349 protein-coding genes, 3 tRNA genes and 1 pseudogene (1 of these 353 only partly in view) are annotated in these 452,794 nt (G+C 32.3%); 123 read left to right on the forward strand and 230 right to left on the reverse strand.

What is annotated here, in order from left to right:
• From HNV10_RS07225 to HNV10_RS07235, 3 genes are all read right to left on the reverse strand, one after another.
• Positions 1 to 1,050, reverse strand: the 5' portion of a protein-coding gene (locus tag HNV10_RS07225; RefSeq protein ID WP_173300668.1) for an FGGY-family carbohydrate kinase. It extends 327 nt beyond the left edge of the window; only the first 1,050 of its 1,377 coding nucleotides appear in the window; its start codon is at positions 1,048 to 1,050; the stop codon falls past the left edge of the window.
• A gap of 10 nt (positions 1,051 to 1,060) precedes the next feature.
• Positions 1,061 to 2,341 (reverse strand): sugar isomerase, encoded by a 1,281-nt coding sequence (locus HNV10_RS07230; protein WP_173300669.1) that lies wholly within the window; start codon positions 2,339 to 2,341, stop codon positions 1,061 to 1,063.
• 94 nt (positions 2,342 to 2,435) lie between these two features.
• Positions 2,436 to 4,541 (reverse strand): bifunctional aldolase/short-chain dehydrogenase, encoded by a 2,106-nt coding sequence (locus tag HNV10_RS07235; RefSeq protein WP_173300670.1) that lies wholly within the window; start codon positions 4,539 to 4,541, stop codon positions 2,436 to 2,438.
• A 404-nt stretch (positions 4,542 to 4,945) separates the two neighbouring features.
• Between HNV10_RS07235 and HNV10_RS07240 the strand changes: the two genes are divergently transcribed.
• Positions 4,946 to 5,986: a GntR family transcriptional regulator gene (locus tag HNV10_RS07240; protein ID WP_173300671.1), complete on the forward strand. Its 1,041-nt coding sequence runs from the start codon at positions 4,946 to 4,948 to the stop codon at positions 5,984 to 5,986.
• A gap of 23 nt (positions 5,987 to 6,009) precedes the next feature.
• Here HNV10_RS07240 and HNV10_RS07245 read toward each other — a convergent pair whose 3' ends face one another.
• From HNV10_RS07245 to HNV10_RS07415, 34 genes are all read right to left on the reverse strand, one after another.
• Complete coding sequence (locus HNV10_RS07245; protein WP_173300672.1) at positions 6,010 to 7,164, reverse strand: lactonase family protein; 1,155 nt, start codon at positions 7,162 to 7,164, stop codon at positions 6,010 to 6,012.
• A gap of 9 nt (positions 7,165 to 7,173) precedes the next feature.
• Complete coding sequence (locus tag HNV10_RS07250; protein WP_173300673.1) at positions 7,174 to 9,681, reverse strand: heparinase II/III domain-containing protein; 2,508 nt, start codon at positions 9,679 to 9,681, stop codon at positions 7,174 to 7,176.
• Positions 9,682 to 9,701: 20 nt separating this feature from the next.
• Positions 9,702 to 11,108: a sulfatase gene (locus HNV10_RS07255; protein ID WP_173300674.1), complete on the reverse strand. Its 1,407-nt coding sequence runs from the start codon at positions 11,106 to 11,108 to the stop codon at positions 9,702 to 9,704.
• Positions 11,109 to 11,123: 15 nt separating this feature from the next.
• Complete coding sequence (locus tag HNV10_RS07260; protein WP_173300675.1) at positions 11,124 to 12,584, reverse strand: sulfatase family protein; 1,461 nt, start codon at positions 12,582 to 12,584, stop codon at positions 11,124 to 11,126.
• A gap of 31 nt (positions 12,585 to 12,615) precedes the next feature.
• Complete coding sequence (locus tag HNV10_RS07265; protein ID WP_173300676.1) at positions 12,616 to 15,174, reverse strand: InlB B-repeat-containing protein; 2,559 nt, start codon at positions 15,172 to 15,174, stop codon at positions 12,616 to 12,618.
• 124 nt (positions 15,175 to 15,298) lie between these two features.
• On the reverse strand, positions 15,299 to 16,828 hold the full coding sequence (locus tag HNV10_RS07270; RefSeq protein WP_173300677.1) for a sulfatase: 1,530 nt from the start codon (positions 16,826 to 16,828) through the stop codon (positions 15,299 to 15,301).
• Positions 16,829 to 16,837: 9 nt separating this feature from the next.
• On the reverse strand, positions 16,838 to 18,181 hold the full coding sequence (locus HNV10_RS07275; protein ID WP_173300678.1) for a sulfatase-like hydrolase/transferase: 1,344 nt from the start codon (positions 18,179 to 18,181) through the stop codon (positions 16,838 to 16,840).
• Between the two features lie 32 nt (positions 18,182 to 18,213).
• Positions 18,214 to 19,641, reverse strand: coding sequence for a BNR-4 repeat-containing protein (locus HNV10_RS07280; RefSeq protein WP_173300679.1), 1,428 nt, complete (start codon positions 19,639 to 19,641; stop codon positions 18,214 to 18,216).
• A gap of 1 nt (position 19,642) precedes the next feature.
• On the reverse strand, positions 19,643 to 23,131 hold the full coding sequence (locus HNV10_RS07285) for a glycosyl hydrolase (RefSeq protein ID WP_206675991.1): 3,489 nt from the start codon (positions 23,129 to 23,131) through the stop codon (positions 19,643 to 19,645).
• 6 nt (positions 23,132 to 23,137) lie between these two features.
• Complete coding sequence (locus HNV10_RS07290) at positions 23,138 to 25,255, reverse strand: polysaccharide lyase family 8 super-sandwich domain-containing protein (protein ID WP_173300680.1); 2,118 nt, start codon at positions 25,253 to 25,255, stop codon at positions 23,138 to 23,140.
• 38 nt (positions 25,256 to 25,293) lie between these two features.
• Complete coding sequence (locus HNV10_RS07295) at positions 25,294 to 26,481, reverse strand: alginate lyase family protein (RefSeq protein WP_173300681.1); 1,188 nt, start codon at positions 26,479 to 26,481, stop codon at positions 25,294 to 25,296.
• Entirely contained in the window at positions 26,474 to 28,789 is a 2,316-nt protein-coding gene (locus HNV10_RS07300) for a glycoside hydrolase family 78 protein (RefSeq protein WP_173300682.1), read from the reverse strand. Before HNV10_RS07300 ends, HNV10_RS07295 begins: the two co-directional genes overlap by 8 nt.
• Before the next feature lie 208 nt (positions 28,790 to 28,997).
• A complete protein-coding gene (locus HNV10_RS07305) occupies positions 28,998 to 32,036 on the reverse strand; it encodes a glycoside hydrolase family 2 TIM barrel-domain containing protein (RefSeq protein ID WP_173300683.1) in 3,039 nt (1,012 codons plus the stop codon).
• A gap of 180 nt (positions 32,037 to 32,216) precedes the next feature.
• Complete coding sequence (locus HNV10_RS07310; protein WP_173300684.1) at positions 32,217 to 33,674, reverse strand: sulfatase; 1,458 nt, start codon at positions 33,672 to 33,674, stop codon at positions 32,217 to 32,219.
• Between the two features lie 36 nt (positions 33,675 to 33,710).
• Positions 33,711 to 35,714, reverse strand: a complete 2,004-nt coding sequence (locus HNV10_RS17180; RefSeq protein ID WP_206675993.1) for a hypothetical protein — start codon at positions 35,712 to 35,714, stop codon at positions 33,711 to 33,713.
• Between the two features lie 9 nt (positions 35,715 to 35,723).
• On the reverse strand, positions 35,724 to 38,495 hold the full coding sequence (locus tag HNV10_RS07325) for a family 78 glycoside hydrolase catalytic domain (protein WP_173300685.1): 2,772 nt from the start codon (positions 38,493 to 38,495) through the stop codon (positions 35,724 to 35,726).
• A 3-nt stretch (positions 38,496 to 38,498) separates the two neighbouring features.
• Positions 38,499 to 41,300 carry a family 78 glycoside hydrolase catalytic domain gene (locus tag HNV10_RS07330; RefSeq protein ID WP_241695472.1) on the reverse strand — a complete coding sequence of 934 codons (2,802 nt, stop codon included), beginning with the start codon at positions 41,298 to 41,300 and terminating at the stop codon, positions 38,499 to 38,501.
• 187 nt (positions 41,301 to 41,487) lie between these two features.
• Complete coding sequence (locus HNV10_RS07335; protein ID WP_173300686.1) at positions 41,488 to 43,941, reverse strand: T9SS type A sorting domain-containing protein; 2,454 nt, start codon at positions 43,939 to 43,941, stop codon at positions 41,488 to 41,490.
• A gap of 105 nt (positions 43,942 to 44,046) precedes the next feature.
• Positions 44,047 to 44,361, reverse strand: coding sequence for an L-rhamnose mutarotase (gene rhaM, locus HNV10_RS07340; RefSeq protein WP_173300687.1), 315 nt, complete (start codon positions 44,359 to 44,361; stop codon positions 44,047 to 44,049).
• 98 nt (positions 44,362 to 44,459) lie between these two features.
• Entirely contained in the window at positions 44,460 to 45,338 is an 879-nt protein-coding gene (locus HNV10_RS07345) for a T9SS type A sorting domain-containing protein (RefSeq protein WP_173300688.1), read from the reverse strand.
• Positions 45,339 to 45,601: 263 nt separating this feature from the next.
• The gene (locus HNV10_RS07350; RefSeq protein ID WP_317166889.1) at positions 45,602 to 47,215 is read right to left on the reverse strand and encodes a sulfatase; all 1,614 of its coding nucleotides are present in this window, start codon (positions 47,213 to 47,215) and stop codon (positions 45,602 to 45,604) included.
• 1 nt (position 47,216) lies between these two features.
• Positions 47,217 to 49,388: a beta-xylosidase gene (locus tag HNV10_RS07355; protein ID WP_173300689.1), complete on the reverse strand. Its 2,172-nt coding sequence runs from the start codon at positions 49,386 to 49,388 to the stop codon at positions 47,217 to 47,219.
• Between the two features lie 22 nt (positions 49,389 to 49,410).
• The gene (locus HNV10_RS07360) at positions 49,411 to 50,814 is read right to left on the reverse strand and encodes a cellulase family glycosylhydrolase (RefSeq protein ID WP_173300690.1); all 1,404 of its coding nucleotides are present in this window, start codon (positions 50,812 to 50,814) and stop codon (positions 49,411 to 49,413) included.
• 12 nt (positions 50,815 to 50,826) lie between these two features.
• A complete protein-coding gene (locus HNV10_RS07365) occupies positions 50,827 to 51,795 on the reverse strand; it encodes a T9SS type A sorting domain-containing protein (protein WP_173300691.1) in 969 nt (322 codons plus the stop codon).
• Positions 51,796 to 52,147: 352 nt separating this feature from the next.
• Positions 52,148 to 52,393 (reverse strand): LamG domain-containing protein, encoded by a 246-nt coding sequence (locus HNV10_RS07370; RefSeq protein ID WP_173300692.1) that lies wholly within the window; start codon positions 52,391 to 52,393, stop codon positions 52,148 to 52,150.
• 124 nt (positions 52,394 to 52,517) lie between these two features.
• Positions 52,518 to 55,370 (reverse strand): alpha-L-rhamnosidase, encoded by a 2,853-nt coding sequence (locus tag HNV10_RS07375; RefSeq protein ID WP_173300693.1) that lies wholly within the window; start codon positions 55,368 to 55,370, stop codon positions 52,518 to 52,520.
• 123 nt (positions 55,371 to 55,493) lie between these two features.
• The gene (gene rhaT / locus HNV10_RS07380; protein WP_173300694.1) at positions 55,494 to 56,546 is read right to left on the reverse strand and encodes an L-rhamnose/proton symporter RhaT; all 1,053 of its coding nucleotides are present in this window, start codon (positions 56,544 to 56,546) and stop codon (positions 55,494 to 55,496) included.
• A 166-nt stretch (positions 56,547 to 56,712) separates the two neighbouring features.
• Positions 56,713 to 58,119 carry a sulfatase gene (locus tag HNV10_RS07385; RefSeq protein ID WP_173300695.1) on the reverse strand — a complete coding sequence of 469 codons (1,407 nt, stop codon included), beginning with the start codon at positions 58,117 to 58,119 and terminating at the stop codon, positions 56,713 to 56,715.
• Positions 58,120 to 58,199: 80 nt separating this feature from the next.
• The gene (locus tag HNV10_RS07390; protein WP_173300696.1) at positions 58,200 to 61,718 is read right to left on the reverse strand and encodes a glycosyl hydrolase; all 3,519 of its coding nucleotides are present in this window, start codon (positions 61,716 to 61,718) and stop codon (positions 58,200 to 58,202) included.
• Positions 61,719 to 61,767: 49 nt separating this feature from the next.
• Entirely contained in the window at positions 61,768 to 63,180 is a 1,413-nt protein-coding gene (locus HNV10_RS07395) for an L-fucose/L-arabinose isomerase family protein (protein WP_173300697.1), read from the reverse strand.
• Between the two features lie 4 nt (positions 63,181 to 63,184).
• Entirely contained in the window at positions 63,185 to 66,388 is a 3,204-nt protein-coding gene (locus HNV10_RS07400; protein ID WP_173300698.1) for a family 78 glycoside hydrolase catalytic domain, read from the reverse strand.
• A gap of 96 nt (positions 66,389 to 66,484) precedes the next feature.
• Complete coding sequence (locus HNV10_RS07405) at positions 66,485 to 68,404, reverse strand: hypothetical protein (RefSeq protein WP_173300699.1); 1,920 nt, start codon at positions 68,402 to 68,404, stop codon at positions 66,485 to 66,487.
• A 137-nt stretch (positions 68,405 to 68,541) separates the two neighbouring features.
• Positions 68,542 to 70,539, reverse strand: a complete 1,998-nt coding sequence (locus HNV10_RS07410) for a T9SS type A sorting domain-containing protein (protein ID WP_173300700.1) — start codon at positions 70,537 to 70,539, stop codon at positions 68,542 to 68,544.
• A 162-nt stretch (positions 70,540 to 70,701) separates the two neighbouring features.
• A complete protein-coding gene (locus HNV10_RS07415; RefSeq protein ID WP_173300701.1) occupies positions 70,702 to 74,160 on the reverse strand; it encodes a glycosyl hydrolase in 3,459 nt (1,152 codons plus the stop codon).
• A gap of 235 nt (positions 74,161 to 74,395) precedes the next feature.
• On the opposite strand from HNV10_RS07415, the gene HNV10_RS07420 reads away from it, so the two are divergent.
• Both HNV10_RS07420 and HNV10_RS07425 read left to right on the forward strand, forming a co-directional pair.
• Positions 74,396 to 75,331, forward strand: coding sequence for a hypothetical protein (locus HNV10_RS07420; protein WP_173300702.1), 936 nt, complete (start codon positions 74,396 to 74,398; stop codon positions 75,329 to 75,331).
• A 587-nt stretch (positions 75,332 to 75,918) separates the two neighbouring features.
• Positions 75,919 to 76,071, forward strand: a complete 153-nt coding sequence (locus tag HNV10_RS07425; protein ID WP_173300703.1) for a hypothetical protein — start codon at positions 75,919 to 75,921, stop codon at positions 76,069 to 76,071.
• 80 nt (positions 76,072 to 76,151) lie between these two features.
• Here HNV10_RS07425 and HNV10_RS07430 read toward each other — a convergent pair whose 3' ends face one another.
• The 17 genes from HNV10_RS07430 to HNV10_RS07510 all read right to left on the reverse strand — a co-directional run bounded on the left by HNV10_RS07430 (position 76,152) and on the right by HNV10_RS07510 (position 113,601).
• Entirely contained in the window at positions 76,152 to 78,749 is a 2,598-nt protein-coding gene (locus HNV10_RS07430; RefSeq protein ID WP_173300704.1) for a glycoside hydrolase family 2 TIM barrel-domain containing protein, read from the reverse strand.
• Positions 78,750 to 78,767: 18 nt separating this feature from the next.
• The gene (locus HNV10_RS07435; protein ID WP_173300705.1) at positions 78,768 to 80,522 is read right to left on the reverse strand and encodes a sulfatase family protein; all 1,755 of its coding nucleotides are present in this window, start codon (positions 80,520 to 80,522) and stop codon (positions 78,768 to 78,770) included.
• Between the two features lie 26 nt (positions 80,523 to 80,548).
• Positions 80,549 to 83,518 carry a carbohydrate-binding protein gene (locus HNV10_RS07440; RefSeq protein ID WP_173300706.1) on the reverse strand — a complete coding sequence of 990 codons (2,970 nt, stop codon included), beginning with the start codon at positions 83,516 to 83,518 and terminating at the stop codon, positions 80,549 to 80,551.
• A gap of 172 nt (positions 83,519 to 83,690) precedes the next feature.
• Entirely contained in the window at positions 83,691 to 84,824 is a 1,134-nt protein-coding gene (locus tag HNV10_RS07445; RefSeq protein WP_173300707.1) for a glycoside hydrolase family 88/105 protein, read from the reverse strand.
• A 3-nt stretch (positions 84,825 to 84,827) separates the two neighbouring features.
• The gene (locus tag HNV10_RS07450) at positions 84,828 to 87,095 is read right to left on the reverse strand and encodes a glycoside hydrolase family 3 N-terminal domain-containing protein (protein WP_173300708.1); all 2,268 of its coding nucleotides are present in this window, start codon (positions 87,093 to 87,095) and stop codon (positions 84,828 to 84,830) included.
• Positions 87,096 to 87,123: 28 nt separating this feature from the next.
• Positions 87,124 to 88,467 (reverse strand): family 43 glycosylhydrolase, encoded by a 1,344-nt coding sequence (locus HNV10_RS07455; protein ID WP_173300709.1) that lies wholly within the window; start codon positions 88,465 to 88,467, stop codon positions 87,124 to 87,126.
• Between the two features lie 162 nt (positions 88,468 to 88,629).
• Complete coding sequence (locus HNV10_RS07460) at positions 88,630 to 90,735, reverse strand: BNR-4 repeat-containing protein (RefSeq protein WP_173300710.1); 2,106 nt, start codon at positions 90,733 to 90,735, stop codon at positions 88,630 to 88,632.
• Positions 90,736 to 90,783: 48 nt separating this feature from the next.
• Entirely contained in the window at positions 90,784 to 94,311 is a 3,528-nt protein-coding gene (locus HNV10_RS07465; RefSeq protein ID WP_173300711.1) for a sulfatase-like hydrolase/transferase, read from the reverse strand.
• A 509-nt stretch (positions 94,312 to 94,820) separates the two neighbouring features.
• Complete coding sequence (locus HNV10_RS07470) at positions 94,821 to 95,960, reverse strand: DUF5627 domain-containing protein (RefSeq protein WP_173300712.1); 1,140 nt, start codon at positions 95,958 to 95,960, stop codon at positions 94,821 to 94,823.
• A 47-nt stretch (positions 95,961 to 96,007) separates the two neighbouring features.
• Positions 96,008 to 97,735 carry a RagB/SusD family nutrient uptake outer membrane protein gene (locus HNV10_RS07475; RefSeq protein WP_173300713.1) on the reverse strand — a complete coding sequence of 576 codons (1,728 nt, stop codon included), beginning with the start codon at positions 97,733 to 97,735 and terminating at the stop codon, positions 96,008 to 96,010.
• 27 nt (positions 97,736 to 97,762) lie between these two features.
• Positions 97,763 to 100,756: a SusC/RagA family TonB-linked outer membrane protein gene (locus tag HNV10_RS07480; protein ID WP_173300714.1), complete on the reverse strand. Its 2,994-nt coding sequence runs from the start codon at positions 100,754 to 100,756 to the stop codon at positions 97,763 to 97,765.
• A gap of 114 nt (positions 100,757 to 100,870) precedes the next feature.
• Complete coding sequence (locus HNV10_RS07485; protein ID WP_173300715.1) at positions 100,871 to 102,781, reverse strand: RagB/SusD family nutrient uptake outer membrane protein; 1,911 nt, start codon at positions 102,779 to 102,781, stop codon at positions 100,871 to 100,873.
• Positions 102,782 to 102,793: 12 nt separating this feature from the next.
• The gene (locus tag HNV10_RS07490) at positions 102,794 to 105,910 is read right to left on the reverse strand and encodes a SusC/RagA family TonB-linked outer membrane protein (protein ID WP_173300716.1); all 3,117 of its coding nucleotides are present in this window, start codon (positions 105,908 to 105,910) and stop codon (positions 102,794 to 102,796) included.
• Between the two features lie 362 nt (positions 105,911 to 106,272).
• Positions 106,273 to 107,691: a D-xylose transporter XylE gene (gene xylE / locus HNV10_RS07495; RefSeq protein ID WP_173300717.1), complete on the reverse strand. Its 1,419-nt coding sequence runs from the start codon at positions 107,689 to 107,691 to the stop codon at positions 106,273 to 106,275.
• Positions 107,692 to 107,762: 71 nt separating this feature from the next.
• Positions 107,763 to 109,088 carry a xylose isomerase gene (xylA, locus tag HNV10_RS07500; RefSeq protein ID WP_173300718.1) on the reverse strand — a complete coding sequence of 442 codons (1,326 nt, stop codon included), beginning with the start codon at positions 109,086 to 109,088 and terminating at the stop codon, positions 107,763 to 107,765.
• Positions 109,089 to 109,104: 16 nt separating this feature from the next.
• Positions 109,105 to 110,592 (reverse strand): xylulokinase, encoded by a 1,488-nt coding sequence (locus HNV10_RS07505; protein ID WP_173300719.1) that lies wholly within the window; start codon positions 110,590 to 110,592, stop codon positions 109,105 to 109,107.
• Positions 110,593 to 113,601 (reverse strand): sugar-binding domain-containing protein, encoded by a 3,009-nt coding sequence (locus tag HNV10_RS07510; RefSeq protein WP_173300720.1) that lies wholly within the window; start codon positions 113,599 to 113,601, stop codon positions 110,593 to 110,595. It lies immediately after the preceding gene.
• 293 nt (positions 113,602 to 113,894) lie between these two features.
• Here HNV10_RS07510 and uxaC point away from each other — a divergent pair, with 293 nt between their 5' ends.
• Positions 113,895 to 115,301 (forward strand): glucuronate isomerase, encoded by a 1,407-nt coding sequence (uxaC, locus tag HNV10_RS07515; protein WP_173300721.1) that lies wholly within the window; start codon positions 113,895 to 113,897, stop codon positions 115,299 to 115,301.
• A 92-nt stretch (positions 115,302 to 115,393) separates the two neighbouring features.
• Here the strand turns inward: uxaC and HNV10_RS07520 are convergent, their stop codons facing one another.
• From HNV10_RS07520 to HNV10_RS07560, 9 genes are all read right to left on the reverse strand, one after another.
• Positions 115,394 to 116,698, reverse strand: a complete 1,305-nt coding sequence (locus HNV10_RS07520) for a TRAP transporter large permease (RefSeq protein WP_194241027.1) — start codon at positions 116,696 to 116,698, stop codon at positions 115,394 to 115,396.
• A 2-nt stretch (positions 116,699 to 116,700) separates the two neighbouring features.
• Positions 116,701 to 117,192, reverse strand: coding sequence for a TRAP transporter small permease (locus tag HNV10_RS07525; protein WP_173300722.1), 492 nt, complete (start codon positions 117,190 to 117,192; stop codon positions 116,701 to 116,703).
• Entirely contained in the window at positions 117,192 to 118,181 is a 990-nt protein-coding gene (locus HNV10_RS07530; protein ID WP_173300723.1) for a TRAP transporter substrate-binding protein, read from the reverse strand. Before HNV10_RS07530 ends, HNV10_RS07525 begins: the two co-directional genes overlap by 1 nt.
• Position 118,182: 1 nt before the next feature.
• Entirely contained in the window at positions 118,183 to 119,364 is a 1,182-nt protein-coding gene (locus HNV10_RS07535) for a DUF4861 family protein (protein ID WP_173300724.1), read from the reverse strand.
• 43 nt (positions 119,365 to 119,407) lie between these two features.
• Positions 119,408 to 120,106 carry a FadR/GntR family transcriptional regulator gene (locus HNV10_RS07540; protein ID WP_173300725.1) on the reverse strand — a complete coding sequence of 233 codons (699 nt, stop codon included), beginning with the start codon at positions 120,104 to 120,106 and terminating at the stop codon, positions 119,408 to 119,410.
• 76 nt (positions 120,107 to 120,182) lie between these two features.
• Complete coding sequence (locus HNV10_RS07545) at positions 120,183 to 120,977, reverse strand: gluconate 5-dehydrogenase (protein WP_173300726.1); 795 nt, start codon at positions 120,975 to 120,977, stop codon at positions 120,183 to 120,185.
• A gap of 1 nt (position 120,978) precedes the next feature.
• On the reverse strand, positions 120,979 to 121,818 hold the full coding sequence (gene kduI / locus HNV10_RS07550; protein WP_173300727.1) for a 5-dehydro-4-deoxy-D-glucuronate isomerase: 840 nt from the start codon (positions 121,816 to 121,818) through the stop codon (positions 120,979 to 120,981).
• Positions 121,819 to 121,846: 28 nt separating this feature from the next.
• Positions 121,847 to 123,034, reverse strand: coding sequence for a mannonate dehydratase (uxuA, locus tag HNV10_RS07555; protein ID WP_173300728.1), 1,188 nt, complete (start codon positions 123,032 to 123,034; stop codon positions 121,847 to 121,849).
• Positions 123,035 to 123,043: 9 nt separating this feature from the next.
• Positions 123,044 to 123,871: an SDR family oxidoreductase gene (locus HNV10_RS07560; protein ID WP_173300729.1), complete on the reverse strand. Its 828-nt coding sequence runs from the start codon at positions 123,869 to 123,871 to the stop codon at positions 123,044 to 123,046.
• Between the two features lie 594 nt (positions 123,872 to 124,465).
• On the opposite strand from HNV10_RS07560, the gene HNV10_RS07565 reads away from it, so the two are divergent.
• Positions 124,466 to 126,769 carry a tetratricopeptide repeat protein gene (locus tag HNV10_RS07565; protein ID WP_241695473.1) on the forward strand — a complete coding sequence of 768 codons (2,304 nt, stop codon included), beginning with the start codon at positions 124,466 to 124,468 and terminating at the stop codon, positions 126,767 to 126,769.
• A gap of 195 nt (positions 126,770 to 126,964) precedes the next feature.
• Here the strand turns inward: HNV10_RS07565 and HNV10_RS07570 are convergent.
• From HNV10_RS07570 to HNV10_RS07600, 7 genes are all read right to left on the reverse strand, one after another.
• Positions 126,965 to 127,037, reverse strand: a tRNA-Met gene (locus tag HNV10_RS07570).
• 169 nt (positions 127,038 to 127,206) lie between these two features.
• On the reverse strand, positions 127,207 to 128,046 hold the full coding sequence (locus HNV10_RS07575) for a leucine-rich repeat domain-containing protein (RefSeq protein WP_173300730.1): 840 nt from the start codon (positions 128,044 to 128,046) through the stop codon (positions 127,207 to 127,209).
• Between the two features lie 130 nt (positions 128,047 to 128,176).
• Positions 128,177 to 128,359 carry a CPXCG motif-containing cysteine-rich protein gene (locus tag HNV10_RS07580; protein ID WP_173300731.1) on the reverse strand — a complete coding sequence of 61 codons (183 nt, stop codon included), beginning with the start codon at positions 128,357 to 128,359 and terminating at the stop codon, positions 128,177 to 128,179.
• A gap of 12 nt (positions 128,360 to 128,371) precedes the next feature.
• On the reverse strand, positions 128,372 to 129,691 hold the full coding sequence (locus tag HNV10_RS07585) for a TolC family protein (protein WP_173300732.1): 1,320 nt from the start codon (positions 129,689 to 129,691) through the stop codon (positions 128,372 to 128,374).
• A gap of 5 nt (positions 129,692 to 129,696) precedes the next feature.
• Positions 129,697 to 132,984 carry an efflux RND transporter permease subunit gene (locus tag HNV10_RS07590; RefSeq protein ID WP_173300733.1) on the reverse strand — a complete coding sequence of 1,096 codons (3,288 nt, stop codon included), beginning with the start codon at positions 132,982 to 132,984 and terminating at the stop codon, positions 129,697 to 129,699.
• Positions 132,984 to 134,123: an efflux RND transporter periplasmic adaptor subunit gene (locus HNV10_RS07595; protein ID WP_173300734.1), complete on the reverse strand. Its 1,140-nt coding sequence runs from the start codon at positions 134,121 to 134,123 to the stop codon at positions 132,984 to 132,986. Before HNV10_RS07595 ends, HNV10_RS07590 begins: the two co-directional genes overlap by 1 nt.
• Before the next feature lie 67 nt (positions 134,124 to 134,190).
• Positions 134,191 to 136,101, reverse strand: a complete 1,911-nt coding sequence (locus tag HNV10_RS07600) for an ABC-F family ATP-binding cassette domain-containing protein (RefSeq protein WP_173300735.1) — start codon at positions 136,099 to 136,101, stop codon at positions 134,191 to 134,193.
• 111 nt (positions 136,102 to 136,212) lie between these two features.
• On the opposite strand from HNV10_RS07600, the gene HNV10_RS07605 reads away from it, so the two are divergent.
• Positions 136,213 to 136,596: a DUF983 domain-containing protein gene (locus tag HNV10_RS07605; protein ID WP_173300736.1), complete on the forward strand. Its 384-nt coding sequence runs from the start codon at positions 136,213 to 136,215 to the stop codon at positions 136,594 to 136,596.
• Between the two features lie 45 nt (positions 136,597 to 136,641).
• On the opposite strand, the gene HNV10_RS07610 is transcribed toward HNV10_RS07605, so the two are convergent.
• The 8 genes from HNV10_RS07610 to HNV10_RS07645 all read right to left on the reverse strand — a co-directional run bounded on the left by HNV10_RS07610 (position 136,642) and on the right by HNV10_RS07645 (position 146,925).
• A complete protein-coding gene (locus tag HNV10_RS07610) occupies positions 136,642 to 137,685 on the reverse strand; it encodes an NAD(P)/FAD-dependent oxidoreductase (protein WP_173300737.1) in 1,044 nt (347 codons plus the stop codon).
• A 132-nt stretch (positions 137,686 to 137,817) separates the two neighbouring features.
• Positions 137,818 to 138,729 (reverse strand): type IX secretion system ring subunit PorN/GldN, encoded by a 912-nt coding sequence (gene porN / locus HNV10_RS07615; protein WP_173300738.1) that lies wholly within the window; start codon positions 138,727 to 138,729, stop codon positions 137,818 to 137,820.
• Between the two features lie 52 nt (positions 138,730 to 138,781).
• Positions 138,782 to 140,356, reverse strand: coding sequence for a type IX secretion system motor protein PorM/GldM (gene porM, locus HNV10_RS07620; protein WP_173300739.1), 1,575 nt, complete (start codon positions 140,354 to 140,356; stop codon positions 138,782 to 138,784).
• A gap of 50 nt (positions 140,357 to 140,406) precedes the next feature.
• Entirely contained in the window at positions 140,407 to 141,042 is a 636-nt protein-coding gene (porL, locus tag HNV10_RS07625) for a type IX secretion system motor protein PorL/GldL (RefSeq protein WP_173300740.1), read from the reverse strand.
• 85 nt (positions 141,043 to 141,127) lie between these two features.
• Entirely contained in the window at positions 141,128 to 142,474 is a 1,347-nt protein-coding gene (gene porK / locus HNV10_RS07630; protein WP_449489497.1) for a type IX secretion system lipoprotein PorK/GldK, read from the reverse strand.
• Positions 142,475 to 142,639: 165 nt separating this feature from the next.
• Positions 142,640 to 143,806 (reverse strand): formimidoylglutamase, encoded by a 1,167-nt coding sequence (locus HNV10_RS07635; protein ID WP_173300742.1) that lies wholly within the window; start codon positions 143,804 to 143,806, stop codon positions 142,640 to 142,642.
• A gap of 6 nt (positions 143,807 to 143,812) precedes the next feature.
• Entirely contained in the window at positions 143,813 to 146,341 is a 2,529-nt protein-coding gene (gene topA, locus HNV10_RS07640) for a type I DNA topoisomerase (protein WP_173300743.1), read from the reverse strand.
• Positions 146,342 to 146,493: 152 nt separating this feature from the next.
• Entirely contained in the window at positions 146,494 to 146,925 is a 432-nt protein-coding gene (locus HNV10_RS07645) for a hypothetical protein (protein ID WP_173300744.1), read from the reverse strand.
• Positions 146,926 to 147,262: 337 nt separating this feature from the next.
• On the opposite strand from HNV10_RS07645, the gene miaB reads away from it, so the two are divergent.
• The 9 genes from miaB (at position 147,263) to HNV10_RS07690 (ending at position 155,028) form a co-directional block, all read left to right on the forward strand.
• Positions 147,263 to 148,708: a tRNA (N6-isopentenyl adenosine(37)-C2)-methylthiotransferase MiaB gene (gene miaB / locus HNV10_RS07650; protein ID WP_173301007.1), complete on the forward strand. Its 1,446-nt coding sequence runs from the start codon at positions 147,263 to 147,265 to the stop codon at positions 148,706 to 148,708.
• 5 nt (positions 148,709 to 148,713) lie between these two features.
• Entirely contained in the window at positions 148,714 to 149,979 is a 1,266-nt protein-coding gene (locus HNV10_RS07655; RefSeq protein WP_173300745.1) for a sigma-54 interaction domain-containing protein, read from the forward strand.
• 98 nt (positions 149,980 to 150,077) lie between these two features.
• Positions 150,078 to 150,275, forward strand: coding sequence for a hypothetical protein (locus HNV10_RS07660; RefSeq protein WP_173300746.1), 198 nt, complete (start codon positions 150,078 to 150,080; stop codon positions 150,273 to 150,275).
• Positions 150,276 to 150,779 (forward strand): LptE family protein, encoded by a 504-nt coding sequence (locus HNV10_RS07665; RefSeq protein WP_173300747.1) that lies wholly within the window; start codon positions 150,276 to 150,278, stop codon positions 150,777 to 150,779. It abuts the gene before it with no gap.
• A gap of 3 nt (positions 150,780 to 150,782) precedes the next feature.
• Positions 150,783 to 151,724: a hypothetical protein gene (locus HNV10_RS07670; RefSeq protein WP_173300748.1), complete on the forward strand. Its 942-nt coding sequence runs from the start codon at positions 150,783 to 150,785 to the stop codon at positions 151,722 to 151,724.
• 1 nt (position 151,725) lies between these two features.
• Complete coding sequence (gene secG, locus HNV10_RS07675; RefSeq protein WP_173300749.1) at positions 151,726 to 152,070, forward strand: preprotein translocase subunit SecG; 345 nt, start codon at positions 151,726 to 151,728, stop codon at positions 152,068 to 152,070.
• 169 nt (positions 152,071 to 152,239) lie between these two features.
• Positions 152,240 to 152,515, forward strand: coding sequence for a co-chaperone GroES (locus HNV10_RS07680; RefSeq protein ID WP_173300750.1), 276 nt, complete (start codon positions 152,240 to 152,242; stop codon positions 152,513 to 152,515).
• A gap of 106 nt (positions 152,516 to 152,621) precedes the next feature.
• Complete coding sequence (gene groL, locus HNV10_RS07685) at positions 152,622 to 154,250, forward strand: chaperonin GroEL (RefSeq protein WP_173300751.1); 1,629 nt, start codon at positions 152,622 to 152,624, stop codon at positions 154,248 to 154,250.
• A 172-nt stretch (positions 154,251 to 154,422) separates the two neighbouring features.
• Positions 154,423 to 155,028, forward strand: coding sequence for a hypothetical protein (locus HNV10_RS07690; RefSeq protein ID WP_173300752.1), 606 nt, complete (start codon positions 154,423 to 154,425; stop codon positions 155,026 to 155,028).
• A gap of 57 nt (positions 155,029 to 155,085) precedes the next feature.
• Here HNV10_RS07690 and HNV10_RS07695 read toward each other — a convergent pair whose 3' ends face one another.
• Together HNV10_RS07695 and HNV10_RS07700 are read right to left on the reverse strand one after the other, a co-directional pair.
• On the reverse strand, positions 155,086 to 156,807 hold the full coding sequence (locus HNV10_RS07695; RefSeq protein WP_173300753.1) for an ABC1 kinase family protein: 1,722 nt from the start codon (positions 156,805 to 156,807) through the stop codon (positions 155,086 to 155,088).
• 1 nt (position 156,808) lies between these two features.
• Entirely contained in the window at positions 156,809 to 157,183 is a 375-nt protein-coding gene (locus tag HNV10_RS07700; RefSeq protein WP_173300754.1) for a hypothetical protein, read from the reverse strand.
• A 142-nt stretch (positions 157,184 to 157,325) separates the two neighbouring features.
• Here HNV10_RS07700 and HNV10_RS07705 point away from each other — a divergent pair, with 142 nt between their 5' ends.
• Positions 157,326 to 157,724: a CBS domain-containing protein gene (locus HNV10_RS07705; protein WP_173300755.1), complete on the forward strand. Its 399-nt coding sequence runs from the start codon at positions 157,326 to 157,328 to the stop codon at positions 157,722 to 157,724.
• Positions 157,725 to 157,931: 207 nt separating this feature from the next.
• Complete coding sequence (locus tag HNV10_RS07710; RefSeq protein ID WP_173300756.1) at positions 157,932 to 158,585, forward strand: DUF6090 family protein; 654 nt, start codon at positions 157,932 to 157,934, stop codon at positions 158,583 to 158,585.
• 86 nt (positions 158,586 to 158,671) lie between these two features.
• On the opposite strand, the gene HNV10_RS07715 is transcribed toward HNV10_RS07710, so the two are convergent.
• The 5 genes from HNV10_RS07715 to xrtF form a co-directional block, all read right to left on the reverse strand.
• Positions 158,672 to 159,043: a heavy-metal-associated domain-containing protein gene (locus tag HNV10_RS07715; RefSeq protein WP_173300757.1), complete on the reverse strand. Its 372-nt coding sequence runs from the start codon at positions 159,041 to 159,043 to the stop codon at positions 158,672 to 158,674.
• 47 nt (positions 159,044 to 159,090) lie between these two features.
• Positions 159,091 to 161,328: a TonB-dependent receptor gene (locus HNV10_RS07720; protein WP_173300758.1), complete on the reverse strand. Its 2,238-nt coding sequence runs from the start codon at positions 161,326 to 161,328 to the stop codon at positions 159,091 to 159,093.
• 75 nt (positions 161,329 to 161,403) lie between these two features.
• Positions 161,404 to 161,814, reverse strand: a complete 411-nt coding sequence (locus tag HNV10_RS07725; protein ID WP_173301008.1) for an HYC_CC_PP family protein — start codon at positions 161,812 to 161,814, stop codon at positions 161,404 to 161,406.
• A gap of 47 nt (positions 161,815 to 161,861) precedes the next feature.
• A complete protein-coding gene (locus tag HNV10_RS07730; RefSeq protein WP_173300759.1) occupies positions 161,862 to 162,290 on the reverse strand; it encodes an exosortase F system-associated membrane protein in 429 nt (142 codons plus the stop codon).
• Positions 162,283 to 162,834 (reverse strand): exosortase family protein XrtF, encoded by a 552-nt coding sequence (gene xrtF / locus HNV10_RS07735; RefSeq protein WP_173300760.1) that lies wholly within the window; start codon positions 162,832 to 162,834, stop codon positions 162,283 to 162,285. The genes HNV10_RS07730 and xrtF overlap by 8 nt, the downstream gene beginning before the upstream one ends.
• Before the next feature lie 93 nt (positions 162,835 to 162,927).
• Here xrtF and HNV10_RS07740 point away from each other — a divergent pair, with 93 nt between their 5' ends.
• On the forward strand, positions 162,928 to 163,386 hold the full coding sequence (locus HNV10_RS07740; RefSeq protein ID WP_173300761.1) for a GAF domain-containing protein: 459 nt from the start codon (positions 162,928 to 162,930) through the stop codon (positions 163,384 to 163,386).
• Between the two features lie 87 nt (positions 163,387 to 163,473).
• Here HNV10_RS07740 and HNV10_RS07745 read toward each other — a convergent pair whose 3' ends face one another.
• Positions 163,474 to 164,727: an ABC transporter permease gene (locus tag HNV10_RS07745; protein WP_173300762.1), complete on the reverse strand. Its 1,254-nt coding sequence runs from the start codon at positions 164,725 to 164,727 to the stop codon at positions 163,474 to 163,476.
• 144 nt (positions 164,728 to 164,871) lie between these two features.
• Here HNV10_RS07745 and purH point away from each other — a divergent pair, with 144 nt between their 5' ends.
• The 6 genes from purH (at position 164,872) to rodA (ending at position 172,200) form a co-directional block, all read left to right on the forward strand.
• Entirely contained in the window at positions 164,872 to 166,401 is a 1,530-nt protein-coding gene (purH, locus tag HNV10_RS07750) for a bifunctional phosphoribosylaminoimidazolecarboxamide formyltransferase/IMP cyclohydrolase (protein WP_173300763.1), read from the forward strand.
• Positions 166,402 to 166,626: 225 nt separating this feature from the next.
• Positions 166,627 to 167,655 (forward strand): rod shape-determining protein, encoded by a 1,029-nt coding sequence (locus tag HNV10_RS07755; protein WP_173300764.1) that lies wholly within the window; start codon positions 166,627 to 166,629, stop codon positions 167,653 to 167,655.
• A 10-nt stretch (positions 167,656 to 167,665) separates the two neighbouring features.
• The gene (gene mreC, locus HNV10_RS07760; RefSeq protein WP_173300765.1) at positions 167,666 to 168,487 is read left to right on the forward strand and encodes a rod shape-determining protein MreC; all 822 of its coding nucleotides are present in this window, start codon (positions 167,666 to 167,668) and stop codon (positions 168,485 to 168,487) included.
• Positions 168,480 to 168,986: a rod shape-determining protein MreD gene (locus tag HNV10_RS07765; protein ID WP_173300766.1), complete on the forward strand. Its 507-nt coding sequence runs from the start codon at positions 168,480 to 168,482 to the stop codon at positions 168,984 to 168,986. Before mreC ends, HNV10_RS07765 begins: the two co-directional genes overlap by 8 nt.
• Positions 168,983 to 170,920 (forward strand): penicillin-binding protein 2, encoded by a 1,938-nt coding sequence (gene mrdA, locus HNV10_RS07770; RefSeq protein WP_173300767.1) that lies wholly within the window; start codon positions 168,983 to 168,985, stop codon positions 170,918 to 170,920. The genes HNV10_RS07765 and mrdA overlap by 4 nt, the downstream gene beginning before the upstream one ends.
• Complete coding sequence (rodA, locus tag HNV10_RS07775) at positions 170,920 to 172,200, forward strand: rod shape-determining protein RodA (RefSeq protein ID WP_173300768.1); 1,281 nt, start codon at positions 170,920 to 170,922, stop codon at positions 172,198 to 172,200. Before mrdA ends, rodA begins: the two co-directional genes overlap by 1 nt.
• Before the next feature lie 57 nt (positions 172,201 to 172,257).
• On the opposite strand, the gene HNV10_RS07780 is transcribed toward rodA, so the two are convergent.
• A complete protein-coding gene (locus HNV10_RS07780) occupies positions 172,258 to 174,888 on the reverse strand; it encodes a valine--tRNA ligase (protein WP_173300769.1) in 2,631 nt (876 codons plus the stop codon).
• Between the two features lie 197 nt (positions 174,889 to 175,085).
• On the opposite strand from HNV10_RS07780, the gene HNV10_RS07785 reads away from it, so the two are divergent.
• The 5 genes from HNV10_RS07785 to HNV10_RS07805 all read left to right on the forward strand — a co-directional run bounded on the left by HNV10_RS07785 (position 175,086) and on the right by HNV10_RS07805 (position 179,371).
• A complete protein-coding gene (locus tag HNV10_RS07785) occupies positions 175,086 to 175,511 on the forward strand; it encodes a DUF1573 domain-containing protein (RefSeq protein ID WP_173300770.1) in 426 nt (141 codons plus the stop codon).
• A gap of 116 nt (positions 175,512 to 175,627) precedes the next feature.
• Positions 175,628 to 176,818 carry a pyridoxal phosphate-dependent aminotransferase gene (locus tag HNV10_RS07790; protein WP_173300771.1) on the forward strand — a complete coding sequence of 397 codons (1,191 nt, stop codon included), beginning with the start codon at positions 175,628 to 175,630 and terminating at the stop codon, positions 176,816 to 176,818.
• Complete coding sequence (gene murB, locus HNV10_RS07795; protein WP_173300772.1) at positions 176,818 to 177,831, forward strand: UDP-N-acetylmuramate dehydrogenase; 1,014 nt, start codon at positions 176,818 to 176,820, stop codon at positions 177,829 to 177,831. The genes HNV10_RS07790 and murB overlap by 1 nt, the downstream gene beginning before the upstream one ends.
• A 200-nt stretch (positions 177,832 to 178,031) precedes the next feature.
• Positions 178,032 to 178,574, forward strand: a complete 543-nt coding sequence (locus tag HNV10_RS07800) for an RNA polymerase sigma factor (protein WP_173300773.1) — start codon at positions 178,032 to 178,034, stop codon at positions 178,572 to 178,574.
• 2 nt (positions 178,575 to 178,576) lie between these two features.
• Positions 178,577 to 179,371, forward strand: a complete 795-nt coding sequence (locus HNV10_RS07805) for an anti-sigma factor (RefSeq protein WP_173300774.1) — start codon at positions 178,577 to 178,579, stop codon at positions 179,369 to 179,371.
• 79 nt (positions 179,372 to 179,450) lie between these two features.
• On the opposite strand, the gene aqpZ is transcribed toward HNV10_RS07805, so the two are convergent.
• Positions 179,451 to 180,137 (reverse strand): aquaporin Z, encoded by a 687-nt coding sequence (aqpZ, locus tag HNV10_RS07810; RefSeq protein WP_173300775.1) that lies wholly within the window; start codon positions 180,135 to 180,137, stop codon positions 179,451 to 179,453.
• A 131-nt stretch (positions 180,138 to 180,268) separates the two neighbouring features.
• Between aqpZ and HNV10_RS07815 the strand changes: the two genes are divergently transcribed.
• The 6 genes from HNV10_RS07815 (at position 180,269) to HNV10_RS07840 (ending at position 186,402) form a co-directional block, all read left to right on the forward strand.
• Positions 180,269 to 180,472: a membrane or secreted protein gene (locus HNV10_RS07815; protein WP_173300776.1), complete on the forward strand. Its 204-nt coding sequence runs from the start codon at positions 180,269 to 180,271 to the stop codon at positions 180,470 to 180,472.
• A 6-nt stretch (positions 180,473 to 180,478) separates the two neighbouring features.
• A complete protein-coding gene (locus HNV10_RS07820) occupies positions 180,479 to 181,591 on the forward strand; it encodes a glycosyltransferase (protein WP_173300777.1) in 1,113 nt (370 codons plus the stop codon).
• A complete protein-coding gene (locus HNV10_RS07825; protein WP_173300778.1) occupies positions 181,582 to 182,127 on the forward strand; it encodes an RNA polymerase sigma factor in 546 nt (181 codons plus the stop codon). The genes HNV10_RS07820 and HNV10_RS07825 overlap by 10 nt, the downstream gene beginning before the upstream one ends.
• A gap of 117 nt (positions 182,128 to 182,244) precedes the next feature.
• On the forward strand, positions 182,245 to 183,117 hold the full coding sequence (gene lipA, locus HNV10_RS07830) for a lipoyl synthase (RefSeq protein ID WP_173300779.1): 873 nt from the start codon (positions 182,245 to 182,247) through the stop codon (positions 183,115 to 183,117).
• A complete protein-coding gene (gene gap / locus HNV10_RS07835; protein ID WP_173300780.1) occupies positions 183,117 to 184,112 on the forward strand; it encodes a type I glyceraldehyde-3-phosphate dehydrogenase in 996 nt (331 codons plus the stop codon). The genes lipA and gap overlap by 1 nt, the downstream gene beginning before the upstream one ends.
• 49 nt (positions 184,113 to 184,161) lie before the next feature.
• Entirely contained in the window at positions 184,162 to 186,402 is a 2,241-nt protein-coding gene (locus HNV10_RS07840; protein WP_173300781.1) for an ATP-binding protein, read from the forward strand.
• On the opposite strand, the gene lpxK is transcribed toward HNV10_RS07840, so the two are convergent.
• Positions 186,395 to 187,393: a tetraacyldisaccharide 4'-kinase gene (gene lpxK, locus HNV10_RS07845; RefSeq protein WP_173300782.1), complete on the reverse strand. Its 999-nt coding sequence runs from the start codon at positions 187,391 to 187,393 to the stop codon at positions 186,395 to 186,397. The genes HNV10_RS07840 and lpxK overlap by 8 nt on opposite strands.
• Positions 187,394 to 187,441: 48 nt before the next feature.
• Between lpxK and HNV10_RS07850 the strand changes: the two genes are divergently transcribed.
• The 3 genes from HNV10_RS07850 (at position 187,442) to msrA (ending at position 190,117) form a co-directional block, all read left to right on the forward strand.
• Positions 187,442 to 188,536, forward strand: coding sequence for a Nif3-like dinuclear metal center hexameric protein (locus tag HNV10_RS07850; protein WP_173301009.1), 1,095 nt, complete (start codon positions 187,442 to 187,444; stop codon positions 188,534 to 188,536).
• Between the two features lie 2 nt (positions 188,537 to 188,538).
• The gene (locus tag HNV10_RS07855) at positions 188,539 to 189,324 is read left to right on the forward strand and encodes a zinc ribbon domain-containing protein (RefSeq protein WP_173300783.1); all 786 of its coding nucleotides are present in this window, start codon (positions 188,539 to 188,541) and stop codon (positions 189,322 to 189,324) included.
• 130 nt (positions 189,325 to 189,454) lie between these two features.
• The gene (msrA, locus tag HNV10_RS07860; protein WP_173300784.1) at positions 189,455 to 190,117 is read left to right on the forward strand and encodes a peptide-methionine (S)-S-oxide reductase MsrA; all 663 of its coding nucleotides are present in this window, start codon (positions 189,455 to 189,457) and stop codon (positions 190,115 to 190,117) included.
• Between the two features lie 34 nt (positions 190,118 to 190,151).
• On the opposite strand, the gene HNV10_RS07865 is transcribed toward msrA, so the two are convergent.
• The gene (locus tag HNV10_RS07865) at positions 190,152 to 190,952 is read right to left on the reverse strand and encodes a class I SAM-dependent methyltransferase (protein ID WP_173300785.1); all 801 of its coding nucleotides are present in this window, start codon (positions 190,950 to 190,952) and stop codon (positions 190,152 to 190,154) included.
• Positions 190,953 to 190,993: 41 nt separating this feature from the next.
• Here HNV10_RS07865 and HNV10_RS07870 point away from each other — a divergent pair, with 41 nt between their 5' ends.
• The 11 genes from HNV10_RS07870 (at position 190,994) to HNV10_RS07920 (ending at position 201,119) form a co-directional block, all read left to right on the forward strand.
• On the forward strand, positions 190,994 to 191,674 hold the full coding sequence (locus HNV10_RS07870; protein WP_173300786.1) for a hypothetical protein: 681 nt from the start codon (positions 190,994 to 190,996) through the stop codon (positions 191,672 to 191,674).
• 184 nt (positions 191,675 to 191,858) lie between these two features.
• Positions 191,859 to 193,136, forward strand: coding sequence for a kynureninase (kynU, locus tag HNV10_RS07875; RefSeq protein WP_173300787.1), 1,278 nt, complete (start codon positions 191,859 to 191,861; stop codon positions 193,134 to 193,136).
• Positions 193,137 to 193,405: 269 nt separating this feature from the next.
• Positions 193,406 to 194,803: an FAD-dependent oxidoreductase gene (locus tag HNV10_RS07880; protein ID WP_173300788.1), complete on the forward strand. Its 1,398-nt coding sequence runs from the start codon at positions 193,406 to 193,408 to the stop codon at positions 194,801 to 194,803.
• Positions 194,804 to 194,932: 129 nt separating this feature from the next.
• Entirely contained in the window at positions 194,933 to 195,331 is a 399-nt protein-coding gene (locus tag HNV10_RS07885) for a RidA family protein (protein ID WP_173300789.1), read from the forward strand.
• Positions 195,332 to 195,334: 3 nt separating this feature from the next.
• Entirely contained in the window at positions 195,335 to 195,970 is a 636-nt protein-coding gene (locus HNV10_RS07890; protein WP_173300790.1) for a hypothetical protein, read from the forward strand.
• A 20-nt stretch (positions 195,971 to 195,990) separates the two neighbouring features.
• Positions 195,991 to 197,430, forward strand: a complete 1,440-nt coding sequence (locus HNV10_RS07895; protein ID WP_173300791.1) for an aldehyde dehydrogenase — start codon at positions 195,991 to 195,993, stop codon at positions 197,428 to 197,430.
• A 126-nt stretch (positions 197,431 to 197,556) separates the two neighbouring features.
• On the forward strand, positions 197,557 to 198,339 hold the full coding sequence (locus HNV10_RS07900; protein ID WP_173300792.1) for an SDR family oxidoreductase: 783 nt from the start codon (positions 197,557 to 197,559) through the stop codon (positions 198,337 to 198,339).
• A 141-nt stretch (positions 198,340 to 198,480) separates the two neighbouring features.
• Positions 198,481 to 199,017, forward strand: coding sequence for a 3-hydroxyanthranilate 3,4-dioxygenase (locus tag HNV10_RS07905; protein ID WP_173300793.1), 537 nt, complete (start codon positions 198,481 to 198,483; stop codon positions 199,015 to 199,017).
• Between the two features lie 61 nt (positions 199,018 to 199,078).
• Entirely contained in the window at positions 199,079 to 200,164 is a 1,086-nt protein-coding gene (locus tag HNV10_RS07910; protein ID WP_173300794.1) for an amidohydrolase family protein, read from the forward strand.
• Between the two features lie 54 nt (positions 200,165 to 200,218).
• Entirely contained in the window at positions 200,219 to 200,446 is a 228-nt protein-coding gene (locus tag HNV10_RS07915) for a hypothetical protein (RefSeq protein ID WP_173300795.1), read from the forward strand.
• A gap of 31 nt (positions 200,447 to 200,477) precedes the next feature.
• Complete coding sequence (locus HNV10_RS07920; RefSeq protein ID WP_173300796.1) at positions 200,478 to 201,119, forward strand: O-methyltransferase; 642 nt, start codon at positions 200,478 to 200,480, stop codon at positions 201,117 to 201,119.
• 51 nt (positions 201,120 to 201,170) lie between these two features.
• Here HNV10_RS07920 and HNV10_RS07925 read toward each other — a convergent pair whose 3' ends face one another.
• The 6 genes from HNV10_RS07925 to HNV10_RS07950 all read right to left on the reverse strand — a co-directional run bounded on the left by HNV10_RS07925 (position 201,171) and on the right by HNV10_RS07950 (position 207,714).
• Positions 201,171 to 202,667 carry a S8 family peptidase gene (locus HNV10_RS07925; protein WP_173300797.1) on the reverse strand — a complete coding sequence of 499 codons (1,497 nt, stop codon included), beginning with the start codon at positions 202,665 to 202,667 and terminating at the stop codon, positions 201,171 to 201,173.
• 116 nt (positions 202,668 to 202,783) lie between these two features.
• On the reverse strand, positions 202,784 to 203,074 hold the full coding sequence (locus HNV10_RS07930; protein WP_173300798.1) for a Sec-independent protein translocase subunit TatA/TatB: 291 nt from the start codon (positions 203,072 to 203,074) through the stop codon (positions 202,784 to 202,786).
• Between the two features lie 102 nt (positions 203,075 to 203,176).
• Positions 203,177 to 205,474, reverse strand: coding sequence for a M1 family metallopeptidase (locus tag HNV10_RS07935; RefSeq protein ID WP_173300799.1), 2,298 nt, complete (start codon positions 205,472 to 205,474; stop codon positions 203,177 to 203,179).
• Between the two features lie 64 nt (positions 205,475 to 205,538).
• The gene (locus tag HNV10_RS07940) at positions 205,539 to 206,045 is read right to left on the reverse strand and encodes a DUF6702 family protein (protein ID WP_173300800.1); all 507 of its coding nucleotides are present in this window, start codon (positions 206,043 to 206,045) and stop codon (positions 205,539 to 205,541) included.
• 48 nt (positions 206,046 to 206,093) lie between these two features.
• Positions 206,094 to 206,891: a peptidase associated/transthyretin-like domain-containing protein gene (locus HNV10_RS07945; protein WP_173300801.1), complete on the reverse strand. Its 798-nt coding sequence runs from the start codon at positions 206,889 to 206,891 to the stop codon at positions 206,094 to 206,096.
• Entirely contained in the window at positions 206,878 to 207,714 is an 837-nt protein-coding gene (locus tag HNV10_RS07950) for a carboxypeptidase-like regulatory domain-containing protein (RefSeq protein WP_173300802.1), read from the reverse strand. The genes HNV10_RS07945 and HNV10_RS07950 overlap by 14 nt, the downstream gene beginning before the upstream one ends.
• Positions 207,715 to 207,869: 155 nt before the next feature.
• On the opposite strand from HNV10_RS07950, the gene pepE reads away from it, so the two are divergent.
• On the forward strand, positions 207,870 to 208,577 hold the full coding sequence (gene pepE, locus HNV10_RS07955; protein WP_173300803.1) for a dipeptidase PepE: 708 nt from the start codon (positions 207,870 to 207,872) through the stop codon (positions 208,575 to 208,577).
• A 2-nt stretch (positions 208,578 to 208,579) separates the two neighbouring features.
• Here the strand turns inward: pepE and HNV10_RS07960 are convergent, their stop codons facing one another.
• The gene (locus tag HNV10_RS07960) at positions 208,580 to 209,005 is read right to left on the reverse strand and encodes a GNAT family N-acetyltransferase (RefSeq protein ID WP_173300804.1); all 426 of its coding nucleotides are present in this window, start codon (positions 209,003 to 209,005) and stop codon (positions 208,580 to 208,582) included.
• Between the two features lie 159 nt (positions 209,006 to 209,164).
• On the opposite strand from HNV10_RS07960, the gene HNV10_RS07965 reads away from it, so the two are divergent.
• The gene (locus tag HNV10_RS07965) at positions 209,165 to 209,932 is read left to right on the forward strand and encodes a M48 family metalloprotease (protein ID WP_173300805.1); all 768 of its coding nucleotides are present in this window, start codon (positions 209,165 to 209,167) and stop codon (positions 209,930 to 209,932) included.
• Positions 209,933 to 209,975: 43 nt separating this feature from the next.
• Here HNV10_RS07965 and HNV10_RS07970 read toward each other — a convergent pair whose 3' ends face one another.
• Positions 209,976 to 210,371, reverse strand: coding sequence for an ankyrin repeat domain-containing protein (locus tag HNV10_RS07970; RefSeq protein WP_173300806.1), 396 nt, complete (start codon positions 210,369 to 210,371; stop codon positions 209,976 to 209,978).
• A gap of 264 nt (positions 210,372 to 210,635) precedes the next feature.
• Here HNV10_RS07970 and gpmI point away from each other — a divergent pair, with 264 nt between their 5' ends.
• The gene (gpmI, locus tag HNV10_RS07975) at positions 210,636 to 212,153 is read left to right on the forward strand and encodes a 2,3-bisphosphoglycerate-independent phosphoglycerate mutase (RefSeq protein ID WP_173300807.1); all 1,518 of its coding nucleotides are present in this window, start codon (positions 210,636 to 210,638) and stop codon (positions 212,151 to 212,153) included.
• A 47-nt stretch (positions 212,154 to 212,200) separates the two neighbouring features.
• Positions 212,201 to 212,599 (forward strand): BT0820 family HAD-type phosphatase, encoded by a 399-nt coding sequence (locus tag HNV10_RS07980; protein ID WP_173300808.1) that lies wholly within the window; start codon positions 212,201 to 212,203, stop codon positions 212,597 to 212,599.
• Positions 212,600 to 212,606: 7 nt separating this feature from the next.
• Here the strand turns inward: HNV10_RS07980 and HNV10_RS07985 are convergent, their stop codons facing one another.
• Entirely contained in the window at positions 212,607 to 213,878 is a 1,272-nt protein-coding gene (locus HNV10_RS07985; RefSeq protein WP_173300809.1) for an acetyl-CoA hydrolase/transferase family protein, read from the reverse strand.
• 127 nt (positions 213,879 to 214,005) lie between these two features.
• Between HNV10_RS07985 and map the strand changes: the two genes are divergently transcribed.
• Genes map through HNV10_RS08000 form a run of 3 tightly spaced genes read left to right on the forward strand, consistent with a single transcriptional unit; the run spans position 214,006 to position 215,975 of the window.
• On the forward strand, positions 214,006 to 214,824 hold the full coding sequence (gene map / locus HNV10_RS07990) for a type I methionyl aminopeptidase (protein ID WP_173300810.1): 819 nt from the start codon (positions 214,006 to 214,008) through the stop codon (positions 214,822 to 214,824).
• A gap of 2 nt (positions 214,825 to 214,826) precedes the next feature.
• On the forward strand, positions 214,827 to 215,591 hold the full coding sequence (locus tag HNV10_RS07995) for a class I SAM-dependent methyltransferase (protein ID WP_173300811.1): 765 nt from the start codon (positions 214,827 to 214,829) through the stop codon (positions 215,589 to 215,591).
• 15 nt (positions 215,592 to 215,606) lie between these two features.
• Positions 215,607 to 215,975 (forward strand): DUF423 domain-containing protein, encoded by a 369-nt coding sequence (locus HNV10_RS08000; protein ID WP_173300812.1) that lies wholly within the window; start codon positions 215,607 to 215,609, stop codon positions 215,973 to 215,975.
• Positions 215,976 to 216,147: 172 nt separating this feature from the next.
• Here the strand turns inward: HNV10_RS08000 and HNV10_RS08005 are convergent, their stop codons facing one another.
• The 4 genes from HNV10_RS08005 to HNV10_RS08020 form a co-directional block, all read right to left on the reverse strand.
• Positions 216,148 to 217,431 carry a hypothetical protein gene (locus HNV10_RS08005; protein WP_173300813.1) on the reverse strand — a complete coding sequence of 428 codons (1,284 nt, stop codon included), beginning with the start codon at positions 217,429 to 217,431 and terminating at the stop codon, positions 216,148 to 216,150.
• Positions 217,432 to 217,566: 135 nt separating this feature from the next.
• Positions 217,567 to 218,544 carry an FAD:protein FMN transferase gene (locus HNV10_RS08010; RefSeq protein ID WP_173300814.1) on the reverse strand — a complete coding sequence of 326 codons (978 nt, stop codon included), beginning with the start codon at positions 218,542 to 218,544 and terminating at the stop codon, positions 217,567 to 217,569.
• A gap of 1 nt (position 218,545) precedes the next feature.
• Positions 218,546 to 218,923, reverse strand: coding sequence for a Na(+)-translocating NADH-quinone reductase subunit F (locus tag HNV10_RS08015; protein WP_173300815.1), 378 nt, complete (start codon positions 218,921 to 218,923; stop codon positions 218,546 to 218,548).
• A gap of 20 nt (positions 218,924 to 218,943) precedes the next feature.
• Positions 218,944 to 219,810 (reverse strand): DUF4846 domain-containing protein, encoded by an 867-nt coding sequence (locus tag HNV10_RS08020; RefSeq protein ID WP_173300816.1) that lies wholly within the window; start codon positions 219,808 to 219,810, stop codon positions 218,944 to 218,946.
• A 107-nt stretch (positions 219,811 to 219,917) separates the two neighbouring features.
• On the opposite strand from HNV10_RS08020, the gene HNV10_RS08025 reads away from it, so the two are divergent.
• Together HNV10_RS08025 and HNV10_RS08030 are read left to right on the forward strand one after the other, a co-directional pair.
• Entirely contained in the window at positions 219,918 to 220,298 is a 381-nt protein-coding gene (locus tag HNV10_RS08025; protein WP_173300817.1) for a cupin domain-containing protein, read from the forward strand.
• Between the two features lie 23 nt (positions 220,299 to 220,321).
• Positions 220,322 to 220,780 carry a Na(+)-translocating NADH-quinone reductase subunit F gene (locus tag HNV10_RS08030; RefSeq protein WP_241695474.1) on the forward strand — a complete coding sequence of 153 codons (459 nt, stop codon included), beginning with the start codon at positions 220,322 to 220,324 and terminating at the stop codon, positions 220,778 to 220,780.
• A gap of 69 nt (positions 220,781 to 220,849) precedes the next feature.
• Here HNV10_RS08030 and nqrF read toward each other — a convergent pair whose 3' ends face one another.
• Genes nqrF through HNV10_RS08060 form a run of 6 tightly spaced genes read right to left on the reverse strand, consistent with a single transcriptional unit; the run spans position 220,850 to position 226,956 of the window.
• Positions 220,850 to 222,163 carry an NADH:ubiquinone reductase (Na(+)-transporting) subunit F gene (gene nqrF / locus HNV10_RS08035; protein WP_173300818.1) on the reverse strand — a complete coding sequence of 438 codons (1,314 nt, stop codon included), beginning with the start codon at positions 222,161 to 222,163 and terminating at the stop codon, positions 220,850 to 220,852.
• 1 nt (position 222,164) lies between these two features.
• Positions 222,165 to 222,887 carry an NADH:ubiquinone reductase (Na(+)-transporting) subunit E gene (nqrE, locus tag HNV10_RS08040; RefSeq protein WP_173300819.1) on the reverse strand — a complete coding sequence of 241 codons (723 nt, stop codon included), beginning with the start codon at positions 222,885 to 222,887 and terminating at the stop codon, positions 222,165 to 222,167.
• A 50-nt stretch (positions 222,888 to 222,937) separates the two neighbouring features.
• A complete protein-coding gene (locus HNV10_RS08045) occupies positions 222,938 to 223,582 on the reverse strand; it encodes an NADH:ubiquinone reductase (Na(+)-transporting) subunit D (protein WP_173300820.1) in 645 nt (214 codons plus the stop codon).
• 1 nt (position 223,583) lies between these two features.
• Complete coding sequence (locus tag HNV10_RS08050) at positions 223,584 to 224,393, reverse strand: Na(+)-translocating NADH-quinone reductase subunit C (protein ID WP_173300821.1); 810 nt, start codon at positions 224,391 to 224,393, stop codon at positions 223,584 to 223,586.
• A 2-nt stretch (positions 224,394 to 224,395) separates the two neighbouring features.
• A complete protein-coding gene (locus HNV10_RS08055) occupies positions 224,396 to 225,604 on the reverse strand; it encodes an NADH:ubiquinone reductase (Na(+)-transporting) subunit B (RefSeq protein WP_173300822.1) in 1,209 nt (402 codons plus the stop codon).
• Entirely contained in the window at positions 225,604 to 226,956 is a 1,353-nt protein-coding gene (locus HNV10_RS08060) for a Na(+)-translocating NADH-quinone reductase subunit A (protein WP_173300823.1), read from the reverse strand. Before HNV10_RS08060 ends, HNV10_RS08055 begins: the two co-directional genes overlap by 1 nt.
• Before the next feature lie 161 nt (positions 226,957 to 227,117).
• On the opposite strand from HNV10_RS08060, the gene HNV10_RS08065 reads away from it, so the two are divergent.
• The 3 genes from HNV10_RS08065 (at position 227,118) to pruA (ending at position 230,768) form a co-directional block, all read left to right on the forward strand.
• On the forward strand, positions 227,118 to 228,371 hold the full coding sequence (locus tag HNV10_RS08065) for a type IX secretion system plug protein (RefSeq protein ID WP_173300824.1): 1,254 nt from the start codon (positions 227,118 to 227,120) through the stop codon (positions 228,369 to 228,371).
• 161 nt (positions 228,372 to 228,532) lie between these two features.
• Complete coding sequence (apaG, locus tag HNV10_RS08070) at positions 228,533 to 228,919, forward strand: Co2+/Mg2+ efflux protein ApaG (RefSeq protein ID WP_173300825.1); 387 nt, start codon at positions 228,533 to 228,535, stop codon at positions 228,917 to 228,919.
• 223 nt (positions 228,920 to 229,142) lie between these two features.
• Complete coding sequence (gene pruA / locus HNV10_RS08075; protein WP_173300826.1) at positions 229,143 to 230,768, forward strand: L-glutamate gamma-semialdehyde dehydrogenase; 1,626 nt, start codon at positions 229,143 to 229,145, stop codon at positions 230,766 to 230,768.
• Between the two features lie 146 nt (positions 230,769 to 230,914).
• On the opposite strand, the gene HNV10_RS08080 is transcribed toward pruA, so the two are convergent.
• Positions 230,915 to 231,970, reverse strand: coding sequence for an Omp28-related outer membrane protein (locus HNV10_RS08080; protein WP_173300827.1), 1,056 nt, complete (start codon positions 231,968 to 231,970; stop codon positions 230,915 to 230,917).
• A 102-nt stretch (positions 231,971 to 232,072) separates the two neighbouring features.
• Here HNV10_RS08080 and HNV10_RS08085 point away from each other — a divergent pair, with 102 nt between their 5' ends.
• The 4 genes from HNV10_RS08085 (at position 232,073) to HNV10_RS08100 (ending at position 237,152) form a co-directional block, all read left to right on the forward strand.
• Complete coding sequence (locus tag HNV10_RS08085; RefSeq protein ID WP_173300828.1) at positions 232,073 to 232,561, forward strand: TlpA family protein disulfide reductase; 489 nt, start codon at positions 232,073 to 232,075, stop codon at positions 232,559 to 232,561.
• A 33-nt stretch (positions 232,562 to 232,594) separates the two neighbouring features.
• Positions 232,595 to 234,244 (forward strand): DUF6029 family protein, encoded by a 1,650-nt coding sequence (locus HNV10_RS08090; RefSeq protein ID WP_173300829.1) that lies wholly within the window; start codon positions 232,595 to 232,597, stop codon positions 234,242 to 234,244.
• A 138-nt stretch (positions 234,245 to 234,382) separates the two neighbouring features.
• On the forward strand, positions 234,383 to 236,299 hold the full coding sequence (locus HNV10_RS08095; protein WP_173300830.1) for a T9SS-dependent choice-of-anchor J family protein: 1,917 nt from the start codon (positions 234,383 to 234,385) through the stop codon (positions 236,297 to 236,299).
• 121 nt (positions 236,300 to 236,420) lie between these two features.
• Positions 236,421 to 237,152: a T9SS type A sorting domain-containing protein gene (locus tag HNV10_RS08100; RefSeq protein ID WP_173300831.1), complete on the forward strand. Its 732-nt coding sequence runs from the start codon at positions 236,421 to 236,423 to the stop codon at positions 237,150 to 237,152.
• 117 nt (positions 237,153 to 237,269) lie between these two features.
• Here HNV10_RS08100 and rsmG read toward each other — a convergent pair whose 3' ends face one another.
• Positions 237,270 to 237,899 (reverse strand): 16S rRNA (guanine(527)-N(7))-methyltransferase RsmG, encoded by a 630-nt coding sequence (gene rsmG, locus HNV10_RS08105; protein WP_173300832.1) that lies wholly within the window; start codon positions 237,897 to 237,899, stop codon positions 237,270 to 237,272.
• A 147-nt stretch (positions 237,900 to 238,046) separates the two neighbouring features.
• Here rsmG and HNV10_RS08110 point away from each other — a divergent pair, with 147 nt between their 5' ends.
• Both HNV10_RS08110 and HNV10_RS08115 read left to right on the forward strand, forming a co-directional pair.
• Positions 238,047 to 239,144 carry a fatty acid desaturase family protein gene (locus HNV10_RS08110; RefSeq protein WP_173300833.1) on the forward strand — a complete coding sequence of 366 codons (1,098 nt, stop codon included), beginning with the start codon at positions 238,047 to 238,049 and terminating at the stop codon, positions 239,142 to 239,144.
• Between the two features lie 30 nt (positions 239,145 to 239,174).
• Positions 239,175 to 240,359, forward strand: a complete 1,185-nt coding sequence (locus tag HNV10_RS08115) for a pyridoxal phosphate-dependent aminotransferase (protein ID WP_173300834.1) — start codon at positions 239,175 to 239,177, stop codon at positions 240,357 to 240,359.
• 219 nt (positions 240,360 to 240,578) lie between these two features.
• On the opposite strand, the gene HNV10_RS08120 is transcribed toward HNV10_RS08115, so the two are convergent.
• From HNV10_RS08120 to trkA, 3 genes are all read right to left on the reverse strand, one after another.
• A complete protein-coding gene (locus HNV10_RS08120; protein WP_173300835.1) occupies positions 240,579 to 240,827 on the reverse strand; it encodes a hypothetical protein in 249 nt (82 codons plus the stop codon).
• Positions 240,828 to 240,991: 164 nt separating this feature from the next.
• Positions 240,992 to 242,494, reverse strand: a complete 1,503-nt coding sequence (locus tag HNV10_RS08125; protein ID WP_173300836.1) for a TrkH family potassium uptake protein — start codon at positions 242,492 to 242,494, stop codon at positions 240,992 to 240,994.
• Positions 242,495 to 242,505: 11 nt separating this feature from the next.
• On the reverse strand, positions 242,506 to 243,855 hold the full coding sequence (gene trkA, locus HNV10_RS08130) for a Trk system potassium transporter TrkA (RefSeq protein ID WP_173300837.1): 1,350 nt from the start codon (positions 243,853 to 243,855) through the stop codon (positions 242,506 to 242,508).
• 167 nt (positions 243,856 to 244,022) lie between these two features.
• Between trkA and ubiE the strand changes: the two genes are divergently transcribed.
• Both ubiE and porT read left to right on the forward strand, forming a co-directional pair.
• The gene (gene ubiE, locus HNV10_RS08135) at positions 244,023 to 244,754 is read left to right on the forward strand and encodes a bifunctional demethylmenaquinone methyltransferase/2-methoxy-6-polyprenyl-1,4-benzoquinol methylase UbiE (RefSeq protein ID WP_173300838.1); all 732 of its coding nucleotides are present in this window, start codon (positions 244,023 to 244,025) and stop codon (positions 244,752 to 244,754) included.
• Between the two features lies 1 nt (position 244,755).
• Positions 244,756 to 245,475: a type IX secretion/gliding motility protein PorT/SprT gene (gene porT / locus HNV10_RS08140; protein ID WP_173300839.1), complete on the forward strand. Its 720-nt coding sequence runs from the start codon at positions 244,756 to 244,758 to the stop codon at positions 245,473 to 245,475.
• On the opposite strand, the gene HNV10_RS08145 is transcribed toward porT, so the two are convergent.
• On the reverse strand, positions 245,462 to 246,199 hold the full coding sequence (locus tag HNV10_RS08145) for a TrmH family RNA methyltransferase (RefSeq protein WP_173300840.1): 738 nt from the start codon (positions 246,197 to 246,199) through the stop codon (positions 245,462 to 245,464). The genes porT and HNV10_RS08145 overlap by 14 nt on opposite strands.
• A gap of 220 nt (positions 246,200 to 246,419) precedes the next feature.
• On the opposite strand from HNV10_RS08145, the gene tamL reads away from it, so the two are divergent.
• From tamL to HNV10_RS08165, 4 genes are all read left to right on the forward strand, one after another.
• The gene (gene tamL, locus HNV10_RS08150) at positions 246,420 to 248,948 is read left to right on the forward strand and encodes a translocation and assembly module lipoprotein TamL (protein WP_173300841.1); all 2,529 of its coding nucleotides are present in this window, start codon (positions 246,420 to 246,422) and stop codon (positions 248,946 to 248,948) included.
• A 135-nt stretch (positions 248,949 to 249,083) separates the two neighbouring features.
• Complete coding sequence (gene fbaA / locus HNV10_RS08155; RefSeq protein WP_173300842.1) at positions 249,084 to 250,151, forward strand: class II fructose-bisphosphate aldolase; 1,068 nt, start codon at positions 249,084 to 249,086, stop codon at positions 250,149 to 250,151.
• A gap of 249 nt (positions 250,152 to 250,400) precedes the next feature.
• Positions 250,401 to 251,258 (forward strand): acetyl-CoA carboxylase, carboxyltransferase subunit beta, encoded by an 858-nt coding sequence (gene accD, locus HNV10_RS08160; RefSeq protein ID WP_173300843.1) that lies wholly within the window; start codon positions 250,401 to 250,403, stop codon positions 251,256 to 251,258.
• Between the two features lie 153 nt (positions 251,259 to 251,411).
• Positions 251,412 to 251,948 (forward strand): hypothetical protein, encoded by a 537-nt coding sequence (locus HNV10_RS08165; RefSeq protein ID WP_173300844.1) that lies wholly within the window; start codon positions 251,412 to 251,414, stop codon positions 251,946 to 251,948.
• 64 nt (positions 251,949 to 252,012) lie between these two features.
• Here HNV10_RS08165 and HNV10_RS08170 read toward each other — a convergent pair whose 3' ends face one another.
• Positions 252,013 to 253,122 (reverse strand): sensor histidine kinase, encoded by a 1,110-nt coding sequence (locus HNV10_RS08170; protein WP_173300845.1) that lies wholly within the window; start codon positions 253,120 to 253,122, stop codon positions 252,013 to 252,015.
• Positions 253,123 to 253,313: 191 nt separating this feature from the next.
• Between HNV10_RS08170 and rpsO the strand changes: the two genes are divergently transcribed.
• Both rpsO and HNV10_RS08180 read left to right on the forward strand, forming a co-directional pair.
• A complete protein-coding gene (gene rpsO, locus HNV10_RS08175; RefSeq protein ID WP_173300846.1) occupies positions 253,314 to 253,583 on the forward strand; it encodes a 30S ribosomal protein S15 in 270 nt (89 codons plus the stop codon).
• A 204-nt stretch (positions 253,584 to 253,787) separates the two neighbouring features.
• Complete coding sequence (locus HNV10_RS08180) at positions 253,788 to 256,037, forward strand: polyribonucleotide nucleotidyltransferase (RefSeq protein ID WP_173300847.1); 2,250 nt, start codon at positions 253,788 to 253,790, stop codon at positions 256,035 to 256,037.
• Between the two features lie 60 nt (positions 256,038 to 256,097).
• Here the strand turns inward: HNV10_RS08180 and HNV10_RS08185 are convergent, their stop codons facing one another.
• Together HNV10_RS08185 and HNV10_RS08190 are read right to left on the reverse strand one after the other, a co-directional pair.
• Entirely contained in the window at positions 256,098 to 256,637 is a 540-nt protein-coding gene (locus HNV10_RS08185) for a hypothetical protein (protein ID WP_173300848.1), read from the reverse strand.
• An 11-nt stretch (positions 256,638 to 256,648) separates the two neighbouring features.
• Positions 256,649 to 257,344 carry a hypothetical protein gene (locus HNV10_RS08190; protein WP_173300849.1) on the reverse strand — a complete coding sequence of 232 codons (696 nt, stop codon included), beginning with the start codon at positions 257,342 to 257,344 and terminating at the stop codon, positions 256,649 to 256,651.
• 193 nt (positions 257,345 to 257,537) lie between these two features.
• Between HNV10_RS08190 and HNV10_RS08195 the strand changes: the two genes are divergently transcribed.
• The 4 genes from HNV10_RS08195 to rpe all read left to right on the forward strand — a co-directional run bounded on the left by HNV10_RS08195 (position 257,538) and on the right by rpe (position 261,967).
• Positions 257,538 to 258,536, forward strand: coding sequence for a hypothetical protein (locus tag HNV10_RS08195; protein WP_173300850.1), 999 nt, complete (start codon positions 257,538 to 257,540; stop codon positions 258,534 to 258,536).
• A 94-nt stretch (positions 258,537 to 258,630) separates the two neighbouring features.
• Positions 258,631 to 260,067 carry a glycosyltransferase gene (locus HNV10_RS08200; protein WP_173300851.1) on the forward strand — a complete coding sequence of 479 codons (1,437 nt, stop codon included), beginning with the start codon at positions 258,631 to 258,633 and terminating at the stop codon, positions 260,065 to 260,067.
• Positions 260,068 to 260,216: 149 nt separating this feature from the next.
• The gene (locus HNV10_RS08205; protein WP_173300852.1) at positions 260,217 to 261,080 is read left to right on the forward strand and encodes a sigma-70 family RNA polymerase sigma factor; all 864 of its coding nucleotides are present in this window, start codon (positions 260,217 to 260,219) and stop codon (positions 261,078 to 261,080) included.
• Between the two features lie 224 nt (positions 261,081 to 261,304).
• Positions 261,305 to 261,967 (forward strand): ribulose-phosphate 3-epimerase, encoded by a 663-nt coding sequence (gene rpe / locus HNV10_RS08210; RefSeq protein WP_173300853.1) that lies wholly within the window; start codon positions 261,305 to 261,307, stop codon positions 261,965 to 261,967.
• 21 nt (positions 261,968 to 261,988) lie between these two features.
• On the opposite strand, the gene HNV10_RS08215 is transcribed toward rpe, so the two are convergent.
• The 28 genes and pseudogenes from HNV10_RS08215 to HNV10_RS17330 form a co-directional block, all read right to left on the reverse strand.
• Positions 261,989 to 262,408, reverse strand: a complete 420-nt coding sequence (locus HNV10_RS08215) for a CBS domain-containing protein (protein ID WP_173300854.1) — start codon at positions 262,406 to 262,408, stop codon at positions 261,989 to 261,991.
• A gap of 84 nt (positions 262,409 to 262,492) precedes the next feature.
• Positions 262,493 to 264,829, reverse strand: coding sequence for a GumC family protein (locus tag HNV10_RS08220; protein WP_173300855.1), 2,337 nt, complete (start codon positions 264,827 to 264,829; stop codon positions 262,493 to 262,495).
• 1 nt (position 264,830) lies between these two features.
• A complete protein-coding gene (locus HNV10_RS08225; RefSeq protein WP_173300856.1) occupies positions 264,831 to 265,586 on the reverse strand; it encodes a polysaccharide biosynthesis/export family protein in 756 nt (251 codons plus the stop codon).
• A 91-nt stretch (positions 265,587 to 265,677) separates the two neighbouring features.
• Positions 265,678 to 266,766: a glycosyltransferase family 4 protein gene (locus HNV10_RS08230; RefSeq protein ID WP_173300857.1), complete on the reverse strand. Its 1,089-nt coding sequence runs from the start codon at positions 266,764 to 266,766 to the stop codon at positions 265,678 to 265,680.
• A gap of 96 nt (positions 266,767 to 266,862) precedes the next feature.
• Positions 266,863 to 267,612, reverse strand: a complete 750-nt coding sequence (locus HNV10_RS08235) for a glycosyltransferase family 2 protein (protein WP_173300858.1) — start codon at positions 267,610 to 267,612, stop codon at positions 266,863 to 266,865.
• Positions 267,613 to 268,164 carry a WcaF family extracellular polysaccharide biosynthesis acetyltransferase gene (locus HNV10_RS08240; protein ID WP_173300859.1) on the reverse strand — a complete coding sequence of 184 codons (552 nt, stop codon included), beginning with the start codon at positions 268,162 to 268,164 and terminating at the stop codon, positions 267,613 to 267,615.
• A gap of 15 nt (positions 268,165 to 268,179) precedes the next feature.
• The gene (locus HNV10_RS08245) at positions 268,180 to 269,130 is read right to left on the reverse strand and encodes a UDP-glucuronic acid decarboxylase family protein (protein ID WP_173300860.1); all 951 of its coding nucleotides are present in this window, start codon (positions 269,128 to 269,130) and stop codon (positions 268,180 to 268,182) included.
• Positions 269,131 to 269,135: 5 nt separating this feature from the next.
• Positions 269,136 to 270,287 carry a glycosyltransferase gene (locus HNV10_RS08250; protein WP_173300861.1) on the reverse strand — a complete coding sequence of 384 codons (1,152 nt, stop codon included), beginning with the start codon at positions 270,285 to 270,287 and terminating at the stop codon, positions 269,136 to 269,138.
• A 13-nt stretch (positions 270,288 to 270,300) separates the two neighbouring features.
• A complete protein-coding gene (locus HNV10_RS08255; protein ID WP_173300862.1) occupies positions 270,301 to 271,308 on the reverse strand; it encodes an acyltransferase family protein in 1,008 nt (335 codons plus the stop codon).
• Between the two features lie 15 nt (positions 271,309 to 271,323).
• The gene (locus tag HNV10_RS08260) at positions 271,324 to 272,358 is read right to left on the reverse strand and encodes a glycosyltransferase (protein ID WP_173300863.1); all 1,035 of its coding nucleotides are present in this window, start codon (positions 272,356 to 272,358) and stop codon (positions 271,324 to 271,326) included.
• A complete protein-coding gene (locus HNV10_RS08265; RefSeq protein WP_173300864.1) occupies positions 272,355 to 273,662 on the reverse strand; it encodes an O-antigen ligase family protein in 1,308 nt (435 codons plus the stop codon). Before HNV10_RS08265 ends, HNV10_RS08260 begins: the two co-directional genes overlap by 4 nt.
• Before the next feature lie 40 nt (positions 273,663 to 273,702).
• Positions 273,703 to 274,632, reverse strand: coding sequence for a glycosyltransferase family 2 protein (locus HNV10_RS08270; protein ID WP_173300865.1), 930 nt, complete (start codon positions 274,630 to 274,632; stop codon positions 273,703 to 273,705).
• Between the two features lie 26 nt (positions 274,633 to 274,658).
• Positions 274,659 to 275,789, reverse strand: coding sequence for a glycosyltransferase (locus HNV10_RS08275; protein WP_173300866.1), 1,131 nt, complete (start codon positions 275,787 to 275,789; stop codon positions 274,659 to 274,661).
• Positions 275,786 to 276,634, reverse strand: coding sequence for a glycosyltransferase family 2 protein (locus HNV10_RS08280; RefSeq protein WP_173300867.1), 849 nt, complete (start codon positions 276,632 to 276,634; stop codon positions 275,786 to 275,788). The genes HNV10_RS08275 and HNV10_RS08280 overlap by 4 nt, the downstream gene beginning before the upstream one ends.
• Before the next feature lie 74 nt (positions 276,635 to 276,708).
• Entirely contained in the window at positions 276,709 to 277,746 is a 1,038-nt protein-coding gene (locus HNV10_RS08285) for an acyltransferase family protein (protein ID WP_173300868.1), read from the reverse strand.
• Positions 277,747 to 277,768: 22 nt separating this feature from the next.
• On the reverse strand, positions 277,769 to 279,016 hold the full coding sequence (locus HNV10_RS08290; protein ID WP_173300869.1) for a PIG-L deacetylase family protein: 1,248 nt from the start codon (positions 279,014 to 279,016) through the stop codon (positions 277,769 to 277,771).
• 11 nt (positions 279,017 to 279,027) lie between these two features.
• Positions 279,028 to 280,215, reverse strand: coding sequence for a glycosyltransferase (locus HNV10_RS08295; RefSeq protein WP_173300870.1), 1,188 nt, complete (start codon positions 280,213 to 280,215; stop codon positions 279,028 to 279,030).
• Positions 280,212 to 281,963 (reverse strand): arsenate reductase/protein-tyrosine-phosphatase family protein, encoded by a 1,752-nt coding sequence (locus HNV10_RS08300; protein WP_173300871.1) that lies wholly within the window; start codon positions 281,961 to 281,963, stop codon positions 280,212 to 280,214. The genes HNV10_RS08295 and HNV10_RS08300 overlap by 4 nt, the downstream gene beginning before the upstream one ends.
• A 20-nt stretch (positions 281,964 to 281,983) precedes the next feature.
• Positions 281,984 to 283,477 (reverse strand): lipopolysaccharide biosynthesis protein, encoded by a 1,494-nt coding sequence (locus HNV10_RS08305; RefSeq protein ID WP_173300872.1) that lies wholly within the window; start codon positions 283,475 to 283,477, stop codon positions 281,984 to 281,986.
• Positions 283,478 to 283,510: 33 nt separating this feature from the next.
• A complete protein-coding gene (locus HNV10_RS08310; RefSeq protein ID WP_173300873.1) occupies positions 283,511 to 285,490 on the reverse strand; it encodes an acyltransferase family protein in 1,980 nt (659 codons plus the stop codon).
• Between the two features lie 59 nt (positions 285,491 to 285,549).
• Positions 285,550 to 286,500 (reverse strand): GDP-L-fucose synthase family protein, encoded by a 951-nt coding sequence (locus HNV10_RS08315; protein WP_173301011.1) that lies wholly within the window; start codon positions 286,498 to 286,500, stop codon positions 285,550 to 285,552.
• Position 286,501: 1 nt separating this feature from the next.
• Positions 286,502 to 287,617, reverse strand: coding sequence for a GDP-mannose 4,6-dehydratase (gene gmd, locus HNV10_RS08320; RefSeq protein ID WP_173300874.1), 1,116 nt, complete (start codon positions 287,615 to 287,617; stop codon positions 286,502 to 286,504).
• A 137-nt stretch (positions 287,618 to 287,754) separates the two neighbouring features.
• Positions 287,755 to 288,543 (reverse strand): 3'(2'),5'-bisphosphate nucleotidase CysQ, encoded by a 789-nt coding sequence (gene cysQ / locus HNV10_RS08325; protein WP_173300875.1) that lies wholly within the window; start codon positions 288,541 to 288,543, stop codon positions 287,755 to 287,757.
• A gap of 18 nt (positions 288,544 to 288,561) precedes the next feature.
• Positions 288,562 to 289,818, reverse strand: a complete 1,257-nt coding sequence (locus HNV10_RS08330) for a sulfate adenylyltransferase subunit 1 (RefSeq protein WP_173300876.1) — start codon at positions 289,816 to 289,818, stop codon at positions 288,562 to 288,564.
• Between the two features lie 85 nt (positions 289,819 to 289,903).
• Positions 289,904 to 290,809: a sulfate adenylyltransferase subunit CysD gene (gene cysD, locus HNV10_RS08335; RefSeq protein ID WP_173300877.1), complete on the reverse strand. Its 906-nt coding sequence runs from the start codon at positions 290,807 to 290,809 to the stop codon at positions 289,904 to 289,906.
• On the reverse strand, positions 290,806 to 291,405 hold the full coding sequence (gene cysC / locus HNV10_RS08340) for an adenylyl-sulfate kinase (protein ID WP_173300878.1): 600 nt from the start codon (positions 291,403 to 291,405) through the stop codon (positions 290,806 to 290,808). The genes cysD and cysC overlap by 4 nt, the downstream gene beginning before the upstream one ends.
• Positions 291,402 to 291,632 carry a DUF2061 domain-containing protein gene (locus HNV10_RS17325; RefSeq protein WP_317166894.1) on the reverse strand — a complete coding sequence of 77 codons (231 nt, stop codon included), beginning with the start codon at positions 291,630 to 291,632 and terminating at the stop codon, positions 291,402 to 291,404. The genes cysC and HNV10_RS17325 overlap by 4 nt, the downstream gene beginning before the upstream one ends.
• Before the next feature lie 48 nt (positions 291,633 to 291,680).
• A pseudogene (locus HNV10_RS17330) lies at positions 291,681 to 291,842 on the reverse strand (DUF2061 domain-containing protein); the annotation flags it as partial.
• A 451-nt stretch (positions 291,843 to 292,293) separates the two neighbouring features.
• On the opposite strand from HNV10_RS17330, the gene HNV10_RS08350 reads away from it, so the two are divergent.
• The 6 genes from HNV10_RS08350 (at position 292,294) to HNV10_RS08375 (ending at position 304,863) form a co-directional block, all read left to right on the forward strand.
• A complete protein-coding gene (locus HNV10_RS08350; protein ID WP_173300879.1) occupies positions 292,294 to 295,857 on the forward strand; it encodes a T9SS type A sorting domain-containing protein in 3,564 nt (1,187 codons plus the stop codon).
• A gap of 425 nt (positions 295,858 to 296,282) precedes the next feature.
• Positions 296,283 to 301,373: a T9SS type A sorting domain-containing protein gene (locus HNV10_RS08355; RefSeq protein ID WP_173300880.1), complete on the forward strand. Its 5,091-nt coding sequence runs from the start codon at positions 296,283 to 296,285 to the stop codon at positions 301,371 to 301,373.
• Positions 301,374 to 301,656: 283 nt separating this feature from the next.
• Positions 301,657 to 301,824, forward strand: a complete 168-nt coding sequence (locus HNV10_RS08360; RefSeq protein ID WP_173300881.1) for a hypothetical protein — start codon at positions 301,657 to 301,659, stop codon at positions 301,822 to 301,824.
• 15 nt (positions 301,825 to 301,839) lie between these two features.
• The gene (locus HNV10_RS08365; protein ID WP_173300882.1) at positions 301,840 to 302,970 is read left to right on the forward strand and encodes a hypothetical protein; all 1,131 of its coding nucleotides are present in this window, start codon (positions 301,840 to 301,842) and stop codon (positions 302,968 to 302,970) included.
• A 38-nt stretch (positions 302,971 to 303,008) separates the two neighbouring features.
• Positions 303,009 to 304,040, forward strand: a complete 1,032-nt coding sequence (locus tag HNV10_RS08370) for a nucleotidyltransferase family protein (RefSeq protein ID WP_173300883.1) — start codon at positions 303,009 to 303,011, stop codon at positions 304,038 to 304,040.
• 247 nt (positions 304,041 to 304,287) lie between these two features.
• Positions 304,288 to 304,863 carry an outer membrane beta-barrel protein gene (locus HNV10_RS08375; protein WP_173300884.1) on the forward strand — a complete coding sequence of 192 codons (576 nt, stop codon included), beginning with the start codon at positions 304,288 to 304,290 and terminating at the stop codon, positions 304,861 to 304,863.
• Positions 304,864 to 304,946: 83 nt separating this feature from the next.
• Here the strand turns inward: HNV10_RS08375 and rlmN are convergent, their stop codons facing one another.
• The 21 genes from rlmN to HNV10_RS08480 form a co-directional block, all read right to left on the reverse strand.
• The gene (rlmN, locus tag HNV10_RS08380) at positions 304,947 to 305,987 is read right to left on the reverse strand and encodes a 23S rRNA (adenine(2503)-C(2))-methyltransferase RlmN (protein ID WP_173300885.1); all 1,041 of its coding nucleotides are present in this window, start codon (positions 305,985 to 305,987) and stop codon (positions 304,947 to 304,949) included.
• A gap of 92 nt (positions 305,988 to 306,079) precedes the next feature.
• On the reverse strand, positions 306,080 to 307,129 hold the full coding sequence (gene queA / locus HNV10_RS08385) for a tRNA preQ1(34) S-adenosylmethionine ribosyltransferase-isomerase QueA (RefSeq protein ID WP_173300886.1): 1,050 nt from the start codon (positions 307,127 to 307,129) through the stop codon (positions 306,080 to 306,082).
• A 67-nt stretch (positions 307,130 to 307,196) separates the two neighbouring features.
• The gene (locus HNV10_RS08390) at positions 307,197 to 308,426 is read right to left on the reverse strand and encodes a 3-phosphoshikimate 1-carboxyvinyltransferase (protein ID WP_173300887.1); all 1,230 of its coding nucleotides are present in this window, start codon (positions 308,424 to 308,426) and stop codon (positions 307,197 to 307,199) included.
• A gap of 36 nt (positions 308,427 to 308,462) precedes the next feature.
• Positions 308,463 to 308,789: a nucleotide pyrophosphohydrolase gene (locus HNV10_RS08395; protein ID WP_173300888.1), complete on the reverse strand. Its 327-nt coding sequence runs from the start codon at positions 308,787 to 308,789 to the stop codon at positions 308,463 to 308,465.
• Between the two features lie 2 nt (positions 308,790 to 308,791).
• Positions 308,792 to 310,744, reverse strand: a complete 1,953-nt coding sequence (locus HNV10_RS08400) for a transglutaminase domain-containing protein (protein WP_173300889.1) — start codon at positions 310,742 to 310,744, stop codon at positions 308,792 to 308,794.
• Positions 310,745 to 310,913: 169 nt separating this feature from the next.
• A complete protein-coding gene (locus HNV10_RS08405; RefSeq protein ID WP_173300890.1) occupies positions 310,914 to 312,953 on the reverse strand; it encodes a transglutaminase domain-containing protein in 2,040 nt (679 codons plus the stop codon).
• A gap of 45 nt (positions 312,954 to 312,998) precedes the next feature.
• A complete protein-coding gene (locus tag HNV10_RS08410) occupies positions 312,999 to 314,906 on the reverse strand; it encodes a DUF3857 domain-containing protein (protein WP_173300891.1) in 1,908 nt (635 codons plus the stop codon).
• 132 nt (positions 314,907 to 315,038) lie between these two features.
• Positions 315,039 to 315,557 carry a metal-dependent hydrolase gene (locus HNV10_RS08415; protein ID WP_173300892.1) on the reverse strand — a complete coding sequence of 173 codons (519 nt, stop codon included), beginning with the start codon at positions 315,555 to 315,557 and terminating at the stop codon, positions 315,039 to 315,041.
• Positions 315,557 to 316,009, reverse strand: coding sequence for a D-aminoacyl-tRNA deacylase (gene dtd / locus HNV10_RS08420; protein WP_173300893.1), 453 nt, complete (start codon positions 316,007 to 316,009; stop codon positions 315,557 to 315,559). Before dtd ends, HNV10_RS08415 begins: the two co-directional genes overlap by 1 nt.
• Positions 316,006 to 316,956, reverse strand: coding sequence for a ribosome small subunit-dependent GTPase A (gene rsgA / locus HNV10_RS08425; protein WP_173300894.1), 951 nt, complete (start codon positions 316,954 to 316,956; stop codon positions 316,006 to 316,008). The genes dtd and rsgA overlap by 4 nt, the downstream gene beginning before the upstream one ends.
• Positions 316,957 to 317,037: 81 nt before the next feature.
• The gene (locus HNV10_RS08430; RefSeq protein WP_173300895.1) at positions 317,038 to 318,567 is read right to left on the reverse strand and encodes a DUF6770 family protein; all 1,530 of its coding nucleotides are present in this window, start codon (positions 318,565 to 318,567) and stop codon (positions 317,038 to 317,040) included.
• A gap of 10 nt (positions 318,568 to 318,577) precedes the next feature.
• Positions 318,578 to 319,933: a M48 family metalloprotease gene (locus tag HNV10_RS08435; RefSeq protein WP_173300896.1), complete on the reverse strand. Its 1,356-nt coding sequence runs from the start codon at positions 319,931 to 319,933 to the stop codon at positions 318,578 to 318,580.
• A 125-nt stretch (positions 319,934 to 320,058) separates the two neighbouring features.
• Positions 320,059 to 320,694, reverse strand: a complete 636-nt coding sequence (locus HNV10_RS08440; RefSeq protein WP_173300897.1) for a carboxypeptidase-like regulatory domain-containing protein — start codon at positions 320,692 to 320,694, stop codon at positions 320,059 to 320,061.
• Between the two features lie 114 nt (positions 320,695 to 320,808).
• Positions 320,809 to 323,949 carry a cytochrome c biogenesis protein CcsA gene (gene ccsA / locus HNV10_RS08445; RefSeq protein WP_241695475.1) on the reverse strand — a complete coding sequence of 1,047 codons (3,141 nt, stop codon included), beginning with the start codon at positions 323,947 to 323,949 and terminating at the stop codon, positions 320,809 to 320,811.
• 98 nt (positions 323,950 to 324,047) lie between these two features.
• Complete coding sequence (gene nrfA, locus HNV10_RS08450) at positions 324,048 to 325,550, reverse strand: ammonia-forming cytochrome c nitrite reductase (protein ID WP_173300898.1); 1,503 nt, start codon at positions 325,548 to 325,550, stop codon at positions 324,048 to 324,050.
• Between the two features lie 14 nt (positions 325,551 to 325,564).
• Entirely contained in the window at positions 325,565 to 326,158 is a 594-nt protein-coding gene (gene nrfH / locus HNV10_RS08455) for a cytochrome c nitrite reductase small subunit (RefSeq protein ID WP_173300899.1), read from the reverse strand.
• 73 nt (positions 326,159 to 326,231) lie between these two features.
• Positions 326,232 to 327,497: an alginate export family protein gene (locus tag HNV10_RS08460; protein ID WP_173300900.1), complete on the reverse strand. Its 1,266-nt coding sequence runs from the start codon at positions 327,495 to 327,497 to the stop codon at positions 326,232 to 326,234.
• Between the two features lie 109 nt (positions 327,498 to 327,606).
• On the reverse strand, positions 327,607 to 328,689 hold the full coding sequence (locus HNV10_RS08465; RefSeq protein WP_173300901.1) for a bifunctional 3-deoxy-7-phosphoheptulonate synthase/chorismate mutase type II: 1,083 nt from the start codon (positions 328,687 to 328,689) through the stop codon (positions 327,607 to 327,609).
• 62 nt (positions 328,690 to 328,751) lie between these two features.
• Positions 328,752 to 329,603 (reverse strand): prephenate dehydrogenase, encoded by an 852-nt coding sequence (locus HNV10_RS08470; RefSeq protein ID WP_173300902.1) that lies wholly within the window; start codon positions 329,601 to 329,603, stop codon positions 328,752 to 328,754.
• Positions 329,604 to 329,608: 5 nt separating this feature from the next.
• Positions 329,609 to 330,751: a pyridoxal phosphate-dependent aminotransferase gene (locus tag HNV10_RS08475; RefSeq protein ID WP_173300903.1), complete on the reverse strand. Its 1,143-nt coding sequence runs from the start codon at positions 330,749 to 330,751 to the stop codon at positions 329,609 to 329,611.
• On the reverse strand, positions 330,748 to 331,575 hold the full coding sequence (locus HNV10_RS08480; RefSeq protein ID WP_173300904.1) for a prephenate dehydratase: 828 nt from the start codon (positions 331,573 to 331,575) through the stop codon (positions 330,748 to 330,750). The genes HNV10_RS08475 and HNV10_RS08480 overlap by 4 nt, the downstream gene beginning before the upstream one ends.
• Positions 331,576 to 331,869: 294 nt before the next feature.
• On the opposite strand from HNV10_RS08480, the gene gldA reads away from it, so the two are divergent.
• Both gldA and HNV10_RS08490 read left to right on the forward strand, forming a co-directional pair.
• On the forward strand, positions 331,870 to 332,763 hold the full coding sequence (gldA, locus tag HNV10_RS08485; protein ID WP_173300905.1) for a gliding motility-associated ABC transporter ATP-binding subunit GldA: 894 nt from the start codon (positions 331,870 to 331,872) through the stop codon (positions 332,761 to 332,763).
• A gap of 4 nt (positions 332,764 to 332,767) precedes the next feature.
• Complete coding sequence (locus HNV10_RS08490) at positions 332,768 to 332,962, forward strand: hypothetical protein (protein WP_173300906.1); 195 nt, start codon at positions 332,768 to 332,770, stop codon at positions 332,960 to 332,962.
• Here the strand turns inward: HNV10_RS08490 and HNV10_RS08495 are convergent.
• The 12 genes from HNV10_RS08495 to HNV10_RS08550 form a co-directional block, all read right to left on the reverse strand.
• A complete protein-coding gene (locus tag HNV10_RS08495) occupies positions 332,959 to 333,702 on the reverse strand; it encodes a head GIN domain-containing protein (protein ID WP_173300907.1) in 744 nt (247 codons plus the stop codon). The genes HNV10_RS08490 and HNV10_RS08495 overlap by 4 nt on opposite strands.
• Before the next feature lie 2 nt (positions 333,703 to 333,704).
• Positions 333,705 to 334,796, reverse strand: coding sequence for an acyloxyacyl hydrolase (locus HNV10_RS08500; protein ID WP_173300908.1), 1,092 nt, complete (start codon positions 334,794 to 334,796; stop codon positions 333,705 to 333,707).
• Between the two features lie 243 nt (positions 334,797 to 335,039).
• Positions 335,040 to 335,927 carry a cysteine synthase CysM gene (gene cysM, locus HNV10_RS08505; RefSeq protein WP_173300909.1) on the reverse strand — a complete coding sequence of 296 codons (888 nt, stop codon included), beginning with the start codon at positions 335,925 to 335,927 and terminating at the stop codon, positions 335,040 to 335,042.
• A complete protein-coding gene (epsC, locus tag HNV10_RS08510) occupies positions 335,924 to 336,670 on the reverse strand; it encodes a serine O-acetyltransferase EpsC (protein ID WP_173300910.1) in 747 nt (248 codons plus the stop codon). The genes cysM and epsC overlap by 4 nt, the downstream gene beginning before the upstream one ends.
• A gap of 188 nt (positions 336,671 to 336,858) precedes the next feature.
• Positions 336,859 to 337,188: a 2Fe-2S iron-sulfur cluster-binding protein gene (locus tag HNV10_RS08515; RefSeq protein WP_173300911.1), complete on the reverse strand. Its 330-nt coding sequence runs from the start codon at positions 337,186 to 337,188 to the stop codon at positions 336,859 to 336,861.
• Positions 337,188 to 338,237 carry an NAD(P)/FAD-dependent oxidoreductase gene (locus tag HNV10_RS08520; RefSeq protein WP_173300912.1) on the reverse strand — a complete coding sequence of 350 codons (1,050 nt, stop codon included), beginning with the start codon at positions 338,235 to 338,237 and terminating at the stop codon, positions 337,188 to 337,190. The genes HNV10_RS08515 and HNV10_RS08520 overlap by 1 nt, the downstream gene beginning before the upstream one ends.
• 4 nt (positions 338,238 to 338,241) lie before the next feature.
• Positions 338,242 to 338,820: a precorrin-2 dehydrogenase/sirohydrochlorin ferrochelatase family protein gene (locus HNV10_RS08525; RefSeq protein ID WP_173300913.1), complete on the reverse strand. Its 579-nt coding sequence runs from the start codon at positions 338,818 to 338,820 to the stop codon at positions 338,242 to 338,244.
• 2 nt (positions 338,821 to 338,822) lie between these two features.
• A complete protein-coding gene (cobA, locus tag HNV10_RS08530; RefSeq protein ID WP_173300914.1) occupies positions 338,823 to 339,602 on the reverse strand; it encodes a uroporphyrinogen-III C-methyltransferase in 780 nt (259 codons plus the stop codon).
• Positions 339,603 to 339,608: 6 nt separating this feature from the next.
• Positions 339,609 to 341,702 (reverse strand): HEPN domain-containing protein, encoded by a 2,094-nt coding sequence (locus HNV10_RS08535; protein WP_173300915.1) that lies wholly within the window; start codon positions 341,700 to 341,702, stop codon positions 339,609 to 339,611.
• A gap of 9 nt (positions 341,703 to 341,711) precedes the next feature.
• Positions 341,712 to 342,332, reverse strand: a complete 621-nt coding sequence (locus HNV10_RS08540) for a phosphoadenosine phosphosulfate reductase domain-containing protein (protein ID WP_173300916.1) — start codon at positions 342,330 to 342,332, stop codon at positions 341,712 to 341,714.
• The gene (locus tag HNV10_RS08545) at positions 342,329 to 342,577 is read right to left on the reverse strand and encodes a DUF2061 domain-containing protein (RefSeq protein WP_173301014.1); all 249 of its coding nucleotides are present in this window, start codon (positions 342,575 to 342,577) and stop codon (positions 342,329 to 342,331) included. The genes HNV10_RS08540 and HNV10_RS08545 overlap by 4 nt, the downstream gene beginning before the upstream one ends.
• A 135-nt stretch (positions 342,578 to 342,712) precedes the next feature.
• Complete coding sequence (locus HNV10_RS08550; RefSeq protein WP_173300917.1) at positions 342,713 to 343,123, reverse strand: RrF2 family transcriptional regulator; 411 nt, start codon at positions 343,121 to 343,123, stop codon at positions 342,713 to 342,715.
• 331 nt (positions 343,124 to 343,454) lie between these two features.
• On the opposite strand from HNV10_RS08550, the gene metK reads away from it, so the two are divergent.
• Positions 343,455 to 344,708 carry a methionine adenosyltransferase gene (gene metK, locus HNV10_RS08555; protein ID WP_173300918.1) on the forward strand — a complete coding sequence of 418 codons (1,254 nt, stop codon included), beginning with the start codon at positions 343,455 to 343,457 and terminating at the stop codon, positions 344,706 to 344,708.
• A 91-nt stretch (positions 344,709 to 344,799) separates the two neighbouring features.
• On the opposite strand, the gene HNV10_RS08560 is transcribed toward metK, so the two are convergent.
• From HNV10_RS08560 to HNV10_RS08570, 3 genes are all read right to left on the reverse strand, one after another.
• Positions 344,800 to 348,381, reverse strand: coding sequence for a M1 family aminopeptidase (locus HNV10_RS08560; protein ID WP_173300919.1), 3,582 nt, complete (start codon positions 348,379 to 348,381; stop codon positions 344,800 to 344,802).
• 21 nt (positions 348,382 to 348,402) lie between these two features.
• Positions 348,403 to 349,287: an ABC transporter ATP-binding protein gene (locus HNV10_RS08565; protein ID WP_173300920.1), complete on the reverse strand. Its 885-nt coding sequence runs from the start codon at positions 349,285 to 349,287 to the stop codon at positions 348,403 to 348,405.
• A gap of 183 nt (positions 349,288 to 349,470) precedes the next feature.
• Positions 349,471 to 350,403 carry a dihydrofolate reductase gene (locus HNV10_RS08570; protein ID WP_173300921.1) on the reverse strand — a complete coding sequence of 311 codons (933 nt, stop codon included), beginning with the start codon at positions 350,401 to 350,403 and terminating at the stop codon, positions 349,471 to 349,473.
• 287 nt (positions 350,404 to 350,690) lie between these two features.
• Between HNV10_RS08570 and HNV10_RS08575 the strand changes: the two genes are divergently transcribed.
• Positions 350,691 to 350,993: an isoamylase early set domain-containing protein gene (locus HNV10_RS08575; protein WP_173300922.1), complete on the forward strand. Its 303-nt coding sequence runs from the start codon at positions 350,691 to 350,693 to the stop codon at positions 350,991 to 350,993.
• Between the two features lie 61 nt (positions 350,994 to 351,054).
• Here the strand turns inward: HNV10_RS08575 and HNV10_RS08580 are convergent, their stop codons facing one another.
• The 6 genes from HNV10_RS08580 to HNV10_RS08605 form a co-directional block, all read right to left on the reverse strand.
• Positions 351,055 to 351,894: an energy transducer TonB gene (locus HNV10_RS08580; RefSeq protein WP_173300923.1), complete on the reverse strand. Its 840-nt coding sequence runs from the start codon at positions 351,892 to 351,894 to the stop codon at positions 351,055 to 351,057.
• 15 nt (positions 351,895 to 351,909) lie between these two features.
• Positions 351,910 to 352,734, reverse strand: coding sequence for a thymidylate synthase (locus tag HNV10_RS08585; protein ID WP_173300924.1), 825 nt, complete (start codon positions 352,732 to 352,734; stop codon positions 351,910 to 351,912).
• Positions 352,735 to 352,905: 171 nt separating this feature from the next.
• A complete protein-coding gene (locus tag HNV10_RS08590; protein WP_173300925.1) occupies positions 352,906 to 354,618 on the reverse strand; it encodes a NupC/NupG family nucleoside CNT transporter in 1,713 nt (570 codons plus the stop codon).
• Between the two features lie 13 nt (positions 354,619 to 354,631).
• A complete protein-coding gene (locus tag HNV10_RS08595; protein ID WP_173300926.1) occupies positions 354,632 to 355,249 on the reverse strand; it encodes a bifunctional nuclease family protein in 618 nt (205 codons plus the stop codon).
• A gap of 187 nt (positions 355,250 to 355,436) precedes the next feature.
• On the reverse strand, positions 355,437 to 356,399 hold the full coding sequence (locus HNV10_RS08600; RefSeq protein ID WP_173300927.1) for an electron transfer flavoprotein subunit alpha/FixB family protein: 963 nt from the start codon (positions 356,397 to 356,399) through the stop codon (positions 355,437 to 355,439).
• An 84-nt stretch (positions 356,400 to 356,483) separates the two neighbouring features.
• Entirely contained in the window at positions 356,484 to 357,230 is a 747-nt protein-coding gene (locus HNV10_RS08605; protein ID WP_173300928.1) for an electron transfer flavoprotein subunit beta/FixA family protein, read from the reverse strand.
• Between the two features lie 331 nt (positions 357,231 to 357,561).
• Between HNV10_RS08605 and HNV10_RS08610 the strand changes: the two genes are divergently transcribed.
• The 6 genes from HNV10_RS08610 (at position 357,562) to HNV10_RS08635 (ending at position 368,537) form a co-directional block, all read left to right on the forward strand.
• Positions 357,562 to 358,539: a pyruvate dehydrogenase complex E1 component subunit beta gene (locus tag HNV10_RS08610; RefSeq protein ID WP_173300929.1), complete on the forward strand. Its 978-nt coding sequence runs from the start codon at positions 357,562 to 357,564 to the stop codon at positions 358,537 to 358,539.
• An 85-nt stretch (positions 358,540 to 358,624) separates the two neighbouring features.
• Positions 358,625 to 361,135: a DUF5686 and carboxypeptidase-like regulatory domain-containing protein gene (locus HNV10_RS08615; RefSeq protein WP_173300930.1), complete on the forward strand. Its 2,511-nt coding sequence runs from the start codon at positions 358,625 to 358,627 to the stop codon at positions 361,133 to 361,135.
• A 210-nt stretch (positions 361,136 to 361,345) separates the two neighbouring features.
• Positions 361,346 to 361,876, forward strand: a complete 531-nt coding sequence (locus HNV10_RS08620; RefSeq protein ID WP_173300931.1) for an inorganic diphosphatase — start codon at positions 361,346 to 361,348, stop codon at positions 361,874 to 361,876.
• Positions 361,877 to 362,209: 333 nt separating this feature from the next.
• Positions 362,210 to 364,594 carry a sodium-translocating pyrophosphatase gene (locus tag HNV10_RS08625; RefSeq protein ID WP_173300932.1) on the forward strand — a complete coding sequence of 795 codons (2,385 nt, stop codon included), beginning with the start codon at positions 362,210 to 362,212 and terminating at the stop codon, positions 364,592 to 364,594.
• Between the two features lie 142 nt (positions 364,595 to 364,736).
• A complete protein-coding gene (locus HNV10_RS08630; protein ID WP_173300933.1) occupies positions 364,737 to 366,569 on the forward strand; it encodes a peptidase associated/transthyretin-like domain-containing protein in 1,833 nt (610 codons plus the stop codon).
• Between the two features lie 153 nt (positions 366,570 to 366,722).
• On the forward strand, positions 366,723 to 368,537 hold the full coding sequence (locus HNV10_RS08635; protein WP_173300934.1) for a carboxypeptidase-like regulatory domain-containing protein: 1,815 nt from the start codon (positions 366,723 to 366,725) through the stop codon (positions 368,535 to 368,537).
• Positions 368,538 to 368,592: 55 nt separating this feature from the next.
• Here HNV10_RS08635 and HNV10_RS08640 read toward each other — a convergent pair whose 3' ends face one another.
• The 3 genes from HNV10_RS08640 to HNV10_RS08650 form a co-directional block, all read right to left on the reverse strand.
• A complete protein-coding gene (locus tag HNV10_RS08640) occupies positions 368,593 to 371,319 on the reverse strand; it encodes a TonB-dependent receptor (RefSeq protein ID WP_173300935.1) in 2,727 nt (908 codons plus the stop codon).
• Positions 371,320 to 371,419: 100 nt separating this feature from the next.
• Positions 371,420 to 372,328 (reverse strand): GLPGLI family protein, encoded by a 909-nt coding sequence (locus tag HNV10_RS08645; RefSeq protein ID WP_173300936.1) that lies wholly within the window; start codon positions 372,326 to 372,328, stop codon positions 371,420 to 371,422.
• A gap of 114 nt (positions 372,329 to 372,442) precedes the next feature.
• The gene (locus HNV10_RS08650) at positions 372,443 to 373,297 is read right to left on the reverse strand and encodes a GLPGLI family protein (RefSeq protein ID WP_173300937.1); all 855 of its coding nucleotides are present in this window, start codon (positions 373,295 to 373,297) and stop codon (positions 372,443 to 372,445) included.
• Between the two features lie 125 nt (positions 373,298 to 373,422).
• Here HNV10_RS08650 and HNV10_RS08655 point away from each other — a divergent pair, with 125 nt between their 5' ends.
• The 5 genes from HNV10_RS08655 (at position 373,423) to HNV10_RS08675 (ending at position 377,977) form a co-directional block, all read left to right on the forward strand.
• A complete protein-coding gene (locus tag HNV10_RS08655; RefSeq protein ID WP_173300938.1) occupies positions 373,423 to 374,934 on the forward strand; it encodes a sensor histidine kinase in 1,512 nt (503 codons plus the stop codon).
• A complete protein-coding gene (locus HNV10_RS08660; RefSeq protein ID WP_173300939.1) occupies positions 374,927 to 375,610 on the forward strand; it encodes a response regulator transcription factor in 684 nt (227 codons plus the stop codon). Before HNV10_RS08655 ends, HNV10_RS08660 begins: the two co-directional genes overlap by 8 nt.
• 96 nt (positions 375,611 to 375,706) lie before the next feature.
• Positions 375,707 to 376,501 (forward strand): hypothetical protein, encoded by a 795-nt coding sequence (locus HNV10_RS08665; RefSeq protein ID WP_173300940.1) that lies wholly within the window; start codon positions 375,707 to 375,709, stop codon positions 376,499 to 376,501.
• A gap of 3 nt (positions 376,502 to 376,504) precedes the next feature.
• Positions 376,505 to 377,119, forward strand: coding sequence for a deoxynucleoside kinase (locus tag HNV10_RS08670; protein ID WP_173300941.1), 615 nt, complete (start codon positions 376,505 to 376,507; stop codon positions 377,117 to 377,119).
• Positions 377,120 to 377,977, forward strand: coding sequence for a phosphatase PAP2 family protein (locus HNV10_RS08675; protein ID WP_173300942.1), 858 nt, complete (start codon positions 377,120 to 377,122; stop codon positions 377,975 to 377,977).
• Between the two features lie 17 nt (positions 377,978 to 377,994).
• Here HNV10_RS08675 and HNV10_RS08680 read toward each other — a convergent pair whose 3' ends face one another.
• Complete coding sequence (locus HNV10_RS08680; RefSeq protein WP_173300943.1) at positions 377,995 to 378,999, reverse strand: App1 family protein; 1,005 nt, start codon at positions 378,997 to 378,999, stop codon at positions 377,995 to 377,997.
• Positions 379,000 to 379,124: 125 nt separating this feature from the next.
• Between HNV10_RS08680 and HNV10_RS08685 the strand changes: the two genes are divergently transcribed.
• From HNV10_RS08685 to lspA, 3 genes are all read left to right on the forward strand, one after another.
• Entirely contained in the window at positions 379,125 to 380,678 is a 1,554-nt protein-coding gene (locus tag HNV10_RS08685; protein WP_173300944.1) for an NAD(P)/FAD-dependent oxidoreductase, read from the forward strand.
• A gap of 88 nt (positions 380,679 to 380,766) precedes the next feature.
• On the forward strand, positions 380,767 to 381,660 hold the full coding sequence (fabD, locus tag HNV10_RS08690) for an ACP S-malonyltransferase (protein WP_173300945.1): 894 nt from the start codon (positions 380,767 to 380,769) through the stop codon (positions 381,658 to 381,660).
• Between the two features lie 11 nt (positions 381,661 to 381,671).
• Complete coding sequence (gene lspA / locus HNV10_RS08695) at positions 381,672 to 382,175, forward strand: signal peptidase II (protein WP_173300946.1); 504 nt, start codon at positions 381,672 to 381,674, stop codon at positions 382,173 to 382,175.
• Here lspA and HNV10_RS08700 read toward each other — a convergent pair.
• The 4 genes from HNV10_RS08700 to HNV10_RS08715 form a co-directional block, all read right to left on the reverse strand.
• The gene (locus HNV10_RS08700) at positions 382,172 to 382,363 is read right to left on the reverse strand and encodes a hypothetical protein (protein WP_173300947.1); all 192 of its coding nucleotides are present in this window, start codon (positions 382,361 to 382,363) and stop codon (positions 382,172 to 382,174) included. The genes lspA and HNV10_RS08700 overlap by 4 nt on opposite strands.
• Before the next feature lie 177 nt (positions 382,364 to 382,540).
• Positions 382,541 to 383,818 (reverse strand): metal-dependent hydrolase family protein, encoded by a 1,278-nt coding sequence (locus HNV10_RS08705; protein ID WP_173300948.1) that lies wholly within the window; start codon positions 383,816 to 383,818, stop codon positions 382,541 to 382,543.
• Between the two features lie 9 nt (positions 383,819 to 383,827).
• Positions 383,828 to 384,847 carry a UDP-glucose 4-epimerase GalE gene (gene galE / locus HNV10_RS08710; RefSeq protein ID WP_173300949.1) on the reverse strand — a complete coding sequence of 340 codons (1,020 nt, stop codon included), beginning with the start codon at positions 384,845 to 384,847 and terminating at the stop codon, positions 383,828 to 383,830.
• Positions 384,848 to 384,850: 3 nt separating this feature from the next.
• On the reverse strand, positions 384,851 to 386,014 hold the full coding sequence (locus tag HNV10_RS08715; RefSeq protein WP_173300950.1) for a DegT/DnrJ/EryC1/StrS family aminotransferase: 1,164 nt from the start codon (positions 386,012 to 386,014) through the stop codon (positions 384,851 to 384,853).
• Positions 386,015 to 386,139: 125 nt separating this feature from the next.
• Here HNV10_RS08715 and HNV10_RS08720 point away from each other — a divergent pair, with 125 nt between their 5' ends.
• Positions 386,140 to 387,378 carry a 3-deoxy-D-manno-octulosonic acid transferase gene (locus tag HNV10_RS08720; RefSeq protein ID WP_173300951.1) on the forward strand — a complete coding sequence of 413 codons (1,239 nt, stop codon included), beginning with the start codon at positions 386,140 to 386,142 and terminating at the stop codon, positions 387,376 to 387,378.
• A gap of 2 nt (positions 387,379 to 387,380) precedes the next feature.
• Here the strand turns inward: HNV10_RS08720 and HNV10_RS08725 are convergent, their stop codons facing one another.
• Both HNV10_RS08725 and HNV10_RS08730 read right to left on the reverse strand, forming a co-directional pair.
• On the reverse strand, positions 387,381 to 387,983 hold the full coding sequence (locus HNV10_RS08725; protein WP_173300952.1) for an alpha-ketoglutarate-dependent dioxygenase AlkB family protein: 603 nt from the start codon (positions 387,981 to 387,983) through the stop codon (positions 387,381 to 387,383).
• Positions 387,984 to 387,991: 8 nt separating this feature from the next.
• Entirely contained in the window at positions 387,992 to 389,314 is a 1,323-nt protein-coding gene (locus HNV10_RS08730; RefSeq protein WP_173300953.1) for a M20/M25/M40 family metallo-hydrolase, read from the reverse strand.
• Positions 389,315 to 389,536: 222 nt separating this feature from the next.
• On the opposite strand from HNV10_RS08730, the gene HNV10_RS08735 reads away from it, so the two are divergent.
• Positions 389,537 to 389,962, forward strand: coding sequence for a hypothetical protein (locus HNV10_RS08735; protein ID WP_173300954.1), 426 nt, complete (start codon positions 389,537 to 389,539; stop codon positions 389,960 to 389,962).
• A 71-nt stretch (positions 389,963 to 390,033) separates the two neighbouring features.
• On the opposite strand, the gene HNV10_RS08740 is transcribed toward HNV10_RS08735, so the two are convergent.
• From HNV10_RS08740 to mutS, 16 genes are all read right to left on the reverse strand, one after another.
• Positions 390,034 to 391,038, reverse strand: a complete 1,005-nt coding sequence (locus HNV10_RS08740; protein ID WP_173300955.1) for a LacI family DNA-binding transcriptional regulator — start codon at positions 391,036 to 391,038, stop codon at positions 390,034 to 390,036.
• A gap of 77 nt (positions 391,039 to 391,115) precedes the next feature.
• Positions 391,116 to 393,353: a T9SS type A sorting domain-containing protein gene (locus tag HNV10_RS08745; RefSeq protein WP_173300956.1), complete on the reverse strand. Its 2,238-nt coding sequence runs from the start codon at positions 393,351 to 393,353 to the stop codon at positions 391,116 to 391,118.
• Positions 393,354 to 393,735: 382 nt separating this feature from the next.
• Positions 393,736 to 394,620 (reverse strand): glycoside hydrolase family 17 protein, encoded by an 885-nt coding sequence (locus HNV10_RS17225; RefSeq protein WP_241695477.1) that lies wholly within the window; start codon positions 394,618 to 394,620, stop codon positions 393,736 to 393,738.
• Positions 394,621 to 394,644: 24 nt separating this feature from the next.
• On the reverse strand, positions 394,645 to 396,060 hold the full coding sequence (locus HNV10_RS17230) for an MFS transporter (protein ID WP_241695478.1): 1,416 nt from the start codon (positions 396,058 to 396,060) through the stop codon (positions 394,645 to 394,647).
• 1 nt (position 396,061) lies between these two features.
• Positions 396,062 to 397,570 carry a glycoside hydrolase family 30 protein gene (locus tag HNV10_RS08755; RefSeq protein WP_173300957.1) on the reverse strand — a complete coding sequence of 503 codons (1,509 nt, stop codon included), beginning with the start codon at positions 397,568 to 397,570 and terminating at the stop codon, positions 396,062 to 396,064.
• 7 nt (positions 397,571 to 397,577) lie between these two features.
• Complete coding sequence (locus HNV10_RS08760) at positions 397,578 to 398,633, reverse strand: glycoside hydrolase family 2 TIM barrel-domain containing protein (protein ID WP_173300958.1); 1,056 nt, start codon at positions 398,631 to 398,633, stop codon at positions 397,578 to 397,580.
• A 2-nt stretch (positions 398,634 to 398,635) separates the two neighbouring features.
• The gene (locus HNV10_RS08765; RefSeq protein WP_173300959.1) at positions 398,636 to 399,925 is read right to left on the reverse strand and encodes a glycosyl hydrolase family 17 protein; all 1,290 of its coding nucleotides are present in this window, start codon (positions 399,923 to 399,925) and stop codon (positions 398,636 to 398,638) included.
• 15 nt (positions 399,926 to 399,940) lie between these two features.
• Positions 399,941 to 403,402, reverse strand: coding sequence for a hypothetical protein (locus HNV10_RS08770; protein ID WP_173300960.1), 3,462 nt, complete (start codon positions 403,400 to 403,402; stop codon positions 399,941 to 399,943).
• A gap of 160 nt (positions 403,403 to 403,562) precedes the next feature.
• Positions 403,563 to 405,227: a family 16 glycosylhydrolase gene (locus tag HNV10_RS08775; protein WP_194241028.1), complete on the reverse strand. Its 1,665-nt coding sequence runs from the start codon at positions 405,225 to 405,227 to the stop codon at positions 403,563 to 403,565.
• A gap of 20 nt (positions 405,228 to 405,247) precedes the next feature.
• Positions 405,248 to 407,353 (reverse strand): PKD domain-containing protein, encoded by a 2,106-nt coding sequence (locus tag HNV10_RS08780; RefSeq protein WP_173300961.1) that lies wholly within the window; start codon positions 407,351 to 407,353, stop codon positions 405,248 to 405,250.
• 12 nt (positions 407,354 to 407,365) lie between these two features.
• Positions 407,366 to 408,865 (reverse strand): RagB/SusD family nutrient uptake outer membrane protein, encoded by a 1,500-nt coding sequence (locus HNV10_RS08785; protein WP_173300962.1) that lies wholly within the window; start codon positions 408,863 to 408,865, stop codon positions 407,366 to 407,368.
• Positions 408,866 to 408,883: 18 nt separating this feature from the next.
• The gene (locus tag HNV10_RS08790; protein ID WP_173300963.1) at positions 408,884 to 412,033 is read right to left on the reverse strand and encodes a SusC/RagA family TonB-linked outer membrane protein; all 3,150 of its coding nucleotides are present in this window, start codon (positions 412,031 to 412,033) and stop codon (positions 408,884 to 408,886) included.
• A 248-nt stretch (positions 412,034 to 412,281) separates the two neighbouring features.
• Complete coding sequence (locus tag HNV10_RS08795) at positions 412,282 to 415,086, reverse strand: triple tyrosine motif-containing protein (protein WP_194241029.1); 2,805 nt, start codon at positions 415,084 to 415,086, stop codon at positions 412,282 to 412,284.
• Positions 415,087 to 415,488: 402 nt separating this feature from the next.
• Positions 415,489 to 415,572 (reverse strand) — tRNA-Leu (locus HNV10_RS08800).
• A 46-nt stretch (positions 415,573 to 415,618) separates the two neighbouring features.
• Positions 415,619 to 415,690, reverse strand: a tRNA-Gly gene (locus tag HNV10_RS08805).
• A gap of 95 nt (positions 415,691 to 415,785) precedes the next feature.
• A complete protein-coding gene (mutS, locus tag HNV10_RS08810; RefSeq protein WP_173300964.1) occupies positions 415,786 to 418,398 on the reverse strand; it encodes a DNA mismatch repair protein MutS in 2,613 nt (870 codons plus the stop codon).
• A gap of 133 nt (positions 418,399 to 418,531) precedes the next feature.
• Here mutS and HNV10_RS08815 point away from each other — a divergent pair, with 133 nt between their 5' ends.
• Positions 418,532 to 419,068 carry an RNA methyltransferase gene (locus HNV10_RS08815; protein ID WP_173300965.1) on the forward strand — a complete coding sequence of 179 codons (537 nt, stop codon included), beginning with the start codon at positions 418,532 to 418,534 and terminating at the stop codon, positions 419,066 to 419,068.
• Between the two features lie 106 nt (positions 419,069 to 419,174).
• The gene (locus tag HNV10_RS08820; RefSeq protein WP_173300966.1) at positions 419,175 to 419,831 is read left to right on the forward strand and encodes a class I SAM-dependent methyltransferase; all 657 of its coding nucleotides are present in this window, start codon (positions 419,175 to 419,177) and stop codon (positions 419,829 to 419,831) included.
• A 20-nt stretch (positions 419,832 to 419,851) separates the two neighbouring features.
• Here HNV10_RS08820 and folK read toward each other — a convergent pair whose 3' ends face one another.
• The gene (folK, locus tag HNV10_RS08825) at positions 419,852 to 421,000 is read right to left on the reverse strand and encodes a 2-amino-4-hydroxy-6-hydroxymethyldihydropteridine diphosphokinase (protein ID WP_173300967.1); all 1,149 of its coding nucleotides are present in this window, start codon (positions 420,998 to 421,000) and stop codon (positions 419,852 to 419,854) included.
• A gap of 71 nt (positions 421,001 to 421,071) precedes the next feature.
• Here folK and HNV10_RS08830 point away from each other — a divergent pair, with 71 nt between their 5' ends.
• The 5 genes from HNV10_RS08830 (at position 421,072) to HNV10_RS08850 (ending at position 426,466) form a co-directional block, all read left to right on the forward strand.
• Complete coding sequence (locus tag HNV10_RS08830) at positions 421,072 to 421,776, forward strand: queuosine precursor transporter (protein WP_173300968.1); 705 nt, start codon at positions 421,072 to 421,074, stop codon at positions 421,774 to 421,776.
• A 109-nt stretch (positions 421,777 to 421,885) separates the two neighbouring features.
• Positions 421,886 to 424,546: an AsmA-like C-terminal region-containing protein gene (locus HNV10_RS08835; RefSeq protein WP_173300969.1), complete on the forward strand. Its 2,661-nt coding sequence runs from the start codon at positions 421,886 to 421,888 to the stop codon at positions 424,544 to 424,546.
• Positions 424,547 to 424,663: 117 nt separating this feature from the next.
• The gene (locus HNV10_RS08840; RefSeq protein ID WP_173300970.1) at positions 424,664 to 425,527 is read left to right on the forward strand and encodes a sigma-70 family RNA polymerase sigma factor; all 864 of its coding nucleotides are present in this window, start codon (positions 424,664 to 424,666) and stop codon (positions 425,525 to 425,527) included.
• Positions 425,528 to 425,628: 101 nt separating this feature from the next.
• Positions 425,629 to 425,823, forward strand: a complete 195-nt coding sequence (gene rpsU, locus HNV10_RS08845; protein ID WP_008269492.1) for a 30S ribosomal protein S21 — start codon at positions 425,629 to 425,631, stop codon at positions 425,821 to 425,823.
• Between the two features lie 127 nt (positions 425,824 to 425,950).
• Positions 425,951 to 426,466 (forward strand): gamma carbonic anhydrase family protein, encoded by a 516-nt coding sequence (locus HNV10_RS08850; protein WP_173300971.1) that lies wholly within the window; start codon positions 425,951 to 425,953, stop codon positions 426,464 to 426,466.
• A gap of 3 nt (positions 426,467 to 426,469) precedes the next feature.
• Here the strand turns inward: HNV10_RS08850 and HNV10_RS08855 are convergent, their stop codons facing one another.
• From HNV10_RS08855 to HNV10_RS08895, 9 genes are all read right to left on the reverse strand, one after another.
• Complete coding sequence (locus tag HNV10_RS08855; RefSeq protein WP_173300972.1) at positions 426,470 to 426,817, reverse strand: GTPase; 348 nt, start codon at positions 426,815 to 426,817, stop codon at positions 426,470 to 426,472.
• 33 nt (positions 426,818 to 426,850) lie between these two features.
• Positions 426,851 to 427,630 carry a glutamate racemase gene (gene murI / locus HNV10_RS08860; RefSeq protein ID WP_173300973.1) on the reverse strand — a complete coding sequence of 260 codons (780 nt, stop codon included), beginning with the start codon at positions 427,628 to 427,630 and terminating at the stop codon, positions 426,851 to 426,853.
• 64 nt (positions 427,631 to 427,694) lie between these two features.
• Entirely contained in the window at positions 427,695 to 428,195 is a 501-nt protein-coding gene (locus HNV10_RS08865; protein WP_173300974.1) for an OmpH family outer membrane protein, read from the reverse strand.
• A gap of 50 nt (positions 428,196 to 428,245) precedes the next feature.
• On the reverse strand, positions 428,246 to 429,361 hold the full coding sequence (locus tag HNV10_RS08870) for an OmpH family outer membrane protein (protein WP_241695479.1): 1,116 nt from the start codon (positions 429,359 to 429,361) through the stop codon (positions 428,246 to 428,248).
• Between the two features lie 141 nt (positions 429,362 to 429,502).
• Positions 429,503 to 432,082 carry an outer membrane protein assembly factor BamA gene (gene bamA, locus HNV10_RS08875; protein WP_173300975.1) on the reverse strand — a complete coding sequence of 860 codons (2,580 nt, stop codon included), beginning with the start codon at positions 432,080 to 432,082 and terminating at the stop codon, positions 429,503 to 429,505.
• The gene (locus HNV10_RS08880; RefSeq protein ID WP_173300976.1) at positions 432,054 to 432,794 is read right to left on the reverse strand and encodes an isoprenyl transferase; all 741 of its coding nucleotides are present in this window, start codon (positions 432,792 to 432,794) and stop codon (positions 432,054 to 432,056) included. The genes bamA and HNV10_RS08880 overlap by 29 nt, the downstream gene beginning before the upstream one ends.
• 1 nt (position 432,795) lies before the next feature.
• On the reverse strand, positions 432,796 to 433,485 hold the full coding sequence (gene porG / locus HNV10_RS08885) for a type IX secretion system protein PorG (protein WP_173300977.1): 690 nt from the start codon (positions 433,483 to 433,485) through the stop codon (positions 432,796 to 432,798).
• 108 nt (positions 433,486 to 433,593) lie between these two features.
• Positions 433,594 to 434,475 (reverse strand): NAD kinase, encoded by an 882-nt coding sequence (locus tag HNV10_RS08890; protein ID WP_173300978.1) that lies wholly within the window; start codon positions 434,473 to 434,475, stop codon positions 433,594 to 433,596.
• Between the two features lie 2 nt (positions 434,476 to 434,477).
• Positions 434,478 to 435,134 (reverse strand): CBS domain-containing protein, encoded by a 657-nt coding sequence (locus tag HNV10_RS08895; RefSeq protein ID WP_173300979.1) that lies wholly within the window; start codon positions 435,132 to 435,134, stop codon positions 434,478 to 434,480.
• Positions 435,135 to 435,224: 90 nt separating this feature from the next.
• Between HNV10_RS08895 and HNV10_RS08900 the strand changes: the two genes are divergently transcribed.
• The 7 genes from HNV10_RS08900 (at position 435,225) to clpX (ending at position 441,799) form a co-directional block, all read left to right on the forward strand.
• Complete coding sequence (locus tag HNV10_RS08900; protein WP_173300980.1) at positions 435,225 to 435,938, forward strand: pyridoxine 5'-phosphate synthase; 714 nt, start codon at positions 435,225 to 435,227, stop codon at positions 435,936 to 435,938.
• Positions 435,939 to 435,981: 43 nt separating this feature from the next.
• Positions 435,982 to 436,743 carry an alpha/beta fold hydrolase gene (locus HNV10_RS08905; RefSeq protein ID WP_173300981.1) on the forward strand — a complete coding sequence of 254 codons (762 nt, stop codon included), beginning with the start codon at positions 435,982 to 435,984 and terminating at the stop codon, positions 436,741 to 436,743.
• A gap of 21 nt (positions 436,744 to 436,764) precedes the next feature.
• Positions 436,765 to 437,856: a hypothetical protein gene (locus HNV10_RS08910; RefSeq protein WP_173300982.1), complete on the forward strand. Its 1,092-nt coding sequence runs from the start codon at positions 436,765 to 436,767 to the stop codon at positions 437,854 to 437,856.
• Positions 437,857 to 437,904: 48 nt separating this feature from the next.
• Positions 437,905 to 438,252, forward strand: coding sequence for a phage holin family protein (locus HNV10_RS08915; protein ID WP_173300983.1), 348 nt, complete (start codon positions 437,905 to 437,907; stop codon positions 438,250 to 438,252).
• 80 nt (positions 438,253 to 438,332) lie between these two features.
• Entirely contained in the window at positions 438,333 to 439,655 is a 1,323-nt protein-coding gene (gene tig, locus HNV10_RS08920; RefSeq protein WP_173300984.1) for a trigger factor, read from the forward strand.
• A 156-nt stretch (positions 439,656 to 439,811) separates the two neighbouring features.
• A complete protein-coding gene (locus tag HNV10_RS08925; RefSeq protein ID WP_173300985.1) occupies positions 439,812 to 440,486 on the forward strand; it encodes a ClpP family protease in 675 nt (224 codons plus the stop codon).
• A gap of 83 nt (positions 440,487 to 440,569) precedes the next feature.
• Positions 440,570 to 441,799: an ATP-dependent Clp protease ATP-binding subunit ClpX gene (gene clpX, locus HNV10_RS08930; protein WP_173300986.1), complete on the forward strand. Its 1,230-nt coding sequence runs from the start codon at positions 440,570 to 440,572 to the stop codon at positions 441,797 to 441,799.
• Positions 441,800 to 442,048: 249 nt separating this feature from the next.
• Here clpX and HNV10_RS08935 read toward each other — a convergent pair whose 3' ends face one another.
• Entirely contained in the window at positions 442,049 to 443,281 is a 1,233-nt protein-coding gene (locus HNV10_RS08935) for a carboxypeptidase-like regulatory domain-containing protein (protein ID WP_173300987.1), read from the reverse strand.
• Positions 443,282 to 443,426: 145 nt separating this feature from the next.
• The gene (locus HNV10_RS08940) at positions 443,427 to 444,944 is read right to left on the reverse strand and encodes a GH3 auxin-responsive promoter family protein (RefSeq protein WP_173300988.1); all 1,518 of its coding nucleotides are present in this window, start codon (positions 444,942 to 444,944) and stop codon (positions 443,427 to 443,429) included.
• A 142-nt stretch (positions 444,945 to 445,086) separates the two neighbouring features.
• Between HNV10_RS08940 and HNV10_RS08945 the strand changes: the two genes are divergently transcribed.
• Together HNV10_RS08945 and HNV10_RS08950 are read left to right on the forward strand one after the other, a co-directional pair.
• Positions 445,087 to 445,878, forward strand: a complete 792-nt coding sequence (locus HNV10_RS08945; RefSeq protein WP_173301018.1) for a DUF2797 domain-containing protein — start codon at positions 445,087 to 445,089, stop codon at positions 445,876 to 445,878.
• Positions 445,879 to 445,953: 75 nt separating this feature from the next.
• Positions 445,954 to 446,190, forward strand: a complete 237-nt coding sequence (locus HNV10_RS08950) for a hypothetical protein (protein ID WP_173300989.1) — start codon at positions 445,954 to 445,956, stop codon at positions 446,188 to 446,190.
• An 11-nt stretch (positions 446,191 to 446,201) separates the two neighbouring features.
• Here HNV10_RS08950 and HNV10_RS08955 read toward each other — a convergent pair whose 3' ends face one another.
• On the reverse strand, positions 446,202 to 446,936 hold the full coding sequence (locus tag HNV10_RS08955; protein ID WP_173300990.1) for a LytR/AlgR family response regulator transcription factor: 735 nt from the start codon (positions 446,934 to 446,936) through the stop codon (positions 446,202 to 446,204).
• Between the two features lie 2 nt (positions 446,937 to 446,938).
• Positions 446,939 to 449,107, reverse strand: a complete 2,169-nt coding sequence (locus tag HNV10_RS08960; RefSeq protein WP_173300991.1) for a tetratricopeptide repeat-containing sensor histidine kinase — start codon at positions 449,105 to 449,107, stop codon at positions 446,939 to 446,941.
• Between the two features lie 215 nt (positions 449,108 to 449,322).
• Between HNV10_RS08960 and HNV10_RS08965 the strand changes: the two genes are divergently transcribed.
• Positions 449,323 to 450,354 (forward strand): SIMPL domain-containing protein, encoded by a 1,032-nt coding sequence (locus HNV10_RS08965; RefSeq protein WP_173300992.1) that lies wholly within the window; start codon positions 449,323 to 449,325, stop codon positions 450,352 to 450,354.
• Between the two features lie 4 nt (positions 450,355 to 450,358).
• A complete protein-coding gene (locus HNV10_RS08970) occupies positions 450,359 to 451,525 on the forward strand; it encodes a vWA domain-containing protein (protein ID WP_173300993.1) in 1,167 nt (388 codons plus the stop codon).
• Between the two features lie 67 nt (positions 451,526 to 451,592).
• Here the strand turns inward: HNV10_RS08970 and HNV10_RS08975 are convergent, their stop codons facing one another.
• Positions 451,593 to 452,606, reverse strand: coding sequence for a PorP/SprF family type IX secretion system membrane protein (locus tag HNV10_RS08975; protein WP_173300994.1), 1,014 nt, complete (start codon positions 452,604 to 452,606; stop codon positions 451,593 to 451,595).
• Positions 452,607 to 452,612: 6 nt separating this feature from the next.
• Positions 452,613 to 452,794 (reverse strand): T9SS type B sorting domain-containing protein (locus HNV10_RS08980; RefSeq protein WP_173300995.1); only part of this gene is annotated, 182 nt, incomplete at its 5' end.

Consider the following 452,794-nt stretch of genomic DNA (forward strand, 5'->3'; position numbering starts at 1 on the left):
ATTTGGCATATTTTCATCCTCTAATCCTATCCACTTATGACAATACTTGAAGTCTTTAAGTATATCGGTATATGTATCGTAATTAAACTTCACATTTCTATGATAATCATCATTAACTCCAAAATAATCGTTTAATTTTTGTACTTGGATTTTATATTCATTTCCTAAAAACAAACGTGATGCCTTAACAGGTTTACCATTAATACGCATATAATTAATTACATCATTATTATTGGTATTATCTGATATAGGATTTTCTGTAAACGGATTAAAAGCAATACTCCATGTGCCTGTAGAGATTAACACAAATTTTTTCCTTAAGCTCCTTACATAGGGAAGTAATGCTGCCGAACTATCGTGAATACCTACACCTATCTTAATACGATTACCGTTATAATTCATATTAATACTTGTTTCGGTAGATACAATTGGTGGTAAGATTTTATCAATCCCTTCTTTATAGACCCATTGATGGTAGTCTCTTTTTCCATAATCCCAAAGTGCAGTATGGCAACCAATACTGGTATACTCACTTATAGGAATTCCTGTAAAGACATAACTAAGATATTGAGGTAAATGTAAAGAGTATTTAATTTTTTTATAAATCTCTGGTTTGGTTTTTTTTATCCAATATAATTGCAGTCCTGAGTTTAACATACTTAAATCTGCACAACCCGTATTTATAAGAAAGTCTTCTTTAGGACCATAATCATTAAAAAAAGACGAAATTATTTCTTCTGGTAACGGCTTGGTATAATTATACAAGGGTGTTAATGGATTACCATCTTTATCAATATGGACCAAACTTGCACCATATGTTGAGAAATTGATTGCTTTTACTTTAAACTCTTTTTCTTTTAAAATCCTATTAAAAACCTTTTGCAACCATTTTTTTAAGGCAGGAAGGTTCTCTGTTGGATGCCCATCTTCATCTAAAATTTCGTCAAAAGAAATATATTCTTTATGGATCTCTTTAAAGTTTTTGTCAAATAAGAAAAACTTCTTATTAGTTTTTCCTATATCAAAAACAGCCGTTACTTTTTGTTTCATACGACATGGATTATAGCCCTGTAGCTACTGTGTTTTTACCTCTTTCCTGTATTAACTCTCCCCTTACATTTAAAGCTCTATACGCATCAATTGGACTAATTACTCCACCTCTATTTAAACGTGCTTTTTCTAACAATGGTCTTACATCTGTTCTATATGCACCTTGTAAAATTTCTTGACATTTTACAACATCATTATTGGCTTGAGCCGCTTTTAATTCTTCTTGATTAATTAGAAGCGCTTTCGCATAAGCTTCTTGTATAGCTTCAAGAGATTGTATTAAATCTTCTAAGGGATCTTTAACGTTGTGACTGGCATCAATCATCCATGCTAAGTCCGGGTTTTGAGGGTTATTTGCCATACCATAAACCAATTCATTAAAAATTAAGAATAAAGCATATGGTTTTATACTTCCTACAGTTAAATCGTCATCGCCATACTTACTATCATTAAAATGGAAACCGCCTAACTTGCCTTTTAATTGTAAAATAGAAACAATCTGTTCTATATTACTATTTGGTAAATGATGACCTAAATCTACTAATGTATAAGCTTTATCTCCACATCCATTTGCGAGCATTAAAGATGCTCCCCAATCTTGTATTACGGTACTGTAGAAATTTGGTTCATAAGGCTTATATTCAACAAGCATTTTCCAATCATGTGGTAAACCTTTATAAATATCTATTAAACTATCTTGAGTATTTTGAAACGCTGTTTGAAAATTGTTTTGTCCAGGAAAACAAGACCCATCCGCTAACCAAACAGTTAATGCTTTGGACCCTAATTTATCCCCAATTTTAATGACATCTAAATTATGTTGAATTGCCTGTTCTCTAACCGCTTGACTAATGTTACTTAAAGAACCATACTTGTAGGTTTCTGTAGCGTTCTTTTGATCTTGAAATGTATTAGAGTTTACAGCATCAAACTTAATATGTAAAGCATCTGCTTTCTCTTTTATAGCTTTATAATCTGAAGGAATATCCCAAGGAATATGCAATGAAACTGCTCCTGCTGTTTGTGTTAGGCTATGTAGAACGCCTACATCTTCAATTTTCTGTTCAAGACTTGATGGTTCTCCGTAGAATCCAAAACGCCCAAAACGTGTTCCTCCAGCTCCTAATGCCCAACTAGGAATAGCAACTTGAAATTCTGATAATTTTGAAACAATGTCCGTAACATTATGACCATTTTTAGCCAAATTCTGAGCTAAAAAATCAAAATTCTCATTGTGGTTCTGTAAACCGTTTTTATTAAAATCGGTAATCTGTTCTTTTTGTATTTTCATAATAATTGACTCTTCATAAAAAAGAAACTTCCATTACTTCTAATTGAATTTCTGGAAGTTTTCTTTTACTAAACAAATTTGTGTTTTTTTTGTATTATCTAACAAATGCGTTTGCCATTCCTCCATCTACATTTAGTATATTTCCTGTAGATTTATCAAGTATTCCCACAAAGGAGAAAACTCCATTGGCAATATCACTTGGTGTAATGATTTTATTTAATAAATTTCTTTTTGCGTAAAACTCAGGTAATTCCTCTACTTTAATTCCGTTAGCTTTAGCTCGACCTTCGGCCCAAGCACCTTCCCATATTTTACTACCTACAATAACTCCATCAGGATTTACAGTATTTACTCTAACTTTATCTTTTGCTAACTCAGCAGCTAATAAACGTACCATGTGTTGTTGTGCTGCTTTCGCAGTACCATAGGCTACATTATTAGGGCCTGCAACTAATCCGTTTTTACTAGCGATAGCAATATAGTCTCCACCAAGGCCTTGTTTACGTGTAATTGCAGAGAATTGCTTAGCAAGATCAAACTGTCCTTTCACTAATATACTCTGCAAAATATTCCAATCTTTGTCTGTTGTATCTAATAAAGGTTTAGAAATTGCAAGTCCGGCACTATGAACAACAATATCAACTCCTCCAAATTCGATACATGCTTTTTTAAAGGCTTTTGTAATTGAATCTGGGTTAGTTACATCACAAACAGCATAGGTTGAAACATCTCTTTTATATGTAGCATTTGCTGTAACAAGGCTTTCTTCATTAATATCTGTTAAAACTACATTGGCACCTTCTGCTGCTAATTTATCTGCAATTGCTTTACCAATTCCGCCTCCTGCACCAGTAATTAAAGCTACTTTACGAGAAAGAGGTTGCTCTTTTGGCATTCGTTGTAACTTTGCTTCTTCTAACAGCCAATACTCAATATCAAAAGCTTCTTGTCTAGGTAAAGATGTATATTCTGTAATTGCCTCTGCTCCTCGCATTACATTAATAGCATTAATATAAAACTCATTTGCAACACGCGTAGTTTGTTTATTTTTTGCAAAACTAAACATCCCAACACCTGGGTAAATTATAATTACAGGGTTTGCATCACGCATTGCAGGACTGTTATCCTTTTTACACGTGTTATAATAATTTGCATATTCTTGTCTATAAGCTTCAAAGGCTGGTTCTAATTTCTTTAAAATTGCATCAGTATCTGATAAATCTGCATTTTTATCAATTTTTAATACTAACGGCTGAATTTTAGTTCTCAAAAAATGGTCTGGACAAGATGTACCCATAGGTGCTAATCTTGACAAATCATTGCTATTAATATATTCCATAACTACATCTGTATCCGAAAAATGACCAATCATTCTATTTTCGGATGAACATAGTCCTCTTAATAAAGGCATCATTTGAGCTGCTTTTTCTAAACGCTCTTCTTTTGGTAAACTTTCTATTTTTTGTCCACCAAATACATTACCTTTTTCTTTTATCTTTTTCTCAATAAATTCAGACGCCATTTCAATGACCTCCAAACTATTCATATAACACTCATAAGATGAATCTCCCCAAGTAAATAAGCCATGAGAACCTAAAACGATACCTCTAATACCAGGATTATCTGCCAAACATTTTTCAATTTGTAGACCTAAATCAAAACCAGGACGTTGCCATGGGACCCAACCCATTGTGTCTCCCCAAATTTCTTTGGTTACTTTTTCGCTGTCTTTAGCTGCTGCTACTGCAATTAAAGCATCCGGATGTAAGTGATCAATATGTGCAAATGGTAGCAAACCATGCAAAGGGGTATCTATTGAAGGCGCCTTACTATTTAAGTCATAAATACAGTGATTAAATAAGCCAACCATGCGATCTTCGTCCTGTAAACCTCCGTAAACATTCTTTAAATCTCGTAGTCGTTTTGTGTAAATACCTGCTATTCCACTTCTATTTAAAGTACCTATATCGCCTCCAGAACCTTTAATCCACATCACTTCCACATCTTCATTAGTTAATGGGTCTTTTTCAATGGTTCTACAACTTGTATTTCCACCACCGTAATTAGTAATTCTTAAATCAGCTCCTAATAGATTTGAACGATACAAAAATAAATCAACTTGGTTATCACCAAACGACGAAGCCTTATCATTGTCCCACAAATAATCTACATATTTAAAATTCTTTGTATTATTCTCCATAAATAGTATTAAAATATATTATTAAACCAAATATATATTTCAAAAAAAACTTTTGTATCCTGTACTGTACCGTATAGACAAGCTTAGGTTTTAACTAAAAATTTAAAAAACCACATAAATATCATTCAATATACCATACTATAAAATTAGCATTAGTATAAAATGTAAAATAGTTTTAACGTAATAAAGAATATCTAATTCTAAAGTTTTAAGTTATAATCACTGCATCATTATTAGATTTGTCACTGATAACACCTATGTATTTAAAAAGAAAATAAATTACAACAATGCCCTTAAAACTTGAAATGTTTGAAGCATTTTTTAACATCAAAGAAATAATAACTTCATATATTTGTGTCAAACTTAATTAAGCTTTAATCTTTAAAACTCCGATTATTTTGGAAATGATGAAATTTATAAAAATTGATGAAGAATCAAGGGTACCAAAATACCAACAGATTATAGACTCTATTATTCATAATATTTCGGAAGGGAATTTAACAATGGGTCAAAAAATCGCTTCAATAAACATGTTTAGTGAAGAGTTTTATTTGTCTCGTGATACTGTTGAAAAAGCTTATAGTATATTAAAGGAACGTAATATTATAAATGCCATACGTGGTAAGGGTTATTATGTAAACCGAACAAAACTAATTTCAAAAATTAATATTTTATTTTTAGTAAACAAATTAAGCTCCTATAAGCTCAGGACTTACAACTCATTTATAAATAGTTTGGGAGCAAACTCTCATACCGACCTTATTATTTATCACTGTGATGAATCTCTATTTTTAAATTTATTAGAAAAGAATAAAGCGGCTTACGACTATTATGTTATAATGCCCCATTTTAAAACGGATGACTTAAAACATATTAGTTTTACTGATAATGTTATTAAATCTATTGAAAAACTACCACAAGAGAAGTTAGTTATTTTAGATAATATTAAGCCTGAAATTAAGAGCAACCATGCTGAAATATATCAAGATTTTGAAAATGATATTTACAACGCCTTAAAAGAAGGTGTTTCTAAAATTAAGAAGTATAAAAAAATAATATTAGTATATCCTGAAAAGGCCGTCTATCCGTATCCACGACGAATTTTACACGGATTCAGAAAATTCTGTGTAGAGTTTAATCTTGATTTTGAAATCTTAGATGGAGTGATACACGACATGATAATAAAAAAAGGCGATTTATTTATTACAATTGAAGAATCTGATTTAGTTAATTTAGTAAAACAAGCAAAAGAAGATGAATTTATATTGGGTGAAGATATTGGCATTATATCTTATAACGACACACCTTTAAAAGATTTATTAGGAATTACCGTAATATCTACCGATTTTAAAATAATGGGTGAAACTGCGGCAGACATGGTTTTACATAATAAAAAAGGAAGCGTAAAAGTACCTTTTAACTTAATTGAAAGAGATTCTCTGTAATTTATTTTATAGTTTGTTTTGAATTACAAATTAATGCTATACTTTCTCATTTGAAGGCTAGAAGGTTTATCAACAATTATTTCCTGTGATAGCTTAGTTAGTTTTCCTGTTTTAATATTCCGACGAAAGATAACAATGTTATCAGTAAATTGATTGGCAACCAACAAAAATTTACCTGAAGGATCAATAGCAAAGTTTCTTGGGTGATTACCATAAGTTGGCTCGTGACCAATTAAATTAAGCCTACCATCATCTAGATTGATAGAAAATATTGAAATACTGTCTTCCTCTGGCCCTCGGTTTGAAGCATATAAAAAATGACCCTCTGGTGAAATGTGAATATCTGCCGCTCTGTAAATATCCTGTTGTTTTTGATAAGATTGATAATCTTCAACAAATTCTAATTGACCATCTATATAATTAAAAGCCGTAATTTTACCACTTAATTCCGCAATGCTGTATCCAAATTTACCGTTTGGGTGAAATGTAAAATGTCTTGGACCGCTTCCTGGTTTCATTATAATTTGGTTTTCGTTTTGAAGTATTGAATCCTGAGCAGTAATATCAAAATTAAACCCTCTTATTTTATCAGCTCCAAGATCATGAGCAAATAAAAAGTTATTTTCAGGTGAAAAATTTGAAGAATGCATATGTGATGCTTCTTGTCGATTTTTAATGATACTACTATCTTTAAACTTTATAACTTGGGAATGTGGATTAAGACTTCCATTTTCATTAATTCTAAACATACTTAAACTTCCATCAGAATAGTTAGAGTTTGCTAAAAACCTTCCTGTTTTATCTATTTCTAAATGTGCTGGATTTAAGCCTCCACAATCTTGGATATTTATCAAGTCTATTTTTCCATTTATGGAATCTACAGCAAACGATCCAATTTTTCCATGATATGGCATTTGACTTTCCATAACCGAATACAAGTACTTTCCATTCTTAGATAATTTTAAAAAAGATGTATTGGTAACACTATCTAGTGTAAATTTAAAAGAGGCTTCACCTGTTTCAGTATTAAACTCATAGACATGGATGCCTTCTCCTGGTTTTTTATCCGTAAAACTACCAACAAAAAGTAAGGTTGTTTCTTTTTTTGACTTGCAACCAACAAGTATTAACAAGACTAAAATTAGCGATAAGCATTTCGATATTTTATTCAGTTGCATAAACTTAAGTTAATAGACCTTGTAATAGGTTTTACTGGCATCCGTTTGTATGGTCTCGTTTTTATAAACCAATTTATCACCTTCACCAATGTATATACTTTTCAAATCTTTATTTTCATTCAAGGAAATTACGGCAAAAGTACCTTGAAAGTAAATACCTAAGGCTTTATCTTGAAATATACCATTCTTCGATTGGGTTATCACATATTGTGTCAACTTTTCGGTTGGTGTATTACTAATAATTTTCAAACCTTTATAAACACCATTCTCTTCTAATTTTTCAACCGATTGTATTGTTGCCGTTTCGGATTCATTATAAGGTTCAAAAACCACAACAAATGGATTTTTCCAAGCTTCGCCTTTATTACGAATCACCAATGTTGGTGTTGGCATATTGTCGTACGGCTTTGACGATTCAAAAGTAGTTGGTGCCTTTACTTTGGTATATTCCCTGTTTTCAAAACCTAGAATATGCAGTTGCATAAATACGTTTCCCGTACTTAATTTTTTTGTATTAAATGTCGCCTTAACATCTTTATTGTAAGCATTTGAAGTTTTTACATTTTTAAAAAAATGCCATCCTGGATTTCTATAGACTTTGTTATGCCTCCATTCTCCATTGGCATTTGCCATATAGCGCTTTGGTGTTTTTTTAAAACCCATATCATCATTTTCAAAAACGATTTTATCACCTATATTGTGATACAGATAATCATGATATTCATTTGGCAGCTTAGATTTTGAACGGAATACATCCACATAATAACCTGTAGTAGGTGATGTTCGAATTAAGGCCAAAGTGCGTTCTTGAGACGCCTCTGCTTTGTCTCCTTTATCGTCTTCAAAACTGGTTTGACTGAATGAATGGTAAGGCGAGACTGCTTCTTCGCCTACTATTGGCTCCATAGAAATAAGTTGAACCATATTGATGCCTAAATTTACCCATCCGCCTTCTCCTTGAGAACTTCCATTAACGACTACCGTATTGTGTGCAGCAAATAATCTTGAGTAATTTTCATGCAAGTCTTTTCCATAGCTTTTCCGTCCATGATCAACGCCTAATACTTGACCTTCTCCATACAATTCCATATTCATACCTTCGGCATGACCATGAACCATATGAGCACCACCTACAAAACACATTAAACCATCTTTTGTCTTATTTGTACTACTCAAGTTTCGTTGCAATACAATACCTGCATGATATACTCTATCTGTTCTTGGTAAATCTATCTTAGCGACTTCTTTGCTAATATCATTGTTGTACCAAAACAAAGCTTCGATGTTTTTTCTGCGGTATTTACCTTTAGTCAAAGCTCTTTTAATGAGTGGTCCAAATTTATCTTGCAAATCTTGTAAACCATCCATTTTAGCTACAGTATAAGCATTTTCATAGGCCTCGTATGGTGCATGAGCACTTCTATGTCCATCTCCCCATCTTATAATCTCATTGTTCGGATACACAAAATAATCTAATCTTGGTAGTGCATATAAAATATTGGAATATGTTTCTCCAAGCCTTAAAGACGGATTGTATTTGTTTACAACCAGTAGTAATTTAGCTAAAATGGCTGTGGAATGATTTAAATACTGTGAGGTCTCTGGCCATATATCACCTTTCTTTTTATACTTTTTATACATGACGTTAATTGCGTCTTGATTGTCTGTGTTTTCATTTAGGAAATAGGATAATAATGTTTCACGCTCTTTTTCGTCATCCATAGCCAAGGCGTTATATACTAAACTTGGTGACTCTAAAATTGAATGGTTAGAACCTGTATGACCGTAATTAATCGTAATATCTGCATAGGTTCTACAAACGTCTTGAAGCTCTTTTACTGGGAAATCTACTTTTCTATTTTTGATGATATCAAATGCTTGCCCTCCATTTTTAAGATAAGAAGCTGTAAAATCGTAAATCAAAGGCACTTTATAACCTAAAACACGTACTTCTCTAAAACCATCATAAGGAAACAACCAACCTCCTCTTCCATGCCAATCTGAAAGCTTCGATTTTTGAACCGATTTTGTAAAAGAATATAATATACTACTTGCCACATAAGCGTAACTTTCTTCTTGGGTTAAATAATACATCATGCCACAATCCATAGCGATTTGAAGATATTTGTCCAATAATTCCATATGTTTCTTCTCTGCATCTGTGGCATTATCAAGATTTTTTTGAATACCATTTTCTACATGGTAGGTTTTATAAAATGGTGGAAAGCTGTTTTTTTTACCTTCGGTCCAATTGAATGGTAACTTTTCTAAATAGGTTTTCGGATTCTTATTAAAGGATTTAACTTGAAAATCTGCTTTTCCTTTTAATTTATTAAAGATGTCTTTTGCCCAATCTTGAGTCTCTATTTTTTCAAGAATTTGACTTCGTTCTTCCATAGTCACTAAAATAAAAGGACGCTCTTTTGATTGTGAAAAAAGTATAGTTTGAAACAACAATACAAAAATTAAAAGAATACTTCTTAAAATATAAGACATGCTAATTTTTGTTTTTTTCATACCAGTTTAAAAAGCTCTTTTTATTTATAACTATTTGCTTTTTCTTGCTTAATTTTCAGCGTATTTCGCATGTCTTCGAGCACCTTCTTGTATTTAACATCAGTTACTACATTTTTGTTCTCATCTGGGTCTAGTTTACGATTGTATAACATCTCCTCACCATTTTCATATAAGGAATAATTAAAATCTTCTGTTACAATAGCATCAGCCTTTTTAAAACGTGCATAAGCGTTTTCTCTAAACGACTGCTCTGGATTATCAAGTACGGATTTAAAACTCTCTCCCATGATGTAATCAGGTGCAGGTATATTGGCTAAATCACAAAGCGTTGGATAAATATCAACACTCTCAACCAAAGCTTCAGTATGTTGTCCTTTGGCCTTTCCTGGCACTTTTACAATCAGAGGAACCTGCAAAGCATTATGCAACGTATTATGCTTTCCCCAAAACTCATGCTCTCCTAAATGCCAACCATGATCACCCCAAATCACAACGATTGTATTCTCTGCCAAACCAAGGTTCTCAAGTTCACCAAGCACTTCTCCAACCAACTGATCCACATAGCTAACACAAGCATAATACCCATGACGCATCATTTTATGAAACTCGTCAGTATTAGGTGTATATTCTCCAAAACTATAGCTTTTAAACTCGCCACTGCCACGTAATAAAGTTGGAGCATTTTCAGGAACATAACGGTTATTGGCTATCTCAATAGCATCTCTATCATATAAATCCCAATATTTCTTAGGCGCATAAAACGGCATGTGTGGCCTGAAAAATCCACAAGCCATAAAGAAAGATTCTCCTGTTTCTTTGAAACGACGTAAATCACTAATAGTTTTTTGAGCAATTTTATAATCAGGATACGCACTCTCATCTACTTCTGGTGCTTCGTATACTCGACCATTCCCTGATTTCATAATCACTTTTGTAGTCCCAGGGTCGTAACTAACTCTGTGTCCTCCTTCTGGCATCCATGGGTTTTGACTCCAACTAGCCTCTTGAACATCTTTATTGTAATGAAAGATCTTTCCGTTAGAAATACTGGTATAGCCAGCATCTCTAAAGAGGCCTGGTAATGTTTTAGCATTTGGAACCTCTTCTTCTGCCTTTGCTCTGTAATCTATAAAACGTGTTTTTGTAGGTAGAATACTTGTGAGTAAACTAGCTCTTGAAGCTCCACAAACAGGGACATTACAATAGGCACGGTTAAAAACAAGAGCTTCTTGTGCCAATTGATCTATGTTGGGTGACTTTACTTGTGGTGCATCATAACAACCTAATTCGGTTCTTAAATCGTCAATAGCAATAAACAAAACGTTCATTGGTTTTTGCTCTTGTGTGCCTGCGGTTTTATCTTTTTCATTTTTACATGACATAAAAAGTAATGCTAAACCAAATGCATATGTGAAGAATTTATTCATTTTAATAAGTTTTTTTTACCAATGTTCAATTACAATATAGTCGTCTTTAGCAAGGGTGTTTTTTATGGAATCTGGGATTTTTCTTCTTGGCGTATCTTGGTCTAGCTTAAATCCTTTTTTTCCTTTTGGTGTGATAATTGGCATATTACCAAATTCTTCATTTAAAATATCTCCTTGAGACTGCATCCAACTGAATAAATCTTGTTTCAATTTTTCTTTCAAAGATTGTAATTCTGAATTTTGAGCTAAATTGTTTTGCTCAAATGGATCATTTTGTAAATCGTATAATTCCTCAAAAGGCTCATTTTTATGTGCATTTGCACCTCTTTTAATAAAGTAATCTACATTTGATTTTCCTGTTAAATTTTGTTCAACAACTTCTATTGAATTAAAATTTCGAATGTATTTGTAACGCTTATCACGAATCATTCTTGATGGAAAAACTTCTGAGTTTAAAATGTTTTGATTGGTTCTTACACCAAAAACGTACTTGTTTACTTGAATATCATCGCCTTGTAATAACGATAAAAAACTATTCCCATCCATATCCTTACGTTCCTTACTTCCTGCAACTTCCATAAAAGTTGGCAACACATCTGTGTAATGAATTAACTGATCTGATGTTGTACCTGCCTTAATTACCTTTGGCCAACGTGCTACAAATGGTACCTTTAAACCAATATCTTTCACTGTAAATTTTCCTGAAACACCATGATCGGCACTGTATATAAATAAGGTATTGTCACCTAAATAAGTATCAACCAATTCCAATACCTTTTCAATTTGTGTATTGTCTTCTTCAATACTTCGGTAATAGCCTGCTCTGCTTTTAACGTATGCTTTATCGCTTTTTTTATGCGCATTAAATGGATAAAACTTAAGGTCTTCTGCATTTGGGTTTTCTACATCAAAATATTTTCCATGTGGATATTTTGATGTTATAAACATGCAAAAAGGCTTTTTAGAAGTTTTAAAATAATTTTCAATACTATCTAAAGGAATGTAATCTCTTGGCACATCCTTTTTGGGTACTGGTTCCCATTCTTTATCCCAATTATAGACATTGTATGGTTTTACATGACTTTTTCCTGCTAAAACAACTTCATACCCTAAGCTTTTCATTTGTGATGTTACACTCTTTATCTTAGGTTTAGTTGCTGTATGATTTGCAAAACATCCGTTTTTAAGAGGGTAGTTTCCTGTAAACAATTGTGATCTACTTGGTGCACAAATAGCTTGCGCTGTAAAGGCATTTTTAAATAGCATACCTTCTTTAGCTAGTCGGTCTACTCCTGTGGTAATCACCTTTTCATTGCCATAACATCCATAATCATAGACATCTTGATCATCTGCCAAATAAAATATGATATTTGGTCTTTTTTCGGAATTCTGAGTATTATCTGAAGATGGTGTTTTACAACCAAATGAAAGAGTTACAAAAAAAACGAATATTGAAATCTTTGAAAATATCTTCATATTAACGAATCTTTATAATTGCCAAAAGCTCTTAGTTAAACAATAGTTTTTTGTAAGCTTTATTGATTTTTATAATATAAATTCCATTTGAAAATTTAGAGATATCTATTGTCTTTCCTTTTCCAGAAAGCACCTTAACTCCTGTTAGGCTGTACACTTCCCAAAGCTCTGTTGTATTACTTTTTAATGTAAATACACCATTAGAACTTGGATTTGGAAAAACAGTAAAAGCATTGTCTAAATTATTTTCATCTACAGACAATCCGTCTTGAGTGAATGTTGCTGTTATATTTAAGTCAGAATTTACGGTTATTGTTAACGGGTTTTCTGTGCTTACTATATCACCAGACCAACCTTGAAATACCCAACCTTGATCTGCAATTGCGTTTAAATCAAATTGCTGCCCTCCAAAAGAAGTTCCGCTTTCATAATTTAATATGCCATTACCTAATTTATTTATTGTTACATCAAAAATCTCATTATCTGCAATAGGTATAAACTCTATTCTATCAAAAACAATACTACCTGTATTTACACTTTCATATACCTTAAATTCGTTAATAATACCTTCCCAATGCGACCAGTCTGTTAAATCGACATCTATCGTATGCCACTCATTATCATTAGGGATGGTAATTTTTTTTCTTCCTGAAGCAAATTCTGTACCTGGAATATTTGCCGCCATTTGAAGAAACGTATCTTCTGTACTATTTTTAACAACCAATTGTAAGGTGTCATACAAATCAGAATTAATATTTAACCCTGTAATTGCTGCCATTGGGAATGCAAATCCGCTTGAATAATTCAAGGTTAATAAATCATTATCTGTGTTTACATTCATTCCGGCACTCACTGCTGTCCAAGGCGCAAAATCTTCTGAAGTTGTCCAAACAACAGTTGCAGGTGTAATAGGTGTTGTAAAATATTCTTCGGTTCTAAATTCAAACTTTTCGAACGCAAATGAAGGAACCTCTGTTTGTACACTTATTACAGAACCAGATTCACCATCATCTCGTACAGTAGTTACTATACTTTCCCAATTACTGTATTGATGTGGGTTTGGATTTTCATAAGCTTCATATGCAGCTAAACCAGCTTCAGTTAAAATTCTTTCTGGATCTCCTTTATCATCAAATCCACTCATTACATAAGCTTGTCCCGAATTTTCTTCTAAGAAATTCTGTAGTTTATTATTGGTTTTGTCATACGAAATACTTCTATAATATAAGGTTGTACCTACTGGTAATTCCGATGTTATAGACACATTTACCTCTTCATTATATATATAGTTTAAAGAATTGTTATTATAATTATATACTAAAACATCATATTCTGTAGCGCCATCCTTTTTTGCGAAAATAGCGTCAACATCATTTGTTGAAGTTTCTGGTGTACCAGAAATATCTGTTGTATAATGCACTTTACCATTCATAGAATTTAAAATACTAATTCCTGGAGGATCTTGTGAACCAGTTCTATTACCCCATCTATAAATTAAATCTAAACCCTCCTCTTTATTTTTATAAAAAATATTAGAAAAATATAATTCTACAATTTCTGCATGAGATGTTTCTGCATTAATAAACCCATTGCCATCAGCACCATTCATTGTGGTTACTGTTGCATACTCCATTAAATCAATAGTTGCACTAGCGTCCCATTCTGGATGATTTACCAAATCAGCGAATAAATGATTATACTTAATGCTCATATTACGTAAATTGCCATTACCTAAAACTACGTAATCTGATATTCCCCAAAAATCATATTGTACATTATTATCAAAACAATATTCTATTAAACCCTCAGCAAAAGAAGCAAAAGGCTCACCTTTGTAATTTAACACTGAGCCATTTTGATAGAGAAAATCTGGAGCCCTTGTATGTAAACCAATAGTTGCATTCGGCAAAACTGCTCTTATTGCGCTTTCTGTATTTTCGAAATGTTCTATAAAATCTTGTTTGGTACCATACCAATGGTCTGGTGTTTCAATTTCAGAACCGACTCTAAAACGCCAAGATAAAACCAAATCTTCTCCATAATTATCAACTAACTCGGTCATTAAAGCTACTATATAATCATGGTATGCAACTTGGTCTGCAGGAGGCAAAGAATTACCATAAATAGATATTTGTTCGTTCTCTCTGAAATTAACATAATCTATAGTCCCTTCTGGAATAAACGTATAGCCATGTTGAAAAGCCCAAGGCGGTTGATCTAATACAATTTGATGGATTTCTGTTTGAGAATTAATAATATTATCTAACCTTTCTATTAGTCGCTCAAATTTATATACATATTGATTATTAATAGAATCATACAAACAGGTATCAAAATCTAAATCTTTTACATTTTCACCATTTACAGTTTTTTTGATTCCACCAATCATTCTAACAGTATTCATTTTAAGTCCTGGACGTACATTTGAACCAGATTGAGGACTAATTCTATTGGCTATAGACCAAATATTATGTAAAGCTGTACTCTCATTATCTTCATCTGTAAAATCTGATGATAAAGTTACTTGTGCATTTAAGTGGAAAAAACTAAAAATGCTTAATACTAAAACAAGTTTATTTTTAGAAAACATCGATTACATTATATATTAAAAAAATTACTAAAAAATCTAACGAAAGATAAATATATTAATAACGCTAACTATCCTGCTCTGTCTTGAAAAACGATTCATTATCATTTTTGAAGATATATAGGAGTTACCTATCAGCTCCAATGACATCCACGGGTTTATTTTCTTTTCCATTTACACGCATCTTTTGCTCCACAAAATAAGGTTGAAAGGTATAATTAGATTCCGAATCCCATTTTGAATTCACATTTGGCAACAGCGCTTTTAACGCTTCTATCTCACTCTTGTATTTAGGATTATTAGCTTCATTATACCACTCATTGGAGTCTAAGCTATGATTATAAAACTCTTCAGTTCCGTCTTCATATTGAATATAACGATAACCATTTGTCTTAATAGCATGATTATTCATACCATAAGTTGTGATAGCTCTTGCTTCATTTAGTCCTTCATTATTTTCCATCATGGCCACTAAGCTATTCCCTTCATTTCTTTTGTAAGCTGGCAAGCCACTCAATTCTAACAAAGTTGGATAAATAGACAACATCTCTACAGGTGCCGTGATTTTCTTTCCTTTAGGCAAATTTGGAGCAGCAAATAGCAATGGCGCTTTTGTTGCAGTTTCCCAAAGTGCGTGTTTTGCAAATGTTCCTTTTTCCCCTAAACGATATCCATGATCCGACCACAAAACAATAATGGTATTATCAGCATACTTACTGCTTTCTAAAGCATCCAAAACACGACCTAATTCATAATCTACATAACTCATACAAGCTAAATAGGCTTGCACTATCTTTTTCCATTCGCCACTGTCCTTTGCCCATTCTGTAGATGGCATCATTGGTAAATCATTTATTTGCATACCTACAGGAGGAATATCATTTAAATCATCTGACTTGTAAGGTGGAGTTTGAATATCTTCCAACGGATACAAATCGAACCATTTTTGAGGAACATAAAGTGGTACATGAACTCTTAAAAACCCAAGTCCCATAAAAAATGGCTCATCATAATTTCTTTGCAGTCTTTCAGCAACCCAATTTACAGACTGATGGTCTGGCATTAAAGAATCTTGTTCAGGGAAAGCTCCCCAATCTGTACTTGTTCTTCCATACTTTTCTTTTTTAGATTTTGATGTTCCAAAACCATCCCAAACAAATCGTTTTTTAGGATAAGGACCAAAACCTTTTACACGTCCACCAGATTCATTAAATACACTATCTGGCGCATGGATATGAAATAGTTTTCCAATGCCCATTGTGTAGTAGCCATTGTCCTCAAAGTATTCTGGTAAAAACCTGATGTCTTTTGTAGCAGGATTCCCTTCTCTCCGAATTTTATTATCAGGTGTCATTCCGTAAATTCCGGTTGTAGAAGGACGTAAACCTGTCATTATAGAAGCTCTTGAAGGCCCACATAAAGGCGCCTGAACGTGAGCGTTTGTAAATGTAACTCCCATTTTTGAGAGTCTATCAAAATTTGGTGTCTTTACGTTTGAAAAATTTTGAATTGGACTAATCCAATTGTTTAAATCATCAACAGCAATAAACAAGACGTTTGGTTTTGTTGTGATGTCTTTTACCACTTGCTGTTCTTGATTCTTACATGAAAGAATAAACAGTAATGGCACTAAAAGTATTAAGAGCGTTATTCTCATAATGATTTATTATTCTGACCTAAAATTTTTAATTTTCTTTATTAATTCTTCAACAACTTCTGGATGATTCTCAGCAATATTATGTTTCTCAAAAGGATCTTCATCAATATTAAATAGCTGCACAACTTCGCCTTTTTTTCTTACAGGGTCTGGAACAATAATTTTATAAGGAGGAAAAATAGCCATATTATAAAACATACTATTTTCTATCGTATCAAAATCATGCGAATAAACTTCTCCAAAAAACCCTTTACGTTCGTTTAAAGATTTTGCATCTAAAACACTAATTCCAGGAAGATTATCTGGTTTTTCAATATCTAAAATATCTAATACTGTAGGCACCATATCTATACTGCTTGTAATAGTTTTACTATCCATTTTAGGTGTAATTTTACCTGCCCATTTATACATAATTGGTGTACGAATTCCCATATCGTAAGGAGCACGTTTAGAATCTACCATATATCCACTTTTTTCTGGGTCTTGTTTCCATCCATTGTCACACACATATACAAATAATGTGTTTTCCGTTAAACCTTTTTCTTCTATTATATCGAATAATTCGCCACAGGTTTCATCAAACCATTCACACATAGCCCAATATTTAGCAAGATGTTCAGAGTCGGTTTTCTTTAAATATTTATCTAATAAACGCTGTGGTGGATTATGTGGTCTGTGAGGCATAAATGGTGCATACCATAAAAAGAAAGGTTTCTTTTCTTTAATCGCTAAATCAACATAACTTGTTAAGGTATCCATCCCTTTTCGTCCAATTTCTAAACCATAATCACCATGTCTTCCTCCTCTTTTAGGATTGCCATGGGTCATTCCATAATCAAATCCTCCTATTTTATAATTACCATGCCACCATTTTCCTGTTTGAAAGGATAGATAGCCTTTTTCTTTCAGCATGTCTGGCAATGTGGTTTGCTTTTCAAAAGATGTAATTATTGGTTTATAGGCTTCATTTCTGTTTGTTCTACTTTCTTTATTGTCGCCTTTTACACGTTCATATACATAATCATTTCCCAAAATACCATGGTTTTTTGGATACAAACCAGTTATAATGGTTGCTAATGATGGTGAACACAAAGGTGTAGGCACATAACCTCTAGTAAAAGTGAGACTTTCGGAAGCAAACTTATCTAACCTTGGTGTTTCTATGTTCTCATCACCCATAAAACCATAATCGGTCCAAGATTGGTCGTCTGATAAGATGAACACAATATTTGGTTCTTGTTCTACGGCCTTATCATCTTCTATTTTAGACTCGGTCGTTTTTGATTTATTACCACAAGAAAAACAAATGCTCACAAGCAATATTAAATAACTTATTTTGTTTAATTTTTTCATTGTACTTGATTTAATTAATTTATAGTATATTATTATTCTTTATGTTTTAGTACCTGTGCTTCATTTTTATTACGCACCACTGCACCATTTTCTCCTAAGAGATACATCTTTTTGAAATCTGACCCTTTTACTTTTTCGCCTACAATAATTCTAGCATCTGGGTGTGGATTATCAATAAGAGAAGATATTACGAATGAAGCCTTTTTTCTGCTTAAAAAAACAGTTCCCTTTTTAAAGGATGCTCCGCCATTAAAGCTATCCCATCTACTAATTTCTCCAACACCTTCATTGGTTACACTTTCTAGATATATACTGACTTCTTTCGATGATTTTACTTCTAAATCACCATTACCTCTAGGAAGGTCTTTATTTTCGCTTTTTAACCACATTTTCCCATCCCATCTAAAATGTTGTATACGTTTTGGTCCACTTCTATTTTCTCCTATATCTGGACCTACCAATACGCAAACTTGTGGGTTTCCGTTTGGATCTACATCTGTTATTCCTTGAAATGTCCAATCTTCAGCTATTTCACTAACCAAGGTTTGCTCGTCTGCCAATTCTTTGCTCAAAGGCATTTCTAACCGTTCGTTTTTAACATTTTTCCACACTCCTGTTTTAGTATTAAACACCATATAATACAAGTTATGTCGCTCTGGTATGTGACCTCTAGCGTCCTGAGTGTTTTTACTATCTCTACAGATATGATAATCGAAGGCTACAATGATATCATCTCCATTACCCTTACTCACCCAAGGATACCAAGAGTCTTCGGCTTCAATCTGTTGTATACGTTTATGTTTTAAAAATGAAACCGGTTCCCCAAAAGTGCGTCCATTATCTGTAGATTTTTGATATACCCAATTACTTCTATGGGCACCGTGGCGATAAAATAGGTACATATCACCATTATCCATTTTTACAAACTGACTGTAGGTACCAAATACCGAAATATTATCTAGTGTTTGCCATGAAGAAATATCTAGAGGGTTTTTAGATACCGCATGTAAGTTTTTACCATAATGATGATTTCCTAGCGGATTTTTACCATCTGCTGGAGCTCCTCCATGCCCACCATAAGCAATGTGAATATACCCTGCATCATCAATTAGAATTGCAGGTTTACCATGATTATCAATTTTCTTCTTCCGGTTTGGGTCTTTACCCATTTCACTAATTCCTGCTTTAAATGGCCCTTGCCATTCTTTGGTTTTATGATTATATGAAGCAACATAAGGGTCTTCTAGCGGCCCTTGATACGCAACATAAGTAATACCTTTGTGATACACACCAGATGGATGTTGTACAATGGCTACCGCATTTCCAAAACCGTTGTCGGCAAAATAGTCTACCGTTTGATTTTCTTCTGTAGTTGCTTTAGATTCTTTAGTTTTTGATGCACATCCTAAAAAGCAAAAAGAAATGAATAGTATTTTGAAACAAAGTTTGTTTAGTATCATCTTAGAGTTTTACTTTTTTATAAAATTGAATGTTTACAGGCCCTAAAAGTCCAGACATTTTTAATTCATCATCTTTACTCCAATGTTTCCAAGAGGAGAATGTTTGTCTTTTGGAATCTCGAGATTTTGGATTTGATAGCCAATTAGGAAGCGCTTTGGTTTTATTACCTCTACGCTCATAATCTAAAGGCTCTTTTTCATCGCCAATTAAACGATTCACCCATAAATTCGCTATTTTTAGTGTTATTGTATTTCGACCTTTTTTCACATAATCACCAATAGCAACTCTAAAAGGCGCTTTCCATAAGGTGCTTACTTTTTTATCGTTTATAAAAACTTCGGCTACAATGGCTACACTTCCCAAATCGAGTTCAAAAGCATATTCTTTAGACAACTGTTTTTTAGATAGAGTAAATTCTTTTTCATAAATGGCAGTTCCTGAAAAATGTTGAATGTCTTCTTCTTTTGCTTCTGACCACGATGTTAAGGCCTTGTATTTCTTTTTGATTGAAGAACCATTTTTTAAAGGAAATGTTACTTCCCAATTTTCAGATAATTCTATTGACTGTGGAACCTTTACTTTTACTTGTTTTGATTTTCCTGATGCCTTTGTATAAGATAAACTTCCAGAAAAAGGGGTTTTCCAAATGTTATGGCCATTAGCTTTGTAAATTTCTGATGAAGATATAGACCTATTTAAGTTTAAAAATTCGCCCTCTGGAATTATAGTGGTTCTTGAATTGCCATCGGTTTCAAATGTAATTTTTAAGAAATTAACAGTATTTTTTAAAGCTTTACCATTTACCAATTCATCCGTAATTTTAATATTTAAATGTCCTGAAACTACCTGATTTACGATGTTTTCGGCAACATCAAAAGCTTCAAAGTTTTTAGGCACACCTTTAGTTTCTGCTTTAAATTTACCAAACACCGCAGAAATTATTTTAAGAGGTTGATTACCTGCATCAATAGTAACAAACTCTCTTTCTTCGGCATGAATATGTTCAATTTCATCACCAATTTGATATTCCATTCGAAACTCTTTTACATATCCCATTGCAGGATCGCAATCGCAAAAAGCTCTAGACATCTGAAAATTTAGCTTTCCATCATGTACTTCGGCTGCTACCTTATCAGTAATATCTACCAAGCCTTCTTGTAGAAAATTACCGTATTCTGCTTTTATTATTTTTAGGTTAGATAATGATGTTGGTGTTGGTTTTTCTAATTTTATATCCGCTTCAACAATATGATTTTCATCTACTGAATTTTCTTTAAACACTACAAAAACAGCTTGTTCACTATCTAAAGCAATAGGAATACTTATTGTTCCATCATCATTATTTTTCCAGACTGCTAGTTTTTTAATGTCTCCTGTTTCAGCATTCCAAATTTCAGGTAATTTGTTAGCCACTTTAAAACGCCCTGTAAATGCTACTTTTTCCTTTTTTGCATTGGCAACAAAATAGATATCGGCTTCTTTTGTTCTTCTGTGTATAAAACCAACGCCTTCCTTATTAGCTTCAATAATAGAAAAATCTGGGGTTATATGCGCGTTACTTAAGAACTCATCAATGGAAATATCTTTTATTAAAACTTTATCCCAAAGTGCGTTGGCCGTAGCTTTTACATAAACATCACTTTCTGGGTAATTGCTTAAACTTGGCGAACGCTTTGGTTTATTACCAATAATTTTAGCACCATTTTTAACTAGTGCATCTATTATTTTTAGTGTTTTAGGCGTTATCCAATCGCTTTCTGGTAAGGTTAGTACTTCGTAGGCTACTCCAAATTTTGTAACAATTTTACCGTTTTCTACGGATAATTCTCCGAGTTTATTAGCACCAATTAAATCATAATCGTAACCAGATTTCTTTAATTCTGGTAATAAAAAAGCCGTGTTTGGAGATGAATCGCCAGTAAATACCAATACATCTGCAACATTAGTACCTTGTTGTAATAAATATTGGGATTTGGCGATATAATCTAAATACGATTTGCTTTGTGTCCACCAGGTATTCAAACGGTTAAAATCGAAACCGTGATAACTTAACGCCATTCCAGGCCCAACATCCCAAGGTTGATGCACATAAGTATGAAATATAAAACGAGTAATACCTTCTGCCCAAGCTTTATCGCCAATAGATTTTATGGTTGCAGGGTGTTTATCCCAACCGCCAATGCCAGTAAAGGATTCTGCGCCAACAATGCTACTTCCATTTAAATGAGCAATTGAAGATACAAATTTTGAAGAATCAAAAAACGGATAACCGCCACTCCAAAATTCGCACATTACAATATCGCCTTTGGCACCTACTTGCATATTATCAAAAGGTCCCCAATAGGGTTCTACAGAAAATTTAAGTTTGTTTTTATGGCACAATTCTGCAAAATGCCCATAGTAGTTCTCGGCGATTAAATCGCCAATTGTTCTTCTAAAATCCCATTGAAAACGTTCGGTAATTTCGCCACTTTCTACATAATAGCCTGCTAAAGTTGGTAAGTACGGTGTTAAATCGTATCCTCTTAATTTTTTAAATTGATGCTCAAAACCTGTAGTCCAATTTTGCGAACCTACCTCGTAACTATCAATTAAACAATTATTTACAGTTTCCCCAACTAAATCTCCTAGCTTATTCAAAATGGGTTGTACGCCTTTATTCCAATAATCATCTAAAGCAGCTGTAGACATTTTATCTACTTCTAAACCGTGACCACCATCAACAGCTGGTCTGTTTTTTGAACCATTCGGTGTATGCCCAATTCGAAAAATAACCCATTCACCTTTTGGAATGTCCCAATCTAAAACACCATTTTCAGAAAACTTAGACGTAATATCTATAATACTTTCTTTCTTTACTATGGCTGCTTTTGGAATTTCTTTGGTATCTGGCAATAAATGATTTCTGATTCTATCTGATAATATTTTATAATCTAATCCATCAATTTTTATAGCTTTTTCAGGTTTTGGAAATGCTAAAACAGCAATGTCGTTATAGTACCTGAATTTAGTTTCTGGCTTTGAAAGTTCGCCTTTAAATTTTTGCTCTCCATTAACAATAATCTCGCTAAAAACTACGGTTTGCATTGCGTTTTCTTCTGTAATCCACGGTCCTCCACTAGACGACCAACCTGCACTATTATGAAATGCTAATTCTAAATCCAACCGTTTTGCTTCAGAAGCTGCAAAATGAAATAAATCTAACCATTCTTCACTTAAATAGGTTATTCCGCCTTTTGGAAAACCCAAGTGCACATTAAACAACTGCGCTTCTTGAATGCCCACTTGTTTCATGGCTTCCAAATCTTTTGTAATTCCAAATTTGGAAACGTTTCCACTAATCCAATGCCACCAAGTTCTGGCTTTGGCTTGGTTTGGTGGATTTTGAAATCCAGATTCTAATTCATCAATTACAATTGAGTTTTGACCTTGCAATGCCATGCTAAACATTGCTAGGAAGAAAACATAAAATAGATTTCTTTTTTTCATTACTTTTTATTCCTGTTTTTGTAATTCCAGTTGGACTGTTTTTCCTGCTTCATCACCTTTCGGTAATTGTAATGTTATCTGAGTTTTTCCGTGGACATATTGACTGCCATTTGCTTTATAATTACCAGAAATAGTTATGGTTATTTTAGTCAATTTGTGCGTTGGGTCACTTACTGATATTATGAGTTGATTTGCTTTTTCTTCTAACATCATCATGCAAGGTTGATTCACCGAAATACCTCCTTTTATTCTTGATGTTCCTTTTGAATAAAACACCATACCTGCCAATGTTCCATCCGTTGTTTCAACAGATTGTAGCGCTTCATTATTCTCGATTTTAAAAGGCTTATTTTTATTAAAATCCTTCAGTTTTGCTTCTGTTGCATTAGGCACCAAAATATAATTGTATTTTCTATTTTTAGGTTGTTTACCATGAGTAAACCATAGTTTAAAAATATGTTCCGTTAGTATCACCGGACGATAACGTTTTGCAACTTTATTCCAACTGCCTTCTAAAATATTTGTTGATAGATTTATGGTTCCTCCATTTGGAAATAAATAACCTATGTTATCGTGTAGCAACCAATCGGGATTTATCTCTTTGCGTTTTCTTACATTAGTTTCTACTTCATCATCTTTTCCTATGACAATTCCTCCTTTTGCAAAGGCTTGATTTATGGCTGTTGTAACTGGATATTCTGTATTTGCTAAAATTCCACTTCCTAAACACACAATTTTATTATCAAACATAAACCATGATTTTTTAGCCTTTAAACCATCACGATTATAGTTCAAAACTGCAATTCCATTTTCTCCATTACTAACACCTCCAACAAAAACACTATTGGTTTTAAAGTCACTAAATTTTATAATTGGTAAAGGTTTGTTATCTTGAATAATTGTAGTTCCTGGTAATTTTTTCCAATCCCAAAACGGAAAGATATTTTCATATTCCTTTCCACTAGTGGATAGTAGCGACACACCATCGCCCAAGTAATAGCCTTGAATATTTTCTTGATTTACAGACTCAGTTCCAACAACTCTCTTTGAACTCATTTTAACAGAAAAGTAAAAATCTTTTGTTCTGTGCACTTGAAAATCAGATTTCCAAAAATGTTTGTTTCCAGATAGAATTTTTGAATCTAAAGCATCATCATATGCTTTTGAATGTGCTTTATCCAAGACCTTCATTTTATGAATACATGCTTTTAAACGTGTTGCTTTTTTAGCTTGTTCGTTCTCAAAAAGCTGTCTGCCAGATGCGCTTATATCATAGGTATCTTTCCATAATATCCATTGCTGACCTTTAAGGATAATGTTTCTTAAAAATTCTATTTTGTTGGCTTCAAAATGATATGGTGTGTTGTGAACAAATGAGTAACACTTTATCATATCTTCTAAATACGAAAGACCGTAATTACCAAACTGCAATTGCGCGCCATGTTCGTGATACGACCAATCTGGTTTTACGCCAACACCTTTTGCTATTTGTAATTCATTTTGAATGGCTTTGCTTGCAATAGCCACAGAATCTGGTTTTCTTAACAACAATGAACGCAACATGACGTTGGTCGATAACCATACTTTATTCTGACCAGACATTTTTATTTTTGCACGATCAAGTAATACTTTAGCTTTTTCTAATTGCTCTTCACTTAACTCTGCTTCCATTAAAAAAAGTGTTGGCAATAATAGTTCTGGCACTCCAATATGTTGATCGTGCCAATTGGTGCTTAAAAAATCATTATCTAACCAATAGTTTAAACTTTTATAGATTTTTTTTGAGAGATTTTTATTCAGATAATATTTAGAATCTTTGTTCTTGTAATTGATAGCTAAGGATTGAACATGCTTTAAATGATTTTTCACAGGCCATCCTCCTCTAATTTTATTAGAATAATCTATGGTTGTCCATGAGCCATCTTCCTGAAAATTTTGCAATAATTCTTCTATAATTTCATCATCATTTTCTAAATTCAAGTAATATTCTATAACGTTTTTATGAAGTTGTTTTAATTCCTTTGGATACAGAATTTCTGAACCAATTCTTGTACCTGAATTATCACAACTACACATTGTAATTGAAATAAGAGCAATACAAAAGTGGATAAGATTTGACTTCATATTATAATGTTCTCTAAAACAATTTTAAATTCAAAAATTTAGTTTTTAACTTCATTTTTTTGGTTTAATAAATGAAGTGCTTTATCAAAAGATGTATCTTTTAATGTTTTACTTACATAATTTAAATCTGCTATTAATTTAGCTTCGGAACTCTTAATACTTGTAATTTGCTTGTGCTCCCATTCTTTTTCTTTAATGAGATAAGGCACCATATATTGATAGCCCTTCTTTATACTTCTGCCATCTTCTGACTCAATATTCCATAAAGCAATTCCTACTTTTTGTCCTATACGCACCAATTCCATAAACCCATGTAAATTCATGGTTGAATATGAAAAGGATTTGGTTCTTTTGAGTTCTCTTGGTTGACTTCCATCTGGTTCAATTTGACTAAAGATTCTTGCTTTTGTTATGGTAGACAGATGGTTTTTGACCTCATCTGCTCTATTGAGATATAATAGTATATTAAGCAATTGAATATCATAATGCGTTCCGTGATTATTTTCTCTTGTGGCTTCTTCCTTACCTAATTCACTGTTTTGCAACCAATCGGCATATTCTGACAACCATGACTCCATACCTTTCTTCGTTTCATCGTCAAGTTGATTTCTATCTTCTAATACCTCTAAGCATTTAAGGATTTCAACTAAACCGCCAAACTCAATAATGCCAAAACATCGTCCATCATTTTTCCCAGGTATAGATTGTCCATAATTAAGATTGGGATTCATTTTGGTATCCGCATCTAAAAACCAAGTATTTATTAACTTTAAAGCTCTATTTGCATAGCTTATATTATCGCTTAAATAATAAGCATTACTTAAGTCTCTAATTGCTCGTAGAAAGTTTTCGTTCTCAACAAAATCAGTATAATTGTTTCTTGTTTCCGGATTTATTTCACCGTCTTTTCTTATATATGGTAATCCGTCTGCTGTCTCAGGATTAGGCCACCAATAAGGCCCAATACTCATATAATCGTGTTTGCTTTTACTTGGCGGAACACCTACTTTATTCACCACTGAAAAAACAGATCTATTTAATAATTTATCTACTTGTTTAATTAGTTTGTTATAGTTTTCAACAGCTTTTTTATCACCCTTCTTAATCAGGCTTTTTTGATGTTCTAATTCCTGATATTCTATAACTCTTAATTTTTCTGAGGCTTCTTGCGCAGAATTACAGCCACAAATGCTTATTAGTAATAAGACTATTATTTTTTTAATCATTATCTGTTACTTTTAAATTATCAAAAAGATTTCCATGATAGGAACTTGCAAAAGAAATGTAACCATTACTGACGTCGTGAGATGCTTTTGTTATGGATTCATTATCAACAAAAACTTCAACGTCTTTATCTTGAAACTTTAGTTTCAATTGGTGCCAAATATTAGAATCAAAATCGATAATATTTCCTTTGGTCAACGTTTTCTTATTATACATTAGCTTCCAGTTTCCGTTTTTTTCAATCAAAAATCGATAACCGTTCAAAAAGCTGCCTTTTACACGTCCTCCTAATTCCACATTCCCATCTTTAATATAAACATCTACGCTACAGGTGAAATTCTTCCAATTTACGTCTCCAATTAAAGTGTGCGGTTTTATGTTTGTTCTTCTGTAAATACGCATCCAATCATAACCAGGTTCTGGTGCAATTTGTTTTAAGCAATTGGTGCCATCTGCTTTTAGAGCGATTTCAAAACTACCTTTTTGGTCTGAATGATATTTTGGTAAGTCACCAACTTTTCTATCCTCGTAATCTTCTTTATATGGAAATGGAAATACTTTAGATTCAGGAATCTCATACCATCCTTTTTGTTGGCCAGTTGTTGTGGTTAACGAATAGATACTATTGGCATCAAGTTGTATAGTAAACGACCTCTTTTTTGGAACGATACTTACTAACTCTACAAATTGATTTTCTGCATCGGATTTCCAAACATAAATCTTGTCGTCTGCTAAGCCCTTTTTAATTTTCACCTCTAAAGTTTCTGTATTTGCAGTACAAATAATCATACTCCAATTGGCACTGTTTTTATCTTTTAGAGTCACAACACTTCCTTTATAAGTTGATGCATCAAACAATCCACATGCTCCGTCTAAATATTCCCAATTGTGTGGTGTGGAAAATTGCGTAGTATGCGCTGTTGCCCAAATAGTTGGCCAAACTTCATAATAACCGCTCCAAGGTTCATTAGCTTTCATAGCGCCTGCCTTATCCCAAGTCACCGATTTATATATCGACCCAATAGGTGCCCAAATAAGTGTTTTTGTAATTTTATCTCTAATGTAAAATTTGTTGTACAATCGTGCTAAGTTCAGTGCTCCAGCACCATCCCAGTCTTTGCCTGTCCAGCTCCAATCTTCACTTGCCCAAAGCGGTTTTCCTGATTGTTTTGCTTTCTCTGTGGTTGGACGACCACGACCATCTACCATATTATCGGTAAACTCCCTTCCTGAAACATAATGGTAACCTACTGCTTCAATGACTTCATTGAACGCGCTATCTTTTTCTAAATCATTAAATATTTTCCAGTCACCACTGTTATCATCTGGGCCTTGAATTTTTACGTTTTGATAACCACTGGCATCTAAAGTGGGTCTCATATAGTTTACCAACCAATTACGATTAGTATCGTTTTCATTTTCGGCTGCAGCTACCCAATCTATGTCTAAATCCCATTGCTTTTTTGCCACATCTAAAAATGCTACAAAATACTCAGCGGATTCTTGTGAGTAAATGTTTGGTTTTAGCCATCCAGGAAAACTCCAAGGTAGGTACTCTAGAATCATTTCTGAGTTTCTGTTTTTGGCTTCTTTCATCAACCAAAACTCATAGCCACGAGATACCGGATTTTTCAATTCTTCTCTCGTAAAAGCATGTGATGGTTCTGATCCACAAGTAGAATTTTCTCCTCCACCCATTTCAACTTTTAAATGTTGAAAACCAGCACCAAATTTAGGTTTGAATAAAAGGTCTAAAATTTGACTTCTTATAGGGTCTTTATAATCATATAATAAATCTGTTGAAGCACCTGCACTAACCGCTCCAATACCTTCAAAAGTTCTACCTGTATCTTTACTGTTTATATTGATTTTGATGATACCTTTTTTGGATTTAGAAAACACATGAGGTTGAAATGCTTTTGCAGGGTTTTCTATTTCTCCCATTTCAAACCAAGAAACTTCACTGTGAACTGCACCTCGATTATTTCCCCAAATGGTGACTTTCCAGAACACACGTTGTCCGTTTTTTAAAGGTGCTCCTGAATACTGTATACTACTAGATTGTGATGAACTGGTTGGCCCTGAATCCCACAAATCTGGATATTTTAATTTTTCTGGCGAGGTTGCCATTACAATTCTATAACCTCCTTGTTTTGGACTTTTAGCATCACCTATAAACGTCCAACTAAAATGCGGTTTATTAATGGTTATGCCTGTTGGGTTAGTTTTCGATTCGCACTTCAAATCCTTCACCTCCGAAGCATAGGAAAACGAACACATAAAAACTATAAGACATACTATTTTGTTCATTACACCAATACTTTTTTATAATTGAAAACGACGCATTACTTACTAATTTTTAGAGTATGAAAATTTGAAACAATCGTTAATTGTTTCTTCCTATTTTAAATTCAATCTTTATTACAACTAAACATTAATAGTAGAAAATTAAACACTAATAAAACTCCCATCGCAATTAATATATTTATCATATCAACTATTTTTAAAACTTTTTTAATTAATCCACAAACAACTCATCTATAAAAGGACCGCTTTTACCTGTAGTTTCTAACTTAATACTGTTTGCACCCGATTTAAAAAACACTTTTGCATTTACAAATTTCCAATTCTGCACCCAACCTCCTGTTGGTAAAAATTCAAACGTTTTTATATATTCATCATTTACAAATAGTTTCATTGGATAGGTTTTATAAGCATCATTATGCATATATCTAAATCTAATCGCATACGTTTTTCCTTCACCATCGTTTTCTTTGTAAAACATAATAGCTCCTTCGTTGCCATTAAATCTTACAAAACCTGTACCTTTAAAATGATGAGCTTTATCACTAACTTCTGCTTCTCCCGTAAGTATGGCTTCTTCGGCAGCTATATTGACACCTCTACCTTTCCACATATCTTTAGAATGTTCGTCGCCCCAAAATAAACCTTCATTTTTACCAAAGTTTTCTTCCATTGTTATAATAGTCTTGCCGTTTTGTTTAACTGCGACTTTTACTGTGCTACCGTCTAAAACTTCAAAAGCGCCTTTATAAATTGTACCTTTTGTTTCAGGATTATCGCCATTGACTGTATATAGAATTTCTAAATCATCAACATTTGAATTTCCTAAAACCTGAATCTGTTTGGCGTCAATGGTGATTGTATTTGAAGTATATAATGCTTTATCTCCTAAAATTGAAGCTGTGATAATTGATGCCGATTTTGCATTGGGTAATTCTCTTAGGAATAGTCTTGTTTTCCCAAAAAACATGGCTCTAAAATCAGACTTTGTTCTGCTGATAGGATCAATAGGATTTCCATTTTCCATGGAAATTTTCTTTACATCACCTTGAATATTATAGTAAACTCTGTTTTCTCCGTAAGGGTATAAATTATTGTTTTCGTCTAAACTTTCTGAAGTGATGATATAGCTTGTGGTAAACGAATCTTCAGCATCTAACTTTTGAATACTTGTTTTTAATTTTGAGGGTTGTTTACTCGTTGAAAAAGCTGTCCTCTTTACTTCTTTTCCATCTATATAAGCTACCGCTTCTAGTATTCCTTCTTCATAAGGCACTAGCCATTCGCATTGCATTTCGTTCCAAACCATTCCTGGTTTATCTTTACCTAAAGATTTACCGTTTAAAAACAATTCGACTTCATCTGCATTAGAATAGACCCAAACCGGAATAACCGTTCCCTTTTTCATTCTTGGATGCGTCCAATGTGGTAACATATGAATCATAGGTTCTTTTGTCCATTGACTTTGATAGAAATAGAATAAATCTTTTTTGAATCCAGCCACATCTAAAACGCCTCCCATAAACAAATTGAACGGTAATCCACCGTGTGCTAAACCTGCTTCTCCGTAATAATCGAAACCTGTCCAACGGAAATGACCACTATGCCATGGGTTATCTCTCATGACTTCCCAATATTTTCTTGCTGAAACTCTTACTGTAGCATTATCGTACGACGAATTGAAACTTTGTTTTCTGTTCCTCCAATTTTTAGGATTGATTCCTTCGTAAAAAAAGATTTCTTTTTCAGTTAAGTTTGGTAATTCGTAAGTACCGGGCAACTCATTATCGCGCCACCATGTTTGTGTTCTGTAATACCCACGTGTTTGCCAAGTATGTGGTGCTTCTGTGGAAATAAATGGTTTATCTAATTTTTTCCCATTCATCCCATCTATAAACGAATTGGTTTCAGAACCTCCATTGACACCAGTAATATCCATATCATCTGGATTTCCTGCACCAGATGTAAATAATCGTGTTGGGTCTAATCGTTTACCAAATTTCACCAATTCCGACGCCACATCGCTATGTGTTTCATTGCCTAAACTCCAGACAAAAATACTTGGGTGATTTCTATCTCTGGTTATCCATTCTTTTACATCGCGTTGCCACCATTCATCAAAAGCTTGTTTACCATAATCTTGAGGTGCTTTTTTGTGCCAACCATCAAAAATTTCGTCCATTACCAGCAACCCAATTTCATCACAGATATCGTAAAACATTGGTGGTGTTGGGTTGTGTGATGGACGGATAGCATTAATACCCATGTCTTTTAAGGATTGAAGTTTCCAACGTAATAGTGGTTTTGTCCAGGCACCTCCAACTGGACCTCCTTCCCAATGTTCACAAACGCCTTTTAATTTTATGTTTTCTCCGTTTAACCAAAAACCTGTTTCAGTATTCCATTCTACGGTTTTAAAACCAAAATTGGTTTCAACTTCATCAATGACTTTTTTACCATCTAAAATTTGAGTTACGGCTCTGTATACATTTGGTGTTTCTGGACTCCATAATTTTGGTGTTTTCACTTCAAATTGATAGGTTGGATTGGATATTTTTAGTTTCTCACATTTTTTGATTAATTCCTTTCCATCAGGAGAAAACAATTTTACTTCATATTTTAAACCTTTCAATTTTCCATTAATTTCTGCATCTATATTTACAGTTGCGTTTTGATCAGAAATGGAAGGTGTTTTAATAAAAATACTGTTTGGTTTAAAATGCGTTGGGTTAACTTCTATTAGTTTTACTTGTGCATATATTCCGCATGGATGATACCAACGTGCTGAAGGCTCTAAACTATTATCTACTCTAACAGCAAATGTATTTTCTCCAGCTTTTAAATACTTAGAAATATCGTATCTAAAACTGATATAGCCATAAGGTCTTTTGTCTAAATAATTACCATTTATCCAAACCTCACTATTCATGTAAACCCCATCAAAATTGATGTAAGTGATGTTAGAAAGATTGGCTTTATTGACATTGAAAGATTTACGATACCAACCAATACCACCATCGTGATAACCACCACCTTGACCTTGGTCTCCACCTTTCCGTACGCCTTTTTCGAAAGACCAATCGTGTGGCACGTTTAAGGTTGTCCATGAGGTATCATCGAAATTTTCTTTTGAAAAATTGGGATTATCCTCTAATATAAAATTCCAATTATTATTGAAATTAGTAATTTTTCGTTGCGCATATCCATTAGAAATCGTTAATGAGAAGAATAAGAAAACGAGAATGTTTTTCATTGTTTGCGCTGTAATGGACATGACTAAAACAAACTTAACAAATAACAAGTTTGATATAATCCTGTTCTATCCTGTTGTATCAAGATTAATTATAGAAAACCATACAACGCAATTAATAAAGAATTCGAGATTTTAATTTAAGTAAGAATATTTTATAATCTTTATAGGCATACAACTCTATCACTGTCCCTTTTCTCTAGGTATATCGTTCTGTAAAAAAGGAGCTGAGTTTCTAGGAAATTGAGTTTCTATAAATGTTTTCATTCTTTTTTCTACAGAAGCATATTCTGGAACTCCAGATAAGTTTTTAAAAGACAACAAACTATTTTTATGCTCATATAATTCAGAAGTAAAAACCTCGTGAGTTTTTGAATTTCTCCATTCGGTATATCGCCAATTACCATCTGTGACTGTACATCCCATAATTTTGGTTCCTCTAGGGTAAACACTTGTAGCGAATTGATCCCATTCCAAACTAGGGAAATCAATAATAGGTAATAAACTTTTTCCATCAGATACTGGACCTTTTAGATTACATAATTCGACTAAAGTTGAAAAAATATCAACATTTTCTACTAAAGCATTTGAGGTTACTCCAAACTTTCTATTTTTATAACCTGTCTCTCTACTAATAATTAATGGCACTCTAACATCTATTTCTAAATTTGAATGCTTACACCAAGCTCCATATTCGCCAATTTTATACCCATGGTCGCTCATAAAAATAACAACAGTATTTTTGCGTAAATCTAAATCTTCTAAAGTTTGCATCACTTTTCCTACTTGAGCATCAATAAAACTAACTGAAGCATGATATCCATGAATTAAAGTTCTAGTTAAGTCATCATCTAATTCGCCATTTTTTGGAATACCATAATAGCTTTTTAATTCTCCCCAATTACTTAAAGCCAAACGATACATACCTGCTGGTTTTTCTTTAGAAGGTATTTCAAAATCACTCTTATCATACAAATCCCAATATTGTTTGGGTGCATTAAAGGGCAAATGTGGCTTACTTAAACCTACAAACATTAAAAATTTTTCGTCTTTTATTTTGTTTAGAGTTTCAATAGCATTCTTAGCTACTCTCCCATCTTTATAGGCTTCATCCTCTACATCTGCATCTTCAAAAGCTGGGCCTTTTAATGGTTTTACACCTTCGGCTTTTAATCGCTCCATTAATGCTATATTTTCTGGTTTTACATAAGAATTTTTTTCTTTAGGAAAATGAGTTGTCCAACTAGTTTTATCATCCATCGTATGATGATAAACTTTACCTATACTTATAGTTTGGTATCCATTTTCTTTGAATAATTGTGGCATGGTTACCACATCTTTATGTACTTTACGAAGTGGTGTAAAAATACTATAAATACCTAAGGTTTCTGGTCGTAATCCAGTTAAAGTACTCATTCTTGACGGTGCACAAATGGCTTGCTGCGTGTAAGCTTTATTGAACAAAACACCTTCAGATGCCAATTTATCTATGTTTGGTGTTATTGCAGTTGTACTTCCGTAGCAACCTAATTCTGCTCTTAAATCATCTACATAAAAAATTAATACATTCGGTTTTTCTTTTTGAGCAGAAACTGATGTGTAAGCACATAGTATGAGAAGTAAACCTATAATTTTTTTCATTTTTATAACCATTGTCTTATTCGATATTGATTCGTATTACTTTTCTATATAATTTATTAAGATGCTTTTAACATCATCTACTGTACCTTGCTTTAAACCGTTGTTGACATTAGCTCCAGTAATCCAATATAATATCATACCGGCATCTGAACAATCCCATTTTCCTTTTTGAAACTTAACCACATCATCAACCTCAGCCATTTTTCCATACAACCATACTTGTTGTAGTCTTGGGTCTTTATGATCTCTAGCCCAATCCCATTTGGCAATATCGACTTTCAAATTAATATTCTGGTCAGGAATTCTAACTTCTTCAACGCCAAAATCTAGTATTTTCTGCCATGTATAAAAATCCCCTGCATCATCGTTAGCAGGATGATGCGTTATCACTTTCACATATTTATGTTTGTCTTTAGAACTCGCATTAAGGGCAAAGCCTATAATATCTGGCTCGCCAGCTTCAATAATCCAAAGTGGATTTTCCGCTGTTGATACGTTGATGGCTTTTGCCAAATCTTTAATGGTTTCATCCATATTCCACTTAGCATCCAAAAATTTCAGCCCCTCAAATCCGCCCCAACGTCTTGCTGTAACATCGCAAACACTTTGCATAAGGGCATGTCTTTCAATTTCAGCTTTTTCAGAAATTCTATTGACACGAACAATATCACAACTATGTGAATAATGTACTAATTGACTTTCTAAACCTGAAGCTCGTAATAATGCCAAAGAAATGGCAGTGCCACCAAGGTCGTCAGGATCTGGCGAGTTACCGTCGGCAACAACAGCAATACGACCTTTAGGCGCTTTAATTTCAGGTGCATTATTTCGCACAACCTTTAATGTCCCATCAAATGGTGTTGTTATAACGTCTTTTCCTTTACCAACTGGCGCAAAAATAATACCCGACCAACGTGCTCTTGCCCATTCTTTTCCGTCAGCACTTCCAATTTTAGCAACTACTGTAATTTTATCGCCTTTTTTAAGCTTTACATTTCCCCAAAGGCCATTGTTGTTTTCGCCTTCTTCAAATACGTCTTTAGTTAATGGTGGCTTAAACGTTCCTAATTTTTTATCGTTTATTAATATTTTAAACTCCGATTGTCCATCATTTTCTCCCACACCAACAAATACCAAATCATAATTTCCATTTTTAAATGTAAAAGGCGTTGTTGTTTCTGCTTGTTTTTGTTTATTAGGATTAATACCAAGCCATTTGCCACCAGCATGCTTGTAAAATCCCATGCCTTTTATTGGAAAATCATCGATAGGTAAGGTCTTATTTTCAATGTTAGATGCTGCAATTTGTTTATAATAGGATTGCATAGGCCAAAGCGTAGTGACTTTTAACCCTTCATCTTTTGGTATGTATGTGCTGTCCTTGGTTAGAATAAATTTATCGAACTCAAAACCATCCTCGCGCATACTAAATTGTATGTCATGAATTCCCGCTTTTTCAATATCTAAATAGATTTCTTTTGATACACCACAATGTTTCTCTTTTGTGCGTTGTTTGCTTTCCCATGTCCATTTATGTTTTCCTTCGCACCATTGCATACGTTGCCCATGTTCTGGCCACTCACCATTTAACCCAACGTGTACTCCATTATCTTCACTTCCTGCACTGAAAGCGCGTACCCAAACGTAATAGCGTCCTGGATTATTTATTCTGACTTTATAATGCAAAACGCCTAATTCACCTGCTTTATTAGAGAAATTTTCTCCTTGAGTGAGCTTATCGGAATGTGTGACTCTCGTATCTGGTAATATTTCAATATAAGCGGCATTACTTGCACCTGAATGATGTTGCGTATCGTCATCTCGACCAACATGAGACACAGCGTCTTTGGACGTGATATACCATTGTCTAATTTCTGATTTACTTTGCTTATTAAAGTATTCAGCTTCAACGGCTACCATGCCATTATTTTCCATAAAAATAACATCGTTATCAACAATTGGTCTAGTGAAATTTGTCGATTGGGCATTTAAAAATAAATTTGATACTAGAAGTAAACAGGTTACAAATTTTAGGTTCATTTTTTCAACTTATTTAAGTTTTGATTTAAATGTATATGTTCCAGGTTGCACTTCCAATTCGAACACATCTTTTCCTGTGTTAATCAACTTCATATTTGAATTGTCTTCAAACGTTTTTCCGTCCATTTCAAGTACTTCACTTCTATCGGCTGGTATGATAACTTTAGCTGTAGTATTAGGCGGAATTACTACTTCCAAGAAAAACTTACCATCCTTAATTTTCCATGAAGAAGATACTTTTCCATAAGGTGTGCTTAAACTTGCCGAAGCCGATGTTAAGGGTTCGTTAGGTTGAGGCGCTATTTTAATGATTTTATATCCTGCTTCTAGTGGTGCAATACCTGCTATGCGCTCATACATCCATTGTCCGATGGCTCCGTAAGCATAATGATTTAAACTATTCATGTTCATTGGGTTGAAACCTTCTTCTTTACTATAGCTATTCCAACGTTCCCAAATAGTTGTAGCACCTTGGTTAATGGAATAAAACCATGATGGATAGGTTTCATTAAATAATAGCTTATACATCAAATCAATTTCACCTGTTTCATCTAAAACTTCAGATAATAATGGCGTTCCCAAAAAGCCTGTACGCAAATGATTATCGGCTTCTGCTATCTTTTTTAATAAGAATTTTTTAGCGTTTGCTTTTTTATCATCTGAAAGTAAATCAAAGGCTAAAGCCAATAAATAAGACGTTTGTGTTTCAGCAACCTCTTTAACTTTCCCTGTTTCATCGAAGAATTTATTTTCAAAAGCTTTTGCAACAGTTTTATATAATTCTTCGTATTTAGCCTGTTCTTCTGTCTTACCTAAAGTTTTAGCAACTTTCGCTGTTAATTTAGCTGAATGTGCATAAAAAGCAGTACCAATTAATTTACTAGATGTATCACCTCTGGTATCTCCATTTTCAGGAAAAGGTTGCAACCAATCTGAAAACGACATCATATTAGAAATATGTTTATTTGATTTTTTTTGATGATACCCAACCCAATTTTTCATCATCTCAAAATTATCTTCTAAAAAACCCACATCGCCAGTGCGCATGTAAATTTTCCAAGGAATAATTGTGCCTACATCACCCCAACCCGAACTTCCAATTTTATTACCGCGAGAATCTGGAACCGTCCACGGAATGGCACCATCATCTAGTTGCGCCTCGCGCACACTTTGCAACCAACTTGCCCAGAATTTATAAACATCGGCATTAAACATGGATGTTGGGCCGAATACTTGTGCATCACCTGTCCAGCCCAAACGTTCATTACGTTGCGGACAGTCGGTTGGGATATCTAAAAAATTTCCTCTCAAACCCCAAACAATGTTGCTTTGTAGCTGGTTCAATTTATCATGCGAAGAGGTAAACGTACCGTTATCTTCAAAATCGGAATACTGCACAATACCCGTTACCCAATCTTTCGTTGGTGTTTCTGAGGTATCAAATCCACTTAATTCAACAAATCGAAAACCATGAAATGTAAATTTTGGTTGATATTCAATATCTCCATCTTTCGCGGCAATATAATAATCTGTAGAATGTGCGCTTCTATAATTTTTAGTATAAAACGTGCCATCTGGTGATAGCATTTCTGCGAATCTAATTTTTAGTGTGTCACCTTTTTTCATTGGAACATTTACAAGAGGGACACCAACCATATTTTGTTTTAAATCAAATACAGCCACTCCGTCATTACTCGTAATATCTTGTGGTACTAACTTTATTTTATCTTTTACGGTAGTATGACGTTTTGGTTCTAACTTCACATTAGCATCAATAGCTCCAACTTCAACAGTTGTCCAATTTTTATCATCAAAATTGTTAGTCGTCCAATTAGGCATTTCTAAATTCGCATTATAAATTTCGCCATCGTAGATTTCAGCAAACTGAAGTGGTCCGTTGGTCATTCCTTTCCAACTAACATCAGAAACTATGATTTCTTTAGAACCATCACTCATAGTCATTTCTAACTGTGCTAAAACTTTTGGCGAAATTGTATTATCCCAAGGTGTTGTTCCCCAAAGTAAACGACCAGAATGCCAACCCGAAGCCAGTTCAACACCAATAGTATTTTGTCCTGATTCTATTAAATTAGTAACATCATACGTTAGGGTCTCAATACGTTTGTCATAAGTTGTAAAACCAGGCGACATTGCGTCATCTGAAACATTTTCACCGTTAATAGACACATCAAACACGCCTTTAGATGTAATGTATAAACGTGCTGAAGTGACATCGCTAGATAACTCAAACCCTTTTCTTAAATATTGTGGTTTGTGTATTATTACGTTTTCTCTACCTCTAATGCTATCTTTTGCAGTATCTAACCCAATCCATTTAGCTTTCCAATCACTATTGTTTAATAAACCCAATTCAAAATGATTGGTTTCACTCCACTTTGAAGAGTCTCCATTTTGATTCCAATATTTCACTTGCCAATATACTTTTTGGCGAGATTCGAGTGGTTTTCCTCCGTAGGTAATCCAAGTTGATTGCTCCGAAGTTTGCTTTTCTGAATCCCATAAATCAGCATTATCAGGTAACAAATCTGGCTTGCTTGCCGCTACAATGTGATAAGCCGACTGACTTTTATTGCTTTCTGATACAGGTAATTTCCAAGAAAATGTTGGGTTAGCATCATAAAAACCTATTGGATTTTTAAATCCTTCGGAAATAGTCAAATCTGTTGCGCTTTCTAATGAGCCTTTAGAGTCACAAGAGATTATTAAACTCAAAAAGACCAAAGCGTATGCTAAATATTTGAAATTTGATTTTTTAAACATGTTTTAAAGTTTAGTTTGAAAGTTATATGTTCCTGGTTCTGCTAAAATCTTTATTGAATCATTATCAGAACTGATTAATTTTAAATTTGAAGTTTCTTTGAAAGTACTTGCGTTTACGATTAAATTATCTTGTGTTCCATAAGGAATTTGAATCTCAGCAGTTGTATTTGGTGGAATAACAACATCAAGGTTAAAAGTACTATTTTCTATTTTCCAAGATGATCCTGCTTTTCCATAAGGCGTTTTTACACTTGCAGAAGCTGATGTTAAAAACTCAGTATTTGGTAAAGGTGCAATTCTTATTTTCTTGTATCCAGGTTCTAATGATGCAATTCCTGCAATGCGTTCATACATCCACTGTCCTATGGCACCATAAGCATAATGGTTAAGGCTGTTCATACTTTGTGGATTATAGCCATCTTGTTTGCTAAAGCTATTCCAACGTTCCCACATGGTGGTGGCTCCTTGATTTATAGAGTAAAACCAAGATGGATAGGTTTCCTTAAATAGGATTTTATACATTAATTCTATTTCTCCCATATCATCCAAAACCTTTGGTAAAAGTGGTGTTCCCAAAAATCCTGTTCCTAAATGATAATCGGCATTCTTAATTTCTTCAAGCAAGTGGTTTTGTGCTTTTAGTTTGGTTTCTGGTTTAAATAAATCAAAATATATTCCTAGTAAATAACTTGTTTGCGTTTGCCTGTCTTGTTTGAACTTTCCGTTTTCGTCAAAAAATTCATTTTCAAAAGCATTAGCAACAGCTTTATATAAATCCATGAATTTTTTTTCATCATCTGTTTTGCCTAAAACACCAGCAATTTTAGATATTAAATGCGCAGAATGCGCAAAATAAGCCGTATTAATTAACTCTTTTGGTGTATCGCCTCTATTTGCTTTTTTTAAGCTTTTAGAAGGATAAGGTTGTAACCAATCTCCAAACGAATGCATTATCGGTATGTAAGGTTTGTTTCTAACCTTAGATTGATAGTAACCTACCCATTTTTTAGCAGATTCATAACTTTCTTCAAGTATTGTAACGTCTCCCGTTATGTTATAAATATCCCAAGGCACCATAACACAAGCATCTCCCCAACCAGAACCTCCATTTTTGTTTTGAAGCACATCTGGCACTATAAAAGGTACTAAACCGTTGTTGTGTTCAGACTGATTTTCACGAAGACTTTGCAACCAAGCTGTCCAAAATGCATGCGTGTCATAGTTAAATAATGCTGTTGGAGCAATAACCTGAGCATCTCCTGTCCACCCTAAACGTTCATCGCGTTGTGGGCAATCTGTAGGAATATCAAAAAAATTATCTCGTAATCCCCAAGTAATATTACTTTGCAATTGATTTAATTTTTCATGTGAAGAAGTAAACGTTCCATTTTTTTCAAAATTAGAATGTTGCGCTATTCCTTGCACCCAAGAAACATCTGGTTTTGCATTTTTATCATAACCACATAATTCTAAAAATTGAAATCCGTGAAATGTGAATTTTGGAACATATTCTACAACACCATTTTTAGCAGCAATGTAATAATCAGTTGACTTTGCAGAACGATAATTCTTGGTGTAAAAAGTTCCATCTGACAACAGCATTTCAGAAAAGCGAATTTTTAAGGTATCACCCTTTTTCATTGGCACTTTCACTTTTGGAACACCAACAATGTTCTGTTTCAAATTAAAAATAGCTGAATTCTTATTTACTGAAACTAGTTCTACATCATCAATAGTGATTTTATTCTTCACACTATGATGTCTTTTTGGAGCTAATCTGACATCCTTAGAAATCGCTTCACTTTCAACCAATTCCCAGCTGGAATCATCAAAAGTAGCAATATTCCAATTTGATATTTCAAAGTTTGCATCATATACTTCCCCATCGTAAATACTCGCTAAACGTATTGGCCCATTTGTAGTTCCTTTCCATGTTTCATCAGATAAAATGTATTGTTTAGAACCATCTTTCATTACTAATTCTAACTGACAAAGAATTTTGGGTGATGCAAAATTTTCATACAATGCTTTACCTCTACTGATTCTTCCTGAATGCCATCCAGAAGCCAACTCGACTGCTAAGGCATTTTTACCAGTTTCTAAAAGCTCTGTAACATCATAAGTCATAGTTTCAATACGATGATTATAGGGCGTCCAACCAGGTGGCATGACATCATCACTAACATCTTTTCCATTTAAATGCACATCAAAAACACCTTTTGCAGTAATGTATAATCTTGCCGATGCCACATCAGTAGACAACTCGAATCCTTTTCTTAAATATTGTGGATGATGCATTAAAAAATTGCGAACGCCTTTAATACTATCTTTGGCTGTAACTAAGCCAGCCCATTTTGCTTTCCAATCAGAATTATTTAGTAAGCCTAATTCAAAAGAGTTGATTTCGCTCCAATCTGAAGCGTTTTTATCCTGATTCCAATACCTCACTTGCCAAAATACTTTTTGTCTTGATTCTAATACTTTTCCTTGATATTTTACAAAAGTAGATTGCTTACTTTTTTGCTTTTTAGAATCCCATAAATCAGCATTATTAGGTAATAATTCTTTTGAAGACGCTACAACTATTTGGTAAGCAGATTGCGATTTAGTTTGTTCTGAAACAGGTAGTTTCCAAGAAAACGTTGGGTTGGCATTATAAAAGCCTATAGGATTTTTGAAATTCTCAGAAACCGTTAAATTTTCTGCTGCTCTACTATATTCTTGATTACAAGACATGCAGAAACAAAATGACACAATACAGCACCAAAATAATAAAGGAAGTTTTGTTTTTTTTGATTGTTTCATTTTACATAAACCTGGATGCATCTACAGCTCTTATAAGATTGAAATAGTAATTACCAAAGTCTAATTTTTTTACATAAAAACTATCCTGTACTGTCTCGATATTATATGAATAATATCTGTTAAAAATAATTATAAAAAAACCAGAAGTTTTATTACCTCTGGTTCTTTTAAATTTAAATTTTACTGATTAGTTAATCATAAGTTTTGAACAGAAAACTCTTTGGTTATCATCTGTAACTTTTATTAAATACAAGCCTGATTTGAATTGCCCATTATTTGCAATATCAATTCTATCAGATTCCATAGTGTCTTTATAAACAATTTTACCAAGCATATTGTAAATCACAACGCTAGCTTTACTGACATTATTTAACTGAATTGCAAACGCATCCTCAGCTGGATTCGGAAAAATCTTTGCCGTAAAAGCATTGGTTTCAACCTCAGGAATACTTAGCGTTGTAGATTCTACTATCCATTTAGATCTATCGTCTGTGTTGCTAACGTGTTCAATAATACCATTAGCATTATGGTATATATAATTTGAACCGTTTTTAGTTTCAAACTGATACGTGCCATCACTACTATTATAAATGACTGTAAATTGTTTGTCGGAATCTTCTCTTGGTGCTCCAAAACCAGTATTGATGATATCATTTGGTGGATTTCCTGCAGCTCTTAAAATACCACGATCATCTCTTTTACTTTCTATATTATAATAAGCTCCAGCTAAAACAAATTCCCATTCTTTATCACCAGCGGCAACGTTAGTGCCATCATCACTCTCAACAACATCAGCACCTACAGAATGTAAATATTTCCCAGTTACAAAATTCTTGATGCGATAAATATCACCTGTTAAATCGTTAGGATCATCTATTTGCCAATTAACTGTAATTTCAGAAGAAGAAACGGTTTCGTTAGATCCATTAAAGGCTACTGCCTGAACAGTATATGCACCTTCTGTAGTTGGTGTCCAATCTAAAGCGTATGGCTCGGTTGTATCTTCTCCAAACAATGAACCGTTAACCAAAAACTCCACTTTAGAGATACTTCCATTTTCATTAACTGCATCTGCTGAAATTTGAATAGTTTCTCCTATATCATAAGTTTCACCATCAAATGGAGAGGTTAGCGATACTCTAAATGGTTCTTGAATAATATCTAAATCTATAATTTGAAGGTATAGCGGTTGTGCACTTCCTGAAGCGTTTTCCATCATATAATAATACAACTTACCATTATCTATGTGTACCTGACCGTGGTCAAAGGTTTTGCCAGAAGTAGCCTGATATACGGTAGTGAAATTATTTGTGCCACCTTCCGTTTTTTCAACTTTAACTCTACCATTACTTAAACCTATAATAAAGACATCATCTCCAGCTGTGTAAATTGCTTCCGCTCCAGAAAAATTTTCTGAGGTTATAAAATCGGTAGCACCAGCCGGTTTATAAGTATGCAAATTCTTAGTAACATTAAATTCAAGATCTCTTACACTACTAATGATGTGTACATCACCATTATCGGTAACCGTCCAATCGAAACCTTGTACGATATAAACTTGATTAGCTAGTGTTGTTTGCACATAATCTCCAGGCTCCATTACTTTAATTAAGTCGGCATCGTATAATGGTAAACTAAAACTTGTGCCTTCATGGTTTTTCCAATTAGAAGCACCACTTTGGTCATCAGAATAAGCATAATAAACACCATTTTGATATTGGTACCTGTCATTATTATCTGCAGAGCGTCGTTGAAAACCGATTCGCATTTTACCATTAACGTACTTTATGCTACCATAAAGTCCCCAATTAAAATCGACACCTGATTGACTTTGAGCATTTAGTTCATTAAAGTCAATAAAATTAGACCAAGTAGAAGTCGTTGCATTGTACTTAGTGAACTTATACTTGCCATTATTATTACCACCTTCACGCATATTCATCAAAAGTTCTCCTGCATCATTTAGAAAGAACTTTGGGTAGGTCAAACCTGCAAATTCATTTTGATTTTCATTACCAGGCATTCTTAAATGTTTATAGCCACCAGTTGTATTTTGAACAAATTTATCTAAGGTAAATTCTGCATCAGGAAGTGTTGCAGTATTTGCAATAGAATAAGAATATCTAAAATAATCATTGGCCAAACTCCCATCTGATGGTCTAGATGCACTGTAAGCATGCATATCATACAATAGGTGTATAGTTCCGTCTAAAGGACTTACACCAACAGCAATAGTGTTGTGAGATTCTCCGAGCCACCATTTATTTTGAAAACCTGTATGTGTATGCGGAAACTCAATAGTCGCCATGGTACCAGTAACGGTGTTGTATCTTGTTAACATCACATGCCTATCTGTTTTTCCACCACGATACCAAGTCATAAACACATAATCGCCATAGGTCTTGATACAATCACCATGCGCGGAAATGTTTTGTCCGAAAACGTAATCATAAACAGTAGTACTTCCGTTATCAGATGATGTATTTGATACTTTGCTTCCATTAAAGTGTAAGCCAAAATCAGTAATATGTACTTCATTTTCTAAAACTACTTGTCCAAACTGAAGTTGAACAAAGCACATTGTGAGAAGAAGACCTAAGCTTTTTCTTAAAAACTTTTTGCTAAGTGTATTTTTTTTCATGTCTTTTCTTTTTTTTTAACTTGAAAAACTTAATAAAAATAATCAGAACAATAAAAAATAGTATCCTGACCTATACTGAGAAATAGTTAAAAAATCCATAAAAATCTATTGCATGTAGAATACTTCTTCTAGAGGTATAGATACTGGTGAATTATCTGGATTTACTTCCATGATATCTGCCATAAAATCCCACCATTTTTTCACAATTTCATTGTTTGCCAAATCTTGAGAACCTCCTTCGCCAGAAACCTTTTGAAATGCAAAAAGTATACTAGTCTCTTCATCAAAAAAAATGGAATACTCGCTGACACCATTTGCTTTTAAAAGCGTTTTGAGTTCTGGCCATAATTCATCATGACGCTTTTTATAAGTCTCTTTTTGATTCTTATTTAATTTCATTTTAAAGGCTATTCTTTGCATAGCAGTACTATTTAGTATTTAACAAAAAAATCATCCTATCTTTTTTACATTGCAAAAGACAGGATGATTTTAAAAATTTTCTATAAATTAAATGATGCTTATTCTTTTATAATTTTTTTACTGAAAGTAGCACCATTCTCTCCTTCTAGTTTAACAATGTATATACCACTAGTAAGTGTACTTACATCTAAATTAGTTGAAGATGTATCAGCTTCAAGACTGCTTGTAATTACTTGTTTTCCAAGTAAGTCGTAAACAGAAATTTTATTAATATTTTGATTTAAACCTTCAATTGATAACTCATCTTTAACTGGGTTTGAGATAAAAACAGAACTTGTATCAAACTCTTCATCGCTTAATGGCAATGCCTCTATAAAAACAAATCTAAGTCCATCAATTCCACCACCATCAAACAACACATCCTCGCCTGCTGCAGTTGGTATTACACCATATCTTGAACCACCTGACGCTCCTAATGGTTTAACAAACAATGCATCGTTTCCAGGACCACCAAAACCAGCGGTTCTTCTTCTTTGAAATTGATCAAAACCGTAATCTGCAGCAGTCTCATCAGCTACTGGAAGACCTGTTCTAACAGAAATCCTAAATTCTTTATCATTTTGATCAATAGCACCAGTTTCATCTGTAGCTATAGTTGATTGATCTACAATCATTGTAAACGGACCAGGACCAGGAGTAACGTCTGCTGTAATTTGAACGTAACCAGTACCACTTGGAGTAACATGATCTTGTATAGTCCAAACTTGCGTTGGATTATTGCTCCCAATTTCTTCTGCCCATACTAAATCGCCAGTAGTACCATCAATAGTAAGATAAAGTTCAGGAGTTGAACCACATGTTGAAATCAAATAAGAACCCTCTTCGAGATATATTTCAGGACATGCCTGAGCCTGTACTTGAAGCATACACATGCTTAATAATAAAAATGCGCTAATTTTTAAAGTAATTTTTTTCATAATTTATTAGTTTTAATTAATTAATATTTAGTTAGTTGCAAGACAGCAACCGTTTTGCGTTATAAATATATTTATAAAAAATTAGGATAGTATCCTGCACTAACCTGCACCAATCCTAAAATTATTTTTATTTGATTACAATTTTATAGTTTTAGTTGACTTGAAGCTATTGAAACCAGAGTTCAAAAACTCTTGTTTCAATTATTTCCTTTTATTCTAATTTTTTTTTAAAAGAATTCATCATTTCGATTTTAGCTTTTAATTTAATCAATTGTTACTTTACTCTTCCACCAATTGTCATTGGGCTGAAAGTCTTTTGAAAGTACTTTTAGTCTATTATTTTCTAGTGATGGCCACTTATTGTTTATGGTATTTAGTCTCCTGCTTTCAGCTTTTGATTTATTGTACTCAGTGTCTTCAGTTGGAAACTTTGCATTAACTTCTTTTAACCACAACATCAAACTATCACTCATATTTTCTACTATTTTTGGATAACTTGAAATTACATTTAACGAATCGTGCTCTGTTGATGGTAACTTATAAAGTTCTTCATGACCATCTTCCCAATAATGAATTAGCTTCCAACCATCTTGTTGAATTATAGAGGTTGGTTCACCGCCTTGATTTCCATAATGCGGATAATGCCAATACAATGGTCTTTTAACAATTAAATCTTTGCCTTCTAACAACGGCTTAAGACTTATACCATCTGCATGCTGTTGTTGGTTAAGTTGTAAATTGGCTAAATCTAAAAGTGTAGGATAAAAATCAGTACCTATAACTGGACAATCCGTTTTTGTTCCTCCATTGTCTAACCAAGGTACCTTTATAAAAAAAGGTTCTTTTATACCACCTTCCCATTGATAGCCTTTTCCTCCTCTTAAAGGTAAATTACTTGTTGCGTAATGATCACCAGAAGCAACTCCTCCATTGTCTGATGTAAAAACTACGATGGTATTATCTGCTACTCCATTAGCTTCAAGGGCTTCTAAAACAATGCCTACAGCATCATCCATAGTTTCTACTAAGCCAGCATAAATAGGGTTATCTTGAACTTGACGAATAGGTAAGACACGCTCCATCGCATAACCTTTATCTGCTATTACTGCGCTATCAGCCTTGTCTCTATATTTTTTCCACTTTTCTTGTGTGGTTTGAATTGGTGCATGTACCGCATAAAAAGATAAAAAAGCAAAAAATGCAGAATCTTTATGCTTGCCAATAAAATCTGCTGTTTCATTAGCCAATCGTATCGTTAGGTTGTCACCTTTATTCTTGTTCTGAAGTTTAGGATTGTTCCATGGAGAAAAATAGCCTCCTCTAGGCGAACCTGCATCTATACCTGCAATATTGATATCAAAGCCGTGATTTTCTGGATAAGACCCTTCACCTCCTAAATGCCACTTACCAGCAAAAAAAGTCTTGTATTCTGCTTGTTGAAAAGCTTCTGCAATAGTTATTTCTGCTTTTGGCAATGTATGTATGTACTCGGCAGGCAATAGTTTATCATGCCTATTTCTGCTTCTCCAATTTTCTCCAGTTTTTGCTCCAATCCAATCCGTTATGCCATGTCTTGCAGTAAATTTACCTGTCATTATACTAGCCCTTGATGGACTGCAAACACGACTTGCCGCATAGCCATTTTTAAAAATCATAGATTCGTTTGCTAACTGGTCTATATTTGGCGTTTCGTAAAATGTACTCCCTGTAACTCCTAAATCGTGGTATCCTAAATCATCAACTAAAATAAATACGATATTAGGCTTATTTTTATTCCGAATTGATTCCGCTTTCAAACTATCTGATGCACTCTTTTTACCATCAACACAAGAGTTAAAGAGCATTACAATAACGATAAAAAAAGCAGACGCTTTCACATTATTTAACGTTAAGCGTCACTTTCTGTAAATCTTTATCTAAAGACGAAGCACCAACTGAAATCGTAAATGTACCAGGTTCTACCACTTTTTTCATTTCTTGATTTAATACATTTAGTTCATCAAATCCTAACTTAAATGTTACGGTTTTTGTTTCTCCTGGTTTTAATGATATACGTTCAAATCCCTTCAGCATTTTTAAATAACGACCAACAGATGCAAAATCGTCTCGCACATACATTTGTACCACCTCATCACCTTCTCTTTTTCCGGTATTTGTTACTTCTACAGAAACCGTAGTTGATCCATCTGCATTTATTGTAGCACTTTCAATTTTTGGTGTACCATATTTAAAGGTTGTATAACTTAAACCATATCCGAACGGAAATAAAGGTGACTTATCATTAAATCGATACTGTCCTTTTCCTGATCCAATGAAGTCTGGACGCTCAAGATAAGTGACCGGAACTTGCCCAACGGAGCGCGGAAAGGACATGGTAAGTTTACCTCCTGGGTTTACATCCCCAAAAATTACGTTGGCAACAGCATCACCAGCTCTCATGCCACCATACCACGTTTCAAGTACGGACGGAATATTTTCGGCTATGTAGTTTATACTCAATGGACGACCATTAATTAGTACTACAATTACAGGCTTCCCTGTTTTATAAATAGCCTCTACTAGTTCATTTTGAACACCATACAAATCGAGATCAGAACGGTCTCCGCCTTCACCACACGTTTTATGAGAGCTACCCACTACTAGAACAACTGCATCTGAATTTTTTGCTGCAGAAATAGCCTCTGGAAAGTCTTCTTTTGAGAAACTATCAATATCACATCCTTTAGCGTAGTTTATTTTTACTTTATCACCTACTTTTTTCTTTAAACCATCTAGAACTGAAACATAATATGGTGGTAATCCTGAATAGCCACCTAATAATTTGTATGTTCCCTTTTTAGGTCTTTCTTCATGAGCGTTAGGTCCAATAACAGCTAATGATTTTATATTTGACAAATCTAGAGGTAAGAGATTATTATCATTTTTTAGCATGATAATAGATTTTTCAGCAATCTCTAATGCAAACTCACGATGTTCTTCTCGACCTGCATTTACTGTTTCCTCATCAATTTCTTTTGGCTCTGTATCAAATAAACCCAATTTATATTTCGCTGTCAAAATCCGTGATGTAGCTTTATCTATGTAAGGCATCAGTGAAGGATCTTTCATTATTGTATCCTTCAAAACATTAGCGTGATACGTTGCTAACTCAACATTTTTACCTATTACCAAGTCCATGTCTACGCCAGCTTTTAAGCCTAAAATAGCAGCTTTAGTTCTGGTTTCAGAAATAAAATGCATAGTTTCTATTCTCCCTACATCATTATTATCTGAAACAATAAAACCGTCAAAACCTAATTCATCTCTCAAAATATCCTTTAATAACCAAGTATTCATATGGCATGGAACTCCGTTAAAGTCTTGATGACCTGGCATAACAGAACCTACTTGCGCTTCCTTTACTGCTGCTTCAAAAGATGGAAGGTAGACTTCACGTAATCGACGTTCTGACATGTCACTGAATCCTCCATTAATTCCACGACGGTTTTCAGGATATCCTACAAAATGTTTGGCCGTTGCAATTACATGATTTTCATCAAATTGTTCATCTCCCGTACCCTGTAAACCTTGAATAAATGCAACACCCATTCGCGATACTAAATATGGGTCTTCACCATACGATTCTTCAACACGACCGTAACGCGCATCTCCTGCGTAAACATCTAAATTAGGTGAATAACAATGCGTAACACCTAAAGCACGTGCTTCTAGCGCTGTTTGAGAAGCCATTTTTTTAATGAGTTCAGGTTCCCAAGTTGATGCACTGGCAACCGCTTGCGGATAAACAGTAGTGTTACCGTAATAATCAAGAACAAGCCATAATCCATGCAATGCTTCTCCATATTTCATAAACGGAATACCTAGCCTATCATTTGCAGGAGCATCTTGAGTCATTTCGGCAATCTTTTCATCTAAAGTCATTTTGCTTAGAAGTGTTTCTACCTTTTTAGCAATATTTGTATCGTCTTGATCTTTATGTTGTGCAATCACTTTGCTAGAATTACATCCTAAAAACAAGGCAACAAAACCTCCTAATATTAACTTCTTCATAAATACACTTTTAATTTTTATTCTATTCATAATTTCTTAAACCTGGTACAATTTTAATATTTACTTCCTCTTTACTTGTAGGCCATTTTAATACAATTAATTTTTGACTATTAGCATCCCAAATAAAATCTGTTGGATCAATGTTTTTAGCTAATTTATAAATTTCAAGACCAGTATTTTTTAATGGATTATAATACAAGATTGATTGCTCATCAATTATAATAGAAAAACCATCTGGATAATGTCTGTTAGCACCAACAAAAATTTTTGAAGCCCCTTTGCTGTTATCTGGCTTAATTTTAATATCTAAAGTTCTAGTAGCATGATTAAAGAAAAAAGACTGAATATCTCCTGCCATGGTTTGAGGAAAAGGTCTTGATATAACGTCTGTAATATATTTGCGCTCTACTGTACCAGCATCTGTACTATCACTAAATATGGACCAAGTTGAAGGTCCTCCAGGTAAAAAATGCTGCATAGACCTATTTCCTAAGAACCAAGCTTTAATTGAGCCAACTCCCATACGGTCAAAAACCTCCGCGGTTCTTATATACAGTTCTCGGTATTTTAATTGCCCTAATTTACCCTGTATCAATGTATCAGTGGTTGCAAATGTGGGAAAACCCCATTCTCCTATTAAAATAGGAGCATTTAACATGTCAGATTCCTTATCAAAACGTTCCATATTTCGTTTTATAAGATCCATATTATTTTGATATATGTGTGGAGCAAAAATGATATTCTTTCTGTTAATTGGTGCCTTAATTTCTGAATATTGATTATTGTCTATTTTCTCTCCTTTATTCATAAAAATAGATTGAAACAAAATCATTTTATCAGCATTAATTCTCTGGCTTTCATCTATTATTTTTTGATACAACGGAATGAGATATTTACGTGTTAAATCTTCATAGGAAATATCCATTGTTAACTTTCTTGGCTCATTAACGACATCGTATCCTAATACTGCTTGGTCCTTTGAAAATCGATTCCAAATTACTTTCCAAGCATCAATATAGGTTTTGTATTCTCCTTTTTTATTTAGCCAGAATTCTTCCCATACAAATTTATCGACACCATAAACTGTCATCTTAAAGACCGTTTTAATACCGTGATGTCTTCCAAGGTCAACAAGGGTATCTAATTTTTTGAGGTAATTTGGTTCTAACTTGCCACCTGGAAAGGAACTCAACTTACCAAGTTCCAAACGAATGACTTGCGTATTGGCACCCATTCTTACCATTCTGGCATAGTCATCACTATTAAAAAAGACCTCTCCTTTATGGTCGTTTGTATTTATTACAAAACCTCTTGGAATGACATGACGACTTGCATCATCTCTTAAGCCATGTTTTATTTGAGCAAACAAAACAAACGGCATGCCCAAAAAAAGAATTTTAAAAACAATGATTTTGAATAATTTCATTTAAACCTTTAATTATATTTTAATTATTTTTTTTGTAAAAACAGATTTACCATCACTACTAGTTAGAAAATAAATACCCTTTTCTAAACCACTGAGATCAATTGTTGCTTTTCTTAAAGTATTATCTATAGATTTTATAGTTACTCCAAGCATATTAGTAATTGATAGCTTTGAATTAATTGGCAAATTTTCAATATTTAAAACATCTTTTGTTGGATTAGGAAATACTTTTATACTTTCTTCTAATGTATTTTCAAAACCAGTTGATAATGATGCATCATAACAAGCGGATTCGTTATTTGATAAATCGAAAGCAACACCATCAGAAATACCATTTAATCTTAATACCATTTTATCAATAAACAAATATGACGATCTCGCATCTACGGTAATAGTGTAATCTTTTGCCTCATCAAAAGTCACAAACACCCTATATGCCTCGCCATCATTAGTGTTAGTAACAAATGTCCAATCTAATCTGTTCCCAAAGGCCTTAATAAAATTTTGGGTAGAACTTCCTGCTGCGCAAGTTAAATTTGGATCTTGATTACATAATGGCTTTGGGTATACCTTAGCGCCTTGTTTTAGTCCAAAAAAGTCTTCACCATCTATTTTTAACCATGCATCATTATGCTCTCCAGTTGCAGTTCCTTGACCTATTCGCATTCGCCATGCAAATCTATATGTTCCTGGAGTATTGATTTTAATGTTATATTCAATTGGTGCGTTAGAAAGATTATTAAAAGATTCTGGACCTGTCCAATACAAATATTCTGTTTGCACTGTTTGCCCATTTATAGTCTCGGTTTCAGTACCAATTTCCCATCTATCATCGTTTATAATACCTGATTCCATTTCTATGGTCAACAAACCATTCTCTTCCTCAAAAGGAAGTATTCCATCGCATGGTGCAGTTTGTGAAAAAACATTCAATGATAACGTAACAAGAACTAAAAATGGTATTGTAATTTTCAATTTCATAAGATTTTAAATACTATTAAAGCAATTCCGGTTTTATAATTATTCTATTTTTTATGTTGAACTTAATACTCTCATTACCATAAATGTGATTTCTTAAGTAAAGCAAATTTAATTAGGTCGAAAAAATGACTTTTCCGACCTAATTAAAATAAAGTGACTAACTCAAATAAAATTGTCTATACCTATGTATTTATTACATAGTTTATACATTCAAATTCAACATAAATATATTCTGAAATTGCGACACAGGCATCCTGTTGTATCCTGCAGAAATTATTAACTTTATATATTTAAAAGTGCTTTAACTTTATATTCCTAATTAAAATCTTCATTGGCGGACCAACATGAACCTTTAACCTATATAACCTTTTGAAGATTTATTTGCCTTATCCAAATCGTTTACCTCACTAAATAATTCACCATTTACATATTGTTGCATTTTATAATCTTTTATTATTAGGTGAATAGTATTCCAATCATTAGAATTAGTATTTAGTTTTAACTGCGATTTAAATTTAGTTTCTGCAATCGTTCTAGTTTGCCTGCAGTTTGTCTTTACATTTTTACGCAAGTAGGTTTTAGGTATACTATCAGGCATCTGTAGAATGGTTATTGTTGCCCCAATATAAGCTAATGTAGTTCGTTTTTTTTATAACTGTATTTTCATTTTTCAAGATAAAAAATAATAAACAAAGCTACCACAACTCCTACATCTTCCTTTTTTACATTGATTTTTTTGAAAATTTAATCTGATATTTCCCTGAACCAAAAATCACAGCATCTTCTACAATCTCTAACGTATTTTGCTTTTTAAAGTCTTCAACCAGTTGATTGTTAATTTCTAGACTTTCAAGTTCTGAAGATGTCACCATAAGTTTAGCTTTTGTATTGAATGGCACATTGAGATTTATAGCTAGGAGACCATTGTCTACTTTCCAGTCATTTTTTATATTACCATAAGGTGTTGGCACCGATACTTTTGTACTAGTTATTTCATTTGGGAATTCTGGGTCAACAACAAACAATTTATATCCAGGATGTATTTCAGAGGATTTAATACCACCTAACGATTCATAAAAATAAGCCGCAAATCCACTATGCATTGGATGGTTTAACGAATTGGTTGGACCTTCCATTTTCTCCCACTCAAACTGACGTTCTGGCCAGGTTGTAAAACCAGAATTAATCACATAAGTTTGACTTGGAAAATCTGGTGTGGTTAATATTTGATAGGCTAAATCTGCTTTTCCGTAATTGGACAAAACGGTGTAAATATAGCGGTTTCCATGTATCCCTGTGGAATGATGCCCTCCTTTAACTTCTACAATATTATAAGCTAATCCATTGACTACACTTTCAATTTTATCTTCTGGTACCATATTGAATTGTAATGCTTGGACAGTTGCTGTCTGACTTTGATACCATTGATAATTTGTATTAGGAATTTCAACTAAGAACTCTTTATTAAATGCCATCTTTAACGCTTCTTTTTCTTGTTTCATTTTTGCTTCATAAACAGAGTCGTTATTCATTTTGGCAAAACGTTCCATAATCCCTAAAACGTCATAAAAATAAGCATTGGCTGAAATGATTGGGTCGCATTCCATAGCACTTGGATTATTTCTTCGATCCCAAAGTGGTGGACACCAATCTCCCATTCCGTCTTGCATAATACCATCTTCTCCTTTAAAATTTAAATAGAATTCAGTTAAGTTTTTCATGTCTACGTAATACTCTTTTACAATGGTATCATCTCCATAAAACTTATAATTATACCACGGCAAATACATGGTAGCAACTCCCCAATCTATTTTAGCATAGGTCGATGTCCGTTTACCAGGTGCAATCATAGTAGGCACTTGAAAGTTAATTTCTGGGTTATTATGACCTTTAGTAGGTCGCATTTGTGTACGGATATCTTCCATGTATTTTTTATAGAAATCGTACATATCATAATTATACAATGCATATTCGCAAAAAGCATGTGCATCGCCTAACCAACCGCATTTTTCACGATGCGGACAATCTTCGGGAATTCCATGAATATTATCTACAATGGTCCATTTACTGATGCTGTGCATTTTATTAATTAATTCATCAGAAGAAGTAAAACTTCCAGTTTCTTTAATATCTGTAGCTACTAAAACAGCTTTAATCATTTTAGCATCTGGCTTTTTGGAAATTCCCGTAATTTTTGCATACCTAAATCCATGATAACTAAATTTAGGCTCCCAAGATTCTAAACCATCGCCCTTACAAATGTATTTATAAACCTGTGCCATACCATTGGCACCACCACCAGTTGAACCTTGAAAAATATCTTTTCCGTTATTTAATAAAGCTTCAGTGGTGATTACTTCAATCAACTGTCCTTCTTTTTCTTTAACATTGAGTTTTACCCAACCCGCAATATTTTGTCCGAAATCTACAATCCATTCTCCATCCGCACCTTTAAAGACATGTTGAGGTTCGAATTCTTTAAGCTTTTTAATAGGCGGAATTTGTTGAGCACTAATTTTCTTTAGTTTAGGTGACGCTTCTTTTGCATTTTCCCAGTTTTTATCATCATAGTTAACCGTTGTCCAATCACCTAATTCATAGCGTGCATCGTAGGTGTCTCCTCCATAAATATTGTTAAATACAATTGGTCCTGTTGCTTCTTTCCAAGCCTCATCAGTATAGAAATCAGCTTCAGTTCCATCTTCATATTTTAGTTTAACTAAAAGCTTAACCGTTGGTGGACCGTATGCCAAATCCTTATTTGATTCTGGATCGCGTTTCCACGAAATATTTTGTCCGTAAAACCCGTTTCCTAAAATAATTCCGAAAGCATTCTTCCCTAATTTTAATTCTTCGGTAATATCATAGTTGACATAATAAGCCTGCTTATCGTAGTTTGAAGGTGCAGGATCTAAAACATGGTCACCTACTTTTTCTCCATTTAGATACAATTCGTAATAGCCTAATCCGCAGATGTAAGCCTGAGCATTTTTTAGTTTTTTTTCAATATCTACCTCATTTCTAAAATAACTAGCCGCAAATCCATCAACAGGTTCTGGCTTTTGCATTCTCCCAGTTTTATAATCTCTAAAACGATGTTCTGAGGTTCTTGTGTCTTTATTTAAGGTAATCCATTTTGAAGCGCCCCAATTTTTAGAATCTATCAATCCGGTTTGGAATGTTTGAACTTCCGACCAATTTGAGACAGCTTCAGTTTCATCCCAAATTTTAACTTTCCAGAAATAGGTTTTTAAGGCCTTTATTGCTTTGCCTTTGTATTTTACAAAAGTTGATTTATCACTTTTTACTTTTTCAGAATTCCATACATCAGCTTCATTTTCATTTAATTTTTCTTCTGATGATGCTATTAAAATATGATAGGCTGTTTGTGATTTATTGTAACCCTTAGCATCAACAAACCATGAAAAAAGCGGTTTACCTTCTATTGTTGATGGGTTTTCTTTTGAGTTTACTAATAATTTTTTAAATACTAGCGTATTGTTCTCCTTGCTATTATCTGCACATGAGAAAATAATAGCAAGTAATAACAGAAAGTAAATTTGATATTTTGTCATTTTCTAAACTATTTTTCTAAGACATTAAAAATTATGATAAGCTCAAAGTTTTACTTTCTAGCACTCTAATTGAAAACTTTCCTGAAATTTGATATTTGAAACGCTATTTATAATAATAATCAACTATAAAGAATTACCAATACCTACCAACACTACAGATAAAAGAATTACTACAATTCCGGCTGTTATAGTCCATTTGGTTTTTTTAGCCACACCTTTCCATTCTTTACGATAAACACCCCAAAGATTGGCTGTTAAAATAATGGTTGACATGTGCAAAATCCAAGAACTTGCACCACTACCTAATTTACTTTCACCCATACCATAAAAGAAGAATTGAAGAAACCAAATGGTGCCTGCCAATGCAGAAAACAAAATGTTATTTCTAATAGGTGTACTCTTATTTGTAAAATCTTTGTAAGACTTATTTTTAATGCTTAATATGGTTGTCCAAACTAAATTGGTTAATAAACCTCCCCACAGAATAACAACAAAAGTGACGTTATTAGCAAATAAATGATCATAACCTGCTTCTACAGCTGCATCTGCCAATGGTTTTCCTGACTCTATCCCAAAACTAAAAAATGAACTTAAAATTCCTGAAAGAACGGCAACAATCAAACCTTTGACAAGATTAAATTCTAATACACTTTCCTTTTTTTCTTCATCAGAAAGTTCTTTTTCTTTTAACATACCTGCTCTTCCAGAAAGCCCAATACCTATGAGACAAACTAAAACACCTAGTAATACAATTTGACCTCCTGAAGACCCTAGCATATCTGTAAAAGAAACTTTGCCTTCTTGTGGATTAAAATTATAGTAAATAGAAGGCACAATAGCACCAAATGCAGCACAAAAGCCAAGTACAACAGAATTACCTAACGACATCCCTAAATAACGTACTCCTAATCCATAAGTTAAACCTCCTACACCCCAAAGCAAACCCATTAAAAAAGTAAACCCTACGATAGTACTAGAACCAGCAGCAATAATATCTAAAAATCCTGGCACGGTTAAATAGGCTGCTATAGGTGGTACAATTAACCATGACATCAATCCTCCAATCATCCAATAACTCTCCCATGCCCAACCTTTAACTTTATTGAAAGGCATATAAAAACTACCAGAGGCTATACCTCCTAACGAATGAAATATTACTCCTAATAATGCTTGCATATTTACTTTTTTAAATTTTTATCTGAGGTTCTAAATTAAACTTTGAAAAACACTAAACTGTCCTGTTGTATCATGACAGAAACATCTGTTTATATTTGCCATGCAATTAGACAAGCTATCTTTATTAGCTTATTAATTACTAATCCTAATAAATACTCTAGATTAATTAAAGATTTAATTGATTATTGTTGAAATTTATATAATCTGGATTTTTAGTATTTGGAATTGGTGCATTGGTATCTTCCCACCATTTTTTTAGAAGACTTAAAAGTTCTTCTACTTTTTCAGGATATGTTTCCGCAAGATTATTTTTTTCTCCAATATCTTCAGATAAATTAAACAACTCTACCTCATCGGATTCAAAATAATAATGAAGTTTCCAATCTCCTTTTCTTACCACAGAGCCTGGACGCGTTCTAAACAAAGGATCACGATTTTCATTATCACTTTCATTATACGCTTCTAAATAAATAGGAAAATGCCAAAATAAAGGACGTTCAAACTCCTGAACTTCTTCTTCTAAAACGGGTGCTAAATTATCTCCATCTAACTGAAGTGTACTAGCATCAACTCCTGCATATTGTAATACCGTTGGAAAAATATCTAAATTCGTTATGGGAACATCACTTTTAATATTTGGTTGAATCTTACCATTTAATACAAAGAAAAAAGGCTCTCTAATACCACCTTCATAATAGCTTCCTTTTCCTGCTCTTAATGGTTTTTGTTTGGTAATTCCATACAAACCGCCATTATCTGAAGTAAAAACAATAAGTGTATTCTCAAAAAGATCTCTTTCCTTTAATTTTTTGATGAGTAGCCCAATATTTCTATCTAAATTATCTACCATTGAAGCATATTCAGCATTACCTTGACCTTGCCAAGGTGATTTTTTTTCATATTTAGGTACAATACTATCTACCGCCATTATTGGCACATGTACCGCATAAGGCGAATAGTTCAAATAAAACGGGTTTTGAACGGTATCTACAAACTTTAAGGCATTTTCCATCACTAAATCAGTCAAATATTGGCTATTTCCCTTTTCTATCTTCACATTTTTATAAGGTGGATAATAGCTTTTAGGTAACCCATTGTGTCCACCACCAATATTCACATCAAAACCATATTCTAGAGGATTATCACTTAAATGCCACTTTCCTGCATGACAGGTAAGATATCCGTTTTCTTGTAAAACCTGAGGCAATATTTTGTGTTTTGGAGATAACGTATGTGTGTTTTTTATGGGAATTATTTTTCTATCTTCAGATTTCCCTCTTGTTGAAGGGCTTACTGTATAAATACCATGACGTGGTGCCCATTGTCCAGTCATTAAATTGGCTCTACTTGGTGCACAATTAGAGGCAGAAGCATAGCCATTTGTAAACACCACACCTAAACTAGATAGGTAATCTATATTAGGGGTTTCGTAATATTCGCTTCCCATAAAGCCAACATCTTTCCAGCCCATATCATCAACATTTATAATAATAATATTTGGTGCTACATCATCTTTTTTAGTGTTACAAGCAACTAAAAGAAACAGTAGAATGAATAAGGGAAATAGTCGCATTATGTTTTAGTTTTTACAAGTTTGTTAAAGGTTATTAAAAATAGTTTTAAAATCAAATTCAATTGATTTTATTTAAATTATTACAGTGTTTTCCTTTTATAAACCACAATTTTTACTGGTCCCAATAAACCCGATAGCAACAATTTTGAATCCTTATGCCAATGTTTAAATGCAGCAAGTGTTCCACGCTCGCTTGGACGTTCAGCATTGTTTAAAAGCCACTCTGGCCATTGTTTTATATGCGGTCCTTTCCGCTCATAATCGAGCGGTAATTGCTCATCACCAATTAATCTATTAGGCCAAAGATTAGTAATTTTTACCTCTAGTGTATTACTACCTTTTACAACTGCATTATCAATGTTAACAATAAAAGGAGCTTTCCATAATATTCCTAGATTTTTTCCATTGAGAATCACTTCTGCGATTACCTTAACATTACCTAAATCTAATTCTAAAGAATAACTCGGTTTAATGAGATTTGAAGGGATTTGAAACTCCTTTTTATAGCTAGCTGTCCCTGAAAAATAACAAATATCGTCTTCTAAAACATCTGACCATGAAATTAATTTCTTAAAAGTTTTATCTAAAACGACTTTATCTTTTAGAGGAAAACTCACATTCCAATCTCCTGTCAATTCAATAGGTTCTGGTACTGATTTTACTTTCAACTTTTTGGTTTTTCCATTTGAAGATTCATAGGTTATTTGACCAGCAAAAGGTGTAACCAAATTTACTTCACCTTCTTTAAATACTAATTTTGGCTCTGATGTTGGTTGATTTAATTTTAATAAACCACCATCGGAGACAGTAACAATTTTCTCTTCGTCATCAGTTGTGAAAATAACGCGTAAGGCTTTCTTTGTCTTAATCTCTTTTCCTTCAAGGAAACTGTCATTTACTGGAATTTCATATACTCCAGAAGTCACCATTGATTTTACTTTTTCAGTGACATCAAAAACAGGTTTGTTTGGAGGAATGCCATCAACACCTCTTGCAAATTTTCCAAAAGCAGCTTTCAAGATTTCTAATTTACCGTTAACAGGAGCATCAATTTCTAGCCATTCTTTTTCCATGGCATTTTTTTCGAATATCTCTTCTCCTGCTTTATATTGAATGCGTAATTCCTTTTTGTAACCAGGAGCAGGATCACTTTTAGAAAGCTCCCTTGTAGCGTGAATATTTAATCCATTTTTTTGAATCTTGTTTGCAACTACTTCTGTTATATCAACCAAACCATCAGGCAAAAATGTTCCGTATTCGGCTTTAATAATTTTCAAGTTTGAAAGAGGTTTTATCACTGGGTTTTTCAATTTCATTTCAGCATTAACAATATGTTGTTCGGAAAGTATCGGATTTCTAAAAACAACAAATACAGAACCTTCGGACTCAAAGGAAATTGACACTGTTGTAGTACCATCATCATTTTTCTGCCATATTGTGGCTTTAGTTATTTCTCCAGTTTCAGCATTCCAAAACTCAGGTTGTTTTTCTGATACTCGAAAACGACAGGCTAACTCTCGACGTTCTTTTTTAGAATTTACCACAAAATAAATGTCGGTATCTTCTGTTTTTCTGTGAATAAAATCTACAGATTCACGACGTCCTTCTTCAATTGAAAAGTCAGGAGGCAGTGTTCCATTCTTCAAAACATCTAGAATTGAATTCTTTTTTATAAAACCTTTATCCCATAATTTATTAGCCGTTTGTTCAACACCTTCATCACAGTCAGGATATTTTTTAAGACTTGGTGATTTGTTAGGTTTAGAACCAATAACTATCGCTCCATTCAGAGCCAGTTCTTCAATTTTAGTAAGAGTTTTAGGTGTTATCCACTCGGTTGAAGGCAATACCAAGGCTTGATATTTTTCACCTACAGATGTAAAAATTAAACCTTCCTTAACTGTTAATGAGCTTATTTTGTTAGACCCTATCACATCATAATCATATCCTAATGCTTTTATTTCTGGCATTAAAAGTGCATCATTGGGAGATGCTTCTCCTGTAAATACCAATACATCAGCTACAGAGGTGCCTTGTTGTAATAAAAACTGACCTCTACTAATATAATCCACAAAGGGTTTGCTTTGGTTCCACCACGTATTTAAGCGATTAAAGTCGGTTCCAAAAACCTGCAAAGTCAACCCAGGACCTACATCCCAAGGTTGATGCACATAACTATGAAAAACAAAACGATTAATCCCTTGTGCCCATGCTAAATCTCCCATGGCTTTAAGCGTACTTGGATGCTGATCCCAACCTCCCATTCCTGTAAAAGACTCTGCCTCAGCAATGGGGTTTCCATTTAATTTGGCAATTGAGGCCACAAATTTAGGAGAGTCAAAAAAGGCAAGGCTTCCGCTCCAGAACTCTGACATAACCATATCTGCGGCTTCACCCACTTGCATATTATCAAAAGGTCCCCAATAAGGTTCAATAGAAAGTAACATGTTGTTTTTGTGGCTGAGTTCAGCAAAACGTCCATAATAATTTTCAGCGATTAAATCACCTATGGTGCGACGGAAATCCCAAAGAAATCGTTCTGTTTCTTCTCCACTCTCGATATAATAACCAGCCAAAGCTGGTAAATATGAATAACAATCATAAGAACGAAGTGTTTTAAATTCTTCAGCGAAATTAGAAGTCCAGTTTGTGGTACCTACTTCATAACTATCAATATGACATCTTTTTACAGTGGTACCAATTAGCGTATCTAACTTTTTTAGTATAGGCTTAATGCTGCCATCCCAAAATACATCAACCGCTTGTTTATTCATTTTATCACATTCTAAACCACTACCACCATCACTTGGAAAACGATTCATTTCACCTGTAGGTGTATGTCCTATTCTTAAAATAACCCACTCGCCTGAAGGTGCATTCCATTCTAAAAGACCTTCACTATTAAGCTTCGATGTTAAATCAATAATGTCTCCTTTTTTTACTACTGCCAAATCAGAAATAGTTTTATCATCAGGGTTTAAATGACTACGAACTTTATGAGAAAGCGTTTTTATTTCTAATTCATCAATACGAACATCACTCTTGGGTTTTGGAAAAGCTAGAATAGCTATATCCTTGTAGTACCCTAATTTGGTTTTAGGTTGTTCTAACTTACCTTTAAACATTGTAGCTCCCTCATGTATTGTTTCTACATAAACTAGCTCTTGCATAGCGTATTCTGGAGTAATAGAAGGCCCACCAGATGAGGACCAACCAGCACCATTATGAAAACCTAAGTCAAGCCCCAAACGTTGTGCTTCCAATCCAGCATAGTTAAAGATTTCTAGCCATTCTGGACTTAAATAAGGCGCCACACCTTCAGGATTTCCCAAACTCACATTAAAAAGAATTGCGCCTTGAATGCCTACATTTTTCATGGCCTCTAAATCGGCGGTTATCCCCTTTTTTGTTACGTTTCCATTAATCCAAAACCAAATGGTTTGTGGCTTTGCACTTGTTGGAGGGTTCTGAAAATCCTGTTCCAATGGTGTACTTTGAGCTTGTATAACTGATACAAAAAAACTCAGCGTTAACGTTATAAAAATGGTTTTACGAACTATACTTCTAATTTTATTATGGATTACTTGATTGCTTGACATATAATGTAATTATTGAATAAGTATTTTTCGATTAAAAACCAATGACATGTTAACAGATACTAACTACCCTTAAATTCAACAATTTCCCGAATTTATCAATTTTGTTGGCAATATGTCCTACTCCAATGGCACAATGATGAGAAGGTCCTTGCTTAGACCATTCATTAATAAAAGCTCTTGCTCCTATAGAAAAACGGTAACGACTGTTTGTATTCCCAATTTGTAAAACAGGTCCTGCTACAGATTCTCCTTCTGCTACTAACAAAAACACATCATCTTTTCCTTCTACAACAGACAATAAAGTTACTGGACCGTGTTTTACGGTCATTTGAATGGACAATCCTTTTCCTGGTTTTCCATGATAAACTGGCAAAGGAACTAATTGTACATTTCCTTCTGCAATTGCAAAATGTGCAGGACCATCGTGACCTAACATAACAATATCATCATTAAAATCCATAGCATAAAATTCAGAGAAAGAACCTCCAACACCAAAGGCATCCATAATTTTCATGGCTTGAGCATTTTTCACTTCATATTCTCCTGCTACTGGCACATTTTTACCTGTTAATAAGGTGTTTCCTGCAATAACCGAAGTCACAATATTTTCGTATTCGTTACCAGATTCTCCTTCGTAATAATAGGCTAAGGATCCCAAATTATGATGTTCTACTAATTTATCTAAGGCTAATGATGTTTTTGCTGCTCTAATAATTTCTTCTGTTTCACACAACCCTAAAACTTCAAATGTATTATGAAACTCATCAATTTTTTCGTTAATTTCATTTTCTGTGACTTCGTCTCTATACTTTTTTAATTCACACATTTCAACAACTTCTATGTGCGTACCAAAAGCCGAAGATTGCTTTGTTAAATCGGAATAGACATCTAACATACCTGCATAATAATGTCCTAAAACACCCAAACGATTGTTGTTCATTACTGAAGCTACCCGAGCCGCATCAATCCAATCTTGTATTTCTACCCAAACCGATTCTTCATCTAAATATCCCGTAACAAACTCATAATCAAACCCTGAACGATTGAATACATTTGCCAATTCTGGAACAGAACAAGCTTGACAATGTGCCAACCACTCTCCTGTCATTTTCCCACGATCACCTAGAGCATTAAATTTTTCGTAATCAATGGCTGCTACTGGTTGGATGTTTAATATAATTATTGGACATTTCACTTTTTGTACAACGGGCAAAACCGTGGATGATAAAGCATAGGTTGACACATATAAAAAGAGTATATCAACGTCTTCTGCTTTTAATACTTGCGCCTTTTCTCTAGCTACGATTGGCGAATCTACCAAACCAACATTTACAACATCAGCACCAAAAGCTTCCATTTTTTCTGCAATTTGGTTTTGATAACCTTCCAAACGCTCTAATAGCCCTTCAAATTGAGGCCAATAGGTATCTAAACCAATACCAAACAATCCTACTTTTAACATTGCTTTACTCTTTAAAAATTTTTAATTCCGAAATTGAAGCAGGCTGTAAGCCTTCTTCAATAAATACCCTGAATTTTGATGCCGTTACGTTATCAAATTTGTGGGTTTTACCTATGCCACAACTATTCCCATCAGAAAGAGTTTTCCATGTGTCATTCTCCCAAAATTGAATTTGATATTTAGAAATACTATTTCCAATCTCATCAATTACTACCGTATTAAACGTTTGTGGTTTTACCCAAGCCACTTCTAAGTATTGATTTTTAGTTTCAGCAGCCAACCAACGTGTTGTATCATCTACATCATTTGCTTTAAAAGCTTCAAAACCCGGTAGTTTTTCAGTTTCAATAAACATAGATGAAGCACTTATTCTACCAATTAAAGCTAAGTTAGTTAGATTATTTAATGGTTCTGGAAGTGTTGTTTTTGGCACATTATTTACTTTGAAATCGTAAATTCCTGATGCTACATTAAAGATGACATAATTACCAACTGCATCATTCTTTTCTGTGCCTATATAACTTATACCTTCTGAGTTTTCAGCTAACTGATTTCCTTCTGTAACATTTTCTTTATCTGTGGCTGGTAAATAAATTTTCGCTGTTGTATTTACAGGAACTTTAATATGAAAGGTTGCTTTATCATCTTTCTTTGTCCAATTAACAACTACATTACCATACAAAGATATATAGGCAGTATTTGCAAAAGTTAAATCGCCTACAGGAGCAGGTTTTATAATCATACTTTGCATTCCTAAACTTTTTGGATTAGGTCTGATTCCGCCAAAACCTTTGATAAAATAGCCACCAATTCCTGTGTAGCAGGTATGTATTTGACTGTTTCCAACTGCAGACCAACGCTCTGGCCAAACCGTTTTTCCTTGCTCTATAAAATAACCATAACTGGGATGATGCTTGTCTTGAAGTAATTTATATATTAAATCCATTCTTTCTCCAGACTCCGTAAAATAACGTGTGTATAATGCTTGTCCTGAGCTACCTGTATCGTAATAAGGAAACTTATACAACACATTATCTACTAAATTATCATAAACCTTTTTCTTTTCTGCTTCTGGTGTAACACCCGTTAATAACGCAAAAGCTTGATTTACTTGTTGTCCGCTACCATATTTACCAGTTTCAGAATTATAAGACCGTTTGTGCGTTGCTTCTTGTTGCACTTTTAGTCTATCTGCATACTTTTTTGCATCTTTAGTTTTACCTAAAGCCGTTGCTGTTTTTACAGCATTGTCTAACATATATGCATAGACACAATTATTAAAATGTATGGCATCTGGTGAGTTACTACTAGTCCAAAAATTCCCTCTAGGTGTGCACCAATCTCCTAAACCAGGAAATTCTCTTGCGCCTTGTTTTCCTGCTTTTAGAGCTCCTCCTATTTCGTAATATGAGTTATCAAACAACCATTTCATCCATTTTTGCATAGATTTATAATTGTCTTCTAGCACCTTTTTGTCTCCAAGCATTCTGTAAGTTTCCCAAACCGTTAATGGACTATTGGCTTTCCACATTAAAAATGGTCGGTCTTCTTCGTTTATAACACCCCTAATTTGACCATCAGACAACTGAGCATCTCGGGTATATTGAAGATACTGATCCATATAAGCACCACTTTCAAAATTGGGTAAAGCATCGCCATACATGGCAGCTACGGTAACTTCTCCCCAACCTCGACGTTCTCTGTGTGGGCAGTCCACTAAAATACCATCCATAGTATTTGCTAAATAGGTATTTAAATTGATTTGATAAATTTGATTGAGTTGCTCATTTGATGATGTAAATTTGCTAATTTGCTTACGATTGTTAGTAATGACGTAACCTTTGATATCTTCTAATTTAGGCTTATAATTCAAACCATAAGCGGTAATCCATCGTCCACCAGCTACATTAAATCGGTTTTGGAATTTTCCTTCTCCTGATTTACCATAGATATATTTACTTTTTTGATTCCAGTTCATAACCACCTCCGTTTGATCACTAATTTCAAACGTAATTGAATCGCCTTCTACACCATTATACAAATCCATTTCAAAAAAACCAGTATAGTTTTTTCCCATATCAATACGATAAGTACCATCATCGTTTTCATCAATAGCCACCGCTTTTATCTCTTCATATCTTACTTGTGGCTCTACCATTTGTGCACTTAGAGTAGCTTTAATAGGACTGTATAAGGCGCGAACTTTTCTATCTTTTTTACTGTTTAGAGCAAAATTAATGTTGTTTCCTTTAGCTATTTTTGCATTCAATGCTTCATGATTATAAACAACTGCATGCTTCCAGTTCGTATCATCATAATCTGATGTATTCCAATTATCCTCACGTTTTCTATCGTCAATAGTTTCTCCTCCAAAACGTAAAACATCCCAATCACCATAATACTCGCTATGGCTCTTTTTAGTTTTCCAGGTTTCGTCTGTACTTAACGTTATCTGCTCGTTATCTGTTTGAATTTCGGCTTGCGCTTTAAACACAAAAGGGATATTTCTGTATTCTCTAATTCGTCGCCATCTAGACCAACCTGCAGCATGCCAAACAGCAATTACATTATCACCTTTTTTCAGTTTATCTGAAATGTCATAAGTTAAATAAGGAATTCTTTTTTTCATGTATGATGATACTGGATTCATGACATTATCAGTAACTTTTTCTCCATTCACATACAATTCATGATACCCAAATGAGCCCACAAATACGAATGCTGATTCCGCTTTTTCTTTTAATTCAAAGTTTTTTCTGTACCAATTGTGGTCCGTTTTCTTTTGATCAGATTTTAAAATCCAGTCACCTTTCCAATCAGATTGTTTTAACAGTCCCATAGAAAATATCCCGTAATCACTCCATTTTGAGGCGATTCCATCTTTATCCCAAACTTTTACTTTCCAGAAATACTGTTTTGCAGATTCTAATTCATTTCCTAAAAAGGTATTATTTACAGATTGGTTTGTTTCTACTTTACCCGAGTCCCAAACATCGCCAGTATTACTTTCAAGGTTTTCTAAGTTACAGGTAACTAAAATTTGATAGGCTGTTTGTTTTTGACCTCTGGTTTTATTGTTGTCAACTAACCTCCAGCTTAATCTAGGACTTGTATTATCTATACCTAATGGATTTGAACGATATTCACATGTAAGGTCTGTAAGTGAAACTTTGGATTGCGAATCACAACTAATTATCGATATAATCAATATTACTAGTAGGAATTTTAATAGCTTCATTTATATGGCTTGATTTACTTTGACTATTAATTTAATTCACCTTTATTCGTTGGTTTATCTTCTAAATTAACTTACCGAAATAGAAATTTCTAAATCTTGTTTTTTTTCTGAATCGAAATACGCTTCAATAGGAATCGCCTCAACACCTGGCACCATATTAAAGGTTCTACTACCAGACATCGCCTTAATTTTTAAAGGCACATTAGCTTTTATAGTCACTAAGCCTTCTGGTTTTTGAATCGTCATTTCTCGCTCAGAAATTTTCGTAACAACTTCATTATTTGGTGAAACGATTGGTAATACGAAGGCAGTTTGTGTTTTAATATCTTGTTGTGTACTTACTCTTATTTCTGTTATATCCGCAGAACACTTGTATGCAATATCAAAAGCAGAGGCAGTTCCATCAACAATATTTCTATCTACATTCTTCAACTTTACATCAGCCTTTAATTCAATAGCACCGTTTTCATCTTTAGATGTTATCTTAGCAGGTAAATCGTATAAGTTTGTGTACCAAACGTCATCTTTAAAAGTTTCAATACGAGGTGTTAGACAAATATCTTTTCCAGGCTGAGGCTGTTGATTATTTTTTTCAACCAAATGATATTCTGCCATACTTGCCGCACATAACAAGCCTACTTTATTATGGTATAAAACGCCTAAAGCACCTCCTGACGCTTGACGAAAATCTTCTTTGTAATGGTATTCTGCATCATAAGCACTTACAGTCCCTCTCCAATCGCCTCTTGCAAATAGAAAAACATCTAGGTCTTTAAAATGTTTTACACCATCTGCTGTCATTCTTGGTAAACTCGCACTTGAATTAATTTCTGGTAAATGGTCCCAATGGTCTAGCAATGCTGCTAAAGGTTTTGCATGCGTAAATGTGTGGTGCACACAAGGTGGAATCCCTGCCTCAATAAAACCAGGACCACCATGAATTAATCCATCTGCAGTGCAACGTTGTAATAATTCTGTGTTTTTTATAGCTGCTGTTCCAAAAGCAGGATTGATGTGTGCCATCATCCCAAAGGCTGGTTGGCTACCATCGCAAGTTCTGCTTCCCCAATAACTCCATTTGTACATACGGTTGCCCCAACTATTATCCCAAGCACCATCTGGTAACATAAATTCTAAATGGCTATTTAAGGATTTGGTTAAAATTTGTAAGAGTTCTTCGTCTTTTTCTTTAAGCGCATACATTACTAAACTATTTAAGGTTTCTTCTACATTATAGCCTAAATCTACACCGTGTAATCCCTTCTCGCTTAGTTTACTAGAACTCTTTTTACATTCACCAAATAACAAACCTTCATTAGCTGTAAAATAAACTTTTACTTCAGACGCTAGTTTTTTACTCTTAGCTTTAAAATCGTCTCGATTTAAAACATTCCCAATTAAATTTAAGCCATATACAGCTGTGCCAGGGTAATTGATATTGGTAAAGTCTATTGTAAATGTATTGTATATATATTGTCCTGCTTTTTCTAAACGAACTGTCCAAGCATTGCGAGTTGTTTCATCTAAAACATGACCATGATAATGCAATGCTTCTGCTAATGCTATCGCTCCAAAAATGGTGATTCCTTTCCAAGATTTTGGATTTTTAATTACAGTCCAAGCTCCATTTTCTTGCGAGACATTATTTTCTGCCCAAGTCATTACTAATCTAGCGCCTTCTATATATTTTTCATCACCAGTTTTATCTGCCATAAATAAAAATGGATATACAGCATCCATACAACGTCCATGAATATGTGAGCAAGAAGGACAGCCTAAAGCACCATGAACATCTAAATTAGACGGATTATTAATCTGTACTTTTAACATACCATCGCACCACTCTTTTAAAAGTCCAGAAATTAAATTTTTAAATTCTAGGGAGTGTTCTGGATGAGTAGAACATGCAGTTAATAGTCCTGACATTGGAAGTGACAAACCTACTCCTGCAATAGTTGAAAGTTTAATAAAGCTACGTCTTTTCATTTTATTATGATATAAGATATTAAGGAAAAATAATTTAATTCAATAGAAAAACTATCCTGTTTTATCCTGTTGTTTTAAAAACAAAAGAGGCTATCTTTTAAGACAGCCTCTTTGAATTACTAAAATAGGATTTATAATTAGTTTATTATCAGTTTAGTCTGAATAGTTTTGTTATCATCTGTGGTTGCTCTAACTAAATACAAGCCAGATGTTAAATTTCTATTATTTCTAATTTCAATTTTTCCATTAGTTGTAGCGCCATTATATACAACTTTTCCTAGCATATTGTAAATTGTAATATATGCATCAATACTATTGTTTACGGTAATGATAAAATTACTATTTGCTGGGTTAGGATAAACTTTTATTGAAGCTACTGTCAATTCATTATCTTCAATACTTAAAGATTGGCTTGTTGGTATGGCCTCCCATACACTTCTCATATCTGTATCAGCAACTGGAATATGCGTTACCTGCCCATTTATTTCATGATACATAAATCTACCACTGGTACCAGATTCAAATCTATACGTTTCATCAGTTTCGTTATAATGTAACGTCCAAACTTTATCGCTAGAACTTGTTGTTGTACCTGTACTTAAAACTACATAAGGACCTCCAGGGCCTCCAGAACCTGGTGCACGCAATATTCCATTAACTTCACTATCTATATTAACTAATGCGCCTTGTTGCACAAAAGTCCAATGCGTGTTTTGCGGTTCACCTGAATCTGTCATGGTAACTGGCATAGCTGATGCCTCTGCATCCGTTAAAAATTGTCCTGTGGCTACATTTCTAAATCTAAAAACATCATCACTAGGGGCTGGACCTGAGTTATCTACAACTTCAACTTTCTCATATGTTGTATTTGCCCATCTAAATTGGGCTCTACCTCCTCTAACGCGGTATGCACCATATCTAATACCAGATTCTGTGCCTCTTTCTGGTTCTGGGATATTCCAATTAAATGTTTCACCGCCAATTACTGCATCACAATAATGAATTTTTTGGGTGGCATCATTTGGATCTACCCTAAAACCTACCTCTAGTTCAAAGTCAATTTCTTCATTTTTATTTACTTGTTTTAGAAAAACAACTTCCCGACCGCTACCTTCTCCTCCGCGATATAAAATACGTTCGGCATAAATATCAAACGCCACTTGCTTGTCTGCATTGATACCTGTACCATAAACGGGCTTAGCCAAGTACAAACAAATAGCTGGATCGTTAGAACCTCCACCACCCGTGTGTTTTCCTTTTGCCTGTATTAAATAGCTACCATCCTGACTGAAAGAACCTCCATCTCCTACTTCAAGAATTCTTACAACTCCAGTGAATCTTGCGTAACTCCCAACACCAGTTTCTCCAGATCTGGGTAAAGAACGCTCTATTCTAGGCTGTAGGGTACTTCCATCCCAGTGGTTAGACCCATCAGTAATGTTATAAACACCCCAAGTCTTACCATAAACATTACTCTCTGAGTAATCAGAGTAACAACTTCTATCATCAGCAGTACCTACATTAACAGGGTTTGGTAGATCTACATTTCTAGTATTGTCATTTTGAAATTCACCTGAAGCAGGACAAGATAAATCTGGATTTGTGTCTTCATCTGGAGCTATCTCTACAGGAATTTCCACAAAAGGAATGAGTTCCCAATTACTTCTATCATCCGTATCTGCAACGACAACATGAGTTACTGTTCCATTTGCGTCATGATACAAATATCTACCACTATTGCCCGATTGAAATCTATAGGTATTATCCGTTTGGTTGTGTTGTATCGTCCAAACTTTATCAGCATCTGTTGCTGGAGAAGCTACAGTTGTGCTAACAACTACATAAGGGCCACCTGGACCTCCAGAACCTGGTGCTCGTAATATTCCTAATACCTCACTATCAATATTATAAAATGCTCCGCTTTGTACAAAAGTAAAATGTGTACTCACAGGTTCACCTGTATCTGTCATAGTAACAGCTGTTGCACTTGAACCTGTATCGGTTAAGAATAGCCCAGTTTCGACATTTTTTAATCTAAAAATATCATCAGAAGGTGGCGCGTCTTGCGCTGCTATGCCAAGTGAGCATAATGTAAAACAACAAAATAATAAGGTTTTAAAAGTAATTTTTTTCATAGCTGCTTTAATTTTTGTTTAATGATACTTAATTTAGCTTAAAAAAGTATCCTGAACTATGCTGAGTTGAAAGATAAATTAGGATTATTTTGGTTTAATAACAACATCTTTAAGATAAACGAAATGTCTGAACGCAAATAGAACCATTAAAAAAATAGCCCCTTAATTGATTGATTTTAGTACAACAGGTCCAATTAAACCTGAATCTTCTAATTCAGTCTCATTTTTTTTAGGCGGATTGGTTGTCCAAGTTTTCTTTTTGCCTTTTGGTCTTTGATTATCAAAAATGAGTTGATTACGCCAGGTATTGGTCACTTTTATCTCTAATCGATTTTCACCATTGGTCACAAATTCACTAATATCAAAAGTAAAAGGAGGTGCCCATTTCACACCAACTTTTTTACCATTGCACCAAACTTCTGCAATGTTTGCAACTTCTCCTAAATCTAATAAAGTGGTTTTTCCAGTTGCTTTAACCTCAATGGATTTTGTGTAGGTTATTGTGCCAGAATAATGTTTTACATCATTATTGTTAAGCTCCGTTAGTGATTTTAATTCTGGAATTTCAATAGCGTTTGGAGTATCCCAACCATCAACAAAAGATAACGTCCAGTTATTTTGAAGTGATTTTTCTTTGATACCTACTGTTATTTTGGTTTGTGGTGTATTCTTATGAAGAATATAATCTCCAGAAATTGATGCCGTAAACTCATTTCCATTCCAATTTAATTTTGGATAATCATTTGTTTTAACTGTTTTATACCATCCTGTTTTAGTATCTAAAATAGTTTCATCATTTAACGTCACTTTTGATGCTATTGGTTTTATATCACTCTTAGAAAACACAATAATTGTGCTTCCATTTGCTGGTAAAGAAACTGCAACATTTGTTCTACCATTTATGGCTTTCCATACTTTAGCATCTTGCTGAATTCCAGTAAAAGCATCCCAAATTTGAGGTGATAAATTATCAATTCTAAAACTCAAGGAAACGTTTATAGGATTATCATCATTTGAAGCGACAAAATAAATATGTGCATCTTTTGTTTCTCTATGAATCCAATTGATATTTACATCTTCTGACACAATTACATCTCTAGCAATATTTTCTGCTATTAATACTTCATTAAGCGTTTTTCCCCAATAAACTTTTCCTTTCCCAACATTTTTAATTCCACTATCAGTATTTCCCCATAATTCATCAGAAATTATTTTCAATTCTTTTAAATCATTTTTATCATCCATTAAACTCGGTGAATCTTGAGGCTTATCTCCAAGAATTACAGCACCTGCTACTACTAATTCTCTTAATTTCTTTGCTGTAGACAACAACATTTCCTTTGAGTCTCTAAGTGTAATAATGCGATAATCGCCTGCATTTTCAACATGAATTTTACCGTTTTTTACACTTAATTTTTCATTTAAAATTTCAGCATTCAAATAGTCGAAACGATAACCTTTAGGAAAATAATCTAAGTCGAAAGGTGGACGCTCAAAATGGTCTCCATAGTATCTCAACACATCAGCGACATATTCACCTTGTTGTAAAACATATTGATTTCGCGCCAAATAATCCGTCCAATCTGGCATATATTTCCACCAAGTTTGTTGTCTTACTAGAGGAAACCCAATATTACCACCAAAACTAGAACCTGGAAATACATCAGTTTGTGGTGTATGCGAAAATGTATGAAAGACTAAATGATTTACACCCTTTGTAAAATTATAGTCGATTAAATATTTTACCGAAAACGGATGTTCATTCCATTTAACTCCTACCTGCGTGCAAGCTTCGGCTGCTAAAATTGGCTTATTGTATAAATGAACCGCAGATGCAGCATTATAAATAGGTTTAGCATATTCATTTTGAGCAGATGGTGCTTTTGGATACCAAAATTCGGTCATGGGTATATCACTAACACCATAATACCGCATAGGATCGATAGGTAATACTTCGCCTCCAGCTCCTTCTGTATAGACTTCAGCTCCCATATTGTGCGCCACAGTTGCAAAATGCTTAAAGAAATTATCAATAAATACCTCATCCATGGTATGACGTAAATCTCTTAAGAATTTAGTAGTTACCTCAGGACTATCCACTATATATCCCATTGTTGCTGGCAAGTATGTTTTCATACTATATCCTCTTCTATTCTCAAATTCTGTAAACATATCTTCGGAATTCATTGTCCACGTAGGTACATGACTTTCCCAACTATCAATTAATAAGCCATGTAATTTACCATCTCCAATTGGACCACCATCTTTAATTAAATTACCAATCATACCATTGCGTAAATGGTTTTCAATAGCTATTTTATCTAGTTTACTCGATTCCCAACCCGTTGCCTCAGGCACTGCTGGTTTATTTTTAAGTCGCATATTGATGTGACCAAAACGGATAACTGTCCAATTACCCTCAGGAGCTTCCCAATTTAATTTACCTTCGGAAGTCATTTTATCAGAAAAGTTAATAATTGTATTGGGTTTAATAATTGTGTTTTGGGCATAATCAATTTGTGCATCGTCTTTAAGACGACGTAATACTTTAGCAGCTTTAGCTTGGTGATTGTGAAGTTTTGGATTTGAACTCAATCGGATAAATTCTGGCGCTATATTATGATTGCCTTCAAAAGTGAATACAAATCGATTAGATGTTGTTTCAGGAATAGCCAGTGTGAGATGTTTACGTCGATCATTCCAATTGGCATCAGGTAGTTTTACAGTTGTAATTGTTTTTAGTTCGCCATCAACTAAGGCTTCAACTTTAATAGCTACATCTACCTTTGGATATTCCGTACCCATAATAATATGACGCAGTTGCGGAAAAGTTATTGTGCGTAATGTAACAGGATTGTTAAAGGTAGTTTTTACCCAAGTATCTGCATTATTTACTTTTGAAATACCATTAGCCCTATACGCCTTTAAAGGTTTATCTAGTTGAGTTGTTTTCCGAGTAACATTAATTTTAGAATTAGGATTAAATATAGCTTTCCAAGGCACTACAGTATTATTGGTTTCTATTTTTGATGGATTTAAAGGTTCTATATCATCACCTTCTAGCGTTGGAAAAGCCAATAACTGAACATCTTGATAGTTGTAATCTGAAGTCTTATATAATGAATCTAATTCTAATATTTGATTATATGTTTTTCCTCCTGAAACTCTATAAACCGTCTCTACCAATTCGCGTTGTGCCTCTTCTACTGGTACCCAAGGACCGCCTGTCATAGACCAACCTGGACAATTTTGCATGGTAAATTTTAAGCCTAAACGCTTACATTCATCCGCTGCATGCCTAATCATATCTTCCCATTCTGAAGATAAAATTTTAATAGGTTTTACATTTGGGAATGGTCTTCCGGATTTATTAAATAAATGAATACCTTGCAAACCTGCCGCTTTTATCGCTTCTAAATCTAACGTTAAGCCTTCATTGCTGATGTTGTTTCCGTTAAGATGAAACCAAGTTTCTGGGTAGTATTTTATTGATGGTGCTTTGAAATTTTTTGATAATTCAGTAAACGTTACCGAAAATTCACTACTTACACTCTTCTCTTTTTTTGTTTGACAGCTAAAAACTGAAACTACTATAAAAAAGAACATTAATTTATACTTCATTTTACTGATATTTAAATGATAAATAAACCATATTATTTAGAATAAAGCATCCTGTGGAATCACGCCTGCAACATAAAAAAATAGTCTTACCACCTATTAGTCTATATTCGAATTCATTTTAAAGCCAATTATTGCAATTTACTTTTTCTAATTTCCCTCTAAAAAAAACAGCATACAACAGGACAGTTCAGAATAGTACATTTATTATTTTCGTTAAAAATTTATAATCATAATTATGAAAAATTCAAAGTTCAATTTCAAACTTATTCCAATACTTACATCAATTGTTTTTGTAGCTTTCTTTTCTTGTACAAAAGATGGTCTAGGATATTCTGAAGACATATTAATTTATGAAAATGTTGAACCTGACCCTGACCCAGATCCAATTACTGTAGTTGTGGCTGCGGATGAAGATACAGGTTCTTACACAACATGTAATCCCGATGGTGAAAATGCTACTAGAACGTGCTGTGATTTACCAAACCCTGTTAATGTCGGAACTATTGACGACAGAACTTGTTATGCCAACTACAAAGAAAGTGTTATTGATGGTCTAACTTGGGGCATATACAATATAACTGATGGCTCTAACAATCAAGATGCAGCAAATACCCTTCAACCTAGGATGGAACGTTCTTTACCTGTAGCAAACTCTAATGTAGGATCATTTGTAAAATTTAACGGAGATTTTAGAATCCTTGAAACAGCGGATGCAGGTTCTTTTAGTCAAAATGGGACTTACATTGCGCAAGCCAAAGGACAACATACTGGTGGTGGTGGTTCTCCAGACCCAGCTATTTGTTTATATTTAGCTAAGCCCGTTTACGGCACAGGTGATAATGCAGACAAGCAAGTGGCATTTGACATATATGCCGAGCGTATCTTAGAGCGAGGAGGAGAAGGTAGCGGCAGAGAAGTTGTTCTATTAACAAGAGTTGATAAAAATGAAATAGTTTCTTTTGAACTAGCCGTAGGTTTTAAAGAAGACCCAAATGATGCAACCCAAAAAATACATTATTGCAATGCTATAATTGGCGGTGAAACATTTAATTGGAATATCCCAGAACCAGAAAGAGGAACGCAATCTAAAATTAGATATGGTGCATACCGCGTTAAAGGAGGTAGAGCACAAATTAGATGGGCAAATACTACCCATGAAATAGTTGAATAATATATTATCATATAATTGATTTCTTTGTAGTGAAATATAAATAATCAGTATTTCAGATTTAACAACCAATAAATCATTATAAAAAAAACAGCATAAGAGATGCCCTTAAGAACCTCGTAATGGCATCTCTTATGCTATAAGCTCCAAAAATATAGAGTGTCAACTCAAAAAGTAATACCGTATCCACGGTTTATCAGGTTCGGTATAGCGTTAATGCCTATTCCTTTAATGACGAATTTAAAAGTGGTCAAATGGACCTCTTTGATGTGATGGAAGGTGCTTCAGATATTAATCTCAATGCTGTTTGACCACATATTATTTTTCATCCTATCCTAAACATCCAAAAAAAGCCTTAAATTTTTGCTTTAAAAAAACGAGCATTAGAACTTGGTTAAAACATCTTATGGACTGTGGCTGGCATACGGAATGATTTTGTAACTGCAAACGAAGAGGCTATAAAGTCAGATCTTAAAGTGATTAAGAATGGCTAGATATTTCATCTGTAATAGGCTCTTCTATTTTGAGAATATTTACAGGTAGAAACCTCCCAGATAGTTACTCCAAAGAACAAATAAAAACGTGGTTGGTTGAAGCCTATAAGCGCTGCGCCCAATATGGAGCAGGTAGACTCTGAATGGTTCGGTCTATTTTTTGATATTTCTGGTCTTCGAACCACAAGCGACCCTTATGCTCAAGCAGAAAAACTAGCTCCTTATGTCAATTACTGGTTTATAAAATAACATGTATATCACAATCAAGAGAAAATAAAACTCCTCTATTCAAATAAATAAGGCTTTATTTTTTTTGTAAACAGTAACAATTAGTTAATACGTCTTAGTTTTATACCACTAAGTCTGGTTTTCCCTTTTTTTGCTTTAAAGTTTACTGTTATTCCTTTATCATCTTCAACAGTTATTAAAAAACGTTTAGCCACACCACGATTGTCTCCGTATTCTTTTTTAAGATTTAATTCACTCCAAAGTACTTTACCATTCACTTCAATATCCATGATGTTTTCTTCCTTTGTTTTTAATTCTGCTAAGAGAAAGGACAATTCATAAGTACCATTAGGAACGTCAAATTTATAAGCCTCAACACCGATTAATTGGGTTTGATAGATAGGATCATTTTCTGTGCCTTTTACACTAATATCTGTACCAATAGTATTTCTTCTATTACTTGGGTGTCTTAACAATTCGCCACCAACATAACCAAAACTTCCCACTTCATAAGCTTTATCTGGCATCCATAAATAATTTACATTATGGTCTTCATTAAAATAACAGGTAGACCCAACATTAATCGCAATTTCATTAAATGGATTTTTGGTGCTTTTTAAGTTTTTTGGTTGAAGCGTAAAATCAATCGTCGCGTAATCCTTTATTAGCTGTCCGTTTTGTTCTGAAACCGCTTCAATTAAATTCTCGCCACCTTTTAATGGGACATCGAATGTGGCTGTTGAAAAATCAAAAGTTTTCTTTCCTAATGATTCACCATTGACAATTAATTCGACATCTTTTGAATTGCCGACAATAGTAATAGGTTGTATTGCAAAAGTTCCTCCTTGAGTATCTGCAATGCCTGCTCTGTTTTTCCAAGCTTTTGAGGCAATCGCCAAAAATGGTGTTTTACTGAGTAATGCTTTATAAAGGTAAAAGGCATCTTTTTTCTGTCTGTTCGCCGACACTAAACCTTTATTGTTTATATGAGGAACGGCATCTTTACGATGTTCTACTTGAAAATCGGCATAATTCCAGACGTTGGCACCAACGATTTCTGGCATATCTAAAATCGTTTTCATGTACGCTTTATGCAGTAAAAACTGATATTCTATACTAAAATCAAAACGAGTTGGATTATAAGACCTGATTCTTGGGTCGGCTCCACCACCATATTCACTTAAAATAAAAGGTTTATCTGGGTCGAGCTCCAACGAACGTTTTACCAAACTTCTCAAATTTTTGTCAATATCCTCAAGTTCTTCCACGTACCAACCATAATACTTATTATAGCCCACTAATTCTGTAAATCTTATGCCTAATTTATCCTGATACGCTGGTTCTCTAAAAAATACAGAATACGAATATCTCGTGTGATCCTCTTCTTTGATAGTTTCCGCTAAAACTTTATGCGTTTCTACAAAATGTTTTGTGTAAGCTTCACCTAAATCTTTTGGCGCTTTCATCGTGGTTTCGTTTCCTAAATTCCAAGCGACAATAGAAGGATGATTATAATTAAATCGAATAGCTTCTTTCAACATATTAATGGTGTTCTGCTTTCCGGCTTCGTTCGCTGCTGCTTTATTTACAAAGGGAATTTCTAAGGTGGTTACAAAACCGAGTTTGTTGCACATTTCTAATATGGCAGGATCTTGTGGATAGTGGGCAATTCTTAAAAAATTGATACCCATTTCCTTGAGTAATTTCATGTCATAGCGATGAATTTCATCACTTACAGCATTGGCTTTCCCTAGAAAATCTTGATGCCTGTTAGTACCAATTAACTTCGTTTGTTTTCCATTAATGAAGAATCCCTTTTTAGAATCGAAACTAAACCATCTAAATCCAAGAGGGTTTTCTATACGATCTAAAACAACACCATCTTTATCTACTATTTCTGATACTAATTTATACAAATATGGATTATCTGGCGACCATAAATTAGGATTGTTTATTGTAAATTCTGAAAACACATCTTTTTGGAATGCTGCTTTAGAAATCACTTGTTTTACCATAGTGTCTTGAGCATCAAATAAGGTGTGTTGAACGAGATATTTTCCTTTTTTCGGTCTTACTAATTTAGATTCTATAGTTATTTTTGCTGACGCTTCAGAGACCTCTGGTGTTCTCACAAAAATAGCATTGGCACCCATATTTGCCACTTCAAAATGAACAGGTTTAGTTATGACCAATTGGATATCTCTGTAAATACCACCATAAAATGAAAAGTCCGCTGCTTGTGGAACAATTTCATCATTATGAGCGTTATTTACTTTTACGGTGATTTCATTTTCCCCTTTCTTTAAAGCCGAAGTAATATCTCTAGCAAATGTGGTGTAACCACCAATATGGTCTTTACCAACGGTTTTTCCATTTACAAATAATGAAGTAACTTGATTTACCGCTTCAAACAATAAAAACACCTTCTGATTTTCATATACTTTAGGAATGGTAATCGTCTTTTTATACCAACCATCACCTCGATAATAGCCATCTTCGTCATCTAGAATATCTTCGGTATTCCAAGAATGGGGAATAGTTACTTTTTCCCATGAGATTAAATCATCATTTGAAAATGGTGTATCTAAACTTCCTTTATGAAACTGCCACGAATCGTTTATGGTTTCTAAGTGCCTAACCTGTTGAGAATAGCTAATAATGAAGCTAAAAAACAGGAATAAATTTATTATACTTTTCATTATTTTTTATGGAACTATTTAATTGAATTCAACGGTTTTACTAGGCACAAATCCAATACGATGCGCTTGGACTAATATTTTTTCTCCGGCAGAAAGCTCTATCGGATTTTGATAAACCATCCAAGATTTTGGTGTTTTTCCTTCTTTAATAATTTTATACCCAATAGATGCTCCTTCAGTTTCGCAGCTTATGCTTACTTTTCCATTTTCAGAAATCACAATAGGTTCTAAAGTTTTAGGCTTGCTGTCTTTTCCTGACCATAAACGGTTCACCAATTGTCTTTCCTCAAAATTTGGTACATCCTCGATTTCATTTAACCATCTATCCATTTCGGCACTTAACTCAATAAGCTTTTCTTTATAGTCTGGGTTTTCAGCAAGATTATTTAATTCATCAGGGTCAACCGAACAATCAAACAGCTCTTCTCTTGGTTTACTTTCTCTAAACCATTGTTTTTGGTATTCATTTAATTGACCTTCATCTCGCAATCGCAGCAATTCTTGCATTGCTGGAATTCGCTCTCTGTATTCAATAGGTAGATAATAGCCTTGTTCGGGTCTGTAATTTCTAATGTATTTAAATTGTTTATCTCTAACTGCTCTGATTGCATCTGTCTCTCCATCAAAACGGTCGGCCGCAGCATGAATATAATCACGCTCTTTAGTTTTGTACTCTCCTAAAAAAGCCTGGCCTTGCATATAGGACTTTGGTTCTTCACCAATTAGTGATAATAAAGTTGGTGCAAAATCTACAAAACTTATCAATTGATTATCTTTTTTGCCTGCTTGCGACTTTTTAGGAAAACGAATAATCATAGGAGTATTTAAACCTGAATCATAGATTAATCGCTTTTCCCTTGGTAATGGCCCTCCATGATCTCCATAGAAAAATATAATTGTATTTTCCAACAGACCGTCTTCTTCCAATTGTTTTAAAACCGCACCTACTTGACTATCCATTTCTGCAATATTATTATAGAGTTTCCAAAAATCGCGTTGCGTAACTTTATTATCTACTAAGTAAGGTGGAATCTTGAATTTAGTATCCTTAGGAAGATGAATGGTCGTTTCTTCCTCCGTTTTTCGATTTTTGGCATGAGATTCTCCAAAGTTTTTCCATTTGTAATCTTTATTCCCAGAATGGTAATGTCTCGTTTCAATTTCTCTAAATCCATAAGGTTCAAACAAACCCGATTCGTGTGTTTCGGTGAAGTTAATTACCGAAAAGAAAGGCTGATTATCTTTTCTGTTTCGCCAATGCGCATAAGGACTACTCTCGTCCCAAGCGGTAACAGGAGCTTTAAATTGGTAATCTGTTTTATAGTTATTGGTGCAATAATATCCTGCTTTTCTAAACCATTCGCTTATCATTTTTACTTCCGAAGGCGGAACAGCTTCATAAGCTGGCAAACCTGTTTTATCCATATTAGAGTTTGTTCGCATATGGTTTGCACCAATACTAGATGGATACATTCCTGTTGCTATTGCAGCTCTGCTTGGAGCACACACACCAGACGTTGAATATAAGTTTGGATAAATGACTCCCTCGTTAGCCAATTTACTTAGATTAGGAGTTGCAACCGTATTATCACCAAAAGGCGGAATATAAGCACCCATATCTTCGGTAACTAACCAAAGTATATTTGGGCGATCTGGAAGTTCTAAATCAGTTGAAGCATTGGTTGTATCTACGTTTGAATCTTTTTTATCTTGACAGGCCTGAAGAAAAACTAGGCTTATGACTATCCAAATATTGAAATATTTTATTTTCATGATTAATCTAAAAACATTTAAAATTATTATCTATACAAAAGGCGTTTTGTAATACCATCATCAGTTTTTAAGATATATATACCTTTAGAAAAGTTTGATAAATCAACTAATTTGCTATTGCCTTCATTTACTTTTACTCCCAAAATAGAATATACCTTCCACGCTTTCTGTAAACTTAAATTAAACTTTCCGTCCTTACTTGGCACAGGGTATACATTAAGATTATTAGCAGCTTGTTCAAAATCATTGACACTTAAACTACCTAATCTATTGAGTGCTACATAGTCGTACGATGGTCCGTTACCGCCTTGTGGTATCCTAAACTCTAAAACAGAAACTCCTTCATTGAGATTAAATTCTACAGATTGGTAATTTAGAAATACGACTGATCCATTTTCATCTTCAGATCTTATGATTCCTGATGTTGAAGAACCACCTTGATCAAAAAATAATTCTGTTGATGACGACAAGTCTTTTGGAAGTAAATAAGCCCCAATAGATTTTGAAGTAGAAGAGAACGTTTTGTAATTTATAACCATTTCATATCGTCCTGCTTCCGTTACATTAATTGTATATCTGGTAAATTCATTAGGCTTTAAATCATTTATAACATATTCTGTGGCTCCTGCAGAAATATCGACATCTTCATCGGCACCTGCACGATAGACTCCACCTGAGTTTCCAACTGTTGTATCAAAAAATGCTAATCCTGGACCTCCAAAATCGTAATCTTCTAATTGTATAGTACCTGGAACAAGATGTGGCGTACCAAAGAAAGGCCGCGTAGGAAAACCAGTGCTCGTAACCGTTATTGTATTTTCTCTAGTTCTTCCTCTGTTATCTGTTAACACCAATTTTAGTTGGTAAGTACCTTCTTCAATATTTTCCAATACTATATCATTTTGCCCATTAAAACCCCAAGTGAATGGTGTCGATGTAGTACTTCTTACCAGAACATCGTTTATAAATAAATCTAAACTTGAGATATGCTCTGGTGCTGATGTTATTGATGCTTCAACTTCAATATTTTCTCCAGGCTCAATATTATCTAAATCATTTGGTGTTACGAAACTAGGAGGTTCTATTGAAGGAACAGCAGCTATATTAATCTTATCAAGATTGAATCCTCCGTTTTGAACATTTAACTTGAGCTCATGAAGTCCCTTGGTTAACGGAACGGTTAATTTGGTAATACCTTGAAAATCTGTAGCACTAGACGTTTGTGGTAATGCGAAATTTTCAAAAATGATCACCTCATCTATCTCAATACTTACCGATGCTCCCAAACTCTCTGAGGCATAAATGAATTCAAAATCGTAATCATCAGTTTTTAAAACATTTACATCGTACTTTAACCATTCACCATTTTGCGTATCGCCTACATAAGTAATATCATTTTCCATACCTACATCTACACCATCTGTATCTATTGCTGAACTTAATGTGTTATCTGCTGTAGTATCAAAGTAGCCTACGCCATCACCTCCAGCGTTGTATTCTTCAACTTCAATTGTTCCTTCTATTAATTTTATAGATTCATCATAATAGATTTCTGAAATTTTACTTACTGACAATGGAGGAAGTGTAATGGTACCTGTACCTTCATTAATTAATTCTAAAGAATTTGAATAATAATCCACTGGTGCAACTACTCCTAAATTATCGAATACTAAAGCCTCATGTTTAAAACTTCTAGAATAAATTAAATCATCAAATATTAATTCGAACACAACAGGTTTATTAGTTAGGTTAACTGCTACTACTTTAGTTTCACCAAATTCGTCAGTTGTTGCTCTCGCATTAACAGCATTAACAGAACCTAAGGTTGTAGATAATTGTGCATTTGAAGTTACCGTTCCATCTAACATGGTCGCATCTCTAAATACATCTTGAATAATTTCATAGGTAGATAAATAGCCTCTTTTCTGTAAAGGATAGACAGGTTCTCTATCATCTCCAACCACAACCATAGCATTTAGTACCCGATTAAAAATAAACCAATTTGCTCTTTCATAGATATCTTGATTTTCTGCCATAAACAGAAATGCATCTGCCATTCCTAAACATGCACCTCCATGTACCTCACTACCTGCAGAAACTCCCCATTCCGTTAACCAAACTGGTTTTCCTGGGGCAAAATTTCTTACCCAGTTAACGTCGTTAGCTAATTCTAATTTAGCAGTTAACAACGCACTATAGGCACTATTACTTTCACCTGGTACATCAGGATCTGCTCCTATATATTTGTGTATGGTAATGGCATCAAAAAAATCACCATTTCCGATAATTGTATTATTATAATTTTGATGTGATCTTCTCCAACTTAATGGTAGTGATAACTTTATATTAGGAAAATCTGCTTTTAAAGCATTTGAAACTTCGGTAGCTCTTGCCAAATACATTTCTGGAGTTTCGGTATTCCAGCTACGTTGTCCTAACCAAAAATGTTCGTTACCTAATTCTATAGCCGCAACTTCTAGTCCTAAACCAATATCGTGATAAGCTCTAGCCACACTACTTGGTCCATCGTCAAAATTAATACTGTAGGTCCACATCATATCGTAACCTTGACCTCCAGTTAAATTTATTTTTTGTGTATTTAATTCTGCAATACCATCAATATCACCACTTCCACTAGCTACAAAAATATCTAAAGCATCCTGGTGGTCTCGGTTATCATAACTGTCTTGTTGGTAACCATCTGTTTCCCACTCATAAAAGTTAGCCCATACTCCATGAGGAAAACGTATAGTTACAGGATCAACTAGATTAATAAAGTCTTTTTGTACTTGCGTATCAAATCCTTGAATGTTATATCCTATTATTTTGTTATTAAAAACTTCAGTTTCAGATGAATTAACATTTAAAGATGCCGTAATTGTCTCTGGTAACGTAAAAGGATACGTTTGTGCATTGACTCGCCATGTAAAAACAAACAAAAGCGATACTGTAAAAGTTATAATTTGACTTTTTGAAAGCTTTGTGACGCTACCCATAATTATACAATTATAATATTGACTTATAAAGTTAAAATTATGCATATAACAATGCATCATGGACTATCCTGTAATAGGATTTAATGAAGAACTCGTTTAACCTTTTTGCTAATTAAAAAGTTTAAACGAGTTCAAATACACTAATAAATTATTTTAATCGTGAAGGTTTCCGTTATTCCAACTTTAAGACTTCACTTCCAGCTAACAGAAAAGCTCCTGTTCCAAAATTTTGCCATGAATCTACCGATGCAGGCTCTGGAAAAGCACCTATATTTTGCACCCAACCAACTCGACCATCTTCATGCTGACAAGCCGCTATAGCTTTCCAAGCTTTTAGGACTGCTGGTTTATGTTTCTTATCCACTAATCCATTATTAATTCCCCAAGCCAAAGCAAATGTATGGAAACCACTTCCACTTACCTCACCATGATTATAAGATTCTGGACTTAATAAACTTGTGCGCCATAAGCCGTCTTCTGGCTGAATTTCTAATATTTTCTCAGCCATTTCTTTATATAATTTTTCGTAAAACGGACGGTGTTTGTAATCTTCTGGCATATCATCTAAGATTAAGGCTAAACCTGCTATCACCCATCCATTTCCTCTAGACCAAAACACTTTTTTACCATTAGGTTCTTTAGTGTCTTTATCATTTCCTTGCCATACAAAGCGCATATCTCTTGCAAACAACTGCTCTTCTTCGTCATACAGCTGGTTATAAGTTTCCATGTAATACTTATGCATTTCATCTAGATACTTCGTTTCTTTTGTGTGTTTAGCGTATAAATTCAATACAGGTGGTGCCATAAATAATGCGTCACACCACCACCATAAAATGGTTCTCCCATATTTACTTTTATCGGTTCCTGCTTTCCAGTTATCATCTTCGAATAGATGTGCATCTAGAAAGTTCTTTGTTGGCTCTAAGTCTACAAAATTCTTTCTCCCATCGGTCATATCTACGTATAAATAACTGTATGAAATTGCCACATCATCTGCATGATGTGCGCGTTTAAATGTATTCCAATTATTCCAATAGCCTTGGTTTTTTAGTGCAGCCATATACATCATATCTTTTGTTGTCTTATGTGCTCTAGCCACACCAGTGTAATAAGCTCCGTTGGTCCAATCAGTTGGTGCTATGGCTATAATTGGGTGTGCTTCTTGCCATTCTAAAGCATTTATCATAGATGCTTTAATTTGTGTTTTATCTATAGAAACCGAGTCTTTTTCGATATTTTTTTGAGCTACTGAACAGTTAAAAAGAGTAAAAACTGCTAAAAGTGTTATTAACGACTTATTCATTTTTTATTTTTTTAATTTGAATGTTGTTTCTAAATAATCTTGAGAAGATGTTCCTACTTTAACTGTATAATCACCAGGTTCTAAAACTTTCTCCATGGTTATACCTGTAAATTCAAGCATTTTTGGTGTAATTTTAAATATTACGGTTTTACTTTCTCCAGCATCTAATTCTATCTTTTCAAAACCTTTTAATTCTTTATCTGGTCTAGTTACCGAACCTATTTCGTCTTTGATGTACATTTGAACCACTTCTTTTGCCTTAATACTACCATTATTAGTAATTTTTACACTTACCTCTAGTTCTGTATCTGGTGTTATTTCTCCATTAGAGATTGTAATATCAGAATATTCAAAATCAGTATAACTTAGTCCATGACCAAAAGGATATAACGGTCCTTTACCTAAAAATAAATATTCTTTTTTATAATTAATTTCTTTCATACTGTAATGGTAAGGCAATTGCCCAATAGATCTCGGAATCGTAACAGGTGATTTTCCTGATGGTGATAATTCACCAAATATGATTTTTGCTACCGACTCATCTCCAAATTCACTTAAATCCCAAGTATCTAAAATAGCATCGGCTTCAGCTGCAATTGTATTGATAGATAATGTTCGTCTGTGCTTTAGAACCACGATAACAGGTTTTCCTAATGCTTTTATTTTTTCAACAAGCTCATCTTGAGGACCAACTGGATCGATAGTAGCACGATCTCCTAAAGTACTATTACTAAAATAAGCCTCTTTAGAAGTAAACTTATCACCTCCTAAAAACAAAATAGACACATCTGCACCTTTAGCTGCGTTTACTAGTTTAGCAATAGCTTTTGGATCCCGTTCCATTAATTCTGGTGCACCTCCTTTTTCATTGGTTAAATTAAACCCTTTTTCGGCAATGAATTTTATATTTGAACCTGAAACCAATTCGAACATTGCTTTAGTATCGTCTTTTAATAATGGGCCTAACAATGCAACTTTTGTCGATTTTTCTTTACTTAACGGAAGTGCATTGTTTTCATTTTTCAACATAATAATAGACTCTAAATCCGATTCTTTCGCTAATTCTAAAGACGATTCTGCTCTAACGCCTTTTTTTACATCTTCTATATCAATATATGGATTGTCAAAAAGTCCAAGAATGAATTTTGTTCGCAACACACGACGTACCGAACGGTCAATTAATTTTTCTAAATCAGGGTTATTCTTTACCATTTCGGGTAAATACGCATAAGAATCTTCTGCATACAAATCAATATCTATTCCTGCCTCCAAGCCCATTTGAGCAGCGGCTTCTGGACTTTCGGCTACATTCATAAAATAAAACAAACGCGCAATATCATTAGAATCTGACACTACATAGCCTTCAAATCCCCATTGATCGCGAAGCACACCTGTAAGCAATTCTGGATTTCCATGGCTCGCCACACCATTAATATCGCCATGTGACGCCATAATACCCAACGTTTTTGCTTCTTTTACAGCGGCTTCAAATGGTGGGTAAATTTCATCAATTAACGTCCTTGGTGAAATCTCAATAGCCGCAAAATTAGAACCACCCAAGACCTGGCCATAACCTGCAAAATGCTTGGCCACAGCACCTATATGAGTACCATTTCCTAATCCTTCATAATCACCCTGGACACCTATTATTGCATTTTTAACCATTTGAGTAGTTAAGTAAGTATCTTCTCCAAAAGCTTCACTCATACGTCCAAAACGAGGGTCGCGAACAATATCTGCCTCAGGTGAATGGCACATGTGCATTCCTCTTAATCGTGCTTCTCTACCAACAACATCCCATTGACGCCTTACCAACTCTGGGTTGAATGATGCTGCTGATGTTATTGAACGACCAAATTTAGTACAACCTTCTGCATCTACTCCATTATAAGATTCTGTAACAAACAATGCTGGAATTCCCCAACGGTTGTTTTCAATAATATATTTTTGAAGTTCGTTATTGAGTTTAGCTGCAGCTACAGCATCAATATGTTCTCCTGGATTTTTGATTCCTGCAATACCTAATTTTAGTTTTTCAATGACTTTCTCGGAAAGTTTCAAATTTCCATTTTCATCTGGTTTAGTCCCTATGTTGGCATGAAAAATTCGCATTTGTGCTACTTTTTCTTCAAGAGATAATTTAGGCAATAAAGCTTCAACGCGTTCATCTATTGATAAGGATGCATCTTTATAATCTTTTTCAACTGGTTTGGAACAAGATGATATCGCTACTGCTAGAACTGTAAATAATATTAGTGACTTTCTTTTCATTATTGATGTGATATATAGTAAATGTATTTTATTTAATCTTAAATCTGTTAATTTTTAAATTTCCAATTGAAGATGGTTTAAAAACCAAACATATGGTTTGATTATTATGCAATCCTTCTATATTGATACTTTTAGTTTTAAAGGCTTTTGTGTTGTTTGAATCAAACTTACAGGTTGCTAGAAGTTTACCGTTTTTATCACTTTCTCTAACTTCAATCTCTGTATTTGTTTGTGATAGAAATTCAAATTCTATAGTACTTTTTTTATTTAAATTCTGAATGTTTGGATAGGTCACAAAACCATTAGTTGCCTCTGGATTTATAGAAAAACCACCCATTACGTTTTCTGTTTTATAAACCATATCAGCCTTAAAATAATCTTCAGCTTCAATGCATCCATTATCCGCATCATACTGTCCTACACCAATACCATCCACTCTAATCGTTGCCATTTCACCATTGGCTTTGTAATGCACATAGCTTATAAAAGTGTCTCTAAAATAACGATTGCCAGTTTGACTAATATCACAATACACAAAATACGATTGATTATGCCACTTGAAAAAACTACCGTGACGACCTTGTAAAAAACCATTTGGCCATGTTGGACTATCATAACCTTCAGCGAAACTGCTTTCTTTTATGATGGTGTCGACATAATCATATGGTCCGTATAAATTATCGGACATGGCATAAAAACAGCCCCAAGACAAATAATATTTTCCATTGTACTTATGTACAAACGGTTTATCATCCGTTGGCATGTCTTTGTTTTTTCCGTCTCTGTTATATGGTCCTCTAGGGTTATTTATTACAACTTTTTTTGGTACTTCAGCAAGACTTATCATATCATCATTCAACTTAGCAACGTAGTAATCCCAAACTCCAAAAAAGATATAATGGTCTCCATTTTCCTCGAAAATGGACATATCGTACTCGTGCGTTGGCGTTAAATCTGAAATTAATAATGGCTTTCCTAATGGGTCTTTCCAAGGGCCAATAGGTGTATTACCTACAACAACTCCAGATTGTTCGTTACCTTCGGAAAAATACCAATAATATTTTCCATTATTATATGCAGCATCTGTAGCCCAACATCTTGAATACTCTTTTCCAATATAAGTGTCTTTTGGATTAAGGACACTTTGCTTTGTCCAATTCACCAAATCGGGAGACGACCAAATCCACCAATCTTCCATGATGAATTTATCATTCTTGATGGATTTATCGTGTGATGCATAAACATATGCTGTATCGTTAAAAATATGAATATGAGGATCGTTTAACCCAACATTTGGCACAATAGGATTTTGTGCATAAATGGAAAAAACACACATAAATAAAAGGACAACATATGAAAACTTCAAATTCATAAACTATTACTTTATTTCTGAATATTTAGTGGAATTACCATTGAATAAATATATGATTTGACCTTTTGGGAAGCGTCCTGTCCTATCCTGTATTATTTTTTTTTTGTTCACAGGAATTAAGTAGTGTAAAAAAGAAAGCGTTGATAATCCTGAGCATTTTTTCTATTTAATAACTATTTTTTTGAAAAACTTGTCTGTTTCGCTATATAGCTCTAAAAAATAAATACCTTGGGCATTTTTAGAAAAATCTACTTTATTCTGAGACACGCTTCCTATTTCCAAAACTTGACCTTGTATGTTAACTAATTTATATTCTAGATTATAAATGTTTGATTTTATATTGAAAACGCCATCACTAGGATTAGGGTAAACTGAAATATTTTGAGCGTCAAATTCATTAATGCTTAGAGGTGCTATTAGTTCAAATTCAATTTTATCTGGTTCACTTGATAATGATCTTCGCTGTGTTAATCTTACGGTATTTAAACCTTGATTTAGCGTAACATCTGGAATTCTAGTTTCTAAATACACACTCCAGTCGAATGTTCTGGTTATTAAAACATCATCGAACAACGTTCCATTTATTTCAATATCCATGATAGAATCATCTCTATTTTTATTTGCAGCAAAAAGGATAAAATCATAAGTACCTGCAGTAGTTACTTCAAATACGTGCTCAATAAACTGGCTTCCTGAAAATGCATCTATATATTCTCCACCAGATGCCACAGGATTTGTACCTATATTAATATCAGTTGATGCTGTTGTAAAGTCCTCTGCTTCCAAGGATAAATTATCAGTAGTATCTGGCACATCCTCTTCAGATAAAGTAAATTCCATAAAAAACAAAGGACGTTTGTCTCCAACACCAGGTGTATTATTGCCTGTATCTTCCATTAAATATACATACAGTTTATCTCCTTCAACAAAGGCATCAAAATGTGAATAATTTACAGCGTCCGTATTGGTATATATAATTTTCCAGTCATTTTCTCCTTCTAAAGTGGTTTTAATATATACTTTACCACCTAATAATTCCACCATAAAAACATGGTCTATGTAACTATAAAGCTCACCACGAGTTTGTGGATTTGGAATAAGTCCGCCTACATTACTAGAGAAATTAGTATCAGTAGCCAACTTATAATAATGTACGTTTCTATTATCAACGCGTTGTACAAAATGAATCGCTCCATTTTCAGTAACTGTCCAAGCCGGATCACTATTACTTCTTGGATTAGTTTCCGTGCCGTAATCATCTCCTGGTTGTGCTATTTGAACCGGATCTAGATTTGGATCTATATTATTTACTATCGGCAAAGAAATTGGATTATCATCTACATCATACCACTGCGTTGACTGATTTTGTGGTATACCGTTGGTGTAAGCATAATATAGTCCACTATTTAACATATAGCCGTTGCTGGTGTTTGTATCATTATTAGTAGAGTATCTTATTGAAAACCCAGAATAAAACTTGCCATTTAAAAACCGTTCACCTCCGTACATATTGTTTCTATTTGGCAATGGTAACGTCCCGTCATGGAATAACCAATTGTTAGACCATCCGGTTCCATTATAATGTGCCATCAAAATATCTCCATTACCAGAACCTCCTTTTCGGTATCTAGCTATTAAACTTCCATCGTCTGCTCTATGAATCATAGGATAAGTCATCCTTTCATAATCTTGTCCGAGCTTTAAATAATTTTGTTTTGGATTAAATAAACTCAAATTGAATTGCGCATCTGGAACAAATGCAGCATTAGCAACAGACACAGAATAATTAAAAAAATCATTAGGCAAAGTTGCTGCAGTGTAAGCGTGCATATCGTAAATAATATGAATTGTATTGTCTATTGTACTGATTCCTATTGCGGCTGTATTGTGAGAATCACCTCTAATACCTGTACCATTTAAGAGCTCTCCACCTTGACCTACATGTTGATGTGGAAACTCTATAGTTACCCAACTAGAGTTAGGTACACTTAAATTTTTTCTTGATAACATTAAGTTACGCACATCCATACCTCCTTTGTACCAAGTAACAAATGCATACCCATTTACAACATCTACACAATCACCATGAGGTGAAATTCTTTGTGAGAATCTATAATTTACATCTCTAGTTCCTGCAAAGAACAAACCTCCCTCACCAGTTCCTGTTACTTCTGATAATTCTTCTAAGTTGGCCGCAAGTTGCTGTTCCTGTCCCCAATTTATGAACGAAAAAAAACACAGCATCCATATTAAGTAGAATTTTTTCATACATTATTATATAAAAATGCCAGTAATTATTTTACTGGCATTGGTTGTTTAAAACGAATTTATTTTCAGCTGTATCGTATGTTTTCCTGGTGATAATCTAATAGATTCAAAAGCAGATGGTACTTTTTCTCCATTATGGATTAGGTCTTTTCCATCTAAACCGTTTAGAGAAAACTCAGCAACCATGTTTCCTGGGATTTCAATTTCATACGTCTGCAATCTAGCTCCATTATAAGTATATTTTCCTTTGATTGTACCTCTAACGGTTGGTACTTCTATCTCGCTAGATCTTAATTTACTCATCTGTGGCTTAATTGTTGCTATACCAAATCCAGGTGTTTTGGGTTTAATTCCCCATAATCCGCGTGGAATTACATTTGCAGGAACAGCTCCCCAAGCATGGTTCCAATCTAGATTATTCTTGTATTTGTTGTCCCAAGCTTCTAGAGTAATTGTTGAACCAATTTTTATCATGTTATACCAACTTCTATCTGAAGTATCTGTTAATAAATCTAATGCATAATCAGCTTCACCAGCATTATATAGACCATCCATTAAAAATTGTGCTCCGTAAACACTACAAGCCATTCCTCTGGATTTCACGTAATTTACAACAGATTCAAAATGCTCTTCTGGAACTAATCCGAAAGCTAAAGGCATCATATTAGCATGAAGTGAGGCGTGGTCTGTACCAATACCATCTACGTAGATACCACGTTCTGCATCGAACATCTGTTCGTTAACCGCTTTTTTAGCTTTAGCCGCTCTATATTCAAAGTCTATAGCTTCTTGCGTTTTGCCAAGAATCTTTGCAAACTCTGCCATGATTTTCATGTTCTCATAAAAAAATGAGTTAATCACAGTACTGTATGGTTTAAATACAAAACCGTCGCGTTCTCCTTTTGTTTTACTACCATTAAAGTTTGGTCCAGGCCAATCAACGATATCTGTTAATGGCTTTTTATAACCATCTGGAAAACCTAATTTTTTCATGAACTCAGCATCAACCTTAGTCGATGTTATAAGACCATCTTCATTAGATAATTCGAATAAAGATTTATGTTTTAATGGTTCGTAATAACGCTCAATAAGTTCCGTATTACCAGTATACATATAATCTGCATAAATCAATAAAGGTACATGTTGTTGCCACTCTGTTGGCCAAGTAGGATTTTTCATAAAATACTCAATGGTACGTCTTGCCATAGCGTATTCCCTATCTGTAGTATAATGACTTAATTGATTTAAATAAGCATCTGCTTCATATGGAATACGCTCTCTATCACCATCTACATATAAGCCATTAAAAGTGGTTGCTTTTATAGAGTATTTACATAAATCCCATACTTGATTCAAAATGTTGTTATTACTCTCAAAACTACTGGCTTCTTCATCCCAATAGGTATGAAATGCTAGTTGTGTAAAGTCTTCAGCCTTAAGATCGCTTTGAGCACCTTCTACTTCTGCATATCTGAATGGCACTAAAGGCGGGAAGCCATCTGGTAAAGGCACGGCTTTGTTTGCTCTTGTATTGCGTTCGTCTTGATGAACTTTAATTTGATATTTAGTTTGACCTGGTTTTACATCTACTTTAATTTCTTGATAACGAATATTACTTTTTTTAGGTGGTGTTCTATTTAAATTCCCTTTATCATCAGCCATTTCGCCTACATGTATGGTTAAGGTGTGTGGTGTTTTGGCGTTATAGGTAAAATCCATGGTTGCAAATGCAGCCTTGCCAAAATCAATAAAATAAAAATCACCTCTTTTTTCAAACTTTGAAGGTTTAACTTTAGTGGTTTCAAATTTATTTTCTGTTGATATTATGTAACTATCACTCTTGTCTGTAGTAAATTTTTGAGCTTCAGAATAATCTACCAATCGATTTTCTTGCTCCCAAATTCTTACTTTCCAATAATATGTTTTTCCAATTACGAGAGGGTTACCATCATATTCTACATCTGTTGATTTTGTAGAAGCCACTCTTCCACTATCCCAAACATCACCATTATTATTATCGATATTTGTTTTATTGGAAGCTACAAGAATTTGGTAAGCGCCTTGAAAATTAGACCCTAAAGGTACGGTCCATCCAAACTCTGGTTTTAGGTCAAATATCTTTACGTCTGTTCCAGGTTCTCTAATTAACTCTACAGTTAAGTCTGATGGAGCTGCTCTATATTGGTCACTATTTTTCTTTATTAATTCATCTAGTTTAGCACGAAGTTTTGCAGCTACGGCTTTATATTTTTTCTTTCCTATTAAGTTTTTAACTTCTTTTGGGTCTTTTTTTAAGTTATAAAGTTCTTCTAAACTTTTATCATTTACATATCTGAAGTATTTCCATTCTTCTGTACGAACACCTTCACTAGGCGCAATATTCTCAAAGTCCCATAAATGCTCTATTAGAACTGTATCTCTGTTAATGGTGTTAGTTTCTTTTTTTACAATAGGCAATAAACTTTTTCCTTGCCATGTATCTGGCGCTTTTACACCTGCTAAATCAGCTATAGTTTGTGTTACATCAATGTTTAAAACCATATCATTAATGTCTTGGTGCTTATTTTCTCTTGGATCAAAAACAATTAACGGAACGCGAACGGAATTATCATACATTAACCATTTACCAGCTAATTTTCGTTCACCTAAGAAGTAACCATTATCTCCCATTACGATTATAACGGTATTTTTATCTAAGCCTTTTTCTTTTAATTTTTTACGAATTTTAGCAATTTCCAAATCAATCCCAGAAATCATGCGGTAATAGCCTTTTAGACTATGTTGGTATTTTTCAGGTGTATCGTAGCGCCAAGTCCAACGTAACCAATTAAAACCTTTTTTTACGATGTCTGGTTGTGCGTCGAAATACTTATTATCGCTAAGTTCTGGCCCAGGTATTTCAGTATCTGTTAACAAGTTATCTGTTGTATTCTGCCAAAAGTATTGTTCTGGAGCACCATCATGCGCATGTGGTGCACTAAAACTTAATGATAGACAGAACGGCTTTTCATTTGAACCATTTTTATCAATAAAATCTAATGCTTGTTGCCCTGTGTATCTTGTTAAATGTACAGTGTCATTATCTATAGTTTTATAATAATAACCTCTTCTGTCCTTATATCTGTTATTTCTATCGTAGTCTTCGTATTCGTCAAATTGTTTATCTAAACCATCATAGCGCACTCCGTATTTTCCATAGAACCCTGTATAATAGCCGTTATCCTTAAGTAATCGAGGATAAGAATTCTCCATGTACTCACCTCGAATATTTCCCGTTTGGAAATTATAATTATGTGAGCGTTCATGCAAACCTGTCCATAAGGATGCCCTACTTGCCGCACAAATTGGGGTTGTTACAATGGCTGTGTTAAAATAGGTACCTGATTCCGCCAATTTATCCATTTCTGGGGTTTCAACGTATTTATTCCCTGCATAACCTATAGCATCAAAGCGTTGGTCGTCGGTTAGAATAAAAATGATATTGGGCTTTTCTCCATTGTTTTCTTGTTGAGCGTATACTATATTTAAACTATATACTACACTTAAGATTACTAATAAATAACTATTTTTAAACATATATAAATTACTTAATTATTTGTTTATTTTAAAGAGGTCTCATAATTTATAAAATTATGATTTTGTGCTTCGTCTTCTATCCTGCTCTATCCTGAAAATATAAGCATCTCACGTTAAATTTTCAAAAACAAAAAATCTCAATAATTGAGATTACTAACTGAGATTTATTCAATTTTAAAAACTATATGCAAGCTATGATTTTAAAACGGATGAATTCCATTAAATAATTTTATTGTTATGCAAGGCATCAAGTTTCATTTGGACGCAGATTAGGGCTTTTAATCTAATACTAACATTTAATTTAAGATTTCTATTATTTGTTATTTGCTACTAATTATTAATGTATTGAATTGAAATTGTCTTAACAGAAATGAAAATTAGTTTAAGATATAGCTTGTATTTTATTTTAATTAAAAAACCCTTCATTATATAACTCATAATGAAGGGTTTGATGTGTTTTTAGAACTTCTTAGTTAAGACTAGAGCCTATAATCAACTACACTGAACTATTAGTCCACAGTTAATTGAATTTGAAATTCCTCGAATGAAACATTTCTATCTCTTATAACCAAAGTATCTTTTACCGTATGCATTAAGTCTAATGTTGATTCTGAAACTAATTGGCCAAAAACAAATTCCTGAACAACTTCAAGATCTCTATATTGGTATTCTAAATAAATTACGTCTCGGCTCTCTCCTCCCCATTCATCTCCATCAACTACAAAGGTTCCTGAGCCAGTTACCACAAAATTAGTTTCATCTTCAGCACTAGTTATAACAATTTCTCCATTATCATCAAATGTCAATTCTAAAGAAACAGTGCTATTACTTGGAATACCTGCTCTTCTAACTAGGTTAGTACTAGTTGCTTTATTTCTTCCAGATGTTTTTACTAACGTTACTTCATCTTGTACTACAAATTCTTCACTGTAAACCGTAGAGTCATCAATATTTATTGTTTCTGTAACTCCATTTTCTAAGATTGTAGAAGTTCCCACAATTTTATCCTCACCACGACGCAAATACATGCCTTCATACTTATTCATAAATTTAATACCAAAAAGAGTATAGTCTTTAGGTTGTGTTTCCCAATCATCTGCTTTAATCTTTATAGGGTTTGTAACACCCTCAGCCGGCACACCTACTAGAAGTGAATCTAATTCTTCATAATCTGTAATTCTTAATGGAACTACATAATGTACTTCACCAAAATCGCCAAATGATTGTGGATCATTAAAAAAGGCATCTGAAAGCTGTACTGGAATACGTCCTTTTGTAGAACCAGCAGGAATTGTTACTGGACTTTCCTGTTGAATAGTATAGTACGAAGATGGTAAGACCTTAACATTTACAGTATCTAAGCCTAAAGCAGCCGCATCAATTAAATCTGGAGCCAATTCAAAATATACTTTACGGTTTATATCATTCTCGTAAACTCCAGACATGATGACACCGATTTCAAATATTCCATTATTATCGTTTTCGTTAAAACCCAAATCATACTCACCCTGAATTATTGTTCTTATAGGCGTTTGAAATGGAAAATACACTGAAGTTGAGCCAAAGTCATCAAAATCATTTTCCTGATTTTCGCAAGCTATAAAGCTAAAGGCAATTGCACATATTATTGTTAAATATTTTATTTTCATGTCTAATTTTTTTTTAATTCTTATAAAATACACATTTATCTTATATCTTACCAACCATTATTTTGCTCAAGTTCAGAAAATTTTAATATCTCAGAATTTGGAATTGGCATATAAGTTGCAAATGATTGATAATTTCTAACTTCTACAGATGGTAACTCAACATAATTACTTCCATTAAAAAAGTAACCTTTAGCTGATTCATTTAATGGTAATCCCCATCTTCTAAGATCCCAGAACCTATGTCCTTCAAAACTTAGTTCTATACGACGTTCGTTTCTAATAAGTTCTCTCATATCCTCTTTAGTTGTAATGGATGCTAAATAATCATCTGACTGTGCAATTCCCGCTCTACTGCGTATTGCTGCAATCACATCACGAGCCGTAATACCATCTACCTGGTGGTCTGGACCACCAATTTCATTTGCTGCTTCTGCTAATATTAAAAACAATTCAGTATATCTAAAATACACAGCGGCATGTCTCTTACCTTGAGTAGTACCATCATCATTAATTAGAACGTCTGGATGTAATAATTTTTTAAGGTAATACCCAGTAGTTGTAGACTGCCCAGGGATAGAATCTAACCTATCATTTCCTCCACCAACACCAGTATTAATTATACCACCTCCAAAAGAAGCGCCATTAAGAACAACATATTTTTCTAACCTTGGATCTCTATTAGCATAAGGGTTTTGTGGATCAAAACCATTAGCCTGAGTTGCAGGATATCCATCTTGCATTGGGAATGCCATTACAAAGTTATGTGTTGGATTAATCTCACCATTTCCATTAACTGAAGGAGGAAACATTCTTTTTTCATAAGTAGTACTATTACCGCCTATAGAAGCACGCCAAAGCGATTCTGCACTCTGTATATTATTATCTGATGCATAAAACTCATTACCAACTGGATCTAAACCAGCAACACCTCCAATAGTATTTAAAACTTCAGCTGCATTAGTTGCTGCCATATTATAATAGCTTTGACTATCTAAAAAGGAAGGACTCGCAGCAAAAAGTGCTAAACGTGCTTTTAAAGCTTTTACTATTCTTCCTGAAATACGTAAATCAAAAAAGTTATCATTTACTGTTTGGTATTTAACGTAATCAAAGTCCTCTAAATTTGTATACCATTCGTCTACATTTCCCTCACTTAACCCATAATCTGTAGGTAATAAATTAAGTGCCTCATCAAAATCTGCCATAATAGCCTGAACAGAAGCTTCAAATGATAAACGTGGTAAGTTAAAGTTACCATCTGCCTCAATAAACTCAGTAAAGTATGGAATACCTAGTAGTTCTCCAGATGCACTTTCACCAGCATGTGCTTGAAGCACATAGAAGTGATGCAATCCTCTTAACGCCAGTGCTTCTCCTTTCATACGCATCTGAAACATTTCGTTAATTAATTCGTCTCTGCTCCATTGTGTTTCTCCTGTTTCAATAGTTTCTAAGAATCTGTTTACCCAGAATACGCTCTCAAAACTTCCCCAACGAGATGCAGGATTAAATTGTGAATTTAACTCACCTAGCGCCATTCGCTTATAATTGTTATCCAAAATATTATTAACAGCATCATCAGTAGCTGCTTCAGAAAATGAATATTGATTAACTAAGCCTGTATATCCATTTAATAATACACCTTCTGCTGCATTTGGATCTGTGAGAATAAATTCAAAATCCAACCTGTTTTCTTCAACAGGCTCGAGAGTTTCACAAGCTATAAAGCTAGTAAATACAAACACAATTGATATATATTTTATTAAATTCTTCATTTTATTTATTTTAATTTACTAATTATATTAAAATGATGCTCTTATACCAAGTGTAAAAGATCTAGATAGTGGTGTACTACCTATTCTTAACTGACGAACATCTTTATTTTCACCTATTTCAAACAAATTAGTTCCAGAAAGATTTAGACTAAAATCCTCCATACCTAATTCTTTACAAAAAGAATCCTCAAATTCATATGTTAACTGTGCACGGTTAATGCTAAAGTAACTTGTATCAAACAACCAAAACGTAGATTGTCTAAAATTATTTTGATTAGTTTGTGATGATAACCTTGGGAATGTCGCCGTACTAGCCGTTTCTGGTGTCCATCGTCCTAAAACGACCTCTGAGTATTTATCATTACCATCTACTGAATAATATTCGTTATAACTATCATTTAACTTATTACCCTGAGCTCCTGATTGACCTACAGCTAAAACAAAAAGGTTAAATCTTTTATAATTTAAGTTAAGGTTTAGCGCATATGTCCATGGGCTACTTGATTGCCCAATATCAATTCGGTCATCATTATCTATAATATTATCCCCATTTTGATCCTGATATTTTATATCTCCTGGTTGAACGTTACCAAATTGAGGCACAGGTAATCCAGCATTTAAATTACCGTTTGTATCAAAATCCGCTTCAGAATAAAAACCTTGATCAACTAATCCAAAGATTGTAGAAATCTCTCTTCCTTGTGTCTGTAGATAATCTTCATTAAACACTTCAGATCTTTTAGATCTTTCAGTTTGACTATATAGCACGTTTGCACCTAAAGTAATTGACAAATCTTTATAAGTTTTATTGAAATTCATACCAATTTCAAAACCAGTATATAAGTTTGAATTAAAATTATCATACGGTCTAAATGTATCATAAAAAGACGGATATTGATCTTGTAAGAATGTTATTTGTTTGTCAAATTCTGTATTAAAATAATTAGCTTCTATCCAAAGCGAATTCATTAAATACGTTTCGAAACCTAAATTTAAATCAATACGCTCTTCAAATGATAAATCAAGATTTTCTCCTTGTGAAATGTCTATTCTATTATTGGATTGTCCATCACCCCAATTAACATTATTACCAAAAGAATAGTTCACATCATATAAATAGTAAGCACTAGCATCGCTATCAACAGCACCTCCAGATTTAAGAGCAGTAATACCTTGATCTGACTTTAAAATACCACCAGAAGCCTTCAATTTAAGGTAATTTACAAATTTACTGTTCTTTAAAAAAGACTCTTCACTTATAATGTAAGATATACCCGAAGTTGGTGAAAATGCTCCTCTATTTCCTTCTGCTAGTTTTATTGAATTAACATAGGTGCCTGTGAAATCAAAATATAATTTCTTTTTGTAGTCATAAGCCATTTGAAATCCTACATGCGCATCAATATCTGTTTGAGTAACATCATTTCGTCTTTGTGAATTATAAAAACCTAATAAAGTGGTATTTAAAGAATGGTCTTTAGCAATAGTCGTATCATAATTTACTAGTCCATAAAGACCAAATCGAGATAAAAATCCATTAGTACTAATATTTTCAGTTTGATCTTTTACATCTTCACCATAAACATTAAGGCCTGTTATGCTCTCGCCTTCCCAAATTGGCTCATATGTTTTATATTGATTTTCTATAGATAAATCATAAGAATCATAAAAATCAAAACTTATGTAGGCTTTTGCCGATAAGCCTTTGGTTACTCTGTCTAAATCAAAATTGATTGAGTTGTTAAACTGTGTAGAACGAGATACTGTAGTTAGATAACCACCAGCTATAGCCATAGAAACAGGTGCATCCACTCCAAACTCTTGTGTTGATCCTAAAAGAAACCCATCAAAGCTATTTGCCGCTAGTAATTGTCCTGCAACTGTAGGGTCGCTAGTGTCTACTAAATCAATTGGTAATAATGGTGAATAAGCATTTGGTCTTAATGTAGTACCAGCGCTTAATAAATCGGCTCTAGATCCTTTAGTTGTGCTTATTACTGCAATACCATCAAGACTACTAGTAATCCAATCATTTATTTTAAAATCTATGTTACCTCTTACATTAAAACGGTTAGTTCCTGCATTTATATCTTCATTAATATCTACCCATGCTTCCTCACTATTCCATCCCACGTTAACATAATATTGATTTTTTTCATTACCACCTGAAAACTCAGTTATAGCATTTGTAAAATTAACAAAAGGTTGAACATATTCATTTGAATAAAGGTCTACATCAGGATATTTGTATTTATTAGTACTTGTTCTAAATTCTTGTATAAGCGAAGGTGAATAAAAATTATCTAAGCCATCATTATTTCTAGCTTCATTAAACAGTGTCATATATGCCGCTGAACCTAAATAATTTGGTAAAGAAATAGGCGACTTAATACCAGAACGAACATTTACATTAACTTCTTTTTTATTAGCTTTTCCACGTTTGGTATTAATAACAATCACACCATTTCTTCCTTGACTACCATATAGGGCAACAGAATTAGCATCTTTAAGTACCGTTATCTGCTCAACCTCTTCCATATTTAGTATATCCGGATCACGACCAATGACACCATCAATAACAAAGATGGCACTTCCTAAACCTCTGATATTATCAGAACCTCTAACTCCTAGCATTAATCCGTTAATATAATCTCTAACCCATTGTGTATTATCGTAGGTTAATCGATTTTTTGTTTTAATTGAGGATACTGCTCCAACAATATCACGTCTGTATTTAGTGGCAACTCCCATCTTTATTTCGTCATCTTCTGAAGCGAGTAAAAGAGATTTTTTCATTGTAATATTACCAATTAAATCAGTCATCATAATAATGGCTGATATATAGCCCTTTTTTTCAAGAACTACGGACTCATCATCTAGTAGTTTAATTGTAAACTGCCCGTTATCATCCGAAGATGTCTTATTTCCTTTTGAGCCAAAAACATCAACGCCACTTATAGGGTTACCTTGCTCATCAACCACAATTGCTGTTACCTCTACTTTATCATCTGATTGAGCCATTGCAACATTACATATGCAAAACAGCATTAAGCTTAATAGAGTGAACAACCTATATAATTTATTTATCTTCATTTTTTTCTATATTAAATAAAACTAATTTGTAAAAGACTAGCACTACCATCCTGGATTTTGAGGGAAGCCCTCGTAAATTTGTGTTTGCTCAGCCGGAAATGGTAACCAATAATGCTTAGGGAACTCACAAATCCTATCTACTAGAAGTGTTTCTGTAAAACTACTTCTGTCTTGCGGAAAATCTAAGGCCAATTTTCTTCTATATTTATCTAAATGGGCTAATCCCCATCGTCTAATATCAACCCATCTGTGTGCTTCATAACTTAACTCAACAGCTCTTTCTCTTCTTAATTCATCCATAAACTTGTTGCTATCTCCAACTATATTAACATTTACATTAGGAATACCAGCTCTACTACGTAACAAATTGATAGCCCCTTCAGCAGTTAAGTTGTAAGAAGCAGGTGCAGTGGTTGCCCCTTTAGACGCATGTAATGCTTCTGCATACATTAAATAAACATCTGTAAGTCTCATATGCATTCGTACGCCAGTGTATTGACTTATAATAGGATTCCATCTAGTATGATACTTACCGTCTACTTTAGGGTAAAATTTTGTCCACATATACCCTGTATTATTTTTTACTTTGATATTTTCGGCGCCAGTACTACGGTGGAAACCTTTTTGAGAAGAAGATTCAAACCAAAGTTGCGCAGTTACATGATTAGAATCCTCAGCTCCTGCATCTATAACATCTCCATCAATAATATGCCATTTGTAAAAACGTGGATCACGGTTTGCAAAAGGTTCATTAGGATTGTACAATGATGGTCCGTAATTTCCACTAAGATCATCTTCAATAGATAGTCCATTAGCCATACCAAAATTGTTATGAATAAAATTATGTGTAGGACTAATAACCTCATATCCGGCAGAATTGGTGTGTATAGCCTTATTTACTCCTGATGCCATAAATCTTGTGGCTTGTCCTTGACTACCACCAGTTGCAGCAAATATAAATTCTGTACTTCCTGGCCATGAACCAGGTGTTAGTGATTTCCAAAATACTTCATCATAGTTTTCCCATGACGCTAAAGCATAACGTCCTTGGTCCGCTAATTGAAGAATTCCTGAAAAAGCCTCAACAGCCATATCACATAACTCTATATCATAGTCATAAGTACTTATACTTACATTATTACCTTTCATTAAGGGACTTGCTGCTAAAAGTAAGTTTTTACCTTGAAAAGCATATGCTGTACCTTTAGTAAGCCTACCCATATTTTCACCTAGTGTTAGTTGTCCATAAGACTCTTGATCCCAATCTACAGGCAATAACTCAATGGCTTTTATGTAGTCTTCATTAGCTTTTAAAGCAACTTCTTTATAGGTATCTGGACGTGCTAAATTATAATCATCAATTAAAACTTCATCAATATATGGATAACGCCCCCAAAATTTCATAATCTCGTTATGGAAAAATGCTCTAAAAAAATAAGCTTGTCCAAGAATAACATCTTTTTCGGCTTGAGTTGCATTTACCATTAAATCTCTATTCTCAACATTCTCAATTACAATATTAGCTTTACGGATACCATGTAAGCTACCGTCATATAACCCAGGTCTTTGTTTATTAAAAGCATTAGTGTTTTCGACATTGGCGGAGTTATTCCCTGTTGATCCATAAATAGCACCATAGTGGTTATTTAAGTAACAAAAATTATCTGTTATAACAGAGTTGAATCTTCCTGCGTCAATATCACCACTTGCTTTTGTAGGTCTGTCAACAAATCCATCGTCTCCCAAAAGAAAATCTTGAAAGGTATGCGACTGCTGTTCATAAGACACTACTAAAGCATACATTTCTTCTACAAAACCTTGTGCATTTTTAAAGGTAGAAAAAACCACCTCTTCGTCAATGACTGCATCTGGCGCTACATCTAAATAGTCCTCGCATGAAAACGAGAATACTAACCCTAAGATTAATAATATTTTTATTTTATAGTTTTTCATTATTTCTTTTTTTTAAAAATTCATATTAAAACCTAAGTTATATCTTTTTAAGGTAGGATAATCTCCTCTTGACTGTGCTGTTCCCGACGTATTAAACTCCCTATCATCAGGCATATTAGACCATAAAAACAGATTATTTCCATTTACAAAAACTTGAAGTTTCTTCAGTCCAATTTTTTTACAGGTCTCACTTGGTATATCATAACTTAAAGAAACTGATCTAAGCCTTGTTAATGATGCATCTAACCAATTGTCTCTAGGATTAGTATCTCCATCAACTCCAAATGATGGTTGAGTATCTGTATTATTTGGCGTATCTACGGTCCAATAATCTAAATCTTGCTCAAAAATTAAAGGTGTTGAATTACCAAAAGTATTGTTACTAAACAATCTAGAGGCATTTTGGGTACCATACAACTGCGCTGAAACACTAAAACCTTTGTATCGTGCACCTAGAGTAGCGCTCCAAGTTCGTTGAGGTTGGTTTGGATAACCGTAAGGTGCATTATCAAAATTAGAATTATAAATACCGTCTCCATCAAAATCTACAACATCATAATACCCAACACGAGTTAAATCTTGATTTTCATTTTGTGGAGTTGACATGTAAACATCGTCCCAACTTGTCAATATCCCAGCAGGAATTGCTGTTCTTCCTTGTCCAATATTATAACCTGCATCATTTAGATATGCAGCCTCCAAAAATGGATCATCTCTTACTATTACTTTATCTATAGCTTGGGTAAAATTAAAATCCCCAAATAGATTTAAACCGTTATCGAAAGTATATTGAGAACCAAGAACAATCTCATAACCCCTTACCTCAACAATACCTTTATTAACATACGGATTTGCAGCAACAAAATCTGGTATAGTTTGACTATTAGCAATTATAATTTTACTACGATCTTCTGCAAAATAATCTACCTCTCCAGTTAATAAACCATTAAATATATTAAACTCAAGACCTATATTATACTTAGTAGCTTCCTCCCACTGAAGGTTTGGATTTCCAACGAGAGCTTCTCTATAAAACGTATAAGGTGAACTTCCATCATAATCACTTGGCACTAAAAATGCTGATCCACCAGACTCCCATTGCGTAAGATATGCCCATCTATTATCAGAAGTGATAAAAGTATCATCACCAATAAGACCATAAGACCCTCTAATTTTAAGTAAATTTAACCAATCTACATTTTCCATAAAAGTTTCATTTGAAGGCGTCCAACCTGCTGCTATAGAAGGGAATAAGTCGAAACGATATCCTGAGCCAAATTGTTCAGAGCCATTATAAGCACCGTTAACATCTAAAAAGTACCTTGAATCATAGTTATAAGTCACCCTTCCTACCCAGTCTTCTCGGTATGTTGGAAAAGCACTGCCCGTTGCAGCCTCTTGTCTTCTGACTAAGAACAGCCCTGTTAGGTTATGCTTTTCATCAAAAGTTCTATTATAATTCAATGAAGCATCATAAACCATTCTTCGTGATCGTTGACCTTCTTGTACTTCTGAAGCCTCTATATCCCATGGCTGCTGAACATAACCAAATCGCGTAGTGACATCTGGAGTAAGAATAAGCTCTTCATCACCATCGTAAACCCTATAAATTACACCGCCATCATTTACTGATTGTATACTTCTCATACTATTATCTAAAGAAAATCGTCCCTGAAAAGAAAGTCCTTCAGTTATAAAATCTAATTTCTGCTTTAGAATAAAATCTGTATTGACCTGAAAAGTTCTATAAGTATCATAACCTGTAGCCTGTAAAGTCTCAACAGGGTTTACGTATACGTTAAAATAACTAAAGGGATTTCCATATAACCCATCTGGATATACAGGCGTGTAAAGACTTGGCGCTATTAAGTAAAGTCCATTAGTTACATTACCTAAGTTACCAGGACTTTCTCTAACACCTAAAAAACCAGCAAGATTAACAGACAACTCAGTAGTTTTTGTGATATTAAAATCAATATTACTTCTAAAGTTAAATCTATCATATTTATACTCACCTAGATAGCCTCTTCCAGTATCGTATTTACCACCATCAAAAATATCATTGACAGTTTGATAAGCCAAACTACCAAAATATTTAGCCGTTTTATTACCACCACGTACAGACAAGTTAATTCTATAATCTTGTGCATAATCTTTCAACAATTCATCTTCCCAATCAACATTAGGATAAATATAGCTTTCCTCTAAACTGGAAGGATTACGATATCTATCTACAATAGCTAATGGTGTATAATTATTCCATGTACTGGGAGACTGAGCCAACCCTCGTAAAATAGAACTATTTGCTTCTAGTAAAGCATTGTAAGAATCTAATTTTTCTGGTAATTGAGAAACCGTTTTAATAGTTGTATTAACATTTAGTGACAATTGCGCTTTTCCTGTTTGACCTCGCTTAGTAGTAATTAATATAACTCCATTAGCGCCTTCTACACCAAAAACCGCAGTTGCAGAAGCATCTTTAAGCACCGATAAATTTTCAACATCGTTCATATCTATATCAGACATTGACCTCTTAACACCATCCACAAGTACAAGAGGGTCGCCATCACCATTCCATGAACTTCGACCACGAATAAAAATCTTCATATTATCTTCCCCAGGAACACCGCTACCTTGTATGGCAGTAACACCTGGCAAATTACCCTGTATTGCTTCTTCCAAATTGGATATACCGGCTGACTTTTCCATCAAATCCTCACCTTTTATTTGTGTAATAGCGGCTACCACACTCTCTTTTTTCTGGGTACCATATCCTACAATAACAACTTCGTCTAAAGTTGCAACATCCTCTTCTAAGGTTACATTTATGGTTGCTCTACCTTTGATTTGAATTTCTTGTGTTTTAAAACCTACATAAGAAAACACTAAGATTTGTTCACCCAATGTTAGTTCAAAAGAATAGTTTCCATCAAAATCAGTTGATGCACCTTTCATAGTACCTTTTTGCACTACACTTACTCCTGGTATTGGCATCCCACCTGCATCTGTTACAACACCAGAAACCCTATCTTGAGCCTCCAAATTAATTGCAGTAAAACTGGAAAACACAATTGCCAGTAGTAATGTAAGCCCAGAAACAGGAAATTGTTTTTTAAATTTTTGTTTCATATTCAGTTTAAGTTTCAACATTTAGTTAGTTATAATTTATAATAATAATTAAACTTTTATGTGATAAAGTAGAATCATAATATTATGTTAACAAATTTCATTAAAAAAAAAAGGTAATGCATCCTGTACTATACTGTTAAAATTGTTTTTTACCTAATTCTCATATTTAGAATAAATTACACTTTTCAACTGTTTATTTCTCAATATTTTTTTAATTGATAAAAATTAACACTTTGTTCACTTTTAAGTAGTTAAATAATTAAGATTAGCCATGTCAAATGAAAATATTGATTTTAAAATATCTTCAACTATTGACTATTTTCAATATTTGATTAAGTGTAGATTGGAACAGATTTTAAATTTTACTTCTCCCAAAGTCCTTCCATTTCTTCCAAGGTTTTTCCTTTGGTTTCTGGCACTAATTTCCAAACAAAAATCATTGCTAATAATGACATAACACCATAAATCCAATAAGCAAAGCCATGATTAAATTGTTCTGTTAAGTAGCTATTATCGTCCATCATTGGGAAGGTTAACGATACTAAATAATTAGATATCCATTGTGCCGCCACTGCAATGGCCATCGCTTTACCTCTAATTTTATTCGGAAATATTTCTGACAACAACACCCAAGTAACTGGTCCCCAACTCATAGCAAAACTAGCTACATAGAGCATCATACATGCCAAAGCTAAATAACCTGTTGCTCCACCATAGAATACAAATCCTAGTGAAAACATTGCCACAGCCATGCCTAAAGCACCAATTATCATTAGAGGCTTCCTACCGTATTTATCTACTGTTCTGATTGCTATAATAGTAAATAGGAAATTTACGATACCAACAATAATAGTTAGTAATAGAGCGCCATCTGTGTTTGGGTCTATTTTTTTAAATATTTCTGGTGCATAATATAGCACTACATTAATACCTACAAACTGTTGAAAGATTGAAAGTACAACTCCTATAATAATAACCAACCATCCAAAAGATAAAAGCTTACCAGAGTTTTGAACCACAGACCCTTTGATTTCATCTAATATTCTGTTTCCTTCATCTTCTCCATTTACTTTAATAAGTACATCAAGCGCCTCGTCTGGTTTGTTTCTAAGCATTAAAGAGCGTGGTGTATCTGGCACAAAAAACAAAAGTCCTAAAAATATCCCAGCAGGAATAACCTCTGAAGCAAACATCCATCTCCATCCTACCTCATTTAACCAAATATCTGACCCTCCTCCTTTTGAAATAAAATAATTCACAAAGTAAACAACCATAAACCCACCAACAATAGCCAATTGATTAAAGGATACTAATTTACCTCTACTTGCAGCTGGTGCAATTTCCGCAATATATAAAGGTGACAACATGGATGCGAGACCAACTCCTATTCCTCCTAAAATTCTATAAACAATAAAAATAGATGAAAATGTATGATCTAATTCACCAATAGGATTGATAAACATCTCTGGCATTGCTGAACCAAGTGCTGATATCAAAAACAAAATTGCTGCCAATATCAATCCTTTTTTTCTACCTAATTTCTTACTCACCAGTCCACCAGAAAGACCTCCTATTATACAACCAATTAATGCACTCGACACCAAGAAACCTTTAAAAGCGTTAGCTGCCGTTTCTGACAAGCCTTTAGGTATTACAAAGAAACTGTCCAAAGAACCTACTGTTCCTGAAATTACTCCAGTATCATATCCAAATAGTAAACCGCCTAAAGTGGCCACTAATGTTAGTTTTAAAAGATATCCTGATTTTGCTGTTTTTGTCATAATTAGTTTAGTTAGTTAAGTTTAATTAAACCTTTCAGTTCTTATAGTTATAAAAACTGAAAGGCATTAACTTATATATATTGATTAATTATATTTTCAAATAATTCTTGTTTACCACTCTTTAAAGATAATTCACCGTTATCTCGAGCAATATTGTATAAATCCTGAAGGGATAATTTACCGTCTTCAAAATCCTTTCCTGCTCCTAAATCAAAAGAAGAATAACGTTCTGATCTTAGTTTTTCATAAGGAGAAGACTTTATAATTTTATCTGCAATAAGCAATGCCCTAGCAAAGGTATCTGCTCCACCAATATGTGCATAAAACACATCCTCCATATCTGTAGAATTTCTTCTGATTTTAGCATCAAAATTGATTCCTCCACCTTGTAAGCCTCCAGCTTTTAAGAATACCAACATGGCTTCTGTAGTTTCCTGGATATTATTTGGGAATTGATCGGTATCCCAACCATTTTGATAATCCCCTCTATTGGCATCCAAACTTCCTAGCATACCAGCATTAGCGGCTACTTCCAATTCATGTTGAAACGTATGTTGTGCTAACGTAGCGTGATTGACTTCAATATTCATTTTGAAATCGTTTTCCAATCCATATTTATGTAAAAAACCAATTGCTGTAGCACTATCAAAATCGTACTGATGTTTCATTGGCTCCATTGGTTTTGGTTCAATAAAGAAATTACCTTTAAATCCTTGAGCACGTGCATAATCTCTTGCCATAGTAAGGAATTGTCCCATATGATCTAATTCTCGTCCCATATCAGTATTCAATAAAGACATATAACCTTCTCTTCCTCCCCAAAAAACGTAGTTTTCACCACCTAATTTAATGGTAGCATCTAATGCTAATTTAATTTGCCCACCTGCTCTAGCAACCACATCAAAATCTGGATTGGTTGAAGCACCATTCATATAACGAGGATTAGAGAAACAATTGGCAGTTCCCCATAATAGTTTTACACCAGACTCAGCTTGTTTATCTTTTATATAGTCTGTAATTGAAGCCAATCGTTTTTCAGATTCTCCAAATGTTGCACCTTCTTGGATTAAGTCGTAATCATGAAAACAGAAATAATCAAATCCCATTTTACTAATAAATTCAAAAGCCGCATCTGCTTTGTCTTTTGCGGCTTGTACAGGGTCTGAAGATTGATCCCAAGCAAAATTTTGGGTTCCTGGACCAAACGGATCACTGCCTTGACCACAGAATGTATGCCAATAAGCAATTGCAAATTTAAAATGCTCTCGCATAGTTTTACCAGCCACAATTTGCTCTGGATTATAATATTTGAATGCTAAAGGATTGTCTGATTCTTTACCTTCAAATTTGATTTCGCCTATTCCTTTATAGTATTCTTTGTTTCCTAAAATTACCATTATAATTTATTTTGTGTTATACTTTATTTAATACGAGTTCTAATTCTTTTTTCCAGTTATTGTATGCTTCCAAATAAGGTTGCTTGTCTTTAAAAGGCATAAACGTCATTACATGATCATTATCCATTATCACCTTTCCAAAGCCTTTAAAATCACCGTGATGTAAATGCGCTGCTCTTGCCGCTCCAATGGCTCCAGTTGTATTGTAAATTTCTATTTCTTGTTCAATTAAAGTCGCTACAGTATTTGCAAATATCTCTGAACGGAATAGATTATCGTTTCCTGCTCTAATGACACTTGGTTGAATGCCATCTGATTTCAAAATTTCAATACCATAAACAAAAGAAAAGGCAATGCCTTCTAAAGCGGCTCTACATAAGTGGCCTTTATGATGATTATTTAAATTAATATTTACAATACGTGTACCCAATTCTTTATTGTTGAGCATCCGCTCAGCCCCATTTCCAAATGGTATTAAGCATACATCATCTGAACCTATTGGAACATTTGAGGCTAAATTATTCATCTCCTCATAAGAATTTACTGATAAGTTATTTAAAAGCCAACGATATTGAATACCTGCTCCGTTTATATTTAGTAATTTTCCTATATTTTTAGTCTCTTTTGAATAATTTACATGTGCAAAATTATTAACACGCGTACTTTCTTTTCCAGACAAACTTTTTGTAATTGCATAGACAACACCAGATGTGCCTCCAGTTGCTGCGACTTCTCCTGGGTTAAATACATTTAATGAAAGTGCATTATTTGGTTGATCACCAGCTCTGTATAAAATAGGAGTTCCTGCCGCCAATCCGCTCTCAGCTTCTCCTTTGTCGTCTACCAAAGACTGAATACCGAATGTTTCAACAATTTCTGGCACCAATTCTTTATTAAAACCATAGTATTCTAATAAAAAGTCTGCGACACTATTCTTTTCAAAATCCCAGAAAATGCCTTCAGATAATCCTGATATGGTTGTGTTTATTGTATTTGAAAACTTGTAAGCTATATAGTCACCAGGCAACATAAACTTATATGTGTTTTTGTATATATCCGGCTCATTATCCTTCACCCATTTTAATTTAGAAGCGGTAAAATTTGCCGGAGAATTTAACAAATGAGATACACATTTCTCTGCTCCAATTTGGTTAAACGCTTTATTTCCAATTTCTACTGCTCTACTATCGCACCAAATGATACTTTTACGGAGTGGATTACCTGCTTTATCAATCAGAACAAGTCCATGCATTTGGTAGGCAATTCCTACTCCAATTATTTGTGTTCTGTTAACATTATATTCATTTTTTAACCGTTTAATAGCAGTACAGATATGTTTCCACCAATCGTTTGGTTCTTGTTCTGCCCAACCATTTTTTTTGGCATACATACTCATCTCTTCTTTCGGTTCTTGTACAACACCTAAACTCTTTCCAGATACAACTTCTACTAAAGCTGCTTTTATGGATGAACTTCCTATATCTAATCCTAAGTAATATTTCATTTATAGATTAACTCTTATATTATTTTGATTGTTTCTCTTTTTAGCAACTACAGTGTACATTCTGCTCTCTGCGGGCGCATCGTTATCGCTATTGCCAGCCATAACAATACTTTCTCCTTTAACTGCTTTTCTATAATAAATAGACATCTTAACTTTACCTACGTTGATGTCATCTCCTGTATCCTTAAAATTCTCCAAAAGAAATTCTGGACTTGGTACAGTATCATCATGCAACACATAAATATCCATATTTTCACCTGCAATAAATTGCAATAGGTCACGAGCCCAATATCTATTGTCTGCATTTGGAGTTCTTATATATTCTGACCCTCTTAAATATTGTGGCACAACGGTATAATTTTCCTCCATGTCAGTATAGGCCTTTTTTCCCCAATGCATATTGGTACGAAGCATGGCTTTACCATCACCTGTGTAACTGAATTTTGTAAACAACTTACTTTTGTTGGTTTTACCTGGAATGTATTCTGGAATTTCTGGAGTATGAACTGGCATAGGTTCTTCAGTTAACACGTTTTGGAAAACCTGAGGCAACTCTGTTGTTAATCCATTTTGAATCTCTACAACATTAGAAGTTAATTCTATGCTAACAGGAGGTAATCCTTCTTGAGTTGCTGTAATTGTAACTGTCCCTGCTTTTAAAAGTGAACGTACCGCAACACGATTAATACCTGCTTCAATATCTAAATATAAATTGTTTGTTGAGTTTTGTTTTCCACTATTATAGCCACCACGCCAAATTGCTGGACCAGAGACCGTAAAATCTACACGTCCTTTTGCTAACGGACATCTTCTACCTTGAGCATCAACCACTTCTACATCAATAAGTGCAATATCTGAACCATCAGCTCTCCATCCTTTTGGGCCAGTAATTGGTGTCAACTTCAAAGCAAAGGGCTTTCCTGCAGTTTCTTTAGTTTGAGTTACACGAACTTCATCATCAATAATCCCTTCGGCTTTAATTTCGCCTGCTTCCCACTCCACATTTTTGAAGGTATACAGATACCCACTTTCAGGTGATTTATTTTCACCTATCAATTTATTGTTAATGTACAGTTTTACACCAGCAGTATTTGAAACCACGAATAGGTCCTTTTTAGTGCCTTCTTTGTAATTCCAATGACCAATAATGTGTACTTGAGGTTCTGGCCTCCACATGGCTTTCGTAGCATAAAAAGCCTCTTTTGGTAAACGTACAGCATCTACCTCACCACTTGCTCTGGTTACTTCTGTTTGTCCACGACCACCATGCGTTCCATCAGAAAAAATCCAATTAGCACCTCCTACATGATAGGCTTTTTTACCCATCTTATCCCACCAATGTTCCACTTGCCTTACCGCAAATTGCTCTGAAGTAATCTTATAAGTGTTTTTTTGAATATTAGGATGGTTAAAAAAATTATCATCAGGTGAATGCTTATCCCAAATACGTCTTGGTGCTTCTTCACGCATGTATTCACTTTCTACAATTGGTAAATCTGGATATTCACGTTCCCAACCTTCTGTTCCTATTTCAATAGATATATAGCCTTCTGAATCATTTTTAACATCAGCTCTTCTATTTCCCATTAAACGTTTTCCGTTAGGATCGAATGTATTGATAACCTCTAAAATTTCTTCGTAGTGTTTAGCGCTTTCTGCCCAATTACCACCTTCCCAAATGAAAATAGATGGATGGTTTCGGTAGTACACAATCATATCTCGGAATCCGGCTATACGAATGTCCCAGGTTTCTCCCTCATCTTCAGACTCACCGCTAATTCCCGGCATTAAGTTTACAAACCCATATTTATCACCCATGGCAACCTCGGCTGGTGAACCAGCACAATGTCCCCAACGTATAAAATTACCTCCTGCTTCATCCATTAATTGAAATGTATGATCACGCAACCAATCTGGCAATGCGGCACCAAGTCCTGCCCAACCATTAGTTGGTTTTTGTCCCCAACCATGTAGTTTTGCATATTCTCCATTGTTCCAAAATCCAGTATCTTTATTAAATTCGAAACTACGAATCCCTAACGGAGTTTCGTAAGCATCCAAAATTTTATCGCCTTCCTTTAAAAGTGTCAATACCTTGTACATGTATGGATGACGTGTATACCAACGATTAGGATTTGAAAGATTGGTATTAGTTGAAAATGTATATTTTTCTCCAGGTGAAAATGTTTTTTCAGATGTTGACGTTTTAACCACCTTTCCTTCTTCATCAATAATTTGAGCTTCTAAGGTCATGGTTTTTTCTAAATCTGAATCATTTTTAACTTCGGCATTTATAAAAATATCTGCATTCTTATCACTTATATTTTCAGCATACACATAAGTTCCTACTGTTTTTAAATTATCGTACAATGGCAATGTTATATGCAGAGGATCCATTGTGTGTAAAAATACATTTCTGTAAATACCACCATGTGTAGGATGCCAATGTTCGTGATTCCACACCAACGGAAAGTTGTTTCTAAAATGATCACCTCTGTCGTTATTAACCTTTACAGCAATAATGTTTTCTTCGGAACCGAACTTGATATATGGTGTTAAATCAAACCCGAAAGGAATAAACCCAGTTTGGTTCTGCCCTATATGTTTTCCATTGATGTAAACATCTGCAATTTGTCTTACCGATTCAAACTCAATAAATATTTTCTTTCCTTCATCGGAAGCAGGTAATTTAAAATGCTTTCTATACCAAACTGTCCCTCTCCATTGATTTTCTTCTCCATTATGATGCCCAAGACTATAATCGTCAAAGGTATCGACATCATTAAATGTATGAGGACAACTTATAGTTGCCCAAGATCCATCGTTATAACCAACTATTTCAGCATTTTCAGGGTTATCTTTAATAAATTTCCAATCCGGATTAAAATTATATTTTGTTCTATTTCCTGTAGGCAAATTACCTTCATTGTAAGACAGCGAGTCTTTTGTTTCACATCCTAAAAAGGTGAATAAAAAAATTATTGCAAAATAAAAATGTAAAGCTTTCATTTAATAAAAAATCTTAATTTAAAACCTCTTTTGGGCTTGAATTTATTAGAAAAAACAATTTATTCAAGATTAAGAAAAACTGTATGATATAATATCCTGTACTGTGCTGTCTTTTAAAATGAGATTTATCTATTTTTAGTAATCTTAATTAACAATACTTAATTAGTTTTATGGATACCTTGCATGAAACACCTATCAGCACAGCACAGGACAGAACTAACAATTATCTAGGTTACTTTAGTTTATTAAACAAAAAAAATCAAAACATCTTAAATTAGTAAAAAATTTATTAAATGAAATCCTTTATAAACGACAATTTTCTTTTACAAAGCGACTTTGCAAAAATTCTATATAATGACTATGCAAAACCGCTTCCTATTATAGATTATCACAATCATTTATCACCTAAGCAGATTGCAGAGAACACAACCTTTAACAACATAACCAAGGTTTGGCTTTATGGTGATCATTATAAATGGCGTGCAATGAGAGCTTATGGTATTAACGAAAAATATATTACCGGAAATGCATCAGATAAAGACAAATTCTTAAAATGGGCTGAAGTGGTACCTTACACTTTAAGAAATCCATTATACCATTGGACACATTTAGAGTTGCAACGCTATTTTGGAATTCAAGATTTGTTAACCCCAGAAAATGCTGAACAAGTTTACAAAGTAACTTCAGATTTACTTGAAAAACCGACCCACACTACATGTGGATTGTTAGAACAACAAAATGTTGAATCGCTATGTACGACAGATGATCCGATTGACGATTTAAAATACCATAAACAAATTGCACAGAGCGACAAAAAAGTAAATGTATTTCCAACATTTAGACCAGATAAAGCTTATGCTGTTGAAGACAGTAAAGCTTATACTGATTACATTGAGGCTTTAGGGCATGCTGTTGGTTTTAGAATTGAAACTTACGATGACTTATTGTCTGCACTTGAAAACAGAATCGATTATTTTGATGCTCATGGTTGTAAACTTTCTGATCATGGGTTGGAACAATTAAACCATTTTTCGAATAAAAAATATGATGTTTCAAAATTGTTTACATCTGTTAAGTCTGGAAAAAATTTAACCATAGAAGAAGTTCAGTTTTTCAGAGCAGAAACAATGCTTGCATTAGGTAAATTTTATCATAAAAAAGGTTGGACACAACAATTGCATTTGGGCCCAATAAGAAATAATAATAAACGGTTGTTAAAACAATTAGGACCAGATACTGGATTCGATTCTATTGGCGATTTTTCGCAAGCTGTTGGTTTAAGTGGTTTTTTAAATGCTTTAGATAGTACAGATCAACTGACCAAAACAATCGTTTACAATTTAAACCCTGCAGATAATGAAGTGTTTGCTACTATGGTTGGCAACTTTAACGATGGCAATATTAAAGGGAAAGTGCAATTTGGTGCAGCTTGGTGGTTTTTAGACCAGAAAGATGGGATGGAAAAACAATTGAATACGTTATCAAATCAAGGTTTGTTAAGTTGTTTTGTTGGTATGCTCACCGATTCACGTAGCTTCCTCTCTTTCCCAAGGCATGAGTATTTTAGAAGGATTCTATGTAACCTTATTGGTAACGATGTTGCAAATGGGGAACTACCAAATGACGAAAAATGGTTAGGAAAAATTGTGAGTGATATTTGTTATTATAATGCTAAAAACTATTTCAATTTCAAGCCATAAAAACAACATTTTCAACTTAGATTTTTACACATGAATTAAAAAATCCCGATTCCGTTAAATCAGAATCGGGATTTTTTAATTATATAATTAGCCTACAAACCAAACAACCTAGGCAAGAACATAGATATTTCAGGAATAAAACTTATAAGCATTAATACGGCCACCATAATTGCTAAAAATGGCAGTAATGGTTTTATGACCTGTGTTACCGAAACTTTGGCTACACCACTTCCCACAAACAGAAGTGTTCCTACTGGAGGTGTACAAATACCTATACATAAATTCAGTACAATCACAATTCCAAAGTGAACAGGTTCCATCCCTAAAGCAGTTACTACAGGCAGAAAAATTGGTGTAAAAATTAAAACCGCAGGAGTCATATCCATAAATGTTCCTATTACCAATAATATAAGGTTAATCGCTAAAAATATGGCAAACTTATTATTTAAGGATTCTAATAAAAACGTACTAATCATTTCAGGAATTCCTTCAAAAGAAAACAACCATGACATGGCCATAGATGTACATATTAAAAACATAACGACAGCCGTTGTTTTAGCACTAGATAATAATACGCCTGAAAAGTCTTTTATTTTCATGTCGCCATAAACTAAAGACAATATAGCTGCATATAATACTGCAATTACAGAAGCTTCAGTAGCAGTGAATATTCCGGCAACAATACCTCCAACTACAATTACTAGCAGTAATAAACTAAAAAAAGCTTTTCTAAAAAATGTCCAAATTTCAAAAAATGTTGCGCGTTTACCTTTTGCGTACCCTTTGCTAATAGCAATAAATGCAACATAGCCCATAATAGCAAAACCTAATAATATACCTGGTAAGTAACCTGCAATAAACAGAGCGGCTACTGAAGCCGTTCCTCCACTCGCTAATGCATAAACTATTAAAATATTACTTGGCGGAATCAATAACCCTGTTGTAGAAGCCGTTATATTTACGGATGCACTTAATGTTCTAGGATAACCTTCTTCTTCCATTCTATCCGTCATTATACTACCTATTGCAGAGGCTGCAGCTAGAGCTGAACCAGAAATAGCTCCAAATAACATAGAAGCTAAAATATTTACATAGGCTAATCCACCTGGAAGACTTGATACTAATGATTTGGCAAAATTTATGAGTCGTGTTGCAATACCTCCACGCTTCATAATATCACCAGCCAAAATAAAAAACGGAATTGCCAACAAGGCAAAACTATCAATACCTGTTGTCATACGCTGTGCAATGGTAGTTAATCCAGGTAATTTATCAATATTTAGTAATAGACTTAATGTGGTTGCAATTCCTATACTATATGCCACAGGTACTTTAAGTAACAAGAGTGTAAAGAAACTCACAAACAAAACGATAATACTTATAACTTCTATACTCATAATTAAACTTCTTTTTTGTTGTTATAAATATTTGAAATATGATATATGGAAAAACACATAATTAAAAACCCACTAAAAGGCATTATAGCGTAAACGTAACCCAATGGAATTCTTAATGTGCCTGAAAGTTGTTCTAGATGTAAGGTTGTGTACACAAGGTTTAAGCCTCCAATAACCATTACAATAAGGGCAAATAAAAATATTAACACCTCTATTAAAATAGAAACTTTTATTTTGTTTGACTTAGAAAACTTTTGATACAAAAAATCCATAGATAGGTGCTCTTGTGACCCATTAAGATAGGCAGCACCTAGAATAGTCATCCAGATTAATGCAAAACGTGCAAACTCTTCTGTCCATGTAAAGGATGTTCCTAAAAGATATCTAGAAAATACCTGGAACAAAACATCTAGTACCAAAAGCGCAAAAATCACAATCATAAACCATTCGAGAATTTTACTTACTTTATTAAAAAAAAGGTCTGTTTTATTCATTAGTCATTCGATTTAATTTTATTAACTAAGGGTTTCATTTCTGGAAACTCCTTAACAAAATCTTCAACAACAGATTTTGATTTTTCTGCAAATAAGGACTTTTTAGGAACGATAATTTCCACTCCAGCTTCTTTAGCAATTTTCATGGATTCCTCTACAGAATCACTCCAAAACTTCTTCTGAGCCTGAGCAGATTCGTCTGCAGCTTCCTGCACCCATATTTTTTCTTGTTCTGATAATTTATCCCAGAATTTAGTTCCAATTAAAAGAACATCTGGAACAGAGGAATGCTGATCTAAAGTGTAATATTTACTAATTTCATAATGATTTGAAGACACAAATGATGGTGGATTATTTTCAGCACCATCAACAACACCTTGTTGAATCGCTGTATATAATTCTCCATAGGCAAGAGGCGTTGCCGATCCTCCCATGGAATTGACCATGTTAATAGCCATTTGATTATTCATCACTCTAATTTTAAGACCTTTTAAATCATCTGGTGTTCTAATAGCCTTATTACTAGTATAAAAACTTCGACTTCCAGCATCGTAATAGCAAAGCCCTCGTAACCAAAATTTACTCCCTTTCTCTAGTATTGATTTACCTACTTCTCCTTCTAAAACTTCAAATTGATGTTCTTTATCTTTAAACAAATACGGTATTCCTAAAATATGATATTCGGGCACGAAATTAGACAGAGTGGCTGCACTAACTTTAGTAGCAGCTACACTCCCAATCTGTAATAATTCTAAAACCTCTCTTTCTGAACCTAATTGAGCATCAGGAAAAATCTTAACTTTTAAAGTTCCATTCGATTTGGTTTCTAGTGATTTTTGAAATTCTAATATGCCTTTATGCACAGGATGGGTTTGTGGTAAGGTATGTCCTAAATAAAGTACTTTGGGGCCAGTTTCATCTTTACACGAAGATATACTTATAACAAGTAATACAAGTACTGCAATTGTTTTTATTGTGCTATATTTCATACTATTTTAATGGTATTTTCACCTTAACTTCTAACGGATTATCGAGACATGTTGAAAAACGTGATAGGTAATTGTTCCATTCTTCTTTTGATTGAAATTGTCCTGATTTTTTCCATCCAAAACCAGCATAGTATTCAATTTTCTCTGAAACATCAGATTGAACGTATAAGTTACTTTGGTCTTTTTTATCTGTAACATAATTATCAAAAGCAACTAAACCGGTTTTATCATTAAGAACAACACCTTGACCTAATTCTGAATCATCAAAAGGCTCCCAGTAACTCATCCAGGCTTCTGCCTTGTTAGTTGTTACCTCTCCATCATTTTTATGAAGCGTTAAACCAATAGACACTTTATCTGTTCCGGTTATTTCAACAATATGTCGACTTAGGTTTTGACCGTAATCTAACGAAATATGTTTTCGTTCTTTTATTTCTTTACCGTTAGCATCCCAATTTTCATAATCTAAAATAAAACTTGTTCTTATAGGACCATTAGTAATAGTTTTCCATGCCGTAAAATTTTTAGAAACTGCATAATTAGAATCTGTTTTTACCGCAATACCACCAACACCACGGCTAACGCCAACGTGGAAGTTATCTAAACCTTCACCAGTATCTTTGTGATATGCCCCTTTTTCTTTGTCAGCTTTAGCATACCATTTATTTATAATTGGATATTCTACACGTTTTAACCAAGCATCCATACCGCTTGTTAGCGTACCTCCTTTAACACCATCCTCTATCATTTTTTGAGCTGTTGGTCCAAATGTTCTAAAAGCAACTCTATTATTTTCCCATGCATAATCATCTGTTCGTTCTGGTACAAAACGAGAATAGCAAAACTCTTGTGATTTAGTTTTTTCTGCTTCAGAAATTAATACAACTTCATATTTCGCAACAGCATTCGCCTTTATTTTTGGTTGAAATAAAATAACATCAAAATCTCCATCATTATTAGAATCTATAATTTGGGTAATTTCTAATTTTTTGCTTTCCATATTTCGAATACCTACGTTTGTAAGGTTTTCTAAATTTAAATCAGACTTAGTTAATTCAACGGTTTCGAAAGTACGTGCAAATTCTAGTGAATTTTTTATTGTAATAATCGTATTTTCTTTATCAGTAGAACAAGAAAGTAAAAGTGATACAATTACTAAAAATGAAATCTTCGTAATATTCATTTTTTATTTAATTTTTTGAGTTATCAGAATATGTTATATTACTCTAGTGATTACAATACTCATAAAGAACCTTAAAATGTTCTTTCATTTTTTCTTGCGCTAATTTTGAATCTTTATTTTTAATAGCATCAAAAACGGCTTGGTGCTCATTTATTACATTTTGAGATAAACCTTCGTCGCATATATGGTATTTCTCAAAATTCATAATAATTTCAGGTGTAATCATCAGCATTATACTATTCATAGTTGTATTACCTCCTGCTTTTGCAATTGCCAAATGAAAAAGTAAATCTTCTTGTACAGCATCTTCTTTATTCAATACTTTATCTTTATATGCTTGTAATGCAGCTTCCATATCTTTTAAATCTGCATCTGTTCTGTTTACAGCTGCTAAACCCGTTATCTTTAATTCTAATAAGATTCTTGTTTGAACTAAAGATTTAAAATCTGGACTATCTAATCTTAACAGGTTTTTAATAATTCCGTTTATAGCAACAACACCAATATTTGCAATATATGTTCCGCTTTGAGGAATTGATTTTAGAACACCATAAAATTCTAACTTTTGTATTGCAGCCCTTATACTGCTTCTTGAAACCTCAAATTTTTCCGCAAGCGTTCTTTCTGAGGGCAACCTATCTCCCGACTCTAAATTTTTATAAATTATTACATCATTAATCTTTGATATAATATCTTTTTGAAGATCATAATCTTCTGTTTTTAAAAATGTTTCAAGTTTCATAAGGTTTTTATTTCAACACTTTAAACCAATATAAAAACAACTGTTTTAATTTTAATGGTTAAATTAATTCAATGATTTACAATTCATTTGAAGGTTTTCCAATAGTAGCTAAAATTCCACCATCTACATATAAAATATGTCCATTTACAAAGTCACTAGCTTTTGAACTTAAAAATATTGCTGCACCAGCTAAATCATTAGGGTCTCCCCATTTTGCAGCAGGAGTTCTATTGACAATAAAATCATTAAAAGGATGACCATCAACTCTGATAGGAGCTGTTTGCGATGTGGCAAAATAACCAGGACCAATACCATTCACCTGAATATTGAATCTTGCCCATTCTGTTGCCATATTTTTGGTCAACATTACCAAACCGCCTTTTGCTGCAGCATAAGCTCCAACAGTATTACGACCTAACTGACTCATCATAGAACAGATGTTAATAATTTTACCCTCTTTACGCTCCATCATACCCTTTACAACATGTTTTGAAACAATAAATGGGCTTACCAAATCGATATCTAAGACTTGCTTAAAATCTTCAACTTCCATTTCTGCTAAAGGCGTACGTTTTATAATACCTGCGTTATTAACCAGAATATCAATGTTTCCGACTTCAGTTTCAATCTTTTTTATAGCTTCAATAACGTCGCTTTCTTTTGCAACATTGAATTTATAACCAACAGCGTTGATGCCTTCTTTTTTATAGTCTGCAACAGCGTTGTCAATTTTTTCTTGAGAAGAATTACCGTTAACAACTATAGTTGCACCAGCTTTTCCTAAGCCCATCGCCATCGCCATACCCAACCCGTGAGTACTGCCAGTAACGAGTGCTACTTTTCCTTTTATATTAAATAATTCTTGAGACATCTTATTTTAAATCAGTAATTTTTGCAACATCCATATCGTTATAATCTAAATTCTCACCTGCCATTCCCCAAATAAAAGTATAGTTTGAAGTCCCAGAACCAGAGTGAATAGACCATGGTGGCGAAATTACAGCTTGGTGATTATGCATCCATATATGACGTGTTTCTTGAGGCTGACCCATAAAATGGCATACAGCTTGATTTTCTGGCACATCTAAATAAAAATAGATTTCCATACGTCTATCATGAACATGAGCTGGCATAGTGTTCCATACGCTTCCTGTTTTAAGCTCTGTCATTCCCATTTGCAATTGACACGTAGTTACTATACCACCAATTATCATCTGACTAACCGTTCTATGATTAGCAGTTTCTAAACTACCTAATTCAATTTTATTAGCTTCATCCAAACTAGTTTTTTTTGTTGGATAGGCTTTATGTGCTGGTGCAGAATTCATATAGAATTTAGCCGGATTACTTGCGTCATCACTTTTAAAAACAACGTCTTTTGCTCCCATACCAATGTATAAAGCATCTTTATGATTAACTACAAAAGTTTCACCATCTACCGTAATACTTCCGTTACCACCAACATTAATAATTCCCAATTCCCTGCGTTCTAAAAAGTAATCTGCTTTAAGAGGATCTATAGTTTCTAGTTTTAAATCAGATGTTGGTACAGCTCCACCAGCCATGTAACGATCGTAATGTGTGTAAACCCATTTAATCTTTCCATTTTGCATCAAGTCATTAATTAAGAATTCATCTCTTAATTGTTGCGTATCGTATTGTTTTACTGCCTTTGGACTAGAGGCGTAACGTGTTTCGAATGTAGTTGACATATTGTATTATTTCTGAATTAATATTAATTTATAATGAACGTCTAATACCAAGTTCTAAACCTCTTAATTCGGCAAGCCCTCTTAAACGTCCTATTCCTGAATATCCAGGATTTGTTTTCTTTTTTAAATCATCGAGCATTTTATGACCATGATCTGGTCTAAATGGCATGCGTAAATCCTTACGACCAGATGCTGCCCTTTTTTGCTGTTCTATAACTAAAGCTTTCATTACGGCATACATATCTACATCACCATCTAAATGATCTGCTTCATGAAAGTTGCCTTCTGCATCACGTTTGGTTGCTCTTAAATGGATAAAATGAATACGATCTCCTAGGCGTTCTACCATGCCTGCTAAATCATTATCTGCACGTACTCCGAAGGAACCTGTACAGAATGTTAATCCGTTATTAGGGCTTTTAACAGCATCGTATAACTCAACAATATCTTGTTCTGTACTGACTACTCTTGGCAATCCTAAAATAGGAAATGGTGGATCATCTGGATGAATGCACATCAAAACTCCAGCTTTTTCTGCTGCAGGAATAATTTCAGACAGAAAAGAAAACAGATTTGCTTTCAATTCTTTTGGCCCGATTTTATTATAGGTTGCTAGAATGGCATTAAATTCTTCAAGTGTGTAACCTTCTTCAGCACCAGGTAAACCAGCGATAATATTTCTGACTAAAGTTTTTTGATCTTCATCTGATGCATTTTCTAAAAAACGTTTTGCGTTTTCTTTTTGTGTTTCAGTATAATCGTTTTCTGCACCTGGACGTCTTAACAAAAACAATTCGAATGCAGCAAAAGCAGCAGCTTCAAATCGAAGCGCTGTAGATTTATCATCCACTTCATAATCGAGATTTGTACGTGTCCAATCCAAAACAGGCATAAAATTGTAACATACAATATCAATTCCGCATGCACCTAAATTAAGTAGCGTTTGCTTATAATTTTCAATGAATTTTTTGTAGTCGCCAGATTTGGTTTTTATGTTTTCATGAATTGGTACACTTTCTACAACCGACCATGTTAAACCAACACTTTCTATTTCAGCTTTACGTTGATTGATATCTGCAACCGTCCAAACTTCACCGTTAGGAACTTGATGTAATGCCGACACAATTCCTGTAGCACCAGATTGTTTTATATCTAAAAGAGAGACTGGATCGTTAGGACCGTACCATCTCCATGTTTGTTCTAATTTTAAACTCATAATTATATTTTATACGCCACTATAAGCAGCAAATCCACCATCTATTGGCACAACTACTCCAGTTACAAATTTTGACCCTTCTCCACATAGCCATAACGTAGTGCCAATTAAATCTTCTGGCTCGCCATAACGACTCATTGGTGTTTGATCTATAATTTGCTGTCCACGTTTAGTTAGGCTTCCATCTTTATTAGTTAACAACGACCTATTTTGATCGGTTAAGAAAAATCCAGGTGCTAATGCATTAACACGAATACCTACTTTAGAAAAATGAACTGCTAGCCATTGAGTAAAGTTTGAAACAGCCGCTTTTGCTCCACTATAAGCTGGAATTTTTGTTAACGGTGTAAAAGCATTCATAGATGAAATATTCAGTACACTGCAACCTTCACGACCTACCATATCTTGCGCAAAAACTTGTGTTGGCAATAACGTTCCAAGAAAATTAAGATTAAATGTAAACTCAATACCCTTTGCATCTAAATCAAAAAAGGTTTTAAAACCTTCCGTGGTATTTTTAAGATCTTCCATTTCAAAAAACGGATTACTTGTTGTACCAAGTGGATGATTACCTCCAGCGCCATTAATTAAAATATCACATGTTCCAAAAGCCTCATTTACCACTTTTTTTGATTTAATCAAGGATTCTTTTTCTAAAACATTTGCTTCAACACCAATTGCTTTTCCTCCACTTTTAACTATGGCTTCAGCTACTTTGTCTGCGGCTTCTTTTCTTAAATCTAAAACGGCAATGTTATGCCCTTCTTTTGCTAATGCCTCGGCAAGAGTGCTGCATAAAACACCTCCTGCTCCGGTTAATACAATTGTTTTGCTCATGTATATTTTTTGAATGATTAAAATTTTAGACTCAATGTGTAAAAACACCTGTAAAATTAACTGATAATTAAAAAATCGCCATCCTGTCCTGTCATGCTTTATTATAATATTTTAGCAGATAATTTTTGGACTAATTAAACAGATTTATACTTTTTTTATACTAAGTTTTTACACTTAATATTATAGTTTTCATAATTGTACAATGAGTATATTACACAAAAATATGGAAGAATTCTATAAGTCGTAGAATGAATTAGATAATACTAAAGTGTTTAATGTAATAGATTATTCTCATTAAATTAATTTGAAGTAGGATAGAGCAGGATAATACAACATGTTTGCATGGTTATCTTTGATTTCTATATAGCTCAACACATTATAAAAACATAAATATTCATCAAAGGTTCAATAAAAATAAAAAACGCTACAACTCGTCTCTGTAATTCAGAAAAGAATGTAGGAAATAATTTAATTTTAGAATACATTACATCTAAATAATTTATATTTCTGGTTTAAGAAATTAGTTATTTTCTACAATACAAATAATCTTAATTATTTCTAAATTATTGTCACCTGGTTTAGAATAAAAATTAAATGAAAGCTATTGCTTCAAAACAAATGAAATTATTAAAACAAATAGACATTAAAGCATTTAGCATTAGAGCAATATTTTTGATATGCTTTTTTTACATCAATACGTCATGCAAAGACAATTCAGAATATGAAGCTGTTTCTAGTGATACTATTTTTACTTCAACTAAATTAATACCAGACAGTCATTTTCTTGGAGACAATAATTGCAAAGAATGTCATGCAGACGAATATAAGGATTGGAAAGGTTCTCATCATGATCTAGCCATGCAAATCGCTGATAGCCTAACTGTTTTAGGGGATTTTAATAATAAAAAAATTTCAAGTCAAGGTGTTACATCACATTTTTACAAAAGCGATGGTAATTTCTATGTTAATACTGAAGGCTCAGATGGAAAATACCAAGACTATAAAATCATATACACTTTTGGTGTAACGCCTTTACAACAATATATTGTACAATTCCCTAATGGTCATTATCAATGTTTAAGAACAGCTTGGGATTCTGTTGAAAACAAGTGGTTTGATTTATATCCAGATTTTAAAGTTGTGCATTCCGAATGGTTACATTGGTCAAAAGGTGGGTTAAACTGGAACAATATGTGTGCAGAGTGCCATTCTACCAACGTTCGCAAAAATTACGATTTAGAAACCAATAGCTACAACACCAAATATGCAATAATAAATGTTAATTGTGAAGCTTGCCATGGACCAGGCAAACAACATGTTGAAGATGTTAATAAGCTTGGCGATGAATATACTGATTCAGGTACATTTCAGATGACCTTAAATACCAAACCAAAAGAATTGGTTGATCAATGCGCTCGTTGTCATATGAGAAGAGAACAATATTCTGAATACTTTAATTTTGAAGGTACCATGTTAGATCATTATTACCCTCAATTACTTGAAGAACCAATATATTTTGCTGATGGACAGATTTTAGATGAAGATTATGTATATGCTTCTTTTACACAAAGCAAAATGTACCAAAATAACGTCACTTGTACCAATTGCCACAATTCTCACTCCTTAAAATTAAAGTTTGAAGGCAATATGTTATGTGCACAATGCCATACTCCAGAACAATACAATTCACCAAAGCATCACTTTCACGAACAAAATTCAAAAGGTGCACAATGCGTTAATTGCCATATGACAGGAAGGTATTATATGGGAAATGATTTTAGAAGAGACCATAGTTTTAGAATCCCTCGTCCTGACCAAAGTTTAAAATACGGAACGCCTAATGCATGCACAGGTTGCCATAAAGACAAAGACAACGAATGGGCTTGGGAGGAATTCCAAAAACAGTACGGACAAGTTGACTCCATTCATTTTTCAGATAAATTAGCTCCAGGAATTGCTGGACATCAAAATGCACATATAGGACTAATTGAGTTATTTGAAGATAAAAATCAACCTGAATTAGTAAGAGCTTCAGCAGCTAAAGCATTGTCTAAATACGACCCTCAGAATTTTATAGATCAATATTTACAATTGTTAAATGATGAATCTGCCATTGTACGAGGAGCCAGTGTTGATGTATTAAGTGAAATTAATAATACAGATTATATCAGTTCGTTTCTTCCAATGCTTAATGATCCTAAAAGAAGTGTTAGAATAAAAGCATTCTATGGATTGAGCACAATGACTTACCACCAAGTGCCAGAAAATTACAAAGAGGTGTATCAAAAAGTAAAGAAAGAATTCTTTACACATCTTAAAACTAACTCTGATTTTGTTGGAGGCCGAGTAAAAAAAGCAAATTATTATCTTAAAAAAGGTGAAATTACCAAGGGTATTGAAGGTTATGAAAATGCATTGGAAATTGACCCTATAAACAATCAGGTTAGATTAGCACTTGCTAATTTATATTACCAGAACAAGAATTTCACAAAAGCAGAACAAGCCTTTAAAACCGTAATAAAACAAGAACCAGAATATGGACCAGTTTATTATTCTTTAGCATTGCTACTAGCAGAATTAGAGCGCAATGACGATGCCATTAAATATTTAAAACTTGCCAATACCAAGATGCCAGAAAATATTAGGGTGTATTATAATCTAAGTTTATTGTACGGAAAAATAAAAGACCATAAAAATGCAGAAAAAATACTGATTAAAGGTTTAAAACTAGATTCTAACAACGAAAGTTTATTATATGCATTGGCATACCATTATTCTAGTACAAACCAACCTAAAAAAGCTAAACGCATTGTAAGTAAATTAGTAGAATTATACCCAAATAACCAACAATATTTAGGTTTTTTAAATCAACTTAACTCTACTACAATAAATCAATAACAAAATAACATCATAATTATATTACAATTATGATAATTTGAACATATCTATTAATACAAATACTTTATTTTATTTGAGTGAAATATGCTGTTTGATTTAAAATTTGATGGTCTAAAAATTGCTATATTTCACGCCTACCTTTAATTCTTTTAATAAAAAAAGCCTCTCAGAAAACTGAAAGGCTTATTTTTTTAGTAGCGGGAACTGGACTCGAACCAGTGACCTTCGGGTTATGAGCCCGACGAGCTACCTACTGCTCTATCCCGCGATTTTAATCTAAAAATAATTGTCTTAGCTTTTAACTTTCGGTTCATAATGCCGACTCAATCATTTTAGGACTGCAAAGATAATACTTTTTTCTAATTATGAAAGTCTAAATAAAAAAATAACGTTCAAAAAATGTGAACGCTATTTTTTACTATTCTAAATATTAAATATTAATCTTCCTCTTCGGTGTCTAAAGTGGCTAGTGCGCCTTTTAAATTAACTTCATCTAAATCAAAATCAACAATATTTGGAAGCACCTCTTTTAACACGGCATAATTTCCTTTAAATTGATTATTGCTTAACAGTAAGGTTTTTAATTCTTTTAATTCTACTAAAACTCCAGGTAAATTTCCATAAAATGCATTATTTGACAAAACCAATTCTTCTAATTCCGTAAGTTGTGCAATTGATGAAGGAATTGTTCCAAATAAATTATTATCAAAAACACTTAATACTTTTAAGGATTCCATGTTAGAAATACTTGTAGGTAATGTACCTATTAATAAGTTACTACTTAACATTAACTTTTCTAAATTAACCAAATTTCCTATTGAATTAGGTATGGCTCCATACAAATCATTGTTATATAATTCTAAAGTTCTTAGGTTGACTAAATTTCCAATATCATTAGGAATATTACCGCTAATGCTATTTGAAAATAATTTTAATTCTACAAGACTAACCATACTTACCATAGACTTAGGTAGACTACCTTCTATTTTGTTAAAAGCTAAATCTAAAACCTCTAGCTTTTTTAAATTTGATATTGATTCTGGCAAATTGCCATTTAAACCATTAAAACTCAAATTTATGGCTACTACACTATCATCTTCTATTGTTAAGCCATACCAAGTAGAAACTGGTTTCTCCAAATCCCAAGTATTAACCCAAGCATCACCATTGGTAGCGTTATATAAATCTACAAGGGCAGTTCTCTGGTTTTGAGAAACTTGTGCGAAAGAAAATACTGAAATTAAACAGAATAGTAGTGTTATTTTTAGTGTCTTCATAGTAGTAGATTTTTGTGGAGGGACACAATAACAAATCAAATATAGATAATTACACTATAAACTGCAACATTTTTCGATGAACTACACAGTTAAATTAAATAAATAACTAAGATTATTAAATTATCTTTTTCTATTGCTCAATATTTTCAGCTACAAAAACTACAATATTCTGATTTTCAACAGCTATAGTAATTTGTATAGGATTGCAGCAAACCTCACAATCTTCTATATATTTTTGATGATTTTGTGACACATCTATTAGCATGGAAATCTGTTCCCAACAATAAGGGCATTGAAAGAAATATTCCTCCATTTTAACTTCAATTTAAAATTGTATATTCAATAATTCTCCACTTATTTGCAACACTTCTAACTCTGATAATTTTGCAGAAAATTTAGCTTGATTTCTACTTAATTCTGCATTCAATAAATTTAGTTGTGCTTGTCTAAACTCTATGGAATTTACTTGACCAATTTTGAATTTCTCCTTGGTACGATTAAAATTATTTTGAGCAGTAGCAATATTCTTTTCTTGAATATTATAAATCTTTAATTTATTAATGTAATTATCCCAAGCCGTATTAAAATTACGCTCAATAGTTAATAAAATACTCTCTTTTTGAAGTTTTTGTGTATCGAGGTTAACTTTTGCATTTCTCACTCTAATGGATGTTGCTCCTCCATCAAACAAATTCCAGCTTAAATTTACTCCACCAGACAAACCTGTATTGGTAGAAACGGACACAAAAGATGCTGCGTTATTATTATTCTTGTTCCAGCCATAAGTACCTGTTAAGCCTAGCGTTGGAAGATATGCAGATTTCCCAGAATTAATATCCAATTTGCTAATAGCAATATTTTTTTCGGCTTGCAGTAACGCTATATTTCTCGATTTTGCTTTTTCAAATAAACTATCTTTTTGAAACTGTAATACAAATTCTACTTCTGTTTCAACATTAAAATCTTCTGTAAAAGATTCTCCTAAAACTAATTTTAAATCGCGCTTTGCTATTTTTATATCTTGCTTTGTATTAATAATATTAATGCTATCTGAATTAATATCAACTTCAGCATTTAACACTTCTAATTTTGTGTTCTGACCATATTCAAATTGGTACTCTGCACGCACTAATCTATCCTTTGTAATAGTTAAAGTTTCGTTTAACGCATTTAAATTATCAGATAATTGCGCCACATTATAATAAACTGAGAATAACTGTAAAATTGTATTTTCAATTGTTTCTCTCGCTTGTAACTCTGATAATTGGTATTGTTCCTTTAAACGTTTATAATTATAACGTCTACCTAAACCATCAAAAAGTGTATAATTTAGACTTACACTGGCATTATATCTAGAACTTTCTGCTCCATTTAATACAGTTGATTCTCCATTGGAAAATTCAGCTTCTGTATTGTCTAAATTATAAGTAGCTCCTGCATTGCCCGTAATGGTTGGTAAAAACCCTGAATTTAAGACACTCGTATTATTCTCTGCTACTTCTACTGCATTTGTGGCGATTTTTACACCATAATTATTTTCTAAAGCTATGGAAACTGCTTGTTCTTTAGTTAATACATTTTGTGAAAAACCATTTATAAAAATAGTTAAGAAAATGACCAATAGAATTGATTTATACTTTTTCATAATCTTTAATTAAATGAATCTTTATTATTGCTCTTACGAAAAGAGTAAACATTAATCATTGATTTTCTTCTATTAGTTTGTTCTTGGACATTTACAAAATCACCATTCTCGTTTTGTTCTTTTATTGCGCGTTCTACTTCTTCTTTAGTCACCTTATTACCTGTTATTAACCAACTAAATTTAACTTTTATAGTATTACTAAATGACAAAAATAACGGCAATACCAACAAGGTTAGTATTGTTGCATATGCTATTCCGAAAGAAATTGAAATTGCCATTGGTTTTAAAAATTGTGCTTGCCTACTTTTTTCTAACAATAAAGGCGCTAAACCTGCAATAGTAGTTAATGATGTTAAGAAAATTGCTCTAAAACGAGATTTTCCGGCCTCGGACAACGCCAAATCAAAGGTCATTCCTTCTTTTAAATTACTGTTGAATTTTCCGATTAAAACTAAACCATCATTTACCATAATTCCGATTAAAGCAATGATTCCTAGAAGTGATAATACGTTAACTTGAAAATCTAACAACCAATGTCCCCAAGCCACAGCTGTTAAACTAAACGGAATCAATAAAATTAGTAAAAATGGCTGCGAGTAACTTCTAAAGGTAAATGCGATTGTGATATATATGAGTAATAAAATAATTGGTCCAGCTACAGCCAAAGAACCTGTTAATTTATCTTTTTCTCTGTTCTGTCCTTCGTAGGAAGCATTAATTGATGGGTATTTAGATTGTAGTTGCGGAATAAAAACTGTTCTTATATCGTCAATTATATCTGTATTGCTAGTACTTGGATCCTTTAAATCTGCATAAACTTGTATTTCGCGTTTGCCATCTAAGTGGTTAATAGCTACATCACCTCTGGCAATACTATAATCAGCTATATCTTTTAAGGTTACACGCTCACCAGATGGTGTAACAATACGCATTGCATTTAAATCATTTATTGAGGTTCTATTTTCAATATCATAACGTACCCAAACTTTTATTTCATCTTGTCCACGTTGAAAACGTTGGGCTTGCGCACCAAAAAAGCCAGATCTTACCTGCGACATTACTGTACTTAAGTCTAACCCTAGTAAATAAGCACTTTCCTTTAGCTCTAATCTAATTTCCTTTATACCTGCTGGATCATTATCTCCTATATCTTTTAATAAGGGATTAGATGCCATATACTTTTTAAGTTCTACTTTAGAAGCCTTTAACTCTTCAATATTATTACTTAATAGAGATACTGAGACTGGACTACCACCAAAGTTGCCTCCAGAACCATATATTAATCGTTCTGTACCAATTACAGGACCAACCAATTCCTCTAAACGTTTTGTAACTAAAAATGCTTGGATTTCATCTGGTCTTTCTTCTCCAGGCAAAAGATTTATTCTTAATCGCGCACTAGAACTACTGCTTATATCTACAATTGTATTTTCAAACAATTGTTTACCAGTACCTTTTAAATATTTATCAGTAAGTTCTTTATTTACAATAAAAGATTTTTCTTCAATCATTGAAATAATAGAATCCGTGATTTTTACATTAGTACCAGCTGGCATTACTAACTCTATGTTTGCAGCATCACTGGCTATTCTTGGAAATATGGTTACGCCAATTATTCCGCCTCCAAGCGAACCAAAAGTTAAAACTAATAACGCTGTAAACACACCTAAAGCAAATATCTTATATTTTAAAACACGATTTAAAATAGGCGTATAAACTTTATCTCTTAAGAAAGACATAAAACGGTCGCCAGATTTATTTATTCCTCGCATAAAAGCAAAAAACTTATTAGAAGATTTATTGTTATGTAAATCTTCTTTTTTTATTCTTAATGCTTTTGAATGGGCCAAATGGGCTGGTAAAATAATAAGTGCCTCAATTAATGATACTACTAAGGTTAAAATTACAATAACTGCAACTTCACTAAAAAACTCTCCTATTCTACTATCTAAAAAGAAAAATAATGAAAACGCCAAAAGCGTAGTTACAATTGCCGATACCACTGGTGGCAATACTTCCATTGTACCATCTATAGCTGCTTGTATTGGTTTTTTTCCTTTTTCGTAATGCTGATAAATATTTTCTGCGATAACAATACCGTCATCAACTAAAATACCAATAACAATAATCATCCCAAATAAGGATAATACATTTATTGTAACATCAAACTGACCTGCAAAAATAAACATTCCTAAAAATGATATTGGCAAACCAAATGCAACCCAAAGTGCTAAACGAGTGTTCAAAAATATAGATAGAAATAGTAGTACTAACAACATACCAACAATGGCATTTTCCGTTAGCAATTGCGTACGTTGGTTTAAAGTGGTAGACAAATCTCTTACAACACTTAAGTGAATATTGGTATATTTCTGATTATATTCTTCTATATATGCTTTTACTTTATCTGCTGAAGATATTAAATCTTCATTATTTGTACTTGTTATGGAAATATTTACAGCTAATTCTTGATTAAAATAAGTTGCATTTGGAGTTTCGGAGAATCGATCTCTAATAATGGCAACATCTTTAAGCCTTATTACTTTTCCGTCAGCGGAAGCTCTAACAATGATGTTAAGCAGCTCACTTCCATAATATTGCTTGTTGTTTGCTCTAATTAGATATTCTTCGGCTTCAGTTTTTACATTTCCACCTGTAACTAGTAAGTTTGCACTACTTACGGCTGTTGCAACTTCATTAAAGCTTAAATTATAGGCTAACAAATCTAATTCGTTAACAGCTATTTCAATTTCTTCTTCCGGAAAACCAGACAATTCAATTTGAGAAATACCATCTATAGCTCTTAAATCTGTCTCAACTTGCCTCGCTAATGCTTTTAAGGTAACTAAAGGAATATCTTTTCCGCTTATTGCAAATGATATCGTTTCTCTTACAGCTTCTTGTTTAGAAACTACCAACGGTTCCATTCCTGTTGGAAAAGATGGCACTCTATCTACAGCATTTTTAACTTCTAGAAGCATAAAGTCTAAACTTTCTCCTTTTTCAATTTCAACTGTAATTGTACCACTGTTTTCTCTAGAGGTAGATGTTACCCGATCCACACCTTTTAATCCTTTTAAATTATCTTCAATCTGAAGTACAATGCCCTCTTCAATTTCTTGAGGTGATGCTCCAGGATATGTTATGGCAACATTTATAATTTTTGATTCCGTAAGCGGAAAGAACGATGATTTTAAAGATAACGCACCAATAATACCGAAAATAAAAAATGCAATAATCAGTACATTAACTGCAACATGATACCTTATAAAATATTCAATTATTTTTCTCATTATTGAACGGAATCAGTTGTTGAGACATTAGTATTTGCGGCTTTTACGTGCATACCTGCATAAGCTCCTGGAACTGGTTTTCTTAAAATAACCGTTCCGTCTGGCACGTCCTTTAAAACTACTTTTTCACTTGAAAAATGTGCTGGTTTTACAGATATTACATCTAGTAAACTATCTTTAACAACATATATTTCTTCACTATCTAACAATAAGTTTCTATCAATTTCAATAGCATTTTCAACTTTTTCTGCGTTTACATTAGCTTCAAGATACATACCTTCTTTTAAATCTTGATGCTTCACCTCAATAAAAACTGTGATGGTTTGTGTTGTTGCATCAATACTTCCATTTACTCGAGACACATTACCTTTATATTTCTTGGTCTTATCTAAACTTGTTAGGCTAACACTTTCACCAACTTTCAAAATATTTGCAAAAGACTTACTAATGGCTACTTCCATTTCATATGCAGAGGTATTAATAAACTCTCCCAATTTCTGACCACTTCTCACTAAAGTTCCTTCTGTAACCAAAGCCTCTGTTAAAATCCCAGAAAAGGGTGCTACAATTCTATATTTAGATAAGCGTTCTTCTAAGTTTTTTACATTATAATAGGCACTTACGATTCCGCGACCAGTAATAAAATAGTTTTCTTTTTCGCCTGTAATTTCAGGAAGTTGTGGTGTACTCTTTTTTAAATCGAAATTATTTAGATAAGCCTGCCATTTTGGATATATATCTGGAAAATCTAAGCGCAAATCTGGCATTATTGAAGCAATGCTATTATACAAACTACTTTTAGCAGATTGCACGCCTGCATAATATTCTGAAGCATCTAACCGAATTAAAGTTTCCCCTTTGTTGAATTTTTGACCAGGTTTAAACAATTTAGAACCTGTTTTAAAAATTCCTTGAACCTCTGCATACAATTCTATACGCTGTTTAGAAGTTAAATTTCCGTTTGCAGAAATAATTACAGGAATAGTTCCGTTTTTAACAGTATCTACAAGAACCGTTTTTACTACTTTAGGGATAACAGGCTTGGGCTTATGTTTATTGTCAATTAAATATTTTGCAAAAACAAATGCGCCGAAAATTAATGCGACGCCTAAAACAGATAATAGTATTTTTCTTAACATAGTGAGTTGGTAGTAAATTGCAAATTTACCCATATACTCTAACCAAGACGTTAAAAAAACCTTAATATTAATTTGACATCTCGTCTAACTCAAATTGAATCAGCTCCCAATCTGACATTAATTTCTCTAATGTTTTTTTCTTAGCTTGATAGGCATCAAAAAACTTAGGGTCTGAAGCCGTTTTATCATAATCTGTTTCTAATTTAACATCATCGGCTTTAATGTCTTTTTCTATTTGGCTAATTTTAGATTCAATGTTGCTTAACTTATTATTTAAAGATTTCAGTTTCTTTTGATCTTCGTAACTCTGTTTATTACTTTCTTTTGGCTGATTAGAAACAACGGTTCGTTTTTCTGCTTCCCTTAAATTTTCGAGGTTACGTTGTTCTAGATAAAAATCAATATCACCTAAATATTCTTTAATATTTTGATCTTTAAATTCGTAAACCGTATCTGTTAACCCTTGCAGAAAATCCCTATCGTGAGAAACTAATATTAAAGTTCCTTCAAATTTCTTTAAAGCTTCTTTTAAAACATTTTTTGATTTAATATCTAAGTGATTTGTAGGCTCATCCATTATTAAAACATTAAGAGGTTGTAATAACAATTTTGCCAAAGCCAGACGATTACGTTCTCCACCAGAAAGCACTCTTACATACTTTTCGGCTTCTTCTCCTCTAAACAGAAAAGACCCTAAAATATCTCTAACTTTACTTCTATTGGTTTCATTTGCCGCATCAATCATGGTATCTAAAACAGTTTTGTTACCATCTAAATATTCTGCTTGGTTTTGAGCGAAATAACCAATCTGCACATTGTGTCCTAAAGTTAATTTACCTTGGTGCTTTAATTCGCCTACTATAATTTTAGCCAGCGTTGATTTTCCTTGACCATTTTGCCCTACAAAAGCCGTTTTTATATCTCTTGGCACTGATAAATTTACATTATGCAACACCTGTAAATCGCCATAGTTTTTTGAAACATTCTCTAATTCTATAACCACTTTTCCTGGTGTAACTGAAACCGGAAAATTTAAAGACATAACGCTATTATCATCCTCATCAACTTCTATTCTATCTATCTTGTCTAATTTTTTAATTAGAGATTGTGCCATAGTAGCCTTAGAGGCTTTTGCTCTAAATTTTTCAATGAGCTTTTCGGTTTGTTGTATTTGCTTTTCTTGATTTTTCTGAGCAGCTAATTGTTGAATCTTCATTTCTTTTCGCAAAGCAAGAAATTGAGTGTAGGGTTTATTATAATCGTATATTCTTCCTAATGAAATCTCTATGGTTCTGTTTGTAACATTATCTAAAAACATTTTATCGTGAGACACAATAACAACGGCTCCACTATAGCTTTTTAAGAAATTCTCTAACCAAATAATAGATTCAATATCTAAGTGGTTTGTTGGTTCATCTAAAAGTAATAAATCGTTATTTTGAAGTAATAGTTTAGCAAGTTCTATACGCATTCTCCAACCACCAGAAAATGTATCAGTTAGTTTATCAAAATCTTCTCGCTTAAACCCTAAACCTTGAAGAATTTTTTCGGTTTCGCCTTGATAGTTGTAACCTCCTAATATTTCGTATTGATGCTGAATCTCATTTAAATCAACCATTAGTTGATGATATGCATCACTTTCATAATCTATCCGCTCTGCTAGTTGTGTATTAATTTCCTGAAGTTGACCTTCGCACTTTTTTATTTCCTTAAAGGCTTGATAAGATTCTTCTAATACCGTTTTTCCTAAATCGAAATCAATATCTTGTTTTAAAAACCCTATTTTCATATCCTTATCAGAAGCTATCTGACCAGTATCAGCTTCTTGCTCTTTTGATAAAATACGAAGCATTGTAGATTTACCTGCACCATTTTTACCAATTAAACCAATGCGATCACCAAGACCAAGTTTAAATGTAATTTCTTCGAAAAGGTATTCACCTTGAAATGATATGGAAAGATTATGGATATTTAGCATAGTTATTTTTAATATTACAATAGAATTAAAGTTACAATTGTTACAATACAAATTTTATAAAATTCTACCTTTGTATTTATTGCAAAAACGCAAAAGTAAAGGTTTTTAGTTATGATTAGAAAAGGAATGAAATTATATAGCATACTTTTTGGCGTATGTCCTAAATGTCACCAAGAATCTATGTACGTTAACAAGAATCCTTATGTTTTAACTGACGTTGTAAAAATGCATGAAAAATGTTCTCATTGTAATACAAAATACCAGATAGAACCTTCGTTTTTTTATGGCTCAATGTATGTAAGTTATGCCGTAGGAATCGCTTTTGCTGTTGCTGCTTTTATAATTACCTATAATATTTTAGAGTTTTCTTTAACTGTTGCTTTTATTGCAATTGTAGCTACTCTAGTCGGATTTTTTCCTGTAATTATGAGACTTTCTAGAAATATTTGGATTAATATTTTTATGAGTTATGATAAGACGCTTGTAAAAAAGTAATTTTCTATAAAATATTTTTACAATACTTATTAATTACATTACAATTTACAGAAACCTACTTACATCAATTTCTGAATCTAAAGGGGTATTATTCTCTATAGAATTAAATAGTTTTTTAGCCACATAAGGCGCAATCATTACACCTCTTGAGCCTAAACCATTAAGAATATGTATATTCTTAAAATCTAAATGCGTACCCACTACAGGTCTCCTGTCTACAACTGTTGGTCTAATAGCAGCAACATGCTCAACAACTTCAACATCACAATTAATAATGTTTTTTAATTTTGAAATTAACTCGTTTTTACCTTCTTCTGTTATAGATTTTGTTTTATCCTTCCAGTTATATGTAGAACCTACAATGTATAAATCCTTGTCTAACGGAATAACAAAAACAGAAGATTTTATAGCAAAGTTAATCTTTAAATTTGGTGCTTTTACAGTTAAAACTTCTCCTTTTGTTCCATTTATTGGAATATTTTTGAAAAACGGGTTCTCTTTTACTCCAAACCCTTCTGCAAAAACAATATGTTTAGCCTTTATTTTTTGGTAAGTGATTAGCGTTTCTTGGCTGTTTAATTCTTTATGTAAAAAACTAGCTTCATACAAACAACCACTTTGTTTTAAAAATTGCTTATAACTTGAAATTAGTATATCAGTATCTATTCTGCCAGCTCCTAAAACTTCTCCAAAGCCAAAAGGTGCTTCAATATTTGAATTTCTGTTTTTAACTACTTTATCTGAAAGAAAAGATTCTATATTGGGTTTATCCATGGCATTAAACCATAAATTTTGTTCTTCAATGGAAGCAAAACGTCTATGTATTTTAAGCTTATAATCGATTTTTATATTCAGTTCTTTTTCAATTTTAGCATACATAGGCAGCGCAACAGCCAATTGCTCCTTAGCTTTCCAAACGGCAGAAAAGCGTTTTAGAATAACTGGGTTATACAAACCTGCTGCAACTAAAGACGATTTTTGTGAGTTATTATCAAATACAACAAAACTCTTTTTATTAGCACGTAATTCTTCACAAAAGGCAATACTTGCCAAACCGCAACCTACTATGATATAATCTACTTCTTTCATTAATGTAAAGGTATATAAAACAGATTCTACAAACTTAGCATTAGAAAAATAAAACCTAATTTAAATCAATAATTAAACAAAAAACGCTCACTTAAAAAGTGAGCGTTTTTATAATAATTATATTGTAGCTAATTAGTAGCTCCACATATCTTGTTCAAAATTTCTAATCTTGTCTTTGATACGTTCTGACTCTAAAAGCTGCATTAATGCATTTTCTGCAACATACTCTTTTACTTCTCTATCACCATAAACATTTTCTTCTTTGTAGATAACTCCACTAAAACGTCTACTGTTTAATAAATGATCGAATGAAAGTGGTACAGCACTGTTCTTATTGTTAAATGCTTTAGCCTCATGAAGAATGTCTCTGATTTCTGGGAAAAACACCCAAAATAATCCGATTGGTTCTTTATTAGCCTCATCATCAGAATCAATAAAGTTAACATCTGGTGCAGCCGGAGCAATTGCCAAAATACGATACTTCAATTCACCTTGACGCTTATCAAAATACCATAATCCTTTAACTAAATAAGAATTTATATCTGCCGCTCCAATCTCACGACGAATAATATATTCTTCTGGTACTTGAGATGTATCAGAAACACCTTCAGCATTCATCCACTCAATACCTTCATCTGTAATAAATTCAGTTTTTAGTGCAGGTGCTAAATCTTCCATAGTACGTTCTTCAGTAAAATATGCATCTGCATAAACCTTTGGAATTGTACCATCCTTAATATTGTCCATTAATACTCTAAACAATGATTTTCTATCATCACCTAAGTTATCTTCAATTGGAAAATATAATGGAAAGTTAGCACGCTCGTCTAAGACAATCTTTTCCCAAGTCATTTTAGAAAATAAGATATCTCTATCACCAACATATCCATATTCTAAAGGCTTGTCGTTATCTAGAAGTAACTGCGCTTCAGTTTTCATACCAATTTCTTCTGGTATTTTTGCATTTAGGATATTAGCCTGAGCAAACATTGTGTTTGCAGCTAACACGCCTATTCCTATACATAAAAAGCTTTTTAAATTCATCTTATTTTTTATTATAATTTGGGATTTTCTTTTAATGATAATTAATTATCAATTAGTTGGTTATTTCTACAGCAACTGGAGATACACCTTTTAATCTGTAAGATGCATTACCTTGAATCTTAGCTTTAATATCAAAAATCGTAATAACATCACCTTTACGTGCTCTTTTTATTGCTGATTTTGCTTGGCTATTCATCTTAGTACCAGAAACTATAACAGTAGGTTGACCAGGAACTTTTACTTTAAAAGATGTAACGTTAATTGGTAAATCAAATACAAAATCTTCTAATTTAGCTCCAACAGTACCAATCTCTAAGTTACGCTTAGGTAATTTAACAATGCCATCTTTTCCAGATATTGTACCTGTTGGTTTTGGAATATCTTTAATTCTAAACGTTTGTTGATCACTAGCTTTTGAACCATCATCTAAAGTAGCAGAAACGTTAATTGTAACTTCTCTACCAGAACCTGGATTCATTGTATATTTTCCTACACCTGAAGCTTTAGATAAACCAGCTCCACTAGCACTTACTTTGTTATCTGGTACACCAGCAAAAGAAATTGTCATTGGATTAGCAACACCACGATAAACTACGTTCATCTTATCTGCAGATATAGTTGCAGAATTTGGTCTTGGCACAACTACATAGTTACCAATAATGTCAATGTCTAATGGCTTTCCATCTTCTAAGAACGTAAACTTTCCTTCAATAGTATGCTCACCAACGTTTCCAACATTAAAGTCTAACTTTGCAGCTCCTGTTGAATCAATTGCATTAGATAAATCAATTTCTTGACCCTGTACATTTAATTTTGTAGGTGTTACATTAGCATATTTACCTAATACAACTCTACCTTGAAACTTTTCTCCTTGAAAAAACGCAGATTTATCTGCTAATACTATGGCTTGATATTTCTTTAATGACGTAGCATCACTTACCAAATTACCTAGAAAACCATTATAAATATTAGTTTCTGTAGCTTTTACGTCGTTTTGCATTGCTGTTAACTTAGTATAAGAAGCAATGGCTGGGAAACCTTGAAAATGGTAATCTAACCATTTTTTCTTTTTTCCTTCATTGTCAGTAACAGGTTCTAAACTAAATCTTTTCTCAAAACTTGCTATTACTGGTTCCCATTTACCTTCTTTAGGTAAAACAGCTTTAATATCATTTTTGTATTTCTCTATTCTGGCAACTATTTCATCACCTCTTTTTGTGTAACGATCTCCTGTAAACCAGTGCTCATCTAATTTATCACCTTTATCCATTTCTTCGTAAGGTAACTCACCATTTTCTTCGCGCTCATAGCCTCCAAGTTTTACAATATCGTTTGCCTTTACATCGGCAATCCATTTGTAGAATTCTTCAGAAATAACACTAATTTGCTTAGCCATTTCGTTAGCTGCTGCAAAATCTTCTGGTTTTTCTTCAGCCTGTGAATTTAACTGAGAAAGAATCCCTTCATTTGACGTTGCTGCCAATTCGTTAGCACTATCAAATTTAGTGTTCATTAAACCAAATGCAGATAATACTTCTTTTGACATTGTCATTGCGATCATAGCAATGAATACCAAATACATTAGGTTAATCATTTTTTGCCTTGCGGACTGTTTTCCTCCTGCCATTTCTAATTAGTTTTTAATTGTTAATTAATTAAATCGATTATTAAAACCAATTAGTTTTTGTTCATTGCAGATAACATTCCACCATATACACCATTTAATGATGATAAGTTAGATGCTAAGGATTGCATTTGCTCTTTTAATTTAGTTGCATTTTCTACTGCTTCATCATTAATTGCCGCTTGTCTGTTAGCACTCTCAACCTGTACTTTATAAAGACTATTTAAAGACTCCATTTGTGCAGCCGCTAATGATAATTCTTCACTGTACTTCTTTTGAGCAGCCATAGAATCTACTGTTGGAGAAATTCCTTTTGCAGCACCTTCAAAGTTTTTGATACTATCACCAAGACTTGCCATAAGTTCACCATCAATTTTAGCATCTTTTAACAAGTTGTCTAATTTTTTAGATAATAAACCTTCTGCATCCTTAGGCTCTTCTAATTTTTTCTTTTTACCTCCTAAAGACTGACCTCCAGCTAATTCTGGATATACTAACGACCAATCTAAATCATCTCCTTGTTTTTCAAAAGCAGAGATTGTAAATACTATCGCTTCAACAATCATTCCTAAAGTAAGGATAAGTGATCCATAAGGCCAGTGCTGGATTTTAAATAATGCTCCAATAATTACAATTGCAGCTCCAAGTCCGTAGACCATATTCATTGTTGATAATTTCTTTTGTGCCATGATTTTTAAATTTTTAGTTTTAATTGAGTTTGGTTGTTAGACTCAATCTGGAATTAATAAATAGTTTAAGTTAAGTTAAGTTTAATTAATTTGTTGCTGTATTGCTTGTTACTTCAGTTCCCATATAATCTTGAACTGTTCTAAATCCAATATAGCTTCTTGCAGAATCTGCATATTCGTAATCTCTAGAACTTACTTGAAGGAAGTAAGCTACATCTTTCCAAGAACCACCTCTTACAACTTTACGTGCATTATTAGGGTCGTTTACATTTGGATTGATTGATGATGCATATTCATAAGATGCAGGATCATAAGATCCATTTACCCATTCAGATACGTTACCAGCCATATTATATAAGTTGAAATCATTAGGGTCATAAGCATCTGCTTCTACTGTATATAGCGCTTGATCCGCTGCATAATCTCCACGTAATGGTTTAAAGTTAGCCATAAAACAACCTCTGTCGTTTTTAGTATATGGTCCACCCCAAGGATATGTAGCTCCTTGTAATCCTCCACGAGCAGCATATTCCCACTCAGCTTCTGATGGTAATCTATAAGAGTTTACAGCATGTACTCCTCTTTTCTTTCTATCTGCATTGTGATATAATGTTCTCCACTGACAGAATGCTTGTGCTTGTTTCCAAGACACACCTACTACTGGATATGCTCCATAGGCATCATGCCAGAAATAATCATTATGCATTGGCTCATTATAAGAGTATGCAAAATCTCTAATCCAAGCTGTTGTATCTGGATAAACTTCAACCTCTTGCTGAACAACAACTTCAGATCGCTTAAGCCCTCTGTTTTTTGCCGCTTTTTGGATATCCATAAATGTATATTGAAACTTAAATTGCTTCACATCCCAAGTACGTTGTCCATTGTAAGATTCTTCAATTGGTAAATACATACCATCCATAACTTCAGCGTATAACTCATCAGGATAATCTTCAGTGCTTAGATATAACTCAACATCACGATTAATCTTTCTTTGCTCATTACCATAAGTATTTTGCATGTAACTTTCGTAAGCGTTAAGCTCTTCTGGATTAGAATCTTTATAAGCAAATTCTCCAATATCGCCGTTTCCTGGTGTTTTCCCTTCTAAATCAGCCATCTCAGCTAATTTTAATCTTAGAATAGAATCTCTTACCCATTCTACAAATTGACGATACTCACTGTTTGTAATTTCAGTTTCGTCCATATAGAATGCACGAACAGTAGCTGTTCTAGTCGGTGCATCTTGTACGCCAGCTAAATCATCATCAGATTTACCCATAATAAAAGCTCCGCCAGGCACAAGTGTCATCCCATAGGGCTTTTCTGGATGCCACGCTTTACCTTTAACTCCTACTAATTGTCCACGGTCTCCAGAATTACAACTGGCTACCAAAACTAGTACTGCGGTTAGTAAAATAAACTTCTTAATATTCATAGTAACTCTAGGTTAAATTATTCATAATTATTTTTGAGGTCGTAAACATATTTATATATTTTCGAATAAACAACTTTTTTTTGATTTTTTTTGCATTTCATCCCCAAAATAAGCATTTCGTCGACTAAAAAAGCGTAAAAATCCGACAAAGTGTACAATTTAGAAGCTATTCTTCCTGTACGCCTTAAACCAACGTTCTGGTATTTCACCTTGTGTAGCTAACACATAATCGGCATGCATGCATGGTAATAACGTATGCTTTTTTAATTTATTATTAACATTTGGCAAAAAAGGAATCTCAATCCACCAACGACCAGTTTTTAAACTTTTGTAAAAGATAAGTTCATCAGCCTCTACCAATACATTATATTTTTGATAGTATTTTTCGTTATTAAACTCATCATCATTAATACGACAGTTAACCCCTTCTATAAAATACCATATCATTTGAGCTATTAACATAGAAGTCGCATTATCATTTTTTGAACCATGATACTCGTAAATACCAAATGATGATACCTTATTACTTATACCTGCATATCTACTAATGGCACAAATCTCTTTTCCTGAAAATCCATTAGGCGAATATTTTTGATTATCGCTCACTTCTGAAGCCCTCACCGCTTTTAAATCTACGGATACAATGTGTGCATCTCGCAATAAAGGTTCTACCTTATTAATGTCTCCTGAAATTTCTCCCAATCGATAGGCCTCAAAATACAACTTTTCTATGAGATCTATTTCTTCTTGAGAGTTAAAATAAGTTTGATAACCAATTGTTGCGTAGTTAAATAAATTATAAGGCTCTTCTACAATCACTTTACCAACATAACTATTATTTTTAATTGGTAGACTTGCATCGCCTAAATCGAAATTTGTATCTATACTCGCAATGTTGACCATTGGCAATAAATCATCGTAAGCGCGATAATTAGCATAAGTTAAATCTTGACTTCCTCCTAAGACAATAGGAATAATATTCTTTTCATACAAAACAGCTATAGCTGTTCTGATTGCAAAATAAGTATCTTCTACTGTTTCACCTGGTTCTATATCGCCAAGGTCTGCAAGGGTAGTATGCCAATTACCCGGAAATAATGTATAAAGCGTTTTACGTATAGTATCAAAATTAATTTTTGCACCTATATAATTAACATCATTTCTATTTTCTTGAACACCTATAATAGCCATTTGAACGCCTTCTAAATCTGGAATTCCATTTTGGCGAGAATGAATCTTAATTTTTTTTCCTAGCGATTGTTGCGCTGTTAGTTCGTTATGAGCTAAGACCGCATCTGATACAGGCGTGAGAAAATTAAAATTCATAGGTTATTATTTCTTTTTAGTTGTCGCTTTCTTTTTAGCTGTTGTTTTCTTGGTTGCTTTCTTTTTAGTAGCTTTCTTTTTAGGTGCATTCTTTTCTAAAATCCCCAAGGCCTTTTCTAATGTCATTTTAGTAACATCGACTGTTTTGGCCAATTCTACTTTTTGCTTACCTTTTATAATATTGTGTCTTCCCCATCTTGCTTTTTCTACTCTTACACCTTCATCTTCCCAATTATGGATGACTTTATCAATTTCTTTTTGAATCTTTTCTTCAATCAATGTTACAATGTCTTCTTCAGATAGATTATCCCAATCATACTTCTTATTAACATTGATAAACATATTATTCCATTTTATAAATGGTCCAAATCGTCCTTTACCTTTAGTTACTTCTAAATCTTTATACATATATATAGGAGCATCTGCTAATTCTTTCTCCTTAATATATATCAATGCTTCATCCATATCAACACTTAAAGGGTCAACTCCTTTAGGAAGAGAGACAAACTTTTTACCAAAACGCACGTAAGGTCCAAAACGTCCATTGTTTACTTCTACCTCTTCATCTTTATAATGTCCTAATGCTTTTGGAAGTTTAAATAAATCCATAGCTTCTTCATAGGTAATAGAATTTAGCTGTTGATCTGGAGATAAGCTGGCAAACTTTGGTTTTTCTTCATCATCCATAACACCCAGTTGTACCATTGGTCCAAACTTCCCTAAACGCACACTAACTTGGCGACCAGTTTTAGGATCTGTTCCAAGAATTCTTTCACCTGACTCTCGTTCTGCATTTTCTTGTACATCTTCTACTTGCGGATGAAAACCTTTATAGAAATCTTTCATCATCTCTCGCCAATCTTCTTTTCCTTCAGCGATATCATCAAATTTATCTTCTACTTTGGCTGTAAAATTGTAATCTAAAATACTTTCAAAATGGTTAACTAAAAAATCTGTAACAATCATACCAATATCTGTAGGTACTAACTTTCCTTTATTAGAACCTGTTTGTTCAGTAAGTGTTACATCTTTTATTTTTTGATCTTCAAAAACAAGTTGTTTATATTTTCTTTCATCGCCTTCATGTGTTCCTTTTTCAATATAATTTCTATTTTGGATTGTAGAAATTGTAGGTGCATATGTAGACGGACGACCAATACCTAATTCTTCTAATTGTTTTACTAAAGACGCTTCTGTAAACCTTGCTGGTGGTCTGGTAAAACGCTCTGTAGCTGTGATGTATTTATTTTGAAGCGCCTCACCTACTTTTAAATCTGGTAATATACCTTCTTGTTCAGCATCTTCATCATCTGTTCCTTCTAAATACACTTTTAAAAACCCTTCAAATGTGATGATTTCTCCATTAGCCGTAAACTGTTCGCTAACTTTATTTTTGGAATTAATTTGGACCTTTAAATTAGTTCGCTCTAATTTAGCATCACTCATTTGCGATGCAATAGCGCGTTTCCAAATTAAATCATATAATCTTGCCTGATCACGTTCTGCATTAACCGTGTGATTTGAAAAATCGGTAGGTCGTATAGCTTCGTGAGCTTCTTGTGCACCTTTAGATTTTCCTTTATAATTTTTTGGGTTACTAAATTCTGTTCCGTAAGCCGATATAATTTCGTTTTCTGCTCCTTTTTTAGCTTCATCAGATAAGTTAACACTATCTGTTCTCATATAAGTTATAAGACCAGCTTCGTACAAACGCTGTGCATTTGACATGGTTCTACTAACTGAATAACCTAATTTACGTGACGCTTCTTGCTGAAGTGTTGACGTTGTAAATGGTGCTGCTGGAGATTTCTTTGCTGGTTTCTTTTGCAAATCTGAAACCTGATAAGTTGCTCCTATATTATCGTTAAGAAATTTTAAAGCTTCCTTTTCAGAATCAAAATTCTTTGGCAATTTAGCTTTAAAAGAATTTCCGTTTTCATTAGTAAATTCTGCATCAACTCTATAAGAAGCTTTAGCTTCAAAAGCCTGCACATCACGTTCACGTTCAACTATTAAGCGTACAGAAACAGATTGTACACGTCCTGCAGATAATCCACCTTTTACTTTTCGCCATAAAACAGGAGACAATTCGTAACCAACAATACGATCTAAAACACGTCTTGCTTGCTGGGCATCTACTAAATTATAGTCTATACTTCTAGGGTTTTCAATAGCCTTATTTATAGCGCTTTTTGTAATCTCATGAAAAACAATACGCTTTGTTTTTTCTTTATCTAATTTTAGGGTTTCTGCTAAGTGCCATGCTATTGCTTCTCCTTCTCGATCCTCATCACTTGCTAACCATACAATGTCTGCTTTTTTTGCTAAATCTTTTAATTTCTTTACGACATCTTTTTTATCTTTAGACACCTGATACTTTGGCATAAAATCACCCTCTACATCAACACCCAACTCTTTTGATGGTAAATCTGCAATGTGCCCAAAACTGGACTCAACCTTATAGTCTTTTCCTAAAAATTTTTCAATAGTTTTAGCCTTTGCAGGTGACTCAACAATAACTAGATTCTTCGACATTCTTAAAATTTTTCGTCTACAAATGTATGTGAAAATAAAGTTACAATCCTAATTTGGTCGTAAATACCATGCATTTTAACGTAATTATTTTTTACTAAAAAACATACTAACCCCTAATATTTACGGGACTTTCACAATTTTTAAAATTTTTATTAATATGCGTAAGTAATAGGTGTCGCTAATCCTTCTATATTTAAAATTACTTCATTGAGTCCTTCTACTCTAAGAGGTGCTAAATCAAAATTTTCTTGTTTATTAAAATAAGCCAAACAAACTTCATTATTAATTAGTTTTAATTTCAAATAGCGCTGAGGTGGCATGGATTCCGCTATATTTTCAGAATCTATTAATGTCATCACCCAATTAGAACTATCACAACCGCTATCTGAAATAGTTATTGTAATGCAATCGTTATTTATAATCACATCTTCGATTGCATGAGATTCTGCCGCATTAAATGCTGAATTATCCAAAATTATTTCTATACCACAAGGCTGTACAACAACAGATTCATCATCATTACATTGCATATTGAATAATAGTATACAGATGAATAAAAATTTCAATGATTTTTTCGATTTCATGATACCATTTATATTATTGAATTAAATTACAAAATATTCAACCTAATCTTTTGGTTTTAAAATTACTCTCCTAAATTAAAAATTGCATTAAATCTGATGCTATTATTTTTTCAATACAACGAATTATTTTCAATAGTATTTATTTTCTGTTGCTTTGATTAACATTTTCATTATAAGAGAATAAAACCGTTAAACAGAATACAATTAAAAAACTTAATATCAAAAGGTTAATTAAAAATACAAATATTATAGATTTTACAACTGCCACTTTGTCACAATCTCTAAAATAGTATTATCTTTGCATACTTATTGCAATTTGAAGTATTCATTACAACTGATGGAAAAAACTATAGACGAAAACAAACAAGGCGAAACCTTAATTTTAGATAATAAGGAAGGAAACAAGCGCAAATTATTTATTGAAAGTTATGGCTGTGCCATGAATTTTAGCGATAGTGAAATTGTGGCTTCAATACTCTCTGAACAAGGTTTTAACACAACCCAAACCCTTGAAGAAGCTGACCTTGTTTTAGTAAACACTTGCTCTATAAGAGACAAAGCCGAGCAGACGGTTAGAAAACGTCTACAGCAATATAATGCCGTAAAACGCACCAACCCAAAAATGAAAGTTGGTGTTTTAGGTTGCATGGCAGAACGCTTAAAAACTAAATTTTTAGAGGAGGAAAAAATTGTAGACCTTGTTGTTGGACCTGATGCCTACAAAGATTTACCTAATCTACTTGCTGAAGTAGACGAAGGAAGAGATGCCATAAACGTTATCTTATCTAAAGAAGAAACTTATGGTGACATTTCTCCTGTGAGGTTAAATACAAATGGTGTTACTGCGTTTGTATCTATTACTCGTGGTTGTGATAATATGTGTACGTTTTGTGTTGTACCATTTACAAGAGGACGAGAACGCAGTAGAGATCCTCAGAGTATTATTGAAGAAGTAAATGACCTTTGGTCTAAAGGCTTTAAAGAAATTACGCTACTTGGCCAAAATGTAGATAGCTATTTATGGTATGGAGGAGGCTTAAAAAAAGATTTTGTTAACGCCTCAGAATTACAAAAAGCTACAGCGGTTAATTTTGCTAAATTGCTAGAATTGTGCGCCAAAGCACAACCTAAAATGCGTATACGTTTTTCTACATCTAATCCACAAGATTTTACTTTAGATGTTATTGAAACCATGGCTAAATACGATAACATTTGTAAACATATTCATTTACCAGTACAAAGCGGAAGTGACCGAATTTTAAAAGAAATGAACCGCTTACACACACGAAAAGAATATTTTGAATTGGTTGATAATATAAAACGTATTATCCCAGAATGCTCTATTAGTGTTGATCTAATTGCTGGTTTCCCTACAGAAACAGAAGAGGATCACCAAGACACATTGAGCTTAATGGATTATGTGCAATATAATTTTGGTTACATGTTTACCTATTCTGAACGACCTGGAACATTAGCTGGTCGTAAAATGGAAGATGACGTACCAGAGGCTGTAAAAAAACGTCGTTTAAGCGAAATCATTCTTTTAGAACGAAAGTATAGCGAAATTAAAACGCGTCAACATCTTAATAAAACAGTAGAGGTTTTAATAGAAAAAGCGTCTAAAAAATCAGATGCACAATGGTCTGGTAGAACTTCAGATAATACAGTAGCTGTTTTCCCTAAGGAAAATTACAAAATTGGCGATTTGGTAAATGTACTAATCACGGATTGCACAAGCGCAACACTTATTGGTAAAGCCGTTGGTTATTCTAAATATAATTAATTACTATGGAATCTATTCAAGCCATAAAGCAACGTTTCGGAATTATAGGAAATGACCCTAAGCTAAATCGTGCCATAGAAAAAGCAATACAAGTTGCTCCTACTGATATTTCTGTATTAGTAACAGGAGAAAGTGGTGTTGGTAAGGAGAGTATTCCTAAAATAATTCATCAATTATCACACAGAAAACACGGTAAATATATTGCAGTTAACTGTGGAGCTATACCAGAAGGTACAATTGACAGTGAATTATTCGGACATGAAAAAGGTTCTTTTACAGGCGCAACATCTACACGATCGGGTTATTTTGAAGTTGCAGATGGTGGAACCATTTTTTTAGATGAAGTTGGCGAGTTACCGCTTACAACTCAAGTTAGATTATTACGTGTTTTAGAAAATGGAGAATTTATAAAAGTAGGCTCTAGCAAAGTCCAAAAAACCAATGTAAGGATTGTAGCAGCTACAAACGTTAATATGTTTGAAGCCATTAAAAAAGAAAAATTTAGAGAAGATTTATATTACAGGTTAAGTACGGTAGAAATTAACTTACCTCCTCTTAGAGATCGCAAAGATGATATTCATTTATTGTTTAGAAAATTTGCGAGTGATTTTGCTTTAAAATATAAAATGCCTACAATTAAATTAACGGATGATGCCGTTAATTTACTTATAAAATATCGCTGGAATGGTAATATAAGACAGTTACGTAATGTAGCTGAGCAAGTTTCAGTTTTAGAACAAAATAGAACAATAAACGGAGTAACCCTTCAAAATTATTTACCAAATACAGGCAATAATTTGCCAGCTGTTGTAAGTAACTCTAAATCTGAAAGTGATTTTAGCAGTGAACGTGAGATTTTATATAAAGTTTTATTTGACATGAAGAGTGATCTTAATGATCTAAAAAAACTAACCATGGAACTCATGAAAACAGGTAGTATTTCTGATGTACAAAAAGATAATGAACATTTAATTCAGAAAATATACGGAGAAGAAAAAGAAGAGAAATTTGAATCTGAAGTAGAAGATTTAGAAGTTTTATCTATACCTGCTCACACTGAAGAAAATGAAGAACTGCCAACAAACAGTGAAGACAAATACCATTTTGCAGAAGAAATTGAAGAAGAGGAAACCCTATCTTTACATGATAAGGAACTTGAATTAATAAAAAAATCTTTAGAACGTCATAGCGGAAAGCGTAAATTAGCTGCTGCAGAACTTGGTATTAGTGAACGCACATTGTACAGAAAAATTAAACAGTTTGATCTTTAAGATAAGTTTATGACATCAACTATAAGAAAATTTAAAATTAACAGTTTGAAGTATTAGTTGATTTTCTAAAACGATTTAAAACAAATGAAAATTAACAAATGAAAGCAGTAGAAATATTTATGATTCGTAAGTCCTTTACAAGAAATAGCTCAGAAGCAATAAGACAAGAGGCTGAAGATATGATAAACGAAAAACATTATAAAGGTTACAGACTTATTAATGTAGATTTTGACGTTGCGGATAATGCTGGCTATATTTATGCTTTTATAACCATGAAAAAACCAAATACTTATTAAATGAATAAATTCAAATACCTTTTAGTTTTTGTTATTGGCCTTGCTAGTTTTGGTTGCAAGGTCAATTATTCGTTTACAGGAATTACGGACACACCAGAAACGTTTCAAGTTAATTTTTTTCAGAATACTGCTGATTTAATAGAACCTGGTTTAGACCAACTATTTACAATTACGCTCCAAGATTTAATCACTAACCAAACAAGTGCCAATTTAGTAAACTCAGGTGGAGAGGTTATTTACGAAGGTGAAATTACAGAATACAGAATTGCACCAATGACGGCAACCTCAGAAAATACAGCTGCACAAAACCGTCTAACTATTAGTGTACAAGTCCGTTATATAAATACCAAAGACGAAGAAAAAGATTTTGACAAACGCTTTTCTTTTTATTACGATTATGGCGCAAGCGAACAACTATCTGGCAGTATAAAAGATACAGCCTTCGATGAAATATTAGAACGATTAACTCAAGACATCCTAAACGCTTCTTTAGCAGATTGGTAAATTATGGAGCTTCAAGATTTAACTACATTATTACATAAACCAGAAGCTATAACTGCATCTCAAACAGATATGCTTTCATCTGCAATTAAAGAATATCCCTATTTTCAAACTTTAAGAGCCCTATACCTTAAAGGCTTAAAACAAGCTGACAGTTATAAGTATAATAATGCATTAAAAATTACTGCAGCACATACTACTGACCGTAGTGTATTATTTGATTATATTACTTCTGAAGCTTTTAACCAAAATGAAATATCAGACCAAATCAAACAAAACACAGAACATTTAAAAGGTTTTGAGGTTAATGCCTTAGATGACATTTCAATAAATAAGAGTGTAACCATAGATGATGCTTTAAAAGAACATATAAAAGCCACCGAAGGTGTATTAGACCCAAATTTGTTTGAAGCAAAACCAATACCTCTACAAAATAAAGAACCACAAGCAACTAAAATTGAAGATTCTATTATTGCAGTAGACGTAAAAAATATTACACCAGAAGAACAACTTAATATAGGTAGACCACTTGATTTTGATAAATCTGAAAATCATTCCTTTACAGAATGGCTAAAAATCACAAGTTTTAAACCTATTAATCGTGATACAGTTAATGAAAGTGAAGAGGAAAAGGTTGAAGACGCTAAACCAGCAACCAGTTCTCCTTTAGATAGTAAGTTAGCGCTAATTGATAAATTTATAAGCGAAAACCCAAAGATAAAACCGGTTAAAGACAATGCGCCAAAACCAAAATTAGTTAACAATGATGATGCTATTTCAGACAGTTTGATGACTGAAACTTTAGCTAGAATATATTTAGAACAAAAAAACTACGATAAAGCAATTCAATCTTACAAAATTTTAAGTTTGAAATATCCAGAAAAAAGTAGTTTCTTTGCACACCAAATAAAATTGGTAAAAGAAATAAAAGATAATAATACAATATAAAATGAGTGCATTTACAATATTTTTAGGATTAATCGTAATCGTTGCCTTTTTACTTGTCGTAGTAATTATGGTACAGAACCCTAAAGGAGGAGGATTATCTTCTTCGTTTGGAGGTGGAGGCACACAGCAAATGGGTGGAGTAAAAAAAACAGGTGACTTTTTAGACAAAAGCACATGGTTTTTAGCAGGTGCTTTAATCATATTAATTTTAGCGTCTAATTTAACAATTAATTCTGGTGGAGCTACTGAATCTAAAGCTTTAGACACAGAAGAAGCTATTGAAACACCAACACTACCAATGCCAACAACGGATGGATCAACTACTGACGGTTCAGCGACAGAATAATACAACCGTTATATTAATATAAAATTAAGCCAACTTTTTTAGTTGGCTTTTTTATTTTCATATACAAAATAACAAAGTATGAAACTTTGTCAGTCATTCTTATATGGCACAATTTTCGAACTACGCTTCAGCGTAAATTAATAATTAAATAATTTAAAAAATATAACAAATGGGCTTAAACATTAAACCATTAGCAGACCGTGTTCTTGTAGAACCAAAGCAAGCTGAAACTAAAACAGCTTCAGGTATTATTATTCCAGATAATGCAAAAGAAAAACCACAAAAAGGGACTGTTGTTGCCATTGGTAACGGAACAAAAGACGAACCTTTAACAGTTAAAGTTGGTGATACTGTACTTTATGGAAAATATGGTGGAACTGAACTTAAACTTGAAGGTAAAGATTATTTAATGATGCGTGAAAGTGACATCCTAGCGATAATCTAATCATCCAAACTATTAATTCTGTCATTCCGCACTTGATGCGGAATCCACTAAAAACTTAATTAAAATAGATTCCTGCCTTCGCAGGAATGACAAAAACTAAAAAAACATGGCAAAAGATATAAAATTCGATATTGAAGCACGCGACGGACTAAAACGTGGTGTAGATGCTTTAGCAAATGCAGTAAAAGTAACATTAGGACCAAAAGGTCGTAACGTAATTATAGGAAAATCATTTGGTGCACCTCAAGTAACCAAAGATGGTGTTTCTGTAGCAAAAGAAATTGAGCTAGAAGATGAGCTTGAAAACATGGGAGCTCAGATGGTAAAAGAAGTAGCTTCTAAAACTAACGATTTAGCTGGTGATGGTACAACCACTGCGACAGTGTTAGCTCAAGCTATTGTAAAAGAAGGTCTTAAAAACGTTGCTGCTGGCGCAAACCCAATGGATTTAAAACGTGGTATTGACAAAGCAGTTGAAGCTATTGTAACGGATTTAGATAAACAATCTCAAAAAGTAGGAAGCTCTTCTGATAAGATTAAACAAGTTGCAGCGATTTCTGCAAACAATGATGATACCATAGGTGAATTAATCGCTACAGCTTTTGGTAAAGTTGGTAAAGAAGGTGTAATTACCGTAGAAGAAGCTAAAGGTATGGAAACATACGTTGATGTGGTTGAGGGTATGCAGTTTGACAGAGGTTATTTATCACCTTACTTTGTTACAGACTCAGATAAAATGATTGCTGATTTAGAGAATCCTTACATTTTATTATTCGATAAAAAAATCTCTAACTTACAAGAAATTCTTCCAATATTAGAACCAGTTGCACAATCTGGTCGTCCTTTATTAATAATCGCTGAAGATGTTGAAGGGCAAGCCTTAGCAACTTTAGTAGTAAACAAATTACGTGGTGGACTTAAAATTGCTGCTGTAAAAGCACCTGGTTTTGGAGACAGACGTAAAGCCATGTTAGAAGATATCGCTATTCTTACAGGTGGTGTTGTAATTTCTGAAGAAAGAGGTTTCTCTCTTGAAAATGCTGACTTAACTATGTTAGGTACTGCAGAAACCGTAACAATTGACAAAGACAACACAACTATTGTAAACGGTAGTGGTAAAGCTGCAGATATCAAAGCTCGCGTAAATCAAATTAAAGCTCAGATAGATACTACAACTTCTGATTACGATAAAGAAAAACTACAAGAACGTTTAGCTAAACTAGCTGGAGGTGTTGCTGTATTATACGTAGGTGCTGCTTCTGAAGTTGAAATGAAAGAAAAAAAGGACAGAGTTGATGATGCTCTACATGCTACACGTGCTGCCGTTGAAGAAGGTATCGTTGCAGGTGGAGGCGTTGCCTTAGTGAGAGCTAAAAAAGTATTGGAAAAATTAACTACCGATAACTTAGACGAAACTACAGGTGTGCAAATTGTAAACAAAGCAATTGAATCTCCATTACGTACTATTGTAGAAAATGCTGGTGGTGAAGGTTCAGTAGTTATAAATAAAGTATTAGAAGGCAAAAAAGACTTTGGATACGATGCTAAATCAGAAACTTATGTAGATATGCTTAAAGCTGGTATTATTGACCCTAAAAAAGTAACACGTATAGCGCTAGAAAATGCTGCTTCTGTTGCTGGTATGATTCTAACTACTGAGTGTGCATTAGTAGACATTAAAGAAGATGCTCCTGCAATGCCAATGGGTGGCGGAGGAATGCCAGGTATGATGTAATAGTAAATCACATAGATGAATTATTGATGCAAATCAATTATTATATAAAAGCCCTTGATATTTTGTCAAGGGCTTTTTATTATCTCAAATTAAAATGCCTTAACTGATATTCCTCATTGAAAATCTTTAGAATAGTTTTCATATTTGTATATAACCTATAAAATTTTATATCATGAAAACCATAGAAGAAACTCGTTTCATAGACAATGTCGTTGAAACATTGAGAAAAGCAGCAATAGAAATAGAGGAGCTTCAAGTGCAGGCTGCTTTAGGAAAAGCTGAAGCTAAGGACAGATACGAAGAGGTAAAAAAGAAATTTAATACTGTTTTATTTGATGCTAAATCTAAAATATCTACAGGTAAGGAAAAATTAGAAGATATTGATACCAAATTAGATGAATTACGTGTTCAGCTAGAACTGGGTAAAGCAGAAAGTTTAGATACTTTTAGAGTAGAAAAAAGAAAACTATTAACTAAACTGCATGAAATTGAAGTAAAGATTAAAACCGATAAACGTATAAGTCGTTTATACGCATTTGTTTTATTGGAAATTGAAAAATTTAAAGTTAATCTTGAGATTTTAGAAAGAAAGTATGAACAAGGAAAAGAAGGTGCTACTGCTTCTTACGAAAAAGGCAAAAAAGATTTCAATAGCTTTATTGAACGAATAAAAACAAAATATGGAAAAAAAAAGGAAGAGAACAAGTGGGAGCATTTTCAGGATGAAATCTCAGAAGGTTTTCGCCACTTTAAACAAGCATTCATAAAAACTACTTAGCCTTAAAAAAAAAGCACAGCTAAAATTTAATAATTTGAGCTGTGCTTTTTCATATAACTACTTTTTTTGATACCACCATTCATCGTAATCACCTTTTCTTATATCTCTAATCATACCATAGGCAATTATAATAGTAATTACCAAACACACAATACCTAATACAGAAATTTCTCCCCAAAGTGGTTTAATACCAGAAATAATAAACATGGCTGCTCCAATAATTAATGCTGCCATTATAAAAGCAGATACCAGCTGTTTGGTAACCCTATGTATTGTATGCACCATTGGGTCAATGCCTTTGTGCGTTAAATCAACTTTAATTTCGCCTCTATTTATTTTTCGAATTGCATTTTTTAAATCTCTTGGAAAATCTTCCATATAATTTCCTAATTCATATATAGAATTGAGGGCTTTTTCACCAAATCTAATTGGATTAAAACTCTTTGCAACCGCTCTTAACAAAAATGGTTTAGCAATTGCGTATTGATTACATTCTGGATCTAATTTATTTACAACACCCTCTATAGTTACTAATGATCTAGCAAATAAGAAAAAATGTGTTGGCACTTTAAGTCCGTGTGCAATAATAATATCTTTTAGCTCAATTAAAATAGTGCTTAGTTCATTTTTATGAACTGAGCGTACATAGTATTTTTCTACAAATTCATTGATATCAAACTCTAAAGCTCTTATATTTTCTATATTAGTGTAATTAGACAGTTGCTGTAAAGCTTTAATAATTTTATTTACATCTTTTCTGGTAATTGCTAAAAACAGCTTACCAAAAACTTCAATATCTCTAGGCAAAATACTGCCCATCATTCCAAAATCCAAGTAACAAATATGTCCGTTTGGAAGTATTAATAAATTTCCTGGGTGAGGATCAGCATGGAAGAATCCATAATTAAATATCTGCTTAAAATAACTTTTTGTTAAACGTGTTGCAATAATTTTAGAATCAAAATTTTTCTCCTTTAATTCAGAAAGATTATCAATTTTAGTTCCAGACATAAACTCTAATGCCAATAGTTTTGTAGTGGTATATTCTCTATATACTTTTGGCGCTCTAGCATACTGATCGGCACTATCATCATCAGCAAGATTATTGTAAAAACGTTGCACATTGATGGATTCGTTAATAAAATCGAGCTCTTTGAGTATTGCATCTTCAAAGTTTTTTACTAATCCCATTGGGTCAAAACTCTTAATTGAAGGTATTCGTTTTTCTAAAACTTCAGCAATGCTGTACATTACTTTAATATCTTCAATAATAATTTCTTTAATACCTGGTCTTTGAATCTTTAATGCTACACGTTTTCCGCTGTGCAAGATAACTTTATGTACCTGTGCCATTGAAGCAGATGCAAAAGGCTTAGGATTAAACCACGCAAACAAATTTTCTACACTACCTTTTAATTCTGTTTCAACAACTTGCTTTGCTATTTCTTCTGGCATGGGTGGCACATTATCCAAAAGTTTCTCTAACTCAAAGGTTAATTTTAATGGCACTAAATCAGGACGGTTACTAAGAATTTGACCAAATTTTATAAATGTTGGTCCAAGTTCTTCACATACCAAACGCATCTTTTCCCATTTAGTATATTTTGAAGCATCTATTCTAGATCTTTTTGGAATTAATTGTTGTAAAAAAGTGAATCGTTTCTTCTCCTCAAGATATTGTACCAAGTCTTTAAAGCCGTACTTAACTAATACCTTTAATATTTGATTGTAACGTGTTACGGATTTATATTTTTTACCTATGTCAGTATAAAGGCCCATTTTATGTTAAAGTTTCAAGTTTATTCAATCTTGCTTCTAATAATGCGATATTAGCATCAGCCTTTTCTAGTTTCTCATTTAATCCTTTTATTTCATCTAAATGGGCAATGTTTATCTTTTTATAAACTTTAGCCATTAATTCTTCAATTTTAGATTCGAGCTCTTCTTTTACTTGTTCGGCCTTACTCAAAATTTTATCCATCAGTTCTAACTCATTTCCATCTTCATCTGTCACAGAATCTGAAGCAATTTTATTAAGACCCTCTTTACGTTTTTCAGTCCAATCGCTTAATCTTTCTAATAAATGCGTATCTCTAGTTAACACATAAAGGCTAGATGATAATGTAACCAACTCAATTAATGTTTTCGTTTTCATGACTGATGTTTTAGAATTTTACCCTAATACAAGATATTGTAAAACAGGTAATTTTAAAATGATTTTAATCAGTTGGTATGTCGTTGTTGTACCTTATTTTTGATTGTAAATCAGTACGTATTTCACTTTAAAACATAGCATTATGAAATCAGCACCAATCTCATCAATAATGACGAAAAATGTAGTATGTGTTTCGCCAGAACAAAAAATTATAGATGTTAAACACATTTACGAAAAGAAAAAATTTCATCATCACATACCTGTTACAGAACATGGCAATTTAATTGGTATGGTAAGTTTAATTGATTTTATGTACAAAATTAAAGGCGCAGGACTTAGTGATGATAACGCCATATACAATGAACTTACTGTAAAGGATATTATGACACATAAACCTTATGCTGTAAGTCCGGAAACCTCTATAAATGAAGTTGCAGAAGAATTTGCAAAAGGTCGTTACCACGCTATTCCTATTATTAAACAACAATCCGTTGTTGGCATTGTTTCTACTGCAGATATGATACGCTATTATCTTAAATAAGACATTGTTTATAGGGCAATTTAATCTTAGATATTAAGAAAAACTGCTCAATTATTACAAGAATCTAAATTAAAAGTATTGCTAGTAATACTTATTTTCTAATTTTTAATTTAAAAAGACCTTATTAAAATTAAGGTCTTTTATTTATCCCAAAATTGGTTTTAAAATTAAATTTCTTAGATTTAGAAGTCTAATTACAAATCTCATATGGCAAAAACAACTTGGAAATACACTTTAAGAGAGATTATTATTGTTATTATAGGTATAACTATTGCCTTTAGCATGAATAAATGCGCAGATAACTTAAAAGATAAAAAGCTAAAGAAACAATATCTCACAAATCTAAAAAGTGATGTTGAATCTGACAAAATGCAATTAGAAAAAAATATTGAAGCTATAAATAAGAAAATAAAAATTTGTTCAGAGATTATCCCTGTATTGAACTCTGAAAAAAATCAAGACATGCGATTAATGAATAACATTTTCGCGATAGTAAAATATGTAAACTTTAGCCCTAAAAATATTACTTATAAAACTTTAATAAACTCAGGAGATTTAAAATTAATAGAAGATTTTAAACTAAAAACAGCCATACAACAACATTATGCTAATTATGATGAAGTGTCTGATGATTACTTTAGACATACCAGTTTAATAAAAGATTATTTAGGTAACTATTTGGTAAACCATGCTGACTACGACAGAATACCTCAAGGTAAAGGACCTTTTTTAGATGAAATTAAACTAAAAAATATTGTAAGAGCATTATTAACAACATTTGAAGACAAGAAAACTGCCACAAAATTCGGAATTGAAAGTTGCGATAGTCTAATTGCAGAAATTGATGCTGTTAGTAATTAATTACTAGGCTTTAAAAACATACCATTATACCTAGAATACAAATTATAAAAAAAGCCTGAATCTTTATTCAGGCTTTTTTTTTACTTTTAATCTTTATCTTCTTCCTTTGGTTCGTGGTCTTTCTTAACCTCATCATCGCGATACTTACAACAGGCATGCACAGAATTATAGGCCTCATCAGTAGCTTTAATCTCCATGGTATCATGCCCAACATCAGCTACTTTTTGTGCTATGGTTTTTAAATCTGTTTTACGCTCATCAAAAATAAGTTTTAACTCGTGTGTGTCTACGTTCCAAATTGCTGATTTTACCCCTTTTGTTCTTATAGCAGCTTTTTCAATGCGTTCTTTACACATGCCACAAACACCATCGACTTCAATACTTGCTTTTGCGTTTTTATTCTGCGCAAATGTAACTGTAGTAAGTAAAATTGTAAATACTAAAATTATTTTTTTCATGTTTTCAATTTTTATTATTAAGATTCCTGCTATGGCAAGAAATTTAGTTATTTAAGTTTAAAGCGTAAGCCTGCATAATACATACTTCCAAAAATTGGACCATATACAAAATTAGTATCAAAATTTGAACCAAATGGATTTTCGGCACTCACAATAGGATTGCTCTGCCTTACATTGGTAACGTTTTCACCTCCTAAATATAATTCAAATATAGGAGAAAAGACTTTAGTTACTTGCAAATTTAAAGTTCCGACTGAAGGTGAATAATCATTTAATTTATATTCCGTAGTACTTAACATTGTACTCGGAAAACGCTGAGCATCTAACCAATTATAGGTGGCATCAAATTTCCATTGCGCTCCATTGTCTTTTATAGATGTTTCATAAGATGCATTTGCAAATAAACGATGTTTTGGAATTAACGGTTTTTCTAACTTACCAGAATTATAATCGGTTTTTATATCATAATACTTATAAGCCGTTCTTAAATCAAAACCTTCAAAGGCGTTATAATTAAATTCAAACTGAAAACTATTAGCATAACTTTCGCCGTCAAGATTATAAAAATTAATTTCAAATGGGTTTTCCCAATCCACCACAATTTGATTTTTAAAATCTGTGATATAATAATCTAAGGTAACATCTGCTTTTCTTCCAAATAAATTAAAGCCTTGCAAGTAACTAATACCATAATTCCATGCAATTTCAGGATCTAAACCATAAATCTTTCCTCCAGAATTTAGAATATTAATTTGGCGCGAACTGGCAAACATATTTTGGTTTTCGGCAAAAATATTAGCACTTCTTTTTCCTCGTCCTACAGAAAACCGTAATGCCGATTTTTCCCATGGTGTATAACGCAGATGTAAACGTGGTGTTACAAAAAATCCTAATCTATTGTGCTGATCTACTCTAACACCAGCTGTCATTGTTAATTTATCCAAATTATCATAAGCATACTCAAAAAAACCACCAAAAGAGTTTTCTATTCGTTCGTAAGTATCTGTATTTACTAATTCGTCATAATAATCATAGGTAAAACTTAATCCGGTTTTAACCTTGTGCCTAGAATCTGAAATAATACTGTTGTACACTAAATTTGAGTAAAAACTATTATGCTGAATATCATACAGATTTAAACCAAAATAAGACGCTTGTTTGTGATAACTATATGCTGTCTGAAAACCTAAACTCTGGTATGGAATTTCAGGATTAACATAACCTAATTTTGTGGTGACCTCAAAACGTTCCGTATTAATTTCACTTCCCCAAAAGTTGGTAGATCCTCTATCGATTTCTGGATCAAAATCTACTTGTCCGGCTTGTTTTTCATCATTGAGATACCTTAAATTAATAAAACTAACAACACCTTTTACTGGGTTAGTATATTGCCAACGATTCAATACATTTATTTGATTATATAAAGGCATATCTAAAAAACCATCATTATTAACATCGTGTTTTTTTTGATGTGTATTACCATGCAAATACAAACCAGTGCTCCATTTGTCTGAAACCTTTGTATTAACATGTGTATTTAACTCTAACCGCTCACTAGTTGCACCAAAGAGATTGACAAATAAACGATTATCTGTAGTTGGCTTTACCAGTTCTGCATTAATTTGGCCTGCAATGCTCTCAAAACCATTAACTACACTACCTGTGCCTTTTGTAATCTGTATACTCTCTACCCAAGTACCAGGAATAAAACTGAGTCCATAGGCTTGTGAAGCTCCTCTAATTGCAGGAACATTCTCTGTAGTAATTAATATGTAAGGCGAATTTAATCCCAACATCTTAATCTGCTTTGTTCCTGAAACTGCATCTGCAAAATTAACATCTATAGACGGATTGGTTTCAAAACTTTCGGACAAATTACAACAGGCTGCTTTTAACAGTTCGGCACTAGTTACAGTAAATGTATTCGCTGCTTGCAAATAAGATTTTCTGGTTGCCTGATTTCGAGATTTAATTTCAACTTCATCTAACTCATCGCTAGCTTGCATTACATGATTTATATACTGGTTTTCATTTACAGTTAAAGTATCTGTTTTAAAACCAACATAACTAATAACTAATTTATTATAGGAGAATTTATATGGTAATGAAAACTTACCATCTTCTGCCGTTATTGCACCTATTGATGAACCCAACCAATAGACATTTGCTCCTGGTAAAGGCATTTTTTTACCTGTACTGTTCTCAAAAACAGCACCATTTAATTGATCTTGTGCAGATAATATCAGCGACAAAAACAAAAAACTAATACTTAAATATTTTTTCATTTGTTTGATTTATAGGTATAACTAATTGCACATTTATGTGTGCATCCTTTTTCTAGTAAGGGATATTACCAATAATCAAATTGTAAAAACTTGGTCTAATAGCTGTATATCAGCCACCAAGTTGGGTGGAGAATAATCGTTATGAGGTATTATTTGTTTTGTTAGGCTCTCAAAAAGTGCATTAAAACTGTAAACAAAAGATTGTAAGAATACAATTTGAACAGGCAATAAATCGTCTGAAGTATTAAGTTTTAAATCATTTTGACCTTTAACTACATCAATTTCATCTTTACAACAAGATTTTTTAATCGCTTCTGTATTTGGAGACATTTCCATACCACATTTCTTAACTTCAGAAAACACAGATATATCAACTAAATTATCTCCACAGTAGTGTTTTTCAACTGTAAATGACAATGTAGAAAACACTACCAAAAACGCTAACGCAATAGATAAAATTTTATGTATAGATAAAAATTTCACAATGCAAAGTTACAAAACAATTAAATAGACCTTCTAAATTTAATTAGGAATTAACGTTTTAAACGATGATAATAAAACGCAGGAAGAAGCAAAAGAAGCAATATTGGCTGTATTAAAAATCGTCTAATATTAAAAAACAAATAATAATCTTCTTGTCTAGGATTAATTACAAAATATAAAAACGGTATTAATAATAACACATAAGACACGGCATAGATTAATATTGAAAACTTTATAATGCTTTTATCCTTAAAGAAAAGATACAAGATGCCTAGAGAGATAACAGAATTTAACACAAATCTAATTGTTGTAAATACTACTAATTTAGCAATTTCCCGTCTTGGACTATCCATATATAAAAAGTCGTTTTCAAAAAATGTTAAATAGGGATCATAGAATAAGACGTTCTCAAAAGCTCTTATTAACACTAAGAATAATAAAAGCATACCAACTAATAAATAGGTTACAACTTTATTCATTGGTATTTACATTTTTAGAAAACCGATTAACCCAAATCATCCATAGCATAAAAACAATGCCATAAATTAACATAGGAAATATTACTTTATGTAAAACTTCTTGTTGCCAAGGATAATGATACAAACCTATGGAGAGAATAACAATTCTAACAAGATTAAATGCATAGATAATTATACTACCAGCAAAGCAATATAAAATTGTAGTTTTTAATTTCCCTGCAAAAGCAATAATAAATGAAAGAAATAAAATTACAATACTAGTGGCATTACAACCTTCTATAACTGTGGCAACAAACTTTCCATTTATTATAATTTTCATTGATGGCTCATTAGGATGCGGCATTACACTTGCGTTATAACCTACTCCATTTAATACTTCGTTTGTTTGCTGTGCAACTAGGTTGGTTAAATAATCTGGGTAATATTTAGAACCATCAGACAAATTTAAATACACATTATAACCAATTGTTAAAATTCCATAAACCGCCAAAAAAGTGACAATAAAGCGAATTACTGGTTTGTATTTAATTAATAACGTCTTCAATTAAAAAAGTTTTTAGTTTGATGTTAAATTTATAAAAACAGTAATTCAAAATAGTGTATTTTAAATACTTTTACCAAAAGTTTTTTTATAACCATGAATTTACAAGATCTAAAACCTGAAATACAAAAAATCATTGCACAAGAAAACCCTAGTGTTAATGAAAAACTATTAAAAATTTGTAAAATTCTCGAGGCTAATGTTAGTTACTACAATTGGGTTGGTTTCTACTTTAAAAATGGCGATAAAAATGAATTAAAACTAGGACCATATGTTGGTGAACCAACAGACCATACCATTATTCCGTTTGGGAAAGGTATTTGTGGACAGGTTGCCGTAAGTAACAAAAATTTTGTAGTGCCAGATGTCGCTGCTCAAGACAACTACATTGCGTGTAGTATTACCGTTAAAGCAGAAATTGTGATTCCTATTTTTGTAAATGGCGAAAATATTGGACAAATAGATATTGACTCTAACACACCAGATCCATTTACGGAAGCTGACGAGCGTTTTTTGGAGTTTGTTTGTAAGGAAGTGGCAGAAATTTTGAATTAAAATTAAACGTTTATACCATTGTGTATAAATTCAATTTATAATTTTGAATTTATAATTTTTCCGTTTTAGCTATTCTTTAAATTTAAACTACATACCTGTTCTTATAGCTTCTACAGGATCTAATCTCGAAGCTGTTAAAGCAGGAATCACTCCCGAAATTAATCCAATTATTGAAGAAATAAAGAAACCTAAAAACATATTCTGTGGTGAGAGTACAAATTCAAAATCTTCAGCAAGATTACTTCCTATTATTGTACCTATCCAAACTAAAAATAGGCCAACAATACCACCAACGACAGCAAGTATAACGGCTTCAAATAGAAACTGAAACATAATAAATTTATTTTTTGCACCTAATGATTTCTGTATACCAATAAGGTTAGTACGTTCCTTTACGCTTACAAACATAATATTAGCTATACCAAAACCTCCCACTAAAAGAGAAAAGCCACTAATCACCCATCCTATAATATTCATCATACCCAACATTTCATCAATCATATTTTGTAAACCAGCAATTATATTTACAAAAAACGTATCTATTTCATCAGCTTTCAAGCCTCGTCTATTTCTCAAAATCTGAGTGATTTCGGCTTTCAATCCATCAATATCAGCATCTTTTTCAGGCTTAATTATAACAATATGCATATTGTTAGGGTTATTATCACCAAATCTATTTCTTACATAATTTGCAGGTAGAAAAATAGAAACATCGTTACTTGCACCAAACAGCCCAGACCCTTCTTTTTTAACAACACCAATTACCGTAAATTTTTGCCCATACAAACGCACTTTTTTACCAAGAGGCTCTAATTCACCAAATAAAGATTTAGCAATCTCAGAACCAATTACAACTACTGCTTTTCCAGAATTAGATTCAGATTCATTATAAAATCGCCCTTTTTCAAATTCTAAAACCTGGATATCCGTAAATTCACTAGATACTACAACGGTATTAACACCACTTACTAATTCAGATTCATACCTAATATTTTCTGGCTTTACACCTAACTGAAAAGCAACATGCTTTGCATCAGACAATGAAGATTTTAAGCTTTTATATTCGTTATAAGAAATTGGATCAAAAGTTTCGCGTTGCCAACGAGGCACACTAGTTGGACCAAATGACCTATTTACTACATACATTGTATTACTATCTAAAGAACTTAACTGAGAAGTTATAGTTTTATCTAAAGAATCTACAGCAGCTAACACAGCTATAATAGAAAAGATACCAACGGTTACACCTAAAAGTGACAAAAATGTTCTGAGCTTATTGTTTCGTAGCGCATTTATTGCAAACGAAAAACTCTCTTTTAATAAGCGTAAATAGACTAGCATGTAAAGGTTGTTTTATAACATTTTAAAGATAGGACGTTTTCAACAATTTATTGTTACAAAAAACTTAAAGAAACTGCATTTTGTATCAAGCTTTTCTTTGTGAATATACGTATTTTTGACGCATCTAAAACACAACACAACATTATGAGCAACAAAATTATTTCATCTGCACTAATTTCTGTATTTAGTAAAGATGGATTAGAACCTATTGTAAAAAAACTAAACGACCTAAATGTTACTATTTATTCAACAGGTGGTACTGAAAAATTTATTAAAGATTTAGGAATTGACGTCGTAGCTGTAGAAGACATAACATCCTACCCTTCAATACTTGGTGGTCGAGTAAAAACGCTTCATCCTAAGGTTTTTGGAGGAATTTTAAATCGTCAAAATCACGATGGAGATGTTTCGGAATTAAAAGAATTTGATATTCCACAAATAGATGTCGTAATTGTAGACTTATATCCTTTTGAAAAAACAGTAGCTTCTGGCGCAAGCAATCAAGATATTATTGAAAAAATAGATATTGGAGGTATTTCTTTAATTAGAGCAGCTGCAAAAAATTATGCAGATGTTACATGTGTATCTTCTGTTGATGATTATGCTGAATTTTTAGAATTATTAGAATCTAAAAACGGTGAGACTTCAGAAGAAGACAGAAAACAATTTGCTGCAAAAGCATTTAATGTGTCTTCTCATTATGATTCTGCTATTTTTAATTACTTCAACAAAAACAGTGAAATAGCTTCTTTAAAACTATCTGAAAACAAAGGTAAAGTTTTACGCTATGGCGAAAATCCTCACCAAAAAGGCTTCTTTTATGGCGATTTTGATGAAATTTTCACAAAACTTCACGGCAAAGAATTAAGCTACAATAACTTATTAGATGTTGATGCAGCTGTAAACTTAATGCTAGAGTTTAAAAACGATGCACCAACCTTTGCTGTTTTAAAACACAATAATGCATGTGGACTAGCACAACGCGAAACGTTACACCAAGCTTATGTAGACGCTTTAGCTGGCGATCCAGTTTCTGCCTTTGGAGGTGTTTTAATTAGTAATTCTGAAATTGACGTAGCAACTGCAGAAGAAATTCACAAATTATTTTGTGAAGTTGTAATTGCACCATCTTTTTCACCTGAAGCTTTAGAAATTTTAAAAGGAAAGAAAAATAGAATTCTTTTAATTTTAAAAGATATTGAAATGCCTAAAACTAATGTAAGAAGTTGTTTAAATGGTGTTTTGGTTCAAGATAGAAATAATGTTACAGATACCCTTGAAGGTTTAAAACCTGTAACCCATAAAACAGCAACACCAGATGAGTTAGATGATTTAATATTTGCTTCAAAAATATGCAAGCACACAAAATCTAACACAATTGTACTGGTTAAAGGTAAGCAATTGTGTGCAAGTGGTACAGGACAAACTAGTAGAGTTGATGCACTTAACCAAGCGATTCACAAAGCACAATCCTTTAATTTTGATTTAAATGGAGCGGTTATGGCAAGTGACGCATTTTTTCCTTTTCCAGATTGTGTTGAAATTGCAGACAAAGCTGGTATTACTGCGGTAATTCAACCAGGTGGTTCTATAAAAGACCAATTAAGCATTGATTATTGTAATGATAATAATGTAGCTATGGTAATGACAGGAACACGTCATTTTAAGCATTAAAACTTCAGTTTAGAGTCCAAAAATAAGACAATAATCATCTTAATTTTGGACTCTTTATTTTTATCAAAGTGATTCACTCATTTATAGTTTTAGAAAAGCGTAAGAAAAAACAAAAAAAAATGAGCAATAAACGTCTATAATCATTTAAATAACGTATATTTTACTACTTTTACAGATAGTCTCAAAAAGAATACGAGAATAACCCAAAATAATTAAGAATAGCACATGGGATTTTTTGATTTCCTAACGGAAGAAATAGCCATAGATTTAGGAACCGCAAATACACTGATAATACACAATGACAAAGTTGTTGTTGATAATCCATCTATAGTAGCAAGAGACCGCATTAGCGGAAAAATCATAGCCGTTGGTAAAGAAGCCAACATGATGCAAGGAAAAACACACGAAAATATTAAAACTATTCGTCCATTAAAAGATGGTGTAATTGCAGATTTTGATGCCTCTGAGCAAATGATAAGCATGTTTATTAAAAATATTCCTGCTTTAAAGAAGAAATTCTTTAATCCTGCTTTGCGCATGGTTGTTTGCATCCCTTCTGGCATTACAGAAGTAGAAATGCGAGCTGTAAAAGAATCTTGTGAGCGTGTTAATGGTAAAGAAGTTTATTTAATTCATGAGCCAATGGCAGCGGCTATTGGTATTGGGATAGATATAATGCAACCAAAGGGTAATATGATTGTGGATATTGGAGGCGGAACTACAGAAATTGCTGTTATTGCACTTGGAGGTATTGTTTGTGATAAATCTGTAAAAGTTGCAGGTGATGTCTTTACAAACGATATTATTTATTACATGAGAACACAACATAATTTATATGTTGGTGATAGAACCGCTGAAAAAATTAAAATACAAATTGGTGCAGCAACGGAAGATTTAGAATTACCTCCAGAAGACATGAGTGTTCAAGGTCGTGATTTATTAACAGGAAAGCCAAAACAAGTACAAATTTCATTCCGTGAAATCGCAAAAGCGTTAGATAAATCTATTTTACGTATTGAAGATTCTGTAATGGAAACGTTATCACAAACACCTCCAGAATTAGCAGCAGACATTTACAATACAGGTATTTATTTAGCAGGTGGTGGCTCTATGCTTAGAGGTTTAGACAAACGTCTTTCTCAAAAAACAGATTTACCAGTTTATATTGCAGAAGACCCTTTAAGAGCAGTAGTAAGAGGTACAGGTATTGTGCTGAAAAACCTAGCAAAATACAAAAGCGTATTGATTAAATAAGCCGTAAATAATGCAACAAATATTTAATTTTGTTATAAAAAACAAAACCTTTCTGTTGTTTTTATTGCTTTTTAGTATTGCTATAGCTTTAACGATTCAATCGCATTCTTATCACAGAAGCAAATTTATAAATTCGGCCAACTTTTTAACTGGTGGTGTGTATGGCACCATGAATTCTGTAGACCAATATTTCAACCTTAAAACAGAAAATGAAATTCTCGCTGAAGAAAACAAACAACTCAGAGAGCAATTATTAAATTCAAAATTTCAAACAGATTCTAGTTTTATTGATAGCTCATACTCCAAAAGTCTGTACAAAATTACAATTGCAGACGTCTATAAAAACAGCTACTCTTCTACCAATAATATACTCACTTTAAATAAAGGACGTAAGGACAGCATAAAAGAAGATTTTGGTGTTATGACCTCTAATGGAATTATTGGTATAATTGCCAACACTTCTAATAATTATTCAACTGCAATTTCTATTTTAAATACAAAAAGTAAAATTAATGCTAAATTAAAATCCTCTAACCATATTGGTTCTTTAACATGGGATGGCAAATCTACTAGGTTAGTTCAGCTTGAAGATGTTTCGCAATACGCACCTATAAAAATTGGTGATACTATAGAAACCGGAGGAGAATCTTCAATATTTCCTAAAGGTATTGGTATAGGGACTATTTCGGATTTTGAAAGTGACATAAGTGGTGACACTTATACTATTGAGGTTAAATTGTTTAATGACATGACTAACCTTGGGACAGTTTATATTTTAGAAAGTATAAATCGACCTGAAATTCTCAACCTAGAAAACAGCAGTAATGAATAACGTTATAAGTATAAATACTATACGGTTTGTTGTACTGCTTTTGTTGCAAGTATTAATTTGTAATCAAATTGATTTTTTTGGTTTTATCAATCCATATATTTATATCATATTTATTTTTCTTTTTCCAATTAAAGACGAACGTCTCCTACTTTTACTAACTAGTTTTTTATTAGGTATGTTAATAGATCTATTTTCAGATTCTGGAGGCGTACATGCAGCAGCAGCAGTATCTCTAGCTTATGTAAGACCTATATTATTAAAAAGCTCTTTTGGTATGTTGTATGAGCACCATAGTATAAAATTTAGTACTACAGATATTGGTAGCCTTATTACCTATATTACATTTGGAACCATCATTCATCACTTTATATTATTTTCTCTCGAAATATTTAACATTTCTAACATACTTTTAATCCTTCAAAAAACGTTATTTTCTAGTATTTTCACTATTATACTAAGTATATTGATTATAATTTTATTTAGCCGAAACAAAAAATGAGAAAATTATTACTTCTAACAACTGTTATTCTTGTTGGTCTTGTTTTTATTGCTCGTCTATTTTATCTTCAAGTTTATAACAGTTCTGCTTACAATATTTTTGAAGATACTGCAATTAGAAAAGTTTACAAATACCCTAAACGCGGCTATGTATACGATAGAAATGGAAAACTCCTAGTTGCTAATCAACCATCTTACGATGTTATGGTTATTCCCAGAGAAGTTTCGCCTTTAGACTCTTTAGATCTTGAAGAATTTTGCGGATTATTAAAAATAACAAAAGAAGATTACCAAAATAAATTAAAAAAAGCTCGGAATTATTCACCACGACTTCCCTCTCCTTTTGTCCCTCAGCTATCAAAAACAGACTATGCAGTCCTTCAAGAAAAAATGAGAAAATATGAAGGATTTTATATTCAGAAACGTTCCCTTAGATCGTATCAAACAAATATTGGCGCAAATGTTCTTGGTGATCTTGGCGAGGTAAACCGTAGAATTATTAAACGCCAACCCTATTATAAATTGGGTGACCTTATTGGAAAACAAGGCATTGAGTTATCTTATGAAAATGTTTTAAGAGGTGTAAAAGGCATTAAGTTTATTCAAAAAGACAGACATAATAAAGATATAGGACCATATAAAGACGGGATTTTTGACACCTTACCTAAGCCAGGAAAAGATATTACAATTACAATTGACTCTGAACTACAGGCTTATGGAGAATTATTAATGAAATACAAACGTGGTGGCATAGTTGCTATAGACCCACAAAGTGGTGAAATATTAGCCATGGTAACTGGTCCTAGTTACAATCCCAATCTATTAGTTGGTAGAGAAAGAAATAAAAATTTTAGTAGATTATTTAGAGACACCATAAATATGCCAACTTTTGATAGAGGCTTACAAGCCCAATATCCTCCTGGCTCGCCATTTAAAGTTATAAATGCATTAATTGGATTGCAAGAAGAAGTTGTTGATATCGATGATAAATTTACTTGCCGAATGGGTTATTATTATGGCAGCAGAAGACTAACAGGTTGTCACCATCACAGAAGTCCAGTAGATATGAATGCAGGTATCGCACAATCTTGTAATGCCTATTTTGTAAATGTCTATAGACGTATAGTTGATAAATATGATGATGCTGGTAAGGGAATGAACATCTGGGCAGATCACGCAAAAAGTTTTGGTTTAGGTAATTATCTAAATAATGACTTGTCCGTTGGTAGAAAAGGTAGAATACCTGATGGCAACTATTATGATAGGCAATATGGAGATAATCGTTGGGGTTCTACCTATATCGTTTCTAATGCCATAGGGCAAGGCGAAGTGGAAGCTACACCTATTCAATTAGCCAATATGGCTGCAGCAATTGGTAATCGTGGTTACTATTATACACCTCACATTATAAAAAATATTGAAGGAGACACAATTCCCAGTAAATTTAAAACGCCAAAATATACTACAATAGATAAACGCCATTTTGAACCTGTAATACAAGGAATGTTTGACGTATACAATAAAGGAACTGCGCAATCCTTGAGAATTCCAGGAATTGAAATTTGCGGAAAAACAGGAACTGCAGAAAATTTTGTAAAAATTGATAGTGTAAAAACACAACTTACAGACCATTCTATTTTTGTTGCATTTGCCCCTAAAGACAATCCAAAAATTGCCATTGCTGTTTTTGTAGAAAACGGATATTGGGGAAGTCGGTTTGCAGGAAGAATGGCCAGTTTAATGATTGAAAAATATATTAAAGGTCATATAACAAGAACAGATTTAGAACAATGGATTTTAACGCATAGTCTCGAAAACGAATACAAAAAACCGTATTCTGGAGAGCCTTTTAAAATTAACGGAGAAACTACTCTTCAAGTGATACCTGAATATGGAATTAACAGTAATTCTAAAGATATAAATTTCAAAAATTAATGCTAAGAGAAAATCATAGAGGTTTTAAATTCGATTGGATAACTATAGTATTATTTCTACTTCTAGTTGTTTTTGGGTATCTCAATATTTTATCAGCTTCTCATGTTGGCGAGATTACAAGTTATTTTGACACCTCTCAATTATATGGTAAACATTTAATTTTCGTTGGCTTAACATTTGTTTTAATCGTTCTTATTCTCTCAGTAGAAGCCAAATTTTATGAGCGCTTTGCTAGCATTATTTACCTCATTGCTATGTTAGCTTTAATTGGCTTATTCATTTTTGGTAAAGATGTAAATGGAGCGCGTTCTTGGTATGGCATTGGTAGTATGACCATTCAACCCAGTGAGTTTGCAAAATTTGCCACAGCATTGGCAATAGCAAAATTTATTAGTGATATAGAAACTAATATGAAAACAGTAAAAGACCAATTAAAGGTAACTGCTATCATTTTTATTCCTGCTATACTAATATTGCTACAAAATGATGCAGGTAGCACCATTGTTTACCTTGCTTTTTTCTTTGTTTTTTATCGTGAAGGGCTACAACAGGTTTACCTAATAATAGCATTATCCTTAATTGTATTGGCTATTCTTGGGCTAAAATTTGGCGTTTTAATTACTGCAATAATTGCAACTCTACTTCTGGCAAGTGTTTATTTTCTTAGAAAAAAAAATAGAGGTTCTATATTTCAATATATAATTGTTCTTATCGTATGTACAAGCTTTTCTTATGGTGTAAAATTATTTTATGAACATGGCTTAAAACCACATCAGCAAAACAGAATTAGTCTATGGTTGCGTTTAGAAAAAGACCCAGCCAAACTTGAACGTATGAAAAAAGCTGAAGCATACAATCTAATTCAATCAGAACAAGCTATAAGTTCTGGAGGTGTAACAGGAAAAGGGTTCTTGCAAGGTACAAGAACAACAGGTAAGTTTGTACCAGAACAACACACAGATTATATATTTAGTACTGTTGGTGAGGAATGGGGATTTTTAGGAACAAGTCTTGTTGTTTTAACTTTTGTGCTCTTAATAATTAGAATTCTGTATTTGGCTGAAGGACAAAAATCACAATTTAGTCGTGTTTATGGTTATGGTGTAGCTTCTATTCTTTTTGTACATTTTACAATAAACATTGGAATGGTAATGGGATTAATTCCAACGGTTGGTATTCCTCTACCCTTCTTTAGTTATGGTGGCTCCGGACTTTGGGGTTTTACCATTCTCCTCTTTATTTTTGTGAAGCTAGATAGTAATAAAATTAATGAGTGGTAAATAAAAAAGACCGCTTTTACAGCAGTCTTTTCTATTTTAAATTCTAAAATGAATCTACTACTTCAAACTAGTTAAACTCGCTTTTATCGTTTCTATCTTAGCCAAAGCATCAGCTTCTTTCTTTTTCTCAGAAGCGACTACTTGTTCTGGTGCACCTGCAACAAAACGCTCATTAGATAATTTCTTTTGAACAGATTTAAGGAAACCTTCAGTGTAGTTTAATTCTTCTGTTAATTTCTTTATCTCGGCTTCAACATCAATACTGCCTTCCATAGGAATAAAGTATTCGTTAGATTTTACTCTATACGTTAAAGCGCCTTCTACAGTTTCGGTTACGTAATCAAAAGACTCTAAGTTTCCTAATTTAGAAATAACAGCATCAAACGTTTTATTTACATTTTCGTTATTTACAACAGAAAAACCTATAGCATCTTTAAAAGCAATATTCTTTTGCTTTCTTATATTTCTAATTCCAGAAATAACTTCAGTTGCAAATTCAAATTCTGAAATCAAAGTTTCATTAATTGGTTTTGTTACTGGCCATTTTGCAACTATTAAAGCTTCTTCTGGTGTTCTTTTAGTAATTGTTTGCCAAATTTCTTCTGTGATAAATGGCATAAATGGATGAACCACTTTTAAAATATCTTCAAAAATAGATATTACAGCAGTATATGTTTTTGAATCGATTGGCTGTTGGTAAGCAGGTTTTACAATCTCTAATAACCAAGAGGCAAAATCATCATATACCAATTTATAAATAGCCATTAAAGCATCAGACAATCTGTATTTACTAAAGTGGTCTTCAATCTCTATCAGTACTTTTTGAAACTTAGACTCAAACCACTCAATTGCTACTGCGCTAGATTCTGGTTGCTCCATATCTGCAACTTCCCACAAATTGGTTAAGTAGAATGCAGACCATATCTTATTACCTAAGCCTTTTCCTTGTTGGCAAAGGGCTTCATCAAACATTAAATCGTTTCCGGCTGCCGAACTCAATAGTAATCCTACTCTAACACCATCTGCGCTATAATCTTCAATTAACTTTAGAGCATCTGGTGAATTCCCTAGAGATTTAGACATTTTTCGCCTTTGTTTATCTCTAACTAAACCAGTTAAATAAACGTTTTCAAAAGGTTTTTCGTCTTTATACTCGTAACCAGCAATAATCATACGTGCTACCCAAAAGAATAAAATGTCTGGTCCTGTAACCAAATCGTTTGTTGGATAATAATATTTTATGTCGCTGTTTTCTGGGTTTCTGATACCATCAAAAACACTCATTGGCCACAACCAAGAACTAAACCAAGTATCTAAAGCATCAGTATCTTGTTTTAGGTCTTCTATTTTTAAAGCTGAATTATTAGTCTTCTCTTGTGCTAATTTTAAAGCATCTTCAATATTTTCTGCAACTACGAAATCTTCTTTTCCATCGCCATAGAAAAAGGCAGGAATTTGTTGTCCCCAAAGTAACTGTCGCGAGATATTCCAATCACGAATATTCTCCATCCAATGACGATAGGTGTTTTCAAATTTCTTTGGAAATAATTTTACATCACCCGTTTTTAAAACAGCATCGATAGCAGGTTTTGCTAAATCTTCCATTTTTAAAAACCATTGATCACTTAATCTTGGTTCTATAACTGCTTTTGTACGTTCTGAAGTTCCTACTTTATTAAGGTGATTTTCAGTTTTTACTAAAACTCCTGTTTCTTCTAATTCTTTAGCTACAGCTTTTCTTGCTACAAAACGATCTTGCCCTTCAAATTGCAATCCGAAGCTATTTAAACTCGCATCTTCATTGAAGATATCTATTACCTCTAAATTGTGTTTATCTCCTAAAACTTTATCGTTCTCATCATGAGCAGGTGTTACTTTTAAGCAACCTGTACCAAATTCAACATCTACATATTCATCTTCTATAATAGGAATAACACGTCCACAAATAGGAACTATCGCTTTTTTACCTTTTAAATGCGTAAAACGCTCGTCATTTGGGTTAATACAAATGGCTGTATCTCCAAATATAGTCTCTGGCCTTGTGGTTGCAATGGTTAACTTTTCATCGCTTCCTTCAATTTTATATTCCAAATAATACAATAAGCCTTGTTTCTCAACATGGATTACTTCTTCGTCCGATAATGTGGTTTTAGCTTCTGGATCCCAATTTACCATTCGGTAGCCTCTATAAATTAAGCCTTTGTTATACAAATCAACAAACACCTTAATTACAGCTTCAGACATATCATCGTCCATGGTAAATTTGGTTCTGTCCCAATCACAAGAACAGCCTAATTTCTTCAGTTGTTCTAAAATTACGCCTCCATATTCTTCCGTCCATTCCCAAGCGTGTTCTAAAAATTCTTCTCGAGATAAATCGTTTTTATCTATCCCTTGAGCCTTCAATTTAGCAACAACCTTAGCTTCCGTAGCAATAGATGCGTGATCTGTACCAGGAACCCAACATGCATTTTTACCCAATAAACGTGCGCGTCTAATTAACACATCTTGAATGGTATTATTTAACATATGTCCCATATGTAATATTCCTGTAACGTTTGGAGGAGGAATAACAATGGTGTATGGTTCTCTTTCATCTGGTGTAGAGTGAAAGTATTTATGCTCCATCCAGTAATTGTACCATTTACTTTCTGCAGACTGAGCATTATATTTTGATGGAATTTCCATGTTTGGTATCGTTTTTGTAATATAACTGACAAAAGTACTTATAATTCCTATTTCGAAAAATTATTAGAGTAATAATATGGCTTCCTATCCTTAAATTCTGTTAAATAAGGAGTATTACATCTAATAAATTTTGTTAGGAATTAAAAAGTAACTAGTTTTGAATAATCAATTTTAGAATAAAATTTAAAATAAAAATGATGAAAAATGTATTAGTAGTAGTATTCGTAGGCCTAATGAGTTTAGGCGTTTTTGCGCAAGATACACAAGCAAAAATAGAATTTAAGACCACAACAATCGATTACGGAACCATTGAAAAAGGATCAGATGGAAAAAGGACATTTGAATTTACTAACACTGGTGATGCACCTTTGATAATTGAAAATGCAAAATCTACTTGCGGATGTACAGTTCCTAGTTGGCCTAAAAAACCTATTCTACCAGGAGAATCTGGGGAAATAGTAGTAAAATATAATACAAGTAGATTAAACAAAATTGCAAAGACAATTACAGTTACCACAAATTCGAATCCAAAAACTATAGCTCTTAGAATTAAGGGTATGGTTGTAGACTCTAATAAGGCAAGTGTTTTAGAAAAGAAAAGCAAAAGTTTGATTGAAGAATAATTAATCTCTACTTTTAAAATGTAAAAGAGTTCTCATTTAGAGGACTCTTTTTTTATACATTTATATCATAATTACATTAGAATTTTCAGACCTTAGCATTTTAAAACGTATAGCAAATGCCAAAAATATCAAATAAGGGTATTCACATGCCAGAATCTCCAATAAGAAAATTGGTTCCTTATGCTGAAGCAGCTCAAAAAAAAGGGAAAAACATTTACTATTTAAATATTGGTCAGCCAGATATAAAAACGCCTAAAATAGCTTTAGATGCAGTTAAAAAGAGTACTATAGATATTTTAGCGTATTCACGTTCTGAAGGTTCTGAAACTTACAGAATAAAAATTGCTGAATACTACAAACGCAATCATATTAATGTTACACATAATGATATTATTGTAACTACAGGAGGCAGCGAAGCTCTATTATTTGCTTTTGGTAGTATAATGGATGAGCATGATGAAATTATTATACCTGAGCCATTTTATGCAAATTATAATGGATTTTCAACGTCCTCTGGCATTAATGTGGTTCCTGTAATTTCTAAAATTGAAGATAACTTTGCTCTTCCTCCAATTGAAGAATTTGAAAAATTAATAACACCCAAAACCAAAGCTATATTAATTTGTAACCCAGGAAATCCAACAGGTTACTTATATTCTAAAGAAGAAATAAAACAATTGGCTGCCATTGTAAAAAAACACGATTTATTTTTAATAGCAGATGAAGTTTATAGAGAATTTGTTTATGATGGCATTGAGCATTACTCTATTTTACAAGAACCAGGTTTAGAAGAACACGCTATTGTAATCGATTCTGTCTCTAAACGCTATAGTATGTGTGGTGCTCGTATAGGTTATTTAGTTTCTAAAAATAAAGAATTTATAAAAACAGCATTAAAATTTGCTCAAGCCAGATTAAGCCCACCTTCTTTGGCTCAAATTGCTAGTGAAGCAGCATTAGATACACCACAAAGTTATTTTGATGATGTAAAGCAAGAATATGTAAAACGCCGAAATGTTTTAATTGAAGAATTAAAAAAGATTGAAGGTGTAAAAGTTGCCAAACCAAATGGTGCATTTTATTGTATTGCAGAATTACCAGTTAAAAACTCTGATGACTTTGCCAAATGGCTCTTAGAATCCTTTGATTATAATAACGATACGGTAATGGTTGCTCCTGCTGCTGGCTTCTACTCAACTCCAGGTGTTGGTTTAAACCAAATTAGAATTGCATATGTATTAAATGAAGAGAGTTTAAGAACTTCAGTTAAAATTTTAAAAGAAGCTTTAAAAGCATATAAGGACTAATGAATATTATTAATAACGCTTCTTTAAAATCATTTAACACCTTTGGGATTGATGCCAAAGCGCAATCTTACTGTGATGTTACTTCTATTAATAAACTTAAAGAAATATTAAAAGAACATTACTCCAATCCCTTATTTATTTTAGGTGGTGGAAGCAATATGTTGCTCACCAAAAATATTGAAGCATTAGTTCTTCATATCAATTTAAAAGGGATAGAAATAGTTAGTGAAACTGAATCTACAGTTATTATAAAGGCTATGGCAGGTGAAAACTGGCATAATTTTGTCCTTTGGTGTTTAAAGCATAATTATGGAGGTATAGAAAATTTATCCCTAATACCAGGTAATATTGGCACTGCTCCAATTCAAAATATTGGTGCATATGGTGTAGAACTAAAAGATGTATTTCATAGCTGTGAAGCCATTAATATTAAAAATCAAAATTCAAGAACCTTTTTAAAATCAGAATGTAATTTTGGTTATAGAGAATCTATTTTTAAACAAGATTTAAAAGGACAATATATTATTACAAGTGTAACTATTGAGTTAACAAAAAACACGCACCAATTACATACTGACTATGGTGTTATTAAAAATGAATTAGACATTAATAGAATAAAAAAACCAACAATTCAAGATATATCAAATGCCATAATAGCTATTAGACAAAGTAAGTTACCAGACCCAAAAGAGATTGGAAATAGTGGTAGCTTTTTTAAAAACCCAATTATATCAGCTGAGGAATTTGCAGTATTACACCAAAATTTCCCAGAAGTACCATCATATAAAATTTCTGAAGACAAGATAAAAGTGCCTGCTGGTTGGTTAATTGAAAAAGCTGGCTTTAAAGGGAAACGATTTAATGATTATGGTGTTCATAATAAACAAGCTTTAGTTTTAGTAAATTATGGGAATGCAACAGGAAAAGAGATTTTTGAATTGGCACAATTAATTCAGAAAACTATAAAGAGACTCTTTAATATAACCATTGAGACGGAAGTTAATATAATATAAAACAAAAGTCCCAATTTTTAGATTGGGACTTTTGAATTTAGAATAATTTTTTTTGAATATGCTATTAATCAATCTCCTGTGAAGTAAAAACCATTCTAAAACTATATTTAGGATACCTATATTATAGTCTATTTATTTATATTTACGATTATAAATCCTTTTTGGATCTTTTTAAAAGAAAAAAAACAAACTTTAACACTTTGAGCATATCACCAATAGAGCAAAAAATAATCAACTTACTCCAAAAAGGAGATAAGCGAGCATTAAACCTACTATATGAAAATTACTCAAATAGCTTATATGGTGTTATTTTAAAAATAACTATCAACGAAGAAATTGCGCAAGATGCTCTGCAAGAAACTTTCATTAAGGTTTGGAAAAATGCCTCAAAATACGACCCATCAAAAGCCAAACTATTTACATGGTTGTTTCGTATTGCTAGAAATACAGCTATTGATAAACTAAGAAGTTTTAATAATCGTTATCATAAAGAAATCCAAATTGACACTTCTGACGTATATATCTTACCAACATCGAATTTAAATCAAGATGTTTTAGACATTAAAGAACATGTTGGAAGACTAGAAGAAAAGTACCAAATAGTGCTAGACGCTCTGTTTTTTCAAGGGATGACGCAACAAGAAGCCAGTGACGAATTAGAGATTCCACTTGGTACAATTAAATCTAGATTAAAAATAGGACTACGTGAACTTAAAAAAGTTTACAATCCAGAAAATAATTAATCATGGAAAAAAAATTACATACTTTTTTAAACTCTAACTTACTTAATAAGTATTTGGTTGGAGATACTTCTTTAGAAGAAACTAAAGAGGTAGAACATTTTATTTCAAATTATCCTGAAGCAGCAGCAGCTTATGAAAAACTTCAAGATAACTTAGAGATTATTGCTAAAGCAGGTGCTGTTGATGTACCTAATTATATTTTAGACGATATTTTAGAGTCTTTAGATGAAAATAATAATACCAAAGTAATTCAATTGGTACAAAGCAAAAGAACATCTTGGTACAGTATTGCCGCAAGCGCAGCAGCCATTTTGTTTGCCGCAACATCGTTTTTCCTATATCAAAAAAATATGGAATTAAACAATGAGAACAATGTCGTTGTTGATGAAATATATGATTTACGTAGCGATATAGAATCTAATAATTCTAAATTAGATGAATTATCTAGAGAGTTAATGAAACTTAACAATCCAGATGCAAAAAAATACGTTATCAATGGTAATGAATATGCAAAAAACTTAAAAACAGTAGCATACATTAATCCAATAGAAAAAACATCTATGATCGATGTAATTACATTACCTCAATTACCAAAAGAACAGCATTACCAAATTTGGGCAGAAATGCAAGATAAAATGGTAAACTTAGGCATATTAGATGAGTCGGACCGTAAGTTGAAACAAATTCCATATATGGAAGATGCTTTAGCACTTAGTATTAAAATTGGAACTGTAGGAGACAATACCACGGAAGACGATACAGAAGTAGCTGAAATTTCATTAAAAGATGAAAATTAAATAGCACTGATTATTTATAATAAAAATAAAAAAGAGGCACAATAGTAATATTGTGCCTCTTTTCTATTTAGAATAAAACCTACTCTTTTTCAAATAGTGTTTTATGAATTATACCTCCAATAATAGCACCCAATATAGGAGCAATCCAAAATAACCAAACTTGCGATAAATAATCTCCATCAGCAAAAATAGCTTGACTTAAAGATCTAGCCGGATTAACAGATGTATTTGTAATAGGAATACTTATTAAATGTATTAAAGTTAAAGCTAATCCTATAGCAATAGGAGCAAAACCTTTAGGTGCTCTAAAATTTGTGCTTCCAAGAATAACAATTAAAAAGAACGCAGTTAAAACAACCTCAGCAATTAAAGCAGACATCATATTATAACCATCAGGCGATAAATTATCATAACCATTAGCTGCAAAACCACCTACAGTTTCAAAATCTGATTTTCCTGAAACTATTAAATACAATACGCCTGCGGCAACAATTGCACCAACAACTTGCGCTATAATATAGCCTATTAAATCTTTAGCTTCAAATTTCCCACCAGCCCAAAGTCCAATAGATACGGCAGGATTAAAATGACCTCCAGAAATATGACCAACAGCATAGGCCATAGTTAATACTGTAAGTCCAAATGCTAAAGCAACACCTACAAATCCAATTCCTAATTCCGGAAAACCAGCAGCAAAAATTGCACTACCACAACCTCCAAAAACAAGCCAAAAGGTTCCAAAGAATTCTGCAAATAATTTTTTCATAATTGATAAATTAATTAGTTAATATTATACGTTTAATAGTAATAAGACACAATATCAGCAAGTTAAGTCACACAAGATTACAACAAGGATTCTAAGTAAAAGTATTATCTTTGTTGAAAATTTTTCATTGTATGAAATTACTACTTATTACACTTGTATTATTGGCTATAGGTGTAGCCGGAATTGCTATTAAAATCTGGGCAAAAAAAGATGGTAAATTTGCAGGTACTTGTGCAAGCCAAAATCCTATGCTTAACAAAGAAGGGGAAGCTTGTGGATTTTGCGGAAAAACTCCAGATCAATATAAAGATTGTAGTGAACCTCAACATTCTTAAGTTTTAATGACATTTACCACAATACTGTTCTACGCATTTATTGCAGTAGTTGTAATTCAATTGATTTATTACACTAGTTTCCTATTTTCATTTGCAATAAAACGCTCAGAAACAAGATTAAAAAAACAGATGCCTATTTCTGTTATTATCTGCGCAAAAAATGAAGCAAAAAATATAGAAAAAAATCTACCTAATATCTTAAACCAAGATTATTCTAATTTTCAGATAGTTCTGGTTAATGATAGTTCTAGTGATAACACTTTAGATATTATGGAGGCTTTTGCATCTACTAACCCAAATATTAAAATTGTAGATGTTAAAAGTAATGAAGCCTTTTGGGGAAATAAAAAATATGCTTTAACATTAGGTATAAAAGCATCTAGCCATGATTTTTTAGTGTTTACAGATGCAGATTGCATACCTGCATCTAACAAATGGTTAATGCAAATGAGCGCTCATTTTTCTAATAAAAAATCAATTGTATTGGGCTATGGCGCTTATGCTAAAAAGAAATATTCCTTTTTAAACAAAATTATAAGATACGAAACCGTATTGACTGCACTTCAATATTTCTCGTATGCCAAGCTAGGACTACCATATATGGGAGTTGGTCGTAATATGGCTTACAGAAAAGAACTATTTTTTAATAATTGCGGTTTCAATAATCATATGACTATTAAATCTGGTGATGATGATTTATTTATAAACGAAGTCGCAAATTCATCTAATACAGCTTTATGCTTTTCAAAAGAAAGTTTTACAATTTCTGAGGCTAAACCTTCATTTGGAGCATGGATACTTCAGAAAAGAAGACATATTAGTACAGCTAGACTATATAAATATAAACATCAGTTTTTATTAGGCCTATTTTACGGTAGCCAATTATTATTTTGGACACTAAGTATCTCTTTATTATTATTGAATTTTTCTTGGCAATGGATTGCTGCTTTAACAGGGTTTCGTTTTATAATACAATGGCTAACTTTTGGACTTACCGCTAAGAAATTTGGAGAAACCGACTTAATTTTACTTACTCCTCTTTTAGAATTATTTTTAATTACTACACAATTAAGTATCTTTATTGCTAATATGATATCTAAGCCTAAACATTGGAAATAAAAGAAGCCATTACCAAAGCAAAAAACAAAGAACAAATTGCATTCAATTTTCTCTTAGATACTTTTTGGAACGATGTTTATTCATTTCAGTTAAATCGTACGCATAACGAAAATGATGCTGAAGACATTACCATCCAAACATTCTCTAAAGCTTTTGATAAAATTGACACCTATAAACAAGAGTATAAGTTTAAAACTTGGCTGATAACCATTTCTAAAAACATTCATATTGATTTAGTTAGAAAACAAAAAAAAACAATCAATAATACATCTAAAGATAATGATGATAATTACTTAGAGATTATTGATGACTCACCTACACCAGAAGACAAAATTATTACAGAACAAAATTTAGCAAAACTTCTTAGAGATATAAAAAAACTAAAACCTCATTATCAAGAAGTGATTAATTTAAGATATTTTCAAGAATTAAGTTACAAGGAAATATCTGAAGAACTTAAAGAGCCTATAAACAATGTAAAGGTAAAACTACTTAGAGCAAAAAAACTATTGGCAGAAATTATAACTAAGTCCTAAATTACAACCAAATTAATAAGGCTAGATAGCATCAGTTTCTTAATCATTATCCTTTAAATCTAACAACAATTTTAATTATTTACTTTGTATCTTTGCTTTTCAGAAATTGAATATTGCATGGAAACCAAAGTCGCATCAAATATTTTACCAGAACGTAAGCCCAAATGGCTAAGAGTAAAATTACCGACAGGAAAAAAATATACAGAACTTAGATCTTTAGTTGACAAATACAAACTAAATACCATTTGTACTTCTGGAAGTTGCCCAAACATGGGTGAATGTTGGGGAGAAGGTACTGCAACATTTATGATTTTGGGTAACATTTGCACAAGATCTTGTGGATTCTGTGGTGTAAAAACCGGACGCCCAGAAAGCGTAGATTGGGATGAGCCAGAAAAAGTAGCACGTTCTATTAAACTAATGCATATTAAACACGCTGTCTTAACAAGTGTAGATCGTGACGATCTTAAAGATATGGGAAGTATAATGTGGGCAGAAACAGTAAATGCTGTTAGACGCATGAATCCCGAAACAACCTTAGAAACACTTATTCCAGATTTTCAAGGTGTTGAGAAACATATTGACCGAATTATTGAGGTTGCTCCAGAAGTTGTTTCACACAATATTGAAACCGTTAGACGCTTAACTCGCGACGTTAGAATACAAGCGCAATACGACCGTAGCCTTGGCGTTTTAAAATATTTAAAAGCACAAGGACAACGTAGAACTAAATCTGGCATAATGTTAGGACTAGGTGAAAAACGAGACGAAGTAATCCAAACATTACACGATTTAAAAGATAATGATGTAGATATTGTTACTATTGGACAGTATTTACAACCTAGCAAAAAGCACTTACCGGTCCAAAATTTTATAAATCCAGATCAGTTTAAAGAATACGAAGAAATCGGTTTAGAACTTGGCTTTAGACATGTTGAAAGTAGTGCTTTGGTTAGATCTTCTTACAGAGCTCAAAAACATATTAATTAATGATTACTGTTGCCATTAATGGCTTTGGAAGAATTGGTCGTCGTGTTTTTAGACTCGCCTTACAAAACCCAAAAATTCAGGTAGTTGCCATAAATGATTTAGCAGACGCTAAAACTCTAAGTCATTTATTAAAATACGATAGTATACATGGTGTATTAAATGAGATGGTTTCTTTTAATGAAAATCATATCATTGTTAACAACGTTTCTATACCATTATATAGAGAGTCTCATCCCAAACATATAGATTGGTCTGCTTTAAAACCAGACTTTGTTATTGAATCTACGGGAAAATTCAAAACAAAAGAAGCACTACAAAACCATATTTCTAATGGAGCGCAACGTGTTATTTTATCAGTTCCTGCTTTAGAGGATGAAATAAAAACCATTGTTTTAGGTGTTAATGACAATTTATTAGATGGTAATGAAACCATTGTTTCTAATGCATCTTGTACTACTAACAATGCAGCTCCAATGATTTCTTTAATCAATGAACACTTTGGTATTAAACAAGCTTACATCACCACTATTCATTCTTATACAACTGATCAAAGTTTACACGATCAACCACATAAAGATTTAAGACGAGCAAGAGCAGCCGGACAATCCATCGTACCAACAACAACAGGAGCAGCAAAAGCCTTAACAAAGATATTTCCAGAATTAGCTAATGTAATAGGTGGTTGCGGAATAAGAGTTCCTGTGGCCAATGGTTCCTTAACCGATATTACTATTAATGTTAATAAACCAACCAATATAGAAAAAGTGAACACCTTATTTAGAGACGCTGCTGCTAATAAATTAAAAGGAATACTAGAATATACAGAAGACCCAATTGTATCAATTGATATTGTAGGTAACCCACATTCTTGCATCTTTGACGCGCAAATGACTTCGGTCATTGGAAACATGGTAAAAATTGTAGGCTGGTACGATAATGAAACAGGATATAGCTCAAGAATTCTTGACCTTATATGTAATTTATCGGTAAAATAATAGCTTTTATCGAATAAATAATTATATTTGCTCAAATTAAATGAGCTGAATGTCCCATTTCAAATATCACATATTTGTAGTTTTAGCATGTTTTTGTAGTCTGATTTTCGCGCAACAAGATAGCGTAGAAGATACAGACGTTTTGGCCTTAAGACTACAAAATCATTTAATTCAAGCTAAATTAGACAGTGATCGTGGTCAATATTATAGTGCTCAAGATAATTTAGATAAAGCCTTAGATATTGCAGAAAATATTGATGATAAAATAAGTCAAGGTAAAATTCATACCAAGATAGCAAAAGTTCAATTTTTAGTCAATAAACCAGACAAAGCAAATAGTTCTCTTCTTAATGCTATTCAGATTCAACGTGCTAATGATGATTACACTAATCTAGCCATTACCTACAACATTAAAGGTGTAATTCACAGCACATTAGAAGAATATGACAATGCATTAGAATATTTTAATTCGGCAAAAAATCTTTTTGAACAAGTAGATTTAGAAGCTTATATTTCTGATGTAACACTAAATGAAGCTAAAGTCTACATAGCACAAAACCGCTTTGAAGAAGCTAAATCGGAGTTAGAAAAAACGATGATTATAGCAAAAAAATATAGTCAAGAAGATCGTCTTAGTAGCGCATTAATACAGAGTGCAAAAGTGTCTAGCGCTTTAAATAATAATGAAACAGCTTTATCGCAAGTAGAAGAAGGATTATTACTTGCTCAAAAAAACAACATTTTAGAAAATATAAACGAAGCATATATAACGTTAAGTGAAATACACGAAAAAAACGGAGATTACAAGAATTCTTATGCATCTATAAAGAGGCATATACAACTATCAGATTCCATATTAAATATTAAGCGGCAAAACCTGCCACCAGGAATGTCTGGCCAATACATAAGTAAATATAAAGATGCCGAAAACGCGCAATTAAAAGCACAAATAGACGAGGTGACTGCAGAAAGTGCATTTACGAGAATTACTACTATATTGAGTATCGCTCTAATCACCATCTTATCACTATTAACGCTATCACTTTATAAAAACAACAATATTAGGCTGAATACCAACACTATGCTTCACAAAAAGAATGATGAACTAATAGTTGCAAAAGAGAAAGCCGAATTAGCCTCTAAGACAAAGGCCAACTTTTTATCTACCGTTACACACGAGTTACGTACACCTTTGTATGCCGTTACGGGTCTAACAAACATGTTATTAGATGAAGACCCAAAAGAACACCAAATACCACACCTTAAATCATTAAAGTTTTCTGGAGATTACCTATTAACCTTTATCAATGATATTCTTCAAATTAATAAAATTGAAGCTAATAAAGTTGAACTAGACCCAGAAAATTTCAACCTTAAAAATAAATTAGAAAATGTAATTTCGGCACTTAGCAATTCTGCTAATGACCAAAATACCAAAATACATTTTGAATATGAAGACAGTTTGCCAGAATCATTTATTGGCGACCAACTAAAGATTTCCCAAATCTTAATTAACCTACTTGGAAATGCTATTAAATTCACAAAAGATGGAGACATATGGGTAAGAGCCTATAAAATTGACGACCTAAATGGTGAGTACAAACTCCGTTTTGAAATTGAAGATAATGGTATCGGTATTACAAAAGAAAAACAAGACCACATGTTTGAGAGTTTCTCTCAAGGCTCTGTTCAAATTAACAGAAAATATGGCGGAACCGGTCTCGGTTTATCAATTGTAAAAGGATTAATTCAAATTTTAAATGGTAATATTTATTTAAAGAGTGAGCTTGGTAAAGGCACCACATTCTTTTTTGAAATTCCATTAAAATATGATGCTGAAGCCAACAAACCAGTAAAACAAGAAGTTAAAAAAGTTAATAAGATGGATACTTTGGATTTAAGTAATGTTAAAATTCTAATTGTAGAAGACAACAAAATCAATCAAATGATTACAAAAAAGATTCTTAATAAAATGAATCTATATTGCGATGTTGTAGATAATGGTGAAGCTGCCGTAGAACAAGTAAAAGAAGAGACTTACGATGTGGTTTTAATGGATATTCATATGCCAGGAATTAGTGGATTAGAAGCTACCAAGATTATTAGAACCTTCGATACAGAACTCACTATTTTTGCACTAACAGCAGTTACGCTAGAAGACAAAATGCACGAGTTTGGTGAAGCTGGTTTTAATGACATAATTTCTAAACCATTTAAACAAGAAGATTTTGAAACTAAGCTACATGCAGCCCTTTCTGGAGAAAAAATAGTATCAAGTTACTTTAGCTAATAAACGCACGTACCGCTGAATTAAACTCTTCTGTTTTGTCTATTTTTATCTCAATAGGTAAATAGAATAATTTGTTTTTTAACTCCTCATTATCCGATAAGCGCACATAATCTTTTTCCGTTGTAAGTATCATTGTTTTTGAAGCTATTGTTTCAATATCCGAAACCTTAAAATTATAATGATCACTATATTCTAAGTGATTAAATTTTAATCCTTGTTCTAATAAAAAATCAACCAATGGCTTTGCATTAGCAATACCTGTAACTAATGTAAACTCTGGTAAATCTATCAATTCCATTGTTTTAGAAACAGATAACACTTTTGTAGAATAATCCACATAACTAAAAAAAAGTTGCTGATTTTCTTTTAAATATATTTTTGAAGCAATTTTTTGCTTTTCCGCATCAGAAATGTCTTTATTACATTTTGTCACCACAATTAAATCTGCGCGCTTTACTCCAGATCTTGGCTCGCGTAAATTACCTGTTGGCAACACCCAATCTTTATAATAAAGATTATTATAAGCAGTAAGCATAATATTAAAACCAGCCTTTACTTTTCTATGTTGAAAGGCATCATCTAATAATATTACATCTGGTTGCGGCTTTAAATTTCTTAGTTCCAAAATTCCATGCTGTCTATCAGCATCAACAGCTACAGTTACATCCTTAAATTTGCTAAAAAACTGAAAAGGTTCGTCTCCTATAGTATCTGCATTTGCATTGTTATCAGCTAAAACAAATCCATTTGTTTTTCGTTTATATCCTCTACTTAAGGTTGCAAGAGACTTATTATCCTTTAAAAGTCTAATTAAATATTCAATCATTGGTGTCTTACCAGTACCACCTGTACTTAGATTTCCTACACAAATAACAGGAAAATCATAAGATTTTGAAGATTTAATACCAACATCATACAACCAATTTCTTAACCAAGTAATAAGGTAATAAATTGGTACAACAGGAAACAATATGATGCGGATTAAGTTCACGACGACTAAATTATATTATTTTTGAAACAAATATACACTTATACAGTTATGATTATACAAGACGTAATTAATCACTTGCACAATTTAGCTCCTTTAGCCTATGCAGAAGATTTTGACAATGTAGGTTTATTAGTAGGTGATAAAACCGAAAAAGTTTCAGGTGTTTTAGTAACATTAGATACTCTTGAAGCCGTTGTAGACGAAGCCATAGAAAACAAATGTAATCTCATTGTAAGCTTTCATCCTATTATATTTTCTGGTTTAAAGAAATTAACGGGAAAAACTTATGTTGAACGTGTAGTTATTAAAGCCATTCAAAATAATATAGCTATTTTCTCTATTCATACGGCTTTAGATAATGCATATAATGGCGTAAACTCCATTATTTGCGACCAATTAGAGTTAACAAATAAAAAAATCTTAATTCCACAAACCAAAACCATAAAAAAATTACAAACTTACGTTCCAAAAGCCAACGCAGAAGCATTAAGAACTGCTTTATTTAAAGCAGGCGCAGGTAGCCTTGGCAATTACGAATCTTGCAGTTTTAACGCAGAAGGCAAAGGTACTTATCTAGGGAATGAAGAGTCTAACCCAGTTATTGGTGAAAAAGGACAATTACATACAGAAGCGGAAACAGCTATATCTGTAACTTTTAAAAAACACTTAGAATCTAAAGTGTTAAAAGCATTGTTTGATGCACATCCTTATGAAGAAGTAGCTTACGAAATTACAACCTTAGAAAATACTAATCAACAAATTGGAATGGGAATGATTGGCGAGCTCAAAAACGCCATGAAAACTGAAGATTGCTTAAAATATATTAAAACTAAAATGCAAACCGACTGCATTAGGCATTCAAAACCTTTAAATAAACCAATAAAGCGCATTGCTGTTTTAGGAGGTTCTGGCAGTTTTGCTATTTCTGCAGCAAAGGCCTCTAATGCTGACCTTTTAATAACCGCAGACTTAAAATATCATGATTTTTTTAGTGCAGAAAACGACATCGTTTTAGCAGATATTGGGCATTATGAAAGTGAACAATTCACAAAATCGTTTTTAGTAGACTATCTCTCAAAAAAAATTACTAATTTTGCAATCATTTTATCAAAGACAAATACAAATCCGATAAAGTATTTATAATTATGGCAAAAAAAGCTGAAGTTTCTGTTGAAGAGCGATTAAGAGCACTATATGATTTACAATTAATTGACTCTAGAGTAGATGAGATAAGAAATGTCAGAGGTGAGCTTCCTTTAGAAGTTAGAGATTTAGAAGACGAAGTAGAAGGACTTAACTTAAGAATGGATAAACTTAATGATAGCTTATCTATTATCGATGACGAGATTAAAGGAAAGAAAAACTTAATTGAAGAAGCAAAAACTTTAATTAAAAAATACAGTGAGCAACAAAAAAATGTTAGAAATAACAGAGAATATAACTCATTGACTAAGGAAGTTGAATTTCAAGAATTAGAAATTCAACTAGCAGAAAAGCACATTAAAGAATTTAAAGCGCAAATAGAGCAGAAAAAAGTAATAATTACTGAGACTAAAGATCGTTTAAAAGATCGTACTGCACATTTAAAGCACAAAAAAGGAGAGCTTAACGAAATTTTGAAGGAAACTGAGAAAGAAGAAGAAGCACTTATCGATAAATCTTTAGATTTTCAGAAGAAAATTGATGACCGTTTAGTTAAAGCTTACCTTAGAATTAGAAATAACGTAAAAAATGGTTTAGCTGTTGTTGCTATAGAGCGTGGTGCTTCTGGAGGTTCTTTCTTTACTATTCCACCTCAAGTACAAGTAGAAATTGCTTCTCGTAAAAAAGTAATTACAGATGAGCATAGTGGTCGTATATTAGTTGATGCCGCTTTAGCTGAAGAAGAAAAAGTAAAAATGAACAAATTATTTGCTAAGCTTAGTAAATAAATATTGATTAAATATTATACTAAAGCCTTTGCATTTGCAAGGGCTTTTTTTATTTAAGATTTTTTTAAAACTATTATTATTAAGGATTTGTAACTTAACACGACAGAAAAGAAAAAGAAAAAATAAAAACATGAAACAATTATTATTCATTTTAACACTTACCTTTTTATTTAGTTGCCATAACCAAGCACAAGTAAATCCAAAGCAACAGGAGGTTATTAATGCCAACCCAATTGAAGTTCCGCTACAAGACGGAAAAGCAAGAGCTTATTTTGCTAGCGGTTGTTTTTGGTGTGTAGAAGCAATTTTTGAAAGTGTAAAAGGTGTAGAAGAATCTATCTCTGGATATTCTGGTGGATTTACAGAAAACCCAACTTACGAAGCTAGCAACACAGGTAAGACAGGACATGCAGAAGCCGTTGAGATTATTTACGACCCAAATATTATTAGTTTTTCAGAACTGGTAGATGTTTATTTTGGCTCTCAAAACCCAACACAAGTTAATGGACAAGGACCAGATCATGGCTCGCAATACCGTTCTATTATTTTTTATCAAAATGATGAGCAAAAAAAGATTATTGAAGATAAAAAAGCGGCCTTAGCCATAGAACTAGATGCTACAATTGCTGCAGAGGTTTATCCTTTTCAAAAATTTTGGATTGGTGAAGATTACCACCAAAATTACGAAAGACTTCATCCAAACCAAGGTTATATAAGAAATGTATCTATTCCTAGATTAAATAAATTTAAAGCTAAGTTTCCGGAGTTGCTAAAGGAAGATGAGAAGCATTAATAAAAAGCCTGAACAGATGTTCAGGCTTTTTTATTTATTTTTTTGTTGCCTTCAACTCAAAAATCATAGGAAACAGTTGATCTTTCATTTTATACATTCCCGATTCGGTTTTTATTAAATCTGGAAACACATCATATGGGCTTTCATCGTATTCATTAAGATAATCAATTTGTAACCCAGCTTCAATAAGGGAATTTACAACTTCACTTAATCCGTGATTCCATCCATATTCTTTACTTACCATTTTTGAAGATTGGTTAGCATAAGTCCCTTCATATTCTTCATAAATTACTTCATCTTTATTGTAATGATATTTCATTTTTGGCTGCCCATCTATATAATCAAACATCCAGGCAATAGGATGAAATTCTACAATATAAAAGGTACCTCCAACTTTTAGTCTTTCAGAAATCATTTTTGCCCAAGGCTTTAAATCTGGTAACCAACCTATGGTTCCGTAACTTGTAAAAACAATGTCAAAAAGTTCAGAAATATGTTTCGACGTATCTAAAACATTACAACAAACAAACTCCGCATCAAGATTTAATTCTCCGTTTAATTGTTTTGCCAATTTTACACCTTCATCACTCAAATCTACACCAACACATTTTGCTCCTATTCTACTCCAACTCAAGGTGTCTTGTCCAAAATGACATTGTAGATGCAAAAGCGACTTTCCTTCAACATTACCAAGAGCGTTTAATTCGTATGCCATTAAGGATGATTTTCCGTTTTTAAAAGCCTCCATATTGTACATATCACTTTGTGCATGTATAGCTACTTTTTTATTCCAAGTCGATTTATTTACTTCAAAATAATTAGCGTTGTCATCCATGGTTCATTAATTTTGGTTGTAATTTAAAACAACTTTTTAATATGAAACCTTTTTTCCTTAGTATAATCTGCTTACTACTTGCCTTCAATTGCAAATCTGACCAGCAAAAAGTTCCTAAACAATATGATACAGAAACAAGCTTAGTGGAGAAAATTGCTAATGCACATGGTTATAAAAACTGGAAAAATGTATCCGAAATTAAATTCACATTTCAAGTTGATAGAGATACCCTTAAAGGCAACGGAAGGTCATGGTCTTGGTTTCCTAAAAAAGATAAAATAAAAATGACAACTGGTAAAACAAGTGTTGAATACATTAGAAGTAAAATGGATAGCTCACATGTTAGAGCAGACCGAGGATTCATAAACGACAAATTTTGGTTATTAATACCTTTTCAACTAGTTTGGGACAACTCGGCAGAAGTATCAGAACCCATTTTTACTGTTTCGCCAATAAATAAAAAACAATTAAATATGATAACCTTAACGTATCCTAACGAAGGTGGATATACACCAGGTGATGCTTATGATATTTTTTACGACAATGACTTTATTATAAGAGAATGGGTTTTTAGAAAAGGTAACGCTAAAGAACCATCACTTACTACAACTTTTGAAAATTATCAAACTTATAATGGAATAAAAATTGCCACTGACCATAAAAAAGCCGATGGAAACTGGAATCTAAACTTTACAGATGTAAGTATTACTTTGGATAAGTAGTATTATGGCATTACTTTTGCAATCTATAATGTAAGGTTCGCGTAAAGAGTTTCGACTTAAAACGTATAGCTTACATTTTCCGCCTTTTGGCGTCTATATATATTAAAAAGCGCTTTGTTTTCAAGGCGCTTTTTTTGTGCTTTAAAATCCTTATTTTTGTTACAAACCGAAAAACCTTTCAAAATTGTCCAACTATAAACTTGGTCTTGATTACGCAAAACAACAAGACACTTTAGACGAATTATCGAGTTACAGACAACAATTTCATATTCCTAAAGACAAAGATGGAAATGAACTTATTTACCTCTGTGGTAACTCACTTGGCTTACAACCAAAAGCAACAAAAGCTTATATTAATCAAGAATTAGAAGATTGGGCAAATCTTGGTGTAGAAGGACATACAGATGCCAAAAATCCTTGGTTACCGTATCACGAATTTTTAACAGAAGCAACAGCAAAACTGGTTGGAGCTAAACCAATTGAAGTTGTTACGATGAATTCTTTAACGGCGAATCTTCATTTTATGATGGCTTCGTTTTATAAACCAACTAAAGAACGTTATAAAATTCTTATTGAAAGTGATGCTTTTCCTTCAGATAAATATGCTGTAGAATCACAATTAAGACATCATGGTTTTGATGACAAGGAAGGTTTAATTCTTTGGAAACCAAGAGAAGGTGAAGAATTATTAAATTATGAAGATTTAGAATCTATACTAAAAACACACGGTAAAGAAATTGCATTAATAATGATTGGAGGTGTAAATTATTACACTGGTCAGTTTTTCGATTTTAAACGCATAACAGACTTAGGACACAGCTATGGTTGTAAAGTCGGTTTTGATTGTGCACATGGCGCCGGAAACGTCAATTTAGACTTACATAATTCTGGAGCCGATTTTGCGGTTTGGTGTACTTACAAATACATGAATTCTGGACCAGGAAGTTTATCGGGTTGTTTTGTCCATGAGCGACACGCTTACAACAAAGACCTCAACCGTTTTACAGGTTGGTGGAGTCATAATAAAGATACGCGTTTTAACATGCGCCATGAGTTTGATGTATTACCAGGAGCCGAAGGTTGGCAATTGAGTAATCCACCAATTTTATCAATGGCTGCCATAAAAGCCTCATTGGATATGTTTAATGAAGTTGGTATTGATAAAGTGATAGAAAAATCGAAAAAACTAACTGGATATTTCGAGTTTTTACTGAAAGACTTAGGAGAAGATACCATAAGAATTATTACGCCAGAAAACCCTAAAGAACGCGGTTGTCAGTTATCTATTCAAGTTTTAAACGCTGATAAATCGTTACACGATAAATTAACCGAAGCCGGAGTTATTAGCGATTGGAGAGAACCAGATGTCATTAGATGCGCACCAGTACCATTGTATAATTCATTTGAAGATGTTTATTTGATGGTTAAAAAAATGAAAGAAATATTAAAGAGCTCAACATAATTCTCTAATAATACAGATGCCGTTGAGAATATAGATTTAGAAAGGAACGAAAATCCGTTTGAATAATTATAAACTAAATATTCAAGTCCTAAATCAATTCAAAGAATTGAACATCAAAATTCAGAAATAGTGAGCGAAGGAATGTAGATGCGAAGCGAAGCTTCAAGCACGGAATTCCGAAAGTGAACGATGCCTTAGCAATTTCCTATATTTTGATTGTGATTTTTGGTTCGTTTGCATCAAGGCAAATGAACAGAAAAAATAAATATATGAGTAACAAACAACAAAACATATTAATCATAGGCGCAGGACTTTGCGGAAGCCTATTAGCATTAAGACTAGGGCAAAGAGGCTACAACGTCACTGTTTACGAAATGCGTCCAGACCTAAGAACCACAGATATTTCTGCAGGTCGTTCCATCAATTTAGCATTTTCAGACCGTGGAAACAAAGCCATGAAACTCGTTGGTATTGAAGATAAAGTGAAAGCATTGTGCATTCCTATGAACGGCAGAATGATTCACGACAAAGAAGGCAACACGTTTTTATCTAATTACAGCGGAAGGGATTACGAATACATCAATTCCATTTCTAGAGGTGAATTAAATGGTTTATTGCTAGACGAAGCCGAAAAACATGATAATGTAACTATTCATTTCAATAAAAAATGTAAGTCTGTAGATTTCGAAAACACCACAGCTACATTTCAAGATTACAATTCTAAAGACGAATTTATTGAAGATGCAGATTGCATAATTGCCACAGACGGAGCAGGCTCAGCATTACGAAAAAGCTATTATTTAGGGAAGAAATTCCTTTTTAGTTTTTCTCAAGACTATTTAAGTCATGGTTATAAAGAATTAACCTTTTTACCAAAAGGAGATGGCAGTTATAAAACCTATAAAAACGCATTACATATTTGGCCAAGAAGCAGTTTTATGCTTATCGCCTTACCCAATTTAGACGGTAGTTTTACAGTCACTTTATTTTTAAGTTACAGCGAAGGCGAGTACAATTTTAATAATTTAACAACACCAGAATTGGTAACGCAATTCTTTCAAAAAGAATTTCCGGATGCCTTAGAAATTATGCCGAATTTGGTGGATGATTTTTTCGCAAATCCAACAGCAGCTTTAGGAACGGTAAAATGTTCCCCTTGGCATTATAAAGGCAATACTTTACTCATGGGAGATTCAGCGCATGCTATAGTTCCTTTTTATGGTCAAGGGATGAACGCTTCATTTGAAGATGTGGTTGAATTTGATAAAGTTCTCGATCAAAATCTAGATAATTGGGAAGCTACGTTTATAGCTTACGAGAAAAATAGAAAGAAGGATACTGATGCCATTGCCGATTTAGCCATTGACAATTTCCATGAAATGAAAGGTCATGTTGCGAATCCAATATTTCAAGAAAAACGAAAAATTGAAATGGCCTTAGAAAAAGAATTTCCTAGTGCCTATTCATCAAAATATAGTTTGGTTACCTTTAATGAAAATATTGGTTACAGACAAGCCATGTTAAGAGGAAGAGCACAAGACAAGGCTATTTTAAATATGTTAACAGATAAAATTATTTCATCAGAAGATAATTTAAAAGACATTTTAGAAAAAGTAAAAGTAGAAACTGAAGCGATTTTAGAAGACGATAGGATTGCTGGATTGTAAGCCTACCCTAACCCTTCCGAAGGAAGGGAACTGAAAACGGTTTAAAAAAATTAACAAAACAACAAAACTCTAACTTCGCCCGAGTAAGAGTTCCTTCCCTTTAGGAAGGCTAGGATGGGCTTTATTTATATGAGTGAAGTAACACCAAGAGGAGCCTATCCTCACATTAAACAAGTAGGCGATTTCATTTTCGTATCAGGTACAAGTTCTCGTCGCGCAGACAACAGCATCGCAGGCGTAGATATCATTGACGAGATGGGAACAAAACGCTTAAATGCCTATACACAAACTCAAGAAGTCTTAAAAAACATAGAAAAAAACTTAGCAAAAGTTGGAGCAAGCCTTAAAGATGTGGTTGACGTTACGTCTTTTCTAGTTAACATGAATGACTTTGCAGATTACAACAAAGCCTACGCAGAATTCTTTGAAAAAGAAACAGGGCCAACAAGAACAACAGTTGCAGTGCATCAATTACCACATCCGGATTTGGTGGTTGAGATTAAAGTTATGGCTTATAAGAAACAGTAATTAATGATTAACCTATTCCGTAAAAACAGAGTAAAAATGTTTAAGAATAAAAGTCTTTTTAGTTATATTCTTTACGCTATTGGCGAAATTGCATTAATTGTTATTGGTATTTTATTAGCTCTTTATCTTCAAAACAAAAACGAAGAAAAGAAAATCAAAGCCAACGTTATTACCGCTATTAATATGCTGAAAGATGAAATCAGCACTAATAAAAGTATTATAGACAACATAAAAAATTATCATATAATGGTAAAAGATACACTTCAAAATATGGAAATTCCCAAATCTGAAAAAGAAATTGAAGGTAAATTAGGATTTTGGAGAGGTATGCGAACACCGAGACTTCAAAACGCAGCTTTTCAGACAAGTATTCAATCAGGAATTGGCAAAGAATTTAATCCCAAACTTCTAAAAGCTTTAAATGGTTTGTATACATATCAAGATAGTTATAACCAATTTACGTCTCAATCCACTCAGATTTTTTTTGGTGCAGATTTCAGCGATATTAGGAGCTTTGGCAAAATCATGACATCAATACAAATGACTATGAGTGACCTATATTGGTATGAAAAAGAACTAACTGAAACTTATGAATTTAGTTTAAAACAAATTGATTCCATATATCCTTCAAAAGAATGATGAATTAAGAAAATACTAAAGTGAACATCAAAAACTACATAAACGGAAAATTTCAAAATCCAATTCAAGGGAACTGGATAGATAATTATAATCCATCCGATGGAACAGTTTACGGACAAATCCCAAATTCAACTAAAGACGATGTAGACGAGGCTTACAAAAGTGCCAAATCTGCATTTACAAGCTGGTCGCAAACCACATTAGAAGAACGTAGCAGAATCTTAATTAAAATTTCAGAATTACTAGAAGCTAACTTACAAAGTTTTGCAGAAGCAGAAAGTAAAGACAACGGAAAACCCATTTCATTGGCTAAAGCTGTTGATATACCAAGAGCTGCAAGTAACTTTAGATTCTTTGGAAATGCGATTACACAATTTGCAAGTGAAAGTCATGAATCCGTAGGACAACAAGCCATAAATTACACCTTACGCCAGCCCATTGGTGTTGTGGGCTGTATTTCACCTTGGAACCTTCCACTCTACTTGTTTACTTGGAAAATCGCACCAGCTCTAGCAGCAGGAAACTGCGTCGTTGCCAAACCAAGCGAAGTCACACCTATGACAGCATATTTATTAGGCGAAATTTGTAAAATAGCAGGTTTACCAAATGGTGTATTGAATATTGTTCATGGTGTAGGAACAACTGCAGGACAAGCGATTATTGAACATCCAGATATTAAAGCGATAAGTTTTACAGGCGGCACGGCAACAGGAGCACATATTGCCAGAGTCGCAGCACCAATGTTCAAAAAACTATCCTTAGAATTAGGCGGAAAAAACCCAAATCTCATTTTCGCAGATTGCGATTATGAAGATATGTTAGCAACGACAGTTCGTTCGTCGTTTGCTAATCAAGGCCAAATCTGTTTATGTGGTAGTCGCATTTTTGTAGAAGCCTCTATTTATGAGAAATTCAAAACAGATTTTGTCGCTAAAGTAAAAGCGTTAAAAGTTGGGCATCCTTCAAACGAAGACACCAATATTGGAGCACTGGTATCTAAACCGCATTTAGAAAAAGTAAAAGAATACATCCAAATCGCTAAAAATGAAAATGGAACTGTGTTATGTGGTGGAAATGAAGTTACTGTTAATGGTTATGAAAACGGTTATTATTTAGAGCCAACGGTTATTGAAGTTCCTAATGACAACTGCAGAGTGAACCAAGAAGAAATTTTTGGACCAGTAGTAACCATTATGCCATTCCACACAGAAGACGAGGTTTTAGAAATGGCAAACAAAGTAAAATATGGTTTATCAGCAACCTTATGGACAAACAATCTAAAACGCACCATGAAACTAAGTCACCAATTACAAGCAGGAATTGTTTGGGTAAACACTTGGATGATGCGCGATTTAAGAACACCTTTTGGAGGAGTAAAAGCTTCTGGTGTTGGTAGAGAAGGTGGTTTTGAAGCCTTGCGATTTTTTACGGAAGCTAAAAATGTTTGTATAAAATACTAGAAGCCCATCTTCCGTCTTCCCATTAGGGAAGAAACTAGATTGGAACTCTAAATATAAATTGAATAAATTTTTAAAATATTAACTCTAAACAAAACCCCTTCCCTTTGGGAAGGTTGGGATGGGCTTATGAACTTACAACTAAACAACAAATACGCACTAGTTTGCGGAAGCACAGCAGGAATAGGAAAAGCAACAGCACTAGCTTTAGCAGCAGAAGGTGTTCAAGTAACTCTAATTGCTAGAAACGAAGACAAGTTAAAAGCTACATTAGCCGAGTTACCGCAACAAAGACCACACGATTATATTGTCGCTGATTTTTCAAACCCTACGGAATTGAAAGCAAAAGTATCAGACTATGTTTCTAAACATCATGGTTTTCATGTTTTAGTTAACAATACAGGAGGCCCAAAAGGAGGTCCTGTTTTTTCTGCTGAAGTAGATGAATTTGAATCCGCTTTTACGCAGCATTTAAAATGTAATCATGTATTAGTTCAAACGGTTGTTCCATTCATGAAGGCTGAAGGTTATGGTCGTATTATAAACGTTATTTCAACCTCTGTAAAACAACCTTTAGATGGTTTAGGTGTTAGTAACACCATTCGTGGTGCAGTGGCTAACTGGAGTAAAACTTTAGCCAATGAATTAGGGCAATTTGGTATTACAGTGAATAACGTTTTACCTGGTGCTACAGGAACGGAACGTTTAGCTGAAATCATAAAAAACAAATCTGCAAAAACGGGAAATACAGAAGAAGAAGCGGCCAATGCTATGAAAAGTGCTGTACCAGCAAAACGTTTCGCGAAACCAGAAGAGTTAGCTGATGCTATTACCTTTTTAGCAAGTGAACGCGCAGGTTATATTAACGGAATTAATCTTCCTGTTGATGGAGGGAGAACTAAGAGTCTTTAAAAGAAGCCCATCCTAACCTTCCCAAAGGGAAGGGACAATTGCGCAAAAAATGTACTATATTTATATAAATAAATTTTCTAATTGAACTCAAATTCCCGCATTGAGTTTTTCCCCTTTGGGGAAATTAAAAGGGGTCTTTTTATGAGCAAGATATATCCTCCAATAAATTTTAAAGAATGGATTGAAGACAACCGTCATTTATTAAAACCACCTGTAGGTAACAAAGTGGTTTGGAAAGATGGCGATTTTATTGTTATGGTTGTTGGTGGCCCTAACAGCAGAAAGGACTACCATTATAATGAAACACCAGAGTTTTTCTATCAAGTGGAAGGTGACATAATATTAAAGGTTATTGACGAAGGTGTACCTAAAGATATTCATATTAAGGAAGGTGATATTTTTCTATTACCACCAAAAGTGCCTCACTCACCTCAACGTGGTGCGAATACCGTCGGTTTAGTAATAGAATACCCAAGAGACGAAGGTGTACAAGATGCGTTATTATGGTATTGTGAAAATTGTACAACAAAACTTTATGAGGAAGATTTTACTTTAGATAATATTGAAACCGATATGCCTGCAATTTTCGATAAATATTATGGAGATAAAAACAAACGTAGCTGTCCAAATTGTGGCGAAATTATGGAACCACCAAAGAAAGTACAAATAGAAGACTAGTTATTAAATTTCAATTCAAAACTCTAAAAGGCGTTGCCTAATTCAGCACATCACAATACTCATGACAAAACGTAAATTAAGAATAAACGGTCACTCACACTTGCTTCCCTATCCTGAAGAAATACCACAATTTATGAAAGACAAAGGCATCTTTTGGGTAGATAAAGACCGTAAATTTATGCTTCAAAAAGATTGGAATCGTCCTATAACAGATTCTAGTTTTTTCTTAGATGAAAAATTAGAATGGATGGAGCGAAACAAACTAGACCATGCAGTTGTTTTAAATTTATCTCAACTTTATGGTAACGGTTTAAGGGTTGAAGAAATGAAGCAAGCTTTACGTTTTCAGAATGATTTTAATGCTAAAGTTCAGCATAATCATCCTAGTAAATTTACATGTGGTTTTGTTGTTCATCCTGGCTTTGTAAGAAGTGCTTGTTGGGAAATAGAACGCTGTGTAGAAGTACTAGGCATGCAACTTTTGTGCTTACCTACGCATTACATGGATTCTATTGGGACTTGGCGATGTATTTTTGATGAAGAAAACGAACCAATTTTTGAAATGGCCAACAAGTATAATTTGGCCGTTGAAATTCATCCATACGATGGCGAGAAGTTTATAAAATTAGAAAACACATCTTGGCGTTTTCACTTAATTTGGATGCTCGCGCAATGTGGCGATGCGTACCACTTCTTAACTCTAAATGGTTACCAAGACAAATATCCTAACATGAGAACTTGTTTTGCTCATGGTGGACAATTAGCACAAATTAATTTAGGCAGACGCATCCAAGGTTTCGATGGACGACCAGATTTATTTGAAGGCAAAAGTCATCCAAGAAAAGCGGTTGGTCATAAAAATATTTTCTTCGACACTTTAGTACATGATACTGGTGGATTAGAATTATTGATTAGAAATCAAGGTTCTAAACAAGTTATAATGGGACTTGATGACCCTTATCCTTTAGGTGAAATGGAAAGTGAAAAACAATCGTCTTATCCAGGAAAAATCATTGATTTAGCTATAGATAGAAAAATTATTACAGAAGCAGAAGGTGATGCTATTTGGGAGGACAATGTAATACAATGGTTGTGTGGTGATGATGAAGACGCTAAGCAAAAATTAATCACTAGAATAACAACATAGCTTTGAAATTCAATTTTTATTTCTATATTTAAACTCTAACCAACTAAATAAATTATGAAAAAAATTGGAGGATACATGGCTTTTTTTGGCCTATTTGCTATTGTTTTAAATTTCTTTGATAGAGTACCAACTATATTAATGTGGATTTATTCTTGGGGAGACACAGCTGCTTGGGCAATTAAAATCGGACTTATTGTTGTAGGTGCAGTTCTGTTCTTTATGGGAAAACCAGAAGTTGAAGAAACTGAACTCGAATTACCAAAAGAAGAGTCCGCTGAATAATATATATTCATTTCTTTAAATATTTACCGATATGTATTTCTTACCAGAAAAACTAGACAACTATGTTGTTGCACATTCTGAACAAGAGCCTGATTTATTAAAACAACTCACTAGAGAAACATATCAGAAGGTTTTACAACCAATTATGCTCAGTGGACCATATCAAGGTCGTGTGTTGAGTATGATTTCTAAATTAATACGACCGCAATCTATTTTAGAATTAGGCACGTTTACGGGCTACTCTACATTGTGTTTAGCAGAAGGCTTAGTTAGTGATGGCGAATTACATACTATTGATATTAATGAAGAATTGGTTGACTTTCAACGTAAATATTTTGACAAATCTAATTATGGTAAACAAATCATTCAGCATACAGGAAGTGCCTTAGATATTATTCCACAATTAAATAAAACATTCGATTTAGTTTTTATAGACGCAGATAAACCTAACTACTCTAATTATTTTCATTTAATAATTGATAAGTTAAATTCTGGAGGCATAATTCTTTCAGATAATGTTTTATGGCACGGAAAAGTTGTGGAACCCTTAGACGAAAAAGATAAATCTACTAAAGCTGTTTTAGATTACAATTCCCTTTTAAAAGAAGACGAACGTATTGAAACCGTCCTATTACCTATAAGAGATGGGTTAACTATTAGCAGAAAAAAATAAAAAAACCTCTTCAAACTTTTGAAGAGGTTTTTTATTGATTGATATATAAATTTACTGAACTGCCTGCAAGGCATCAATATTTCCATAACCAAAACTACTACTCTTATAAGGGTATAAATCAGCCGATTGTTTTAATCTATTAAGTACTTGAGTTCTACTCCAACTTGGATACCTAGACCAAACTAAAGCTGCTATACCTGCTGTAGTGGCAGTTGCAGCTGAAGAACCACCAGTGTAACGTCGTTGCCCATTATAAAAATTTAATACAGGAGGCGCTTTACTTGTATTGTTATCTCCTTCCATTATTATTGTAAAATCTATTTTACTTCCGCTATGGCAAGTTTCGCAACGTTCGTAGTTGCTGCCATCGTTAACTCCCGTTACAGCCACAGTTTCGCTCATCGTTGCCGGAAAAATTACACCAAAGCCATTTGTAAAACTTGTTGACGTTCCGCCAGCTGCAAAAATCAATTTTCCTTTTGCGTAAGCATATTTTACGGCATCTTTTATATTTCCAATAGACCAAACATAACCTATTGACATAGAAATAATCTTTACATCACTTCTGTTACCTAATTGTGTTAAAGCTTTAGAAACACCCTTTCTTTCGTGATAATCATTTAATAACACATCTTCTGTTGCTCTATAAGCTACTAAATTTGCATTATAAGCTACTCCAACAGGCATTGCATCATTATTTCTAGGTGCTGCCATTGTAGAACCCATTGCTGTGCCATGACCACACTTATCATCTGGTCCATCATAATTGTTAGACCACCACCAATTAGAATCTATAAATGTTCCATATTTTTGAACAAAACGACCAGAAGAGTAACCATCATTTATACCTGAAGAAGTTAAAAGTGATTGATATTTTGAAACACCAGTATCAATTAATCCGATAGTAATACCTGAACCTGTAGATAAATTCCATGCTTGCTGAATATTATGTTCATCAAAATGCCATGACACTTGTGCATTATTTGGCGAAATAGTAGAATAATGTGTAGGATTAATATAATCCGCAGATTTATCGCATCCTGAGCTAGATTTTTGCTCAGATCCATCTGCATACAGATTATAACCATTAGGTTCTAAATACCTTACAAATTCACTTTTCTTAAGGGCTATTATAGTTTCTAGCTTTGTTACTTCTGCGTCAAAAACAGTTAAAATGGCATCTTCTGTAGACCTAAACTTTTCTTTTTCAACGCCTTCTATAGACATTATAGTTGTCATTAAACTATTTTTCTTCTGTATTAATTCTGGATCTCTCTCTTCACTGAAACTCTGTCCTTCATTACCATAACCAACAGTTAAAACATATTGTCCATGGGTTAATGCGCTCCATAAGAAGTGTGCATCTTCTTTATTCCAATCAAAATCGCCTGTTGTTTTTATACTTTTACTAATACGATTATTAATTTCATCAGCCGTTAAAGGGTTTTCTGGAAATTGAAGAGATTCTGATTCGATAATAGCATCATTAGAACATGACACCAAGGTAATAACTAAAAATAGCACTACTAATTTGTACATTTTTTTCATTTAATAAAATTTAGATGGTTAATTTATTTTCTAAATATATTAAATAATATGCAAAATTTAATCGTTAAATTTATGATATTAACAAAAACAAAGGGGTGTTTATAAGAAAAGTAAGATTATTCATTCCTTTTTAATGAACCAGTAAAGTCTTCTAGATTATCTTTTACTTTATTCAGTTCCTCCTTTACATTTTTGGTTACCTCAGAATCTAAAATATTACTTTCTTTAGCACTATTAGAAATTTCGTGTTTAATATCGTTTGTAGCATCTTTGATTTGACGCATCCCTTTAGCCAATCCACGAGCTATTTCTGGCAGCTTATCTGCACCAAAAACTAAGACAACAATAAATAACACAAAAATTATTTCTGTGCCTCCTATAAATAAAAATGTTGGTTGATGTATCACATTGCAAATATAAAGTGAGTTTGTGAATTATACCACTTGAAATTGAAAATAAAAAAAAGCCGATAATACATTATCGGCTTTAAAATCTTTAAAACAACTTTTTTAGTCTTTTAATTTATTTTTAAATTTATTAAAAGCACTTTCCTTTTCTTCTTTAGGCCAAGCATTATTAGATGTATCAATATCTGCTGTTTCTAAATCTGGATCTAATTTAATGGATTCAATTTCTTTTTCACTTGCAATTGCCTTGTTAACTTCTTTATCATTATATCTCCAAATCTGAGCAGGATATGTTTGTTTCTCTTTAGTACCATCTGCATAAGTAAACTCTACAATTATTGGCATTACTAATCCTCCTGGTTTATCAAAAGTAATTTGATAGAAAAACTTAGGTGTAGCCTTCATTTCTTTCTGTTCAGCAGGCGTAAAATTATCCATAATGTATTCTTTTACTGTTGGAATTTGGTCTATAACATCTGCCTTTAGTAACGCTTCATCGTATCCTTCTGCACCTTCTTCAATAAAATAAACCAAACTGTTTAAATCTCTATTATAACGCTGAGCTAATTGCTTTCCGTTTTCATTCGGTGTTGCAGAGACAATAAATTTCTTAACTTTTTTAATTCCTATATCTGTATAATCTGTTGTGTAAAACCAACCTCTCCAAAACCAATCTAAATCTACTGCTGAAGCATCTTCCATTGTGCGGAAGAAATCCTCTGGTGTTGGGTGCTTAAACATCCAACGGTTAGCGTATTCTCTAAATGAATAATCAAATAAATCACGACCCATTATGGTTTCCCTAAGAATATTTAAACCTGTAGCAGGCTTACTATATGCGTTATTTCCAAATTGGTAAGTATTTAAACCTTTGGTCATGATTGGTGCAATATAATCTTGATTTCCGCCCATATATCTAACAATATTTTTGGCTGGTCCACGTCTAGATGGATATGCTTTATCATTAGGTGATAATGCCTTTGGGTACCATTCTCCAAAATCTTGTTCTGCTACATATTGTACAAAAGTGTTTAAACCTTCGTCCATCCAAGTCCATTGACGTTCATCACTGTTTACAATCATTGGAAAAAAATTATGCCCAACTTCATGAATAATTACACTTATCATTCCGTATTTAGTTCTGTCTGAATAATTTCCATTTACATCAGGACGACCATAATTGTAACAAATCATAGGATATTCCATTCCCATTGGTGCATGTACTGAAATTGCTTTGTGGTAAGGATAATTAAACGTCATACGAGAATACGATTTTAATGTACTTGCTACAGCTTTTGTGGACCATTGCTCCCATAATGGGTTACCCTCTTTGGAGTATAATGAAACAGCCATTACATCTTTATCTCCAATTTTAACTGCCATCATATCCCATAAAAATTTACGAGAGGTTGCAAACCCAAAATCACGCACCATTTGAGCAGAAAGTTTCCATGTTTTTTTCTTTTTGCTTTTCGATTTTTCAGTAACCTCAGCTTCCTCTTGTGTTACAATCATAACAGGTGTCTCATAAGATTTTTTAGCTTTTTTATAGCGTTTCATCATATCTTTTGTAAATACCTCTTCTCTATTTACTAAATAACCTGTTCCGTCTAAAATATGGTCTGCAGGTACTGTTATATTCACATCAAAATCACCAAATGGCAATGCAAACTCATCTCGTCCCCAAAATTGTGAATTTTGCCATCCTTCAACATCATTATACACAGCCATACGCGGATAAAACTGAGCCATAACATATATGCGGTTATCATTTTCCTTAAAATACTCGTAACCCGATCGTCCTCCATCTTTTACGTGATCATTAATATTGTACCACCATTTAATCTTAAAAGAAAACTTTTCTCCAGATTTTAATACGCTTGGCAACTCTACACGCATCATAGTTCTGTTTATAGTGTGTTCTAAACTTTTACCGTTTACACTTTTTACATGCTCTATATGAAAACCACCATCAAAAGATTCTTTTAAGTATGAATTTACAGCTCCAGAAGATGTTTTAGTTGGTGCGATTGCAGATGTTCCAATAAGCGGTGTTTTTGAATCCCTTGCACGTCTATTTTGATCAAGTTGTACCCAAAGGTAATTTAAATCATCTGGAGAATTATTAGTATATGTTATTGTTTCTCTACCATATAGTATTGCTTTTTCATCATCAATTTCAATATCCATTTTATAATCTGCTTGTTGCTGATAATATGCTGGTCCTGGCGCTCCAGATCCTGTTCTGAACATATTTGGAGTGGCAAACTCATCGTAAAGCTGTTTAAATTTATTTTGGTTGGTATGACCAGATTGACGCTCTTCTTTAACTTCATCTTGAGCATTTACTAGAAATGACGAGCACAAAAAAGCGCATAAGAAATACTTAATAATTTTCATAAATAATTAGTTGTGTTTAAAATGTAGTGCCTAAAATAATAATTTAAGATGGTATTGAAAGTTTTTATTCAAAGTTTAACGAGCAATTGTCTTTTCTAGGAACCAGTAGAAAACTCCTATTTTTATCTAAGAGTTTTAACCTCACAATATTTTGCTGCTCAGAAAATAAATCAAATAATATTCTATTAATAATCCCAATAGATTTAATATCTGAAATATTTTCTATCTCTAGGTAACAATAAGTAATATCATCCTTGTATTCTTTACCTATAAAATTAAAATCAACGTAATTTCCGTTAACACTAATCTTTAATTTTTCTTGAAGATATCGTTTCATATAAACTTCCACTTTATCAGATTCATTTTCAATATCTAATGTGATTGTTTCATCAAATCGTTTTCTGATTAATGCTTCAAAATCATTTATAAAAATCTGACTTATTATTTGAAGTGATTTTTGCTCCTTTGAATATTCTACCTCAGTAACGCTAACATAATACTCATGAGAACTAGTATTAGAAGCTAACAACGGAAGTAATAGAAAAGTAATTAATATTTGTAATGATTTCATTTTAATTATTATAAGTTCTTAAGGAAATGTCAAAATGCATTCCAAAAATTAATCTTCAGAAACGGATTTTCTATTTTCTTGGTATGCAATTAATTTAGCTTGTAGAAATTCTAGCAACCTTAATTGGTTATTTGCGTTGCACAAGTTTAAGAATTCTTCATCTTCTTGGCAATATAAAAAGTATTCTGCTCTTAAGTTTGATGTTAAAGTGTCTTTTTCAAAAAGAATAGATTCATAATCATCTCGTAACCTTTTAATACAAGCATCTCTCTTATCTAATTCTACAATGGCCTTTAACTTTTTGGTTCGGCCACTAATTCTATTTAACAATTTGTGTAAGTTTACGCCTCCTCCAAAACCAATATAACCCATTGGTCCTGCATCTGCATCATGTAATTTACGCTCGTTTTGGGTAAGTGGTTTTCCTTTGTATCCAGGTATACCTAAATCGTAAAAATTTATTTCTGTTTCTGCATCTGAGTTCTCAACATCAGATTCTAAACTGCCTGTAAGGATTTCACCTATTACAACTTCATTAAGCTCACTTACGTTTTCTATTAAAGGAATATTAAATTGACCAGATTCATAAATTAAAGCTGTTATAACTAACGTTTTCTTTTGATATTTTATACCTGAAACTATTAATGTATCCGAAACTTTTACTGGTATAACAAAACTACCATCCTCATTTGAAATGGCGTATTTTGCTGCAGATTTATTTTGAATATGAAGACCGTCTACTTCGTCTTGGGCAATAAGTTGACCATTTATATTTTTCCGCTGAGCATTCGTAAAATGCAAGGAAAACAGCAAAGATAAAACAAACAGAAATCTAATCTTCTTCACTATTCATTTTTAAGAAAGCCTTGCTTAATTGCGATATACGCTCTAGTAGTTGCAATTCTTTATTTTCTTCAAACAAATTTTGATCAACACCTTGTTCTTCTACATAATCTGTAAAAGCATCAATTTGTTCTAAAGGAATATCAAAATTAGAATGAATAAAATTTATACTATACGTATCTAATGCTTGTTTAAAAGGCGTCTTTTCAATTAATTGTTTTTCTTTTTCAGATTTAAATTTAATATGATCTAAACTAACACCATCCACATTTATAATTTGTTTCATTAAAAACCCAGTTACATTAACCAAATTAAGCATGTTTTCCATGTGCGGATTATACTCATTAAAGGCTAAATTATCTGCTTTAGTTTTATAATCTGCTGAGAAATCAAATTCTTCAATATGATCAAGTCCAAAATAAACAGCATCTAAGCTCACATTATAAGTTCTCACATTATCCAGGTCTGCATCTAAATTACCAGTAAGACCAAATGGTAGCAAAACCACTTCGTCTAATTTATTAATTTCTTCAACTAATAACACTGTTATTTGTTTAGATTCTATAACATTTTTTGTGATTGTCACTGTAAAATCCTGAAACTGAAGTGCACTAAATTCTAATATATCATTGAGAGTTACAGCGATTTCAAAAATCCCATTTTCGTCTGTTATTGCTCCCTTATTTGAAGATGTATTGAATACAGTAACACCTTCCTTATCGTTAGAAGCTACAACAATTCTACCGTTTATTGTAACGCGCTCATCATCTTGGCTAAAAGCAGATAACGTAAAAACGCAACAAAGCAAAAGTATAATTGATTTCATATTAATTTAGATTAGTTTTTTAAAGTTCGGTTATATATTTTAATTATCACAGAAAAGTCCGTCAAACTTTTGTTAAATGATTTATCAAAAATTTATTATTCGTTTAATTTTTCGTTTCTATTTAGAATTCATATTTTGACAAAAAAGAACATATTTTGAAATCAATTATCATAGCAAGTACATCAACCATTCATGGAAGTGGTTACTTAGAATATTTATTAGATGAATTAGAAAATCATTTTAAGTCTGTAAATGAAATTTTGTTTATTCCATATGCTAGACCAGGAGGGATTTCTCATGATGCATATACCGAAATAGCATCAAAAGCATTTAAACGCATTGAAAAAACGGTTAAGGGCATTCATGAATTTGACAATGCAGAAAACGCAATTAAAAATGCTGAAGGTATTTTTGTAGGTGGTGGAAATACCTTTGTATTAGTTTCTCAACTCTATAAAAATAAAGCTCTAGCGCCTATAAAAACCGCTGTAACTAACGGTATACCTTATTTAGGCACAAGTGCAGGTAGTAACATTTGTGGTTTAACCATGAATACCACTAACGATATGCCAATAATGTATCCGCCAAGTTTTAAAACATTGGGTTTGGTTCCTTTTAATATTAATCCGCATTATTTAGATCCAATTGTTGAAAGTAAACATATGGGAGAAACTAGGGAAACACGTATTAAAGAATTTCATGCATTTAATAACCAACCTGTTATTGGCCTAAGAGAAGGCAGTTGGATTGCTGTAGAAAACGATTTATTAACACTAAAAGGAACTTTAGAAGCTCGCATTTTTGAATGCGGAAAAACACCTTATGAAATTGAGACTAACTCTGATTTAGCTTTTTTAAAATAAGCTTACAGTTTTTTTAAGAAATGATATCCTAAAATCTCAAATCCTTCGTTATAATAGAATTTATGCGAAGGATTATTTTGAACATAAGTATTCAATTCTATAGAATCACACCCTTTTCCTTTTGCATAAGTATATAACCAAGCCATAAATTTTTTACCCAAGCCGTTCCCTCTATATTTTGGCTTAATATAAACATGATCTAACTCTACAGATTTACCAATATAATGTCTAGTACAAAACCACAAACCAGCAACACCAACTAGTTCATTAGCTATAGAAATAACAGCACATTCGTAGTTTTGCTTTTTCATTTCATTAAATCTAGATGTCAATACATCTAAACTAATTTTAGCCTCATTTAGATCATAAATCATTGGAATTATCTGATTTAAATCTTCATTCGATATTATTTTAAATTGGTAACTCATAATTTAAAGTATGGCATTAACAGTATTGTAATTATACAATAAACAAGTCGGTTTATTTTAAAAAAACTTTCTGATTTTAGTCACAATCAATGACTTTAAGGTAAAATATGTGTCAAACTTTTGTACATTGAACTCACTATTAACTAAACTAACTTAAAAATGAGAAGAGGAAATTTTAAAGTTCGTATATTAATTGGCTTGGCCATAGTCGCTTTTGCCTTTATACGTCGATGCTCACAACAAGAAACAAATCCGTATACAGGGAGAACACAAGCAATATCACTTTCACCAGAACAAGAAATTGCTATTGGTTTGCAAAGTGCACCAGGTATGGCACAGCAACATGGTGGCTTACATCCTAATAATCAATACCAAGCACTAGTAGACCAAGTTGGAAATAAATTAGTAAATCATAGTTTGGCAAAAAACACACCATACAAATACGAATTTCATTTATTAGCCGATGAAAACACCATCAATGCATTTGCATTGCCAGGTGGTCAGATATTTATAACTTATGCTCTGTTTTCTCAACTGCAAAATGAAGACCAATTAGCAGGCGTTTTAGGACATGAAATAGGTCACGTTTTAGGCAAACACTCAAATGAGCGTATTACAGATTCAAAATATTGGCAAACATTGGTAATGGGAGCAGGAGCTATAGATATGGGCTCTGTTGCACAACAAATAGGTAATGGAACTTTACTTAAAAACGGTAGAGATGACGAATTAGAAAGTGATGAACTTGGTGTTATATTTATGATGGATGCTGGCTATAACCCTGAAGAAATGATTGGTGTTATGGAAATTCTAAAAGCAGCTGCAGGACCAAATAGAGCGCCAGAAATGCAAAGCACACATCCAGACCCAGAAAACAGAATTGAAAAAATAAGAGAAGCTATTGCTAAACATAAAAAAGCGTCCTAATGGACGCTTTTTATTACTAACTAACTCAAATAATTGCCTACTCCTAGACAGTTTTCTTTTTAAAACGTTTTAAAAATAACGCAGCATCTTTTGCTTTTGCATTTTCTGCCAGTCTTAATGCAGAATAACCTTGATTACAAGGCTCATGTATTTTAGATCCTGCAGTGATTAATACCTTTATTAATTCTACACGATTATATTTTGCCGCATAATGAATTGGCATCATGCCATTAGATTTAGCATTTACATCTGCTCCATTTTTTAATAATCTTTTTACTTCCTCTGTATTTCCTGTAGCAACAGCCTTACATAAAGGACTAATTTCTACGGTTTGTACAACTACGTCATCTAAGTCTGAAGAAGAAGTAAAATTTGATGCATTTAAATTACTGATTGAAAAGCCTAATGCTAAGGCTAAAACTACTACTGATTTTTTCATGATGAAAGATTTTAAATTTAATTGATTTGTTTTTTGATTATACTAAATAGACGATACTTTTTTCACTTTGTTACATCTAAAATTTTTTATAACATTTATTTAACAATTTGAAAACAAATATGTTAACAAATCCTCAATTATTATCAATCAATAAATCAGCAGATTACCAAAACATAAAATTTAGTTAACATCTTAAATTTTTTAAGCTAACAGAATTGTTATACAGTTGTATGTATTATCTTTGATTCTTAAAATATTTTTCACATGAACAAAAAGGTGATTTTAATGATTTTAGATGGTTGGGGAAAATCTCCAGACCCTAAAGTTTCAGCAATAGATAATGCACAAACTCCATTTATAGACTCTCTATATAACAAATATCCTAGTGCAAGTTTAAGAACAGATGGTTTACATGTTGGTTTACCAGAAGGTCAAATGGGTAACAGTGAAGTTGGCCATATGAACTTAGGCGCAGGAAGGATTGTGTACCAAGATTTAGTAAAAATTAATCTTGCTGTAAAAAATAAAACACTTCGTGAAGAAAAAGTATTAAAAGACGCTTTTGAATATGCAAAAACCAACAATAAAAACATTCATTTATTAGGTTTAGTTAGTAATGGAGGCGTGCATTCTCACATTAATCATCTATACGGTTTATTAAATGCCACAAATGATTATGGTTTAGACAATGTATATGTGCATGCATTTACCGACGGAAGAGATGTAGATCCAAAATCTGGTTATGGTTTTATTTCAGATTTAGAAGATTACATGAAAAAAACGACCGGAAAGCTTGCAACCGTAACTGGCCGTTATTATGCAATGGATAGAGATAAACGCTGGGAACGTGTTAAATTAGCATATGATGGCATGGTGCATGGCATTGGAGAAAAAACTCAAAATGTATTAGAATCTATTAAGGCAAACTATGATAATGGTGTTACAGACGAATTTATAAAACCGTTAGTTGTAAGCGATAGTAATAACCAACCCGTAACAACTATTAAAGATGATGACGTTGTTATATTCTTTAACTTTAGAACAGATCGTGGCCGTCAATTAACAGAAGTGCTTTCTCAAAGTGATTTCCACGAACAAAACATGCATAAACTAAACCTTTACTACGTTACATTAACCAATTATGATGATAACTACAAAGGCATAAATGTAGTTTTTAATAAAGAAAATCTTTCTGATACTTTAGGAGAAGTATTAGAAAAACATCATAAAAAACAAATTAGAATTGCAGAAACTGAGAAGTATCCACATGTTACTTTCTTCTTCTCAGGTGGGCGAGAAAAACCATTTGAAGGTGAAACAAGGATACTTAGAAACTCACCTAAAGTAGCAACTTATGATTTAAAACCAGAAATGAGTGCTTTTGAGCTTACAGATGCTTTAGTTCCTGAACTTAAAAAAGGAGAGGTTGATTTTGTTTGTTTAAACTTTGCAAATGGCGACATGGTTGGACATACTGGAGTAATGGAAGCTGCTATTAAAGCTTGTGAAGCAGTAGATGAATGTGTTAAAAACGTTGTTACTACAGCTTTAGAAAATGATTACACCACAATATTAATTGCAGATCATGGTAATTGTGAAACTATGATTAATCCTGATGGGTCTCCAAATACGGCACATACAACAAATCCTGTACCTATTATTTTAATTGATAAAGAATTAAAAACTATTAAGGACGGAATTTTAGGAGATATTGCACCAACAATTTTAAAACTAATAGGCATACCGCAACCAAAGGCTATGACCCAAGAGAGCCTTGTATAAAAGCCATTTTATTGTAACTTTGCCCCAACCTACAATTGATAAATAGCATGAATTTTCAAAATAGATTAATTATTGCGGTAGATTTTGACGGTACCATCGTAGATGATGCTTACCCCAAAATTGGAAAAACACGCATTTTTGCTTTTGAAACTCTAAAACGATTACAACAAGATGGCCATCGTCTAATTCTATGGACTTATAGATGCGGTACAAAATTGCAAGAAGCCGTGGACTTTTGTAAAGAAAATGGTATTGAATTCTATGCCGTAAATGCAAGTTTTCCAGAAGAAAAATATGATTACAGCAGAAGTCGTAAAATCCATGCAGACCTTTTTATAGATGACAGAAATATTGGTGGTATTTTAGGTTGGGGAGAAGTATATCAAATCATTACCAACGAAAAACCAGACATTAAAAAGCCATCAAAAAAATGGTGGAAGTTTTAACATTGAATTACCCCTTCAACATTTCAAAATAAGATTTATCTATACTTAATCGATGATCGGGATGTGCAATTCTAGTTAATGCCTCTGCACGCTGTTTAATAGTTTTTCCATATAAATTTGCTACACCATATTCAGTAACCACATAATGAACATGAGCTCTAGTTGTTACAACTCCTGCTCCTGGCTTTAACATAGGTACAATTCTACTTACACCATTTTTTGTTACAGACGGAAGCGCAATAATTGCCTTTCCTCCTTCACTTAAAGATGCTCCTCTAATAAAATCTATTTGTCCACCAACTCCAGAATAAATATTAGACCCTATAGAATCCGCGCATACTTGCCCAGTTAGATCAACCTCAATTGCCGAGTTTATGGCAACCATTCTTGGGTTTTGCTTTATAAAAGCTGGATTATTTGTATAATTTGACGCTCGCATTTCTACAAACGGATTATCATCTACGTAATCATACAAACGTTTAGAACCCATTACAAACGTAGAAAGTGTACGACCACGATTAATCTTTTTATAATTACCATTAATTACATTATTCAAAATTAAATCAATTACACCATCAGAAAACATTTCTGTATGTAAACCCAAATCTTTATGATTAGTTAGACTTTTTAAAACAGCATTCGGAATTGAGCCAATGCCCATTTGTAATGTACTTCTGTCTTCAATTAAATTTGCAACATAATCTCCAATTTTAGATTCAATTGCATTTGGTTGAGCCATCTCATGGATTGGAATTTCTTCATCAGACTCAACAAAATAATCTATCTCTGTGATATGAATAACACCTGCTCCATGCGTACGTGGCATTTGAGGATTTACTTGGGCAATTACAGTTTTAGCATTATCAATTGCCGCTAAAATTGCTTCTACAGCAACACCTAAGGAACAATAACCATGACGATCCGGCACCGAAACATGAATTAAAACTACGTCTAGGTTAATAATTCTTTGTTGAAAAAGTCTTGGTAATTCACTTAAAAAAACTGGTGTATAAGATCCATTTCCTGCTTTTAAAGTATGTCTCACATTTTTACCAATAAAAAATGAATTTACGTGAAAACTCTCACTGTATTCAGGGTTAGCGTAAGGTGCTTCACCTTCTGTATGTAAATGACAAACCTCTACATTTCTCAACTCTTCATGTCTTGCTGCTAATGCTCTTACAAGACTTTGAGGTGCGGCAGCTGCTGCTTGGATATAAACGCGATCATTAGATTTTACAACTTTTAAGGCTTCCTCTGCTGAAACTGTTTTATACATAGTTTTTCTTTTTTTTTGAATTACAAATCTAAATTAGAATTATCAATTAGAAACTGCAATTTATCATATTTTAGGGAATACTTTAATTATTATAATTACCTATCTTTGCCGCTCAATAGATTGAACCATGATAATAGTAAAAACAGCTGAAGAAATTGAATTAATGCGTCAAAGTGCACTTATCGTATCTAAAACATTAGGTATGTTAGCAAAAGAAACAAAAGAAGGCGTTACTACAAATCATTTAGATAAAATAGCTGAGGAATTCATTAGAGACCATGGTGCTCTACCAGGTTTTAAAGGGCTTTACGATTGCCCTTCAACTTTACTATGCAGTGTAAATGAAGCTGTTGTACATGGCTTACCAACTGATATCCCTCTAAAAGATGGCGATATAGTATCTATAGATTGTGGTTCCTTTATGAATGGTTTTTATGGTGATCACGCGTATACTTTTGAAATAGGAAACGTAGATGAAGACACAAAAAAACTAATTAAAACAACTAAAGAATCATTATATGTTGGAATTGAGCAATTAAAAATTGGGAATCGTGTTGGTGATGTTGGTTTTGCTATTCAAAAATATTGTGAAGCAGAAGGTTATGGAGTTGTTAGAGAATTAGTTGGCCATGGCTTAGGCAGAAAAATGCATGAAGACCCTGAAATGCCAAACTACGGAAAAAGAGGTCGTGGAAAGAAATTTATTGAAGGCATGGTAGTGGCTATTGAGCCTATGATAAATATGGGTACTCATAAAGTAAAACAACTTAGTGATGGTTGGACAATTGTAACACAAGATGGAAAACCAAGTGTACACTTTGAACATGATATTGCTATAGTGAATGGGAAACCTGAAATACTATCAACTTTTGCATACGTGCATGAAGCGTTAGGTATTGTTTCTGATGAGGAAGATGCTTTTAGACAAAAAGCTTTAGTACTTTAAAAATGAAATCGCTTTTTAAATTTTGCCTCAATCTTATTCCAAGGCCATTACTTATAAGATTAAGTTATTTGGTTCGTCCTATAATAGCTTTATTTTTAAAAGGCGATAAATATACAGACCCAATTGATGGCAAAAGTTTTAAATCTTTTTTACCATATGGCTATGGTGTACAAAGACCAAATGTGCTCTCACCTTCTACCCTTTCTTTAGAAAGGCACAGATTATTATGGTTATATCTTAAAAATGAAACTAATTTCTTTAAGGACGAGAAAAAGGTGCTTCATTTTGCTCCAGAACAATGTTTTTTAAAACGCTTTAGAAAACTTAAAAACATAAGTTATACAACAACAGATTTACTATCTCCAATTGCAGATGTCAAAGCAGATATTTGCGATCTTCCTTTTGATGATAACAGTTATGATATTATTCTGTGCAATCACGTCTTAGAACATATACCAGATGACACTAAAGCTATGCAAGAGTTATATAGAGTTATGAGGCCAGGAGGTTATGGCATATTTCAAATTCCTCAAGATTTAAATCGTGCTGTAACTTTTGAAGATAACTCTATTACTGACAGAGCAGAACGTGCTAAAATTTTTGGACAGTATGACCATGTTAGGGTTTATGGTAAAGATTATTTTGATAAGCTACGTTCTATAGGTTTTAAGGTTGAAGAAGTAGATTATACAACTCAACTAACAAAAGAAGATATTACAAAATACTGTTTAGCTAAAGGTGAAATTATTCCTGTAGTTTATAAATAAAAACAACTTTCCTTTATGACGCAACACATTATAATTGCAACTGGTGCTCTTTTCGGTATGTTATCTGTAATATTTGGAGCTTTTGGAGCTCATGCTTTAAAGAAAACGCTATCTACGGAGCAATTGCATAGTTTTGAGGTAGGTGTAAAATACCAGATGTATCATGCTATAGTATTATTAACTTTAGGCTTTAACATAAATACTTTGTCTTCATCAATATACTGGTGTTTTACCATAGGAATTATACTATTTTCATTTAGTATTTACGGTTTAATTCTATCTGATGCAAAAGGGAAGAAACTTCGATTTTTAGGACCAATTACTCCTATTGGCGGCTTACTTTTAGTTATGGGTTGGTTATTGCTTTTTATTGATGCATTTTAAATTATTAAATTCTTTTTTTCAGCATTTTAAAAGAGCTTAGAGTATCTAGCAAAAAAAAAAGCTGCTCCACCCTAACCTAGAACAACTTTTTTAGTATTTAAGTGTTAATAGCACACTTGCTTATTAGAAACCTAAATTATTGTTTGGTCACAAAAATTTTTTTTTTTTAAATTTAAAATGTTGCACCAGACACAAACTGTTTTCTATTTAAAAGAGCATTTTTGCCTAGTATTAAATAATCTTTTCCTTTTCTATTTTGAAGAATATAATAACTACCATTTTCCTGTTTTATAAATCTTGAAACTCCAGAATAATTACCATTTTCGTTTTTATTTTTCTCTCTTTTTACACCATCTGCGTCTAACCAAAATCGTTTTTCATCTTCAAGTAATTCAAAATTACCATTACAAAAGCCACCTAGATAATTATAATATTTATTATCATATATTTTACCATCTGACGTATTTAAGTAGCCATAACGTGTGTTATTCTCATACAATTCATAAACTCCTGCTCCCAAAGTATTCCCTAAGGTTAACCATTGTTTATTGATACGGATTTGATTGTCTTTATATTTTTCAATAATATCATTTTTCTTTAACTCTTTTAAAAACTCTTTTAAATCTGAAGAGGCTACCACAGACTTAATTTCTAAATTATAGATAAAAGCATTACCTGTATTATTAGGGTATGCAACTAGTAATCCATTTGCTCTAGGCAACATTACTTTTCCAAAATGAGAAGAATTTGAATTAAATTGGGCTACGCTTGGAAGTAATTGACCTTGTTTATTCTTACAGTTATAAGCAAAAATTTTTGTTGGGTTTTTAGGCTTATCTAACATTAACACATAACCATCATAAGTTATATAATGTTTAAAATCTAGAGGTTCTTCTACTACGGTACCAACATCATTCATAATACCAAGTTTTCCATCTTTAGAAAACACTGCCAAATTATATTTATTAAAGGTATATATACTATCTATATTGATTTGAAATGCTTTAGATTTATCTGACCATAAATTGTTTAACGAATCTAGGCGTTTGGCTTCTCTATCTTCTTTTAAGCGCTGAAGTTCTAACACTTTTTGCTCTTCAATGTATTTATCAATTTCTTCTTGTATATTAACATATGTCTCTAACATATCGCTATATTCTTCTTTTGTTTTATCCTCTTCTAATTCAAAATACCATTTGGCATAAGAACGTGCTTCAAAAAATTGCTGATGTTCAAAATGCAGTAAAGTTCCTAATTTAGCGACTCGACTATTTGGGATACTATCCATGTATTTTAGTGCTTTATTAAAAATTTCTAAAGATTTATCCATATCAGAATTGAAGAAAAGTGCTTCTGATCGTTTTACATATACTTCAGCTATTTCACTGTTTGTTTGTGCAAAGCTTACTGTTGTAAAAACAAATAAAAATGATAATATAATAGATTTAAAACTCATTGGTTAGGTGTAAAAAAGTAGCATATACAATTAAAAGTCAACAAACTACTAAAAATAATAGCCGTCAATTAATTTTTTCGATACCATACCCATTTTTACAGATATTCTGTAACCTAAAATATTAACTAAAAAGATTTATTCTGGAAATCCGTTTAAAGCTTTGGTTTGTAAAACTTTATTTTCATTTTCATAAATAAAATATACTTTTAGTTCTGGATGAGTGTTTAAAAACGAAATCACTTTTTCTATTCCCATAGCTTGGAAAGCTGTTGCATAAGCATCTGCAGTCATACAATCTGGTGCAATTACAGAAACACTGAGAATGTTTGTTTTTGTAGGATAACCGGTTTTAGTATTAATTATATGTGCATAACGATTTCCGTTTTCGTCTGTTTTAAATTTTCTGTAGGTACCGGAAGTTGCCATACTTTCATCTTTTAAAGTAATAACTTTTGAATAAGATTGTGATCCATCAAAATTTGGATCATCAATACCAATTGTCCATCCTTTTTTACTTTCTAAATTGATACCTGCTGTTCTTAAATCGCCTCCTATATCAACTAAATAATTATCAATTCCTTTAGATTCTAAGAAGTTAGCTATAACATCTATTCCGTAGCCTTTGGCAATAGCATTAAATTCTAGATAGCCTTCTTTAGGCTTTTTAATATGCCCATTTACGAGTCCAACTTTATTAAATCCTACAGATTTCATTAAATTATTTATAGTTATGCTATCTGTTAAAAATTTATCCTTTTCTGCACCAAAATTCCAAGCATTTACAACATTGCCTATAGTTGGGTCAAAAACACCTTCAGTCTTTCTGTAAATGGTTTTTGAGGCTTTAAAGACATTTTCAAAATGGTAATCAACTTTTGTTATTTCGTTTCTATTAAGTCGAGAAATATCTGAATCAGTAATATAAGTTGATAACGATTGGTTGACAACAGCAAACAAACTATCAAACTGTTTTTGATAATTAGTATTGTCTTCAGAATAATATTGAATATTATAAACAGTACCAAAAATAGGACCTGAAAGTTTGATGTTTTTAGGTTCTGATTGACAAGAAAAAACAAATGCAGCTAGAACTAAGAAAATTATGTTTTTCATATTAATTTAAATTCATATCAATAACCTGAACGCCATTGTACTCAATAAGATATTCTTGATTTAAATAAATGGGTAAGTCTTCACCTTGCGGATTTCCAAGTCCGACACCTGCATACAAAACTTTAGCATCCTTTTCGTAAGCATGTTTTTTAAAAGTCTCCATCCAAACAATATCATAATTATTTGGGTTTTCTGGCAATATAACAGCTCTAACAACCACAAAAAAGTATTGACTATTTTTATCAATACATACAAATTGTGGATGACGTTTAAGTTTACTATTTATTGCAACAAATTCAAAACCACGAGCTTCCAAGTCTTTACCAACATGATTCATGGCGAGATTATGTAATTCTTGTGGTGTAAGTGGTTTACTCATTTTACAAAGATACAAAGTTGCTATTTAAATCTAACAAACTTAGAACTTCCAAACGTATAATTGGAAACAGGAATCACAGCATTATCTTTCATTTGATACCAAGGTGATATATCAGAATCCTCGAGATTCTTAACTAAATGAACACTTTGTGCTGGAGTATTACCTTGAAATAATAAGAATAATTTTTCACCTTTATTATTTACAACCTCATCACCTATCATTACAATATGCCCTGGAGAACCTCCTTTTATAAGCATATCTCCAATTTTTAAATCTTTAGCCTTAATAGGTTTTAACTCATTATAAAGTGATAACGTCCCAGAATACATGTAAATAAGATTCAAATATTTATAAAAATTATCTTTTGAAGAATCGCCTTTTGCCGTTTTATGAAACGTTACTTTATTACCATTGATTTTTGGTCTATAACCTTCTGCGTATTTTGTCCAAGCACAATAATGACCAGAAGTAAAATTAAAACCTATTTCATCTTTTCTATTAGTATCCCAAAGGTACTCACTTCTTATTCTTATTAAAGCATCAGCACATTGCTGTAATCCGTTTTTTGGCACAGGGATTTCTAAAATACCTATATGTCCGCCTTGCCAAAAATAATTAGTATCATCATAATTAATAATTTTACTACCAAAGGATTTCAATTTATAATTTCTAAGATACTCTTGGAAACTTCCTGGAGCATACGTGGTCCGTTTATAACCAACAGGAACATTAACTCTAGATTTTATCGTTAAGCTATCCTTGTTTATTAATTCTGGTGTTTCCATTATAGAAACAAATTTATCTCCTACTTTTTTAACAGGTTTTAGTTGATAAGCCAAAATAACCATTGTAATAAACAATAATAATATGAGTAATATTTTTTTCATAAGAGACATGCTATTAATAGATACAAAACAAAGGCCTTCAAACTCTTAACGTATGTAAACAACAATTTGTTATATAGTTATTAAATTTACCTAAATTCAAGATTAATATGGAGAACAATACCTTTCAATTCAATCTAAGCATAATTCTGTTAATTCTATGCAGTAACTGTACAAACAAAAGTGAATTACCCGACCCTTTAGAGGCTGGCTGGCAAGGCTATTCAGTATGTGAAGTTTTAGAAGAAAACGATGAATTAAGAGTGCTTAAATGTACTTTTAAGCCTAATGTAGGACATGAAAAACATTACCACAATCCACATTTTGGGTATACCCTCTTTGGTGGAACATTTAAAATAACTGACACCACAGGCACAAGAGAAGTAAATGTACCAACTGGCTATAGTTTTAGAAAAGATAAAATGACAACTCACGAGGTATTGAATATTGGTGAGACTACAGCTGTATTCTTAATTATGGAGTATAAATAATTTTTTTATATCTTTTAACTTGAATGAAAAATAGTAATATTATGGAAACTTCAATTCGTTTTAATCATGCAATTACAAAACTTTATCTAGCATTTCATAGTAGAACATTAAATCCTGATAACTTTAAAGCATGCGCTGTTGGTAATATTTTAGATTGTAAAGATTACTGGAAACACTTAACGGATAAACATGGCTCTAATCAATTAAATTATATAGGATTAGTGCATCAAAATCTAGGAAGAAAATTTAATGGCTATAGTCCTATTGAATTATTACAAATTGAAACTGCTTTCTTAAAAGGTTGCGGCTATACAATGAGCAATAATAGATTACTTAAACCTACAATTATTAATGAAAATACTCTTTTTGATGGATTATGTGAAGTGGTCAAAGTGTTATGCCAATTAGATAAAATACCTTTTGTAATGGACTGCTCATCTCTATTTAATTTTGAAAATAGCCCATTACAACCTCAACATTAAAAAAATAACGACATAGACAATAAAAAAGCCAACTCAATAGAGTTGGCTTTTATATATAAAACTTTTAGATTAACCACCAAAGTCATCAAATCTAATGTGCTCATCCGGAATTCCGAAATCTTCACCCATTTTCTGAACCGCTTGGTTCATTAATGGTGGCCCACAAAAGTATAATTCAATGTCTTCTGGCGCATCATGATGTTTTAAATAGTTTTCTATCACACAATTGTGAATAAACCCTACAAAACCATCACCAGCTTCATCATTAATATCTTTTTTAACTTTCCAGTTATCACTTTCTAATGGTTCTGATAATGCCAAATAGAATTTAAAGTTCGGGAAATCCTTTTCTAATGCTCTAAAGTAATGGATGTAAAACAATTCTGCTTTAGAACGTCCACCATACCAATACGTTACTTTACGACCTGTTTTTAAGGTTCTAAATAATTGATATAAATGAGAACGCATTGGAGCCATACCAGCACCACCACCAACATACAACATTTCAGAATCAGACTCATTTATGAAGAATTCTCCATAAGGTCCAGAAATGGTAACTTTATCTCCAACCTTTTGGTTAAAAATATATGAAGATGCCACACCAGGATTTACATCCATCCATCCACCTTTTGCACGATCAAAAGGAGGTGTTGCAACACGCACATTTAGCATAATTCTTCTTCCTTCAGCAGGATAAGAAGCCATAGAATATGCTCTTTCTACAAGCTCATCATTTTTCATTACCAATGGCCATAAACCAAACTTCTCCCAATCTGGCTTAAACTTATCTGGTTCACCTGGATGATCTTCTGGATGCGCAGAAATATCCATATCTGCATACTTTACTTCACATTCTGGAATTTCAATTTGAATATATCCTCCTGCTTTATAATTCATATCTTCAGGAATTTCTACAACAAATTCCTTGATAAAAGTTGCTACATTATAATTAGAAACAACAGTTGCTTCCCATTTTTTTATACCAAATACTTCTTCAGGAATCGTTATTTCCATATCCTGTTTTACTTTTACTTGGCAAGATAAACGCGCTCCTTCAGCTAATTCTTTTCTTGAGAAATGTGGTGTTTCTGTTGGTAGTGCTTCTCCACCTCCAGATAAAACATGACATTCACATTGTATACAAGTACCACCTCCACCACAAGCAGATGGTAAAAAGATTTTGTTACTTCCTAAGGTTGACAATAACGTGCCACCTGAAGCTACTTCTATTTCGCGTTCACCATTAATCTTAATTTTTACAGGACCAGATGGTGATAATTTTTGTTTTACAAAAAGCAATAAACTCACCAAGACTAACGTAATTATTAAAAACGCTACAACGGTTGCTATTACTGTTCCTGTTGTTCCAGCTGCTAAAATCATACTACTCAACTATTTTAGTGTTATCTGCTAATTCTTTAGCATTATCAGTTTCAACTTGTTCTACTTGTACTGTTGGCTCAGTTGATGGTTCACCTTCTTCATCACCACCAGTTAACATACCACCAAAGCTTAAGAAACCAATACCCATTAAACCTGTAATTATAAATGTAATCCCTAAACCTCGTAAAGGTGCAGGTACATTACTATATCTAATTTTTTCACGAATAGCTGCAATAGCTAAAATTGCTAGGAACCAACCAATACCCGAAGAAACACCATAATTAAAAGCTAAGCCTAATGTTTCTATTTCACGAGACTGCATAAATAATGAACCACCTAAAATGGCACAGTTTACAGCAATTAACGGTAAAAAGATTCCTAAGGAATTGTATAATGATGGAGAAAACTTCTCTACCACAATCTCTACGAGTTGTACCATGGTTGCAATAGTTGCAATAAACATGATAAAGGAAAGGAAACCTAAGTCATAATCAGCATATTCTGGCCCTAACCAAGATAAAGCTCCTGGCTGTAATAAATACTGATCTAATAACCAGTTTAATGGTACTGTGATGGCCAATACAAAGATAACGGCTGCACCAAGACCAACTGCTGTTGCCACTTTTTTAGATACGGCTAAGTATGAACACATACCCAAGAAAACCGCAAATACCATGTTGTCTATAAATATGGACTTGAAAAATAATTCTAAATGTTCTATCATTTTCTATTTTATTTAAATCCCGATATTAAATTCAGGATAACAACTTAATGTTAGTCTTCGATTAAATCTTTATTTCTACTACGTTGTACCCAAATTATTAAACCAACGATTATTAATGCCATTGGAGGCATTAACATAAAACCATTATTTTCATAACCGATAGAATACACTCCAGTTTTTTCAATTGGATCACCTAAAACTGGTATTCCAAATAAAGTTCCAGAACCTAAAAGCTCTCTAAAGAATCCTACAATTATTAATATAACTGCATAACCTAAGGCATTTCCAATTCCATCTAAAAATGATTTCCAAGGACCGTTACCTAAAGCAAATGCTTCAAAACGTCCCATAATAATACAGTTAGTAATAATAAGACCAATGAATACAGAAAGTGTTTTACTTAATTCAAAAGCAAAAGCTTTAAGTACTTGATCTACAATAATTACTAGAGAAGCTACAACGATAAGTTGAACAATAATTCTAATTTTTGAAGGAATAATATTTCGCATTAGTGAAATAACCACGTTGCCTATACCTAGTACAAACAATACGGCAATTCCCATTACTAAGGAAGCTTTAAGCTCTGCAGTAATCGCTAACGCAGAACAAATACCTAATACCTGAATTGTAATAGGGTTATTATCCGTTAACGGATCCGTAATTAACTTGGCATCTTTTTTTGAAAGTAGTCCCATACTAATTCGTTTTTGTTTTTAAATTCTGAAAGAATGGTAAATACAATTTTAGATCTTTCTTAATCATTGCAGATACTCCATCTCCTGTAATTGTTGCACCTGCTAAGGCATCAACTTCATAATCGTCTTTAATTTCATTTTTTGGATCATTATTTCCTTTTGCTACAGAAATACCTTTAAACACACCTGCATCGGTTAATAATTCTTCACCATAAAAATCATCCATAAAATAGCGTTGCTTAATATTAGCACCTAAACCAGGAGTTTCACCAGCATGATCAAAAAATGTTCCTTTAACTATCATGTCCTTATCTAAAGCCACAAAACCCCAAATAGCATCCCAAAGTCCTTTACCTCTTATTGGCGCTACATAAACTATTTTACCATCTTGCTGACCAACAAATAATGGTAAATATCGAGATTTACCTTCTTTAGCTCTTGTTTGTTGCTTCTTAATATCTATTAAGTACGGCTCAATACCTTTATCTTCATCTGTAGAATCCATAAACTCTTGACGAGTGTATTGGTTAATTATTTTACCATCTTTATACTCCAATACTAACTGTTCTGAAATATTACTAGAAAATTCATCTGCAACGACGTCAGTAGATACAAAAGTAATATCACCTGAACCCTCGTTTCCATTTATTCCCATTGCGTATAGAATATTCTGTTGCTTCTCCATACGCTTGTTTTCATCGATATTAGGTTTTAAAGACGATGCTGTAAACGCTAATAATGAACCTACAACTACTACCATTGCTATTGCAAAAAGTATGGTGTACGAATTTTTATCTGTGTTAACTGCCATAATTATGCTGTTTTAACTTTTACACGTTTCATTCTTCGCTTCACATTAGCTTTAATAACATAGTGATCAATTGTTGGTGCGAAAACGTTCATTAATAATATTGCTAAGAATACACCTTCTGGGTATGCTGGATTGAATACACGTATCATAATTGAGATAAATCCTATTAAGAAACCATAAATCCACTTTCCTTTATTAGTTTGAGATGCCGTTACAGGATCTGTTGCCATATAAACAGCTCCAAACAATATACTACCTATGATTAAGTGTTGCCAAAACGGTACACTCATTAATCCAAAGAATTTACTTGATTCACCAACCCAACCAGCATTAATTACACCGTTGAAAATTAATCCCATGGATAAAGCTCCAATTAAGGTACTAATGATAATTCTCCAGCTTCCTACTTTAGTAAAAATTAAGAATAAAGCTCCAATAATTATTAAAAACTTTGATGTCTCACCAACAGATCCTGGTATAATTCCCCAGAACATATCCCATATATCATAGCCTAATGTTCCATTATTTTGTGCTAAACTACCTAATATAGTTTCTCCAGAGATTGCATCTGGTGTACCAGCTCGTTCTACAGCTCCATGAACCCAAACTTTATCTCCTGACATCCAAGTAGGATAAGCAAAAAATAAGAAAGCACGGATAGTTAATGCAGGGTTTAGAATATTCATACCTGTACCACCGAAAACCTCTTTCCCAATAACAACTCCAAAAATTACTGCTACAGCTAACATCCAAAGCGGAATATCAACAGGTACAATTAATGGAACTAACATACCTGTTACCAAGTAACCTTCTTCTACTTCATGACCTTTAATAATAGCAAATACGAATTCTACTGCTAAACCAACACCATAAGAAATAATAACTAACGGTAAAACTTTCCACAGACCGATTACAAAATTATCCCAAGTCCAAAAAGATGCGCCTAAAAACCCATCTGCAGATTCTATTAATCCTTGTGCTAAATAATGTTGATAACCAGCATTGAACATTCCAAATATTAAACATGGCACCAACGCCATAATAACGGTATTCATTGTACGTTTTAAATCGTCTGCTGCCTTAATATGAGTACCACCGTGAGTGGTCTCATTTGGTAAGTATAAAAAGGTATGGATTGCATTAAATGCAGGAATCCATTTTTTGTCTTTATTCTTTTCCTTAAAATTATGTAAATTACTTTTTAAACCCATTATCCTATCTCTTTAAGCATTAAGTCTAAACCTTCTCTTATTATTTTTTGATGCGGTTGCTTAGACACACATACAAACTCTGTTAACGCAAAATCCTCAGGAGCAACTTCGTACATTCCTAAAGCTTCCATTTCATCCAAATCTTTATACATACAAGCTTTTAAAATTTGCATTGGATAAATATCTAAAGGAAAAACTTCTTCGTAAGTTCCAGTAGTTACAAATGCTCTATGCTCTCCGTTTGTATTCGTATTTAAATCGTATTTTTTCTTAGGGTTTAACCAAGAAAAAGTTAACGCTCTAGATGTAGAAATTTTATTAAAAATCGGTTTATTCCAACCAAATAATTCATAATCATCACCTTCTGGTATAACTGAAATTACATTACTGTAATAATCCAAAAAACCATCTGGTCCAACTTGTTTACCTGTTAAAACATTCCCAGAAATAATACGGTCATTACTATCTCTTTCAACGCCATTATCATAAACCATAGTAGCAATTTCAGAACCAATTTTAGTTTTAAAATATCTTGGCTTTTTAACAGAAGAACCTGCTAAAGCAACAATACGTTCTGCATTAAACTTACCAGTTAATAACAACTCACCTATTATCACTAAGTCTTGCGCATTAACCGTCCAAACAGTTTCTCCTTTATTAATAGGACTTACCTTATTAATTAATGTCCCTACATTACCTGATGGATGTGGCCCTGAAACTTTATGAGTGGTAGTATTATTTAAATTAGCTAAAGGCGAATTAGAATTTTGACCTACTGAAACATGCACACTACCATCTGTTAATTTAGATAATACCGTAACAGCCGCTTGCAATTCTGCTTCTTTTCCTGCCAATGTAAAATCTAAATCTGCAGCTAAAGGTGCACTTGCATAACCTGAAACAAAAATAGCTTTTGGTTTGCTGTTTGCATTAGCAATAACATCGTAAGGACGCTGTTTTATAAAAGACCAACAACCTGTTGCTAATAAATGTGCCTTAATTTTTTCAGCGTCAGATGACAAATCAAACTTACCGTAATCAACATAAGTTTGTTCTTTATCTGCTACAATTTTAATGGCGTCTATTCGACGTCTTGGTCCACGTTGTACTTCGGTAATCTCACCAGAAACTGGCGAAACAAACTTCATAGCTTCATTATCTTTATTGTAAAATAAAGTTTCACCTGCTTTTACACGAGTGCCTTCTTTTGCTACTAATTTTGGAATAATACTGTGGAAGTCTTCAGGTCTTATAGAATAAGAATTGCTAATAATAGCATTTTCCGTTGCTTTCTCGGCTTCACCGATTAGCTTTATATCTAAACCCTTTTTAATTCTGATGTCTTTTGACATATACTAAAGATTAGTTATCTAAAAATCCGTGCAAATCTACAAATTATTGCTTAAAAACATCTCAAAATATTGGTTCTTTTTTATTTGTAATCATTATAAATAAGCATTCTGTTTTATAGGCATGAATTTTGATTATCTTTACACATCGCACAATATCAATGATGAAAAAAAATATTTTCAACCTATTATTATTTACTTTATTACCAACATTATTAATTTCTCAAGTTGTTAAAGAAGTAAATCCTCCAGATTTTATTAAAACAATTACCTTTAAAAGTAATACTACGCAAGGCCAACTTCCTATTTTAAAACTTGGGGAAACTTTAGAACTAGAATTTGATGCGCTGACCAATAATGAAGAAGATTTTTATTATGTAATTGAACATTATAATTTTGATTGGACTCCCTCTAGTTTAGTTAAGTCAGAATACCTGAAAGGACTAGACAACCAGAGGATATTAACTTATGAGAATTCTTTTAATACGTATCAAATTTATTCGCATTACAATTTAAGCATCCCAAACACCCAAACACTTGCTTTATTAAAAAGCGGTAATTACATGATTTCTATTTATGATGATTATGATGAATTAATGTTTAGTAGAAAATTTATGCTATATGAAGATATCGCCAATGTTGGTGTAAGCGTAAAGCGCTCTAGAGACGTTAAGGTCATTGCAGAAAAGCAATCTGTAGACATGGTTATTTCTACAGATGGTATTAACTTAAATAATCCATTAGAAACTATTAAAACATTAATTATACAAAACAACAACCTCAACACTGCAATTTCTAATCTAAAACCACAATACACATTGGGCAACGAACTCATTTATCGTTATGACACAGAATCTGCATTTTGGGCAGGCAACGAGTATTGGAATTATGAAAACAAAGATGTAAGAGCCGCAAATGTTGGCGTTCAATTTATTAAACTAAAAGACCTTTACCATAATTATCTTTATACTAACGTATCTAGAAAAGACAGACCGTATACCTACAATCCGGATATTAACGGAAACTTCCTTGTTACCGCAATAGATACGGACAATGTAGATGTTGAAGCCGACTATACTATGATTCATTTTTCATTATTACATGAAGAAATAAAAGACAAGGACATTCATATTTATGGTAATTTCAATGGTTTTGCCATTGACCCATTAACAAAACTGGAATATAATTCTGAAAGCCAACGCTATGAAAAAATAATGCTTTTAAAACAAGGTTTTTACAATTACAAATATATTACTGTAGACAGAAAAACTGGAATAATTGATGAAGGTGCAATTAGTGGTAATTTTTGGGAAACAGAAAACAACTATAAAGTTTTAGTTTATTATAAAGATCTAGGCGCACGCTATGATCGTCTTATAGGATACGGTGAAGCTTCTTCTGTAAACATTACTAATTAAATTTAAATTTCGATTCTAATAAAAAAACGTATTTGTTTATTTGTTATTACAATTATTTAGGGTATAAAATTCTCTAATTGTTAAAATTACAAGCTGTTCAGCGAATTATACGGTTTCATTCAAAATTTATGCTATTTTAGCATAGCACAATCAACAAATCTATGGTACAACAAGTTACAAGCGGTATAAAAATTTCTGTCGAAACCAATTTTGAAGGTACATTTTATAAAAATTATAAAGTACACTTTGCCTTTGGCTATAAAGTAACTATTGAAAATCAAAGTAAAGATTCTGTGCAATTAAACACAAGACACTGGAAAATATTAGACGCATTAAACAATGAAGAAATTATTGAAGGTGAAGGTGTTATTGGAAAGAAACCCGTTTTAAAACCAGGTGAAACTCATACTTATAATTCTGGCTGCCTTTTAACATCTCCTTTTGGCGCAATGCAAGGCCATTACAACATGATAAATCTTTCTAAGACTAATAAATTTAAAGTTTATATCCCGTCTTTTAAATTAAGTGCACCTTTTGCGCTTAATTAAATTTTAGTTCATTTTCACCTTTTTAATTTTTGAAATTTTGTTTCAAGACATTTTAATCTATTCATCAATAGAAAAAGTTAAAATGGACATGCTTTTAAATACAAAAGTTTTAAGAGTATTACAATGTTAAACCTTCACACAACTATAACATTTCTAGAAATAATTCTCTTATAAAATTTGTACCTTTGCACTTTCAAAATTTAATCTAAAAAACAAATATATTATGGGAAAAGGATTCTTTAATGTACCTGTGGCAGTCAATGAGCCTGTTAAGTCTTATGCACCTGGTTCTCCTGAGCGTGAAGCTGTAAAAGAAACATATAAAACAATGTTTAACAGCAAAGTAGAAGTCCCAATGTACATCAACGGAAAAGATGTAAAAACTGGAAATACCAGAACTATGTCTCCTCCACATAATCACAAACATATTGTTGGCGAATATCACTTAGCAGAACAAAAACATGTTGAAGACGCTATATCTACAGCATTAGAAGCTCGTAAAACATGGTCTCAGATGCCATGGGAACAGCGTGCAGGTATTTTCTTAAAAGCCGCAGAATTAATTGCAGGTCCTTACCGAGCAAAAATAAATGCTGCAACCATGATTGCGCAATCTAAGACAATACATCAAGCCGAAATTGATGCAGCTTGTGAGTTTATAGATTTCCTACGTTTTAATGTTCAGTTTATGACGGATATTTACATGGAACAACCAGAAAGCACAAGTGATGCTTGGAACCGTGTAGAATACAGTCCTCTAGAAGGGTTTACTTACGCAGTTACTCCTTTTAACTTTACTGCAATTGCAGGAAACTTACCAGCATGTATGGCATTAATGGGTAATGTTGTCGTTTGGAAACCAAGTGACAGCCAAATCTATTCTGCTAAAATTATCATGGATATTTTTAAAGAAGCAAGTGTACCAGATGGTGTTATTAATGTTGTTTTTGGTGATCCTGTAATGATTACTGAAACTGTTTTGTCTAGCCCTGATTTTTCTGGCTTACATTTTACAGGTTCTACATTTGTATTTAAAGAACTTTGGAAGCAAATTGGAAACAATATCCATAACTATAAAACATATCCAAAAATTGTTGGCGAAACTGGAGGAAAAGATTTTATTGTTGCTCACAAATCTGCTGTACCAAAACAAGTAGCAACTGCGATATCTCGTGGCGCTTTTGAGTTTCAAGGTCAAAAATGTAGTGCAGCATCTAGAGCTTATATACCAAGTAATATCTGGGAAGAGGTTAAAAATTTAGTGATTGAAGATGTAAATTCCTTTAAACAAGGTTCTCCAGAGGACATGAGTAATTTTGTTACTGCTGTAATACATGAAGGTTCTTTTGACAAACTTGCTAAATATATCGATGCAGCAAAAGCCTCTGATGAAGCAGAAATTATTGTAGGAGGAGGTTATGATAAATCTAAAGGTTACTTTATTGAACCAACTGTGATTGTTACAACAAACCCTAAGTATGAAACAATGTCTACCGAGTTATTTGGGCCTGTAATGACAATTTATGTTTACAATGAAGATGCTTATTCTGAAACTTTAAAACTAGTTGATGAAACAAGTGAATATGCATTAACAGGCGCAATATTATCTACTTGTCGTTATGCTATTGAAGAAGCTACTAAAGCCTTACAAAACTGTGCTGGTAACTTCTACATTAATGACAAACCAACAGGTGCTGTTGTAGGTCAACAACCATTTGGTGGCGCAAGAGCCTCAGGTACTAACGATAAAGCCGGAAGTGCTCAAAACTTATTACGTTGGGTATCTCCAAGATTAATAAAAGAAACCTTTGTAACTCCTGTAGATTACAGATATCCATTTTTAGGATAAATTTTCTTAAATTTTAAAATATAAAATCCTTAAAAGCAAATAGCATTTAAGGATTTTTTTATATTAAAAGTGTATTAAAAACCTTTTAAACCAAAAAAAACCTGAAGACTAATATTCAGGTTTTTTATTTTGTTTATTAGAAAACATTATTCGTACGCTTTATCTTCTTCGATGTGAGCAAACTGTGAGTTTTTAGCCGAATTGTTAGAATCAACCACCATAGCAGCAATACTTAAGTTATCCATAACATAATCAGAAGGTACTGTCATAGTAAATGAAGTTATATACTCTGTTAATGCGCTAGTTACAGGAATTGCATCTCCCAAAACTGCAGAGAGTGAATTTCTTAAAACTTCATTATGTTCAAACTCCGGAATTACATCACCCATATTATAAAATGGACTTGTACTATCTCCATTATAATAATTAACCTGTCCATTAATAATCTCATCTTCTAATAAGTAAACAACAAGTTTGTCGCCTAGCACAGAACCTTCTTCATAAACAACATTAACTTGTACTGTTAATTCGTCGCCTTCTAATTCCGAATTAATAGCTATTGCCAAATTTGTGTCTAAACCAGCGATACTTGTTACATCCGTATTTGCATGTGGATTTTGCCATTCGGTTGTTCTATTAATTTTTGCAGCAGGAAAACCCTCTACATTAAATGCATCTTTTAAAGTTTGTACCTGACTAAAGTGCATTGGATCTGGATAACTATTTGCCGTTTCGTGTATGGCTATTACAGTAATATCATCCGTTTCTTGATGCAAAGAGGTTAATGCCGCTGAAACTCTAGGACAAAAACCACACCATGTCCCTGTATAATCCTCGACCACAATTTTTCGCTTAGGAATAATAACAGTAAAATTTTCAGTATTTGTAGTTACCTCTACTCCATCTTCCATATAAACTCCATAAACTTCAAATTCTCCAATAGCATCAGAAGAAAAAGAAGAACCATCAATAGCATCACCATCTACATAAAACGTAGCTAATGAAGTTACATCTTCACCTGCTTCATTTACAATTTTAAACGGAATCTCTTGATTTATCAAAGAAGCCTTCCTAACAAGTTCGTCAACACTTATTTGAGCAGTTGGAGTTGTTAAAGGCACATTCTCTTCTGTTTTACTACAAGATACAGATATTACTAAAAATAATAATAAAAATATCTTTGGCACTTTTTTTGAAATCATAGCAATAGTATTGTTTTTCGCTAATTTAATTAATTTTTAGAACAACAGTACATTTGAAAAAAAATTAACTAATATTGTGTATCAAAATTCGAAAATTTAACCATGAAAAAACTAATTTTAATTTTTTGCTTAAGTCTATTTAGCTTTGCTGTAACAGCTCAAAATGACCTTCCAAATGTAGATGTAACTTCTATAGATGGCAAAACTGTAAACCTTCAAGAAGCTACTAATGACAGCGGAATTACAATTGTTTCGCTTTGGGCAACATGGTGTGTTCCTTGTTTAAAAGAATTAGACGCCATTAATGATGTTTATGAAGAATGGCAAGAAGAAACAAATGTAGAACTTCTAGCAGTTTCAGTTGATGATAGCAGAACTGTAAAACGCGTAAAATCTTTAGTAAACGGTAAAGATTGGGATTATACAGTTTTATTAGACAGTAATAATGATTTAAAACGTGCATTAAACGCATCAAGTATTCCTCTTACAATTTTAGTAAAAGATAACAAGATTGTTTATGAACATTCTGGTTATAGTCCTGGTGCCGAATTTGAATTGTACGAAAAAATAAAAGAGCTTTCTAAAGACTAATCACTTACCGCTTACCGCTAATAACCAATTGTAATGAAGAAAATTATCATTCTAGCTACGCTATTTGCAAATCTAACTATTATAAATGCCCAAGAAACAGGAAATTTTTATGGAGGATTAGAATCTAATTCACAATGGCTTCAAACCGATAAAGGCATTAATTTTTTAGCTCCAAATGATCAATTTAGGGCAAATAATTATGTGTTATTAAATTATAACTTAGGTAACTTTACCGCTGGCGTTCAGTATGAGTCTTATTTACCTTCTGCATTATTAGGTTACGACCCAATTTTTGATAATAAGAATGATGTTGCAACATACTATTTTAACTATAAGGACGACAATTTAGATGTAACAGGAGGTTATTTTTACGAACAGTTTGGCAGCGGATTAATATTAAGGTCTTGGGAAGACAGACAGCTTGGTCTAAATAATGCATTAAAAGGTCTAAATGTAAAATTTAATGCCACTAAAGACTTAAGCATAAAAGCTGTCTTTGGAAAACAACGCCATGGTTTTGAAGAATCTGAAGGTACCATACAAGGACTCGATGCTGATTTAAGTTTAAGTGGTGCTCTAAATATTGAAAGCATAGACATACAATTAGGTGCTAGTTATGTTGGTAGAAATCAAGACACTAATGGTAATGAAGCGCTACCATCAACCGTTAGCGCTTATGGTGGACGATTAGATTTTATAATAGATAATTTTTATGCAGGTGTTGAAGCGATAATTAAAGATCCAGATGCAATAGCTAATGAAGGTGTATTATCTTCTAATAAATTATATGACGGTACAGCTTTACAAGTTAATGCAGGTTATGCTAAAAAAGGATTAGGAATCAATGCAACCTTTAGAAGACTAGAAAATTTTAGTTTTTATTCCGATAGATTAGCTGAAGGAAATGTTTACAATCAACAAGTGCTTAATTATGTACCTGGTCTTACTAAGCAACAAGACTATCTTTTAACAAACATCTATGTTTACAATCCACAACCAAGATTAATAATAGAATCTTTTGATCAACGCTCTGGTGAAGTTGGCACACAATTCGATTTATATTACTCGTTTAAAAAAGGAACAACTCTAGGTGGAAAATACGGAACAAAATTAGCTGCAAATTTTTCATATTGGGGCGGATTAGATGCTGAATACAATATTGAAAACAAATGGTATAAAGCCAAATTTATTGGAAAAGGTCATCAACTTTTTAGGGATTTTAATCTTGAAATAAAAAAGAAATGGTCTAAAAAATGGAGTTCAGTACTAACCTATCAAAATGTAATAGTAGATAAAGGTGTGGTTGAAGGAGGTCCTTTAGGAAACAGCTCTATTCTTGCAAATATTGGTGTATTAGAATCTACTAGACGTTTTGATAACGGAAAAGCACTGCGCTTAGTCGCACAACATTTGTGGAGTGAAGACGACCGTAAAAACTGGGCAGCAGCAGTAATAGAATATAATTTCTCAACACGCTTTGCTCTTTATGCTGCGGACAATTGGAATTATGAGGGCACCAATGAAACACACTACTATAGTGTTGGAGGAAGTTATAGTAAAGGCAACACTAGATTAGGTCTAAACTACGGAAGACAACGAGGTGGTTTAATATGTATAGGAGGTGTATGCAGATTTGTACCAGAAAATACAGGACTTAGCGCAAACCTTACAGTTGCATTTTAAGTTTAACCTTAAAAATAGTATTTAAACGATATTTGAAGTCAAATATCGTTTTTTTTATGCCATAAATTTGTATGAGTTAAGCTTTTAGTTATCTTGAAAATTCAATTTTAACGAATCATTTAATTAATTCTACTCACTATGATTAAAAAAATTACCCTCGCTTTTTTGCTTTGCTTTTCTGTTTCTCAGTTAACTAAGGCACAAACATTTCTAACCGAAGGATTTGAAGGTGCCGTATTTCCACCAACAGGTTGGACTTCTTTTATAGGTACTAATGGAATAGGTACTACTAACGACTGGGTTCAAGCAACAGCACCAAATACTGGTATATACGCGGCCGCAAGTCAATATGAAAATGTTACAGGAGGTATAGCCGAAGATTGGCTGGTTACAAGTCAAATTGATTTAACAAGTGCTACTAATACAGAATTGCTTTTTTATTCTACGCAAAGTTATAGCTCTGATTATGGCTCTACTTACCATGTAAAAGTTTCAACTGCTTCTCAAACCACTCATGCTGATTTTACTACAATAGCCACATACGATGAATCTAATGTTGGTTCTGGTTATGAACTAAAAAATATTGACTTATCTGCATATGACGGTATGATGATATATATTGCTTTTGTACATTATAATGATGATGGTGACAACTGGATAATTGATGATGTTTCTGTAAGATCTCCTTACAGTATTGATGCTAAAATAGAAGGTACAAGTCTAAGTAGATATTCTCTTATTTCTGCAGATAACCAAATTTCAATAGATGTTAACAATAATGGATCTAGTACAATTACTTCTTTAGATATTTCTTGGAATGATGGCACAACTGATAATAGCTCTACAATTACAACAAGTATTGCTCCTGGAGAAACAGTTACAATTGACCACCCAACAATGGTAAATTACTCAGCAATTGTTGAAAAAAATATTGACTTAACAATAAGCGCTGTAAATGGATTAACTGACGAAGACCCAACTAATAATAACGACTTAAAAGACTTTAATACTGTATCACAATCCGGAACAAAAGCTGTTTTCATAGAAGAAGCTACAGGTACATGGTGTGGATGGTGTCCGAGAGGAGCAGTTGGCTTAGATTATATGACTTCTACATATCCTAATACCGTTATTGGTGTTGCTGTTCACAATTCAGATCCAATGGAAGTTGCAGCATACGATGATGGAATTGGTCAATATATTAGCGGATATCCAAGTGGTGTTATAGATCGAAAATATGAAGATGTAAACCCAGCTCAGGCCAATTTACAAAGTGCTTACGATGCCTTAAATACAGAAATTGTCCCTGTTGATTTATCCATTGGAGCAACTCAAAATGGAAGTGATTTAACAATTACTGCTAATGCTAATTTTTACACTAATTTTGGTAATGCCAATTTTAGATTTGGTATAATTATTACTGAAGATGGTGTAACAGGGACTGGTGATGGCACAAACATTGTTGGTAATGACTATGATCAACAAAATTACTACTCTGGTGGAGCTAATGGTGTAATGGGTGGTTATGAAAATTATACTGACCCAGTACCTGCAACTCAAATGGTATACAATCATGTTGGAAGAGCATTAATAGGTGGTTTTGACGGACAAGAAAATTCTGTACCTGCTTCTATTACTGATGGTTTAAGTGCTTCTTATGATTTCAACTATACTATACCTTCTACAATTAATCAAGCCAATATGCATATAGTGTTGGTTCTAATTGATGCAGCAGATGGTACTGTAGTAGGTGCTAGTCAAAGTACTGTAGCCGAAGCTTTAAGTGTAGAAGAAGTAGCTGGTATTGATTCAATTAAACTATATCCTAATCCTGCCACTGACAAACTAAATATTGCTTTCCAAGCAGGAAATGGCGATTATAATATTTCTATAACTGATATGTTAGGAAGAACTGTTATTAACAATAACTACGAAGGTTTATTTGGAACACAAAATATTGAGTTACCAGTATCTCAACTTAATCCTGGCCATTATATTATGAAAATTAATGATGGCATCTCGTCTTACAGTGCGAAATTTGTGATAACTAAATAAAACAGTTTAAAACGATTAATATAAGGGAAGCGTAATTGCTTCCCTTTTATATTAAATTATAAAAAATGTATATTTGATATCTGTTTTAACCATAAATAAACATTTAAAAAAAAATTAAATTATGAAGAAAAAATTACTTTTTATGAGCTTGTTTTTAGCAAGTCTCGTGTCTTATGCACAATTTGAAGTTAGAGACCAAAGCGACGACAGTCTTTTATCAGAAGGACAAGTTATTGCATTTTCTGAAGCTGGATGTGCATATAATGACCCTTGTAACTTTAAGTTTAAAGTAACAAATACTAGTACTACAGATATATATATGAGAATTTTTGTAGACAACCTTACTGGCACTGATGGTTCAAATTTTCAGTTATGTTTTAATGGTGTTTGTTTAAACAATGTATCTCTTAATAGTGGATACCCAAGCACACCTGCTCTAATCGCTGCAGGAACAACTAATAGTGCTGGTAACAATTTCTGGAATCAAAATTCGTCTGACACAACAACGCCTATGAGCTGGACCTTAAGGTTTCAGGCATATGATGCTAGTGGATTCACTGTTGGTACACCTTTAACTGTTACTTATGAGTTTAATCCATCTTTAAGTGTTGATGAAACTGAATTATCTTTTTTAGAAGTTTATCCAACAAGCACTCAAAATCATTTAAATGTAATTTCTAGCGAAGATTTATCTGCTGACATATTCGATTTAGTAGGTAGAAAAGTAATGCAAGCTAATATTACATCTGGAACCGATACAATTGATGTTTCAAATTTATCTGCTCAACCATATATTATAAGATTTACAAATACTTCTGGTAATACGATGACTAAAAAAATCGTAAAAAAATAATAAAGTTTTGGAGTACAGAAAAAACCGTTTGATAAAAATCAAACGGTTTTTTTTAATTTTAGAACAATAATTTATGTGTAACTACTAACAAGGTAAACACTAATTTATCTATGTACTTTAAGGTTTATACTTTAAGGGCAAATGAATTACTTTTTTAGTATCAAAGAAAGGCTCTTCAAAATAATCTGAGAGCAAATAGGCTTTTACAGTTTTGTATTGTTTTAACTCATCGGTTAAATCGCCTCCTTTTAAATAGAGGATACCGTTTTTTAATTCATTTTTCTGATTTTTAGCAATCTTCCCTTTAACCCAAGTCGTAAACTCTGGCATTGAAGTAACTGCTCTACTCACTATAAAATCGAAAGTTTCATCAATGGCCTCTACTCTACTATGTGTTGTTTTAACATTGGTAAGTTCTATAGCTTCAGAAACCGCATTTATAACCTTAAGCTTTTTATTAATACTATCTACTAAATGAAATTTACACTCAGGAAACAAAATTGCCAAAGGCACACCTGGAAAACCTCCTCCTGTTCCAACATCTAAAATTGAAGAACCTGGAGTAAAACTCATAACTTTTGCAATTCCTAAAGAATGTAAGATATGTCGCAAATAGAGTTCATCTATATCCTTACGAGAAATTACATTTATCTTGCTATTCCAATCTTTATAAAGTGCTTCTAATGCTGCAAATTGTCTAATTTGAGTTTCAGTTAGATTTGGGAAATATTTCAAGATTAACTCCATAACTTTATTTTTTTTTCAAAAATACTCAATTTTACTCTGTATTATTTATGGTATTCTCTCATGTTGCATTTTAATTATTAACTATCTTTGCTTTGTTATAATGAATTTCAATCCCTTACGTTATAACTATAAATAAATTATAGACTAATGGCTCAACAAACAGTAAAATTCTCTAGAACAGACTCTGCTAAGTTCTTTAGAACCCTTAATAAACGCGTTAACAACTACTTTAAAGAAAATAACATAAAGAAAACAGGAAACTGGAAACTATACCTAAAGGCTGTAGTAATGTTTACATTATTACTTGGACCATTAGTTGTATTACTAACAGTTGATAATCTTCCTGTATGGCTTCAAATTTTATCTATGATTGTTATAGGTATTGGTATGGCAGGTGTAGGAATGAATGTAATGCACGATGCTAACCATGGCTCATTTTCTAGTAAACCATGGGTAAACAAACTTATGGGAAGTAGTATACATATTTTAGCTGGTAACGATTACAATTGGAAAGTACAACATAACGTATTACACCATACATACACTAATATACAAGGCCATGACGAGGATATTGATGCTGGTAGAATAATTCGTTTTTCTAAGCATGCTAAATGGCTAAAAATCCATAAATACCAAAGATATTATGCTTTTTTACTATATGGATTACTAACAGTAAACTGGGCTATTACAACAGACTTTAAACAAACTTACCAGTACCTAAAAAGAAAATTATCTTATGGAGAATTCCCAAATCCTGCAACGCAATGGACTAAGCTAATTATAGGAAAAATAATATATTATTCAATATGGGTAGTACTTCCTTTGGTTTCTGGTTATGCTTGGTGGCAAGTTTTAATAGGCTTTTTAATTATGCATTACACTGCAGGTATTATCCTTAGTGTTATTTTTCAGCTTGCACATGTTATGCCTAATACAGAAATGCCCTTGCCAGATAAAGAAGGAAACATGAAAAACACTTGGGCTATTCACCAATTGTTTACAACGTCTAACTTTTCACCTAAAAGTTGGATTGTTGAGTTTTACACAGGCGGTTTAAATAGGCAAGTTGAGCATCATTTATTTTCAAACATTAGTCATGTTCATTATAAAAATATTGCTAAAATAGTAAGAGAAACTGCACATGAATTTAGTTTACCATATAATGAATATAATTCTATATGGAAAGCTATTGCAGAACACTATGAGCAATTAAAACAATTAGGTAAAAAGCCAACAATGGCTTAATAAATTGCAGAAAAAAACCAACACAATCACATGAATCAACTATCGGATAGAATTAACAACCTAGCCACATCAGCTACGCTTGCCATGGCAGCAAAAGCTAGAGAATTACGCGCAGAAGGAAAAGATATAATTGGTCTAAGTTTAGGAGAACCAGACTTTAATACGCCAGAATTTATAAAGAACGCAGCTATTGAAGCAATTAACCAAAACTATAACAGCTATACACCTGTTGATGGTTATGTAGACCTAAAACAGGCTATTATCACTAAATTTAAACGTGATAATAACCTTAATTACACCTTGCCACAAATTGTTGTATCTACTGGTGCAAAGCAAGCTTTAGCAAATATTGCGGCTGTAATGTTAAATGCTGGAGACGAAGTTATTTTACCATGCCCTTACTGGGTAAGTTACAGTGATATTGTAAAATTAAGTGATGGAGTACCTGTTGAAGTACAAACATCTATAGATAATGATTTTAAAATGACAGCCGAGCAATTAGAAGCTGCCATTACACCAAAAACGAAAATGATTTGGTATAGTTCTCCTTGTAACCCAAGTGGATCTGTATATAGTAAAGAAGAATTAAGAGCATTAGCAGATGTTTTACAAAAGCATCCTAATATTTATGTCGTATCTGATGAAATCTATGAGCATATCAATTTTGTAGGAGGTCATTTTAGTATGGCTGAGTTTGATGATATGTATGACAGAACAATTACTGTAAACGGTGTGTCAAAGGCTTTTGCAATGACAGGTTGGAGAATAGGTTTTATTGGTGCGCCAGATTGGATTGCTAGAGCATGTAATAAAATGCAAGGCCAAATTACCAGTGGTGCAAATTGTATTGCACAACGCGCTACAATTACGGCTTTAGAAGCAGACCCTTCTAGTATAAAATATATGGTTGATGAATTTAAAGAAAGACGTCAACTAATATTGAGTTTATTAAGTGAAATTGAAGGTTTTAAAACAAATGAACCAGAAGGTGCATTTTATGTTTTCCCTAATATTTCTGCTTATTTTGGAAAAACTATCAAAGGAAAAACAATTAATAATGCCTCTGACTTTTCTTTATTTTTATTAGAGGAAGCATTAGTAGCAACCGTTACAGGTGAAGCCTTTGGAAACCCTGACTGTATTAGAATTTCTTATGCAGCATCCCAAGATGAAATAAAAGAAGCAATTAAACGTATTAAAGCTGCGTTGAGTTAATATTTGTTATTAATATATAAAAAAGAGTCCTTTCTAATTTAAGTATAGAAAGGGCTCTTTTGATTTTAGGAATACCCAAACAATAAATGATTTAATAATATCTTTACCCTTTGTATTTAATTAACCTAACGGCATGTTTTCAAATTTTAAGTTGCAATAATTCCTCTTAAAAGGTTCTAAAAACACATCGGTTAAACGGTGAAAACAAATAGTATATTCTTAAAATATAGCGATTAACACCATAGCAAAAACAGATAATTTTAAAATGGCTGCCGCATGGTTTACCATCTTATATTGAGACGACTTAATACGTTGTCTCATCCCAAAGATTGATTTTTTTGTTGCCTTTCTATAATTCTCTTTTACAATAGATTTGTAACTAGAATTTAATAAGCCTTTTGTTTTAAAGAGAAATACCTCATTGGGTTCTGATACTGATTCTAATGTTGTGTTTAATACTAATTCCATGATTGATGATTTTAATTGGTTATACAAATAAGACGTACAATTAATTAAAATGTTACACCATGCAACTCAACTATAGCGAAGAATTCAAGCTTCTAACACATTATAATGACACTATTAATATAGGCTAGCTGTATTTTTAAAAAAAATAAAAAAAGTTGAAAAGTTTACCGATTCCTCCAAAAGAAAGGTGTCAACAAAATCAGAACCGTAAACAATTCTAATCTACCAATAAGCATTAAAAAAGAAGCCCACCATTTACCTAAAGGTGGTAATGCAGCATAGTTATTTACTGGCCCAAATTCTCCCAAAGCAGGTCCAATATTTCCTAAACTCGAAGCTGAAAGTCCGATGGAAGATTCAAAATCTAACTGAAACATAGAAAACACTAAAGCACCAATAATAAAGGATAACATATACAAAATAAAAAATCCTAAAACATTAAATACAATATCTTTAGAAACAGATTTTCTGTTATAACGTACAGGTAAAATAGCATTAGGATGTAAGGCGCGTTTAAATTCCATAAAGCCATTTTTTATTAAAATTAATTGTCTCACTACTTTTACACCACCAGAAGTACTACCTGCAGATCCTCCTAAAAACATTAAACCAAAAAAGAAAACAGTTAAAAATGGTGTCCAAAGCGTATAATCTGCAGTAATAAAACCTGTTGTAGTTATTACAGTTAATACTTGAAACAAAGCATGTCTTAAGGCACTTTCTGCTTCACCTAAAACCATTGGATGCTCAATTGTAGACAAAGACACATCTGCTCTAAAATAAATAAGAACTGCAGCAATGACTGTAAAAACAACAACAAAAGTAGAATACAATTTAAACTCTTCGTCTTTTAATATTTTACCTACCTTTCCTTTAAATAAGTAATAGCTTAACACAAAATTTGTACCTGCTAAAAACATAAAGAATATAATAATGTATTGTATTGCAGGATTATCATTCCAATAGGCAACACTAGCATTTTTAGTAGAAAAACCTCCTGTAGATAATGTACTTAAGGCATGATTAATGGCATCGAAAAAAGACATACCTGCAACTTGTAGTAAAATAGTTTCAGCGGCTGTATAACCAAAGTATATTAACCATAATCGTTTTGCTGTGTCTGTAATTCTTGGATGTAACTTATCTCCTCCAGGACCTGGTGCTTCTGCTGCAAACAACTGCATGCCACCAACACCTAATAATGGTAAAATAGCAATGGCTAGTACAATAATTCCCATACCACCAATCCAATGTGTTATACTTCTCCAAAATAAAACACCTTTTGGCACTATTTCTATATCATTTAAAATACTTGCACCAGTTGTGGTATAACCAGACATGGTTTCAAAAAAAGCATCCGTGAACGAAGGAATAGCTTCGGTTACAACATATGGTAATGTACCAGACAAGGACATCACTATCCAACCAAATGCTACAACAATATAACCTTCGCGCTTGTTCATTTCTTTACGATGGTCTTTTGTTCTATACATTAAAATTACACCTAATAGCAATGTTGCTAAACCTGCCAATAACATTTGAAGTGTAACACCATCTTTATAAACAAGACTTATTAAAGTAGCAATTAGCATAAAGCCACCATTAAATAATAATAGCAGTCCAAAAAAATGAAAAATGATTTTATAATTAAGTTTTATACGCGACATATCATTTTCAATTAAGCGAAAAATGTTTCAACTTCAGAAATAGAACGAGGTAAACAACAAACAACAACACGATCACCTGCACCTATTTTAAAATTCCCTAACGGAATTACACCTTTTCCATCTCTAATGACTCCTCCAAATATGGCAGATTTCGGAAATTTTAAATCCTTAATTAATTTATTAGTAATTTTAGAATGCGGTTTTACCACAAACTCTAAAAGCTCAGCATTCATATTAGTAAGCTTTGTCATAGCTACTACTTCACCTTTTCTTATATATCTAAAGATATTATTTGCAGCCAATAACTTTTTATTAATTAATGTGTCAATACCAATGGATTGCGATAATTGGTAATAATCCATATTTTCTACTAAAGCTATCGTTTTCTTTACACCTTTAGACTTCGCTAATAGGCAAGACATAATATTGGTTTCAGAATTGCCCGTTACAGCAATAAAAGCATCCATATCAGAAATATTTTCTTCTTCTAAGATTTCAACATTTCTTCCATCACCACAAATAACTAATGCATTTGGTAAATCTTCTGCCAAATCTTCAGCAACACTTCTTTTACTTTCTACAATTTTTACATTAAACTTACTTACACATAAGTCTTTTGCTGTTTTATACCCTATTTGACTACCACCAAGAATCATAACATTCTTAATTTCAACTTTCACCTTCCCTGATAATTCAAATAATTCTTCATCACCACCTTCAGAGGTCATAAAAACCACTTTATCACCTTCTTTAAAAATAGTATCGCCTCTTGGAATAATTGTATATTGTGTTCCTAATCGCTGTATGGCAATAGGAATAAAATGTAATTCAGAATATAATTCGGCAGCTTGTTTTACTGTTTTTCCTACAAAAGTTGCAGTTCTAGAAATACGTAAACCTAGCATAGTTAAAGCACCTTCTTCAAACTCATAGGTGTCATTAAAACCATATTGATTTAGAAGCAATTCTATTTCTGAAGCTGCTAAAGACTCCGGAGAAATTAATTCATCTATTCCAATTTTAGAAAACCCTACAGTTTCTTTATGCTCAATAAATTCGGTATTAGAAATACGAGCTATTGTTCTTTTAGCCCCTAATTGTTTTGCTAAAACACATGCTGTAATATTTGTGGTTTCTGAGGAAGTTACTGCAATAAAAAGCGCAGCGGTCTCAATACGTGCTTCTCTTAAAATTTCAATAGAAGTAGCATCTCCTTTTATAGTTTTAATATCCAAGTGTTCTCCTGCATATGCTAAACTATCCTTTTTTGTGTCAATCAAAGTGATTTCTTGCGACTCATAAGAAAGGAGTTTCGCTAAATGAAATCCTACTTCACCTGCACCTGCAATAATTATTTTCATTATAAATTCTTGAAATAAGACTACAAATATATGGATAAGTTATAAGTTGATAAGTGCCTAAAGTATTTAAAGTTAAAAAAATAGATTGTAGTTGGTAATTCAATAACTTTATATACTTGAAACTTTAAGTACTTGTAACTTCTTTAGTATATTTGCCAAAAATTTTTATGGCCGAAAAAATTAATCCTTATAAGGACAGTGACCAGTCTAAAAAAGTTCAGGTTACTAAAATGTTCGATACAATTTCTAAAGAATACGATGGCTTAAATCGTGTAATCTCCTTTGGTATCGATGTTAAGTGGCGAGAAAAGGTTGTGAAAATGATTGCAGAACACCAGCCAGAAAATATTTTAGATATTGCCACTGGTACAGGTGATTTAGCTATTAACCTAGTTTCTACAAATGCTAAAGAAATTACAGGATTAGATATTAGTGATGGTATGTTAGAGGTTGGAAGGCAAAAAATAAAAGCTAAAAACCTAGATAACATTATCTCAATGGTTATTGGTGATTCTGAAGATTTACCGTTTAAAGACAATACCTTTGATGCCATTACAGTATCGTTTGGCGTTAGAAATTTTGAGCATTTAGAAAAAGGATTAGCAGAAATATTAAGAGTACTTAAACCTAATGGTATTTTTGTAATTCTTGAAACATCTGTACCCACAAACCCTATCTACAAACTAGGTTACAAAGCATATTCTAAACTAATTTTACCTACAATTGGTAAACTCTTCTCTAAAGATCGAGTTGCCTACAAGTATTTAAGCGAATCTGCTTCAGTTTTTCCTTATGGTAAAGCTTTAAACAATATTTTATCGAAAATTGGGTTTATTAATGTGGAGCACAAACCACAAACCATGGGTGTTGCCACAATTTACTCAGCATCAAAAGCATAATATGAAGCGTATTGTAGTTTTAATAGCCATTTTATTTGTCTTTCAAAATTTGTCAGCGCAAATGTTTACGAAAGAACGTATCACAAATCCTGTAGATAATATTGACCAAAAATTTTTAACTTGGGGTTATTTTATTGGTTATAATCAATATGATTTTAATTTTGATTATAACGAAAACCTTGAAGATATTCAGGTAGAGACAACAGGTGGTTTTCATTTGGGTCTTATTGGTGATATGCGTATTAATGATTATTTAAATTTAAGATTTGAGCCAGGCGTATTCTTTACTACAAGGAATTTAATATACGACGAAAGTTATTTTAATGGTATAGAAGACTTTAATGATTCTGATTTACTAAGAGAAGTAAAATCTACTTATGTACATCTACCTCTATTACTAAAAGTTTCTACCAAACGTATTAATAATTTTAAACCTTTTATTGTTGGCGGGTTTTCTACGGCATTAAACTTATCTAGCAACCAAGACAATCCTAATGACAATAGTTCTGGAGAATTTAGAATGACTAAAAATTCTTATTTTTATGAAATTGGTTTTGGTATAGATATGTATTTACTATACTTTAAGTTTACCCCTTCAATCCGAGGCATATTTGCTATTAATGATGAGAATATTAGAGATGCAGACCCAAATAGTCCTTGGACTGGCAATATTTCTAGAATGCAATCTAGAGGTTTATTTATAAACTTTACGTTTCAATAATAGTCCTTCTTTTAAATTCGCTAAGCACAATAGCTGTTGCATTTGCAACATTTAAACTTTCAGTAGCTTTAACCTCTCCAAACTGAGGAATGGTTAATTTTCTATTTACTTTAGCTTTTATAGTTTCTGAAATTCCATTAGCCTCATTACCTAAGACAATAAGTCCGTTATTTGGCAAATCTGCATTGTAAATATTTTCACCTTTTAATAACGTACCAAAAACAGGTGACTTATAAGTTTTTAAATAACTTTCTAAATCTACATATTCTATATTTACTCTGGTTAATGAGCCCATAGTAGCTTGTACCACCTTAGTATTATAACAATCTACAGTGTTTTTACTACAAACCAAGTTTTTAATACCATACCAATCACAAAGCCTAATAATTGTTCCTAAATTCCCAGGATCGCGTACATCATCTAAAGCAACTATTAAACCAACTTGTTGTTCTGATTTGTTCTCAGGAATTTCAAAAATTGCTAAAGCTGTATTAGGATTTTTAAGAGAAGAAATCCTTTTTAATTCGGCTTCAGAAATGTTACAAATTAATTCTTCGGGCGCTTCAAAAATAGATTTTGTGGTATATAATTTATTCAAAATATAATGAGAATTTAAAAATTCTGAAATCCCTTTTATACCTTCAACTATAAACAAACCATTTTGTTGTCTATTTTTTTTTAAACTTAAACTTTTAATTAACTTTATTTGATGCTTTGTAACCATTAAAATGTCTTTACTTTTGTTTAATGAAACATGTACTGTACAAAGTAAACCTTTTTTTTGAGTTATTCTTGTTTCAAAATTAAAGTGATGTAGCTATTTCTTAAAAGGAAATGGTATTATTTTTGTTACTTAAACACCAAAACTAAAAAATACAGAGATTTAGAACTTGCAACTAAGAATTTCAATATTAAAAATAACATATAAATCACTGTATCAACACATGTTGCTCTTACTGTGCTTATTACTTCTTAGTTCTTGTAATGTTGTTAAACGCGTAAAGGAAGGTGAGCATCTTATTACAGATAATACTATTGTAGAGGATGGAAATACTGTAATGTCAGAACGTATTAATAATATTGTAATACAGAAAACCAATTCGGGTATGCGAAAGTTCTTTGGCTTTCCACTTAAACTTCACATTTACAACCTAGCTAGACCAAACATTGATTCTATTATAGACGCCAATATTTTAAGTGATTCTCTTAAAGTGAAACGCAGAATCGCTTTGCTTTCTAAAAAGCAATTTGATATGCAATTAGAAGCTAAACAGAACTTTAACAGTTGGCTTAAACGCACTGGTGAAGCACCCGTAATTTACAACGAAGCTAAAACTGAAAAAACAGCAAATAACCTTAGAAAATACTACTATAGTAAAGGTTGGTTTAATAATAAAGTAACGTACCAAGTAGAAAAAGACAGTAATAAACTAGCACAAGTAACTTATAACGTAATTAAAAACAAGCCTTACGTTTTAGACTCATTAAATCCTTACATCAGTAGCCCTAAAATTGATTCGCTATATCCAAAATTCATAGCAGCTTCATTATTAAAAAAAGGAGAGCAATACGATGATCAAAATTTTGAAGACGAACGCGAACGTATTAATACTTTTTTAAGGAATTCTGGTTTTTATCATTTTGGACAAGATTATATTAGATTTGAAATAGATACAATTGATACTAATCATAAGATACAAACCGATTTAAAAATAGCTAATCGTATTATTAGAGGAGAAGACTCAACAACTGTTGTTCCATTTAAAATTTACAAAATAAAAGAAGTAAACATTTTTACAGATAATAATTTTGACAATCGTTTTAAACCAGTTACCGACACTACAGTATATAAAAATTATAATCTTTACAGTAAAGAAAAATTAAAGTATAGACCTAAGGCACTTACGGATGCTATTTTTATTAATAAAGGTGACACCTACAGTGACATTGCTAGAAGTAGAACACAACGCTACCTTAATGACTTGCAAATGTTTAGGTATCCGGACATTGAATTTATTGAAAATGAAGAAGACACCACACTAACAGCAAATATTAGATTAGAGCCAAAAAAGAAATACACTTTAAGTTTTGAACCAGAAATTAATACAAGTAACATACAGAAAATTGGATTTTCTTTTAGTACAGGTTTAAAAATTAGAAATGTTTTTAGAGGAGCCGAAACATTAGAAATATCTGGTATCGCAGCAATCGGAGCTTCGCAAGATCCTGCTGATGGAGAAACTAATTTTTTTGATATTAATGAATTTGGTGGCAATGTTAGACTTACCATTCCTAGAATCTTTAGTCCTTTTAATACAGATAAAATTATCCCTAAATTTATGTCTCCAAGTACTGGGATTTCTGTATCCGCTACAAGTCAGCAAAATATTGGTTTAGACAAACAGTCACTCTCTGGCGTATTTAGCTATAATTGGTACCCTTCTAAAACAGTGACAAATACATTAGAATTGTTTAATGTTAATTTTATAAAAAATTTAAACACAAGTAATTATTTTGGTGTTTACACCAACTCTTTCAATAGTTTAAATGCTATTGCACAAGACATCGGTTATATTGATAGTGATGCAACATTGTATGATGAGTCATTAGACTCGTACCAACCGGCAGAAATATTTATAGATGAGGTTTTATCTAGTTCTACCAGTCTAACATCAGGCGATGATGATTATTCAACAGTTAAGAATATTGACGAACGTAAAGAACGTCTCACGGAAGACAACCTTATATTTTCTACAAGTTTTGAATATAAAAAAGACAAAAGAAAAAATATTTTTGACAACGATTTTTCGGTGTTTAATTGGCGAATAGAATTAGCAGGAAACTTATTGTCTACTATTTCTAGTCTTTCTGGTCTCTCTAAAAACGATGCTGGTAATTATGAAGTTTTTGATGTGGCTTTTTCTCAATTTGTTAAAACAGAAATAGACTATATAAAATATATAGATTTAGGCAGACAAAACGTTTTAGCATTTAGAAGTTATGCTGGTATTGCTATTCCGTATGGAAACTCAAATAGTATTCCGTTTGCAGAAAGTTTCTTTGCAGGTGGACCAAATGACAATAGAGCGTGGTCTGCCTATAATTTAGGACCAGGAAGTTCACTATCTACTAACGAGTTTAACGAAGCCAACTTTAAGCTTCATTTTAGCGCAGAACAACGTTTTAATATTTTTGGCCCATGGAATGGTGCATTATTTATAGATGCAGGTAATATTTGGAATGTATTAGACAATGTTACAGATGACGCAGCAACCTTTACAGGTTTTACGTCTTTAAAAGATATTGCTGTAGGCTCTGGTTTTGGCTTAAGATTAGACTTTGATTTCTTTGTAGTACGTTTAGATACTGGCTTTAAAACTTATGACCCTTCACAATCTACAAACAAGCGTTGGTTTAGAAACTACAACTTTACAAACGCAGTATATAACATTGGTATCAACTACCCTTTTTAATAAACACTACCTTTAAATTATAAAATAAAAGCGGACACAAAACTATATCGTTTTCGGTATTTAATCACCTCTCAAAGTAGATAAATACTCAAATTTTATGTATTTTTGAATACTAAAATTTTCAATACAATAACTATGAGTCATAATATTAAACCTGGCGTTGCTACAGGTAAAGAAGTTCAGAATATTTTCAATTATGCTAAAGCAAAAGGTTTTGCATTACCAGCAGTAAATGTTATAGGTTCTAATACAATAAATGGTGTTTTAGAAACTGCAAGAGATTTAAATGCTCCAGTAATTATTCAATTTTCAAATGGAGGTGCTCAATTTAATGCAGGTAAAGGATTAAGTAACGAAGGGCAAAAAGCGGCTATTGCAGGTGCTATTGCAGGTGCAAAACACGTTCACCAAATGGCAGAAGCTTATGGTGTACCAGTAATTTTACACACAGATCATTGTGCTAAAAAATTATTACCATGGATTGATGGTTTACTAGATGCAAGTGAGCAACATTTTAAAGAAACAGGAAAATCGCTTTTTAGTTCTCACATGATTGATTTATCTGAAGAACCAATTGAAGAAAATATAGAAATCTGTAAAAATTATCTTGAGCGAATGAGCAAAATGGGTATGACTTTAGAGATTGAATTAGGAATTACTGGTGGTGAAGAAGACGGTGTAGACAATAGTGATGTAGACGATTCTAAACTATATACACAACCAGAAGAAGTTGCTTATGCCTACGAAGAATTAAGCAAAGTAAGTGACCAATTTACAATTGCTGCAGCTTTCGGTAATGTGCACGGTGTGTATAAACCAGGTAATGTAAAATTAACACCAAAAATCTTAAAAAATTCTCAAGATTATATTTCTAAAAAATATGGTGTTGAGCATAATCATATTGATTTTGTGTTTCATGGTGGTTCAGGTTCTACCGTTGAAGAGATTAGAGAAGGCATTAGCTATGGTGTAATTAAAATGAATATTGATACAGATTTACAATATGCATTTTTAAGTGGTGTTAGAGATTACGTATTAGATAAAAAGGATTATTTACAATCTCAAATAGGAAATCCTGATGGAGATGATGTACCTAATAAAAAGTACTACGACCCTAGAGTTTGGTTACGTAAAGGAGAAGATACTTTTGTTACTAGACTTAAAAAAGCCTTTGAAGATCTAAATAATGTAGATACATTATAAGAATCTTTATATAACTTTAAAACCCATTAGAACTATATATCAGAGTTTTAGTGGGTTTTTATTTGCGCATAATATTACAATTTTGAGATAATTTTCGCATTTTTTGAGTTATATTTAATAAAACAGTAAGTTTGTACTGTAACTATTTACAAATTATAACTAACTAAATAAACAAGATTTTGGTTTTAAATTACCTTAATCATAAACCTGTCCTTAGCATTATATAAGGATAAAAATCGTAACCTAAATATGGCTTGGTTTAAAAGAAAAGAAAAAGGTATACATACCTCAACGGAACAAAAAAAAGACACTCCTAAAGGTCTTTGGTATAAATCTCCAACAGGAAAAATTATTGATACTAAAGAATTAGAACAAAATTTTTATGTGAGTCCAGAAGATGGTTATCATGTAAGAATTGGAAGTAATGAATACTTTCAAATTTTATTTGATGATAATAAATTTAAAGAACTAGATGCTAACCTAACGTCTAAAGATCCTCTTAAATTTGAAGACACTAAAAAATACCCAGACCGTTTAAAAGCTGCACAAGCAAAAACTAACCTTAAGGATGCAGTGCGCACTGCTGTTGGTAAATCTAATGGTCAAGACTTAGTGATTGCATGTATGGATTTTAGTTTTATTGGAGGCTCCATGGGTAGTGTTGTGGGTGAAAAGATTGCAAGAGCAGCAGACTACGCCTTAAAAAAGAAAACCCCTTTAATGATTATTAGTAAATCTGGTGGTGCTCGTATGATGGAAGCTGCCTTATCATTAATGCAATTAGCAAAAACATCAGTAAAATTAGCACAATTAGCTGATGCAGGTATTCCTTATATTTCGCTCTGTACAGACCCAACAACTGGAGGAACAACAGCTTCTTTTGCAATGCTAGGTGATATTAATATCGCTGAACCAGGAGCCTTAATAGGTTTTGCAGGTCCTAGAATTGTAAGGGACACCACAGGAAAGGAATTACCTGAAGGTTTTCAAACTTCTGAATTTTTATTAGAACATGGTTTTTTAGATTTTATTACACATAGAAAAGACTTAAAAAGCAAGGTTAACTTATATATAGATTTAATCAAAAATCAACCGATTAGAGCTTAAAACTTATATTTATATTTAAGATACATCAAAAAAAAGAGGCCTAATAGCCTCTTTTTTAGTGTTTTATTATCAAAATTTATATATTGCAATCTAACCTCGTTTTATTATCAGAACTAAAAAGTGCTGAAATAGAACTAAAAAACCTTAAAAAAAATGAAAATTACTACAAAAATCAGTGCGTTACTATTACTTTTTCTAACCACTTTCTCATGTGATGATCTTGATGAATTAACAGAGTTTGATATTACTGATGATTTCTCTACAACTATTAATATTTCGGTAACTGAAGATTCTGAAGGCCAACCGCAGAGTATTTCTCAATCATCAACACTAGATATTACCACTAACGAAGAAATTGAAGATAATTTAGATTTAATTCAAGACATTTCAGTTAACGAATTAACTTATGAGATTACTAATTATTCTGGTGTAGATGACGCTATTTTAAGTAATGCTTCTTTAACCTTTGGCTCTTCTAGTATTTCAATTTCTAATATTAATCTTCAGCAATCTGATATAGACAATACGGTTTACACAATTAATGATACTAGTATAATAAATGCTGTTGCAAGTAATTTAGAAAATAATTCAATGATTAATATGTCTGTTTCGGGTACAGTAAGTGCAACACCTGTTGTATTTGATGTGCTGATTTATGCAGAAATAACAACTACCATTGACGTTTTATAGAACAAAATTCAATTATAAATACTAGAGCCTCTTAACAAAAATTACGAGGCTCTTTTAATTTACCTCAACTTACCTTTTTAAAGTAAACAGAAAATTCAGTACCTACACCTACTTCACTCCTTACTTCAACCTTACCTCCTAAAGATTCAATGTGGTTCTTAGTAATAAAAAGACCAATACCTATGGCATCTTCATTTTTATGAAAGGTTTTATACATTTGAAAAATGGTATCACCAAACTTTTTAAGGTCAATACCAAGTCCATTATCTTTTATTTTTAGAATTACAAAGTCATCTTCAATATGAGAAGTTAGCTCAATTACAGGACTTCTATTCTCTGCTTTATATTTAATTGCGTTAGTAAGAAAATTTAATATTATACTATCTAAATATGCCGCCTTTCCTTTAACACAAATATCTTCATCTATTTCATTATATATTGTAGCTTCTGCATTTTGAGCTAGAGCAATAATATTATAGGTTGCTTTTTCAACAAAATCATATAAATTTAAAGATTCCATTTTAGAGGGATCAATTTCTTTAATCTTTGCGACTTCTGTTAAGTGATCTACAGTTTCCTGTAAATTAGAAACCGCTTTATTTAATAACTGAAAATTTTCATTCAACTTTAAATCAGGTATATCTTCTTCTAAAAATTCAGTAAGTAAAGATAAATTGCCCGAGTGCGACCTAAGATTATGCGTTACAATATTAGCAAAAGACTTTAATCTATCATTCTGCTCTTCTGCAACACTAAGCATTAACTTTAACTTATCTTGATTTCTCTGCCTTTTAGTAATATCTGTAAACTGCCAAATCATATGTGGCCGTCCGGCCTTAAAATAAACCAAAGACACATAGATTAAAATCCAAAGTATAGTTCCATCCTTATGAAAATAGCGTTGTTTTACGCGATATTTATCAATAGTTCCATTGATGAGGTCTTCGTATTTTTTTTCATGGACACCAAGGTCTTCAGCATAAACGATATTATTAATGTCCATGTTGAAGAGTTCCCATCTTGTATATCCAAAAATATCACAGACACTTTCGTTAACCTTTAACCAATTTCCATCTAAGTTTACTATGGCAATGCCATTATAAGTATTATTAAATGTACGCTCTAATACGTCGTAAGCATTAGAGAAATTCCGCAGATGATTTGAGACTTTCATTTTTTAAGTTTAATAGATTAATCTTTATTGAAAGTTATTAGTTAATAAGGGTTAACTGGGAAAAACGAATTTTTAGCACATTGTGCACGATAAAAGTTACGAAAAAAATTACAAATCACAAAAAAATGCTATATTTGCCGCTCGAAAGAGAGGCTTTCGTGTACATAACAATCATTTACAATAATATTAGAATGTATTTAACAAAAGAAGCAAAAGAAGAAATCTTCGCAAAACACGGTAAAGGAAAAAACGATACTGGTACTGCAGAAGGACAAATTGCACTATTTACTGCAAGAATTAATCATTTAACTGAGCACTTAAAACAAAATCGTAAAGATTATAATACTGAGCGTTCATTAGTAAAGTTAGTAGGTAAGCGTAGAGCATTATTAGACTACTTAACTAAGAAAGATATCTTAAGATATCGTGCCATAGTAAAAGAATTAGGATTAAGAAAATAATCTAATATAAAGACCACGCCTAACAGCGTGGTTTTTTAATATAAAACAACTCGGTTTTAGACGAGTATAAAACCTAAAATTGAAGAAGCTTATTATAGTTTTTCATTGGTCCAAACAACAACGACAACTACAACAACACAACGACCATTGTTTAACAATCATTCTAACGAGCGATAATGCGTTAGAATTAGAACTAAAAAATTTATGATTCCAAAAGTTTTTAAAGAGGTCATAGACCTAGGAGACGGTAGAGAAATTTCTATCGAAACCGGAAAATTAGCAAAACAAGCTCATGGTAGCGTTGTAGTGCAATCAGGAAAATGTATGTTATTATGTACAGTTGTTTCCAATTACAAACAAGCAGATGTTGACTTTTTACCGTTAACGGTAGATTACAGAGAAAAATTTGCAGCTGCAGGTCGTTATCCTGGAGGTTTCTTTAAAAGAGAAGCAAGACCAAGTGATGGTGAAGTGTTAACTATGCGTTTAGTGGATCGCGTATTGCGTCCATTATTCCCTAAAGATTATCATTCTGAAACTCAGGTGATGATTCAATTAATGTCTCATGATGATGACGTAATGCCAGATGCTATGGCAGGATTAGCCGCTTCTGCAGCTATCCAGTTATCAGATTTCCCTTTTGAATGTCCAATTTCTGAAGCTAGAGTTGGCCGTGTAAATGGAGAATTTGTTATTAACCCAACACGTGCTCAATTATTAGAATCTGACATTGATATGATGATTGGTGCTTCTGCCGATTCAGTTATGATGGTTGAAGGTGAGATGGATGAAATTTCTGAAGAAGAAATGACCGAAGCAATTAAGTTTGCTCATGAAGCTATTAAAGTACAATGTGCTGCACAAGTAAAATTAGCTGAAGCTTTCGGTAAAAAAGAAGTACGTGAATACGAGCCAGAACGTGAAGATGCTGATTTAGCTAAGAAAATTCACGATATGGCATATGACAAAGTATATGCTGTAGCACAAGCAGGTTCTGCAAAGCATGAACGTAGTGCTGCATTTAGTGAAATAAAAGAAGAAATAATAGCAAGTTTTTCTGAAGAAGAACAAGCTGATTTTGGCGGCTTAATTTCTAAATACTACAGTAAGGCAGAAAAAGCAGCTGTTAGAGACTTAACATTAAATGAAGGTTTACGTCTTGATGGTCGTAAAACCGATGAAATAAGACCAATTTGGTGTGAGGTAGATTATTTACCTTCTACACACGGTTCTTCTATTTTTACACGTGGTGAAACTCAGGCTTTAGCTACGGTAACTCTTGGTACAAGTAGAGAAGCTAACCAAATAGACATGCCATCTTTTGAAGGTGAAGAGACCTTCTATTTACACTATAACTTCCCTCCTTTCTCAACAGGTGAAGCAAGACCAATCCGTGGTACATCTCGTAGAGAAGTTGGTCATGGTAACTTAGCACAACGTGCTTTGAAAGGTATGGTTCCAGAAGATTGTCCATATACAGTACGTGTGGTGTCAGAGATTTTAGAATCTAACGGTTCTTCTTCAATGGCAACAGTTTGCGCAGGTACAATGGCTATGATGGATGCAGGTGTGCAATTAAAGAAACCAGTTTCTGGTATTGCAATGGGATTAATTTCAGATGCAGATTCTGGAAAATACGCTGTTTTATCAGACATTTTAGGTGATGAAGATCATTTAGGTGATATGGACTTTAAAGTAACTGGTACTGCAGATGGTATTACAGCTTGCCAAATGGATATTAAAGTAAAAGGTTTGTCTTATGAAATTCTTGTAAATGCTTTAAAACAAGCTCGTGAGGGTCGTTTACATATTTTAGGCAAAATTACCGAAACAATTGCTGTACCTAATGCAGATGTTAAAGATCACGCACCTACAATGGTATCTAGAAGAGTTCCTAACGAATTTATCGGAGCTTTAATTGGACCAGGAGGAAAAGTGATACAAGAAATGCAGAAGGAAACAGAAACAACTATCGTTATTAACGAAGATCCTGTTACAGAAGAAGGGATTGTTGAAATTTTAGGTGTTGGTAGAAAAGGTATTGATGCTGTAATGGCAAAAATTGATGCTATTTTATTTAAGCCAGAAGTTGGTAAAGTTTACCAAGTAAAAGTGATAAAAATGCTTGATTTTGGTGCTGTAGTAGAATATATGGATGCACCAGGAAACGAAGTTTTATTACATGTATCTGAATTAGCTTGGGAACGTACAGAAAATGTATCTGATGTAGTAAACATGGGAGATGTTTTTGATGTAAAGTACTTTGGTGTAGATTCTAGAACACGTAAAGAAAAAGTATCTCGTAAAGCATTGTTGCCAAAACCAGAAGGTTATGTAGCAAGACCACCAAGAGATAATAACAATCGTGGTAGAGACAATAGAGGAAGAGATAATCGCGGACGTGATAACAGACGTGATGATCGTAAACCTAGAGAAGATAAGAAAGAAGATTAATTCTTTTTAATCTTAATAAAATTGAAAGCCCGACAGTAATGTTGGGCTTTTTGTTATTATTTAATCACTTCTATTCCACTGTAATATGACACCTGTAGAATAAACATTATTTATAGAATTAATATTAGCTTGAAAACATAAGCCTAAAGAAAACTTATTTCCCGTTTTGAATCTTATTTTTGTAAATAAAGAAAATCCAATAGTATCAGAGCGCTCATAACCACTTTTATTAGTATTAATACTAATAGATTTGAAAGAAAAATATCCCAAACCAGCATGCATATCAAAATATATAATTTTATTCAATTTAACTTCCTTTCCAAAAGATAAATTTAACTGCTTAAAACTATCAGGCTTACTTTCTCCCAAAACTGATATTACAAATTCTGAACCAGTAACTGCTGAAAAAGTAAATATATTGTCTTCATAAGCAAAGCTTAAATCGGCATTAATCGCAAGGCCTCCAGTATAATTATCAAAATATATCGCTAAAGGAGAAAAAGAAAAAGACTTATATTCTAATTTATGGTCTTTATTCTTTTCTTGAGTGAAACAAACTACCGAAATAGAAACGAAAAATATAGTCAGCACTGTTTTCATAATTATAAATTTTAGTTATTAAAAAGATTTCTCTTATATTTTTTACCAAATACAAATCCAATATGACACCCGAAGACACGTACTTCCCTATTAACATTTAAATATGGAGAAACACTTAATACCGTATTTGAATCAATCGAATAAAACAAACTTGCTTTAATATTAAACCCAATAATTAAAAGTTTATCTTCTTTAGCTTTGGCAATAAAACTACCTGGAGAACTACCACTAAATGAACCAAAAGGAGGAGAATATCTATAACTATATATGTTTCGATAAAATATATTTACTGACGGTCCTATTTGAAGATCCGTGATAATTCGTTTATTAATTCTATATCCGTTTGATATATGAAATGTAATTATCGATAAATTATCTTTAGTACCTCCATCTATATACAAAAAACCATCAAACTGCTGATCCGTTTCTGGATTATAATTTTCAATCTGATTTAATGGAGGTTTTTTTTTATAGTTTAAAGCATCATATGTAATAGTATTTAAAAATACTCCAAATCCTAAAAGTGTTTCATTCTTAAATTCTAAACCTAAGCTTATGCCAAAATTATCTTTAGGTTCAACTGAAATACCTACAGACAAGTTTGTTCCAAACACGAGACTTTTTCCTTTTTTAATTAATTGTTGATGCTCTTGCGCATTAAAATAAACACCAAATAATAAAGTAATAGCTGTTATTATTTTTTTCATAATTAAATACTTTTTACTTGTTTTTAAGATCTATTGTCTAACCTAATAAGTTTTGTTTAAAAACCATTATCAATTCAATTACTCTAATCTACTTGTAATAATTGATATTAATTCAATAAAAAAATCGAAAATTCTTTTAATTGTTTGTGTTTTTCACAAAATATTCAAATATATTTACTATAATTTTCGATTTATGCAATATCAATTTATTAAGTACTTAAAAGAAATAAACACAAGCACAACTTCTTTTGTAGATGAAATTGCAACCATTTTAGATATTGGCTACGATGCTGCCTACAGAAGAATCAATCTAAAAACCAATCTAACTTTAGAAGAAAGTGTTAAGCTTGCTAAGTACTATAAAATTTCACTTAATAAACTATTTGAAGTAGGAAGTAAAAATACTATACTCGTAGAAACTTCTCCAATTATTACTAATGAAGAGCATTTAGAATCTTACTTTTCTAAATCGATAGAAAATTTAATTCCGCTTACCAAGCTAAAAAGCGCTTCTATTTTATATTCAGCAAAGGATATTCCACTCTTTTACACACTCAAAGATTCTTATATTACTAGATATAAAATATATGTGTGGTTAAAGCTTACCAATAAAGAAATGACTAAAAACAAAGTGTCTTTTGATGACTTTATAGATACAATACCCCATTCTTTATTAGAAAAAGCCTATGAATTGGGTCGGACTTATAATTTCATAAATATTACCGAATTTTGGAATGACAATACCATAAATGGAACGCTTCAGCAAATTATATATTTTTTTGAGTCTCAATTACTATCTAAAGACTTGGCTTTGAAAATTTGTGATGATTTAGAAGACATCGTTAATCATGTAGAAAAGCAAACCATTAGACAAAGTATTATTAATTCTGAAAACAACGCATCTTACAACTTGTACAAAAGTGATTTGCTTACGATGAGTAATATTATAATGGTTAAAACAAGTTACAAAAAAGCCTTTTTTGTTCCCTATACAGTTTTAGAGTATTTAAAAATAGAACACCAAGAAACTTGTAATACTATGGACGATTTCTTTTCGCGTCAGATGTCTAACTCAAAACTATTAGTGCACTCAGGAGAAAAAGACCGAGTATTATTTTTTAACAAAATGATGCAGAAAATTAATAAGCTCAAAGAGTTAATTAATGTTGGTACCTCTCGTGGGTTTGAATAGACCTATTAATGTTAAATAAATCTCAAAAACAATCTAAATTGTAATAGTAAACGTACATCTATTTTAGTTAATCAATCTAACCAAATAGAGATATATGTCTTCAAAAAACAACTCCTCAAAAACAATATTAGCCTCAACAAAAACTAAAACTAAAAAACTATCTAAAGACTTTAGTTTATTTCTGAATAGCAAATCAAAAATAGAGAGTCCGTATAATAAAATTGTTTTATTCAGTTCCTTCTTACTTCTTGTAATCGGTATTTATTTCTTGTCCGTTTTTCATAATGATTTTGAAAAATTTAGTGCAGACAAAGCTAGTACAACCTTAGGCTATTCATTAATTACCATCGCTACAGGTTTATTCATTTTTAAAGCAGCATTTTTTGTATTTAAAGCTTATAATTATTTTAAATACAAGCCTATTGAATCTGTGACAGACGAGGAGTTACCAACAATTACAGTGATTGTTCCAGCTTATAATGAAGGCAAACAAGTATGGGATACATTAATGAGTTTAACAAACAGTAATTACCCAAAACATAAAATTCAGATTATATCTATTGATGACGGAAGTAAAGATGATACATGGAATTGGATGCAAGATGCCAAAAAGAAATTAGGAGACCGACTAGAAATCTACCAACAACCAGAAAACCAAGGAAAACGACATGCACTTTATCGTGGATTTAACTTAGGAACAGGAGATATCTATGTTACTGTAGATAGCGATTCTATTGTTACAGACAAGACACTAAGAAATCTAGTTAGCCCTTTTACAACAAATGAGCAATGTGGTGCTGTAGCTGGGAATATAAGAGTTTTAAATAACAAAAAGGAAATACTACCTAAAATGCTAGATGTTAGTTTTGTAATGAGTTTTGAGTTTGTGCGCTCAGCAGAAAGTAACCTTAATTCAGTTTTATGTACTCCTGGCGCATTGGCAGCTTATAGAAGTTCAGCTGTACATAAATGTTTACCACAATGGATTAATCAAACATTTATGGGTAAAGCTTCAGATATTGGAGAAGACAGAGCAATGACTAATATGATTTTAAAACAAGGCAAACATGTTTTATTTCAGAAGAATGCTGTGGCATACACTAATGTACCCGAGCAATATTTAGGATTATACAAAATGTTTATTCGTTGGGGAAGAAGTAATGTTAGAGAAAATCTTGAAATGGCTAAATATGTATTTACCAATTTTAGAGAACACGATAAATCTGGTATACGAATATTGTTTATTAGTCAATTTTTAAAAATATTAATGAGTTATCCGTTATTAATTTCAATGTTGTTCTTTGTAATGGTCCATCCATTATTATTTTTAGGCTCAACTTTGGTTAGCATATTAATTGCATCCACATTTTCTGTTTTATTTTTTGCGAGTCAATATAAATCAACACAAGGAATTTGGGCTTATTCTTACAGCATAATGTACACCTTTGCTTTATTCTGGATTACACCTTATGCTATTGCTACAGCGAGTAGAAAAGGTTGGTTAACACGCGAATTAACCTTAACAAAATAGTTTAAAATTAAGGGCTAACTAAAACAGATACAAATATCATTATTAAAATTTTATTTTTTTTCTCAAGTTTTGTAACATTTTTATGCATTTTTACGTATAATAAAGAGTAACATAGCGTTGCAATATTTTTGCACAAATCTTAAAATTGAATGAGACAGCTTAAAATTACCAAGCAGGTAACCAACAGGGAAACTGCATCATTAGATAAATATTTACAAGAAATTGGTAAGGTCGATCTTATAACAGCAGACGAAGAGGTAGAATTAGCTCAACGTATAAAAGCTGGAGACCAAATTGCTTTAGAAAAATTAACTAAAGCAAACCTGCGTTTTGTTGTATCGGTAGCAAAACAATATCAGAATCAAGGATTAACATTACCAGATTTAATTAATGAAGGCAATTTAGGATTGATTAAAGCTGCTCAACGTTTTGATGAAACACGTGGTTTTAAATTTATTTCTTATGCAGTATGGTGGATTAGACAATCTATTTTACAAGCATTGGCAGAACAATCTCGTATTGTACGTTTGCCTTTGAATAAGATTGGGTCTATTAATAAAATAAATAAAACATTTGCTTTTTTAGAGCAAAGCCATGAGCGACCACCTTCTGCCGAAGAAATCGCAAAAGAATTAGATATGACTATTAACGATGTTAAAGAGTCAATGAAAAATTCTGGTCGTCACGTAAGTATGGATGCACCCTTAGTAGAAGGCGAAGATTCTAACTTATATGATGTATTGCGAAGTGGAGAATCACCAAATCCAGATAAAGATTTATTACATGAATCTTTACGTACTGAGATAGAACGTGCCTTAGAAACTTTAACACCTCGTGAAGCAGATGTTATTCGTTTATATTTTGGCTTGGCTAGTCAACACCCAATGACACTTGAGGAAATTGGAGAAACATTTGATTTAACAAGAGAGCGTGTTAGACAAATAAAAGAAAAAGCTATCAGACGTTTAAAACACACCTCTAGAAGTAAAATATTAAAGACATATTTAGGTTAGTTTTTAAATTATTAACGACTAAACTAATAACGACAACAACAGTTACAAACATAACTGTTCGTTTTTTGATTGATGAAAGAACCCACGGCTGATTACCGTGGGTTCACTTTTTTATACATATACCAAACACAAATTTCTGTTGTCTACAACAAATCCTTTTACTAACCAGTTATTAATCTTTACAATTTAATTACCTTTACCCTAAATTAAAAGAACATTTAATAATGGCTTCAAATTTAATTGCTCCTTCTATGTTAGCTGCCGATTTTGGTAACCTTCAACACGATACAGAAATGGTTAATAACAGTGATGCTGATTGGTTTCATATTGATGTTATGGATGGTCACTTTGTACCAAACATATCTTATGGAATGCCTGTAATTGCAGCTATTAAAAAACACGCTACCAAACCATTAGACGTACATTTAATGATAGAAAAACCAGAGCGTTATATTGAAGAATTTGCTAAGGTTGGTGCAGATATCATTACGGTACATTATGAATCTACGATTCATCTACATCGCACTTTAAGGCAAATAAAAGATGCTGGTTGTAAAGCTGGTGTAGTTCTTAATATATCTACACCTATTAATGTATTAGAAGATATTTTACCTGAATGCTATATGATTTTATTGATGTCCATTAATCCAGGTTTTGGTGGACAAAAATTTGAAAACATTACATATAAACGCATTAAGAATCTTCGAAAAATGATTAACGACCAAGGTCTAGATACTAGAATAGAAGTTGATGGTGGTGTTACTAATAAAAACATTAAACAACTTGTTGAAGCTGGCGCTGATACCTTTGTTGCAGGTAGCCATGTTTTTAAAAGTGATAACCCAACGGCAACTATAAAAAACCTAAAAGATTTAGCTAATTCATAGCCTCATTTTTTGGAGAAAATTTTAGAGTTGCTTTATTAAATAGTTTATTAAATCTGTAGTTGTTACTATACCAACTAATAATCCCTTATCTACAACTGGTAACGCATGAAATTCTTTTTTAGCTAAAACTTCAGCCACTTCCTTTATAGTATTATCAGGAGCCACGGTTACAAGATTCTTGGCCATTACCTGATCTATAGTAAACATATTATACACTAAAGTATCTACTTCTGTTTCCGTTTCATCTACAGCATCCGCAAAGCTAATTCTTAACAAATCCGTATAACTCAACATACCTATTACAACCTCTTCCTTTACAACAGGAATATGTCTAATTTTATGTCTTTTAAATAAAATTTCTGCTTTTTCTAAATCATCATCCCTATTGAGCGCAATGATATCTTTGGTCATTATTGCAGAAATTGGTTCGTTATTTTTCATAATCTTAGGTTTTATAATTCACTCTTAAAAGTAAATTTTACAACCCGTAAAAATTATGATAATTATCACGTAATTAAATTTTAATTACTCTTTACTTCCATAACCATAATTATATCCATAATTATACCCATAACCATAAGATTTATTGGTATCTACACTATTTAGTACGTAAGCAATATTTTTTAACTTGCCTGATTCATTTAAATCCTTAGAATAATTTAACAGATTTTTCTCTGTATAGTTAGCTCTTACAAGATAAATAGTAGCATCTGCTAATTTGGAGATTAACATTGTATCTGTTACTAAAATTGTTGGTGCAGTATCTACAACTATATAATCGTATTCTTCTCTTGCTTCTTCTAATAATTTCTCAAAACGACCATTGGTCAATAAATGAGCTGGATTTGGAGGAATACTACCTGATAAAATAATATCATGGTTAGGGTGTTTTTCAAAGCCCTTAATTAAAGCATCTCTCCAATCATAGTTTACATCATGCAAATAATTAGACAATCCTGGTTTATGTTTTTCTTCCGAAATGTGTGTATGAATTTGTGGGTTTCTTAAATCTGCACCAATTAATAACACCTTTCTATTAATACTTGAAAGGGACAACGATAAATTGATACTTACATAAGTTTTACCTTCTCCTTTTATAGTAGATGTACAAAAAATAATACGCCCGTTATCCTTTTGTTTTATTGGCAATATATAATCTACATTAGAACTTAAAATTCTAAAGGCTTCTGCCTGTACAGAATTATCTTCTGGATTTTTAAAAATTAATTGATCACTTTTTACTTTAGGTATTTCACCGACTATAGGAATTTTAGGATTCCGTTCCAATAGATCTTCTCTTCCCTTTACTTTAGTATTTAATAATTGGATTACATATAAAACTCCAAATGGAATTAATAAACCAGATAAAAGAGCCATTAAATATATACTTCGAGAATTTGGAAAAATTGGAGAACCTCCAGAAATCGCATACTCAACAACCTTAATTGAAGGTTCGGTTATTGCTAAGTTAATGGCTGCTTCTTCTCTCTTTTGCAAAAGAAATAAATATAAACTTTGTTTAATTTCACGTTGTCTAGTAATATCAACAATAGCTTTTTCTTTAGCAGGCAAACTATAAACCTGAGAAGAAAATTTTCTATTTTTTTTAATTAATTGCGCCTTTGAAGTCTTTAATTGTTTCGCATAAGAATCAATAGAAGCAAAAACATTAGACTTCACATCTCTTATTTTGGACTCTAATTGTAGTACATTTGGGTTATTTTCTCCCGCACTTCTTTTTAAGTTATCACGTTCAAAAACTAGCGAATTATAATTATCAATTAACCCATTAATGCTAGAATTATCTAAACCAATATTAGCTGGCAATAAATCAGATATAGAATTAGGTTTTTCAACCGACTCTCGTAATCCTTCTGTTATCATCAATTGACTATCTAATGCAAATAATTCTTCTTCTGACAATGTTCTTTGAGACATCCCTAGTTCTGCGTCAGACTCAATATTAATAAAATTATTATTTTGCTTATAATCTTTTATTCCTACTTCAATAGAGTCTAATTCTTTAGCTAACTTAGTAAAGCGTTCATCAATAAAATCAATTGTACGCCTAGAAACATCTTGTCGATCATTAATACCATCCTGATTAAAAACATCTATTAAAGTGTTTAATACTCGTTCATTTTTAGATTTACTTTGACTCTTAAAGTTCAATTGCAATAAGTCACTATTTGCTCCCAGAACTCCCACTTCAATGAGGCCTTTTAATCCATTTGTCACTGCAGCTATAGAAGATAAACTAACTATATAAGTTTTACCTACAAAATTATTAATAGGATTAACACTGTTAAGACTTAACTCAAAAGGCAGGTTATGACTAGTTTTTGTAGTGTCAAAACCAGGAAAGTTTAAAGATTTACCTGTTCTTGAAGATATAACTTCAAAGGCATTAGGGTTAACAACAATTTTATAAGATGAACTTATATAAATACTATCATTACCTATAGTTTTCACAATATTAAAAGGCAGTTTATAAATTTCAGTAGTTAAAACATTACCTTCTTCATAATATCGCATAGTTAAGTCTAAACGATCCACCACGTTTTCAATTATACGATACGATTTTAATATTTCAATCTCATTTTCTAAATTAATATTAGAACGATTAAATACAAATGCCGAGGATGGCAATTCTAAACCTTTAGTTTTATTTAAAATCTTAATTTTTGCACTAGCCTTATAAACTTTAGGAGTATATCTTAAATAAATAAATGCGCCGATAAATGTTAAAACAACACTGATAAGGAACCAATACCAAAAATGTAAATATTTGCGGACTTCTCTTTTAATAGTCTCACCTTGATCATGATTATTCTGATAACTACTCTCTTGAAGTTGACTCATTTTATTTTGTAATTAAAACTATTGTACTGAAAAGAATCGACACTACAGATATTAAAGTCCCTACATTACCAACAAAGCCAGCACTTTTAACTTTAGGATTATTAGGATCAACAATAATAGTGTCATTAGGTTTAACAAAATTAAAAGGTCCATTTAACCAATCAGCCGAGGTTAAATCTATATGTGCTATTTGTTGAACACCGTTTTCATATCTTATAATTGTAATATCTTCACGTTTCCCATTAATAGTTAAATCACCAGCATAACCCAAAGCTTGCAATAACGTCACGTTTTGTTCCGTAAAACTGAATGTACCCGGCTGATTAACTTCTCCAAGAACTGTAACTTTAGCATTTACTAGTCTAACATCGACCGTTGGATTTTTTAAGTGACCACTTTCTATTAGTAAAGACTTTAAATAAATAGCAAATTCTTGAGTTGTCATATTAGCTGTCGATAATACACCTAAAATTGGAAAATTAATGGTTAAATCTTCAGAAACTAAATAACCATCTAATTGCATTAATTCAACACTGTTCCCAACGCCACTTGTCACTTTATTATAGGGTATAGCTGAATCTGGTATTAATGCACTTACATTAATACGTAAAACATCGTTAGTTTGAATTTTTGAATTAGCGTATACAATTTCTTGGTTAGAATATTGATTGGCATCTTGTAAATAAAGAATTTCTTTTTTACTTGTACATGATGATAAAAGCAAAACGCAACATAAAACATAAAAGTTCTTTGACATTTGTTATGTGTTTTAAAGCGACAAATATAAGTGCATTTATAGTTATTACAAAGCATTAAATAACGTAGCCTTTTGTGTAAAACAATATTAGTTAATTCTTCAACCAATCATAAACAAAATACAAAGAATACAAGATTGTTCCTGATATAAGAAGTATTACTAATTGCCAATTAATTTCTATTGTTCTAAAAAAAGACGAAATAAATATTAAAATAATATTTATAGCTACTATTACTATAGTGGTTTTGATATGTGAAAATCCAAAACTTAAAAATCTATGATGCAAGTGATTATTATCTGCAGAAAATGGACTTTTTTTATGGATTACTATTCTTATAAAAAATATTCTTAAAGTGTCTAATAGCGGAAAAAACAATATTGCCAGTACCAATATTGGCGATGAATTGCGAAACAAACTAGTCGTGGAACTTTCTGACGCATCTATAAATCTAACCGTAAAAACAGCAATAATGAATCCTAAAACCATTGAACCTGAATCTCCCATAAACATCTTTCTCCTTCTAGAAAGGTTAAAATAAAGAAAAGCAATCAGTGCTCCTGTAACTGAAGCTGCTAAAACAACCATACTAATATCTTTACTCAAATAAAACAAAACTCCGAAAGCTACTGATGCCATTAATGCCAATGATCCGGCTAAGCCATCAACACCATCAATTAAATTAAAAGCATTAATAATTAAAAGGTAAACAAAAAGCGTGAACCCAACGGATATCCAATAGGGCATGATAGTAATCCCTAGAATTCCTGAAAATCCATAGATACGTGTATCCGTAAAAATAATTAAAAGAAAGGCAGCTAATAACTGACCTATAAATTTTTTGCGTGGAGATAATATTAAAATATCATCTTTTAATCCCAAAAAAAACAATACTGTGATACCTCCTAATATTAAAAATAAACTCTTAGTTTCTAAAGGTGCACCAGTAATAGTGATAGCAACTACAATGCTTAAGTAAATACCAATACCACCTAAATTTGGAACCGTACCTGAGTGACTACTTCTATGGCCAGACTTATCTAACAGATTTTTTTTTAATGCCACCAAAATAATTGCAGGATAACTTGCAAATGATACAGTCAAGGCTATAAAAACAGCAATAAGAACTAACCAACCAACGTAATCTAATGGATTAAAATTTTCAAGTAATTCTTTTACCATAATTTAAACTATAATTTTTAAAGATTTGGGACACAACGATGTGATAAATATACGATTTGAATCTATTTATTAAAAACTTAAAATATGAGTTTAAAACTATGACACAAACTGCCTAAATTTTGACACATTTTTTATAAAAATAGTCACCCAACTTCCAACATTATTTGTTTTAATTGCTCTATAATCCTCTTTTGTTTTTTGCACAATATTTTTCAAACTTCTATTACTCGCTCCACCAACACGCATTTTAACAACTGTCTTAGGGAGAAAATAAAACTTTAAATGTTCTTGCTTAAATATACGCAAAATAAAATCATAATCAGCAGCTATTTTATATGATAAATTGAAATCTCCATGTTTATCATAAAGTTCTTTTTTTAAATAAAGTGTTGGATGAGCTGGCATCCAGCCTTGACTTAATAGCTTTATTTGAAATGGTTTACTCTCCCAATTTCTAATCACTCTATCTGTATTCTCTAATGCAACATAATGCAAGTTGCCATACACACCATCTACATTTTTACTTTTAAATACCTCCACAATCTCCTCAATAATAGTATTATCTGCTAAAAAATCATCGGAATGTACAAAACCAATTATATCACCAGAAGCTTTTTTAATACCTTTATTTAAAGCATCATAAATTCCTTTATCAGGCTCAGAACTATAGACAATTTCCGAATGTTTTTTAGCTTTTTCCTTTATGTAATCTAAGGTATTATCCTTTGAACCACCATCTACAATAATGTACTCAATATTATTATAAGTCTGACCAAGTACCGATTCTATACATGTTTTGATTGTTGAAGCACTATTGTATGTGGCAGTAATTATAGAAATTTTCATTTACTTAATATCAATTTTTCGGATTTTTACTTTTATAGCAGGATTACCACTATAAATCCCATAAGCTTCTAAATTACTTGTTGCTACTGAACCTAAACTAAGAATTGCATGGTTTTCAATTGTAACACCAGGTGCTACAATACTCTTTGCTCCTACCCAACTTCCTTCTTTTAAATAAATTGGTGCCACAAACAAATCAAAACTAGATATTTTATAATTATGATTACCACAAATTAAAAGTGCACCTTGAGAAATGCAAACATTATCTTCTAGTTTTACTTGGTCTAGATTATCTATCCAAACGGATTCTCCAATCCAACAGTGATTACCAATACTAAGTTTCCAAGGGTATTTAATAGTAACTTTGGGTTTAATAACAACACCATTACCTATTTTAGCTCCAAATCGTTTTAACAAAAACACTTTTAAACCTGAAGAAATATTCCAACCGCCTTCAAAAAAAAACCAACTTACAAAATACCATAGAAGTCGTTTTATTTTTGAACCTGGATTATACCAACTATTCTCATATTTAGACAAGTCTGTTTTCAAAGTACTTGGACTGCTTTAGGCTTTATTAGATTTAATTAACCCATCAAAATAATTAATCGTTTTCCCTAAACCTTCTCTAAGATGAATTTTTGGTTCCCAACCATTTAACTCTTTTTTAGCCAAATCTATCACTGGCTGACGTTGCATAGGATCATCTTGAGGCAAAGGCATATGAATAATTTTAGATTTTGAATTAGTTAATTCAATAACCAATTGTGCTAATTCTATCATTGTAAATTCAACTGGATTTCCAATATTAACAGGCCCTAAAAAACCATCTCTACTATTCATCATGCGAATTGTACCTTCGACAAGATCATCTACAAACTGAAAACTACGTGTTTGAGTACCTTCTCCAAATATGGTAATATCATCACCTTTTAACGCTTGCATGATAAAATTAGAAACAACGCGTCCATCTTTAGGATGCATTCTTGGACCATAGGTATTAAATATCCTAATAATCTTAATCGCTACTTGATTTTGGGTATGATAATCCATAAACAAAGTTTCAGCACAACGCTTACCTTCATCATAACAAGAACGTAGACCAATAGGGTTCACATTCCCCCAATAACTCTCAGGTTGTGGGTGCACAGATGGATCTCCATAAACTTCACTAGTTGAAGCTTGCAAAATTTTTGCACCTACACGTTTAGCCAGACCTAACATATTTATAGCTCCCATTACAGAAGTCTTTATCGTTTTAATAGGATTATATTGATAATGAACTGGTGATGCAGGACAAGCCATATTATAAATTTCATCAACCTCAATCATATAAGGGTTAATAATATCATGACGTACCAATTCAAAATAATGGTAATCCATTAAATGCTCTATATTATTCTTAGAACCTGTAAAGTAGTTATCTAAACAAATCACTTCGTTTCCTTCATGAAGTAAACGTTCGCATAAATGTGAGCCTACAAAACCTGCACCTCCTGTAACTAAAATTCTTTTCATTTATATTAATTATTTAATGTGTTCAAAAATAAGGCTTTATTTTGTTCTATCAGCTCTGGGTTTTCAGTAAATTTCTTCGAAAAGTTAACGGATGCATTAGACCATATATGATATTCATCTTTGTTCATAGCACAAAATAATTCTATTGCTGCTATAAACTCATTCTTCTTCGTTAACGGAATATCAAAACCAAGTTTATCTTTTTCTAGCCCTTGCCATGGTGTTTGGTCTGAAATAATAACTGGACAACTATTTTGCCATGATTCCATAATAACATGACCAAAATTCTCATGTTGTGTTGGCAATAATAATATGTGCTGATTAATTAATTTTTTTGAAATGTCTTGATGCGGAATAGCGCCTAAATATTTTACCGAAATATTTTTGGGGAGTTGTTTTATTTTAACCTCACAATCTTGCCAATATTCCATTTCATCTTTTGGTCCAATAATACTAAAGTTAACGTGATATGAGCTCCTTATTTCAGCCAAATAATTAATAGCTTCTCCTAAATTCTTCTTAACCGCAATACGAGATAAAAAAAACACATTAAGTTCGTTTACTTTCTTCTCTTTTGGCTCAATTTTTTGTTTCGTTTTAGCTGATAAATTTGGAGCTAACAATACATTACATCCTTTCCCAAAATGTTTATATACCTCAAAGGCTTCACTTTCTGCAGTAACATGCCAAACTACTTTTTTTTGCAACCCTAAAACCTTAAAAAGGGTTAGGAATATTTTTTTCTTTAATGGCTTAATTTCTAAAGCTCCCTTACCCAACATTCCTCTAGGTGCCAAAACCTTACGAATGTTTAAATTCTTAAAAAGCATTAACGGTAATAAAGTAAACTTTTGAGAAAATAGTGAATTAAAATACACCACATCAAAAGCTTCTTTAATAAATAATTGTTTATAATACTTTAAGTTTTGATGGGCTGGATCTAAGTAAACAACTTTAAACCCGTCTTTCTCACTCCATACATTTAATGCCTCTTCAGGTAAACTTAATGGACTGTCCAAATCTGAGTTAGAGGTCGCAATATAATAATCAAATTCAGTCTTGGTGTGATTTACGAGATTAGCTATGGATTGAATAGGACCTCCAGCTTTATAAGCAGGTAAAAACCAATCAATGCATATTAATACTTTTCTTTTCATAATCCGTATTCAATTACTTTTTTGATTTTTTATTATAGCCAATTAATGATGCCTTAAATTGAGCTGGTTTTTCAACAAACAAATACATTAAATAAGCAACCATAATACTAAACATAACTCCTAAAACAATTACTATAACTTTTTGGAAAGGCTCTTTAAAATGATGTGAAAGAACATTAATTAATGCTGTACCTGTTAGGCCATGTAATAAATAGAGTGAATAAGATATTTTACCTAGAAAATTAAACTGTTTTTGTTTAAATTTAGGAAAATAATTTACGATAAATAATGTAAAAAACACAACAAATAAAGTTTCAATTCCTAGCAGATAATAAACTACAAAACATGTAATAATTGACATTAAAATAAATTCTATTTGATTTATTTTCTTCGCTTTTCTCAAAACAAACAAAATACCTATTAAAAAGAGACTAGAGTAATGAGTAAAAAAATCTTCTTTGATTATAATAAATCCAGGTAATAATAAAATAATATAAAATAATATTCGATAAACATAATTTTTATTTATCATTAAAGGAAAAAGAAAAACCAACAATATATAATACTGAAACTCAATTGCCAATGTCCAAAAAGCAGCATTTAACCAATTAGCATTTTCAAAAAAAGGCACTAAATATCCAATATGAAGTAAGATATTTTGACTACTAGGAATTATATCGACATCACCTGTGTTTGACATAAAAGAGCGCAAATACATATAAACTACAGCTAATACAACCGCGACTAAATATGGTGGCTCTATTCTAATAATTCTTTTCAATAAAAAATTTTTCCACGATGACGTTTTATAATTTCCATTTATCATTGCTAATGGTAATACAATTCCTGAAATCACAAAAAACATAGGAACTCCTAATGTACCATATTGAAAAATTTTTAGAATTAAATCATTATTTACATAATCTGTCGTACCACAAACAAAATGAAATAAACATACGATTAAAGCCGCTAGGCCTCTAAGAAGGGTAATTACCGGGATAAAGGCCAGTTTATTTTCCATCAGATAACTAATATATTAAGTATTAATAATTGAATTCATACTTGCTGACCATTCGGTTAAATTAATTTTTGTCGCAATTAACTTACTGTTTTTTGACATTTCAAGATATTTTGAATTATCTATTAATTCTAAAGATTTAATAATACCCATTAATTTATTACCGTCATTAGCCTCATAAACAAATCCATTGAAGTTATTTATTACTAAATCAGAAGCAGCACCAGTTTCATGTGTAGTAATTACAGGTAAGCCAGCTAGAACAGCCTCATGAATTACGACACCCCAAGCTTCATATAAACTTGGCAAAATAAAATACCCTGCATTTTCTAAAAGAATTGGTAATTTATCTGGACTTACAAAAGGCCTATGTTTAACGTTTTTATGCTGTGGAATTTCATTTGCTAGTGGCCCATTTCCAATAAACTGAACATCAATATTTAATTGATTTGACTTTATCAATTCATTTAAAACTTTAAATAAAATTCTTAAACCTTTATGTTCGACCAATCTTCCAACAAAGATTATTTGCTTTTTTAGTTGAGTTTGCTTTATATTTTCAAAAACAGTTTCATCAGCAGAATATAAACCTGTTAAAATTCTATGTGTCTTGAAGCCTAATTTACGTGCATAATAATATTGTGGCTTTCCCGCTACCCAAATATGCGTAAAATACTTATGAATTAAGAATTTACTAAAAACAGATGCAATTTGCTGCCTAAATGTGCCTAACCACTGATTATCCATTCCTGCAACGATAGGAATTTCTTGAGACTTATAGGATTTTGCTATTTTCAAATAATTCTTATTTGACCAGCCTGCAATATAAATTAAACTAGGCTTAAATTCTTCAATCTTTGCTTCCATTGCACTAAAGTCTTCTGAAGAATAATTACAAATACTTATGCCATTTTCACTTTCTATCTTAAAAGGAGCGTCTTTACTTGGTGCTGTGCGAAAAACCAAATAATTATTTTTATTTAGCTCAAAATCTTTACGCATACATGCTAACCAATAACCTGTTAAACGCGTGTAGAGTACTAAAATATTCATAAAAATTTCGATTTAGTTTTATACTGGAAAATCTGTAACCCCCAACACAAAAAAACTAATGGCATAAAAGCATTCATTGAAGCTGCCATCCAAGATTCTGAGATTGCCGAAAACAAACACATCATTAAAAAGGCAAATCTAACAATTTTCATTTGACTCAAGGCATACATTTTATACCAAAAAAAAGAAAAAGCTGCAAGGCCAATAATCCCAACATTTAGCAAGAGACTTAAATAAGAGTTCCATATTCCATACCAATGTCTTGCCCTTACCTCTCCTAAAAACCGATCGCCATACAAATTAATAAAATAATTGTCATAGAGCATGCCCTTCCCTAACCACATCTGGTTTTTTATTTCAGCAATGGCCACGACCCACACCTCTGTTCTTCCACTAGCATCGTCTAAAGTATCCGTTCTTAAAAAATCGGATAACCCCAAAGAAGAAATAATAGCGCTAGGACTTACTGTGGCACTAATACTATATACATAAACCATAAATAAAAGCACAACAGCTAGAAGAAACTTGTACTTTAAAAGTCTTATACTAATTTCGAACGCTAAAATCCCAAATATAGAAGTACGAGAACCAGATAATACTACCAAGACAATCAATAATATCTTAAAAATTGTAAAAAACCGAGAGTTAAATTCGCTTTGGTTTTTTCGTCTAATGACATCAATAATCGCATAAGAAAACATAGCTACCATTCCTAGACCATTGGGGTTTGCCATTAAACCAGCATAACGTCCTTTTATATTAGTGACCTCAATAAATGGCACAAAAACTAAAAATAAATTTAATATAAAATATAAAGCCAAAAACGTTATGATGAGACTGTGAAAGCGCTGCGCATCAAATTCCAATAACAATTGTACACATTTAAAAATAACTAAGGCAACTAAAAAGTAACTTACACCTCTGGCTGTAGCCTCTAACCCTAAAGGTGATAAACTATAGGTTATAAAAGTAGCAATAATACTAAAGGGTAAAATATAAAAAGCTAAATTATACTTAAACATTTGCAATTGTAGCAATACAAATAAGCCAATTCCCAAAATAACGAATCTTAAATTTTGCGCAAAACTAAAGACTCCAGAAAAATTATCTCCTAAAAAATAGATTACAATAAAAAAAATGAATAAAGACTCTATTTTAATATTTGTATTAGGTATAAAAAGCAAAGGAAGACAAATAATACTAGCTATTACAAATCCTCCAAACATACCACCAAAAAACATTGCTAACAGCCATAATAAGGTAGTTTTATAATTCCTAATTACATTAAAATACTTCGACACCATTATATAATTTGACTACTGTAAGTTAAGTTATTCGCTTTCATTATTTTAACAGACTATACGCTTTAAGTAAAATACGATTAACATATAGCCCTGAAAAAAAGCTTAAAACTTTAATTATTGGACTACCTAGATTCTTAGAATTTACTAATGAAATTAGTTGTTTTCTCTCTTTTTTACCATTCAGAGCACCATATTGTATTACACAAAACGTAAGCCGATTTTGATACCTTTTAATTAAATAAGAATCTATTAAATTATTCTCATCACTTAAAGTATACGTATTTATTAAGATAGAGCTTAAGCTGTTCACTTTTTCTATAGACCAATTATTTCCAACTCTATCTCCATTATGATCTCTATAAAGCGACGAGACATCATTTAAAAACTTTACATTAGCCTTAATCTTATACCGTAATGCAAGCTCCCAATCATCTGAAAGACTTAAATCTTCTTTCCAAACACCAAACTTTTGAAGTGCAACCTTTTTATATAACGCACACATAGTTTGCCAAGGGAATTCAAAATAATCAGAAGAATTACCTTCAGGGATTCTTCCCCAATATTTATCCAATAAATTAGTAGGGACTTCATTAAAAAATTGAGCTCGTGAATACACAACGTCGATTTCCTCTGAAAACACCTTTATTTGCGATGCTATTTTGTTTGACAACAATAAATCATCGGAATCTAACCATTGTATATACTTTCCTTTAGATTGTTCATAACCATAATTCCTCGCTCTAGGGGCTCCACTATTCTCTTGAATTAATAATTTTATTTCAAAAACACCAGGTATATTGTTTTTAACTATAAATTCATTAATCAAACTGATGCTATTGTCCGTAGATCCATCATCCACAACAATAACTTCTATAGGTCTATAAGTTTGTTGTAGCACAGATTCTAAGCACTCAATGATATAACTTTGTCTATTATATACAGGAATAATTACAGTAACTAAATTTCTCAAATTATATTAATCGCTTTTATATATTATTATAAAATATCTTGAAGTTTATCACTAAAAACTTTAACTGGATCTGATGTAGATTTCGCCATTACCTTAGTGAAAGCATTTTCGCCCATACTTTGCCATTTATCACGTCCGTTCCAAGCTTTCTCTAAAGTATTTGCATACAATTTATAACTGGCTGCATCCGCCAAATACCCATTTATATCATCTTCTATAAACTCGGCATGTCCTGCAACATCTGTAGTTATAACTATTCTTTTTGAGAACATGGCTTCTATTATAGATAATGGCATACCCTCGTACCTTGATGATAAAACCAATGCATGATTATCTTTCCAAATATCTTCTATAGAATTAACGTGTCCTTTAAAATTAATATTATGAACTCCAAAATACTTAGCAGTCTCCTTGGCTAACTCAATATCACCACCGCCATAAATATTAAGTTCAAAATTTCTATCTTTCCATTGTTCTTCTGCAAAAGCCTTAAATAAAATATCAGTTCCCTTATGATTGAATGCCAAACGGGCTACATATGCAAAACGTATTTTATCCATATTTGGCCAAGACAAATCAGGAACTTTATCAAAATTGAAAGGATTAGAAATTACTTCTGCATTCACTAAGCTATATGCAATCTGCGTTTGAAATAAATCTAGGTTACCTTGAGAAACAAAAAACGTTTTCTCTGCATTAACAAATGCCTTTCTTATATTTAAATAGGTAGAATCATTTGGCCAATTAAATTCTAAATTTAGCTGAGATACTGAACAATATTTATAACCATTTTCATAGCAAAATAGCATATCCTTATATGCTGAGAAGCAACTACTTTGAGAAAAAACAACTAAATCTGGTTTTATTTTATTTAAAATAGACTCTGTATTTGTTTTTAGATTATCTGACACAATTTTTTTATTGAATTTTTGAGCAACTTTTCTAATGTTATCTCTTAATTTATTTTTTCTAAAATAAACTTGCACACCTTTATCAATAACATTTATAGTTTTAAAATGATAAGGCTTACCAAAGTAATTAGTTACAGCACTTACGTTATATCCTTTTTTCACTAATTCAATAGCGCTTTTACTCCATAACTCTTCACTTCCACCCCAAGGTGAACCTATATCTGTAATAAATAAAATATTTTTCATTTTAGAAATTTTAATATTAAAACTTTAACTCTGCTTTTATTTAGATTAAATGGATTGATCTTATTTTTAAAATATGCTTTCACAAATAACCATTTGTTTTGATCAAGAATTTTAAACCCAATAAATTGCAACCAGAAATTATCAAATTCTCTTGCTCGTAACAATTCTTTTCTGTTTAAAAGCCACTCTTGCGAAAATTTCCATGTCTCACCTTTAGTGATTGGATTATTGTTTTCCCAATGCACTATAGCTCCAACGTGAGGAGATGTTCCCAACTCATATTTTTTATTTTCTGCACGTAATAAAAAATCAAAATCTTGATGTCTCTTTATGGTTTCGTCAAATAAAACATCCTGAGCTAATAAACTCTTACAAAATAAAGATGGCGTATACATTGCCATTCCTTTTACAAATAAAAAGGTAGCAACACGCTCGTCGTTATTTTTTTGTTTACTCGGTGAAAAGAAAACTCCTTTTTGATTAATAATTTTTACTTTACTCGAAGCCAAATCTAGGTTGTTCACTTTAACAAATTCTAATGATTCTCTTAAGTGATTTGGTAACCACTCATCATCTGCATCTAAAAAAGCAATATAATCTCCTTTTGCCACTTTTATACCTGTATTTCGCGCTGAAGACCCGTTTTTATTGATTTGGTGAGATATTGTTGTTAAACGCGAATCCTTAAAGTTATTTATTATAGTTAAGGCTTCATGCCAATCTGGAGAAGCATCATTAACAAGTATTATTTCAAATTCTTGAAGAGTTTGCGCAAAAACACTCTGCAAAGCTCGCTTTATATCTTTAGAGTTTTTATAAAAGGGTATTATTATGGAAATAAGCATCTGAGAACTAAAATTGAATCTTTATTATTAAACTTGTTTTATTGTAATTATCCTTTTTAACTAAAAAAATTAAATTAATTATGAGGCAATTTATTCTCCCCAAGAAACAGCTTTGAAAGCCAATTTACTCGTGCCATAATAAGGTGAATCAATGTTGGTATTAAAACCCCAATAATTAACAACAAATATATATTATTAATGTTAAGTGCATATAACTCAATAAGAATTAAAGCATGCAAATACATTATGGTCATAGATGATTTGCCTACATATTGCAGAACTTTAAAGGTTCTCTTATTCTGCGATATATAATTACCAACAAATAGCACGATATAAAAACCACCAAGAGCGGCAAAAGCAGAAATAACAGGCATCCCATATTGTGCACTACGCATATGATAAGTTAAAGGAAAATTGCCAACAAAGAATATAACAGAGGTTAATAGACATAAAACAACTAAAATCCATACTTGATATGATTTGAGTGAATATTTTTTAATAAAAAAACCAATAAAAAACAATGGCAAAGCACCACAGACAATATTTAAAGCTAATGGTAAATGAAACTCTGGAAATACATACTGATTAACAAAAGCTAGAATATAAGCCAATACGACAACTAAAATAATAAGATTTTTATTCACCTTAACCATAATAAAATTTGCCAATTGTTGTGTAAAAAACAAACACATAGGAAACCATAAAATCATTTCAAAACCATGAACTTCCATTCCTCCGTATAGTTGCGTCAGAAAATGATTTTTATAAAAAAGTGCTTTTTCTCCTGCTAAATTGCCTTGGATTAAATTTGCAAAAAAACCAGCAATAGCTTTACTATTAAATATAATTAACCAAGTAAAATAAGGTATTAAAAGATGCTTAATTTTTTTAACAAAATACTTAACGGTTGGCTGTGCTCCTTTAAAAAGCCAACCACTAAGTAAAAAGTAAAACGGCATATGAACTAAATAAATAGATTGATATAAGCCGTTAAGGATTTTATGCTCGCCATCACTCATTAATATTGCTTCTAAAATATGCCCAAGTACAACACTAATAATTACAAGAGCTTTAGCTGAAGTAATAGATTCTCTATTGAATATATTTAACATTTATAATATAATTTGTAATAATTTAAACAGAAAACACCTCAACTAAACTCTCCGAATTATCCTTTATTAATAAACCTTGATAAGCCCATACAATTTGCATCCGTGCTGCATAATCTTCTGCCTTCATTGCTACTTTATAATGATACATGGCATCTAAAACTTTTTGACTTTGTTTAGTGATATCGAAAGCATAATCAATTCTTTTTAGCGCTCCCCAAACTGGATACTTTAGAACAGAGACATCACCTTTATATTTTTTTAATGCGTTATTAATGAGTTGAAAAGCTATTTGATGTTCAATATGTTTATCCGCATCCGAAGGTGCGAAAATTAAAACCGGATTTAACTTATTAACCAATTGAAGGAGTCTTTTCTCATTTTCCTCACTAGCATCCAATTCTTCCTCGCTATTAGATGGCCAATAGTATTGATTAAAAGAAAATTGTTCTGCTACTAATTTAGCTTCATGCCATCTTACAGTATGTCTTATTTTTTCTAGTTCATTTTTAAGAGCACTACATGTCGCTCCTTGAGACATCTGTACAACATGTATAGTTGCACCTAATTTGGATAATTCTAAAAGGGTACCTCCACAGCCTACTAATTCATCATCTGGGTGAGGGGCAAGAACAAGTACATTCCCATTATTATTTAACAATAAATCGTTAAGAGAAATATGTTTAATCTCATTATTTATTAGAACATCATTTTTTATAATTCTATCACTATATTTTGTTTCCATTTGATTCATTAAATAATCTTTGCTATTTAACTTTTGTCTCAACATAGCTTCAGCTTGCAACTTTTTTTGAAAAAGGATTCCCTTACCTCTTAAAAATTGTAACTCAGCGGGAAATGAAGAGTAACAAAGTCCATAGTCCTCCGTTAATTGTATTAGTTTTTTAGACATAAAAATCTGCCTAATAAAAGCAATACGAATTAAACAAGCTATATTCCAAAATAACCATCGTAATAATGAAGAAATAAAGAGTTTAATATTTTTACTAAGTTTAGGGAACCTATAACCTTTTATAAAGAAATAACCCTCTTCATTCAATTGATGAGAAAAGCATTGAATATACCATCTTTGCCAGTTCATAAAATCACAATCTAGCCTTACAAAAACTGCTTGATATTCACTTTCTTTTTCTGGAAAATCATCCAATGAGCCAAAATGTAAATTTGAATTACTAATATTCGCCTTTAACTTACCCTGTAAACTCGGTATTAAATTTAACCAATTCGTTTTTGATTTTCCTTCTTTACTCATTGATTAAATTCTTAAATTTCAATTGCTTCTTTATACAGGCTAAGATAAGCATCAATTCGTTTATCCATTCCATATTCTTCAAGCACTAAGCTTCTATTTTCCTCTAAAATTTCTTTATATTTCGTTCTTTCACTAATCGCTTCTTTAATATTAGCAATCCAACTTTCTTTATCCGCTAATTCAGGAATGAAGCCATTTTCTTTATGTCTTATAATATCCGGTGCAACACCTACAGGACTAGCTACGACTAATAGTTTAAATAGCATTGCTTCTAAAATCACATTTCCAAATCCTTCGGACATTGAGGTATGAACCAAAATATTAGATAATTCAAAAATATCCGATAGCTCTGCTCTTTTTAGTCTACCCATAAAAATCACACTCTTTTCAATACCAATTAACTCGCATTGTTTTTCTAAAGAACTACGCAACGGTCCATCTCCACATATAATTAATTTTAAGTTCTCTTTGACTTCAATTGGTAAGCTTGTAAAAACATTTAAGAGTAATTCATGATTTTTTACATCTACCAGATTACCAATACTCAACAACACTGTATCTTTCTCATTAATACCAAGTGATTTTCTAGAATGTACACCTGCCACATCAAAAGTAGTTGCTGAAAGGCCTTGGCTTACGCATCTAATATCGGCTTCCGCTCCTAATATTTGCCTTGCTCTACTTACAGTAAAACGACTTCCTCCATTAACTATTCCACTTTTAGCATAACTATTAATAATATTATTACGAAAAAAATAATTCCATAAAGCCCCATATTTACCAGTGGTCAGAATATCATATCCTCGTAAGGTTAATATTTGCGGTACAGTATTGACTAAGGTTCCTCCAATACCTCCAGGGTACGCGAAATGTGTATGTATTATATCACTAGGTTGTTCTTTTTCTAACTCTAACAAAACTTTATAAACTCCTGCTATGGGTTTTGTATGGTAACTGTAGCGTGGTAATCTCCATTTATATGTACTCCACAACGAACCAAATACTCTACTAAAAGCACTATCCAAAATAAGAGAGCGCTGTGAACAATATGAAAAAGACACCGACGGAAGTCGTTCCTTAACTTTCTCAGGGATAGGCTTTCCTGACAACACTCGTAACGTCACATTTCTGGTTGCTAATTCTTCAAGTTCATCAACTAAAAACCCATAAGTATCAGGAATAATCCACGTTATTATCATTTTGTTAGTATTAATTCTTCTAATTTATTCAATTCTTTATCTAATCGACGGTAAATTGCACCTCCTGTACCAATTTTCTGCCCATAAGGATCTTGAATTTCAGCATTCTCATAATTATCACCTATAGCTCCTAAAAGTATGGTTTTTATTATAGCTTCAGGAAACTCCTTTTTAACATCTTCTAAATTTCGTTGATCCATAACAATTAATAAATCCGCTTCATTAACTAAATCTGAAGTAATTCGTTTAGATCGATGTCCTGATAATTCAACGCCTAAGTTTCTAGCAACAGACTGAAAGCGCAACGGTGTGGAGCGACCTACATTATTATGAAACCCAACAGATTTAGATTTTGGCAACTCTAAATTTGACTCACGCTTCGCTTCCCATCTAAACTCCGTATAAGAACTCCTGCAAATATTACCATAGCACACAAAAAGGATATTTTTTATTTGTGGAAATTTATTTCTCAATAATTCAGTTCTTTTAATACCTTCCAAAACAATATCAGGTGTTTCGTGTTTCTTTTTTTTGGAGCTAGAAAGGTTTCTTTTTATTTGTCCTAGTTCATTTTTTAAAAGTCTTAAATATCTTTTTATCGTTAACCAAGGTTCACTAGGTTTCATCCAATCACTTCCTATAGTAGGATTTACGAAATTTAAAGCCACTTGCATAGCCCCTTTAAACTTAGGCGCTTCTTCATCCTTAAATTTAGATGTCTCAGTCCATAATGACCTTAAGTATAACATATCAAATCTTGGTTCATGCCATTTCACAATCCTTTCTAAATCAGGCTGTTTTACCTTTGTATAACCATTCAGAAAACTTTCCACCATAGCCTTTGGAAAATCTGCTTCTGCCCTTAAAGCTAAACCTAAAGAACCCCATAGCCTTCCATTAATTTCTAGAAATTTAGGCGACTTCCCGTCTTCTTTCCTAAACTCTACCATGGCTAAACCATCATAATCAATAGCCTCTAATAGTTTTTCGCCTGCATCCAATACTTCTTGATTATTTGAACTTTCACAATATGCAGATACACCTCCTGTCCACGGTACTTCATGTAATCTGCGATGTGCAAAGCGCAATACTATTTTTCCATTTTTTCTTAAAAAAAAAGCTCCAACACCATATCCTGGAACCATTTGTTGTAAAATAATACTGCAACTAATTGGTTTCAATTCAGCTACAGAATCTACTAATTCCATATAATTATCAACAACTCTTAGACTTCCTTTTTCATAAATACCGGAAGGATTTAATACGTTATCCCATTTTAATATTAGTGGATAATTAAGAGATTCATTGGGTATATTTGTGACTTCTGAAAAGGCCTCTCTAATAAAAAATGTTTTAGGAATTTTAAGTCCGGCATCTTGAGCTGCTTGAGTAGCATTGAATTTACTTAGGGTATATTTAAGTGAGTTATGAGATGGCATAATAAAGCGCCCCTCAATATCGGCGTGTTCTATTCTTATAGATTCACAGGCAAATACTATTCCTTCATTAATTGGAAAAACAAAAAGCCCCTCATTTTTGTTTACAAACTCAGTAATCCAATTTTTAAAATCGTAAAATTTTTCGATTGGACATGGATGTAAAATAACATTTTCTTTTTTATCCAATGATTGTAAACCTTTTACCGTAGTTGCCTTAATTACCCTAATATTTGCAGTTTCCAAAGATTGTAATGCTCCCAATGCAGAGCGTTCATGAATATTAGTGAGAAGTATTGAAGGTTTTTTCATATTTAAAATCATCGCTGTCTTTATTCTTTTTTTCTCGAAACTGCCTGCTTAAGGCGATTTAATAATTCTATAAGTTGGGTTTTACCTCCTGGCAATATAAAAATACAGACGATATAAAAAACTGTAAACTCAAGAGTTATTATAACTAAATTAATAAAACTACTTTGAAAAAAAGTTGAAAAATCTATATATACTATCATAACTGCAGCTGAAATTGAACCAACTGCACTGCGCCAAACACCAGTCATAAAATCTAACAGTGTTATTCCTGTACCATTAGATGCATATAAAAAGATTGGCACAAAAAGTATATACCCTGTTATAGCATAAGAAATTGCCAACACCTCCACACCGTAGTTTACACTAACTAAAAAAGTGATTGATATAGCTATTGCAGATATAAACCCACAGTACAAATGGCGTTTAGCATGACCTAAAGCTAGCAAGACCACACCAAATAAACCTGAAACAGGCTGGAGAAAAGCTGCTATTGCCAAATATTTCATAATGGGAACTACCGGGAGCCATTTATCACCCAGTACGACATTAACTATAGGATTGGCCGCTGCAAAAGTAAGTGTTGCTATTGGCATGGTTACTAATGACAAAATACTTAGAAGTTGCGTGTAATAAGACTTAAAACGCTCCTGTTCATTTTGCAAACTACTTAAGCCTGGCAGCGCAACAGCCGCCAACGGAGTTCTAATTGTCGATATAGGAAACATGATTAATCGATACGCTCTACTATAATAACCCAAAATATCAGACCCAAGCACTTTACCAATTAAAACATTGTCTAAATTACGTGAAAAATAATTTACAAACTCAAAACCAGTTAAGTTTAATCCATACCTTATCATTTCACGACTTCCTGTATTTCTACTTGGCAATCCAGGTTTCCATCCTGAAAAAAGCCAAACTAAAAGCGTATTAAAAAAAGAAGCCGATACCGCACCCAAAACTAGTGCCCAATGTTCTAATCCATATAAAGCACCAATTAAGGATACAATAAAACTAATAATTGCACTAACAATGCGAGCAACACTCAATTGTTTAAACTGCATATTCCTATTTAATAATGCAGAATGTTGTGCTCCCAAACTCGCTATTAGTATATTAAATCCCAAAACTACTGTCATCCATTTTAACTCAGGCCTCTCGTAAAACCATACCACTAAAGGAGATAATAAGGCCAAAGCGAGAGTTAATCCAAGACCAATCGTTACATTTACCCAAAACATCACAGTTACTTGAGCTGTATTGAGCTCCTTTCTTTGAATAGTAGCAGTACTTAAACCTAAATCCTTAAATAGACCTGCAAAAGCAATAACAGCCATAACCATGCCAATTAAACCATAGGCATCCGGTGAAAGCATACGTGCAAGCACAATAGTTGATGCTAATTGTAAAACTACAGAAATTACTTGCGAACCCATATTAATCATACCCGACTGTGTGGATTTTCGACTTAAATCTTTTGTCTCTAAAGATGCTATTTTAGAATTCTTAGCCATTATTGGATTTTTCTACAATTATAAGATTGATTATTAATTAAATAAAAGGTCAAATATTTCTGAAATTTTTCTTGCACCTGCCTGTGATAAATGATTATCATCGTAATATAATGCCTTCCCATCTAATTCCATTCTATAATATTCCTCTTTTTTATTAAATAATAGCTCTGTAGCATCTAATACAATTGCCCCATTCAACTCTAATTTTGATTGAAGCGCATCAAAATACTTATTTTGCTCTAGAAGATTGTTTTTATCGCATTTATAATGATCTATATCTGTACCAAATAATTCTTCTTTTATTAGCGCTTTAGGCACTGAAATATGATGACCAGGAATCTCTCTTAAAACCCATACTTTAACCCCTAAATTATCTAAAGTTTTAACAGTTTTTAAAAGATTGGCATTAAAGTTCTCAATAGCATTGGGATTTTCATTCGATTGATTATATAGAGCTTTATAGTAGCCGCTCCATCTTGCCACCAATAGGACATTTGGAATCTGCTGTCGATTAACCTGTGTAATAATTGCTTCAGCCCATTCAGGACTTTCGTTTCCTAAAGAAAATTCGGAATACTTATTTGGAGGTATATTATTTAAAACAGGTGCTGTACTACTATACCATGCAGCAGCAACAATATTCTTTTCACCAGCAGCTTTTATGACACTTGGAAGAATCGACCTTGCGTGTGAATCTCCCCAAACTATAACATCAATCTGTTTGGAACCCGAACTACCGAATCTAGAAAAACTGCCAGATTTAGCATTTTCAATAGTAAGAGGTAAAGTAATTCTATTTTTATGTAAAGCTTCTGATTTAGTATTATCGTAACCAATTATTGTTTCATTAAATCGATTTACAAAACCTTTATTTATGAACAACACAAATCCACATATTAAAAATATCATTGAAAATATTATCGCATAAGCGTATAATGATTTACTATTTTTGGCTAGTGTTTTTTTTCGGAATGGTGTTTCTACAAAGCGCCAAGATGCAATACCTAATATAAAACTCAATATAACAATACTCCATTTATACAATATAGAAAACTCTTCAAGCGCCCAATAATTAGAGAATGCAATTAGTGGCCAATGCCATAAGTATAATGAATATGAAATAAGACCTATGAAAATAATTGGGCGCCAAGTAAATACTTTAGCAGCTATTGGTAATGGACTATTATACTTAGGTGAAGCTCCCAATATAAAAAATGCGGTACCTAAACATGGTGGTATCGCTAATAAACCAGGAAACAAAGTCTCCTTAGTATATAAGAAACATGGCAAAAGTATCCCTAATAATCCTATACCTACAATTAACTCTCTTACAACTTGTCGTTTTAACAAACTAATTATAGGAAGAAGTGCGACTAATGACCCAATTAATAATTCCCATGCTCGAGTAGGAAGCATGTAGAACGTAAACGCCTGCATTTTAGGTAACAAAAAAATACTTAGAGCCAAACTCATAAAAAAAGCTGTAGCCAATACTGTTATTAATTTTATTCTAGAACTTATTTTTGCCCATTTAATCAATGCCCATAATAATAAAGGCACTACCATATAGAATTGTTCCTCCACAGATAAAGACCATGTATGAAGTAAAGGTTGTAATTCTGCCGACTCAGCAAAATAATTAGTATTTCTCCAAAAATAAATATTAGAACTAAAAAAAGTCTGGCTTATCACCGACTTCCCTAATGCCTTAAAATCAGATGGCAAAAGTAAAAACCATCCCATAACCATTGTTAAAATCACCATAGTAGCAGATGCAGGGAAAATTCGGCGAATTCGTCTTTCGTAAAAATTAAGAAATGAAAATCTATTTTCTTGAAGTTCTTTTACAATTAATGAGGTAATAAGGTAACCAGATATCACAAAGAATATATCTACACCAATAAATCCACCAGGAAAACCAAGACCAACATGATAAAAAACAACGACCAAAACTGCAAGAGCTCTTAGTCCATCAATTTCAGGCCTATACTTAAAACCAGTTATTAGATTCATTTATTGATAATTAAGTAAAAATAGGGTTAATCAATTTAGCTGTGACGCTGAGGGCAAAATTATTTAAGCTTCACTTCCTTAATAGTATCGATGTGTTTCAAAAACCAGTCGTAAGTCCTTTCAATTCCCATCTCTAACATTACTTTTGCCTTCCAACCTTCATTTTGAAGCTTAGAACTATCCATCAATTTTCGAGGTGTACCATCTGGTTTAGTACTGTCCCATACAATGTCTCCTTTATGCCCAACAATATCTTGAATTGTTTCTGCCAATTCTTTAATTGTAACATCAGTGCCTGTACCAACATTATACAAATGCTCTGGTAATTTGTGTTCAACAGCATAAACTACAGCCTGTGCTAAATCATCGACGTGTAAAAACTCTCGCATTGGAGCGCCACTTCCCCATAATTCAACAGGAGCACTAGTTGCTTTAGCCTCATGAAATTTACGCATCATAGCTGGTAACACGTGTGAGCTTTTTAAATCGAAATTATCGTTAGGACCATATAAATTAGTTGGCATTAAGCTTACAAAATCTTTACCAAATTGTTTTCTAATAGCCTCACAAGCCTTTACACCTGCAATTTTTGCAATGGCATACCACTCATTAGTTGGCTCTAAACTATCCGTCAATAAATACTCTTCTTTTAACGGCTGAGGTGCGAATTTTGGATAAATGCAAGAGCTTCCTAAGAAAATAAATTTTGCCGTATTTTCTTTATAAGCTGCATCAATCAAATTATTTTGAATCTGCAAATTCTCCATTAAAAATGGATATGGATTTTCATTATTCGCTAAAATACCTCCAACTTTGGCAGCAGCATCAATAATAATATCTGGTTTTTCTGCAGACACAAAATCAATGACGGCTTGTTGATTTCGTAAATCAAGTTCTTTACTTGTTTTACCAATTAGATTTTTATAACCTTTTAACTCTAGAGCTCGCCAAACAGCAGAACCTACCATGCCTCGATGACCAGCAATGTATATTTTTGAATCTTTAGATATATTACTCAAAATAATTCATGGTTTTATAGCCACCTTCTTCAAGGTATTGCTGCTCTTTCATTACTTTAATATCACTTTTCATCATATCTTTAACCAAAGCAGCTAAATCATATTTACATTCCCAGCCTAATTTATTTTTTGCTTTAGATGCGTCACCTATTAGTAATTCTACTTCTGTTGGTCTAAAATAACGTGGGTCAACAGCTAAAACTTCTTTCCCGATTTCTAATTGATATTTTGGATCATTACATTTTGTTATATAAGCTTTCTCCTCTTCTCCTTCACCTTTAAACTCAAGCTCAATGCCAACTTCTGCAAAACTCATATGCACAAAATCTCTAATTCTTGTAGTTTTTCCTGTAGCAATTACCCAATCTTCTGGCTCGTCTGCTTGCAGTATCATCCACATCATTCTAACATAATCCTTAGCGTGTCCCCAATCTCTTTGAGCATCTAGGTTTCCTAAATGAAATTTATCTTGTAATCCTAATGCAATTCGAGATACCGCTCTAGTAATTTTACGTGTTACAAATGTCTCACCTCTAATTGGTGACTCATGATTAAACAAAATCCCATTACAAGCATACATATTATAAGCTTCTCTATAATTCACAGTAATCCAATACGCATACATTTTTGCAACTGCATATGGAGATCTTGGATAAAAAGGTGTTGTTTCAGATTGAGGCACTTCCTGCACCTTTCCGTATAATTCTGAAGTAGAAGCTTGATAAATTCTAGTCTTTTTTTCTAATCCTAATAGACGTACCGCATCCAAAATTCGTAAGGTTCCTAAACCATCCGCATTACCAGTATATTCAGGAATTTCAAATGAAACAGCAACGTGACTCATTGCTGCTAAATTGTAAATCTCGTCTGGCTGAATTTCTTTGATTAAACGAATAAGATTTGTACTATCCGTCATATCACCATAATGTAAATAGAAATTTTGGTGATCTACATGTGGGTCTTGATATAAATGATCAATTCTATCCGTATTAAATAAAGAAGAACGGCGTTTTAGGCCATGGACTTGATATCCTTTCTTTAATAAAAACTCACTTAAATAGGCGCCATCTTGCCCAGTTACTCCTGTAATAAATGCAACTTTACTCATTTATAAAATACTCGGTTTAGGTGCTTAAAAATGCACTTTTTAATTAGGTTACAAATTTAACCAAAATAGTAGGACTTTATAATTCTATATTGATTTTTTAATGGAAATCTATTCAATTAATGAACTCTCAGGAAAAATTATTTTACTAAAAACCAACTATTTAACAGCTCTTCTCTATTATAGAGTATAGGTTCTTTAGTATTCCAATCAATTACTTCAAAACCGGCATGCTCACAAATAGCCTGACCCGCAGCCGTATCCCATTCCATAGTAGGCGCAAATCTTGGATAGCAGTCCGCTTGCCCTTCTGCTACCATACATAATTTTAGAGAACTTCCTTTTGATATTAAATTTATGTTACCATTTTCTATACGCTTTTCATTGACGTATGTTTCAGTTTCTGGTGACATATGTGATCGACTTGCCACAATGGTGAATGTTTTATCTTCTCGCTCTAATGGTAATTTTTTACCAGACCTTATCAAATTATCGGTTTTATAATCTTCAAGATTTACTTTAACTTTAAAAGCACCTATTTCAATAGTTGAAAAATAAAGGTCATTTAATACTGGCACATATATAACACCGGCTACAGTTTTCTGATTTTCAATAAGTGCTATATTAACTGTGAACTCTCCGTTTCGTTTAATAAATTCCTTTGTACCATCAATGGGATCAACAATCCATAATTTATTCCAATTTTTGCGCTCATTATAAGCAATAGATTTCCCTTCTTCAGAGAGCACAGGGATATTTGTAGATTTTAGATGAGTCATAATTACATTATGAGAAGCTACATCTGCTTTTGTCAATGGCGACTTATCAGCTTTAAGTTCTACTTCAAAATCTTCAGAATGATATATTTTTAGAATTTCTTTACCCGCTTCAATTGCAGCTGTAATAGCAATTTTTAAGTTGTTGTCCATAATATCAAAAGCAAAGTTTTAAATAATCATTCCAGCTCCAATAGTCTCATTAGTTTGCTCATCTATAATTATAATACTTCCGGTTTGTCTATTTCTCTTATAAGCATCATAGAACATTGGCTTAGCCGTTCTTATAGACATACGCGCTATTTCATTCATTTCAACTTTATCAATTTTTTCAATTCGGTGTAAAGTATTAATATCAATTTTATATTTTAATTCCTTAATCATTCCTATTGATTCATTGGTGGTGTGTTTTACTACAACTTTAGTACGCGCTTGTATTGGCCTGGAACTCATCCATGTTACTAAAACTTCTAAATCCTGACCGATTTCTGGCACGTTGTTTTCTCTAACAATCATATCACCTCGACTGTTATCAATTTCATCCTCCAAAGTCATTGTTACTGACATTGGTGCAAATGCTTCGGAGATTTGTTCTCCATTGAGTTCTATAGTTTTTATGGTTGAGACGAAACCTGAAGGTAAAGACTTTACTTTATCTCCTGGTTTAAATACTCCTCCATCAATTCTACCAGCAAATCCTCTGTAATCTTGATTTTCTAATGTGTGAGGACGAATCACTGATTGAATAGGAAATCGACAGTCTACCAAATTATGATCACTAGATATATGAACCGTTTCAAGGTGATACATTAAAGTACTTCCTTGATACCAATTCATATTTTCAGAACGATTAACAACATTATCTCCATTTAAAGCAGAAATAGGAATAAATTGTATATCCTTAATCCCCAATTTAGAGGAGAAGGACTTAAAATTTGAAACTATATTATTATAAACTTCTTCATTGTAATCAACTAAGTCCATTTTATTAACACAAACTATGGCGTGAGGAATCCTCAATAAAGAAGCAATAAATGCATGACGATGTGTTTGCTCTAACATTCCTTTTCTAGCATCAATAAGAATAATAGCTAAATTTGCAGTTGACGCACCCGTTACCATATTACGAGTGTACTGAATATGACCAGGTGTATCTGCGATTATGAATTTTCGTTTTGGTGTTGCAAAATAACGATAGGCCACATCTATGGTAATACCCTGTTCACGCTCTGACTTTAAACCATCAGTTAATAATGATAAATCTACATAGTCAAAACCCTTAGATTTACTTGATTCTTCTACTGCATCTAATTGATCTTGAAAAATTGATTTACTATCATACAACAAACGACCTATTAAGGTACTTTTTCCATCATCTACACTTCCTGCTGTTGTAAAACGTAATAACTCTATATCCTTGTAATCCATTTATCTAATCATTGTTTGTTGTAAAATTTTAATCTTCAGATAGTAATAATACTCCCTAAAAACATCTTCTAATTTTTCATTAAGTTTAAAAATAGCCTTGCTTTTTACGATCTTCCATTGCGGTTTCAGCACGTTTATCATCAGCTCTTCCACCACGTTCTGTGGTACGTGTTGTAGCAATCTCTTCAATAATTTTTTCTAAATCATTGGCTTCAGATTCAACAGCTCCTGTAATTGGCATATCACCACAAGTTCTGTACCTAATAGTCATATTAACGACTTCCTCGCCTTCCTTCAACTTTATAAATTCTGAATTTGCCAAAATAACACCATCTCTAACTACACAATCGCGTTGATGAGAAAAGTAAAGTGATGGCAAATCAATATTTTCTAATTTAATATATTCCCAAACATCCATTTCTGTCCAGTTAGAAATAGGAAACACTCTAAAATGCTCGCCATAATTTTTACGTCCATTAAATAAATTCCATAATTCTGGTCTTTGGTTTTTTGGATCCCATTGCCCAAACTCATCTCTATGTGAAAAAAAACGCTCTTTTGCTCTGGCTTTTTCTTCATCGCGTCTTGCTCCACCCATGGCAGCGTCTACTTTAAATTTTTCTAAGGCATCTAAAAGAGAAACTATTTGAAGTGAATTACGTGACGCATCTGCTCCTGTTTCTTCTTTTGCTCTACCGTTATCAATAGCTTCTTGCACAGAACCCACAATAAGTTTTACACCTAATTTTTCTACCAAATCATCCCTAAAAGCAATAGTTTCAGGAAAATTATGACCAGTATCTATATGAATTAATGGAAATGGAATCTTTGCTGGGTAAAATGCTTTTTTCGCCAAATGGGTTAATAATATAGAATCTTTACCTCCTGAAAATAATAAAACAGGATTTTCAAACTGGGCTGCAATTTCTCGAATTACAAAAATGGCCTCTGATTCCAATTCTTTTAAGTGATTAATTATATAATTACTCATGTGATTTGTTTTAATTTTTGAAAAATATAATCTAATATCTTTTTTACTGACGATTCTATCGATTGATTATCGGTAATAATTTCTAAATCAGGATTAATAGGAGCCTCATATGGCGCAGAAACACCTGTCATATTTTCAATTTCTCCTGCTCTAGCCTTTTTGTACAATCCTTTCACATCTCTACGCTCACATTCTTCTAGTGATGTATTGACATAGATTTCAACAAAATTGTCATTACCTATAATTGATTTTATATTTTCTCTGTCCTTAATATATGGCGACACAAATGCTGCCAATGTAACAACTCCAGCTTCAACCATTAAATTTCCAATTTCTGCAATACGCCTAATATTTTCTTTTCTGTCATCAGGCTCGAAACTTAGATCCTTATTAATACCTTGCCTTATATTATCTCCATCTAAACAAAAAGTGGAAACACCTTTTTTATGAAGCTCTATTTCTAATAAATTTGCTAGAGTTGATTTACCCGATCCTGACAAACCTGTAAACCATATCAAAAATGACTTATGACCAGCTCGGCGCTCTCGATCCGCCTTACTTATTTTATATTCATGCCTAACTGTATTTAGACTCATACTTCTCTAGTTTTTTTTATTGCGTTTAACCGATTTCTTCTTTTACGCTGATCCAAACCATAATTTATACGATACCATAGTTTTTCATGCCCAAAATACAATAACATTTTAGTAATTACTTCTGCTCCTCCAATTTTAAGTCCAGTTAACGGGTTCCCTGTAATAATCCAACCTAGTATTATAGTATCCAATGTCCCAACACCTCTCCACGAAAATGTTTTTAACACATGACGTTTATTTGACGACTTTATTTTTGATTTAAACCATACTCTTTCATGTATATAATACAATATCATTTTAGTCACCAGCTCAAACGCACCCATTGAGATTCCAACACTTAAGTCACTAGAAATAAGCCACGACAAAAGTAGTGTATCTAAAGTCCCTACTAAACGCCAAGTAATCGTCTTAGCAATATGTCGCTTACTAAATTTCAACAGTTAATTACATTATTACTACAGGTAAAACAAATCCAAATTAAAACTAATAACTTAATCTATTTTTTCCTAAAAAGCTACCAATAGATAACTAAGATTTTTATATCTAACAACAAAAGCGACAAATATAAGTAATATGATAGTATTCAGGTAAACAAAAACACAATTACAAGGGTAAATGCTTAATTTTAAATTTTTAATTACTTTGATTGAAATATTCTCAGTAATATTGCATGATTTTATTTATATAAAAATTAAATACCAAAAAAAGACATTAAACATCATATTTGTAGGTATAAACTTGCAATTATTAGCATTTTATCGGATAAATTAAACATTTTATTTTTATAATAACTAAATTTAATATATTCGCGAATGCCAAATTACCAAAAAAAATAAATTGAGTATCAGTATGATACATTATCTATTAAAGTATTAATTAAATTAAATTATGAAAAAAACTTACATTTTTTATGTTTTGGTTACCCTATTTTCTTTTGGGTTTAGTCAAACTATTGCAACTTTTGATCGGGACAATATTGTAGGGCCTACAGCTACTTCTACCGTATCTAATATGTCTGCTATTGGTTTAACTCGAGGTTCAGGTGTAGCACTAAGCACAACGAACACTAACTTTACATCGAGAAATTGGCCTATTGGAGGGGATCAAGCAACAGCCGCAGCTGGCAATGATTTCATTCAGTGGTCTATCTCCGCAAACACCGCTTTTGAAATAGACTTAAATGAATTAGACATAAGACTAAGAAGAAATGCAAATGGACCATCAACATGGCAAATATTTTATAGTTTAGATAATTTTTCAACTGCAGGTATCGCATTAGATGCACCTCAAACATTAGCATCTTTAGCAACAACATCTTTCAATACATCTGGCTTAACAATTGCATCGGGAGTTTCTGGAACAATAACCTTTAGATTATATGCATGGGGAGCAACAACCAATGCAGGTTGGCTAAGAGTCATAGGGCAAACATCATGGGCTTCTCCTTTAGCTGTTGCAAATCCAGGCGTACGTGTTTCTGGTAGTATTACTACATCATCTACGAATAGTATTGATTCAGATATTATAGCTTCTACGTTTGTTTTATTCCCAGTGCAACAAAATATAGATTACAATTCCACTTACATTACTCCATCTGGACTAAATTTTAGCAACTCAGTTCCATTAGGAGCTTTTACTATTAGAGATGGCGGAATAGGAAGTGATATAGATACAGATGGCACTACTTTAACTTCAATTGATTTTGAGGTTACAAATTATGAAAATTTAGCAGCACTAGCTATTATAGATTTAGGTACGTTTTTATCTGTAGCTGAAGTAACAACAGTGACTTCTACAACCACAATTGATGGATTTAGCATGACAGCGGCAGATGGAGGGACACGACAATTTGTTGTTTTAGCATCGTTTAAATCTACAGTCACGGATAATGAACAAATACAATTAACAATAACTAACGCTGTTGCACCTGCATCAGGCAGTTCTCTTTTTACGGATTACAACGCTGGAGGTGCCCAAACATCAATTGTAGGTGACGATAATCGAATAGAAGTTATCGCAAGTAAATTCGAATTTGTACAACAACCTACAGATGGAAATCTAAACGAAGTAATGGTTCCTTACCCAACTATTAATGCTGTCGATGTTAATTCTAATTTAGATTTAGACGCGAACATTACAGGGATTAGTGTTAATGCATCTCCTACAACTGATATTGTTGTAGAAACTTATGACATGATAAATGGTGAAGCAACATTAAATAATGTTGTATTCACAGAGACTGTAACTGGAGTAAGTCTCGTTGCTAGCTCTACTGATATATCTGGCACAAGTGACACCTTTGACATTAATGGTCCACTAATTAGCTTAGCTGGTCAAAACTTTGATTCAGCGACAGACTGGACTTACACAAGTAACAGAGCATATTTTGGTGCAGTTTCAGATTGGGGAGATACAGTTGGATATTTTGGAGAAATTGCATTAGCAAATGCGGCTCCGCTAAACAATCCTCTTTTTGATGATGAAATTTTTGGAGAAAATGATTTAAATGACACTAACAATCCTTTCGCTACTTTAACATTTGCTGATATTGACGTAACGGCATACTCAGATGTACGTATTGAATTTGATTGGCAAGTGCATGGCTATGTAAATAACGCTAACGACATTCAATATCAACTTTTCCTTAACGGAAGCGGAAGTGGTACATGGGTAAGTGTGTTTGATGGAAATGGAGATATCAATGATGCCACAGGAAGAGTTAAAATTTCTGTACCAGATGGAAACACTACTGTTGGTTTACAAGTTAGATTGAGAAACAGTTTAGCCAATGGTTATTCAGGCTTTGACAATTTTAGATTAGTTAGCGAATTTAGTGGATTAATCTACACCGATAGTAATGGTTGGAAAGATAACATAGAGCCTGATGCCACAACAGGTGCATTAGACGCTATTGTTATAGACGGAACATACGATGTGTCTGGAGATGTACAATTAGACAATCTTATAATTAATGAAGGTGCATCAACAGTGCTTAATTTCGGTGAATCCATTACTACTAACTCAAACATAGTTAATATTGGAGATTTAGAACTTAATTCTATTAGCAGTAGTTATTCTAGTTTAATCGTTAATGGTACTATCGAAAATGAAGTAACATACAATCGCCATGTTAACCAGTTTGCAGATACAGGTGCTACTACAGGAAAAAATGATTTAGTATCTGCCCCTGTAACAAATAGCAATCAAACATACTTGGCTTTAAGAACTACAAATACACAAATTCCATCTGGATTAATTGGTGGTGTAGAATCTTACTTATTTGGTCCTTTTGACAATAACACAAATGCATATATAAACCATACGGCTGCAGATAATGCTACAATTGTTGAGTCTGGTATTGGATATAGAACAGCATCTACGGCTGCAGCAGGTTCTACATTTGAATTTGTAGGAAATGTAGAAACAGGTACTAAGAGCGTTCCTATTACTTATGGTGCTGCTAGTATTCAAAACTTAATTGGAAATCCTTATCCATCATATATTTTATTATCAGAATTTCTATCTGAAAATAGCGCAACCTTTAATACTTTTAATTATGGTGTATATGGATACAAAGGTGATGTAATTGATGGTTTTATAGTTTGGAACCAGGCTTATTCTGACGCAAACCCAACTGCTAAAATAGCACCTGGTCAAGGTTTCTTTGTAGCAGCTCAATCTGGAGGTGGAACAATTAATTTCACTCCTGCAATGAGAACTGTAGGTGCTTCTGACGATTTCATCGTTGGACGTTCTGAAAACCAAAACTTAGCTAACCTAAGATTACAAGTTGAAAAAGAAGATGCTATCTATACTACTGATTTATACTTTAATGATAACGCTTCATTAGGTATGGATCCTGGTTATGATTCTGCAATGTTTGAAGTAATTTCACCTGAATTTTCTATCTACTCGCATTTAGTACAAGATAATGAAGGTAAAGATTTAGCTGCACAATCTGTTAGCTACACTGATTTAGCTAATGTAACTATTCCTTTAGGAATTAATATTTCTCAAGGAGAGCAAGGTACAGTAAGCATAAATGAAAGTTATATCCCAGAGGGTATAGAAGTAATTTTAGAAGATAATGTAGAAAATACATTTACTAACTTGCTAGAAAGTGACTATGTATTTACACCAGCATCTACTTTAACAAGTACTGGTCGTTTTTACTTACATGTAGGTACGCAAGGTATACTTGGAGACGAGGACAATGTATTAAATGGTTTACAAATATATACGGTATCTAAAACTATATTTATTAAAGGTCAGTTAGAAAACAATACCATATTTAATTTATTTGATGTTCAAGGTAGAATTGTAAATACTCAAGAATTAAATAACAGAAACACAGAAAACACAATTGATGTGTCTAACCTTTCTTCTGGTATTTACGTAGTACAGTTACAAAGCACTACTGGTACAAGAACTCAAAAAGTTATTATCAAATAATTTTATTTACAATTTAAAAAAGAGCGCATCTAATAAGATGCGCTCTTTTTTTTTAACAATTTTTAAAATACAGCTTCAATTCGCCATAATTGGGTAATTAATAATTTTAAATAGTTTAATTTTCGCAATTCTAAATTTAACACTTACCTACCTACAAATTCTGTAACATTAAGTATAGGACTTACACAAAATAATTGGGTCATAAATATACTATTAACCTTTTGTTAATATCTTAATAAAACTCAATTCCTTGATTTTATTATATTTGTCACCCCTCATTATCCCTGACTTAGCCTTAATTTTTATTAACAAACGATTAAAAATCGTTTTGCAACGTTTTTAAGTTAAATACTGTAAGATATTTCGTTTTAAGAATTTTTATAGTTTTTAAAAAACTGACGTTTCAACAATAATTAAGGAATACAATGAGAAATTTTTACGCGTTTTTATTACTAATTTTAATTGGAAATTTTGGGTTTGGACAGACAACAGTCATCTATGACTTTTCTGCATCAGGGGCAGTTTCTGGTTTCAACGAACCAGCACCAGGAATTGACTTAGATAGCAATATAGGTTTTGGTAGTTTTAGAAATTCTGGAACTTCCAACCCAGGAATATTTAGCAATCAACTTCGTCTTTATCAAAATGCTACAAAAGGAGGATCAATAGTAATTTACGCAAGAAATGGTGTTACCATTACTAAAGTTGTAGTTAATGCTTCATCTCGTACGGGAGATGCTGGATACACCGTAGATAGTGGCACTCAAACCAATTTAACAGGAAGTTCTACTTATACAATTGATGGCATATCTGGCATCACTGAAGTTGAATTTTTTCAAAAAGATAGTGGTAGTTCTAATAGAATTTATGTTGACAGTTTTGAAGTTACTTATACCTCTACATCTTCTGGTCCAGAAGACCCGTCAACATTTACAGCAGCCACATTTTCATCCACACAAATAGATTTAGCATACGCAGAAAACGCAGCATCAGATAATGTGGTTATTGTTTTTGATACAGATAATTCATTTACTACCCCTTCTGGTATACCTGCAACAGTAGGCAATGCGTTCGCTGGCGGTACCGTTTTATTAGACAGTAATGGTACTGGCATATATAATCACACAGGCTTAGCTGCTGGTACTACATACTACTATATGGCATATTCATATGATTCAGTTGCAGATGAATATTCTGCTGGTCTGAGTGCAGATGCTACAACACCTATCGCTTGTCCTGCAATATCAAATTTAACTATTGATAGTTTCACTGATAGTGAAGTCACTGTAAGTTGGACAGGTGGTAATACTGAAGTAGATTGGGAAATCGTTGTTCAAGATAATGGATTAGCTGCTCCTACTTCAGGAACTGCAACTTCTACCAATCCACATACGTGGTCAGGTCTATCAGAACTTACCGCATACGATGTATATGTAAGAGCAGATTGTGATACGGATGGTTTTAGTACTTGGGTTGGTCCAGTTACATTCACAACTGAACCATCTTGTCCTACAATTTCAAATATAACTATTGATAGTTTCACTGACAGTGAAGTTACCGTAAGTTGGACAAATGGTGACTCTGAAGCAGACTGGGAAATCGTTGTTCAAGATAGTGGATTAGCTGCTCCTACTTCAGGAACTGCAACTTCTACCAATCCACATACGTGGTCAGGTCTATCAGAACTTACCGCATACGATGTATATGTAAGAGCAGATTGTGATACGGATGGTTTTAGTACTTGGGTTGGTCCAGTTACATTCACAACTGAACCATCTTGTCCTGCAATTTCAAATATAACTATTGATAGTTTCACTGATAGTGAAGTCACTGTAAGTTGGACAAATGGTGACTCTGAAGCAGACTGGGAAATCGTTGTTCAAGATAATGGATTAGCTGCTCCAACTTCAGGCACTGCAACTTCTACCAATCCACACACGTGGTCAGGTTTATCAGCTATAACTGCTTATGACGTCTATGTAAGAGCAGATTGTGATACGGATGGATTCAGTACTTGGGTTGGCCCAGTAACATTTACAACAGCTTGTGCTATTTATACACCAAACTATACACAAGACTTCTCTTCTATTATTCCAGAATGTTGGGATGAAGCAGACAGTGGAAATCAAGCTTCAGGGCCTTCTAGCTTAGGGAGTAGCTTATGGACAGAAGACGGTTATTTAAATAGTGGCGCTACGGGTGCTTATAGAATAAATCTATTTACAACTGGCAAAAGCGACTGGCTTTTATCACCTCAATTTGATTTAACAGGTGGTCCTTTTCAAGTTGGGTTTGATATTGGTATTTTAGAATGGAATTCAACTGACACAGCAGGTACTTTAGGATCTGATGATATCGTACAATTATTAATTTCAAATGATAATGGTTCTACATGGACAGCACTAGTTACTTTTGATAGTAGTTCTGTTGTACCTGCAACAGGTACTACCGTAGCCTACAATTTATCAGCCTATACTGGCCAAACGGTTCAATTTGGAATTTACGCTTCAGAAGGTTCTACTGATAACGATGAAGACAACGATATATTTATTGACAACTTTAACGTTGTTGAAGCAAAAGATGCAGACACAGGAGTAAATGCTGCAACTCCTCAAATTTTAGGAAGTACTATTACTGCAGCTGATGCAACAACTGTTGGCACTGCATTTGAAGTTATAGGCTTTGAAGTACAAGATCAAGGGACTAGTGATGGACTACCTACTAATATTACAACAATGCGTTTTGTACCTGGCGCAAACAATACGGCAGACTGGACAGACTTTATACAAGGTGTGACATTAAAAGATGGAAATTTAGTAACGCATACACCAACAGTTTCAATAACAGATACTGAAATTGAGTTGACATTTGGTACGTCTATTTCAGTCACAGATAATTCTGCTTTAGAATTTTCATTAGGGATTTACCTTAATACAACAAACATCGTTGATGGGAGTGTGATTCAACTTCAAATAGATGAATCAGGCAGTTTAGATGCTAATGCTTCAGGTTCTGATTTCATTGACCCTTATACCTTTGGTGATGTAATTGGAAATGATTTTATAATAGATGTTGATGCAACAGAATTAGCTTACATAGTGCAACCTAGTACTACTTTTATAAACACGGCTATGTCGCCAAACGTAGAAATTGCATATACCGATGCCAATGGTAATATAGACGTTGATTATTCTGGTTCAGGATACGACATTTCTGTAACCACAGATGGTAATTTTAGTGGTATAGCGACACTAACTGCTGAGGCAACTGATGGTATTGCTGTTTTTGACAACTTAGTTTTTGACACTTTAGCTACAGGAATTAAATTAACTGCTACGGATGATTCACCCCTTATTACGGGTGCTTATGATTCAGATTTGTTTGATATAGAGAGTATTCCTGTAGGCCCTGTAATTATTGTAATTCAAGATTTTGATAGCACCACACCAGAATGGACTTATACATTAACACCATCTGAAAACAGTGCTGCTTGTGTTTCAAACAATGATGTATGGAATGTTGTAAGTAGTCTAGGGAACGTCACTGTCCCTAACAGTACAGGTGATTTTTTCGGAGGTCGAGATTTAAATGGAGCTACAGGTTGTGGAACAACAGGAACTGGAACTATAGATTTTGACTCCGTAGATGTTTCTGCATATACTAATATTACTCTTACTTTTGACTATGAAATAGATGGTTTTAATTCTTTTTCTGACAAGTTAAGTTATATAGCTACATTTGACTCTGTTAACGAATCACGTGTATATTTATGTCAAGGCTGTAATGACCAAGATGTTGAAGGTACTGTAAGTATCGATGTTCCTGATGGAACCAATACAGTTAGCCTGCAAATATTAGCTAGTTTCGATGGTGCTAGTGATTATTTTGGAGTGGATAATTTCAAAATTGAAGGAACAATACCTCCTACAACATACACCTACAACGGCACTTGGTCACCAAGTGATCCAGATGGTGTTTCGTTAGCTAGTGAAGCTATTGTTATTGAATCTGGTAGCACCTCACTTACTACAGATACAGACATTAATACAGTAACTATAAATCCTGGTGCTGGTTTAACTATAGATGCTGGTGTTACTTTAACAGTTACAACAGATTTAACGTTAGAGTCTAACTCTACAAGTTATGCAAGTTTAATTTCTGACGGTACCATTTCTGGTACAGTTATTTATAAGAGACACGTTAACACATTTAACAATACTTCAGGTAGTACTAATGGCCAAAATGATTTAATATCTGCACCAGTTACCAATGCTAGTCAAGATTTTGGTACTTTTAGAGGAGTTAACAACAACATACCTTCAGGTACTGTAGCAGGTGATGTAACAACATACTATTTGTTTGGGCCATATGATAACAACGAGGCTACTAGTCCTTATACCTTATTTTCAGATGCAGATGACGCTACAGTAATCACTGCAGGAACTGGCTATAGAACAGCATCTACAGATACATCAACATTTACGTTTACTGGTGATGTATTATCTGGCATAGTACCCGTAACTATAACAACAGGAAGTGACAATGCATGGAACTTAATTGGTAACCCTTACCCATCTTACATAAATAGTTCGGATTTCTTAAATGAAAACTTCGATAGTTTTGATTCAGAATTTATAGGTATATATGGTTATGATGGTGATGCTTCAAATGGTTGGACAGTTATTAATTTGGCTAACGCTACAGACATAACACCTGGACAAGGATTTATGGTACTTACTGACCAAGCAAGCGCCACTGTAAACTTTACTCCTGCTATGAGAAGAGATTCAGGTAGTGATGATTTTATTGTAGGAAGATCTGCAGATATTAATGCGCATTTTAGTTTAAAGATAGAAAATAATAATACTGCTTACACAACAGATTTTTATTTTAACAGTAATACTACAAGAGGTTTAGACCCAGGTTATGATACTGCAATATTTACAGCACAATTACCAGATTTATATGTTTACTCGCACTTAGTTGAAAATAACACTGGACGTGCAATGGCAATTCAATCACTTGGCAGTACAGATCTAACAGACGTAACTATACCATTAGGCGTAAATGCTAATGACTCAGAGCAAATAACATTTAGTATCGATGAATCTACATTACCAAATATTGTAGAAGTCTATTTAGAAGATAATGTAGAAAACACATTTACGTTATTAACTGCAGGAGACTATACCGTAACTCCTAATACTAATTTAACTGGAACGGGTCGTTTTTACTTAAGATATACAACTACAGCACTTTCTACATCAGAAACTTCTTTAGATAACTTAAGTATTTTTAATAACACAAGTGAAAAGACTATTGTAGTTTCTGGTCAACTACTTGAGGACACCAAAGCCAACTTATACGACATTCAAGGTCGTTTAGTTACTAAATCGTTGTTAAACAGTAGTAATAGACTGCAAAATATTGATGTAAGCAATTTAAGTACAGGTGTTTATGTCATTGAATTAATAAACGAAACTCAAACTAAAACACAAAAAGTAATTATACGATAAATTAGTACTTATATCTCACTCTGTCTTATTAAATAAGACAGGGTGAAGATATTTTTTTAGTTAAAATGTACTTAAAATATTGAACCAAATACCTAAAAACTACTTAAATAGGTTGTAAAGTGTATTTTTTTTAATTTTTTGAAATTAGGGCTAGAAGGCGATTTTTATAGGTTTGTAAGATTATTACCTACCAAAAAAATAATTTTTATGTAAACCTTTTCGTATTTTACTATAATAAATAAAATAATTTACTATTTTTGAACTCAAATTTAGGGCTAAAGCCATGAAGAAAGATAATAACAAAGACAAGATTACACGTAAAGAAGCCATTTCTAAAATGGGAAAATATGCTGCATTAACTGCGGTAGGAACATTTGTAATATTAAATCCTCTAAAAGCTCAAGTAGCATCTCAACCTGCTGACCCAGGAGGAAATCCTTTCAGTAATTAATATTCAAGATTTATTTTGAACAATAGCTTATCACCAACTTATCAAAAAAAGATAGGTGATATGTGGTTATTGTGGTTTGCAGTATCTAATAGTTATAGTATTGTAGATAACGAATTTAAAGTTATTTTAGATTCTTATTTAACAGCAGAAACAAAGAAAAGCTTCGACCTCTTTATTACAAAGAAATACCCATTTCAAAATGCCTCTGTAATAACGGATTCAATTGAAGATTATTTAACCCGAAGTAATATTTCTATTTCTAAGGATGAAACTGAAAAAGTCCAACTTGATACTTGCTATAAAAATATAACAAAGCTTTACGCGATTAACAAAAAAATAATTAAAGTTAATTACGATTCTGAGCTTGTATTAAAAACAATTCATCCATCTATCGCTTATACTTCGATAATAACAAATGATTCTGTTGATACTACCTTTGATATCTATTTAAAAAATGATATTTTATATTTATTCCAAGAAAATTTATTAATTACAAGTGCTCCTAAATTAGAATACCACAAAATTCAGGGTAAATTTATAATGCAACTGCTTTGCACTATTCACAATAAAATTGAAAGTGATTGGATTGGTTCATTTCATGGATCAACCATAACCGACGGTAACTCTTCTATTTTAATGGTTGGTGAATCTGGAAAAGGAAAAAGCACACTATGTGCACTATTAACCGCAAATGGATTTAACTTGTTAGCAGATGATGTATCACCAATGTTATCAAAAGACAAAGCTATTTATTATAATCCTGCTGCTATTTCAATAAAAGAAGGTGCTTTTTCAATACTTGAAAACGTAATAGATGACTTTAAAGATTTACCACCAATACTATTTAATAAACAAAAAGGTACTTTAAAATATTTACCTTGTATAAAGCCAGAGCAATCGCATTACCCTTGTAATGCTGTAATTTTAGTAAACTATAAGGAGAATTCTAATACAATATTAACAGAAGTATCGGTTAAAAGGATGTTAGAAACTATAATTCCAGATTCTTGGTTATCACCAAAGCCGTATCACGCAAAGCAATTTTTAGAATGGCTTTCTCATATTAAAGTCTACGAACTTACCTATAGTGATATTAAAGATGTAACTAAGAAAGTTTCATATTTATTTGAATCACTGAGTAAATAGTTATTATAATATTTATATTACAAGTAGATTAGTAACTTATGAGTGACTACGAAAAAACTTACAAAGACATTGCCGACATTTTAAGTTTTAAAACTTTAAATAGCGAGTTAGAACACAGACTAAATGACTCTTCATATAATTGGGATGGAATAGTTGTTGAAGCTAGTAAAAGTCTCGTACTTCCTGCAGTGTATTGCAGATTAAAAGCGCGTAAACTTCTACATTTATTACCTAAAGAATTAACTGTTTATCTCGAAGAAATTTCTACCGTTAATAGAAATAGAAATAAGTCAATTTTAAAGCAAGTATTATTTATTTCTAAAGTTTTAAATGACAACAATATAGCGCACGTATTTTTAAAAGGAACTGCACTATTAGCCGCAGGAAAGTACAATGATATAGCTGAACGAATGGTTGGAGATATTGATATTCTTGTAGAAAAATCTCAAATTCATGAAGCCTTTGATATTTTAAAATCAAGTGGATACAATAAGACATTTGGATATGCATACGAGACTAAACATTTTAGACATTTGGATAGGCTAATTTCTGAAGATGAACTTGCAGCCATCGAAATTCACTCTGACTTACTTATTAAAAAATTCCGTCATTTAATTAACCTTTCTACACTACTAAAGACTAGAGTGATTATTAATAATGTAGCGATACCAAACTCGTATTATTTAAGTTTGCATCAAATATGGAGTTGGCAGCTTAATGATAGAGGGCATTATTACAATTTTCCAAGTATAAAAGTTTTATATGATGTTATTGTTGTTAATTCCCATAAGGACAATGATTTTATTTCCAATGTTTTAAAACTCAATTATGGTCAATCGTTTTTAGAATTAGGAAAGTACTATTTCAAGGAATTTTCGTTTATTACATCTAATACTTACATGAAGTATATTCGATATTCTCATAAAATAAACATGACGTACAAACCTATAAGAATAACTTTATTAATTATTAAATCATCTTTATATAACATTGGGAAGCGAATACACCTTCTAATTACAAATAGAAGTTATACAAAACACCTTCTAAACAAGTTATTTTCAACAAAATAAAAAATGTTTATTGAGTTTTTAAAAACATAAGACAATCATTTGCGAAGCTTGTTTTATATTAATTCCCTTACACTTTTAAGTAAAATAACCAAAATTAATGTTGACTCTTAAGTTTTTAGCTAAAATTAAGCCTGATTTAATAACTATTTCCACCAATTTTTAAATTTTTTATGAAAATTATGTAAAACTTTCCTTCATTATTTGTTTTATAATCCATAAAGTTTACCTTTGGACAAATTATTTTAGCATGAAAAAAATATTTTTAATTGTATTATTAGCTTCATTTAGTTTATCATCTTTTGCTCAAAGGAATAATGATGAATGGCATTTGAGCATCGGTTTTAATGCAATCAATAGTTTAGGATCTCAAAATCCAGTTTACAAGCCGGGAGATTGGACTTTTGAATTTCCAATTTCAGCAGCGGTTGAATTTAATTGGTCTGAAAAGTTCGCAATAGAACAAGCTATTACTTTTAATGGTTTTGCAGAAGGGGCAGAATTAGACGAGGCGCCATTTCAAGAAGTAGAAAAAGATTACAACTATATTTCTTTTGATACACATGTCAAATACTACTTTGGCCGTGATATATTTCCGGACGATGACTGGTTTGATTTTTATGCAAATGCTGGTATTGGCTTTTTTCATATAGATGAAACTAATATATCTCTCAATTTAGGTGGTGGTGTTTTAGTTTGGTTAAATAGAAACAGAAGTTTTGGATTAAGAGCTCAAACTATTGGTAAATTTGCATTTGATCATAAAGATAGTGGATATGATAATAACCACTACCAATATCATTTACAAGCTATATTTAAATTATAATACTTAATAAACTAAGTATAAGATAAAAAAAAGAGAAACAATTATATAATTGTTTCTCTTTTTTTTATACACGCTTTTTTTATCTAACCCTTATTAGCTAATTGACCACAAGCAGCATCAATATCCTTACCTCTACTGCGTCTTACTGTTACCGTTATGTTATTAGCTTCGAGAATATTTACATACATATCTATTGCCTGCGAATGGGCCTGTTGAAATTCACCATCATCAATAGGATTATACTCTATAAGATTCACTTTACTTGGTGCAAATTTGCAAAACTCTACCAATGCTTCAACATCTTTACGCGTATCATTAATGCCATCCCAAACAACATACTCATAAGTAATTCGGTTTTTCGTTGCTGCGTACCAATACTCTAAAGCTTCTCTTAAGTCACGTAAAGGAAACGTTGCATTAAATGGCATTATCGAGGTACGTATTTCATCAATTGCGGAATGTAATGAAACAGCTAATTTAAACTTTACATTATCATCGGCCATTTTCTTTATCATTTTAGGCACTCCAGATGTAGAAACTACAATGCGCTTAGGTGACATACCTAATCCCTCAGAAGATGTTATTTTATCAATAGCCTTTAGAACATTATTATAATTCATAAGAGGCTCTCCCATACCCATAAACACAATATTACTTAAGGGTCTGTTATGATACAATCTACTTTCATTATCTATTGCGACAACTTGATCATAAATTTCATCTGGATTTAGATTACGCATACGCTTTAACTTCGCAGTAGCACAAAATCTACAATCCAGACTGCAACCAACTTGAGAAGAAACACAGGCTGTTGTTCTAGAAGCTGTAGGAATCAAAACTGATTCTACAATTAAATCATCGTGTAAACGTACAGCATTTTTTATTGTTCCATCAGAACTACGTTGCATTTGATCTACCTTGATATGATTAATAACAAAGTTCTCATCAAGCATTTGTCTTGTTTCTATAGAGACATTAGTCATGTCTTCAAAGCTATATGCTGACTTTTTCCATAGCCACTCATACACCTGATTTCCTCTAAAAGCCTTATCTCCTTGCTTTACAAAGAATTCTCTAAGTTGCTCTTTTGTTAGGGCTCGTATATCTTTCTTTTTTAGCTCCATTAGATACAAAAGTAATTAATTCAATTTAGGTTTTTATCTAGTAAAAAAAAAGCCTCTATTAAGAGGCTTTAAATAATATTTAATATTCTTATTTAGATGATTAACATTGCATCTCCATAAGAGTAAAACTTATACTTCTCTTTCACTGCTTCTTCATAAGCCTTTTTCATGAAATCATGGCCAGCAAATGCTGAAGTCATCATTAACAAAGTTGACTTAGGTGTATGAAAGTTAGTAATCATACAATTTGCAATACTAAAATCATATGGAGGAAAGATAAATTTATTAGTCCAGCCCTCAAATTCATTCAATCTTCCATTTGAAGAAACCGAACTCTCTATAGTACGCATAGATGTTGTACCTACGGCACACACACGTTTTTTATTTTCAATTGCTCGATTTACAATATCTGCAGCTTGTTTTGAAATAAAAATTTCTTCACTATCCATTTTGTGCTTAGATAAATCTTCCACCTCAACAGGGTTAAACGTACCTAAACCAACATGTAATGTTACTTCTGCGGTTTCTACACCTTTTATTTCTAACCTTTTTAATAAATGTTTAGAAAAGTGTAAACCAGCTGTTGGTGCTGCTACAGCGCCTTCTTTTTTTGCATATATAGTTTGGTAACGCTCAGCATCTTCTGGCTCAACCTCTCTATTTATGTATTTTGGTAATGGTGTTTCTCCTAGTTCAGTTAATTTGGTTCTGAAATCATGATAAGAACCATCATATAAAAATCGTAAAGTTCTTCCTCTAGAAGTTGTATTATCTATTACTTCAGCAACCAAAGTTTCGTCATCGCCAAAATATAATTTATTACCAATTCTTATTTTACGTGCTGGATCTACTAATACATCCCAAAGGCGTTGTTCTTGATTTAATTCACGTAATAAAAACACTTCAATACGTGCTCCTGTTTTTTCCTTATTCCCATATAATCTGGCAGGAAAAACTTTAGTATCATTCATTATCATTACATCACCTTCGTCAAAATAATCAATAATATCCTTAAAAAGTTTGTGTTCTATAGTTTGCTTTTCTCTATTAAGTACCATTAATCTCGATTCATCTCTGTGTTCAGCAGGATGCTCGGCAAGTAATTCATCTGGAAGGTCAAAACTAAAGTGTGATAATTTCATGTATTTTATTTTTTTTCGAATTGCAAATATACAATCTCAACATAGGCCTTGTCAAGTAAATGACAGTTTATTTTAAATTGAACCCAATAGTTCTAAAATCTTCCCAAAATTGAGGATACGATTTACTTACTACATCAGCATTTTCTATCATTATTGATGTCTTAAGACCTAAAGGAGCAAAAGCCATTGCCATTCTATGATCATTATATGTAGCGATTGTTATGTCTGCTTTGATAATGCTTGAAGGTTTAACATGTAAAGTAGCATCGGTAATAGAGATGTTAGCGCCCAACTTTTCTAATTCCGTTTTTAACGCCACTAAACGATCTGTCTCTTTAATCTTTAAAGTATGTAAACCAATCATATAACACTCTATACCTAAACCAAATGCTGTTACAGCAATAGTTTGTGCTATATCTGGTGCGTTTTTTAAATCTAATTCAATCAATGTTTTTGAATCTATTGCATCTGTTTTTTGAAGGGTAATACTTTGGTTAGAATAATTAGTACTAACTCCAAAACTTTTATAAATAGTTGCTAAAACAGAATCACCTTGTAAACTAGCCTCTTTATAAGATGCTATTGTAATTTTAGTACCCACATCACTCATAGCTATTAAACTATAAAAATAAGATGCAGAAGACCAGTCAGACTCCACAACAAGGGTTTGTGGTTCAATAGGTTTTATTCCAGGTTTTACTGTGATTATATTACCAATAAAACTTGTTTCAATACCAATAGAATCTAACAAACTTAGAGTCATTTTTATATATGGAACCGATGTTATATTACCTTCTAAAGTTAATTCTAAACCGTTTTCTAGTTTTGAAGCAATTAATAGTAATGCAGAAATATATTGACTACTCACATTGGCTTCTAATTTTACTTTACTTTTTATAAGTTTTTTACCCACTATTTTTAAAGGAGGAAAACCGTCGTTGTCTAAATAAGTAATATCTGCTCCTAAAGTTTTTAGTGCTTCTACTAAAATTTTTATTGGTCGTTCTTTCATACGAGAAGAACCTGTTATAGTTACTTCTCTATTCTCTTGAATTGAAAAATAAGCCGTAAGGAATCGCATTGCAGTACCAGCGTGGTGAATATCAATTAATGCGTCTTTTGATGCTAAAGCTTTCTGCATCAATTTAGAATCATCTGAATTAGATACATTTTCTATTTTAATTTGTGGATATAGTGCCTGAAGTAACAACAAGCGATTAGATTCGCTCTTTGAACCCGTTATCTTTATCGAAGAATTTTGATGTTGAATTTTAGATTTAGCAATATAGATATTCATTAGTTCTGCAAAAATTGGTAATTATTGATTGCAAATCTACTTTAATTTATCATTACTATGATGACGATTGTGATCTCGTTTTGCTTTTTTATCCATCTTTTTATCAAAAGCTTCTTGTAAATCTATACCAGTTTGATTTGCTAAACACAACACCACAAACATAACATCAGAAAGTTCTTCGCCTAAATCTTTGTCTTTATCACTCTCCTTTTCACTTTGCTCACCATAACGTCTTGCAATAATGCGTGCAACTTCCCCTACTTCTTCTGTTAACTGCGCCATGTTAGTAAGCTCATTAAAATAACGGACACCATGTTCTTTTATCCAATTATCAACTTCCTTTTGCGCGTTTTTTATATCCATAATTAGGCTTTTGTTAATACAACTTGTTCGGCTTGTTTTTCGACAATTTTACTGTAAAAGTCTTTAAAATCCTTGTAATCTTTTGGCAAAATTAATGGATTAACTATATCTAATTCCACTTTTAATTGTAAAAAACCACCATTTTGTTTAATGAGGTATGTAAATTTTACGTTGGCATCATTAAATTCTAATGCCATTGAAGTAGGTAAAGATTCTACAGAATAACCTTCTGGTAATTTAATATTCACCAAGTACTTATCTGTATAAGGTATTATAAAATCTATAGGATATTGACGTTCTTCTAATTTAAATGGGTTTTCTTTTATTGCAAAAAACAACAATGGAGCAAAATAGATTTTATCTCCTACTTCATCTATACCATCTGATAATTCATATTGGTAACGAAGCGATATAGGTTTAAATGCATCTTTTATATTTTTTATATCAAGTTCATTAATTTCTATAGCACCTTTGTCTTTTTCTATTGATTTTATCTGGTCTTCACTAGTCATTGTAGCATACTTGTCTCTAAAAAAATACGCTACATAATTTGTGTGATTGCTTGCAACTTTTCCTGTAACCGTAAAATCATCTTCTATTGTAACATTGTGCATTGTAGACTCCACAGACTTTTTATTTGGTTTCATATTTATCCAACGAGAGACATTCTCATTTTCTATTAATCTACCTTGCCAATTTAGCACACGTTGAGGCAAAATGTTATTTGTACTATATTGTTCAGTTGCATCAATTAGTAGCATTTTTCCATCGCTTTCAACACTACAAATTACATAATTTAATCCTTCACGAGAAGGGAATAGAGGTATACCATTATCTCTAGTGCTTAATATTACTGGATTTGCCTTAACTCCTTGAGAACGTAACATAGAAATTACCATTAAATTAATATCGGCATCGTTACCTTCTCCATTCTTATATGCAGAACGTACTCCGTTCTGAGCGTATTTTCCATACCTTCCATTCCATTTAACTTTAGATTTTACAAAACGTTCAACTAAAATTGCCTTTTCAAAATCATTCTCAACACCTGCTAAAACAGCTTCTAAATCATCCTTATAAATACTATACTTTCCTAACTGCCCTCCAAAATTTTCACTTTTATAAATGGTTTTAGAAACCTCTTCCCAAGAAGATGAAAATGTTTTTTCTATAACTTTATTGGCATTTAAATATGCTGTAAGCTCCATAGCCATTTTACTTCTATAATTGTTATAATTACCAGAGTAAGCTTCTTCTCTTAATGCGGGAATATCAACTTCATCTATAGTTGAAATATTAATCTTATAATCAAACGGAACTGTAGTGTTTTGAGTAGATTCAACTAATTTTGGCAAATAACTAGCTTGAAAATTATATTGTTTATTATAGATGAAATATTCTGGTGTAGCAATCCTAATATCTAATTTATTTATAGGAATACTATACTGAAAAATTATATCATCTAAATCATATCTACTTGAAGTTATTGTGTATTGATATTCGATAACTGTACCTTCTTTAACATTTGGTAATGTAAAAGAATTTACATCAGTATACTCACTATACTCTTCCACAAATTTTCCATCGCTTTTTAATTTGTCTTTTTCAACTTTACCATTAACAAGATTATATGAAAAACCTTTTAATCCATATAAAGATTCTTTTTGACCTGTTCCTTTGTACAAATACACTTTGTGAGTTGCCCAATCAAAACCTTCTTTGTTATAAATTTTTATGCGCTGATGTACTTTTCTCTCTTGCTGAAAACCTTGATTGGCTACAAACCTAAAATTGACAGTTTCATTTCTATATAAAATAGCAGCGGATGTTGCTGAATCTTTTGAGTGAAATTTTTCTTGTAATTCAGCTTTTGAGACTTTGCCAAAGTTAAAGTTTTGAGCATTACCAAAACTTAAAGCGAATACGATTGTAAAAAAAATAAATAGTGATTTCATAAAGTACTGATATTGTATTTAAGACATACTTGTTTTATAATTACACAACAAAAAAAGTTAATATCACATTTATACTATTTTTAGTTTGTTGTGCTATTTGATTTCTATAAGCTCTCAAGGTCTCATTATTCCATTGATTGTTTAATTTTAATAGAATATAGCTTTAGAGTTAAGATTTAATTAAAATAATTTGTTCTGCCTGCTTCTCGATAATTTTACTAAAAAAATCTTTGAACTCTTTATAATCATTTGGCTGAATAAGCGGATTATTAATATCTAATTGGGCTTTTAATTGGAGGTATTTTCCATTTTGTTTAATTAGATATGTGAATGTTACATTTGAATCTTTAAATTCTAGACCTTCTGATTTTGGTAAGGATTCAACGGTATAACCTTCAGGTAGCATTATATTTACCATGCTTTTTTCTGACTGAGGAATTACAAAATCTATAGGATAAAAACGATCTTCTAACTTAAAAGGGTTTTCTTTAGTCGCTAAAAATAAAAGAGGTGTAATGTAAAGTTTATCACCAACTTCATCTATTCCATCTGACAATTCATACTTATAATTAACTTTAATTGGTTCTGAAATATTTTTAACATTTTCAATATTTAATTCACTGATTTCAATATCACCTTTATCTTTTTCTAAAGATTTAATATGATCTTCATTAGACATATTACTATATTGGTCTCTATAAAAATAAGCCAAATAATCAGTAAGACTTTTTGCAACTTTACCTGCAAGTGTTAAATCTTCATTGATAGTGACATTTAACATTGAAGACTCTGAAGATAACTTACTAGGCTGCAAATTAATCCATCTAGATTCTTTGTTATCATATATTAATCTACCTTGCCAATTGAGTACACGTTGGGGTAATATATTATTAGAACTATTTTGTTCCGTAGCATCAATCAATAACATTTGGTTATCTTTTTCAACGCTACAAATCACATAGTTAAATCCTTCTCTTGTAGGAAAAAGCGGAATCCCATTATTTCTGGTACTTACCAAAACAGGGTTTGCATTTACACCATGAGAACGTAACATTGATACTACCATTAAATTAATATCAGCAACATTTCCTTTACCCTCTTTATAGGCCGATCTAATTCCATTTTGAGCATATTTTCCATAACTACCATTCCATTTTACTTTAGATTTTACAAAATTTTCAACTAAAAAGGCTTTTAAAAAATCATTTGTTACATCGGCTAAAACGGCATCTAAATCGTCTTTATAAATGCTAAAACCAACTAATTGACCACCAAAATTAGGGCTATCATAAATAGTCTTTGAAACTTTTTCCCAACTTGTTGCATAAGATTTTTCTACGATTCCTTCTTTTGACAATCTTGCTTCTAATTCTAAACTTAACTTAGCTTTATAGTTATTAATACTACCCGAATAAGACTCGGCTGTTAATGATGGTATATTTGCTTCGGACATTAAAATAACGTTATCAAAGTAAGATATTTTCTTCTGAGATATTGTTGAGCCGTTTCCTAATTGATTTATTCCAGATGTTGGTGTATTATTTGAAACTCTTTGAGAAATATTTGCTGTTTTATATTCCTTCTTTTCAGTATAGTTAGGTATAAAAAATGCCTTAGAATTTAAAATCTTTTTAAAACTATAAAATTGCGGTGTTGAAATTTTCACATCAAGTTTTTTTACTGGAATACTAAACTGAAGTTCCACATCATCTATTTCTATAAATGGTGATCTTTTTATATACCTATATTCTATAATAGAGCCTGCTTTTACATTTGGCAAAGCAAAAGAGCATATAGAGTATAAATCTGTTGCTTTCTCAGTAAAAATACCTTCATTTTTTAATTTAACTTTTTCAATTTTCCCATTTTCTAAATTATAAGAAAAGCCTTTAATACCTTTTACCGTCTGGTCGCTTCCTGAATTTCCTTTATATAAATATATTTTTTCTTTAGCCCAATCTAGCCCTTCCTTATTATATATTTTTATTCTCATAATAACTTCCTTTACCTGAGTAAAACCGTTATTTTGACTGTACTCAAAACTAACATTCTCATTTCTATATAAGATTGCAGCATTAGCAGATGAATCCATTGGATATATTTTTTCTTGCAACTCTAATTTTGAGACTTCCCCAAACTTATAATTTTGGCTATTTATTGAGTTTAAACATATAACTGCTAAAATAATAGTATTTAAAAAATGTTTCATTAATTTGATTTTTACCTAATTGTATTTATTTAAATGCTTAAAAAGTTATAAAATATTCACTAAAACAATTTTTGCTTTATCGTTCTTAACTATTTGTTTTCTAAAAGCCCTAAAGGCTTTATAATCTTCTTTCTCATAGTTGCCTTTTAATAGAATATAAGTCCTCGTATATTTTATTTTATTATCCTCTAAAGCTTCAAGTTTAAATTTGTAGCTGCCAAACTTGGTTTTAATTTCCTTTGAATCCGTCATAGCTTCAACTTTTAAACCTTCTGGAAGTTGAATTATAAACTCGTCAATATCTTTAAACGCACGGTCAATTTTAAACTCTAATTTACGTTCTGTGTATCGAGGTGGAATGGTGGTCACTTTATTAAAAATATTGGGCTGAAATATAAGGCGTGTTCCACTTTTTGAAGCATAATTTACAGAAGACAACTTAACGTTCTCGTTATAAACAATATCATCCTTATTGTTTATAATATTAATATCATCAATTGTTAAATTATTGATATTATCCCAATACTCCTTGTAATGCAATTGCTGATCTCTTTTGGTTTTGTTCTCTATTCCTTGATGAATATCATATTGAAATCCTGTAGTCTCAATACTTACTTCAGCAGAAAAACTACCGGTTGCATCCATTTGTATATTGGCTGTTGTTCTTTGAACACTATCATCTACACCATAAATCTTTGTATGAACAATTTCACCGCCATCTGGTTTTACCAACAATACCTTTCTGTCATCTGTAAAACCTGCGGTAAATCCAAAAGGATTTGTTTGACTGGTACACTCTAAAAAAATATTTTCATTATCATTTGGAACGCATAAAATAGCATGATTTCCTTGAGCTGTAGAGAACTCACTATCTATATCTCTTAATCCTCTACCTCCATAAACTAAAGTATAATATGACGGCACATCTACCGCTTCTAATAATGCTTTGGTATAATTAGTTAATCCTTTACAATCTGAGTAACCTAATTTATCGACATCATTAGCGAACATAGGTTTCCAGCCACCAATACCAACTTGGATACTTATATAGCGTGTTTTATCTTGCATATACTTGTATACTATTTTGGCACGTTCTATCTTATCATCTACTCCTGCTGTAAGCTGTTTGACATGATTTTTTGTTTCTTCTGGAATATTATCTGTACCTGTCAATAATTTGTCATACATCCATTTTCCGTAGTCACTCCAATCATTATTATCTCCCTCAACACCAACCATTGCAAATTTTTTGAGTGCAACTTTATAATGTGGAATCATATTTTGAAAATCTGGTGTATAAGCTTCATATTTTATTCCTTTGATATTATCTGCGACAAAATGATTTTCAGACACTTCTTGAATATTGTAATTACCAAAATTTTCTTTTTTTGTTTTAAATTCAACTCCTGCTGTATTAATTATCTCATACTCCGAATGCTGAATACCCAAATAATACCCGTCAATAGGATACCAATTTGGAAAAAAAGCAGTACTTGTATAAATTATTTCAGACGTATACTCAACAGTATATGGGTATTTTAAAGGAACATAATCTAAATATTTAACACGGTCATCTTCATAAATTGAAAAATCACTCACAGCACTGACGTCCACAAAATCTCTCTTTTTTACTTTTTTAATTTCTTCTCCAAACTCATTATAAATAAGAGCCTGCATTTCTTGGATATCTCTAGTCCCATCATAATAAGCAACAGCATTAACATGTCGTTTTCCACTTTTATTATATACCGTTGTAATTCGTTTATTGGTAACTTTTATCTTATTTATACTTAAAATATGGACTGTTTTTTTCTGAAATCTAACAACCGCATTTGCCTTTTCTTTTAACTCTACAGGAACAAGTAATGCACTATAAACATCTGTTGATTGTGAAAAGCTAAAAATAGAAATAAGTAAAAAAAAGGAAACAAGCGTAGGTTTTATTTGTGGCATGTGTAGAAAATAGTTTTTTTTAGGTGCTACAATATAAAAAGTAAATTTTATTCTGCATATGATTTTTGTCATAAAATTCCTATATCTCGTCTTTTTTAGTAATTCTAACGCATTGTATAACTGTACTTTCCTTTAAGAATTTACTTTTTTGCTCACAAAAAGAACAGTCAATATAATAAAACATGGCACAATAATATATTGAAATTCACTGAGAATAACAGTAATTCCCCATTCTGAGAAGAACTCTTTTACACCAATTGGAGAAACTTTTATAGGTCTAAATGAAAAGAAATATCTAGAATTATCTAAAGGAATAAAAAAACCAACACCTTTCCCTCCAGTAGTCATAGCATCTAAAAGTCCATGAGAAATAGTAGCTAAAAATAAGACTATTGTAAATATTAGTTTTCTAGATTTACCTAAAGAAAAAGCCAATAACAAACTCCAAAGTATAGCGAATAAAATAGAATGGGTAAAGCCTCTATGACCAAATGGATGCGCGTAAGCTATTCCTAATTTAAAAGCGATAACATCTATGTCTGGTAAAATTGCAGAACCAATAGCCAAAAATAAAAGTAACCGATTAGATTTTGAATCTATAACTTTAGCTACGGTATATGCAACAAAACCATGACCAAAAACTGAAGCCATTAATCTCTATTTTTAGAATCTATAATGATAGTTACAGGGCCATCATTGCATAAACTCACTTTCATATCTGCACCAAACTCACCTGTTTGTATAGCTTTACCTGATGCAATTTGTAAGGTCTCTTTAAATTTTTCATATAAAGGAATTGCAACATCTGGCTTTGCCGCTTTTATATAACTTGGACGGTTTCCTTTTTTTGTACTTGCATGAAGTGTAAATTGACTTACTAAAATTACATCGCCATCAATAGCTTTCAATGAGGTATTCATAACACCATTTTCATCAGGAAAAATACGAAGGTTAATTATTTTATTACACAACCAGTTAATATCCTCTTCTGTATCTTCATTAACAATACCTAAAAGAATTAACAGCCCTTTTTTTATAGATGCCACTTTAGCATTATTAATTACAACTGAAGCTTCAGATACTCTTTGTATTACAGTTTTCATTCATTATCGTAATTATCAGTTCTATAATGTTCGTTTTCACCTTCTAAAATTTGAAGATAGCTTTTGTATCTAGAATACGAAATTTCATTAGCCTCTAATGCATCCTTTACTGCACATTTTGGTTCGTTTACATGAATACAATTATTAAACTTACAGTCTTGTTTTAGTGCAAAAAACTCAGGAAAATAATCACCAACTTCTTCCTTTTCCATATCTACAACACCAAAACCTTTAATTCCTGGTGTATCTATTATTTTAGCATCGAAACTTAAATCGAACATCTCTGCAAAGGTTGTAGTATGTTGTCCTTGGCTATGTTGTGTAGAAATGGCTTTTGTTTTTAAGTCTAATGAAGGCTCAATGGCATTGACTAAAGTAGATTTACCTACACCTGAGTGACCTGCAAACATACTCACCTTACCTTCCATTAAAGCTTTTACTTTATCTATATTTTTGCCTGTAGTTGCAGAAATCTCTATACATTCATAACCAATAGTTCTATAAATACTAGATAAATATTTTACCTCTAGCAATGTTTCTTCATCATATGTATCTACCTTATTAAATAATAGAATGGTCTTTATAGAATAGGCTTCTGCAGTAACTAAAAAACGATCTATAAAGGTTGTAAATGTTGGTGGATTATCAATGGTGACCAATAAAAATACCTGATCAATATTTGCTGCGATAATATGAGTTTGTTTCGATAAATTTACTGATTTACGTACAATATAATTTTTGCGTTCCTCAATGCGATTAATAACACCTGTTTCAGTATTATTCTTTGTTTCTAATGCAAAGTCTACTTTATCACCAACAGCGATAGGGTTGGTACTTTTTATGCCTTGTAACCTAAAACGGCCTTTTATTCTACATTCATAGAATTTACCATTCATGGTTTTTACAGTGTACCAACTACCTGTAGATTTATATACTGTTCCTGTCATTACTACAAAGATGGTTATTATTAGCTAGTAATACAACAAAAAAAGGCTACCAATTGGCAGCCTTTTATATCATAACGACAATTATTCAATGTTTAATTTTTCTAAATGAATATCTAACGTTTTTTCTTTTCTATTATATTCTAATATCATTACATGACCCAGTTTTGCTGGTAGAACTCTATACTTAACTTTACCTGTTGATCTATTTAAGTAAATTTTATCTTCAGTTAAAGCACCATCATTATAAATAATTGATTTAAAAGCTAATTTATTTTTTTCACCTTTTAATCTTTCATAATCAATAAAAGTAGCATAGAAACGATCCCTATCTTTATCAATTTGAGTAAACTCGTAATCAAAAGCACCTAAATTTTTAAGTACATGTGCATTTAGTTGTGGGCTTCCAAAATCAGCTAAGTTTGGTGCTCTAGATTTACCTTTTTCTATTTGATGAATTTCCTTTAGATTAAAATTCTCATCAAATTCAAAAAACACGGCATCTGTTATAGTCAACTGGGTCATTCCACTACCTACTTGACCAGTCAGCAATGTTCCCTTTAAACTTACCGTTTTTCTATATTTTTCTCCAATACCAAAATAAGACCCATCTTGTGTACGGATAATATCGTGAAAATACACATAAGTATTCTTCTTTTTCTTACCATCTGAATCTGGTGGCATCATTTTATTAATCTTACTTTCCCAATCTGCTTTTACATCAGATATCATATTACCAGACAAATCTACTACTTGGGCAAACAATCCTTCACTTTTAGTTTTAATAACATTGTCACCCTTTTTAAAGTACTCACCTAAAAGAACCAAATTATTTTCTTTTGTAAGAAATGCGTTTGTTATTAACCTTGGATTGTCTTCTCTACTAAAATCTTTATCAAAAAGTTTTTTACCCGTTTTTATATCAATTACAATAATTTTCATATCTATTGTAGACGATAATTTTGTTTTTTTTGAAGTTTCTAATGCTACAACAACTTTTTCATTAGCTTCAATAGGGTTTATAGACATAATTTCCTTTGCTTCTTCTGGAGAATTATAGTCCCAAGACTTACCATTATTAGTAGAAATATATTTTAATCCATATCCTATTTTTTTATTATCCTTAACATAATTAAAAAGAAAACCATTGTCATCTACCGGAAATAGTAAATTAAAGTTTCCGCTTTTCATCATATAACTTAACCAACGTACGTCTTTATTTGAAACTTCAATTTTAATATCATCTCCTTTGTTACCTTGTTTGTCAAATGATACAAGTTTGTAAAATTTTTCTCTTACGTTTACCATAGCAAACATTAGGGACTGATTGTTAAATTTACTCTGAACAAGCACTGTGCTTTTATCATCTATGTAAGACTTTGTGGCTATATCATTAAGATTATTATCTAACATTTTAATGGCATACTCTCGTTTGCCTTTTTTTAACTTATCTACCTCATAATAAAAATAATAACCATCTACATCATTATTGTTATCTATAAATGATCCTGAATTTCTAATCTTAAAAGATGTGATTTCATTTAAGGACTTTTGTTGTGCATATACACTTAAACTAATAACACTTACTAGTACGATAAAAAATAGTTTTTTCATTTTTATTATATTATTGATTAATGGATTCAAAAAAATTATAAACGATGACTCCTTCATCGTTAGACAATAAAATATCTTTTTGCGTTTGGCAAAATGCCCATCCTATTTTTTTAGTTTCATTAAGTTCTAGGTTGTGCAAAAACAAACGGATTGTATTGAGTTGTTTTTCATCTGAAAACTTATTTATTTGAGGAACATATTTCCCTAAATGATGTTGTTTTTTGGCCTCATAAATTGACTTCAACACCTTTGCCATTGTGTTATAATAATAATCTGAAGTGATTTGCTGATTTTGAAACCTTTCTATTAACTGATAAATGGCCAAGTCTAATAACTTTAAATCAATAGCACTTTTTATACTTTGAGGATTTGCAATCTTTTTAATTTTGTTGATTTCAGTTTGCGTATCGGTAACCAATTCATCTTTGATGCTAAAATCTTCTCTTAGCTTATTTATTCTAAATTCAATTTCTGGATGGGTTTTTAATGTATCTGAAGTAAGTTTAAATTCATTTATTTTTTCTTCCGAATCAAAAATGGAGACCGTCTCTTTTAACCAATATTTTTTAAAAGGATAAGATTCAAAATTAAATACACTATCAATGTTTACATGGTGATTTAAAAACATATCGTCATCATCCGCCTTTAATTTATCTAAAGAACTTAACGCTTTAGTTTTAGAATATTTAGTCTTAGAAAAAAACACAAATCCTAATGAATCTGCTTCTGCTTCAACCTCTTTAGAATGGTCTAAAATATCAATACTTAAATTATCTATAACAGACATTGCAGCCCTTGTTTGTCCGTATTTCTGCCTTTTTATTTCCTTAACTTTCTTTTTGGTATCTTCAGAATTAATTGTTGCAATAACATTTGAAACATTTTTTAAAGAATGTTCTAAATATTTATGCGCTATCTCGTGGCAAATAACAAATGCCAATTCGTCATCAGACTCTAATGTGGTAAACAAACCTAAGTTAATTTGAAACATACCATCACCATAGCAGGCAGCATTTGGTAACATGGAGTGATTAATAAAAAAACTAAAATCCGTAGTATCTATTTCAGGGTTGGCGCTATAAATATTTGAAAGTATAACACGTAAATGTTCCTTTATTTCTGGTATAAATACGTAACTACTATCCTCTATAGATTTTAAGACTTTTTCATCTCTATCTTTAAAGACTTTCTTAACTTTTGACGAAAACGGACCATCAATTTTATCTATAAAATTAGAATTTATCCTTTTAAGATAATTCTCTATTTTATCAATATCTTCTGGTATATACTCATTAACTTTTTCTTGAGCATAATTTAATTGATAAAGCAGTATAAACAGTAAGACCTTGAAATATTTAGAATACATTAATAAGTAATTTCTTATTAACTCAAAAATAACTTATTTATTCAACCTTCAAAATATATTTCACTATAAAACCTTTCTTTTAGATAAACTACGTATAAGTAGATATTGCTTCAATCTTATTTTTATCAATTTCTAATAGCTTTAATTGGCTCCAAACGTTTATCATCTGCTATGATATTTACAATATAAATTCCCGTAGAATATTCTGACAAATCTATATCTATTTTGCTTCCAAATTTTTGAAATGTCGAACTTTGAATAATTCGTCCAGACATATTTGCTATCGCGATTTTTACCTCTTCATAATCTTCAACTAATTTTAATTGAAAAATACCACTAGATGAAGGGTTCGGGAAGAGTTTGTTTGCTTTAATTAGTTTATTTTTTAGTTGAAATACTTCAACACTGTATCCTCCACACGCAGCTTTATACCATATTTTAGTAGCATTTTGATATCCAATAACAACAACCTCATCAAAACTATCCTCTTCAAGCTTAATCTCAATTTGTTCTGTTTTGTATATAACAAACTCTTGAGATTTATAACCTAAATATGAAACCGATAATGTGTCTCCTTTTGTAGCTTCAAGTTTAAATTCACCCTTACTATTAGTCGCAATTCCTTTAGTAGAATTTTTAATAAATACGTTTGCCGATTCTAGAGGAATGGAATCGTTAGTTACAATTCCTGTTACTGAAATTTGCGCCATTGCTATTAAATTATAACATAGTGCAATGGTAAATAAAGTCATTTTTTTCATGAGTAATTGGTTTTGGTTAATACATCAAACCTACCCAGAAAATTCATTTCTATAAATCAATAATGAGTAAACACGGCATTTCGCTTAGTTAACACACCTTTACAGAAAATTTAATTATACTGACTTTTTAAATCTTCTGTTAAAATAATAAGCAATAATAGCTACAACGATAACTATAGCAGTAAGCACATAGATAAATGTTGGGATTGGCAATGGGTCTCCTGCCGCATAACTATGTAAACCAGATAAGTAATAGTTAACTCCAAAAGACGTCATAATTATAGACGAAAAAGCAAAAACACTAGCAACATTTAATACATAACGACTTTTTAGTGCAGGTATAAAACGCAAATGCAATACAATTGCATAGACAATTACACTAATTAATGCCCAAGTTTCTTTAGGGTCCCAAGCCCAATATCTTCCCCAAGATTCGTTTGCCCAAATACCGCCTAAAAATGTACCTACAGCTAATACAAATAGACCAATTGTCATTGAAATTTCATTAATGTATGTGATTTCTTTAATACGAAGATTAATGGCTTCTTTAGTCGACTCTGTTCTTATAATCATTAATAACAATGCCATAAAACCTAAAATAGCAGATAAGGCTAAAGGTGCATAACTACTCACAATAGTGGCAACATGTATTTTAAGCCAATATGATTTTAAAACTGGCATTAAATTAGTAATCTCAGGACTTAACCAATCTAGGTAACTCACAAACAATAAAGCTCCCGAAAATAAGGTTGCTAATGGTAATGAAAAGTCCGATTTTCTAAACGTCATTAAACCACACATCAATAATACCCAAGCCACAAAAACTAACATTTCATAACCGTTACTCCAAGGTGCATGTTGTGCTATATACCAACGTAGAATAATATTACCTGTAAAAAGTAGAAAACTGATTAATGTTAGTAGAATTAAAACATTCCAAAAAATATCAATACCTTTTTTCTGTGTAAAAATTCTAACAATAGATAATACTAACAATAAACCACCAAGTACAAAAAACACTTGAAATAACCAGAAATTCAGATTCAACTGATTGTACCATAACTCTGCCTCTATACGTTTTCTACTCGGAATAATTTCTTCTCCTAAAACATCTTGAAACGTTTTTATGTATTGAAGTTTTTCACTTGCTGCTTCCCAATTTTTAGAATTAACATCTTTGAAATACGTAGGAATAATATGCTTAGCAAATTCACCATCTTCACTAGGAAAATCGTTAAAATGATGTGTATAACTGTGCCAAGTATTATTGTCGTCATTTCCGTTTGGAAAAATCTTTAAATAGTTACCAGAAAACACATTGAACAAAATATTAAATCGCTCATCTACTTTAAGAACTTCTTTGTCAAACTCATTACGTTCAGCAGGCTTTTTTTGATTGGCTTCTTCAACAACTTTGGATAATACATATTTTCCTGAATCGTCTAACATACCTGTGAATGATACTAAGCCATCTTCCGAAATATCAAAACCTTTAAATAATTCACCTCCTTTAGTTTCATCTACTTTTATAATAGGAATAAACTGCCATAAATTTGAAGCGGATTGCATGGCTAAAAATGCCTGATTAGCATTAAAACGAACAGATTCTCCACCTTCAGAATATATAAAATAAGACTTACGAGATAGCTTTCTAAGAAATTCTGATGCTAATGTATTAATAGGCTTTATTCTTCCGTCTAAATCCTGAACCATTATACGTCCAAACATTTCGGCATGCTGCTCGTCTACACGCTGCTGTTCTACAGTTTGTAAATTTATAGTGGGTTCTTTTGGTGCTTCTGTCTGCGCATAAGTACTAAAAGAAAGTCCTAAAAAGAGTAATAATATTGCTGTATTTTTTAACTTTTTTAATTTCTTATTGATTAAAGTAAAACGCGATGATTTTCCGAATAGTGTAAAAAACATACCTATCATCATTAAGAAATAACCCAAGTAAGTCACATTTGTACCTAAAGCATCATGGTTTACAGCTAAAACTGTGCCTTGTTCGTCTGTATCATAGCTTGCTTGAAAGAAACGGTAACCACCATAATCTAAAACATTATTCATAAAAATACGATGTGGCATTTGCTTGTCTCCATCAATCACAGTCACTTCACTTGCATAAGACGAAGGACTTGTAGAACCAGGATAACGCTCTAATTGAAAATCATTAAGTTTAATAGAAAAAGGTATTGTAATAGGCTCTGCTCCATAAGACAAAAACACATCTACATTATTAATTTTAACTTTATGATTAGTTGGCAAAAAGCCTTGTCTGTAAAGCAAAGTGACCGATTCTGTAACATCGCCAACAGTGACGTCTACAACAAGAGCATCGTCTTTTTGCTCATCATTATCTTTAGGTTTTTCGGCTTCACTAACTAATTTAATTTGCCCTTTTGGATGGTAAGACATGGGTACAAAAGACGCATCTCCATCGCGATACAAAGTTCTTAATTGTATAGTATGCAAAGTGTCTTTCTTTAATGAACTCGCTGTTTCCGTTGCCATTACAAACGAACTAACATCACGTGGTGAATACATACTAAACACACCATCTTTCTCCGTTATATTAATAACATCTTCTGCAATGACATCAAAACCTACTTTGTGTTTATGTGCTCCAATAGCTTCAACTTCTCCTTTTTCTAAAAAAACCGTTTCTCTACCATTTCCTGCTGAAACTACCATTAAAATCATAGGTTTTCCGTCAGCTTGATCATCAACAATTTGAGGAACAGCATCTGCCACAAATTCGTTATATGAAATTTTAACAGGTAGATTATTAAAATCAGTTGAAATACTAAAATCATTATTAGTTAATGGTGAGAAGCTTAAATTCTTCTTTACCACTTTATTGTTGTCTCCTTTAGAAAAGTGCGCATGCAAATAGTTAGCGTCTGAAATAATGGTATTAGAAGTTGCACCTTCTCTTACACGCATAACACCTCCATAAGAAACATAGCGTGTAATCCCAGCGCCTAATAAAACAATAATGAAAGACAAATGAAACATTAAAATCGCCCATTTATTTAGTCGCCAAAGTTTGTATTTGAAGGTATTTGCTAAAAATGAAATAGCTAAACCAACCATAACCAACTCAAACCACCAAGCATCGTAAATGAGTTTCCATGATGTAGAAATTCCGAAGTCATTTTCAATAAATGTTGCAACTGCCATTGAAACAGCAAAAACAAACAATAATAATACGGCTAAACTAGGTGAGGCAAAGAAGCGAAATAATTTCTTCATTTATAAAGTATGTATTAAGTAAAAAGGTTGTTTAAAAAATTGAATCATCATTTTTCTAAACAACCTCAATGACATGAAGTCTTTTTAATTTTGGTAATCTATTTTTTATCCGAAGACACAACAGTTTTAAGGTCTAATTTAGCTTCACGAGCTTTAGCTTCTTCTAACCATTTTGGCAATAAATTCTTTTTAAACTCAGCTTTTTCTGCTTTTAGTTTTTCAACATCTAGACCAATATATTCTTGTGCTTTTTCCTTTGTAGAAATATCTGGCATGTCAATTGGTTTGTTATGACCTAATTCTGCCAGCATACGTGCCAATTTAACACGCGCTTCTTGAGCAATTACTAGTCCACTACCGATAACTCTACCAATTTCTACTGGTGAGTGAAAAGATGCTCCGTGTGAAGCGGCAGAATAATCCCAACGCCATTGTGCATGACGAATATCTGTTAAGATAGGTTTCATTTGCTCTTCTGTAGCTCCTAAGTCCCAACATTTTTTTGCTTCTAAATGGGCACTTACTAAAAGTGTTTCTAGTTTTATTCTATTCTCAGTTGCCTTACGTTGTCTTTCATAAACATTCTGAATTAACTTATCTGACTCTTCTCTATGACAAACCTGACAAGCATTAGATGTGTTATTTAAAGGCGATTGAATATGGTGATCTGTGAATTTTTGTCCACCTTCACTTTTATATGGCATATGGCAATCTGCACAAGAAACTCCACGATCTGCATGCACACCTGTTTTGAAAGTTTCATAACCTGGATGCTGTGCTTTTAGCATTGGTGTTTTACTAATTTTATGTGTCCAATCTGAAAATTCCATTTCATCATAATAGTTTTCCATATCTTCTACAGTCATACCATCTTTCCATGGGAATGTTAAATATGGTACACCTTCTTTTCCTGGTTTTTTCTTATCAAAGTAATATTCAACATGACATTGTGCACAAACTAATGAACGCATTTCGTTATGTGTAGCTTGGTTAATATCTTCTCCCATAGCATCAAAAGCTTCAACCAATGCTGGTCTTGTAATACGAAGCTTCATACTTTTTGGATCATGACAATCTGCACATCCAATAGGGTTTACAATTTCTGATACTTTACCTGCCCATTTTCCACTGTAAAATTCAGCAACACCAATTTCATTCATTAATCTTGGTACGTCAGGACTTTTACAGGTCCAGCATGTTGCTGGCATAGGACCATCATCTTTTCCTGTTGGTGCACCTGTTCTTAAAGTATTGTGAATATCTTCAATAGCATAAGCATGTCCTCTTCCTTGATTATAATCTTTAGAAAAACCGTAACCAGCAAACAAAATTACTAAACGAGGATCTTCTTCTAAAACATCTCTCATTGCAGAACCTCCTTGGTAAGATGCAAAAGTTGTATCGAGTGTTTGTAATGAAGATTGATACTCTAAAGGAAAGTTTTCTCCCCAAACCTCATTACGTGGTTCGTTCTCTGCAATATTTACCTTAGGCACGTATTCGTACTTAGCTTCGGATTTTCTGTTTATTATACTAGAAGCTAAAAGCCCTAATAAGAAAACTACAATAATAGTTACAACAAATAATACTTTATTTTTCATATTCTAGATATGTTTTACTTTTTAATTTCTTTTTCTAACCAAGCAGGTATAACAGCCTCTTCCTTATCTGTAGGTAGTGGTGCTACATTAAACTTTATAGTGGATAAACCATGAACTTTACCATGTGGTATTTGCTTATGGCAACTCCAACATTGACGACCAGTTCTATTTTCTCTATGACCTTTTATCCAACCGTCATATTTTACTTGAGTTACCTGCTGTAAATGACAGCGTATACAGTTATTCTGAACCACTTCTTGCGAAGCTTCTTTCATTTCTATAACATCTGGTTCTGCTCTAGCCGTAAAAACTGAGGCATGGTACAAACCATCCTTAGCTTTAAAATAATACTTGTTTATAATATTATCATGTGGCACATGGCAATCGTTACAATTAGCCCATTCACGGTGCGAACTATGCATCCAACTATTATAAACAGGCGTCATAACATGGCAGTTAACACAAGCCTGAGGATCGTCTGACAAATAAGATGTTATCTTAGACTCTTTAGCCATAAACGCACCCATACCCAATACCACAGCTATGAAAAACAAAGCTGTTTTTCGCCATCTAGAATCTTTTGGTAATATTTTAAATTTGAAACCCAATTCTTAATTTTATGTTAACGAAAATAATCTTTTTTACGTTGTTTACACTACAAGTTATATAATAATTATATTCTTAATCCTTTTTACTTGTAAATAAAGTTGGTTTAATAGTTAATTGAACCCATGCCCAATTATTAGTATTATCTTCTGGTCTGCCTCCTTTTACTAAACTCATACTTTCTGATGCGAACATTTGTGAATATCCAAGATTCAACTTAACATCTTTTGTAAGATTTTGTGTAAAAACAAGATCAACTTCTGTACCTAAATATGAATCTTCGTTATTGCTTAATTCTGCGTTTGCGCCAAAATAATGAACCTTAGCTAATAAGTTTGATTTTTCACCAGTAGTAAAAACTGCTTTTGCATAAAGGTCGTTTAATCCAACAGTATTGGCATGGTTACCAACATAAAAATAATCCATAAATCCGTTAAATTTATGATTAGTTCCGTAAAGAGGGAAGAATGATTTATTTTTTGAATCACCATCTTGATCTGTACCACTCAGCATTTCAAATCCTAAACCAAATAATGTTTTGCCTGGTTTATAATTTGCTTCTAATGCAACATTATATGCACTAAGATCTGTTGTTTCTTTAGACTTACCTGTTTGATAATAAGCAGAACCCATAAGTTTTACATTGTTAATAGGAAATATAACATGAGAACCTATGGTTTGCATATAATATACTCCATCTGGATCATTATTAATACCAGAGAAATTCTGAAAACCCGTATTTAAAACCAGAAAACTTGCTGTTGTTTTTTCCCAGCTCTTTTTTAGATAAGCATACTGCATAGCTTTATATGTATAAGCGCCTTGCAAATAAAAAGCATTGCCTTCTTTAGCTTGGCTTTCTTGACTAAAAGCAAAACCCAAATCTGCCATAAAAGTTCCTTTATTATATTTTAATAAAGCTGCATCATGAAAACGTCCTTGCATTGCCCAGTCTAGACCTCCGAAGATTCTTTGATCATCATATGAAATAACCTGACGTCCAAGTTTAGTAGACCAATTTTCATTTAATTTATAATCTACCCAAGCCTGAAATAAAGAAAAGGAATTATTACTATCTGTAGCATCAATTTGTTTTGTGTCTCCCCAAACACTAACATCTTGGACACTTAGCATCATCGTTAAATTATCTAGCTTATAATTAAAATTTAAGCGAGTTCGTTGCACCACAAAAGCAGCAGGCTCTGTATCGTCTGGAAATAGGTTGCCAAATCCATGTCGATACTCAAAACGTGGTCTAACATCTGCATCAATTTTTAATTGTGCATTTGCACTTACAACATATAATAATGTAAAAACTACTAAAATTTTATTTAGTGACATAATGGTTGGTTTTTAATATCGGCAAAACTATACCTTAACAAATTGTAAAAAGATGATAAATATCATATAAAAAATGCCAGGATTTCCTAGCATTTTTTATATGATATATTTAACCATTAATAATCTTTTCTTGGCGGTTAATAGATTCTTGGTGAACCGCTTTGAACATGCGTAAAATAAACTCTTCACTTAAACCTCTTTCTTCACCTTCTAAAACCATTTTACCTAAAATCTCGTTCCAACGTTTGCTTTGTAAAACAGCAACATTCTTTTGTTTTTTAAGTCCTCCTATTCCGTCAGCAACTTTCATTCGTTTGCCTAATAAATCTAGAATTTGGTTATCTACAACATCAATCTGTGCTCTTAAATTATTTAGCTCAGAATTGTATTGGGCTTCTGAGTCTGTTTCTTTTCTAATTTTTAAATCATTCATAATCTGTATTAAGCTACTTGGTGTAACCTGCTGTGCAGCATCACTCCATGCATTTTCTGGGTCAAAATGTGTTTCAATCATTAAGCCGTCAAAATTAAGATCTAGCGCAGTCTGAGATACATCAAAAATCATTTCTCTGTTACCTGTAATATGCGATGGATCATTAATTAATGGTAAATCTGGAAATTTATTCTGAAACTCAATAGCGACTTGCCATTCTGGTATATTTCTATATTTAGATTTTTCGTATGTAGAAAATCCTCTATGAATTGCGCCTAAGTTTTTTACACCTGCAGAATACAATCGCTCAATACCACCTAACCATAATGATAAATCTGGGTTTACAGGATTCTTAACTAAAACAATTTTGTCAGTCCCTTCTAATGCATCAGCAATTTCTTGCATAATAAATGGACTTACAGTAGAACGTGCACCAATCCATAATAAATCTACATCATGCTCTAAGGCTAATTTTACGTGAGCTGCATTAGCAACTTCCGTACAGGTTTTCATTCCTGTTTCTTCTTTTACTTTCTGTAACCACTTTAAACCTAATGCACCAACACCTTCAAAATTTCCTGGTCTTGTTCTTGGTTTCCAAATACCTGCTCTAAAGTAATTAACATCTGTATCTTTTAGCTCGTGTGCTATTTTTAATACTTGCTCTTCTGTTTCAGCGCTACATGGTCCGGCTATTACTAGTGGATGATTTAATTTCATATCATCTAACCATGTTCTCATTTCTTTTTTGTTTTCCATTTTGCTTATTAATCTATTAATTTGTTATTTCTACAAGGTTTTGGAAACTTGTAGACTGTTAATTACTGTATTCCGTTTAATATTTCTTTTATATAATTTGTAGATTCCATTTCGTTATAAACCGCTTCAAAATTATCTTCTTGCATTAGTTTTTTAAAATGATTTAAGTTAGAAATATATTCATCTAACGTCTCAATTACATTGGTTTTATTTTGTTGAAAAATTGGTGTCCACATGGCTGGCGAACTTTTAGCCAAACGCACTGTACTTTCAAATCCACTACCTGCCATATCAAAAATATCGCGTTCGTTTTTCTCTTTATCAATTACTGTTTTACCAAGCATAAAAGCGCTAATGTGAGATAAATGAGAAACATAAGCGATGTGCTTATCATGTGCTTTTGGGTTCATATAACGTATTCTCATTCCTAAATCTGAAAATAGTTTTAATGCCTTTTCTTGAAGTTTAAAAGCCGTTTCTTCTACCTCACAAATAATATTTGTTTTGTTATTATACAAACCTTGAAGCGCTGCTTTAGGCCCTGAATATTCCGTACCTGCTATAGGGTGTGCAGCTAAATAATTTCTTCGTTTAGGATGGTTTTTTACTTTGACACAAATATCTTCTTTAGTAGAACCAACATCAAACACAATTGCGTTATCAGAAACTTGATCTAACACCTTAGGTAAAACGTTAATGGCTGAATCTACAGGAATTGCTAATATTACTAAATCTGCTTTTTGTAAATCTTTAAATTCTGCCGCTTTATCTATAACATTAAGTGTTTTTGCTTCTGCCAAATGTGCTTCACTATTATCTATACCATAAATGGTAGAGTCTGGATGCAATTTTTTGATATCTAATGCAAAGCTTCCGCCAATTAACCCAACTCCTATTATAAAAATATTCTTCATTCTAACTAAACTCTTGCTATTGCTTCTTTAATAATTTCTACTGTGGCACATAATGAAAAACGAACGTAACCTTCACCATTTTTACCAAAAACAGTTCCTGGTGTTATAAATATCGAATATTCCTTTAAAACCATATCTGTAAAATCTTCAGATTTAATTTTTGGCGGCAATTTTGCCCAAACAAATAAACCAGATGCATCTTTATCATAGGTACAATTAAGGCTTTCTGCTAATTTCCAAATTAAATCTCGTCTGGTTTGGTAGACGCTATTTAAACTTTGAAACCACATATCTGAACATTTTAAGGCTTCAATAGCTCCTTTCTGTATGCCATAAAACATACCAGAATCCATATTACTTTTTACACGTAATACAGCACTTATAAAATCGTAATTACCAGTTAACATACCAACTCGCCAACCAGCCATATTAAATGTTTTACTTAATGAATTTAACTCTAAGCAAACATGTTTTGCATCTTTATATCTGAGAATACTATTTGGTTTATCGTTGAGAATAAAGCTATACGGATTGTCATTTACTATTAAAATATCGTGACGTTTTCCAAAAGCAATTACTTTGTCATAAAACTTATTATCTGCATTACTACCAGTTGGCATATGTGGATAATTAATCCACATTATTTTTACACGCTTTAAATCTAAGCGTTCTAATTTTTTAAAATCTGGCTGCCAATTATTTTCCTCTTTTAAATCGTAATAAATTGGTTTTGCTTCTAACAATTTTGTTACAGAAGCATAAGTTGGATAACCAGGATTTGGTATTAAGACCTTATCACCTTTATTTAAAAAAGCCATTGAAATATGCATAATACCTTCCTTGCTTCCCATTAAAGGCAATACTTCTGTATGTGCACTTAGGTTGACCTTGTAATGCCTTTTATAGAAGTTTGCTATTTCTTCTCTTAATTCTGGCAACCCTTGGTAACTTTGATATTGGTGTGCTTTCTCTTCTACCAAACTATCTTGAAGCGTCATAGATGCCTTAAAAGGTGGCTCCAAATCTGGGCTACCAATCCCTAAATTAATAATAGGTTTTCCTTGTGCTTTTAATAGCGCAACTTCCCTTAATTTTTTAGAGAAGTAATATTCTTCTACATTTTGTAAACGTTTTGCAACTTCTATCATCGTCTTGCATTTTTATATTCGCCCAAAATTTTAAAATTCTCCGCCATTAAATTTAAAATTGACACGGCTTTTTCGTAATCTTTATAAGCTTCAAATGTAACATCTACAAAGAAAGCATACTTCCATGGTGTTTCAATTTTTGGTAACGATTGTATTTTTGTTAAGTTTAGTTTGCAATCACTCAATACATTTAAAATAGCTGCTAAGCTTCCTCGTTTGTGATCTAATTCAAACTTTAAAGAGGCTTTATTAATTGTACTTATGTCTTTTTGACTATTGTCTCGCTTTACAATTACAAAACGTGTTTCGTTATGTTTTATAGTCTGAATACTTTCTGCTAACAAATTTATACCATATAATTCCGCTGCATTTTTACTTGCAATGGCTGCAATTCCTTTCATATTTTTCTCTGAAATTTGTTTCGCAACATCTGCAGTATCCTTAGCTTCTACTAATTTTATATGTGGATAATTTTTAAAGAATACTTTGCATTGCAATAATGCCATTGGATGAGAATGCACTTCCTCTATATCTTCAATAGTCTGGCCGTTTAAAGCCATTAAGCAATGCTCAATACCTAAATAATATTCGCCAACAATACTTAAGTTATAATTATCAATAAGTGCATAATTAGGTATTATTGAACCTGCTATAGAATTCTCTAAAGCCATAACAACCTCATCGGTTTTATTTTCTAACAGTGAATTTACAACACCATCAAAAGACATACATTCTACGACCTCAGAATCTATATTAAAATAATTCTGAACCACTAGATGATGAAATGACCCTTTAATTCCTTGTATAGCAATTGGTTTCTTCAATTTTTATAGTCTTAATTATTGCACAAAAAAAAGTCTCAATTAAATTGAGACTTTATAATTTATATTTAAATAATACATATTCAGTCTCGTTCCTTTAGCTAAAAAAGAAATAAAACCAGTTATAATATGCTTTAGATATGTTCATTGTTGTAATTATATCGCTAATGTAATTATTATTTTTACAAATCAAAATTGTTGAATTGTTTTTTTAAAGAATTTTACAAAGTTTTAAAGATTTAATAAAATAAGTGGTTCAATATTCTGATTTACCTATTTTTGACTAAATTTATTTTTATGGCTATAGAAGTTAAAAACATCACTAAACAATATAAAGACCAAAAAGCACTTAACGATGTTTCTTTTAAAGTTAAAGATGCTGAAATAGTTGGTTTTTTAGGCCCAAATGGCGCAGGAAAATCGACAATGATGAAAATCTTAACTACCTATATTGAGGCAACAGAAGGTTCTGCTATTGTTAATGGTTTTGATGTTACTTCAAATAAAAAAAATGTACAAAGTAGTGTTGGGTACTTACCAGAACACAACCCATTATACTCAGACTTATATGTAAGAGAGTATTTAAATTTTAATGCTAATGTTTATGGCACACCAAAATCTAGAATTGAAGAAGTTATAGAATTAACCGGTTTAACACCAGAAGCACATAAAAAAATTAGTCAACTCTCTAAAGGTTATAGACAGCGCGTTGGTTTAGCCAATGCTATGCTACATAATCCAGAAGTTTTAATTTTAGACGAACCAACAACAGGTTTAGACCCAAATCAGTTAGTAGATATAAGAAATCTTATAAAAACCATTGGAAAAGAAAAAACAGTATTTCTTTCTACGCATATTATGCAAGAAGTTGAAGCCATGTGCGACCGTGTAATTATTATTAATAAAGGAGAGGTGGTAGCCGATAAATATTTGAAGGATTTAAGAGCTGGACAAGAACAAATTGTTATTGTTGAGTTTGACTATAGAGTTGAAGATGCTTTTCTTTTAAAATTACCAAAAGTAACTGCCGTAAAAAACACGCATAGTTTTGTTTATGAAATTACGTTTTCTACAAAAGAAGATATGCGTTCTCATGTATTTGACTTTGCTCATGATAATGAATTAAAAATTCTACAACTAAATCAGAAAAATGCTAGTTTAGAGAGTTTGTTTAGGGAAATGACGAGTTAAAATAATGGGTGAATTTTTAGCTGAAGTTATTTTTACAGGAATATTTGAATCCATCCCAAAATTATTAGGAACTATAATTCGTTGGTGTTTTTACTTAGGAAAAAGACCTTTTAAAACTGTGTTTAAAGAAGACTGGAATAGACGAGTAGGTTTTCTTGCTATTGCTTTAATTATTTCCATTATCATATTAATTTATTAATCAAAAATTAATTCGCCAGTATAAAAACGCTCAATATCAACATTTGGTGGTTGGTTTACCGATATTAAATTTCCTACTCCTCTCAACTCTCCTGTTAAGGACTGTTGCGGATTTACAACCATATCGTTACTACTACGATGAAATACATTAACGTTTTGAGAAATAAGATTTTCGCCTTCAAAGCGTCCAGCACCAGAATACAAGCCTACTGATAAATTTTCAACTATTCCATCTATATAAAAGAAGGATAAATTATTTGAAATTACATTAAGATTATTTGAATGTACTGTAAGTCTAAAATCGCCAATTGTAAATTCGCTTCCGCCATTATAATCTTCAGATAATAAGGTAAGTGAATCATAGTTTAAAACACCAATAGAAGAAATTGTGTATTGCGAAGATGTTCTTAATTCTGTAAGATTTGGTGCTTCAACATAAACCTTTGTAATTCCTATATCTCTAACATAATTACAAGTATTATTGTCTGTTAAAACCAATTGGTTATCAATAACCTCAGCACTTACATCGCTTATTAAATTTTTGCCTGTTTCTACTGCAACTTTATAATTTGGAGCTGATTTTACAATTAATTCAATATCTCTATTGACTAGAATGCGATTGAAATCTGAAACTACAATTTCTTTTTCTATTATTTCTCCTGAAGTTTGAAAACAATCATTAGCATCCTCGCTATTACAAGCCAAGAGCAATAAAACAAATAAGTAAACAATTCTTTTCATTTTTATAATCTAACACCAACTCCAAATGCAACAGATTCGGCTTTTGCACCATGAGATTTTAAGGTTACTGCTCCAAAGAATTTCTCACCAAAATAACGTTTTAGACCAACTCTAATATACGTTCGTCCTTCAAAATCATATGGATAATACACATAATAACCCAATTGCGATTCAACTGAGATTTTATTGATAAACAATTCATGGCCAACAAAAAGTCCAACGCGTTTATAATCTTCATCACCACTGACGTCTTCCTCCGGAAATGCAACCAATTTATAATATATTAACTCTTTTAAAAAATTAGAAAAAAATACATCTGTTCCAAATTGAATTGCACTAACATGGCTTAGACGTTTATCTACATAACCAGATATTATATAAAATGGAAATTGACCACTACCAATGATATCACTTTGGTTAATTCCGGATCTAAAAGCCAAATTAAATTTAACCTTTTCTGTGAATTTTTCTTCATTAAGGTTATCTATAAATTCTTGATTTTCGTTGTCTAAATTGTATGTTAACCCAACATTTAACGTTATTGTATTTACACTTGTATTAGGTGCTTTTACATTAGCATTAGAGTAATGTGTTAAGGTTAAACCACCTTGCAATCCAAACCTATTAAAAAGTCGTTCTTTTTTATAGTTAAACAATAAATAAGTTGCACTTAATATATCTGAACCAAAGGCTATATTTTTTGGATTTACTATTTTATCATAAGGATTGGTATTATACGCTAATCCTTGACCAATACGCAACATTACATTACGTTTAAAAAAATAGAAATTATAGTGTGCATACAATGCATAATTATCGCCTAAAATTTCATTCTTTAAATCTTGATATATAAATGAAAGTCCATAATCTGGATAACCAAAGCGTTGTTCCCAAGTTTTTTTTCCGAATGTTTTTTTGTTATAACTTAGAATAAAACCTTCTGGATGACCTTTAATTAAATGAAGAATATCATTATTATGAAGTGCTATATTACCTCCAAAATAATTAAAATCTAAATACGCATTATTCATTTCTTTTTGAGCACAGACTGCAATAGAAGAAAGTAATAAAAATGAAATAAAATAATTTCGCATTTGTAAATATTGAGCAGTAAAAATAGTCAATAATTACAATTAATTGAGCTATGCGAAAAATAGTCTATTTTACAAAAAATGCGATAACTAAAGAAATAACGGTTAGCAGTAAAATCTGTGTAAAAAATTTAAAATCTGACTTATACTTTTTAAGCAATTTCATGTTTTTTGGGTTTTAAATTATGAAGCTAATTACCAACTTTTAAATTACTACTGTGTTAACTGAAATCCAACAAATTGTTATTATACAATCTCATCAAAAAGGGTTGAAGACAAGTATCGATCGCCTCTATCGCAAATAATAGCCACAACAACACCTTTCTCTATAGTTTCAATTAATTTTAAAGCTGTAGCTACAGAACCACCACTACTCATACCTGCAAAAACACCTTCTTCTTTTGCTAATCTTTGAGTCGTTGCTCTTGCTAATTGTTCATTGACCTCTATAACTTGATCAACTTTTGCGCTATTAAAAATACTTGGCACATACTCTGGCGACCATTTTCTAATACCTGGAATACGAGAACCATCTTCTGGCTGTGCACCAATAATCTGAATGTCTTTATTTTGTTCTTTTAAAAACGTGGAAGTTCCCATGATGGTTCCTGTTGTTCCCATTGCAGAAACAAAATGCGTTACTTCTCCATTAGTATCTCTCCAGATTTCTGGGCCTGTAGTTTTGTAATGTGCTCGCCAATTGTCATCGTTTTCAAACTGATTTAGTAAAGTATACCCTTCAGTATCTCGCATATTAAAAGCAATATCTCTAGAACCTTCTATACCTTTATCTGCTGATGTTAATATAACCTCAGCACCATAAGCTCGCATTGTTTTTACACGTTCTTCTGTAGAGTTTTCTGGCATTACTAAAGCCATTTTTAAACCAAAAGATTGCGCTACATAAGCCAGAGCAATTCCTGTATTACCACTAGTTGCCTCAACTAAGCGGTCCCCTTTTTTAATGTCACCTCTTTTTATAGCTTCAGAAATCATATTTAAAGCTGGTCTATCTTTTACACTTCCACCAGGATTATTTCCTTCTAACTTTAAAAGCAATTTTACATTGGGATTGGTTATTAAATTTTTAGCCTCTACTAAGGGTGTATTGCCTATATGTTTTAATATGCTCATTCTTTTTCTTTTTTAGAAATTCTTATATCCGATTTATAGGTCACTATTGAATCTTCTGGTATGGATTGCGTAATCCATACATTTGCTCCGATTGTACTATTTTTTCCAATTACAACGTCACCTCCTAATATTGTAGCATTAGCATATATAGTAACGTTATCCATAATTGTTGGGTGACGTTTTATACCTTTCAATGCTTTTTCAACTTTAATTCCTCCTAAAGTTACACCTTGATAAATGGTAACATTATTATGAATCACAGCCGTTTCACCTATAACTACTCCTGTGGCATGATCTATAAAAAATGAATTACCTATTTCTGCGCCTGGATGAATATCTGTACCTGTAACGCTATGTGCATATTCACTTATCATTCTTGGTAAAACAGGTATATCTAGATCCCATAAAACATGGCTAATGCGATACATTGTTATAGCATAAAAACCAGGATAAGCTAAGTAAACTTCCCTCACACTTTTTGCCGCTGGATCATTATTAAAAGCAGCCTCAGCATCTAAACGTAATATTGATCGTAATGTTTTTAACCCTACTTTAAATTGTGACCATTTAGTATCACAAATACCACATTGTAAACCTTCAGAAATTTTAAAAAATGAATCCTTTAATAACTCTAACTGTACATCTTGATTAACTTCTGTTTCTACAACTAAGTAGAATAAATCTTTCGCTAAATCTTCTACGTCCTCTTTAAATCTTTTAGGTATATGCAAAGCTGCATCCATATTTTTTTGTCTCGTTTATATTTTTTGATGTTAACTATGTCGATAATTATACTAATAAATTACTAGTATCATTTATAGAACGATTAATTAATATGTAAAAATAAATAATACTCTAGAATGGTAAATCAAAAAAAGCCAGTATATCATTTTAATGTGATTACTGGCTAAACATAATATGTAAAAGTAAATTATACGTCTGGTGCCAATTCAATTTCTAAACCGTTTAGGGCTTCTGTAATTGGAATTTGACAACTTAACCTACTGTTTTCTTTTACATTAAAAGCTTCAGACAACATGGCGTCTTCATCGTCTTCCATAGTATTTAATTCAGTATTAGAATTGACATAACATTGACAAGACGCACACATTGCCATACCTCCACAGACTCCAATGGAACCTTCAGGAGCTAACTCATAAGAGCGTACAACTTCCATTAAATTCATTGCCATGTCAGTTGGTGCTAAAACAGTATGTTTCTCGCCTTCTCTATCTGTAATATGTATGGTAACATCTTGCATTATACTATTGCTTTTACAACTGCCTTAGGAGACTCCTTTCTACTACCATCAAAACCATCTATACCGCTCACAGTTGTGTATTTTAATACAAATTTCTTGCCGGGATTTAATCGTTTGTAAGCAGATTGACACATTAATGTTGCTTCATGAAAACCACAAAGAATTAATTTTAATTTTCCTTCGTAGGTATTAACATCTCCAATGGCATATATACCAGGAATGTTAGTGGAATAATCAAAAGTATTTACTTTTATAGCATTCTTTTCTATCTCTAGTCCCCAATCTCCAATTGGTCCTAACTTTGGCGATAATCCAAAAAGTGGAATAAATTCATCTGCCTCTATTATTTCTGTATGTCCATCTTTAGTTACTGAAACACCTTGCAAATAATCATCACCATGTAAGTCTGTAATTTCTGCTGGTGTGATTAAATTAATTTTATTTAGCAACTTTAATTCTTGTACTTTTTCTACAGAATCTAACGCACCTCTAAACTCATTTCTTCTATGTACTAAAGTAACTTCAGAAGCAACATCTGCTAAGAAAATACTCCAATCTAATGCAGAATCTCCTCCACCTGCAATGACCACTTTTTTATTGCGATACACTTCTGGGTCTTTAATAAAATAAGCTACACCTTTGTCTTCATATTTTTCAATGCCCTCTAATTTTGGTTTCCTTGGCTCAAAACTTCCTAAACCACCTGCAATTGCAATAATTGGTGCATGATGCTGAGTTCCTTTATTTGTTGTAACAATAAAACTACCGTCTTCTGTTTTCTCTATAGTTTCTGCACGTTCTCCCAAAGTAAAACCAGGCTGAAACTGTTTGCCTTGTTCTAGTAAATTAGAGGTTAAATCACCAGCTAGTACCTCTGGAAATCCAGGAATATCATAAATTGGTTTTTTGGGATATAATTCAGAACACTGACCTCCAGGTTGAGGTAATGCGTCAATTAAATGGCACTTTAATTTTAACAAGCCAGCTTCAAATACTGTAAATAAACCTGTTGGTCCTGCTCCTATTATAAGTATATCTGTTTTTATCATGGTTCTATAATTTTTCAACTAAGCCCTTAGTGAATTCGTTTAATTTTTCTACTTTCTCTTCAAAATCTCCTTTAATTGTTTTTTTATAAACATTAAGATTTTTTACTAAATCATCTATATTTTCTGGTATCACGTCTTCGAAAAACTGACGCAATCGTTTTGCCGTTGTTGGCGATTTTCCATTTGTAGAAATCGCTACTTTTACATTGCCTTTTGTAACAATTCCTCCCATATAAAAATCACAATATGGTGGATTATCCGCAACATTGACTAGCTTATTTTGCTTACGACAATCTTTATAAATTTTAATATTTACTTCTGGTTGATTTGTTGTGGCAATCACCATATGATTACTTTGTAAATAATCCTCTTTATAAATATCATCTACCAGGTTAACGTTACTTGTTTTAGCTATTTTTAGTGTTCCTTCTCTGTATTCTGGAGACACCATTGTTACATTTGCATCTGGACTAGATTTTAAAAGAAAGGTTAACTTTTCTTCTGCTACAAAACCTCCTCCTACAATTAATACATTTAGGTTTTTAGCTTTCAGAAAAATTGGATACAAATTATTTCTTTCCATTTCTATGCAATTTTTTTTCTATACTTTTCAAAAGCTAAATCTGCTTTAGTATATATATTTGATAAATCCACACGCTCATTTACCACTTCTCCAATGATTATGATTGCTGGATTAGATAGTTCCTTTTCTTTAACTATAGATTCTATATTTGATATGGTACCAATACCAGATTTTTCGTTTGCTCTAGTACCATTTTGAATAATGGCTACGGCTGTTTCAGATTTTCCTTCTCTTTTAAAAATTTGAACAATTTCTGATAGCTTACCCATACCCATTAAAATCACAACCGTTGCGGTAGATTTTGCAGCTAGAGCAATATCGTCTGAAATTTTATGAGACTTAGTAGTTCCTGTAATTACCCAAAAACTTTCGGCAGTATTTCGTTTTGTTAATGGAATACCTTGAGATGCTGGCACAGCTGCTGATGAAGAAATACCAGGAACTACAGCCACTTCTATAGCATATTCTTTAGCATATTCTATCTCTTCAGCACCACGACCAAATATAAATGGGTCACCTCCTTTTAAACGCACTACGTGTCCAAATTTTAATGCACGCTCAACAATTAACTCATTAATTTGGTTTTGATGATAGGCATAACACCCTTTTCGTTTTCCTACAAAAATCAATTCTGCTTTTGGCGAAGCATATTCCAACAGTTCTACATTAACAAGAGCATCGTATAAAATAACATTTGCTGATTTTATTGCCTTAATTGCTTTAACGGTAATTAAATCTACATCTCCTGGTCCTGCGCCAACAATGGTTAATCTTGGTATCATCTTATTTTAATTATTTACAGCGATTTCTTTTTCTCTAAAATTTCTTACAATGTCTAAAAATTGTTGTGCTGATTTTATATAATTACTTGCAAACTCTTTAGTTGGAGCAGAAACTTTTATTTGATAAATAATATCTGCAAATGTGTTCCCTAAATCAATTCGTTTTGTTTCTACAAAGAGCTCATCAAATTGTTTTATGATACCTGCTTGTGTGTTTGTCTTAATGTTTTCAGAAAGCAAAATAGCCTTTGCTGAATTTACCATAGATCGATACGCTTCGTAAATTGCACCAGAATAGACCTTATTATTAAAAGCTTCTTTTGCTTCTTCAATTTTCTCATCACTTTCTAAAAATAATGTTGCAATTAAATCGATAACAACACCAGCACACTCTCCTACACCAATGGCTTTAACATATTGTTCTTCTGTTCCCCAATCAATAAAATCTTCTTGAGTAAGATTTTCTATATCTGATAAATCGGTTAATAATTGATAAAAGTACTTTTCCCCTTTTTCTTTATAATAGTCAACAAACAATTTACCATCTGCATTCTCCTCAAAATCATTTAATATTCTTCTTAGTGCTTCTGGCCCTCTTCTACTAGGTATTTTCACTACTTTATCAGCAAAGTAAGCGTTTCCATCACCTAGATTTCCTCCACCTAACAATACTTGTAACGCTGGAGCAACCAATTTATCTTTGGTACGAACAGACATGCCTTGAAAACCAATATTTGCCATATTGTGTTGTCCACAAGCATTCATACAACCACTAATTTTAATCACTAAATCTGTATTTTCTAGATACTGAGGATACTCGGCTTTGATAACACGTTCTAATTCTTCTGCAATTCCTGTACTACTAGCAATACCAAGATTACAAGTATCTGTTCCTGGACAAGCAGTTATATCTACAGCTTTATTATAACCAGCTTCTACAAAGCCTAATTTCTCTAATTCTTTATAGAAAAACGGTAATAATTCTTCCTTTACGAAGGGAATTAAAATATTCTGACGTAAACTTAATCGTATTTCACCTGCTGCATATTTCTCAGCTAAATCTGCCAATAATCGGGCTTTATCAGTGTAGAAATCACCAAGTAAAACTTTAATTCCGATAGCAACAAATCCTTCTTGTTTTTGAGGAATAACATTAGTCGATTTCCATAAGTTATAAGCTTCAACATCTTTAATTTCTACTTTTGGTGCTAACACAGTAACTGGCGTTGAAGCCTTATAATTGGCTTCATCTATAGTAACCGTTTTAAACTCTATAGCATTTTGCTCTTCTTCCACTAATTGTTTAAAAGCCTCTAAACCTATATCTTTTAACAAGAATTTAAGACGTGCTTTGGCTCTACTTTTACGTTCACCATAACGGTCAAAAACTCTTAAAACACCTTCCATTAAAGGAATTATTTTATCTGAAGGCAGAAACTCATAAAACACATCTGCATGTCTTGGTTGAGAACCTAAGCCACCTGCAAGCATCACTTTAAAGCCTTTTACACCATCTTTTATTTTTGCAATAAAACCTAGATCGTGCATGTAAGACAAGCCAGTATCTTCATCTGTAGCAGAAAAAGACACTTTAAATTTTCTGCCCATTTCTTGGCAAATAGGATTTCTTAAAAAGAATTTATAAAGTGCATCTGCATAAGGTGATACATCAAAGGGCTCGTTAACATCTATACCTGCTGTTTCACTTGCAGTGACATTTCTTACTGTATTACCACAAGCTTCTCTAAGGGTAACATTATCGCGTTCTAATTCTGCCCAAAGTTCTGGAGTTCTATTTAAATCCACATAATGAATTTGAATATCTTGACGAGTAGTTATGTGCAAACGACTTCTAGAATATTCATCTGAGACTTCAGAAATACGTCGCAACTGATGACTCAAAACCTTTCCATAAGGTAATTTGATTCTAATCATTTGAACACCATCTTGACGCTGACCATAAACACCTCTAGCTAAACGAAGACTTCTAAATTTTTCTTCGTCTATTTTACCTTTATGAAAAAGCTCAATCTTATTAGCTAATTCAATAATATCCTTTTCTACTACCGGATTTTCTAATTCTGTTCTAAAACTTTGCATCTGTTTTGTTTATTCAAAATGAATACCACACTCTCTATTTAAAAGTGCCTTTATTGGGTCGAAATAATTAACGTTTTTTTCTAATTGATTGTCTTCAATATATTTATCCAAGTCATCATCTGTCCAATAATAAAACGGACTCACTTTTAATATACCGTCCTTACTAAAACTTAAAATATCTTTGTTATCTCTATATTCCGTTTGTCTCACTCTAATATTAGTAAACCATATATCTGGACTCTGTTCCTTTAAGGCACGTCTAAAAGGTTCTAATTTTACTGTTTCTGAAAAAATATCATGATTATCATCCTCTAAACTTGGCAATCCAATAGTTCTATCTATTTCTTCTTTTGTAAGCAGTGATTGATATTTTAAAATATTTAGGTTGTATTTTTTAATCAAATTATCTGCGTGTTTATAAGTACTTGGTTCGTTATACAAAGTATCGCACCAAACCACTCTAATATCATTATCTAATTTTGATATTGTACTTAATAACACAGCAGAATAAATACCAAAACTTGTAGTAACAATTTTATTTTCTGATAATTTTAAAGCCCATTCTGCTATTTCAATAGGCGACTTATCCCTTAACTTTTTATTCCAAACGTCAATATCTATATCTATCATTTTCCCCATTTTATATTTGTCCAAGCACGTTCGTGAAAAAAGTAAAGCACCATTTTAGAAACAAGTTCTATTCCTCCTATTGAAAACGCAAGTGCCAAAGTACCCGTAATTAGATACGAAATAGTTACTGTTGCTAACGTCCCAACAACACGCCAACTAATTGTTTTCACAATACTTCTTTTAATGTTTTCTTGAGATACTGTAGTAATATTATCCTTATTTTCTAAACTCAAATCTGTCTTCATTACACTTTCCATACATACTATAAATTATTATTCCTTTTACCCTATCGATTTACTAGAGTAATGCAAACATATAAATTTATATTTCTTTAGGAAGTATATATATCGAAAAAATTAAGGTGTAAAAATGAGAATATGCTAATTAGACAAATCAGCCAAAGTTGTATTTCTAAATATTTCTAAGGTATTATCACGGACTTTGAGCATTAATTTGTTAACCGCACAAACCTCTTCATCAGGGCAATCATCACACTTCTCATAAAAATTTAGACTCACACATGGTACCATTGCAATTGGCCCTTCTAACAATCTCATTACATTTGTCATAGGAATATCCTTAGGGTCTTTTAGCAAATAATAACCACCTCCTTTTCCTTTTTTAGAACCTAAAACACCGTTTTTCTTTAAAGTGAGTAATATACTTTCAAGAAATTTTTGAGAAATATTTTCAGATTTTGAAATCGTGGATATCTGAACAGGAATACGATTTTCTTGTCTCGCTAAATGCACTAAGGCTTTTATACCGTATTTTGTTTTCTTTGAAAGCATAATGTAAATCTAGTTATTTTTTTGAAAATATACATCAATCTAAAGATTAGCTTTAATAGGCATTTTACATACTTAAATCTCAATACTTCATTATGTAATAAAACTAAACGTGAATTAAATCATAAAAAAACTGAATTGAATATACTTTCCATTTAATTTTTCTACTTTTGTACTCTAAAAATTAGAGGAAAAATTTGATCTGATTGCAACCTCTGACGCTGAATTTTCAGCTAAAACAAAAAATGCTAAAGCAGTAAGTTTAGGACTTCTTCTCTAGCGCACCCGCAATCTCAAATTTTTTATAATAACCATAACCTAAAACATAGGAATTATGCCATATTTATTTACTTCGGAAAGTGTTTCTGAAGGACATCCAGACAAGGTAGCAGACCAAATAAGTGATGCTTTAATTGATAATTTTTTAGCCTTTGACCCAGAATCTAAGGTTGCTTGTGAAACATTAGTTACTACAGGACAAGTTGTTCTTGCTGGTGAGGTAAAATCTAACACCTATTTAGATGTACAAAAGATTGCAAGAGATACCATTAACAAAATTGGCTATACCAAAAGCGAATACATGTTTGATGGAAATTCTTGTGGTGTTTTTTCTGCTATACATGAGCAATCTGAAGAAATTAATCGTGGTGTAGATAGAGCTACAAAAGAAGAACAAGGTGCTGGAGACCAAGGTATGATGTTTGGCTACGCAACTAATGAAACGGATAACTACATGCCTTTAGCTTTAGATTTATCTCACAGAATTTTAGTTGAATTGGCCGAGTTACGTCGCGAAAATAAAGATATTACGTATTTAAGACCAGACTCTAAAAGTCAGGTAACTATTGAATATAGTGATGACAATACACCTCAACGTATAGATTCTATTGTAGTTTCTACACAGCATGATGAGTTTGATGAAGACGAAATTATGCTTGCAAAAATTAGAAAAGATATAATTGAAATATTAATTCCGAGAGTTATTGCTAAGTTACCAGAACATATTCAAGCTTTATTTAATGACGATATTACCTACCACATTAACCCAACTGGAAAATTTGTAATTGGAGGACCACATGGTGATACGGGTTTAACTGGACGTAAAATTATTGTAGACACCTACGGAGGAAAAGGAGCACATGGTGGAGGCGCATTCTCTGGTAAAGACCCAAGTAAGGTAGACCGAAGTGCTGCATATGCTACAAGACATATTGCTAAAAATTTAGTAGCCGCAGGAGTTTGTGACGAAATTTTAGTACAAGTATCTTATGCAATTGGTGTTGTAGAACCTATGGCTATTTTTGTTGATACTTATGGAACTTGTCCTTTTAACTTAACGGATGGGGAAATTGCTAAAAAGGTCGAAAAACTATTTGATATGAGACCTGCTTTCATTGAAAAACGTTTAAAACTACGTCAACCAATGTATAGCGAAACTGCTGCTTATGGACATATGGGAAGACAACACGAAGTGGTGAGTAAAACTTTTCAGCAGCCTAATGGAACTAAAATAGATATAGATGTAGAATTATTTACTTGGGAAAAATTAGATTATGTTGATAAAGTAAAAGCTGCCTTTGATATTTAAGAGATTTTTTTAAAGATAAAATTATATAATCTAAAACACCCTAACTAATTAAATAGTTAGGGTGTTTTGGTTTTTACCACTTTTAGTATAATTACTTTTCTAAACTTATACTTTTAATATTGTCTTTATAAACACGATCTATTAATATATGTCTAGGGTCTATTGCTGCTTTTACTGGCAAAGAATCTAGCTGCATTGTAATTGACGTACTTTCTTTATTAAACTTTATACGCTTTTGAGAAAACAACCTTTCTTCATCATCATCCATAAAGAAACCAACATCAATCCAATCGTTAATATTGGCCTTGGTTTCATTACCAAGACTATCTGATTTAATTTTTGAACTTTCAATTTCTAGAGTAACTTCATATTTACCATTATCCAATTTTTTATAATTAGCCTCTTTTAATCGGTTATCATATAAGGTGATTTCTTTAAACCAATCCGTTACCAAGTATTTAAGTGAGTCTGGCACTTGTGGTTCTAAATGTCTTATAAAATCTAATGAAGTAGGATAAGGTGGCTTTTTATAACGATACTCTTCTAAGAAATTTTTCATGGCTAAATTCACTTTAGCTTCACCAATATAATCTTGTAAAGCGTATAGAATTACACTACCTTTTCCGTAATGAATATACTGCTGATTCTCTACTTTGTAAAGTGGCAATTCTTTTTCTCTTTCTCCACTTCGACCTCTTAAATAACGATCATGATCGTACTTTATAAATTCTCTCATTTTCATTGGATTCTCGGTCATATTCTTCATGGTCATTAATGATGAATATTCAGAAAAACTTTCGCTCATAAGCGTACTGCCTTGCATGTTTGCACCAATAACCTGATGTGCCCACCACTGATGTGCCATTTCATGTGCAATAACAGCATCTACAACATTGTTTTCTGTTTCATCTTCAAGATTAATTATAAATCCTATAGCTTCAGAATAAGGCATTGTACCTGGAAAAGCTTGGGCAAAAGAGGCATATCTAGGAAACTCAATAATTCTACATTGTTTATGAAAATATGGTCCAAAATTTTTGGTATAATACGCTAATGACCTTTCTACAGCATCTAGCATCATATCAACATTTTCAGGATGTTTTTCATCATAATAAACTTCAATATCAATTCCATTCCATTTACGTTTTTTTAATTCATAATCTGCAGACATAAAAGAGTAGAAATTTAAAGATGGCGTATCTGTTTTGTAATGGTAATAATCTCTTCCATTTTCTTCCCATTTCTTAATTAAAGAGCCAGGAGCAATTGCCGTTTGTTCTTTTACAGTAGATATTATAGTTTCAACATTAATAAAATCAGATTCACCGTTATTTATATAATTACGATTGTGCAATTCACTAAGTTCACTAGACAATTCTGGTGTACGTTCTTTAGGCTCTAAATCATATTTTTTACGTGTGTTATTATCCGAAATCTCATAATTATCATTATAACCCATTGCTGGTAATATATCTCCATTATTAAAGAAAGTTCCATTATTAATAATCATGGTATTCCCAATACTGTTTTTAAATCCTTTGGTAATAAATTTATTATCCAATTTCATTACTATCGACTGTCCTGGCTGTAAAGGTTTACTCAATTTGTAAATGGTATATAGATAAGTACTGTCTTTGTAAACTGGTTTTGCATTAGGAATATTAAGTTTTGTATCCCAACCTTCTTTATTAAAAAAGTGAAGCGAATCAATTGCTTGATTTGACTCGTTAGTTAACTTAATATCTGCCTTTACATGTATATCTCTTTTGTTTGGAAAAATGTCTATATAATATTTAGCATCTGTTACTTTTGGATGCACGGCTTCTTTATATTTTGAATATTTCTTTTCAAATTCTGCCATAAGTTGCTCCTCTGTATCATTAGAACGATATGGATTCAGTACTTGTGTGTTGTAATAAACAAAACCAGCAACACCAAGCCAAATTACCGATAGAATAGCAATGAAACCTCTATAACTTTTAGGAACTTCCTTTCTGGCTGTTTTTATACGACTTAACAGTGAACTTTTAGAACCACGATTCCACAAAGCTCCTGCAATTAACAACCCTATAACAGATAATAAAATCCAATAAAGGTTAAACCACAAGGTACTTTTTAGACCTGGTCCAAAACCATTCATATCTGAATAGAATATTGAAGAACCACCTCCAATATCTAACATATTAGAATTAATATCCAAAATATTCAGAATAATCTCCCAAACTAATAATACTAAAACAGAGATAAAGTAGCCGATATATTTATTACTAGATAAGACTTGAATCATTATCATAATTCCACCAAAAACAATATATAACGCAAAGTTTTCGTAAAAGAAATCTAATAAATAAACATCTAATTCAATACGCGTAAAACCATTAAGTAATTGATAAATTATACCAATAAGAATAAAAAATAAATTTAAAATTGAAGTAATACATACTAATGACAGAGCTTTTGCTGCCATAGAGATAAATGACGTATGTGAGGTTGCATCTACAACTTCATTAATTTTTGAATCTCTATCTCTCCAAATTAATTCACCACTAAAAAATATAAGTATAATAATGGTAAACAAATTAGTATTATCCTTAATGGAATCAATTAGTTTATAGGTTAGTGGATAAGATTGTAAACCCATAAACTCAAATCCTTGACTTAAATCAACTACTAAAATTATAATACAGAAGAGGAATAATATTTTGAAAGTTACACTTTTAACAATGCTTAAAAAGTTAGTATAAAAAAAACTTTTAAACTGAATCCAATTTGTAGCAGCATTAAATGTTGGATTCAAGTTTGGTAGCGCAAACACAGTTTCTTTATCGCTATTTTTAACTTTTTGTTTTTTTACTTTTTTATTTTTCGTTTTAAATGAAAAACTAAAATAAGATATCATTAAAATAATTGCTCCTACTGCAGTCCATAAAAGTCTATTCTTAAAAAGCAAACCAGAAAACCCAGGGCTAATAGTATTTTTCTCTATTGGAGTAAAATATTTAGTTTCTAAAAAGTAAGTGTTAATTCCAAATATATCTGAAAGTGCAGCTATGGTTTCGTTATCTACGTCAGACATTAGGGAACCAGACACTATATAAGCTACAATAATAACTAAGCCACCAACAAATGAAATAATAGTACTTTTCCACTTATTTGCCATCGCAAAAATCACTGATCCTGCTAAAAACATGTTGGGCAGAATAAATAACAAATAGTTATTAATAAAGGTTTCGAGATAAAAATCACCAAAGCGTTCGGTATCCATCCATCCAAAAATAGAATTCATATAAGTCCCTAAAAGCATCCCTATAAAAACACCTAACAAGGGTAATGTTGAAACCACTAATGCTCCCAAAAAGCGTCCGAAAAAATAACCAGGTTTGCTTAAAGGTGTTGTAAATAATATTTCATTAAATTCATTATTATGATCTCGTAAAGCTGCATTATTAAAAAAAGCGACAGCCATTAATAGACTAAAAACACAAAATACAGTGACATGAATAGTGATTGTATATGGCGAATTGCGATAAACGTTACCAATTGCGCCACCAACTTGAACATTATCACTAACGGTAGCAAAGAATTCCATCAATGCTAATATGAAGATAAAAATATACACCATCGGTTGCTTAAGCGTATATTTTAATTCTGATAAAAAGAATGTTTTAAACATAATTAAAATGGTTAGATTAGATTAAACAAGAACGTTTGATGTGTTTATTTTTGAAAAGAACACATCTTCTAAATTTGGAGCAACTTGCTCAAAACCATTTTGCGGATGTACTTCGCTAAAAACATGTATCAATGGTTGTCCTCCTACCATTTTATTTGAAATTACCTTATAATCATTGGCATAATTTTGTAAATCTTCTCTACTCACAATTTTCCGGAATACTTTATTCTCTAGATCATCAATAGCAGATTGTGGTGAACCATGGTAAACAATTTCCCCTAAATTCATTATTGCCATTTTGGTACACAACTCTCTAACATCGTCAACAATATGCGTAGAAAGTATGACTATTACCTCTTTACCAACATCTGCTAATAAATTATAAAAACGATTACGCTCTCCTGGATCTAAACCAGCAGTTGGCTCATCTACAATTATAAGTTTTGGGTTTCCTATTAAGGCTTGTGCAATACCAACACGCTGTTTCATTCCTCCAGAAAATCCTTTTACAGATTTGTTACGCTTTTCGTAGAGATTAACTTTATCTAATAAATAATTTACTAATTCTTTGCGCTCTTTAGCATTTGTAATACCCTTTAAAATTGCTAAATGAGTTAATAATTGTTCTGCTGTAATTCGTGGATATACACCAAACTCTTGAGGTAAATAACCTAATACTTTTCGTAATTCAGCCGGATTGTTTAAAATATCAATATCATCTAATGTGGCCGTACCAGAATCAGCCTCTTGCAACGTAGCTAGGGTTCTCATTAAAGATGATTTCCCAGCTCCATTTGGGCCTAAAAGTCCAAACATTCCATTTTCTAATTCAAGATTAACGTTATCTAAAGCTTTTACACCATTAGGATATGTTTTAGATAAATTAGTGATTTTTAACGTACTCATAAATGAAGATTTTTTGATTGATTAATTATAAATTAGACGACATATTCTAAAAAGCGTTACAGAAAATTGCCGTATTCGCCTTTAACAAGGTAGTTATTTATATATAAAGACGTTAAAAATGGGCAAATGGTTGCCTACCCAATTGAAAAATTGAGATTAGTAGTTATAAAAAAGAATTATTTGTTATTTCTTTAAATATGTAATAAACGAAAATGCATAAGCATGCTTTTCATCGGCATCATGAGTTCTTCTACTAACTTCTTGCCATTTACTATCATCAATGTCTGGAAAAAAGGTATCTGCATTTTCAAAAGTAGAATGTACACGGGTAATTTCTAACTTATCTGCTAAGGGTAACGCTTGTTTATAAATTTCTCCACCACCAATAATAAATGGTTGCTTGTCACTTCTGGCTGCATCTAAAGCATCTTCAAGGTTATTAACTACAATAACACCACTCGGAACCTTGTAATCTTTTTGTCTAGTTATAACCACATGAGTTCTATTTGGTAAAGGTTTTGGGAAACTTTCAAAAGTCTTTCTGCCCATTATTATATGGTGACCACTTGTTAAACTCTTAAAATGTTTTAAATCGTCACTAAGATGCCAAATGAGACTATTATCTTTACCTATGGCATTATCTTCACCTGCAGCAACAATAATAGTTAATTCAGAAGTCTTTTTTTTTTCTAATACTTTAGGATTTTCTTTAGCCTCAGTGTAGGCTTGAGACTGAGCAATTTTTGTTTCTTCTTTAAGAAAGTTCTGTTTCAACTTATCAATACGTGCTTGTTGTTGGTTTACTAATTTATCGAGTTGTTGTTTTTCCCAATCTTTGCTCATAAATTTATGAGTAATAAAAACAGTTATAAAGTGATAAATAAAAAGAAATAGCCATGCCAAAATAGCATATACAAACCAATCGATACCAGCTATTTTAAAGTCCTTACCAATACCTAAAACGGTATTTGCTAAAATTATAAAAACTGCACCAATTAAAAAGATGACAAAATGTATATATAAGCGTTTCTTTTGCTTAATACGTTTTTGAGCATTTTCTATTAATTCTAATTGGTCTTTATCAATTGTTGATACTGTCTTTTTTTTGCCAAACATAGTAGTTATTTAATAAGTTAAATATACCTATTTTTTCAATAAATTAAGATTGTAAATTCATGAGATTCTATAAATGATACTTTCGCAAACGATTTAGCTGAAAATCAGACATCAAGCATTTCATTACAGTGTTATCAATAAAATAAAATATATAATCAAATATTACATTCTTAAATAAAATATATTAACAATATTAAGAAAATGATAATTCTTTAATTTTTAGGTTTTTAATCGATATTATATGACTATTTCTTTTATACTTTTGTATCATAATTAAATCTATTATTATGGCAATTAAAAAGCAGTATTTAAAAAGTAAGCCAGTTTGTAAGGTAACATTTTCTGTACCTGCAGAGGAGGCAAAAAGTGTAGTAGTTGTTGGAAGTTTCAATGAGTGGAATACTAAAAAAGCTACAAAATTAAAGAAATTAAAAAACGGTACTTTTAAAGGATCATTAGATTTAGAGAAAGATAACTCTTATGAGTTTAGATACTTAATTGATGGTAAATCTTACGTTAACGATAATCAAGCAGATTCTTATGCTTGGAACGAATTTGCAGGAGCAGATAATGGTGTTATCAATTTATAGAAAATATTAAAAATAACATTCAAAATATATTAAAGCGTTTCGTTAAATCGAGACGCTTTTTTTAATCTGTAATCCTAAATACTATAGGAATAGAAAAAGGCATTGTAACTGGTTTTTTACGATAAAAACCAGGACTTTTTAATTTAGGTATTTTACTTATAACCCGTATCGCTTCTTCTTCTAATTTTTTGTGTGGACCTCTCGCTCTAATATCTATAACCTTGCCGTCTTTATCTATTTTAAAATTAATAAAGATTCTAACTACACCATTAGGTAATCCTAGTTTACTTGCGAGTTTAGCATTAAATTTCTTTGAAATTAACTCACCAACTTTACCATTCATACAAGACACTAATTCTTTATTACCCAAATTTTCATTACATCCTTTATATACAGGCACTTTCTCAATTATAGCAAAAGGCACTTCTGTAGGTTCAAATCCTAAAATAGGCACAATAGAATCTTTAGATTTATCAAGAAAATACCCAAATAAATTAGTCACTGTAGACGCAACACCATTATTATAAGTATCTAGCACTGGCTTTACTTTAGCAATGCTATCTAATATTAAATTAAATTTGTTTTCTTCTGTTTCTAAGGCATAATTTGATATATGAGAATACTCTTTAACTATTGCTCCTTTTTCGTCGTATAGTATACTTGTTGAAACTGTTATAGTATCCTTCTTTGCTTTTATAAAAATAGAATCTTTAAATAGGGAATTATTAAGTTGTTTTCCTATTAATTCTTGAAGCTTAATATCATAGCATTTTTCTTTATCGTTGGCATCACTGCAACCTTCAAAAATTACAAATTGTCTTTTATAGAACTCAGGATGTTTTTGTGACCAGCTTAGATTAACAAATGCGAATAACGCTAATAAAAAAGTAAATAATTTCATAAGTTATAATTAAATCTATACAGCAACAATACCTTTAATATGTGGATGCGGATTATAATCTGTTAGAGTAAAATCTTCAAATTTAAAATCGAAAATATCTTTAATTTCTGGATTTAATATCATTTTTGGCAGTGGTCTAATCTCTCTAGAGAGCTGCAATTCTAGTTGTTCCATGTGATTGTTATAGATATGTGCATCACCAAATGTGTGAATAAAATCTCCAGCTTCAAAACCACAAACTTGAGCCATCATCATAGTAAATAAAGCATAAGACGCAATATTAAATGGAACGCCTAAAAAGATATCTGCACTACGCTGATAGAGCTGGCAAGATAGCTTACCATCAGCAACATAAAACTGAAAAAAGGCATGGCAAGGCGGCAAAGCCGCTTTTCCGTTGGCTACATTCTCAGAAAATGATTTGGACGTATCTGGTAAAACTGAAGGATTCCAAGCTGAAACTAACATTCTTCGACTGTTCGGATTGTTTTTTAAAGTTGCTATAACTTCTTTAATTTGGTCAATATCTTCACTCGCCCAATTACGCCATTGATGACCATAAACTGGACCTAAATCCCCATTTTCATCTGCCCATTCGTTCCAGATTCTAACGCCATTTTCAGTTAGATACTTTGTATTTGTATCCCCTTTTAAAAACCAAAGCAATTCATAGATTATAGATTTTAGATGCAACTTTTTAGTTGTTACCATTGGGAAACCTTCGCTTAAATCAAATCGCATTTGGTAACCGAAAACACTTGTTGTTCCTGTTCCTGTTCTATCTCCTTTTTTGTTTCCTTCTGCTAAAACGTGCTTTACTAAATCGTGATATTGTTTCATATTACCTCCTGCAAAAGCAGAAATATCTTTAAATTAAACTTTGTTTTTATTTGAAATATAATGCCGAGAATTAACTCTACATGACCAGTAGCGAAAATACAAAAAAAGCATCAAAATTTAATATCTGATGCTTCTCGATATATTTTAAGATTCTTTTTAATTGAATTTAGATTACCCAATAATCATTCCTGCTATAGTAGCTGAAATTAGCGAAGCTATTGTACCACCTATTAAAGCTTTCATTCCAAACTTAGATAACTGTGTACGTTGTCCTGGTGCTAAAGAACCTATGCCTCCAATTTGTATTCCTATAGAAGCAAAATTCGCAAAACCACAAAGCATATAGGTAGCCATAATAATAGACTTCTCATAAGTAAGGTGTGTTGCGTTTGCTGCATTTTTTAAATCAGCTAATTGAATATAACCAACAAATTCACTTGCTGCTAATTTAATACCTAATAGCTGTCCCATTAATGCCATATCTTCCGATGCGACACCAATTAACCACATTAAAGGTGCAAAAATGTAACCTAAAATAAACTCTAACGACAGACTATCATAAGCCGTATTTGCTGCAATAACATCATTAAGTGAAGTAAAACGCCAATCGATATTTAGAAACTCTATTGTAAAGCCATTAAAACTAGCAACACCTCCTAAAATTCCATTAACCATTGCTATAATTGCAACAAATACTAATAGCATTGCACCAACATTTACAGCTAATTTTAATCCTTCTGTAGTACCATTTGCAATGGCTTCTAAAATATTAGAACCAATTTTTTCTTGAGATACTGCAACATCTGTATTAACTTCTTCTGTCTGTGGAAATAATATTTTTGAAATCACAATTGCTCCTGGTGCAGCCATAACAGATGCAGCCAATAAATGCTTAGCGTAAAATAATTGTAATGCTTCATCTTCTCCTCCTAAAAACCCAATATATGCAGCTAAAACAGCACCTGCAACAGTTGCCATTCCACCTATCATTACAAGTAGAATTTCAGACTTATTCATTTTTTCTAAATAAGCCTTAATTAATAATGGTGCTTCCGTCTGCCCTAAGAAAATGTTACCAGCAACACTTAAACTTTCAGCTCCAGAAATACCTAAGACTTTAGAGAGCAACCAACCCATGCCTTTTACGACTTTCTGAATTAATCCTAAATAAAATAACACAGACGTAAAAGCAGAGAAAAATATAATAGTTGGTAATACCTGAAAAGCAAAAATGTACCCAAAAGAAGTTACATCTAACATGCCTCCAAATAAAAACTCACTACCAGCTTGTGTAAAGCCAAGAATGGCAATAAAACCTTGGCCTACAAACTCAAAAGCCGACTTTACAAAATCAACTTTTAAAACACCTACTGCTATAATGAGTTGAAATAATAATCCTATTCCAACGGTTTTCCAATTAATAGCTCTGCGATTACTACTAAATAAAAAGGCAATAAAAATTAAGGATACCATACCTAATATTCCTCGCCATAAACTTGTTATTGAGAAGCCTTGATTTGGAATAATTTGATCAACCATAGATTCTGTCTTAGCGACTATATCTTCCTTTTTTGAGACTAAATTAAAACGCATCTCCTTACCCGAAAAAACTAGAGTAGAATCTGTAAGTTCCGTTATTTTATACTTTTCAATGGAGTTGAGTGAATCGTTGTGATATAGTACCAACAACTTATTTTGATACATATAATCTCCTTGAAGATTATTTTCTTTATCTGAAGAAAAATTAAACTCTCCTTTCTTAAACTCTAAAGATTTATAAACACTTTCAGGGACTGTAGACTCCCAAGTCTTTTCAAGTTCTTGTGCTGTAATTGATGAAATTCCAATAAATACTGCAAGTAAGGCTTTGAAAAAATTAGTCATGAAGGGGAAGGTGTTAATTACGTTTTGAAATTTCATCTCTTATTTTAGCAGCAGTTTCATAATCTTCATTATTTACGGCTTCATCTAAGAGTTTATTAAGTTCTTCAAGAGATGTGTTTTTATAACCTTCTTGCTCAATTGAAGCAGCTTCAATTTCTTCCACAATAAGGTCGTCTACAAGAATGCTATCTTGTTCTTCGTCATCCTTTTTTGGGTTGACTTTAAGATAAATTCCTGCTTTATCTAAAATATTTTTATACGTGAATATTGGTGCCTGAAAACGTAATGCTAAAGCAATAGCATCACTTGTTCTGGCATCGATGATTTCTTCAATTTTATCTCGTTCGCAAATTAAACTCGAATAAAATACACCATCCACCAACTTATGAATAATGACTTGCTTTACAACAATATCAAAACGGTCTGCGAAATTTTTAAATAAATCGTGAGTAAGTGGACGCGGTGGACGAATCTCTTTTTCTAAAGCTATTGCGATAGACTGAGCCTCAAAAGCACCAATTACTATTGGTAACTTTCTATCACCATCTACTTCATTAAGTATTAAAGCGTAGGCACCATTTTGGGTTTGACTGTATGAAATTCCTTTGATATTTAAACGTACTAAACTCATAATTTATAAAACACAAAGAACTGTTTAAATTTGGACTTTACCAACTGCAATTTACAGATTTGGTTAATTTCTCCTATACTTTCCTTAAAATGTAAGAAATAGCTAGTAATCTAAATTTAAACAGTCCTTAATTAATACCTCGTCGTCTCTTCACCGAATTGGTATTCAATTTTACAAGGTAATAAAATTATGCGTTTGCAGCTTTAAAAGCTTTTAATTTTTCGATTAACTTCGGCACAACTTCAAATGCATCACCTACTACTCCATAATCTGCTGCCTTAAAGAAAGGCGCTTCTGGATCTGTATTAATTACCACTTTTACCTTAGATGAATTAATACCTGCTAAATGCTGTATTGCTCCAGATATACCTACAGCAATATATAAGTTAGACGCTACTGGCTTACCTGTTTGCCCAACATGCTCACTATGTGGTCTCCACCCTAAATCTGATACTGGTTTAGAACAAGCTGTTGCGGCTCCTAAAACATCTGCAAGCTCTTCAATCATTCCCCAATTCTCTGGTCCTTTTAAACCTCTTCCTCCAGAAACTACAATCTCTGCATCAGCTATACTTACTTTGTCAGTAGCTTTGTCAATAGACTCTACATTTACTCCAGATTCTGGTAAAGATGGTGAGAAATCTTCAACTGAAGCACTTCCTCCAGATTCAACCAATCCGAATGAATTATTTGATAAACCAACAATTTTTACATCAGTCGTAATTTCTGTATTTGCAAAAGCTTTGTTTGTAAAGGTTGTACGTTTTACTGTAAATGGCGAAACACTAGAAGGTGCTTCAAAAACATTAGACACATAACCTGCATCTAAACTTACGGCTAATAAGGGTGCTAAATATTTACTATCTGCACTAGAACTAACGACCACTACTTTTGCGGCTTCGCTATTTGCCGCATTAGCAACTATCGCTGCATATTTTTTAGCATTAAATGCTTTTAAACTGTCATCTTTTACCAAAAGCACTTTTGATGCTCCGTAGTTCCCTAAAGTTTCTGCATTATCTGCATTAACGGCAACTGCAGTTACTGACGTACCCATTTGGTCAGCTATAGCTTTTGCGTAAGACACGACTTCTAAAGCCGCTTTTTTTAATTTTCCGTTTTCGGATTCTGTATATACTAGAATTGACATAATTTTTTTAATTTTTAAACTTCAAATTCTAAACTCCTTTAATCTACATCTTAGAATTTAGATTTTTGAATGTTAGAATTTGTTTTAAATCACTTTAGCTTCGTTGTGAAGTAAGCTTACTAATTCATCTATATTATCTGCATCTACCAATTTAACGGCACCTTTAGGTGCTGGTTTTTCAAAACTGACTACTTTAGTTTCTGCACTTGCATCTGTAGGCTCAACAACCGTTAATGGTTTTTTACGAGCCATCATAATACCTCTCATATTAGGAATACGTAAGTCACTTTCTTCAACCAATCCTTTTTGGCCTCCAATAACTAAAGGTAAACTTGTACTTACTGTTTCTTTACCACCATCGATTTCTCTAACAGCTTTTGCGTTAGTTCCATCAATTTCCAAACCAATACAGTTCGCAACAAAATTTGCATCAATCATACCAGCCAACATTCCAGGCACCATTCCTCCATTGTAATCAATAGATTCTCTACCTGCAATAACCAAATCGTATCCACCATCATTAACTACTTTTGCTAATTGTTTTGCGACAGCAAAACCATCCGTAGCTTCTGTATTAACTCTAATTGCAGAATCCGCACCAATAGCCAAAGCTTTTCTTAAGGTTGGCTCAGTTTCTGCTCCACCAACATTAACAACATCTACACTTGCACCTTGTTTTTCTTTAAACCACATGGCACGCGTAAGACCAAATTCGTCATTAGGGTTAATTACAAACTGTACACCAGTTGTATCAAACTTAGTATCGCCTTCTGTAAAATTAATTTTTGAGGTTGTATCAGGTACATGACTAATACATACTAATATTTTCATATAAAAATTGATTTATTTTAAACGTCTATTTTATTCAGGACGAATATAAATATAAATATTGAAATTTTACTATGCACGCATAATATATTTTGCGAAATGTCAGTTTTTATCGTTTAAACTATCAATTTTTCAATAAAAGACATCTTTTTTTATAGATAAGTTTATCTTTTGTTGTTTCTAGAAACATGAAATAATTTTTAATATTCCCTAAAACAATGGCATTATACATTTTTAATAAAACATTATAATTATTTTCTCTTTTTCAACTTACATTTAATGTCAATATATAATCAATAATTATTATTTTTGCTATTCGAACAAAAATAAAAACATGAAGACAATTCAATTTAGAGAAGCTATTTGCGAGGCCATGAGCGAAGAAATGCGCAGAGATGAGAGCGTTTATCTTATGGGTGAAGAAGTAGCAGAATACAATGGTGCATACAAGGCATCAAAAGGGATGTTAGATGAGTTTGGAGCAAAACGTGTCATAGACACACCAATTGCAGAGCTTGGTTTTGCTGGTATTGCAATTGGATCTACAATGACAGGTAATCGTCCAATAGTAGAGTATATGACATTCAACTTCTCTCTAGTTGGTATTGATCAGATTATAAATAATGCAGCTAAAATTAGACAAATGTCTGGTGGACAATTTAAATGTCCTATTGTATTTAGAGGGCCAACAGCTTCGGCAGGTCAACTGGGTGCAACGCATTCACAAGCTTTTGAAAACTGGTTTGCTAACACACCAGGTCTAAAAGTTATTGTACCTTCTAATCCTTATGATGCAAAAGGATTATTAAAAGCTGCAATTAGAGATGACGATCCAGTTATTTTTATGGAAAGTGAGCAAATGTATGGAGACAAAGGCGAAGTGCCAGAAGGAGAATATACTGTACCAATTGGTGTTGCCGAAATTAAACGAGAAGGAACAGATGTAACCATAGTATCTTTTGGAAAAATTATTAAAGAAGCTTACAAAGCGGCAGACGAATTAGCTAAAGAAGGTATTTCTTGTGAAATTATAGATTTACGTACAGTGCGCCCTTTAGATAGAGCAGCAATTGTAAAATCTGTTAAGAAAACAAATCGATTAGTAATATTAGAAGAAGCATGGCCATTTGGAAATGTAGCTACTGAAATTACTTATTTAGTGCAATCTGAAGCATTTGACTATTTAGATGCTCCTGTTATTAAAATAAACACTGCAGACACACCTGCACCTTATTCACCTGTATTATTAGCAGAGTGGTTACCTAATAGTGACTCTGTTATTAAAGCAGTAAAAAAAGTGATGTACAAATAAATTGCAGTTTTCTGCGTTTAGTAAACTTCATTAGCAACCTAAAAGTTAAGTTTAGCATGGTTGTTGATGAAGTTTGTTTTTTATTATGAAACTGAAACTATTCTTTCTTTTACTATTTCTAGGACTTTTTTCTGCCATTGCGCAAACAAAAGTAAGTGGGCACGTTTATGATGAAGGAAATACACCAATACCTTTTGCTAACGTTATGTTTAAAGGCTCTACAATAGGCACTATTACCAATGAAGATGGTAAATTTTATTTAGAGTCTGACGAAAACTGGGATACCTTAATAGTATCTTTTGTTGGATTTAAAACCATAGACGTACCATTAAACCAACGCATCAACTATAACTTATCTTTTACACTTAAAGAAGAAGAGTCTTCCTTAGACGAAGTTCTTATAGTAACAGGTAAACAATCAAAAAAAGCTTCAGAAAACCCTGCAATAAAAATTCTAAAAAAGATTTGGGAACGTAAAAGAAGAAACGGTCTTAATCAATTTAATCAATACGAATACGACCAATACGAAAAAGTAGAATTTGACCTCAATACTATTGATAGTGCATTAATTAAAAGCAAGCTTTTTAAAGGCATGGAATTTGTTTTTGAAGAAGTTGACACCTCTAGCGTAACAGGCAAAACGTATTTACCCATTTTCTTAAATGAATCTGTTAAGAAAATATCTGGCGATAATATTATTAATAAAGAACACGAAGAATTAAAAGGAAACAAAAATTCTGGCTTCAGTAATAATCAAATTATCATTGATTTTATAGACGATTTATATTCTGAATATAGTGTCTATGATAATTACTTAAAGTTTTTTGACAAGAGTTTTATAAGCCCTTTGAGTAGAACAGGTGTTCAAACATATAACTACGTATTATCCGACAGTGCATTTATAGATAATAAATGGTGCTACAATATTATATACTATCCTCGAAGAAAAAACGAATTAACCTTTAAGGGCGATTTTTGGGTAAATGATTCTACTTATGCTATTAAAGAAATCAACTTACAAGCATCAAAAAGTGCTAATATAAATTGGGTTAAAGAAATTTATATTGAGCAAGAATTTGAAGTATTAAACGATTCTGTTTTTCTAATTAAACGCGATTATTTTCTTTCAGATTTCTCAATGAATAAAAAGGAGAAGTCTCGTGGAATTTACGGTAAACGAACAACCATTTACGATAATTATAAATTTAACCAGCCCAAAGACCCAAAGTTTTACGATAAGGTGGTTTATAATTATGAAGCTGATGTTTACAACCGAGAAGACGACTTTTGGCAAACCAATAGGCTAGAAGAATTGAGTAAAGACGAAAAAGGTGTTTACAAAATGTTAGATACATTAAAAACCGTCAAGAAATTTAAACGCATGTATAATTTAGGAAGTATACTTGCTTCTGGTTATATAGAGTTCCCTAGTCTCAACTTAGATTATGGTCCTATTTTTTCAACCTTTGGATATAATGAAGTTGAAGGTGTAAGACTTAGAACTGGAGGACGAACTTATTTTGGAACAAATGATTTATGGAGAATAGAAGGTTTTCTGGCCTATGGATTTAAAGACGATAAGTTTAAATACGGAATTTCTGGAAAATGGTTGCTAGATAAACGAAGCCGATTTACAATATTTGGAGGCAATAGACGCGATGTAGAACAAATTGGTGCTAGTTTAACAAGTTCTACGGATGTTTTAGGTCGTAGTTTGGCATCTTCCTCAATTATTGGCACAGGTTCTAATGATAAGTTAACTAATATTAGTTTAACTAATTTTGGTATGTCTATTGAACCTGCTCGAAATTTTGAAGTTAGAATTGATGGCAGTTTCCGTAATCTTAGTTCTGCTTCGCCTACATTTAGTTTAGATTACAATGATGCAGAATCCCTTTCTGGTATTTCTTCAGAAATAAAACAATTTGAATCGAGATTATCACTTTCCTATTTTCCAAAAAGAGAAATGACTGGCTTTGGTGTAGAAAGAAGAGAAAAGAATGATAATTTTGCAAGGCTATTTGCACAAATAAGTCGTGGTGATCGCAATTGGTTTAGTAGTGATTTTGATTATACCAAAGTACAATTCTCTTATATACAACCATGGCAGCTTGGTGGTTTTGGTCGTCTTACCACCTCAATAGAAGCTGGTAAAACTTTTGGAGAAGTACCATTAGCTTTATTAAATGTTGTTCCTGGTAATCAAACTTACTTCTCAATATACAATACCTTTCCGCAATTAGATTTTTACGAATTTGTTACGGACACCTACAGTTCTGTTCATTTAGAGCATAATTTTAACGGTCGCATTTTCTCTCGTATTCCTTTTTTAAAGAAATACAATTTAAGAGCCATATTAGGATTAAGAGGTGTTTGGGGTGAATTATCTGAAGAGAATAGTGCATTAAGTAGTACTGGTAATCCTGTAGAATTTACATTGATTGCACCAGATACTCGTATGTATTACGAATATAGTTTTGGTGTGGCCAACATCTTTAAAGTCTTAAGACTAGATTTTAATTTTAGAGGTAACTATTTAGACCATGCAGACGCAAGACGATTTGGTATCACTGGTAGTTTTGGTTTTTATTTTTAGATTATTTTACTGTTTATCCTATTCTTTTTCAATTAATTCTCTATAATAATTTCATTTTCAGAACAACACAATCATTGTTCAAGTTTTTTAACTTCTAGTATGTCTCTATATTCTATTGCTAAAATCAAACAATACGTTATATTTACAGTCACAAATATCATTAAAATAGTCAAGTGATATTTTTTTTTAGAAATTACAAAACAATTCAACATGTCAAAAAAAAAAGAAGATGTAACCTTTGATGTACTTATAGAAATTCCAAAAGGAAGTCGTAATAAATACGAATATGATTTTACACTACATAAAATTAGATTTGATCGTATGCTATTTTCATCTATGATGTATCCTGGTGATTATGGCTTTGTGCCAGAAACATTAGCATTAGATAGTGACCCATTAGATGTATTAGTACTTGGACACCAACCTACTTTCCCAATGGTGGTTATGGAAGTAAGACCTATTGGAGTGTTTCATATGACGGATGAAAAAGGACCTGATGAAAAAATCATTTGTGTACCTGTTTCCGACCCAATATGGAGTAACAACAAAGATGTTAGCGATTTAAATCCTCATAGATTAAAGGAAATAGAACACTTTTTTCAAGTATATAAAGATTTAGAAAAAAAGAAAGTTGATGTTGGTGGTTGGGGAAATGCAGAAGAAGCTGTAAAAATTTATAAAGAATGTGTAAAACGTTATGACGAAAGTGAGCATAAAAAGAAACGTACATTTACCATATAGTAAATTTATAAACTCATTTATTATAACCCTTTAGTTTAAAAAAAACTAAAGGGTTATTTTTTTTAAAATATTTTATCTCGATTATTATAATAAGACTTAAAAAATTGCAGACATAATATTTTTTTTAACTACTCAATAAACTTAAAAAACACATCAAAAAATCATAATTTAAAATTACGATATTAACTACATCGTTTTCGAAATCACATTTTTTAAACAAATAAATAAATTATAAGCAATACCATGTATTTATTATTGCTTTTTTCGTAAAATTTGATTGATTTTACTACTTTAGCAAAGGATTAAATTTTAACTAACCTAATTAAAAAACTTATGGAATTTATTGTAAACTATTTGCCAGTATTTGGTGTATTAGCATTGTTGTTTGTCCTCTTAAAAAATATGTGGGTTTCAAAACAAGATGCTGGTGAAGATAAAATGGCAAAAATCGCAAAGAATATTGCAGTTGGTGCAATGTCCTTTTTAAAAGCCGAATACAAAGTATTGGCAATTTTTGTTGCTGCTGTAGCTGTCTTATTATTTTTTAAAGGCAGTAATGAAGAAGGCTCTAACGGAATGGTAGCTGTATCATTTATTGTAGGTGCTATTTGTTCTGCTTTGGCAGGATTTATTGGAATGCGAGTAGCTACCAAAGCAAATGTAAGAACAACTCAAGCAGCTAGACACTCACTAGGCAAAGCGTTAGAAGTAGCATTTGCTGGTGGAGCGGTAATGGGCTTAGGCGTTGTAGGCTTAGGTGTTTTAGGTCTTAGTGGACTCTTTATGATATATAGTGGTCAAGGATGGGAATTAAATGAAATTTTAAATGTATTATCAGGATTCTCATTAGGTGCATCTTCAATTGCATTATTTGCACGTGTTGGTGGAGGTATATATACAAAAGCTGCCGATGTTGGTGCAGACCTTGTAGGGAAAGTAGAAGCTGGTATCCCAGAGGATCACCCTCTGAATCCTGCTACAATTGCAGATAACGTTGGTGATAATGTTGGTGATGTTGCTGGTATGGGAGCAGATTTATTTGAATCTTATGTAGGTTCAATTATTGGTACAATGGTACTAGGAGCAATTTATGCCACTTTACCAGAATTTCAAGGTGCATTTGACGGCTTAGGAGCAGTTTATTTGCCACTTGTACTTGCTGCTGTTGGTATTGTTATGTCAATTATTGGAACTTTATTTGTTCGTGTTAAAGATGGAGGAAATCCGCAAACAGCATTAAATATTGGCGAATTTGGTTCTGCTGGTTTAATGTTAGTAGCATCATATTTTATAATTCAGCAAATGTTACCTGAAACATGGGTAAATGGTGGAATAACTTATACTTCAATGGGAGTTTTTTGGGCAACCATTGCTGGTTTAGTAGCTGGATTATTAGTGGGTAAAGTAACAGAGTACTACACAGCAACAGGTAAAAAACCAGTATTATCTATTGTTAAACAATCTGAAACAGGATCAGCAACTAATATAATAGCAGGTTTAGGCGTAGGTATGATGTCTACAGCAATTCCAATTTTATTAATTGCCGCTGCAATTATAGTATCTCACCATTTTGCAGGTTTATATGGTATTGCAATTGCTGCTGTAGGAATGTTAGCAAATACAGGAATTCAGTTAGCAGTAGATGCTTATGGTCCTATTTGTGATAACGCTGGTGGTATTGCTGAAATGGCAGAATTACCAAGTGAAGTACGTGAGCGTACAGATAAATTGGATGCCGTTGGTAATACAACTGCAGCCGTAGGTAAAGGTTTTGCTATTGCTTCTGCTGCGTTAACTGCATTAGCTCTATTTGCTGCCTTTATGGAAACTGCTAATGTAAGTTCAATTGACGTGTCTAGACCAGATATAATGGCTGGATTATTAATTGGTGGTATGTTACCATTTGTATTCTCCGCACTGTCTATGAATGCAGTTGGTAGAGCTGCAATGGCAATGATTGAAGAAGTACGTCGTCAGTTTAGAGATATACCAGAATTAAAAGCCGCATTAGGAATTATGCGTAAGTATGACTCTGATATGACAAAAGCTTCTGAAGCAGACAGAAAAATATTTGATGCAGCGGATGGTGTTGCTGATTATAGTAAATGTATTGATATTTCAACTAAAGCATCTATTAGAGAAATGGTATTACCAGGTCTATTAGCAATTGCTGTTCCTGTTGCTGTTGGTTTTATTGGTGGTGCAGAAATGCTTGGTGGCTTATTAGCAGGTGTTACCACATGTGGTGTTTTAATGGCTATTTTCCAATCTAATGCTGGTGGAGCATGGGATAATGCTAAGAAAACTATTGAAGAAGAAGGTCGCAAAGGAACAGATGCTCACAAAGCAGCGGTTGTTGGTGATACTGTTGGTGACCCATTTAAAGATACTTCAGGTCCTTCTTTAAATATCTTATTAAAATTAATGTCAGTTGTAGCATTAGTAATTGCGCCTAGTATTGCACTTACCTCTGAAACAGCATTTGCAAGCAATGAAGAAGAAGTTTCTATTGAAATGACTGTAGACTCAATAGATTCTACTATTGCAACTGTAGATTATTCTATAATAAATGATGGAGAAAAAGTATCAGAAACTATCGTTTTTGAAGGTACTAAAGCAGAAGTTGAAAAAGAGTTAAAAGCTTTTGAAACAACTTTAACAGATGATTCTGGTAAAATTAAAAAAGTAATTGACAATATAGATATTTCTAAAGTTTAACAACTTTTAGAAAATTAATTTAAAAACCCTCATGATTTAATTATGAGGGTTTTTTGCTTTATAAATAATTGACAACTGGTAGGTATTTTAGTTTTATAACTGTTCTATAAAAAAGCAAATAACCAAAATCAATACATTTAATATGACAACTATTAAAAGGCTTCCCAATTTTATACTAGTTTTTCTGTTTGCATTAATTACCATAACCTCTTGCGAAAAAGACGACGGTAATTCTAATAGTGAACAACAAGAAATTATCCCAGATACTTTTTCTGAGTATTTTGGAAATGAGATATCAAGAGACTTCTTAGGAAACGTTATTGATATAAATAACAACCCTATTGAAGGTGTCACTATATCTGTTGGTAACAATACAGCAACAACAGACAGTAATGGAATTTTTATTATAAATGATGCTAACGTTAAAGAACGTTTTGGATTTATAAAAGCCGAAAAGTCTGGATATATAAATGGATCTCGTAGTGTAGTGCCTTCTAACGGAACAAATAAGGTAACCATAATGTTATTGCAAGCTACTGTTGCTGGCACTGTTAACAGTGGAGCATCAGAAACAATTAATCTAGCTAATGGTAGTTCTGTTAGTTTTGACGGAAATTTTATAAAAGAAGATGGTACGGAATATACAGGCTCAGTAGATGTCATTATGCACCATTTAGATCCTACAAACGATGCTATGGAAATGCAAATGCCAGGCATGTTATATGCTGAAAATGAAGATGGCGCCGAACGTATGCTTCAAACCTTAGGCATGTTGGCTGTAGAATTAAGAGGCAATAATGGTGAAGATTTAAATTTAGCCGAAGGTTCTACCTCTGAAATTAAAATACCTGTTGATGCTAGTTTATTGAGTAATGCTCCTGCAACAATTCCGCTTTGGTATTTTGATGAAGTCAATGGGTATTGGAAACAAGAAGGCCAAGCCACCTTGCAAGGCAATACATATGTTGGTACTGTTTCTCATTTTTCATTTTGGAATTTAGATGCGCAATTTCCTGCTGCGAACTTATGCATTACTTTAATTGATCAAGAAGGAAACCCGTTAACAAACCAATCTATAACATTAACGCATTCTAATCCAGATTACTTATACCCAACATCCTCAGGCTATAGTAATGATATAGGCGAAGTGTGCGGTTTAATTCCTCTAGATGAAGTTCTAGAACTTAATGTTTATATGTATAGTTATTGTGGTAGCACACCTATTCATACTGAACAGATTGGACCTTTTAATGCCGATTCTAGCATAACGGTTACCGTTGTTTATAATTCTGATGTGATTGAAGAAACGGTAATTGGAAACTTTAATACTTGTAATGATAACGCTGTAACAGATGGTTATGTGCAATTAAGGTATGGTTATCAAACATTCACAGATGTGGTAAGTGATGGAACTTTTGAAATTAACCTATTAAGATGTGAAGGAGACAATACCTTTGGAATAAAAGGGAGTGATTATGTTAATCTGCAAACTACAGATAGCATTAGTTATACATTTACAACACCTTTAACCAATATTGGTACGATCAGCGCATGTAATGCGGTAACTGAATTTATTCAATATACCATTGATGATGACGAAACTGTGTTTATTATTGAAGATATTCAGTCTTGGTATTCTGAAGTATCAGATGCTGTTAGTGGACCATCAATAAGTATTAGCGGATACGGAAACGGTACTGGCAATAACACCTGTTTTTATATGATGGGCGTATTAGATGCTTCTAATTTTGAAGGTACTTATGATAATTTTGATTGGAATGATCCCAACGATACTGGTTTTAATATCCAAGAATGTATGGATATATCTAATTCTAATAACAATATAATATACAACTTAACCTCTTTTGGAGGCGTTGGAGAGTATATAGATATTAATTTTAGTGGAGATTATGAGGGGTATAATGGCAATTCACATACAATTAATGGTGTTATACATGTGTTAAGGGATAACTAATAGTATATATTTTAATAAAAAGCCTTTCATTCTACCGCTGAAATGAAAGGCTTTTTATTTAAAATTGTATTTGGGCAAAAAATTAATCAAATTTTTCAAGCAACCATTTTTTGATTTTTACATCTATAAAATATAATCATAAAATCAGCTGCTATGAAATCGACCAAAATATTCTCATTATTTTTATTAATCTTGTGCTTAGGTTTCACTTCTTGTAAAAAGGATGATAGTATTTCTGATGGTAATCAACAAATATTAATTCCAGACTCGTTTTCTGAATATTTTGGAAATGAAATCTCAAGAGATTTTCTTGGAACCGTCATTGATAAAAACAATCTTCCAATTGAAGGTGTTACTATTACCATTGGTAATGAAACGGCTTTAACCGACGGTAATGGTGTGTTTATTATTAGAGATGCTGATGTAAATCAACGCTTTGGCTACGTAAAGGCAGAGAAAGCAGGTTATATTCACGGTTCTCGCAGTATAGTTCCATCTGAAGGCACAAACAAAGTGAATATTATGCTATTAGAAGCCAATGTTATTGCTACCATAAACAGTGGTAATTCTGAAACCATTTCATTAACCAATGGAAGCTCTGTAAGCTTTGACGGAAATTTTATTAAAGAAGATGGCTCTGCTTACTCTGGTTCGGTAGATGTTATAATGCATCATTTAGATCCTGCAGATGATAATATGACTCAACAAATGCCAGGAATGTTATATGCGCAAAACACAGATGGTGCAGAACGTATGTTGCAAACGCTTGGTATGCTTGCAGTAGAATTACGTGGCAATTCGGGAGAAGAATTAAATTTAGCTGAAGGTTCTACCTCTGAAATTAGAATGCCTGTTGACGCTAGTTTAATGTCTATTGCACCTGCAACTATTCCGCTTTGGTATTTTGATGAAGTAAATGGCTATTGGAAAGAAGAAGGGCAAGCTACTTTACAAGGAAATATGTATGTTGGTACTGTATCTCATTTTAGTTTTTGGAATTGTGATATACCTGCGGAAGCGATATCACTTTGTATTACAGTTATAGATGAAGAGGGTAATGAATTAAGTGATATGAACGTTAAAATTACTAGTGCTACTTTTGGAACTACTAATGGCAATACCAATGAAAAAGGTGAAGTTTGTGGATACGTTCCAAGTAATGAAAGTTTAAGTGTTAACATCTATCTCAATAATAATTGTAATAATACATCTTTATATACTGAAAATATAGGTCCTTTTTCTACAGATTCTAATATTACAATCGTAATACCAAACAATTCAGAAATAATTCAGGAAACTGTTATTGGTACATTTAACACATGTGATGGAGACCCTGTATCAGACGGTTATGTTAAGTTAGCTTATAGTGGCAAAAACAATATAGGTTATGTAACCGATGGTGAATTTGAAGTGAATTTAATTCGATGTGCCGACAATACTACCTTCAGTATAAAGGGAATTGATTACAACAACCTTCAATTCTCCCCAGAAATAAATTATACTTTTACATCTCCGATTACTAATATAGGAGTAATTAGTGCATGTAATTCAATTGAAGAATTTATTCAGTTTACAATTAACGGCAGTGATGACTACATAGCAATCGATGACATTCTTTGCGTCTTTTATATTAATTGGGATGGGCGTCATACGCTATATATCCGTGATAATGAAACTAATGGAAATGCCTGTATAGAAATTACCGTAACACTAGACCAAGATTCTTATTTAGGAACCTATAACTATGGCAATATAAATAATCCAGGGTTTATTCCGTTAGGAGAATGTATAGGTTCTAATGGCGATAGTAGTAACTCACCAATGACTCTTAATCTAACTTCATTTGGAGAGGTTGGTGAATATATTGATATTAACTTTTCTGGTTCCCTTATTAGGATTGAATCAGATGGTGATGGCTCAATAGAAGATTCAATTGTAGGTGTAGCTCATGTACTTAGAGATGAGTAGAATACAAAGAAGCCTTCTCAATTGAGAAGGCTCCTTTGTATTCTAATTGTTAATACTACAACGTATAAGTCAACCTAAAAGTAATAAATCTAGGAAGAATAAAAGTCTCAGAACTATAAACCGAAATATTGCTTGAGCCATTATTAACATTAGAATCAATATTTAATAAGTTACTCGCTTTAATTTGGTATTCCCATTTGGCATCTTGATCTTTTCTGTAGGCTAAACTAGCATTCCAAGTTTTAAACGATTCTGTAGGTCCAACATTACTACTTTGCTCTGTATATGCATAATCTGTTCTAAAGGTTAAAGAATCCCATATGTAAGCATCAAATTCTACAGATGGAGCGCTTGTAGTATATTTTATATCATCACCTCCTTGATTAGTATCACTGATTCGATGACGGTATTTTAAAGTTACGTTTGGCCATTCTCTAAAATTAGTACTCAACTCTGGTGTATAGGTTTGAGTAAAACTTTCATTAACAGATCTATTTCCTTGTACAAATTGATTAATCTTACTGTAATTAAAATTAGCTCTAAGACTTGCCCTTAACTTTCCAAATGTACGTTGAATACGTCCAAAGGTAGAAACACTTTCATCCGCAAAATTAGAATTAAAATAAGTGCTTGTTCTAATCACATTATCAAAATCCGTGAGTGATCGTATCTGATCTATGTTTTTGTTATAATTGAAAAAAGCAAAAACATTAGTGTAATTAAAAAGGTTAAAACTAAAATAACGTAGACTTATATTATGCGAAAGTGCATTTTGTAATTCTGGCTCACCATACTGAATGCTATTATAATTATTTAAAACTAAACCTTCAGCCAAACTAGTCACATCCGTAAACGAATTTTGCATATTATAACTTAGAGTTAAACTTTCACTCTTTTTAAATTGAATTCTAGTTTCAAAATCTGGTAATATTCTAAAGAAATCATCTTTATAAGTTACACCAAATTGTGTGTTTTTATTACCATATGCATGAAGAGAAAAACCAGGCGTAATTGTAAATTTACCTGTTTTCACAGTGTAATGTGCACCTAAATAAACGTCACTAAAATTATATTCTGTATCATTTTCGTTTCTTAACAAATCACCATCAATTGTTGTTAACGTTGCGGTTGGATCAAAGAATGAACCATCATCTAAAAACTGAAAAATATTAGAATTAAATTTTTGATTACTTAAAATAGTCCCTAAGGTAAAGTTGATATTACTCTTTGAATTAAGGATATTATAGTAATCTAATTTAGCATCTAACTGATTAGATTTAATACGTCTCTCTTGATTTAAATTATAATTGGTTTGGTCAGTATCTAAACCTAAAGCTTCTGCTGTAGTCTCAAAAGCATCTTCATCTTTTAAACCTGTAACATTGTAAAAAGGATCTTCGTCTTTAATTAAATGTTGTGCTTCAAAAGCAAAAATATTAGTCTCATTTAAAGTATAATAATAATTTACATTCTGATTAATACTAAATGGTTTTGCCTCATCAAGTTGATTAGTGTTACCAACTACGTCCGAAAACACATTGTTAGTTTCAGAATCATCTGAAATACGACCAAGTATATCATAATTCAATTGATTATTTACATTTGGTTTATAGCTTGCACTTAACTTTGCTAAACCTTGATTAGTTGCTTCTCTACCTGTTTGTATAGTTTCTTCATCCGGAATTCCTAAATCTGAATCTGTATAACGTACAAAACTCTCTTGCCTTGTACTTAAACGATTACTATTATAAATTAAAAAACCACTTAAATCTAAAGCTTTATTTGGAGCATAACTAAAGTTAACCGCTGCCAATTTCGATTCTATTTTTTCTGCATCTCCAAGATCAGTTAAACCTCTTAACCCATTATCTCCAAGATTAATACTGGTTCCGCTATTGTTACTTGGTGGTCTAAAACCGCCTCCAAAATTTCTAATATCTCTACCAGTTAAAGCAACCTCACCAATATTATTTAAATCTCCTATAACATTAATACTGTATTTAGGGCTGTAATAAAATAACTTTGGTTGAGCTAAATACAAATTATCATTTGGCGAAGGTGCAACACCGGCTCCAGCAGTAACATCACCAAACCAAAAGTTCTCTTTTCCTTCTTTTAATTTAATATTAATAGCCACATTATCTTGGTTATTCTGTACACCACTTAATTGACCAACTTCTGAATAATTGCGTAATACCTGTACCTTATCTACAGCATTAGAAGGGATATTTTTTGTCGCTAATTTAGAATCACCATCAAAAAAATCCTTTCCATTTACCATTAATTTATCTACTACTTTTCCTTCAACCTCAACTTGTCCGTCATCATTTATTTCTACACCAGGTAATTTTTTTAAGACATCTTCTAGCTTTCGTTCCGATCCATTTTTAAAAGAATCTGCATTATAAATTAAAGTATCTCCTTTAATAGTTACTGGCATCTCATAAGTTATCTCAACAGCATCAAGTTGAGTATCAGAAACCATATTAAAGTTTCTAGTTAAATCTACCTCTTTAGTCTGAATGGTTTCATCCACCGATTTTAAACCAATGTAACTAATTTGAATATTGTATAACGTATTCTTACTTAAAGACAATTTATATTTGCCATTAGCATCTGTTATTCCATAAGATTCTAAAGAGTTAGAGTCTTTGTTTATAGCAATAACGTTTGCTAGTTCTAAAGGTTTACCAATACTATCCTTTACAACACCTTGAAGCTTAATTTGGGCAAAGGAACTACTTACTATTACTATAAATAATAGCGATAAAACATTCTTCATATAATTTGGTTGTGGTTGTTATTTTTATCTTTTGCTTAAATCAAATATTTTAAAATCTTCAATTTAAAACGTGGTTGTGTAAATAAAAAAGAAAGACAGACTAGTTACGTCCACGTCCTCCACCTCTACCGCCACGTCCTCGTCCATCATACATTTCTCTCATTTCTTCCATTTTTTTGGTAACAATTTCAGTGTATTCAGCCTGTGTAACTTCATCGCCTTTGGTAGGTTTTTCAATCTCTTCTTTTTCAGCAGGATTTAATACAATCTTTGTACATAATATTGTTGTACGATCTGCATTAACTTCTAATATTAGTCCTGGCAAACCCCAATAACCATCTGGTCCTTGGTTTACAGGAATTTGCGGAGAATACCACGCTACAACTTCTATAGTTTTTGGTTCTTTAGTCTCTGGCTTATTATCTTTTTCCTTAGATTGGCTTTTTAAGCTATCTTTTTCTTTTTTACTTCCTTCCTTATCATTTCCTCGATCACTCGGTCTTCTAAAACTACTAAAATCAAATGCATCTGATGTTGTTATTGCAGTAGCCTTAAAACAAGTATATTGACCAATTTGCTTAGTCTCAGTACCCATTTTCCATTCTAAATTTTTTAATTCATCAACTATTAAAAACTGTTTACCAAAAAATTCTTGGTCTGTAATAACTTCTTTTGTTTTTACATTTTTATATTTTGGACCACCAGATAAGCTAGAACCAAAACGTCCAAATCCTCGTCCTCCTCCAGGTGCTTCTAACTTCTCTTCTTCTTTATATACAGATTCAGCTTGGTTAAATGTTAATATATACTCTTTTTCTAAAAAGCTTTTCATACGTTCTTGGATTTGCTTTTTTCTTTCAGGACTCATATCTGGACCACCAAAATCATCCATGTTCATAGTGGTTTTAGATTGGTAATAAGCCTTTCCTTGAAAATCTTGAGCAAATGCAGTGAAACTTGTAAAAAATAATGTCAACAGTAACGCAATTTTTAATGGTAATTTCTTCATGTTTTTATTGATGTTGTTTAAACTCCTAAACGAATTTAGTTAATCTTACTTTAGCTAAGACTTCAGATATGAAGAAAAGTAAAACGCCACCTTGTTAAATTTATGTTAAGAAAACTAACCACCAATTGTAATACTAATGCTTTCACCATTAGAACCTTTGCGTGGAGCGTATCGCTCCATCATTTCTTTAGCCTTTTTATCCATAATCTCATCATACTCTACTTGACTAACCTCTTTACCTTTTGTTGGTTCTTCTATTTCAACTTTCGATTCGGGATTAATAATTATTTGACTACAGACAATGGTTAATTTTCCATCGTGAATTTCTAAAATTAATCCTGGTAAACCTTGGTATTTGGCAGGTCCATTACTTATAGGTATTTGTGGCGTATACCAAGCTGTTATTGTACGCTCAGTCATTTCTGGCTCTTTTTCCTCTTCTTCAGCTTCATCTTTTTTATTAGAATTACTTGAAAAATCAAAATTTCTTTTAGGCACTAATTTTGTATAGGTAGCTTTAAAACACGTGTATTCGCCAATGTACTTTGTTTCGGCCTCAAGTTTCCAATCTATGGAAGTTATTGAGTCTTTAATTAAAAACTTTTTACCCATAGTTTCCTTTTGGTCTACATAATTTTTGTCTTTTACGTTTTTATATAATATATCTGAGCCATCACTACTTACAATTACATTAAATCCATCACCTCCAACTTGTGGTTTATCTAATTCGGCTTCCTGCTTATATAAAGAAGCTGTTTTATTAAACGTTAAAATATAAGTTTTCTGAAATTGTTTTTTCATCATCTCCATCATTTTAGTTTGCATAGCATCATTCATTTTTGTGCTATCCATTTTTATATCAATCTTTCTTTGGGTTTTGTAAGTTGCAACACCTTGAAAATCTTGAGCTAAAACTGAAGCGGTAATAAATAGCAGCATCATTGAGAATAAAATTGAAAGCGTTTTCATAATTGTTTGTGTTTTTGATTAAGATATTACAATATTCTAAAAAATAGTTAATTACTTATGTTAACTAACGTTAATGAGTGTTAACCAATATGTAATTCTAAATTATTACTTTATACATTTGAAGCATGAATAACAAACGATATATATGGATTTTATATACCATTATTGCGGTAATACTTATTACAATTAGTATCCAAGTCTATTGGAATTATAAAAACTACCAAGCCAATAAACAGCAACTGATTAATGATGTTCAAGTTAGTTTAGATAAAGCTGTAGATGATTATTACACTGCTTTGGCTGAGCGCACTACTTTTAGTGTTTTTTTTGATAAAGACAGAAATTTAAATTCTTTAAAAGAAGACCAAAAACTATCTAGTATTCTCAAAAACCTAAATGAAACAGATAAAGAATTTACAAATCTCAATGAAATTGAAGCTAATTCCATAGATGGTATTACAATTATTAAAGGCCTCAAAGCCGATTCTTTAATGCTTCAAAAAAGAATAAAAAATAATGAACACCTATTTTCGGAGCCACCAAAAACTGATAGCTTAAAAGCATTAAAAATAGAAATGTTAACCTCAAAGGTTATGTTTTCTATTAATAACGACAGTTTAGATTTAAAAAAAATTGACAGCTTACTATACAATGAATTAAAAAGAAAAAATATTAGTGTAGATTTTGAGTTACAGTTTGAAAACGGAACTATAACCGAAAATTTTATCTCTTCAAATTTATCAACAACCAACAATTCTGTTTTCAGTAATAATGAAATTTTATCCACCACTTCTAAATCTACCTTTTTACCAGATAATAGTGCTTTACATATTGGTTTTACAAACACCACCAAAGTCATTCTTAAACGTATTTTAGGAGGAATGCTAATTTCTACTCTTTTGATTCTTGCTGTTATTGGCTCATTATTTTACCTCTTAAAAATTATTAGAGACCAAAAACAATTAGCCGAAATAAAAAACGACCTCATAAGTAATATTACCCACGAGTTTAAAACACCAATAGCAACAATAAGTGCGGCAATAGAGAGCATTAATAGTTTTAACGCCATAGACGATAAGAAAAAGACGAAAAAATATTTAAATATGTCTTCAGAACAATTAGGCAAGCTAAATATTATGGTTGAAAAAATACTAGAAACAGCAACCTTAGATAGTAATAATGTAGAATTGAAAAAAGAAAACTTCAATATTTCAGAATTACTATTAACATTAATAAATCGCTATAAAATTCAATTTTCAGAAAAGACATTTATTATAAATTTTCAACTAGAAAACGTAATAGTTAATGCTGATATTTTTCATATTGAAAATGCTATAAATAACATTTTAGATAATGCCGTAAAATATGGTGGAGACCTTATAACCGTGGATTTAATCTTTAATCAAAAGGATTCCACAATTCTAATTTCTGATGACGGAAACAGTTTAACCAAAGCAAATAAATCGCAAATTTTCAATAAATTTTATCGTGTACCAAAAGGCAATAGGCATGATGTAAAAGGATTTGGCATTGGGCTATATTACACTAAAACAATCCTTGTAAAACACAATGGTTCTATTGAACTAGAATTGAATAAAAATTTAACCACTTTTAAAATCACACTACCCAATGGCTAATAAAATAAAACTCTTATTAGCTGAAGACGAAACAGCTCTAGGACAAATCATTAAAGAAAGTCTTGAAACTCGCAATTTTAATGTTATCCTGTGTGAAAATGGAGAAAAAGCATTTGAAAAATACAAAACGGAATCACCAGAAATTTTGGTGCTCGATGTAATGATGCCAAAAAAAGATGGCTTCACTTTAGCAAAAGAAATTAGAGCTATAGATCACACAATTCCTATAATATTTTTAACGGCAAAATCTCAAACTACAGATGTGGTTGAAGGGTTTTCTATTGGTGGAAACGATTATCTCAAAAAACCATTTAGTATGGAAGAACTCATTGTTAGAGTACATAACTTGGTTGATAGAACAAAAACACAAAAAACATCTGAAGTCATTACATTGGGTAATTTTACATTTAATTTCCCCAAACAGCAATTACAGTTTAAAAACGATACATCTATACAACTTACTCATAGAGAAGCACATTTATTATTTCATCTAATTAAAAATAAAAATAAGGTTTTAGACCGTTCCTTAATATTAAATAAACTCTGGGGAACCGATGATTTTTTTACCGCAAGAAGCATGGATGTTTTTATCAGTAAACTGCGTAAAAAATTGAAGAAAGATGAAAACATTCAGATTATAAACGTTAGAGGATTTGGCTATAAATTAACGGAATAAAATCACTAAATCTAATCGATTTTAAAATTACTGTATTTCTTAAGCATTATAAACTGTTACAATTTTGTATTTTTCAAGTCAATATTGCCAAATTCCATGCAAAAGCTAATTTATTTGTTTCTTTTCTTCAGTTTGTTCTGCTTTTCACAACAGGAAACTGAGAAGTATATTAGTGCTACATTAAAAGATTCCGTAAGCATTGAAGCAAAAAACATTTTTGGAGTAGATAACTTTAAAACACTGTATTACACAACAAAAAACAATTCGTTTCATAAAAAAACAAAGGATACCATTATAACATATTCAAATTTTCAGCTAGGAGAAATCACTTCTGCAAACACCTTTAATCCTTTAAAAATCAATCTTTTTTATAAAGATTTTAATTCCGTAGTAATTTTAGACAACCGCTTAACTGAAATTTCAAAAATTGACTTTTCTACTATTCAACCTTATAAAAATGTATCGTTTGTAACTTCAGGATTTGATAATTCGATTTGGATATTTAACCAAGATTTTCAAATTTTAGAGTTGTACAATTATAAAACTAAGAAAATAAAATTGAAGACTGTACCTGTTCAATCTAACGTTTTAGATTTAAAAAGTGATTATAATTATTGTTACTTACTTACTGAAAACTATCTGTATATATATAATTATTTTGGTAGTTTAATACGAAAAATAAAAAATACAGGTTATGAAAAATTAGCGTTTAATGAAGCTCATTTAGTCTTAAAGAAAGAAAACCAACTTTTTTTACTTGAGAAAAACGAATCTGAAATTCAACCTATTGAACATCCAAAAATGTTAATAAAACAGTTTTTGGTAACCAACGAAACGGTGTATATTTACGACGAAAAATTACTTCGATACTACCAATTAAAAATAGAATAGATTATGCATGTTGCTGTTGCAGGAAATATAGGAGCCGGAAAAACAACGCTCACAAAATTACTCGCCAAACACTTTAAGTGGGAAGCACAATTGGAAGACGTTGTTGACAATCCTTACCTAGATGATTTTTACAATCAGATGGAACGTTGGAGTTTCAATTTACAAGTGTATTTCTTAAACAGCAGATTCCGCCAAGTCAATCAAATTCACGATAGTGGCAAAGACATCATACAAGACCGTACCATATATGAAGATGCGCATATTTTTGCTCCCAATCTACACGCTATGGGCTTAATGACCAATCGTGATTTTGAAAATTACTCCTCTTTATTTGAATTAATGGAGTCTTTTGTAAAAGGTCCGGATTTATTAATTTACCTACGTAGTTCTATCCCTAACTTGGTCGCTCAAATTCATAAACGTGGTCGTGATTACGAAAACACTATTAGCATTGATTATTTAAGTCGATTAAACGAGCGTTACGAAGCTTGGATTTCTAAATACAACAAAGGAAATTTATTAATTATTGATGTAGACAATATGGATTTTGTGGCAAACCCTGAAGATTTAGGGGACATCATTAATAGAATTGATGCTGAAATTAACGGCTTGTTTTAAATGTATAAAAGTTTATTCTGTAATGTACAATTCAGTTTTTATTTAATTGTTTTTGCATTATCATTTAATAGTATTACTCAAGCCCAAAACGACTCTCTAACAGGTGCTAAACGAATATGGAATACTGTAAAATATGATGGTATTTCAATTATAAAAGGTGTTGGCAATGCATACACGCAACCTCTAAGATGGCAAAAAAATGATTTTATATCTGCAGGTAGTTTTCTTGCAGGTACTGGTGTATTATACCTTTCAGATAACGAAGCCCAACGTTACTTTTCTAAACAAGGAGAAAATGCTCCAGGTGTTTTACAAGAATTTGGTTGGTATTTTGGTAGTCCTCAAAATTTCTTTATGGTTTCTACAGGAGTCTATGGTTTTGGCCTAATTACTAATAATGAAAAAGTAAGATATACAGGTGTTTTAATTCTATCATCAGCAGTAGCCACTGGATTATTTCAATCAATTACAAAAACAGCTGTTGGAAGAGCCAGACCAAGCTCAGGAAATCATAATACTTTTGATTTCTTTAGTAAGGAGTCTGGTTATCATTCTTTTCCTTCAGGTCATTCTATTTTATCGTTCTCCATGGCTCATGCAATAGCAAAACAATTTGATAGTTTTTGGGTCAAAGCTGGTATCTATGTTGCAGGATCTATTGCTCCCATTTCTAGATTATGGAAAAATGCACATTGGATATCTGATGTAGGTTTTGGTATGGCCTTTAGTATTGTTGTTACTGATGGTATTGATAATTTTATGAAACGCACAAAACGTTATGAATTTTCGAAACAAAAACAAATATCATGGCGATTAAATATGGGAGCAGGCACTATTGGAGTTGTTGGCACCTTTTAATTTTCATTATTCTTACACTATAATATAAACCCATTTTCTCTAGCGTGCTCTATAGCTTGTGCACTGCTTTCTACCATTAAAACCTTAGTGGTCTTGTAGTTTTCTATTAAGTTTCTAACTCTTAGCATTTTCTTTTTATGCTGTACACTTCTGAGATAGATTGCTAAAATACGCCCTGGATGTTCTTCTGCAATTTCTATATAAATATCAGGATCATGTTCTCCACTATCTCCAATTAATATAAATGGTAATTCAGGATATGTTTTTAAGAGATTGAGAATTTCTTTTTGTTTCTGTGGCTTTTCGTCTTGAGGCTTCTTTTTTAAAAAATTACTTAAACTTCTTAATAAAATTGGCCCTTTAGGGAAGTTATTTTGTCTAAGAAAGAGCTCTAAGTAACGATACAAATTCCAAGGACTATGACTCACATAAAAAATAGGATTAGCATTTTTACCACAAGCACCTCTATGTAATTTATGATAAAAATCTGCTGCACCTTCTAAGGGAATTCTATTTTTAGCATGCTTAAATATAGAATTATAAATTACTTTCCATTTTAAAGTAGAAACAACTCCTGTATGTAAAATAGTATCATCTATATCACTAGCTACACCAAATTTCGCCTTAGTTGAAGGTATTAAAAGTTCTCCAGGAAATCGGTTTTCATTCTGAATAGTGCGCTTTATTTTTAAATCATTATAAGACAATTCAAAAGACAACCAACCTTCTTCATTTGTAAGAGATTTTAAATTTTCTAAATTTTCTTCAAACTTATAATAACCTTTATTGTCGGTTACACCTTTTAATATAGTATCATTTGGTAGCTGAATATTTAAGCCCACATTTTTAATTTCATCAGTTTCAAAACGCTTCCAAGTATTAACAATAAGATGCCAAATATGCTGTTCATCTAAATCAATAGATTCGTCCTCTAAAGCCCTTCCCCTAGCATAAAAATGAGAATCTGTTCCATAACCTTGAAAAGCAATAATCTGTATTGGGTCTTTTTTAAACCAGCTCAAATGAATATTATTTTAATAATTTTCAAGATAGTAAAATCTAAATTGCAAAAAAACCATCTCAATCATTTTATCTAATTTTTGATTGTTAAACTTTAAGTCATCATAATTATAATTAATTTCGCATTATGATAAGAGCTTTACAATTACGTATTAATTTACATGAAGAAAAACAACCAGATGGATTGCTAAAAAAAGCAGCATTTGATTTGGGCATGAAACCTTCTGAAATTTCTGGAATTAAGGTTCTAAGAAAATCAATTGATGCGCGGAAGCGTAATATTATGTTCAACTATAAAGTTGAAGTTTACATTAATGAACCCGTACCTAAAACCTCAGACTATCATTTTGATTATAAAGATGTTACCAACTCTAAACCTATTCATATAATTGGCTTTGGGCCAGCAGGTATGTATGCTGCTTTACGCTGTATAGAACTTGGTTATAAACCTATTGTTTTAGAGCGAGGTAAAAACGTTAAAGACCGTAGAAGAGATTTAAAAGCTATAAATAGAGACCATCTTGTTAATGAAGATTCTAATTACTGCTTTGGTGAAGGTGGAGCTGGCACATATTCTGACGGAAAATTATATACTAGAAGCTTAAAACGTGGAGATGTACGACGCATATTTGAAAATCTTGTGTTTCATGGCGCTACGGATCAAATTTTGGTAGATGCTCATCCACATATAGGTACCAATAAATTACCTAAAGTTGTTCAAAACATTAGAGAAACAATTCTTAAATATGGTGGCGAAGTACATTTTGAAACACGGGTTACAGATTTCACTATCAAAAATAATAAGATTGTAACCATTCTGCTAAAAAGCGGAAAAGAACTCAATGTTGAAAATGTAATTTTAGCTACAGGTCATTCTGCAAGAGATATATTTTATCTATTAAATGAAAAAAATATAGCCTTAAAAGCAAAATCATTTGCTATGGGAGTTCGTGTAGAACATCCTCAAGATATTATTGACGGTATACAATACCATTGCAAAGGAGAACCAAGAGATGAGTTATTACCTCCAGCTGCGTATAGTTTAGTACAACAAGTTAATGATAGAGGAGTGTATTCATTTTGCATGTGTCCTGGAGGATTTATCGTTCCGGCTGCAACAGCAAATGGAGAAGTGGTTGTTAATGGTATGTCACCATCTAAACGAAATAATAAGTTCGCAAATTCTGGCATTGTAACAGAAATCAATGTAGATAAAGATTTGCGCAAATACGAACAATTTGGAGCATTAAAAGGATTAGAATATCAAAAAAACCTAGAACGCTTAGCTTTTACCTCAGGAGGCAGAACGCAGTCTGCTCCTGCTCAACGTTTAACCGATTTCGTTGAAGGTAAATTATCTCTAAGTTTAAATGAAACGTCATATCAACCTGGTTTAAAATCTGCTCCATTGCATTCTTTACTACCAAAAATAATTGGAGGTTCATTACGAAAAGGGTTTAAAGCTTTTGGAGAAAAAATGAAAGGATATTATACAGAAGAAGCTAACGTTATTGGTGTAGAATCAAGAACCTCGTCCCCTGTAAATATCCCTAGGACGGAAACATTAGCGCATCCAGAAATCACCAATTTATTTCCTTGTGGTGAAGGAGGTGGTTATGCAGGTGGCATTGTTTCTGCAGCTATGGATGGCGAACGTTGTGCAGAAGCCGCGTGCAAATAATTGAATAATTGCTTTAATTCTATAATTAAACTCAAAAGAAAAATATAAATAATTAATTCTTACTTTTGCAGTACTAAAATTACAACAAATGAATGCATATATTTTTCCAGGTCAAGGTGCTCAGTTTTCAGGAATGGGATTAGACCTTTACGAGAACTCACCTTTAGCACAAGAATTATTTGAAAAAGCCAATGATATTTTAGGTTTTCATATTACAGACATTATGTTTGAAGGTTCTGCTGAAGACTTAAAAGAAACGAAAGTTACACAACCAGCAATATTTTTACATTCAGTAATTTTAGCAAAAACACTTGGGGATAAAATAAAACCAGATATGGTTGCAGGTCATTCTCTTGGGGAATTTTCTGCATTAGTTGCAGCAGGAGCTTTAACTTTTGAAGATGGATTAAAATTAGTTTCGCAACGTGCACAAGCCATGCAAAAAGCATGCGAAATTCAACCTAGTACTATGGCTGCTGTTTTAGGTTTAGATGATGAAATAGTAGAAAAAGTATGTTCTCAAATTGATGGAGTTGTTGTTGCTGCAAATTATAATTGCCCTGGACAATTAGTGATTTCTGGTGATGTTGAAGCCATCAATAAAGCATGTGTAGCAATGAAAGATGCAGGCGCAAGACGCGCTTTAGTTTTACCAGTTGGTGGTGCTTTTCATTCATCTTTAATGGAACCTGCTCGCGAAGAGTTAGCAGCCGCTATTGAAAACACAACATTTAGTAAACCAAATTGCCCAATTTACCAGAATGTAACTGCTACTGCAATTACAGATGAAAACGAGATTAAAGCCAATTTAATTTCGCAATTAACTGCTCCTGTACGTTGGACACAATCAGTGCAACAAATGGTTAAAGATGGCGCTACATCCTTTACAGAAGTTGGTCCTGGTAAAGTATTACAAGGCTTAGTTAAAAAAATCCATAGAGAAGCAGAAACAGCTTCAGCTACTTTTGAAACTAATGCTTAAAACTTACTGCTTTGAATAGAAATTTATTCATTACCCTACTTATTATATTTAATATCGCAATTGATCAAATCTCCAAAGTTATTGTTAGAATGACTATGATTAAAGGCGGAAAAGGTCAAATCAATGTAATAAAAGATTATTTTCAATTAATTTGGGTTGAAAATAAAGGTGCTTTTTTAGGTATGGGTAGTGAAATGAATTCTACACTTAGATTAATTTTCTTATTAATTCTTCCTACTGTAGTTTTATGCTATGTAGTTTATTACATTGTAAAAACTAAAACATTAGACAAATTAAGTCTAATAGCATTTTGTTGCATTATTGGAGGAGGTATTGCAAATGTTTTTGACCGTATTGTTTTCGGAGAAGTCACTGACTTTTTCTTTATTAATTTAGGTGGTATTTTTAAAACGGGCATCTTTAATGTTGCTGACCTTTCAGTAACAACCGGAATGGTGATGCTGCTATTCAGTGGGATTTTTACAAATAAGAAAAAAGAGAATATCTCGGCTTAACGAGCCAAAATGCAATCCTCACAATCTTTAACTTCTCCGTAATACGTTTCTCTATACTTGTGAAGTGTTTTGTATGGTATACTTAAAAATTGTTTTTTAATGTAGGTGACATCCGTTAACAAAACACCCATTTTTTTCGTGAAGCGACCTTCTGTTTTGGTCTCTCTTTTAATACTTATCAATTTCATGTTTCTCAATTATCATTCCATGCAAAGCAACAAAGATTGATAACCAACACCAAGTTAAAAACGTTAAAACCTAATTAAATCCTTAAGTATTATTATATATTAAATCAATTCACCAATCACTTAACGTATAAGTAGTCTTAAGTGATTAAGATGAATATCTCCTAATGAGAAGAATAGTTACTTTTTATAAATTACACCTTCTTTCATTACAAAAGTGACATTTTCCATTGTAGAAATTGAAGTTATAGGGTTTTCATTTACCGCAATAATATCTGCGATATAACCCGATTTAATTTGTCCGATTGCATCGTCTAACTTTAGTAACATAGCATTGGTAGTTGTGGCACTCTGAATGGTTTCCATTGCTGGCATTCCGGCTTCTACCATATATCCAAATTCTTTACCATTATCTCCATGATAAAACACTGCAGCATCAGTACCAAAAGCAATACCAACACCAGCCTTATACGCTCTACCAAACATTTTTTGAATTTTTGGCCCAATATCTAGAGCTTTAGGCACAATAATTTCTGGATAATAGCCATCTATCTGAGCTTTTTCTGAAACAAATTTACCTGCCGTAATGGTTGGTACTAAATACACATTGTGTTTTTTCATTAACTCCATAGTCTCAGCACTCATTAACGTACCATGCTCAATGGTTTTAACACCTCCTAATATAGCGCGTTGCATGCCTTCATCTCCATGTGCATGAGCCGCAACATGAAATCCATAATCTTTAGCAGTATCACAAATAGCCTTTATTTCTTCAACTGTAAATTGAGGATTTTGACCACTCTTTGCCACACTAAGAACACCACCTGTTGCCGTAATTTTTATTAAATCGGCTCCATTTTTATAACGTTGTCTTACTGCTTTTTTAGCATCTTCTACACCGTTAACCACACCTTCTTTAGGACCAGGATTTCCCATTATGCTTTTCTTTGCTCCATTGGTTGGGTCTGCATGTCCACCTGTTGTTGCTAAAGCTTTTTCGGCTGTAAAAATTCTTGGCCCTTCAATTTTACCTGCATTTATAGCATTTCTAAGGGCTACATTTACACCAGAACCGCCTAAATCTCTAACTGTTGTAAAGCCACTCATTAAAGTTACTTTAGCATACTTTACCGAATTAAAAGCAATATCTGCATCATTAAGGGTATAATCTTCTAGATAAGATTTAGGATTTGTTTCTCCTTCAATATGAACATGCATATCAATTAATCCTGGCATTACCGTTTTAGATTTTAAATCTATAGTAATATCCTCTGCATTGTTTGGAGTTACATATCCATTTTCTACTGAAATAATTTTTTTACCAGAAACTACAATTGTTTTTTCGCTTAAAACTTTCCCAGATTTAGTGTCTATTAATTTTCCGCAATGGAGATACGTGCTTTGTGCTGATATGGACAAAGCAGACATAAACACTAAAATTCTGAGTATAGTTTTCATAATAAATAATTATTTGTTTCTAATTTTCTGTTCCCATTTCCAAGCAGAATCCATGGCGTCATCTAATGTCAATTCTGTTTTCCAACCCAATACATTTAGAGCCTTAGAAGTATCTGCGTAAGCCGCAGTTACATCACCTTCTCTTCTATCTACAATGTTATAATTTAAGGCTTTACCTGAAACTTTTTCAAAAGATTGAATAGCTTCTAAAACAGTACTTCCCTTTCCTGTTCCAAGGTTATAAAATTCAAAATTGGTTTCATTATTCTCATTTAATAGACGCTGTAAAGCCACAACATGTGCTTTTGCCAAATCTACAACATGTATATAATCTCTAACACAAGTACCATCTGACGTTGGATAATCACCACCAAACACAGAAAGCTGCTCTCTTAATCCTACTCCAGTTTGTGTAATATAAGGCACTAAATTTTGTGGAACTCCAATTGGTAATTCACCAATATTTGCTGAAGGATGTGCACCAATTGGGTTAAAATAACGTAATGCAATTGCATTAACATCCTTATTAACCTTGCACGTGTCTCTTATAATTTCTTCACCAACTTGTTTTGTGTTACCGTAAGGCGATTCGGCTGGTTTAACAGGCGCATTTTCGGTTATTGGTAATTTATCTGCTTGCCCATAAACTGTACAAGATGAACTGAATATAAAATTCTTTTTACTTAAACCACTTAATTCTTGAAGCATATAAACCAAAGTAGTTATATTATTTTCATAATACATTAATGGTTCTGCAACGCTCTCTCCTACAGCTTTACTCGCTGCAAAATGAATAACACCAACAATATCGTTATGACGCTTAAAAAAGTCTTGAACGTCTTGTTTTACTTTTAAATCTAGTTTTTCAAAAATTGGCTTTTTATTGGTTATAGCTGTAATTCCATCTAAAACATCAACAGATGAATTTGATAAATTATCTATAATAACAACCTCAAAACCTTCATTCTGCAATTCTACAACGGTATGCGACCCAATAAAACCTAAACCTCCTGTTACTAGTATTTTCATTTTTTACGACTTGTTATTTATAAAATTAAGAACTGTACTTGTTATAAAATCAATTTGATCATCTTCTAATTCTGTATGCATTGGTAATGAAATAACAGATTTTACAAGTTGATTAGTAACTGTAAAGTCAGATTCATTATAACGCTCATCTAAATACGCTTTTTGTCTGTGAAGCGGAATTGGATAATACACACCACATGGAATATTATTTTCTTGCAAATGTGCCACTAAAGCATCGCGATCAACGTCTTTTAAATTTAAAGTGTATTGGTGAAACACATGGCAATCACAAACATCGCAAATACCATCATCACATACATCTCTTCCTGTTGGAATGGTAATTTTTGGATGATTCTTAAATGCTTTATTATATTTTCTGGCAGCATCTCTCCTCTTAGCATTATATGTGTCTAGGTGTGGTAATTTTGCATCCAATACCGCTGCTTGGATAGAATCTAATCTAGAGTTTACACCTACAACATCATGATGATAACGCTCATACATTCCATGATTTACAATACCTCTAATGGTATGTGCTAAATCATCATCATTGGTAAAAATTGCACCACCATCACCATAACAACCTAAATTTTTAGATGGAAAAAATGATGTGCTCGCAGCATGACCAATAGCACCTGTCTTAGTTTTACTACCATCTTTATGCGTATATTCTGCCCCAATTCCTTGGGCATTATCTTCAATTACATATAAATTATGTTCTTTAGCTAAATCCATTATAGCATCCATATTGGCAGGCAAACCAAATAAATGTACAGGAACAATAGCTTTTGTTTTTGGTGTTATTGCTTTTTTAATCGCTTCTACATCAATGTTAAAAGATACAGGATCCACATCAACTAAAACAGGTGTTAATTGCAATAAAGCGATAACCTCTACAGTTGCCGCAAATGTAAAATCTGCTGTAATCACCTCATCACCTGACTTTAAACCTAAACCCATCATTGCAATTTGCAAAGCATCTGTACCGTTAGCACAAGGTATTACATGTTTTACGCCTAAGTAATCTTCTAGATTTTTCTGAAACTGATGTACTTTTGGTCCGTTGATAAATGCCGCACTTTCCATTACTTCTGAAATCGAAGGATCTACAACATTTTTTATTTTTGCATATTGACTCTGAAGGTCAACCATTTGAATTTTTTTCATCTTTACGACAACATTTTAGTATATAAATAAATAAGCTTAAAAGCTCTAAGCGAAAGTACGAAATTGTAATGGCTATGACAACGCAATTAATTGAAAGAAATGTATTTTAGCACAAATATTTATTTTTGAAAGGACTCTACTCCATAGGAATTTACTTAGCAAGTTTTATCATTAAAATTGCGGCATTATTCAATTCTAAATTGAAGCAAGGTGTTGTTGGCAGAAAAGAAACGATTTCTAAACTAAAAAACAACATTAAACCTGAAGATAAAACCTTATGGTTTCATTGTGCATCGTTAGGAGAATACGAACAAGGTCTACCTGTTTTTGAAGCTCTAAAAGCTAAATTCCCAAAGTATAAAGTTATAATTTCATTCTTTTCTCCTTCTGGATATGAGGTAAGAAAAAACACTAAAATAGCAGATGTTGTTGTTTATCTGCCTTTAGATACTAAAACGAATGCCCAACAATTTTTAGACTTAGTGCATCCGGATTATATTTTGTTTGTTAAATATGAAATTTGGCCTAACTTTTTACACGAAATAAAAAAGCGCAACTTAAACGCCTTATTAATTTCGGCCGTTTTCAGAAAAGACCAATCCTTTTTTAAATGGTATGGTAGTTATACTAAATCTGCTTTATTTGGTTTCCGTCATATTTTTACTCAAGATGAAAACTCAAAGGTTTTACTTCAAAAAATAGGTTATTCTAATACTTCTGTTTCTGGAGATACGCGTTTTGACCGTGTTTCTAATCAACTAAATACAAAAAACACTGTATCGTTTATTGAAACATTTAAAGATGATAAACTATGTATGGTTTTTGGTAGCACGTGGCCAGAGGATGATAAATTATATCTCGATTTTATTAACACTACTAAAAATCCAGAAGTAAAATATATCATTGCGCCTCATAACATAAAAGCAAGTTATGTAGCTTCACTTAAATCGCAATTAAAGGTTAATACCATTTGCTTTTCTGAATTAGATGACACTAAAAACTTAAAAGACTACCAAGTCTTTATTTTAAATACTATTGGTTATCTAAGTAAAGTATACAGCTATGCAGACATTGCTTATGTTGGAGGTGGTGCTGGTACAACAGGGTTGCATAATATATTAGAACCAGCTGTATTTGGAATTCCTATTCTTATTGGAAAGAATTATGAAAAATTTCCAGAGGCAAAAACATTAATAGAATTAGGTGGTGTTACTAGTTTGGCAAGTGCTACAGCTTTCAATTCTTCTTTTAATGCGCTTATTACAGATAAAGTTTTAAGACAAAACAAAGGCGAAATAACCGCGTCTTTTATTAGAAAAAACAAAGGTGCTGTAAATAAAATTATGGCGTATTTTGAGTCTTAGAATTATAACTCAATTGTTCTAAACGTTAAATTTATTCTCGGTGTTTTTACTTTTTTAGTTGGTGGTAACCTATGCAACCAATGGATTTGTGTTTCTCCCTTCATTACCAACAAACTACCTTTTACAAGTTGTATTGAAACGTTTTGTTTTGTCTGCTTATGCTTAAAAGCAAATTTGCGCTCAGCACCAAAACTTAAGGAGGCGATAGCGCCATTTTTTTTTAAATCTTTTTCACCATCACTATGCCAAGCCATGCCTTCTTCACCAGAGTGATATAAGTTAAGTAAGCAAGAGTTAAACGTTCCTCCTGTTTTTTGTTCTACTAGTTTTTTAAGTTCTAAAAGTTCTTTATTCCAAGGTAAGGCTGATTTAGTCGTTTTAGAATAGGTATAATTAAATGGTTTATTTCCATACCAAGCCACTTTGCGTTTTGTAATAATTAATTTTCCAAAAATGATGGCTTTATCGTTTTCCCACTCTACATTTTCTAGTAATTTTTCATAATAATCTTGTGCCTGAACTATAGACATTATAGGACCATAATAATATACTTCTCCATCGAATGGTAAACGGTTTGCGGTTAATTCAGTATTAAATAAGTCCATTCTTCTATTTAAAATTTAGAATTAACTAATCTATACATTAAAACTGCCGTTATTTTTGCCTGTGTTGCCACAGTATTTAAATTGCCAGACTCCTTAATAGTATGGTCACCACCTCCTCCTGTAAGTCCTAGACCATCAATAGCCATATCTACATATGCAGATGTAAAAGAGATATCTGCTGCACCAGCATTTCTTGGATTTACGGCAGTTACAGTGCCAAAACCTAAATCTTCGCTAACCGTATTAAAATAACCTAAAAGCTTGGTATTCCCTTCCGTCAACGATAAAGGTGGATAACCACCAGGTGAAAATTCTAATATAGCATTTGTTTGCGGATAATTTTCTGAAACAATATTCTGCATGGTCGTTTTTGCTTTTTCTAACTGCTCTAAAGAAACCGCTCTTAAATCACCACGAACAATCGATTCTTGTGAGACTACATTGGTTTTACCAAACGCATGTCCACCTGTTCCGTCATCATCTTGCTTTATTTTAGTACCTCCAATTATAAAACCTGGATTAAACGTTAAATCTTTCTCTTTTGCTAATTGAAGATAAAACTCATTTAGTATTCTTGAAGTTTCATAAATAGCACCTGTACCAATTTTATCTGTAAACACTTGCGAAGAATGGGCTGGTTTGCCAGTAACCGTTAGCTTCCAATCGGTAGAACCTCTTCTGGCAACTACTATAGTTTTAGGGTTATTATCTCCGTTTTCAAAACCTAAAGCTATATCTGCTTTTTTCGCAGCTTCAATTAAATCCTTTTTTGAAAGCTCTAAAGGTTTTCCACTTTTTTCTTCATCACCAGTCATAATAATTTCAATAGACATATCATCTAAAACACCAGCTTCCTTTAAGGCCTTCATGGTTAAAATAATTATAACATCGCCTCCCTTCATGTCTGCAACACCAGGACCTTTCATTATAGAATCGTTTTGCATGGTGTATTCTTGCAACGGACTATCTAATTCAAAAACAGTATCTAAATGACCTATCATTAAAAACTTTGGTCCTTTCTTTCCTTTTCGGGTAGCAATTAAATGACCTGCTCTCCCATAAGCTTCGCCATTAGTTAATTGTGTTGTAAAACCTAGTTTATCTAATTCTTTTTTAAAGAGTTCACCAACTTCCATGACACCTTTAAAATTCATGGTGCCACTATTAATATTGACAGCTGTTTTAATTAATTCAATAGCATTATCAGAATACCTATCTACTGCTTTAATTATTTTTTGTTCCTTCCTAATGTTTTGAGAAAATCCAAAAAAAGAAATGCATAAAAATGCTCTAATGACTAAATTTTTGTAATTGAAGGTTGATATATACATATGTTTATAATATTGTAAATGTTATGGTTGGCAAATATTATTTCAATTAAAAGAAGAAAAGGATCAAAAGAATCTTAAAAAATAGTCTTAAAAATAGTCCAAACTCATATTTGCATACGTATATACAAAAATTGTGCGCAGAATAATTAAAAAATTTTGTTAAAATTACTTTGAAATTAGTATTTTCGTACATTAACTAAAATTAACACTAAAACTATTAAAATGAAAAAAGTTGTATTAAGTTTAGCACTAGTTGCTGTATTAGGTTTATCATTTACTTCTTGTAGAGAAACTGCTGAAAACGCTGCTAATGCTGTTGAAAACGCTGCTGATTCTGCTGGCGAAGCTGTAGGTGATGCTGCTGATGCTGTAGGTGACGCTGCTGAAGGAGCTGTTGATGCTGCTGGTGAGGCAGTTGATGCTGCAGGTGAAGCTGTGGGAGAAGCTGCTGATGGTGCTGTTGATGCTGCAGGTAATGCTGTAGACAGCGCAAAAGAAGCTGCTGGTGATGCAGTTGATTCTGTAAAAGATGCTGCTAATGACGCTGTTGATAGCGCTAAAGAAACTGGGAAAAATGCTGTCGATGCTGCTAAAAAAGCAGGAAGCGATGCTGTTGACAAAGCTGCTGATAAAGTTAAAGGTCTATAATATTCCTTTAATATCAATAAAAAAAGGTCTGATACTATCAGACCTTTTTTTATGCCTAAAAGTGGACGTTTTTATTTTACAGACTCGTTAAGTTTTAATTCACTCGGCACTACTATTGTTTGCCATTTCAAATCTTCATCATTAATAGTATCAATCAGTAATTTTGTTGACATTTCCCCTATTTTATGTGCCTTCTGATGAATAATTGAGATTTTTGGACTTGATAACAATTGAGTATGTTCATACCCAAAACCAACAACAGATAAATCTTCAGGAATATTTCTACCCAATTTTTTTGCCATATTAATAGCAACAATCCCAGTAACATGATCAACAGAAAGAATTGCATCAATTGCCACATTCTCCTTTAAATAATTATATATTCTCTTCTCAACATCCAAATCTACAGCATTGTCTAATTTTAAAATTTCTGGTTTTAAATTATGATCTTCTAATGCTTTTGTGTAGCCCTCAATTCTCAATTTTCCCACACTTAATTCTTCTATATTACTTACTAAAAGAATATTTTTTCTATGCTGATTAATAATTAAATGTTCTGTTGCTTCATAAACAGATTTAAAATCATCAACAATCACCTTATTACAATCAATATCATTTACAACGCGATCAAACATTAAAACAGGAAGTTTATTGTTTATAGTATCTTTAATATGACTGGTTTCATTTTTCACTTGACTTTCTCTAGCAACTGCCATTATAAAACCATCAACACTGCCATTGGATAGCAACTCAAGACTTCGTTTTTCTTTATGCAAGGTTTCATTAGAAAGACAAACAATAATATCATAATCATTATTTGTTGCAGCCATTTCAATGCCATGCAATACTTCAGCAAAAAACGGATTAGTTACTGTTGGTAGGATTACACCAATGGTTTTAGTTTTATTAGTTTTTAACTGTTGGGCTATTCTATTTGGTTTATAGTTGAGTTTAGTTGCCAATTCTTTAACTCGTATTCTAGTATTTTCACTAATTTCATGACTATCATTTAAAGCTTTGGAAACTGTAGAAACTGAAATATTTAATAAGGCAGCTAATTCTTTGAGTGTTGTCATTATTTAAATCTTTTATATAAAACAAGAAAGAGCGTATAATATACGCTCTTTAAAGTTGCTATTAAAAAAAATTTAAACTAGTTTTTAACAAGTTTAATAGTTTGAGTTCCATTAGCAGTTGTCAACTTAGCAAAATAAATTCCACTTTTTAAGGTTGAAGCATCAATTAATACTTCATTTTTGTTAGGTTTTAAAGTTATCACTTGCTTGCCTAAAACATCAAATACTTGAACTGAACTGATAGTTTGGTTTTTTGTTTTTACGTTCCAAATTAAATTAGTTGGATTTGGATATACAGTAAAGTCGTTAATTTCAAATTCATTTAATCCTAATGCTGTTCCGAAAGAAACATTATCAAAATAGTAAGTTTTTTCACCTGCAGTAGCACCATCTGTTCCAAAATTGAAGAATATTGATGCCATATCAAATGTATATGCTGGGTTTAATGCTGCCGTACCTGCTGCCTCATTATTAAAGTTAAACTCTAAAGTCTCCCATCCACCAGCTATAGTTGTCACAGCTTCTGTTTCACAAGTATGAGTATTGTCTGCATGATCTTCAACTTTTAGACGTACAGGAATACCTGCATCTGGAGACCAGACACTTACATACATTTTAGTATCTGTAGTTGTAAATGGTAATGCTGTAGCAAAACCTGTTGGCGTACTTATAGTAGTACCTGCCCAAGTTGCAGCACCAGAAGTTTTTATAGTTTGTATAACCATATTACCAGAATCTGTTGGGTCTACTACTAAAGTAGATGCATTACCACCAAAGTCTGTAACTGTATAGTTTGTAGTAGTCCCTTCAAAATCTACAGGATGGTTTATCTGAGACAATCCACCTGAAATATCAAATTGTTCTACATCATCAAAAAGAAATGTTGAATTTGCTGTACCATCTCCTAGATTACCAAAATCAAACATAAAAACCAAAGTATTAAAATCTGCAGGTTGCCCTGTAAAATCCCAAGTTAAGGTTTCCCAAGCACCAGAAACAGTTGTTAACTGATCAATTTCTGTTTGTCCATTGCCTTCTAATTTTAATTTAACAGTTGTACCAACAGGAGCTGTTGTGAACACTTTCATTGAAATACCTCCTTGCGCAGAGAAATCAAGGTTATTTGCTATTGTTATTTTACTACCTCCCCAAATTTGTCCACCATTTCTAACTATTTGTGCCACATTAGCGCTAGTATTAGGCGCAACTGATTGTGGATTGGCTATTACCGATGCAGTACCACCATCAAAGTCAACAAAATCTGTTGTTGTTGGTTCTGTTTCAAAATCGAATGGTAATGCTAATGCAGGACCAGTAGTACCATTATCAAATAAAGTAACATCATCAAAGTAATACGTAAAATTTGCGGTTCCATCTCCCATTGTTCCTAAATCAAAAATCACGACAATTTTATCATAGGTGTTAGCTGGTATCGATGAGTAGTCAAATACTAAAGTCTCCCAAGCATTTGTAGTTGTCATTGTCACTTCTTTTTCAAAATTAATTCCGGCATCACCAGAATTTTCAACCTTCATTAAAACTTTAGTATCTGCTTTTACTGAATATGCCTTCATTGAAAAGGTGTTATTTGCTGTAAAATCCATAGGTGCACTTAATACTAAGGAACTTCCTCCCCAAACTTGTCCGGCATTCTTAATCATTTGACCAACATTAGCCGAATTATTATCTGCATTACTCTGTGGATTTGCAATTGTAGTTACTTCACCACCATCAAAATCTACCCAAGTGGTCGCTATTTCAAAATCTAACGGTAAAGATGCAGTAGCTCCTGCTCCACCACCATTATCATATAATGTAATATCATCAAAATAATAAGTGAAATTTGCGGTTCCATCTCCCATTGTTCCTAAATCAAAAATCACAACAATTTTATCATAGGTATTTGCAGGAATTGCAGAATAATCAAACACCAAGGTTTCCCAAGTGTTAGTTGAAGTCATAGTCACTTCCTTTTCATAATTAATTCCAGCATCACCAGAATTCTCAACCTTCATTAACACTTTAGTGCCTGCTTTAACAGAATATGCTTTCATAGAAAAGGTATTATTAGTCGTAAAATCCATAGCAGAACTTAACACTAATGCACTTCCACCCCAAACTTGTCCAGCACTTTTTACCATCTGACCAACGTTTGCAGAATTATTATCTGCATTACTTTGTGGATTTGCAATAGTTGTTACGGCGCCTCCATCAAAATCAATCCAAGTTGTAGCGGATTCAAAATCTAATGGTAAAGTTTGAGAATATCCAAATGACAATGCCATTAAGAAAATAAATAATGTAATTTTTTTCATCTTTGTTGTATTTATTAATATTAGTTTAAAATTGCGATTGTAACACATAGAGAGTGTTTAAATTGCAATTATCTCAAATATACCACCAATAAATTGTTAAATTGACAAATGTCGCAATACCAAAACCATACATCATAAAAATTGTTGTGAAAAATATATAAACAGACCAAATCACCAGTAAATAAAGGGAATTGACGACTGCCAAAAAAAATACATATTATGGTACAATTATTAAAGCTACCTTAATGTAGTGGTAATGTTGTGGTATCTTATAGTAAGAATAAAAATATATAAAGAAAATAATTATGCAGAATATTACATTCGTCAAAAAATCGTAATGCAATCACAGACAGGTTTTAACATTGTCAATTTTAGTTGGTATCTAAAATTTAAGCTTTTCATCTTTATCCCAAATTCCCCAAAACGCACCAACATCTCCTTCTTTGTCTACTTTCCAAGATTCATCAAAAGAGGAGAAGTAAAACATTTCAATACCTTCTTCTTTAGACCATTGTTGGGAATTAATAAAATATTTTATAGCATTTTCTTCTGATGGATAAGCACCATATAGATTAGAGCCTTTATTTGGCCAGCCTGTTTCTGTTATTACAACTCTTTTTCCTTGACCTGCTTTTAAGGCTCTATTAAACATATCTTTCATATACAATAGAGCGTAATCTTGGTCGCAGCCTTCCCAAAAAGGATAACAATTTGCTAAAATTATATCACAAGCTTCTGTGATATTAGGACGGTCCGCAAACTCATAATAAGCATCTACATAACCAACTGGAACATTTTTAATTGAGTGTTTAACGCTATAAATATGCGCAATCAATTCTTCTTCTGTTAAATCTCCTCGATACATCACTTCGTTACCTACTGCAGCAATATCAACATAACCATGATTTGACAACTCAATTAATCCATTAATTTCCTTCTTGTTCATTTCCTTATCATCACCTAACCACGCACCAACTAATGTTTTTAAGCCATATTCTTTAGCTATTTTTGGAATCAACTCATTACCTTCCGTACAAGAGAATGAACGAATCCATTTTGTGTAAGGCGCTATAATTTCTATTCGTCTTCTAATTTGTGCTTCTGAGAGTTCGTCACCAGGTTCTTGACCTTCCAAATATGGACTAAAACAAAGTCCATGTGTGCCTTGAGACAAATATTGTTTATACAGTTGTTTTAACTCATTTATATCTTTATGAGCACATTCCGTAGATCCTAACGCAAAAAATTTTTCTTCTCTAATAGACATAGTTCAGTACTTTATTCTGATATCTTAACTAGATACAGGATTACGACTATCTAATTCTGCTCTAATTTCATTAGAACGCTTTTCAGTTAAATCGTAATTACGCATTATATACATTGCAGCCAGTGTTCCTAATATTGGAAATCCTGTAAAAAAGAATCTTAAACCTATAATTGCACCATCTGTTTGTACATCCGCAGCAGAATCAAACCCAATAATTGATAAAATTGCGCCACTTAATCCACCTGCAATTCCGAAACCAAATTTTACCATCCACCAATATATAGCACCAAAAACACCTTCGCGACGTTTTCCTGTATTTAGCTCATCTAAATCAATTACATCTGCAGTCATTGACATCATAAGTGTAAATAATCCACCTATTCCAAAAGAGAAAAATGGTAACGCAATTAGAAACATGTAAGGTTTTCCTGGAATAAATAAGAACCATAGCATTATATAACCAACTACAGATATGGCTTGAGATACCATAAATGCTTTTTTCTTTCCTAATAATTTAGACATCTTTGCAACAATAGGAATCACTAAAAACGTAGTTACTAAAGCACCAACACTACCAAATAAAGTTGGCCAAATACCAGCAGCTGATGCATCTCCATTAAAAAGGTAATACACAATTATAAAGAAGGTAAAACTTGCAACGGTATTAAATGCATTAAACACAAAAAATGTGGCAAAACATAACTTTTTAAATGGAGCTGATTTAAATGCTTCAACAAAATTATTACCAATTTCTTTTAAACTACCTCCAATATTTTTAATGGTTAGTTCCGAATAATTTTCATTAACTGTTGACCTACTTTTAATAAAAACAGCTGGAACCATAGCACAAATAGCGAATATAATTCCGACCCAAACTGCTAATTCTCTTACAGCAACATCTGCAGTAGCATACCATTCTGGATCGTACATAATAACCCAAAACCAAGGTGCAATTACCCAAGCCCATTGTCCGATCCACTGCGCAACAGCCATGATACTCGTACGCTCATGAAAATCATCACTCATTTCATAACCCATTGCAACATAAGGCACACTAAAAATGGTTAAACCCAAATAAAATACAAATGACCATAATAAGAAATACCAAAAGTTATAATCGAGTGAATTTTCTCTAAACAGTTGCCACATAACTACAAATGCAATTCCCATTACAACCGCACCAATAAAAACATATTGACGACGTCTTCCCCAACGCGATTTAGTATTATCTGAAATGTAACCCATTATAGGGTCTGTAATGGCATCAAATAATCTAGGGACTAAGGAAATAATTCCCCACATCCAGCCAGGAAATCCCAAATCTTGTACCAAAACCACAATAAATATTCCAATTACCGCAGGAAACATTTGATTGGCAAGCATCCCTATTCCAAATGCAATCTTTTGACTTAACGGAAGCTTATTGGCTAATGTGGACATATTATTTAGATTTTGTTGGAATTAATATAGTTTGAATAGCCTGTCCGTTTATTTTAACTTTTACAGTTTCTTCACCAAGCATTAACGTAAAGTCTTTATACGTTTTACCTTCGTTGAATAATACAACAGCAATTGAACCATCTGGATTTATTGCTGCTGTCACCATTAAATCGGCATCAGCATTTTCTACACCAATAACTTCTGCTCCTGGTCTTATGTATTTACTAAAATGAGCCATAGTGTAATACAATGGTGTGAAGTACACCTCATCAGCTACTGGGTCTACAATGACTGGTGCAACACACCAATTCTCAAACCAGTTTGGGCCACCTTGTTTATCTAAAACCATGTTCCAATCTACCCAACCATCTACCCAATTATTAAGGCAACCAATGATATCTCTTGCATAACGATTTACTGGTGCATATTTTGGGTGTAAATGTTTGTCTTTTGGCGAAGCCCAATCCCAACCCCAATCTGTAGCTTCTTTTTTCCAATACCAAGCATCATCTTGCCATTTCGGAATTTCAGAATCTACACAACCTTCAGTTTCAATAAGATATTTATTTGGTGCTTTGTTGTACGCATATTGTAATTCTTTTGGCAAATAATCAAAGGTGCTCTCGTACCAATGAATGGCTAATCCATCAAAATACTTAGAGGAGGCTTCATCTTTATACATTTCATCTACCCATTCTTTTATACCTTTTCTATTCTGGTCATAGCCTAAGATATTAACGTCTCCAAAACCATCTGCCTCTAATTTAGGTCCTAAATGATTTTGTACAAAATTCGTTTCTTCTTCTGGCGAAAAGTGCATACTTTCCCAATTGTACCCGTTTCCGTGCGGCTCATTAACTGGTGTTAATCCCCAAATATCAATACCTTCAGCTTTATAAGCTTCTAAATATTTTGAAAAATAAAGTGCGAATACATCATAATATTTTGGCAATAATTTTCCGCCAACGTATGCCTTATTATCTTTCATCCAAGGTGGTGAAGACCAAGGTGAAGAAATAATTTTAAACCCATCTTGAGAAATGGCCTGAGCCCCTTTTATCATAGGAATTAAATCATCACGGTCCTCTTCAATATTGAAGCTTTTCAATTCCATATCATCTGCCTCTGGTGCGTAAGTATAATTATTTAATGAAAAATCACAAGACGCAATATGAGTCCTTGTTAATGAATAACGTGCACCATCTTCAGCAAAATAAGCTTGAAGAATAGTATCGCGATTCCTTTTACTCAACTTGTTTAATAAATAAGCTGAAGATTCCGTAAACGAACCACCAAAACCTGTTATAGTTTGAAATTTTTGTTCTGGTAATAATTTTATAACCGCTGAAGAATCTACTTTAGTAAACTCGGTAATTCTAGTGAGTTTATTCCCGCTTTCTGAAGTTTCATAAACCTCAACATTTAAGTTTTTACTTTCTTTTTTTTCAGAATTACAACTCATTACAGTAAAAATTAAGAGTGCTAATATGCTATATCTTATCGTTTTCATGTGTTTTTTAATTAGTTGTTTTATTTACATTAGTATAAATGTCTTTAACAACATCATATACTTTTTTCTTATTTCTATCAATATCTACAATACCCCAAAACTCTTCATTTGGGCTACCATCAAAAGGGACACCTGTACTATTTGGTGCAGTTCCGCCTGTATCTTGGACGTTATTGTTTCCGGCTTTCCACCAACCATCTGTAAATTGAAATAACGTGACTCCAGAACAAATATCTTGACCTTTAAAAGTTGCCTTTAAAATAATATCTGTAGCATCCGCTTGCGCTAATTCATTTACACCTTGTACATAGCCATCTTTAGCAATTTGCATGTAGCTGTCAGCTCCCGTTTCTGATAAATACATTGGTTTATCACTGACTTCTTTCCACTCTTTAAAAATAGTTTCTGGTCTAACTGAACGGTACACATTCATTCCCCAAACATCAATATTCGGGCTCATAGAGCGTGCTAATTCTTTTGGCAAATCGCCATGTGCTGTAGTAACAGGATGCAAAAGGTCATTTTCATGTATTAAAGCAGCAGCATTATTCATTGCTGTGTACCAGTTTTTAATATCACCATCAAACCATTCTGGATGATAATTGTATTCGTTACCTAATTCCCACATTAAAATAGCATTATGGGATTTGTATTTATTGACATAATCAATAAATGAACCTGAAACAATATCATTTTTACCACCTTGATTGTAACCAAACCCAATTATTACTTTTAAACCTGCTTTATTTATTTCATCTAAAACATGTTCTTCTTCAATTGGCGCATACACTCTAATGGTATTAATTCCGGCCTCGACCATGAGTTTTAAATCTTGTATCAAAGTCCCAAAATCTCTTTTAGTAGATGCTCCTTTTGGTACTGGATGATAGCAGATACCTTTTATTAAATAAGATTCATCATTTACCATTAATTGTCTCCCAGAAACTGATACAACATCAATTACTTGTGCTTCAGGATTAACTGAAGTAATAGCTTTTTTAGGTTCATTTTTACACGATAAAAAAGCAATAAAACTTATGGCTATGACTACTATTTTTTTCATTATTAATCTCTTGGATAATCTGTATTTGGTACTAAAACCTCTTTCATCAATGCTTCTAAATTCCCATTATAAGTTTTAGTAATGGGTTTTCCATCTCTTTTTAAACCATTAAATGTGCCATCATCTACTAAATTCCATAATGGATATTTGGCTTCACTTTTTAAGTTAATTAACCCAAAATGATTTTCGGAACCTAGTTCATGCTCTGCATCTTTCCATTGTTCATCAAAAGCTTCAAAATAAAAAACTGAGATGTTTTCTTGTTTGGTCCAATTACGAATATGTTTATAATACAATCCTTGTTTATATTCGTCTGTTGCTCTAGAACCATTTTTACCATAATGACCTCCAGAAATTGATGCCCAACCAGTCTCACCGATGTGAATAGGTTTATTGACTCCGATACTTTTCATGTAATTTGAAACCGAATCGTATTGCATTTTGGCAAAATCTAATGCACGCAACATAGCTGCATCAATTTTTTCTTTATCAGTTAAGCTTTCTTCACTTTCAGGAACTTTCCAGAATTCTGGATTGTAATGTGAATTATGATAAGCATACGTATGCATAGAAACATAATCTACAGCATGCGCTAACTTCTCTAAATCTTCTGTATGATAGATTGAATCGCCTCCTCCCCAAGATGAATAATCATCTGAGCTAGTAATCCATAAATCTTTTGGTAAGTCTCCTTTTTGTTTTAAATCTTGAAGATGCTTAACCCATTTTAAGATAATCCAAGGTTCTACATAATAGGAAGTTGCCCATTTTACCATGGCTTCATTACCAACGGCAAGAATTTTCACGATGTCTGGATATTGTTTTGCTAATTCAACTGCGGTTTTTACTTCAACCGGATTTCGTTCACTTTCTTGATTATGATCTGGCTCTCCGTTTTCCCAATTGAATGCGCTTTTACAATCAATCCAAATACCGAGCATTACGTACATCTCAAATTCTGGATCTTCAACTTTTAATTCATCTATTGCTTTTAAAAGATTTGCCGCTTGGTCAAAGTGCACATTATAGGTTCTCAGCACTTTTACACCCATTGCGCTTAAGATTTTCATATCTTCCTTAAGCTCTAGAATTGTTGGTTGAATATTTCTATCCTTTTGTCTATAACCACCGTAAGAAATCGCTAAATAATCTGGATTTCCTAATATCTCTTTTGCATTCACAACTAGTTCTTCTTTAGCAGGTTCTTCCTTACTCTCTTTTTTTTCATCATTGCATGAAAACATAAATAGTATTACAAAAACAAAAACCGATAATTTTAAACTCTTATTCATGCTTAGTGTTTTTAATTACTTTTTTACAGATACAATAATTTGATTCACTTCTCCAGTACGATTGAAAATTTTATCGCTTGTTGTTTCATCAAGTTTTAAATCATCAAACTTAGAAGTTGAACCATCATTAAATATAACTTCAATTGAATTTTTATTTTGAAGCTGATATATTACAGGTACTTGGCAATATGTAAAACAAAGTGAATCTTTTTCTAAAGGAATTGTTTTTAACTCCTTATCGATAGCTGTGTATTTGAATGTTTTTGCTTCGCTTAAAAACTCTTCAGTTCTTAAAAGTCTTGGATTAAAAAACAGTTTTCCGTCCTCAACAAAAACACCTAATTCTCCAAAACGACACAATACATCTTCTTTAACCTGACCTGTCATACCTGGTTGCTGCGCACCTTTTCCTCCTGGAGTATGAGAGTAAGGGTCTGTAGGAAATGCACCATATAACTCTGGTGATTTATGCACTCCAATACCTTCATTAATTTCGTAATAATGTTCTAATAGTCTGCCTATAGTTTCTTCGCTTTCATTATTTGCTACTGCCAATAAACAATTTTCTTGAGTAGCTAATAATAACTTAGATACCATATGCCAATAAATAGACCCTAAACCTTCATAACCATAGAATGTACCTGAACGACCTGTGAAAGATTTATGGTCAAACATCTCTTCAAAAATGTCTAATAATAACGTTTTATCAGATGCAATTAAATCATCATATTTGCCTTCTGGCAGTTGGTTAATAGCCGTTTTTAAACTATCTGCGTTATTAAAATTACCGTTAAAATGATATCCTCCTAAAACATCTTTTTCTATAATCTGAGTATTACCATCAGCAATTAATTGCTTTAATAATTTTGATTTTTCTACAGACTTAGTAGGAATATTATTTTTATCAACAAAGCGTGATAATTGTTTGTTTGGATATAAAATATAGCTGTACTGATCTTCTCTAAAAAGCGCACTTGCCTTTAATCCATCTAATAAACTTAAAGCTTCTTTTGGATTTAAATAACCAGAACTTAATACAGCAACTTGACCTTCTAACATTTCTGGTAAGTATGAAATGGATACTTCCGTATCATTTTCTACCGTCATTAAGTTATAAGCATGATATAAGTTATCTGCTCTTTTGTTCGCTTTAATTGTATGATCTAAATACTGCTTTAATACTGTGAAGAATTCTAACAAATCAGTTTTTGTAATTAATTCTTTATCACTTGTAAAACCTACTTCATATATTTTTAATCTGTAATCACTACCAGCAGTGCCCAATCCATCTAAAATGGTTTTTCTTTCTTTATCAGATATTTTTCCTGCTAATACCTTTACATTATCATTTAATGTTGATACAACACCTTCAAAAAACGTTTTTAATTCAACTGAAAGATTGTATTCTGAACTTGAAGAATCTTGTACAATGCCTTCAAAGAAATTAATGAATCGTCTTAGGTAATATAAGGTTACCATAGAGACACCATTACCAACTAATGCGTTATTGGCATCATTCCACTCTGGTCGTTGGGTGTTTAACCAAATTCCACCTTCCGGAATAAAGTTAGATACTTTAGCTAAAACAGTTGCTAGTAACTTTTCTGTTAAATTAACTTTATGAATAAAGTAATTTTGGTCTCTTAATAATGCTCCATCTGCACCTAATCTTTCTTTAACCGTGTTGATTTTTTTATCTAATTCATAATCAAAATCGATGGTATCTTTCGGATTCTTTAAAGTATCTTGATAACTCTTAATTTTATAAGGCACGTTAGCATACACAAATACATCTTGAGTAAAGCTGTTTGCTAATTTATGAGGATAATGCTTCTCTATAAACTCTAAAAACTTGAGTAAATATATAATTTGATGGTCGCCCCAATATCCAATGTAAGACCATGGATCATCTGCCTCAATAGTTTCCCAATCAAAACCATCTTTAGTTACTCGATAAGGATTGTAGCCTTCAAAAGTTGTGGCATTAAAAAACTTATAAATCATTCCTTCCATAAAAGCTGGGTAAGAATGTGCAAGGGTTTCCCAATTCTGAAAAATATCTCTCCAGTTCCCTTGGTAGTCTAATATTTTAGAACCGTCAATTTCGCTACGTGTGTTAATAGAAAATTTATTCCAAGGTCTACTTGGGTCACCGTGTCTTCTACTAAATTTTAATGGTAAATATTCGTAGCATAATCTTTTAAAATTGCTATCGTCATCTTGATCAGCAATATCTTTAATATAATCTACATTGAAGATTTTAGGTAAACTATTTAAAATAGCTTCTTTACTTTTTGAAACTTTAACATTGGCCTTAGCCATATATTTTACAAAATCTTCTTTTTCTATTTTATAGTCATCATCAAAAATCCCGCCTCTCATAATATTAAAAAGCGTGTTTGCAAAATGTCTAGTGTCTCTTAATTTATCATCTGTTAACTCAACACCATCTGAAGCACCAACCAATTCTATTAGATTTTTTGTACCTGTATCAATATCTTTCTGTACAAGTTCTTTTAGATTTGAGTTGTTTTTTATTTTTTCAGAAATACTATTTATATCACTTATAGTTTGGTTAACCTCTGCAATAAACATCCAACTTTTTTCTACATTTGGATTTAGACTTAAATCCTTAGAAATAAAGTATGCTCCTTTTTCTGCTCTAATATCTTTTTCTTCTGTAATCGTTTTACCATTTCTAAACCCATCTAATTGTAAAGATGAAATTAAATGTATTGGGTTTTCTAATCCTGAAAACCATACCGTATTTGCTTTTAAAGCTTCACTTGGCTCTGCTTTATCAACAATTATGGCACTTAAGGCAAAAATTCCAATACCAGAATCTGATTCTAATTCGCACTTTTTGTAAGCATCAATTAAATTACTTGTAGCATTTTGAAAATCTGAAGCTAATCCATAAGGCAGAATATTTTGAATACCATCTAAAACCGTAACATCTACTTTTTCACTAGAAATATTAATAATATTAGCTTTTCTAACAAAACCATACGCATCACTAGAATTCCATTGATATCTATAAATCAGTCCTAGGTCTTTATTGATTTCTTCAAAAACAACTTTATTTCCATAACTATTTTTATACAGGTTTCTTTGAGTATCATAAACACCTTGATATTTATTTGAAAAAGGCTCCCACAAAAACGTCTTACCATCTTTATGCACCTGAATAATCGTTTTACTCCCAGTTGTCTCTAATGATTCAGTGATTTTATCATCTGTATAATAAGGAAACAATGCATTATTTGCATTTTTTCTACCTGCAGTTAACGCTCCATTACTAGAAATAAATAACCAATGGTTAGAATTACTAACAAGACTCATAAAAAATGGTCTCATTTTATCACTGTTTGATATTTTATAATAGTCTTCATTATAAAGTGACACAAGTTCTCCTTTGACATCTAATTGTTCGTTTGAAGCTATTTTGTTTCCTATGTAGATTGGATTTTTTGTCATTGTTTTAAAAGAAATTTCTAATGGAAAATATTGTGCTCTTTTGAGTAATTAACTCTCTATTTAGCACAAATTAAGTGATTTTTATGCGCTTATAATAAAAGGTCGAGTACATGATAACTCGACCTTAAATAATTTATATACTCTAATAATTGTTTGTGTTTTATTGATATACTCTAATATAATCTACTTCCATAGAATCTTCTGTAAAAGCAGGATCAATAGTACCTCCTAAAGTTCCACCCATAGCAATATTCATTATAAAAAAGAAGTCCTTATCGTAAAATGGTAAATCCTCACTATTTGTTAATGTATAATATGCAGTACCATCAACAAATATTCGTAAAGATTCCTCTGTCCACTCTAATGAATACACATGGAATTCTGATGTAGAATCTGCAACTTCTGTAATTTCACCGTAGCTAGCACCAGCATTTGTTCCACTATCAAACCAATGACACGTCCCTAATATATTAGTCTTATTATCACCTGTTTGTTCCATAATATCAATTTCACCACAAGCAGGCCATCCTACATCCGAAAAATTGGCACCCAACATCCAAAGTGCTGGCCAAGTCCCTTGAGAAGAAGGTAACTTTGCTCTAATCTCAACTCTTCCATATGTAAACTCTTGTAAGCCTTGAGATTTTAATCTTGTAGATGTATATCCTCCTGAGCCATCAGCTTTAGCCGTAATTTTTAATACGCCGTCTTGTACACTTACATTTTCAGCATTATCTGTATAAGTTTGTACTTCCTGATTTCCCCAGCCACCAGCGCCAAGATCGTATGTCCAGTTTGCAGAATCTGGTGCTCCATTTGTGTCAAATTCATCTGACCAAGTGAGTGTTGGAAAATCATCTACTTCAAACGGGTTTTGAGTTTGAAACTTAGCATACCAAGCATAACCTCCACCTTCTTGAATAAACCTTACTTGCATTTCAGTTTCGCTAATAGAAATAATATCATATTCTACAGAACCTACATACCAACCCATAAATCCGCCATCAGAGATTGAAAAACTCGATTGTCTATATGGTTGATCATTATATGTTCCTTCAAGCGCTGCCATAGAAGAAGATGGAAAAAAAGAAACATCCTTAACTCCAAACATTGAAGGTATCACAGTTTCATCATAACAAGTATCACCTGTTGCAACACCAAGAATATCTGCATAAGTACCAGGAACAAATGCTGGACCGACAGTCTGTTCAAACGTTAATCCATCTGCTGTTTTAGTAAAAACAAATTCATTGGTGTACATACATGACTTTTCTTCATCAAAAGGTTGAATAGCATTCCACCATGCCTCATAAGCAAATTCTCCATTACCATAATCTTCATCAACAGGTCCTAAACCTACGTGAAGTGCAACGTTTGCTGCCCAATACCATGTTTTACTATCACCTACATTAGCACCACTTAAAAAAGTTTCTGCTTCAGGATCAGTAAAAGAACTATAAAGCTCTATTTCTAATGCTGTACTTGACATGGTACCTCCAGTACCTATTGCACTTACAACTACTGTAAATGGGTTTACACCAACACTCGTGTATCTATGTGTTACGGTTCCATTAGGCGCTACTTCACTAGTACCATCGCCAAAATCAAATTTATAACTTATTTCATCGTCAGCTGTAGCCACAAAATTCACAAAACCAGTTCCGTCTCCATAAGGGTTATCAGTATCTTGACCAACTATTTCTGCTGTTATTGTTACATTTTTTGGTGCAGTTATATCACCAAATGATATGTCATCCTCTTGACAAGAAGTAAATAACAATACAACTCCTAAAATTGACAAGAATAAATATTTTATATTTTTCATGTTTTTCATTTTTTCTTAAATTAAATTTTTACAAGTTTATATTGCCAAAATACACCTGAGCCTGCCTCAACCATTACATTAATAGTACTGCTATCAATAATAGTTATATCATATACTATAGACGCTGGCGCATCAGCAGGATCAGCCAGTTCACCTGTATTATTAGCTTTTGCCAAACCAATATATGCACCTACTCCATTAATTGTAAGTGTACCTGCATCCAAATCAAGATCATAGGTTGCAATTGCAGAACCATCATGAGGAGCTACTGGAGTTCCACATGAATCTCCTCCACCTTGCCAACCTTCTGTCCAAGTTTCAGCTCCTAAAACATTGCTAAAACTGCCATCCGAACCAAAAACATATTGATCATCATAATAACATGCTCTGTCACCAACACAAACATCATCACAACTCCACCATGTAATATCTCCTGGTGCTGGACCAACACCTAAGGCACCAGCTTCAGGCGCTAATTGCCAAGAACCAGCTAGTGGCGAAGATACACCACCTTCTTTTGTGAAATTAAATTGCCAGAATACTCCTGATCCTGCTTCAATATATACAGACATTTCTGTATCAAAGTTTGATAATGTAGCATTATAAGTTATTGATGCTGGTGCATCAGCTGGATTAGAAAGTTCTCCAGAATTATTTGCTTTTGGGATACCTAAAAATGCTCCTGTACCATTTAATGTAATTGTTCCAGCGCCTTCATCGTAAACAAATGTTGCAGCTCCTGAACCATCATGTGGTGCAACAGGAGTACCACAAGAATCACTTCCACCTTGCCAACCTTCAACCCAAGTATCTGCACCTAAAACATTACTAAAAGTACCATCTGCATTAAAAATATATTGGTCATCATAATAACAAGCTCTTTCTGTTACACAAGCGTCGTCACAATTCCACCATCCAATATCACCTACAGCTGGACCTACACCTAATGCTCCAGCAACTGAAGACAATTTCCATGTTCCAACAACACCGGTTGGTGTTCCAGAAGGCGCTTTCCAAAAATAAATGTTATCTACAAAAACGGTTCCTGCTGCCCAAGGTGTTCCTACTAATTTCATCTGAAAAATCTCTGAAACGGTTAATCCTTGATCCGTATAATCTGATACTGGAATCTCTATAGTTGTCCAACTATTAGGTGTTAATGCCTTCGTAATAGGTGCTTCTGTAACCGTACCTGATGCGTTATTGATAAGTGAAATTTCAATATCTGTTACCGCATCTGCTGTCCAGACATCTAAATGTAAAAATTCCATGGCCGAAACATCAACAGAAGTATTATCTGCTAATGCAATCCCTTGGTAGCTTAAGTTAATGTATTGTAACATTTCGTCACCACCTAAATCAAACAATGCCCAACCACTTCCTTGGCTAGCTTGTCCCCAATCTGGAAAATAATTTACATCTGGAACATCCGTATAAGAGCTACTAAAAATTGATATAACATCTGAGTCTGATCGAGAAGGTTGAACTGGAGCAGAAGTTAATGGTTGTAAAATAGCCGTAACTTCAAAGTCAACTTCTGTATAAGAAGTTGTTTCAATAGCTGCTCCCATTGCCGTAACCTCAATTGTGTAAAGTCCTGGCTCTTGGTAAATGTGCGAAACTGTCTCGTCAATATTGCCTGTTACTAGTTCGCTACCATCGCCAAAATCTACACTAAAACTTATAGCATTATCTGCTGAAGCTGTAACATTAACTTGTTTTGAGACTGCTTCATCATTCTCTATTGTCACCACTAAATTTTCTGGAGGATTGAAAGACACAACCAATTCTTTAGTGATTTCAGTTTCTAATCCTGTAGGACCAAAAGCAACAACTGTTACTGTATAGGTTCCTTCAGCGTATGTATGAGTTGTGTTCTCTCCTTGATTTATATCTGCAGGATCGACTGTATCATCACCATAATAGATATTAAATCCTATTGCTCCTTCAGCGGTTGGTGTTATTGTTACCAAACCAGTATTATCTTGTGTTACCTCAAATAATGCTAATACGTTAGTCGGAGCGACTGCTGTATCAACAAAATCTGTACTGCTCTCATCCTGCACACAACTATTAATTAGTAGTATTACAAGACATAAACTAAATATATATTTTACTGTTTTCATATAATTTTATTTTTAATATCCTTCGTTTTGAGATAAACCTGAAATTTCTATTTCTCTTTGAGGAATTGGAAAAAGACCTAATGTTGCTGAATTATAACCATAACTAGCTAAAACACTTGTTGCTTGCCCTGTTCTAACCAAATCGAAAAAACGATCACCTTCCATTGCTAATTCTAATCGTCTCTCATCCCATACTGCTTGTACAGTTGCAACCACTCTATGGTCTTGATCACCAAATGCTCTATCTCGTACCATATCTAAATATGTTTGGGCTGATGCTTGGTTAACTGAAGATGCTCTTAAGTTTGCTTCAGCTGCCATCAATAACACTTCTGAATAACGAATAGTACGTTGATTATTCTCATAATTTAATTCTACTTGGCCACTTGTTTCGCCTTTTCTAGGTAAGTATTTTTTGTTGTACAAACCTGTATTTTTATAAGGCGCTACTTGATAAGTAATATTTAAAGTTGGATTATCATTTGCATAAGCTTCAACATCAAAGGTTGTAGCTTCTTTTCTCTGATCACCATCTTCGTAAGCAGATGCCAAATCTTGTGTTGGTAAGTTAGTACTCCAACCTGCATTAAATGGCATATCAGCTGTTCCGCTAAATCCTCTTACACCACATTGTTGTACTGCATAATTTCCTTGACCTCTTGTCTGTCCTCCCCAATTATAATAAGGTTGTCCATTAGAATACTGAACTTCGTAAACAGATTCTGTACCATTTTCTCCCGATAGCAAAAAGATATTATCAAAATTTTCTACCAAACTGAATGGACCATTAACAACACTGTTAAGTACAGGTACCGCTTCATCAAACTTTTCTTGATACAAATACACTTTACCTAATAATGCTTGAGCCGCATATTTAGTAATTCTTCCTTTTTGAGATTGTGCTGTAGGCAATACACTAATCGCCTGAATTAAATCTGCTTCAATTTGAGCATAAACATCTTCTTTTGGAGATCTTTCAAAAGTTCCAAAATCTGCTATACCTAATTTATGGTCTGTAAACAAAACTACATCACCAAACATTTTTACCAAATTAAAATAATAAAAAGCTCTTAAAAAATGAACTTCGCCATAAAGAGCTTCTTTACCATCAAAATCAACAGTTTCACCTAAAAGATTTACCTCTTTATAATCTGTTAAATAGTTGGTTCTATTTACGCCTTCATAGGCTGATTTCCATAAATCTTCTAATGTACTATTGTTAGGTAATATAGTGTAATCATCCATTTGTTGTAATGCTATTACATCTGAAGCATTTTCACCACCTGCTACTGCATTGTCTGAAGCAATATCTCCTATAACAATTATTTGGTTTAACCATTGTGTTGGCGTATAACAACTCACAACCATAGTTTGATAATCTGACTCTGTTTGTAAATAATCAATCTCGGTAACTTCGTATTCATCATGTGGATCAAAATCAACCACATCTGAACAACCTAAAAAGATTGAAAGTATGATGATTAACCCAATACTATTTTTTATATTTTTCATACTATTTTATTTTAGATGTTAAAATTTTAGGTCTAACCCGATTAAAAATGTTCTTGCTTGAGGATAAGCACCTCTATCTATACCAGTATCTAAAGTACCTCCAGATATTTCAGGGTCGTAACCTGTATACTCTGTTAATGTTAACAAATTCTTAGCTTGAGCATATAGACGTACTTTACCGAAAACGGTATTATATTTTTCTGGCAACGTGTACCCTATTATTAAACTTTTAATTTTTATAAAACTACCATCTTCAACATATCTATCTGATGGTCGTATATTGCTGTTTGTATCTCCAAAAGTGTAACGCGGATTCTGAGCACTATTTGTTGTACCCTCACCAGTCCATCTATTTAAAATACTTCTATCTTTATTGGTGTATTGTGCATTACGTTCATAAGCTCTATATATATCATTTCCAACTGAAGCATAAGTAAACATACTTAAGTCGAAGTTTTTATATTCGAAACCTAAATTCCAACCAATTGTAAACGTTGGGAATGGGTCACCGATTTTTGTTTTGTCATCATCATCAATAACACCATCATTATTAGTATCTACAAAACGAATATCACCAGGTTGAGCGCCGTCTTGTGTTGCATGGGCATCTATTTCTGATTGATTTTGAAATAAACCATTTGTTTCATAACCATAAAAATAACCAGGAGTAAATCCTTTTTCAAAACGTGTCACATCATGAGCCTGACCATTAAAATAAGAACCTCCAGATACAAATGCAGTACCATCGCTATTTGTTTCCGTTACTTTATTCTTAGAAGTTGTAAACGTAACTGACGTATTAAATTTAAAATCTTTGGCTCCAGTATTTTTGTAACCTAAAGTTAAATCTACACCCTTACTTTCTGTACTACCAATATTAGATGTAACAGGTTCTGATGTACCTGCGTATAATGATGGCGCATCAGTAAACAATAAACCATCAACTGACTTATAAAAATAATCAGCAGTTAAAGAGAAATTATTATTTATAAAATTTGCATCAAAACCAATATTAAATTGTGTTTGTTCTTCCCAACTTAAGGTTGTGTTACTAAATGAATTTACAGTAGCACCTGATACAAATTCACTTCCAAAGGTATATCCATTACTATTTGCTGTAGAATTATAACTAGGTCCACCTACTGTTATACTAACATATTGAGGATCTACGTTTTCATTACCAACAGTACCATAACTACCTCTTATCTTTAAGAAGTTAATAGCATCTAATTTGAAAAAATCTTCATTACTAATTACCCAACCCAATGAACCAGCATAGAAGTTAGCGAATTTATTGTCTTCACCAAAGGCAATTGAACCATCTCGTCTTGCTGAAAAAGATGCTAAATATTTCCCTTCATAATCATAATTAATTCTACTAAAATAAGATACATTTCTTCTTTCTAAATTCTGGTAACTATAACCTGTATAAGCATCTGTATTTAACTCGGTATTAATTCCTGTTGCGGCACTAATATCTGCCCAAGCCCAAGAATTATCTCTAACATCTTGTCTAGTAGTACCAAACCCATATCCTGTAGATTTACTTCTAGATATACCTAAAACTACATCGAAATTATGCTGATCATTTATATTAAAACCATAACTAGCAAAAGTTTCAAACGTATAATTAAAATTTGATACCGTACTTTCTGTAACGCTATTATGAAATGAAGGAATAACACTTGTTGTACCATCTCCATTATCTACCTCTTGAGTTTTAACTGTTCCATCAGAATTATAATCACTAGATACATTATTAGGACCATAATACATTAATGGCGAAAAGCTTTTACCTACTTGATCCCATTTTGTATAACCAAAGCGAGAGGTAATTTTTAGATTGTCTAAAATATCATATTGTAACTCAAATTTACCGTACAATTTATCTCCGTTACTTTCATTATACGTTTGCTCTAATCTTTGAACAGGATTAAATATTTCTGACAGTAATAAATTACTATAGCCATAAGTAGCAAAGTCATTTGGATCGTCATTGTAAGGGGTAACCGTTGGATCAAAATTAATTGCATTACCTAGTATAGAGTTAAATGAATTCTCTGCAATACTTTTATTCTTAATATTTGCATAACTAGAGTTTAGTATAAATTTTAACTTTGATGTTAATTGAAAATCAATATTTGCCGTAAAATTCAATCTATTAAAATTTGATTTATCTTCTCCTCCAACAATACCTCCTTGGCTTAAATAACCAGTAGATAAAAAATAACCCACTTTTTCGGTACCACCTCTAGCTGAAAGTGTATAAGAAGTTACACTTGCATCCTTAAACACCTCATCTTGCCAATCCGTACCACGACCTAAGGTTGAAATGTCTGGAAATATAATATTTCCACCAGAAGCAACACTACCTTCATTAATTATAGCAGCATATTCCGTAGCATTAAGAAGTCCAATCTTTCTATCTACAGACTGAATACCAGTATAGGTATTAAATGAAAATTCTGTTTTTTCCTTGTTTCTACCACCTTTAGTAGTAACAACAATAACACCATTACCACCTTTAACACCATAAATTGCTGTAGAAGCTGCATCTTTTAAAATGTTAAGTGATTCTATATCTGCAGAATTTATAGAATTTAAATCATCTAAACTTTGAGGTACACCATCTATAATAACTACAGGATCTGTACCCGAGAAAGAAGGAATACCACGTACATTAACAGTTGGTTTACTACCCGGTGAACCACTTTGAATAACAGATACACCAGAAGCAGACCCTTGAAGTGCCTCTTCAACCCTGACAGGCTTTAACTTCTCAATTGATTCTGATTTTACGGTAGAGATAGCACCAGAAACATTGGTAACTTTTTGCGTACCATAACCAATTACAACAACTTCACTTAAAGATTCTGCATCTTCCACAAGTGAAATACTTAATGCATCATTGTTAACTATAGTAATTTCTTGGGTTACAAAACCAATATAAGAAATAACAACTACAGCGTTTAATGGCACATCTGTTAAAGTAAATTCGCCATCAAAATTTGTTGATGCACCTTTAGATGTGTTTTTAACAACTACATTTACGCCAGGTAAGGGTTGTCCTGAAGAGGCCTCAATAACCGTTCCTGTAACATCTACATTTTGCCCAAACACTGCCATTGATAAAACAAATGTAATGAGCGTTAAGAATTTTATTTTCATAATTTATTTAATTAGATACTGTAATATTAATTAAAAAGAATAATGAATTCTCAAAAAATAGCTATACAAAAAACATACAACGCAAAAAAAATCAATATAATTATCAAAAAACTACATATAATCCCTGTTTTTTATGGAATCCTCTAATTTAACGAACCCTTAACAATTGGCTTACATCTATCTGAAAATAATAGAAAAATAGGCTTTGTATGGGTAATGTTTGGGTGAATTTATTAACTGTATAGGTGTTATAGCTCTATTATGTAATTTGATAGGCTTTGGTGATGGTCTAATCCCAACTTTTTTCTTAAACGATAACGCTTAACCTCTACACTTTTATGAGAAATATTAAGTAAAGGAGCAATCTCTTTAGAAGATAAATTTAATCTTAAGTAAGCACATAGTCTTAAGTCATTAGTTGTAATAGCAGGATGAAGTGATTTAATACGCTTCATAAATTCTTTATCTACATTATTAAATGCTTTTTCAAACAATTCCCAATCACTGGTATTATTAATACTTGAGTTTATTGTTTTTATAACTTTGTTAACTTCCGTCAATGATTTACTTTTAGATAAATCGCTCTTAATGTTACTTAGTAGTTCATTTCGCTTTACTAGGTTCATAGTGGCCATTCCTAACTCCCTATTTTTATTTTCAATATCTAATTGTAAATTTTTATTTTTGAATTGAATTAACTGACGTTGACTTTCTAATTGCTCCAATTTCAATTGTCTTTCTTTCTTTTCAATAAGTTTACGCTGTTCTTTTTTGTAATGTTTTCTATTAAAATAATAAAGTATATAAATAAATAGCAAGGCAAAAACGAAATAAGATACTATTGCCAATGGTTTGAGATACCATGGTTTTTCAATTACAAATTTATAAGCTATTGTATTATCTGAAATTAAACCGCCTGTTTTTGCCCTAGCTTCAAATGTGTATTCTCCGTAAGGTAAATTTTCAAATAAAATTTCACCACTATAAGACCATTCACTCCAATTATTATAAATTCCTAATAACCTATATTGATATTTGGATCTTGCAAACTCGTCAAAGTTAGGCACACTATACTTAAATTGTATAGTATTATTTTTGTTTTCTAATTCAATAGATTCACTAGTATCAATAAAAACAAACTCATTTTGCAAAGAGGTGAACATTGCTTCATTTAAGTATAATTGATGCGCGTCTTTATTAAACTTATTTGTATGGATAACGAGATACCCTTCTGTATTCCCAATTAAATAAGTGTCCTTTTCTAAGTGCAATACATTTTCAAAACCAGATTTCGTTTTACGAATTGTATTTGGAATTTCTATAATATTCAATTGCAATTCCTTGCCCAGTTTCCCTGGTTCAATATAAATAATTTCGTTTTTTGTGAAACCCCAAAGATTATTTTGTTTTTCATCGTTAATTAATTTGCCAGAAATATATTTTTGTTCACTAAACAAATCACTTAAAAGACTATCTTTTTTAAAGGTATCAGAAATAGAATTGAAACGAAAAATGCCACCTTTAAAACTATAAAAAATAGAATCATTGAACGTTACTATACTAGATTTTATTCCTTTTTCTATACTTAGTTTTTCTTGATTTATCACTTTAGTATAAGAACTATCTAAACTTATTTTATAAACACCTTTATGCTCATGACTCACCAATATGGTATTTGCATTTAAAAACTCGAAATACCTAGAAGAAATATCAAATCCGTTAATCTTATTTCTTAATTTCCATTTATTATTTTGTTTTTCTAAAATATTTAGGCCTTTATAATTTCCCTGAAATAACAGGTTAGGTTTGCCGACTATTTTTTTTATATTCCATGTTCCAATTTCTGTTGAAATTTGCTCAGCGACATTATTTTTTATGATAAATGTACCTCTATCGTGACCACAAAAAAGACTGCCATCGATGTAATTTAAATACCACACTTGCCCTTGTGTGCCTTGTATAAATCTAAATTTCCCGTTACTATTCATTGGTTTAAAAAATAGACCTTGATTAGTTCCTAAGTACAAATTTTCATCAACTTTTTCTGCAGCATAAACTGTACCTATAACCCCTTGCTCATCCTTGTAAACCTTATAAGGCGATTTTAAATTTAAAACATTAACACCATTATCTAAACCTAACCAAACATTACCATCATTATCTTCTTTAATTGATAAGATTGTATTATTACTAAGTCCATTAGATTGGTCAATTCTTAGAATAACTTTCCCTGTACTACTTAATTGAATAACTCCGTTAGAAATAGTACCGAGAATAAAACTACCATCTTTTAATCTAACACTACTATAAACACTGACATTAGCTAGTAAATCGTCGGCTTCAATATCCCATTTTGTTACAACATTGTTTTTAAATTTATAAAAACCATTCTCCCTTGTTTGCAGAAGTAATCCTTTTTCAATCTCATAAATATTAATTAACTCAATGTTACGTATAATTTCAGATTGAATTATTAATTGTGCCTTACCATTTACAATTTCCATAATTCCACTTCCGAATTTCTGAAAAAATATGGATTCATTTATTTCATTCACTTTATTAATTCTTAAATCAGAATCAATAATCTCAAAACTATCTTTTGATGTATTATAAATATAAATACTCTCAAAAGACTTAAATAAAACATAACCTTCAGTTTCTATAATATCCCAAAAATCTTCATCTTCCTTTATTGAAAATTCTCTATTTTCAGTAAGTGACTTATAGACGAGTATATTGTATTGGTTCTTTGTCCAATAGCCAAATTCCATATAACCACCAGTATAAATCCTATCTCCAACAACTTTAACCGACCTTAAGATACCATCATTTGGAGAATTATATAATTTCCAAGAAGCTCCATTATATTCTAATAAACCTTTATTATTTGCTATATAGATAAAATTATTTTCTCCTTGACTTATAGACCAGTTTTGATCTTCAGCACCATAATCTTGAGGTGTAAAAATTTGAATGGGTGGGAAAGCCTGAGAATGAGAAACAAGCGAAAAAACAATAAGAATCGTGTAGAGAAAGTATTTTATATAAATCATTGTTACTAAATTCCTGAAAGTCTATTTCATTTTAATTTATTTTTGAATAAAAATAAATTAAACCAAATGTTAAGGTACTAATATAGGTAAATAATAAGTTACAACCATTTCTGTATAGTACAAAAGCGTAGTTGTATAGTTTATCCCAGAACAATTATCCAATTTGCACAAGAGAATTCTACCCCTCTTCTCCTTTCCCTATATACTTTATGGTTAATAGAAGAATTAGCATTATAGAACTGTATAAAATCACAGTTGTAAATAATTTAATAACAATAATCACAGATTAAAATAAAGGTTTTAATAATTCTATTTCTGATTGGAGAGAATCTTAAAAAAAGTAATTCAATTTTTTTTTAAAACCAAAAAAGCCGAAAACTTTCGTTTTCGGCTTTTCATCTGTACTGAAGACGGGACTTGAACCCGTACGTCCTAATGGACATTGGATTTTAAGTCCAACGTGTCTACCAATTCCACCACTTCAGCATCTTGATTACAGACTGTAATCAAATTGGTATATTATATAAAATAGAGCGAAAGATGGGATTTGAACCCACGACCTCCACCTTGGCAAGGTGATGCTCTACCCCTGAGCTACTTTCGCAGTTTTTAAAGAACTCTTTCGCTTTGAAAGCGGATGCAAATTTATAATATTTCTTAGAATTTCAAAGCCTTTTTTAAAAATAAATTAAAATAATTTTAAGCCTGCTTTTTCTTTAGTAACATTCGCTTAATTTCATTGAGTTTCATTAAAGCTTCTACAGGTGTTAATGTATCAATATCTGTATGTAATATTTCATCTTTAATCTCCACTAAAAGAGGGTCATCGAGATTAAAAAAGCTTAATTGTAAATCATCTTTAATACTTTTAACTTTATCTGTAAGCTCTTCGCTAGAATGTGACTTCTCTAATTTAGATAAAATTTTGTTTGCACGTCTAATTACTTGCTGAGGCATTCCTGCCATTTTTGCAACATGAATCCCAAAACTATGCTCACTTCCTCCTTCAACTAGCTTTCTAACAAAAAGCACGTTATCTTTTAATTCCTTTACAGCAACATTAAAGTTTTTAATACGACCAAAAGTTTCAGTCATTTCATTTAACTCATGGTAATGTGTAGCAAATAATGTTTTTGGCTTAGATGGATGCTCGTGTAAATACTCACTAATTGCCCAAGCAATAGAAATACCATCATAAGTACTCGTTCCTCTTCCTATTTCATCTAACAGCACTAAACTTCTATCTGATATATTATTAAGAATTGAAGCTGTTTCATTCATCTCTACCATAAAGGTAGATTCTCCCATCGAAATGTTATCACTTGCTCCTACTCTAGTAAAAATCTTATCCACTAAACCAATTCTAGCTTCACCTGCAGGCACAAAACTTCCAATCTGTGCTAGTAATACAATTAAAGCCGTTTGCCTTAAAATTGCCGACTTACCAGACATGTTTGGTCCAGTAATCATTATTATTTGCTGCGATTCTCTGTCTAGAAACAAATCGTTAGCAATATAAGGTTCTCCTATTGGTAATTGCTTTTCAATGACTGGATGACGACCATCTTTAATCTCTAAATCAAAACTATCATCAATTTGTGGATAGCTATATTTATTCACTTTTGCCAAACTTGCAAAACCACATAAACAATCTAATTGCCCAATGAGTTGTGCATTTTGTTGCACCGAAATAATAAACTGATGCATCCATTGCACTAATTCTGCAAATAATTGTTGCTCAATAATAGAAATTCGCTCTTCAGCTCCTAAAATTTTCGATTCGTATTCTTTAAGTTCTTCAGTAATGTATCGCTCAGCATTTACGAGTGTTTGCTTTCTAATCCATTCTTCCGGAACCTTATCCTTATGAGAGTTTCTAACTTCAATATAATAGCCAAAAACATTGTTTGACGCTATTTTTAACGATGTGATACCAGTTCGTTCACTTTCGCGCTTCAACATATTATCTAAATAGGTTTTTCCAGATTGAGATAAACCTCTTAATTCATCTAATTCTTCAGAAAAACCTGCCGCAATGGTGCTGCCTTTTAAAATATTTACTGGTGCATCTTCATTCAAAGTTTCCTTTATTTTATCACGTAGCAAATCACAGCGATGTAAATTATCACCCAAAACTTTTAACGCTTCGTTATCGCAAGTTTCAGCAACTGACTTAATAGGAACAATAGCTTCTAATGAGTTTTTAAGCTGAATTACTTCACGAGGACTCACCTTAGTTGTAGCAATTTTTGAAATGAGACGTTCTATGTCTCCAATATGTTTTATTTGTCCTTGAATATCTTGAAGCACAGCTTCATTCTCTAACAAATACTTCACCACTTCGTGACGTTGTTTTATTTTCTCAGCATGTTTTAGAGGTAATGCCAACCAACGTTTAAGCATACGCCCTCCCATTGCAGAAATCGTTTTATCAATCACGTTGATTAACGTTACTGCGTTTGCGTTAGTAGAGTTATACAACTCTAAATTTCGAATGGTGAATTTATCCATCCACACATAATCATCCGTTGCAATTCTAGAAATTGTAGCAATATGCTCTAACTTATTATGACGTGTTTCCCCTAAATAATGCAGAACAACTCCAGAAGCTATAATGCCTTCGTATAAATCTTCAATTCCAAAACCTTTTAATGTTTTAGTGTTGAAATGTTTCGTTAAAGTTTCATTGGCATAATCGGCTTGAAATACCCAATCTTCCAAATAAAACGTATGAAAATCATTTCCGAAAGCTTCTGAAAACACTTTTCGGCTTTGCTTTGAAATTAAAACTTCACTTGGTTTAAAATTCTGAAGTAATTTATCGATATACTCAACATTTCCTTGGGAGGTTAAAAACTCGCCTGTTGAAATATCTAAAAACGCCACTCCAATACGTTGCTTGTCAAAATAAACAGCTGCTAAAAAGTTATTAGATTTTGAATGTAAAATATCATCATTAAACGCCACTCCAGGTGTTACCAATTCTGTAACACCACGTTTTACAATAGTTTTAGTCTGTTTTGGGTCTTCTAACTGGTCGCAAATTGCAACACGCTCACCTGCTCTTACCAATTTTGGCAAATAGGTATTTAAAGAATGATGCGGAAAACCAGCCAATTCTGTTTCACTTTCGCTGCCTGCGCCACGCTTGGTTAAAATAATATCTAGAATTTTAGATGCCTTTACAGCATCGCTACCAAAGGTTTCGTAAAAATCACCAACTCGGAATAATAATAAGGCATCAGGATATTTAACCTTGATGGCATTATACTGCTTCATTAATGGTGTTACTTTTTTTGCGGATTTTGCCAATGGTAATCTGGTATTAAGTTATATTTTTGCTTAGACTATTTTCAGAATTGCAAGTTTGCTAAATTACTTATATTTTAAGGTCTATTGAAACCGAAGAACCAGAAGTTATTTACAAAAAAGTCAAGATTTCAACATGAGAAAACTAAAAAACGAAGAATTAGACCGATTAGAAATTTCAGAATTTAAAAAAGCTGAAAAAACGCCTATTATTATAATTCTAGACAACATTAGAAGCTTAAACAATATTGGTTCTGTTTTTAGAACGAGTGATGCCTTTTTAATTGAAAAAATTTATCTCTGTGGTATCACAGCGCAGCCACCACATAACGATATTAGAAAAACCGCCTTAGGAAGTACAGAAACCGTCGATTGGGAATATGCAGAAAACACCTTAGACGTTGTTGAAAAGCTTAAAGCAGAAGACGTAAACATTTGCTCAATTGAACAAGCCGAAAACGCAACCATGCTCAATGATTTTAAACCTCAATCCAACAAAAAATATGCTTTTGTTTTTGGTAACGAAGTTAAAGGTGTTGACCAAAAAGTAGTTGACGCAAGTGATGTAGTAATCGAAATTCCGCAATATGGAACTAAGCATTCCTTGAATATTTCGGTTAGCTGTGGTGTGGTGATTTGGGATGTGTTTAGTAAGATGAAAAAGCCCATCTAAATCTTCCCAACGGGAAGACTTTTACTCAGTACTGTCATTCCTACGAAGGCATAAATCCATATCAATAAGAATAACTAGATTCCTGCCTGCTCAGGAATGACAAATCATGAAAAAGAAAATAAAGAAACCTTGGCCTACAAAAGATGCGATGCAGCAAATCTATGACATGCATCTTTGGGGCGGAAAAGACTTTGACTTTTACTCAGGTGATGGTTCTCATAACATTAAAATTGTTGAACCTTACCTACATAGTGTTTCTACGTTTTTAAAAACACATAACAATTCTCTTACTGTTTGCGATTTAGGTTGTGGTGATTTCAATATTGGAAAACAACTCGCTAAACATACCAAAAACTATATTGCAATTGATATCGTTGAAAATCTCATTGAAAGAAACAAAACATTATTTAAAGATAAAAACTTAGAGTTTCAGTGTTTAGATATTGTAGAAGATGAATTACCAAAAGCAGATTGTATTGTTCTAAGACAGGTTTTACAACACTTATCTAATACTGAAATCTTAAAAGTGGTTGAAAAACTAACGAATTATAAATATGTTATTCTAACTGAACATTTACCTGTTGGTAATTTTGAACCAAATAAAGATATTATTTCTGGTCAAGGGATTAGAATCAAAAAAAATAGTGGTGTTAACTTATTGGAAGCGCCTTTTAATCTAAAAATTGAAGAACAGAAAATTTTGAATGAAACTATTCTGGAAGACCATATAGGTATAATCGTCACAACTATTTATACTTTATAAACATCTATTTCAGAATACTCTTACTGCTTACTGCCAACTGAAGCATCATTTATCTCACTCAACAACCATAAATAATCAGCACGATTCTTAACAAAATCTTTTTCTGAAACATCAATAATCTTAACATTCATTTCTGGCTGGCTTTTTAAGAATTCAAGATAACCAGAATTGATTTTATCTAAATAATCGTCTTTTATATCCTTTTCGTAATTACGTCCTCGCTTTTTAATATTAGCTTGTAAACGTTCAGTATTTTGATATAAGTAAACGTACAAATCTGGCTTTGCAATATCCTTATAAACTTGGTAGAACAGTTTACGGTACAAACGAAATTCATCTTCTGGCAAGGTTACCTTAGAGAATACGAGCGACTTATTTACATCATAATCACTAACCATAAAATCTTTAAACAAATCTAATTGCGATAAATCGTCACTAATTTGTTGATAACGGTCTGCTAAAAAAGACATTTCTAAAGTAAACGCATAGCGTTCTGGCTCTTTGTAGAATTTTGGTAAAAACGGATTATCTGCAAATCGCTCTAATATCAATTTAGCATTAAAATCGCTAGAAATCTTATTAGACAAACTTGTTTTCCCTGCACCAATGTTGCCTTCTATGGCGATGTAATTATAGTTATTAAACGTGTACGATTTCTTAGGATTTTTCAACCAAATATTAACGTGCTCAATTACAGAACTATCATTACATTCCGCCAATAAGGTTTCAATAGATTTATTTAAAATAGGATGTTTAAAGTCTTTTGCAACATCCAAAAGCGGTTGCAAAACAAATTTGCGATTTTGAAGCTGTGGATGTGGAAGAATCAAGGTTTTCTCTTCGATAATTTCGTCTTCAAAAAACAAAATATCTAAATCTATTTCGCGAGACTCATAACCTTTACTTGTTTTTGATTTCCTACCTAATTCAACCTCAATAGCCTGTAGTTCTTTGAGAACTTTTTTAGGTTTAAATTCTGTTACAACACTAATACAAGCGTTATAAAAATCATCGCCTTCAAATCCAAAAGCTGGTGTTTTATAAACTTTAGAAATCTTTTTTACAGCACCTATATGTACAAAAATAGCATCAATAGCAGATTGCAAATACTGCAACTTGTTGCCTTTGTTACTTCCTAATGCTATGTGAATTGTTTTAGTCGGTTTCATCGAAGTAACAAAATAACTAAAACAATTTTTATAACTTTACCTTTACTTAAACTATTTATTAACCATTTTCAATGTCACTAAAAGACAAGCTATTAGCACAACGTATTTACCTCTTACTTGGTGGCCTTTTTATAACCTCTCTAGTAGTTTCAAATTTAATCTTTCAAAAATTCTTTTATTGGCATCCTTTCGATGTAGAGATTTTTGGTTCAAAATTATTTGAAATCTCTGTTGGTATTTTACCTTATCCTATTACGTTTCTTATTACAGATTTAATTAGTGAGATTTATGGTAAAAAACGTGCTAACGATATTGTGGTTGTTGGTATTTTTGCATCGCTATTTTCGCTTTTAATTATCTATATAGCTTCAAATGCACCAGCTACAGATTGGTCTTATGTAGACAATACAATGTTTAATACCGTTTTTGGTAATACGTCTTTAGCCGTTTTTGCTAGTATGCTAACGTATTTATTTGCTCAGTTTGTAGATATTCAAATTTACCATTTCTGGAAACGATTAACCAACGGCAAACATTTGTGGCTGAGGAATAATTTTTCTACTTGGTTTTCTCAATTTGTTGACACTTTTACTATTGTCACGTTACTTTGTAGTTTCGGAATTATAGATTGGGCCAATTTTAAAGGCTTACTAATTAGTGGCTTTTTATTTAAAGTTATAGTTGCCTTGTTAGATACACCATTTTTATACTTAGGCGTGTTTTTATTTAGAAAACGTTTCAAACTAAAAGTAAATGAGGAAATAAATTTACTATAACGATTAAACAAAACATTAAAATCTTCTTAAACTTGACAACAATAGCAACTTTTATGCTGAATTTTGCGTATATATAAAGACGCTGTTTTAAAAAACACAAAAAGACCTTATGAAGAAATTTTTAAAAATTATTGGAATCGTTTTACTCATATTTATTGCGATTCTTATAGCTATACCTTTTGCTTTAGAATCTAAAATCGATACGATTGTTCAGAATTATGCAGATGAAAATTTAAATGCCAAATTATCCTTCGATGACATCAATTTAAGCCTTATCAGTAGCTTTCCGAAAGCAGAAGTTAGCGTTGAAAATTTAAAAATTACCAATCGTGCACCTTTTGAAGGTGAAACTTTAGCAACAGCAAAATCGTTGTCTTTTGAAATGGGAATGACACAATTATTAAAAGGAACTGAAGACCCATTAGAAATTAACGAAATTATCGCAGACGAGCTTCTTTTGGTTATTAAAACCAATAAAACTGGTGCTGTAAACTATGATATAGTAAAAGAAAGTGAAACAGATGCTGCACCTACAGAAACAGAAAGTTCTGGCGGTTTTAGTTTTGACATTGACAACTACGAGCTTAATAATAGTGCGTTTACTTATATTGACGACACTTCTAATTTAACTTTCTATTTAACAGAAATCAACCATAAAGGAACAGGAATTTTCTCTGGTGGAAAATCTGAATTAGACACCAACACAGAGGCAAATGTGACATTTGCTATGGATAGTACTGAATATTTAAGCAACAACAGTATTAAATTAGATGCGCTAATCGATTTAGACCTAGAGCAACAGAAATATACCTTCAAAGAAAACAAAGCCTACATCAATGCATTGCCTTTAGAGTTTGATGGATATGTGCAATTGGTTGATGCTGGCCAGCAAATTGATATCACTTTTAAGAATCCAGAAGCTTCGTTTAAAGATTTCTTAGCCGTAATACCAAAGGCTTACGCAAAAGATATTGCAAATGTAAATACTACCGGAAATTTTACAGTTAACGGAATTATTAAAGGTTTGGTTTCAGAGGAAACGATTCCAACTTTAGACATCAATTTAAATTCAAGTAATGCATCTTTTAAATATCCTGACCTTCCAAAGAGCGTTAGAAATATTACAATTGATGCTTCTGTAAAAAACACAACAGGAAACGTTGACGATACTTTTGTAAATATTGATAAACTTAATTTTCAGATTGATGAAGATGTTTTTAAGTCTGAAATTCATGTTAAAAACCTAACTAAAAATCAGCAAATTGATGCTAAATTAGATGGCGTTTTAAATTTAGCAAACATCACAAAAGCGTATCCAGTAGAATTAGAAAATGAGTTGAGTGGTATTTTAAAAGGAAACATCAATACGTCTTTTGATATGAATGCGATTGAAACAAATGCTTACCAACGCATCAAAAATGTTGGTAATGTTTCTATTTCAGATTTTATATTCTCTTCTGAAGATATTGTAAACCCTATTCAAATAAACAAAGCCGATTTAGCCTTTAAGCCAGGAACGGTAAGTTTGAACAGTTTTGATGCTTTAACAGGAAAAAGTGATTTTTCAGCCACAGGAACTATTAATAATTTATTAGGTTTTCTATTAAGCGACAAAAAACTTGAAGGTAATTTTAATGTAAATTCTAACACGTTTGCGATTTCAGATTTTATGTCTGAAGACGAAACAGCTACAGAATCATCTAATAAAACGACTTCAGAATCAGAATCACTTAAAATTCCAGATTTTTTAGATTGTACTATAACAGCCAACGCAAAAACCGTTATTTATGATAATCTCAACTTAAAGAATGTAAAAGGTCAATTATTAATAAAAGACCAAAATGCAAATCTAAAAAATATGACCACAGATATTTTTAATGGTCAATTAGGAATTTCTGGTAATGTCTCTACTAAAGCAGCCAAACCAGCTTTTGACATGAGTTTAGCGATGCAAAACTTCGATATTTCGCAATCATTTAAAGATTTAGATATGTTGAAGGCCTTAGCGCCAATTGCAAAAGTGCTTCAAGGAAAATTAAACTCTACAATAGATGTTAGCGGATTTTTAGACGAGAGTTTTTCACCAGATTTAAGTTCAATTTCTGGTAGTGCAATCGCTGATATTTTAACTAATAATATAGATGCTGCAAATAGCCCGTTGCTTTCTAGCTTAGATAGTAAATTAGATTTTATAGATTTTAGCAAACTAGATTTAAAAGACCTTAAAACAAAATTAAGCTTTGAGAATGGACAAGTTTCTGTAAAACCATTTACTGTTAACTATAAAGACATACCAATTGTAGTGTCTGGATCGCATAGTTTTTCTAACACAATGAATTATACTGCGGTTCTGCAAGTACCAGCTAAATATTTGGGTAGTGATGTAAATCGCTTAATCGGAAAGATTAATGATAATGAAGTAAATAAATTGACTGTACCTGTTACAGCAAATATTGGTGGCACTTTTACAAGTCCTAATATACAAACAGATTTAACGTCTGGTGTTTCAAACTTGACAAAGCAATTAATTGAAATTGAAAAACAAAAATTAATTAACACAGGAAAAGATAAAGTTACTGATTTAATTGGAGGACTTTTGGGAGGAAACACAAACACGACTAAAACAGATTCTACAACCACTGAAGCAAATACAACAAAGCAAACGACGGAAGACAAAGTTAAAGAAGATGTTGGTAATATATTGGGAGGTCTTTTAGGAGGAAAGAAAAAAAGCACTACCGAAAAATCAAAAGATTCAACAAAAAACTAGTCACCCAGTTAGAAAAAACAGTCTTTTTTCAATATTTATTGTTAATAATTACATAATAGTTTGGAATTCTAAATTATTAGAGTATATTGAAGGTTCACTAAATTTTAAACAGGATATATGAGGCAATTAAAAATCACCAAGCAAGTTACCAACAGAGAAGATAAATCTTTAGATAAATATTTACAAGATATAAGTAAGATTCCGTTGATTACTGCAGATGAAGAAGTTGAGCTAGCACAGCTCATAAGAAAAGGTGATCAGGCAGCATTAGATAAATTAACAACGGCTAATTTAAGGTTTGTTGTTTCCGTTGCAAAACAATACCAAAATCAAGGGTTAAAATTACCAGATTTAATTAATGAAGGTAATGCAGGTTTGGTAAAAGCAGCAAAACGTTTTGATGAAACTAGAGGTTTTAAGTTCATTTCTTACGCAGTATGGTGGATTAGGCAAGCTATTTTACAAGCTTTGGCAGAACAATCTCGTATTGTACGTTTACCATTAAATAAAATTGGTACTATTAATAAGATTAATAAAGCGTTTTCTCATTTAGAACAAATAAACCAAAGACCTCCAAATGCAGATGAAATTGCTCGCGAACTAGATATTAGTGAACGTGAAGTAAAACAATCTATGAAAAATTCTGGTCGTCATCTTTCAATGGATGCACCATTAAAGGATGGAGAAACGTTTAGTCTTTACGACGTTGTAAGTTCTGGTGAATCACCAAGACCTGACAAAGCGTTAATGAAAGAATCTTTAAATACAGAAGTTGAACGTGCGCTAGAAACACTTACTCAAAAAGAAAGTGATGTTATTCGTTTAAACTTTGGCATAGGTGACCAACCACCAATGACACTCGAAGAAATAGGTAGTATTTACGACTTAACAAGAGAACGAGTAAGACAAATTAGAGAAAAAGGAATCAGAAGATTAAGACACGCTAGCAAGAGTAAAATCCTAAAAACGTATCTAGGATAAAAAATAAATTTCTAAAACCTTTAATTAATTTTTTATTTTCAAATAGTTAGCATATATTTGCCGACCATTTGCAAGAATTAGTTAACAAAAATATATCGATAATGATTAAAATCGAAATCAAAGAAGGAGAAAATATAGAACGTGCACTTAAGCGTTATAAGCGTAAACACAGAAATGTGCAAATTATGCAAAACCTTAGAGAATCTCGTTATTTCACTAAGCCTTCTGTTAAGAGAAGAAGAGAAATTCAGAAAGCTGAATACATTCAAGGTCTAAGAGATGCTGAAAACGTATAATTTTTCTCAATTATAAAATAAAAATAAAAGAGTAGCATTTGTGCTGCTCTTTTTTTATGCAAAAAATCTACAAATCTAATATTAAAGGATCTCTTTACGAGATTCCTTTTCCTTAAAAGAATTAATTATGCCAGTAATAAAAACTGTAAGAGGTAAACAACCGCAAATACCAGAAGATTGTTTTATTGCAGAGAATGCAACAATTGTTGGAGAAGTATCCTTAGGAAAACAATGTAGTATTTGGTTTAATGCTGTATTAAGAGGCGATGTTCATTTTATTAAAATAGGTAATAAAGTTAATATTCAAGATGGTGCTGTTATCCATGCTACTTATCAAAAATCACCAACAACAATTGGAAACAATGTATCTATAGGACATAATGCTCTTGTGCATGGTTGTACTATAAAAGATAATGTTCTTGTTGGTATGGGAAGTATTATTATGGACGACTGTATTGTAGAAAGCAATAGTATTATTGCAGCTGGCGCTGTAGTAACAAAAAATACAATTGTAGAATCTGGAAGTATTTATGCTGGTGTGCCAGCTAAAAAAGTGAAAGACATTAGTAAAGAACTTATTTCAGGCGAAATTGACCGTATTGCAAACAACTATATAAAGTATTCAAGCTGGTTTAAAGAATAGAAATTAGATACCAGAATTTATTCTTTTAATTAACACTTCTATACTTGATATTTCATTTATAACTTCAGCAATTAAAACTGTTGAAAGCGTATTGTTTTCTTGTTTTAGAATGATTGGATATATTAAATTTTTTAAAGAAAATTTAGCTTCAAACTCATCTTTGTGGTAAAACTCAATTTCAAAATTGGTTTTATTTCTAAAGTTTTTCCATATTTTGTTTTCAGAAAACACGTTGTGAGTTAATGTGCATAAGCTACATTGGTATGTAGAAGGACTTAGGAGTTTATGTCCTGCATCTAATAACGTATTTAACTTACCAGAATTAGCATTGTAAACAAAAAGTAATTTCATACTAAGTTAGTATGATTTAAAACTAAAACCTTACTAAAAAACTAAATAAGAGGTATCAAACTTATAATCTAAAATTGAATCTAAAATAACGACTTCACCGTTTGAATATAACTTTATAGTTGGCTCACATATATCTTCATTTAACAAAGAATGAGATGTTAAAATAGACTTTGTTTGTTTTGCTACTGCTAAGCCAGAATCTATAATCTTAACCTCAACAGGAAGCATTTTTGACAGCATTGGAATTAGGTATGGATAATGTGTACAACCCAACACTAAATAATCTATATTTTGTTCTAACATAGGTTTTAAATAGACTTCTAAAAGCGATTGCATTTCTTTAGAATTAACTTTACCTGCTTCTATAAGGGGAACAATACCTTCGCCTACTTGCTCTATTACTTTTATACCAGAAGCATATAGATCTGTAGTTTTATGAAAAAGCTGACTACTTAAAGTTCCTTTTGTTGCCAATATACCAATAGCTTTTGTTTGTGTATTTAAAGCAGCTGGTTTAATTGCAGGTTCAATGCCAATAAAAGGTATCGTATAATTTTCCCTTAGGTAATCAATAGCATTTGTTGTAGCGGTATTACATGCCACAACTATAATTTTACAACCCTTGTTTATGAGAAATTCGGTATTTTTTATACTGAGTTGAATAATTTCAGCATTTGATTTATTGCCATAAGGAGCATTTTTACTGTCTGCTAAATAAATACAATTTTCTTTAGGTAGGAGCGCATGGATTTCTTGGAAGATAGATGTACCTCCAATACCAGAATCGAAAATGCCAATAGGACTTTTGCTCATTTGTACAAAAATAAAAAGTCGCTTAATAATAAGCGACTTTCTAATTGTTTATTTTTACTTAGGATTACATTCCTAATTGCTTTTTTACATCTGCCATAAGGTTTTTACCATCTGCAACGATAAGCATTGCTTCATCTACTACATATTCAAATCCTTGAGCCTTTGCAACAGCCTTAATTGCGTTATCAGCTTTCTCAACAATTGGCTTTAAAAGGTTAAATTCTTTTTCTTGCAATTGCTTTTGAGCTTGTTGTTGGTATTGACCTAAGCTTTGCTTCATACCTTCAACTTCTTGCATACGTGCTATGTTTTCTTCTTCAGTTTTAGATTCTGCTTCAGCATTATATTGCTTATACTTTGCATCTAATTCTTTGTAAGAACCTTGAATTTCTGCTTCGTATGTTTTACTCAACTTTTCTATTTCCGCCTGTGCAACAGCATACTCTGGCATTGCTTTAATCAATTCTTGCTTATTAATATGAGCAATTTTACCTTGAGCCGAAGTAAAACCCGTAGCTCCAATAAAAAGTACCGCTGCAAATAAAAGTGTTTTTAAATTTTTCATTTTTTTCTAATTTGTATTTGTGTGTTATAAATTACTAGTTGTTTTTGTTTTTACTCATTCTTCTTTGCTTTCGCTATAGAATCATTCTTTCTTACTTGTTTTTCACGTTCTTCACGTGCTTTTTTACGTTGCTCAATAATTTTATTTTTTCTATCCTCTAATGCCTTTTGGCGCGCTTCTCTTTCTTTTAATTTTTGTAAACGCTTTGCTTCTGCTATCTCAGCCGCTGTTTTAGGTTTTTTAATAGCTGTTGTGTCTTTTACAACTACTCCTTTTGCTTTTGTGCTATCTGTTTTAACTATAGCAGTTTTTGCGTTATTTGTTGAGTCTACAACAATTGACTTAGTCGTTTCTGTTGATTCAGAAGCTTTATTTCTTGAATCAACTGACTTTTTACGACGCGCTTCTGCTTCTAATCGTTTCGCTTCTCGCAATTCCTCCTGAGCTATTCTTCTTTCTTCAATAGCTTTTTCACGTTCTGCTCTTTTTGCCGCTAATTGCGCCTCGCGCTCTGCCTTGCGATCTTCTAATGCTTTTTGGCGATCATCTTTTGCTTCACTTACAACAGGCACAACCTCTTCTTCCTCTAACTCTTTACGCTCCTTTTTGTTTTTTACTTGAGAGCGCTTAGATGTTCTTGTTATGGTTCTTAAAACCTGTTCACTTATATCATAGCGTTCAGCAGAATAAAGCATCACAACATCGGCCGATTTATCAAAAACAAAATCATATTTTTTTGTTTCTGCGATTTCTTGTACCGCTGCAAATATCTGATCTTGGATTGGCTCAATTAATTGACGCTTTTGTATCATTAAATCACCATTAGGTCCAAATCGCTTTTGCTGGTAGTCTAAAACCTCTGCTTCTTCAAAGGAAATATCTTCAAAACGCTCATCATACAATTCTTTAGTTAAAAGAACACTTTCATTGTCGAGTTCTTTCTTTTTTTGCTCAATTGCATTTAGTTTAGTTTCTATTTCGGATTTCCAATTTTGAACCTTTTTATCGAGTTGTGTAGAGGCCTCTTGATATTCTGGTACATTTTGTAAAATATACTCTGTATCAATATATCCAATCCTAACACCTCGTTGTGCATTTGCACTAAAGCTCAATAACCCTATTATTAATAAAAAAAGAACTTTGAATTTCATCATTTTTGTTTTCATGTTTTGAGACATTTTTTTCGTAATACTAAAATGTGTCATTTCTTTAGTGTTACTAATCCTCAAATTTAACGAAATATATTCTTAAAAATTTTAACACGCGATGAATTTCTTATTATGCTATTAGAAAATATCGTGCCAAACTTAAAATTGTTGTCCAATAATAAAGTGAGTTTCCCAGTTTTTAACTTGAGTTCCATAAGGAGATTCATCAAACGCATGACCAAAGTCTATACCAAGTAAACCAAAGGCTGGCATAAATATTCTAAGTCCAAAACCTGCAGATCTTTGTAGCTTAAAAGGGTCAAAATCTTTAAATTCATTTACAGAACTACCTGCTTCTAAGAAAGATAATGCATAAATTTTTGCAGACGAACCTAATGTAATAGGATAACGTAACTCTAACGAGAATTTATTATAAATAGATCCACCATCAGTATCTGACAATGATTGATTTGGATAACCACGTAACTGTACTACTTCTCTACCATCTAAAGAATAATTAGCTAAACCGTCTCCTCCAACAAAGAATCTTTCGAAAGGAATTACACCTCTTGAGTTATTATAAGCTCCAAGGAATCCAAATTCCATACTTGGTCTTAAAACAAATTTCTTAGTTAAAGACTGATACCATTCTGCCTTAAACTTTACCTTATAAAACTCTAACCATTTAAAACGTTCTTGGTCTATTTCAGCAATTCTTTCATAATCACTTGAATCTGAAGCATCCAAACCATCTCTTTCGTCTATTAAAGCTTTATAATCCACACCATTTACTAAAGAATATGGGAATGAGAATTTTGCCGAAACACTAAAACTAGATCCGCCTGTTGGGAAGATTGGATCTACTCTAAGGTCACTTCTACTTAATCCTACAGTATAAGAGAGATTATTTGAGTAACCATCACCAAAAGTAAATAGACTAGTTGTATAATTATTTAAATTATAATGTTGAAAACTTAAGGCTTGAGATAACACAAAATAATCATCTGGCTTAGAAAGTCTTGTAGATAATCCAAAAGTTAAACCTGTAATATTAAAACTCCTATCTTTATCTGCACCTCCTGATGATGAATCGTATAAAAATTGTTTAGAGTGCGACAATGATGTTGACATTTGGTAAGGCTTTTTACCACCAAGCCAAGGCTCACTAAATGAAAAACTATACGTTTGAAAATATTGACTTGCTTGTAATCTTAATGCTAAACTTTGACCATCTCCTCTAGGAACGGGTTTATAAGCATCTTTCTTAAAAATATCTTTAATTGAAAAATTATTAAATGATAACCCTAAAGTACCAATAAAGCCTCCTCCACCATAACCACCTTGTAGTTGTATCTGACTTGAACCTTGTTCTACAACAGAGTATTCAACATCTAACGTACCATCTACAGGATTTGGGTTCTTAATATTAGGTGTTATTTGTTGCGCATCAAAAAATCCAAGTTGTCCTAATTCTCTAATTGTTCTAATAATATCAGATTTTCTATACAACTGACCTGGACGTGTTCTAATCTCTCTATAAACCACATGGTCATTAGTTACATCGTTACCTACAACTGTAACATTATTAAAGTACGCAGGTTTACCTTCAGATATTCGGATTTCCATATCGATAACATTACCTTCTGCACTTACCTCAACCGGATTTATAGTTGAAAACATATAACCATTGTTTTGGTACGCGTTAGTTATATCTTGAGCATCTGGATTTGTTTCATCCGAAATACGTTCTCGCAATTCTACTCCATTGTAAGTATCGCCTTCTTTTATACCTAATAAAAGTGCTAATTGCCTATCTGAATAAACGGTATTACCTACAAATGTAATTTTACCAAAGGTGTATTTTTCACCTTCTTCTACTTTAATATCTAAACTAATTGTTTTCTCGTCAATGTAAGAAATAGAATCTGAAATAACTCTTGCATCTCTATAACCGTTTTCTTTATAATAATCGACTAAACTTACTAGATCTGTTCTAAAATCGTCTTCAATATACTTAGAACGCTTTAATATACGTAAAGGGCTAAGACTTTTTTGCTTCGTGTTTTTCATAGCTTTACGAAGCTTCTTATCCGTCATTTTATCATTACCCTCAAAATTAATGGACTTTATTTTAACTTTCTCACCTTTATTGATATCTACAAGCATATTTACACGCTCTTTTTCAACAGAATCAATTACTTGAGAAGTGGTAACTTTTACTTTAGTATTTAAAAAACCTTTCTTTCTATATTTATTAGTAAGATAATTTTTAGTGGTTGCAATAAGATTTTCTGTAACCTTTACGCCTGGTTTTAATTTGTTTTCAGAAATCAGTTCATCCTTTTTACCTTTTTTAATACCCTCAATAGTGAGGTCTTTTAATTCGGGTAAATCACTTAAATTAATCTCTAAATCGGCTGTATTACCATCAATATTTATAATATATATATCTATGCTGCTAAAGAGGTTAGATTTCCATAAAGTTTTTACTGCATTGGCAATTTTTTCACCACCAACTTGGATTTCTTCATCCCTTCTAAGTTTAGAATAGGCAATAATTGTTTGCGCACTAAAATTAGTATTACCTGTAACGGTAATGTCTTTAATTAAATAGGTTTCTCCACCTTCTACTTGAGCATTACTATTAAATGAAATTGTAAAGAGGAATACAGTACAAAAAAGCTTTAATGTTGACTTCAATACTGAATTATTAGGTAAGTTGTTCGCTTGTTTTTCCAAATCTTCGTTCTCTATTTTGATAATTTATGATCGCCTCATACAAATTTTCTTTTTTAAAATCTGGCCATAAAATATCTGTAAAATATAATTCTGCGTAGGCAATTTGCCAAAGTAAAAAATTACTAATACGTTGTTCTCCACTTGTGCGAATAAGTAAGTCTACGTCTGGTAAATTTTGCGTGTAAAGATGCTTATTAATAATTGATTCATCAATACTTTCAGAAGAAATTATATTATTTTTAACTTTAACTGATATTTCTTTAACAACATTTACAATTTCTTCACGAGAACCATAGCTTAATGCTAAAGTTAATGTCATATTAGTATTGTTCTTAGTCTTTTCTATAACTTCTAAAAGTTCTTTATGAGCTTTAGTAGGTAAATCCTTTAAACAGCCAATTGCATTAAGTTTGATACTATTGTCTTGTAACGTCTTAATTTCTTTCTTTAGTGATTTTACTAAAAGTTTCATTAAGGTTTGAACCTCTAACTTTGGTCTATTCCAATTTTCTGTAGAAAACGCATAAAGTGTTAAGTTTTTAACACCCAGCTCTGCGCTAGCCTCAACGGTTTGTCTTACCGATTTAGTTCCGTTTTCATGTCCAATTGCTCTTATTAACCCTTGTTGTTTGGCCCAACGTCCATTGCCATCCATTATAATTGCAATGTGATGGGGAAGCTTTTCTTTATTTATTTGTTCTTTAATACTCATTTTAAAAATTACAATAGCAAGGTCGTCGACCAAAGGTGTAAGTTAATGTAAATCCGGTAAACATGTACCAATCATTATTATTAGTATTTCCAAAACTATATTGTTCTCTAAAATCTGCATCTGGCGTGCTACCATCTATTTCATCTGAAAAAGTGTAACGCGCTCCTATTTCTGCAGCTAAAATAAACTGATTAGTAATATTTGTTTTATAACCTAATGCCATAGGTATACCAAAAGCCCAACTGCTTGTGTTTTCTGATACAATCTCACCAACTTCTGAAAAATAGAAATTATCATGATGGGCTAAAGTAATTCCAGAATACAAATATGGAGTTCCCTTCATACCACTTGTATGCAAATCAAAATCCAAAAATGTAAATTCCATTCCTGCCGAAATTTCTGTGATATTGGTATTAAATTCGTAACCGCGCTGTACTCTTCTGGCATCATCTGATTTGCCATCAAGCCCTTCTAAATCTGTAAAAACAACAGAAACTCTAAACGAATGTCTTGGGCTTCTATTCCATTTAGCCAATAGGCCAAAAGCAAATTGGTTTGGCGAAATATATTTACTAGAACCTACATCACCAATAAAATTACTTCCACCTGCAAAAATACCAACCTCATAAATTTGAGCCTCAGCTGTATTAATGATAAATGAACCTAATAAAAAAAGAAAAAAATACCTCATAAATTTTTCAAAGTTTGCAAATATAACAATTAAGAATTTGTGGAACAATTTGAAACAAAATGTATTACAGATTAACTGTTTTTAAAGGTATTTATTGTAAAAAAAGTACTAATTCCTTCGATCTTCTCCCCAAAGTAATTTTTTTCGTAGTGTTTCTAAAAAAGATTCATCTAGCAATTCTACCATTTTTACCACAAAATCTGCTTTTTTAATAGTTACAACCGTAGAATTAGAGAGTGTTACAATCCTAGAATCTAATGACATTAAAAATTGATCCTCTCTTCCGTTTACTTTTAATTTTACCGTTGTACTATCTGGTATTATTAATGGACGAGCGCTTAAATTATGCGGTGCAATTGGTGTTAATGCAAAACTCTTTGCATCTGGCGCAATTACCGGACCTCCACAACTTAATGAATAACCTGTAGAGCCAGTTGGCGAAGAAAGTATAAGACCATCTGCCCAATAAGATGTTAGATACTTATCGTTTAAATGCGTGTCTACCGTTATCATAGACGTTGTATTTTTTCTACTTATTGCAATTTCATTTAATGCAAAATTGGTCTTAAGAATATCTTCGTGCTCTGGATCAGTTGACACACTTAATAACGAACGTTCAGAAATTTTATATTCTCCTATAAGAATTTCGTTGAGTGCTGTTTCAATTTCATCTATTTGTATAGTTGCCAAAAAACCTAATCGCCCTGTATTTATTCCAACAATAGGAATACCCAAATCTCTAACATAAGTTACAGCTCTCAAAATTGTGCCATCACCTCCTACGCTTATCAATAAATCAAAAGATTCATCTAACCTATTAAACGTTCTTACAGCAGAACTGTTCTGTATTGCTGAATTTTGAGTTTTAATAAATTCGCTTTCAAAAAAGACATTAACTTCTTTCCTAAGTAAAACATCTAGAAGTCGTTCTACTGCACTCTGTGTGGTTTCCTTACTATAATTCTGACCATAAATTGCTACTTTCGTCATTATTACATGTTTAGGTATTTATCTAAATACTGAGAGCGTTCTTTTAAACTTTCTAAGTAAGAATCATCTTCATGGCCAGAAACTATATTATAACTATAACGTCTAAACGTTTGAATAACCTCATTGAGACTAGCATTACCTATTTTAATTGTAACTCTTACCAAATCACCATCCATTTTAGAAATAAAAGCGCCTAAAAGCTTTGCATCATTAGACTCAACGATTTGACTAATTTCACTAAATGAATAATCGTTAATACCTTTTTCAACAATTAAAATTCCACCTGGTTCTGCAAAAAATGGTGTTTCATTAAATAAATGGATAATATCATTTAGCTCATAATAGCCAAGATATTTATTATTTGCGTCTAAAACTGGCATAATATTAGTATCATTTTGCGCAAATGCTTCTAGCACATCTAACCAGTTTGTGATTGGTCTTACAAAAAAACCTTCAATAGCATATTTACAATCGCTGATTGTTATATTACCTTCAAAACAATGTGCATCTGTCTCTGAGATACAACCTATATAAATACCATTATCTAAAATAGGAATATGAGAATAGGTTAATTGATTAAAAAGCATTTTTAAATCACCTATTTTATCATTTACACTAAGTGGCTTTATATCATTTATTACAAAATTCTGAAGCTCCATTACATTTAATTTATGAAGGTGCAAATTAATCAAAAATTACCATAATAAGCGTGCTCTTGTTTGTATTTTTGTATTTCAAAATCTATTAAAATGACTAAATTAAGTGTTAATATAAATAAAATCGCAACGTTAAGAAATAGTCGTGGCGGTGATGTTCCTAATGTAGTTCAGTTTGCAAAAGATGCTCAGCGTTTTGGAGCAGAAGGAATTACCATTCATCCAAGACCAGACGAAAGACATATTCGTTACCAAGACGCATACGACTTAAAATCTGAAGTTTATACAGAATATAACATTGAAGGAAACCCAATTCCAAAATTTGTGGATATGGTCTTAAAAATTAAGCCTACGCAAGTAACATTGGTACCAGATGCTATAGACGCAATAACTTCTAATGCTGGTTGGGATACTTTAAAACACAAAGACTTTTTAATTGATGTAATTAAGGAATTTAAAAATAACGGGATAAGAACATCCATTTTTGTAGATCCAGATTTACACCAAATTGAAGGTGCAAAAGCAACAGGAACAGACCGAATAGAATTGTACACAGAAGCGTTTGCACATCAATATAGTTTAGGAAATAAAGACGCCATAAATCCTTACATGGAATGTGCAGGCTTAGCAAACACTATGCAGCTTGGCATTAATGCAGGACATGATTTATCTTTAGAAAACATTAATTTTTTTAAAGAAAACATTACAGGACTCTTAGAAGTTTCTATTGGTCACGCTTTAATTGCTGAAAGTCTTTATTTGGGCGTGGAGAAAGTAATAGGAATGTATTTAAACAAATTAAAGTAATTTTTTATTTTAAAACCTCGCAACACTTTTCAAATAAAACAAAATGATTTTACACTCAAACATTATAGGAGAAGGAAAACCATTCATTATCCTTCACGGATTTTTGGGCATGGGAGACAATTGGAAAACCTTGGCTAAACAATTTTCTGAAGACAATTATGCCGTACATCTGGTAGACCAAAGAAATCATGGTCGCAGTTTTCATTCAGAGGATTTTGATTACGATTTACTGGCTGAAGATTTAAAATCCTATTGCAATGCTCACAATTTAAACGATATTATTTTACTAGGCCATTCTATGGGAGGAAAAACAGCAATGCTTTTTGCTTCAAAATATCCAGAATTAGTTAATAAACTGATTGTTGCAGATATTTCGCCTCGCTATTACCCTGTGCATCACGATGCCATTTTAGAAGGCTTAAGCAGTTTAAATTTTTCAGAAATAAAAACAAGAGGAGAAGCCGATAAAGCACTAAGTCATTTTATTAATGATGCCGGAATCAGAATGTTTTTACTAAAAAATCTTTATTGGGTAGAAAAAGGACAACTAGGCTTGCGTATTAATTTAGAGGTTTTAAAAGAGAACGTATCAGAAGTTGGCGAAGCACTTCCTATACATGCCATTTTTAAAAAAGACACTTTGTTTTTACGAGGTGACCGTTCAGAATATATTGCTGAAGCAGATGAAGCACTTATTCATCGCCATTTCCCAATTTCTAAAATAATAACCATCTCTAATGCTGGTCATTGGTTACATGCAGAAAACCCAACAGCATTTCATGAAGCAGTCATAAACTTTGTTTAAATTAATCCTTACCTTATAAATATGAAATACCTATCAATAATAATATTCTTATTTAGCTTGCAATTATCAATAGCTCAAGACCTACCAGACGGTCCATATCAGGAATATTACGAAACTGGAGAACTTAAAACTAAAGGACAATACAAAAATAATAAACGAATTGGTACATGGAAAGAGTATTACAAAAACGGACAAACCTCAAAAGAATATAGTTTTACTGATGGCAAATATAACGATGAGTCAATTTCATACTACGAAAATGGTACAGTAAGCCACAAAACCGAATTAGAAGATGATGTATATGTTAACTTTAGATACTATGAAAGTGGCAATTTAGATTATAAAAGACAATACAAATCTGGTTATTTTAAAAGCTATTATGAAAGTGGTGCAAAAGAAATAGAAGCCAATTATTTTGAATTTGACCTCGTTGGTGAATGGAAAAAATACTTCGAAACTGGCGAACTTGAATGGCTAGTAACCTATAAAGATGGGTATAGACATGGTGCTTATAAAAAATATAACAGAAATGGTGATTTATTGCTTGAAGGAACCAACGTTAGAGATAAAATTGAAGGTGAGGAAAAACGATATTTGCCAGGTAATGTACTAGAATGGAAAGGAAATTACTCAAAAGGCATCTTAAACAAAACTTGGGTTAGATTCGACGAAAAAGGGAATAAAATTGAAAAGATAAAATTTAAGGAAGGTATTACCTCAAACTCCGAATATTCCAATGTGTTAAAACCAACAGTCGTAGCTGATGGTATAATTGAGCGTGTACCAATTTATCCAGGTTGTGAAGAAATGTTGACTAACAAAACTAGAAAACAATGCATGAACAAATATGTTAATCAGCATATTGGTAAAAATTTTAATATTGAATTGGCTTCAACATTAAACTTATTAGGAAAACAAAGAATTCTACTAAATTTTAAAATAGATAAAACCGGAAAAGTCATAGAGGCTAAAGCAAAAGCACCGCATCCCGGTTTAGCTGCAGAAGCTGTAAGAGTAATTAAGTTGTTACCTTCAGTAGAGCCAGCCTACCAAAGAGATAAACCAGTTATAATTCCTTTTTCAATACCTATTGTTTTTCAGGTACAGAAATAATTATATATGTAATTTAGTATCTTAGATATAATTCAAAATAAAAAAATCATGAATCTAATTATTAGACTTTTATTAAATGCACTAGCCGTTTTTGTTTTAGCCAACGTCTTAACAGGTGTAACAGTAGATGGTTATGTAGGTGCAATTATTGTTGCTGTTGTTTTATCCATTCTCAATTTACTAGTAAGACCAATTTTAGTGATTCTAACACTACCAATTACCATTATTACTCTAGGGTTATTTCTTTTAGTAATCAATGCATGTATTATTCTATTAGCCGACAAACTTGTAGACGGATTTAACGTGGCTAATTTTTGGACAGCCATTTTATTTAGCATCCTACTATCCATCTTACAATGGCTACTTCAATCCTTTTTAAAAGACGATAAAAAGTAGCTGATATACAAACGCTTAAAACTGTTGTTGGGTTGCAAAAAAAATTGTATTTTTGCAGCCCAATTTTAGTTTCAATAAAAATGAACATTACAAGAGAAAACATCGATGCATTAAATGCAGTTGTAAAAGTTGATATCGCTAAGGAAGATTATAGCGATAAAGTAGAAAAAATATTAGTAGATTACCGTAAGTCTGCAAACATTCCTGGTTTTAGAAAAGGCCATGTACCAATGGGAATGGTAAAAAAGCAATATGGTAAAGCTGTATTAGTAGATGAAGTAAACAAATTACTACAAGATGCACTTGGTAAGTATTTAGTTGAAGAAAAACTAGACGTTTTAGGTAATCCTTTACCAAAAGCACAAGATGATTTAGATTGGGATGCAGAAGCATTTTCTTTTGAATTTGAATTAGGTCTTGCTCCAAAATTCGAAGTAGAATTAAAAAGTAAAAAAGCTATAACACATTACAATATTGTTGCAGATGACAAAATGATTGATGATCAGATTGTAAACATTCAAAAACAATATGGTAAAATTGTTTCTCAAAATGAAGTTACCGAAGCTTCCGAAATTACCGGAACTTTTACTAACGAGGAAAAAGAGATTGACAATTCTGCAATGATTACTTTAGATAAATTAAAAGGAAAAACAAATCCTAAGAAATTTATTGGAGCAAAAGTTGGCGATGTTATTACATTAAAGACAAAAGGATTATTTAGCGATGATCACGATTTAATGAATGCTTTAAAAGTACCTCATGATGATGCTCATGGTTTAGATATTGAAGTGAATTTTACAATCACTGAAATTAACCAACGCGAATTAGCAGATTTAGATCAAGAATTATTTGATAAGTTATTTGGCGAAGGAAAAGTTACTTCTGTAACTGAGCTAAAAGACAAAATTAAAGAAGATTCAGAAAAACAATTTTCTCAACAAGGTGATCAGAAACTATTAAACGATGTTACTGAAAGCTTAATTGAAAATACAAAATTCGATTTACCATCTAGTTTCTTACAAAAATGGATGCAAACAGCTGGTGAAGAAGAAATGACTGAAGAGCAAGCTAAAGAAGAATACGAAAAATCTGAAAAAAGCATGCGTTACCAACTTATAGAAGGTAAATTAATCAATGACCATAAACTTCAAGTTCAGTTTGAAGAATTAAAAGCTTATTCTATGGATTTGATTAAGGGACAAATGGCTCAATTTGGCCAAATGAACCCTTCAGATAAAGAGTTAGAAGATATCGCAGCGCGTATTTTATCTAATCAAGATGAAGTAAAACGAATGTCAGAACAACTTGTAAGTCAGAAACTATTAAACTTATACAAGACTGAAGCAAATATTAAGACTAAAGACATCACTTACGATGATTTTGTAAAAGAATTTTATAGTTAAGTAGTCTTTAAAATAATTAGTATCTTTAAAGCGTAAAACTTAACAGTTTTGCGCTTTTTTTATGAAACGGCTTTTTCTTTAAAAGTTTATATAATATATGCGCATTATAAAGGTTTTATAATAGAGAACTCATTAATTAAAAGAATTTAAATTTATATGGATTACGGAAAAGAATTTGAAAAATTCGCAATAAAAGACCAAGGGATTAATAGCAACTATTATAGTAAAATAATAGAAAGCATGTACCCTTCTAATATGACGCCAAATATCATCGAAGAACGCCAAATGAATATTGCCGTTTTTGATGTATTTTCACGTCTTATGATGGATCGTATTATCTTTTTAGGAACAGGTGTTAACGATCAGGTTGCCAATATTATCCAAGCCCAATTGTTATTCTTACAAAGTACAGATGCAAATAAGGATATTCAGATTTATATTAACTCACCAGGAGGTTCTGTTTATGCTGGTTTAGGTATTTATGACACTATGCAATTTGTAAAGCCAGATGTTGCAACAATTTGTACAGGTATTGCGGCATCAATGGCAGCCGTTTTATTATGTGCTGGTGAAAAAGGAAAACGTTCTGCATTAACACACTCTCGTGTAATGATACACCAAGTAAGTAGTGGTACTCAAGGTCAGCTTAGTGATATGGAAATTGCTTTAAAGGAAACTATTAGAGTAAAAGAAGAATTATACGCAGTTATTTCTAAACATTCTGGGCAAACTATAGAGCAAGTAGAAAAAGATTCTGATAGAGATTATTGGATGCGCTCACAAGAAGCTTTAGAATATGGAATGATTGATGAAGTATTGACAAGAAAGTAATTTCAAATTACTTCGACTAAAAGTAAACATAAAAGTTTAGGGTTAAGAATTAATTCTTTAACCCTAAACTTTAAACAAAAATTATGGCAAAGGAAGAATTAGAATGTTCATTTTGTGGTAGAAAAAAGCCAGAAACAAATCTATTAATTGCAGGATTAGATGCTCACATCTGTGATCGCTGTATTGAGCAAGCGCATGGTATTGTTATAGAAGAATCTAAGCAATCTGGTAATTCAGATTTAAGCGCAGAATTAATGCTTAGAAAACCTAAAGAGATTAAGACTTTTTTAGACGACTATATAATAGGACAAGAATATACTAAACGTGTTATGTCTGTAGCGGTTTACAATCACTACAAACGCTTATTACAACCATCAACAGACGATGATATTGAAATACAAAAGAGTAATATCATTATGGTTGGCCAAACAGGTACTGGTAAAACATTAATTGCAAAAACTATTGCAAAAATGTTAAATGTACCTTTAGCTATTGTTGATGCTACTGTATTAACAGAGGCTGGTTATGTTGGTGAAGATGTAGAGAGTATTTTAACGCGTTTGTTACAAGCCGCTGATTATAATCTTGAAAAAGCACAACGCGGTATTGTTTTTATAGATGAAATTGATAAGATTGCTCGTAAAAGTGATAACCCTTCTATTACCAGAGATGTCTCGGGAGAAGGTGTACAACAAGCGTTATTGAAACTTTTAGAAGGTACTGTAGTTAATGTACCACCTAAAGGAGGACGTAAACATCCGGATCAGAAATTTATTGAAGTAGATACCGAGAATATTTTATTTATTGCTGGTGGTGCTTTTGATGGTATTGAACGTGTTATTTCTAAGCGACTTAATATGCAAGCCATTGGCTACAGTTCTATAAACAAGGAAAGTGTTGACAAGGACAATATATTACAATATATCATCCCAAAAGATTTAAAAGATTTTGGTTTAATACCTGAAATTATTGGTCGTTTACCTGTATTAACACACATGGATCCATTAGATGCTAAAACACTTAGAGCCATTTTAACTGAGCCTAAAAATGCCATCATTAAGCAATATAAGAAGTTGTTTCAAATGGATGAAGTTGAATTCTCTATTACAAATGGTGCCTTAGATTATATTGTAGAAAAAGCAATTGAGTACAAATTGGGTGCACGTGGTTTAAGATCCCTTTGCGAAGAAATCTTTACAGAAGCCATGTTTGAATTACCTGGATCTGGAGAATCTAAATTCAACGTCACTAAATCTTATGCAGAAGACCGATTAAATAAGTCTACATTAAAGAAGTTGAAGGCAGTGTCTTAAACTTCTTTACTAACTAAATAACTAAAAGCCACAATTTCAAGTTAGAAATGGTGGCTTTTTATGTTAGGGATTTAATTAATATAATATTGCTAGCAATATTTTTTAAGAATTGTAAAAGTTAATAGCACATTAATTTTAATCAAATATAGAAGCATTCATCAACTGCACTACTAATTCATATTAATATTGGTTAAAACGATTATAACCATCGCTAAAAACAATATCAATACCATTTTTTCGGTTAAAAGGTTATCGCTTTGTTTTAGTATAGCTTAATGTAACTTTTTTTTGAGCCAATTTTACAACGGACTTCTTAGAATATGAGTTAGGAATAAGTTCTTCTCTATAATTTACATAACCATCCTTTTCCGCAACGATTTGATAATAATGATAAGGCTTTAACTTAAAATGATAAGATGCATCATCACTTGTTACTTGGCGTTCTATCTCTTTACCTTCATCATCTAATAAAACAACAGTTGTATTTGGTAATCTTTCGTTATCTTCTGTAGTAATAATACCTTCTAAGTTTTTGTAAATCATTTCAGCTTGAACATGGTACATGTTGTACGCAAGCGTTTTTTGCGATTTTCTATTTTTATTTGACGAAAAAACACCCGTTTCTCCGTTAATTATCATAAAAGCTATATCGTCTCTGTTAGAATTAATTGCTCTTCCTAAATTTCTAGGTTCACTGTATACAATATTTCTTCGGTTAGAAATAAATATATCATAACCACCTAAACTACCATGGCCTGTAGATGAGAAAAATAATTCTTTATTATCATCAGTAGTAAATGGGTATTTTTCATTTTTTTCTGAATTTACCTTATCCCCTAAATTAACGTAAGAACCAATAGTTCCATCTTTGTTAATTCTGGCCATATAGATATCAAACTCTCCATATCCACCTTTCATATTTGAAGAAAAGAATAAGAATTTACCATCTGCAGAAACATGAGGATTTTCTACAGAATAATCATCACTACTTATAGATAATTCAGTTTCATTAATCCATTTACCTTGAGAATTCCTTTTTAAATTCGCTTTATACATTTTATAATTACCTTCACTACCTCTTTCGCTCCTTGTATAATAAATAGTGTGCTCATCTGGTGAAAAAGAAACTTGACCCTCATTTCCTTTTGTATTTAAAATTCTACTGAATAAAAATGGTTGTGAAAAACTATTGGTCCCTTTTACATCTAAGCAAAACAAATCAGTGTAAGGTTCTTTTGTTTTTGGATCAATACCAGAACCTATTGCTCCAATTTTTTTGGAAGACACAATAACTAGTTTATTTCTAAACATAGCACTTGCAATTTCAGAATAATTTGAGTTTATCTGAGAGACTTTTACATTAAAAGCATAACCACTTTTATTTAAAGCATCAACTTTGGTCGGTTTAACCGGATTAGTTTTGTCATAAAAACTATATGTACAAAACATTAGTGCAAAAAGCACGTGTAGTGTATATTTCATAATGTAGGGAAAAATGGATTAATACATCTTAAAGATACGATTAACCTAAGAAACAGATTGAATTTCTGTGCCTTTATTGGTTAACTAACACTAATTTATCGATAAGTTAACATGTATTTCAGTTTTTTATATTAATTATCTTATTTTATTGTTCGTTTAAACGAAGTAATTCTTCTAAATACACTCTAGAATTAGATAAACGAGGTACCTTGTGCTGACCACCTAATTTATTATTATTCTTTAACCAATCATAAAATAGGTTAGTACGAGCGCAATGTATTTTTGGTTTATTTAAAGTCATATTATTAAGACGTTTAGCTTCATAATCTGAGTTTAATGATTTTAACGCTTCGTCAAATAAATACTCAAAGTCCGCCATATGTTTTGGAGGTGTTTTAAACTCAATTATCCACTCGTGAGCACCCTTTTCTTTTCCTTCCATAAAAATTGGAGCCGCAGTATAATCTACAATTTCTGCTGATGTTTTTTGGCAAACACTTTTAAATGCATGTTCTGCATTTTCAATTATTAATTCTTCACCAAAGGCATTTATATGGTGCTTTGTTCTACCTGTAACTTTAATTCTATGCGGACTTAAACTTACAAACCTTATTGTATCTCCAATTTTATAGCGCCACAAACCAGCATTAGTGGTAATTAATACAGCGTAGTTAGTATTGAGTTCCACTTCACTTAACGGAACTACTCTTTGCTGCAATGTCTTATATGTATCCATAGGTATAAACTCATAAAAAATACCATAATCTAACATCAGTAACAAATCACTAGAATTATTTTGGTCTTGTATTGCAAAAAAGCCTTCTGATGCATTGTATATTTCGTAATATCTAAACTTATTAGAGGGCAAAATGGCTTTGTATTGCTCTACATATGGATTAAAACTTACACCTCCATGAAAGTAAACTTCAAGGTTTGGCCAAATTTCAAAAAGACTATCTTTTTCTGTTTTATCTAATACATTATTAAGTAAAACCAACATCCAAGATGGCACACCAGCAAGACTAGTTACATTTTCTTCAATAGTTTCCTCCACAATTGCTTGCATCTTTGTTTCCCAATCACTCATTAGAGAAACTCTATTGCTTGGTGTGCTGCTAAACTCTGCCCAAAAAGGCATATTATCAATTAAAATAGCACTTAAGTCACCAAAAACAGTTCCGTTTTCTTTATATAATTCTTTACTTCCGCCTAAACGTAAACTTTTACCTGTAAATAATTGTGCATCTTCATTATTATTTAAATACATGCATAGCAAATCTTTACTAGCTGCATAATGACAATCTTCTAAAGATTCCATACTTACTGGTATAAACTTACTTTTGGCATTTGTTGTTCCACTAGATTTAGCAAACCATTTTATAGCTGTTGGCCAAAAAATATTCTGTTCACCATTTCTAGAACGCTCAATTAATGGATGAAACTCTTCGTAATTAGAAATAGGAATTCGTTGATTAAATTCTCTATATGTTTTAATTGAATTGAAGTCATATTTTCTACCGATTTCAGTGTCCTTTGCAACTTTTATTAAATTAAATAGTAATTCGTTTTGTACTTCATTTGGGTATTTTACAAACAATTCAATTTGATGAAATCGTTTTTTTAAAAACCAAGAAGCAATAGAATTTACAATAGGAATTGGCATGGATAAACTATCTTTACTCGCTAAACGAGATTTAATATTTCAGTTATTGTTTGTAATTTTGAATCTAACATTCTAATATTCACATCAATCTTCTACATTGAAACTTTACGAAGCTTGAATGATAAAAATACTAAATTCTTTTATGGTTTATACAGGAGTTCTCACAAAAATGCAAACTGAATTTTTAGAGCCAATTCAGTACTATTTGGTCTTTGAAAATGATTTTATACATATGAATCAATTATTGAATAAAACCATTAACATAAAACTTGTTGGCCATCAATGTTTAAGTTGTGGATTAGACAAACCTATTTACAGACAGGGTTTTTGTAGATCTTGTTTTTTTGATAAACCCGTGGCTGGTGATTGGATTATGAGGCCAGAGTTAAGTACAGCACATTTAGGTAAAGAAGATCGCGATTTAGAATATGAACAGAAAGTACAGTTACAACCGCATATTGTGTATTTAGCAAACTCTAGTAACGTAAAAGTTGGTGTAACCAGAAAGAGCCAAGTGCCAACTCGATGGATCGACCAAGGTGCACATGAAGCTGTTGAAATTGTTGAAGTACCCAACCGTTATTTAGCCGGAATTACTGAGGTTGCCTTAAAAGATCATGTAGCAGATAAAACCAATTGGCGAAATATGTTAAAAAATGATGTTAAGGATGAAGACCTATTAGAATGGAGGCATAATTTAAAAGGATATATCCCAGAGGAAGCTCAACCTTATTTTATAGAAAACAATACAGAAACGCATCTTGTATTTCCGGTAGAACAATATCCTGTAAAGCCTAAAAGTCTTAATTTAAATAAAACACCTAACTATACCGGAAAATTAGTTGGAATAAAAGGGCAATACCTCATTTTTGAAGACAATACGGTTTTTAATGTGAGAGCCAATGAAGGATTGGTAGTAGAAATAAGTATGTAATTGGTGTTATAGTTGCGTTAAAAGGCTTTTTTATTTTTTGATAAATAATTATCTTAAAGTAAAAAACTTATTATTATGAAAACTTCACCTTTTCCTTATATCATTTTATCAACCTTATTATTAATTACTGTTACTATAATGGCAAGTTTAAACTTTTCATTTTCTTGGGTATTTTATTTAACAGTAATCGGACAAGCTTCTGTAGTATGGATGGTTTATAAAACATTAAAAGACAAATACACTACCAGTAAAACGTTTAAACATCTTTATGAAGACCACCCAATTGAACCTTTTAAATATAATGGAGAATAGTTGGTCTAATTTTATTTAAAATAAGATAGTAAATCAGCTTTTTTAGAAGCTGATACCATTATCTCTTTTCCGTTACTTAGTACAACGCTTCCGCCTTTGCCTTTTACGTACTTTACAATTTCGTTGACGTTAACTAAATAACTCTTATGTACTCTTGCAAAATTAGCATCGGTTAAACTTTCTTCAATATATTTTAGAGTTTTACTAACGAGCTTTTTTTTGTTATTACTAAGATAGATTTCTGTATAATTATCATCTGCTTTGCAATACATAATATCTGATGTTTCAATAACTTCAAAACCATCTTGTTGCGGAATCGTTATTTTTCCATTAACAACATTTGTCTTAGGTGTTAAAACCTGATCTTGTAATGCATCCTCTTTTATTCTGATTTCGGTAACGTAATCTACAGCCTTTATTAATTCGTCAATAGAAATTGGTTTCATTAAATAATAAGACGCGTGCGCATTTAATGCTTCAATTGCATAATGATTATAAGCCGTTACAAAAATGGTTTCAAAATTAATATCTCCTACCTTATCTAATAAATCAAACGCATTGCCATAAGGCATTTCTACATCTAAAAACACAACATCTAAATTATTATTCCTAATTAATACTAAAGCATCTTCAATATTTGCTGCTTCGCCTAAAATTGAAATATTTGGACAATACTTGGTTAGATAATTTCTAAGAATAAGCCTACTGTTTTCTTCGTCTTCTACTATTATAGCCTTTAGCTTCATAATTAATCTTTTTTTAATGTGACAACAACCTTAGTACCTGCATCTTCCAAATCTTGAAAATCAGCAATCGTAACATCTACTTTATCTTTATACATTTCGTTTAAGATAGCAACACGCTTTTTAATGTTGTTCATCCCTTTTGAATTTTGCTTTTTCTGATGGTCTGTCTTTAATGCTTTAGAACGTTCTCTCCCAATACCATCATCAGAAATAATAATTGTAATTTCGGATTTAGTTTTAGGTTGAATATTTATATTTAAGTGTCCTTTTTCAGTTTTATAACGTAGGCCATGCCAAACTGCGTTTTCTATATAAGGCTGAAGCAACATTGGTGGAATCTGAAATTCTTCTACATCAATAGTCTCATCAACATCTATAGAATAATCAAACTTATCTTGAAATCTAAAATGTTCTAGCTTAGTGTATAAATTTAATAATTCAATTTCCTTTTTTAGTGGTATAAAATCTTCTTCACTATTTTCTAAAACTGCTCGCATTAATTTTGAAAAGTCTGTTAAATATTTATTTGCTGTGCGTTCGTCATTTGTAGCAATAAAGGTATTTACAGAGTTTAATGCATTAAAAATAAAGTGTGGATTCATTTGGCTACGCAAAGATTTTAGAGCCAATAAATTATTTGCTAATCGTTGTTGCTTAATGTATTTAAACATTAAATAACCTGTAATTAGAAGTAAAACTAAACCGCCTATTAATGAATAAATAATAATCTGTTGGTTTTTATTTTGTTCTTGTGTTAACTCGTATTTACTCTTAGATAAGGCTCTATCACTTTCTAAAGAGGTTATTCTACTTTGTTGCTCTGCGATATTTCTACTAAACCGTGCAGCTTGCGAGATTTCTTGTATTTTTTTTGCGTATTGCTGGTCTACTACACTATTGTATTCTTCACTATAAGCAATGGCCTGCTCTGTATTACCTGATCTTAAATGAGCTTCAGATAATTTACGAGTAGCATCCATCTTTACATCCAAATCTTCTTTTTTATCAGCTTCTTCTATACTCTTTTCGTAATAAGGAATTGCGCTTTCCATATCATTTTGAAGATAGTAAGCATTACCAATTTTATAGTTTTGTTTTTGTATTGTAATAGGGCTTTCGTTTGCAATTATAGAATCTTTTTCAATATCTTTTATCGCTTCAATAGCCTCTTTTCTTAATACAATCTCATCTTCGTAAGCCGCATTTAAACTATTGAATTCAGCGACTTTTACTTGCTCTTCTACTGCACGTTTTTTGTTTTCATTTTTAGCTAAGTTTAATGAATTACTAAATAATAATTTTGCTTTACTAGTTTGGCCTTGGTCACTGTAAACCTGTGCCATTTTAGAATTTAAATCTGTAACCTTGGGTGTTATTAAATGCTTTTTAGCTACTTTTAAGCCATCTTCATAGGCTTTTATAGCTTTAGCATAATCTTCTAGTTTTACATAGGTGTCTCCTATGCCTTCAAACCAAACCGTTTTTTCGTAATTAGATAAATCCTTTTCTTTTATTAAATTGTATTCCTTTAAACTTTTATCAAAATCGCCATCATTTCTATAGGCTTTAGCTAATTTAAGTTTTGCAGAAGCTTTTGCTGTATTTTGTATACTAGTTTTAAAAGCAGAAATAGCCAAATCATACTGTTTCCAATATACGTAGACGTCACCTAACAATTCATATGCTTGTGCGTTTTGCTCAGTATCAATTTTAGCTTTTAATGCATTACCAATAAATTTTATACTCTTTTCTGCATCCTTTTTTAGATAAGCATCTGCAGAATCTATCATCTCATTAAATCGTTTAAAATCGGATTTGTTTTGAGAACTTCTACCGTTCTGTTTCGCATCAATAACCTCTATAGTTATGCGTTCGTTTGATGTTACTGTGTAATAAATGGTTTCAAAATCATCATGACTAATAATGAGTTCGTCTCCAATTTTAGCTTTTATATTAAATGTTCCGTCAGCAAATGTCCTGGTATATTGTCCGCCATTTACCAAAATCTCTACATCTTTATAAGGCTGGTAGGATTCTTTTTCGTAAACAGAACCTCTAATTGTATAAACTGTTGCACTAGTATTATTATCTAACTCCCTATGTTGTCCAAAGGATAAAAATCCAATTAAACAGAAGAATATTAGAAAACCATATGATTTAGAAATTTTCACTACAAGCTTGTATTTGTTTGTCTAAACTTACATACTTTATTTGGTTTCAAAAAATGACTACTGTAGAAATAAATTCATTTTAAACGTAAAAAAGTGACTTCTACTAAATAATTATACCATTTCACTCATTTAAATGGTTGCTTCACTCATTGTTGTTTTTAATCACTCTTTTTTAGACAGAGCTTTACCAACGAATCAAAAAACAACTATGAATTATGAAAACAATCAAATTGCCATTAATCCTAATATTTGCGTTTTGCATCAATCTTTCTGCCCAGCACAGAGGAAATTATAACGAAATTACTCAAGATATTTCGAGACAAAATATTTTAACTTCAGGAAATGCCCAAATTTATAATCCAACCGTTCAGCACCAAATAAATAAAACATTATACCCAAGCAATGTGCTTACTGTAGATGTAAAAGCTTTACAGAATGTAAGTGCTACTACTTACACTGCTATCTTTAATGTATCTCAAATGGGACCTTCTGCAGAAAAGACCAATCAATTAATGAAAGAACGTATAGATAGCATTAAATACCGGTTAAACACCAAAGGCATTGCTCAAAAAGCTATTGCGATTGATGTTATTTCTTTTATTCCGATATATGAAGTTGAAGTTACCAAAAAACTGTTTAGTAAAACATATACTGAAGTTCCTAAAGGTTTTGAATTGCAACAAAACATTCATATACAATTTACAAAAACCAATCAGTTTGAAGCCATTTTAGAAGCTTGTGCTAAAAGTGAAATTTACAACTTAGTAAAGGTTGATTATTATATTGAAAACATTCAAGAGGTTTATAAAAATCTTCAAGATGAATTATTAAAACTTATTGAAGAAAAAAAGGACTATTACAAAGTTTTGGGCTTTAACATGGCTAACTATGATGTTGCGATTGCAGATGACAAATATTGTTACTTCCCAAAAGATTTCTACCAAAGCTACCAAGCTTATAATAGTACATCTGTTGAAGCCTTAAGTAAAAGTAAAGGTGTAACGACTGTAAAAAAGCAAACGTCTTATTACTATCAACCATTAACCTATGAAACGTATGACGTGGTTGTAAACCCTTCCATCTTAGAACCTGTTGTTCAAATCGGCATGAATATAAAACTTGTTTTTACTCCAAAACCAAAAGAACAAAAACCTACTCCAATTGTAGAAACAAAAATAGACCATAAATACTATGTAATTTCTCCAAACGGAACCATAGATGTTAAAGAATTAAACACAAAAAATTAAGAAAATGAAAACATTAATTAAACCTCTAGTTTTGGCATTAAGCTTAACTACTTTAATGGCTTGTAATGCCAATAACAGAAAACAAAATAAGTCTGAATTAATTGCTGAAACCGTGATTAAAACTACTTCTAAAGACCATAAACCAGAAATTAAAGTGGCACTTCTTTTAGATACCAGTAACAGTATGGATGGTTTAATAGACCAAGCCAAAGCACAACTTTGGAAACTTGTAAATGAACTCTCTTACGCAAAATGCGAAGATGAAAGTCCTAGTTTAAAAATTGCACTTTACGAATATGGCAATGATAACCTTAATGCAGAAGAAGGATACTTAAGGCAAGTTTTATCCTTTAGTAATGACTTAGATGAGATTTCAAAATCTTTATTTTCATTAACCACAAATGGTGGAAATGAATATTGCGGAAAAGTGATTAAAACAGCACTTAATCAATTAGAATGGGGAAATAATGAAGATGATTTAAAGTTGATTTTTATAGCTGGAAATGAACCTTTCTCCCAAGGAAAAGTGAATTATAAGGATGCATCTAAATTAGCCCATCAAAATGATGTAACAGTAAACACTATATTTTGTGGTGATTACAATCTAGGAATCTCAACATCTTGGAAAGATGGCGCAGATTTAACCCATGGAAATTATATGGCTATAAACCATAACGAAGCAACCGTACATCTCGCTTCACCGTATGATGACAAAATTTTAGAACTGAATGAAAAATTGAATAAAACCTATATAGCTTATGGAAGTGCTGGCAGAAAAAAAATGGAAATGCAAGCAGAACAAGACACCAATGCTTTGAGCTACAATAAAGCTAACGCAGTAAGTAGAACAGTTAGTAAAAGCTCTCGTTTATATATAAATAGCTCTTGGGATTTAGTTGATGCTGAAAAGGACAAAGACTTTTCTTATGACGATTTAGATGACAAGCAACTACCAAAAGAATTAAAAGGAAAGTCTAAAGATGAAATTAAAACTTTTGTAGCAAAGAAAGCTAAGGCTCGCGAAAAACTTCAGACTGAAATTGAAAGCTTAAACATAAAACGACGTAATTATATTGCAGAACAAAACACAGAAGGTTCTAATAGTTTAGAAAGTGCAATGCTTGAAGCTTTAAAAACTCAAGCTGAAAAGAAGAACTATAAATGGGAATAAATTAAATTTAGAAAAAGAAAAAGGCTCAATTTACATTGAGCCTTTTTTATATTGTAAAAACACTGTTTTAATTAATTGCAGGACAATTACACTCATACTTCTCTCTTCTACAATTAAAGTTGAAGCCTAAAGTAAACTGATGAAAGCCACCTGTATTAAAATTCACTGTATTAGCCTGGTAAGAATAGGTATACGCAAATACAAAATTATTATAATCTATTCCTAAAAATGGCGTTATATATTGTAATTTTTGACTACTTACACCAGATCCATCTTGAAACTGTGCACCATCTAAACTACGTCTGTAAGATAATCCACCCCAAACTTTACCAAAATCCATTTCTTTATAAACTTTCCCATTAATATCTATAGAGGACTCTTCTGTTGCATCTCTATACATATACATAATTGAAGGTTCATAACTCCAATCACTACCAAATTTACTGAAGGTATAACCTGAAGACAATAAATACGTTCTTAAGTTTTTAAATTCAAATTCTCCATTTTGATTATAGTTTACACCATCATTATCCAAAATATTTTTGGCAGTAAAATGTGCATAAAAATCAACAAAATGATAAGAAAATCCAAAATCAATATTAAAATTAGTTGCACTTTGCTCAATGCCTGCAACAGCCAAATCAAATTCACCAGGAGCTAACCAACTAGTTTCATCTAATTTATACTGCAAAAATCCAGCACTAATACCAAATGACAACATATTTAAATCAATCTCATTTCTTGAGAACATTAAATGATAAGCAAAAGTCGCATAACCTCCTACTGTAGAGTGATAACCATTGGCATCATTAAAAAGAACACCTCCAAGAGCAACAGGAGACTCTCCCAATCTTCCATTCATGCTCAACGTTTGTAAGCTAGGTGCATCATCAACACCAAACCATTGCTGCCTGGCTGTTAACCTTATTTTAGCACAGTTAGCAACACCAGCCATAGAAGGGTGAATTAAGTAATAATTATCTGTTAAATAATCTGAATAGATAGGGATTCCTTCTTGAGCAAATCCAAAATTTGCTACTAAGGATATTAGGGCTACTAAACAATACTTTTTTAATTTCATATTTTATTATCGTTTCAAGGTAAAATGGGCTTTAAATTCTTTACGTATATCTGTTGTTGGCTCGTCGTATTCTACTGTAAACCAGTAGTCACTGGTTGGCATTAAATTACCATTAAACGTTCCGTCCCAACCGCTTCCGTCTGGACTCAATTGCTTTAACAGTTTTCCGTATCTGTCAAATATATAAA

This window comes from Winogradskyella litoriviva, from assembly GCF_013249065.1.
Lineage (GTDB): Bacteria > Bacteroidota > Bacteroidia > Flavobacteriales > Flavobacteriaceae > Winogradskyella > Winogradskyella litoriviva.

What these genes read in the sequence shown, in the direction of transcription:
- HNV10_RS07230 (WP_173300669.1), bottom strand. Translation starts at nt 2,341, where the DNA reads ATGAAAATACAAAAAGAACAGATTACCGATTTTAATAAAAACGGTTTA.
- HNV10_RS07235 (WP_173300670.1), bottom strand. Translation starts at nt 4,541, where the DNA reads ATGGAGAATAATACAAAGAATTTTAAATATGTAGATTATTTGTGGGAC.
- HNV10_RS07240 (WP_173300671.1), top strand. Translation starts at nt 4,946, where the DNA reads ATGATGAAATTTATAAAAATTGATGAAGAATCAAGGGTACCAAAATAC.
- HNV10_RS07245 (WP_173300672.1), bottom strand. Translation starts at nt 7,164, where the DNA reads ATGCAACTGAATAAAATATCGAAATGCTTATCGCTAATTTTAGTCTTG.
- HNV10_RS07250 (WP_173300673.1), bottom strand. Translation starts at nt 9,681, where the DNA reads ATGAAAAAAACAAAAATTAGCATGTCTTATATTTTAAGAAGTATTCTT.
- HNV10_RS07255 (WP_173300674.1), bottom strand. Translation starts at nt 11,108, where the DNA reads ATGAATAAATTCTTCACATATGCATTTGGTTTAGCATTACTTTTTATG.
- HNV10_RS07260 (WP_173300675.1), bottom strand. Translation starts at nt 12,584, where the DNA reads ATGAAGATATTTTCAAAGATTTCAATATTCGTTTTTTTTGTAACTCTT.
- HNV10_RS07265 (WP_173300676.1), bottom strand. Translation starts at nt 15,174, where the DNA reads ATGTTTTCTAAAAATAAACTTGTTTTAGTATTAAGCATTTTTAGTTTT.
- HNV10_RS07270 (WP_173300677.1), bottom strand. Translation starts at nt 16,828, where the DNA reads ATGAGAATAACGCTCTTAATACTTTTAGTGCCATTACTGTTTATTCTT.
- HNV10_RS07275 (WP_173300678.1), bottom strand. Translation starts at nt 18,181, where the DNA reads ATGAAAAAATTAAACAAAATAAGTTATTTAATATTGCTTGTGAGCATT.
- HNV10_RS07280 (WP_173300679.1), bottom strand. Translation starts at nt 19,641, where the DNA reads ATGATACTAAACAAACTTTGTTTCAAAATACTATTCATTTCTTTTTGC.
- HNV10_RS07285 (WP_206675991.1), bottom strand. Translation starts at nt 23,131, where the DNA reads ATGAAAAAAAGAAATCTATTTTATGTTTTCTTCCTAGCAATGTTTAGC.
- HNV10_RS07290 (WP_173300680.1), bottom strand. Translation starts at nt 25,255, where the DNA reads ATGAAGTCAAATCTTATCCACTTTTGTATTGCTCTTATTTCAATTACA.
- HNV10_RS07295 (WP_173300681.1), bottom strand. Translation starts at nt 26,481, where the DNA reads ATGATTAAAAAAATAATAGTCTTATTACTAATAAGCATTTGTGGCTGT.
- HNV10_RS07300 (WP_173300682.1), bottom strand. Translation starts at nt 28,789, where the DNA reads ATGAACAAAATAGTATGTCTTATAGTTTTTATGTGTTCGTTTTCCTAT.
- HNV10_RS07305 (WP_173300683.1), bottom strand. Translation starts at nt 32,036, where the DNA reads ATGAAAAACATTCTCGTTTTCTTATTCTTCTCATTAACGATTTCTAAT.
- HNV10_RS07310 (WP_173300684.1), bottom strand. Translation starts at nt 33,674, where the DNA reads ATGAAAAAAATTATAGGTTTACTTCTCATACTATGTGCTTACACATCA.
- HNV10_RS17180 (WP_206675993.1), bottom strand. Translation starts at nt 35,714, where the DNA reads ATGAACCTAAAATTTGTAACCTGTTTACTTCTAGTATCAAATTTATTT.
- HNV10_RS07325 (WP_173300685.1), bottom strand. Translation starts at nt 38,495, where the DNA reads ATGTTTAAAAAATCAAATTTCAAATATTTAGCATACGCTTTGGTCTTT.
- HNV10_RS07330 (WP_241695472.1), bottom strand. Translation starts at nt 41,300, where the DNA reads ATGAAACAATCAAAAAAAACAAAACTTCCTTTATTATTTTGGTGCTGT.
- HNV10_RS07335 (WP_173300686.1), bottom strand. Translation starts at nt 43,941, where the DNA reads ATGAAAAAAAATACACTTAGCAAAAAGTTTTTAAGAAAAAGCTTAGGT.
- rhaM (WP_173300687.1), bottom strand. Translation starts at nt 44,361, where the DNA reads ATGCAAAGAATAGCCTTTAAAATGAAATTAAATAAGAATCAAAAAGAG.
- HNV10_RS07345 (WP_173300688.1), bottom strand. Translation starts at nt 45,338, where the DNA reads ATGAAAAAAATTACTTTAAAAATTAGCGCATTTTTATTATTAAGCATG.
- HNV10_RS07355 (WP_173300689.1), bottom strand. Translation starts at nt 49,388, where the DNA reads ATGAAGAAGTTAATATTAGGAGGTTTTGTTGCCTTGTTTTTAGGATGT.
- HNV10_RS07360 (WP_173300690.1), bottom strand. Translation starts at nt 50,814, where the DNA reads ATGAAATTATTCAAAATCATTGTTTTTAAAATTCTTTTTTTGGGCATG.
- HNV10_RS07365 (WP_173300691.1), bottom strand. Translation starts at nt 51,795, where the DNA reads ATGAAATTGAAAATTACAATACCATTTTTAGTTCTTGTTACGTTATCA.
- HNV10_RS07370 (WP_173300692.1), bottom strand. Translation starts at nt 52,393, where the DNA reads ATGCCTGATAGTATACCTAAAACCTACTTGCGTAAAAATGTAAAGACA.
- HNV10_RS07375 (WP_173300693.1), bottom strand. Translation starts at nt 55,370, where the DNA reads ATGACAAAATATCAAATTTACTTTCTGTTATTACTTGCTATTATTTTC.
- rhaT (WP_173300694.1), bottom strand. Translation starts at nt 56,546, where the DNA reads ATGCAAGCATTATTAGGAGTAATATTTCATTCGTTAGGAGGTATAGCC.
- HNV10_RS07385 (WP_173300695.1), bottom strand. Translation starts at nt 58,119, where the DNA reads ATGCGACTATTTCCCTTATTCATTCTACTGTTTCTTTTAGTTGCTTGT.
- HNV10_RS07390 (WP_173300696.1), bottom strand. Translation starts at nt 61,718, where the DNA reads ATGTCAAGCAATCAAGTAATCCATAATAAAATTAGAAGTATAGTTCGT.
- HNV10_RS07395 (WP_173300697.1), bottom strand. Translation starts at nt 63,180, where the DNA reads ATGTTAAAAGTAGGATTGTTTGGTATTGGTTTAGATACCTATTGGCCT.
- HNV10_RS07405 (WP_173300699.1), bottom strand. Translation starts at nt 68,404, where the DNA reads ATGAAAAGACGTAGCTTTATTAAACTTTCAACTATTGCAGGAGTAGGT.
- HNV10_RS07410 (WP_173300700.1), bottom strand. Translation starts at nt 70,539, where the DNA reads ATGAAAAAAATTACTTTTAAAACCTTATTATTTTGTTGTTTTACATTA.
- HNV10_RS07415 (WP_173300701.1), bottom strand. Translation starts at nt 74,160, where the DNA reads ATGAAGTATAAATTAATGTTCTTTTTTATAGTAGTTTCAGTTTTTAGC.
- HNV10_RS07420 (WP_173300702.1), top strand. Translation starts at nt 74,396, where the DNA reads ATGAAAAATTCAAAGTTCAATTTCAAACTTATTCCAATACTTACATCA.
- HNV10_RS07430 (WP_173300704.1), bottom strand. Translation starts at nt 78,749, where the DNA reads ATGAAAAGTATAATAAATTTATTCCTGTTTTTTAGCTTCATTATTAGC.
- HNV10_RS07435 (WP_173300705.1), bottom strand. Translation starts at nt 80,522, where the DNA reads ATGAAAATAAAATATTTCAATATTTGGATAGTCATAAGCCTAGTTTTT.
- HNV10_RS07440 (WP_173300706.1), bottom strand. Translation starts at nt 83,518, where the DNA reads ATGGGTAGCGTCACAAAGCTTTCAAAAAGTCAAATTATAACTTTTACA.
- HNV10_RS07445 (WP_173300707.1), bottom strand. Translation starts at nt 84,824, where the DNA reads ATGAATAAGTCGTTAATAACACTTTTAGCAGTTTTTACTCTTTTTAAC.
- HNV10_RS07450 (WP_173300708.1), bottom strand. Translation starts at nt 87,095, where the DNA reads ATGAAAAGAAAGTCACTAATATTATTTACAGTTCTAGCAGTAGCGATA.
- HNV10_RS07455 (WP_173300709.1), bottom strand. Translation starts at nt 88,467, where the DNA reads ATGAATTTGAAGTTTTCATATGTTGTCCTTTTATTTATGTGTGTTTTT.
- HNV10_RS07460 (WP_173300710.1), bottom strand. Translation starts at nt 90,735, where the DNA reads ATGAAAAAATTCTACTTAATATGGATGCTGTGTTTTTTTTCGTTCATA.
- HNV10_RS07465 (WP_173300711.1), bottom strand. Translation starts at nt 94,311, where the DNA reads ATGTTTAAAAATAGTTATTTATTAGTAATCTTAAGTGTAGTATATAGT.
- HNV10_RS07470 (WP_173300712.1), bottom strand. Translation starts at nt 95,960, where the DNA reads ATGAAAATAAAATATTTAACAATAATATGTGCAATTGCCTTTAGCTTT.
- HNV10_RS07475 (WP_173300713.1), bottom strand. Translation starts at nt 97,735, where the DNA reads ATGAAGAATTTAATAAAATATATATCAATTGTGTTTGTATTTACTAGC.
- HNV10_RS07480 (WP_173300714.1), bottom strand. Translation starts at nt 100,756, where the DNA reads ATGGCTCAATCAGATGATAAAGTAGAGGTAACAGCAATTGTGGTTGAT.
- HNV10_RS07485 (WP_173300715.1), bottom strand. Translation starts at nt 102,781, where the DNA reads ATGAAAAACTATAAAATAAAAATATTATTAATCTTAGGGTTAGTATTC.
- HNV10_RS07490 (WP_173300716.1), bottom strand. Translation starts at nt 105,910, where the DNA reads ATGAAACAAAAATTTAAAAAACAATTTCCTGTTTCTGGGCTTACATTA.
- xylE (WP_173300717.1), bottom strand. Translation starts at nt 107,691, where the DNA reads ATGACAAAAACAGCAAAATCAGGATATCTTTTAAAACTAACATTAGTG.
- xylA (WP_173300718.1), bottom strand. Translation starts at nt 109,088, where the DNA reads ATGGTAATTTTAGGAAACAAAGAATACTATAAAGGAATAGGCGAAATC.
- HNV10_RS07505 (WP_173300719.1), bottom strand. Translation starts at nt 110,592, where the DNA reads ATGAAATATTACTTAGGATTAGATATAGGAAGTTCATCCATAAAAGCA.
- HNV10_RS07510 (WP_173300720.1), bottom strand. Translation starts at nt 113,601, where the DNA reads ATGAAAGCTTTACATTTTTATTTTGCAATAATTTTTTTATTCACCTTT.
- uxaC (WP_173300721.1), top strand. Translation starts at nt 113,895, where the DNA reads ATGAAATCCTTTATAAACGACAATTTTCTTTTACAAAGCGACTTTGCA.
- HNV10_RS07520 (WP_194241027.1), bottom strand. Translation starts at nt 116,698, where the DNA reads ATGAGTATAGAAGTTATAAGTATTATCGTTTTGTTTGTGAGTTTCTTT.
- HNV10_RS07525 (WP_173300722.1), bottom strand. Translation starts at nt 117,192, where the DNA reads ATGAATAAAACAGACCTTTTTTTTAATAAAGTAAGTAAAATTCTCGAA.
- HNV10_RS07530 (WP_173300723.1), bottom strand. Translation starts at nt 118,181, where the DNA reads ATGAAATATAGCACAATAAAAACAATTGCAGTACTTGTATTACTTGTT.
- HNV10_RS07535 (WP_173300724.1), bottom strand. Translation starts at nt 119,364, where the DNA reads ATGAATATTACGAAGATTTCATTTTTAGTAATTGTATCACTTTTACTT.
- HNV10_RS07540 (WP_173300725.1), bottom strand. Translation starts at nt 120,106, where the DNA reads ATGAAACTTGAAACATTTTTAAAAACAGAAGATTATGATCTTCAAAAA.
- HNV10_RS07545 (WP_173300726.1), bottom strand. Translation starts at nt 120,977, where the DNA reads ATGTCTCAAGAATTATTTAATATAAAAGGAAAAGTAGCACTCGTTACT.
- kduI (WP_173300727.1), bottom strand. Translation starts at nt 121,818, where the DNA reads ATGTCAACTACATTCGAAACACGTTACGCCTCTAGTCCAAAGGCAGTA.
- uxuA (WP_173300728.1), bottom strand. Translation starts at nt 123,034, where the DNA reads ATGAGTTTAAAATTAGAACAAACATGGAGATGGTACGGTCCTAACGAT.
- HNV10_RS07560 (WP_173300729.1), bottom strand. Translation starts at nt 123,871, where the DNA reads ATGAGCAAAACAATTGTATTAACCGGAGCAGGAGGTGTTTTATGCAGC.
- HNV10_RS07565 (WP_241695473.1), top strand. Translation starts at nt 124,466, where the DNA reads ATGAAAGCTATTGCTTCAAAACAAATGAAATTATTAAAACAAATAGAC.
- HNV10_RS07575 (WP_173300730.1), bottom strand. Translation starts at nt 128,046, where the DNA reads ATGAAGACACTAAAAATAACACTACTATTCTGTTTAATTTCAGTATTT.
- HNV10_RS07580 (WP_173300731.1), bottom strand. Translation starts at nt 128,359, where the DNA reads ATGGAGGAATATTTCTTTCAATGCCCTTATTGTTGGGAACAGATTTCC.
- HNV10_RS07585 (WP_173300732.1), bottom strand. Translation starts at nt 129,691, where the DNA reads ATGAAAAAGTATAAATCAATTCTATTGGTCATTTTCTTAACTATTTTT.
- HNV10_RS07590 (WP_173300733.1), bottom strand. Translation starts at nt 132,984, where the DNA reads ATGAGAAAAATAATTGAATATTTTATAAGGTATCATGTTGCAGTTAAT.
- HNV10_RS07595 (WP_173300734.1), bottom strand. Translation starts at nt 134,123, where the DNA reads ATGTTAAGAAAAATACTATTATCTGTTTTAGGCGTCGCATTAATTTTC.
- HNV10_RS07600 (WP_173300735.1), bottom strand. Translation starts at nt 136,101, where the DNA reads ATGCTAAATATCCATAATCTTTCCATATCATTTCAAGGTGAATACCTT.
- HNV10_RS07605 (WP_173300736.1), top strand. Translation starts at nt 136,213, where the DNA reads ATGATTAGAAAAGGAATGAAATTATATAGCATACTTTTTGGCGTATGT.
- HNV10_RS07610 (WP_173300737.1), bottom strand. Translation starts at nt 137,685, where the DNA reads ATGAAAGAAGTAGATTATATCATAGTAGGTTGCGGTTTGGCAAGTATT.
- porN (WP_173300738.1), bottom strand. Translation starts at nt 138,729, where the DNA reads ATGAATTTAAAAAGCTTTTTATGTATAGGAATAGGCGTGTTAGCTGCA.
- porM (WP_173300739.1), bottom strand. Translation starts at nt 140,356, where the DNA reads ATGGCAGGAGGAAAACAGTCCGCAAGGCAAAAAATGATTAACCTAATG.
- porL (WP_173300740.1), bottom strand. Translation starts at nt 141,042, where the DNA reads ATGGCACAAAAGAAATTATCAACAATGAATATGGTCTACGGACTTGGA.
- HNV10_RS07635 (WP_173300742.1), bottom strand. Translation starts at nt 143,806, where the DNA reads ATGAATTTTAATTTTCTCACGCCTGTATCAGATGCGGTCTTAGCTCAT.
- topA (WP_173300743.1), bottom strand. Translation starts at nt 146,341, where the DNA reads ATGTCGAAGAATCTAGTTATTGTTGAGTCACCTGCAAAGGCTAAAACT.
- HNV10_RS07645 (WP_173300744.1), bottom strand. Translation starts at nt 146,925, where the DNA reads ATGAAATCGAAAAAATCATTGAAATTTTTATTCATCTGTATACTATTA.
- miaB (WP_173301007.1), top strand. Translation starts at nt 147,263, where the DNA reads ATGGAAAAAACTATAGACGAAAACAAACAAGGCGAAACCTTAATTTTA.
- HNV10_RS07655 (WP_173300745.1), top strand. Translation starts at nt 148,714, where the DNA reads ATGGAATCTATTCAAGCCATAAAGCAACGTTTCGGAATTATAGGAAAT.
- HNV10_RS07660 (WP_173300746.1), top strand. Translation starts at nt 150,078, where the DNA reads ATGAAAGCAGTAGAAATATTTATGATTCGTAAGTCCTTTACAAGAAAT.
- HNV10_RS07665 (WP_173300747.1), top strand. Translation starts at nt 150,276, where the DNA reads ATGAATAAATTCAAATACCTTTTAGTTTTTGTTATTGGCCTTGCTAGT.
- HNV10_RS07670 (WP_173300748.1), top strand. Translation starts at nt 150,783, where the DNA reads ATGGAGCTTCAAGATTTAACTACATTATTACATAAACCAGAAGCTATA.
- secG (WP_173300749.1), top strand. Translation starts at nt 151,726, where the DNA reads ATGAGTGCATTTACAATATTTTTAGGATTAATCGTAATCGTTGCCTTT.
- HNV10_RS07680 (WP_173300750.1), top strand. Translation starts at nt 152,240, where the DNA reads ATGGGCTTAAACATTAAACCATTAGCAGACCGTGTTCTTGTAGAACCA.
- groL (WP_173300751.1), top strand. Translation starts at nt 152,622, where the DNA reads ATGGCAAAAGATATAAAATTCGATATTGAAGCACGCGACGGACTAAAA.
- HNV10_RS07690 (WP_173300752.1), top strand. Translation starts at nt 154,423, where the DNA reads ATGAAAACCATAGAAGAAACTCGTTTCATAGACAATGTCGTTGAAACA.
- HNV10_RS07695 (WP_173300753.1), bottom strand. Translation starts at nt 156,807, where the DNA reads ATGGGCCTTTATACTGACATAGGTAAAAAATATAAATCCGTAACACGT.
- HNV10_RS07700 (WP_173300754.1), bottom strand. Translation starts at nt 157,183, where the DNA reads ATGAAAACGAAAACATTAATTGAGTTGGTTACATTATCATCTAGCCTT.
- HNV10_RS07705 (WP_173300755.1), top strand. Translation starts at nt 157,326, where the DNA reads ATGAAATCAGCACCAATCTCATCAATAATGACGAAAAATGTAGTATGT.
- HNV10_RS07710 (WP_173300756.1), top strand. Translation starts at nt 157,932, where the DNA reads ATGGCAAAAACAACTTGGAAATACACTTTAAGAGAGATTATTATTGTT.
- HNV10_RS07715 (WP_173300757.1), bottom strand. Translation starts at nt 159,043, where the DNA reads ATGAAAAAAATAATTTTAGTATTTACAATTTTACTTACTACAGTTACA.
- HNV10_RS07720 (WP_173300758.1), bottom strand. Translation starts at nt 161,328, where the DNA reads ATGAAAAAATATTTAAGTATTAGTTTTTTGTTTTTGTCGCTGATATTA.
- HNV10_RS07730 (WP_173300759.1), bottom strand. Translation starts at nt 162,290, where the DNA reads ATGAATAAAGTTGTAACCTATTTATTAGTTGGTATGCTTTTATTATTC.
- HNV10_RS07740 (WP_173300761.1), top strand. Translation starts at nt 162,928, where the DNA reads ATGAATTTACAAGATCTAAAACCTGAAATACAAAAAATCATTGCACAA.
- HNV10_RS07745 (WP_173300762.1), bottom strand. Translation starts at nt 164,727, where the DNA reads ATGCTAGTCTATTTACGCTTATTAAAAGAGAGTTTTTCGTTTGCAATA.
- purH (WP_173300763.1), top strand. Translation starts at nt 164,872, where the DNA reads ATGAGCAACAAAATTATTTCATCTGCACTAATTTCTGTATTTAGTAAA.
- HNV10_RS07755 (WP_173300764.1), top strand. Translation starts at nt 166,627, where the DNA reads ATGGGATTTTTTGATTTCCTAACGGAAGAAATAGCCATAGATTTAGGA.
- mreC (WP_173300765.1), top strand. Translation starts at nt 167,666, where the DNA reads ATGCAACAAATATTTAATTTTGTTATAAAAAACAAAACCTTTCTGTTG.
- HNV10_RS07765 (WP_173300766.1), top strand. Translation starts at nt 168,480, where the DNA reads ATGAATAACGTTATAAGTATAAATACTATACGGTTTGTTGTACTGCTT.
- mrdA (WP_173300767.1), top strand. Translation starts at nt 168,983, where the DNA reads ATGAGAAAATTATTACTTCTAACAACTGTTATTCTTGTTGGTCTTGTT.
- rodA (WP_173300768.1), top strand. Translation starts at nt 170,920, where the DNA reads ATGCTAAGAGAAAATCATAGAGGTTTTAAATTCGATTGGATAACTATA.
- HNV10_RS07780 (WP_173300769.1), bottom strand. Translation starts at nt 174,888, where the DNA reads ATGGAAATTCCATCAAAATATAATGCTCAGTCTGCAGAAAGTAAATGG.
- HNV10_RS07785 (WP_173300770.1), top strand. Translation starts at nt 175,086, where the DNA reads ATGAAAAATGTATTAGTAGTAGTATTCGTAGGCCTAATGAGTTTAGGC.
- HNV10_RS07790 (WP_173300771.1), top strand. Translation starts at nt 175,628, where the DNA reads ATGCCAAAAATATCAAATAAGGGTATTCACATGCCAGAATCTCCAATA.
- murB (WP_173300772.1), top strand. Translation starts at nt 176,818, where the DNA reads ATGAATATTATTAATAACGCTTCTTTAAAATCATTTAACACCTTTGGG.
- HNV10_RS07805 (WP_173300774.1), top strand. Translation starts at nt 178,577, where the DNA reads ATGGAAAAAAAATTACATACTTTTTTAAACTCTAACTTACTTAATAAG.
- aqpZ (WP_173300775.1), bottom strand. Translation starts at nt 180,137, where the DNA reads ATGAAAAAATTATTTGCAGAATTCTTTGGAACCTTTTGGCTTGTTTTT.
- HNV10_RS07815 (WP_173300776.1), top strand. Translation starts at nt 180,269, where the DNA reads ATGAAATTACTACTTATTACACTTGTATTATTGGCTATAGGTGTAGCC.
- HNV10_RS07820 (WP_173300777.1), top strand. Translation starts at nt 180,479, where the DNA reads ATGACATTTACCACAATACTGTTCTACGCATTTATTGCAGTAGTTGTA.
- lipA (WP_173300779.1), top strand. Translation starts at nt 182,245, where the DNA reads ATGGAAACCAAAGTCGCATCAAATATTTTACCAGAACGTAAGCCCAAA.
- gap (WP_173300780.1), top strand. Translation starts at nt 183,117, where the DNA reads ATGATTACTGTTGCCATTAATGGCTTTGGAAGAATTGGTCGTCGTGTT.
- HNV10_RS07840 (WP_173300781.1), top strand. Translation starts at nt 184,162, where the DNA reads ATGTCCCATTTCAAATATCACATATTTGTAGTTTTAGCATGTTTTTGT.
- HNV10_RS07850 (WP_173301009.1), top strand. Translation starts at nt 187,442, where the DNA reads ATGATTATACAAGACGTAATTAATCACTTGCACAATTTAGCTCCTTTA.
- HNV10_RS07855 (WP_173300783.1), top strand. Translation starts at nt 188,539, where the DNA reads ATGGCAAAAAAAGCTGAAGTTTCTGTTGAAGAGCGATTAAGAGCACTA.
- msrA (WP_173300784.1), top strand. Translation starts at nt 189,455, where the DNA reads ATGAAACAATTATTATTCATTTTAACACTTACCTTTTTATTTAGTTGC.
- HNV10_RS07865 (WP_173300785.1), bottom strand. Translation starts at nt 190,952, where the DNA reads ATGGATGACAACGCTAATTATTTTGAAGTAAATAAATCGACTTGGAAT.
- HNV10_RS07870 (WP_173300786.1), top strand. Translation starts at nt 190,994, where the DNA reads ATGAAACCTTTTTTCCTTAGTATAATCTGCTTACTACTTGCCTTCAAT.
- HNV10_RS07880 (WP_173300788.1), top strand. Translation starts at nt 193,406, where the DNA reads ATGAGTAACAAACAACAAAACATATTAATCATAGGCGCAGGACTTTGC.
- HNV10_RS07885 (WP_173300789.1), top strand. Translation starts at nt 194,933, where the DNA reads ATGAGTGAAGTAACACCAAGAGGAGCCTATCCTCACATTAAACAAGTA.
- HNV10_RS07890 (WP_173300790.1), top strand. Translation starts at nt 195,335, where the DNA reads ATGATTAACCTATTCCGTAAAAACAGAGTAAAAATGTTTAAGAATAAA.
- HNV10_RS07900 (WP_173300792.1), top strand. Translation starts at nt 197,557, where the DNA reads ATGAACTTACAACTAAACAACAAATACGCACTAGTTTGCGGAAGCACA.
- HNV10_RS07905 (WP_173300793.1), top strand. Translation starts at nt 198,481, where the DNA reads ATGAGCAAGATATATCCTCCAATAAATTTTAAAGAATGGATTGAAGAC.
- HNV10_RS07910 (WP_173300794.1), top strand. Translation starts at nt 199,079, where the DNA reads ATGACAAAACGTAAATTAAGAATAAACGGTCACTCACACTTGCTTCCC.
- HNV10_RS07915 (WP_173300795.1), top strand. Translation starts at nt 200,219, where the DNA reads ATGAAAAAAATTGGAGGATACATGGCTTTTTTTGGCCTATTTGCTATT.
- HNV10_RS07920 (WP_173300796.1), top strand. Translation starts at nt 200,478, where the DNA reads ATGTATTTCTTACCAGAAAAACTAGACAACTATGTTGTTGCACATTCT.
- HNV10_RS07925 (WP_173300797.1), bottom strand. Translation starts at nt 202,667, where the DNA reads ATGAAAAAAATGTACAAATTAGTAGTGCTATTTTTAGTTATTACCTTG.
- HNV10_RS07935 (WP_173300799.1), bottom strand. Translation starts at nt 205,474, where the DNA reads ATGAAAATTATTAAGTATTTCTTATGCGCTTTTTTGTGCTCGTCATTT.
- HNV10_RS07940 (WP_173300800.1), bottom strand. Translation starts at nt 206,045, where the DNA reads ATGAAATCATTACAAATATTAATTACTTTTCTATTACTTCCGTTGTTA.
- HNV10_RS07950 (WP_173300802.1), bottom strand. Translation starts at nt 207,714, where the DNA reads ATGAAATCAATTATACTTTTGCTTTGTTGCGTTTTTACGTTATCTGCT.
- HNV10_RS07960 (WP_173300804.1), bottom strand. Translation starts at nt 209,005, where the DNA reads ATGAGTTACCAATTTAAAATAATATCGAATGAAGATTTAAATCAGATA.
- HNV10_RS07965 (WP_173300805.1), top strand. Translation starts at nt 209,165, where the DNA reads ATGAGAAGAGGAAATTTTAAAGTTCGTATATTAATTGGCTTGGCCATA.
- HNV10_RS07970 (WP_173300806.1), bottom strand. Translation starts at nt 210,371, where the DNA reads ATGAAAAAATCAGTAGTAGTTTTAGCCTTAGCATTAGGCTTTTCAATC.
- gpmI (WP_173300807.1), top strand. Translation starts at nt 210,636, where the DNA reads ATGAACAAAAAGGTGATTTTAATGATTTTAGATGGTTGGGGAAAATCT.
- HNV10_RS07980 (WP_173300808.1), top strand. Translation starts at nt 212,201, where the DNA reads ATGAATTTTCAAAATAGATTAATTATTGCGGTAGATTTTGACGGTACC.
- HNV10_RS07985 (WP_173300809.1), bottom strand. Translation starts at nt 213,878, where the DNA reads ATGTATAAAACAGTTTCAGCAGAGGAAGCCTTAAAAGTTGTAAAATCT.
- map (WP_173300810.1), top strand. Translation starts at nt 214,006, where the DNA reads ATGATAATAGTAAAAACAGCTGAAGAAATTGAATTAATGCGTCAAAGT.
- HNV10_RS07995 (WP_173300811.1), top strand. Translation starts at nt 214,827, where the DNA reads ATGAAATCGCTTTTTAAATTTTGCCTCAATCTTATTCCAAGGCCATTA.
- HNV10_RS08000 (WP_173300812.1), top strand. Translation starts at nt 215,607, where the DNA reads ATGACGCAACACATTATAATTGCAACTGGTGCTCTTTTCGGTATGTTA.
- HNV10_RS08005 (WP_173300813.1), bottom strand. Translation starts at nt 217,431, where the DNA reads ATGAGTTTTAAATCTATTATATTATCATTTTTATTTGTTTTTACAACA.
- HNV10_RS08010 (WP_173300814.1), bottom strand. Translation starts at nt 218,544, where the DNA reads ATGAAAAACATAATTTTCTTAGTTCTAGCTGCATTTGTTTTTTCTTGT.
- HNV10_RS08015 (WP_173300815.1), bottom strand. Translation starts at nt 218,923, where the DNA reads ATGAGTAAACCACTTACACCACAAGAATTACATAATCTCGCCATGAAT.
- HNV10_RS08020 (WP_173300816.1), bottom strand. Translation starts at nt 219,810, where the DNA reads ATGAAAAAAATATTACTCATATTATTATTGTTTATTACAATGGTTATT.
- HNV10_RS08025 (WP_173300817.1), top strand. Translation starts at nt 219,918, where the DNA reads ATGGAGAACAATACCTTTCAATTCAATCTAAGCATAATTCTGTTAATT.
- HNV10_RS08030 (WP_241695474.1), top strand. Translation starts at nt 220,322, where the DNA reads ATGAAAAATAGTAATATTATGGAAACTTCAATTCGTTTTAATCATGCA.
- nqrF (WP_173300818.1), bottom strand. Translation starts at nt 222,163, where the DNA reads ATGATTTTAGCAGCTGGAACAACAGGAACAGTAATAGCAACCGTTGTA.
- nqrE (WP_173300819.1), bottom strand. Translation starts at nt 222,887, where the DNA reads ATGATAGAACATTTAGAATTATTTTTCAAGTCCATATTTATAGACAAC.
- HNV10_RS08045 (WP_173300820.1), bottom strand. Translation starts at nt 223,582, where the DNA reads ATGGGACTACTTTCAAAAAAAGATGCCAAGTTAATTACGGATCCGTTA.
- HNV10_RS08050 (WP_173300821.1), bottom strand. Translation starts at nt 224,393, where the DNA reads ATGGCAGTTAACACAGATAAAAATTCGTACACCATACTTTTTGCAATA.
- HNV10_RS08055 (WP_173300822.1), bottom strand. Translation starts at nt 225,604, where the DNA reads ATGGGTTTAAAAAGTAATTTACATAATTTTAAGGAAAAGAATAAAGAC.
- HNV10_RS08060 (WP_173300823.1), bottom strand. Translation starts at nt 226,956, where the DNA reads ATGTCAAAAGACATCAGAATTAAAAAGGGTTTAGATATAAAGCTAATC.
- HNV10_RS08065 (WP_173300824.1), top strand. Translation starts at nt 227,118, where the DNA reads ATGAAAAAAAATATTTTCAACCTATTATTATTTACTTTATTACCAACA.
- apaG (WP_173300825.1), top strand. Translation starts at nt 228,533, where the DNA reads ATGGTACAACAAGTTACAAGCGGTATAAAAATTTCTGTCGAAACCAAT.
- pruA (WP_173300826.1), top strand. Translation starts at nt 229,143, where the DNA reads ATGGGAAAAGGATTCTTTAATGTACCTGTGGCAGTCAATGAGCCTGTT.
- HNV10_RS08080 (WP_173300827.1), bottom strand. Translation starts at nt 231,970, where the DNA reads ATGATTTCAAAAAAAGTGCCAAAGATATTTTTATTATTATTTTTAGTA.
- HNV10_RS08085 (WP_173300828.1), top strand. Translation starts at nt 232,073, where the DNA reads ATGAAAAAACTAATTTTAATTTTTTGCTTAAGTCTATTTAGCTTTGCT.
- HNV10_RS08090 (WP_173300829.1), top strand. Translation starts at nt 232,595, where the DNA reads ATGAAGAAAATTATCATTCTAGCTACGCTATTTGCAAATCTAACTATT.
- HNV10_RS08095 (WP_173300830.1), top strand. Translation starts at nt 234,383, where the DNA reads ATGATTAAAAAAATTACCCTCGCTTTTTTGCTTTGCTTTTCTGTTTCT.
- HNV10_RS08100 (WP_173300831.1), top strand. Translation starts at nt 236,421, where the DNA reads ATGAAGAAAAAATTACTTTTTATGAGCTTGTTTTTAGCAAGTCTCGTG.
- rsmG (WP_173300832.1), bottom strand. Translation starts at nt 237,899, where the DNA reads ATGGAGTTAATCTTGAAATATTTCCCAAATCTAACTGAAACTCAAATT.
- HNV10_RS08110 (WP_173300833.1), top strand. Translation starts at nt 238,047, where the DNA reads ATGGCTCAACAAACAGTAAAATTCTCTAGAACAGACTCTGCTAAGTTC.
- HNV10_RS08115 (WP_173300834.1), top strand. Translation starts at nt 239,175, where the DNA reads ATGAATCAACTATCGGATAGAATTAACAACCTAGCCACATCAGCTACG.
- HNV10_RS08120 (WP_173300835.1), bottom strand. Translation starts at nt 240,827, where the DNA reads ATGGAATTAGTATTAAACACAACATTAGAATCAGTATCAGAACCCAAT.
- HNV10_RS08125 (WP_173300836.1), bottom strand. Translation starts at nt 242,494, where the DNA reads ATGTCGCGTATAAAACTTAATTATAAAATCATTTTTCATTTTTTTGGA.
- trkA (WP_173300837.1), bottom strand. Translation starts at nt 243,855, where the DNA reads ATGAAAATAATTATTGCAGGTGCAGGTGAAGTAGGATTTCATTTAGCG.
- ubiE (WP_173300838.1), top strand. Translation starts at nt 244,023, where the DNA reads ATGGCCGAAAAAATTAATCCTTATAAGGACAGTGACCAGTCTAAAAAA.
- porT (WP_173300839.1), top strand. Translation starts at nt 244,756, where the DNA reads ATGAAGCGTATTGTAGTTTTAATAGCCATTTTATTTGTCTTTCAAAAT.
- HNV10_RS08145 (WP_173300840.1), bottom strand. Translation starts at nt 246,199, where the DNA reads ATGGTTACAAAGCATCAAATAAAGTTAATTAAAAGTTTAAGTTTAAAA.
- tamL (WP_173300841.1), top strand. Translation starts at nt 246,420, where the DNA reads ATGTTGCTCTTACTGTGCTTATTACTTCTTAGTTCTTGTAATGTTGTT.
- fbaA (WP_173300842.1), top strand. Translation starts at nt 249,084, where the DNA reads ATGAGTCATAATATTAAACCTGGCGTTGCTACAGGTAAAGAAGTTCAG.
- accD (WP_173300843.1), top strand. Translation starts at nt 250,401, where the DNA reads ATGGCTTGGTTTAAAAGAAAAGAAAAAGGTATACATACCTCAACGGAA.
- HNV10_RS08165 (WP_173300844.1), top strand. Translation starts at nt 251,412, where the DNA reads ATGAAAATTACTACAAAAATCAGTGCGTTACTATTACTTTTTCTAACC.
- HNV10_RS08170 (WP_173300845.1), bottom strand. Translation starts at nt 253,122, where the DNA reads ATGAAAGTCTCAAATCATCTGCGGAATTTCTCTAATGCTTACGACGTA.
- rpsO (WP_173300846.1), top strand. Translation starts at nt 253,314, where the DNA reads ATGTATTTAACAAAAGAAGCAAAAGAAGAAATCTTCGCAAAACACGGT.
- HNV10_RS08180 (WP_173300847.1), top strand. Translation starts at nt 253,788, where the DNA reads ATGATTCCAAAAGTTTTTAAAGAGGTCATAGACCTAGGAGACGGTAGA.
- HNV10_RS08185 (WP_173300848.1), bottom strand. Translation starts at nt 256,637, where the DNA reads ATGAAAACAGTGCTGACTATATTTTTCGTTTCTATTTCGGTAGTTTGT.
- HNV10_RS08190 (WP_173300849.1), bottom strand. Translation starts at nt 257,344, where the DNA reads ATGAAAAAAATAATAACAGCTATTACTTTATTATTTGGTGTTTATTTT.
- HNV10_RS08195 (WP_173300850.1), top strand. Translation starts at nt 257,538, where the DNA reads ATGCAATATCAATTTATTAAGTACTTAAAAGAAATAAACACAAGCACA.
- HNV10_RS08200 (WP_173300851.1), top strand. Translation starts at nt 258,631, where the DNA reads ATGTCTTCAAAAAACAACTCCTCAAAAACAATATTAGCCTCAACAAAA.
- HNV10_RS08205 (WP_173300852.1), top strand. Translation starts at nt 260,217, where the DNA reads ATGAGACAGCTTAAAATTACCAAGCAGGTAACCAACAGGGAAACTGCA.
- rpe (WP_173300853.1), top strand. Translation starts at nt 261,305, where the DNA reads ATGGCTTCAAATTTAATTGCTCCTTCTATGTTAGCTGCCGATTTTGGT.
- HNV10_RS08215 (WP_173300854.1), bottom strand. Translation starts at nt 262,408, where the DNA reads ATGAAAAATAACGAACCAATTTCTGCAATAATGACCAAAGATATCATT.
- HNV10_RS08220 (WP_173300855.1), bottom strand. Translation starts at nt 264,829, where the DNA reads ATGAGTCAACTTCAAGAGAGTAGTTATCAGAATAATCATGATCAAGGT.
- HNV10_RS08225 (WP_173300856.1), bottom strand. Translation starts at nt 265,586, where the DNA reads ATGTCAAAGAACTTTTATGTTTTATGTTGCGTTTTGCTTTTATCATCA.
- HNV10_RS08230 (WP_173300857.1), bottom strand. Translation starts at nt 266,766, where the DNA reads ATGGTAAAAGAATTACTTGAAAATTTTAATCCATTAGATTACGTTGGT.
- HNV10_RS08235 (WP_173300858.1), bottom strand. Translation starts at nt 267,612, where the DNA reads ATGAAAATTTCTATAATTACTGCCACATACAATAGTGCTTCAACAATC.
- HNV10_RS08245 (WP_173300860.1), bottom strand. Translation starts at nt 269,130, where the DNA reads ATGAAAAGAATTTTAGTTACAGGAGGTGCAGGTTTTGTAGGCTCACAT.
- HNV10_RS08250 (WP_173300861.1), bottom strand. Translation starts at nt 270,287, where the DNA reads ATGAAAAGAAAAGTATTAATATGCATTGATTGGTTTTTACCTGCTTAT.
- HNV10_RS08255 (WP_173300862.1), bottom strand. Translation starts at nt 271,308, where the DNA reads ATGGAAAATAAACTGGCCTTTATCCCGGTAATTACCCTTCTTAGAGGC.
- HNV10_RS08260 (WP_173300863.1), bottom strand. Translation starts at nt 272,358, where the DNA reads ATGAATATTTTAGTACTCTACACGCGTTTAACAGGTTATTGGTTAGCA.
- HNV10_RS08265 (WP_173300864.1), bottom strand. Translation starts at nt 273,662, where the DNA reads ATGGTGTCGAAGTATTTTAATGTAATTAGGAATTATAAAACTACCTTA.
- HNV10_RS08275 (WP_173300866.1), bottom strand. Translation starts at nt 275,789, where the DNA reads ATGAAAAATATTTTATTTATTACAGATATAGGTTCACCTTGGGGTGGA.
- HNV10_RS08280 (WP_173300867.1), bottom strand. Translation starts at nt 276,634, where the DNA reads ATGCTTATTTCCATAATAATACCCTTTTATAAAAACTCTAAAGATATA.
- HNV10_RS08285 (WP_173300868.1), bottom strand. Translation starts at nt 277,746, where the DNA reads ATGTTAAATATATTCAATAGAGAATCTATTACTTCAGCTAAAGCTCTT.
- HNV10_RS08290 (WP_173300869.1), bottom strand. Translation starts at nt 279,016, where the DNA reads ATGAGTAAAGAAGGAAAATCAAAAACGAATTGGTTAAATTTAATACCG.
- HNV10_RS08295 (WP_173300870.1), bottom strand. Translation starts at nt 280,215, where the DNA reads ATGATAATAACGTGGATTATTCCTGATACTTATGGGTTTTTAGTTGAT.
- HNV10_RS08300 (WP_173300871.1), bottom strand. Translation starts at nt 281,963, where the DNA reads ATGAAAAAACCTTCAATACTTCTCACTAATATTCATGAACGCTCTGCA.
- HNV10_RS08305 (WP_173300872.1), bottom strand. Translation starts at nt 283,477, where the DNA reads ATGGCTAAGAATTCTAAAATAGCATCTTTAGAGACAAAAGATTTAAGT.
- HNV10_RS08310 (WP_173300873.1), bottom strand. Translation starts at nt 285,490, where the DNA reads ATGAATCTAATAACTGGTTTTAAGTATAGGCCTGAAATTGATGGACTA.
- gmd (WP_173300874.1), bottom strand. Translation starts at nt 287,617, where the DNA reads ATGAGTAAAGTTGCATTTATTACAGGAGTAACTGGGCAAGATGGCGCC.
- cysQ (WP_173300875.1), bottom strand. Translation starts at nt 288,543, where the DNA reads ATGGACAACAACTTAAAAATTGCTATTACAGCTGCAATTGAAGCGGGT.
- HNV10_RS08330 (WP_173300876.1), bottom strand. Translation starts at nt 289,818, where the DNA reads ATGGATTACAAGGATATAGAGTTATTACGTTTTACAACAGCAGGAAGT.
- cysD (WP_173300877.1), bottom strand. Translation starts at nt 290,809, where the DNA reads ATGAGTAATTATATAATTAATCACTTAAAAGAATTGGAATCAGAGGCC.
- cysC (WP_173300878.1), bottom strand. Translation starts at nt 291,405, where the DNA reads ATGAGTCTAAATACAGTTAGGCATGAATATAAAATAAGTAAGGCGGAT.
- HNV10_RS08350 (WP_173300879.1), top strand. Translation starts at nt 292,294, where the DNA reads ATGAAAAAAACTTACATTTTTTATGTTTTGGTTACCCTATTTTCTTTT.
- HNV10_RS08355 (WP_173300880.1), top strand. Translation starts at nt 296,283, where the DNA reads ATGAGAAATTTTTACGCGTTTTTATTACTAATTTTAATTGGAAATTTT.
- HNV10_RS08360 (WP_173300881.1), top strand. Translation starts at nt 301,657, where the DNA reads ATGAAGAAAGATAATAACAAAGACAAGATTACACGTAAAGAAGCCATT.
- HNV10_RS08370 (WP_173300883.1), top strand. Translation starts at nt 303,009, where the DNA reads ATGAGTGACTACGAAAAAACTTACAAAGACATTGCCGACATTTTAAGT.
- HNV10_RS08375 (WP_173300884.1), top strand. Translation starts at nt 304,288, where the DNA reads ATGAAAAAAATATTTTTAATTGTATTATTAGCTTCATTTAGTTTATCA.
- rlmN (WP_173300885.1), bottom strand. Translation starts at nt 305,987, where the DNA reads ATGGAGCTAAAAAAGAAAGATATACGAGCCCTAACAAAAGAGCAACTT.
- queA (WP_173300886.1), bottom strand. Translation starts at nt 307,129, where the DNA reads ATGAAATTATCACACTTTAGTTTTGACCTTCCAGATGAATTACTTGCC.
- HNV10_RS08390 (WP_173300887.1), bottom strand. Translation starts at nt 308,426, where the DNA reads ATGAATATCTATATTGCTAAATCTAAAATTCAACATCAAAATTCTTCG.
- HNV10_RS08395 (WP_173300888.1), bottom strand. Translation starts at nt 308,789, where the DNA reads ATGGATATAAAAAACGCGCAAAAGGAAGTTGATAATTGGATAAAAGAA.
- HNV10_RS08400 (WP_173300889.1), bottom strand. Translation starts at nt 310,744, where the DNA reads ATGAAATCACTATTTATTTTTTTTACAATCGTATTCGCTTTAAGTTTT.
- HNV10_RS08405 (WP_173300890.1), bottom strand. Translation starts at nt 312,953, where the DNA reads ATGAAACATTTTTTAAATACTATTATTTTAGCAGTTATATGTTTAAAC.
- HNV10_RS08410 (WP_173300891.1), bottom strand. Translation starts at nt 314,906, where the DNA reads ATGCCACAAATAAAACCTACGCTTGTTTCCTTTTTTTTACTTATTTCT.
- HNV10_RS08415 (WP_173300892.1), bottom strand. Translation starts at nt 315,557, where the DNA reads ATGGCTTCAGTTTTTGGTCATGGTTTTGTTGCATATACCGTAGCTAAA.
- dtd (WP_173300893.1), bottom strand. Translation starts at nt 316,009, where the DNA reads ATGAAAACTGTAATACAAAGAGTATCTGAAGCTTCAGTTGTAATTAAT.
- rsgA (WP_173300894.1), bottom strand. Translation starts at nt 316,956, where the DNA reads ATGACAGGAACAGTATATAAATCTACAGGTAGTTGGTACACTGTAAAA.
- HNV10_RS08430 (WP_173300895.1), bottom strand. Translation starts at nt 318,567, where the DNA reads ATGAAAAAACTATTTTTTATCGTACTAGTAAGTGTTATTAGTTTAAGT.
- HNV10_RS08435 (WP_173300896.1), bottom strand. Translation starts at nt 319,933, where the DNA reads ATGTATTCTAAATATTTCAAGGTCTTACTGTTTATACTGCTTTATCAA.
- HNV10_RS08440 (WP_173300897.1), bottom strand. Translation starts at nt 320,694, where the DNA reads ATGAAAAAAATGACTTTATTTACCATTGCACTATGTTATAATTTAATA.
- ccsA (WP_241695475.1), bottom strand. Translation starts at nt 323,949, where the DNA reads ATGAAGAAATTATTTCGCTTCTTTGCCTCACCTAGTTTAGCCGTATTA.
- nrfA (WP_173300898.1), bottom strand. Translation starts at nt 325,550, where the DNA reads ATGAAAAATAAAGTATTATTTGTTGTAACTATTATTGTAGTTTTCTTA.
- HNV10_RS08460 (WP_173300900.1), bottom strand. Translation starts at nt 327,497, where the DNA reads ATGTCACTAAATAAAATTTTAGTAGTTTTTACATTATTATATGTTGTA.
- HNV10_RS08465 (WP_173300901.1), bottom strand. Translation starts at nt 328,689, where the DNA reads ATGGAAAACAAAAAAGAAATGAGAACATGGTTAGATGATATGAAATTA.
- HNV10_RS08470 (WP_173300902.1), bottom strand. Translation starts at nt 329,603, where the DNA reads ATGAAGAATATTTTTATAATAGGAGTTGGGTTAATTGGCGGAAGCTTT.
- HNV10_RS08475 (WP_173300903.1), bottom strand. Translation starts at nt 330,751, where the DNA reads ATGATAGAAGTTGCAAAACGTTTACAAAATGTAGAAGAATATTACTTC.
- gldA (WP_173300905.1), top strand. Translation starts at nt 331,870, where the DNA reads ATGGCTATAGAAGTTAAAAACATCACTAAACAATATAAAGACCAAAAA.
- HNV10_RS08490 (WP_173300906.1), top strand. Translation starts at nt 332,768, where the DNA reads ATGGGTGAATTTTTAGCTGAAGTTATTTTTACAGGAATATTTGAATCC.
- HNV10_RS08495 (WP_173300907.1), bottom strand. Translation starts at nt 333,702, where the DNA reads ATGAAAAGAATTGTTTACTTATTTGTTTTATTGCTCTTGGCTTGTAAT.
- HNV10_RS08500 (WP_173300908.1), bottom strand. Translation starts at nt 334,796, where the DNA reads ATGCGAAATTATTTTATTTCATTTTTATTACTTTCTTCTATTGCAGTC.
- cysM (WP_173300909.1), bottom strand. Translation starts at nt 335,927, where the DNA reads ATGAGCATATTAAAACATATAGGCAATACACCCTTAGTAGAGGCTAAA.
- epsC (WP_173300910.1), bottom strand. Translation starts at nt 336,670, where the DNA reads ATGGATGCAGCTTTGCATATACCTAAAAGATTTAAAGAGGACGTAGAA.
- HNV10_RS08515 (WP_173300911.1), bottom strand. Translation starts at nt 337,188, where the DNA reads ATGCAAGATGTTACCATACATATTACAGATAGAGAAGGCGAGAAACAT.
- HNV10_RS08520 (WP_173300912.1), bottom strand. Translation starts at nt 338,237, where the DNA reads ATGATAAAAACAGATATACTTATAATAGGAGCAGGACCAACAGGTTTA.
- HNV10_RS08525 (WP_173300913.1), bottom strand. Translation starts at nt 338,820, where the DNA reads ATGGAAAGAAATAATTTGTATCCAATTTTTCTGAAAGCTAAAAACCTA.
- cobA (WP_173300914.1), bottom strand. Translation starts at nt 339,602, where the DNA reads ATGATACCAAGATTAACCATTGTTGGCGCAGGACCAGGAGATGTAGAT.
- HNV10_RS08535 (WP_173300915.1), bottom strand. Translation starts at nt 341,702, where the DNA reads ATGCAAAGTTTTAGAACAGAATTAGAAAATCCGGTAGTAGAAAAGGAT.
- HNV10_RS08540 (WP_173300916.1), bottom strand. Translation starts at nt 342,332, where the DNA reads ATGATAGATATAGATATTGACGTTTGGAATAAAAAGTTAAGGGATAAG.
- HNV10_RS08545 (WP_173301014.1), bottom strand. Translation starts at nt 342,577, where the DNA reads ATGAAGACAGATTTGAGTTTAGAAAATAAGGATAATATTACTACAGTA.
- HNV10_RS08550 (WP_173300917.1), bottom strand. Translation starts at nt 343,123, where the DNA reads ATGCTTTCAAAGAAAACAAAATACGGTATAAAAGCCTTAGTGCATTTA.
- metK (WP_173300918.1), top strand. Translation starts at nt 343,455, where the DNA reads ATGCCATATTTATTTACTTCGGAAAGTGTTTCTGAAGGACATCCAGAC.
- HNV10_RS08560 (WP_173300919.1), bottom strand. Translation starts at nt 348,381, where the DNA reads ATGTTTAAAACATTCTTTTTATCAGAATTAAAATATACGCTTAAGCAA.
- HNV10_RS08565 (WP_173300920.1), bottom strand. Translation starts at nt 349,287, where the DNA reads ATGAGTACGTTAAAAATCACTAATTTATCTAAAACATATCCTAATGGT.
- HNV10_RS08570 (WP_173300921.1), bottom strand. Translation starts at nt 350,403, where the DNA reads ATGTTTGGCAAAAAAAAGACAGTATCAACAATTGATAAAGACCAATTA.
- HNV10_RS08575 (WP_173300922.1), top strand. Translation starts at nt 350,691, where the DNA reads ATGGCAATTAAAAAGCAGTATTTAAAAAGTAAGCCAGTTTGTAAGGTA.
- HNV10_RS08580 (WP_173300923.1), bottom strand. Translation starts at nt 351,894, where the DNA reads ATGAAATTATTTACTTTTTTATTAGCGTTATTCGCATTTGTTAATCTA.
- HNV10_RS08585 (WP_173300924.1), bottom strand. Translation starts at nt 352,734, where the DNA reads ATGAAACAATATCACGATTTAGTAAAGCACGTTTTAGCAGAAGGAAAC.
- HNV10_RS08590 (WP_173300925.1), bottom strand. Translation starts at nt 354,618, where the DNA reads ATGACTAATTTTTTCAAAGCCTTACTTGCAGTATTTATTGGAATTTCA.
- HNV10_RS08595 (WP_173300926.1), bottom strand. Translation starts at nt 355,249, where the DNA reads ATGAGTTTAGTACGTTTAAATATCAAAGGAATTTCATACAGTCAAACC.
- HNV10_RS08600 (WP_173300927.1), bottom strand. Translation starts at nt 356,399, where the DNA reads ATGTCAATTCTAGTATATACAGAATCCGAAAACGGAAAATTAAAAAAA.
- HNV10_RS08605 (WP_173300928.1), bottom strand. Translation starts at nt 357,230, where the DNA reads ATGAAAATATTAGTATGTATTAGTCATGTACCTGATACAACCTCAAAA.
- HNV10_RS08610 (WP_173300929.1), top strand. Translation starts at nt 357,562, where the DNA reads ATGAAGACAATTCAATTTAGAGAAGCTATTTGCGAGGCCATGAGCGAA.
- HNV10_RS08615 (WP_173300930.1), top strand. Translation starts at nt 358,625, where the DNA reads ATGAAACTGAAACTATTCTTTCTTTTACTATTTCTAGGACTTTTTTCT.
- HNV10_RS08620 (WP_173300931.1), top strand. Translation starts at nt 361,346, where the DNA reads ATGTCAAAAAAAAAAGAAGATGTAACCTTTGATGTACTTATAGAAATT.
- HNV10_RS08625 (WP_173300932.1), top strand. Translation starts at nt 362,210, where the DNA reads ATGGAATTTATTGTAAACTATTTGCCAGTATTTGGTGTATTAGCATTG.
- HNV10_RS08630 (WP_173300933.1), top strand. Translation starts at nt 364,737, where the DNA reads ATGACAACTATTAAAAGGCTTCCCAATTTTATACTAGTTTTTCTGTTT.
- HNV10_RS08635 (WP_173300934.1), top strand. Translation starts at nt 366,723, where the DNA reads ATGAAATCGACCAAAATATTCTCATTATTTTTATTAATCTTGTGCTTA.
- HNV10_RS08640 (WP_173300935.1), bottom strand. Translation starts at nt 371,319, where the DNA reads ATGAAGAATGTTTTATCGCTATTATTTATAGTAATAGTAAGTAGTTCC.
- HNV10_RS08645 (WP_173300936.1), bottom strand. Translation starts at nt 372,328, where the DNA reads ATGAAGAAATTACCATTAAAAATTGCGTTACTGTTGACATTATTTTTT.
- HNV10_RS08650 (WP_173300937.1), bottom strand. Translation starts at nt 373,297, where the DNA reads ATGAAAACGCTTTCAATTTTATTCTCAATGATGCTGCTATTTATTACC.
- HNV10_RS08655 (WP_173300938.1), top strand. Translation starts at nt 373,423, where the DNA reads ATGAATAACAAACGATATATATGGATTTTATATACCATTATTGCGGTA.
- HNV10_RS08660 (WP_173300939.1), top strand. Translation starts at nt 374,927, where the DNA reads ATGGCTAATAAAATAAAACTCTTATTAGCTGAAGACGAAACAGCTCTA.
- HNV10_RS08665 (WP_173300940.1), top strand. Translation starts at nt 375,707, where the DNA reads ATGCAAAAGCTAATTTATTTGTTTCTTTTCTTCAGTTTGTTCTGCTTT.
- HNV10_RS08670 (WP_173300941.1), top strand. Translation starts at nt 376,505, where the DNA reads ATGCATGTTGCTGTTGCAGGAAATATAGGAGCCGGAAAAACAACGCTC.
- HNV10_RS08675 (WP_173300942.1), top strand. Translation starts at nt 377,120, where the DNA reads ATGTATAAAAGTTTATTCTGTAATGTACAATTCAGTTTTTATTTAATT.
- HNV10_RS08685 (WP_173300944.1), top strand. Translation starts at nt 379,125, where the DNA reads ATGATAAGAGCTTTACAATTACGTATTAATTTACATGAAGAAAAACAA.
- fabD (WP_173300945.1), top strand. Translation starts at nt 380,767, where the DNA reads ATGAATGCATATATTTTTCCAGGTCAAGGTGCTCAGTTTTCAGGAATG.
- HNV10_RS08700 (WP_173300947.1), bottom strand. Translation starts at nt 382,363, where the DNA reads ATGAAATTGATAAGTATTAAAAGAGAGACCAAAACAGAAGGTCGCTTC.
- HNV10_RS08705 (WP_173300948.1), bottom strand. Translation starts at nt 383,818, where the DNA reads ATGAAAACTATACTCAGAATTTTAGTGTTTATGTCTGCTTTGTCCATA.
- galE (WP_173300949.1), bottom strand. Translation starts at nt 384,847, where the DNA reads ATGAAAATACTAGTAACAGGAGGTTTAGGTTTTATTGGGTCGCATACC.
- HNV10_RS08715 (WP_173300950.1), bottom strand. Translation starts at nt 386,014, where the DNA reads ATGAAAAAAATTCAAATGGTTGACCTTCAGAGTCAATATGCAAAAATA.
- HNV10_RS08725 (WP_173300952.1), bottom strand. Translation starts at nt 387,983, where the DNA reads ATGGACTTATTTAATACTGAATTAACCGCAAACCGTTTACCATTCGAT.
- HNV10_RS08730 (WP_173300953.1), bottom strand. Translation starts at nt 389,314, where the DNA reads ATGTATATATCAACCTTCAATTACAAAAATTTAGTCATTAGAGCATTT.
- HNV10_RS08735 (WP_173300954.1), top strand. Translation starts at nt 389,537, where the DNA reads ATGAAAAAAGTTGTATTAAGTTTAGCACTAGTTGCTGTATTAGGTTTA.
- HNV10_RS08740 (WP_173300955.1), bottom strand. Translation starts at nt 391,038, where the DNA reads ATGACAACACTCAAAGAATTAGCTGCCTTATTAAATATTTCAGTTTCT.
- HNV10_RS08745 (WP_173300956.1), bottom strand. Translation starts at nt 393,353, where the DNA reads ATGAAAAAAATTACATTATTTATTTTCTTAATGGCATTGTCATTTGGA.
- HNV10_RS17225 (WP_241695477.1), bottom strand. Translation starts at nt 394,620, where the DNA reads ATGTCTATTAGAGAAGAAAAATTTTTTGCGTTAGGATCTACGGAATGT.
- HNV10_RS17230 (WP_241695478.1), bottom strand. Translation starts at nt 396,060, where the DNA reads ATGTCCACATTAGCCAATAAGCTTCCGTTAAGTCAAAAGATTGCATTT.
- HNV10_RS08755 (WP_173300957.1), bottom strand. Translation starts at nt 397,570, where the DNA reads ATGAAAACGATAAGATATAGCATATTAGCACTCTTAATTTTTACTGTA.
- HNV10_RS08760 (WP_173300958.1), bottom strand. Translation starts at nt 398,633, where the DNA reads ATGAAAAAAATAGTAGTCATAGCCATAAGTTTTATTGCTTTTTTATCG.
- HNV10_RS08765 (WP_173300959.1), bottom strand. Translation starts at nt 399,925, where the DNA reads ATGAATAAGAGTTTAAAATTATCGGTTTTTGTTTTTGTAATACTATTT.
- HNV10_RS08770 (WP_173300960.1), bottom strand. Translation starts at nt 403,402, where the DNA reads ATGACAAAAAATCCAATCTACATAGGAAACAAAATAGCTTCAAACGAA.
- HNV10_RS08775 (WP_194241028.1), bottom strand. Translation starts at nt 405,227, where the DNA reads ATGAAAAATATAAAATATTTATTCTTGTCAATTTTAGGAGTTGTATTG.
- HNV10_RS08780 (WP_173300961.1), bottom strand. Translation starts at nt 407,353, where the DNA reads ATGAAAACAGTAAAATATATATTTAGTTTATGTCTTGTAATACTACTA.
- HNV10_RS08785 (WP_173300962.1), bottom strand. Translation starts at nt 408,865, where the DNA reads ATGAAAAATATAAAAAATAGTATTGGGTTAATCATCATACTTTCAATC.
- HNV10_RS08790 (WP_173300963.1), bottom strand. Translation starts at nt 412,033, where the DNA reads ATGAAAATAAAATTCTTAACGCTCATTACATTTGTTTTATCAATGGCA.
- HNV10_RS08795 (WP_194241029.1), bottom strand. Translation starts at nt 415,086, where the DNA reads ATGATTTATATAAAATACTTTCTCTACACGATTCTTATTGTTTTTTCG.
- HNV10_RS08815 (WP_173300965.1), top strand. Translation starts at nt 418,532, where the DNA reads ATGAGAAAACTAAAAAACGAAGAATTAGACCGATTAGAAATTTCAGAA.
- HNV10_RS08820 (WP_173300966.1), top strand. Translation starts at nt 419,175, where the DNA reads ATGAAAAAGAAAATAAAGAAACCTTGGCCTACAAAAGATGCGATGCAG.
- folK (WP_173300967.1), bottom strand. Translation starts at nt 421,000, where the DNA reads ATGAAACCGACTAAAACAATTCACATAGCATTAGGAAGTAACAAAGGC.
- HNV10_RS08830 (WP_173300968.1), top strand. Translation starts at nt 421,072, where the DNA reads ATGTCACTAAAAGACAAGCTATTAGCACAACGTATTTACCTCTTACTT.
- HNV10_RS08835 (WP_173300969.1), top strand. Translation starts at nt 421,886, where the DNA reads ATGAAGAAATTTTTAAAAATTATTGGAATCGTTTTACTCATATTTATT.
- HNV10_RS08840 (WP_173300970.1), top strand. Translation starts at nt 424,664, where the DNA reads ATGAGGCAATTAAAAATCACCAAGCAAGTTACCAACAGAGAAGATAAA.
- rpsU (WP_008269492.1), top strand. Translation starts at nt 425,629, where the DNA reads ATGATTAAAATCGAAATCAAAGAAGGAGAAAATATAGAACGTGCACTT.
- HNV10_RS08850 (WP_173300971.1), top strand. Translation starts at nt 425,951, where the DNA reads ATGCCAGTAATAAAAACTGTAAGAGGTAAACAACCGCAAATACCAGAA.
- HNV10_RS08855 (WP_173300972.1), bottom strand. Translation starts at nt 426,817, where the DNA reads ATGAAATTACTTTTTGTTTACAATGCTAATTCTGGTAAGTTAAATACG.
- murI (WP_173300973.1), bottom strand. Translation starts at nt 427,630, where the DNA reads ATGAGCAAAAGTCCTATTGGCATTTTCGATTCTGGTATTGGAGGTACA.
- HNV10_RS08865 (WP_173300974.1), bottom strand. Translation starts at nt 428,195, where the DNA reads ATGAAAAATTTAAAAACACTTTTATTTGCAGCGGTACTTTTTATTGGA.
- HNV10_RS08870 (WP_241695479.1), bottom strand. Translation starts at nt 429,361, where the DNA reads ATGAAAACAAAAATGATGAAATTCAAAGTTCTTTTTTTATTAATAATA.
- HNV10_RS08880 (WP_173300976.1), bottom strand. Translation starts at nt 432,794, where the DNA reads ATGAGTATTAAAGAACAAATAAATAAAGAAAAGCTTCCCCATCACATT.
- porG (WP_173300977.1), bottom strand. Translation starts at nt 433,485, where the DNA reads ATGAGGTATTTTTTTCTTTTTTTATTAGGTTCATTTATCATTAATACA.
- HNV10_RS08890 (WP_173300978.1), bottom strand. Translation starts at nt 434,475, where the DNA reads ATGACGAAAGTAGCAATTTATGGTCAGAATTATAGTAAGGAAACCACA.
- HNV10_RS08895 (WP_173300979.1), bottom strand. Translation starts at nt 435,134, where the DNA reads ATGGAGCTTCAGAATTTTGTAATAAATGATATAAAGCCACTTAGTGTA.
- HNV10_RS08900 (WP_173300980.1), top strand. Translation starts at nt 435,225, where the DNA reads ATGACTAAATTAAGTGTTAATATAAATAAAATCGCAACGTTAAGAAAT.
- HNV10_RS08905 (WP_173300981.1), top strand. Translation starts at nt 435,982, where the DNA reads ATGATTTTACACTCAAACATTATAGGAGAAGGAAAACCATTCATTATC.
- HNV10_RS08910 (WP_173300982.1), top strand. Translation starts at nt 436,765, where the DNA reads ATGAAATACCTATCAATAATAATATTCTTATTTAGCTTGCAATTATCA.
- HNV10_RS08915 (WP_173300983.1), top strand. Translation starts at nt 437,905, where the DNA reads ATGAATCTAATTATTAGACTTTTATTAAATGCACTAGCCGTTTTTGTT.
- tig (WP_173300984.1), top strand. Translation starts at nt 438,333, where the DNA reads ATGAACATTACAAGAGAAAACATCGATGCATTAAATGCAGTTGTAAAA.
- HNV10_RS08925 (WP_173300985.1), top strand. Translation starts at nt 439,812, where the DNA reads ATGGATTACGGAAAAGAATTTGAAAAATTCGCAATAAAAGACCAAGGG.
- clpX (WP_173300986.1), top strand. Translation starts at nt 440,570, where the DNA reads ATGGCAAAGGAAGAATTAGAATGTTCATTTTGTGGTAGAAAAAAGCCA.
- HNV10_RS08935 (WP_173300987.1), bottom strand. Translation starts at nt 443,281, where the DNA reads ATGAAATATACACTACACGTGCTTTTTGCACTAATGTTTTGTACATAT.
- HNV10_RS08940 (WP_173300988.1), bottom strand. Translation starts at nt 444,944, where the DNA reads ATGCCAATTCCTATTGTAAATTCTATTGCTTCTTGGTTTTTAAAAAAA.
- HNV10_RS08945 (WP_173301018.1), top strand. Translation starts at nt 445,087, where the DNA reads ATGGTTTATACAGGAGTTCTCACAAAAATGCAAACTGAATTTTTAGAG.
- HNV10_RS08950 (WP_173300989.1), top strand. Translation starts at nt 445,954, where the DNA reads ATGAAAACTTCACCTTTTCCTTATATCATTTTATCAACCTTATTATTA.
- HNV10_RS08955 (WP_173300990.1), bottom strand. Translation starts at nt 446,936, where the DNA reads ATGAAGCTAAAGGCTATAATAGTAGAAGACGAAGAAAACAGTAGGCTT.
- HNV10_RS08965 (WP_173300992.1), top strand. Translation starts at nt 449,323, where the DNA reads ATGAAAACAATCAAATTGCCATTAATCCTAATATTTGCGTTTTGCATC.
- HNV10_RS08970 (WP_173300993.1), top strand. Translation starts at nt 450,359, where the DNA reads ATGAAAACATTAATTAAACCTCTAGTTTTGGCATTAAGCTTAACTACT.
- HNV10_RS08975 (WP_173300994.1), bottom strand. Translation starts at nt 452,606, where the DNA reads ATGAAATTAAAAAAGTATTGTTTAGTAGCCCTAATATCCTTAGTAGCA.